At 63.0% G+C, this 461373-nt stretch carries 421 protein-coding genes, 9 tRNA genes and 1 pseudogene (2 of these 431 cut by a window edge); 235 read left to right on the plus strand and 196 right to left on the minus strand.

Translation table 11 applies throughout. The features are described from left to right. The 4 genes in view from ENHY17A_RS10720 to ENHY17A_RS10735 are tightly spaced (at most 5 nt apart) and all read left to right on the plus strand, a layout consistent with a single transcriptional unit that may run on beyond the window. A protein-coding gene (locus ENHY17A_RS10720; RefSeq protein WP_159712581.1) for a heavy-metal-associated domain-containing protein crosses the window boundary here: on the plus strand, positions 1–297 show its 3' end. The gene continues 954 nt to the left of window position 1, outside the view; only the last 297 of its 1251 coding nucleotides appear in the window; its start codon lies off the left edge, out of view; its stop codon occupies positions 295–297. Further along, positions 294–908 (plus strand): DnaA ATPase domain-containing protein, encoded by a 615-nt coding sequence (locus ENHY17A_RS10725; RefSeq protein ID WP_159712583.1) that lies wholly within the window; start codon positions 294–296, stop codon positions 906–908. Before ENHY17A_RS10720 ends, ENHY17A_RS10725 begins: the two co-directional genes overlap by 4 nt. Next, positions 905–3091 carry an RNA degradosome polyphosphate kinase gene (locus ENHY17A_RS10730; protein ID WP_159712585.1) on the plus strand — a complete coding sequence of 729 codons (2187 nt, stop codon included), beginning with the start codon at positions 905–907 and terminating at the stop codon, positions 3089–3091. The genes ENHY17A_RS10725 and ENHY17A_RS10730 overlap by 4 nt, the downstream gene beginning before the upstream one ends. Positions 3092–3096: 5 nt before the next feature. Beyond that, the gene (locus tag ENHY17A_RS10735; protein ID WP_159712587.1) at positions 3097–4593 is read left to right on the plus strand and encodes a Ppx/GppA family phosphatase; all 1497 of its coding nucleotides are present in this window, start codon (positions 3097–3099) and stop codon (positions 4591–4593) included. 88 nt (positions 4594–4681) lie between these two features. Here the strand turns inward: ENHY17A_RS10735 and ENHY17A_RS10740 are convergent, their stop codons facing one another. Further along, the gene (locus ENHY17A_RS10740) at positions 4682–4984 is read right to left on the minus strand and encodes an I78 family peptidase inhibitor (protein WP_159712589.1); all 303 of its coding nucleotides are present in this window, start codon (positions 4982–4984) and stop codon (positions 4682–4684) included. Further along, entirely contained in the window at positions 4981–6156 is a 1176-nt protein-coding gene (gene rnd / locus ENHY17A_RS10745; RefSeq protein WP_159712591.1) for a ribonuclease D, read from the minus strand. Before rnd ends, ENHY17A_RS10740 begins: the two co-directional genes overlap by 4 nt. Before the next feature lie 182 nt (positions 6157–6338). Between rnd and aspS the strand changes: the two genes are divergently transcribed. The 7 genes from aspS to ENHY17A_RS10780 all read left to right on the plus strand — a co-directional run bounded on the left by aspS (position 6339) and on the right by ENHY17A_RS10780 (position 18922). After that, complete coding sequence (gene aspS / locus ENHY17A_RS10750) at positions 6339–8165, plus strand: aspartate--tRNA ligase (RefSeq protein WP_159714495.1); 1827 nt, start codon at positions 6339–6341, stop codon at positions 8163–8165. 131 nt (positions 8166–8296) lie between these two features. Next, positions 8297–9070 carry a polyphosphate kinase 2 family protein gene (locus ENHY17A_RS10755; protein WP_159712593.1) on the plus strand — a complete coding sequence of 258 codons (774 nt, stop codon included), beginning with the start codon at positions 8297–8299 and terminating at the stop codon, positions 9068–9070. Positions 9071–9136: 66 nt separating this feature from the next. Further along, positions 9137–10663 (plus strand): tryptophan halogenase family protein, encoded by a 1527-nt coding sequence (locus ENHY17A_RS10760; protein WP_159712595.1) that lies wholly within the window; start codon positions 9137–9139, stop codon positions 10661–10663. Between the two features lie 204 nt (positions 10664–10867). Beyond that, positions 10868–13894: a TonB-dependent receptor gene (locus ENHY17A_RS10765; RefSeq protein WP_159712597.1), complete on the plus strand. Its 3027-nt coding sequence runs from the start codon at positions 10868–10870 to the stop codon at positions 13892–13894. 69 nt (positions 13895–13963) lie between these two features. Further along, the gene (locus ENHY17A_RS10770) at positions 13964–14641 is read left to right on the plus strand and encodes a DUF6445 family protein (RefSeq protein ID WP_159712599.1); all 678 of its coding nucleotides are present in this window, start codon (positions 13964–13966) and stop codon (positions 14639–14641) included. A 31-nt stretch (positions 14642–14672) separates the two neighbouring features. After that, positions 14673–16517, plus strand: coding sequence for a family 43 glycosylhydrolase (locus tag ENHY17A_RS10775; protein ID WP_236547889.1), 1845 nt, complete (start codon positions 14673–14675; stop codon positions 16515–16517). After that, positions 16514–18922, plus strand: a complete 2409-nt coding sequence (locus ENHY17A_RS10780) for a glycoside hydrolase family 31 protein (RefSeq protein ID WP_159712601.1) — start codon at positions 16514–16516, stop codon at positions 18920–18922. Before ENHY17A_RS10775 ends, ENHY17A_RS10780 begins: the two co-directional genes overlap by 4 nt. Positions 18923–19029: 107 nt before the next feature. On the opposite strand, the gene ENHY17A_RS10785 is transcribed toward ENHY17A_RS10780, so the two are convergent. The 3 genes from ENHY17A_RS10785 to ENHY17A_RS10795 all read right to left on the minus strand — a co-directional run bounded on the left by ENHY17A_RS10785 (position 19030) and on the right by ENHY17A_RS10795 (position 23252). Next, complete coding sequence (locus ENHY17A_RS10785) at positions 19030–21315, minus strand: glycoside hydrolase family 3 N-terminal domain-containing protein (RefSeq protein ID WP_159712603.1); 2286 nt, start codon at positions 21313–21315, stop codon at positions 19030–19032. Positions 21316–21490: 175 nt separating this feature from the next. Continuing rightward, positions 21491–21736: a hypothetical protein gene (locus ENHY17A_RS10790; protein WP_159712605.1), complete on the minus strand. Its 246-nt coding sequence runs from the start codon at positions 21734–21736 to the stop codon at positions 21491–21493. Between the two features lie 133 nt (positions 21737–21869). Beyond that, complete coding sequence (locus ENHY17A_RS10795) at positions 21870–23252, minus strand: M28 family peptidase (RefSeq protein WP_159712607.1); 1383 nt, start codon at positions 23250–23252, stop codon at positions 21870–21872. Positions 23253–23565: 313 nt separating this feature from the next. On the opposite strand from ENHY17A_RS10795, the gene ettA reads away from it, so the two are divergent. Next, the gene (gene ettA / locus ENHY17A_RS10800) at positions 23566–25245 is read left to right on the plus strand and encodes an energy-dependent translational throttle protein EttA (protein WP_159712609.1); all 1680 of its coding nucleotides are present in this window, start codon (positions 23566–23568) and stop codon (positions 25243–25245) included. Positions 25246–25248: 3 nt separating this feature from the next. Next, positions 25249–26445, plus strand: coding sequence for a sensor histidine kinase (locus ENHY17A_RS10805; RefSeq protein ID WP_159712611.1), 1197 nt, complete (start codon positions 25249–25251; stop codon positions 26443–26445). 20 nt (positions 26446–26465) lie between these two features. Here the strand turns inward: ENHY17A_RS10805 and putP are convergent, their stop codons facing one another. The 4 genes from putP to ENHY17A_RS10825 form a co-directional block, all read right to left on the minus strand. Then, positions 26466–27908: a sodium/proline symporter PutP gene (gene putP / locus ENHY17A_RS10810; protein WP_159712613.1), complete on the minus strand. Its 1443-nt coding sequence runs from the start codon at positions 27906–27908 to the stop codon at positions 26466–26468. 191 nt (positions 27909–28099) lie between these two features. Next, positions 28100–28846, minus strand: coding sequence for an NYN domain-containing protein (locus ENHY17A_RS10815; protein WP_159712615.1), 747 nt, complete (start codon positions 28844–28846; stop codon positions 28100–28102). Positions 28847–28981: 135 nt separating this feature from the next. Then, a complete protein-coding gene (gene greB / locus ENHY17A_RS10820; protein ID WP_159712617.1) occupies positions 28982–29464 on the minus strand; it encodes a transcription elongation factor GreB in 483 nt (160 codons plus the stop codon). Positions 29465–29633: 169 nt separating this feature from the next. Further along, positions 29634–31667 (minus strand): lytic transglycosylase domain-containing protein, encoded by a 2034-nt coding sequence (locus ENHY17A_RS10825; protein ID WP_328799138.1) that lies wholly within the window; start codon positions 31665–31667, stop codon positions 29634–29636. A gap of 62 nt (positions 31668–31729) precedes the next feature. Here ENHY17A_RS10825 and dapA point away from each other — a divergent pair, with 62 nt between their 5' ends. The 3 genes from dapA to ENHY17A_RS10840 all read left to right on the plus strand — a co-directional run bounded on the left by dapA (position 31730) and on the right by ENHY17A_RS10840 (position 33313). Then, positions 31730–32608 carry a 4-hydroxy-tetrahydrodipicolinate synthase gene (gene dapA / locus ENHY17A_RS10830; RefSeq protein WP_159712619.1) on the plus strand — a complete coding sequence of 293 codons (879 nt, stop codon included), beginning with the start codon at positions 31730–31732 and terminating at the stop codon, positions 32606–32608. An 89-nt stretch (positions 32609–32697) separates the two neighbouring features. Next, complete coding sequence (locus tag ENHY17A_RS10835) at positions 32698–32907, plus strand: type II toxin-antitoxin system RelE family toxin (RefSeq protein WP_159712621.1); 210 nt, start codon at positions 32698–32700, stop codon at positions 32905–32907. A gap of 7 nt (positions 32908–32914) precedes the next feature. Further along, positions 32915–33313, plus strand: coding sequence for a helix-turn-helix transcriptional regulator (locus ENHY17A_RS10840; protein ID WP_159712623.1), 399 nt, complete (start codon positions 32915–32917; stop codon positions 33311–33313). Positions 33314–33357: 44 nt separating this feature from the next. Here the strand turns inward: ENHY17A_RS10840 and ENHY17A_RS10845 are convergent, their stop codons facing one another. Then, on the minus strand, positions 33358–35724 hold the full coding sequence (locus ENHY17A_RS10845) for a TonB-dependent receptor (RefSeq protein WP_443018312.1): 2367 nt from the start codon (positions 35722–35724) through the stop codon (positions 33358–33360). Between the two features lie 140 nt (positions 35725–35864). Between ENHY17A_RS10845 and smpB the strand changes: the two genes are divergently transcribed. From smpB to ENHY17A_RS10860, 3 genes are read left to right on the plus strand one after another with little or no spacing between them, the layout of a single operon-like run. Beyond that, entirely contained in the window at positions 35865–36347 is a 483-nt protein-coding gene (gene smpB / locus ENHY17A_RS10850) for an SsrA-binding protein SmpB (RefSeq protein WP_159712627.1), read from the plus strand. A 1-nt stretch (position 36348) separates the two neighbouring features. Beyond that, positions 36349–36930 carry a DUF2062 domain-containing protein gene (locus ENHY17A_RS10855; protein WP_236547890.1) on the plus strand — a complete coding sequence of 194 codons (582 nt, stop codon included), beginning with the start codon at positions 36349–36351 and terminating at the stop codon, positions 36928–36930. Positions 36931–36974: 44 nt separating this feature from the next. Continuing rightward, positions 36975–39029, plus strand: coding sequence for a M13 family metallopeptidase (locus ENHY17A_RS10860; protein WP_159714503.1), 2055 nt, complete (start codon positions 36975–36977; stop codon positions 39027–39029). A gap of 45 nt (positions 39030–39074) precedes the next feature. Here ENHY17A_RS10860 and ENHY17A_RS10865 read toward each other — a convergent pair whose 3' ends face one another. Then, on the minus strand, positions 39075–39548 hold the full coding sequence (locus ENHY17A_RS10865) for a hypothetical protein (RefSeq protein ID WP_236547892.1): 474 nt from the start codon (positions 39546–39548) through the stop codon (positions 39075–39077). Positions 39549–39783: 235 nt separating this feature from the next. Between ENHY17A_RS10865 and ENHY17A_RS10870 the strand changes: the two genes are divergently transcribed. From ENHY17A_RS10870 to alaS, 7 genes are all read left to right on the plus strand, one after another. Next, positions 39784–42183 (plus strand): hybrid sensor histidine kinase/response regulator, encoded by a 2400-nt coding sequence (locus ENHY17A_RS10870; protein ID WP_159712629.1) that lies wholly within the window; start codon positions 39784–39786, stop codon positions 42181–42183. Positions 42184–42224: 41 nt separating this feature from the next. Continuing rightward, positions 42225–42575 carry a response regulator gene (locus ENHY17A_RS10875; protein WP_159712631.1) on the plus strand — a complete coding sequence of 117 codons (351 nt, stop codon included), beginning with the start codon at positions 42225–42227 and terminating at the stop codon, positions 42573–42575. A gap of 231 nt (positions 42576–42806) precedes the next feature. Next, a complete protein-coding gene (recA, locus tag ENHY17A_RS10880; protein ID WP_159712633.1) occupies positions 42807–43880 on the plus strand; it encodes a recombinase RecA in 1074 nt (357 codons plus the stop codon). A 565-nt stretch (positions 43881–44445) separates the two neighbouring features. Next, positions 44446–45072, plus strand: coding sequence for a glutathione S-transferase family protein (locus ENHY17A_RS10885; protein ID WP_159712635.1), 627 nt, complete (start codon positions 44446–44448; stop codon positions 45070–45072). Between the two features lie 57 nt (positions 45073–45129). Then, positions 45130–46464 carry a dicarboxylate/amino acid:cation symporter gene (locus ENHY17A_RS10890; protein WP_159714507.1) on the plus strand — a complete coding sequence of 445 codons (1335 nt, stop codon included), beginning with the start codon at positions 45130–45132 and terminating at the stop codon, positions 46462–46464. Then, positions 46461–47696 carry a M24 family metallopeptidase gene (locus ENHY17A_RS10895; protein ID WP_159712637.1) on the plus strand — a complete coding sequence of 412 codons (1236 nt, stop codon included), beginning with the start codon at positions 46461–46463 and terminating at the stop codon, positions 47694–47696. Before ENHY17A_RS10890 ends, ENHY17A_RS10895 begins: the two co-directional genes overlap by 4 nt. A 261-nt stretch (positions 47697–47957) precedes the next feature. Further along, positions 47958–50615, plus strand: coding sequence for an alanine--tRNA ligase (gene alaS / locus ENHY17A_RS10900; protein WP_159712639.1), 2658 nt, complete (start codon positions 47958–47960; stop codon positions 50613–50615). A gap of 123 nt (positions 50616–50738) precedes the next feature. Here the strand turns inward: alaS and ENHY17A_RS10905 are convergent, their stop codons facing one another. Next, positions 50739–52523 carry a cation:proton antiporter domain-containing protein gene (locus tag ENHY17A_RS10905; protein WP_159714509.1) on the minus strand — a complete coding sequence of 595 codons (1785 nt, stop codon included), beginning with the start codon at positions 52521–52523 and terminating at the stop codon, positions 50739–50741. A 157-nt stretch (positions 52524–52680) separates the two neighbouring features. Between ENHY17A_RS10905 and ENHY17A_RS10910 the strand changes: the two genes are divergently transcribed. The 3 genes from ENHY17A_RS10910 to ENHY17A_RS10920 all read left to right on the plus strand — a co-directional run bounded on the left by ENHY17A_RS10910 (position 52681) and on the right by ENHY17A_RS10920 (position 54156). Beyond that, entirely contained in the window at positions 52681–52983 is a 303-nt protein-coding gene (locus tag ENHY17A_RS10910) for a hypothetical protein (protein WP_159712641.1), read from the plus strand. Positions 52984–53107: 124 nt separating this feature from the next. After that, on the plus strand, positions 53108–53341 hold the full coding sequence (locus ENHY17A_RS10915) for a hypothetical protein (RefSeq protein WP_159712643.1): 234 nt from the start codon (positions 53108–53110) through the stop codon (positions 53339–53341). Positions 53342–53487: 146 nt separating this feature from the next. Continuing rightward, positions 53488–54156 (plus strand): hypothetical protein, encoded by a 669-nt coding sequence (locus ENHY17A_RS10920; protein ID WP_159712645.1) that lies wholly within the window; start codon positions 53488–53490, stop codon positions 54154–54156. A 4-nt stretch (positions 54157–54160) separates the two neighbouring features. Here the strand turns inward: ENHY17A_RS10920 and ENHY17A_RS10925 are convergent, their stop codons facing one another. Both ENHY17A_RS10925 and ENHY17A_RS10930 read right to left on the minus strand, forming a co-directional pair. Further along, the gene (locus ENHY17A_RS10925) at positions 54161–54994 is read right to left on the minus strand and encodes a hypothetical protein (RefSeq protein ID WP_201296385.1); all 834 of its coding nucleotides are present in this window, start codon (positions 54992–54994) and stop codon (positions 54161–54163) included. A 1290-nt stretch (positions 54995–56284) separates the two neighbouring features. Then, positions 56285–58561 carry an ATP-dependent helicase gene (locus ENHY17A_RS10930; RefSeq protein ID WP_159712647.1) on the minus strand — a complete coding sequence of 759 codons (2277 nt, stop codon included), beginning with the start codon at positions 58559–58561 and terminating at the stop codon, positions 56285–56287. A 222-nt stretch (positions 58562–58783) separates the two neighbouring features. Here ENHY17A_RS10930 and ENHY17A_RS10935 point away from each other — a divergent pair, with 222 nt between their 5' ends. The 3 genes from ENHY17A_RS10935 (at position 58784) to ENHY17A_RS10945 (ending at position 60824) form a co-directional block, all read left to right on the plus strand. Continuing rightward, entirely contained in the window at positions 58784–59176 is a 393-nt protein-coding gene (locus tag ENHY17A_RS10935; RefSeq protein WP_159712649.1) for a GFA family protein, read from the plus strand. Positions 59177–59379: 203 nt separating this feature from the next. After that, entirely contained in the window at positions 59380–59649 is a 270-nt protein-coding gene (locus ENHY17A_RS10940; protein WP_159714512.1) for a PadR family transcriptional regulator, read from the plus strand. Next, the gene (locus ENHY17A_RS10945; RefSeq protein WP_159712651.1) at positions 59646–60824 is read left to right on the plus strand and encodes a hypothetical protein; all 1179 of its coding nucleotides are present in this window, start codon (positions 59646–59648) and stop codon (positions 60822–60824) included. The genes ENHY17A_RS10940 and ENHY17A_RS10945 overlap by 4 nt, the downstream gene beginning before the upstream one ends. Before the next feature lie 28 nt (positions 60825–60852). Here the strand turns inward: ENHY17A_RS10945 and ENHY17A_RS10950 are convergent, their stop codons facing one another. Continuing rightward, positions 60853–61389 (minus strand): hypothetical protein, encoded by a 537-nt coding sequence (locus tag ENHY17A_RS10950; protein ID WP_201296386.1) that lies wholly within the window; start codon positions 61387–61389, stop codon positions 60853–60855. A gap of 120 nt (positions 61390–61509) precedes the next feature. Here ENHY17A_RS10950 and ENHY17A_RS10955 point away from each other — a divergent pair, with 120 nt between their 5' ends. From ENHY17A_RS10955 to ENHY17A_RS10970, 4 genes are all read left to right on the plus strand, one after another. Beyond that, entirely contained in the window at positions 61510–62589 is a 1080-nt protein-coding gene (locus tag ENHY17A_RS10955; protein ID WP_159712653.1) for a winged helix-turn-helix domain-containing protein, read from the plus strand. 92 nt (positions 62590–62681) lie between these two features. Next, a complete protein-coding gene (locus tag ENHY17A_RS10960; protein WP_159712655.1) occupies positions 62682–64679 on the plus strand; it encodes a putative bifunctional diguanylate cyclase/phosphodiesterase in 1998 nt (665 codons plus the stop codon). Continuing rightward, positions 64676–65083 carry a hypothetical protein gene (locus tag ENHY17A_RS10965; RefSeq protein ID WP_159712657.1) on the plus strand — a complete coding sequence of 136 codons (408 nt, stop codon included), beginning with the start codon at positions 64676–64678 and terminating at the stop codon, positions 65081–65083. The genes ENHY17A_RS10960 and ENHY17A_RS10965 overlap by 4 nt, the downstream gene beginning before the upstream one ends. Before the next feature lie 28 nt (positions 65084–65111). Further along, positions 65112–66002 (plus strand): alpha/beta fold hydrolase, encoded by an 891-nt coding sequence (locus ENHY17A_RS10970; protein WP_159712659.1) that lies wholly within the window; start codon positions 65112–65114, stop codon positions 66000–66002. A gap of 97 nt (positions 66003–66099) precedes the next feature. Here the strand turns inward: ENHY17A_RS10970 and mfd are convergent, their stop codons facing one another. After that, positions 66100–69567 carry a transcription-repair coupling factor gene (gene mfd, locus ENHY17A_RS10975; protein WP_159712661.1) on the minus strand — a complete coding sequence of 1156 codons (3468 nt, stop codon included), beginning with the start codon at positions 69565–69567 and terminating at the stop codon, positions 66100–66102. A 130-nt stretch (positions 69568–69697) separates the two neighbouring features. Next, positions 69698–69964: an FAD assembly factor SdhE gene (locus ENHY17A_RS10980; RefSeq protein ID WP_159712663.1), complete on the minus strand. Its 267-nt coding sequence runs from the start codon at positions 69962–69964 to the stop codon at positions 69698–69700. Between the two features lie 193 nt (positions 69965–70157). Here ENHY17A_RS10980 and recG point away from each other — a divergent pair, with 193 nt between their 5' ends. Continuing rightward, positions 70158–72218, plus strand: a complete 2061-nt coding sequence (recG, locus tag ENHY17A_RS10985; RefSeq protein WP_159712665.1) for an ATP-dependent DNA helicase RecG — start codon at positions 70158–70160, stop codon at positions 72216–72218. Between the two features lie 24 nt (positions 72219–72242). On the opposite strand, the gene ENHY17A_RS10990 is transcribed toward recG, so the two are convergent. Then, a complete protein-coding gene (locus tag ENHY17A_RS10990) occupies positions 72243–72560 on the minus strand; it encodes a PilZ domain-containing protein (RefSeq protein WP_159712667.1) in 318 nt (105 codons plus the stop codon). Positions 72561–72677: 117 nt separating this feature from the next. Further along, positions 72678–73904 (minus strand): tyrosine--tRNA ligase, encoded by a 1227-nt coding sequence (gene tyrS, locus ENHY17A_RS10995; protein WP_159712669.1) that lies wholly within the window; start codon positions 73902–73904, stop codon positions 72678–72680. A gap of 89 nt (positions 73905–73993) precedes the next feature. Here tyrS and ENHY17A_RS11000 point away from each other — a divergent pair, with 89 nt between their 5' ends. The 5 genes from ENHY17A_RS11000 to ENHY17A_RS11020 all read left to right on the plus strand — a co-directional run bounded on the left by ENHY17A_RS11000 (position 73994) and on the right by ENHY17A_RS11020 (position 79580). Next, positions 73994–74515: a DOMON-like domain-containing protein gene (locus ENHY17A_RS11000; RefSeq protein WP_159712671.1), complete on the plus strand. Its 522-nt coding sequence runs from the start codon at positions 73994–73996 to the stop codon at positions 74513–74515. Position 74516: 1 nt separating this feature from the next. Beyond that, the gene (locus ENHY17A_RS11005) at positions 74517–75713 is read left to right on the plus strand and encodes an exo-beta-N-acetylmuramidase NamZ family protein (RefSeq protein WP_159712673.1); all 1197 of its coding nucleotides are present in this window, start codon (positions 74517–74519) and stop codon (positions 75711–75713) included. 226 nt (positions 75714–75939) lie between these two features. Next, a complete protein-coding gene (locus tag ENHY17A_RS11010) occupies positions 75940–77115 on the plus strand; it encodes a hypothetical protein (RefSeq protein WP_159712675.1) in 1176 nt (391 codons plus the stop codon). Positions 77116–77151: 36 nt separating this feature from the next. Further along, positions 77152–78249, plus strand: a complete 1098-nt coding sequence (locus tag ENHY17A_RS11015; RefSeq protein ID WP_159712677.1) for a hypothetical protein — start codon at positions 77152–77154, stop codon at positions 78247–78249. Beyond that, a complete protein-coding gene (locus ENHY17A_RS11020; RefSeq protein WP_159712679.1) occupies positions 78246–79580 on the plus strand; it encodes a sensor histidine kinase in 1335 nt (444 codons plus the stop codon). The genes ENHY17A_RS11015 and ENHY17A_RS11020 overlap by 4 nt, the downstream gene beginning before the upstream one ends. A 21-nt stretch (positions 79581–79601) precedes the next feature. Here ENHY17A_RS11020 and ENHY17A_RS11025 read toward each other — a convergent pair whose 3' ends face one another. From ENHY17A_RS11025 to gltX, 3 genes are read right to left on the minus strand one after another with little or no spacing between them, the layout of a single operon-like run. Continuing rightward, positions 79602–79805, minus strand: a complete 204-nt coding sequence (locus ENHY17A_RS11025) for a hypothetical protein (RefSeq protein ID WP_159712681.1) — start codon at positions 79803–79805, stop codon at positions 79602–79604. Continuing rightward, the gene (locus ENHY17A_RS11030) at positions 79805–81088 is read right to left on the minus strand and encodes a citrate synthase (protein WP_159712683.1); all 1284 of its coding nucleotides are present in this window, start codon (positions 81086–81088) and stop codon (positions 79805–79807) included. Before ENHY17A_RS11030 ends, ENHY17A_RS11025 begins: the two co-directional genes overlap by 1 nt. A 37-nt stretch (positions 81089–81125) precedes the next feature. Next, the gene (gene gltX / locus ENHY17A_RS11035) at positions 81126–82544 is read right to left on the minus strand and encodes a glutamate--tRNA ligase (protein WP_159712685.1); all 1419 of its coding nucleotides are present in this window, start codon (positions 82542–82544) and stop codon (positions 81126–81128) included. Between the two features lie 28 nt (positions 82545–82572). On the opposite strand from gltX, the gene ENHY17A_RS11040 reads away from it, so the two are divergent. Further along, entirely contained in the window at positions 82573–84825 is a 2253-nt protein-coding gene (locus ENHY17A_RS11040; protein ID WP_159712687.1) for a ComEC/Rec2 family competence protein, read from the plus strand. A gap of 98 nt (positions 84826–84923) precedes the next feature. On the opposite strand, the gene ENHY17A_RS11045 is transcribed toward ENHY17A_RS11040, so the two are convergent. The 3 genes from ENHY17A_RS11045 to ENHY17A_RS11055 form a co-directional block, all read right to left on the minus strand. Then, positions 84924–85166 carry a GNAT family N-acetyltransferase gene (locus tag ENHY17A_RS11045; RefSeq protein WP_201296387.1) on the minus strand — a complete coding sequence of 81 codons (243 nt, stop codon included), beginning with the start codon at positions 85164–85166 and terminating at the stop codon, positions 84924–84926. Positions 85167–85343: 177 nt separating this feature from the next. After that, entirely contained in the window at positions 85344–86006 is a 663-nt protein-coding gene (gene lexA / locus ENHY17A_RS11050; RefSeq protein WP_159712689.1) for a transcriptional repressor LexA, read from the minus strand. A gap of 58 nt (positions 86007–86064) precedes the next feature. Further along, entirely contained in the window at positions 86065–87258 is a 1194-nt protein-coding gene (locus tag ENHY17A_RS11055) for a molybdopterin molybdotransferase MoeA (RefSeq protein WP_159712691.1), read from the minus strand. A 136-nt stretch (positions 87259–87394) separates the two neighbouring features. Here ENHY17A_RS11055 and ENHY17A_RS11060 point away from each other — a divergent pair, with 136 nt between their 5' ends. Next, positions 87395–88348, plus strand: a complete 954-nt coding sequence (locus tag ENHY17A_RS11060; RefSeq protein WP_159712693.1) for a hypothetical protein — start codon at positions 87395–87397, stop codon at positions 88346–88348. Between the two features lie 98 nt (positions 88349–88446). On the opposite strand, the gene moaC is transcribed toward ENHY17A_RS11060, so the two are convergent. Genes moaC through ENHY17A_RS11080 form a run of 4 tightly spaced genes read right to left on the minus strand, consistent with a single transcriptional unit; the run spans position 88447 to position 91272 of the window. Continuing rightward, on the minus strand, positions 88447–88926 hold the full coding sequence (gene moaC / locus ENHY17A_RS11065) for a cyclic pyranopterin monophosphate synthase MoaC (RefSeq protein ID WP_159712695.1): 480 nt from the start codon (positions 88924–88926) through the stop codon (positions 88447–88449). Then, positions 88923–89705 (minus strand): indole-3-glycerol phosphate synthase TrpC, encoded by a 783-nt coding sequence (trpC, locus tag ENHY17A_RS11070; RefSeq protein WP_159712697.1) that lies wholly within the window; start codon positions 89703–89705, stop codon positions 88923–88925. Before trpC ends, moaC begins: the two co-directional genes overlap by 4 nt. Continuing rightward, positions 89702–90688 carry an anthranilate phosphoribosyltransferase gene (gene trpD, locus ENHY17A_RS11075; protein WP_159712699.1) on the minus strand — a complete coding sequence of 329 codons (987 nt, stop codon included), beginning with the start codon at positions 90686–90688 and terminating at the stop codon, positions 89702–89704. The genes trpC and trpD overlap by 4 nt, the downstream gene beginning before the upstream one ends. Continuing rightward, on the minus strand, positions 90685–91272 hold the full coding sequence (locus tag ENHY17A_RS11080; protein WP_159712701.1) for an anthranilate synthase component II: 588 nt from the start codon (positions 91270–91272) through the stop codon (positions 90685–90687). The genes trpD and ENHY17A_RS11080 overlap by 4 nt, the downstream gene beginning before the upstream one ends. A gap of 120 nt (positions 91273–91392) precedes the next feature. Between ENHY17A_RS11080 and ENHY17A_RS11085 the strand changes: the two genes are divergently transcribed. Next, positions 91393–91794, plus strand: coding sequence for a hypothetical protein (locus ENHY17A_RS11085; RefSeq protein ID WP_159712703.1), 402 nt, complete (start codon positions 91393–91395; stop codon positions 91792–91794). A gap of 94 nt (positions 91795–91888) precedes the next feature. Here ENHY17A_RS11085 and trpE read toward each other — a convergent pair whose 3' ends face one another. Both trpE and ENHY17A_RS11095 read right to left on the minus strand, forming a co-directional pair. Continuing rightward, positions 91889–93397 (minus strand): anthranilate synthase component I, encoded by a 1509-nt coding sequence (gene trpE, locus ENHY17A_RS11090; protein WP_159712705.1) that lies wholly within the window; start codon positions 93395–93397, stop codon positions 91889–91891. A 7-nt stretch (positions 93398–93404) separates the two neighbouring features. Then, positions 93405–95345 carry a peptidylprolyl isomerase gene (locus ENHY17A_RS11095; RefSeq protein WP_159712707.1) on the minus strand — a complete coding sequence of 647 codons (1941 nt, stop codon included), beginning with the start codon at positions 95343–95345 and terminating at the stop codon, positions 93405–93407. Positions 95346–95473: 128 nt separating this feature from the next. Here ENHY17A_RS11095 and tpiA point away from each other — a divergent pair, with 128 nt between their 5' ends. Both tpiA and ENHY17A_RS14750 read left to right on the plus strand, forming a co-directional pair. After that, positions 95474–96229 carry a triose-phosphate isomerase gene (gene tpiA, locus ENHY17A_RS11100; RefSeq protein WP_159712709.1) on the plus strand — a complete coding sequence of 252 codons (756 nt, stop codon included), beginning with the start codon at positions 95474–95476 and terminating at the stop codon, positions 96227–96229. A gap of 597 nt (positions 96230–96826) precedes the next feature. Further along, the gene (locus ENHY17A_RS14750; RefSeq protein ID WP_236547893.1) at positions 96827–97054 is read left to right on the plus strand and encodes a hypothetical protein; all 228 of its coding nucleotides are present in this window, start codon (positions 96827–96829) and stop codon (positions 97052–97054) included. 287 nt (positions 97055–97341) lie between these two features. On the opposite strand, the gene ENHY17A_RS11105 is transcribed toward ENHY17A_RS14750, so the two are convergent. After that, the gene (locus ENHY17A_RS11105) at positions 97342–98826 is read right to left on the minus strand and encodes an FGGY family carbohydrate kinase (RefSeq protein WP_159712711.1); all 1485 of its coding nucleotides are present in this window, start codon (positions 98824–98826) and stop codon (positions 97342–97344) included. Between the two features lie 196 nt (positions 98827–99022). Between ENHY17A_RS11105 and ENHY17A_RS11110 the strand changes: the two genes are divergently transcribed. Both ENHY17A_RS11110 and ENHY17A_RS11115 read left to right on the plus strand, forming a co-directional pair. Next, positions 99023–100243, plus strand: coding sequence for an AI-2E family transporter (locus ENHY17A_RS11110; protein ID WP_159712713.1), 1221 nt, complete (start codon positions 99023–99025; stop codon positions 100241–100243). Between the two features lie 67 nt (positions 100244–100310). Then, positions 100311–100387: transfer RNA gene (locus tag ENHY17A_RS11115), tRNA-Asp, on the plus strand. 80 nt (positions 100388–100467) lie between these two features. Here ENHY17A_RS11115 and ENHY17A_RS11120 read toward each other — a convergent pair. The 4 genes from ENHY17A_RS11120 to ENHY17A_RS11135 all read right to left on the minus strand — a co-directional run bounded on the left by ENHY17A_RS11120 (position 100468) and on the right by ENHY17A_RS11135 (position 102161). After that, on the minus strand, positions 100468–100680 hold the full coding sequence (locus tag ENHY17A_RS11120) for a DUF2842 domain-containing protein (protein ID WP_159712715.1): 213 nt from the start codon (positions 100678–100680) through the stop codon (positions 100468–100470). Beyond that, on the minus strand, positions 100677–101234 hold the full coding sequence (locus ENHY17A_RS11125; RefSeq protein WP_159712717.1) for a 5-formyltetrahydrofolate cyclo-ligase: 558 nt from the start codon (positions 101232–101234) through the stop codon (positions 100677–100679). Before ENHY17A_RS11125 ends, ENHY17A_RS11120 begins: the two co-directional genes overlap by 4 nt. Positions 101235–101571: 337 nt before the next feature. Beyond that, a complete protein-coding gene (locus ENHY17A_RS11130; protein WP_159712719.1) occupies positions 101572–101955 on the minus strand; it encodes a cell division protein ZapA in 384 nt (127 codons plus the stop codon). Then, a complete protein-coding gene (locus tag ENHY17A_RS11135) occupies positions 101955–102161 on the minus strand; it encodes a hypothetical protein (protein ID WP_159712721.1) in 207 nt (68 codons plus the stop codon). The genes ENHY17A_RS11130 and ENHY17A_RS11135 overlap by 1 nt, the downstream gene beginning before the upstream one ends. A 150-nt stretch (positions 102162–102311) precedes the next feature. Here ENHY17A_RS11135 and tkt point away from each other — a divergent pair, with 150 nt between their 5' ends. The 35 genes from tkt (at position 102312) to ENHY17A_RS11305 (ending at position 135158) form a co-directional block, all read left to right on the plus strand. Next, positions 102312–104288 carry a transketolase gene (gene tkt / locus ENHY17A_RS11140; protein ID WP_159712723.1) on the plus strand — a complete coding sequence of 659 codons (1977 nt, stop codon included), beginning with the start codon at positions 102312–102314 and terminating at the stop codon, positions 104286–104288. 43 nt (positions 104289–104331) lie between these two features. Continuing rightward, positions 104332–105342 carry a type I glyceraldehyde-3-phosphate dehydrogenase gene (gene gap, locus ENHY17A_RS11145; protein ID WP_159712725.1) on the plus strand — a complete coding sequence of 337 codons (1011 nt, stop codon included), beginning with the start codon at positions 104332–104334 and terminating at the stop codon, positions 105340–105342. Positions 105343–105448: 106 nt separating this feature from the next. Beyond that, the gene (locus tag ENHY17A_RS11150) at positions 105449–105910 is read left to right on the plus strand and encodes an MOSC domain-containing protein (protein WP_159712727.1); all 462 of its coding nucleotides are present in this window, start codon (positions 105449–105451) and stop codon (positions 105908–105910) included. A 43-nt stretch (positions 105911–105953) separates the two neighbouring features. After that, on the plus strand, positions 105954–107144 hold the full coding sequence (locus ENHY17A_RS11155; protein WP_159712729.1) for a phosphoglycerate kinase: 1191 nt from the start codon (positions 105954–105956) through the stop codon (positions 107142–107144). 103 nt (positions 107145–107247) lie between these two features. Beyond that, positions 107248–107898, plus strand: coding sequence for a hypothetical protein (locus ENHY17A_RS11160; protein ID WP_159712731.1), 651 nt, complete (start codon positions 107248–107250; stop codon positions 107896–107898). Positions 107899–107952: 54 nt separating this feature from the next. Then, positions 107953–108189: a ribbon-helix-helix protein, CopG family gene (locus ENHY17A_RS11165; protein WP_159712733.1), complete on the plus strand. Its 237-nt coding sequence runs from the start codon at positions 107953–107955 to the stop codon at positions 108187–108189. Further along, entirely contained in the window at positions 108180–108512 is a 333-nt protein-coding gene (locus tag ENHY17A_RS11170; protein ID WP_236547895.1) for a type II toxin-antitoxin system PemK/MazF family toxin, read from the plus strand. Before ENHY17A_RS11165 ends, ENHY17A_RS11170 begins: the two co-directional genes overlap by 10 nt. 20 nt (positions 108513–108532) lie before the next feature. Then, entirely contained in the window at positions 108533–109435 is a 903-nt protein-coding gene (locus ENHY17A_RS11175; protein WP_159712735.1) for a fructose bisphosphate aldolase, read from the plus strand. A 166-nt stretch (positions 109436–109601) separates the two neighbouring features. Next, on the plus strand, positions 109602–111185 hold the full coding sequence (locus ENHY17A_RS11180; protein WP_159712737.1) for an MFS transporter: 1584 nt from the start codon (positions 109602–109604) through the stop codon (positions 111183–111185). Positions 111186–111232: 47 nt separating this feature from the next. Then, entirely contained in the window at positions 111233–111922 is a 690-nt protein-coding gene (gene thiE / locus ENHY17A_RS11185) for a thiamine phosphate synthase (protein ID WP_159712739.1), read from the plus strand. A 123-nt stretch (positions 111923–112045) separates the two neighbouring features. Beyond that, a complete protein-coding gene (locus ENHY17A_RS11190; protein ID WP_236547897.1) occupies positions 112046–113095 on the plus strand; it encodes a L,D-transpeptidase family protein in 1050 nt (349 codons plus the stop codon). Between the two features lie 4 nt (positions 113096–113099). Beyond that, a complete protein-coding gene (locus tag ENHY17A_RS11195; RefSeq protein ID WP_159712741.1) occupies positions 113100–113717 on the plus strand; it encodes a M23 family metallopeptidase in 618 nt (205 codons plus the stop codon). Positions 113718–113759: 42 nt separating this feature from the next. Then, entirely contained in the window at positions 113760–114323 is a 564-nt protein-coding gene (gene efp / locus ENHY17A_RS11200) for an elongation factor P (RefSeq protein ID WP_159712743.1), read from the plus strand. 141 nt (positions 114324–114464) lie between these two features. After that, entirely contained in the window at positions 114465–115280 is an 816-nt protein-coding gene (locus ENHY17A_RS11205; RefSeq protein ID WP_159712745.1) for an inositol monophosphatase family protein, read from the plus strand. A 234-nt stretch (positions 115281–115514) separates the two neighbouring features. Next, positions 115515–115889 carry an NADH-quinone oxidoreductase subunit A gene (ndhC, locus tag ENHY17A_RS11210; protein ID WP_159712747.1) on the plus strand — a complete coding sequence of 125 codons (375 nt, stop codon included), beginning with the start codon at positions 115515–115517 and terminating at the stop codon, positions 115887–115889. A 3-nt stretch (positions 115890–115892) separates the two neighbouring features. After that, on the plus strand, positions 115893–116435 hold the full coding sequence (locus tag ENHY17A_RS11215) for a NuoB/complex I 20 kDa subunit family protein (protein WP_159712749.1): 543 nt from the start codon (positions 115893–115895) through the stop codon (positions 116433–116435). A gap of 2 nt (positions 116436–116437) precedes the next feature. Beyond that, positions 116438–117409, plus strand: coding sequence for an NADH-quinone oxidoreductase subunit C (locus ENHY17A_RS11220; RefSeq protein WP_159714523.1), 972 nt, complete (start codon positions 116438–116440; stop codon positions 117407–117409). A 138-nt stretch (positions 117410–117547) separates the two neighbouring features. Continuing rightward, the gene (locus tag ENHY17A_RS11225) at positions 117548–118762 is read left to right on the plus strand and encodes an NADH-quinone oxidoreductase subunit D (protein ID WP_443018313.1); all 1215 of its coding nucleotides are present in this window, start codon (positions 117548–117550) and stop codon (positions 118760–118762) included. Then, a complete protein-coding gene (locus tag ENHY17A_RS14755; protein ID WP_236547899.1) occupies positions 118759–118968 on the plus strand; it encodes a hypothetical protein in 210 nt (69 codons plus the stop codon). Before ENHY17A_RS11225 ends, ENHY17A_RS14755 begins: the two co-directional genes overlap by 4 nt. Beyond that, entirely contained in the window at positions 118961–119638 is a 678-nt protein-coding gene (locus tag ENHY17A_RS11230) for a complex I 24 kDa subunit family protein (protein WP_159712753.1), read from the plus strand. Before ENHY17A_RS14755 ends, ENHY17A_RS11230 begins: the two co-directional genes overlap by 8 nt. Continuing rightward, positions 119635–119808, plus strand: coding sequence for a hypothetical protein (locus ENHY17A_RS11235; RefSeq protein WP_201296390.1), 174 nt, complete (start codon positions 119635–119637; stop codon positions 119806–119808). Before ENHY17A_RS11230 ends, ENHY17A_RS11235 begins: the two co-directional genes overlap by 4 nt. After that, complete coding sequence (gene nuoF / locus ENHY17A_RS11240) at positions 119805–121112, plus strand: NADH-quinone oxidoreductase subunit NuoF (RefSeq protein ID WP_159712755.1); 1308 nt, start codon at positions 119805–119807, stop codon at positions 121110–121112. Before ENHY17A_RS11235 ends, nuoF begins: the two co-directional genes overlap by 4 nt. After that, a complete protein-coding gene (locus tag ENHY17A_RS11245) occupies positions 121109–121717 on the plus strand; it encodes a hypothetical protein (protein WP_159712757.1) in 609 nt (202 codons plus the stop codon). Before nuoF ends, ENHY17A_RS11245 begins: the two co-directional genes overlap by 4 nt. A gap of 11 nt (positions 121718–121728) precedes the next feature. Beyond that, positions 121729–123729 (plus strand): NADH-quinone oxidoreductase subunit NuoG, encoded by a 2001-nt coding sequence (gene nuoG / locus ENHY17A_RS11250; protein WP_159712759.1) that lies wholly within the window; start codon positions 121729–121731, stop codon positions 123727–123729. Next, complete coding sequence (nuoH, locus tag ENHY17A_RS11255) at positions 123726–124802, plus strand: NADH-quinone oxidoreductase subunit NuoH (RefSeq protein ID WP_159712761.1); 1077 nt, start codon at positions 123726–123728, stop codon at positions 124800–124802. The genes nuoG and nuoH overlap by 4 nt, the downstream gene beginning before the upstream one ends. 3 nt (positions 124803–124805) lie before the next feature. Continuing rightward, positions 124806–125291: an NADH-quinone oxidoreductase subunit NuoI gene (gene nuoI / locus ENHY17A_RS11260; protein WP_159712763.1), complete on the plus strand. Its 486-nt coding sequence runs from the start codon at positions 124806–124808 to the stop codon at positions 125289–125291. Positions 125292–125426: 135 nt separating this feature from the next. After that, positions 125427–126038 (plus strand): NADH-quinone oxidoreductase subunit J, encoded by a 612-nt coding sequence (locus tag ENHY17A_RS11265; protein WP_159712765.1) that lies wholly within the window; start codon positions 125427–125429, stop codon positions 126036–126038. Beyond that, on the plus strand, positions 126035–126340 hold the full coding sequence (nuoK, locus tag ENHY17A_RS11270; RefSeq protein ID WP_159712767.1) for an NADH-quinone oxidoreductase subunit NuoK: 306 nt from the start codon (positions 126035–126037) through the stop codon (positions 126338–126340). The genes ENHY17A_RS11265 and nuoK overlap by 4 nt, the downstream gene beginning before the upstream one ends. Before the next feature lie 7 nt (positions 126341–126347). Then, positions 126348–128447, plus strand: coding sequence for an NADH-quinone oxidoreductase subunit L (nuoL, locus tag ENHY17A_RS11275; RefSeq protein ID WP_159712769.1), 2100 nt, complete (start codon positions 126348–126350; stop codon positions 128445–128447). A gap of 7 nt (positions 128448–128454) precedes the next feature. Further along, entirely contained in the window at positions 128455–130026 is a 1572-nt protein-coding gene (locus tag ENHY17A_RS11280) for an NADH-quinone oxidoreductase subunit M (protein ID WP_159712771.1), read from the plus strand. Beyond that, complete coding sequence (gene nuoN / locus ENHY17A_RS11285; RefSeq protein ID WP_159712773.1) at positions 130026–131486, plus strand: NADH-quinone oxidoreductase subunit NuoN; 1461 nt, start codon at positions 130026–130028, stop codon at positions 131484–131486. The genes ENHY17A_RS11280 and nuoN overlap by 1 nt, the downstream gene beginning before the upstream one ends. Before the next feature lie 59 nt (positions 131487–131545). Beyond that, a complete protein-coding gene (locus ENHY17A_RS11290; RefSeq protein WP_201296449.1) occupies positions 131546–132307 on the plus strand; it encodes a biotin--[acetyl-CoA-carboxylase] ligase in 762 nt (253 codons plus the stop codon). 19 nt (positions 132308–132326) lie between these two features. Beyond that, on the plus strand, positions 132327–133121 hold the full coding sequence (locus ENHY17A_RS11295) for a type III pantothenate kinase (protein ID WP_159712777.1): 795 nt from the start codon (positions 132327–132329) through the stop codon (positions 133119–133121). A 131-nt stretch (positions 133122–133252) separates the two neighbouring features. After that, positions 133253–134890: a ribonuclease J gene (locus ENHY17A_RS11300; protein WP_159712779.1), complete on the plus strand. Its 1638-nt coding sequence runs from the start codon at positions 133253–133255 to the stop codon at positions 134888–134890. 7 nt (positions 134891–134897) lie between these two features. After that, positions 134898–135158, plus strand: coding sequence for a DUF1467 family protein (locus tag ENHY17A_RS11305; protein WP_159712781.1), 261 nt, complete (start codon positions 134898–134900; stop codon positions 135156–135158). 97 nt (positions 135159–135255) lie between these two features. Here ENHY17A_RS11305 and ENHY17A_RS11310 read toward each other — a convergent pair whose 3' ends face one another. Beyond that, a complete protein-coding gene (locus ENHY17A_RS11310) occupies positions 135256–137523 on the minus strand; it encodes a hypothetical protein (protein WP_236547900.1) in 2268 nt (755 codons plus the stop codon). A 135-nt stretch (positions 137524–137658) separates the two neighbouring features. Between ENHY17A_RS11310 and ENHY17A_RS11315 the strand changes: the two genes are divergently transcribed. Next, positions 137659–137952 carry an Hpt domain-containing protein gene (locus ENHY17A_RS11315; protein WP_159714525.1) on the plus strand — a complete coding sequence of 98 codons (294 nt, stop codon included), beginning with the start codon at positions 137659–137661 and terminating at the stop codon, positions 137950–137952. Between the two features lie 99 nt (positions 137953–138051). Here ENHY17A_RS11315 and ENHY17A_RS11320 read toward each other — a convergent pair whose 3' ends face one another. The 5 genes from ENHY17A_RS11320 to ENHY17A_RS11340 all read right to left on the minus strand — a co-directional run bounded on the left by ENHY17A_RS11320 (position 138052) and on the right by ENHY17A_RS11340 (position 142491). Beyond that, complete coding sequence (locus ENHY17A_RS11320; RefSeq protein WP_159712785.1) at positions 138052–139230, minus strand: vWA domain-containing protein; 1179 nt, start codon at positions 139228–139230, stop codon at positions 138052–138054. Between the two features lie 38 nt (positions 139231–139268). Beyond that, positions 139269–139829, minus strand: a complete 561-nt coding sequence (locus ENHY17A_RS11325) for a CHAP domain-containing protein (protein ID WP_236547901.1) — start codon at positions 139827–139829, stop codon at positions 139269–139271. A gap of 75 nt (positions 139830–139904) precedes the next feature. Continuing rightward, positions 139905–140753, minus strand: coding sequence for an AAA family ATPase (locus tag ENHY17A_RS11330; protein WP_159712787.1), 849 nt, complete (start codon positions 140751–140753; stop codon positions 139905–139907). A gap of 76 nt (positions 140754–140829) precedes the next feature. Beyond that, complete coding sequence (locus ENHY17A_RS11335) at positions 140830–141495, minus strand: DUF6975 family protein (RefSeq protein ID WP_159712789.1); 666 nt, start codon at positions 141493–141495, stop codon at positions 140830–140832. Between the two features lie 114 nt (positions 141496–141609). After that, positions 141610–142491 carry a PAS domain-containing protein gene (locus tag ENHY17A_RS11340; RefSeq protein ID WP_159712791.1) on the minus strand — a complete coding sequence of 294 codons (882 nt, stop codon included), beginning with the start codon at positions 142489–142491 and terminating at the stop codon, positions 141610–141612. Between the two features lie 243 nt (positions 142492–142734). On the opposite strand from ENHY17A_RS11340, the gene ENHY17A_RS11345 reads away from it, so the two are divergent. Both ENHY17A_RS11345 and ENHY17A_RS11350 read left to right on the plus strand, forming a co-directional pair. Next, positions 142735–143865 (plus strand): YadA-like family protein, encoded by a 1131-nt coding sequence (locus ENHY17A_RS11345; RefSeq protein WP_159712792.1) that lies wholly within the window; start codon positions 142735–142737, stop codon positions 143863–143865. 446 nt (positions 143866–144311) lie between these two features. After that, a complete protein-coding gene (locus tag ENHY17A_RS11350; protein WP_159712794.1) occupies positions 144312–144698 on the plus strand; it encodes a hypothetical protein in 387 nt (128 codons plus the stop codon). A gap of 120 nt (positions 144699–144818) precedes the next feature. On the opposite strand, the gene rpoD is transcribed toward ENHY17A_RS11350, so the two are convergent. Genes rpoD through ENHY17A_RS11370 form a run of 4 tightly spaced genes read right to left on the minus strand, consistent with a single transcriptional unit; the run spans position 144819 to position 149669 of the window. Then, positions 144819–146858 (minus strand): RNA polymerase sigma factor RpoD, encoded by a 2040-nt coding sequence (gene rpoD, locus ENHY17A_RS11355; protein ID WP_159712796.1) that lies wholly within the window; start codon positions 146856–146858, stop codon positions 144819–144821. Between the two features lie 31 nt (positions 146859–146889). Next, a complete protein-coding gene (gene dnaG / locus ENHY17A_RS11360) occupies positions 146890–148782 on the minus strand; it encodes a DNA primase (RefSeq protein WP_159712798.1) in 1893 nt (630 codons plus the stop codon). After that, positions 148779–149177, minus strand: a complete 399-nt coding sequence (locus ENHY17A_RS11365) for an endonuclease domain-containing protein (protein ID WP_328799139.1) — start codon at positions 149175–149177, stop codon at positions 148779–148781. The genes dnaG and ENHY17A_RS11365 overlap by 4 nt, the downstream gene beginning before the upstream one ends. Before the next feature lie 39 nt (positions 149178–149216). After that, the gene (locus ENHY17A_RS11370; RefSeq protein WP_159712800.1) at positions 149217–149669 is read right to left on the minus strand and encodes a GatB/YqeY domain-containing protein; all 453 of its coding nucleotides are present in this window, start codon (positions 149667–149669) and stop codon (positions 149217–149219) included. Positions 149670–149870: 201 nt separating this feature from the next. On the opposite strand from ENHY17A_RS11370, the gene carA reads away from it, so the two are divergent. From carA to ENHY17A_RS11420, 10 genes are all read left to right on the plus strand, one after another. Further along, positions 149871–151142, plus strand: a complete 1272-nt coding sequence (gene carA, locus ENHY17A_RS11375) for a glutamine-hydrolyzing carbamoyl-phosphate synthase small subunit (RefSeq protein WP_159712802.1) — start codon at positions 149871–149873, stop codon at positions 151140–151142. After that, complete coding sequence (locus ENHY17A_RS11380; protein ID WP_159712804.1) at positions 151139–151579, plus strand: hypothetical protein; 441 nt, start codon at positions 151139–151141, stop codon at positions 151577–151579. The genes carA and ENHY17A_RS11380 overlap by 4 nt, the downstream gene beginning before the upstream one ends. Further along, positions 151579–154929 (plus strand): carbamoyl-phosphate synthase large subunit, encoded by a 3351-nt coding sequence (gene carB / locus ENHY17A_RS11385; protein WP_159712806.1) that lies wholly within the window; start codon positions 151579–151581, stop codon positions 154927–154929. Before ENHY17A_RS11380 ends, carB begins: the two co-directional genes overlap by 1 nt. Positions 154930–155014: 85 nt before the next feature. Continuing rightward, entirely contained in the window at positions 155015–155491 is a 477-nt protein-coding gene (gene greA, locus ENHY17A_RS11390; RefSeq protein ID WP_159712808.1) for a transcription elongation factor GreA, read from the plus strand. Positions 155492–155496: 5 nt separating this feature from the next. Further along, positions 155497–156135 (plus strand): rhomboid family intramembrane serine protease, encoded by a 639-nt coding sequence (locus ENHY17A_RS11395; RefSeq protein ID WP_159712810.1) that lies wholly within the window; start codon positions 155497–155499, stop codon positions 156133–156135. Positions 156136–156657: 522 nt separating this feature from the next. Next, positions 156658–157926 carry a lipoprotein-releasing ABC transporter permease subunit gene (locus tag ENHY17A_RS11400; RefSeq protein WP_159712812.1) on the plus strand — a complete coding sequence of 423 codons (1269 nt, stop codon included), beginning with the start codon at positions 156658–156660 and terminating at the stop codon, positions 157924–157926. Next, entirely contained in the window at positions 157919–158593 is a 675-nt protein-coding gene (locus ENHY17A_RS11405) for an ABC transporter ATP-binding protein (protein WP_159712814.1), read from the plus strand. Before ENHY17A_RS11400 ends, ENHY17A_RS11405 begins: the two co-directional genes overlap by 8 nt. Continuing rightward, positions 158590–159066 carry a glutathione peroxidase gene (locus ENHY17A_RS11410; protein ID WP_159712816.1) on the plus strand — a complete coding sequence of 159 codons (477 nt, stop codon included), beginning with the start codon at positions 158590–158592 and terminating at the stop codon, positions 159064–159066. Before ENHY17A_RS11405 ends, ENHY17A_RS11410 begins: the two co-directional genes overlap by 4 nt. Before the next feature lie 225 nt (positions 159067–159291). Next, positions 159292–162927 carry a DNA polymerase III subunit alpha gene (dnaE, locus tag ENHY17A_RS11415; RefSeq protein WP_159712818.1) on the plus strand — a complete coding sequence of 1212 codons (3636 nt, stop codon included), beginning with the start codon at positions 159292–159294 and terminating at the stop codon, positions 162925–162927. 11 nt (positions 162928–162938) lie between these two features. After that, on the plus strand, positions 162939–164540 hold the full coding sequence (locus tag ENHY17A_RS11420) for a long-chain fatty acid--CoA ligase (RefSeq protein ID WP_159712820.1): 1602 nt from the start codon (positions 162939–162941) through the stop codon (positions 164538–164540). 39 nt (positions 164541–164579) lie between these two features. Here ENHY17A_RS11420 and ENHY17A_RS11425 read toward each other — a convergent pair whose 3' ends face one another. Both ENHY17A_RS11425 and ENHY17A_RS11430 read right to left on the minus strand, forming a co-directional pair. After that, positions 164580–165431 (minus strand): endonuclease/exonuclease/phosphatase family protein, encoded by an 852-nt coding sequence (locus ENHY17A_RS11425; protein ID WP_159712822.1) that lies wholly within the window; start codon positions 165429–165431, stop codon positions 164580–164582. A 160-nt stretch (positions 165432–165591) separates the two neighbouring features. After that, positions 165592–166662, minus strand: a complete 1071-nt coding sequence (locus ENHY17A_RS11430; RefSeq protein ID WP_159712824.1) for a PA0069 family radical SAM protein — start codon at positions 166660–166662, stop codon at positions 165592–165594. 52 nt (positions 166663–166714) lie between these two features. Between ENHY17A_RS11430 and ENHY17A_RS11435 the strand changes: the two genes are divergently transcribed. Further along, the gene (locus tag ENHY17A_RS11435) at positions 166715–167098 is read left to right on the plus strand and encodes a VOC family protein (RefSeq protein ID WP_159712826.1); all 384 of its coding nucleotides are present in this window, start codon (positions 166715–166717) and stop codon (positions 167096–167098) included. A gap of 9 nt (positions 167099–167107) precedes the next feature. Here the strand turns inward: ENHY17A_RS11435 and moaB are convergent, their stop codons facing one another. The 3 genes from moaB to ENHY17A_RS11450 are packed head-to-tail and all read right to left on the minus strand — an operon-like array spanning position 167108 to position 170139. Further along, entirely contained in the window at positions 167108–167635 is a 528-nt protein-coding gene (moaB, locus tag ENHY17A_RS11440; protein WP_159712828.1) for a molybdenum cofactor biosynthesis protein B, read from the minus strand. After that, positions 167625–169403, minus strand: a complete 1779-nt coding sequence (locus ENHY17A_RS11445) for a lytic transglycosylase domain-containing protein (protein WP_236547902.1) — start codon at positions 169401–169403, stop codon at positions 167625–167627. The genes moaB and ENHY17A_RS11445 overlap by 11 nt, the downstream gene beginning before the upstream one ends. A gap of 4 nt (positions 169404–169407) precedes the next feature. Continuing rightward, positions 169408–170139, minus strand: a complete 732-nt coding sequence (locus ENHY17A_RS11450) for a uracil-DNA glycosylase family protein (protein ID WP_159712830.1) — start codon at positions 170137–170139, stop codon at positions 169408–169410. A 124-nt stretch (positions 170140–170263) separates the two neighbouring features. On the opposite strand from ENHY17A_RS11450, the gene ENHY17A_RS11455 reads away from it, so the two are divergent. The 9 genes from ENHY17A_RS11455 (at position 170264) to ENHY17A_RS11495 (ending at position 180631) form a co-directional block, all read left to right on the plus strand. Continuing rightward, positions 170264–171925, plus strand: coding sequence for an electron transfer flavoprotein-ubiquinone oxidoreductase (locus tag ENHY17A_RS11455; protein ID WP_159712832.1), 1662 nt, complete (start codon positions 170264–170266; stop codon positions 171923–171925). Between the two features lie 10 nt (positions 171926–171935). Beyond that, entirely contained in the window at positions 171936–173534 is a 1599-nt protein-coding gene (locus tag ENHY17A_RS11460; RefSeq protein ID WP_159712834.1) for a tetratricopeptide repeat protein, read from the plus strand. Between the two features lie 3 nt (positions 173535–173537). Next, positions 173538–174368 (plus strand): 4-(cytidine 5'-diphospho)-2-C-methyl-D-erythritol kinase, encoded by an 831-nt coding sequence (locus ENHY17A_RS11465; RefSeq protein ID WP_159712836.1) that lies wholly within the window; start codon positions 173538–173540, stop codon positions 174366–174368. 118 nt (positions 174369–174486) lie between these two features. After that, on the plus strand, positions 174487–175218 hold the full coding sequence (locus ENHY17A_RS11470; protein ID WP_159712838.1) for an enoyl-CoA hydratase/isomerase family protein: 732 nt from the start codon (positions 174487–174489) through the stop codon (positions 175216–175218). Next, positions 175215–175949: an N-formylglutamate amidohydrolase gene (locus tag ENHY17A_RS11475; RefSeq protein WP_159712840.1), complete on the plus strand. Its 735-nt coding sequence runs from the start codon at positions 175215–175217 to the stop codon at positions 175947–175949. The genes ENHY17A_RS11470 and ENHY17A_RS11475 overlap by 4 nt, the downstream gene beginning before the upstream one ends. Before the next feature lie 9 nt (positions 175950–175958). Next, positions 175959–177680, plus strand: coding sequence for a dihydroxy-acid dehydratase (ilvD, locus tag ENHY17A_RS11480; RefSeq protein ID WP_159712842.1), 1722 nt, complete (start codon positions 175959–175961; stop codon positions 177678–177680). Further along, positions 177667–178029, plus strand: a complete 363-nt coding sequence (locus ENHY17A_RS11485) for a hypothetical protein (protein WP_159712844.1) — start codon at positions 177667–177669, stop codon at positions 178027–178029. The genes ilvD and ENHY17A_RS11485 overlap by 14 nt, the downstream gene beginning before the upstream one ends. Next, entirely contained in the window at positions 178026–179438 is a 1413-nt protein-coding gene (locus ENHY17A_RS11490) for an NAD(P)H-hydrate dehydratase (protein ID WP_159712846.1), read from the plus strand. Before ENHY17A_RS11485 ends, ENHY17A_RS11490 begins: the two co-directional genes overlap by 4 nt. Then, entirely contained in the window at positions 179435–180631 is a 1197-nt protein-coding gene (locus tag ENHY17A_RS11495) for a class I SAM-dependent RNA methyltransferase (RefSeq protein ID WP_236547903.1), read from the plus strand. Before ENHY17A_RS11490 ends, ENHY17A_RS11495 begins: the two co-directional genes overlap by 4 nt. On the opposite strand, the gene truA is transcribed toward ENHY17A_RS11495, so the two are convergent. Together truA and fmt are read right to left on the minus strand one after the other, a co-directional pair. Then, positions 180622–181362 (minus strand): tRNA pseudouridine(38-40) synthase TruA, encoded by a 741-nt coding sequence (gene truA, locus ENHY17A_RS11500; RefSeq protein ID WP_159712848.1) that lies wholly within the window; start codon positions 181360–181362, stop codon positions 180622–180624. The two genes, ENHY17A_RS11495 and truA, sit on opposite strands and share 10 nt — an antisense overlap. Beyond that, a complete protein-coding gene (gene fmt / locus ENHY17A_RS11505; RefSeq protein WP_159712850.1) occupies positions 181359–182261 on the minus strand; it encodes a methionyl-tRNA formyltransferase in 903 nt (300 codons plus the stop codon). The genes truA and fmt overlap by 4 nt, the downstream gene beginning before the upstream one ends. Before the next feature lie 145 nt (positions 182262–182406). Here fmt and recR point away from each other — a divergent pair, with 145 nt between their 5' ends. The 3 genes from recR (at position 182407) to ENHY17A_RS11520 (ending at position 185119) form a co-directional block, all read left to right on the plus strand. Continuing rightward, the gene (recR, locus tag ENHY17A_RS11510) at positions 182407–183003 is read left to right on the plus strand and encodes a recombination mediator RecR (protein WP_159712852.1); all 597 of its coding nucleotides are present in this window, start codon (positions 182407–182409) and stop codon (positions 183001–183003) included. A 97-nt stretch (positions 183004–183100) separates the two neighbouring features. Beyond that, the gene (gene def, locus ENHY17A_RS11515) at positions 183101–183628 is read left to right on the plus strand and encodes a peptide deformylase (RefSeq protein ID WP_159712854.1); all 528 of its coding nucleotides are present in this window, start codon (positions 183101–183103) and stop codon (positions 183626–183628) included. Positions 183629–183709: 81 nt separating this feature from the next. Continuing rightward, positions 183710–185119: a DNA recombination protein RmuC gene (locus ENHY17A_RS11520; protein WP_159712856.1), complete on the plus strand. Its 1410-nt coding sequence runs from the start codon at positions 183710–183712 to the stop codon at positions 185117–185119. 123 nt (positions 185120–185242) lie between these two features. Here ENHY17A_RS11520 and ENHY17A_RS11525 read toward each other — a convergent pair whose 3' ends face one another. The 8 genes from ENHY17A_RS11525 to ENHY17A_RS11560 all read right to left on the minus strand — a co-directional run bounded on the left by ENHY17A_RS11525 (position 185243) and on the right by ENHY17A_RS11560 (position 191245). Beyond that, entirely contained in the window at positions 185243–185923 is a 681-nt protein-coding gene (locus ENHY17A_RS11525; RefSeq protein ID WP_159712858.1) for an META domain-containing protein, read from the minus strand. A gap of 51 nt (positions 185924–185974) precedes the next feature. Further along, a complete protein-coding gene (locus ENHY17A_RS11530; RefSeq protein WP_159712860.1) occupies positions 185975–186787 on the minus strand; it encodes a TrmH family RNA methyltransferase in 813 nt (270 codons plus the stop codon). A 142-nt stretch (positions 186788–186929) separates the two neighbouring features. After that, complete coding sequence (locus ENHY17A_RS11535; protein ID WP_159712862.1) at positions 186930–187202, minus strand: HPr family phosphocarrier protein; 273 nt, start codon at positions 187200–187202, stop codon at positions 186930–186932. Next, on the minus strand, positions 187199–187606 hold the full coding sequence (locus ENHY17A_RS11540; RefSeq protein ID WP_159712864.1) for a PTS sugar transporter subunit IIA: 408 nt from the start codon (positions 187604–187606) through the stop codon (positions 187199–187201). The genes ENHY17A_RS11535 and ENHY17A_RS11540 overlap by 4 nt, the downstream gene beginning before the upstream one ends. Continuing rightward, positions 187603–188541, minus strand: a complete 939-nt coding sequence (rapZ, locus tag ENHY17A_RS11545; protein ID WP_159712866.1) for an RNase adapter RapZ — start codon at positions 188539–188541, stop codon at positions 187603–187605. The genes ENHY17A_RS11540 and rapZ overlap by 4 nt, the downstream gene beginning before the upstream one ends. Positions 188542–188545: 4 nt before the next feature. After that, the gene (locus ENHY17A_RS11550; RefSeq protein WP_159712868.1) at positions 188546–188980 is read right to left on the minus strand and encodes an HPr kinase/phosphorylase; all 435 of its coding nucleotides are present in this window, start codon (positions 188978–188980) and stop codon (positions 188546–188548) included. Next, the gene (locus tag ENHY17A_RS11555; RefSeq protein WP_159712870.1) at positions 188977–190569 is read right to left on the minus strand and encodes a sensor histidine kinase; all 1593 of its coding nucleotides are present in this window, start codon (positions 190567–190569) and stop codon (positions 188977–188979) included. The genes ENHY17A_RS11550 and ENHY17A_RS11555 overlap by 4 nt, the downstream gene beginning before the upstream one ends. After that, positions 190538–191245, minus strand: a complete 708-nt coding sequence (locus ENHY17A_RS11560) for a response regulator transcription factor (RefSeq protein ID WP_159712872.1) — start codon at positions 191243–191245, stop codon at positions 190538–190540. The genes ENHY17A_RS11555 and ENHY17A_RS11560 overlap by 32 nt, the downstream gene beginning before the upstream one ends. A 134-nt stretch (positions 191246–191379) precedes the next feature. On the opposite strand from ENHY17A_RS11560, the gene ENHY17A_RS11565 reads away from it, so the two are divergent. Next, positions 191380–193023 carry a phosphoenolpyruvate carboxykinase gene (locus ENHY17A_RS11565; protein WP_201296391.1) on the plus strand — a complete coding sequence of 548 codons (1644 nt, stop codon included), beginning with the start codon at positions 191380–191382 and terminating at the stop codon, positions 193021–193023. 237 nt (positions 193024–193260) lie between these two features. Continuing rightward, complete coding sequence (locus tag ENHY17A_RS11570; protein ID WP_236547904.1) at positions 193261–194385, plus strand: mechanosensitive ion channel family protein; 1125 nt, start codon at positions 193261–193263, stop codon at positions 194383–194385. Here ENHY17A_RS11570 and ENHY17A_RS11575 read toward each other — a convergent pair. Together ENHY17A_RS11575 and ENHY17A_RS11580 are read right to left on the minus strand one after the other, a co-directional pair. Beyond that, the gene (locus tag ENHY17A_RS11575) at positions 194348–194821 is read right to left on the minus strand and encodes an NfeD family protein (RefSeq protein WP_159712876.1); all 474 of its coding nucleotides are present in this window, start codon (positions 194819–194821) and stop codon (positions 194348–194350) included. The genes ENHY17A_RS11570 and ENHY17A_RS11575 overlap by 38 nt on opposite strands. A gap of 6 nt (positions 194822–194827) precedes the next feature. Then, positions 194828–195835: an SPFH domain-containing protein gene (locus ENHY17A_RS11580; RefSeq protein ID WP_236548053.1), complete on the minus strand. Its 1008-nt coding sequence runs from the start codon at positions 195833–195835 to the stop codon at positions 194828–194830. Positions 195836–195891: 56 nt separating this feature from the next. Here ENHY17A_RS11580 and ENHY17A_RS11585 point away from each other — a divergent pair, with 56 nt between their 5' ends. Further along, entirely contained in the window at positions 195892–196728 is an 837-nt protein-coding gene (locus ENHY17A_RS11585) for an HpcH/HpaI aldolase/citrate lyase family protein (protein ID WP_159712878.1), read from the plus strand. Here the strand turns inward: ENHY17A_RS11585 and ENHY17A_RS11590 are convergent. After that, on the minus strand, positions 196725–197096 hold the full coding sequence (locus tag ENHY17A_RS11590) for a tRNA-binding protein (protein ID WP_159712880.1): 372 nt from the start codon (positions 197094–197096) through the stop codon (positions 196725–196727). The two genes, ENHY17A_RS11585 and ENHY17A_RS11590, sit on opposite strands and share 4 nt — an antisense overlap. Before the next feature lie 71 nt (positions 197097–197167). On the opposite strand from ENHY17A_RS11590, the gene ENHY17A_RS11595 reads away from it, so the two are divergent. The 3 genes from ENHY17A_RS11595 (at position 197168) to ENHY17A_RS11605 (ending at position 200111) form a co-directional block, all read left to right on the plus strand. Then, complete coding sequence (locus tag ENHY17A_RS11595; RefSeq protein ID WP_236547905.1) at positions 197168–197485, plus strand: FtsB family cell division protein; 318 nt, start codon at positions 197168–197170, stop codon at positions 197483–197485. A gap of 156 nt (positions 197486–197641) precedes the next feature. Further along, on the plus strand, positions 197642–198706 hold the full coding sequence (gene pdhA / locus ENHY17A_RS11600) for a pyruvate dehydrogenase (acetyl-transferring) E1 component subunit alpha (protein ID WP_159712882.1): 1065 nt from the start codon (positions 197642–197644) through the stop codon (positions 198704–198706). A 1-nt stretch (position 198707) separates the two neighbouring features. Further along, the gene (locus ENHY17A_RS11605) at positions 198708–200111 is read left to right on the plus strand and encodes a pyruvate dehydrogenase complex E1 component subunit beta (protein WP_159712884.1); all 1404 of its coding nucleotides are present in this window, start codon (positions 198708–198710) and stop codon (positions 200109–200111) included. A gap of 31 nt (positions 200112–200142) precedes the next feature. On the opposite strand, the gene ENHY17A_RS11610 is transcribed toward ENHY17A_RS11605, so the two are convergent. The 6 genes from ENHY17A_RS11610 to ENHY17A_RS11635 all read right to left on the minus strand — a co-directional run bounded on the left by ENHY17A_RS11610 (position 200143) and on the right by ENHY17A_RS11635 (position 206623). Next, on the minus strand, positions 200143–200796 hold the full coding sequence (locus ENHY17A_RS11610) for a TadE/TadG family type IV pilus assembly protein (RefSeq protein ID WP_159712886.1): 654 nt from the start codon (positions 200794–200796) through the stop codon (positions 200143–200145). Continuing rightward, positions 200793–201404: a TadE/TadG family type IV pilus assembly protein gene (locus ENHY17A_RS11615; protein ID WP_159712888.1), complete on the minus strand. Its 612-nt coding sequence runs from the start codon at positions 201402–201404 to the stop codon at positions 200793–200795. Before ENHY17A_RS11615 ends, ENHY17A_RS11610 begins: the two co-directional genes overlap by 4 nt. Next, positions 201401–203311 (minus strand): TadE/TadG family type IV pilus assembly protein, encoded by a 1911-nt coding sequence (locus tag ENHY17A_RS11620; RefSeq protein WP_159712890.1) that lies wholly within the window; start codon positions 203309–203311, stop codon positions 201401–201403. Before ENHY17A_RS11620 ends, ENHY17A_RS11615 begins: the two co-directional genes overlap by 4 nt. A gap of 131 nt (positions 203312–203442) precedes the next feature. Continuing rightward, on the minus strand, positions 203443–204072 hold the full coding sequence (locus ENHY17A_RS11625) for a TadE/TadG family type IV pilus assembly protein (protein WP_236548054.1): 630 nt from the start codon (positions 204070–204072) through the stop codon (positions 203443–203445). Next, positions 204072–204665, minus strand: a complete 594-nt coding sequence (locus ENHY17A_RS11630; RefSeq protein ID WP_159712894.1) for a TadE/TadG family type IV pilus assembly protein — start codon at positions 204663–204665, stop codon at positions 204072–204074. The genes ENHY17A_RS11625 and ENHY17A_RS11630 overlap by 1 nt, the downstream gene beginning before the upstream one ends. After that, entirely contained in the window at positions 204665–206623 is a 1959-nt protein-coding gene (locus ENHY17A_RS11635; RefSeq protein ID WP_159712896.1) for a pilus assembly protein, read from the minus strand. Before ENHY17A_RS11635 ends, ENHY17A_RS11630 begins: the two co-directional genes overlap by 1 nt. A 117-nt stretch (positions 206624–206740) precedes the next feature. Here ENHY17A_RS11635 and ENHY17A_RS11640 point away from each other — a divergent pair, with 117 nt between their 5' ends. Both ENHY17A_RS11640 and ENHY17A_RS11645 read left to right on the plus strand, forming a co-directional pair. Continuing rightward, positions 206741–207397 carry a squalene/phytoene synthase family protein gene (locus ENHY17A_RS11640; RefSeq protein ID WP_159712898.1) on the plus strand — a complete coding sequence of 219 codons (657 nt, stop codon included), beginning with the start codon at positions 206741–206743 and terminating at the stop codon, positions 207395–207397. A gap of 65 nt (positions 207398–207462) precedes the next feature. Next, positions 207463–207942, plus strand: coding sequence for an EF-hand domain-containing protein (locus tag ENHY17A_RS11645; protein ID WP_159712900.1), 480 nt, complete (start codon positions 207463–207465; stop codon positions 207940–207942). 3 nt (positions 207943–207945) lie between these two features. On the opposite strand, the gene ENHY17A_RS11650 is transcribed toward ENHY17A_RS11645, so the two are convergent. Further along, complete coding sequence (locus tag ENHY17A_RS11650) at positions 207946–208527, minus strand: TetR/AcrR family transcriptional regulator (RefSeq protein ID WP_159712902.1); 582 nt, start codon at positions 208525–208527, stop codon at positions 207946–207948. Between the two features lie 152 nt (positions 208528–208679). Here ENHY17A_RS11650 and ENHY17A_RS11655 point away from each other — a divergent pair, with 152 nt between their 5' ends. From ENHY17A_RS11655 to ENHY17A_RS11665, 3 genes are read left to right on the plus strand one after another with little or no spacing between them, the layout of a single operon-like run. After that, positions 208680–209894: an efflux RND transporter periplasmic adaptor subunit gene (locus tag ENHY17A_RS11655; protein WP_159712904.1), complete on the plus strand. Its 1215-nt coding sequence runs from the start codon at positions 208680–208682 to the stop codon at positions 209892–209894. 15 nt (positions 209895–209909) lie between these two features. Continuing rightward, positions 209910–213197 (plus strand): efflux RND transporter permease subunit, encoded by a 3288-nt coding sequence (locus tag ENHY17A_RS11660; RefSeq protein ID WP_159712906.1) that lies wholly within the window; start codon positions 209910–209912, stop codon positions 213195–213197. After that, a complete protein-coding gene (locus tag ENHY17A_RS11665) occupies positions 213194–214612 on the plus strand; it encodes an efflux transporter outer membrane subunit (protein WP_159712908.1) in 1419 nt (472 codons plus the stop codon). Before ENHY17A_RS11660 ends, ENHY17A_RS11665 begins: the two co-directional genes overlap by 4 nt. 101 nt (positions 214613–214713) lie before the next feature. Here ENHY17A_RS11665 and ENHY17A_RS11670 read toward each other — a convergent pair whose 3' ends face one another. After that, the gene (locus ENHY17A_RS11670) at positions 214714–214947 is read right to left on the minus strand and encodes a hypothetical protein (RefSeq protein WP_159712910.1); all 234 of its coding nucleotides are present in this window, start codon (positions 214945–214947) and stop codon (positions 214714–214716) included. 19 nt (positions 214948–214966) lie between these two features. Further along, positions 214967–215173 (minus strand): hypothetical protein, encoded by a 207-nt coding sequence (locus ENHY17A_RS11675; protein WP_159712912.1) that lies wholly within the window; start codon positions 215171–215173, stop codon positions 214967–214969. A 116-nt stretch (positions 215174–215289) separates the two neighbouring features. Here ENHY17A_RS11675 and ENHY17A_RS11680 point away from each other — a divergent pair. From ENHY17A_RS11680 to ENHY17A_RS11715, 8 genes are all read left to right on the plus strand, one after another. Beyond that, positions 215290–215374: transfer RNA gene (locus tag ENHY17A_RS11680), tRNA-Leu, on the plus strand. A 67-nt stretch (positions 215375–215441) separates the two neighbouring features. Beyond that, positions 215442–217079, plus strand: coding sequence for a trigger factor (gene tig, locus ENHY17A_RS11685; protein ID WP_159712914.1), 1638 nt, complete (start codon positions 215442–215444; stop codon positions 217077–217079). 67 nt (positions 217080–217146) lie between these two features. Beyond that, positions 217147–217659, plus strand: a complete 513-nt coding sequence (locus ENHY17A_RS11690) for an FKBP-type peptidyl-prolyl cis-trans isomerase (RefSeq protein WP_328799140.1) — start codon at positions 217147–217149, stop codon at positions 217657–217659. A gap of 52 nt (positions 217660–217711) precedes the next feature. Next, positions 217712–218644, plus strand: coding sequence for a glycosyltransferase family 2 protein (locus ENHY17A_RS11695; protein ID WP_159712916.1), 933 nt, complete (start codon positions 217712–217714; stop codon positions 218642–218644). Between the two features lie 74 nt (positions 218645–218718). Further along, positions 218719–219354: an ATP-dependent Clp protease proteolytic subunit gene (locus ENHY17A_RS11700; RefSeq protein ID WP_159712918.1), complete on the plus strand. Its 636-nt coding sequence runs from the start codon at positions 218719–218721 to the stop codon at positions 219352–219354. A gap of 117 nt (positions 219355–219471) precedes the next feature. Beyond that, positions 219472–220743 (plus strand): ATP-dependent Clp protease ATP-binding subunit ClpX, encoded by a 1272-nt coding sequence (clpX, locus tag ENHY17A_RS11705; protein WP_159712920.1) that lies wholly within the window; start codon positions 219472–219474, stop codon positions 220741–220743. Between the two features lie 25 nt (positions 220744–220768). Then, entirely contained in the window at positions 220769–221329 is a 561-nt protein-coding gene (locus ENHY17A_RS11710; protein WP_236547907.1) for a GNAT family N-acetyltransferase, read from the plus strand. A 93-nt stretch (positions 221330–221422) separates the two neighbouring features. Beyond that, complete coding sequence (locus ENHY17A_RS11715; RefSeq protein WP_159712924.1) at positions 221423–222556, plus strand: calcium:proton antiporter; 1134 nt, start codon at positions 221423–221425, stop codon at positions 222554–222556. Between the two features lie 110 nt (positions 222557–222666). On the opposite strand, the gene ENHY17A_RS11720 is transcribed toward ENHY17A_RS11715, so the two are convergent. Further along, positions 222667–224373 carry a M1 family metallopeptidase gene (locus ENHY17A_RS11720; RefSeq protein ID WP_159714543.1) on the minus strand — a complete coding sequence of 569 codons (1707 nt, stop codon included), beginning with the start codon at positions 224371–224373 and terminating at the stop codon, positions 222667–222669. Between the two features lie 73 nt (positions 224374–224446). Between ENHY17A_RS11720 and lon the strand changes: the two genes are divergently transcribed. From lon to ENHY17A_RS11745, 5 genes are all read left to right on the plus strand, one after another. Further along, a complete protein-coding gene (lon, locus tag ENHY17A_RS11725) occupies positions 224447–226843 on the plus strand; it encodes an endopeptidase La (protein ID WP_159712926.1) in 2397 nt (798 codons plus the stop codon). A 155-nt stretch (positions 226844–226998) separates the two neighbouring features. Continuing rightward, positions 226999–227271: an HU family DNA-binding protein gene (locus ENHY17A_RS11730; protein WP_159712928.1), complete on the plus strand. Its 273-nt coding sequence runs from the start codon at positions 226999–227001 to the stop codon at positions 227269–227271. A gap of 80 nt (positions 227272–227351) precedes the next feature. Further along, positions 227352–227426: transfer RNA gene (locus tag ENHY17A_RS11735), tRNA-Val, on the plus strand. 164 nt (positions 227427–227590) lie between these two features. Next, positions 227591–227830, plus strand: coding sequence for a hypothetical protein (locus ENHY17A_RS11740; protein ID WP_159712930.1), 240 nt, complete (start codon positions 227591–227593; stop codon positions 227828–227830). 21 nt (positions 227831–227851) lie between these two features. Next, the gene (locus ENHY17A_RS11745) at positions 227852–228088 is read left to right on the plus strand and encodes a hypothetical protein (protein WP_201296392.1); all 237 of its coding nucleotides are present in this window, start codon (positions 227852–227854) and stop codon (positions 228086–228088) included. Between the two features lie 70 nt (positions 228089–228158). Here the strand turns inward: ENHY17A_RS11745 and ENHY17A_RS11750 are convergent, their stop codons facing one another. After that, on the minus strand, positions 228159–228851 hold the full coding sequence (locus ENHY17A_RS11750) for a prolyl hydroxylase family protein (RefSeq protein WP_236547909.1): 693 nt from the start codon (positions 228849–228851) through the stop codon (positions 228159–228161). Between the two features lie 161 nt (positions 228852–229012). On the opposite strand from ENHY17A_RS11750, the gene ENHY17A_RS11755 reads away from it, so the two are divergent. Then, positions 229013–229089, plus strand: a tRNA-His gene (locus ENHY17A_RS11755). A gap of 103 nt (positions 229090–229192) precedes the next feature. Further along, the gene (locus ENHY17A_RS11760; protein WP_159712932.1) at positions 229193–230245 is read left to right on the plus strand and encodes a Leu/Phe/Val dehydrogenase; all 1053 of its coding nucleotides are present in this window, start codon (positions 229193–229195) and stop codon (positions 230243–230245) included. Positions 230246–230292: 47 nt separating this feature from the next. On the opposite strand, the gene ENHY17A_RS11765 is transcribed toward ENHY17A_RS11760, so the two are convergent. Beyond that, a complete protein-coding gene (locus tag ENHY17A_RS11765; protein ID WP_236547910.1) occupies positions 230293–231129 on the minus strand; it encodes a hypothetical protein in 837 nt (278 codons plus the stop codon). 444 nt (positions 231130–231573) lie between these two features. On the opposite strand from ENHY17A_RS11765, the gene ENHY17A_RS11770 reads away from it, so the two are divergent. The 7 genes from ENHY17A_RS11770 (at position 231574) to ENHY17A_RS14840 (ending at position 235031) form a co-directional block, all read left to right on the plus strand. Then, positions 231574–231915: a hypothetical protein gene (locus ENHY17A_RS11770; protein ID WP_159712936.1), complete on the plus strand. Its 342-nt coding sequence runs from the start codon at positions 231574–231576 to the stop codon at positions 231913–231915. Between the two features lie 117 nt (positions 231916–232032). Next, on the plus strand, positions 232033–232368 hold the full coding sequence (locus ENHY17A_RS11775; RefSeq protein WP_159712938.1) for a hypothetical protein: 336 nt from the start codon (positions 232033–232035) through the stop codon (positions 232366–232368). A gap of 338 nt (positions 232369–232706) precedes the next feature. Further along, positions 232707–233069, plus strand: coding sequence for an MbcA/ParS/Xre antitoxin family protein (locus ENHY17A_RS11780; RefSeq protein WP_159712940.1), 363 nt, complete (start codon positions 232707–232709; stop codon positions 233067–233069). 110 nt (positions 233070–233179) lie between these two features. Further along, a complete protein-coding gene (locus ENHY17A_RS14875; RefSeq protein ID WP_328799141.1) occupies positions 233180–233362 on the plus strand; it encodes a DUF6771 family protein in 183 nt (60 codons plus the stop codon). Between the two features lie 122 nt (positions 233363–233484). Then, on the plus strand, positions 233485–234393 hold the full coding sequence (locus tag ENHY17A_RS11785) for an SOS response-associated peptidase (RefSeq protein WP_328799142.1): 909 nt from the start codon (positions 233485–233487) through the stop codon (positions 234391–234393). Between the two features lie 79 nt (positions 234394–234472). Then, positions 234473–234667, plus strand: coding sequence for a DUF6961 family protein (locus ENHY17A_RS14905; protein WP_443018314.1), 195 nt, complete (start codon positions 234473–234475; stop codon positions 234665–234667). A 235-nt stretch (positions 234668–234902) separates the two neighbouring features. Next, positions 234903–235031 carry a hypothetical protein gene (locus ENHY17A_RS14840; protein ID WP_268893995.1) on the plus strand — a complete coding sequence of 43 codons (129 nt, stop codon included), beginning with the start codon at positions 234903–234905 and terminating at the stop codon, positions 235029–235031. Positions 235032–236118: 1087 nt separating this feature from the next. Here the strand turns inward: ENHY17A_RS14840 and ENHY17A_RS11790 are convergent. Together ENHY17A_RS11790 and ENHY17A_RS11795 are read right to left on the minus strand one after the other, a co-directional pair. Beyond that, entirely contained in the window at positions 236119–237342 is a 1224-nt protein-coding gene (locus tag ENHY17A_RS11790; protein ID WP_159712943.1) for a bifunctional alpha/beta hydrolase/OsmC family protein, read from the minus strand. Next, positions 237342–237818: a hypothetical protein gene (locus tag ENHY17A_RS11795; protein WP_159712945.1), complete on the minus strand. Its 477-nt coding sequence runs from the start codon at positions 237816–237818 to the stop codon at positions 237342–237344. The genes ENHY17A_RS11790 and ENHY17A_RS11795 overlap by 1 nt, the downstream gene beginning before the upstream one ends. A gap of 197 nt (positions 237819–238015) precedes the next feature. Here ENHY17A_RS11795 and ENHY17A_RS11800 point away from each other — a divergent pair, with 197 nt between their 5' ends. After that, positions 238016–238735: a flavodoxin family protein gene (locus tag ENHY17A_RS11800; RefSeq protein WP_159712947.1), complete on the plus strand. Its 720-nt coding sequence runs from the start codon at positions 238016–238018 to the stop codon at positions 238733–238735. 52 nt (positions 238736–238787) lie between these two features. Beyond that, positions 238788–239363, plus strand: coding sequence for a carboxymuconolactone decarboxylase family protein (locus ENHY17A_RS11805; RefSeq protein ID WP_159712949.1), 576 nt, complete (start codon positions 238788–238790; stop codon positions 239361–239363). A 54-nt stretch (positions 239364–239417) separates the two neighbouring features. Here the strand turns inward: ENHY17A_RS11805 and ENHY17A_RS11810 are convergent, their stop codons facing one another. The 14 genes from ENHY17A_RS11810 to ENHY17A_RS11875 form a co-directional block, all read right to left on the minus strand. Next, entirely contained in the window at positions 239418–240347 is a 930-nt protein-coding gene (locus ENHY17A_RS11810; protein ID WP_201296393.1) for an alpha/beta fold hydrolase, read from the minus strand. 123 nt (positions 240348–240470) lie between these two features. Further along, positions 240471–241133 (minus strand): haloacid dehalogenase type II, encoded by a 663-nt coding sequence (locus tag ENHY17A_RS11815; protein WP_159712951.1) that lies wholly within the window; start codon positions 241131–241133, stop codon positions 240471–240473. An 81-nt stretch (positions 241134–241214) separates the two neighbouring features. Then, positions 241215–241817 (minus strand): carboxymuconolactone decarboxylase family protein, encoded by a 603-nt coding sequence (locus ENHY17A_RS11820; protein WP_159712953.1) that lies wholly within the window; start codon positions 241815–241817, stop codon positions 241215–241217. 13 nt (positions 241818–241830) lie between these two features. After that, the gene (locus tag ENHY17A_RS11825) at positions 241831–242448 is read right to left on the minus strand and encodes a CDP-alcohol phosphatidyltransferase family protein (protein ID WP_159712955.1); all 618 of its coding nucleotides are present in this window, start codon (positions 242446–242448) and stop codon (positions 241831–241833) included. Positions 242449–242464: 16 nt separating this feature from the next. Then, on the minus strand, positions 242465–243745 hold the full coding sequence (locus ENHY17A_RS11830) for a NupC/NupG family nucleoside CNT transporter (protein WP_328799143.1): 1281 nt from the start codon (positions 243743–243745) through the stop codon (positions 242465–242467). 11 nt (positions 243746–243756) lie between these two features. Next, positions 243757–246837, minus strand: a complete 3081-nt coding sequence (locus ENHY17A_RS11835) for a TonB-dependent receptor (RefSeq protein ID WP_236547913.1) — start codon at positions 246835–246837, stop codon at positions 243757–243759. A gap of 7 nt (positions 246838–246844) precedes the next feature. Beyond that, a complete protein-coding gene (locus tag ENHY17A_RS11840; RefSeq protein ID WP_159712959.1) occupies positions 246845–247279 on the minus strand; it encodes a hypothetical protein in 435 nt (144 codons plus the stop codon). A gap of 43 nt (positions 247280–247322) precedes the next feature. After that, complete coding sequence (locus tag ENHY17A_RS11845; RefSeq protein ID WP_159712961.1) at positions 247323–249473, minus strand: FAD-dependent oxidoreductase; 2151 nt, start codon at positions 249471–249473, stop codon at positions 247323–247325. Beyond that, positions 249470–250981, minus strand: coding sequence for a nitrate/nitrite transporter NrtS (gene nrtS / locus ENHY17A_RS11850; protein WP_268893996.1), 1512 nt, complete (start codon positions 250979–250981; stop codon positions 249470–249472). The genes ENHY17A_RS11845 and nrtS overlap by 4 nt, the downstream gene beginning before the upstream one ends. Beyond that, complete coding sequence (locus tag ENHY17A_RS11855; RefSeq protein ID WP_159712965.1) at positions 250933–251580, minus strand: NrsF family protein; 648 nt, start codon at positions 251578–251580, stop codon at positions 250933–250935. The genes nrtS and ENHY17A_RS11855 overlap by 49 nt, the downstream gene beginning before the upstream one ends. A gap of 2 nt (positions 251581–251582) precedes the next feature. Then, positions 251583–252107, minus strand: coding sequence for a sigma-70 family RNA polymerase sigma factor (locus ENHY17A_RS11860; protein WP_159712967.1), 525 nt, complete (start codon positions 252105–252107; stop codon positions 251583–251585). Continuing rightward, positions 252104–252607, minus strand: a complete 504-nt coding sequence (locus ENHY17A_RS11865) for a DoxX family protein (protein WP_328799144.1) — start codon at positions 252605–252607, stop codon at positions 252104–252106. The genes ENHY17A_RS11860 and ENHY17A_RS11865 overlap by 4 nt, the downstream gene beginning before the upstream one ends. A gap of 529 nt (positions 252608–253136) precedes the next feature. Beyond that, positions 253137–253835 carry an anti-sigma factor family protein gene (locus ENHY17A_RS11870; RefSeq protein ID WP_159712970.1) on the minus strand — a complete coding sequence of 233 codons (699 nt, stop codon included), beginning with the start codon at positions 253833–253835 and terminating at the stop codon, positions 253137–253139. After that, a complete protein-coding gene (locus ENHY17A_RS11875; protein ID WP_159714555.1) occupies positions 253832–254314 on the minus strand; it encodes an RNA polymerase sigma factor in 483 nt (160 codons plus the stop codon). The genes ENHY17A_RS11870 and ENHY17A_RS11875 overlap by 4 nt, the downstream gene beginning before the upstream one ends. 94 nt (positions 254315–254408) lie before the next feature. Between ENHY17A_RS11875 and ENHY17A_RS11880 the strand changes: the two genes are divergently transcribed. From ENHY17A_RS11880 to ENHY17A_RS11895, 4 genes are all read left to right on the plus strand, one after another. After that, positions 254409–255674 (plus strand): S8 family serine peptidase, encoded by a 1266-nt coding sequence (locus ENHY17A_RS11880; RefSeq protein WP_159712971.1) that lies wholly within the window; start codon positions 254409–254411, stop codon positions 255672–255674. 109 nt (positions 255675–255783) lie between these two features. Next, entirely contained in the window at positions 255784–256671 is an 888-nt protein-coding gene (locus tag ENHY17A_RS11885) for a hypothetical protein (RefSeq protein WP_201296394.1), read from the plus strand. 297 nt (positions 256672–256968) lie between these two features. Continuing rightward, entirely contained in the window at positions 256969–258045 is a 1077-nt protein-coding gene (locus tag ENHY17A_RS11890; protein ID WP_159712972.1) for an HD-GYP domain-containing protein, read from the plus strand. Positions 258046–258448: 403 nt separating this feature from the next. Continuing rightward, entirely contained in the window at positions 258449–259963 is a 1515-nt protein-coding gene (locus ENHY17A_RS11895; RefSeq protein WP_159712973.1) for an HWE histidine kinase domain-containing protein, read from the plus strand. Between the two features lie 1514 nt (positions 259964–261477). Here ENHY17A_RS11895 and ENHY17A_RS11900 read toward each other — a convergent pair. The 3 genes from ENHY17A_RS11900 to ENHY17A_RS11910 all read right to left on the minus strand — a co-directional run bounded on the left by ENHY17A_RS11900 (position 261478) and on the right by ENHY17A_RS11910 (position 265072). Beyond that, positions 261478–262941, minus strand: a complete 1464-nt coding sequence (locus ENHY17A_RS11900; RefSeq protein WP_159712974.1) for a glucoamylase family protein — start codon at positions 262939–262941, stop codon at positions 261478–261480. 91 nt (positions 262942–263032) lie between these two features. After that, positions 263033–264469 (minus strand): sulfatase family protein, encoded by a 1437-nt coding sequence (locus ENHY17A_RS11905; RefSeq protein WP_201296395.1) that lies wholly within the window; start codon positions 264467–264469, stop codon positions 263033–263035. 117 nt (positions 264470–264586) lie between these two features. Further along, positions 264587–265072 (minus strand): metallophosphoesterase family protein, encoded by a 486-nt coding sequence (locus tag ENHY17A_RS11910; RefSeq protein ID WP_159712976.1) that lies wholly within the window; start codon positions 265070–265072, stop codon positions 264587–264589. A gap of 75 nt (positions 265073–265147) precedes the next feature. Between ENHY17A_RS11910 and ENHY17A_RS11915 the strand changes: the two genes are divergently transcribed. The 3 genes from ENHY17A_RS11915 to ENHY17A_RS11925 all read left to right on the plus strand — a co-directional run bounded on the left by ENHY17A_RS11915 (position 265148) and on the right by ENHY17A_RS11925 (position 266427). Beyond that, positions 265148–265918 (plus strand): WYL domain-containing protein, encoded by a 771-nt coding sequence (locus tag ENHY17A_RS11915; protein ID WP_159712977.1) that lies wholly within the window; start codon positions 265148–265150, stop codon positions 265916–265918. 6 nt (positions 265919–265924) lie between these two features. Further along, positions 265925–266185: a hypothetical protein gene (locus ENHY17A_RS11920; protein ID WP_159712979.1), complete on the plus strand. Its 261-nt coding sequence runs from the start codon at positions 265925–265927 to the stop codon at positions 266183–266185. Positions 266186–266340: 155 nt separating this feature from the next. Then, positions 266341–266427, plus strand: a tRNA-Ser gene (locus ENHY17A_RS11925). Positions 266428–266554: 127 nt separating this feature from the next. Here the strand turns inward: ENHY17A_RS11925 and ENHY17A_RS11930 are convergent. Genes ENHY17A_RS11930 through ENHY17A_RS14910 form a run of 3 tightly spaced genes read right to left on the minus strand, consistent with a single transcriptional unit; the run spans position 266555 to position 271775 of the window. Beyond that, positions 266555–267136, minus strand: coding sequence for a hypothetical protein (locus tag ENHY17A_RS11930; RefSeq protein ID WP_159712981.1), 582 nt, complete (start codon positions 267134–267136; stop codon positions 266555–266557). Next, complete coding sequence (locus ENHY17A_RS11935) at positions 267133–270399, minus strand: hypothetical protein (protein WP_159712983.1); 3267 nt, start codon at positions 270397–270399, stop codon at positions 267133–267135. The genes ENHY17A_RS11930 and ENHY17A_RS11935 overlap by 4 nt, the downstream gene beginning before the upstream one ends. After that, positions 270396–271775 carry a tyrosine-type recombinase/integrase gene (locus ENHY17A_RS14910; protein ID WP_159712985.1) on the minus strand — a complete coding sequence of 460 codons (1380 nt, stop codon included), beginning with the start codon at positions 271773–271775 and terminating at the stop codon, positions 270396–270398. Before ENHY17A_RS14910 ends, ENHY17A_RS11935 begins: the two co-directional genes overlap by 4 nt. Before the next feature lie 1179 nt (positions 271776–272954). Here ENHY17A_RS14910 and ENHY17A_RS11945 point away from each other — a divergent pair. The 11 genes from ENHY17A_RS11945 (at position 272955) to mazG (ending at position 283364) form a co-directional block, all read left to right on the plus strand. Beyond that, a complete protein-coding gene (locus tag ENHY17A_RS11945; RefSeq protein ID WP_159712987.1) occupies positions 272955–274004 on the plus strand; it encodes a lytic murein transglycosylase in 1050 nt (349 codons plus the stop codon). Then, positions 273988–274851 carry an SPOR domain-containing protein gene (locus tag ENHY17A_RS11950; RefSeq protein ID WP_159712989.1) on the plus strand — a complete coding sequence of 288 codons (864 nt, stop codon included), beginning with the start codon at positions 273988–273990 and terminating at the stop codon, positions 274849–274851. Before ENHY17A_RS11945 ends, ENHY17A_RS11950 begins: the two co-directional genes overlap by 17 nt. A gap of 46 nt (positions 274852–274897) precedes the next feature. Next, positions 274898–276061, plus strand: a complete 1164-nt coding sequence (locus tag ENHY17A_RS11955; protein WP_159712991.1) for a D-alanyl-D-alanine carboxypeptidase family protein — start codon at positions 274898–274900, stop codon at positions 276059–276061. Positions 276062–276072: 11 nt separating this feature from the next. Then, positions 276073–276696, plus strand: coding sequence for a dTMP kinase (tmk, locus tag ENHY17A_RS11960; protein WP_159712993.1), 624 nt, complete (start codon positions 276073–276075; stop codon positions 276694–276696). Further along, complete coding sequence (locus ENHY17A_RS11965; protein ID WP_159712995.1) at positions 276693–277679, plus strand: AAA family ATPase; 987 nt, start codon at positions 276693–276695, stop codon at positions 277677–277679. The genes tmk and ENHY17A_RS11965 overlap by 4 nt, the downstream gene beginning before the upstream one ends. A gap of 158 nt (positions 277680–277837) precedes the next feature. Next, on the plus strand, positions 277838–279400 hold the full coding sequence (gene metG / locus ENHY17A_RS11970; RefSeq protein WP_159712997.1) for a methionine--tRNA ligase: 1563 nt from the start codon (positions 277838–277840) through the stop codon (positions 279398–279400). Beyond that, entirely contained in the window at positions 279400–280179 is a 780-nt protein-coding gene (locus ENHY17A_RS11975; RefSeq protein ID WP_159712999.1) for a TatD family hydrolase, read from the plus strand. The genes metG and ENHY17A_RS11975 overlap by 1 nt, the downstream gene beginning before the upstream one ends. A 22-nt stretch (positions 280180–280201) precedes the next feature. After that, complete coding sequence (locus tag ENHY17A_RS11980; protein WP_159713001.1) at positions 280202–280969, plus strand: MBL fold metallo-hydrolase; 768 nt, start codon at positions 280202–280204, stop codon at positions 280967–280969. Then, on the plus strand, positions 280966–281616 hold the full coding sequence (locus ENHY17A_RS11985; RefSeq protein WP_159713003.1) for a retropepsin-like aspartic protease family protein: 651 nt from the start codon (positions 280966–280968) through the stop codon (positions 281614–281616). The genes ENHY17A_RS11980 and ENHY17A_RS11985 overlap by 4 nt, the downstream gene beginning before the upstream one ends. Before the next feature lie 29 nt (positions 281617–281645). Further along, on the plus strand, positions 281646–282464 hold the full coding sequence (locus ENHY17A_RS11990) for a MipA/OmpV family protein (protein WP_159713005.1): 819 nt from the start codon (positions 281646–281648) through the stop codon (positions 282462–282464). 153 nt (positions 282465–282617) lie between these two features. After that, positions 282618–283364 (plus strand): nucleoside triphosphate pyrophosphohydrolase, encoded by a 747-nt coding sequence (gene mazG, locus ENHY17A_RS11995; protein ID WP_159713007.1) that lies wholly within the window; start codon positions 282618–282620, stop codon positions 283362–283364. On the opposite strand, the gene hflX is transcribed toward mazG, so the two are convergent. From hflX to dusB, 7 genes are all read right to left on the minus strand, one after another. Next, on the minus strand, positions 283345–284637 hold the full coding sequence (gene hflX / locus ENHY17A_RS12000) for a GTPase HflX (RefSeq protein WP_159713009.1): 1293 nt from the start codon (positions 284635–284637) through the stop codon (positions 283345–283347). The two genes, mazG and hflX, sit on opposite strands and share 20 nt — an antisense overlap. Next, positions 284634–285125 (minus strand): RNA chaperone Hfq, encoded by a 492-nt coding sequence (gene hfq / locus ENHY17A_RS12005; protein WP_159713011.1) that lies wholly within the window; start codon positions 285123–285125, stop codon positions 284634–284636. The genes hflX and hfq overlap by 4 nt, the downstream gene beginning before the upstream one ends. A 134-nt stretch (positions 285126–285259) precedes the next feature. After that, entirely contained in the window at positions 285260–286639 is a 1380-nt protein-coding gene (gene ntrX / locus ENHY17A_RS12010) for a nitrogen assimilation response regulator NtrX (RefSeq protein ID WP_159713013.1), read from the minus strand. A gap of 6 nt (positions 286640–286645) precedes the next feature. Beyond that, positions 286646–288895 carry a sensor histidine kinase gene (locus ENHY17A_RS12015; protein WP_159713015.1) on the minus strand — a complete coding sequence of 750 codons (2250 nt, stop codon included), beginning with the start codon at positions 288893–288895 and terminating at the stop codon, positions 286646–286648. A 60-nt stretch (positions 288896–288955) separates the two neighbouring features. Then, positions 288956–290410 (minus strand): nitrogen regulation protein NR(I), encoded by a 1455-nt coding sequence (ntrC, locus tag ENHY17A_RS12020; protein WP_159713017.1) that lies wholly within the window; start codon positions 290408–290410, stop codon positions 288956–288958. Further along, positions 290407–291477 carry a two-component system sensor histidine kinase NtrB gene (locus ENHY17A_RS12025; protein ID WP_159713019.1) on the minus strand — a complete coding sequence of 357 codons (1071 nt, stop codon included), beginning with the start codon at positions 291475–291477 and terminating at the stop codon, positions 290407–290409. The genes ntrC and ENHY17A_RS12025 overlap by 4 nt, the downstream gene beginning before the upstream one ends. Further along, complete coding sequence (gene dusB / locus ENHY17A_RS12030) at positions 291474–292472, minus strand: tRNA dihydrouridine synthase DusB (RefSeq protein ID WP_159713021.1); 999 nt, start codon at positions 292470–292472, stop codon at positions 291474–291476. The genes ENHY17A_RS12025 and dusB overlap by 4 nt, the downstream gene beginning before the upstream one ends. A 91-nt stretch (positions 292473–292563) precedes the next feature. Here dusB and ENHY17A_RS12035 point away from each other — a divergent pair, with 91 nt between their 5' ends. From ENHY17A_RS12035 to ENHY17A_RS12045, 3 genes are read left to right on the plus strand one after another with little or no spacing between them, the layout of a single operon-like run. After that, positions 292564–293817, plus strand: a complete 1254-nt coding sequence (locus ENHY17A_RS12035) for a bifunctional 2-C-methyl-D-erythritol 4-phosphate cytidylyltransferase/2-C-methyl-D-erythritol 2,4-cyclodiphosphate synthase (protein ID WP_159713023.1) — start codon at positions 292564–292566, stop codon at positions 293815–293817. Further along, positions 293814–294359 (plus strand): hypothetical protein, encoded by a 546-nt coding sequence (locus tag ENHY17A_RS12040; protein WP_159713025.1) that lies wholly within the window; start codon positions 293814–293816, stop codon positions 294357–294359. Before ENHY17A_RS12035 ends, ENHY17A_RS12040 begins: the two co-directional genes overlap by 4 nt. Continuing rightward, positions 294359–294913: a CinA family protein gene (locus ENHY17A_RS12045; RefSeq protein WP_159713027.1), complete on the plus strand. Its 555-nt coding sequence runs from the start codon at positions 294359–294361 to the stop codon at positions 294911–294913. The genes ENHY17A_RS12040 and ENHY17A_RS12045 overlap by 1 nt, the downstream gene beginning before the upstream one ends. Here ENHY17A_RS12045 and ENHY17A_RS12050 read toward each other — a convergent pair. Further along, positions 294880–295335 carry a type II toxin-antitoxin system RatA family toxin gene (locus tag ENHY17A_RS12050; protein ID WP_159713029.1) on the minus strand — a complete coding sequence of 152 codons (456 nt, stop codon included), beginning with the start codon at positions 295333–295335 and terminating at the stop codon, positions 294880–294882. The genes ENHY17A_RS12045 and ENHY17A_RS12050 overlap by 34 nt on opposite strands. Further along, positions 295335–296273, minus strand: coding sequence for a lipoyl synthase (gene lipA, locus ENHY17A_RS12055; protein WP_159713031.1), 939 nt, complete (start codon positions 296271–296273; stop codon positions 295335–295337). The genes ENHY17A_RS12050 and lipA overlap by 1 nt, the downstream gene beginning before the upstream one ends. An 83-nt stretch (positions 296274–296356) precedes the next feature. On the opposite strand from lipA, the gene ENHY17A_RS12060 reads away from it, so the two are divergent. Then, positions 296357–296986 (plus strand): carbonic anhydrase, encoded by a 630-nt coding sequence (locus ENHY17A_RS12060; protein WP_159713033.1) that lies wholly within the window; start codon positions 296357–296359, stop codon positions 296984–296986. 57 nt (positions 296987–297043) lie between these two features. Here ENHY17A_RS12060 and ENHY17A_RS12065 read toward each other — a convergent pair whose 3' ends face one another. The 10 genes from ENHY17A_RS12065 to ENHY17A_RS12110 form a co-directional block, all read right to left on the minus strand. Further along, complete coding sequence (locus tag ENHY17A_RS12065; protein WP_236547919.1) at positions 297044–297457, minus strand: hypothetical protein; 414 nt, start codon at positions 297455–297457, stop codon at positions 297044–297046. 110 nt (positions 297458–297567) lie between these two features. After that, positions 297568–298485 carry a hypothetical protein gene (locus tag ENHY17A_RS14765; protein ID WP_236547920.1) on the minus strand — a complete coding sequence of 306 codons (918 nt, stop codon included), beginning with the start codon at positions 298483–298485 and terminating at the stop codon, positions 297568–297570. A gap of 10 nt (positions 298486–298495) precedes the next feature. Continuing rightward, positions 298496–301177: a hypothetical protein gene (locus ENHY17A_RS12075; RefSeq protein WP_236547922.1), complete on the minus strand. Its 2682-nt coding sequence runs from the start codon at positions 301175–301177 to the stop codon at positions 298496–298498. After that, positions 301174–301965, minus strand: a complete 792-nt coding sequence (locus ENHY17A_RS12080) for a fimbrial biogenesis chaperone (protein WP_236547923.1) — start codon at positions 301963–301965, stop codon at positions 301174–301176. The genes ENHY17A_RS12075 and ENHY17A_RS12080 overlap by 4 nt, the downstream gene beginning before the upstream one ends. 125 nt (positions 301966–302090) lie before the next feature. After that, the gene (locus ENHY17A_RS12085; protein ID WP_159713037.1) at positions 302091–302801 is read right to left on the minus strand and encodes a hypothetical protein; all 711 of its coding nucleotides are present in this window, start codon (positions 302799–302801) and stop codon (positions 302091–302093) included. Between the two features lie 184 nt (positions 302802–302985). After that, the gene (locus ENHY17A_RS12090) at positions 302986–303549 is read right to left on the minus strand and encodes a hypothetical protein (protein ID WP_159713039.1); all 564 of its coding nucleotides are present in this window, start codon (positions 303547–303549) and stop codon (positions 302986–302988) included. Positions 303550–304348: 799 nt separating this feature from the next. Beyond that, positions 304349–304425 (minus strand) — tRNA-Pro (locus ENHY17A_RS12095). Positions 304426–304504: 79 nt separating this feature from the next. Next, a tRNA-Ile gene (locus ENHY17A_RS12100) sits at positions 304505–304580 on the minus strand. Between the two features lie 49 nt (positions 304581–304629). Continuing rightward, positions 304630–305640 carry a polysaccharide deacetylase family protein gene (locus tag ENHY17A_RS12105; RefSeq protein WP_159713041.1) on the minus strand — a complete coding sequence of 337 codons (1011 nt, stop codon included), beginning with the start codon at positions 305638–305640 and terminating at the stop codon, positions 304630–304632. After that, on the minus strand, positions 305641–307320 hold the full coding sequence (locus tag ENHY17A_RS12110) for a sensor histidine kinase (RefSeq protein WP_236547924.1): 1680 nt from the start codon (positions 307318–307320) through the stop codon (positions 305641–305643). A 185-nt stretch (positions 307321–307505) separates the two neighbouring features. Between ENHY17A_RS12110 and ENHY17A_RS12115 the strand changes: the two genes are divergently transcribed. Then, positions 307506–307973 (plus strand): Lrp/AsnC family transcriptional regulator, encoded by a 468-nt coding sequence (locus ENHY17A_RS12115; RefSeq protein ID WP_159713043.1) that lies wholly within the window; start codon positions 307506–307508, stop codon positions 307971–307973. An 82-nt stretch (positions 307974–308055) separates the two neighbouring features. On the opposite strand, the gene ENHY17A_RS12120 is transcribed toward ENHY17A_RS12115, so the two are convergent. Beyond that, positions 308056–309333 carry a tetratricopeptide repeat protein gene (locus ENHY17A_RS12120; RefSeq protein ID WP_159713045.1) on the minus strand — a complete coding sequence of 426 codons (1278 nt, stop codon included), beginning with the start codon at positions 309331–309333 and terminating at the stop codon, positions 308056–308058. Between the two features lie 292 nt (positions 309334–309625). Between ENHY17A_RS12120 and gyrA the strand changes: the two genes are divergently transcribed. From gyrA to ENHY17A_RS12145, 5 genes are all read left to right on the plus strand, one after another. After that, the gene (gene gyrA, locus ENHY17A_RS12125) at positions 309626–312385 is read left to right on the plus strand and encodes a DNA gyrase subunit A (RefSeq protein ID WP_159713047.1); all 2760 of its coding nucleotides are present in this window, start codon (positions 309626–309628) and stop codon (positions 312383–312385) included. Continuing rightward, positions 312382–312729 (plus strand): DUF952 domain-containing protein, encoded by a 348-nt coding sequence (locus tag ENHY17A_RS12130; protein ID WP_159713049.1) that lies wholly within the window; start codon positions 312382–312384, stop codon positions 312727–312729. The genes gyrA and ENHY17A_RS12130 overlap by 4 nt, the downstream gene beginning before the upstream one ends. Before the next feature lie 177 nt (positions 312730–312906). Further along, the gene (locus ENHY17A_RS12135) at positions 312907–313458 is read left to right on the plus strand and encodes a GbsR/MarR family transcriptional regulator (RefSeq protein WP_159713050.1); all 552 of its coding nucleotides are present in this window, start codon (positions 312907–312909) and stop codon (positions 313456–313458) included. A gap of 89 nt (positions 313459–313547) precedes the next feature. Then, positions 313548–313925, plus strand: a complete 378-nt coding sequence (locus ENHY17A_RS12140) for a hypothetical protein (RefSeq protein WP_159713051.1) — start codon at positions 313548–313550, stop codon at positions 313923–313925. Between the two features lie 25 nt (positions 313926–313950). Continuing rightward, the gene (locus ENHY17A_RS12145; RefSeq protein WP_159713052.1) at positions 313951–314358 is read left to right on the plus strand and encodes a hypothetical protein; all 408 of its coding nucleotides are present in this window, start codon (positions 313951–313953) and stop codon (positions 314356–314358) included. 4 nt (positions 314359–314362) lie between these two features. Here the strand turns inward: ENHY17A_RS12145 and ENHY17A_RS12150 are convergent, their stop codons facing one another. After that, entirely contained in the window at positions 314363–315010 is a 648-nt protein-coding gene (locus ENHY17A_RS12150; protein WP_159713053.1) for a lysoplasmalogenase, read from the minus strand. A 110-nt stretch (positions 315011–315120) separates the two neighbouring features. Here ENHY17A_RS12150 and trmFO point away from each other — a divergent pair, with 110 nt between their 5' ends. Continuing rightward, positions 315121–316452 (plus strand): methylenetetrahydrofolate--tRNA-(uracil(54)-C(5))-methyltransferase (FADH(2)-oxidizing) TrmFO, encoded by a 1332-nt coding sequence (trmFO, locus tag ENHY17A_RS12155; protein ID WP_159713054.1) that lies wholly within the window; start codon positions 315121–315123, stop codon positions 316450–316452. A 131-nt stretch (positions 316453–316583) separates the two neighbouring features. On the opposite strand, the gene ENHY17A_RS12160 is transcribed toward trmFO, so the two are convergent. Together ENHY17A_RS12160 and ENHY17A_RS12165 are read right to left on the minus strand one after the other, a co-directional pair. Further along, a complete protein-coding gene (locus tag ENHY17A_RS12160) occupies positions 316584–317024 on the minus strand; it encodes a DNA polymerase III subunit chi (protein ID WP_159713055.1) in 441 nt (146 codons plus the stop codon). Positions 317025–317042: 18 nt separating this feature from the next. Continuing rightward, complete coding sequence (locus ENHY17A_RS12165; protein WP_159713056.1) at positions 317043–318518, minus strand: leucyl aminopeptidase; 1476 nt, start codon at positions 318516–318518, stop codon at positions 317043–317045. Between the two features lie 169 nt (positions 318519–318687). On the opposite strand from ENHY17A_RS12165, the gene ENHY17A_RS12170 reads away from it, so the two are divergent. The 4 genes from ENHY17A_RS12170 to rsmA all read left to right on the plus strand — a co-directional run bounded on the left by ENHY17A_RS12170 (position 318688) and on the right by rsmA (position 324202). Further along, positions 318688–320931, plus strand: a complete 2244-nt coding sequence (locus ENHY17A_RS12170; RefSeq protein ID WP_159713057.1) for an LPS-assembly protein LptD — start codon at positions 318688–318690, stop codon at positions 320929–320931. A 78-nt stretch (positions 320932–321009) separates the two neighbouring features. Further along, entirely contained in the window at positions 321010–322359 is a 1350-nt protein-coding gene (locus ENHY17A_RS12175; protein WP_159713058.1) for a peptidylprolyl isomerase, read from the plus strand. 23 nt (positions 322360–322382) lie between these two features. Then, the gene (gene pdxA, locus ENHY17A_RS12180; RefSeq protein ID WP_159713060.1) at positions 322383–323387 is read left to right on the plus strand and encodes a 4-hydroxythreonine-4-phosphate dehydrogenase PdxA; all 1005 of its coding nucleotides are present in this window, start codon (positions 322383–322385) and stop codon (positions 323385–323387) included. Beyond that, entirely contained in the window at positions 323384–324202 is an 819-nt protein-coding gene (gene rsmA, locus ENHY17A_RS12185) for a 16S rRNA (adenine(1518)-N(6)/adenine(1519)-N(6))-dimethyltransferase RsmA (protein WP_236547925.1), read from the plus strand. The genes pdxA and rsmA overlap by 4 nt, the downstream gene beginning before the upstream one ends. A gap of 58 nt (positions 324203–324260) precedes the next feature. Here rsmA and ENHY17A_RS12190 read toward each other — a convergent pair whose 3' ends face one another. The 4 genes from ENHY17A_RS12190 to eno all read right to left on the minus strand — a co-directional run bounded on the left by ENHY17A_RS12190 (position 324261) and on the right by eno (position 328982). After that, positions 324261–324794, minus strand: a complete 534-nt coding sequence (locus ENHY17A_RS12190) for a tetratricopeptide repeat protein (RefSeq protein ID WP_159713062.1) — start codon at positions 324792–324794, stop codon at positions 324261–324263. Positions 324795–324826: 32 nt separating this feature from the next. Next, positions 324827–326011 carry an RsmB/NOP family class I SAM-dependent RNA methyltransferase gene (locus ENHY17A_RS12195; RefSeq protein WP_159713064.1) on the minus strand — a complete coding sequence of 395 codons (1185 nt, stop codon included), beginning with the start codon at positions 326009–326011 and terminating at the stop codon, positions 324827–324829. Positions 326012–326093: 82 nt separating this feature from the next. After that, complete coding sequence (gene guaB, locus ENHY17A_RS12200; RefSeq protein WP_159713066.1) at positions 326094–327551, minus strand: IMP dehydrogenase; 1458 nt, start codon at positions 327549–327551, stop codon at positions 326094–326096. Between the two features lie 153 nt (positions 327552–327704). Next, entirely contained in the window at positions 327705–328982 is a 1278-nt protein-coding gene (gene eno / locus ENHY17A_RS12205) for a phosphopyruvate hydratase (protein ID WP_159713068.1), read from the minus strand. Between the two features lie 149 nt (positions 328983–329131). On the opposite strand from eno, the gene ENHY17A_RS12210 reads away from it, so the two are divergent. The 5 genes from ENHY17A_RS12210 (at position 329132) to ENHY17A_RS12230 (ending at position 331065) form a co-directional block, all read left to right on the plus strand. After that, positions 329132–329617, plus strand: a complete 486-nt coding sequence (locus ENHY17A_RS12210) for a hypothetical protein (protein ID WP_159713070.1) — start codon at positions 329132–329134, stop codon at positions 329615–329617. A gap of 20 nt (positions 329618–329637) precedes the next feature. Then, on the plus strand, positions 329638–330006 hold the full coding sequence (locus tag ENHY17A_RS12215; protein WP_159713072.1) for a phage holin family protein: 369 nt from the start codon (positions 329638–329640) through the stop codon (positions 330004–330006). After that, positions 330003–330323, plus strand: a complete 321-nt coding sequence (locus ENHY17A_RS12220) for a DUF3618 domain-containing protein (protein WP_159713074.1) — start codon at positions 330003–330005, stop codon at positions 330321–330323. The genes ENHY17A_RS12215 and ENHY17A_RS12220 overlap by 4 nt, the downstream gene beginning before the upstream one ends. A gap of 34 nt (positions 330324–330357) precedes the next feature. Next, positions 330358–330753, plus strand: coding sequence for a hypothetical protein (locus ENHY17A_RS12225; protein ID WP_159713076.1), 396 nt, complete (start codon positions 330358–330360; stop codon positions 330751–330753). A gap of 84 nt (positions 330754–330837) precedes the next feature. Continuing rightward, on the plus strand, positions 330838–331065 hold the full coding sequence (locus ENHY17A_RS12230) for a DUF4170 domain-containing protein (RefSeq protein WP_159713078.1): 228 nt from the start codon (positions 330838–330840) through the stop codon (positions 331063–331065). 19 nt (positions 331066–331084) lie between these two features. Here the strand turns inward: ENHY17A_RS12230 and ENHY17A_RS12235 are convergent, their stop codons facing one another. From ENHY17A_RS12235 to secG, 3 genes are all read right to left on the minus strand, one after another. Beyond that, positions 331085–332044, minus strand: a complete 960-nt coding sequence (locus ENHY17A_RS12235; RefSeq protein ID WP_159713080.1) for an NAD-dependent epimerase/dehydratase family protein — start codon at positions 332042–332044, stop codon at positions 331085–331087. A 5-nt stretch (positions 332045–332049) separates the two neighbouring features. Continuing rightward, positions 332050–333681: a CTP synthase gene (locus tag ENHY17A_RS12240; RefSeq protein ID WP_159713082.1), complete on the minus strand. Its 1632-nt coding sequence runs from the start codon at positions 333679–333681 to the stop codon at positions 332050–332052. A 94-nt stretch (positions 333682–333775) separates the two neighbouring features. Further along, on the minus strand, positions 333776–334156 hold the full coding sequence (gene secG / locus ENHY17A_RS12245) for a preprotein translocase subunit SecG (RefSeq protein WP_159713084.1): 381 nt from the start codon (positions 334154–334156) through the stop codon (positions 333776–333778). 218 nt (positions 334157–334374) lie between these two features. Between secG and ENHY17A_RS12250 the strand changes: the two genes are divergently transcribed. The 8 genes from ENHY17A_RS12250 (at position 334375) to eda (ending at position 341961) form a co-directional block, all read left to right on the plus strand. Further along, complete coding sequence (locus tag ENHY17A_RS12250) at positions 334375–334701, plus strand: MarR family transcriptional regulator (protein ID WP_159714571.1); 327 nt, start codon at positions 334375–334377, stop codon at positions 334699–334701. Then, complete coding sequence (locus ENHY17A_RS12255) at positions 334688–335044, plus strand: SH3 domain-containing protein (RefSeq protein ID WP_236547929.1); 357 nt, start codon at positions 334688–334690, stop codon at positions 335042–335044. Before ENHY17A_RS12250 ends, ENHY17A_RS12255 begins: the two co-directional genes overlap by 14 nt. Further along, positions 335041–335982 (plus strand): N-acetyl-gamma-glutamyl-phosphate reductase, encoded by a 942-nt coding sequence (gene argC / locus ENHY17A_RS12260; protein WP_159713086.1) that lies wholly within the window; start codon positions 335041–335043, stop codon positions 335980–335982. The genes ENHY17A_RS12255 and argC overlap by 4 nt, the downstream gene beginning before the upstream one ends. Before the next feature lie 249 nt (positions 335983–336231). Beyond that, the gene (zwf, locus tag ENHY17A_RS12265; RefSeq protein WP_159713088.1) at positions 336232–337689 is read left to right on the plus strand and encodes a glucose-6-phosphate dehydrogenase; all 1458 of its coding nucleotides are present in this window, start codon (positions 336232–336234) and stop codon (positions 337687–337689) included. Positions 337690–337732: 43 nt separating this feature from the next. Further along, a complete protein-coding gene (pgl, locus tag ENHY17A_RS12270) occupies positions 337733–338437 on the plus strand; it encodes a 6-phosphogluconolactonase (RefSeq protein ID WP_159713090.1) in 705 nt (234 codons plus the stop codon). Beyond that, positions 338437–340254: a phosphogluconate dehydratase gene (edd, locus tag ENHY17A_RS12275; protein ID WP_201296396.1), complete on the plus strand. Its 1818-nt coding sequence runs from the start codon at positions 338437–338439 to the stop codon at positions 340252–340254. The genes pgl and edd overlap by 1 nt, the downstream gene beginning before the upstream one ends. A 133-nt stretch (positions 340255–340387) precedes the next feature. Then, positions 340388–341359, plus strand: a complete 972-nt coding sequence (gene glk, locus ENHY17A_RS12280) for a glucokinase (protein WP_159713094.1) — start codon at positions 340388–340390, stop codon at positions 341357–341359. Continuing rightward, positions 341356–341961, plus strand: coding sequence for a bifunctional 4-hydroxy-2-oxoglutarate aldolase/2-dehydro-3-deoxy-phosphogluconate aldolase (gene eda, locus ENHY17A_RS12285; RefSeq protein WP_159713096.1), 606 nt, complete (start codon positions 341356–341358; stop codon positions 341959–341961). Before glk ends, eda begins: the two co-directional genes overlap by 4 nt. A gap of 140 nt (positions 341962–342101) precedes the next feature. Here eda and mltG read toward each other — a convergent pair whose 3' ends face one another. The 5 genes from mltG to fabD form a co-directional block, all read right to left on the minus strand. Further along, complete coding sequence (gene mltG, locus ENHY17A_RS12290; protein WP_159713098.1) at positions 342102–343070, minus strand: endolytic transglycosylase MltG; 969 nt, start codon at positions 343068–343070, stop codon at positions 342102–342104. Between the two features lie 150 nt (positions 343071–343220). Continuing rightward, positions 343221–344483 (minus strand): beta-ketoacyl-ACP synthase II, encoded by a 1263-nt coding sequence (gene fabF, locus ENHY17A_RS12295; RefSeq protein WP_159713100.1) that lies wholly within the window; start codon positions 344481–344483, stop codon positions 343221–343223. Positions 344484–344690: 207 nt separating this feature from the next. Next, entirely contained in the window at positions 344691–344927 is a 237-nt protein-coding gene (locus ENHY17A_RS12300) for an acyl carrier protein (RefSeq protein ID WP_140047144.1), read from the minus strand. Positions 344928–345030: 103 nt separating this feature from the next. Beyond that, positions 345031–345768 carry a 3-oxoacyl-[acyl-carrier-protein] reductase gene (gene fabG, locus ENHY17A_RS12305; protein WP_159713102.1) on the minus strand — a complete coding sequence of 246 codons (738 nt, stop codon included), beginning with the start codon at positions 345766–345768 and terminating at the stop codon, positions 345031–345033. 103 nt (positions 345769–345871) lie between these two features. Further along, positions 345872–346807, minus strand: a complete 936-nt coding sequence (gene fabD / locus ENHY17A_RS12310; protein ID WP_159713104.1) for an ACP S-malonyltransferase — start codon at positions 346805–346807, stop codon at positions 345872–345874. Between the two features lie 233 nt (positions 346808–347040). On the opposite strand from fabD, the gene ENHY17A_RS12315 reads away from it, so the two are divergent. The 4 genes from ENHY17A_RS12315 to rplI all read left to right on the plus strand — a co-directional run bounded on the left by ENHY17A_RS12315 (position 347041) and on the right by rplI (position 348987). Then, entirely contained in the window at positions 347041–347487 is a 447-nt protein-coding gene (locus ENHY17A_RS12315) for an RcnB family protein (protein WP_159713106.1), read from the plus strand. 205 nt (positions 347488–347692) lie between these two features. Beyond that, entirely contained in the window at positions 347693–348109 is a 417-nt protein-coding gene (rpsF, locus tag ENHY17A_RS12320) for a 30S ribosomal protein S6 (protein WP_159713108.1), read from the plus strand. A gap of 12 nt (positions 348110–348121) precedes the next feature. After that, positions 348122–348346 carry a 30S ribosomal protein S18 gene (gene rpsR, locus ENHY17A_RS12325; protein WP_010543816.1) on the plus strand — a complete coding sequence of 75 codons (225 nt, stop codon included), beginning with the start codon at positions 348122–348124 and terminating at the stop codon, positions 348344–348346. 11 nt (positions 348347–348357) lie between these two features. Further along, on the plus strand, positions 348358–348987 hold the full coding sequence (rplI, locus tag ENHY17A_RS12330; protein ID WP_159713110.1) for a 50S ribosomal protein L9: 630 nt from the start codon (positions 348358–348360) through the stop codon (positions 348985–348987). A 371-nt stretch (positions 348988–349358) separates the two neighbouring features. Here the strand turns inward: rplI and ENHY17A_RS12335 are convergent, their stop codons facing one another. Both ENHY17A_RS12335 and mutL read right to left on the minus strand, forming a co-directional pair. Next, complete coding sequence (locus ENHY17A_RS12335; protein ID WP_268893997.1) at positions 349359–349922, minus strand: class I SAM-dependent methyltransferase; 564 nt, start codon at positions 349920–349922, stop codon at positions 349359–349361. Positions 349923–349982: 60 nt separating this feature from the next. Next, on the minus strand, positions 349983–351797 hold the full coding sequence (gene mutL, locus ENHY17A_RS12340) for a DNA mismatch repair endonuclease MutL (protein ID WP_159713114.1): 1815 nt from the start codon (positions 351795–351797) through the stop codon (positions 349983–349985). A gap of 148 nt (positions 351798–351945) precedes the next feature. On the opposite strand from mutL, the gene ENHY17A_RS12345 reads away from it, so the two are divergent. The 6 genes from ENHY17A_RS12345 to ENHY17A_RS12370 all read left to right on the plus strand — a co-directional run bounded on the left by ENHY17A_RS12345 (position 351946) and on the right by ENHY17A_RS12370 (position 357731). Beyond that, positions 351946–352986 (plus strand): rod shape-determining protein, encoded by a 1041-nt coding sequence (locus ENHY17A_RS12345; RefSeq protein ID WP_159713116.1) that lies wholly within the window; start codon positions 351946–351948, stop codon positions 352984–352986. 72 nt (positions 352987–353058) lie between these two features. Continuing rightward, positions 353059–353952, plus strand: coding sequence for a rod shape-determining protein MreC (mreC, locus tag ENHY17A_RS12350; protein WP_159713118.1), 894 nt, complete (start codon positions 353059–353061; stop codon positions 353950–353952). Continuing rightward, on the plus strand, positions 353949–354458 hold the full coding sequence (mreD, locus tag ENHY17A_RS12355; protein WP_236547932.1) for a rod shape-determining protein MreD: 510 nt from the start codon (positions 353949–353951) through the stop codon (positions 354456–354458). The genes mreC and mreD overlap by 4 nt, the downstream gene beginning before the upstream one ends. Next, on the plus strand, positions 354455–356446 hold the full coding sequence (mrdA, locus tag ENHY17A_RS12360; protein WP_159713120.1) for a penicillin-binding protein 2: 1992 nt from the start codon (positions 354455–354457) through the stop codon (positions 356444–356446). Before mreD ends, mrdA begins: the two co-directional genes overlap by 4 nt. Then, entirely contained in the window at positions 356443–357555 is a 1113-nt protein-coding gene (gene rodA / locus ENHY17A_RS12365; protein WP_159713122.1) for a rod shape-determining protein RodA, read from the plus strand. Before mrdA ends, rodA begins: the two co-directional genes overlap by 4 nt. A gap of 100 nt (positions 357556–357655) precedes the next feature. Further along, a tRNA-Lys gene (locus ENHY17A_RS12370) sits at positions 357656–357731 on the plus strand. A 258-nt stretch (positions 357732–357989) separates the two neighbouring features. Here the strand turns inward: ENHY17A_RS12370 and ENHY17A_RS12375 are convergent. From ENHY17A_RS12375 to ENHY17A_RS12405, 7 genes and pseudogenes are all read right to left on the minus strand, one after another. Next, positions 357990–358503 (minus strand): annotated as a pseudogene (locus ENHY17A_RS12375) (IS5 family transposase). A gap of 72 nt (positions 358504–358575) precedes the next feature. After that, positions 358576–359631 carry a LacI family DNA-binding transcriptional regulator gene (locus ENHY17A_RS12380; protein WP_159713124.1) on the minus strand — a complete coding sequence of 352 codons (1056 nt, stop codon included), beginning with the start codon at positions 359629–359631 and terminating at the stop codon, positions 358576–358578. Between the two features lie 3 nt (positions 359632–359634). Then, positions 359635–361146, minus strand: a complete 1512-nt coding sequence (locus tag ENHY17A_RS12385) for a tryptophan halogenase family protein (protein WP_159713126.1) — start codon at positions 361144–361146, stop codon at positions 359635–359637. Further along, positions 361143–362180, minus strand: coding sequence for a cupin-like domain-containing protein (locus ENHY17A_RS12390; protein ID WP_159713128.1), 1038 nt, complete (start codon positions 362178–362180; stop codon positions 361143–361145). Before ENHY17A_RS12390 ends, ENHY17A_RS12385 begins: the two co-directional genes overlap by 4 nt. Continuing rightward, positions 362173–362889: a SapC family protein gene (locus ENHY17A_RS12395; RefSeq protein WP_159713130.1), complete on the minus strand. Its 717-nt coding sequence runs from the start codon at positions 362887–362889 to the stop codon at positions 362173–362175. The genes ENHY17A_RS12390 and ENHY17A_RS12395 overlap by 8 nt, the downstream gene beginning before the upstream one ends. Continuing rightward, entirely contained in the window at positions 362882–364444 is a 1563-nt protein-coding gene (locus ENHY17A_RS12400; RefSeq protein ID WP_159713132.1) for a tryptophan halogenase family protein, read from the minus strand. Before ENHY17A_RS12400 ends, ENHY17A_RS12395 begins: the two co-directional genes overlap by 8 nt. A 98-nt stretch (positions 364445–364542) precedes the next feature. Continuing rightward, on the minus strand, positions 364543–367509 hold the full coding sequence (locus ENHY17A_RS12405; RefSeq protein WP_236547934.1) for a TonB-dependent receptor: 2967 nt from the start codon (positions 367507–367509) through the stop codon (positions 364543–364545). Between the two features lie 286 nt (positions 367510–367795). On the opposite strand from ENHY17A_RS12405, the gene ENHY17A_RS12410 reads away from it, so the two are divergent. Together ENHY17A_RS12410 and ENHY17A_RS12415 are read left to right on the plus strand one after the other, a co-directional pair. Continuing rightward, the gene (locus ENHY17A_RS12410; protein WP_159713136.1) at positions 367796–370048 is read left to right on the plus strand and encodes a beta-glucosidase; all 2253 of its coding nucleotides are present in this window, start codon (positions 367796–367798) and stop codon (positions 370046–370048) included. Between the two features lie 54 nt (positions 370049–370102). After that, positions 370103–371347, plus strand: a complete 1245-nt coding sequence (locus ENHY17A_RS12415; protein ID WP_236547936.1) for an MFS transporter — start codon at positions 370103–370105, stop codon at positions 371345–371347. 4 nt (positions 371348–371351) lie between these two features. Here ENHY17A_RS12415 and ENHY17A_RS12420 read toward each other — a convergent pair whose 3' ends face one another. Further along, on the minus strand, positions 371352–372185 hold the full coding sequence (locus tag ENHY17A_RS12420) for a glycoside hydrolase family 16 protein (protein WP_159713138.1): 834 nt from the start codon (positions 372183–372185) through the stop codon (positions 371352–371354). A gap of 130 nt (positions 372186–372315) precedes the next feature. Here ENHY17A_RS12420 and ENHY17A_RS12425 point away from each other — a divergent pair, with 130 nt between their 5' ends. The 3 genes from ENHY17A_RS12425 (at position 372316) to ENHY17A_RS12435 (ending at position 376935) form a co-directional block, all read left to right on the plus strand. Continuing rightward, entirely contained in the window at positions 372316–374826 is a 2511-nt protein-coding gene (locus ENHY17A_RS12425) for a glycoside hydrolase family 3 protein (RefSeq protein ID WP_159713140.1), read from the plus strand. Continuing rightward, the gene (locus ENHY17A_RS12430; protein ID WP_159713142.1) at positions 374823–375425 is read left to right on the plus strand and encodes a transposase; all 603 of its coding nucleotides are present in this window, start codon (positions 374823–374825) and stop codon (positions 375423–375425) included. Before ENHY17A_RS12425 ends, ENHY17A_RS12430 begins: the two co-directional genes overlap by 4 nt. A gap of 118 nt (positions 375426–375543) precedes the next feature. Then, positions 375544–376935 carry a leucyl aminopeptidase family protein gene (locus ENHY17A_RS12435; protein WP_159713144.1) on the plus strand — a complete coding sequence of 464 codons (1392 nt, stop codon included), beginning with the start codon at positions 375544–375546 and terminating at the stop codon, positions 376933–376935. A gap of 37 nt (positions 376936–376972) precedes the next feature. Here ENHY17A_RS12435 and ENHY17A_RS12440 read toward each other — a convergent pair whose 3' ends face one another. After that, complete coding sequence (locus ENHY17A_RS12440) at positions 376973–378679, minus strand: class I adenylate-forming enzyme family protein (protein WP_159714581.1); 1707 nt, start codon at positions 378677–378679, stop codon at positions 376973–376975. A 207-nt stretch (positions 378680–378886) separates the two neighbouring features. Here ENHY17A_RS12440 and ENHY17A_RS12445 point away from each other — a divergent pair, with 207 nt between their 5' ends. The 9 genes from ENHY17A_RS12445 to ENHY17A_RS12485 all read left to right on the plus strand — a co-directional run bounded on the left by ENHY17A_RS12445 (position 378887) and on the right by ENHY17A_RS12485 (position 389765). Beyond that, positions 378887–380107, plus strand: coding sequence for a serine hydrolase domain-containing protein (locus ENHY17A_RS12445; protein ID WP_159713146.1), 1221 nt, complete (start codon positions 378887–378889; stop codon positions 380105–380107). A gap of 102 nt (positions 380108–380209) precedes the next feature. Continuing rightward, positions 380210–382237, plus strand: coding sequence for a 3-hydroxyacyl-CoA dehydrogenase NAD-binding domain-containing protein (locus ENHY17A_RS12450; RefSeq protein WP_159713148.1), 2028 nt, complete (start codon positions 380210–380212; stop codon positions 382235–382237). Positions 382238–382543: 306 nt separating this feature from the next. Then, a complete protein-coding gene (locus ENHY17A_RS12455; protein WP_159713150.1) occupies positions 382544–383860 on the plus strand; it encodes an amidase family protein in 1317 nt (438 codons plus the stop codon). Beyond that, entirely contained in the window at positions 383857–385038 is a 1182-nt protein-coding gene (locus tag ENHY17A_RS12460; protein ID WP_159713152.1) for an acyl-CoA dehydrogenase family protein, read from the plus strand. Before ENHY17A_RS12455 ends, ENHY17A_RS12460 begins: the two co-directional genes overlap by 4 nt. Before the next feature lie 94 nt (positions 385039–385132). Further along, entirely contained in the window at positions 385133–386260 is a 1128-nt protein-coding gene (locus tag ENHY17A_RS12465; protein ID WP_159713154.1) for an acyl-CoA dehydrogenase family protein, read from the plus strand. 34 nt (positions 386261–386294) lie between these two features. Next, positions 386295–387188 carry an acyl-CoA thioesterase gene (locus ENHY17A_RS12470; RefSeq protein ID WP_159713156.1) on the plus strand — a complete coding sequence of 298 codons (894 nt, stop codon included), beginning with the start codon at positions 386295–386297 and terminating at the stop codon, positions 387186–387188. A 108-nt stretch (positions 387189–387296) separates the two neighbouring features. After that, on the plus strand, positions 387297–387632 hold the full coding sequence (locus ENHY17A_RS12475; RefSeq protein WP_236547937.1) for a DUF4174 domain-containing protein: 336 nt from the start codon (positions 387297–387299) through the stop codon (positions 387630–387632). A gap of 80 nt (positions 387633–387712) precedes the next feature. Then, positions 387713–388882, plus strand: coding sequence for an acetyl-CoA C-acetyltransferase (locus tag ENHY17A_RS12480; protein ID WP_159713160.1), 1170 nt, complete (start codon positions 387713–387715; stop codon positions 388880–388882). Between the two features lie 100 nt (positions 388883–388982). After that, complete coding sequence (locus tag ENHY17A_RS12485) at positions 388983–389765, plus strand: SDR family NAD(P)-dependent oxidoreductase (RefSeq protein ID WP_159713162.1); 783 nt, start codon at positions 388983–388985, stop codon at positions 389763–389765. A gap of 216 nt (positions 389766–389981) precedes the next feature. Here the strand turns inward: ENHY17A_RS12485 and ENHY17A_RS12490 are convergent, their stop codons facing one another. The 7 genes from ENHY17A_RS12490 to ENHY17A_RS12520 all read right to left on the minus strand — a co-directional run bounded on the left by ENHY17A_RS12490 (position 389982) and on the right by ENHY17A_RS12520 (position 398802). Beyond that, positions 389982–392000 carry an acetyl-CoA carboxylase biotin carboxylase subunit gene (locus tag ENHY17A_RS12490; RefSeq protein WP_159713164.1) on the minus strand — a complete coding sequence of 673 codons (2019 nt, stop codon included), beginning with the start codon at positions 391998–392000 and terminating at the stop codon, positions 389982–389984. Further along, positions 392001–392381, minus strand: coding sequence for a lysozyme inhibitor LprI family protein (locus ENHY17A_RS12495; protein WP_236547938.1), 381 nt, complete (start codon positions 392379–392381; stop codon positions 392001–392003). Next, the gene (gene bioB / locus ENHY17A_RS12500; protein WP_236547940.1) at positions 392366–393463 is read right to left on the minus strand and encodes a biotin synthase BioB; all 1098 of its coding nucleotides are present in this window, start codon (positions 393461–393463) and stop codon (positions 392366–392368) included. The genes ENHY17A_RS12495 and bioB overlap by 16 nt, the downstream gene beginning before the upstream one ends. Beyond that, positions 393460–395601, minus strand: a complete 2142-nt coding sequence (gene scpA, locus ENHY17A_RS12505) for a methylmalonyl-CoA mutase (RefSeq protein ID WP_159713166.1) — start codon at positions 395599–395601, stop codon at positions 393460–393462. Before scpA ends, bioB begins: the two co-directional genes overlap by 4 nt. 104 nt (positions 395602–395705) lie before the next feature. Then, positions 395706–396491, minus strand: coding sequence for an enoyl-CoA hydratase-related protein (locus ENHY17A_RS12510; RefSeq protein ID WP_159713168.1), 786 nt, complete (start codon positions 396489–396491; stop codon positions 395706–395708). Positions 396492–396650: 159 nt separating this feature from the next. Beyond that, positions 396651–397070 (minus strand): methylmalonyl-CoA epimerase, encoded by a 420-nt coding sequence (mce, locus tag ENHY17A_RS12515; RefSeq protein WP_159713170.1) that lies wholly within the window; start codon positions 397068–397070, stop codon positions 396651–396653. A 205-nt stretch (positions 397071–397275) separates the two neighbouring features. After that, positions 397276–398802, minus strand: a complete 1527-nt coding sequence (locus ENHY17A_RS12520; protein WP_159713172.1) for an acyl-CoA carboxylase subunit beta — start codon at positions 398800–398802, stop codon at positions 397276–397278. A 140-nt stretch (positions 398803–398942) separates the two neighbouring features. On the opposite strand from ENHY17A_RS12520, the gene ENHY17A_RS12525 reads away from it, so the two are divergent. Both ENHY17A_RS12525 and ENHY17A_RS12530 read left to right on the plus strand, forming a co-directional pair. Beyond that, the gene (locus ENHY17A_RS12525; RefSeq protein ID WP_159713174.1) at positions 398943–399704 is read left to right on the plus strand and encodes a class II aldolase/adducin family protein; all 762 of its coding nucleotides are present in this window, start codon (positions 398943–398945) and stop codon (positions 399702–399704) included. 184 nt (positions 399705–399888) lie between these two features. Beyond that, positions 399889–400428 (plus strand): (2Fe-2S)-binding protein, encoded by a 540-nt coding sequence (locus ENHY17A_RS12530; protein WP_159713176.1) that lies wholly within the window; start codon positions 399889–399891, stop codon positions 400426–400428. A gap of 126 nt (positions 400429–400554) precedes the next feature. Here ENHY17A_RS12530 and ENHY17A_RS14770 read toward each other — a convergent pair whose 3' ends face one another. After that, positions 400555–401202: a hypothetical protein gene (locus ENHY17A_RS14770; RefSeq protein WP_236547941.1), complete on the minus strand. Its 648-nt coding sequence runs from the start codon at positions 401200–401202 to the stop codon at positions 400555–400557. 54 nt (positions 401203–401256) lie between these two features. On the opposite strand from ENHY17A_RS14770, the gene ENHY17A_RS14775 reads away from it, so the two are divergent. From ENHY17A_RS14775 to ENHY17A_RS12560, 7 genes are all read left to right on the plus strand, one after another. Then, on the plus strand, positions 401257–401499 hold the full coding sequence (locus ENHY17A_RS14775; protein WP_236547942.1) for an RcnB family protein: 243 nt from the start codon (positions 401257–401259) through the stop codon (positions 401497–401499). Between the two features lie 90 nt (positions 401500–401589). After that, the gene (locus tag ENHY17A_RS12540; protein ID WP_159713180.1) at positions 401590–402267 is read left to right on the plus strand and encodes a prolyl hydroxylase family protein; all 678 of its coding nucleotides are present in this window, start codon (positions 401590–401592) and stop codon (positions 402265–402267) included. Positions 402268–402340: 73 nt separating this feature from the next. After that, positions 402341–404107 (plus strand): single-stranded-DNA-specific exonuclease RecJ, encoded by a 1767-nt coding sequence (recJ, locus tag ENHY17A_RS12545; RefSeq protein ID WP_159713182.1) that lies wholly within the window; start codon positions 402341–402343, stop codon positions 404105–404107. Positions 404108–404176: 69 nt separating this feature from the next. Then, positions 404177–404251: transfer RNA gene (locus tag ENHY17A_RS12550), tRNA-Glu, on the plus strand. A 21-nt stretch (positions 404252–404272) separates the two neighbouring features. Beyond that, the gene (locus ENHY17A_RS12555; RefSeq protein WP_236547943.1) at positions 404273–406171 is read left to right on the plus strand and encodes a site-specific integrase; all 1899 of its coding nucleotides are present in this window, start codon (positions 404273–404275) and stop codon (positions 406169–406171) included. Then, on the plus strand, positions 406168–406296 hold the full coding sequence (locus tag ENHY17A_RS14845) for a hypothetical protein (RefSeq protein WP_268893998.1): 129 nt from the start codon (positions 406168–406170) through the stop codon (positions 406294–406296). The genes ENHY17A_RS12555 and ENHY17A_RS14845 overlap by 4 nt, the downstream gene beginning before the upstream one ends. A 47-nt stretch (positions 406297–406343) precedes the next feature. Beyond that, positions 406344–406535 carry a hypothetical protein gene (locus ENHY17A_RS12560; protein WP_159713184.1) on the plus strand — a complete coding sequence of 64 codons (192 nt, stop codon included), beginning with the start codon at positions 406344–406346 and terminating at the stop codon, positions 406533–406535. Positions 406536–406679: 144 nt separating this feature from the next. On the opposite strand, the gene ENHY17A_RS12565 is transcribed toward ENHY17A_RS12560, so the two are convergent. The 4 genes from ENHY17A_RS12565 to ENHY17A_RS12580 all read right to left on the minus strand — a co-directional run bounded on the left by ENHY17A_RS12565 (position 406680) and on the right by ENHY17A_RS12580 (position 409683). Beyond that, on the minus strand, positions 406680–407549 hold the full coding sequence (locus tag ENHY17A_RS12565) for an MbcA/ParS/Xre antitoxin family protein (RefSeq protein WP_159713186.1): 870 nt from the start codon (positions 407547–407549) through the stop codon (positions 406680–406682). Positions 407550–407600: 51 nt separating this feature from the next. Continuing rightward, complete coding sequence (locus ENHY17A_RS12570) at positions 407601–408146, minus strand: hypothetical protein (protein WP_159713188.1); 546 nt, start codon at positions 408144–408146, stop codon at positions 407601–407603. Beyond that, positions 408146–408643 (minus strand): hypothetical protein, encoded by a 498-nt coding sequence (locus ENHY17A_RS12575; RefSeq protein WP_159713190.1) that lies wholly within the window; start codon positions 408641–408643, stop codon positions 408146–408148. The genes ENHY17A_RS12570 and ENHY17A_RS12575 overlap by 1 nt, the downstream gene beginning before the upstream one ends. A gap of 701 nt (positions 408644–409344) precedes the next feature. Beyond that, positions 409345–409683 (minus strand): hypothetical protein, encoded by a 339-nt coding sequence (locus ENHY17A_RS12580; RefSeq protein ID WP_159713192.1) that lies wholly within the window; start codon positions 409681–409683, stop codon positions 409345–409347. Positions 409684–409968: 285 nt separating this feature from the next. On the opposite strand from ENHY17A_RS12580, the gene rsgA reads away from it, so the two are divergent. Beyond that, positions 409969–410862 carry a ribosome small subunit-dependent GTPase A gene (rsgA, locus tag ENHY17A_RS12585; protein WP_236547945.1) on the plus strand — a complete coding sequence of 298 codons (894 nt, stop codon included), beginning with the start codon at positions 409969–409971 and terminating at the stop codon, positions 410860–410862. 139 nt (positions 410863–411001) lie between these two features. Here rsgA and ENHY17A_RS12590 read toward each other — a convergent pair whose 3' ends face one another. The 6 genes from ENHY17A_RS12590 to ENHY17A_RS12615 all read right to left on the minus strand — a co-directional run bounded on the left by ENHY17A_RS12590 (position 411002) and on the right by ENHY17A_RS12615 (position 415310). Next, positions 411002–411175: a hypothetical protein gene (locus ENHY17A_RS12590; RefSeq protein WP_201296397.1), complete on the minus strand. Its 174-nt coding sequence runs from the start codon at positions 411173–411175 to the stop codon at positions 411002–411004. Between the two features lie 174 nt (positions 411176–411349). Beyond that, positions 411350–411598, minus strand: coding sequence for a DUF2171 domain-containing protein (locus ENHY17A_RS12595; RefSeq protein WP_159713194.1), 249 nt, complete (start codon positions 411596–411598; stop codon positions 411350–411352). Positions 411599–411816: 218 nt separating this feature from the next. Beyond that, the gene (locus tag ENHY17A_RS12600; RefSeq protein WP_201296398.1) at positions 411817–412530 is read right to left on the minus strand and encodes an extracellular catalytic domain type 1 short-chain-length polyhydroxyalkanoate depolymerase; all 714 of its coding nucleotides are present in this window, start codon (positions 412528–412530) and stop codon (positions 411817–411819) included. A 194-nt stretch (positions 412531–412724) separates the two neighbouring features. Next, a complete protein-coding gene (locus ENHY17A_RS12605) occupies positions 412725–413495 on the minus strand; it encodes an SDR family NAD(P)-dependent oxidoreductase (RefSeq protein ID WP_159713195.1) in 771 nt (256 codons plus the stop codon). 1 nt (position 413496) lies between these two features. Beyond that, entirely contained in the window at positions 413497–414681 is a 1185-nt protein-coding gene (locus ENHY17A_RS12610) for a zinc-dependent alcohol dehydrogenase (protein ID WP_159713196.1), read from the minus strand. Then, positions 414681–415310, minus strand: a complete 630-nt coding sequence (locus ENHY17A_RS12615; protein WP_236547946.1) for an SRPBCC family protein — start codon at positions 415308–415310, stop codon at positions 414681–414683. Before ENHY17A_RS12615 ends, ENHY17A_RS12610 begins: the two co-directional genes overlap by 1 nt. Before the next feature lie 179 nt (positions 415311–415489). Between ENHY17A_RS12615 and ENHY17A_RS12620 the strand changes: the two genes are divergently transcribed. After that, positions 415490–416317 carry an oxygenase MpaB family protein gene (locus tag ENHY17A_RS12620; RefSeq protein ID WP_159713198.1) on the plus strand — a complete coding sequence of 276 codons (828 nt, stop codon included), beginning with the start codon at positions 415490–415492 and terminating at the stop codon, positions 416315–416317. 7 nt (positions 416318–416324) lie between these two features. Here the strand turns inward: ENHY17A_RS12620 and ENHY17A_RS12625 are convergent, their stop codons facing one another. From ENHY17A_RS12625 to ENHY17A_RS12635, 3 genes are read right to left on the minus strand one after another with little or no spacing between them, the layout of a single operon-like run. Then, positions 416325–417026 carry a Crp/Fnr family transcriptional regulator gene (locus tag ENHY17A_RS12625; protein WP_236547947.1) on the minus strand — a complete coding sequence of 234 codons (702 nt, stop codon included), beginning with the start codon at positions 417024–417026 and terminating at the stop codon, positions 416325–416327. Between the two features lie 14 nt (positions 417027–417040). Then, positions 417041–417292, minus strand: coding sequence for a DUF6894 family protein (locus ENHY17A_RS12630; protein ID WP_159713200.1), 252 nt, complete (start codon positions 417290–417292; stop codon positions 417041–417043). Between the two features lie 8 nt (positions 417293–417300). Next, the gene (locus ENHY17A_RS12635) at positions 417301–417495 is read right to left on the minus strand and encodes a hypothetical protein (protein ID WP_159713202.1); all 195 of its coding nucleotides are present in this window, start codon (positions 417493–417495) and stop codon (positions 417301–417303) included. 251 nt (positions 417496–417746) lie between these two features. Here ENHY17A_RS12635 and ENHY17A_RS12640 point away from each other — a divergent pair, with 251 nt between their 5' ends. Further along, positions 417747–418202, plus strand: a complete 456-nt coding sequence (locus tag ENHY17A_RS12640) for a PA2169 family four-helix-bundle protein (RefSeq protein ID WP_159713204.1) — start codon at positions 417747–417749, stop codon at positions 418200–418202. A gap of 62 nt (positions 418203–418264) precedes the next feature. On the opposite strand, the gene ENHY17A_RS12645 is transcribed toward ENHY17A_RS12640, so the two are convergent. The 25 genes from ENHY17A_RS12645 to ENHY17A_RS12765 form a co-directional block, all read right to left on the minus strand. Further along, positions 418265–419071: a glycosyltransferase family 2 protein gene (locus ENHY17A_RS12645; protein WP_159713206.1), complete on the minus strand. Its 807-nt coding sequence runs from the start codon at positions 419069–419071 to the stop codon at positions 418265–418267. Further along, the gene (locus ENHY17A_RS12650) at positions 419068–419652 is read right to left on the minus strand and encodes an SAM-dependent methyltransferase (RefSeq protein WP_159713207.1); all 585 of its coding nucleotides are present in this window, start codon (positions 419650–419652) and stop codon (positions 419068–419070) included. Before ENHY17A_RS12650 ends, ENHY17A_RS12645 begins: the two co-directional genes overlap by 4 nt. Next, complete coding sequence (locus tag ENHY17A_RS12655) at positions 419642–420319, minus strand: PIG-L deacetylase family protein (protein WP_159713208.1); 678 nt, start codon at positions 420317–420319, stop codon at positions 419642–419644. Before ENHY17A_RS12655 ends, ENHY17A_RS12650 begins: the two co-directional genes overlap by 11 nt. Before the next feature lie 5 nt (positions 420320–420324). Next, positions 420325–421452, minus strand: coding sequence for an acyl-CoA dehydrogenase family protein (locus ENHY17A_RS12660; protein WP_159713209.1), 1128 nt, complete (start codon positions 421450–421452; stop codon positions 420325–420327). Then, positions 421449–422486, minus strand: a complete 1038-nt coding sequence (locus tag ENHY17A_RS12665; protein WP_159713210.1) for a glycosyltransferase — start codon at positions 422484–422486, stop codon at positions 421449–421451. The genes ENHY17A_RS12660 and ENHY17A_RS12665 overlap by 4 nt, the downstream gene beginning before the upstream one ends. Continuing rightward, complete coding sequence (locus tag ENHY17A_RS12670; RefSeq protein ID WP_159713211.1) at positions 422486–423421, minus strand: glycosyltransferase; 936 nt, start codon at positions 423419–423421, stop codon at positions 422486–422488. The genes ENHY17A_RS12665 and ENHY17A_RS12670 overlap by 1 nt, the downstream gene beginning before the upstream one ends. Then, complete coding sequence (locus ENHY17A_RS12675; protein WP_159713212.1) at positions 423414–424547, minus strand: glycosyltransferase family 4 protein; 1134 nt, start codon at positions 424545–424547, stop codon at positions 423414–423416. Before ENHY17A_RS12675 ends, ENHY17A_RS12670 begins: the two co-directional genes overlap by 8 nt. Positions 424548–424841: 294 nt before the next feature. Continuing rightward, positions 424842–426173: a cation:proton antiporter gene (locus ENHY17A_RS12680; RefSeq protein WP_328799145.1), complete on the minus strand. Its 1332-nt coding sequence runs from the start codon at positions 426171–426173 to the stop codon at positions 424842–424844. A gap of 111 nt (positions 426174–426284) precedes the next feature. Continuing rightward, positions 426285–426638, minus strand: coding sequence for a DUF4440 domain-containing protein (locus ENHY17A_RS12685; protein ID WP_159713213.1), 354 nt, complete (start codon positions 426636–426638; stop codon positions 426285–426287). Between the two features lie 306 nt (positions 426639–426944). Next, the gene (locus ENHY17A_RS12690) at positions 426945–427577 is read right to left on the minus strand and encodes a tyrosine-type recombinase/integrase (RefSeq protein ID WP_159713214.1); all 633 of its coding nucleotides are present in this window, start codon (positions 427575–427577) and stop codon (positions 426945–426947) included. 732 nt (positions 427578–428309) lie between these two features. Further along, a complete protein-coding gene (locus ENHY17A_RS12695; protein ID WP_159714599.1) occupies positions 428310–428789 on the minus strand; it encodes an Hsp20 family protein in 480 nt (159 codons plus the stop codon). Positions 428790–429418: 629 nt separating this feature from the next. Further along, positions 429419–432682: an error-prone DNA polymerase gene (locus ENHY17A_RS12700; protein ID WP_159713216.1), complete on the minus strand. Its 3264-nt coding sequence runs from the start codon at positions 432680–432682 to the stop codon at positions 429419–429421. After that, the gene (locus ENHY17A_RS12705; protein WP_236547949.1) at positions 432682–434418 is read right to left on the minus strand and encodes a Y-family DNA polymerase; all 1737 of its coding nucleotides are present in this window, start codon (positions 434416–434418) and stop codon (positions 432682–432684) included. The genes ENHY17A_RS12700 and ENHY17A_RS12705 overlap by 1 nt, the downstream gene beginning before the upstream one ends. Beyond that, entirely contained in the window at positions 434363–435055 is a 693-nt protein-coding gene (locus ENHY17A_RS12710) for an ImuA family protein (RefSeq protein ID WP_159713220.1), read from the minus strand. Before ENHY17A_RS12710 ends, ENHY17A_RS12705 begins: the two co-directional genes overlap by 56 nt. 185 nt (positions 435056–435240) lie before the next feature. Next, a complete protein-coding gene (locus tag ENHY17A_RS12715) occupies positions 435241–435678 on the minus strand; it encodes a DUF1810 domain-containing protein (RefSeq protein WP_159713222.1) in 438 nt (145 codons plus the stop codon). A 217-nt stretch (positions 435679–435895) separates the two neighbouring features. Next, positions 435896–436204, minus strand: coding sequence for a hypothetical protein (locus ENHY17A_RS12720; protein WP_159713224.1), 309 nt, complete (start codon positions 436202–436204; stop codon positions 435896–435898). Positions 436205–436756: 552 nt separating this feature from the next. Beyond that, entirely contained in the window at positions 436757–437875 is a 1119-nt protein-coding gene (locus ENHY17A_RS12725; RefSeq protein WP_159714602.1) for a cell wall hydrolase, read from the minus strand. Between the two features lie 62 nt (positions 437876–437937). Beyond that, a complete protein-coding gene (locus ENHY17A_RS12730; RefSeq protein ID WP_159713226.1) occupies positions 437938–438918 on the minus strand; it encodes a class I SAM-dependent methyltransferase in 981 nt (326 codons plus the stop codon). Between the two features lie 100 nt (positions 438919–439018). Continuing rightward, entirely contained in the window at positions 439019–440311 is a 1293-nt protein-coding gene (locus ENHY17A_RS12735) for a sugar transferase (protein ID WP_159713228.1), read from the minus strand. 109 nt (positions 440312–440420) lie between these two features. After that, entirely contained in the window at positions 440421–441692 is a 1272-nt protein-coding gene (locus ENHY17A_RS12740) for a type III PLP-dependent enzyme (RefSeq protein ID WP_159713230.1), read from the minus strand. After that, positions 441689–441928, minus strand: a complete 240-nt coding sequence (locus ENHY17A_RS12745) for an acyl carrier protein (RefSeq protein ID WP_159713232.1) — start codon at positions 441926–441928, stop codon at positions 441689–441691. Before ENHY17A_RS12745 ends, ENHY17A_RS12740 begins: the two co-directional genes overlap by 4 nt. Then, a complete protein-coding gene (locus ENHY17A_RS12750) occupies positions 441925–443475 on the minus strand; it encodes an AMP-binding protein (protein ID WP_159713234.1) in 1551 nt (516 codons plus the stop codon). The genes ENHY17A_RS12745 and ENHY17A_RS12750 overlap by 4 nt, the downstream gene beginning before the upstream one ends. Continuing rightward, complete coding sequence (locus ENHY17A_RS12755) at positions 443472–443972, minus strand: DapH/DapD/GlmU-related protein (RefSeq protein WP_236547950.1); 501 nt, start codon at positions 443970–443972, stop codon at positions 443472–443474. Before ENHY17A_RS12755 ends, ENHY17A_RS12750 begins: the two co-directional genes overlap by 4 nt. Positions 443973–444009: 37 nt before the next feature. Further along, positions 444010–445071, minus strand: a complete 1062-nt coding sequence (locus ENHY17A_RS12760; protein ID WP_159713238.1) for a glycosyltransferase 61 family protein — start codon at positions 445069–445071, stop codon at positions 444010–444012. A gap of 10 nt (positions 445072–445081) precedes the next feature. Then, positions 445082–445246, minus strand: coding sequence for a hypothetical protein (locus tag ENHY17A_RS12765; RefSeq protein ID WP_159713240.1), 165 nt, complete (start codon positions 445244–445246; stop codon positions 445082–445084). Positions 445247–445423: 177 nt separating this feature from the next. Between ENHY17A_RS12765 and ENHY17A_RS12770 the strand changes: the two genes are divergently transcribed. Continuing rightward, entirely contained in the window at positions 445424–446728 is a 1305-nt protein-coding gene (locus ENHY17A_RS12770) for a glycosyltransferase family 4 protein (RefSeq protein WP_159713242.1), read from the plus strand. Here the strand turns inward: ENHY17A_RS12770 and ENHY17A_RS12775 are convergent. The 5 genes from ENHY17A_RS12775 to ENHY17A_RS12795 form a co-directional block, all read right to left on the minus strand. After that, positions 446725–447714, minus strand: a complete 990-nt coding sequence (locus ENHY17A_RS12775) for a hypothetical protein (RefSeq protein WP_236547952.1) — start codon at positions 447712–447714, stop codon at positions 446725–446727. The genes ENHY17A_RS12770 and ENHY17A_RS12775 overlap by 4 nt on opposite strands. 71 nt (positions 447715–447785) lie before the next feature. Beyond that, complete coding sequence (locus ENHY17A_RS12780) at positions 447786–448604, minus strand: CpsD/CapB family tyrosine-protein kinase (RefSeq protein WP_159713244.1); 819 nt, start codon at positions 448602–448604, stop codon at positions 447786–447788. Then, positions 448594–449883 (minus strand): GumC family protein, encoded by a 1290-nt coding sequence (locus tag ENHY17A_RS12785; protein WP_159713246.1) that lies wholly within the window; start codon positions 449881–449883, stop codon positions 448594–448596. Before ENHY17A_RS12785 ends, ENHY17A_RS12780 begins: the two co-directional genes overlap by 11 nt. Positions 449884–450038: 155 nt before the next feature. Further along, positions 450039–451208 (minus strand): hypothetical protein, encoded by a 1170-nt coding sequence (locus tag ENHY17A_RS12790; RefSeq protein WP_236547953.1) that lies wholly within the window; start codon positions 451206–451208, stop codon positions 450039–450041. Further along, complete coding sequence (locus ENHY17A_RS12795; RefSeq protein ID WP_236547954.1) at positions 451186–451842, minus strand: polysaccharide biosynthesis/export family protein; 657 nt, start codon at positions 451840–451842, stop codon at positions 451186–451188. Before ENHY17A_RS12795 ends, ENHY17A_RS12790 begins: the two co-directional genes overlap by 23 nt. A 336-nt stretch (positions 451843–452178) precedes the next feature. Here ENHY17A_RS12795 and ENHY17A_RS12800 point away from each other — a divergent pair, with 336 nt between their 5' ends. The 3 genes from ENHY17A_RS12800 to ENHY17A_RS12810 all read left to right on the plus strand — a co-directional run bounded on the left by ENHY17A_RS12800 (position 452179) and on the right by ENHY17A_RS12810 (position 456190). Beyond that, complete coding sequence (locus tag ENHY17A_RS12800; RefSeq protein WP_159713252.1) at positions 452179–452973, plus strand: WecB/TagA/CpsF family glycosyltransferase; 795 nt, start codon at positions 452179–452181, stop codon at positions 452971–452973. Positions 452974–453566: 593 nt separating this feature from the next. Then, positions 453567–454667, plus strand: a complete 1101-nt coding sequence (locus ENHY17A_RS12805) for a hypothetical protein (RefSeq protein ID WP_159713254.1) — start codon at positions 453567–453569, stop codon at positions 454665–454667. Next, a complete protein-coding gene (locus ENHY17A_RS12810; RefSeq protein WP_159713256.1) occupies positions 454664–456190 on the plus strand; it encodes an O-antigen ligase family protein in 1527 nt (508 codons plus the stop codon). Before ENHY17A_RS12805 ends, ENHY17A_RS12810 begins: the two co-directional genes overlap by 4 nt. On the opposite strand, the gene ENHY17A_RS12815 is transcribed toward ENHY17A_RS12810, so the two are convergent. Further along, positions 456160–457530: an oligosaccharide flippase family protein gene (locus tag ENHY17A_RS12815; RefSeq protein ID WP_159713258.1), complete on the minus strand. Its 1371-nt coding sequence runs from the start codon at positions 457528–457530 to the stop codon at positions 456160–456162. The two genes, ENHY17A_RS12810 and ENHY17A_RS12815, sit on opposite strands and share 31 nt — an antisense overlap. Positions 457531–457757: 227 nt before the next feature. Here ENHY17A_RS12815 and ENHY17A_RS12820 point away from each other — a divergent pair, with 227 nt between their 5' ends. The 4 genes from ENHY17A_RS12820 to ENHY17A_RS12835 all read left to right on the plus strand — a co-directional run. Beyond that, on the plus strand, positions 457758–458579 hold the full coding sequence (locus ENHY17A_RS12820; protein WP_159713260.1) for a 2OG-Fe(II) oxygenase: 822 nt from the start codon (positions 457758–457760) through the stop codon (positions 458577–458579). A 16-nt stretch (positions 458580–458595) separates the two neighbouring features. Continuing rightward, positions 458596–459750, plus strand: a complete 1155-nt coding sequence (locus ENHY17A_RS12825; protein ID WP_236547955.1) for a glycosyltransferase family 2 protein — start codon at positions 458596–458598, stop codon at positions 459748–459750. Further along, complete coding sequence (locus ENHY17A_RS12830) at positions 459747–460670, plus strand: glycosyltransferase family 2 protein (protein WP_236547957.1); 924 nt, start codon at positions 459747–459749, stop codon at positions 460668–460670. The genes ENHY17A_RS12825 and ENHY17A_RS12830 overlap by 4 nt, the downstream gene beginning before the upstream one ends. 104 nt (positions 460671–460774) lie before the next feature. Beyond that, a protein-coding gene (locus ENHY17A_RS12835) for a MupA/Atu3671 family FMN-dependent luciferase-like monooxygenase (RefSeq protein WP_201296399.1) crosses the window boundary here: on the plus strand, positions 460775–461373 show its 5' portion. 4096 nt of this gene lie beyond the right edge of the window; only the first 599 of its 4695 coding nucleotides appear in the window; the start codon lies at positions 460775–460777; its stop codon lies off the right edge, out of view.

Consider the following 461373-nt stretch of genomic DNA (forward strand, 5'->3'; position numbering starts at 1 on the left):
ACCGATGCGGGTCAAAGCTATGCCATCCAGTATGACAGCCCCGGGGTCGGCGCGGTGTCGTCGTCGGAAGCGGCGCTTCGGGCGATCCCCGGCGTGTCGTCGGCCAATACCAGCAGCCTGGCATTGGGCGGTGTGTCGGTGATGAGCGTGACCTATTCGGGATCGCTGTCGGCGCTTCGCCAGCAACTCGAGTCGCGCGGCTGGCAGGTTCAGGAAGGGCCGGGGACGCTGCGCATCCGCCGTGCCGCGTCGACCCCCGCCGCGCAGCCGGAGGGCACGGAGCCCGACGGCGAATGACCCAATTCGACCTGCCACTCGGCTGGCCGGAAGAATTGGGCGACGACGATTTCCTGGTGTCGCCCGCCAATGCGCAGGCGGTCCAGCAGTTGGAGCGTTGGGCGACTTGGCCGGTCATGGCGGCGCTGATCGTCGGCCCCCGCAAATCGGGACGCACGCTGCTGGCGCGGGTATTCTCCGCAAAGACCGGCGCGGCGATCATCGACAATGCCGAAAGCGTCGCCGAGGCCGACATCTTCCACGCGTGGAACCAGGCGCAGGCGCTGCACAAGCCGTTGGTGATCGTAGCGGACGCAGCCCCACCCGAATGGCCGGTGCGGCTGCCCGATCTGCGGTCGCGGCTGGGGGCGACGCCGGTGCTCCGTATCGACCTTCCCGACGATGCGCTGGTCCATGATCTGCTCGCGCATTTGCTCGAGCGTCGCCGACTGGACGCGCGACCAGAGGTCATTCGCTGGCTCGCGCGGCGAATCGAGCGCAGCTATGTTGCAATCCTGATGGTGGTCGAGGCGCTGGAACAGGAAAGCTGGCGCAGGGGTTCGGGTCGATTGTCGATTCCCGTCGCAAAGGCCACATTAATGGCACACAAGCTGCTTATCGAGGTTCCATGACCACCCGACCCGCCGCCAATCTGAACGACGAAGACGACGATCCGTTCGTATCGAACAGCGGTTCGGTGCGGCTGTTCAATCGCGAATTGTCGTGGCTGGCCTTCAACCGCCGGGTGCTGGAAGAGGCGTGCAACGCCGCACACCCGCTGTTGGAGCGCGTGCGGTTCCTGTCGATTTCGGCAGCCAATCTCGATGAGTTTTTCATGGTGCGCGTGGCCGGATTGAAGGGCCAGCAGCTTCAGAATGTCGAGCAACGATCCTCCGACGGGCTGACGCCGGGACAGCAACTGGCAGCGATCGTGCGGGAAGCGGCGGCGCTGGTCGACGATCAGCAGGCGGTATGGATCGATTTGCGCCGCGAACTCGCCGCCGAACGCATCGAGGTGCTGGTCGAAAGCGACATCACCGGTGAGGTCGAGGACTGGCTGGCGCAATATTTCCGCGAGCAGCTTTACCCCGTGCTGACGCCGCAGGCGCTCGACCCTGCGCATCCCTTCCCGTTCATTCCCAATCGGGGGCTGAGCGTCATCTTCGATCTGGTGCGCGAATCGGACGACGAGCGCATTCGCGAACTGGTGCTGTTGCCGCCGTCGCTGCCACGGTTCGTCCGGATGCCGGGTGAGCCCGCTCGCTATGTCGCGGTCGAACGATTGATCGAGCGGTTTTCGGCGATCCTGTTCCCCGGTTACCGCGTGCGTGGTGCCTCCGCCTTCCGGGTGCTGCGCGACAGCGATATCGAGATCGAGGAAGAGGCCGAGGATCTGGTCCTCTACTTCCGCTCGGCGATCAAACGTCGACGACGCGGGCGGGTGATCCGCATGGAGGTCGAGGACGATATCTTCGCCGAACTTGAAGAAGTGCTGCAAGAGGAACTGGGCGGCGGCGACGCCGTGCTGTCCGAGCGCGGCGGGCTGATCGGGATCGCGGACCTGGCATTCATGGTCGAGGAGGACCGGCCCGACCTGAAATTCCCCTCCTATTCCCCTCGCTTCCCCGAACGCATCCGCGAATATGGCGGCGATTGCTTCGCGGCGATCCGCGCCAAGGACATCGTCGTCCATCACCCCTATGAGACGTTCGACGTGGTGCTCGCTTTCCTGAAGCAAGCTGCCGCCGACCCGGATGTCGTCGCGATCAAACAAACGCTGTACCGTGCGGGCAAACAGTCAGCAGTGGTCAACGCGCTGATCGCCGCCGCCGAAGCGGGCAAGTCGGTGACCGCGGTGGTCGAGTTGAAGGCGCGCTTCGACGAGGAGCAGAATTTGCTCTGGGCCTCCGCGCTGGAGCGTGCGGGTGTGCAGGTCGTCTATGGTTTCATCGACTGGAAGACGCACGCCAAGGTGTCGATGGTGGTCCGGCGCGAGGGTGGGCAGTTCCGCAGTTACTGCCATTTCGGCACCGGCAATTATCATCCCCAGACCGCGCGCATCTATACCGATCTCAGCTTCTTTACCGCCGATCCGCGGCTGGGACGCGATGCGGCGCAACTGTTCAACTACATCACCGGCTATGTTCAGCCCGAAGCGATGGAATTGCTGACGCTTTCCCCCCGCGATCTGCGCGACGACATCCTGCGGCTGGTCGATGCCGAAATTGCCCATGCCCGCGAAGGGCGCACGGGCGCGGTATGGGCCAAGATGAATTCGCTGGTCGACCCGGCGCTGATCGAGAAACTCTATGAAGCGAGCGAAGCCGGGGTCGAGGTCGAACTGATCGTGCGCGGCATTTGCTGTCTGCGCCCCGGCGTCCCCGGCATGTCGGAGCATATTCGCGTGAAATCGGTGGTCGGACGGTTCCTCGAACACAGCCGCATCTGGTGTTTCGGCAACGGCAAGGCGCTGCCCAATGACGGCGCGCGCGTCTATATTTCGTCCGCCGACTGGATGCCGCGCAATCTCGACCGCCGTGTCGAATATATGCTGCCGATCCTGAATCCGACGGTGCACGATCAGATCCTGGATCAGGTGATGGTCGCCAATTTGATCGACAGCGAACAAAGCTGGGAATTGCAGCCCGACGGCAGCTACACCCGGATCGAGCCGGGATCGAACCCGTTCAACCTGCACCGTTATTTCATGACCAATCCGTCGCTGTCGGGACGCGGTGCGGCGCTCGAATCGAGCGAATCGATGCCGCAGAAATTGTCGCTGCGCAGGCGACGCGCGATCCACCGCGAGCATTGACCAGGATGGCGACCAGCCTGTTCAAACGCCGCCCCGTCGCGACGCCATCGGGAGCGAGCCGGAGCGCGATCATCGACATCGGTTCGAATTCGATTCGCCTGGTGGTCTATGCCGGGCCGCGCCGGTTGCCCGCACCGCTGTTCAACGAAAAGGTGCTGGCCGGGCTGGGCAAGTCGCTGGCCGCGACCGGCGCCATCGAGCCCGGTGCGCTGGCGGTCGCGCGGACTGCGCTGGCGCGGTTCGCATTGTTGACGCGCGAGATGGAAGTCGGTGAGCTTCGTACTGTGGCGACTGCGGCGGTGCGCGATGCGTCGAACGGTCATGAACTGATCGAAACCGCACGGCTGCTGGGGTTGAACGTCGAACTGCTGTCGGGCGAGGATGAGGCGATCGGGGCGGGGCTGGGCGTGCTGTCTGCCATCCCCGATGCCGACGGCATCGTCGGCGACCTGGGCGGGGGCAGCCTGGAACTGGTGCGGGTAAAGGATGGCGAAGTGCTGGATCGCATGTCCTTTCCGTTGGGCGTGCTGCGCATCCCCACCTTGCGCGGCGCGGGCAAGGCGACGTTCGAGCGGCGCGTGGCCAAGATGATCCGCGACGCCGGCTGGAGCGGAAGCGGCGCAGGCCTGCCGCTCTATCTCGTCGGGGGATCGTGGCGTGCGCTGGCGCGGCTGGAAATGCATCTGGCTGGTTATCCGCTGCCCGTGATCCACGGTTATTGCATGGACGCCGCCGCGGTCAGCCGGATCGCGCGCAGCGTCGGCCGAATGTCGCGCGGGCGGTTGAAAGCGGTGCCCAATTTGTCGGGCGGACGCATTCCGACCCTAGTCGATGCGTCCGCGTTATTGTCGATCCTGCTGCGCCAATTGGGATGTTCGACGACCATCGCCTCCGCCTACGGATTGCGTGAGGGGTTGCTGTACGAGCGGCTGTCGCCCGAGGAACGTGCCCTGGATCCGCTGATCGAGGCGGCGCGTGACGAAGGCGCGCGGCTGGGGCGGTTTACCGAGCATGGCGATCTGGTCGCGCGTTGGATCGCGCCCTTGTTTGCCGACGACGCGGCCGAGGACGAACGGTTGCGCCATGCCGCGTGCCTGCTGGGCGATGTCGGCTGGCAAGCGAACCCCGAGTTTCGCGACGAACGCGGACGCGAGATTGCGCTCCACGGCAATTGGGTGGCGATCGACGCGCGCGGACGCGCGATGGTCGCACAGGCGCTGCACACCGCGTTAGGCGGCGGCATGGATGCGCCCGAACCGCTCACCAGCCTGGCCGATTGGGGCGATCTGGCGCGTGCGGCGCAATGGGGTCTGGCGATCCGGCTGGCTCAGCGGTTGAGCGGCGGGGTTGCCGGGCCGCTCAAGCGGTCGAGCGTTGCGGTCGATGGCGAGGGGCTGATCCTGAGTCTGGAGCCGCGCGACGCCGCGCTTTATGGCGAGGCGGTGGCCAAGCGGCACAAGACGCTGGCGACCGCAATGGGATTGAAATCGGGGCGGGTCTGACAGCAACATCATCCCAGCGAAAGCTGGGATACCGAGCGGGTTAATACGGCTTGATATCCCAGCTTTCGCTGGGATGACGTAGCAGGGATCAGCCGCAGCGCGCGGCGGTCACCACGTTACGCTCCGTGACATCGATGTTCAGCCGGTCGGTGCGATAATCCATCGTGACCGCCATGCCCGGCTTGATGACCCGAACCGTCCGCGACATCGATCGTGTTCGGGCGTCGGCTACCAGGGCCGACGTCGCGGTCTTGCCGATCAGGTCGCCGAGCTTCGACGCGTCGCACTGGCCCGCGCCCATTGCGGGGGTGTCATCGACTGGCGGCACCTGCGCACAGGCGGCAAGCGGAACCGCGACGATTGCGGCGAAGGCGCGGGTAAAGCGGATCATAGATTTTCCTCCGTACGGGTCATCTTCAACTTGCCGTTCTTGACTGCGAACGCCATGCGCCCTTCGACCAGCGCCAGCGCATCGCGTCCGAATTGTTCGAACCTCCAACCCTCGAGTATGGCCAATTGATCCCGCTGGCCCGCCGCCAGCGCTTCGAGATCATCGGTGCGCGCCAGCAGTTTCGACGCGACGTTGATCTCTTTCGACCGAATCTTGAGCAGCAATTTGAGCAGGTCGGCGACCAATGCCCCATCCTTGCCCACCGAAGGCCGACGTTCGTCGCGGCCGGGCATCTCGTCCGCAGGCATCGGACCGCTATTTTCCAGCGCCGCCATCATCCTGCCGCCGATATCGTTCCCGGCCCAGGCCGCCGACAAGCCGCGCACCTTTGACAGTTCGCTTTGCTTGCGCGGGGGATTGGCGGCGATGTCGGCGAGCGTCTCGTCCTTGACGATGCGGCCGCGCGGCAAGTCCTTGCCCTGCGCCTCGACCTCGCGCCAGCGCGCGAGCGCCTTCAGTCGTCCGAGCACCTCCGCCTTGCGGCTGTTGATCCGGATGCGCTGCCACACCTGGTCCAGATCGACGCGGTAGTTGTCGGGATTGCCGATCCGCTCCATTTCCTCGTTCAGCCACAGCCCGCGCCCGGTCTTACGCAGCTTTTCCAGCATCTTGGGGAAGATGGTGGACAAATGGGTGACGTCGGCGATGGCGTAATCGATCTGGCGTTCGTCGAGCGGACGCCTGGACCAGTCGGTAAAGCGCGCGCCCTTGTCGACGGTGATGCCCAGATAGCTGTCGACCAGATTGGAATATCCGACCTGTTCGCCCTGACCCAGCGCCATCGCCGCGATCTGGGTATCGAACAGCGGGAAGGGGGTCTTTCCAGTCAGGTTATAGACGATTTCCAGGTCCTGGCCGCCCGCGTGGAAGACCTTCAGCACGTCTTCATTCTCGGTCATCAGGTCGAGCAGGGGTTTCAGGTCGATGCCGGGTGCCATCGGATCGATCGCGGCGGCTTCCTTGTCGTCGGCGATCTGGATCAGGCACAGCTCGGGGTAATAGCTGTTTTCGCGCATGAATTCGGTGTCGACCGTGACATAGTCGGCGGTGGACAGGCGGGCACAGAGTTCGGCGAGGCTCTTTGAGTCCTCGATCGGGGGATGAATCTTCATCGCGACCCCATAACGCGCCCGCGCGCCTTGACAAAGCGCTCCGTGACGCGGATTCGCGCGGGCCTGTTATTTATCACCCGTCATTTCGGCGAAAGCCGGAATCTCGTGCCACTCAGCGCATCCCCATGAGGCCTGAGATCCCTGCTTTCGCAGGGATGACGGACGAAAAAATGGATCGACATATGCACGCCTATCGCACCCACAATTGCGCCGCACTTCGCGAAAGCGATGTCGGCAACACCGTCCGCGTATCGGGCTGGGTGCACAAAAAGCGCGATCATGGCGACCTGGTCTTCATCGATCTGCGCGACCATTACGGCATCACCCAGATCGTCACCGAAGTCGACGGCCCGGTGTTCAAGGTCATCGAATCGCTGCGCAACGAATCAGTCGTGACGATCACCGGCAAGGTGGTGGCGCGATCCGCAGAAGCGAAGAACGCCAATCTGCCGACCGGCGATATCGAAATCCGCGCGCTGGAGGCGACCGTGCAGAGCATGGCGGGCGACCTGCCGCTGCCGGTTGCGGCCGAGGCCGATTATCCCGAGGACGTGCGTTTGCGTTACCGCTTCGTCGACCTGCGGCGCGAACGCATCCACCAGAATATCATGTTGCGATCGAACGTCATCGCGAGCTTGCGTCGCCGGATGAACGATCAGGGGTTCACCGAATTCCAGACCCCGATCCTGACCGCGTCATCGCCCGAAGGCGCGCGCGACTATCTGGTCCCCAGCCGCGTCCATCCGGGCAAATTCTACGCACTGCCGCAGGCGCCGCAGATGTTTAAGCAGCTCTTGATGGTCGCGGGCTTCGACAAGTATTTTCAGATCGCGCCGTGTTTCCGTGACGAGGATGCACGCGCGGATCGTTCTCCGGGCGAATTCTACCAGCTCGATTTCGAGATGAGCTTCGTCACGCAGGAGGACGTGTTCCAGGCGATTGAGCCGGTTCTTCACGGCGTGTTCGAGGAATATGCCGACTGGCAGGGCAAGGGGCGTCAGGTGTCGCCGTTGCCGTTCGAGCGTATCCCGTACCGCGAATCGATGCTGAAATACGGCAGCGACAAGCCCGACCTGCGCAATCCGATCCTGATTTCGGACGTGACCGATCACTTCCGCGGCTCGGGCTTCGGCCTGTTCGACCGCATCGTCGAGGGCGGCGGCGTGGTCCGCGCGATCCCCGCGCCCAAGACCGCGGAGAAGAGCCGCAAATTCTTTGACGAGATGAACGACTGGGCACGCGGGGAAGGGCATGCGGGGCTGGGTTATATCACCCAGAAGGGCGGCGAACTGGGCGGTCCGATCGCCAAGAACCATGGCGAGGAAGCGACCCGCAAGCTGATCGCCGAACTCGGCCTCGGTCCCGACGACGGCATCTTCTTTGCCGCGGGCAAGGAACTGGCGGCGGCGAAACTCGCCGGCGCGGCGCGCACCCGCGTCGGCGAGCAGCTCGGCCTGATCGACGAAAACCGCTTCGAATTCTGCTGGATCGTCGATTTCCCGATGTTCGAATATGACGAGGACGCGAAGAAGGTCGATTTCAGCCACAACCCCTTCTCGATGCCGCAGGGCGAGATGGACGCGCTGGAGACGAAAGACCCGCTCGATATCCTCGCCTATCAATACGATATCGTCTGCAACGGTGTGGAGCTGTCGAGCGGAGCCATCCGGAACCACAAGCCCGAGATCATGTACAAGGCGTTTGAAATCGCGGGCTATTCTCAAGCCGATGTCGACGAGAATTTCGCCGGTATGATCAACGCGTTCAAATGTGGTGCGCCCCCGCATGGCGGTTCGGCACCCGGCATCGACCGGATGGTCATGCTGCTGGCGGGCGAACCCAATATCCGGGAAGTCGTGCTGTTCCCGATGAACCAGAAGGCCGAAGACCTGATGATGGGCGCGCCCTCGACCGTGTCGATGAAGCAGCTTCGCGAATTGTCGATCCGGATCATCGACGGGCCGGGGATGAAGAAGGACGCACCCGCAGCGGTGGTGGCGCCGGAGTAAGGCCGCTCTCATCCCCACGCGTCACCCCGGACTTGTTCCGGGGTCCACCGTGCCGCACACTCTGCACCTGCGGCGCCTGACGCCCGGTGGACCCCGGCACTCCGGCCGGGGTGACGAGTGAGAGTGATGCGGTGACGATTAACCTCAGCGACTATGAATCCGGCAAGCCCTTCGACGGCGACTACCGTAAGGCCATCGACAAGCTTCAGTCGCGGCTGGACTGTATCCAGGTCGCGCATATCGTTCACAAACGTCCCGCCATTCTTGTCTTCGAGGGCTGGGACGCGGCGGGGAAGGGCGGGATTATCAAGCGGCTGACCGCCGATTGGGATCCGCGTTGGTTCAACGTCCATCCGATCGCTGCCCCGAGTGCAGAGGAAAAGGCGCGGCATTATCTGTGGCGGTTCTGGACGCGCCTGCCCGCGGCGGGTGAGATCGCGATCTTCGACCGTAGCTGGTATGGGCGCGTGCTGGTCGAGCGGGTCGAGGGGTACGCGACCAAGCCTGAATGGCGGCGCGCCTATGATGAGATCAATGCCTTCGAAGCCGAGCAGACGGCAAACGGCGTGACGATGCTAAAGCTGTTCGTCCATGTGACGCAGGAAACGCAAGACCGCGAATTGCTGGAGCGCGTCGAGACGCCGCACAAGCGTTGGAAATTTGCCGCCGATGATCTGCGCAACCGCGCGCGGCGGGCCGAGTATCTGGACGCGATGCACGACATGTTTGCGCGAACGGACACGCGCCATGCGCCCTGGATCGCGATCGACGGCAACGACCGCAAGGCTGCACGGATCGCCGCGCTGACTGCGGTCGCCGACGCGCTCGAAGCACAGGTCGATATGACGATGCCCGAATTGGACCCTGCGCTGGAGGCGGAAGCGCGGGCGATCCTGCGCGGCTGATCGTCGTATCTGGCGCTGGGTCGCGCGGCGTGCCAGCGTCCGCCCAACATGAGTCGGGGAGAGAAGATGGTCGGTCGCGAACACGAACCCTTGCGCGATATCGTCATCGTCGGCGGCGGGACCGCGGGGTGGATGACGGCGGCGTTGCTGTCGCGGCTGTTCATCAACGGATATCGTATCCGGCTGATCGAATCGGATGCCATCGGCACCATCGGGGTGGGCGAGGCGACGATCCCTGCGATCCGCACCTTCAACCAGCTAGCGGGTATCGACGAGTTCAAGTTCCTGAAGGCGACCCAAGGCACTTACAAACTCGGCATCGAATTCGTCGATTGGCGCGCGAAGGGCAGCAGCTACATTCACGGGTTCGGCAAGATCGGCCAGGATCTGATGTGGCTGCACCCGCACCAATTCTGGCTGCATCAGGCAGCGCGCGGGCAGGCGAAGCATTTCGACCATTATGCGCTGAATTGCGTAATGGCGCGCACCGCTAAGTTCGCGCCGCCCGATCCGCGCAATCCGGAATCGCCGATGGCGGACATCGATTACGCCTATCATTTCGATGCCAATCTCTACGCGCGGTTCCTGCGCGGCCGGTCGGAAAAGCAAGGCGTCGAGCGGATCGAGGGGCGTATCGTCGGTGTCCGTCAGCATCCCGAAACCGGCTTCGTCGAGGGCGTGACGCTAGAGGACGGGCGCGAGGTCGCGGGCGACATCTTCGTCGATTGTTCGGGAATGCGCGCGCTGCTGATCGGCGAGACGTTGGGCGTGGGGTATGAGGACTGGCGGCACTGGCTGCCCTGCGACCGCGCGCTGGCGGTGCCGTGCGAGAACGCGCCGACGCTGCTTCCTTATACTCGCTCGACCGCGCGCGATGCGGGCTGGCAATGGCGCATCCCGCTTCAGCACCGCATCGGCAACGGCCATGTCTATTCGAGCGCGCACGCATACGACGACACGATTGCGGACATCCTGCTAGACAATCTCGACGGCGCGCCACTGGCCGATCCGCGCCCGGTGCGCTTCGTACCGGGGAAGCGTCACCGCGTTTGGGAGAAGAACGTCGTCGCGATCGGGCTGGCGAGTGGGTTTCTGGAGCCGCTGGAATCGACCAGCATCCACCTGATCCAGACCGCGATCTTGCGGCTGATCGCGCTGTTCCCGCATCGCGGTTTCGATGCCGCCGATGTTGCCGAATATAACCGTCAGAGCGATTTCGAATTCCGCGATGTCCGCGACTTCATCATCGCGCATTACAAGGTCACCGATCGCGAGGACACGCCGTTCTGGGCCTATGTCAAACACATGGATATTCCCGACAGCCTTGCGGAACGGCTCGACCTGTTCCGGTCGTCGGCGCGCTTTTTCGTCCACGGCAAGGCAGAGCTGTTCCGCGAGGAAAGCTGGGTTCAGGTGCTGATCGGCCAGGGTCTGGATATGCGCCACGACCCGATGGTCGATATGATCCCCGAGGGCGATATCGCGTCGTTCATGCACGACATTCAGGACGTGATCGCCGACTGTGCCAACGCGCTTCCCAGCCACGCCGATTACATTGCGCGCAACTGCCGTGCCGACGGTATTTTGGTTTGACCAATATCGCGACGCGTGGTGGCACGCGACTTTTTTGCCATAGTCGTCGATAATTTTGGCGAGCACGATTTTCCCTCTGGCATTTCTTCAGAAATCGGCGTCACATCGGCGTTAAGCGGGATCGTCGTCCTGGGGTGTATCGACGCGTTTTCGCCAAACAGGAACGGCCTGACCAATAAAGGCCGTCCGCAGGGGAGAAGGTGCATGATTTTCAAAGCGGCAATCCGTCCGTTGTTGATCCGTGGTGTATCGTCGTTTGCGATTGCCGCCGGTCTGGCGGTCGCCCCATCCGCCTATGCGCAGACGGTGGGCACGATTCAGGGGCAGGGCGCACAGCCGGGCGCGACCGTCACCGCGACCGATATTGTTACCGGTCGCAGCGTCACTGCAACGGCGAACGCCGAAGGCAATTTCACCATCGTCGGTTTGCGCCCGTCGCAATATCGACTCGAATCGGGGGGTACGACCGAAACCGTGACGGTGCCGGTCGGCCAGATCGTGTCGATCGACATCAGCCCCATCGAAGCGGTGCCCGGCGAAGGCGAAGTCGTGGTAACCGGACGTCGCGGCACGCAGGAGGTGCGCACCGCGACGATCGGCACCAGCGTCAGCCAGGAACAGATCAACAACCTGCCGCAAACGCAGCGAAATTTCCTGAACTTCGCGGCGCTCGCGCCCGGCGTGACGGTCAGCAGCGACACCAACAACCAGCGCATTCAGGCGGGCGGCGTTTCATCGAACAATGTCAACGTGTTCATCGACGGCACCAGCCAGAAGAACACGGTCGGGTTCGGCGGCGTGGCGGGCCAGAACTTTTCCGGCGGCAATCCTTTTCCGCAATCGGCGATCCAGGAATTCCGCGTCGAAACGCAGAACTACAAGGCCGAATATGAGCAGGCCGGTGCTGCGATCATCACCGCGATCACCAAGACTGGCGGCGACCGGCTGAGCGGGGGAGCGTTCGGCACCTTCATCCCGAAGTCCTTCTACGGACGGCCATTCTTCGACCGGGAGGGCGAGGCGAACAATCAGGGCTTCCCGTGCGCCGACAATCCGGCGGAGACCTGCTTCAACGAGAAGCCCGATTACAAGCGCTTCGAGTTCGGTGCCGATCTGGGTGGGCCGATCATTCCGGGCGTGCTGCATTTCTTTGCCGCGTACGAGGGCGCGCGTCGCACCAATCCGTCGATCGTCGTCAACCTCGATCCGCTGATCCCGGACGGGATTCGCCAGGCGCAAGCGGGCAGCTTTGCCGCGGATTTCAAGCAGAACCTCTATTTCGGCAAGCTGACGCTGTTCGCGTCAGACGCGGACACGTTCAACGCCAGCTATTTCCGGCGCGAGGAAACCGACCTTCGCGATTATGGCGGCAATCGCGCGTTCGAAAATGGTCGCGACGTCGGCACGCAGAGCGAGAATATCCAGTTCGAATGGACTCATCGCGCCGATAACTGGCTCAACGAATTGACGATGAGCTATTTCAAGAACTTCACCGGTACGCCGACCATCACTGTCGGACCCGAATATGTGCTGACCAACGGCGCGCCCGGCGTGGACGACGATGGTGACGGTGTCCCTGATCCGACCGATACCGATGATCCCAGCGGCGGTGACCTCTTCTTCTTTGGTGCCAACTCGTTCCAGCAGGCCAATGACCAGAAGGCGTTCACGTTCAAGAACAACTTTACCTATACCGGCTGGGCAGGCCATGTGCTGAAGGCCGGGGTGCGCGTATCGCAGACGAAGTTGTCTCGCATCGAAGACGCATTCGCCAATGGCCAATATCGGTACGCTTTCCAGCGCTATAGCGACGTTGCCAGCAGTACGCCGTTCCGCGCGACGATTTCGCTCCTGCCCCCTACGGCAGTAGAGGCGGACAATACCCAGATCGGCCTGTTCGTGCAGGACGACTGGACGATCGACGATCATTGGACGATCAATGCCGGTCTTCGCTGGGATTATGAATCGAATAATTTCAACAACAATTATGTGACGCCGGATAAGGTCGCGAACGCCCTTCGTAACTATCAACCGTGGCAGGCCGCGGGGATCAATCCGGAAGATTACATCACCGACGGGAGCAAGCGCGATCCATTCCTCGGCGCGTTCCAGCCGCGCATCGGCGTGTCGTACGACGTGTTCGGCGACCGCGATCTGGTGCTCTTTGCAGGGGCCGGCCGTTATTACGATCGCAACATCTTCTATCTCGCCTCGCTGGAGACGCTGTTCAACAATGTCCGTAGCGAAGCGACGGTCGATTTCTGCGGTGCGACCGGCCTGCCTGCATGTACCGGTGGCGCGAACCAGATCGCGTTCACGCCCGCGCTTCGCGATCCTGCTGCGCTGCGTGCGGCGGTCGCTCAGCAGGGACTGAGCGGCGATATCTGGGTCATTAACAACGATGCCAAGGTGCCCTATACCGATCAATTCAACCTGGGCGTGCGCAAGCAGTTGGGCAGTATCCAGCTATCGGCGGCGATCGCGCATAACCGGTCGCAGGATGCCTTCATCTTTGTGCGCGGCAACCGGATGCCCGATGGGCTGTACACCGAGGGTGGCGATGCGTGGGTGCGGGACAATTTCCCCGATGTGGGACGTCCGGCGGGCTACACGGGGCGGCTCAACATCGGATCGAGCAACGGGCAGCAGCGTTACACCGCGCTCTATTTGAATGCCGACAAGCCCTATAGCCCGACGTCGGGCTGGGGCGGAACCGCGTCGCTGACCATTTCGGACGCCAAATCGAACCAGGGTATCGGCTTCGATGAAGGCCAGATGTTCAACGCCGGACGGCAGGATGCCTATGGCTGGCAGCCGACGCGCGGGCTGGAGCGGTGGCGCTTCGTCAGCACCGCGATCGTCGATATTCCGTGGGATTTCCAGTTTTCCGGCACGCTGACGCTGGGGTCCGGTCCGCGCTTCGGCAACGTCGATTTCACGCGTACCCCGCCCCCCAACTGCGGTGGATGTTTCTACTTCAACGATGGCGGTGTGTTCTCACCCAAGCAGAAGATCGGGTACAAGAATCTCGACCTGCGCTTGTCCAAGACGTTCCGGATGCCCTGGGGTCACGACCTGACCGCCGATTTCCAGGTGTTCAACGTGTTCGATTTCGTCAACCGCAACTATTCGACCTGGGGTGCAGGCAGCGGACCTAATCCGACGCGCGAGGAAAACTCGACCACGGGTTATGCCCGCAGCTTCCAGGCGGGTTTGAAGTACCGCTTCTAAGCCAATGCGCTTGCCGGGCGGACCACGCGCCCGGCAAGCCGATACCGCCGCCAGAGGGGAGGCGCGATCTTGAAGCCGCAACTGCTTCGCCTGGGCGAAGGCGCGCATCCGGTGGTCGTCGTGGACGACATGACCGGGCGGGCGGAAGCGGTGGTCGATCTCGCCGCGGCGCTGGCACCGTTTCCTCATGCCGCGCGATCCTATTATCCCGGCTTGCGCCGCGTGATCGACGAGCGCGACACGGACGCCTTTGGCTATGTCCGGAAATTACTGGAGGACGCGGCCCCGTTCATCGCGGGCGCATTCGACATCGACCGGTTCGATCTGGTCGAGGCGAGCTTTTCGATGGTGACGGCCGCTGGCCATGCGCTGGCCCCCGCCCAGCGCGCGCCGCATTTCGACAGCACCGACCCAAACCATATCGCCGCGATCCATTATCTGCGCGGCACAGAGGCAAGCGGCACGGCATTTTTCCGGCACCGCGCGACCGGCATCGAGCGGGTCGAAGCTGGCAATGTCGATCGCTATGTCGCCACCGCGCGCGGGGAAGCGACGACGCGGCACGGCTATGCCCAGGGTAGCGACGATCATTATGAGGAAATTGGCCGTGTCGAGGGTGTTCGCGACCGGATCGTCCTCTATCGTGGCGGTTTGCTGCATTCGGGGGTGATTCCGCCCGACCTGCCGCTGAGCGGCGATCCGCGCACCGGTCGGCTGACCGCCAACTATTTCCTGCAAGGGGCATGAGCCCCGTCCGACGAATCCAAGGAGAGTCATCGTGCCCCATCCCCTGTTCCGCCCGACCGTCAGTCTCGCCGCGCTATCGCTCGCGACGCTGCCCGCCGCCGCGCAGGAACGGCCGGTCAAGACCTATGCCAACCCGATCGACATCGATTACCGCTATAATTTCGAGCAGGAAGACCGCGAGATTTCGTTTCGCACCGGCGCTGATCCGGTGATCGTCCGCTGGAAGGACGAATATTACCTGTTTCAGACGCTGGCCGATGGTTACTGGCGATCGACCGACCTGGTCGACTGGCAATTCATCAAACCCAGCAACTGGCCGTATGACAGCGTGATTGCGCCCGCCGCCTGGGTCGATGACGACAAGCTTTACCTGATGCCGTCGATGACCAGTCCCGAACAGATCTGGGTGACCGAAGATCCGGCGAGCGGCAAGCTGGAATGGTTCGACCGCACACTGCCGCAACTCCCCGGCGCGGTGCTGCCGTTCGAGGAGGAGGACATCAAGCCCGGCGATGGCCGCGTACCGCCCGGCCCGTGGGATCCGGCGCTGTTCAAGGACGATGACGGCAAATGGTATATGTACTGGAATTCGTCGAACGTGTTTCCGCTCTATGGCCTGGAAATCGGCATGGACGGGCGCTTCACCTATAAGGGCAAGCCGCAGACGATGTTCGGCCTCAATCCCGACAAATATGGCTGGGAACGGTTCGGCCAGGATCACAACGAGCTGAGCAAGACCGGCGCGAAGATCACGCCCTTCATGGAAGGCGCGTGGATGACCAAGGTGAACGGCAAATATTACCTGCAGTACGGCGCACCGGGGACCGAATTCAACGCGTACGCCAATGGCACCTATGTCAGCGACAAGCCGCTGGGGCCGTTCGTTTACGCCCCCTACAACCCGGTCGCGTACAAGCCCGGCGGCTTCGTCGAGGGGGCGGGGCATGGATCGACCGTGCAGGACAAGTTCGGCAACTGGTGGAATTCGGGGACGCCGTGGATCGGCCATAACTGGGATTTCGAACGCCGCATCAACCTGTTCCCGACCAAATTCTTCGACGACGGCCAGATGATGGCATCGTCGCGGTTCGGCGATTTTCCGCACGTCATGCCGACCGAGAAAATCGACGATCTCGACAGCCTGTTCACCGGGTGGATGCTGCTCTCCTATCGCAAGCCGATGACCGCATCCTCGACGCTGGGCGAGTTCGCGGCGAGCCGCGCGGCGGACGAAGACCCGCGGACCTTCTGGGTCGCGGAAAACAAGGAGGTCGGCCAGACGCTGACGATCGATTTGGGCGTGGCGAAGACGCTGCGCGCAGTGCAGGTCAATTTCGCCGATTACAAGGCGGGGCGTTATGCCGACGCGCCCGACATCTATACCGAGTTCCGGCTGGAGCATTCGGTGGACGGCAAGACCTGGGCTCCGCTCGCCGATACGGGGCCGGAGCGGCGCGACCGAGCCAACGCGTATCTGCAACTGCCCGCACCGGTCGACGCGCGCTATGTCCGCTACGTCCACGGCCATGTCGGCGCGGCGCATCTGGCGATCAGCGACCTGCGCGTGTTCGGCAACGCGGAGGGCCGCGCGCCCGCGGTCCCGCAAGGCGTGGGTGCGGTGCGAGGGGAGGATACGCGCAACGCCACGATCCGCTGGCGCAAGGTGCCGGGCGCGGTGGGATATAATATCCGCTGGGGCATCCGACCCGACCGGCTGGGGCTGACCTATCAGCTATGGGCCGACGAACTGGGTGATGATGCGGTGTTGCAGAAGGAACTGCGCGCGTTGACGGTGGGGCAGGGTTACCATGTCGCCGTAGAGGCGTTCAATGAAACCGGCGTTTCGCGGCTCAGCCGGACGGTGGCGATCAAATGATCGCGCTGCTTGCGTCCACCGCGCTCGCGCTCGCGCCCACACCGTCGGCTTCGAGCGAAGTCGAGAAACGTGGCGTGGATCAAGACGCTGCTGGACTTCGATCAAGGCAAAAGGTGGATGTGGAGGCTTCCTACGACATTCGCGCCAATGGCGCGCTGCTTCGTATCGACGCGCTGACCGACACGATCCTGCGTATCCGGATCGGTGCGAAGGGGCGGCTGGCGGAAGACGCAAGCTGGGCGGTGTCGGGCGAAATGCGCGGGCAGCGCGCCAACGTCACGCGCACCGCGACCGGCTTCACCACCGCGGCACTCTCCGTCACCGTCGATCCGCGCACGCTGGCGCTGACGGTCACCGACCGCGCGGGGCGGGTGATCGTCGCCGATGCCGCCCCGCCCGCGATCGACGGCACCGCCTTCGCGCTCAAGAAAGCGATGCCGGTGGCCGAGCGTTATTACGGGTTGGGCGACAAGACCGGCCCACTCGACCGACGCGGGCGCAGTTTCGTGCATTGGAACACCGACCAATACGGATTCGAGAGCACGACCGATCCGCTCTACAAATCCATTCCCTTCTATATCGGCGTCGGTGGGGCGGGGGGCAGTTACGGGCTGTTCCTGGACAATCCGCGCCGCAGCCATTTCGATTTCGGCCACCGCGCCGACGGCGTGATCGAACTTGGCGCATCCGACGGCCCGATCGATTATTATGTCGTCGCCGGGCCAAGCACCGCGGAGGTCGTGCGAGGCTATGGCGCGCTGACCGGCAAGCCGCCGATGCTGCCGCGCTGGGCGCTGGGGTATCAGCAGTCGCGCTACAGCTACATGACCGCCGACGAAGTGCGCGGCATCGCGCGCCGGCTGCGCCGGGATCGGGTCCCCGCCGACGTGATCTGGCTGGACATCGATTATCAGCAGAATAACCGGCCCTTTACCGTCAATACCACCGCCTTTCCCGATCTCGGCGCGCTCGATGCGGAGATGGAAGGCATCGGGTTCAAGCTGGTCAGCATTGTCGACCTGCACGTCGCGAACCTGCCCGATGCGGGTTACGTCCCCTATGACAGCGGCGTCGCGGGCGACCATTTCCTGAAGAATCCCGACGGATCGATCTATACCGCGCCGGTATGGCCTGGCGCATCGGTGTTCCCCGATTTCACGCGTGAGCGGACCCGCGCATGGTGGGGCGATCTGTTCAAAAACTTCGTCGATATGGGCATCGACGGCATCTGGAACGACATGAACGAACCGGCGATCTTCGAGACGCCGACAAAGACTATGCCGCTGGATACCAGACACCGCATCGATGCCAACGGGTTCGCACCGCGTACCGCCACGCATGCCGAGGTGCATAACGTCTACGGCTCCGAAAATGCGCGGGCCACGTATGAAGGCTTGCTGAAACTGCGCCCCGATGCGCGGCCCTTCGTCACCACGCGCGCTACCTATGCGGGCGGGCAGAAATATGCGGTGACGTGGACGGGCGACAATAACAGCAGTTGGGATCATCTGAAGCTGTCGGTGGCGCAGTCGCTCAATTTGGGGTTGTCGGGCTTTACCTGGACCGCGGTCGATATCGGCGGATTCACGGGCGGTGCGACGCCCGACCTGCTGACCCGGTGGTTTCAGATCGGGGCATTCATGCCGGTCTTTCGATCGCATGCGGGCAAAGGGTCGCCGCAAGTCGAACCCTGGGTCGATGGCGACCGGCATCTGGCGATCCGGCGGAAGTATATCGAGGAACGCTATCGGTTGATGCCGTATCTCGACGGATTGGCGGAAGGCGCATCGCGGCTAGGCGATCCGGTGATGCGGCCGGTTTTCTATGACTATCCGGCGGCGACTGGCTTTGGCTGCGACCAGTCGATGGCGTTCACGGTAGGCGCGAAACTGCTGGTCGCGGCCAATCCGCGTCCCGAAAGCGATCGCGCGTACGACGTATGCCTGCCCGAGGGCGGCTGGTACGATTACTGGACGGGCAAGCGCGTCGCGGTGAAGGACGTGGACGAGGACGCCACCTTCGATCGCATCACGGTGACGCCGCGGATCGAGAATATCGCGGTCTATGTCCGGGCGGGCGGGATCATTCCGCGCCAGCCGCTGGTGCAATCGACCGGTGCGACTCCCGACGGGCCGCTGGAACTCCACGTCTATCCGGGCGAGGATTGTGCGGGCGAGCTTTATGCCGATGACGGCGCGACGCTGGGCTATGCGCGCGGCGAATATCTGCGCCAGCGGGTGACGTGCAGGGTGGGCGTGGAGGGGGTCGAAGTGGCGTTCGGCGCGCGGGAGGGCAGCTACCAGCCGTGGTGGCGCGAAATGGTACTGGTCGTGCATGGTGGCGCGCGACCCTTGCGGCGGACGGTCCCGGCGCCAATGGGTGGCGAGAGCATCACTCTGCGTTAGTTGGGCTTAGCCCTATCCCCGTTTGCATTGAGCTTGTCGAAATGCTGCGCTTCTTGGCACGAAGAAAGGACAGTGCTTCGACAAGCTCAGCACGAACGGTGTAGGGTTTACGCTTGAACCAACCGGAACTCGCCTTTTACCCCTTCATCCTGTGCGGAGGGTGCGATCCACAGGTCGAAGTCGCCGGGCTCGACCGTCCATTTGTTTTCCACGCCGACGAAGAGCAGATCCTCGCGCGACAAGGTAAAGCGGACGGTGCGGCTCTGACCCGGCCTGAGCGCTACCTTTTCGAACTTCTTGAGCTGGCGCACGGGGCGGGTGACGCTTGCCACGCGGTCGCGGATATAGAGCTGGACCAGCTCGACGCAGGCGCGCTTGCCTCGGTTGGTGACCGTCGCTGTGACCTCGATGCCGTTACCCCAAGCCATCGTTTCGGGCAGCTTTAGGCTTGAATATTCGACCCTGCCATAGGTCAGACCATGGCCGAACGGCCACAGCGCCGCGTTCGGCCCCTCGCGCCAATAGGTGCGGTAGGACGGGCGTTGTTCGGCGGGCTCGGCAGGACGCCCGGTCGCCTTGCGGTCGTAGTGATAGGGTTGCTGTCCGCTTTCGAAGGGGAAGCTGATCGGCAGCCGTCCCTCTGGCGAATGATCTCCGAACAGGATGTCGGCCATCGCCGAGCCGGTTTCCGATCCCAGGAACCAGGTCACGAGGATCGCGCGCGCATCTCGCACGGCGCCGTGGAGCGCCATTGCGCGCCCGTTTTTCAGGATGACGACGATTGGCTTTCCCGTCGCGGCGACCGCCTCTGCCAGCGCTTGTTGGGGTTCGGGCAGGCGGATGTCGGTGCGCGACTGCGCTTCGCCTGCCATGCCGGTGCCTTCGCCGAGCGCAAGAACGACGACATCGGCGGCGTTGGCGGCGGCGACGGCAGCCTCGATCCCGCCGGGCAATGCCACCTCGACATTTGTCCCTTCGGTAACGGTTACGGTCGCGCGGCTGCCGACTGCGGCGCGCACGCCCGCCGCCAGCGAGATCGCGTCGTTATGGTCGGCATAGACGCATTGCGGGCCGTTACAGTCCTCCTTCGACCCTGCGAACGGGCCGATGAGCGCAATGCGACCAGATTTGGGCAAGGGGAGCAAGTCGCCCTTATTTTCCAGCATGACGATCGATTTGCGTGAAACCTCTCGCGCATAGGCCAGGTTCTTCGGCAATCGCGACCGCGTCGTCTCGCGCTTGATGTCGATGCGGCGGAACGGGTCGTCGAACAGGCCAAGCATCGATTTGACGGTCAGGATGCGGCGAACCGAGCGATCGACGATGTCCATCGGCACCAGCCCTTGTTGCACCAACGCGGGGAGGTGAAGGTAGTAAAGGTTGGATTGCATCGACAGATCGACCCCGGCCAGGATCGCAATCCGTGCGGCATCGCGACCATCGGCGGCATAGCCATGCGCGATCATCTCTTCGTCGCTGGTGTAGTCGCTGACGACGATGCCCGTGAAGCCGAACTCGTCGCGCAACACCTGGGTCAACAGCCAAGCGTTGCCGGTCGACGGAATGCCGGAGATTTCGTTGAACGACGACATGGTCGACATCGCCCCCGCGTCGTATGCGGCCTGGAAGGGCGGGAAATAGACTTCGCGCAGCGTGCGTTCGGACAAGTCCACGGTATTGTAGTCGAGCCCGGCCTGCGCCGCGCCGTATGCGACGAAATGCTTGGGACAGGCCATCATCGATTCGTTCGACGACAGATCCTTGCCCTGGAATCCGCGCGTGCGGGCTGCAGCGAACAGTGCGTTGAGCATCACGTCCTCGCCTGCGCCTTCTGCCGATCGGCCCCAGCGCTGGTCGCGCGCGACATCGACCATCGGCGCAAACGTCCAGTCGATCCCCGCGCCCGCGGCCTCGAACGCGGCAATGCGCGCCGTGCGTTCGGCGATGTCGGGTTCGAATGTCGCGGCTTCGCCCACGGGCATGGGGAAGACGGTACGGTGGCCGTGGATCACGTCGGCACCAAAGATCAGGGGAATCTTGAGCCGCGATCGCTCCATCACCGCACGCTGCATCCGGTCGGCCATGCGCACACCATTACCGTTGAACACACCGGTCAGGCGACCCGCGACGCCGTCCTCCAACTGCTTGTCGAAATTCGAACTGGACGGCGGGTTCATTGCCGCCGCGTTCCCGCCACCCCAGGCCGCAGCCATCAGCGAGAGTTGGCCCGCTTTTTCTTCGATCGTCATCCTGGCGAGCAGCGGTTCGACAAAGGCGGGGACGGCGGTGCGGGTCGCGGCCTGCATGAGTGCGCGGGCCGGGCTGGCTGCCCATGCCGCCGTCATGCCGATGCCAGCCAGTGCGGCGCGACGCGAAATCCGAGCGTCGATCATGTGCATTCTCCCCTATCGATCTTGTTTGGCCTGACCAATATCCAAGACGAGTGATGAGGTCGAGGGGGAAGCCGGTGGCCAAAAGCGGGCAAACGCAAAAAGGGCACCCCGATCGCTCGGGATGCCCTTCGTAACCGATAACCGGTCGATCGCCCGATAGGCGACCGAGGCCGAATTACATGCCGGTCGTGTTGTCTTCGATCGCCTCTTCGACGTTCTCGGACATCATTTCTGCGTTGTCAGCCATGTTTTCCATCATGTCTTCAGCGACTTCGTTCGAAGTCATGTCTGCCATCGCGTCATAGTTGTCTGCAGTGTCTTCCAGGTTCTGGACGACTGCATTTTCTTCGACTGCTGCATTGTCGCAAGCTGCGAGCGACATCAGGCCAGCGGCTGCCGCTGCGAAAACGATCTTCTTCATGTGGATGCTCCCAAGCATAATTCATGTTCGCGCCGGACAAATTGCCGTCGCGAAGTTGCCGCAATAACGTCCAGCGCGGCCACGTCAACCGCAAACTTCATAGCTTGGCAACGATATCGCCACATTTTGGCCATCAATTCGGACGCGGAGATGCCCGCATTTCCTCGGTTGCAGCGGTCGTTATCGCCAGCATCGCGGTCCACGCTGCCACATTTTGCCGCAATTGCACGAGGTCGATTTTATCGAGCGTGTCATTGGGCGTGTGGTGCAGATCGAAATAGCGCGTGCCGTCCTGCGACAAGTCGATGGCGACGACGCCGTCAGAGCGGATGATCGGCCCGATATCTGCTCCACCGCCCGCGCGCTCGGCGCTGCGTCCGATGCCCAACGGCGCGAGCGCAGCGGCGAGGCGGTCGACAACGGGCTTCGATACCGCATCGAAGCTGGTCGAGAATTGCCAGATGCGATCGGCCCCGAAATCCGATTCGGCCGCAACGGCGTGAGGTTCGCCCGTATGGCGCTTCGCATAATCATCGCCGCCGAAGATGCCGACTTCCTCCGCGCCCGCCCACAGGATGCGGATCGTGCGGCGCGGCTGCCCTGCGTCCATGATGTGTTTGGCCGCCGCTGCCACGATGCCGCAGCCCGCTGCATCGTCGAACGCGCCGGTGCCCTGGTCCCAGCTATCGAGGTGACAGGCGACCAGCACTATGCCCGCGTTCGGATCGCTGCCCGGTACTTCGGCAATGACGTTGCCCGATTCGTGGTTGCCGGTCTGGCGCGGGGTTAGGGTCAGTTTGATACGGACCGGCTTGCCGCGTTTGAACACGCGGTCGAGCTGTTCGGCATCGGGAATGGAGAGTGCGGCGGCGGGGATCGGCTTCACCCCCTCGGCAAAGCTCTGCACGCCTGTATGCGGGTTGCGGTTATAGTCGGTGCCGATCGAACGGATGATGATCGCGGCAGCGCCTTTGCGCGACGCAATGCTTGGTCCCTGACGCCGCGCCGCGCCGAATTGGCCGTACTGCGATCCGTCCTGCGTCGCGGTCATTTTGTGCGTGACATAGACGATTTTGCCGCGCACCGCGCTGTCGGGTGCAGCTTCCAAAGCCTCGACATTTTCGAAGCGAAGCACTTCGGCAGTCAGTCCGCGGGCGGGCGTCGCGCCCGAATTGCCGAGCGCGGTCAGCATCAGCGGCTGGGGAAAGGGGGCGGTGATTTCCGCCTTTTCCTCGCCGCGTTCCCACACCGGCATGGTGAAGGGTTCGACGCGGACATTGGCAAAGCCCATCGCCTTGAGCTTTGCCACGCTCCAGGCGCGGGCGCGCGCTTCGGCCTCGGTGCCTGCCATGCGGGGGCCGACTTCGGTGGTGAGACCTTCGGTGATGTCCCAGGCGATGGTGTCGGTGAGCGCGGCGTCGCGCAGCGCCGCGACGCGGGCGGCCTCTGTGTCCTGTGCCAGCGCAGTCAGTGGCAGAGCAGTGGCGCAAAGCAGCGCGGTGGCGAACAGACGCATGAATTTCCTCCCGTTTCTTGGAGCCGGGGATAGGAGCCGGTGGGGGCGGGGGCAAGCCGTTGGCGCGACGGGCCGCATCCCAAACCGTCACCCTAGCCGAAGTGCCGGGGGCCGCCGCGCGGCAAGTCCCGCGTTCGAGGCTCTCATGTTGCTCAAGCGGCTTGGTGGACCCCGGCACTTCGGCCGGGGTGGCGAATGGGAAGGGCGATCCGGTGCTCGACCGCACCCCGCCGACATTGCCTTCGCGCGTGTGCGTCGCTACATGCGCGCACGACTTTCCAGCCATTTTCATATCCCGAACGGAGACCCCCTCGTGGCCGCCTCATACGCCTATGTCATGAAGGACATGACCAAGACCTTCCCCGGCGCGCCCAAGCCGGTGCTGTCGAACATCAACCTGCAATTCTATCACGGCGCCAAGATCGGCATCGTCGGCCCCAACGGTGCGGGCAAATCGACGCTGATGAAGATCATGGCGGGCGTCGATAAGGATTTCACCGGTGAGGCGTGGCCGGGCGAGAACATCACCGTGGGTTATCTGGAGCAGGAACCCCAGCTCGACCCGACCAAAACGGTGCTGGAGAACGTCAAGGACGGCGCGCGCGAAACCGCGGACCTGGTCGATCGCTTCAATGCGATCTCGGCCGAAATGGGCGATCCGCAGGACGACACCGATTTCGATGCGCTGATGGAGGAAATGGGCGAGCTTCAGGCCAAGATCGATGCGGTCGATGGCTGGACGCTCGACAACCAGCTCGAAGTCGCGATGGAGGCGCTGCGTTGCCCGCCGTCCGATTCATCGGTGGAAAATCTGTCGGGCGGTGAAAAGCGCCGCGTCGCGCTGACGCGCTTGTTGCTCCAGAAACCGTCGATCCTGCTGCTCGACGAACCGACCAACCATCTCGATGCGGAAAGCGTCAACTGGCTGGAAAACCACCTGAAGGAATATCCCGGCGCGGTGCTGATGATCACCCATGACCGCTATTTCCTCGACAATGTGGTCGGCTGGATCCTCGAAATCGATCGTGGGAAGTACTTCCCCTACGAAGGCAATTATTCGACTTATCTGGAAAAGAAGTCGAAGCGTCTGGAGCAGGAAGAGCGCGAGGAATCGGGCCGCCAGACCGCGATTCGCAACGAGCTGGAGTGGATCAGGCAGGGTGCGAAGGCGCGCCAGACCAAGTCCAAGGCGCGTATCGCCAAGTTCGAGCAGCTGGTCGAACAGCAGAAGAACCGTACGCCCGGCAAGGCCCAGATCGTCATTCAGGTGCCCGAGCGGCTGGGCGGCAAGGTGATCGAGGTCGAAAACGTCACCAAGGCGTATGGCGACAAATTGCTGTTCGAAAACCTGTCCTTCTCGCTCCCCGCAGGCGGCATCGTCGGCGTCATCGGGCCGAACGGCGCGGGCAAGTCGACGCTGTTCAAGCTGCTGACCGGGCAGGAACAGCCGGATTCGGGCGAAGTCGATATCGGATCGACCGTCCGCATGGGCTATGTCGACCAGAGCCGCGATCATCTTGACCCATCGAAGAATGTCTGGGCGGAAATTTCCGACGGGCTCGATTTCGTCAAGGTCAATGGCCACGACATGTCGACCCGCGCCTATGTCGGCGCATTCAACTTCAAGGGCCAGGACCAGCAGAAGAATGTCGGCAAGCTGTCGGGCGGTGAGCGCAACCGGGTTCACATCGCCAAGATGCTGAAAAAGGGCGGCAACGTGCTGCTGCTGGACGAGCCGACCAACGATCTCGACGTCGAAACGCTGGGCGCGCTGGAAGAAGCGATCGAGAATTTCGCGGGCTGCGCGGTGATTATCAGCCATGACCGCTTCTTCCTCGACCGTCTGGCGACGCACATCCTGGCGTTCGAGGGCAACAGCCATGTCGAATGGTTCGAAGGCAATTTCGAATCCTATGAAGAGGACAAGCGCCGCCGTCTGGGCGACGCCGCAGATCGTCCGACCGCGCTCGCGTACAAGAAACTGACTCGATAACGCATGGCCGTCGTCGAGGAAGCACCTGCGGAACCCACGCCGCGTCCGCAGGGAGAAGTCGATTATCGGCTGGCCCAGCAACGCATCCTCGCGAAATTCGGGATGGAGGCGTTGCGGTCGCGCGACATCGACTCGCTGCTCGATCGCGCGGTCGAATTGTGTGCGGCGGGGATGAATGCGGGGTTCTGCAAATATCTCGACGCGCCGGATGACGAGGGGCGGATGCTGGTCCGCGCCGGGCTCGGCTGGGAACCGGGGCTGGTCGGCACCGCCGATCTGGGCGCCGATCTCGCCTCGCCTGCGGGCTACGCGTTCAAGATCGGCGAGCCCGTCATCTCGAACCATCTTGATGAGGAAGAACGGTTCCGAACCCCCGATCTGATGGCCGAGCACGGCATCAAGCGCGCCATCAATGTGCTCGTCGAGGCGGACGGCAAGCGGTACGGCGTGATCGAAGTCGACAGCGTCAAGGAAGGCAAATTCGACGAGGACGATCTGGCGTTCATGCAGGGCTTCGCCAATTTGATCGGTGTCGCAATCGAACGGCAGGAAACCGAAGCCAAGCTGTCCGCGGCAATCGAGTATCAGGAATTGCTGACGCGTGAAGCGTCGCACCGGGTGAAGAACAGCCTGGCGATGGTCTCATCCATGCTCGAACTCCAGATGCGCGAGGACGACGATCCGCGTATTCGGCGGATGCTGGGAGATGCGCAGGCGCGGATCACCGCCATCGCACAGACCCACGACCAATTGTGGCGCGGCGACAAGGTCGGGCTGGTCAACCTCAACGATCTAGCCTGCGGATTGACCGAGACGCTTGCCGAAAATGCATCGCGCCACACCATTCTCTGCCATGCCGATGCGATCGTGATCAGCGCGGACGCGGCGATGCCGATCGGTTTGGTGCTGACCGAGCTCCTGACCAACGCGATCAAATATGCTTACGGCGATCAGGGCGGCGAGATCGTCGTCGATATCGTCGCGAAGGATGGGCGGCTGGAGATGACGGTGACCGACCACGGAATCGGAATGCCCGATGCGTCGGCCCCGAAAGCGAGCGCGCGCACCAGCCTGGGCACGCGCATGATCACCAGCCTGACGCGGCAGTTGCGCGGTACGATTGCTTATGAGGACGCAGGGCCGGGCACGCGAGCGCGCCTGACGATGCCCGACCCGCGCGAGGGTTCAAGCGCGCAGTAATCCGCGAGCAGACGCGGCGATCACGCCTTCGCTTTGACCTGAACGCCGTTCTTGTCGCCTTCCATCAGGCTGACGATCACCAACGCCGCCATCGATACCGCAAAACCGGGGACGATTTCGTAGAGCGTGTCGCTCAACCCCGCGACGATCCACACGCCGACGGTCAGCGCACCCAGCACCATGCCCGCCAGTGCACCGTTGCGCGTGGTCTTTTCCCACATCAGGCTCATCAGGATGACAGGGCCGAACGCCGCGCCGAACCCGGCCCAGGCGTTGGAGACGAGGCCCAGCACCGAGCTTTCGGGATCGCCCGCCAGCGCGATGGCGATCAGCGAAACCGCCAACACCGACAAGCGTCCGACGAGCACCAGCTCCTTCTGGCTGGCTTCGCGGCGGAAGAAGCGGCGGTAATAATCCTCGGTGATCGAACTCGACGATACCAATAATTGCGAGCTGATGGTGGACATGATCGCGGCCAGGATCGCGGCGAGCAGAAAGCCCGACACCCAGTCGTTGAACAGCACTTTGGTCAGGACGATAAAGATTGTCTCCGGATCCGAAAGCGTCTGGCCCTGCGCGGTCATGTAGGCGAGGCCGGCGAAACCCGTTCCGAGCGCGCCGATCAGCGTCACCAGCATCCAGCCCATGCCGATATTGCGCGCGGTGGGTATGTCGGCGACCGATCGGATCGCCATAAAGCGGACGATGATGTGCGGCTGGCCGAAATAGCCAAGCCCCCAGGCGAGCGCGGAAATCAACCCAAGCAATCCGACGCCTTCGAACCAGTCGAGCCGCGTGGGATCGACCGAGCGGACCAGGTCCATCGACACGTCCCAGCCGCCCGCCATCTGAAGCGCGACGACGGGCACGATGATCATCGCCACGAACATGATGCAGCCCTGGACGAAATCGGTCAGGCTGACCGCCAGGAATCCGCCGAACAGCGTGTAGGCGACGACGACGCCCGCGGTGACCCACAGCCCGACGCTATAGGATTGGCCAAGCGCCGAATCGAACAGCTTGCCGCCCGCGACCAAGCCCGATGCGGTGTAAACAGTGAAGAACACGATGATGACGGCGGAGGATACGACGCGCAGCACGTCGCCGCGCGGGAATTTCTTGCCGAGGAAATCGGGAATGGTCAGCGCATCGCCGACATCAACCGTCTGTTGGCGCAGTCTCGGCGCGACCAGCATCCAGTTGGCAAGCGCGCCCAGTGCCAGCCCGATGCCGATCCAGGCGGCGGACAATCCGCTCGCGAACATCGCGCCGGGAAGACCGAGCATGAGCCAGCCCGACATATCGGACGCGCCCGCCGACAATGCGGTAACGCCCGGCCCGAGCGACCTGCCGCCCAGCACATATCCGTCGATGTCGCTGGTCGATTTGCGCCACGCATAGACGCCGATGCCCAGCATCACGATGAAATAGAGGGTGAGGGTTACGATTTCGCCTGTTCTCATGACGCGGGGGTGTAACAATCGCGGACTGCGCTGGCCACCCCGTGCGGTTTTCTGTCTCGCTGGCGGGCGCTTCGCGCGACCCTGCATCGTTTTTCGTCATCACCGCGAAGGCGGGGATCCATCTCCCGAACAAACCAAGCGGGAAGGGAGCGAGATGGACTCCCGCCTTCGCGGGAGTGACGTGGAGTAATTCAGCGCAGGCGTTTCACGAAAACGCGCCCGTCCGCGCGGCGCTCGGTCTGGAAATTGGGCACCTTGGCAATCAGTTCGGAAAGCCCGCGCGCGCCGTAATTGCGCGCGTCGAAGCTCGACCGGTTGCCCGCGCGTTGGCCGACCTCGGAGACGCTGGCATAGCCTTTCTCGTCGCGCTTCGATGCGTTGTAGGCGTCGATCAGGATCGCGAGCACATCGGCGTCGAGCGGCGATCCGCTGGCCTTGGTCTCTGCCGCTGCGGCTTTGGTTTCCACACGTTCGCTTTCATGCGCTTTCACCAGCGCGCCGACATCGATGAAGCGGGTGCAGGCTTCTCGAAACCCTTCGGGCGTGCGGTCGGTGCCGAAGCCATAGACGGGCACGCCTTCCTGACGGATGCGCATCGCCAGCGGCATGAAATCGCTGTCCGACGACATCAGCCCGAACCCGGTGACGCGGCCGCGGAACAGCAGGTCCATCGCATCGATGGTCATCCGCATGTCGGTGGCGTTCTTGCCCTTGGTGATGTCGAATTGCTGGAAAGGCTCCAGCGCATGTTTGAGCGACAGGTCGGCCCAGCCTTTGAGCGCAGGCTTTTTCCAATTGCCGTACACGCGGCGGATATTGACCGTGCCGAGTTCGGCAAGGACGGTCAGCGCCGGGTCGATCGCGGCAGGCGACGCGTTGTCGGCGTCGATCAGCAGCGCGATGTTGCCGGGGCGGGTGGAGCCGTGGTCGCCGTTCATGGGAGGCCTCTTAGATATCGCGTCGTTCGTCCTGCCACCCCCTTACCCGTTCGTTTCGAGCGAAGTCGAGAAACCTGGCCTGGGAGTTTCAAACACGTTTCTCGACTTCGCTCGAAACGAACGGGTGGGGAGTAGTTAGACAGGGGGATAGTCGATCGTCATCACTTCATATTCGATCGCGCCCGCGGGCAGTTCGACCCGACGCACGTCACCCACCGCTGCGCCGCGCAAAGCCCGCGCGATCGGTGAATTCCACCCGACGCGGCCCGCACCTGCATCGGCCTCGTCGTCACCGACCAGCGATAGCGTGCGATGATGGTCGTCCTCATCGGCGATGGTGACGGTGGCACCGAACCAGATCTTGGCACGGTCGGGTTGCGCTGCGGGATCGACGACCTTGGCCGCCTTCATCCGCTTCGACAGCCAGCCTAGACGGCGATCGATTTCTCGCAGTTTCTTGCGGCCATAGATGTAGTCGCCATTTTCCGACCGGTCGCCGTTTCCGGCTGCCCAGGAAATCACCTCGACCAAAGCCGGGCGTTCGGTGCCGAACAGTGCTTCATATTCGGTGCGTAACGCGGCGTAGCCGGTGGGGGTGATGTAGTTGGGGCGATCCATGAACGCTGCGTCCTAACCCAACCCCGCGTACTTCGTCACCCCGGACTTGTTCCGGGGTCCACCAGGCGGCACGTGAAAGTGCAAGAGGTTCATGCGATGCGCGGGGCGGCTTGGTGGACCCCGGAACAAGTCCGGGGTGACGGGTCTGGAGAGGAGGACGTTTCCCTCTTTACCGCGGCGGACGCCTGCCCAGATACCAGCTGACATGATGCGGCCCACGCGATTTGGCGCGGCTCGGGTTCATCAGGTCGTACACCACCGCATTTTCGACCACGCGCTGGACATAATTCTTGGTCTCGAAGAACGGAATATCCTCGATCCAGTTGAGCATATCGACGCCGCTGCGCGGGTCGCCATTTTCGCGCAGCCAGCGGTTCATGTTGCCCTGACCCGCATTATAGGCCGCGAGGGCAAGGACATGATTGCCGTTCTGGTCCAGCCGCCGCTGGAAATAGCTCGACCCCAACTGAATGTTGTAATTGGTGTCATTGGTGAGCGAGGCGGGCTGATAGCTCATGCCCAATGTCCGCGCGACATCGCGGGCGGTGCCGGGCATCAACTGCATCAGCCCGCGTGCGCCCGCATGGCTGACGGCACCGCGATCGAATTCGCTTTCCTGGCGCGCGATCGAATGGATCATCGTCCAGCTGCTGGCATATTGATTGGGTACGGACACGGTCGGGAACCCCGCGCCGACATATTGCTGCAATCGGTTGTTGAGCGCCGATTTTCCGACCCATACCGCCATTTCAGGCCGCCCGATCATTCGCGACAACTCGATCCCGAGCGCATGGTCGGATTCGCTGGTGGCGTCGGTGGCGATCTGGCGCAGGAACAGCGCCTGATCGCGCCGGTCGCCCTGTGCGCCGAGATATTGAGCAGCGCGGACCACGCCCTGCTGGAAATAGGCTTGGCGCAGATTGGGCGCGACGTTGAGTGCGGGCGTAGGGGGCGGCGGACGCAGCGCCTGGCCCATCTGCTCCATCGCCAGCATCCCGTAGAAGAGCTGCGGATATTCGCTGGCCTGGCGGTAGTAATTCGTCGCCACGTCGCGCTGATTGGCGATTTCAGCCGCGCGACCCGCCCAGTACAAGCCCTTCGACCGGGTTTGCGCGGTGCGCGATCCGTTTCCGTAACGCGAATACATGCCGACCGCGTCGCCGGGGCGACCCATGTGGCGATGCGCGACCTGGCCCGCGAGCCAGGTCAGGCTGGTGTAGTCGTCGCGGATGCCGAGCGATTTGGACGTGATGTCGGTGCCCGTCGGGAACGCGTCGTCGACCTGGCGCGCGATATTGTAGGCAACGGCATATTGCCGGTCGTTGGCCGCTCCCCGCGCATTGGCGAGCAGCACTTCATACCATTTTTCGGGATCGGCGGGGCGATAGGTGAGAGGACCGCGTGTTTGCGCCAGATAATTGCGCGCGGCGATGCTGTTGCCCGTCTCACGTAGCCAACTTGCACGGTCGGCGATGTAGCCCGCGTCGGCGCGGCCCATTGCCTCTGCCGATGCGGCAAGGGTGGCGGCATTTGCAGCGCGCGTCTGCATCGCCAGTCGTGCGGCGAAGACCGGACGCCGTGCGGGCGATACGTAGGAGATCTGGCGCGACGCCGCGGTCGTTCCGCCTTGCCACAGCAACAGGTCCATTCGTTCGTCATGATCGGCGGGGGTCAGGCTGGAGCCGAAAATGCTGAGCAACGTCGCTTCGTCCTGCGGCCGCAGCGCCCCCATGCTCCATGCGGCGCGTGCCTGGGTCATGGCGTCGGCGCGCCTGCCGGTGGCCATCAGCGCTTCTGCATAGCGCAGCTTGCCCGCGGAGGTCAGCGGCGGGAATTGGCCGAAGAAGCGCGCGACCAGCGCCGGGTTTTCCGCGCCGGAGCCGAGAGAGGTCTCCGCCGCCGATCGACGTCCCGTCTCACCTGGCCAGCCGGGGTTGGCGAGCAGGAAATTGGCGTAGGCGGAAAAGGGAAGATTGTCCGACTGGCGGATGCGCCGCCATTCGGTGACCGCATTGCCGATCGCATAGTCGCTCGACGCGCGGGGGATGGGCTGCACCACCTCCTGCGACGCGGGCGTCAATGCAGGCATTGCCGTTGCCAGGGTTGCGATTGTCTGTTGTCCAGAGGGCGTAAGTACCGCGAGTCCGGATACGCCGGCGAACAACAGGCCGATTTTGATGGTGGAGACTGCCATGCTGGACATGATACGGAATCCCCCCCTATCTGCTAGTCCCGATTGCGGCTTTTCTGGAGTTTTTTAAGGGCATGTTGTCTGGTTCGATCCCGGCGCTGATTACGCCGTTCAGGAATGGCGCGTTTGCGGAAAGCGATTTTCGTCGTTTCGTCGACTGGCAGATCGAACAGGGATCGTCGGCGTTGGTGGCGTGCGGGACGACGGGGGAGGCCGCAACGCTGTCGGCGGTCGAGCATTTCCATGTCGTGCGGGTCGCGGTTGAACAGGCGGCGGGGCGGGTGCCGGTGATCGCGGGTGCCGGGTCGAACGATACCCGCGTCGCCTGCGACAATATCCGCGCGGCAAAGGATGCGGGTGCGGCAGCGGCGCTGATGGTCCCGCCCTATTACAACCGCCCCAATCAGGAAGGCATCTTCCGCCATTTCGAAGCCATCGTGGGTGCGAGCGACCTGCCGATCGTCCTCTACAACGTGCCGGGCCGCACCGTGACCGACATGGCGGTGGAAACCGTCGCACGCATCGCCAAGGCGTTTCCGAGCGTCGTCGGCATCAAGGACGCGACGGGCCAGATCCACCGCGTCTCCGCCACCCGCGCCGAATGCGGAGCCGATTTCGTCCAGCTATCGGGCAATGACGAACTCGCGCTCGCGTTCAACGCGACCGGCGGCACCGGCTGCATCTCGGTCACCGCCAACGTCGCGCCGCGCTTGTGCGCCGATTTTCAGGCGGCATGCGCGAACGGCGATTGGGCAAAGGCGCTCGACCTCCACGATCGTCTCTTCGCGCTGCACATCGCGCTGTTCACCGATGCGTCGCCCGGCCCGGTCAAATATGCGGTGGGCAAGGTGCTGGGGGGCTTCCCCACCGACCTCCGTCTGCCGATGACGGCGGCGGGGGATGCCAGCCGTGCTGCCGTGGATGCAGCGATGGGGCGGGCGGGATTAAGCTGATTATGTCGTTCCGTTATTGATAAAATGACGAAACGTTATTAAGCTTGTCTCGTGAGGTGACCTTCACGCGTGTAGCGGCAAAGGCGCTGATGCGGATGCTTGTCAATCAGGCGAGCCGTATCCGGGCCAAGATCGACCAATATGCAGATGCGCCGGAAAGCCTTGCCAACAATGTGACGCAGCTCGTCGGTTCGGACCGGTTGCGCCTCAGGGTCGGCGATTGGCGCGTCATCATGACTGCCGATCTGGTCGTCGTTGCGGTGATCGATATCGGTCCGCGCGGTGGGATTTACGGGTGATGAAACCATGAACTATCGACCGCAATCCTTCGACGCCCCCGACGGCACGCCGCTGGTCGTCATCACCCGCGCCGAATACGACCGGCTGATCGCGGCGGCGCTGGACGAGGACGTGCGCGACAACCTGATCGCCGATCGTGCGCTGGCAGAAGGCGATACGCGATATCCGGCGGCGGTCGTCGATGCGATGTTGGAGGGCAACTCGCCGGTCGCCGCTTGGCGAAAATTCCGGGGCCTGACGCAATCCGATCTCGCGACGCTTGCCGGTGTAACCCAAGCCGCCATCTCGCGCATCGAATCGGGGGGCTCCGATGGCACGCGCAATGGCAGCATGGAGACGCGACGCTCGATTGCGCGCGCCCTAGGCGTCGGCCTCGAAGCGATCGAACCGCTCGACCGCGATTGAGGAAGGGGCGGGAGCGACGTCTTGCCTCCCCCGCCCGATGCCTCTTACCGGTTCCCGAACCGCATCGTCGCGGTCAGGCCGTAGAAGCGCGGCTCGCCGGGGATGAAGGTCGGGATGCCGAAGCCGCCGCCGGTATTGCCGGCATCGAGCAGATAATCTTCGTCGAAGGCGTTGCGGATGAAGCCTGCGACTTCGAACGCTTCATCGGCGAAGCTGACGCCTGCGCGGGCGTTGACCAGGGTCACGGGGCCTTGCGAGATCGCGTTGTTGTTGGGCACTTCGAAGAAGATGCGGCTGCGATGCGTGACGCTGGGCGTCGCGAAGAACCGTATTCCGTTCCCGAGCGGCGCGTCGATGGTGAAGCCTGCTGCCGCCTGCCATTCGGGTTGCAAGCGGAACCGCGCGCCGGAGAATTGCGGGGCGAAGCTGTTATCCTCGTCGATGCCGCCGTCGATATAGCCGACATTGCCGAACAGGCTCATCCAGTCGGTCGGGCGTAGCGTCACTTCGGCCTCGACCCCGAAATTGCTGGCGGTGCCCGCGCTCTGGGTGCGCGCGACGCCGTCGGAGCCGACCACCGTCACCTGAAACCCGTCATATTTCTGGTAATAGACGCCGAGCGACCCCGAAAGGATGCCGGTCGCGCCCTTCAGCCCGACTTCGTAGTTCCAGACGGTTTCCTCGTCGATCAGGCTGCGGTTGGGCACCGCCACCCCGCCGACGCGCGCGGCGTTGAGCGAGACGACCGGCGAGCGTCGACCCTTGGAGACGGTCGCAAAGACGTTGGTCGAGGGCGACAGGCGATAGAGGATGTTGAAGCGTGGCAACACCGCCTGATAACTGCGCTGCGTGGTGAAGGTGCGCCCGCCGGTGTCGATCTGGCCGGGGATCAGCGATACGGCGAGGCTGGGGAGGGCAGCCAGCAATTGCGCGCGCAGCGCGGCAGGGAGCAAGCCGGGCAGGATCGGGGCGGGTGCTTCGGCATAGAAGCCCGATTTGCGCTGCTCGATCAAGAAGCGGACGCCGCCGGTGATCTCAACCGCGGGGGTCGGAATCCAGGTCGCATCGGCGAACATCGAATAGCTGTCATTCTCGCCCTGATTTTCGAACACCGACTGGTACGGGATCTGGCTGAGCGCGCCACCCGTGATGGTGCTCGTCGCCAGCGCGGCGGTCACGACGCCGGCCGAATTGATGCAGCCGAGCGCCGGGATCGCGCGCGTCAGGCACTGGATGAAAATACCCTCTTCCGACGAAAACGGCACATTCTGCACGCCTTCTTCGACGAACACGTTCCAGCCAAACGACGCGCGCCAATTGGGATCCGAATAGGCGAAGCGGCCTTCATGGCTGGCCTGCCAGCCGGTCGCGATCTCCGCGAATTCGAGATACCAGGCAGCCGATCCGTCGGCGTCGAACGTCTCCAGGCTGTCGAACTCGCGATAGCCGTTGACGGTGGTGAAGGTCAGGCCCGGTGCGAATTCGTACGATGCGGTCAGGTTGATGTCATAGACGTCGCGGTCCAGCCCGAGCTTTTCCTTGCCCAGCACGCTGGCCGAGAGCGGCGACCCGCTCAAATGCGCACGCCCGAACGGATTGCCGGGGCCGTCCTCGGTCCCCAGCGCGCGCGAGATGAACGGCGTGCCGCTGTTCCGCTGCCGGTCATAGGTGCCGATCAGGTCGACGGTGATCGCGTCGACCGGCGTCCAGCGCAGCGATGCGCGCACGCCCAACTGGTCCTGCGCGTAGAGATCGTCCTGCACGTCCGACAGATTTTCGACATAGCCGTCTCGCGTTCGATATTCGAACGCGACGCGGCCTGCCAGCGTGTCGCTGCCCGCATTCAGGAAACCCGACACGAGCGTCTGGTCGAAATTGCCGTAGCTGCCGGTGAGCGCGCCCGAGAATCCCTCGCGCGGGCGGGCCGAGGTCAGGCTGATCGCGCCGACCGCCGATGCGGTGCCGAACAGGGTCGCCTGCGGGCCTTTGATGACCTCGACACGCTCGAGATCGTAGATCGCCTGATAGGAGCCGCGCGAACGCGAGATATCGACACCATTATAATAGAGCGAGACGCGCGCGCCCTGCTGCGCCGATCCCGAATCGGACGTGATGCCGCGGATGACGACGCCGGGATTGTTGGCGCTCTGTTCCTGGATGTTGAGGCCGGGGATATAGTTGGACAGTTCGTCCAGATCGGACACGCCGAGTTCGGCGATCCGCTCGCCGGTGACCGCCGAAATGGTGATCGGCACGTCGACCGCGCGCTGTTCGATCTTTTGCGCGGTGACGACAATTTCGGTGGCGTCGGCGACGCCGGTGCCTCGGTCGGTTTCCTGCGCCGCTGATTGGGCGAGGGCGGGGGCGGCAAAGGCGGTGCTGGCAAGCAAGGCGGCGGCGATCGGTGTCATTTTCATTGTCGTTGTCCCCGGTTCGAGTCGAACGGCCAATGCGCCGCGCAAAAGTCTGCTGCGCTGCAAAATTATTGCCAAGGCGTGACAAAGGGGGGTGCTTCCCTTTCGTGCCCGTACCCCCTATCTCGCGGCCAACGATGTCCCGACCCCGCCCCCTGACCTTCGACAAAGTGAAGACCGTCGCCGAGAACCGGCGCGCGAAGTACGATTATTTCATCGATCAGGTGTTCGAAGCGGGGATTGCCTTGCACGGAACCGAGGTGAAATCGCTGCGGTTCGGCGAAGGCTCGATCGCTGAGGCCTATGCCGAGGTGCGCGACGAGGCGGTGTGGCTGGTCAATGCCAACATCCCGGAATTCAGCCACGGCAACCGCCACAATCACGAGCCCAAGCGCCCGCGTAAACTGCTCCTTCACGTTCGCGAGATTAACAAGCTTCACGGGGCGGTCGCGCGCGAGGGGATGACGCTCGTGCCGCTGTCGATTTATTTCAACGGTCGCGGGCGGGCCAAGGTCGAACTCGCGCTGGCCAAGGGCAAGAAGGTCCATGACAAGCGCGACACGATCAAGGAACGCGACTGGAACCGCGACAAGCAGCGGCTCCTGCGCGATCGCGGCTGAAATGGCGCACGACAAGCAGTTCGGGGTCCGCGTCTTTCGCTGGATCCAGCGCCAGATGCCGACACGCGAGCAACTGGAGGGCAACCGCTTCCTGCGCCCCGTTGCGCACCGCGTGCTCGCGCCCGAACTGTGGCGCTTCACCCGGCGCAGCGTCCCGCGCGGCGTGGCGCTGGGGCTGTTCGTCGGCATCTTCCTGCTGATCCCCGGATTGCAGATCGTCGGCGCGGCGTTCGCGGCGCTGCCGTTCCGCGCCAATGTCCCGATCGCAGCGGCAATGACCTTCCTGTCGAACCCGCTGACGACGCCCTTCATCCTCTATGCCTCGGTCTATGTCGGCAATCTGCTGCTGGGGTGGAGCGCGTCGCCGCACGGGGTGATGACGCTGATCGAATCGGGTGCGAGCCTGAGCCAATGGACCACCTGGCTGTTGTCCGAAGCGGCCCCAGCCATGATCGTCGGACTGTTGGTGATTTCCGCGATCAGCGCGTTGCTGGGATATGTCGTCGCGGTGTGGTTCTGGCGTTTCCGCATGGCCGCCAAATGGCGGCTGCGCGGGCACGGACCGATTGACCCGGCGAGTTAGAGGCGTAAGACAGCCCGGTTCCTTTCTTTCCGGAGTCGGTAATGATGCGTCGTTCGCTTGTTCTTTCCGTTCTTTTTGCCGGGACCGCGCTCAGCGGTTGCGCGACCGTGCCGTCGGGCACCGAGACCGTGTCGGGTCCGGAAGCGCCTGCACCGCGCAGCGCGCCGGAAATCGGCACCTTCGGCTTCGACACCGCAGGCATGAACAAGTCGGTCGCGCCCGGCACAGACTTTTATGATTTCGCCAATGGCATGTGGGACCAGAACACGCCGATTCCTGCCGATAAGTCGAACTATGGCATGTTCACCGCGCTCGACGATCTATCGACCCAGCGTACGCGCGGCATTTTGAGCGAAGCGGCGAACGATCCCAATTCCAAGATCGGCAACGCCTACGCCGCTTATCTCGACACCGCGACGATCGAGGGCAAGGGGCTCGCCCCGATCCAGCCCTGGCTGACACGCATCAAGTCGGTGAACGACAAGGCCGGTTATGCAGCGCTGGTCGGCGAAGCGGCGAAGAATGGCGTCGGCGGGCCAGTCTCAGCCTTTGTCGGTCTCGATGACAAGGCACCCGACAGCTATGCGCTGCAGATGGGCCAATCGGGCCTGGGTATGCCCGACCGCGATTATTATTTGTCCACCGATGCCAAGATCGTGTCCACGCGCACGGCGTATCAGCAGCACCTGACCAACGTCATGACGCTGGCGGGCGAGGCAAACGCCTCCGCGCGTGCCAAGGCGATCGTCGATTTCGAGACCCAGATTGCGCGTGCGCACTGGACCCGTGTCGAAAGCCGCGACGCCAACAAGACCTATAACAAGATGACCGTGGCCCAGCTTCAGACGCTTGCCCCCGGCTTCGACTTTTCCCGCATGTTCCAGGCGGCGGGCGTCAACGTCGCCGACGTGATCGTCGCCCAGCCAACGGCCTTCACCGGCACGGCCAAGGCAATTGCGTCAGCTCCGATCGGCGTGCTGCGCGATCAGATGCTGGTGCGTTCGCTCGACGGGTTCGCCGATGTGCTGCCCAGCGCGTTCGACAAGGAGCAGTTCTCCTTTTACGGCACCACGCTGGGTGGGACTCCGCAGCAGGAGGAGCGTGCTAAGCGCGCCGCAAACTTCGCGTCGAACGCCGTCGCCGACGAAGTGTCCAAGGTCTATGCGGAGAAATATTTCCCGCCTGCAACCAAGGCACGTGCCGACGAACTGGTCCGCAACGTGACCGAGGCGATGGGGCGTCGGATCGACGGCCTCGACTGGATGGCACCCGAAACCAAGGCGAAAGCGCGCCAGAAGCTTGCCGCGTTTACTCCCAAGATCGGCTACCCCGACCAGTGGCGTGATTATTCCGATCTCCAGATGCGCCGCGACGATGCGTTCGGCAACAATCTGCGCGCCAACAACTGGGCGTTCCAGGACAATATCAGCAAGCTTGGCGGGCCGGTGCGCAAATGGGAGTGGTTCATGACCCCCATGACCGTCAACGCCTATGCCTATCCGCCCGCGAACGAGATCGTGTTCCCGGCGGCAATCCTGCAACCGCCTTTCTTCGATCCGAACGCGGACGATGCGGTAAATTACGGCGGCATCGGTGCAGTGATCGGCCACGAGATCAGCCATCATTTCGACGATCAGGGCGCGAAGTACGACCCCACGGGCAAGCTTGCCGACTGGTGGACCGCCGAGGACACCAAGCGCTTCAACGAACGCACCGCGCAGTTGGTGGCGCAGTATGACGCCTATGAGGGCCTGCCGGGCGTCAAGGTTCAGGGCGAATTGACGCTGGGCGAGAATATTGCCGATCTGGCCGGGCTGACCGTCGCGTGGGACGCATATCAGCATTCGCTGGATGGTCGGCAGGGGCCGGTGATCGACGGGTTCAATGCCGAGCAGCGTTTCTATCTGGGCTGGGCGCAGGTATGGCGGCGTAAATATCGCGAGGAAAATCTGCGTCAGCGCCTGCTGACCGATCCGCACTCGCCGTCGCGTCAGCGCGCCTGGGTCGTCCGCAATCTCGACCCCTGGTACACAGGCTTCGAGCCCAAGCCGGGCGAAACCCTGTATCTCGCGCCGAACCAGCGCGTGCGTATCTGGTAATCGGAAAACGAGGCGGGCGATCCGATCGGGTCGCCCGCCTTTTTCCTACCGCGCGCTCAGCGTCAGTTCGCGAAGCAGCATCGACCCTTTGAGCGTTCGCATCTTTCCGCGCGCACCGCTCTCACCCATCAACTGACGCTCCGTTCTTTTCATCATCGCCTCATATTCGCGCTGTTGCCGCAATTGTTCGGCGGTGTCGTACATGCGTTCGAACTCGGTCACGAGGTAGAGGTCGGGCTCGCCATCGCGCGGGTTCATGTTGGTCAGCACGTGATAATCGGTGATATAGCCTTTGGACTTGGCGAATTCCTGGCTCTTGCGCCACTGGCCCGCCAGAAAGTCGATATATTGCGGCTCCATCCCGTCCTCGACGTCGATCGACGCGACTTCCCAATAAGTGCCGGGGGTATAGGGCATGTCCTGTGCGCCAGCGGGCGAGGCGAGCGCGAGCAGGGCTGCCGGTGCGGCGAGCGCGAAAGTCTTCAGCACTGCAATCATCCCTTCATGGAATCGCCGCATACGGGTTGCACACGGCAAGCCGAACAGACGCCAACAGGGCTGGAGCGAACGGTCGGACGACCCTTCGAGTCGCGCGTTCCACCGGGGCGTAGTTTAGCCGCCTTTTTTCGCGGTTCGTCAATGTCATGACCCGATCGGGCGTCAGGCCCGCCGGTTCGGGCAAGCGGAGCGATCCGTGCGCCGGAGCGTCGCGGCCGTCTTGACGAGACCTGCGCCCGGTCCCACCACCGCGGCCATGGCCACCTCCCCCGACAGCGCGCTCACGCGCCTAACCCAGACCAGCCGCCATGCGCCGATGATGATCGCGGGCAGCGCGGGACTGGCGGTGGCGCTGGCGGTGCTGCTGCTGGTCGGCGACCGTGCGGTGGCGATCGGGTTCGTCGGGGCCGGACTGCTGATCGGGGTGGGCTTTTTCCTCTATGCCCGGATCGTCGCAACCGGCCGTGACGAGCCTGCGGAGATTGACTGGTCGGTTGCCCGCGCGCTGGCGCAGGCCAGTCCCCATGCGCTGGCGGTCACCGACCGGGCCGGGCGCTTCGTGTGCGCCAACGATGCCTATGCGCGGCTGTTTCCGGGCTATCCAGCGCCGACCGGCCTGCCCGTGGGCGATACCGTCGCGACCGCGCTGGCCAGCGCAGGACGATCGGCATGGCGCGACGGCGAAGGCGAGGGGGGCAGCTTTCCGTATCAGGGTCGCACGTTGATGGCATCGGTCGCGCGAGCGGGCGACGAGATGTTGGTATGGCGGTTCGAAACCCGCGAAACCGTGGACGTCGCGGCCGAAGTCGAGCGGCTGATCCGGACCGAGACGGGCGAGCGGCTGGGCGGGGCCGGGGTGATGGCGGTGACGCTGACCCCCGATGGCCGCATCCGTGCCGCCAACCGCGTGTTCCGCCTGCGCGCCATGGGCCACGGCGAGGCCGCGATCGAGGGGCGCGAGTTCGGCCAGTTCCTGCGCACCGATATGCGCGGCATGGTACGCTTCGACCGCGAAGGCGAAACCGGCAATCCGCTGCGACTGCTGCAATTGCCCTTTGTCGAAGGCGATACCGCACCGATGCTAGTCGCGCTGATCGACGATGAGGAGCCCGTCGCGGTCGCGCCCGCGCTGGGTGACAGCGCAGCGGCGCATGTTCGCGGGCTGATCTCGCTGCTTCCCGCGCCGCTCGCACTGGTCGATCGCGAGGGGCGCTTCCTGCACATGAACGAAGCGTTCTTTACCGCCGCGACGATCGATCCGCGTCGCCCGCCGCTCTATCCCGGCGACCTGGTGGTGCGCGAGGACAAGACGGCGCTCAGCGATGCGATCCGCCGCTTCGCCAATGGTGCCGCGCATACCGCCGACATGGCGATACGGCTGAAACATCATCCCGACGACACCGTCAACGTGACCATCGCGGGCGCACGCGGGCTGGGCGAGGCGGCGGTGCTGCTGTCGATCCATGACAAGGGCGAGGAAACCCGCCTGAAACGCCAGGTCGCACAGGCCACCAAGATGCAGGCGGTCGGCCAGCTCGCAGGCGGGGTCGCACATGACTTCAACAACATCCTGACCGCGATCATCGGGCATTGCGACCTGATGCTGATGCGTCATTCGCCCGGCGACAGCGATTATGACGACATCCAGCAAATCCGCGCCAATTCGAACCGCGCGGCCAGCCTGACTCGGCAATTGCTCGCCTTTTCGCGGCAGCAAACGCTGCGCCCGCAAGTGCTGCAATTGCCCGACGTGATTTCCGAGGTGTCGAACCTGCTCAAACGGCTGCTTGGCGAAACCGTGAAGCTGGAGGTGACGCACGGACGCGGGCTGGGCGCGGTGCGTGCCGATCCGGGGCAATTGGAGCAAGTTGTCGTCAACCTGGCGGTCAACGCGCGTGATGCGATGCTGGCGGCACACCCCAGCGGCGGCGGCACGCTGACCATCGAGACCTGTTCGCTGTCGGCGACCAGCGTCCGCGACATGGCCGACGATGTGCTGCCGGTGGGCGATTACACGACCCTGGTCGTGACCGACACCGGTACGGGGATCGCACCCGACGCGCTGCCCAAGATTTTCGAACCCTTCTACACCACCAAGGAAGTGGGCAAGGGCACCGGGCTGGGCCTGTCCACGGTTTACGGCATCGTCAAACAGTCGGGCGGGTACATCTTCGCCGAGAATATCGATGGCGGCGGGGCGCGTTTTACCATCTATTTCCCCGTTCACAGCGCGGTCGACACTCCGGTCAAGCCTGCCCTGATCGCGCGCGCGCCCAGCGGTGCTGTGTGGGGGACCGGCACGATCCTCCTTGTCGAGGACGAGGATATGGTCCGCGCGGTGGCCGAACGCGCGCTGGCGCGACAGGGTTATAGCGTCGTCACCGCCGAACATGGCGAAGCCGCGCTGGAATGGCTGGATAAAGGCACGCGCCCCGATCTGCTCGTCTCGGACGTGGTCATGCCGGTGATGGATGGCCCGACCATGGTGGCGGAGGTCCGCAAGCGCTATCCCGACCTGCCCGTGCTGTTCATGTCGGGCTATGCCGAGGAGCAATTGCGGCGCTCGATCGATCTCGACAATGTCGCGTTCCTGCCAAAACCCTTTTCGGTCCAGCAGCTTGCCGAGGCGGCACGAGATATTCTGGAAGCGAAATGAGGCTTGGCTAACCCGCTTTTGCGTGGCAGACAGCCGCTCGCATGAGTACGCAACAAAATATCCTCATCGTTGAGGACGAACCCCTGATCGCCATGATGCTTGAGGATTTCATCGATATCCTTGGCCATAAGGTCGCCGGCTCGGCCGACAGCGTCGACAGCGCGCTTGCCGTGATCGAAGCGGGCGACGTCGATGCCGCGATCCTCGACGTCAATCTGCGCGGCGGCGAGCAAAGCTGGCCGATCGCCGCGAAGCTTTCAGAGGCGGGCGTGCCGTTCGTATTCGCGACCGGCGGATCGGGCGATGCGATCAACGCCGATTACCGCGATCGCCCGACGCTCGCCAAGCCGTTCACGATGGACGCGGTCGAAAAGGCGCTGGCCGCGCTTTAGGACCGACGCGCGCAAAAAACCCGTTTGTTTGAGCGAAGTCTGAGAAACGCCCGAGCGCCCCAGTCCATGCTTTGCGATTATATCTGAACCGAGCAAGCGTGGGGGTAAGCCCACGTTTTGACCGGCGTACAGGCCGTAAGTTCCCCTCTTGTTCCGTAAGAACAAATCATATACACCGCCAATCACGTTGAACGCGTGATCGTCTTCCTCTACGCATCCGGAGACATAAAAATGGCGGCTTCTCTCAAGGTAATCGACGGACAAATGGCAGCGACCACCGACAGGCAAAAGGCGCTCGACGCCGCGCTCGCACAGATCGACCGCGCGTTCGGCAAGGGTTCGGCGATGAAGCTGGGTTCGAAGGAAACGATGCAGGTCGAGACGATCTCCACCGGTTCGCTCGGGCTCGACATCGCGCTTGGCGTCGGCGGATTGCCGCGCGGACGCGTCATCGAAATCTACGGCCCCGAATCCTCGGGCAAGACGACGCTCGCACTGCATGTCATCGCCGAGGCGCAAAAGACCGGCGGCACTGCGGCGTTCGTCGATGCCGAACATGCACTCGACCCGGTCTATGCCAAGAAGCTTGGCGTCAATATCGACGAACTGATCGTGTCGCAGCCCGATACCGGCGAACAGGCGCTGGAGATTGTCGATACGCTGGTGCGTTCCAATGCGATCGACGTGCTGGTGATCGATTCGGTCGCGGCTTTGGTGCCGCGTGCGGAAATTGAGGGCGAGATGGGCGACAGCCATGTCGGGCTTCAGGCTCGGTTGATGTCGCAAAGCCTGCGCAAGCTGACCGGGTCGATCAGCCGCTCGCGCTGCATGGTGATCTTCATCAACCAGCTTCGCATGAAGATCGGCGTGATGTACGGCAATCCGGAGACCACGACCGGCGGCAATGCGCTGAAATTCTACGCCAGTGTTCGCCTCGACATCCGCCGCACCGGTGCGATCAAGGATCGCGACGAAGTGGTCGGCAATTCGACGCGCGTGAAGGTGGTGAAGAACAAGGTCGCGCCGCCGTTCAAACAGGTCGAATTCGACATCATGTACGGCGAAGGCGTGTCGAAGATTGGCGAAATCCTCGATCTGGGCGTGAAGGCCGGGATCGTCGAGAAATCCGGTGCGTGGTTCAGTTACGACAGCATCCGCATTGGTCAAGGTCGCGAGAATTCGAAAACTTTCCTCAAGGAAAATACCGAACTGTGCGACAAGCTCGAAAAGGCCATCCGCGCCCGCACCGACAAGGTCGCCGAAGAAATGATGGCTGGTCCCGATAGCGAGGACGACGACGCGTAAGCGATAGGCCGGGCCAGGCGGTTCGATCGCAAGAGGGGCGGGGAGTGCATTGGCGCTCCCCGTCTTTTTTTGTGCTCATGGCCGCAGATGGGCGGAAAGAACGGGTTCACGCAAAGGCGCAAAGGCGCGAAGACAAGGTTAGAAGAATCGCGTTGTGCAGAGGTGCAGAGAGGCAGGGCGTGTGGCCGCAAAGCGACTTTTGGACCGTTCATCCGCCGAGGTGGGCTTTGAGAAGGTGCTTATCCTCTTGAGGTGCGGCGTGTAGGCTTGGAACCGTGCTCCTGCGGAAGCTGGAGCGCTGGGAAGTGTCGGAGCTTGTGGCCACGACTCCTGCTTTCGCAGGAGTACGGTTACGTGTTGCAAGGGGATAGCCACCTTTGAGAAGGCCGCTTCGCAGTAGGAATTCTTTCCTTCCTGCGCCTCTGCGCGAAATTCTCTCTTTCTCTTCGCGCGTTCGCCCCTTTGCGTGCACGCATTCTTCAAAACCCCGCCCATCTCCACTCGCCCGCGCTGCACGAATATGCCATCCCGGCACGCAGCAACCGACGTTCTTGGGGAGCATCATATGACGATCACCGTCCACCATCTCGAAAATTCGCGGTCGCAGCGGGTGCTGTGGATGCTGGAGGAATTGGGGCTGCCCTATTCAGTCAAGCGGTACGAGCGGAACAAGGCGACGATGCTCGCGCCGCGCGAGTTGCGGGCCGTTCATCCGCTCGGCAAGTCGCCGGTGATCGAGGATGACGGCGCAGTCATCGCCGAAACCGGTGCGATCGTCGAATATCTGGTCGAGCGCGGCAACGGCAAGCTTGGTCCGCCCGCGCACCGCGACGATGCCCGGCGCTGGCGCTTCTGGCTGCATTATGCCGAAGGGTCGCTGATGCCGCCGCTGCTCGTCAAACTGGTGCTCGCGCGCATTCCCATCCTGGGCAAGGCGGCGCAGAAAAAGCTTCAGCCGATGATCGACCTCCATCTCGACTACATCGAATCCGAATTGGCCCAGCGCCCCTGGTTCGCGGGCGAAGAGATGACTGCGGCCGATATCATGATGAGTTTCCCGCTGGAGGCCGCGCGCAGCCGCGCCGGGCTCGACGAGAGCCGTCCGGCGACGATGGCCTGGCTGGAAAAGGTCCATGCTCGCCCCGCCTATCAGGCGGCACTCGCCAAGGGCGGTCCCTATGCCTATGCATAACCGCTGAAAACGCCGGGCGATGATCCGGGAATGAGCAAGCGTATCAAAGGGGTGATGATGGACGGGACGGAAAAGGCGACGGAAAAGCGCGGTCTGTCGTTGCAGATGCAGATGCTCATCGGCTTTGCATTGGGGCTGATCGCGGGGCTGATCGTTCACGCCAGCGTCACGGACGCACCCTGGGTCGAATGGGTGACGACCAATGTTACCGGGCCAATCGGTCAATTGTTCCTGCGCCTGCTGTTCATGCTGGTGATCCCGCTGCTGTTCTCCGCGCTGGTCGTCGGCATTGCCGAAATGGGCGAAATTCGGTCACTGAAGCGGGTCGGTTTGCGCACGCTAGGCCTGACCATCTTTGCCTCGTCGATCGCGGTCGCGATCTCATTGCTCTTGGTCAATCTGCTGCGCCCTGGCGACGGCGTCGATCCGGCCATGGCGCAGGCGATGCTGAGCGATGCCCGCGAAGGGGCAAGCGCCATCTTGGCCCGCAGCGGTGAGACGCCGAGCGGCATGGACGCGGTCCTTGCCATCGTCCCGAACAATGTGATCGCGGCAATGTCGAACAACGACATCCTCGCCGTCATGTTCTTCGCGCTGTTCTTCGGGATCGGCATCGTCCTGACGGACCGTCCCGAGGTCGACCTGCTGAAGCGCGGCATCGAGGGCGTGTTCGAAGTGTCGATGAAACTGATCGGCATTGTCATCAAAATGGCGCCGATCGCGGTCTTCTGTTTCATGTTTAACCTGTCGGCGTTGTTCGGCTGGGATCTGCTGATCCGGTTGTCGGCATTCGTCGGCGTGGTGCTCGCGGCGCTCGGTGCGCAGATGTTCATCATCTTCCCGCTGATGCTGATTTTCCTGGCGAAGAAATCGCCGATCGCGTTTTTCCGCCAGACGCAGGAAGCGACCGTCATGGCGTTCTCCACCGCATCGTCCAATGCGACGCTGCCGACCGCGTTGCGCGTCGCAGACCGCGAGTTGCATCTGCCGCCAAAGGTCGCGCGCTTCGTGCTGACGATCGGCGCGACCGCGAACCAGAACGGCACCGCGATGTTCGAAGGTGTTACGGTGCTGTTCCTCGCACAATTCTTCGGCGTCGAGCTTAGCCTGTGGCAGCAGTTCACGGTGATGCTGGTCTGCATCCTGGGCGGCATCGGCACGGCAGGGGTTCCTGCTGGATCGCTGCCCGTCGTTGCGCTGATCCTGGGCATGGTCGGCGTGCCGCCAGAGGCGATCGGCCTGGTGCTGGGCGTCGACCGGTTCCTCGACATGTGCCGTACCACGCTGAACGTCAGTGGCGATCTGGTGCTGGCGACGGTTGTATCGGCGGGCGAGCCCGAATATCGGACGGCAGAGGCCGTTGCGGTTGAAGGGCCGATGCCGCGGGCATGATCGCACGGCGGACCGTATTGGGCGCGAGTGTGGCCGCGCCCATGCTGATGACGGCAGCGTCGGCGTTCGCGCAGGGCACGCCGCTTGCCGACATCACCGGCGACGCGGTGCCGATCACCCGCGCGGAACGTCTCGCGCGCATCGCCCGTGCACAGGCACCGATGCGCGCGAACGGCATTGCTGCCGTGCTGATCGAAGCGGGGACGAGCCTGATCTATTACGCCGGGATGCGTTGGGGGCGCAGCGAGCGGCTGACCGGTCTGGTCATCCCCGCGACCGGCGCGCCTGCGGTGATTACGCCATTCTTCGAGAAGCCCACCGCGCTCGAACGCCTGGGGATCGAGGCGGATGTGCGCGTCTGGCAGGAGCATGAAAATCCGTTCGCCGTCGTCGCCGCCTTTCTGAAGGAACGTGGCGTCACCGGCGGGCGCATCGGCATCGAGGAAACGGTCCGTTTCTTCGTAAGCGACGGATTGCGTCAAGCGATGCCAGGCGCACAGATCGTCTCCGCCGACCCCGTCGTTCGCGTACAACGCATGATCAAATCGGCGAGCGAGATCGCGCTGATGCAGAAGGCGACCGACGTCACCATCGCCGCGTATCGCCACACATTGTTGCGTATTCGCGTCGGCATGGGCGCGGACGAAATCGCGGGCATCATGAACGATGCCACGCGGACACTGGGCGGCGTCCCGCAATTCGCGCTGGTGCTCCTGAACGAAGCCGCTGCCTATCCGCACGGCAGCGACCAGCCGCAAAAGGTGATCGAGGGCGGCGTGGTGCTGATGGACTGCGGCTGCACGGTCGAGGGGTATCAGGCCGACGTCTCACGGACGTTCGTGCTCGGTCGTCCGAAGCCGGAGCTTGCGCGGGTCTGGCAACAGATGAAACAGGGGCAGACGGTTGCTTTCGCCGCAGCCAAGGTCGGCGCGCCCGCAGGCGCTGTCGACGATGCCGTGCGCCGTTATTACGAATCGATTGGCTACGGTCCCGACTACGACCTGCCCGGCCTGTCGCACCGTACCGGCCACGGGATCGGCCTCGACGGCCACGAACCGACCAATCTGGTGCGCGGGGAGACGACGGCGCTTGCCCCCGGCATGTGCTTTTCGAACGAGCCGGGGCTGTATTTGCCGGGCAAGTTCGGGGTGCGGATCGAGGATTGTTTCTACATGACGCAGGCGGGGCCGCGCTATTTCTCGCAGCCCCAGCCTGCGATGGATGCGGTATGAAGGAAAGAATGGTTCACGCAAAGACGCGAAGGCGCGAAGGAGTTTCGCTTGTTACCGCGTAGCGGCTCAAACAGTCAGAGTATTTTTATTGCGCTAGATGTGAAGGCCGCTGTCGCGGCGCGCTGAACTCCTCTTCCCTCCCTGCGTCCCTGCGCGAACAATCTTCTTTGCGTCTTCGTGCCTTTGCGTGAACCATTTCTTCTTCGCATGGCGAGCCCCATTCCGCTTGAGCCAACGCGCCTGCCGCACTAGATCGCTGGCATGACATCGACCAACGACATCCGCCGCAGCTTCCTCGATTATTTCGAAGGCCAGGGCCATGCGCGCGTGCCCTCCGCGCCGCTGGTGCCGCACAATGATCCGACGCTGATGTTCGTCAATGCGGGCATGGTGCCGTTCAAGAATGTCTTCACCGGGCTGGAGAACCGCCCGTACGTCACGGCGACCTCGAGCCAGAAGTGCGTGCGCGCGGGCGGCAAGCACAATGATCTCGACAATGTCGGCTATACAGCGCGGCATCATACCTTCTTCGAAATGCTCGGCAATTTCTCGTTCGGCGATTATTTCAAGGAACAGGCAATTACGCATGCCTGGACGTTGCTGACCAAGGAGTGGGGGCTCGATCCTAACAAGCTGACTGCCACCGTCTATCATACCGACGATCAGGCGTTCGATTTGTGGAAGAAGATCGCCGGGTTGCCCGAAGAACGCATCATCCGCATCGCGACCAAGGATAATTTCTGGGCGATGGGATCGGACGGGCCGTGCGGGCCGTGTTCGGAGATTTTCTACGATCATGGCGACCATATCTTCGGGGGCCCTCCGGGTTCGCCGGATGAGGATGGCGACCGGTTCGTCGAGATCTGGAACCTCGTCTTCATGCAGTTTGTGCAGGAATCCGACGAGATCGTCGGCGACCTTCCGCGGCCCAGCATCGACACCGGCATGGGGCTGGAACGCGTCGCGGCGGTGCTGCAGGGCGTTCACGACAATTACGACACCGACATCTTCAAGGCGCTGATCGCGGAGAGCGGCGCGCTGACGGGCTCTGCCACGACCGGCGACAACCAGGCGAGCCACCGGGTGATCGCCGACCATCTGCGTTCGGCCGGGTTCCTGATTGCCGATGGCGTTCTTCCTGCCGCCGAAGGACGGGGTTATGTGCTGCGCCGGATCATGCGGCGCGCGATGCGGCACGCGCATCTGCTTGGCGCGAAGAACCCGCTGATGCACCGTATGGTGCCGAGCCTTGTCGCGGAGATGGGCGGTGCCTATCCCGACCTCGTCCGCGCGCAGCCGCTGATCGAGGCGACGTTGCTGCAAGAGGAAACGCGGTTCCGCCAGACGCTGTCGAACGGCCTGCGGTTGCTCGACGAGGCGACAGCGGGGATGGGCGAGGGTGCGACCCTGCCCGGTGCGACCGCGTTCAAACTCTATGACACGTTCGGCTTCCCTTATGATCTGACCGAGGATGCGTTGCGGACACAGGGTCTGTCGGTCGATCGCGCGGGGTTCGACGCGGCGATGGCCGAGCAGAAGGCGGCGGCGCGCGCGGCATGGAAGGGGTCGGGGGCGAAGGCGTCCGACGATGTCTGGTTCGACATTGCCGATGCGGTCGGCGGCACCGAATTCACCGGATACACGGCTAGTGTTGGTGAGGGCCAGGTCGTGGCGCTGGTGAAGGACGGTGTTCGCGTCGATCGGGCCGAGGGCGGCGAAGTGATCGTGCTGACCAACCAGACGCCATTCTATGGTGAAAGCGGCGGCCAGATGGGCGACGCGGGCGTGATCAGCACAGACAAGGGGCTTAGCGCGATCGTCGAGGATACGTCGAAGCCGCTGGGGCGCCTGCACGCGCATCACGCACGGATCGAGAATGGTGCGATCGTAGTCGGCGACACCGTGCATCTGGCGATAGACGTCGAACGCCGCGATGCCGTGCGTGCCAACCATTCCGCCACGCATCTGCTACACGCAGCACTGCGCGAGCGGCTTGGCGCGCATGTCAGCCAAAAGGGCAGCCTGGTCGCGCCCGACCGGCTGCGATTCGATTTCTCGCACCCGTCGGCGCTGAGCGCGGACGACATTTCGGCGATCGAGGCCGATGTGAACCGCGAAATCCGCGGCAACGAAGATGTCACGACGCGGCTGATGACCCCCGACGATGCGGTCGCGGCAGGCGCGCTGGCATTGTTCGGCGAGAAATATGGCGACGAGGTCCGCGTGCTGTCGATGGGCGCGCTGACCGACAAGCATTATTCGGTCGAACTGTGCGGCGGCACGCACGTCAATGCGCTGGGCGACATTGCGCTGTTCAAGATCGTGTCGGAAAGCGCGGTCTCATCGGGCGTGCGCCGGATCGAGGCGCTGACCGGAGAGGCGGCGCGGCAATGGCTTAACCAGCGCGACGAGCGGTTGCGCGAGGCGGCCGCGGCGTTGAAGTCGTCGCCTGACGAAGTGCCCGCTCGGGTTGTTCAGCTTGTCGAGGAGCGGCGTCGGCTGGAACGCGAATTGGCCGAGGCGAAGAAGGCGCTCGCCATGGGCGGCGGCGGTTCCGCGCCTGCGGCCGGGCCGGAGGATGTCGGCGGGGTCGCGTTTCTGGGCCAAGTGGTTGAGGGGCTTGATCCCAAGGGTCTGCGCGGCGCGGTGGACGAGATGAAGCAGCGGGTCGGATCTGGCGTCGCGGCGCTGGTTGCGGTCAATGACGGCCGCGCTTCGGTGGCGGTCGGGGTGACCGACGATCTGGTCGGGCGGGTGAGTGCGGTCGATCTGGTGAAGGGTGCGGTAGCGGCGCTGGGTGGGCAGGGCGGCGGAGGTCGGCCCGACATGGCGCAGGGCGGCGGGCCGGATGGTGCGCAGGGTGCCGCGGCGATTGAGGCGGTGCGTGTCGTGCTGGCGGGGGTGACGGCTGAGGCCTGAGCCCTCCCAAAGTTCCGTCATCCCAGCGAAAGCTGGGATATCAGGCGATGGAATGATCCGGCCTGATATCCCAGCTTTCGCTGGGATGACGATTGGGGCCGGGGTGGGTAGAGTCCGAGCGCCTTAGCCCTCCACTTCCGCCTTCCTCAGCCGCCGCAACCTCGGCTCGCGTTCCATCTGCGCGTCGGCTTTGATCTGCTGACGCATTTCGTCGCGCTTTTCGTGGATCGAGGCGATGACTGGTCCCATGGCGACGCCCAGATCGACCAGCACGGCTTCCGACAATTGCAGCGAGCTTTCGAGTGTCTCCGGCACCGCATCGGTCGCGCCCGCGCGGTAGAGGTCGGCGGCGTGGCGGCTGTCGCGGGCGCGGGCGACGATGGGAAGGGCGGGCACCCAGTTGCGGACGCGGCGGGTGACGCGGATGCTAAGCACCGGATCGTCCATCGTCAGGATGAGGGCATCGGCATGGCCGAGGCGAAGATGGTCGATCACGTCGGGCCGCGCCACATCGCCGAAGCGGATCGGATAGCCCTGCGCGCGCGCCGCGGCGACCGTGTCGGGATCGGCATCGACCGCGACGAAGCGCTTGTCATGCGCGCGCAGCATGTCGGCGACCAGCCTTCCGACCCGACCGAACCCGATGATGACCGTACCCGGCCCGTCACCGTCGGGGGTGGTGTCGCTGGCCATGTCGTCGTCCATCGCCTTGCCCTCGATCTTGCGCGCGATGATCCGGCCCGCCTTGGCCAGCAGCGGGGTGATCGTCAGGCCGATCGCGGTGACCGTGGTCCAGAAGGCGGCAGTCGGCGGCAGGATGAGCTGCGCCGCCGCCGCCGTGCCGAGCACGACGATGGTCAGTTCCGATGGGCTGGACATCAGCACGCCGATTTCGGCCGCCATGCCGCGCCGGACACCCGTGGCGCGCAGCAGGAGAAACACCACCAGCGTCTTGACCGCGATCACGCCGACCACCGCGGCCAGCAGCGACGGCCAATACTCGACGATCATCCGGAGATCGAGCATCATCCCGACCGACAGCAGGAAGATGCCGAGTGCCAATCCCTTGAATGGCTCGATCGTCGCTTCGACTTCGCCGCCATATTCGGTCTCTGCAATGACGATCCCGGCGATCAGTGCGCCGACGATTGGCGACAGGCCCGCCGCGGCCGTCGCGAGGCTGGCGACGATCACCACCAGCAAGCTGGCGGCGAGGAACAGTTCGGGGCTTTTGGTGCGGGCGGCCTGCGCGAACAGGCGGGGCAGGACGAAACGCCCGGCGACCAGCAGGACTGCGATGACGATGCCGCCCCGGAGCAGGATTTCTCCGAGCCCCTCCCACCCTTCGTCGCTGGCCGACGGAGCGAGCGCGGCAAGCAGGATGATGATCGGCACCAGCGCCAGATCCTCTGCCAGCAGCATCGCAAAGGTCGGGCGCCCGATCGCACTGGTCGTGCCGGTCATCGGCAACACCAGCCCGGTGGAGGACAAGGTGAGCGCAAGGCCCAGCCCGATCGCCCCCGCCACCGGCTGGCCGATCGCCCATAGCCCCAGACCGAGCAGTACGGCACCGCTGACCAACTGCACCGCACCGACCCCGAACACCAGGTTCCGCATCGACCATAATCTTTTGAAAGACAGTTCCAGACCGACCGTGAACAGCAGCAGCACGATCCCGAATTCGGCGAAGGGCGCGATCGATTCGGGTTGGGTGATCGTGACGTAGTAAAGCCAGGGAAACTGGTCGATCATCGCGCCCAGTCCCGCCGGGCCGACCAGCGCGCCGACCAGGATGAAGCCGATCACCGGCGAAATCTTGAACCGGGCAAAGGCGGGGATGACGAGCCCCGCCGCGCCGAGGATAACCAGAGTGTCGCTTAAAGCCGTGTTGGTGATGTCGAGCGCCATAACGGCGAGCATAGCCGCACCGGCGCGCGATTGTCATGCGCTGCGGCAAGGAAAATGCCCGAAACGACCGATCGAGCGACCCGCCCGCTTGTTGCGATGCAGCATAACCGCTATATCGCCAGCACATCCGATCCACCGAAAGAGCAATGACCGACCGATGAGCGCAGCCCCAATTGTCCTTGAAGCGATTGTTCGCAAACGCTGTGTCAGCGCTACGTACAATGGCGGGACGGTGGTGCTGGCCCCGCATGCGCTGTTCCAGCGGCACGAATCCTATTATGTCGCGGCATCGACGATCACCCGCGACGGGGTGAAGCCGCGCGAGGAAAAGATCGGGGCGTTCAAGCTCGACGGGCTGGTCGACCTGTCGGCGACCGAGCAGGATTTCTTTACCAGCAGCGTGTGGAACCCCGGCGACGAACGCTTTGCGGGCCAGGTTTTGATGGCCGTCGAGGACTGATTTTCGGCACGCAGCGCTCTCAATTGGGCGGTCGCGCTTCCTGAACAAGTTGACAAAGTTGACACGAAACACGGTTTCCCGTCGTGGCGTGCGCAAGAATGGCGGAAATCCGTTGGATTGCGCCGTGAAGCGTCGCGCAGGTGGCGCGTCGCTGGTGCGCGGCGGACGCATGATCGTCGCGCGGATGGCGCGGATGGCGCGGATGGCGCGGATGACGCGGAAATGGCGCCTGGGAGTCGTGTTATTGGCGCGTCCCGCGTTGCGCGGGTGCCGAGTTGGCGATCAGGGAACGGGCCGTATCGTGAAAGAGTGGAGGCAACGCGCATCGACCAGCCTATGCGCCCCGCGCCGCAAGTAGGAAAATGGAATTTCCGCCGCGAACGCGTTGCCGAGCGGAGGTTGCGGCGAGTGGGCATTCGATAGGGCTGACAACGTCGTAACGCCGTTCGGACTCGACTTGGCCCCGCCGTGCGCTAGGCTCGTACCTTCCCAGCGGGGGGCGGCATGATATTTCTGCAATTCTTCCGGCAGTTGGACGACCTGCTCTACGAAGTGATGAGCTGGGGCGTGTTTTATCCGGTCACGCTGGGGCGGGTGGTTCGGCATCCTGTGCGGATGATGGATTATGCCGACAGCGAATTGTCGGATGCGCCCGAGCGGCAATATCCCGATGTGCTGAGCCCGCCATTATTCCTGTTGCTGTCGGTTCTGCTGGCGCACGCGATCGAGCTGGCGGTGTTCGGCAGCGCGCCACCGATCCCGGCGGATAACGGCCTGTCGCGGCTGTTGCAGACCGATACCAATCTGGTGCTGTTCCGGCTGGTGTGCTTCGCGGCGTTTCCGCTGGTGACGGCGACTGCGCTGCTGGTCGCGAAAGGAACCAAGATCAACCGCAGTTCGCTGAAGATGCCGTTCTACGCGCAATGCTATGCGGCGGCGGCGTTCGCGCTGTTGTTCAGCTTTTCGGGCACGCTGATCCGGCTGCATTGGACCGCGGCGACGGTGGCGGGAGTCGTGATCGTGCTGATCGCGATCCCCGCCTATCTGGTCGTGCAGACATTATGGTTCCGGCGTCACCTGGAATCGGGCCTGGGCAAGGCGTTCTCGGTGGCGCTGGTCGCCTATATCCTATCGCTGGGCGTGTTGGGACTGGTGACGCCGCTGGTCGCCTGAACCCTCAGAAGCGCCGCCCGCCGCCCCAATTGCCGCTGTCACAGGTGCCGCGGAAATCCTCTATCCCGTCAAGGAAGATGCGGCCCGAGCGGCGATCGATGTCGATCGTCGGCTTGTTCATGCCGTTGAGGCGATAGCGCCCGGTAATGCGGTCGCGGGTAACGCGCAGGTCGGTAATGTCCCACCATCCGTTGCTGCCGCCCGAATTAATCGGCGGGATCAATTGGCGGGCCAGGTGGATGCGCCCGTGATCGCCGTATAGTTCGACCTGAACATCGGCGTTGAACCGCTGATTGCCGGACACCAGCCCCGGTGCCCATTCGTACCGGTCGCGGTCGCGATTCCATTCGTAGCGTGGCTCGTTGCGCAGCGTCGGCTTATTGCCTTCTCCATAACAGACCAGCACCATCGTGTCGGACGGCGCATTGCCGGGGAGGGTCGAGGGTCGTTCGTCATAGCCGGGGCGCGGCGGCGGCGGGCGACCAAAGGCGGGGTCGCGGTCATAGCGGTCGTCGCGGATCGCCGGGCGGTTGTCGGCGGTGGCCGCGGGGCCGCAATTGCCGGGGGGCACGATGTTCAGCGTGGCATAGCGCCCCTCATTCGTCGCGACCGACAGGCATTGGCGGCGTTCGGGATGCCACCAGAAGGTAAAGCGCGAGTCGCGGACGGTGGAGGTGGACGCGGGCACGTTGCGATAGCCGCGCGCCTCCAACTGGGTCTCCCCACCCGCCGCGCGCGCACCGACCAGGTCGGCGACATCGGGGGCGGATTGGGCAAAGGCGGGAGTTGTAAATGCGAGGCTCGACGCGGCGAGCAGGACAGGCAGGCGGACGTTCATGATACACCCTCCATCGGCGCTGGATGCGCCTTTGGCGGAACGCGGGGAGGGGCGGAAGGTTGCGTTTGGATAATGTTATCGGGGCCAGCTAATCAATTTTCTTACTGTCGAATATAGGAGCTAAAAAGTTCACTCCTTCTGATACGTCAGCACCTGTATCGCTGGCTTTGATGTATCCAGCCAAAAACGGCCCATCTTTTTTCATGTAGTAGAACGTCCAAAACCACTCGTCTGAGTCGAGGGCTTGGCTCGCAGTTCCAATATTAACCCGCTCAACATCTTCTGGTAGATTTCCAGCAGGTGTTTCAAAAGTTGAAGCACTCTCGAAGTATGGACAACCGCGCGATACCGAGATGGACCTAAAAACGGTATTTCTGAACTTTTGGGTTTTGTTTTTTTACTCTTTCTGAAGAATTAAGGAAGTTATACTGTCCAAGCAATATTCAGCATCAAGCCTGATTTCCGGGTTATCCGAAATCTCAAGATCGTAATCGTGAAACCAAACTCCATCCCCGCGCAACCATACGGCAGGAGTGAGGCGTCTTACATTCCAGTATAAATGGACATCTATGCCATCTTTCATTAAGTCCGACTCAAGTCTAGAATGGTCTATAACCAAATAGTCTGTGGGCTTTATGACATTCTCTCGAATTTACTTGCTAGACCTGGAAAAATAGGGAGACTTATTCAAGGACTTTGGGTCTAAAATACCATAACCTTTTGCGTCTATGTGGTCTTTAAATGGATATACATCGTAATATCTTTCAAAAATAACATATAAAGCTTTTCGGGCGGAGAGTAAGCATTCGAAATATTATCCATGAGAAAAATACTCATGCGACTCTATCAAATATTTCTTAGATTCGTCATCACTGACGTTATTAAAAAGATATACAGAGCTTAGCTCGATCCCAAATACTAGAAGTATAACTGATCTAATAAACTCTGGTACATTTAAAGCAAATGATTCAAAATCACCACTACTGGGAAGTGTAAGGGCATGTTTAGCCGATACTCTTGCTCGATTAAATTGTAATATTCTAGTTCTGTATGGAGTGTTTACGCCATCTAGGGATTGGTCTATCTTATTCAGATAGTTCTCAATAGTACTCTTTTCCGAAACATCTAGATTTAGATGGTCCGAGCACGCAATTAATGTCGCCTCTAGCGCTTCATGTAGCAAGTTTATTGCTGTGAAATGGGCTGGGTCACTACCCACCCGTTGCTGAGCATCAGCGAGTGTTAGGTAGTACCTAACCAACATAAGTTGCCGCGTCGCTTTTTGGTCAATCATGCAATGCTCACAAAGCTATCCATCACTCGCTTGCGCCCGGCCTGTTCGAATTCGATCTCCAGCTTGTTGCCTTCGATTTCCTCGATGCGGCCATAGCCGAACTTCTGGTGGAAGACGCGTAGGCCTACGCTCAGATCGTCGCGGCCCTTGTTGCCCAGGCTGATGGCGCTGGTGCGCGCCTCCACTACGCGGGCGGGTTCGCGGGTGAAGCTGCCGCTGCCGGCGGCGCGTTGCCAGCCGGGGCCTCTGCCGGTGCCGCGGCTCACATCGGCGAAGGGATCGGCGCGGTCGGTCCAGTTGGCGCGCCACAGGCTTTCGCCGCCCGACATGGTGGTTTCCGCCTCGACATGGTCGTCCGGCAATTCGGCGACGAAGCGGCTGGGCAGGCTGCTGGTCCATTGGCCGTAGATGCGGCGATTGGCGGCGTGGAGGATGGTCGCGAGCCGCCGCGCGCGGGTGATCGCGACATAGGCGAGGCGGCGTTCCTCCTCGAGTGACGCCAAGCCACCTTCGTCGAGCGCGCGTTGCGAAGGGAATAGCCCTTCTTCCCAGCCGACCAGGAACACGGTGTCGTATTCCAGGCCTTTCGCCGCGTGGATGGTCATGATGGTGACCTTCGCATCGTCGGCGTTGGCGTCATTGTCCATCACCAGGCTGACATGTTCGAGGAACGCGCCGAGCGTTTCATACTCTTCCATCGCGCGGACGAGTTCGGACAGGTTTTCGAGGCGTCCGGCGGCCTCCGCCGACTTCTCGTTCTGCCACATCGCGGTGTAGCCGCTTTCGTCCAGCAATTGCCGGGCGAGTTCGGGATGGGGAAGCTGGCTGGCCATATCGCGCCAGCGGGCGAGGTCGCCGACGAAATTGCCGAGGGCGCGGCGGGCCTGCGGGGTCAGTTCGTCGGTGTCGAGGATGCGGGCGGCGGCGATCGACAGGGGGGTGCCGCTCGCGCGGGCGAGCATGTGGAGCTTTGCGACCGCCTTGTCCCCCAGGCCGCGTTTTGGGGTGTTGACGATGCGTTCGAACGCCAGGTCGTCGGCGGGCTGGTGGACGATGCGTAAGTAAGCGAGCGCGTCGCGGATTTCGGCGCGTTCGTAGAAGCGGAAACCGCCGACGATGCGGTAGGGGAGGCCGATCGAGATGAAGCGATCCTCGAACTCGCGGGTCTGGTGCTGGGCGCGGACGAGGATGGCGATTTCGTCATAGGATTTGCCGCGGGCGCGTGCGGTTTCGATCTCGTCGCTGACGCGGCGGGCTTCTTCCGGGCCGTCCCACACGCCGATGACGCGGACCTTTTCGCCGGCGTCGAGTTCGGTCCACAGCGTCTTGCCCAGGCGGCCGCCATTGTTGGCGATGACGCCGGATGCTGCGCCCAGGATGTGGGGGGTAGAGCGGTAATTCTGTTCGAGGCGGATGACCTTTGCGCCGGGGAAGTCGCGTTCGAATTTCAAGATGTTTTCGACCTGCGCGCCCCGCCACGAATAGATCGACTGATCGTCGTCGCCTACGCAGGCGATGTTTTTACGCTCCTGCGCCAGCAGGCGGAGCCAGAGATATTGGACGCTGTTGGTGTCCTGATACTCGTCGACCATGATGTATTTGAAGCGCTGTTGATAGTGTTCCAGCACGTCGCGGCGGGTCTTCAGAATGACCAGCATGTGGAGCAGCAGGTCGCCGAAATCGCAGGCGTTGAGCGCTTTGAGGCGCGTCTGATACGCGGCGTAGAGTTCCTGGCCGCGGCCATTGGCGTAGAGTTCGGACTCTCCCGCATCGAGGTCGGATGGGGTCAGCCCCTTGTTTTTCCAGCCGTCGATCAGCCCGGCGAGCGAACGGGCCGGCCAGCGCTTCTCGTCGAGATCGGCGGCAGAGATGAGCTGTTTCAGCAGGCGGAGCTGGTCGTCGGTGTCGAGGATGGTGAAGTTGGATTGCAGGCCGACGAGTTCGGCGTGGCGACGCAGCATCTTTGCGCCGATCGCGTGGAAGGTGCCGAGCCAGGGCATCCCCTCCACTATGTCGCCGACCAGTCGCCCGACGCGCTCGCGCATTTCGCGTGCGGCCTTGTTGGTGAAGGTGACGCTGAGGATTTCGCTGGGCCAGGCTTTCCGAGTGAACAGCAGGTGGGCGAGGCGCGCGGTGAGCGCGGCGGTCTTGCCGGTCCCCGCACCTGCCAGCACCAACACGGGGCCGTCGGTGGTGAGCACGGCTTCGCGCTGGGGCGTGTTCAGGCCGCGCAGATAGGGCGGATCGTCGGACGAGGGGGCGGGAAGAGTCACGCGTGAACAGTTAGGGAACGTGGGCGCGCGGGGCAAGCGAGTTGGCGCGCGGGCTGCGGTTTCGTTTCCCTGTTCCGGTCGGTTGGAGCGTAGTCGAGAAACGTGAACCTTACGCGCGGGACGCGTTTCTCGACTTCGCTCGAAACGAACGGCGAGGGGGGTGCTTGCATAGAGATGTTGTTCATGAGAACGTAAAATGAACATTCGAGTCGGGAGGATGCGATGGTTGCCGGTCGATGCCACTGCGGGGCGATTTCCTATGAGCTGGAATTGCCGGTGCTGCACCATGCGCTGTGCCATTGCAGCGATTGCAGGCGGCATTCGGGTGCGCCAATGGTCGGATGGGCGATGGTCCCCGCAGGGCAGTTGACGGTGTTGGGCGAGCCGAAAATCTATGGGTCGTCGGAGCATGGGCGGCGGCATTTCTGCGGCGAGTGCGGGACGGGCCTGTTCTATGTGAACGAGGACATGCTGCCGGGGATGATCGATGTGCAGACGGGGACGCTGGACGATCCCGATGCGGTGCCGCCAGGCGCGAACATTCAGGTGGCGGACCGGGTGCGCTGGATGGAGACCGCGCATGAGCTGCCGGCGTTCGAGCGGTATCCGGGGTAAGGGGCGACTGACGAACGCTTTGCACCCATCACTACCCGTTGGAGGCGAACGGGAAGCACAGCGCCGAACCAATCGGTTGAAGAATATAGGGCATCGGTAGGCGCGACAAAACCAGGCTTGACGAGTTATCTATATAGGTAGAGTTAAGAGGCGTGACACGAAAACGCGCCCTCTCCAGACATGCCCGCGCTCTGCTGAAGCTGATGCTGGACGCCCGGGGTGAATGGCGGCATGGTTACGATCTGGCGGCACTGACGGGCCTGAAGTCAGGCACGCTATATCCGCTGCTGATCCGCCTGGAGGCGCAAGGCTATCTGGAAGCGGAATGGCAGCCGCCAGCGGTGCGTGGTCGCCCGCCTCGCCACGCCTATCGATTGACCGCTGCGGGCTTGAGGCTGGCGCGCATGGAAGCCGGCTCGCCCGAAGCTTTGGCATCGACCAAAACATGGCGCAATGGCGAGGCGATGTCGTGAGCGGAATGATGCGCCTTGCCGCGCAATGGCTCATGCGGGCGGCAGAAAGCCTGATGCCTCGTCATCTTTCCACTTGGTCACGCGCCATGGCGTGCGAGCTTGCGGAAATACCGCGTGACCGCACCGCGCTGGCCTTTGCCGTCGGATGCCTTTGGGTCGCGATCACGCTGGCGCTCGGCACATGGCTCGCGACGCAACAGCGCCGCTTTACGACGACCGTCACCGCTTCAGCCAGGAGTGCCCAGATGATGAACCGCCTGATCGACCGCCCGAGAAATCTTGGCGTGATATGTGCGACCGTGGCTGTCGGCTTGGGGCTGGCATATATGGGCGCAGGAGGGGCACCGGCCAGCTATCTGTTGGTCAACGTAGCGGCGCTCGTTCTGGGCGCAACGGCGTGGCTGGCGCTTGGGCGGACCGCAAGCGTACGTCTTGCCGAGAGCGGAAGCGCGGTGCTCGCTTTGGCATTGTTGCTGCTCGCGACCGCTCTTTTCGGCGCTGCGGCCGACGGGGTATCGCGCTGGGTAATTGTCGGACCGCTGAGCATCCAGGTCAGCCTGATCGTCCTTCCGGCGATGATCGTGCTGTATGCCAGGCGTGCGGACACGATCGGAACCATCGGCATGTCAATCGCCGCGCTTGCACTGGCTGCGCAACCGGACCGCGCGATGGCCGGCGTGCTGGCGGCAGGACTCGCAGCGATCGTGGTGGCGAAACGCGATCGGCTTACCGCGCTGGCGCTCGCAGTCGTAACCGTTGCTTTTGTCGTGACGTTGATCCGTCCGGATACGTCGCCGGCGGTGCCCTTCGTCGACCGCATCCTCTACACAGCATTTAGCGTCCACGCGCTTGCGGGCATGGCCGTCGTGACGGGGTGTAGCGTCCTCATTCTGCCCGCGCTGGCCGGAGCGATGCGGAGTGCTAACCAGCGGTCGGTGATGATGGCGTTCGGCGCTACTTGGTCGGGCGTGGTGGCTGCCGCCGCCCTTGGCAATTATCCAACGCCGCTGGTCGGCTATAGCGGAAGTGCGGTACTTGGTTATCTGCTCAGCGTTGCGTTGTTGCCGCGCGTCGATCGACTGACTGCTGGCTTGAATGTGGACGGAACGGCACGTGCGATCGATTCGAGCGCCGAGGATGGCATCATCGCGTCGCATATTCCGAAGCTGGCTTGAATTGACGGCGGTTCTGTTGGCAGTCGGCTCACCCCGCCGCCTTCCGAAACAACGCCCCGCTCGCCCCCCACAGCGCAGCGAAGAATAGCGTCACGAAAGGGATGAGGATGCCCATGGCCAGCGCGATCAGGCCGACGGCGATCTGGGCGATGGCGGCGGCGGTCATGGTGCGGGCCATGCCGCGGGGGCGGAAGCGGCTTAGGAGGGCGCCCAGGAATGCGATGGTGAGCGGGCCGCCGAACATCAGGTTGGCGGGGTTGTCTTCGTTGCCGATGATGCCAACCGCGCCGTTGATCCATACCAGCAGGAAGGACGCTGCGAGCGCGAGGGCAATGCCGCCGCGATAGGCGTGGCTGGCGGTGGTCAGCACCGCGATGTCATAGACGAGCGCGCTGCCGCCGATCAGGATCGCGGCGAAGACGAAATCGCCCGGCGTCCAGTTGACCTCATTGGTGAACTGCATCGCGATCAGCGGGAGCAGCAGCAACCCGGCGACGATCGTCCAGCGCGCGATGCGCCAGGGGCTCCAGAATCTGGGAGAGACGGGTGCGGGTTGGGTTGCCATTGCCTTGCTTCCTTCGATGCGGGAGACAGGTTTGTCGCGCACGAGGGGCGTGAGCGGCATGAGCGGGACATGAGGGTTCGCTGAAAAATGGATGAGGGGCGGTATCGGTTCGGGGACTTCATGCTCGACGCGGGCGACCGGCGGCTGATGCGCGGGGACGAGGGCGTCGCGGTCAATGCCCGTTATCTGGATGCACTGGTGCTGCTGGTGAGCGGACAGGGCGCGCTGGTATCCAAGGATGCGTTCATGGATCAGGTGTGGCGCGGCGTGCCCGTCACCGACGAGGCGCTGACCCAGTGCATCCGCACGCTGCGCCGGTTGCTGGGCGACGATGCGACGCGGCCCCGGTTTATCGAGACGGTGCCCAAACATGGCTATCGCTTTATCGCGGCGGTGGAGGCGGCTGAGGTTTCTGCGCCCGTGCCCGATCGGCCGGGGGTGGCGGTTGCCGAACCGGTCGCTGCGCCAGTTGCCGTCAATCCGCGCGACGAAGTGTGGCGGCTGGCGATTGCGGGCACGCTGGGGGCTGGGGTCGCGGGAGCGGTGGGCGGCGTCGCTTATGGCTTTGTCGCGGCGGCCGATGCGGGCGCGGGCGTGTTGTCGATCCTGCTGGTAATGATCGTGGTGACCACCTTGGTCGCGGTGCTGGGCGGTGCGGGCGTGGCGACGGGGATCGCGAGTGTGAGCGCGGTGACGGGGCGCGGATCGGCGTGGACGATCGCGGCGGGTGCCGCAGGCGGGATGCTGGTCGGCGCGATCGTCAAGCTGTTCGGAATGGATGCGTTCGCGCTGCTGCTGGGCCAGTCGCCGGGGGACATCACCGGGGCCGCAGAGGGCATCGCGCTGGGCGCGGCGGTCGGGCTGGGGAGCTGGCTTGGCGCGCGATCGGCGTCGTTGCGGCGCGCGGTCGGGATCGCGGGGGTGTGCGGCGCGGTGGCGGGCGTCGCGATTTCGTTGCTTGGCGGGCGGTTGATGGGCGGGAGCCTGGACCTGCTCGCCCGTTCGATGCCGGGATCGCGGTTGCGGCTGGATGCGATCGGCGGGTTGTTCGGCGAAGCGGCGTTCGGCGCGATCAGCCGGATGGCGACCGGCGGCATCGAGGGCGGGTTGTTCGCGGCGTGCATCGTCGGCGCGATGCTGCTCGCACGACGGCGCACGGCCGCACCGTTAGGGTCGCACCGTCCGGTGGGGTCGTCGTGAGTCGTTTTGGCACAGATGCAGGGAGTTGGCGGGAGCATTTCGCCCGGCTATCGTGACGGTTAATGTGAGCGGGGAGGGTTCGCTTCAAGGTGATGACGGCACAGGCAGCGACACCGGGCGATCCCATGTTGTTCATTCTGTCGTTCCGGCAGCGGGACGAACTGGCGAGCGCGGCCACGGCCGCCGGGTGGCGGGTCGTCGCGGCGCGTCGGGCCGAGGGTGCCGAACGGCGAATGCTGGCAAGCGGCGCGGCGGTGGGCATTGTCGATGCGCGCGGCGCGATCGAGGAAGGCCTCTCGGCGGCCGCATCGCTGGGCGGTGCGGCGGCATCGAACGGCATGGCGCTGATGGTGCTGGTGTCGCGCGGCGACGTTTCGCGGCTGGGCGCGTTGCTCGACGCGGGCGCGACGCACTTCATGGTCAGCCCGGTGAGTGAAGCCGAATTGGCGATGGGGCTGCGCTATGCACAACGCCAGGCCGATCGGCACGAGAATCGCGCACCCGCGCGGCGTGAGGCGATCGAGCCATTGGGATGGCGATACGACCACCGTACGCGTTCGCTGCAATTGACGCCGGGCCTGGCCGATGCGCTGGGGCTGGACGAGGCGCCGCATCCGGTGCGCGCCCTGCGCGCGTTGGGTCGTGCGGACCGGGCACAGGCGCGCGGGGCGCTGGCCAGGCTTAGCGACGGCGCGCCATCGACTGCCTTTGCGCATGATGTTCCGGGGCTGGGGAGGATCGTCCAGCATATCCAGCGCGACGCGCACACCGGGCGGCTTCACGCGCTGATCGAGCCATTGGGCGATGTGCCCGATGCGGGGGTTGCGGTGCGCGACGCGCTGACCGGTGCGCGCGATGCGGCGTCGGTGCGCCGCTGGATCGAAGACCGGATCGTCCGTGAAGACGCGGCGGTGGGCGTAATCCTGATCGGGGTGCGCCGGTTCGAGATGATCAACACCGCTTATGGTCGCAGCGCGGGCGATGCGTTGCTGCGCGCGGTGAGCCGCCGGATCGAGGAAGTCGCACGTGGCGCATTCGGGCGCGGCGCGGTGATCGCGCGACTGGGCGGCGCGGAGTTCCTGGTCAGTGGCGATGGCGATGCGGCGCGGATCGAACTTGCGGCTGCGGCGCTGCGCGAGGCGATGGCGCGGCCCTTTGCGATCGAGGGGCGGATCGTGCCGGTCGGCGCGCCGCTTGCCATCGCGTGGAGCCGTGCGGGGGAGGATGCCGCCGCACTGATGCGGCGCGGCACTGCGGCGCTGGCCGATGCGGCGGCGGGTGGGGCACCAGGGGGGACAGCGCACGCCGCCGATGTCGCCGACCAGTCGCTCGACCAGCTTGCGGTCGATCTGCGCGCGGCGATGGATGCCGGTGAAGTTGCGATCCGTTTCCAGCCACAGGTCGAGATTGCGAGCGGACGCATCGTCGGCGTCGAGGCACTGGCGCGCTGGCGGCATCCGGCGCTGGGCGAACTGGGCGCGCAGACCTTGCTGGCGGCGGCTGAACGCGCCGAATTGTCGATCGCGCTGTCGGATCATATCCAGCGGATCGCGCTGGCGGAGGCGGCGCGCTGGCCGTCGTCGTGCGCGCATTTGCGGCTGTCGGTGAACATTACCGCCGAAGACATTGCGCGGCCTTCCTTTGCCGATTTGTTGCTCGATATGGTCGATGCCAGTGGGTTCCCACGGTCGCGGTTGACGTTCGAGGTGACCGAAAGCGGACTGATGGAGGAACTGGGCGTAGCCGCGCGGTTGCTGTCCGAACTGCGCCAGGCGGGATGTAGGGTGGCGATCGACGATTTCGGGACGGGCTATTCCAGCCTGGCCTATCTCAAGGCGCTCCCCCTCGACTATCTCAAGATCGACCGGCAATTGTCGCAGGATATCGCGGGTAGCCCACGCGACCGGGTCGTGGTGCGCGGCGTCATCGAAATGGCCCGTTCGCTGGGCCTTGCGGTGATCGCCGAGGGGGTTGAGAGCGAGCAGCAGCTCGATTTGCTGGCAGCGGAAGGGTGCCAGTATTTCCAGGGCTATCTGTGCGCCGAGCCGATGGACAGTGCCGGGCTGATCGCGTTCGTCGAGGGGGCATGACCGACAAGCGCGATGTCAGCGGGGTGTGGTACGGGCGCTTTGCCGGAACCTTCGGGGTCTATCCCAATCGCTTCATCGCCCATCTGGAAGAGGTTGGTGGCAGCATTTCGGGCACCACCAGCGAGCCCGACGATTTCGGCGATGCCGGGGTGCTGAACGCTTATGTCAGCGGCGCGCGCGACGGCGATGCGGTTCGGTTCGTGAAGCAGTATGACGGGGCGGCGCATTGTGCGCACTCGGTGGACTACAGCGGAACGATTGCCGATGACGGGACCGAAATTACGGGCGAATGGCGCTTTGGCAGATTTTCGGGGCAATTCGTCATGGCGCGCGAAAATTTCGAACAGGAATTGCTTGCCGAGGAACGGGGCGTTGCGCTGGATGCGGATGTGGAGGCGCGATAGCGTCGGCGCGGAGCAAGGGGAGGGACGAATGATTCGACGCAACATGCTGGCAGTGATGGCGGCGGTTTCGGTGGCGGCGCTGATGCCCGGCGTGGCGAGCGCGCAGGCGTTTAAGTCGGACCGCATCAGCGTGACGACCACGGGGCAAGGCAAGGACGTGATCCTGATCCCCGGCCTGTCGTCGAGCCCGCGCGTCTGGAAGGAGATTATCTCCGCCGTTCCCGGCTACCGTTATCACCTGGTGCAGGTCGCCGGCTTTGCGGGTGCGCCTGCGGGCGGCAATGCCACGGGCGATACCGTCGCTGCACCGGTGGCCGAGGAACTGGCGCGCTATATCGCGGTCAACAAGCTGGCGGCGCCCGCGGTCATCGGCCATTCGATGGGCGGGACGATGGGCATGATGCTGGCCGCGCGGCATCCGGCGTCGGTGTCGAAGCTGATGGTGGTGGACATGTTTCCCTTCATCGGCGCGATGTTCGGCGGGCCGAACGCGACGGCGGAAAGCGTGAAGCCGATCGCCGATGGGATTTTCGCCCAGATGACCAAGTCGGACGAGGTCACTCGCAAAACCCAGCGCGATGCGGTCATTGCGGGGATGATCAATACCGAATCGATGCGCGCAGGCGCGCTGGAGGATTCGGCTAAGTCGGATACCGATGTGTCGGCGCGGGCATATCGCGAGCTGGTGGTGACCGACCTTCGCCCCGAGCTTCCGCGGATCACCGCGCCGACGACGGTGCTCTATGTGACTCCGAAGGGCGTGCCGCTGTCCGACGCGCAGATGGATGGCTATTATCAGGCATCCTATGCGACGCTCAAAGGTGCGACGTTGAAGCGGATACCCGATGCCGCGCACTTCATCATGTGGGACCAGCCGGTGCGCTTCCAGCAAGAGGTGAAGGCGTTTTTGGCGAAATAACAAGGTGCGTCATCCCAGCGAAAGCTGGGATATCAGGCGAGGGATCGCTCGGATTCGGCATGATATCCCAGCTTTCGCTGGGATGACGGTTTTTGGATCAGCTCGCCGCCTTTGCCAGCCCTCTCGAAATCTGGAGGGCGGCGTTGAGCCGCGCTTGCGGGTCGCCCCAGGCGCGCGTCACCACCAGCTTCATATCCGGCCGCAACCGTGCCGTACCGTCCAGCCGCGCGACATAGGCGAGCAGCCCCTCGACGTTCGGGAACTGATCGTCGTGGAAGGTGACCAGCGCGCCCTTCGGCCCGACGTCCAGCTTCGCGACGCATGCCTTTTTCGCGTTCAGCTTCGCCTCGATCAGCGTCAGCAGATTCTGCGTTGCTTCGGGCAGTTTGCCGAACCGGTCGATCAGTTCGGCCGCGAACCCTTCGATCGCGCGACGGTCCTCGACTTCGTTCAGGCGGCGATAGAGTCCCATGCGCAGGTCGAGGTCGGGGACGTAATCCTCCGGAATCATGATCGGGGCATCGACCGTGATCTGGGGCGAGAAATCCTTGGGCCGCTTGTCGAGCCCGCCCGACTTGGCGTCCATGATCGCCTCTTCCAGCATCGACTGGTACAGCTCGAACCCGACTTCGCGGATATGCCCCGACTGCTCGTCGCCGAGCAGATTGCCGGCCCCGCGAATGTCCAGATCGTGGCTCGCGAGTTGGAACCCCGCACCCAGCGAATCGAGGTCGGACAGCACGCGCAGCCGCTTCTCCGCGGCATCGGTCATCATCCGCTCGGGCGGGGTGACCATATAGGCATAGGCGCGCGTCTTGGCGCGGCCGACGCGCCCGCGAAGTTGGTAGAGCTGGGCGAGGCCGAAGCGATCGGCGCGATTGACGATCATCGTGTTGGCGCTCGGAATGTCGATGCCGCTTTCGATGATCGAGGTGGAGACGAGCACTTCGAACTTCTTGTCGTAGAACGCGCTCATCCGCTCCTCGACCTGTTGCGGCGCCATCTGGCCGTGCGCGATGACGTAGCGGATTTCGGGGACCTCGTGCCGCAAGAACTCCTCGATATCGGGCAGGTCAGCAATGCGCGGCGTGACGACGAAGCTCTGCCCGCCGCGATAATGTTCGCGCAGCAACGCCTCTCGCAACACCACAGGATCCCACGGCATGATGTAGGTGCGCACCGCCAGACGATCGACCGGCGGGGTTTGAATCACCGACAATTCGCGCAGGCCCGACATCGCCATTTGCAGCGTGCGTGGGATCGGCGTCGCGGTCAGCGTCAGGACATGGACATCGGCCTTCAGCGCCTTCAACCGTTCCTTGTGGGTGACGCCGAAGCGCTGCTCCTCGTCGACCACGACCAGCCCCAGCCGTTTGAAATCGATCCCCTTCGACAGCAGCGCATGGGTGCCGACGACGATGTCGAGCGTGCCGTCGGAAATGCCTTCCTTGACGGCCTTGGCTTCGTTCGCGGGAACCAGCCGCGACAGGCGCCCGACCTTGAGCGGGAAGCCTTCGAACCGCGTCGTGAAGTTCATAAAGTGTTGGCGCGCGAGTAGGGTCGTCGGACACACGATCGCGACCTGCATTCCGGCCATCGCCGCGACGAAGGCGGCGCGCAGCGCAACCTCGGTCTTGCCGAAACCGACATCGCCGACGATCAGGCGGTCCATCGGCTTGCCCGCCGCCAGATCGTCCAGCGCTTCGGAGATCGCGCGATCCTGATCGTCGGTTTCGTTGAAGGGGAAGCGATCGACGAACGCCGGGTAACCGCTCGAATCGGGTTCGGCGACATCGGCCTGGCGCAGCGCGCGCGCGGCAGCGGTGGCCATGAGTTCGCCCGCGATCTCGCGGATGCGATCCTTCATCCGGCTCTTGCGGCGCTGCCATCCCTCACCGCCAAGCTTGTCGAGCTGGGCAGTGTCCTCCGCCGATCCGTAGCGGGAGAGGACTTCGAGATTTTCGACCGGTACGTAGAGTTTGTCGCCGCCGAGATAGGTCAGCGCGACGCAATCATGCGGGCTTTGGCCGACCGGAATTTGGGTCAGCCCTTCATAGCGGCCGATGCCATGGTCGGAATGGACCACCAGATCGCCGGGCGACAAGGTGGCGAGTTCGGACAGGAAGGCGTCGGCGGATTTGCGGCGCTTGGTCCGTCGGATCAGCCGGTCGCCCAGCATGTCCTGTTCGGTCAGCACCGCGACGCCCGGCGCGGTAAAGCCGTGCTCCAGCGGCAGCACGATCATCGCCGTGCCAGCGGACTTACCCGTGTCGGCAATGCCGAGCGCTTCCTGCCAGTCGTCGGCGATCTTGCCGCCGGGCAGGCCGTGATCGGCGAGCAGTCCGAGCAAGCGTTCGCGCGCGCCGACCGAATAGCTGGCGAGCACCGGCTTCTTGCCCGCCTCGCGCAGCCCGGCGATGTGATCGACGACGGCTTCGTACAGGTTGACGCCCGACGCACGTTCCGGCGCGAAGTCGCGCGGACCATCGACGCCGAATTCCAGCGTGTCGGCGGTATCGGGCTGGTGGAAACTGGTGGTCAAATGCGCGGCGGCATCGCTCAGCCGCGTGGCCCACTCGTCGGCGAGCAGGTAGAGCTGGTCCTGGCCAAGCGGGCGATAACTGCCCGGATCGCTCGATTGTGCGCGGACGCGGTTGGCCTGATAATCGGCGATCGATTCGAACCGGCTTTCGGACGCCGCGGGAACGCCCGCGTCGCGGATCACCACCGCGTCGTCGGGCAGGTGGTCGAACAAAGTCTCCAGCTTGTCCTCGAACAAGGGCAGCCAGTGTTCCATCCCCGCCAGGCGACGCCCCTCGGAAATCGCCTGATAGAGCGGGTCACCGGTCGCGGTCGCGCCGAATTTCTCGCGGTATCGCGACCGGAACCGCTTGATCGATTCCTCGTCGAGCAGCGTTTCGGACGCGGGAAGCAGCGTGAAGCCGGGGACGCGTCCCGTGGTGCGCTGGTCGGCGGGGTCGAAGGTGCGGACGCTTTCGATCTCGTCGCCGAAAAAGTCGAGCCGCAGCCCGCTTTCCGATCCGCTGGGAAACAGATCGACCAGACCGCCGCGGATGGCGAATTCGCCCGCGTCGTTGACGGTGTTCACGCGGACATAGCCGTTGGACGACAGCAAAGTCGCCAGCTTGTCGAGCCCGATCCGCGCCCCCGGCTCCAGCCGCGCGACCAACTGGCGGATGCGGAAGCGGGTCAGCGTCCGCTGGGTTGCGGCATTGACGGTCGTCAGGATCAGCCGCGGCTTTTTCGACGGAGCCTGCAGCTGGTGAAGCGCCGCCAGCCGCTCCGACATTACTCGCAGCGTTGGCGAGGCGCGGTCATAGGGCAGGCAGTCCCAGGCGGGAATCTGGACAATCTCAAGCTCGGGCGCGAAGAAGGGCGCGGTGGACGCCACCGACCGCATCGCCGCCTCGTCGGGCGCGATATAGACCGCGCCCGACGCCGACGCGCGTGCCAGGTCGGCGAGCAGCGACGGCAGGAAACCGGTCGGGACACCGGACAGCGTCAGCGGTTTCGTAGCGCGGAGGATGGCTTGCAGGTCGGGCATTTCGCTCTCTTCGTCACCCCGGCCGAAGTGCCGGGGTCCACCGTGCGGCGGGGTTGGTCGATGATTTTCAGGCGTTTCGCGTGCGGCTCGGTGGACCCCGGAACAAGTTCGGGTGATGGGGTGTGTGCGGCTAACGCGCGATCGGGATGTAGTTCAACGCCTCCAGCGCCTTCATCAAGGTACCGCGATAGTGCGGAGGCACGGGCTGGGTGCCCATCGCCCAGGCCATGATATCGACATCCTGTTCCTCCAGCAGTCGCTCGAACAGGTCGATCTGCGCGTCGTCCCAGCGTTCGGAGTGCGTGTCGAAAAAGCCGCCGATCAGCAGGTCGGCTTCCTTGGTGCCGCGATGCCAGGCGCGAAAGCGCAGGCGTTTCAGGCGGATGTCGCGGTCCATATCGGCTCCCATAGGCGATAGCCGCCGGGCGCGAATTGGCGACCGTCGGTGAAAGGGTTCGGGGCGAGATAGGGGGCGACGCCTCAAAACACCAGTGCTCCTGCGAATGCAGGAGCGTTGGCCGATAGCGATGTGCCCTGTTGTCAACGCTCCAGCTTTCGCAGGAGCACGGGATGTCCTAATCCCGTTCGTAATGCGTCCCGAAATCCTCAACCCGCTATTCGCCGAAATCACCGCGTTGAAGGGTGTCGGCCCGGCGCTGGCCAAGCCGCTCGAAAAACTGCGCCTGTCGCGCGCGGTGGATGTCGCGTTTCACCTGCCCAGCGGCTGGATTGACCGCCTGCCGCGCGACGAACTCGATATGGCGGACGCCGGGCGAACGATCGCCATCCTGCTGACGCCCACCGAATATCGCTCCGGCCATTCGCGCAGCGCGCCGACCCGCGTCCATGCCGCCGACAAACACGGCAACATCGTCAGCCTGGTGTTCTTCGGCGGCAATTCGGGATGGGCGAGGAAGCAGCTTCCGATCGGCGAAACGCGCTGGGTATCGGGGCGGCTCGACCTATACGGCCAGGAACTCCAGATCGTGCATCCAGAGGTTCTGCCGCCCGACGAAGCCGGCGGGCAGGCCGAGCGCGAAGCGATCTATCCGCTGTCCGAAGGCATCACGTCGAAGCGGATTGCGCAACTCGCGGCGCAAGCGATCGAGCGCGCACCGGTCTTGCCCGAATGGATCGAGCCGGGATTGAAGGCGCGCCACGATTGGCCGGACTGGCGCGACGCGCTCGCCCGCATCCATACCGACCCGGCGGACGCAAAGGCGCGAGAGCGATTGTCCTATGACGAGGTGTTCGCCAACCAGCTCGCGCTGCTGCTGGTTCGTGGTGAAGCGCGCGCCAAACGCGGACGGCCGCTGACCGGCGACGGGCGGCTGTGCGACTTGCTCAAGCTGCCCTATTCACCGACCGGTGCGCAGAGCCGGACGATCGCCGAGATCGAGGGCGACATGGCACAGACCCGCCCCATGCTCCGGCTGCTCCAGGGCGATGTCGGGTCGGGCAAGACGTTGGTGGCGCTGATGGCGCTGCTCGTCGCGGTCGAGGGCGGGGCGCAAGGCGCGCTGCTTGCCCCGACCGAAATCCTCGCGCGCCAGCATTACGATACGTTGTCGCGGCAACTCGCGGGCACCGGGGTCGAGGTTGCGATCCTGACCGGGCGCGACAAGGGTCGCGTGCGCGAGGCGACGTTGATGGGGGTCGCGTCGGGCGCGATCCACATCCTGATTGGCACCCATGCGATCTTTCAGGCAGGCGTCGACTACCGCGATCTTGGATTGGTCGTGGTCGACGAGCAGCACCGCTTCGGAGTCGCGCAGCGGATGATGTTGCAAGCCAAGGCAAAAGTGCCGCCGCACCTACTGGTGATGACTGCCACGCCCATCCCGCGCACGCTGACGCTGGCGCAATATGGCGAAATGGACGTCAGCCGGTTGGATGAAATGCCGCCGGGACGCGAGCCGATTGAAACGCGGGTGGTGTCGGAGGAACGGCTGGACGAGGTGGTCGACGGCTTGGCGCGCCACCTGTCCGACAAGGGGCAGGCCTATTGGGTGTGTCCGCTGGTCGAGGAAAGCGAGAAAAGCGATCTGGCCGCTGCTGAATATCGGGCTGAGACGCTGCGGGTGCGGTTCGGCGACCGGGTGGGCGTCATCCACGGGCGGATGAAAGGGCCGGAGAAGGACGCGGTGATGGCGCGTTTTGCCAGCGGCGAAATCGGCGTGCTGGTGGCGACGACGGTGATCGAGGTCGGGGTCGATGTGCCGAACGCGCGACTGATCGTGATCGAACATGCCGACCGCTTCGGCCTTGCCCAGTTGCATCAGTTGCGCGGGCGTGTGGGGCGGGGCGGGGGCAAGTCGATCTGTCTGTTGTTGCGCGGCAATCATTTGAGCGAGACGTCGCGCGCGCGTTTGGCGTTGATGCGCGAGAGCAATGACGGGTTTCGAATCGCGGAGGAGGATTTGCGACTACGCGGCGCGGGTGAATTGCTGGGCACGCGGCAATCGGGGGAAGCGCAATTCAGGCTGGCCGATGCCGAGGCGCTGACGGCGCTGCTGCAATCGGCGAACGACGATGCCCGCTTGCTGATCGACCGCGACGGCGGGCTGCAGGGGGAGCGGGGACAGGCGGCGCGGCTGGCGCTCTATCTGTTCGAACGCGATGCCGCGGTGGGGCTGCTCAGGGCGGGGTGACCGCCCAAACGGATGTTCTGGTTCTTAGCGCCGCAGCATCGCGGCCAGCGTCTCGTAATAGGTCGCGCGGTCGATCGCGGTGGCGAAATGGCAGCCGATACGACCGCCCAGCGCCCAGCGAATTTCGGCGGTCAGGATACCCGCGCCGGGCAGCCCAAGCCGCAGTCGCTGACCCTCGCTCAACTCCGCCTCGCACCGCGCCATCAACCCGTGCGGCGACATGTTGACGATCAGCAGTTCGAGCGGCTGGGCATCGGGGCCGTAGGCACGCGCGCGGAAATGGACCTCGTCGCGGTCCGCTTCGCGTCGTTCCTGTGCCGCAAGGGCAAGATTATGCGCCATGCCTACCCCGAGAAGGTTTCCAGTCCCGGTAACGGTAACCGGTATTCCGTGAAGCGATCGCCAAGGAATGCGGCTAACGCCTTATGAGACAAAGCGGTTTACGCGGGCGAAACCATGTCAGCGGGTCAGCAGACCGTGGTTCTTCTTGCCTGCCGAAATCTTTACCGGCTGGTCGCCAAGGGTAACCATCGCGGCTTCGCTATCGACTTTCTCTCCGTCGATCCGCGCGCCGCCGCCCGTAATCAGGCGGCGGGCCTCCCCCTTCGATGCGGCCAGGCCCAGCGCGATCAGCGCATCGACGATGCCGATCGAGTCGCTGCCGACGCTGTGGCTCGGCAGGGCGTCGCCGCCGCTGCCTTCCTCGAAGGTCTTGCGCGCGGTCTCGGCCGCGTCGCGGGCGGCGTCCTCCCCCCGGCACATCGCCGTTGCGGCATCGGCGAGGATTTTCTTCGCCTCGTTGATCTCTGCCCCCGACAGCGATTCGAAGCGCGCGATCTCGTCGAGCGGCAAGTCGGTGAACAGTCGCATGAACCGGCCCACGTCGCGGTCGTCGGTGTTCCGCCAGAACTGCCAATAATCATAGGCCGACAGTTGCTCGGCGTTGAGCCACACCGCGCCCGCCATCGTCTTGCCCATCTTGCCACCATCGGCGGTGGTGATCAGCGGCGTGGTCAGCCCGTAAACCTCGGTCCCATCGACGCGGCGCGCCAGTTCGACGCCGTTGACGATATTCCCCCACTGGTCCGACCCGCCCATCTGAAGGCGACAGGCATTCCGCCGCGACAGTTCCAGAAAGTCGTAAGCCTGAAGAATCATGTAATTGAATTCGAGGAAGCTGAGCGACTGTTCGCGGTCCAGCCGGAGCTTGACCGAATCGAAGCTGAGCATCCGGTTGACCGAAAAATGCTGGCCGATGTCGCGCAGGAACGGAATATATTCGAGCTTGTCGAGCCAGTCGGCATTGTCGAGCATCACCGCGTCGGTCGGCCCGTCCCCGATGGTCAGGAAGCGCTCGAACACCGTCTTGATCGACGCGATATTCGACGCGATCGTGTCGCCGGTCATCAACCGGCGTGCCTCGTCCTTGAAACTGGGATCGCCGACCTTGCCGGTGCCGCCGCCCATCAGCACGATCGGCTTGTGCCCGGCCTGCTGCATCCGGCGCAGCATCATGATCTGAACCAGGCTGCCGACATGCAGCGACGGCGCGGTCGGATCAAAACCGATATAGCCGGGCACGATCTGCTTTGCCGCAAGTGCATCGAGCGCCGTCGCATCGGTCATCTGGTGGATGTAACCGCGGCTGGACAGCAGGCGGAGCAGGTCGGAGGTGTGTTCGGTCATGATGACGGTGCCATATCGCCGAACAGGGCAGCCGTCATCCCCGCGCGGCATAGCTGGCAGCGCGGTAAGAACCACGATAGGCTGCCGCGATGTCCTCGCTTCGCCCCCATTCCGAAACGCTACCGGTCGCGGCCATGTCGCTGTCGGTTTCCGCCATCCGCACCTTGAACCTAATGACGCTCGGCTATCGAATAGATGGCGATGCGGGTGCGATTGTTTTCCCCAAGCTCGCGACCGGCGAGCGCCGCGACGGCCTTTGGCAGACAACCTGTTTCGAAGTGTTCATACAGCCAGCGGGCGTGATCGGATATCATGAGTTCAACTTCTCTCCGTCGACCGACTGGGCATCCTATAGTTTCGATGCGCACCGCGCGGGAATGCGGGATGCGCCGGGTGTGCCGATGATTGAGCGCACAGCAGACGGGATGAACGTGACGGTCGATTTGTCGGCCTATCCTGACCTAGCCGATGTCGACTGGCATGTCGGACTGACGACCGTAATCGAGGAAAAGGACGGGACCAAATCCTATTGGGCGCTGAAACACCCTGAAGGCGCGCCGGATTTCCACGATGCGACTTGCTTCGCGTTGGAACTCCCGGCAGTCGGCTGACATGCAATTCGGTATCGATCGGCTGCTCGCGAGCCCGGGGCTATTGGCGGAACTCAAGGGCAAGCGCGTGGCGCTGGTCGCGCATCCGGCGTCGGTGACGGCGGACCTGACCCACAGCCTGGACGCGCTGATCGCGGCGGGCGTTAACGTCACTGCCGCGTTCGGGCCGCAGCATGGCTTACGCGGCGACAAGCAGGACAACATGATGGAGTCGCCGGATTTCGACGATCCGGTCCATGGCGTGCCCGTATTCAGCCTTTATGGCGAAGTCCGCCGCCCGACGGGTCAGTCGATGGGGACATTCGACGTCGTACTGGTCGATCTCCAGGATCTGGGCTGTCGCATCTACACGTTCATCACGACCCTGCTCTATATGCTCGAAGCCGGGGCGGCACACGGCAAGTCGGTGTGGGTGCTCGATCGCCCCAATCCCGCCGGGCGCCCGGTCGAGGGGATGACCTTGCTGGCCGGTTGGGAAAGCTTCGTCGGCGCGGGGCCAATGCCGATGCGGCACGGGCTGACATTGGGTGAACTCGGACACTGGTTCGTCGATCATTTCAAACTAAACGTCGATTACCGCGTCATCGAAATGACGGGCTATGAACCCGATGCAGCGCCGGGATTCGGCTGGCCGGTCGAGCGCGTGTGGATCAATCCCAGCCCGAATGCCGCGAATATCAATATGGCGCGGGCCTATGCGGGCACGGTGATGCTGGAGGGAACGACGTTGTCCGAAGGACGCGGCACCACGCGGCCGCTGGAGTTGTTCGGGGCACCCGACATCGTCGCCCGGGATGTGATCGCCGAGATGCGGCGGATCGCGCCGGAGTGGCTCACCGGTTGTGCGCTGCGCGAGATCAGTTTCGAGCCGACCTTTCACAAGCATGTCCACGCTTTGTGTTCGGGCGTGCATATCCATGCCGAGGGCGGCTTCTACGATCACCCGGCGTTCCGCCCGTGGCGGTTGCAGGCGCTGGCGTTCAAGGCGATTCGGTCGCTCTATCCGGATTATTCGCTATGGCGCGATTTCGAATATGAATATGAATTCGGCAAGCTTGCGATCGACGTCATCAATGGCGGTCCGGGCTTGCGCGAATGGGTGGATGATGCGGGGGCGGTTGCCGCCGATTTGGATGCGCTGACGGTGCCCGACGAGAAGGCGTGGGTTGAGGCTCGGCGCAGATATCTGCGATATTGAGAGTGGATATTTCCTTCGATCAAAAGCATGTGCTCCTGCGAACGCAGGAGCGTTGGCGAGATCGGCAATCGCTCGTGGCCACCGCTCCTGCGTTCGCAGGAGCACAGCGAATTCGAACGGCGATAAACGCCACCGATCGAACCGATTTGCTCAGCACGAACGGTATTTTTAATCGTGGCGGTGCCCGCGATTGCCTGCCCGCATTCCACGCACTATCGCCAAGCCCATGCTAGCAGGCCTGATTTTTGCGACCGAGGATGCCGACGACCGCCCCGATACGCTGGCGGCGACGCTGCCGTTCGGCGGCATGTCATTGGTCGAATATCAGGCGCGGTTGCTGATTGCTGCGGGGGCGCAGCATATATTGGTTGCGGTGTCGCGCGTCACGCCCGCCTTGCTGGGCGCGGTCAGCCGGATCAAGCGGCGCGGCGTCACCGTCGATATGGTGCGATCGGCGCAGGAAGCCGCGGCCAAGGCGCATCCGCTGGCCGAAGTCGTGGTGTTCGCCGATTCGCTGGTCACCACCGACGAGGTTACGGCTCGGATGGCAGGCGCATCGTCGGACACGCTGCTGATCACCGAGGATGACGGCTCCGCCCCCGCCGTCGAGCGCATCGACGCCGCGCATTGCTGGGCCGGGATTGCCAAGATCGGCGCGGGTCGGCTGGGTGAGATCGCCGCGATGCCGCGCGAATATGATTTTCAATCGACGCTGCTTCGGATCGCGGTGCAATCGGGTGCGCGCCAGATGCGCCTGCCCGCCGATGCCGCGAAGTCCGGCCACGGCATCGAGCGCGCGGGTGCGGCGCTGGCCACCCGGTCGAATGCAGTGATTGCGGCGCTTGCAGGTCAGCGGCGTGGTTGGGCCGATCGGTTCTTCTTCACCCCCATCAGCCGCTTGCTGCTGCCGCGCCTCGTCGCTCGCGGGGTGCCTGATTGGAGCCTGATCGCAGGCGGTGTTGTGGTTGCCGCCGGGGTGCTGGCGGGAATCGCCCTGGGCCATGTGCGCTATGCCTTTCCGGTGGCGCTGGTCGCTGCGGCGCTGTTCTCGACGGGCGCGCTGCTCGCGTCGTTGCGTGGAGAGGATCGCCGTGCGCGCCTCCATGACGCGGCGGTTCCGGCGCTGGCGGGGGTGGTCGTACTCGCGGCGGGCGCGGCGATTTCGTCGAGCGTCGCACTCCCCACGGCGATGATCCTGGCGCTGGCCCTCGTCGCGTTCGCGGCAATGGCCGAGCGCGTGCCCGCGCCCTCGCGCGTTTGGCACGGCACCCCCGCGGCCTATCTGTTGCTGCTCGCCGTACCGGTCGTCGCCGGATATCCGATTGCCGGATTGGCAGCGGTAGCGGCTTATGCCGCCGCGACGCTGGCTGCGAAAATCGAGTCGCTGCGGCAAAAGGCTTAGAGCGTTCTTAACGCTATCCGCGCTAGGGATCGGGCCATGTCCGGTCCTTCGATCGATGTGGGTAGCGGTGACGACACCCACGCCAACGCCTTGTTCGCACGCGCTGCGACTGCGTCGGCGCGCGCGCGCAGGCGGCGCGCGGCGGAGGTCCGCGATCTGTTGTCCGACGGGGACGTTCGGCTGGACGATCGTACGCGAACCGCGGCGGCGGCTTGTCTGGATGGCATCGTCGGTGCGCTGGACGCGATGATCCGTGCGCGAGCGGTCGGCGATTTGACCGAGCGCGGCGCGAACGAGGCGGCGGCGCAAGTGTCGGCGGCGAAAATCGACATGACCAGCGCGCTGGCCGATGGCGGAATCCTGTCCGAAACCGCATTGATCGAGGAAGTGCTGGGCCGTGTCGGAGAAGCGTTGCTGACCGAGCGATTGCCGATCGACGCATCGGGGGACGCCGATGCGCCGGGGTTGGTGCTGCGGTTGGCCGGGTCGCGCGATGCCAAGATCGCCGATGCCGCACGCGCGCTGATGACGGCGGATGCCGCGCGGCGAGCGGAGATCGAGGGCGAGCCATCGACCGGAGACCTTCCCTCAGCGCTGCGCGCGCATCTCGCGTGGCCGATGGCGGCGATCCTGCGCGGCCATTTGCCCTACGACCCGGTGCTCGACGCGGCGCTAGCCCATGCAGCGGCGCAGGTGGTGGGTTCGATCGGCGAAGTCCATCCGCTGGAGGCGACCGCGATGCGGCTGGCCAAGGCGATGCATCTCGATGCAAACGAATTGCCGGTTTTGGTAGTGGAGGCGCTGGACGACCGGCGGCTGAGCCTGGCGACGGCGTTGATTGCGCGGGCGATGGCGACCGATTACTCCGTCGTGCGAGAATTGCTGCTCGATCCCGAAGGGGAGCGGCTGTGGCTGACGCTGCGGGCGCTCGGGTTCGATCGGCGCGCAATCGCGCGGGTGGGTTTTTTGTTGTGCGAAGCCGATGCGCGTCGATCGACCGACGCCTTTGCCGATACGCTCGATCTGGTGATGGCAGTACCGGTCGAAGCGGCGGCGGCGGCGGTTGCCGAGATACGATTGCCGCATGCGTTTCGCGATACGCTTCACCTGTTGCGCCAGCGGGGCATCGCATGAGCGCGCTGGGTTCTGCCACACCACAATCGTTCGCACGGTTCGATGCCGAGGGCCGGTTGATCGAGGCCGACGACCGGTTGCGCAGTTTGAACGAAGAGGCGGGGGGGGCTGAGGGCGCACCCTTTGCGGTGCCGCCGATCGCGGCGATCGTCCGGCTAGCGTATCGTCTGGACATTCCGATCGCGCGTCAGGTGGCGGTGGCGGATGGCGACGACGATGTCGAATTGCTGGTGCGCGCCGAGCCCGACGCTGACGGCGTTCGGCTGACCGTGGCCGGATGGCGGTTGCATACCACCGGGGATGCCGTGGTCATGACTGCGCGGCGCGAAGCGGATTTCCTGGCAGCGGACGCCGACTGGACCTGGGAAACCGATGCGCAGTTGCGATTGCGGTTCGTATCGCGCGGGGCCGATATGGCCGATGCGATCGGAGCGCCGATCACGCGATTGTTCACGTTAGGCGAAACCGAGGCGGGCGGTGTGCCGATGCTGGAGGCGCTGGCCGGGCATGCGCCATTCGACGGGCAGCCCGCCGTGGTGCGCACCAACGGCGCGGCGGTGACCCTGTCGGGTAGCCCGATGATCGACAGCGTCGGACGGTTGGTCGGCTTTCGCGGCGCGGCGCGACGGGTTGAGGCAAATGAGTCCCCGCGCGAAGGTTTCGGCGACATTTTCGGCACCCGGCTCGACAAGGCGCTGCGCCTGCCGCTGGGGCGGATCGTCGCCAATGCCGACAGCATTGCCGAGCGGCTCGATGGCCCGCTGGCCGAGGAATATGCCGATTATGCGAGCGATATCGCGGCGGCGGGGCGGCATTTGCTGGGACTGGTCGACGATCTGGTCGATTTGCAGGCGATCGAACGGCCGAATTTCGAGGCGCGGCGGGAGGAGATCGACCTAGCCGATGTCGCGGCACGCGCGGCGGGATTGCTGTCGGTGCGCTCTGCCGAGGCCAGGGTACGCATCGACCGCAGCGGGCTGGGTTCGGCTTTGCCCGCGAGCGGTGAGTTTCGCCGCGCGTTGCAGGTTATGGTCAATTTGATCGGTAATGCGGTGCGCTATTCCCCGGAAGGCAGCACGGTGGTGCTGAGCGGAGCGCGCGATGGCGATGTCGTGCGCGTGTCGGTGATCGACAGCGGCAAGGGCATCGCGCCCGAGGATCAGGCGCGGATTTTCGAAAAGTTCGCGCGGGTGGACCCGAGCGAGCCGGGGGGCAGTGGACTCGGCCTTTATATCTCGCGGCGTCTGGCGCGGGCGATGGGGGGCGATATCTCAGTAGAGTCGATGCCGGGTGAGGGCGCTAAGTTCAGCTTCACCCTGTCCGTAGCCTGACCCCAGCACGGCGGTGGGGCGTTACCCCCTAATTCGCCGCGCGATCAGGATCAGCACCAACCCGCCGACGCCCAGCAGTGCACCGTTCATCACCCAGACCTGATCGCCGACCATGAAGCTGTCGGCGGGCCAGGAAATGATTCCCAGCCCCTGGAGCATGAAGAACGCGCCGGCGACGAACAGGGCCATGCCGACCCAGACCAGGATTGGCCTGAGCGTGCGCATCAGCGCTGACCCACGGGCACGTAATCGCGCTGCGTCGGCCCGGTATAGAGCTGGCGCGGGCGACCGATTTTCTGCGCGGGATCGCTGATCATCTCGTTCCACTGTGCCACCCAGCCGACGGTGCGGGCAAGCGCGAACAAGGCGGTGAACATGCTGGTCGGGAAACCGATCGCCGACAGGATGACGCCCGAATAGAAATCGACATTGGGGTACAGTTTCTTCTCGACGAAATAATCGTCCTCTAGCGCGATGCGTTCGAGTTCGCGCGCGGTGTCGAGCACCGGATCGCTCATGCCCAGCTTGTCGAGCACTTCGGTCGCCGCCTTGGACAGCACTTTCGCGCGCGGATCGAAATTCTTGTACACGCGGTGGCCGAAACCCATCAGGCGGAATGGATCTTCCTTGTTCTTGGCGCGGGCGATATACTCCGGGATCTTGTCGGGGGTGCCGATTTCGCGCAGCATGTTGAGCGCGGCTTCGTTGGCACCGCCATGCGCCGGACCCCACAGACACGCGATTCCGGCCGCGATGCACGCGAACGGGTTGGCACCCGAAGACCCCGCCAGACGCACGGTCGAGGTCGAGGCATTCTGTTCGTGATCGGCGTGGAGGATGAAAATCTTGTCCATCGCCGATTCGATCACCGGATCGACTTCGTAATCCTCGGCCGGAACGCCGAAGGTCATACGCAGGAAATTGCCGGTATAGGACAGCGAATTGTCGGGATAGAGGAAGGGCTGGCCGACGCTGTACTTGTACGCCATCGCCGCGATCGTCGGCATCTTGGCGATCAGCCGGTGGCTGGCGACCATGCGCTGGTGCGGGTCCGAAATGTCGGTGGAGTCGTGATAAAAGGCCGACAGTGCGCCTACGACACCGCACATGATCGCCATCGGATGCGCGTCGCGACGGAAGCCGCGATAGAATTGCGCGAGCTGCTCGTGCAGCATCGTGTGGCGCGTGATGGTGTTGTTGAAATGGTTCAGCTCGTCGCCCGATGGCAGCTCGTGGTTGAGCAGCAGATAGGCGACTTCCATGAAGCTCGATTTTTCGGCGAGCTGGTCGATCGGATAACCGCGGTGGAGCAGGATGCCCTGATCGCCGTCGATATAGGTGAGCCCGGATTCGCACGACGCGGTCGAGGTGAAGCCGGGATCATAGGTGAACATGCCGGTATCGGCATACAGCTTGCGGATATCGACCACTTCGGGGCCGACGCTGCCCTGCAGGACTTTATAATCGAAATCCTTGCCCTGGGCGGTCAGCTTGGCGCTATCGGTCATCGATCGGTGGTCCTTTCCCTGTTTTCGGTTGGCGGCTTCAAGCCGCCATCTGATCGGCGATGCGCCCCAGGCTTTCGTCGCGCCCCAGGAGGACGAGCACGTCGAAGATGCCGGGTGAGGTCTTGCGACCGGTCAATGCAGCGCGAAGCGGCTGAGCCACTGCCCCCAGTTTGACCGCTTCGCGGGTCGCGACCTCACGTACCGCCGTTTCGAGCGCCTCCGTATCCCACCTGTCCAGCGCGTCAAGTTCGGCGTGGAGGCTGGCGAGTAGAGCGGGGACGCTGCCTTCCATTAGTTTTGCTGCATCCGCGTCCATTTCAAGCGGTCGTGCGCGAAAAAGAAAACGCGATCCATCTGCCAGGTCGCTCAGATTGGCGGCGCGGGGTTTGAGTTCGGGCATGGCGCGGCGCAACAGATCGCGCTGCGATTCGCTGAGTTCGAAATCCAGCTTTGCCGCGACGAGATCGGCCAAGCGCGTATCATCGGCATCACGGATGTAATGACCGTTGAGGTTTTCCAGCTTTTTCAGATCGAACCGGCTTGGTGATTTACCGACGCCCCACAGATCGAACAGTTCGACCGCGCGTTCACGGGGGATGAATTCTTCGTCGCCATGTCCCCAGCCCAGTCGGAGCAGGTAATTGCTGAGGGCTTCGGGCAGCACACCCATTTCGTCGCGATACGCCTCTACCCCCAGCGCGCCGTGGCGTTTTGACAGTTTCGCCCCATCGGCACCGTGAATCAGCGGAACATGGGCATAGACCGGCTCAGCCCAGCCCATCGCGCGGATGATGCCCAGTTGGCGAAACGCGTTGTTCAGATGATCGTCGCCGCGAATGACGTGGGTCACGCCCATGTCGTGATCGTCGACGACGACCGCAAGCATATAGGTCGGCGTGCCGTCCGAGCGCAGCAGCACGAAGTCGTCGATCTCCGCATTCTGGACGGTGACGTCGCCCTGAACCCGGTCGGAAATCGTCGTCGCGCCTTCGCGGTTCGCCTTCAGCCGGACGACCGCGGGCAGATCCGGCGCGGTCGCGGGATCGGCGTCGCGCCACGGGCTCTCGACCCGGAACGGGCGTTTTTCGGCCTGCGCCTTTGCGCGCATCTCCACCAGTTCTTCGGACGTCAGGTAGCAGCGATAGGCATGGCCGTTCGCCAGCATCGCCTGCGCGACCTCGGCATGGCGATCGGCGCGCGCAAACTGGAACACCGCATCATCGTCCCAGTCGAGGCCGAGCCAGCGCATCCCGTCGAGGATGGCATCGATCGCAGGCTGCGTCGAACGCGCGCGATCGGTATCCTCGATCCGCAGCAGGAACTTGCCACCATGGTGGCGCGCGAAAAGCCAGTTGAACAGCGCGGTGCGCGCGCCGCCGATGTGCAGGAATCCGGTCGGCGAAGGCGCAAAACGGGTGACGACAGGTGCGTCGGCGACGTGATCGGTTGCGCCCAAGCGGCTTTGCTCCCAGGATTTGAATTCGATGGCACAGACTGCCGGTCAGGCCCCTAGCACGGGGCATCGGGGGCTTCAAATCGGCTGGCGGGGGCGGGCCGAGGCGCTGAACGCACGTGCCGAGACCGGGCTGGAGGTCGAGCGCGATCAGTTGATGCTGTGGGTGCCGGTGATGCTGGGCATCGGCATCGCCGCCTGGTTCACGCTGGCCGGTCCGGAGGCGTGGAGCGCGCTGATCCTGGGAGCCAGCGGCATCGGGGCCGCGGCGATCCTGTTGCCCCATGGTGGGCGACTGGCAGGCGTCGTGGGCATCGGGGCGCTTTTGATCGCGGCAGGATGCGCGCTGATCTGGCTCCGGTCCGAACGTGCCGCCGCGCCGGTGCTGGCGCGTCCGGTGGTGGCGAGTTTTGATGCGGTGATCGAGCGGGTCGAGCGTCAACCCGCACGCGAACGGGTTCGGGTGCGGGTGGCGCCCATCGGGCGTGATGACCTGCCCCCTTCGATCCGCATCAACATCGACGAAAACCGGGCGCCAGACGGCCTGGCGAACGGCGCGGTCGTGCGGCTGCGTGCGCGGCTGATGCCGCCTGCACCGCCCGCCGTCCCGGGTGCCTATGATTTCCAGCGCAATGCCTGGTTTCAGGGGCTGGGCGCTACCGGACGCGCGCTGGGCGAGGTCGAGGTGATCGGCACGGCGACCGCGCCCGAAGGGACGATCCGAGCGCGGTTGACCGCGCATGTGCAAGCACAGGTCGGGCCGAGTGCGGGCGGGGTGGCGACGGCGCTCGTTACCGGCGATCGGGGCGGGATCAGTCCTGAGGACGACAAGGCGATGCAATTGTCGGGGCTCGCGCATCTATTGTCGATCAGCGGGCTGCACGTGACCGCCGTGGTCGGCGCGACGATGCTGGTGCTCATGCGCGTGTTGGCGCTGTTTCCGGCGCTGGCGACGCGGGTTCGGTTACCGGTGGTTGCGGCGGCGGGGGCGGGGCTGGTCGCGATTGCATATACCTTGTTGTCGGGCGCGGAAGTGCCGACGGTGCGCTCGTGCATCGCGGCACTGTTGGTACTCGCGGCGCTCGCCTGGGGACGAGAGGCGATCACCCTCAGGCTGGTCGCGGCAGGCGCGACGCTCGTGTTGCTTCTGTGGCCCGAAGTGCTGGTCGGGCCGAGTTTCCAGCTGAGTTTCGCCGCCGTGACCGCGATCGTCGCGTTGCACGAACATCCGCGGATCAAGGCGGTGCTCGCCAAGCGCGACGAGGCCTGGGTGCGCGGGTTCGGGCGCGGCTTGCTGGGATTGTTGCTGACCGGGCTGGCGGTCGAGGCTGCATTGACCCCGATCGCGGTCTATCATTTCCACAAATCGGGAATTTACGGCGCGCTCGCCAATCTGGTGGCGATTCCGCTGACGACGTTCGTGGTGATGCCGCTGGAGGCGCTGGCGTTGTTCCTGGACCTGTTCGGGCTGGGGGCGCCCGCATGGTGGGTGGCGGCGCAGACGCTCGAGCTGCTGCTGTGGATCGCGCACACCACCGCCGATGCGCCGGGATCGGTGGCGTTGATCCCGGGAATGCCGGGCGGGGCGTTCGCGCTGGTGCTCGCCGGGCTGTTGTGGCTGTGCCTGTGGAAGTCGCCGATGCGGCGATGGGGGGCGGTGCCGTTCCTGCTCGGGATCATCTGGACGCTGGCGACCCCGGTGCCAGATCTGTTGGTAACCGGTGACGGGAGGCATCTGGCGCTGCGGACGCCCGAAGGCGGGATGGCACTGCTGCGAGAGCGGGCGGGCGACTATGTCCGCGACACACTGAGCGAGAATGCGGGGTTTTCGGGCGAGTTGGAGCCGCTGTCGGCGCTGCCCAATGCGGCATGTTCGCCCGATATCTGTATCGCCGATCATGTCCAGAACGGGCGGATGTGGCGGATCGTCGCGACGCGCAGCGGCTATCACCTCGACATCGCCGACATGATGCGGCTGTGCCGTGAAGCGGATATCTTCGTCAGTGAACGTCGCCTGCCGCGCACCTGCAATCCGCGCTGGTTGCGGCTAGACCGGTGGACGCTGCGCGATACGGGCGGGGTGGGGATCGCATTCGATGGCCCGCGTGTCGTGACGGTCCGAACCGGCACGCGCCATCCGTGGATCGATCCGCCGACGGTGGCGCCGCCGTGGCAACCGCGATTACGACCGGATCGCGTGTCGGCTAATTCGAAGGCAAGCGGAGAAGCATCGCGCAACGGCGATCGACAGGCAGCCCAGCCGCCGCCTCTTTCAGCAAGATAAGCCGAAGCCGATCGGGCAAATCGCGCTCCGCCACGATTGCAAAGCCAAGCTTGGCATAAAATGGTGCGTTCCAGGCGATGTCTCGAAATGTCGTCAGGCTAAAGTGCCGCCATTTGCCGCGCGACTGCCCAGTCTCTCGCCGCCGCGATCAACGCGGTGCCGATGCAGCGGCCCTGAAGGTCGTGACGAACGGCCAATTGCCATATATGAAAATCGTCGCCTTTCTCCTCACCGCAGAGAAAGCCGACGGGCAGGTCATGGCAATCGACCGAAACCCAAATCGCGCCATGCTCGACCAGACGCCGATGGTCCGATTCCGACAAAACGTCATCGTCGGCCAACCAGGCGAAATCCGGAATTGTGAGAAATGCCTGACCCGCCGAGCGCTCTATCTCCGGAAGCCGACCGGTATCGGCGATCGTTGCCTCGCGAACCGCGTAGCCAGACGCTCGATCAGCAAGAGGCGCCGGCGGGCTCGACCGTGATCGACCGTTCGGCAAAACCCGCCTCCCGTCCGATCAATAGCGTCGCAACAGCCCCGCGAGCTTCCCCTGCACCCGCACCTGATCCGGGCGGTAACGCTGCGGATCGTAACCGCGGTTGGCCGGATCAAGCCGCACCATCGCGCCTTCGCGGCGGAAATATTTGAGCGTCGCTTCATTCTCGTCGATCAGCGCGACGATGATGTCGCCGTCGCGTGCGGTCTCCGCCTTGCGAATAAGGGCATAGTCGCCATCGAGAATACCTGCCTCGACCATCGAATCGCCGGCGACCTCAAGCGCATAATGATCACCCGCACCCAGCAAGGCGGCGGGTACCGGGAGCATTTGCGAGCCCTCCATCGCCTCGATCGGGACACCGGCGGCGATGCGGCCGTGCAACGGGACTTCGATCACATCATTGGCGGGCGTCGGCACGGTGCGCGCGACGGCGGTGCGTTCCTTGGGGCTCTTCTTCGCCTCGGCACGCTCGGGCATCCGCAAGACTTCCAGCGCGCGCGCACGATTGGGCAGGCGGCGGAGGAATTTACGTTCCTCTAGCGCGGAAATCAGGCGATGGACGCCAGATTTGGATTTGAGGTCGAGCGCCTCCTTCATCTCCTCGAACGAAGGCGACACGCCGGTTTCGTTCAATCTGTCGGAAATGAAACAGATGAGTTCGTGTTGCTTGCGGGTGAGCATCGCCCAAGTCCTCTTATCGGAACAGACATGGAACTTTTAGGCAACGCGTGCGCCGAAGTCAAGCGATGCGAATCACTTCGACCGTCTCGCCCTCTGCGGCGGCGGGCGTGTTCGCCTGACGCACGATCAGGGCATTGGCGTCGGACAGCGCGCGCAGCATCGACGAGTCCTGCAATCCCAGCGGCGTGACCACCCCATCCTTCAGATGCGCGCGGATATGGTCGGCGCGCGGGCCGGTTGCCGTGATCGCGCTGGCGAGCGTCGCCTTGATCGTGCGGGGCCACGGATCGCTGGCACCCGACATCTGGCGGATCAAAGGCGCGAGGAACAGGGTCGCGGTGACGAAGGCCGATACGGGATTGCCGGGCAGCCCCAGCACCACGGTTTCGCGCACGCGCGCGGCCATCATCGGTTTGCCGGGGCGCATCGCGACTTTCCAGAAATCGGGCTTGGCGCCGATATCCTCGAGCGCGGGGCGAACCAGATCGTGATCGCCCACCGACGCGCCGCCAGTGGTCACCAGAATGTCGGCATCGACCTGCGCGAAGGTGGAGGCGAGGATCGCGCGGTCGTCGGGCAGGATTCCCAGCTGGATCGGTTCGGCAGGCAGATTGGCGAGCATCGCGACCAGCAGCGCAGTATTGCTTTCGGGAAGTTGACCCTCGCCCAAGGGGACGCCCGGCGGGACGAGTTCGTCGCCGGTCGCGGCGATCGCGACGCGGATCGGACGGTGAACGGCCACGGTGCCATGCCCCGCCATCGCCGCCAGCGCGATGCGTGACGGGGTGAGATGATCGCCCGCATGGATCAGCCGTTCGTCCTGCCGGAAATCGAGGCCGCGGGGACGAACATTCGCGCCCTGTGCGGACGGGCCGTCGCCGATGAGCGTCAGCGTGTCGCCGTCGCGCGCCGCGTCTTCCTGAATCAAAACGGCGTCGGCGCCGGGGGGAAGAATGGCGCCGGTGAAGATACGGACGGCTTGGCCGGGCTCGATCGTACCCGCGAAGGGGCGACCGGCCGCGCTTTCACCGATGACGGTCAGCGGGCGGGCAAGGTCGTCGAAGCGGATCGCATAGCCGTCCATCGCCGACAGGTCGGCGGCGGGTTGCGTGCGCAGCGCCATCACGTCGATCGCCGCCCAGCGGTTCGCCGCGGCGTTGAGCGTGACATGCTCGGTGGCGATTTTGGGTGCGAGGGCCAGCAGGCGAGCTTGCGCTTCACGAACGGGGAGGAGGGGGGGGGCTGTGGTCATGGGTCGGCGCGGTAGCATTATCGAACGGGGGAACGACACCCCCTGTGACGGATCGCGGCATTTCGGTGGAAAGAATGCGTGGAGAAGGGTTAGGGTCGGGACTGATAGCACATCGAGCGCCGATAAGGGGAGCACAATGCAATTCGGCCTTTACGCGATCGTCGGCCTTCTGGCGGTCGCAGCTTCGAACGATTGCGCAATCGCTCAATCGGCTGACGAGGCCACGCATCGCCACATTGCCGCGGCCGGGTTCATACCCTTGCAGGAGATGACGTTTGGCGGTCGTGACGTTCGTCGTGTGCTGCCGATCGATCCCTATGGTTTCCTTCCCATTCCCGGTATCGAACTTGAACGTCACGGCGGTGGGCGGGTGACCGTGCGAGCGCAGTATCGGCACTGGACCGGCCCGGCCTATCGCGTGTCGGCTGACGAGTGGAACCAAATCGCTGCGCTGGAGTCCGCGGCGTTCGCGCCGCCTGGTGAGAACCGCACCAAAACCAGGCCGGGCGTCGTGGTCCATTGCTGGCGCGGATTGCTCGAAGCAAGCCCATCAAGGGCGGCAAGCTGGTGGGGGTGCAACAGCGGTACTAAGGCGAGCCAGGCCTACACCAAAGCATTGCTTGTGTTGGCCATGGAGAAAAAGGGATGTCCCGCCAGCGACAATGATGCGCTCCGGCGTTTCTCCGAATGCTTTAGAGATGACGGCACGCTCGACGATCCCGCGCTTCAGACGCAGTTCGCGGCGTTACGCGATCGTTGGACAACGCAGAGAGTGCCGGGAGCAGACATCCTTGCCCAAGCGCGTCAATCACTGTGGACCGCAAAAGAAGATCGAGTGCCGACCCGCCTGATGGCGGCACGTCGGGCGGTGTTCGCATTCGGTCAACATCAGAATGCGCTTCGCGATATGCTGCGCAGCAGCTTTACCTTGTTCCGAAACTCCGTTTCGATGGATACAAGGAGCGCGGCTATTCTTTCGCAGACCCGCAGCCGTTGGGATGAGGATATCAAGGCGCAAAATCAGAACTACGTCACGTTGCTGGAGGAACTTGCACAATTGCTGGCCGAAGACACCCGACCGCCGGGCTAGACTGCTCTGTACAAGCGCCGCCAAGTCCCTTGCAAATCCACCGCGAAGGTCGAGCCCGCGCGGATCGGTCCGTTCAAAGTCCCCTAAGGGCAGAGCGATTAAAGAAGGGGCTGGGCTTTCCACTCCCCCGACTTGCCGCCGCTTTTCGCCAGCAAGCGCACGCCATCGATCACCATCGCGCGATCGATCGCCTTGGCCATGTCGTAGATGGTGAGCAGCGCGACGTTGACGGCGTTCAGCGCCTCCATCTCGACGCCGGTTCGGTCGGTGGTGCGCGCGGTCGCTGTGGCTGTGACGCCGGTCTCATCGGGGGTCAAGTCGATGGTCACGCTGGTCAGCGGGATGGGGTGGCAGAGCGGGATGAGGTCGCTCGTCTTCTTCGCGGCCATGATCCCGGCGATGCGCGCGACGGCCAGGACGTCGCCCTTCTTGACCAGCCCTTGCGCAATCGCAGTCGCGGCATCGGTCGACATGGTGATGCGGCCGGTGGCGGTGGCTTCGCGCGTCGTAGCGGGTTTGGCGCCGACATCGACCATCTGGGCGGTGCCTTCGGCGGTCAGGTGGGTGAGCTCACTCATGCCACCAGCGCCCGGGTCGCGGCTTCCACGTCATCCTCGCGCATCAACGCCTCGCCGATCAGGAAGCATCGGATATCGTGTTCGGCCAGCGCATCCAAATCCGCGCGGGTCCGGATGCCGCTTTCCGCGACAAAGGTGCAGTCCTTCGGCGCGCTCGCGACCAGGTCGAAGGTTTTCTGAAAATCGACCTCGAACGTCTTGAGATTACGGTTGTTGACGCCGATCAGTTTCGATCGGAGCGTGCCTGCGCGTTCCATTTCACCGGCACCATGCACCTCCACCAACACATCCATGCCCAGCTCGATCGCGGCGTCCTCGATCTCCGCCATCTGCGCGTCTTCCAGCGCGGCAACGATGATCAGGATCGCATCGGCACCCATCGCGCGCGCCTCCAGCACTTGCCAGGGATCGATCATGAAATCCTTGCGCAGCACCGGTAGCGAACAGGCGGCGCGGGCGGCGATCAGATAATCGGGCGACCCTTCGAAATAATCGCGATCGGTCAGCACCGACAGGCAAGTCGCACCCCCGGCGGCATAGGCGCGGGCGTGCGCGGGCGGATCGAAATCGGCGCGGATCAGGCCTTTGGACGGGCTGGCCTTCTTGATTTCGGCGATCAGCGCATAGCCGTGGCGCGCTTTCGCATCGAGCGCGGCCTTGAATCCGCGCGGCGGGGTCTGGTTGCCCGCGCGCGTCTGAATATCGGACAGGCTGTACGCGGCCTTGCCCGCTGCGACTTCATCTCGCTTGGTCGCGAGTATTCTGTCGAGCATGGTCATTGGTACGCGATCCAGCACTCGAGCAGGGCCTTGGCGAGTCCGTTGTCGAGCACTTCGCGCGCTTCCTCCGCGCCATCGACCAAATTGTCCACACGCCCCGCGACCATCAAGGCGGCGGCGGCGTTGAGCAGCACCGCGTCGCGATACGCGCCGACTTCGCCCAGCAGCAAGCGGCGCAGCGCTTCGGCATTTTCGGGGGCTTCACCGCCGCGGATGGCGGAGAGCGGGTGGCGCGGCAGGCCAGCATCCTCGGGCGCGATGCGCGGTGCCATGGTCAGGCTGCCGACGCTGACCGCGACGCTCGGCCCGGCGGTCGACAATTCGTCCAGATTATCTTCACCCGATACCACAAGCGCGGCTTCCGTGCCCAGCAGCCCCAACGCTTCGGCATACACCGGCGCGTAATCGGGTCGCGCGATGCCGATCAACTGGCGACCCACCCGCGCGGGGTTCGCCAGCGGTCCCATCAGGTTGAAAATCGTGCGCTTGCCGATCCGCTTTCGAATGGGGGTAATGCGGCGCATCGCCGGATGGTGATTGGCGGCGAACAGAAAGGCGATGCCGATTTCGTTGAGCGTCGCCTCTGCCGTGATCGCTGCACGGTCGAGGTCGAGGCCAAGTGCTTCGAGCGTGTCCGCTGCGCCCGCTTTCGACGATGCCGCGCGGTTGCCATGCTTGGCGACCGGCACGCCGCACCCTGCGACGACGATCGCAACCGCAGTGGAGACGTTGAGCGTATGGTGCCCATCGCCGCCGGTGCCGCACACGTCGATCGCGCCTTCGGGTGCGCGGACCGTAATCATCCGCTCGCGAAGGGCGCGGGCCGCTTCGGCGATTTCGATGCTGGTCTCACCGCGTTCGGTAAGCGCGACAAGGAAGGCGGCGATGGCGTCGTCGCTGACGGTGCCGTCGAGGATAGCGGCAAAGGCTTCGCGCGCACTTTCGTGGCTGAGCGGGGTTGAGGGGTTGGGGAGGAAGCTCATATCGACAACTCCTTCACCGACATCCCGGCCACCCGCATGAAATTCGCCAGCATGGCGTGACCATGTTCGGTGGCGATGCTCTCTGGGTGGAACTGCACCCCATGGATCGGCAAGTCGTGGTGGCGGAAACCCATCACCTTCGCGTCATCGCTCGTGGCGTTCACCACCAGGCACTCGGGCACATCCTCGACCACCAACGAGTGATAACGCGTGGCGATGAAGGGAGAAGGCAATCCCTCGAACAGCCCGGTTCCGTCATGCGTTACCGGACACGTCTTGCCATGCATCAGACCCCCGCGGACCACCCGCCCGCCGAAATGCTGGCCGATTGCCTGATGCCCCAGGCACACGCCCAAGAGCGGCGTCCGTGCTGCCGCGCAGGCCTGTACCAATTCCAGCGAAATGCCCGCTTCATTGGGGGTGCAGGGGCCTGGCGAAATGAGGATCGCGTCCGCACCGCTTGCCAGCGCTTCGGCTGCGGTCATCGCATCGTTGCGCTCGACGCGCACCTCTGCGCCCAATTCCATTAGATAATGGACCAGGTTCCAGGTGAAGCTGTCGTAATTGTCGATGACCAGGATCATGATGCGCCCGCCATAGCGCGCTTGGCGGCACACGCAACGATAGGAGATGTTTAGGCGTTCATGTAGCAGTAAGCCGCCCCGCGTCAGCGTGCGGCGTCATAACTCGGAAGGTTCGTAAACATGGTTCGCCTGATTGTCGCTGCGGTTGCCCTGACGCTACCCGGTGCGGCATTCGCGCAGGACGCAGCGCAAGAAGGCCCACCCGAGCGGGTGCGTAGTGTGGTGCTGTATGGCGATCAGAAATGTCCCGAACCTACCGAGGAGGGCGAAGTCGTGGTGTGCGCGAAGGGCGACGATTCGCCTTATCGCATCCCCAGCGAATTGCGGGAGTCGGTCGAACGCCCCGATGCGACCAGCTGGGGCGTACGCGTCAACGACGTGATGAATTTCGCCAACCAGACCTTGCCCAATAGCTGTTCGCCGATCGGATCGGGCGGGCAGAGCGGCTGTACGAGCCAGATGCTGCGCAACTGGGCCGCCGAGCGAGCGGCGCAAAAACGGCGCGACGCGATCATCCCGTAGCAACAACACCCGTTCGTTTCGAGCGAAGTCGAGAAACGTGATCTTGGCGCTTGCGAGCGTTTCTCGACTTCGCTCGAAACAAGCGGAGTTGGTTTTATTGACCGTGAAGGGGCTCGCTGGCCCGCGCGATCGCCTCGCGCGCTGCCGCAAATAGCGCGCCAGCCTTCGCCTCGCATTCGCGCTGTTCGTACGCTGGATCGCTGTCCGCTACGATGCCAGCACCCGCCTGCACATGCATCATGCCATCCTTCACCACCGCGGTCCGCAACACGATGCACGAATCCATCGATCCGTCAGGCGAGAAATATCCGACGCCGCCGGCATAAGCCCCGCGCGTCTCCGCCTCCAGCTCGGCAATGATCTGGCACGCGCGCACCTTGGGCGCACCCGATACCGTGCCCGCCGGAAAGCCCGCGAACAACGCGTCGAGCGCGTCCTTGTCCGACGAGAGTTCGCCGACCACGTTCGAGACGATATGCATGACGTGGCTGTAAAATTCGACCGTATAGCTGTCGGTGACGCGCACGCTGCCCTGGGTCGCGACACGCCCGACATCGTTGCGACCGAGGTCGAGCAGCATCAGATGCTCGGCACGCTCCTTTGGGTCGGCGAGCAAGTCGGCGCGGTTGCTCTCATCGTGCGCCGCGGTGCGTCCGCGCGGCCGCGTCCCCGCGATCGGTCGGATCGTCACTTCGCCGTCGCGCGCGCGGACCAGGATTTCGGGGCTCGATCCCGTCAGCGCAAAGCCAGGCAGGTCGAGGTGATAGAGAAACGGCGAAGGATTGATCCGCCGCAGCGCCCGGTAAAGTTCGAACGGCGGCAGCGCAAACGGCGCGGTAAATCGCTGGGCGAGCACCACCTGAAAGATATCCCCCGCCGCGATATAATCCTTCGCGGCCCCAACCATCTCGGCATAGCGTCCGGCGGGTAGCTGGGGCTCTGGCACGACATCCTGCGGCTCGGCGCGCGCAGGCGTGGGCAGGGCGGCATTCGCCAACAGCGCGATCGTCGCGTCGATCCGCTCGGCCGCCGCGTCGATCGACCCGTCGGGCCAAACCGGCGCGATCACGAACAGCGCGTCGGCCAGCCGGTCGAACACCAGCAATATCGTCGGCCGGACGAAGATCATGTCGGGCAGGCCCAGCGGATTGGCGGGCGGACGCGGCAGGCTCTCAACCAGCCCGACCGTCTCATAACCGAAGTAGCCGACCAGACAGGCGAGCGCTCGGGGCAATTCGGCAGGCACGTCCATCCGGCACCGCGCGACTAGATCGCGCAGCGCCGCCAGCGTCGGTTGCTCGCATTCCGCAAAGGCGTCGCGGTTCGTCAGCCAGTGCGGATTGATCGCGGCGCTCTGTCCCTCGGCGCGAAACACCAGGTCTGGGGCGAGCCCGATCAGGCTGTGCCGCCCGCGCACCGCGCCGCCCTCCACCGATTCGAGCAGGAAATCGCCGCGACCCGGCTCGATCAGTTTAAGCGCGGCCGCGACCGGCGTTTCGGTGTCGGCGATCAGCCGCCGCCAGACCAGCGCGGGGTGGCCCCCGGCATGGGCGGCGCGTGCGGCCTCCAGACCCTCTACCGCGCCGCCGCCCGCTTCTTTCATGCCGCGATCAGTTCGCGATGTTGCCGGTCAGCGTATTGCGCAAAGTCTGCACGGCGGCTTCATTACGGGTCGTCCCGATGCGACGGCGTACGGCCTGCGCGAACTGCTGGGCATATTCCTGGCCGACGATCTGGCCGAGCGCACCGCGCGTGCCATTCAACAACTGCGCATTGCCGCGCGCATTGCCCGGTTCGACCTCGCTTAGCTGGACCACGAAGAACCCGGCATTGCCCGGTGCCTCGACCACACGGGCCGCGCCCTGACGCAGGTTGAACAGCGTCTGCAGCGGCACATTGCCCTGTGCCTGCCCCAGTTCGCCGCGCTGCGCATTCAACGACTGGACCTGTGCCGCGACACCGCCGCTGCTGGCAGCCTGCGCCAGTGGCGTGCCGGTGTTCACCGCGCGCAGGATCGCGTCGGCGCGCGCGCTCGCCTGACGCTTGGCATTGTCGATGCGATAATCCCCTGCGACGCCCGCGCGGATTTCATTCAGCGGGCGCGGGGCAGAGGGTTGGATGCGTTCGAGCGCGACGAGCGCGAACGCGCCCGCTTCGCCGACCGGCACCATCTGCGGCTGATCGCCTTCCTCGAACCCGAACACTGCTTCGGCAACCGAGCGGACGATCGGCGACACTTCGGCATCGGGTGCCTGACCCAGCGCACGGCCATTGACGAACAACGCATCGGTGCGCTGCGCCTGAAGCCCCAATTGCGTCACGGTTTCGTCAAAGGTCGACCCGTCGCTGATCGCCTCGTCGATGTTATCCTGAAGCTCGGCCAGCGCCTGGGCAGTCTTTTGCGCGGTCAGCGTTTCGGTCAGTTCATCGCGCACCTGATCCAGGCTGCGCCCGGCGATCTGTTCGACGCCGGCGACTTGCAGGACATAGAAACTGCCCGAGCCCTGAACCGGGCCGACGACGGCGCCCTGTTCGGCCCCGAAGGCGGCTTCGGCGGCGGCGGCGTTGGTCTGGCCGGCATAGGCGGTGCGGTTGACGTCGCTCACCGTGGTCGCCGACAGCCCGGCGGCGCTAGCGGCGGCGTCGATCGACGTGCCGCCGCGAACCTTCTGCGCAATCTGGGTGGCAATGTTGCGGTCGAGCGCCACGACCTGGCGGATCGTCCGCTGTTCGGTGGCTGCGAACCGCGCGCGTTCCTTTTGATAAAGCTGCTGGATTTCGGCATCGGTCGGTGTAGCGCTGGCGGCGACGCTCTCGGTCGAAATCGTCGCATAGCGCGCCACGCGGCGTTCCGCGACGGTGTAGCGTGCGCGGTTCTGCGCGTAATATTGCTGCAACTGCTGGTCGGTAGGCGCGGGGCCGGGGTCCATCGATTTGGTCTGGACGAACGCGACCGAACCGGCGCGACGCTCAAGCAACAGCGACGCATAGGGCAGGGCCACCTGCGCGGGCACCTGACGCGCGCCCAACGTCGGGGCGGTCAGCCACTGGGCGATGGTTTCGCGCCGGATGTCTTCGCGCAGCATGTCGGGGGTGATCCCCTGTTGCGCCAGGGCTTGCTCGAACTGCTGCTGATTGAACTGGCCGTCAAACCCCTGGAACGCCGGGATGCTCGCGATCTGGCCATCGACATAACGCTGGCTGACGAGCAGACCGGTCTCCGCACCGAATTGTTCCAGCGCGATGCCGTTGATCATCTGTTCCAGCACCTGGTTCAGCCCGCCCTGTTCGACGAACTGCGCCATCGTCAGCGTGGGATTCTCGCGGCGCAGCGCTTCGACCGCGTTGCGCATCCGGTCCTGCAGGGACTGTTCGGTGATCGCGACGTTGCCGACCTGCGCAACCTGACCCGAAGGTTGCGCCGTCGTGCCGCCCGGCGACATCATGTTGATGTCGCTGAGCGCAAAGGCCAGCGCGATCACGCCAAGCGCGACGAACGTGATGATAAGGCCGACCTTGGAATTGATGGCCTTGCGAATTCCGGAGAGCATCTGGGTCCGATCAAATGATGGTGTTGCAAGCCGCTTTAGGGGCGCGGGACGAACGCTTCAAGCTTGCGGCGTGTCGCGTATCGGCTAAGCGGGCGGCATAAGACATAAGGTCGGTATCGGGGGAAGAAATGAGCTACAAGCGTCGCAAGCTGGTCGCGGGCAATTGGAAGATGTTCGGGACGCGCGCGTCGCTGGGCGAAGTAACCGCCATCGCCGATGCCGCCGCCGCCTACTCATCGGTCGACGTCGCGTTGTGCGTCCCCTTCACGCTGATCGCCCCAGCCGCGGAAGCCGCGCCCTCGCTGGCGGTAGGCGCGCAGGACGTGCATGAAAATGCCGAGGGTGCGCATACCGGCTGCATCTCGGCGGCGATGCTTGCCGATTCGGGCGCGCGCCTGACCATCGTCGGCCATAGCGAACGCCGCGCCGACCAGCACGAAACCAGCCACGATGTCTGGGCCAAGGCCGCAGCCGCCCATCGCGGCGGCCTGAACGTCATCCTCTGCGTCGGAGAGACCGAGGCCGAGCGCGACGCCGGGCGCGCCGAACGCATCGTCCAGTCGCAGATCGAAAAATCGGTCCCCGACGACGCAAGCGGAGACTGGTTCACACTCGCCTACGAACCCCGCTGGGCCATCGGCACCGGCCGCACCCCGACCCCGGACGAAATCGCCGCCATCCACGCCATCGCCCGCGCCAAGCTCCGCCAGATGGTCGGCGACGCCGCCGACGGCATCCGCATTTTGTACGGCGGATCAGTCAACGGATCGAACGCCGCGACGATCTTGGCGATCGAACATGTCGACGGCGCGCTGGTCGGCGGCGCGAGTTTAACGGGCGAGAAGTTCGTACCGATCATCGAGGCGGCGGCGCGGGTGGCGTAAAGGGAGCCGTCTTCCTCCCCACCACCCGTCACCCCGGCCGAAGTGCCGGGGTCCGCCGAACCGCACGCGTTTCGCCCCGCGACTCCAACCTCGAAGCAAGCCACGCCCCGACGACCGATCAACCCGAGGTCAGTCCCACGGTTGGCATCCACAGTCGGCAGCCGAAACTATAGCGACGGTTTGCGGCAAATGTCCGCAAACGACCCCATAGTTGACATTGAAGTGTCGCTTAGGACGCTTGAAGAACTTTCGGTCCCTTATCGACCCAAGTAGTAATTCGGATTGATCCCATGGGTAGGTGCGTGATCATTCCCTAGCATTTCAATCTGTGGCTTCGACCAACCTCTTGTATGCTTCCAGACGCCCACATAACAGGTCAGTCCGATCTCGGTGACGCGACCTTTTAGATCATTGTCAATATGAATGAACTCTGCGGCGTCACCTGATCCCGAGCCCAGAATCTTGCGACGTCCGTCGTTAGTTCGACTATCTCTCCCGCAGACCTCAATTCTCATGCCTAGAAAATCGCGCGGCCTGTCCAATACATCGCCAAATCCCACTATTGAGTGGCCAGAAGAGACTTGATTGTTGGAACCCGTGGCATTCATGGCAAAACTAGGGCCGCAGAATCCGATCACCAGAATTGGGATTGCCCATAATATACTGATCCATATTGCCATTTCGATCACGACCCTGTTTCATAATTTAGCGCGCTCGTTCGCAGCTTTGACCACGGCTCATTGGAGAAACGATGATGCCACCTTGCTCACTGCAATCTTTCGCGCCTCTCATTTGCCAAAGCACGCCGCTAACGAACAGCAATAACGCGACAGCGACTAATATCAGCGGGAAAACGCGTCTCATGCGGTTCATTGTTTACCCACCGGATTATCGGGTAAATGGTAGGTTTCCACCCAGAAGCAGTCACTACTGGAAATGTAGGATTTCACCTGCTCTACCCTGAGCGATGGCGCTCCAGACAACCCTCATCGCAACCGCAAACCCGACCCGTGTCGCCTCCCTGCCGCGTCCCCGTCGCGTCGCGCCCAAAAAACGCGCGACAGTGTAAACCTTGTCAACTTGTTCAGGTTGGCGCGCGCCTATCCCGACCCTCAGCCAGCACCCTCCACCACCGATCGAACCGCCGCGCGCCAGCCATTCAGGCGCACCTCCCGAACCTCATCCGAAATCTCCGGACCAAACGCCTCAACATTCCCCCGCATCGCGCTGGCCGCTTCCAGATCGGCGAACCAGCCGCAGCCAACCCCCGCCAGCATCGCTGCGCCCAGCGCGGTCGTCTCTGTAAAGGCGGGGCGCTCTACGGGGATCGCCAGCATGTCGGCCAGGTCTTGCGCGATCCAGTCGTTGCGAACCATGCCGCCGTCGATCCGCAAGCTTGCCCAGTCTGCACCGTCGGCAGCGAAGGCGGTTTTCAGGTCGTGGGCCTGATGCGCCATCGCCTCCAGCGCGGCGCGGACGATATGGGCGCGTGTGCTGGAGAAGCTCAGGCCGCTGATCGCGGCGCGGGCCTCTGGCTTCCACCATGGCGCGCCGATGCCGGACAGGGCAGGGACCAGATAGACGTCGCCATTGTCCGCGACCGACCGCGCAAGCGTTTCGCTTTCGGCGGCGTCGCCCAGCATTCCTATCGAATCGCGCAACCACTGGATCAGGCTGCCCGCGACGAACACCGATCCTTCGATGGCATAGGTGCGCTTGGCCGAAATCTGCCAGCCGACCGTCGCCAGCAAGCGGTTCTTCGACCGGGGCGGGGTGGTCCCGGCATTGGCGAGGATGAACGCGCCGGTGCCGAACGTCGCCTTGGCATCGCCGCGCTTCAGACAGGCCTGGCCGATAGTCGCCGCTTGCTGATCGCCTGCCATCCCGCAAATCGGGATCGAACCACCGAACAGGCTGGTCCGCCCGAACTCGCCCGCACAGTCGATGATCTCCGGCAACGCGGCGCGGGGTGCGTCGAACAGGTCGATCAGCCCATCGTCCCACTGGCCGCTGCCCAACCCCATCAACAGAGTGCGCGACGCGTTGGTGGCGTCAGTGACGTGCAGGCCGCCATGACCTTCGCCAGCCGTCAGTTTCCACACCAGCCAGCTTTCGACCGTGCCGATCGCCAGATTGTGGCCCGCTTCCCGCAATTGCGGCCAGTTTTCCAGCGCCCAGCCGATCTTGGTGCCGGAGAAATAGGGGTCGAGCAGCAAGCCGGTGCGCGCCTGAACCGCCGCTTCCTCGCCGCGTTCGCGAAGCATAGCGCAGGTATCGGCAGTGCGGCGGTCCTGCCAGACGATGGCGGGCGCGAGCGGTTCGCCAGTTCGCTTGTCCCAGAACACCACCGTTTCGCGCTGATTGGTGATGCCGATCCCGGCAATGCGGTCGGGGCCACCAGCGCGATCCACCATTGCCGCGGCGCAGGCGTAAGTCTTTGCCCAGAGTTCGGCAGCATCATGCTCGACCCAGCCGGGGCGCGGATAGGATTGCGTCAGGTCGCGGGCTTCGCTGGCGGTGCAGGTGCCGTCGCGGGTGAACAGCATCGCGCGGGTGGACGTGGTGCCTTCGTCGATGACCAGTATGTATTCGCTCATGGACGAGAGGCTAACGAATGATCCCGTCCCTGCCAGCCGTTTGTTTCGAGCGACGTCGAGAAACGCATCGCGAGCGCTTGGTTCGCGTTTCTCGACGTCGCTCCAAACGAACGGAAACAATGGGTGACGAACCGGGATTGCGCAGGGTCGGAATGCGCGTAGGGATAAATGACACAGGGTGTTGTGACAGGCGGTAATGGTGGACGAACAGGGGCAATCTAAGGAATTGACGACCGACGGCGAAGCGCTGGTCGATGCGGGCGAGGCTGTGGCCGCGTCGCACGATCCCGGCGAACACGAAGAATTGCGCCGAGACCGGTTGCTCGCGGGCGTCGCACTGATCGGCGGGATCGGGCTGTTCCTGGCGCTGCCCTTTGCGTTGAAGGGCGGCTCGTCCTTCTTCCTGCCCACCACCGCCGCGCTGGTCATCGCCATCGCGCTGGTGCCGATCCTCGAATGGCTGGAGCGGCGCCGCGTGCCGTCGGCGTTGGCGGCCTTGTTCTGCGTGTTGTTGTTCCTGACCGTCGTCAACGTGGCACTGGCGTCGATCGTGGTGCCCGCCTGGTCCTGGGTCAGCATATTGCCCGATCGGATCGAGCGAATTCAGTCGAATATCGCGCCGTTGCTCGACATCTATTCCAACCTCGAACGCTTCGTGAACCGGTTGCTGGGGCAACTCGCATCGCAGCCTGCGCAGCCCGCGGGCGATGCGCCGACCGCGCCGCCCGCCTCGGTCGCCGATCTCTTCTCGACCTCGGCCCCGGCGGCGTTGCTGGAGATGTTCTTCGCGATCCTGCTCATCTATTTCCTGCTATCGGGTTGGACCCGGCTGCGGCGCGGCGCGATCAGCAACCGGTCGAGTTTCGGCGGGGCGATGGCGACTGCGCGCGTGATTCAGGACGTGGTCGACGATACGTCGGCCTATCTGGGGACGATTACACTGATCAATGCGATGCTCGGATTGATTGTCGCCGGGCTGTTGTGGATGATCGACATGCCCACGCCGCTGATGTGGGGCGGGATCGTCGCGCTGCTCAATTTCATCCCCTATCTGGGACCGATCTTTGCCGCGGCGCTGCTGACGCTGGGTGGATTGATGACCTATGACGATATCTGGATCGCGCTGGTCCCGGCGGCGATCATGACCGGCGCGCATTTGATCGAAGCGAATGTGATCACGCCATTGGTCGTGGGGCACCGCCTGACGATCAGCCCCGTGTTGATCCTGATCTCTTTGAGCTTCTGGGGATGGGTGTGGGGCGCGCCGGGTGCCTTGCTTGCGGTGCCGTTGCTCATCATCATCCAGACCGTGCTCAAGGCCGCGGGAAAACCCGATATTGCCGGTTTCCTGTTCGAACACGGCACCTTGGTCCACGACCGTCCGCGCGATGAAATCGGGGTTTCGAAACAAAGTTGAAATTATCGGTCGCGGGCCTGTTGACACCCCAAGGGGGGTCGCTTAGAGCCCGCCTCCTCGCAAGAACGCGGGTGTAGCTCAGTTGGTTAGAGCGCCGGCCTGTCACGCCGGAGGTCGCGGGTTCGAGCCCCGTCACTCGCGCCACTTTCCTTAAGGGAAGTGGCGGTCGTTCCGGGAATTTCCTTCAAATCGACAGGCTCAGGCCGAGCGCGCGATTGCTGGCGTTACGCTTTCCACTGACCCAGTTCCATCCAGCGCAACAGCGGCTTGAGCGGCGCGATCCAGATCACGCCCGCCACCAGATAGATGATGGCCTGCAACGCCCAATGCAGTGAGCCTATTTCGGCCGAAAAGCTGGCGATCAGTACGACCCAGCCGGTAATCAGCGTCAGGATGGCGATCATGCCGACGGGCTTGCGCCAGGTGGGTTCGCTCATCGGTCGCCTCGTTCCAGAAATTCATGTTCGTTGAGCAGCGCATGGAGCGGCATGTCCCACGGATCGGTTGGTACCGCCGCCACTTCCTGTGCGGACCAGGCAATCCCCACCCGCCACGCATCCGGAAAGCGCGCAAAGGCCCGGTCGTAGAAACCCGCGCCCTGACCGAGCCGGTGGAGCGTGCGGTCATAGGCGACGAGTGGGGTGAGGAAGATTTCGGGCGCGACCTCGGCACTGTCGGGCGCTGGCTGGACCAGGCCGAACGGGCCAGCCACCAACGCGGTGTCCTCACGCCATTCGAGGAAGCGCATCGGCGCACTGCGGCCCTCGACATAGGGCAGGGCTACGCCAGCCCCCGCTGCGCGGGCTGCGGCGACGAACGCCGCGGGATCGGCTTCGCTGCCGATGGGAAGATAGGCGGCAACCGTCATACCGGGCGCGAAGCGATCGGTAATCGCACGCGGCGGCGACAGCGCGATAGGATTGCTGGCGACAAAGGCATCGCGCGCGGCGCGGGCTTCGCGGCGGATCGTTTGTTTGTCGGGAAAGGTCATGGGCGGCGCGGTTTCCCTTCGCTCGGGATCAACCGAACCTGAGACATGTGGCGGGACCGCCATGGCCGTTTGCTCGAATATCCACCGACGCCCAGAACGTCAGGTGGGGACCATGTACGACGGACCAGGGTCCGCGCAGGGACAGCCCCCTTGGATGTTGGATAGCCTCAGGGATAATCGTGAGCTCGTACCGGGCAGTGCCCGCCAACCTCTATCTAGGGCGCTGGGGGAGGTTGGGCAATGGGGACCACGTGCTCCTGCGAAAGCAGGAGCGTCGGCAATTCGTGGGATCGTTTATGGCCAGCGCTCCTGCTTTCGCAGGAGTACGACTACGTTTTTAATTGGCGGTATCGCTTTCTAGATTGTCCGCTAGCGCCTCCAACCGCTCGGCGATCCCGTCCAGCACCGCCGGATCGATCCCCTTCGGTTTGGCCGGTTCTAGATCCAGCTCGTCCTTCTTGGCGATCGGCTGGGCGACCGGATAGGCGGGCGGGGGTGGCGGCAATGCGGCGATCGTCTTGCGCGCCTCGTTCAACTGATCCGCCAGGAACAGCCCGACGAACAGCATCGTGCGCTCGCCCGACTGGCCCGCCGAAGCGCGATCGGCATTGGCGTGGTGCGCGTCGAGCATCGCCGCGAGACTGCGGACATGGTCCTCCTCGCCATCGCGACAGGCGATGACGTGCGCGCGGCCGCCGATATGGATGGTGACCTGCGCCATTATTTCGCCCCCGCTTCATCGCTGCGGTCGATCACCGCATCGAGCGCCGCGATCGCATCGGCGATTTCGCCTCGCAATTGATCGTGGCGATGCGCCAGCGTGTCGCGATCGGCGCGCGTCGCGGTGGCGGCGCGTTCGATCCGCGCGATCGCGGCGTCGATGCGGGCAAGGGCGGGTTTCGCCCGGTCTTTCAAAGTGTCATCCATAGCGGACGACGGATAGGACGCATGGGTTGGGACGGCAAGCACGGCTCACCGGTTGACGAAGGCCGGTCGTCGCCCCAAAGGCTGCGCACCAGCGATTCGTGGGGCAGCAATGGCTGCTGTCGCCGCTCCGAGCAATTTCCGGGGAGACACATGGCCGTTACCCAATCCGATCTCGCCAACGCCATTCGTGCGTTGTCGATGGACGCGGTGGAGGCCGCCAATTCCGGTCACCCCGGCATGCCGATGGGCATGGCCGATGTCGCGACCGTGCTGTGGACCCAGTTCTTGAAATACGACGCCGCCGACCCGCATTGGGCCGACCGCGACCGGTTCGTGCTGTCGGCGGGGCATGGATCGATGCTGATCTACAGCCTGCTCCATCTGAGCGGCTATGCGCGCCCAACGATCGACGACATTCGCAATTTCCGCAAACTGGGCAGCCCGTGCGCGGGTCATCCGGAGAATTTCGAGCTGCCGGGCGTCGAATGCACCACCGGCCCACTGGGGCAGGGGCTGGCGATGGCAGTCGGCATGGCGATGGCCGAGCGTCACCTGAATGCCGTGTTCGGAGACGACCTGGTCGATCACAAGACTTGGGTGATCGCGGGTGACGGCTGCCTGATGGAAGGAATCAATCACGAAGCGATCGGGCTGGCCGGGCAGCTTCGCCTCGGGCGCCTGAACGTGCTGTGGGACGACAACCGCATCACCATCGACGGGTCGACCGAGCTTTCGACCTGCGAGGACATCCCCGCGCGCTATGCCGCCAGCGGTTGGCATGTCACCGAATGTGATGGCCATGATTTCGAGTCGATCGCCAAGGCGTTGGAAAATGCGGCAGGCGATCCGCGTCCCTCACTGGTCCGCTGCAAGACCGTGATCGGCAAGGGCGCGCCCAACAAGCAGGGCACGTCGGCGACGCACGGTGCCGCACTGGGTGCCGAGGAAGTCGCTGCGGCACGCGAAGCGCTGGGCTGGAGCCATGCTGCCTTTGAGGTGCCCGCGGATATTGCCGATGCATGGCGCGAAGCGGGAAAGCGCGGCGGTGAAGCGCATACGGGCTGGAAAAATCGCGTCGCAAATCATTCCAAGGCCGAGGATTTCCAAAGCCGCATGGCAGGCGATTTCGCCGATGACGGGCTGTCGGCGCACATCGCTTCGTTGATCGCCAGCCCTCAGAAAATCGCGACGCGTAAGGCGTCCGAGATTGCCCTCGGCGCAATCAACGCCGCGCTGCCGGAGACGATCGGCGGCTCGGCCGATCTAACGGGATCGAACAACACCAAAACGAAGGACCAGTCGCCCTTCACCCGTGACGATTACGCTGGGCGCTATGTCTATTACGGCATTCGCGAATTCGGCATGGGCGCGGCGATGAACGGTATGGCGCTGCACGGCGGGGTCATCCCCTATGGCGGCACCTTCCTGGTGTTCAGCGATTATTGCCGTCCGGCGATCCGATTGTCGGCGCTTCAGCAGACGCGGGTGATCTATGTCATGACTCATGATTCGATCGGGCTGGGCGAGGATGGTCCCACGCATCAGCCGATCGAGCATGTCATGTCGCTACGCTTGATCCCGAACCTTCAAGTGTTCCGCCCCGCCGATGCGGTGGAGACGGCGGAATGCTGGGCGCTGGCGCTGGCGAAGAAGGACGGGCCGTCGGTGCTCGCCCTTACGCGTCAGAACCTGCCGCAAGTCCGCCTGCAAGCATCGGAAAATCTGTCGGCCAAGGGCGCCTATCGCCTCCGCGCTGCGCAGGGTGATCGCCGCGTGATCCTGATCGCCACCGGCTCCGAAGTCGAGGTTGCGCTGGGCGTCGCCGACAAGCTCGAAGCCGAAGGCTTCGGCGCCGATGTGGTATCGATGCCGAGCTGGGAATTGTTCGCCGCGCAGGACGAGGATTATCGCGAAAGCGTCCTCCCGACCGTCGATCCGTCGCAGATCCTGCGCGTATCGATCGAGGCCGGCAGCATGTTGGGCTGGGAACGGCATACGATGGTGCAGGGGTTACGCTTCGGCATGGACGGCTACGGCGCGTCCGCGCCCGCGCCCGACCTGTTCAAGCATTTCGGGCTGACCGCGGAAGCCATCGCGCCGAAGGTGCTGGCAGAAATCCGCAAATAACCTCTTCAAGCCGCTGACAAAGCGCATCAATCAACAGGAGTCGATGATGACCAAGATTGCAATCAACGGGTTCGGACGCATCGGTCGTCTGGTGGCGCGCGCGATCCTCGAGCGGCCTGATTGCGGGCTCGAACTCGTCACCATCAACGACCTGTCGGACGCCAAGTCGAACGCCTGGCTGTTCAGCCGCGACAGCGTGCATGGTCGTTATCCGGGCAAGGTGTCGGCCGAGGGCAATGACCTCATCATCGATGGCAAGCGGATCAAGGTCACTGCCGAGCGCGACCCTGCCAAGCTGCCGCACGCCGAAAACGGGGTCGAACTGGTGCTGGAATGCACCGGCTTCTTCGCCGACCGCGAAGGCGCGCAGAAGCATATCGATGCGGGTGCCAAGAAGGTGCTGATCTCAGCCCCCGCAAAGGGCGTCGACCTGACCGTCGTGTTCGGCGTCAACAACGACAAGCTGGAGGCCGGGCACACCATCGTCTCCAACGCGTCGTGCACCACCAATTGCCTGGCACCGGTCGCCAAGGTGCTGAACGATTCGATCGGCATCGAACGCGGGCTGATGACCACGGTTCACGCCTATACCAACGACCAGAAGATCCTCGACCAGATCCACCCCGATCTGCGCCGTGCGCGTGCCGCCGCGATGAGCATGATTCCGACCACCACCGGCGCTGCGCGTGCGGTCGGCGAAGTGTTGCCCGAATTGAAGGGCAAGCTCGACGGTTCGGCGATCCGCGTGCCGGTGCCGGATGGCTCGTTGGTCGATCTGACCTTCACGCCCAAGCGCGACACCAGCGTCGAGGAAGTCAATTCGATCCTGAAGGCCGCCGCCGATAGCGGCCCGCTCAAGGGCATCCTCGTCTATTCGGACGAACCTCTGGTTTCGATCGACATCGTCCACACGCCCGCTTCGTCCACCGTGGACAGCCTGGAAACCGCGGTGCTCGACGGCAAGCTGGTCCGCGTCGTGACTTGGTATGACAATGAATGGGGATTCTCGAACCGCATGGTCGATACTGCGGGTGCAATGGTAAAGCTGGGCTGAGAATTCTCGTCATGCCAGCGAAAGCTGGCATATCATGCCGCAAGGAGCAGGCTGTGGCGGTGACAATGCGGCATGAGATTCCAGCTTTCGCTGGAATGACGACCAGATGACCGGCATCCTCTCCGGCATTGCCCGCCACGCCCGCCCGCGTGGGCCGATCGAGACGCTGGACGTGGTCGAGGTCACGATCGAGGCCGGCCTCGCGGGAGATTTTCGCGGCGCGGTGAAACCCGGCGGCAGGGCGCGGCGTCAGGTGTCCATGATCGAGGCGGGGGACTGGGAATCCGCAATGGCCGAACTGGGCCACGATCTGCCCTGGTGGGTACGCCGCGCCAATTTGCTGGTCGAGGGGCTAGACCTCCCCCAGATACCTGGCGCGCGGGTTCGGATCGGCGCAGACGTCGTGATCGAAATTACGACCGAATGCGATCCATGCAGTCGGATGGAGGAAATCGCACCGGGGCTGAAGGCGGCGCTCACCCCCGACTGGCGCGGCGGTGCGCTCGGTCGTGTGCTGAGCGGCGGACGCATACAGGTCGGCGATTTGGTAGCGATCGAAGGCGAATAACCTGACCCTTTAGGGCTGGCTGAACATTGATGGGAAAGCAGTGATGGCACGCAATTTCAAGACGCTCGACGACATGGGCGATATTCACGGCAAGCGCGTGCTGGTCCGCGAAGATCTGAACGTGCCGATGGCCGACGGAAAGGTCAGCGACGACACGCGGTTGCGCTCAGCCGTTTCCACCATCAACGAACTTTCCGATAAAGGCGCGATCGTCCTCGTCCTCGCCCATTTCGGACGGCCCAAGGGCGTGCCGTCTGCGGAGTTCTCGACCGCCCAGGTCACGCGGCCCTTCGCCTCGGTCCTTGGTCGCGAGGTGCGCTATATCGACTGGGAAGACGTTGCCGACGCCGTCGCCACCCTTCAGCCAGGCGATATCGCGCTTTTTGAAAACACCCGCTTCTTCGGCGGCGAAGAAAAGAACGACCCTGCGGTGGTCGACCGCTTCGCGGCGCTTGGCGATCTCTACGTCAACGATGCTTTCTCCGCAGCGCACCGCGCCCATGCTTCGACAGAGGGACTGGCGCGCAAGCTGCCGTCGTTCGCAGGCCGCGCGATGGAGGCCGAACTCGACGCGCTCGACAAGGCACTGGGCAACCCCGAACACCCGGTCGCCGCGGTCGTCGGCGGGGCGAAGGTATCGACCAAGCTCGACGTGCTGAAGGCGATGGTCGCCAAGGTCGATCACCTGATCATCGGCGGCGGTATGGCCAACACCTTCCTCGCGGCGCGCGGGGTCGATGTCGGCAAGTCGCTGTGCGAGCATGACCTGACCGGCACCGCGGAGGAAATCCTCGACGCCGCCGACCGCGCCAACTGCACCGTGCATTTGCCGTATGACGTGGTGGTCGCGACCGAATTCAAACCAAACCCTGCGACGCGCACCGTCAACGTCCATGAAGTCGCTGCCGACGAGATGATCCTGGACGTCGGCCCCGCCGCGACCGAGGCGCTGGCGGACGTCCTGAAGAATTGTCGTACTCTGGTCTGGAACGGTCCGATGGGGGCATTCGAGACGCCGCCCTTCGACGCCGCAACCGTGGCGTTGGCACGGACGGCCGCGGCACTGACCAAGGAAGGGTCGCTGGTGTCGGTCGCGGGCGGGGGCGATACCGTCGCGGCGTTGAACCAGGCAGGCGTGGCGGATGATTTCACTTTCGTTTCAACGGCTGGTGGTGCATTCCTCGAATGGATGGAAGGTCGCGAGTTGCCAGGCGTAAAGGCGCTCGCCCGCTAGGCGTCATTCCCGCCCGTTGCGGGCGGCCGATCTCAATTGGCTTTGCCGCGCGCATCGCGTTACCTCTGCTCTCGATAGAGGAACCCGAAAAAGGGGTGCGCATGTGGCTGATCGGGGTGACCATCATCAACTGCCGGTCGCGCGAACCGGATGGCGTCCCGAGTGGGTGACGATCGCGATCGTCGGCTTTTCCGTCGCCGCAATCGCAAGCGCGCTGTCGCTGATCGATGCATCACCCCGAATGCTGTTCGCCGACCCCGCGGCGACCGTCGACCAGCCAGTCTATCTCGGGTTGTTCAGCGCATTGTCGGTAATGGCGTGGACTGCAGCGGCGAGCATCGCGGCATTCGGGGTGGCGATCGTTCGCGGTCGCGCTAGGCTGCTCTGCGCGGTGCTGGCGGCGTTCACCTTCTGGCTGGCGCTCGACGATCAGTTCATGCTCCACGAAAGCGTCGGGCCGTCGACCGGCATCCCGCAAAAGGCGTTTTTCGTCTGCTATGCCCTGTTCGCGCTGGGCCTCGCGGCGGCATTTCGACACGTGCTGTCGCGGGGACCATGGCCGATCGCGGCAACCGCGCTTGTCATGCTCGGCCTGTCGGTCGGAATCGATGTGGCGAGCGACCGGTCGATCTATTTCGCCGCCGACTGGATGATCGTGATTGAAGACGGCGCAAAGCTGATCGGAGCGTTGCTGTGGGGCGCCTATATGGCGGGACTTGTCCGTGCGATCGGCGCGACGCGCATTGTCGTTTGACCGAATCGCCGCACCGCACTATCGCCGCGTTTAACACGTTAAACGGATGCGCGAATGCTGGGCGTCAGGCTCGATACCGAACTCGAAGAACGGCTCGCCAATGTCGCGCGATCGCAGGGGCGATCGAAAAGCGACATCGCGCGCGATGCGGTGCGTCGCTACGTCGATCTGCATGACGAGGCGTTTCGCGCCGAGGCGCGGCGCCAGTCGGAACGCGCCGCCGCACGCGATGACGGCGCGGACTGGGCGTTTTTCGATCGGGTGGAATCGGCGGACGGCCGGTGGAGATAAATCGCGGCATGGTCGTGTTGGTCGAAGGACCTGAGGGGTTGGCGGACAAGCGCCGCCCATTTCTGGTCGTCCAGTCCGATCTGTTCAACGAAGCCCATGCCAGCGTGACGTTGTGCCCGATGACCAGCCTGACGGGCGGGGAAACCCTGTTCCGCGTGCCGTTTGCGCCGTCGGCGGAAACGGGCATCGCGGTCGAGAGCGAAGCGCAGGTGGACAAGATCAAAACGCTGCGAAGGGGACGCGTCGTCCGGGTGCTAGGCCAGGCGAGCGCGGCGTCGATGGAACAGGTGGATCAGGCGCTTCGCCGTTGGCTGGCGCTGTGACGGGTGAAAAGAGGGAAATGATGCAAACCAACGAAATGGCCGCGAAAATCGCGGACGGAAACGGCTTCATCGCGGCGCTCGATCAGTCGGGCGGTTCGACGCCCAAGGCGCTCAATGGCTACGGCGTCGAGGACGGCGCTTGGGCGGACGACGAGGAGATGTTCGGGCTGATCCACGCGATGCGCAGCCGCATCATCTCGTCGCCCTGTTTCAGCGGCGACAAGGTGATCGGCGCAATCCTGTTCGAGCGCACGATGGATGGCACCGTCGACGGCAAGCCGACGACCCAGGCGCTGATCGAGCGCGGCGTCGTGCCCTTCATCAAGATCGACAAGGGGCTGGAAGACGAAGCGAACGGCGTTCAGTTGATGAAGCCGATGCCCGATTTCGACGCCTTGCTTACGCGTGCGAACTCGCATGGTGTCTTCGGGACCAAGGAACGCTCTGTCATCAACCTTGCCAACCCGGAAGGCATCGCCGCCATCGTGGTGCAACAGTTCGAGGTCGCACGACAGGTGCTCGCACACGGGCTGGTGCCGATCATCGAACCCGAAGTGAATATCAGAAGCGCCGAACGCGCCGCGGCAGACGCCATCCTGCGCGACGAGATCATCAAGGCGCTGGATGCGATGCCCGGCGATGACCGGGTGATGCTGAAACTGTCGATCCCCGCAACGGCAGGGTTGTTCGACGCACTGGTCGATCATCCGCGCGTGTTGCGTGTTGTCGCGCTGTCGGGCGGCTTCGCCCGTGCCGAGGCTTGTGCTCAACTCGCCAGGAACCGCGGCATGATCGCCAGTTTCAGCCGCGCATTGTTGTCCGACCTGCGCACGCAGATGGACGATGATGCATTCGATGCGTCGCTGGGCGGCGCGATCGACGAAATCCACGCAGCGTCAACCACCAAGACGGTCGCTTCGTAAAGAGTCGGAGAGGGACCGGGCGGCGCGTGACGTCGCCCGGCATTTCCGGGATCCATCATCGGCGGAAGTGGGGCGTTCCCGAAATCCATTCGCCGCAATAATCCCGCTTGCGCGCCGCCGCTGACCATGGTTCCAACGACGTCGTAAACGGGGTTGGGGCAGGATAATGATAGATAGTGCGACGCTCGGCGACCGGAGGTTATGGGCGTTCGTGCTCGGCACGGTCGCGGTTACCGTCGGTGTCGTGCTGCATCTGCCGATGTTTTGGATGGGCCGATCGATGGGATTCCGCATGGCCGGGATGCCGATGGACAGCGGCATGATCGCCGGCATGTGGATGATTATCGCAGGTGTAGGCGTTGCCGCTTACGGCCTGTTGCCGCGAAACCTGTCGAAACAGATCGCGGCATCGAGCGAACTGGTCGTCGCCGCGCCGGAGGACGCGCCGCTGTCCTGGGCGCATTGGCGGTTGATGGCGGTGCTGGTCGTGGCGCTGGTCATCGATATCATGAAGCCCGCAAGCCTGGGCTTCACCATCCCTGGCATGGTGAACGAATACGGCCTCTCGCGATCGGCGGTTTCGCTGGTGCCGTTCTTCGCCTTGTGCGGAACCGTGGTGGGATCGTTTCTGTGGGGCTGGATCGCCGACATTTACGGGCGAAAGGCATCGATCCTGCTGTCAGCGGTGATGTTCGTCGGCACATCGATCTGCGGGGCGATGCCGTCGCTCAATTGGAATATCGGCATGTGCTTCATGATGGGCATGGCCGCGGGCGGAATGTTGCCCGTCACCTATGCGCTGCTCGCGGAAATGATGCCGAGCCGCCACCGGGGCTGGAGCCTGGTGCTGGTCGGCGGGCTGGGCGCGGTGGGGGGTTATGCCGCCGCCAGCCTGATCGCGGCGTGGCTGGAGCCAATCTACAGCTGGCGCATCCTGTGGCTCGCCAATCTGCCGAGCGGATTGATGCTGGTGGTGCTCGGCACCTTCATCCCAGAATCGGCGAAGTTCCTGCTCGCGCGCGGTCGCGCCGTGGAAGCGCAGCAGGTGATGGCACAATTCGGCTCGACGGTGCGCAAGGTGGCAAGCGACGCCGTTCCCGCCGCCGCGCGCGGACGTGCAGCGCCATTGTCGGGTAGTGCGTTCGTCGGCAAGCTCGCCGCGCTGAGCCTGATCGCGATCTGCTGGGGGCTGGTCAATTTCGGGTTGCTGCTGTGGCTGCCCGCCGAACTGGTCGCGCGCGGATATAGCATGGCGGTGTCGAGCGGTCTGCTCGCCTGGTCCGCGCTGATCGCCCTGCCCACTGTATTTCTTGTCGCGTGGATTTATCACGCGTGGAGCACCAAGGGATCGTTGATCTCCGGTATCGCGATGACGCTTGGCGGACTCGCCGGGATATTATGGCTCGACCGATCCGGCGGCGGCAGCCCAGTGGTCCCGGTTGCGCTGCTGATCGTCGGCAGCAATGCCATCATCGCCATGCTGCTTCCTTACGCAGCAGAGAGTTTTCCGCTGCGCATTCGCGGTCGCTCGACCGGGTGGATCGCGGCGTGTAGCAAGCTGGGCGGGGTGTTTGCCCAAATCCTGAGCATCTTTGCGATCATTCCCAGCCTGGGCACGTCGGCGTGGATGATCGCGGTGCCGACCGCGCTGTCGCTGCTGCTGATCGCGCGATATGGAAAGGAGACGCGCGGGCGCGACCTGCGCGACCTCGATCCCGACGGGCATGTCTTCGACAAGGCGGGATACTGATCCCGCCGCGACTGGTCGCGGTGGCGGGGTTGCGCTAGGGGGCCGGAATGACACTCGATGAAGACCCGCTCGGCCCGCTCGACCCCGATTTCGCGACCCAGTTCGTGCGCGACGACCGGCGGCCGCGGTGCCAGCTTTACTTGATCTCCCCGCTCGACGTGACCGATGGGTTCACAGACCGTCTGGCGGCGGCGCTGGATGCAGGTCCGGTAGCGGCGTTTCAGTTCCGGGTGAAGGGCGTCGATCAGCACGAAGCCGCGCGGTTGGCCGAACCGCTCCAGCGCGTATGCGCCGACCGCGACGTCGCGTTTATCGTCAACGACAGCATCTCGCTGGCGAAGCGTCTGGGCGCCGACGGCGTTCATCTAGGGCAGGGCGACGGCGACCCGCGCGAGGCGCGATCGGTGTTGGGGCCATCGGCTCAGGTCGGCGTGACCTGTCACGATAGTCGCCATCTGGCGATGGAAGCAGGTGAGGGCGGATGCGATTATGTCGCCTTCGGTGCCTTCTATCCCACCGCGACCAAAGAAACGGCGCATCGACCCGACCCCGTGGTCCTTTCGTGGTGGAGCGCGTTGTTCGAAATCCCGTGCGTGGCGATCGGCGGTATCACGCCCGACAACGCGGCCCCACTGGTTGCCGCGGGAGCAGATTTCCTGGCGGTGTCGAATGCGGTGTGGGGCGGGGATGAGGTCGCGGCGGTCAAGGCGTTCGATGCGCTGTTGAACGCAGGATAGCGCTCGGAACCTCACGCAAGCCCATCGGGGCATAGATCAATACGCCGTCGTTCGTTTTGATAGGGAAACAACCGGACCCTGCTTCGTTGGACGCAAAAGGTTCTGACGGAAGGGGTTTTGTCGATGCGTAAGTGGTTTATGGCGGCTGCCGGAGCGGCGGCGCTGGCAGTGCCTGTGGCGGTGATCGCGCAGAACAACGCCGCCGAGATGCCCGCGAACGAAGCGATGGCAAACGCGACCGCGCCCGAGGAAATCCCGGTCAGCCGCGACATCCTTCATGTTCAGGTGATCCTCGACAAACTCGGCTTTGGCCCCGGCATTCTGGACGGACGCGAGGGGATGAGCCTGACCAATGCGCTCAAAGGCTTTCAGGAAGCGCGCGGGCTCGAGATTACCGGCGAGATCGATCAGGACACGCTGGTCCAGCTCTATCAATATCGTGGCTGGCGCCCGACCAAGACGCTTCAACTCAGCCCGGCGATATTCGAGGGGCCGTTCCTCAACCCGATCCCCAAAGATCCCAACGAACAGGCAAAGCTGGATGGGCTGCCGTACCGCACCCCGCTCGAAAAGCTGGCCGAGATGTTCCACACGACGCCGCAAATCCTGATCGCGATGAATGGGCGCGATGCGGCGTTCGGGCCGAACGCGGTCCTGACGCTGCCCAACGCGCTGCCTGCCGAGCGCAATTATCCCGATAACTGGAATGCCGATTGGCAGCGCACCGCCGCGGCGCTCAACGTCGGCAGCAACAGCCCCAAGGCCGCGAAGATCACGATTTCCAAGGCTGATGGCACGTTGAAGCTGTGGGACGATCAGGACCAGTTGATCGGCCAGTTCACCGCGACATTGGGTAGCTCCACATACCCGCTGCCGATCGGCACCTGGGAAGTGAAGGGCACCGCATTCAACCCCGATTGGGGTTTTGATCCGGACCTGATCGCCGGGACGGCTGCCGGAGCAGAGGCGGCTGTCGTGCCGCCCGGACCCAACAATCCGGTCGGCGTGGTGTGGATCGATTTGTCCAAGGAGCATTACGGCATCCACGGCACGCCCGAGCCGCAATCAATCGGTCGTACCGAAAGCAACGGCTGTATCCGCCTGACCAACTGGGACGCCGCGCGCGTCGCGATGATGGTCGGGCCGGGCACGCCTGCGATCTTTACCGAGTAAGCGGATGCGCGTCGTCTGGGGCGGGCTGGGGCTGATTGCGGCGTTGCTGGTGATTTTCCTGTTGACGGTGCGTTGGGAAGCGCCTGGCAATGTCCAGCATCTGGAAGTGCTGCCCGAAACGCTGGCGGCGGCCGAAGCGGATACCCGCACCGTCGTTGCCGAGCCGGGTGCGCTTCGCGGGATGATCGTCCCTGTTGCGGGCGTGCGGCGCGACCAGCTTTATGACAGCTGGGGCGATGCGCGCGGCGGCGGGACGCGAGCCCATGTCGGGCTGGACGTCATGGCCGCCAATGGGACGCCGGTTCTCGCGGTGGCCGACGGACGCATCGAGAAGCTCTACTTCAGCGAAGGTGGCGGCGGGATCACCATCTATCAGCGGTCGAGCGACCCGCGCTGGATGTTCTATTACGCGCATCTTGCCGGTTATGCGCCGAACCTGCGCGAAGGCCAGCGCGTGTCGGCGGGCGATCACATCGGCTATGTCGGCGATACCGGCAATGCCGGGCCGGGCAACGACCACCTCCATTTCGGGATCACGCATCTGGGCCGCGGCGAGCGCTGGTGGCAGGGGACGCCGATCAATCCCCATCCGGTGCTTGCCGGTTCGGCGGTCGAACGCTAAAGGCCACGCCTTCTCGCTCTTTCGCATGAACAGGTTCCAACCATGAAGATCAGCGGCGTGGACATTCGTCCCGGCAACATCATCGAATATGAAAAAGGCATCTGGCGCGCGGTCAAGATCCAGCACACCCAACCCGGCAAGGGCGGTGCGTATATGCAGGTGGAACTCAAGAACCTGATCGACGGGCGCAAGAACAATGTCCGCTTCCGCTCGGCGGAATCGGTCGAGCGCGTGCGGCTCGACACCAAGGATTTCCAGTTCCTGTTCGCCGACGGCGAAACGCTGACCTTCATGGACAAGGACAGTTACGAACAGATCACGCTCGACCGCGGCGTGCTCGGCGATGCGGCGGCGTTCCTGCAGGACGGCATGGACGTGGTGATGGAGCTCTATGACGAGCGTCCGATCTCGGTCCAGTTGCCCGATACGATCGAAGCGATGATCGTCGAGGCGGATGCGGTGATCAAGGGGCAGACGGCGTCGTCCTCGTACAAGCCTGCGGTGCTCGACAATGGCGTGCGCATCATGGTGCCGCCGCATATCGGTGCGGGCACGCGGATCGTTGTCGATGTGTATGCGCAGGAATATGTGAAGAGAGCGGAATAGTCTTCTTTAGCCCCTCCTCTTTAGGGGAGGGGTTGGGGTGGGGCGGTGCCTCCATCCCGACATTCTCCGCAACCAAATCCGGCGTGCGCGGAGACGCCCCACCCCAACCCCTCCCCTGAAGGGGAGGGGCAGGAGCACGACATGGTATCCCATTCCGGCCTCATCAGCGTCATGGAGCGCGCCGTCCGCAAGGCAGCGCCGCGCCTGCGCCGCGATTTCAACGAAGTCCAGCAGTTGCAGGTCAGCCGCAAGGGGCCTGCGGATTTCGTATCGATGGCCGACCGCCGCGCGGAAGACACGCTGATCGAGGAATTGCGCCGCGCACGTCCCGATTGGGGTTTCCTGGTCGAGGAACGTGGCGAGATTGAGGGCGATCCCGACAAGCCGCGCTGGATCATCGATCCGCTCGACGGCACCAGCAACTTCCTCCACGGCATCCCGCACATCGCCATTTCGGTCGCGGTCGAAGACCCGCGGGGCGCGCAGGGCAAGCCCGAAATTACCCACGGCATGATCTATCAGCCGCTGACCGACGAGGGGTTCTGGGCCGAAAAGGGGCGTGGCGCGTGGTTGCAGGACCAGCGGCTGCGCGTGTCGTCGCGCCGCGACCTGACCGAATCGCTGATCGCCACTGGCATACCCTATATGGGCCACGGCAATTTCGCGCAGTGGAGCCGGATTTTCGGCGCGGTCGCGCCTGAGGTTGCGGGTATCCGCCGCTTCGGATCGGCGGCACTCGACCTCGCCTGGGTTGCGGCGGGCCGGTATGACGGTTTCTGGGAAGCCGATCTGAAACCCTGGGACGTTGCGGCCGGAATGCTGCTGGTGCGCGAAGCGGGCGGGTTCGTCACCGATTTCCGCGGGAGCGACCGGGCGATGGAGCGTAGCGAGTTTCTGGCCGCCAACGACCAGTTGCATTCGCGGCTGCACAAGCTTGTGGCGAACGCTTTGCGGTAATTTCGTCACCCCGGCCGAAGTGCAGGGGTCCACCGCGCGGCGCGGGAAGCGCGTCGATATCTTGCGATGGACGAGCGGCACGGTGGACCCCGGCACTTCGGCCGGGGTGACGGTAGGAACTAGCCGCCACACACCACCTAATTGCGAGCGATTCTCAAGGGTTTCCGGCCTTGCCCCACCGGGGCGAGCGGCCTAGAAGCCCGGCATATTCACGAACCTTTGCGAGAAGCTGAGTTGGTCGATCTTTCGCAATATCTGCCGATCCTGATATTCCTCGGCATCGCGCTTGCGCTGTCGGTGGCGTTCGTCGTGCTGCCGATGATCGTGTCGCGCTTCACCGGCGCGCATCAGCCGTTTCCGGAAAAGCTCAGCGAATATGAATGCGGCTTCCCCGCGTTCGAATCGTCGCGCAGCCAGTTCGACGTGCGTTTCTATCTGGTCGCCATCCTGTTCATCATCTTCGATCTCGAAGCCGCTTTCCTGTTCCCCTGGGCCGTCACCGTGTTCGACCTGGGCTGGTCCGCATGGATCGCGATGATGGTGTTCCTGGGCATCCTGACCGTCGGTTTCATCTATGAATGGAAATCCGGCGCGCTGGATTGGGAATAAGACATGAACCAGCTTTCTCCAGCCGCTCCCGGCAGTGCGATCATCCAGCCCGACGCGTCGTTCTTCAACGACCTGAATGGTGAGCTGGACAATAAGGGCTTCCTGGTCACCTCGACCGAAGACCTGTTCCAGTGGGCGCGCACCGGCTCGCTGTGGTGGATGACGTTCGGCCTGGCGTGCTGCGCGGTCGAAATGATCCACGTCAACATGCCGCGCTACGATATGGAACGCTTCGGCGCCGCGCCGCGCGCATCTCCGCGCCAGTCGGACGTGATGATCGTCGCGGGTACGTTGTGCAACAAGATGGCCCCGGCACTGCGCCGCGTATACGACCAGATGTCGGAGCCGAAATACGTCATCTCTATGGGATCGTGCGCCAATGGCGGCGGCTATTACCATTATAGCTACAGCGTCGTGCGCGGATGCGACCGGATCGTGCCGATCGACATCTATGTGCCCGGCTGTCCGCCGACCGCCGAGGCTCTCCTGTACGGGGTGATGCAGTTGCAGCGGAAAATCCGCCGCATGGGAACGGTCGAGCGATGAGCGTGCGGACCGCAGCCCCCCGATATGCGGCCAATGACGGCGTGATCGACGCGGCGCGCGCTGCGCTGGGGTCGATGCTGGTCGACGCGCGCGACAAGGTTGGCGAAGTTGCGCTGTTCGTCGGTCGCGACGATGTGGTGCCCGCACTGACCGCGCTGCGCGATACGCCTGGCCTTGAATATCAGCAGCTCATGGAAATGGCGGGAGTCGATTACCCGGAACGCGCAGAGCGGTTCGAGGTCGTTTACTGCCTGCTCTCGCTGACGCGTAACCACCGCATCCGCGTGCATGTCTCTACCGACGAAGTGCAGGCCGTACCGTCGGTGACGGGCATCTGGCCGGTTGCGGGCTGGCTGGAGCGTGAGATCTACGACATGTACGGGGTGCTGTTCGACGGCAACCCCGACCTGCGCCGCATCCTGACTGACTATGGTTTTCGCGGCCATCCGCAGCGCAAGGACTTCCCGCTCACCGGCTATGTCGAGCTGCGCTATTCGGAAGAGGCCAAGCGCGTGGTGTACGAGCCCGTGCAACTCGCGCAGGATTTCCGCACCTTCGATTTCATGAGCCCCTGGGAAGGCGCGGAATATATCCTTCCCGGCGACGAAAAGGCCGCGCCTACAGCCACTCCGGCACCTGCCGCGCCCGAAGCCAAGGGCGCGCCGACGCCGCTAAAGGCCGACGAGATCGCCAAGGCGGATGCCGCGACCGACGCCAAGGCGGACGTCGACAAGCCGAAGACCACCGAAAGCACCGCGCAATCGGGTGCGGGCGAGAGCGATCCCGGCAATCAGCCCGAGGACAAGCCCAAAGCGCCGGCCAGGAAGAAGCCGGCGGCCAAAACCAGCAAAGGTGCGAGTGCCAAGGCTGCAAAGCCGGTATCCGACACTGCCGACGAACCCGCGCCGCCGGTGGATGCGAAGAAGGCGCCCGCAAAGCGCAAGGCCGCGCCGAAGAAGGGTGCTTCGGAATGACCTTTTCCCCGTTCGCACTGAGCTTGTCGAAGTGCTGTAATTTTTTTCCGCCGTTCAAAGAAGGACAGGGCTTCGACAAGCTCAGCCCGAACGGTGGTGGTGTGAATGAGGCCCATCATGGCTGACGTGATCGAAGAAATGCAGGGTCGTACCGACGCCGCCGATCCTAGCGTTGGCGATGTCGAGATCCAGAACTACACGATCAATTTCGGACCGCAGCATCCGGCCGCGCATGGCGTGCTTCGTCTGGTGATGGAGCTGGACGGCGAGATCATCGACCGGATCGATCCGCATGTCGGCCTGCTCCACCGCGGCACCGAAAAGCTGATCGAATACAAGACCTATCAGCAGGCCTTACCCTATTTCGATCGGCTCGATTATTGCTCGCCACTCTGCATGGAGCATAGCTTCGTGCTGGCGGTCGAAAAACTGCTCGACCTCGAAGTGCCGATCCGCGCGCAGTACCTGCGGGTGTTTTTCGCCGAGCTTACGCGCATTTCGAACCATATGCTCAATCTGGGCGCGCACATGATGGACGTCGGCGCGATGACGCCGAACCTGTGGGTGTTCGAAATCCGCGAGGATTGTCTCAATTTCTTCGAGCGCGTGTCGGGCGCGCGGATGCATTCCAACTATTTCCGCGTCGGCGGCGTGCATCAGGATGCGCCGCTGAAGCTGCTTGCCGATATCGGCGACTGGCTCGATACGCGCCTACCCAAATTGTTCGGCGACGCGATGAGCCTGGTCATCGAGAACCGCATCTTCAAACAGCGCAACGTCGATATCGCCGTGGTCAGCCGCGACGACGCCATTGCCTGGGGATTTTCGGGTCCGATGATCCGCGCAGCGGGCATTCCGTGGGATCTGCGCAAGTCGCAGCCCTATGACGTGTACGACCGCATGGATTTCGAAATTCCGGTCGGGACCAAGGGCGATTGCTACGACCGGTTCATGGTCCGGGTCGAGGAAGTCTATCAGTCGATCCGCATCATGAAGCAGTGCCTGGCCGAAATGCCCGAAGGTCCGATCGCCTCGCTCGACCGCAAGGTGGTGCCGCCGAGCCGCGGCGAGATGAAGCAGTCGATGGAAGCGCTGATCCATCACTTCAAACTCTATACCGAAGGCTATCACGTCCCCGCAGGCGACGTGTACGTCGCGACCGAAAGCCCCAAGGGCGAATTCGGCGTGTATCTGGTCGCCGACGGATCGAACAAACCCTATCGCTGCAAGATCCGCCCGACCGCGTTCAGCCATTTGCAGGCGATGGACTTCATGTCACGCGGCCACATGCTGGCGGACACGACCGCGATCCTTGGCGCGATGGATATCGTGTTTGGGGAGTGTGACCGGTGACGCCCTTTACGCTTGTTGATAATCCCAAATGGTCACAATGGGTCGTTGTCCTAGTTGGCATTCCAGCGCTTGTGGTCAGCGTTTTGGGGCTGACTGAAACCATCAATCCCGTTGTTCTGTGGGTAGCCTTGCCGGTTTTTGTCGGCGTCGTGGGACTTCAGGCTCTCGCTGCGGTTGGGCATTACGAAGGTTACCGGAATGGCTGACGCACCCATTATCCCCGACGAAGCCGAAGTCCGCGCGCGCTGGGGGGCGTTCGCATGGGACGACGCCAGCGCCGAAAAGGCGAAGGAAATCATCGCGCGCTATCCGCCGGGTCGCCAGCAATCGGCGACGCTGCCTTTGCTCGACCTCGCACAGCGTCAGGTGGGGGCGGAGACGAATACGCAGGGCTGGCTGCCGGTCCCGGTGATCGAATATGTCGCGCGTGAAATCGGCGTGCCCTACATGCGCGTGTATGAAGTCGCGACCTTCTACACGATGTACAATCTTGCCCCCGTCGGCCGCTATCATGTGCAGGTGTGCGGCACGACGCCGTGCATGTTGCGCGGGTCGGACGACGTGCTGTCGGCGTGCAAGAACCACGGCCTGCAAAAGGGCAAGACCACGCCCGACGGCCTGTTCATGCTGACCGAGGTCGAGTGCATGGGCAATTGCGCCAACGCGCCGATGGTCCAGATCAACGACGATAATTTCGAGGATCTGGATTACGACAAGACCTCCGCGATCCTGACCGCGCTTGCCGCTGGCGAAGCGCCCAAGCCGGGTCCGCAGAACGACCGCCACACGTCGGAGCCGGAGGGCGGGCCGACGACCTTGCGTGAAATGGTGGATGCCAATCACGATTATCGCGGTGCATGGGGGCAGAGGGCATGAAAGCGCTCGGCTCACTCCTCCTCGCCATCGCCATTGGCGTGATCGCGCTGTGGCTGCTGCTCGAATTGTTCATCGGCGCATTGAAGCTGGTCGGCATCTTGATCGCGGTGGCGATCGCCGTTGGCGTCTATTTCATCGCTGAAAAAATGATCGGGAAGGGGCGGCAATGACGCTCGCTGACAAGGACCGCATCTTCACCAATCTCTACGGGTTCCAGCCGTGGAATCTGGACGCGGCGCAAGCGCGCGGCGATTGGGACGATACCAAATCTTTGCTCGATATCGGGCAGGACGCGATCATCGACCGCATCAAGGCGTCCGGCCTGCGCGGTCGCGGCGGCGCGGGCTTTCCGACAGGCATGAAGTGGAGCTTCATGCCCAAGGAGCCGCGGCCCGATCGCCCCAATTTCCTGGTCATCAACGCCGACGAATCCGAACCCGGCAGTTGCAAGGACCGTGAGATCATCCGCCACGATCCTCACAAGCTGATCGAGGGCGCGCTGGTCGCGGGCTTCGCGATGCGCGCGCGCGCGGCCTATATCTACATTCGCGGCGAATATATCCGCGAAGCCGAGGTGCTGTTCGCGGCCATCGCCGAAGCGTACGCCAAGGGCCTGATCGGCAAGAATGCCTGTGGTTCGGGCTATGATTTCGACGTGTTCTGCCACCGCGGCGCGGGCGCGTACATCTGCGGCGAAGAAACCGCGATGCTCGAAAGCCTGGAAGGCAAGAAGGGCCAGCCGCGCCTGAAACCGCCTTTCCCGGCGGGTGCGGGCCTTTATGGCTGCCCGACGACGGTCAACAATGTCGAATCGATCGCGGTGGTGCCGACCATATTGCGCCGCTCGCCCGAATGGTTCGCCGGTATCGGTCGACCGAACAATGTCGGGACCAAGCTGTTCCAGATCAGCGGCCATGTCGAGCGCCCTTGCGTGGTCGAGGAAGCGATGAGCATCCCGTTCCGCGAGCTGATCGAGAAGCATTGCGGCGGCATCCGCGGCGGGTGGGACAACCTGCTCGCGGTGATCCCCGGCGGCTCGTCGGTGCCGCTCGTCCCCGCGGCGCAGATCATGGACGCGCCGATGGATTTCGACGGGCTGAAGGAGCTCGGATCGGGTCTGGGCACCGCAGCGATCATCGTCATGGACAAATCGACCGACATCGTCCGTGCGATCAGCCGTATTTCATACTTCTACAAGCATGAAAGCTGTGGCCAATGCACCCCGTGCCGCGAAGGCACCGGCTGGATGTGGCGGGTGATGGAACGGCTGCGCACCGGCGATGCCGATGTCAGTGAGATCGACACGCTCTACGAAGTCACCAAGCAGGTCGAAGGCCACACCATTTGCGCGCTGGGCGACGCAGCAGCCTGGCCGATCCAGGGCCTGATCCGCCATTTCCGCCCCGAAATCGAACGGCGGATCACCGAGCGTAATGGCAGCGGCAATGCGCCGATGATGGAGGCAGCGGAATGAACAAGTTTGTGATGATTGCAAGCGTGGCCGCAAGTGTGCTGGCCTTGTCGTCGAGCCCGGCGGTCGCGCAAAAGCGGAGCGATGCAGACCGCGTCATGCAGACCTATGCCCAGTGCGTGGTCAACGGTCGTCCGGCAGAAGCGCGGCGGATCCTGACGCTGAGCCCTGAAACGAAGGAGGCGGATGACGCCGTGCTGGCGATTTCGGATGGCCGTCAAGGGTGTCTGCGGACGAATGCGGGGAGCAAGCTCAGGATGCAGACTCCAGCGCTTCGCGCTGCCATCGCGCGCCAACTTTATCTGCGCGATGTCACCGTTCCGCCTGCTGAAACGACGGTGAACACCTCCGCCCCCTTTACCGGAAGCGGCAAGGCGCAGCTCGTGTCGCAGGATGTGGCGCGGTGTGCCGCGACGCGCGATGCGGTTGCCGCCGACATGCTGATCCGCGCGGATGTGCGATCGGATGCGGAAAAGAGCGCGCTCCAGCGCCTGATGCCGGTCATTTCCAGCTGCACCCCCACCGGCGCGCGACTTGGCTTCAACCGTGACACATTGCGCGGGCATCTGGCCGAAGCGCTGCTCGCTGCTCGCGCGACTGGCGCATAGGATCGTCTGGAATGCCCAAAGTCAAAGTCGACGGGATCGAACTGGAAGTCCCCCAAGGCGCCACGGTGCTGCAGGCGTGCGAGCTTGCGGGCAAGGAAATCCCACGTTTCTGTTATCACGAACGCCTGAGCATTGCGGGCAATTGTCGCATGTGCCTGGTCGAGGTGAAGCCGGGTCCGCCCAAGCCGCAGGCGTCGTGCGCGCTTCCGGCTGCCGACGGACAGGAGATCCGCACCGACAGCGCGATGGTGAAGGCCGCGCGCGAAGGCGTGATGGAGTTCCTGCTCATCAACCACCCGCTCGATTGCCCGATCTGCGATCAAGGCGGCGAATGCGACTTGCAGGATCAGTCGGTTGCGTACGGTCGCGGCCACTCGCGCTACACCGAAAACAAGCGCGCGGTGACCGAGAAATATATGGGTCCGATCGTGAAAACGGTGATGACCCGCTGTATCCAGTGCACCCGCTGCGTGCGGTTTGCCGAGGAAGTCGCGGGCGTCGAGGAAATCGGCGCGATCGGTCGCGGCGAGAATATGCAGATCACGTCCTACCTCGAAAAGGCCGTGACCTCGGAGCTTTCGGGCAATGTCGTCGATCTGTGCCCGGTCGGCGCGCTGACCTCGAAACCCTATGCGTTCGAGGCACGTCCGTGGGAGCTGAAGAAGACGCTCGCCATCGACGTGATGGATGCCGTCGGCACCAACATCCGCCTCGACAGCCGGGGCCGCGCGGTATTGCGCGCGCTGCCGCGGATCAACGAGGACGTGAACGAGGAATGGGCGCACGACAAGACGCGCCACGCGGTGGACGGCCTTAGCCACCGCCGCCTCGACAAGCCCTATGTGCGCCGCGACGGCAAGCTGATCCCGGCGACCTGGGACGAGGCGTTCGAGGCGATCGCCGCGGTCCAGGCCGGGTCGAGCGTTGCCGCGATCCATGGCGATCTGGTCGATTGCGAGACGCTGTTCGCCGCCAAGGCGCTGGTGACGGCGATGGGCTCGTCGCTGCTCGAAGGGCGGCAAACCGGCATGGATTATAATGCGACCTCGATGGCCGCGGTCAATTTCAACACCACGATTGCGGGGACGGAGGATGCCGACGTCATCCTGATCGTCGGATCGAACCTCCGTCACGAAGCGCCTCTCGTCAACACGCGCATCCGCAAGGCGGTGAAGCGCGGGGCGAAGGTGTTTGCGGTGGGTCCGGAAACCGACCTGACCTTTCCGGTCGAATGGCTGGGCGACGACTTGTCGCTGCTGGGCAATCTGCCTGAGGCGGCGTCGATGGCGTTCGACAAGGCTGAACGGCCGATGGTGATCGTCGGCGGTGCGGCGCTGAAGAATGGGCATGGCGGGGCGCTTGCGCTGGCGAAATCGCTCAATCTGGTCCGTGACGGTTGGAACGGCTTCAACGTCCTGCACATGGCGGCAAGCCGCATGGGCGGGCTGATGCTCGGTTACGCCCTAAAGGGTGGCATCGCCGATGTCGCCGCCGCAGCACCCAAGCTCGCGTTTTTCCTGGGGGCGGACGAAGTCGATTTCGCGAAGTTCGAGAACAGCTTCAAGGTGTTCATCGGCCATCACGGCGACAAGGGCGCGCACGCGGCCGACGTGATCCTGCCGGGCGCAAGCTATGCCGAGAAGCCCGGCACCTACGTCAACCTCGAAGGCCGCGTGCAGCGTGGCGACCGCGCGGTGTTCCCGCCCGGCGACGCGCGTGAGGATTGGACGATCCTGCGGGCATTGTCGGAAAAGCTGGGCCACAAACTGCCGTTCGACACCTTCGAACAGTTGCGTAGCGCGATGTTCGCCGAAGTGCCCGCGCTGGCGAGCGAAGGGTTGGTGCGCTTCGACTGGAATCCGCCCGCGCTCGCGAGCGACGCGTCGGGGTCGGTCGCCTATCCGATCGCTGATTTCTATCTCACCAACGCCATCTGCCGCGCATCGCCGACGATGCAGCGCTGCTCGGCAGAACTGGTCCACGGCCAGGATTATGCGGAGGCCGCGGAATGACCGAAGCGTTCCAACGTCCACTGTGGACTCCGTTTGGCCCTTGGGATTTGGGGCTATCCTACGACGCAGCGTGGCTTCTTGCGACGGTCGCGGGCATTCTGCTGATCGCATTGCCGCTGATGCTGGCGGTGGCGATGATCATCTATGTCGATCGTAAGATCTGGGCATCGATGGCGCTGCGGCGCGGCCCCAATGTGGTCGGGCCGTTCGGCCTGCTCCAGTCGTTTGCGGACGGTTTGAAGGTTTTCCTTCAGGAAACGATCATCCCGACCAGCTCGAACAAGGGGCTGTTCCTGCTCGCGCCGATCATCACCTTCACGATCGCGCTGATCGCGTGGGCGGTGATCCCGTTCGATGCGGGTGTGGTGCTGGCGGACATCAATGTCGGTCTGCTCTACATCCTCGCGGCGTCGTCGCTGGGCGTGTATGGCGTCATCATGGCGGGTTGGGCGTCCAACTCGAAATACCCCTTTTACTCGGCGCTTCGTGCGGCGGCGCAGATGGTGTCCTACGAAGTCGCGATCGGCTTCGTCCTCATCTCGGTCGTGCTGTGGGCGGGGACGTTCAACCTGTCGGCGATCGTCGCGGCGCAGCAGGGGCATGTGCTGGGCTTCCTCAACGGCTTCGGCTTCAACCCGCTGATCTTCCCGATGGCGGTGGTGTTCCTGATCTGCGCGCTGGCGGAAACCGCGCGCGCGCCGTTCGATCTGACCGAAGCGGAAAGCGAATTGGTCGCAGGCTATCAGACCGAATATTCGTCGATGGCGTTCGCTTTGTTCTGGCTTGGCGAATATGCCAACGTGCTGCTGATGGCGACGCTGAACGCGCTGCTGTTCTGGGGCGGGTATCTGCCGCCGGTCGATTGGGCACCGCTTTATGCGATCCCCGGCATCCTGTGGCTGTTCCTCAAAATCTTCATCTTCTTCTTCATCTTCTCCTGGGTGAAGGCGACGGTGCCGCGCTTCCGTTATGACCAGTTGATGCGGCTGGGCTGGAAGATTTTCCTGCCGCTATCGCTGATCTTCGTCGTCCTGATCTCAGGCTGGCTGATGTTCCAGAGAGTGGGTCTTTAAGTCATGAATGTCGCCCAACTCGTCCGTTCGTTCACCCTGTGGGAATTTGTTAAGGCGCACGCGCTGACGCTGCGTTATTTCTTCAAGCCCAAGGCGACGATCAACTATCCGTTCGAGCGCAATCCGGTCAGCCCGCGCTTCCGTGGCGAACACGCGCTGCGCCGTTATCCCAATGGCGAGGAACGCTGCATCGCGTGCAAGCTGTGCGAAGCGGTGTGCCCGGCGCTGGCGATCACGATCGAGGCTGAGCCACGCGAGGACGGCAGCCGCCGCACTACGCGCTACGACATCGACATGACCAAGTGCATCTATTGCGGGTTGTGCCAGGAAGCGTGCCCGGTGGACGCCATCGTCGAGGGGCCGAATTACGAGTTCGCCACCGAAACCCGTGAAGAGCTGATCTATCACAAGGACAAATTGCTTGCGAACGGCGACCGCTGGGAGCGCGCGATCGCCGCGAACCTTGCCGCCGATGCACCGTACCGGTAAGCGCGCGGCAACAGTGGGACATCCGATGATTCATCTCTCCTCCGTCATCCCGGCGCAAGCCGGGATATCCTCGTTTCAGGACGCGCGCTTGCGGCTTGATACCCCTGCTTTCGCAGAGGTGACGGAGATGGGTTCGTGATCCAGGCCTTCGCCTTCTACCTGTTCGCCGCCGTGGTGATCCTGTCGGGTGCGATGACGGTGACGTCGCGCAATCCGGTGCATTCGGTGCTGTGGCTGATTCTCGCCTTTTTTAACGCGGCGGGCCTGATGCTGCTGATCGGGGCCGAGTTTATCGCGATGCTGTTGATCATCGTCTATGTCGGGGCGGTCGCGGTGCTGTTTCTGTTCGTCGTCATGATGCTCGACATCGATTTTGCTGAGCTGCGCGCCGGTTTCGTGCGCTATTTCTGGATCGGCCTGGCGCTTGCCGTGGCGCTGGTTGCGGAGCTGTTCATCGCGGTCGGTGCCTGGAATGCGGGCGCGATCGACATGGCAAACCGGATCGCGCCGATCGATCCCGCCGTGCCGAACATCGAGGCGCTCGGGCGGCTGATGTTCTCGCGCTATATCTACGCGTTCGAGGTTGCGGGCCTGATCTTGCTCGTCGCGATGGTCGGGGCGATCGTGTTGACGCATCGCCAGCGTGGCGGGGTTCGCAAGCAGAACATCTCCGACCAGATTGCGCGCCGGTCGAAGGACGCGACGCGCAACGTCAAACCGCCGGTCGGGCAGGGGGTCGAACTGTGATCGGGTTGAACCACTATCTGGTCGTCTCGGCGATCCTGTTCACGTTGGGCGTGCTGGGCATCTTCGCCAACCGCAAGAATTTGATCGTCATCCTGATGGCGATCGAGTTGATTCTGCTGGCGGTGAACCTGAACCTCGTCGCCTTCTCCGCCTATCTGGGCGACATGGTGGGTCAGGTGTTTGCAATGCTCGTACTGACCGTCGCGGCGGGCGAGGCGGCGATCGGGCTTGCCATTCTCGTCATCTATTTCCGTGGTCGCGGGTCGATCGCGGTCGATGCCGTCAACCGGATGAAGGGGTGATCATTCGGTGATTCAGCTAATCGTATTCCTGCCGCTGATCGCGGCGATCATCGCGGGCTTTTCGAACAAGTCGTTCGGAAGCACGCTGCCCAAGCTGCTGACGACGGGTGCACTGTTCGCGTCCGCCGCGCTGTCCTGGCCGATCTTCATCGGGTTCATGGGCGGCAGCATCGATCCCTATACCGCGCCGGTTCTGCTGTGGATGCAGTCGGGCACGCTGACGATCGATTGGGCGTTGCGCGTCGATGCGTTGACCGCCGTGATGCTCGTGGTCATCACCACCGTCTCGGCGCTCGTCCATCTGTATAGCTGGGGCTATATGGAGGAAGACCCGGATCAGCCGCGCTTCTTCGCCTACCTCTCGCTGTTTACCTTTGCGATGCTGATGCTGGTGACGTCGGACAATCTGGTCCAGATGTTCTTCGGTTGGGAAGGCGTGGGCCTCGCCAGCTATTTGCTGATCGGTTTCTGGTTCAAGAAGCCGAGCGCAAACGCCGCCGCGATCAAAGCGTTCGTGGTCAACCGCGTCGGCGATCTGGGCTTCATGCTCGGCATTTTTGGCATCTATCTGGTGTTCGGCACGGTTTCGATCTCCGAAATCCTGGAGGCTGCGCCTGCGATGGCGGGGTCGACGATCGGCTTCCTGGGGATGCGGCTCGACACGATGACCGTGCTCTGCCTGCTGCTGTTCGTCGGTGCGATGGGCAAGTCAGCGCAATTGGGCCTCCACACCTGGCTCCCCGACGCGATGGAAGGGCCGACCCCCGTTTCGGCGCTGATTCATGCGGCGACGATGGTTACTGCGGGCGTGTTCCTAGTATGCCGCATGTCGCCGATGTTCGAAGTCGCGCCCTATGCGCTCGCGGTCGTGACCGCAGTCGGTGCCGCGACCTGCATCTTCGCCGCGACGATCGGTACGACCCAGACCGACATCAAGCGGGTCATCGCTTATTCGACCTGTTCGCAGCTCGGCTACATGTTCTTCGCAGCGGGCATCGGCGCTTACGGCGCGGCGATGTTCCACCTGTTCACCCACGCATTCTTCAAAGCGCTGCTGTTCCTGGGCGCAGGCTCGGTGATCCATGCGATGCACCATGAGCAGGACATGCGCTTCTATGGTGGTCTGCGGAAGCACATCCCGATCACCTTCTGGGGCATGATGGCGGGTACGCTGGCGATCACGGGCGTCGGCATCTACTGGCTGGGCTTCGGCTTTGCGGGCTTCCATTCGAAGGACGCGATTCTGGAAAGCGCATGGGCGGCAGGCACCGAAGGTTACGGTGCCTTCTGGGTCGGCGTGCTCGCGGCGCTGCTCACCAGCTTCTATTCGTGGCGGCTGATGTTCTTGACCTTTTGGGGCAAGCCGCGCTGGGCGCAGTCCGAGCACATCCAGCACGCAATTCACGACGCGCATGGCCACGGCCATCTCGACGAAACCCACGGCCATGCCGCCGCCCATGCGGACAATCCGCCCGCGCAGGAGGACAAAGGCCATACCCCGCACGAAGATCACGCGGCGGCGCATGAGATCGGCGACGGCACCGGCGGCTACAAGCCACACGAAAGCCCGCTCCCCATCCTGATCCCGCTCGTCTTGCTGTCGGTCGGTGCGGTGTTCGCGGGCTTTGCCTTCCACGACTGGTTCATCGAGCCGCTGGCGGGCGAGGAATTCTGGCGCGGCAGCCTGTATTTCGACGCGCCGCTTGCGGTCGCGATGCACGAAGTCCCGCTGTGGGTGAAGCTATCGGCATCGGTGGTGATGCTGCTCGGCTTGTTCGGGGCCTGGTATGCCTATATCCGCAAGCCCGAGACGCCCGCGAAGTTCACCGATACGTTCCGCGTTCTATACGGCTTCGTGCTCAACAAATGGTATTTCGACGAGCTGTATCACAAGCTGTTCGTGCGCCCCGCCTTCGCCTTTGGTCGCCTGTTCTGGAAGGCTGGCGACGAAGGGACGATCGACCGGTTCGGGCCGAACGGATCGGCGAAGCTGGTCGGGTGGACGAGCCGTCTGTCGGGCCGTCTACAATCTGGATATGTCTATAGCTATGCCTTTGTCATGTTGATCGGGCTGACCGCCGCGGTCACCTGGGCCATTGCGGGTTGATGCGGCGATGAACGGTTTTCCCATCCTGTCCGTGATGCTCGCCGTGCCTGCGCTGGCGGCGGCTGCATGCTTGTATTCGACCGCAGAGCGCGCCCGCTGGGTCGCGCTGATCGCGACGCTCATCAATCTCGGCCTCGGCGCGCTGCTGTGGGTCAACTTCGATCTCGCGGGCGATGCGCCGCAGTGGCAGTTCACCGAATACGCGCCGATCTTCGGCCAATTCGCCTGGGCGCTGGGGATCGACGGCTTCGCGCTGATGCTGATCATGCTCAGCGTGTTCCTGATGCCGATCTGCATCGGGGCGAGCTGGCGCGGGATTACCAACCGGGTGCCCGAATATATGGCGCTGTTCCTGACCGTCGAAGTGCTGATGATCGGCACCTTCGCGGCGCAGGATCTGCTACTGTTCTACGTCTTCTTCGAAGCTGGTCTGATCCCGATGTACCTGATCATCGGCATCTGGGGCGGGGCGAACCGGATTTACGCGAGCTATAAATTCTTCCTCTACACGCTGCTCGGCTCGGTGCTGATGCTGATCGCCATGATCTACATGGCGGTAACCGCGGGCACGACGAGTATTCCCGCGCTGATGGAAGTTGATTTCCCCGCTGGCGTGCAGACCTGGTTGTGGCTGGCGTTCTTTGCGTCCTTCGCGGTGAAGATGCCGATGTGGCCGGTCCATACCTGGTTGCCCGACGCGCACGTTCAGGCACCGACCGCGGGGTCGGTCATTCTGGCGGGCGTGTTGCTGAAGCTTGGCGGCTACGGTTTCCTGCGCTTCTCGCTGCCGATGTTCCCCGAAGCGTCGGCGCAGTTCACCTGGCTGATCTTCCTGCTGTCGGCGGTGGCGGTGGTCTATACCTCGCTGGTCGCGCTGGTTCAGTCGGACATGAAAAAGCTGATCGCCTATTCGTCGGTCGCGCACATGGCGATCGTGACGGTCGGGCTGTTCGCGTGGAACCAGCAGGGGATCGAAGGCGCGATGATCGTCATGCTGTCGCATGGCCTCGTCTCGGGCGCGCTCTTCCTGTGCGTCGGCGTGATTTACGACCGGCTCCACACGCGCGAGATCGCGCGTTACGGCGGCCTCGCGCAGAACATGCCGAAATATGCGGTGCTGTTCCTGTTCTTCACCATGGCGTCGATCGGCCTGCCTGGCACGTCGGGTTTTGTCGGCGAGTTGCTGAGCCTGATGGGGGCGTATCAGGTATCAACCTGGGTCGCGCTGATCTGCACCACCGGGATCATCCTGGGCGCAGGGTACATGCTGTATCTCTATCGCCGCGTGGCGTTGGGCGAATTGAAGCATGACGATGTCCGCGCGATGCCCGATATCGGCAAGCGCGAAACGTGGCTGCTCGCCCCGATCGCCGCGGTCGTGTTGTGGATGGGCGTCTATCCCGAAAGCTTCATGGCACCGATGCGTGCCGATGTCGTGACGCTGCTGGAGCGGATCGACCGTGCCAAGCCGGTCGGCGATTCACGCCCGACCGAGCCGAATGGTGACGCCGTCGCAGCGCAACAGCAGCGGATCGAGGCTGCCGAAAATACCGAAGCTGCGCACGGGGAGGCGCATTGATGACCTGGTCAGCAAATCTGGCGATGACTCTCCCCGAGATCATCCTGTCGGTCGGCGCGATGATCCTGTTGATCGTCGGCGCATGGGGCAAGGAAGCTTCTACCCGCGCGGTCAGCATTACGTCGGTATTCGTGCTTGCAGGCGCGAGCCTGGCGCTGATCGGTCCGGCATCGACCGGGGGCGTCGCGTTCGACGGACTGTACAACGCGGATGCGTTCGCTGCGTTCGCCAAGCTGCTGATCTTCATCGCGGCGGCAGTGGCGATCATCATTGCGCCGCGTTTCTTTCAATTGGGTCCGGGCGACAATCTGCGCCCCGAATATCCGGTGCTGATCCTGCTATCCGCGGCGGGGATGGGGATCATGGTGTCCGCGGGCGACCTGATCACCCTTTACATGGGCCTCGAGCTGCAGAGCCTTGCAGCCTATGTGCTCGCCAGCTTCATGCGCCGCGACAATCGCTCGGCCGAAGCGGGCCTCAAATATTTCGTGCTGGGTGCGCTGGCGAGCGGCATCCTGCTCTATGGCATCAGCCTGGTCTACGGCTTCAGTGCCAGCACCGATTTCCGTACCATTGCCGACGTTTACGGCGAAGCGGCAGCTTCGGGCGAGCGCAATCTGGGCTTGCTGTTCGGACTGGTATTCGTGTTCGCCGGGCTGGCGTTCAAGATTTCGGCGGTCCCGTTCCACATGTGGACCCCCGACGTCTACGAAGGCGCACCAACGCCGGTTACCGCGTTCTTTGCGTCGGCACCGAAGGTCGCGGCGGTAGCACTCGCGGTGCGGGTTGCGGTGGATGCGATGGGTCCGGCGCTGATCGAATGGCGTCAGATCGTGATCTTCGCGGCGCTTGCCTCGATCATCCTCGGCGCGGTTGCGGCGATCGGACAGACCAGCATCAAACGGCTGCTTGCCTATTCGTCGATCAACAATATCGGTTTCGTGCTGATCGGCTTAGCGGCGGGTACGGCAGAAGGCGTCGCAAGCGTCCTGTTCTACCTCGTCGTCTATGTCGTGATGACGCTCGGTAGCTTCATCGTCGTCCTCCAGATGCGCGACGCTGACGGGCAACCGGTCGAGACGATCGCGAGCATGGCGGGCATGTCGCGCACGCGGCCCGGCCTCGCGCTGGCGATGGCGATATTCATGTTCTCGCTCGCGGGCATTCCGCCGCTGCTGGGCTTCAATGCCAAGCTGGCGGTGTTTACGGCAGCCGTGAATGCGGGTCTGTATCCGCTGGCGGTAGCAGGGATCGCGGCGTCGGTGATCGGTGCGTTCTATTACATCAAGATCGTCAAGGTGATGTATTTCGACGATCCAGCGCCGGCCTATGCGGGCAAGACGCCGGTGGTTGAGGGTGGCTTGATCGCTGCATCGGCGATCATCGTGTCGCCGATCGGATGGGTATTGCTCGCGCCGCTGGGCGTTTGGACGGCAGTTGCGGCGCAGGCCCTATTCTGAGCTATGCTCTGATCGACGTCCGTCATGTTGCTGAGACGGGATCGACCAACGCCGATGTGATGGCGCTGGCGCAGGCGGGCGCGGCGGAAGGACTGTGGCTGCGGGCGGATGGCCAGACGGCGGGACGGGGGCGGCAGGGGCGGGCGTGGGAATCGCCGGTTGGCAACCTCTATGTATCGACGCTGGTACGCGTGCGGGCGGGCGATCCGCAGGCTGCGACTTTGGCGCTGGTCGCAGCGGTCGCGCTGGACGAGGCGGTGCGGATGTTCGCGCCCAACCTCGACTCTGGACTCCCGCGCAGGCGGGAGTCCAGAGTAACGAAGGGCAGCGCGCCCCTCCCTGGGTTCCCGCCTGCGCGGGAACACGGCGTGGGTGGGGAGGGGGATTGCCTTTCCATCAAATGGCCGAACGACCTGCTGATCGACGGGGCGAAGCTGACCGGCATATTACTTGAGCGATCCGGCGATGCCGTGGTCATCGGGATGGGCGTCAACCTTGCGCATCACCCCGAAACCCTCGACCGTCCGACCACTAGCCTTGCCGCGCACGGCATTGCGGTCCAACCCGCGCCATTTCTCGACACGCTGGCCGAAATCTTCGCCCGTTGGCTGTCCCGCTGGCGCAGCGAAGGCCTCGTCCCCATCCGCGCCCGGTGGATCGAGCGCGCCCACCCCAGGGGCACCGCGCTTTCCGCTCGCACCGGCGATGGCGGGGTTGTCGACGGGCTGTTCGACGGCCTTGACGAACAGGGCGCACTCATCCTGCGCTTGGCCGATGGCACCCGCCATGTCATGCACGCGGGAGACGTATTTCTGATCTGAACGCAGGAAAGGCGAGGCAATGCTGCTCGCGATCGATGCCGGCAATACCAATATCGTCTTCGCGCTGATCGAGGATGCGGGCGGTGCCAACACCATCCGTGCGCGCTGGCGGATCGCGACCGATCCCCGGCGTACGGCGGACGAATATGCGGTATGGCTCAGCCAGCTTCTCACCCTCGAAGGGCTCGAACGATCGGTTGTGGAGGCCGTCATCATCGGCACCGTCGTCCCGCGCGCGCTACATAATCTCCAGGTCCTCTCGAATAAGTATTTCGGCACCGACGCGGTGATCGCGGGCAAGGGCGATGCGGGGTGGGGTTTCGCGCTCGATGTGGAGGAGCCCGACAGCCTGGGCGCGGACCGTGCGCTCAACGTCATGGCGGGTCATGCCAATCATGGCGGCGACCTGATCATCGTCGATTTCGGTACCGCGACGACGTTCGACGTGGTGGATTTCGCTGGTGCGTATAAGGGCGGGATCATCGCGCCGGGCATCAACCTGTCGCTCGATGCGCTGGTCACCGCCGCCGCCAAGCTGCCACGCATTGCGATCGAGGCACCCGCGACGCGTTCCGTCATCGGGCGCAACACCGTGGACCAGATGCATGTCGGCATCTTCTGGGGCTACGTCGCGATGATGGAAGGGCTTGTCGCGCGGCTGAAGGCGGAGGTCGGGCGACCGGTCAAGGTCATCGCCACCGGTGGCCTGGCGGTGTTGTTCGAAGCGCACACCGATTTGTTCGATGAGGTGGACGCCGATTTGACCATTCAGGGGCTGGCGATGCTATGGGCGAGGGGCCATATTCCCAACTGACCAACTTACTCCGTCATTCCCGCGCAGGCGGGAATCCATAGCCGAAAGGTTGCGGGTTAATCGAAACGATTGAAAATATGGATCCCCGCCTTCGCGGGGATGACGCATTCATTAACGACAGGCGGACCTTAGTGACCCCAGGCAACGAACTGCTTTTCCTCGCGCTCGGCGGATCGGGCGAGATCGGGATGAACGTCAATCTATATGGCACCCAGGGCAAATGGGTGATGGTCGATTGCGGAATCACCTTTGCCGATCCCTTCTATCCCGGCATCGACGTGATCCTGCCCGACCTGAGCTTTATCGAGGAGCGGATCGACGATCTGGTCGGCATCGTGCTGACCCACGGGCATGAGGATCATATCGGCGCGCTCCCCTATTTCGCCGCGGATCTGGGCGTTCCGCTTTACGCGACGCCGTTCACGGCGGGGCTGATCGCGGGCAAGCTCGACGAAGAAGGCATTCTCGACCGCGTAAAACTCAACGTCATCGAGAATGAAGGCAGTTTCAAGGTCGGCCCGTTCGGGTTCCGCTATGTTCCGCTGGCGCATTCGATTCCGGAAGGGAATGCGCTGCTGATCGATACGCCGCACGGGCGCGTCTTTCACACCGGTGACTGGAAGTTGGACGCTGCGCCGCAGCTCGGCACGCCCTCGACGGCGGAGGAACTGAACGCGGTCGGCGATCTCGGCATCCTGGCGATGACATGCGACTCGACCAATGTGTTCAATCCGGAAAGCTCGGGTTCCGAAGGCGATGTCCGCCGCGGGCTGGACGAGGTGATCGCCGCGCAGAAAGGCCGCGTGCTGGTCACGACCTTTGCCTCCAACGCGGCGCGGTTGCAGACGCTGGGCGAGGTCGCGCGCGATTGCGGTCGCGAGATTTGCGTCGCCGGACGTTCGCTCGACCGCATTTTGAAGGTCGCGCGCGCCAACGGCTATCTGCGGGACTTTCCGCCGACGATCGATTTCGACACGGCAATGCGGATGCCCAAGCACAAGGTGTTGATCGTCGCCACGGGCGGACAGGGCGAACCGCGCGCGGCGCTGGCGCGCATTGCCGATGGGTCGCACCAGATCAAGCTCGATCAGGGCGATACCGTCGTATTTTCATCGAAGCAGATTCCCGGCAACGAAATCGCGATCGGCCGCATCCAGAATTCGCTGTCGGAAAAGGGGGTGCGCATGATCACCGACCGTCAGGCGTTCATCCATGTCTCCGGCCATCCCGGTCGCCCCGAACTGGCGGCGATGTACAAATGGATTCGTCCTGAAATCCTGATTCCGGTGCACGGCGAATTCCGCCACATGGCCGAACATGCGCGGTTCGGCATCGAATGCGGGGTGCCTGGCGCGGTGCTGCAATCCAACGGCGACATTATCAAACTGGCACCCGGCACGCCCAAAAAGCTGGGCAATGCGCAGGTCGGTCGACTGGTGTTGGACGGCGACGTGATCCTGCCTGCCGATGGCGGGACGATCAACGATCGGCGCAAGCTGGCAGCGAACGGGCAGATTTCGATCGCGGTCGCACTTGGCCCCAATGGCGGGTTGCGCGGCGATCCCGATATGCGAATTCAGGGCGTGCCGGTCGAGGAAGACCGTGCCGCGTTCATCGCCGATGCGGTCGAGGCCGCCACCGAAGCGGTCGTAGCAGGCGGCAAGGATCACGAGCGACTGCGCGAAGCGATCCGCCTGGCGGTGCGCCGCACCGCGACGCGCTGGACCGGAAAGAAGCCGATCGTCGACGTGTTGATCGTCGAGGCCTGACGCGACCATGCAGATTCAATCGATCGTCGCGATCTATTTCCTGTTCTGGGTGCTGAGCGTGTTCGTCGTCCTGCCCTTCGGGATGAAGACAGCGGACGAGGCGGGGGTCGCGAAAGTGCCGGGACAAGCGGAAAGCGCACCTGTTCGGTTCAGCCTGGGCGAAGCCGCGATCCGGGCGACGGTCGTGTCGGCAGTGGTGTTCGGGCTGTTCTATGCCAACTGGCATTATGGGTGGCTGACCGCAGATATGTTCGCGTTTCAGGGGTAGGACCGAAAGCGTCATGCCAGCGCAGGCTGGCAGATCATGCGATGAGAGTGCTCCGCTTGCGGCGTGATATCCCAGCTTTCGCTGGGATGACGGAGGTTTAGGCCCGCAGCCGCTCGATTGCCTGCGCCAGGATCACGTACAGCTTGCCCATGTCCGACGACAGCAATGTCACGCCCAGCGGCGATCCGTCGCGCAGCGTCAGGATCTGGCGGAGCATCGCTTCGAAGTCGTGGATGTAGCGGTTGACGTGATCGCGAAACGCGTCGTCGTTATCGTACATCGACACGATCTCGCGCGCTTCGCCGTGATCGAGCAGGCGAACCGCGCGGCGCGTGAATACGCCGCGATCGCCCTTCAGATACGCCGCCCAGGCGCTGTCGGTGACGTCGGTAGCGAACACCTTGCTGAGGTCGATCGCCGATGAATTGAGCGCTTCGATGAGGAGCGAGACGCGGCGCGAGAAATTGTCCGAATCGGCTTCCTCGATCTCGACCCGCGCTTCCGCAACTTCGCGACGCACGCTTTCGGTGGCCTCCGAAATCTGCAGCATCTGACGGCTGAGCTTGTCCGACGCGTTGGCCGCAGCGGCGACCGCGGCGTCCGAGGCCTGGGTCAAATCGGCAAGCTGCACCGCGATCGTGCGCTCGGCAGCGCGTCCCAGAGCCTTCGCGGCATCGCGTTCCAGCGCGGCGCTGGCTTCCGGAATGATCGCGGTCAGCGTTTCCTTGGCCTTGATCGCCGCCGCATTGGCGGTGTTGTGGATGTTGACGAGCGCATCGACCAGTTGCGGCGCGGTTTCATCGGCGAAGCGGCGGGTGCCCTCGACGGTTTCGTCGACGATGTCCCTTACGCCGCTGATCTGGTCGCGGCCCATGTCGAGTTTTTCGAGCAATTGCTGCGACACGATGGCGAGCGTATCGCGCTGCTGGCGGACGACGCCGGCAATCGCCTCGATCGCGTCGTGCGTGCTTTCGGCGGCTGTGACGAGCGCCAGCAATTCGGGCTTGGCACCCGCGACGATCCCGCGGCTTTCCCCGATCCGCGCGTCGAGCCGGGCGAGCGCTTCGGGCATCGTATCGTCCATCTCGCGCGCGGCGGCGTCGAGGGCGGTCAGCAACTCCTCTGCGGTGCCGATGACCTGGCGGGCGCTATATTGCCCGTTCTCCATCGATTCCTTGAGAGAATCCGACGTTTCGGTCAGCGCGCTGATCGACGCGGCGAGTTCCTGCGACCGCGCCATGCCGTTGGAGTGGAGGCGTTCGAAGCGTTGGTCGGCGTCGTCGGTGCCCGCGGTCAGGCTGACGATCAGCGAATCGCCGCGTTCCTGTTGTTCAGACAAACGCTCGGCGAGCGTCGCGATGGCCGCGCTGATCGTGTCGATGCGCGTCTGGAGCGCAGCTGCACCCTCGTCGCCTGCGCTGTTGAGCGCGGCCTGATTGGTGGCGAGCATGGCCAACATGGCGTCGCCTTGTGCGGTAATGCCCTGGCGTGCTTGCTCGACGGCCTGGGCCGCGCGTTCAAGGACGCCGTCCACCGTCGCCGACATTTCGCCGGTGACGACTTCGAGCCGCGCGCCTGCTGCTTCGCTGGTCGATTCCATGCGCGCGATGTGCGCGGCAAGGCGCTGGGCGGCACCGCCCGCGATATTGTCCGCGTCGCGTCCGCGATCGGCGAGTGCGGAGAGCTGCGCATCAAGCGCGGCCGCCTGTTCGCTGGCGGCAAGGCCAGTGGTTTCGATCCGCGTTGCCATTTCGGCGGCCTCGGCCTGAGCCCTTGGCAGAGAAGACAGCACGACGCTCAATTTGCGTTCTGCCCCGTCGGCGGCGTCGCCAAGCAGGCGGGCATTCTGATCGATAACGCGCGATTGTTCGGACATGCCGTTGCCGATCAACTGAAGTCGTTCAGCCGCCGAATCGCCGATGGCCATCAATGCGCTGGTCTGGGTCGCGATCATCTCGCGATTTGCGTCCAGCTTGTGTGAAAGCGCCTGGATGACACGGTCCAGGCTTGCGGCCTCCGCACGCATCGCGGCGGCAGTCGCGCCGAACCGGCGCGCCTCGGCGCGACTGGTGCGCATCGCCAGCAGCCAGAGGATGCCGATCAGGGCCGGGGGTACGCACAAGGCGGCGACGAACAGGGTTAGCTGGATCGGATCGATCGGCGTCATCAGGCTGGGCCAGGCCAGCCAGAGCATCCCGCCGAGCCAGGCAAGAACGGCCACGATCGCGACCGTGCCCCATAACCGATTGGAGGGGGGCGAAGACAGTTCTTCATCCTCCACCACCGCGCCGATCCAGTCGGCCTCGGCAGGCTCGACCACGAAGGCGTCGGCGGTTTCCCCTTGGGATTGGTCGTTCAAGGCCATATCCCCATCGTTCGCGGAGCGCAGCTCGCGGATCCTGTGTCCCCCGGTCATGACGATATGTCTAACACGAGAATTAGGGCCATGACAGGGGATGGAAACGATCGTTTAATCAGTTCGGCGTTAATCATGCCGGTGATGGCTTATGATCCCGGACAGATCGATGCGACGCTGGCAGCAGCAGTGGGTGACGAACCCGCGCTGATCGCCGAATTGCGCGGCGCTTTTCTCGACTCGGCGCAGGCGGGGCTCGAATCGCTCCAGCGCGCGCAATCGCAAAGCGAATGGGAAATGGCGGCGCTGCGGCTGAAAGGTCTGGCGGCGAGTTTCGGCGCGGTTCGGCTGATGGCGGCGGCGGATGCGGTCTCGCATCGCCATTTCGGTGACGGTGAGGCGCTGCGGCGGGCAAGGCGCGCGGTAGAGCAGCTCTGAATTCCTGTGCTCCTGCGTAAGCAGAGTGTTGGAGGCAATTTTCGGCCCGTGACCCAGGTCTCCTGCTTTCGCAGGAGCACTAAGAGTTGAGTGGAACGGCTACTTCTTCCGGCTCAATTCCCGCGCCGCGTCGTCCAATCCGGCGATGGTCAGCGGGTACATGCGATCGGTCATCAACTCGCGGATGATCCTGGTCGACTGCGAATAGCCCCATTGCGCCTCCGGCACCGGGTTCAGCCACGCCGCCGACGGATAGGTATGCATCATGCGCTGCATCCACACCGCCCCCGATTCCTCGTTGAAATGCTCGACCGAGCCGCCGGGATGGCTGATTTCATAGGGGCTCATCGCGGCGTCGCCGACGAACAGCAATTTGTAGTCGTGGCCGAATTTGTGGAGCACGTCGAAAGTGGGAGTTCGCTCCTGAAAGCGCCGGCGGTTATCCTTCCACACGCCCTCGTAAACGCAATTGTGGAAGTAGAAGAATTCTAGGTTTTTGAACTCGGACGTCGCGGCGGAAAACAGTTCCTCACACAGTTTGACGAACGGGTCCATCGACCCGCCAACGTCGAGGAACAGCAGCAATTTGACCGCATTGTGCCGCTCGGGGCGCATCCGCACGTCGAGCCAACCTTGTTTGGCCGTTCCATCGATCGTCGCGTCGATATCGAGTTCTTCCGCCGCGCCCTCGCGAGCGAACCGGCGGAGGCGGCGCAGGGCGATCTTGATGTTGCGGGTGCCCAGTTCGCGGGTGTTGTCGAGGTTTTTGAACTCGCGATTTTCCCAGACCTTCAACGCGCGCTTGTGCTTCGATTCGCCGCCGATCCGCACGCCTTCGGGATTGTAGCCCGAGTTGCCGTAAGGGGAGGTGCCACCGGTCCCGACCCATTTGTTGCCGCCCTGATGCCGGCCCTCTTGTTCCTCCAGCCGCTGCTTGAGCGTCTCCATGATCTCTTCCCACGAGCCGAGCGACTCGATCGCGGCCATTTCCTCAGGGCTGAGATATTTTTCGGCGACGGCGCGCAGCCAGTCCTCGGGAATTTCAGCGTTGGGATTGGCGTGGCTGGTGGCGATGCCGCGAAATACCTTGGCGAATACCTGGTCGAAGCGGTCGATCAGCCCTTCGTCCTTTACGAAGGTGGCGCGCGCCAGGAAATAGAATTGCTCGGGCGTGCGATCGATCACATCGCGTTCCAGCGCTTCGAGCAGGGTCAGATGCTCTTTCAGGCTGGCCGATATGCCTGCCGAGCGCAGTTCGTCGATGAAGCTGTGGAACATGGGCCGCCTTTCGAGCGACGGCTTAGCGCAAGCGCGGCTCAGCGCGAATAGGCGTCGATCAGCGATCCGACGAAATCCGGCGACGTGCTGGTGAGTTCGGGCGAGGGGCGGGCAGGGGCGACCGCCGCGCCTGTGGCAGGGGCACCGTAGATGAAGCCGTAAACCGGGTAGCTGCTGCCACCCAGCCCGCGATTGTCGTGATACCAGGTCTTGACCGCGCTCCAATCGCCCTTGGCCGACACGTCGTAGAGCGTCACGTCGCGCTCGACCTGGCCGCGTTCGCCACCGATCCGCGACCAGTTGGCGTGCGTCACCATGATGACGCGGTCGTCGATGATTCGACTGACCACCGACACATGGCCGTATTGGAGCTGGCTGGTCTTGGCGAACACCAGCACCGCGCCGACCTGAGGCTCATTACCGCGCCGGTACCTATTTGCCGCCTGTTCCCACCAGGTCCAGGCATTGCCCCAGATCTGAATGCCCGACACCGCCCGCGCAAACGGCACGCATTCGCCGCGATAATCGAGGATGGAGTTGGCGCGGGCAGGGGCGATCACCATCGCCGCCATCATCAGGAATGCTAGAGCCCCGCGCATGATGCAGGGATGGCATGCGCTGTACTGACACCTGGTTTCAGAAGATGGTTAACGCCCGTTAACGACGGCAAGCGCTTACCGCCCCGGCTGTCGCCGTGACATGAAGGCCAGTCGTTCGAACAGCATCACGTCCTGTTCGTTCTTGAGCAGCGCGCCGTGTAGCGGCGGGATCGCTTTGGACGGATCGCGCGATTGGAGGACGTCGAGCGGCATGTCTTCATGCAGCAGCAGTTTCAGCCAGTCGAGCAGCTCGCTGGTGCTCGGTTTCTTTTTCAACCCCGGCACGTCGCGGATTTCGTAGAAGACGTCCATCGCCTTGCTCACCAGAATCTTCTGGATTCCAGGGAAATGGACGTCGACGATGGCCTGCATCGTGTCGCGGTCGGGGAATTTGATATAGTGGAAGAAGCACCGGCGCAGGAACGCGTCGGGCAGTTCCTTTTCGTTGTTCGAGGTGATGACGACGATCGGGCGTTCCTGCGCGCGCACCGTCTGCTTCGTCTCGTACACATGGAATTCCATGCGATCGAGTTCCTGAAGCAGGTCGTTCGGAAATTCGATATCCGCCTTGTCGATCTCGTCGATCAGCAGGACGGGGAGTTCGGGGGCGGTGAACGCTTCCCACAATTTACCGCGGCGGATGTAATTGCCGATGTCGTGGACACGCTCGTCGCCCAACTGGCCGTCGCGCAGCCGGGCGACTGCGTCATATTCGTACAGGCCCTGCTGCGCCTTGGTCGTCGATTTGACGTTCCATTCGATCAGCGGCGCGCCCACCGCCTTGGCGATTTCATGTGCTAGGACGGTTTTGCCCGTGCCCGGTTCGCCCTTCACCAGCAGCGGGCGGCGCAGTGTGACCGCGGCGTTGACCGCGACTTTCAGGTCGTCGGTGGCGACGTAATCCTGGGTGCCTTCGAACCGCATAGCCGTGCCTCAAATCTTTCGAGTGTCGGGTATGCGAATAGGGGGAGGGCGTGTCGTGGTGCAAGCGCATTGTAATTTAAACCCGGTCGCGGGCCTCGGCACGCGCTTGAAGCAGGTCGAACAGGCCGCGATGTTGGGCCAGCAGTTGCTGCGCACCGAACATGACGGCGCGTTCGATGCCGGGGCTGCCAGCGAGCGTCGAAACCAGGGTTTCGACATCTGTCTCGCTGGGGAATTCGGGCATCGGCATGTCCTGGCCGAACCGTTTTCCCGCTGCCGATAGCACAGCGTTTAGTGCGGGCCAGTCGAGCACGAGCGCGAGCGACGCTCCGAGCGAGCAACCGTTGCGCGCCGACGAGGAAAGCATGTCGAGCGCATGACGCTGGGCGGTCACGGTCGCCTCCGACTCGGCCTGGCCGGGGGTGGAGGGAAGCGGTCCTGCCGCAACCGCCAGCGCGACGATCCGCGCGCGTTCCTCGGCGAACGCTGCGGCGGCAGCTCCGAGCCAGCCGGTCGCCGCTTCGACGCCGCGATGCTGGGCTGCGTGATCGATCACGCCGGGATGCCGTCCGTGGAGGCTACACACCAGATGCGCGGCATCGGCCAGATCGCGCGCTTGCGGCGATGCAGCGACAAGGGCGTTCGCATGAAGATGCGTGCGCGTGCCGTCGCTACCGACAAGCGCCGCCAGCGATTGCCAAAGCCCGTCGGCCGAATGGATTTGCGCAACGTCCAACGCCATGTTTCTCCGAATCCCTTAACGCGAATGGCCCGATTTGGGCGTTCGCCGGGACAATGAGGGCAAGGCATATACCGAAGGGCGTAAAGACGTGGTTGAGGCGCGCTTAACCTTGCATCAACCCGGCTGAGCGGTGACGACCGCAATCGCGCCTTCGACCCCCAGCCGCGTGACGATCGCCGACAGAGTGAGCGAGACCGTCCGTGATTTGGAACCGTCGACGATCAGGTCGCCGTCGATCCGCTCTGCCTCTCCGCCGCGCAGCACGCGTTCGGTCGCATCGCCGACCGCGACGCGAGATTGGACCGCGAACAGGGTGGAAAAGCGAGTCGTGCCCAACTGGTCGGCGGCGATCCCGGTCATTCGTGCCAGCGATAGCGACGGCTGGGCGACATGGCCGCGCTGGTTGAGCCGTGCGGTCGCAAGCCGTTCCTGATGATCGATCGCCGCCGCGGTCGCTTCGACCAGCGCGGTACTGCGCGCATGGGCTTCGCGAATCGACAAGTCGCGGACGACCAGCAGCACGCGGTCGCCGATGGGGGTGCCGGTTACCTCGACCCGCCGCTCGCTGTCATGCGCCAGCGCGGCGTCGATGCGCTCGGCGATGCGGTGAGTCGCGACGCGGCGGGTGAGTTGTATCGCGGCACGCTCTAACGGGCGATCGGTGGACTGTCCGAAACCACTGGAGCCGTTCGAAAGTCCGAAATAGCTGGTAGCGGCGTGATTGTGCCGGGTGATGCGCATTTCGTCGTCGAAGATCAAAACCGGTTCGTCGAACGCCTCGATCAATGCATCGCCTTCGTCGCCCTTGCCGACGCTGCGGGTGAGGCGGCTGAGAAACTCGATCGATGCCAGCGCCAGCTTCGGGCGGCCGCGGTGAAGGATATAGACCGGCTCGCCCAGCGCGCGGTCCTGCCACTCGCCGAAATTACGGACCAGGTTGGATGCGGTGACGCAAGGAAGGTCGCCGGTCGCGCGGGTGGTCGATTGGGTGGCCATGCTGCTTGCCCCTGATGGTGGAGCGTGGAGTTTCGGCCGATGGGCCTTGCCGGACCATCGCCGTTGGGTCCGATCTGCTTGGGGGTTTGCGTAGTTGGCGCGCAGATCGCACCGGAATGGAGCAATTCCGGTCGATTGCGGCCCGTGGTGATGCGCGATTGGCGTGTCTGGCGGCAGCGAAGCCGCAACCTACCGCGAAACGCCGGCTGGTTAGGGTGAAGGCAACCAGAACGGAGCGTTGCCATGCGTCGCAAGTCATTGACCTATCACTTCATCACCAGCGCGATTGCGATCGGCGCGAGTTTCGTCGCGATGCCCGCTTCGGCGCAGTTGATTTCGATCGATGCGACATTGCTGAGCATCGATGCGCGGGTAACCGTCAATGCCGGTCGTCTGACGCTGATCGAAGGGCAGTTGGTCGATATCGACGCCAATCTGTCCGGGCTGATCGCCGCCCAGGTTGACGTGGATGCCCGCGTCAGCCTGCTCAACGACGCGCTTGCCAATACCAATGTGCGGATCGACGCCAATGTTCAGGCGATTACCGATCTGGACGTGCGCGTCGGCGGAGTCGAAGTCGATGTCGCCACCGCGATCGAGCGAAATCGCGAACAGGATCTGGTGCTGGCTGATCACGATGTGCGGATCGACGCCAATGGGCGCGCCATAACCGGGCTGGACGGACGAGTCGGGCAATTGGAGGTGGAGGTTGCGGCGGGCGTCGCCAAGGATATCGAACAGGATGGGCGGTTGGCCGATCATTCGACCCGGATCAATACTGCGCAGGCCACCGCATCTCTTGCGCTCGACCACAGCACAGCATTGCGCGACGATGTCGAGGCGGGTCGCGTCGGGCTGGTGCGGCAGGATGCGGCGACGGGCGCGATTAGCGTGGGCGCGCAGACGGGCGGCAGCGCCGTCAGCCTGGCGGGGACCGACGGCAATCGTCGCCTGACCGGCATCGCCGATGGTGTGGCGGGGAACGATGCGGCCAGCGTCGGCCAGGTCGAACGGCTGGCGACGGCGACGCTGGACGCCGCGCGCGCCTATACCGATCAGTCGGTGGCGGCGATGTTCGATAATGGCATGACCGCGACACGAACCCTGATCGGCGAGAATAACCGGGTGCTGCGGGCCGACATGAATGCGCTGGCCGCCAATGGTTCGGCACTCTCGGGACTGCCGCAAAGCTTCTTGCCGGGCAGGGGGATGGCGGGGGCTGCGATCGGCGGACATGGCGGCGAAGTCGCATTTGCGCTGGGTCTGTCAAAGGCGACCGAAAGCGACCGCCCGACTGTGTTCCGCGCCGGTGCTGCGATGGATACGAGACGCGGCGAAGTCAGCTACAACGCCAGCGTCGGATTTCACTTCTAGCAATTTGCGAACTTCTTCCGAGGGGCTCCGGTCCAATCCTTCGGAATAAGAACGGGTGCCTGAACGTCCCGAAATCCACAGGCACCTTCCTAAGCGGGCGACGCCCCATTGTCGTCCGGCGCGCCCCGGCAGTGACCCACCACTGCCGGGGCGTTGCGCGTGGGGACGAGGACGTTGACGCGGAAGGCAGCGTGCGGACAAAAGCCCCGTCAACCCGGCCGCAGTGCCGGGGTCCACGGTGCCGCACGGCCTTCGCCTGAGCCCCACCATCAGCGCAAGATGCTTGGTGGACCCCGGCACGTCGGCCGGGGTGACGGCAGGGGTCGGGCGGGCACCAGCCAACCTCGTGCGGGGGCGATTTCGGCAAATCCTCACACTGTGCTCATGCCGCTCACCGATTTTTCGCGTCAGGGTGACGCCGTCAATTCACTCTGGGAAGCACGGCAATGACCAGCAAATCGGGAACGACTCTTTACCGGATCGGCGGCGCGGTCGCGCTGTTGGCTGGGTTTCTGCCGACATGGATGAACGTCGCCGTCGGCATCGTCGGCGAGGACGATCCGTCCAATCTCGGTTTCTTCGGGGTGGTCGTGACGGCTGCGGCGTGCGCGTTCGTGGCACGGTTTCGGGCGAGCGAGATGACGCGGGCGATGCTGGCGGTGGCGGTGGTGCAGGCATGGCTGGCGGTGGTGATTATCACCGCGCCTTCCACGACCGACGAGGGTACGCGGCGGGTGCTGATGGTGAGTTCAGGGTTGGTGGCATTGTGGCTGATTTCCGCGACGTTGTTCCATCGGAGCGCGCGGCAAGCTGCGGTTGCCCCGAATTCTTGAACGACCCTCGCTCCGTTCGTGCTGAGCTTGTCGAAGCACGAACGGGAGAGGCACGAACGGGAGAGGGGTTAGCTGATCCTCAAGCAAAAAGGCCCCGCCGCAGCGAGGCCTTTTCGTGGATTACTGGTCGAGGAAGGACCGCATTTTGCGCGATCGGCTCGGATGTTTGAGCTTCCGCAGCGCCTTCGCCTCGATCTGGCGAATGCGTTCCCGCGTCACGCTGAACTGCTGCCCGACTTCCTCGAGCGTGTGATCGGTGTTCATGCCGATGCCGAAGCGCATGCGCAGCACGCGTTCCTCACGCGGCGTCAGCGAAGCAAGGACGCGGGTGACCGTTTCCTTCAAATTGGCCTGGATCGCCGCATCCACCGGGATGATCGCGTTCTTGTCCTCGATGAAATCGCCGAGATGCGAATCCTCTTCGTCGCCGATCGGCGTTTCCAGTGAGATCGGCTCCTTGGCGATCTTCATCACCTTGCGAACCTTTTCGAGCGGCATGGAAAGGCGCTCGGCCATTTCCTCCGGGGTCGGTTCGCGGCCCTGCTCGTGCAGGAACTGGCGGCTGGTGCGGACCAGCTTGTTGATCGTCTCGATCATGTGCACCGGGATGCGGATGGTGCGCGCCTGATCGGCGATCGAACGCGTGATCGCCTGACGAATCCACCAGGTCGCATAGGTGCTGAACTTGTAGCCGCGACGATATTCGAACTTATCGACCGCCTTCATCAGGCCGATATTGCCCTCCTGAATGAGATCCAGGAATTGCAGACCGCGATTGGTGTATTTCTTGGCGATCGAGATGACGAGGCGCAAGTTGGCCTCGACCATTTCCTTCTTGGCGATGCGCGCTTCGCGTTCGGCCTTTTGCACCGTGTTGACGATGCGGCGAAACTCGCCCAGCGCCATGCCAGTGGCCTGCGAAATCTCGGCGATTTCGACGCGGATGCGATCGACGGCGGCGGCTTCGTTTTCGGCGAACGCCTTCCACTTCTTGTCGATGCCTTCGACGCTGGCCAAGAAGTTTTCGTCGAGTTCGTTGCCGACATAGGCGTCCAAGAACGCCTTGCGTGGCACCTTGTGACGCTCGGCAAGCCGCAACATTTGACCGCCCAGCGTCGTCAGACGCCGGTTGAACGAATAGAGCTGATCGACCAGATATTCGATCTTGGCATTGTGGAACTGAACGCTCTCGACCTCGGCGGTCAGTTCTTCGCGCAGCTTTTGATATTTGCGTTCTTCGGCCGCAGACATTTCACCGCCCGCCGACATGGAATCGAGGCGGCTCTGCTGAACCTTGGAGAATTTCTTGTAGAGCGAAGTGATGTTGGCAAACTTCTCAAGCGCCATCGGCTTGAGCGTCTCCTCCATCTGAGCAAGGGAGAGGGTGTTGTCCTCTTCCTCATCGTCCGACGGGCGCTTGGCGCGGCGCTCGGTCATCGAATCCTCTTCGTCGTCCGACGGAGCCTCTTCCTCGACCTCTTCTTCTTCCTTGTAGGAAGGACCGGCATTCTTTTCCGAAATCTCGCCGTCGTCCTCGCCCTCGCCGTCCTCGGTCAGCGATTCGGGTGCGGGATCTTTCGACAGCATCGCATCGAGATCGAGGATCTCGCGCAACTGCATCGTGCCTTCGTTGAGCGCGGTCGACCAGCCGATGATCGCGTTGAACGTGATCGGCGATTCGCACAGCCCCAGGATCATCGTGTCGCGACCGGCCTCGATCCGCTTGGCAATGGCGATTTCGCCTTCGCGGCTGAGCAGTTCGACTGCGCCCATTTCGCGCAGGTACATGCGAACCGGATCGTCGGTGCGATCGACGGTTTCTTTCTTCTTCGGCGCCTCGAACGCGGGCGCAGAGCCATCCGAATTGTCGGCACCATCGATTTCGTCGGGGGTATCCTCTTCCGGCGTGTCGTCTTCGCCGGCCTCTTCATTCTCGACGACGTTGACGCCCATATCGTTGAGCGACGCCATGACGTCTTCGATCTGTTCCGAGGACATCTGGTCCTGCGGCAGCATTTCGTTGAGCTGATCGACGGTGATGTAACCGCGCTTTTTGGCGCGCGCGACCAGCTTCTTGATCGACCCCTCGTTCAGGTCGATCAGCGGTGCGTCGCCGCCTTCATTCGTGTCGGCCGCGTCCGCCGTATTCGCCTTCGCCATCAAAACCCTCGATCAATCAGATGGCGGCATTTTACACCGCCTTGTCGCCAATATCGCCTTCGTCCGCAAGGACCAGATTTGCAAGCCGCTCGCGTAGCGCCATTTGTTCCTTCAACAACGCCTGTTGGCGCTCAAAGTCTCCGGCCTCGCCGCTCGTCTCCAGCCGGGCCGTCGCCTCGGCAAGCGCGCCTGCCACAACCGGTCCTGCCGCCAAAATCGCAATCGCCTCGTTCAGGTCCGAACAGGCTTCGACCGGATCGGTGCCAGACTGGGTAAACGAAAAGGGCAAGGTGTCGGCACGGAGCAGGTCAGAAGCCACGGAATCGAACCCGGATTTGGCCAATATGGTGAGGATGCCGGGGGTATCAAGCGCTTGATCTTCCAGCGCGACGTCGATGACCGCTTCGAACAGGCGGGCAAGGGCACCGCCACCGATGCGCAGCGATCCCAGCACCTCTACATGGCGCGCGATTTCGACCGGATGGCGGATCAGTCCGGCAAGCACCGCCCGCGCCAAGAGCGGATCGATGCCGGTGGTCTGCACGCCGCGCGCCTCGTTGGAGACGGGGCGGTCGGGTGGAGTCCATTTGCCGTTTTTGAACGTGCCACGGGGGAAGGGGCGTCCGCCACCCCCGCGCTGCCCTTCAAAGCGCGCGGTTTGTCGCCCGCGTCCGAATTGCTCGTCGAACCGCTGGCGGTATTCGGCGATATATTCGTCGCGGACGATGGGATGCTGGATGGTTTGCGCGCGCTCGGTGAGCCGCTTGCGAAGCCCGGCGCGCGCCTCGGGCGTTTCCAGCGGTTCGGCGACCAGTTCAGCGTTCCACACGCGTGTCGCCAGCCCTTCCGGCTTGGTCAGGAATGCCTCGAACGCCGACGCCCCTTTGGCGCGGACCAGATCGTCGGGGTCCATCCCCTCCGGCAGGGTCACGAAGGACAGGCTGCGCCCCGGCTCGAGCATCGGAAATCCGCGGCCCGCCGCACGGAGGGCCGCCTTCTGGCCCGCGGAATCGCCGTCGAAGCACAGGATCGGCACATCGACCATCCGCCACATGCGCTCCAGCTGATGCTCGGTCATCGCAGTGCCAAGCGGCGCGACCGCCTCGTCGAACCCGGCCTGGGCGAGTGCGATAACATCCATATAGCCCTCGACCGCGATCACGCGGCCTGCCTTGCGTGCGGCGGACTGAGCGCGGTCGAGATTGTAGAGCGTACGGCCCTTGTCGAAGAGCGGGGTGTCAGGCGAGTTCAGATATTTGGGCTCGCCGTCGCCGATGATGCGCCCACCGAACGCAATCACGCGGCCGCGCGCATCCTTGATGGGGATCATCAGGCGACCGCGGAACCGGTCATAAGGCTCCTTGCCCTCGACCTGGATCAGCAACCCCGCCTCGATCAGCAGCGCGTCGCCATAATCCTTGAGCGCCGTCCGCAACGCACCGCGTGTATCGGGGGAATAACCCATCCCGAACGCGCGCGCCGTTTCCGGCTTGATCCCGCGCTTGGCGAGTAAGGCTCGCGCCTCTGCGCCCGCCAGCCCGTCGAACTGCTGGGCGAACCATTTGGCGGCATCCGCCATCACCTCATGCAGGCCCTTGGCGCGTTCGGCGCGTTCGGCGGAGCGTTTGTCGGGGGCGGGGACGTCCATTCCTGCGGCGGCCGCAAGTTCCTTCACCGCATCCATGAACGGCAGTCCGCGTTGATCGGTCATCCAGCGGATCGCGTCGCCATGCGCCCCGCAGCCGAAGCAATGGTAGAAACCCTTGTCGTCGTTGATCGTAAAGGACGGCGTCTTTTCGTTATGGAATGGGCAGCACGCCTTGAACTCCCGCCCCGCGCGTTGGACTTTGACGGTGCGTCCGATGAGCGTCGACAGCGTTGTGCGTGCGCGCAGTTCGTCCAGGAATTGCGGGGTTAGGGTCATGACTTACTTCCCCCCTCCCGCCTGCGGGAGGGGTCGGGGGAGGGCATCTCCGCCAACACCCGCTCGATTTCCATCACCACACCTTCGGTCCGCTCCAACACGTCATTGTTCCAAAATCGGATGACCCGATAACCCTGCGCTTCGATGTAACGTGTCCGAGCGGCATCCGCCTTCGCCTGCCAATCATGCTGCCCGCCATCAACCTCAATCACCAACTTCGCCCCGCGCGACACGAAGTCGCAAATGAAGCCGCCTATCGGGAATTGCGTGTTGAACCGGACTCCCGCTAACTTTCGCGCGCTCAAATGACCCCACAGTTTGCGCTCGGCTGGCGTCATGTCCGCCCGCAGTTCGCGAGAGCGCTTTGTGGGACGGTAGTAGCCCTTGTCCAACATGCCCTCCCCCGACCCCTCCCGCAGGCGGGAGGGGAGACTTTATGACAGCGCCGCCTTCACCGCGGCACTCGCCTTGCTCATGTCCAGTTCGGACCCGTGTCTCGCCTTTAGCTCCGCCATCACCCGGCCCATGTCCTTCATGCCGCCAGCGCCCAATTCGACCTTGATCGCCTCGATCGCCGCCGCGGTCTGCGCCTCGTCCATCTGCGCAGGCAGAAACCGTTCGATCACCGCGACCTCTGCCTTTTCCTGGTCGGCGAGTTCCTGTCGGTTGCCTTTTTCGAACATCTCGATCGATTCGCGGCGCTGTTTGACCATTTTCTGGAGGACTTCGACCACCAGATCATCGTCATTGTCGGGTGATTTGCCGGTGCGTGCTTCGATGTCGCGGTTCTTGATGCTCGACTGGATCAGGCGGATCGCATTGGTGGTCGATTTGTCGCCACCCTTCATCGCGGTGACCAGCGCGGACTTGATATCGTCGCGAATCATGGGGCTTCTCTCAAGGCTGTCATTGCAAACCACCGCGTTAGCGCGGGGACACGCGGATTAACAGATTGACGGTGGGGCATCCGGGGTCTAGCCGCCACGTCTTAGCGACATCGACAGACGAACACAGGAAGCCCGCCCCATGGCCGACGCCAAACCCATGCCCGCGAGAGTCTTGGTTGGTCCGGATCGGACCGTCCGCGTATGAGCGCGGCCTACGATCCGGACGGCGCCACGGGCGTATTGGTTCTGGCGAGCGGAGACGTGGTGTGGGGCCGGGGCTTCGGCGCGGAAGGTAGCGCGGTGGGCGAAGTCTGCTTCCACACCGCCATGACCGGCTATCAGGAAATCATGACCGACCCGAGCTTTGCCGGGCAGATCATCAATTTCACCTTCCCGCATATCGGCAATGTCGGCACCAATGCCGACGATATCGAGGCGGACGATCCCCATGCACTGGGCATGATCGTGCGCGAGGACGTGACCGAGCCGAGCAATTTCCGCAGCGCCCAGCGGCTGGACGACTGGATGAAGGCGCACAACCGCATCGGCCTGTCGGGCATCGATACGCGTGCGCTGACCCGCCGCATCCGTGTGGGTGGGGCGCCCAATGGGGTGATCGCGCATTCGCCTTCCGGAGAGTTCGACATCGACGCGCTGCTGGCTCAGGCGCGGGCGTGGCCGGGGCTGGAGGGCATGGATCTGGCCAAGGAAGTCACGACTCAGACCCATTATGGCTGGGGCGAAGGCGGGCAGGGCGGCGTCTGGCGGCTGGGCTTTGGCTACGAGGATAACGCCTCACCCCTCCCCTTCAGGGGAGGGACCGGGGGTGGGGCTGTGCCTCAGGCGACAACGCTCGTGGAGACGCCCCACCCCAACCCCTCCCCTGAAGGAGAGGGGCTTGTCAGACCCCACATCGTCGCGATCGATTATGGCAGCAAACGCAATATCTTCCGCAACCTTGTTGACGCGGGGGCTAAGGTTTCGGTGCTTCCCGCCACCGCCACCTACGAAGACGTGATGGCGCTCAACCCCGCGGGCGTGTTCCTGTCAAACGGCCCCGGCGATCCCGCCGCGACCGGCGACTATGCCGTGCCCGTCATCCGCCAGTTGCTCGACGCGAGGCTCCCAATCTTCGGCATCTGTCTCGGCCACCAGTTGCTCGGCCTCGCGGTGGGCGCGAAGACCACCAAGATGTTCCAGGGTCATCGTGGCGCCAACCACCCGGTCAAGCGGCTGTCGGACGGCGCGGTGGAGATCACCAGCATGAACCACGGCTTTGCGGTGGAACGCGACAGCCTGCCCGCCAATGTCCGCGAAACGCATGTGTCGCTGTTCGACGGATCGAATGCGGGGCTGGAACTGACCGACCGCCCGGCGTTCAGCGTGCAATATCATCCCGAAGCCTCGCCGGGACCGCAGGACAGTCTTTATCTGTTCGAGCGGTTTGTGGGGATGCTGGAGAAGCTCCAATGATCCTCAAGTCCGTGCCAATTCTCGGATTGCTGTCATTGGCTGGATGTCAGGCCGACATAGCGACATCTGGTAGCTGTGCTGAACGCTTTGCCAAATCGGCTCGGCTTCAGGTTCAGTCGGACAATCTGAGCGCAACCTACGGATTTGACTTATCCAATCTCGATGAGAACAAGCGCCAAAGCTTTATTCAGGAGAGAAAGCCGATCGTCACCATGGTCAGCCAATCCGGCCGGATGGTTGAAGAGTGGAAAGCAAAGAAGATCGATCGCGATGCAGTCCTAGTCAACGGCGACCAAATGTTGGCTAAGCTTACGAGCGGTGCCGTCGCCAATGCTGCGGAGGCTGTGTCACGAGGCTGTGCTTTAGAAACTCGTTTCGGACGGCTCCAATCCCTGACCATCGATTTCCCCAATCCGCGCATGGACGGCACGAAATAATGCCCAAACGTACCGACATTTCCTCCATCCTCGTGATCGGCGCGGGGCCGATCGTTATCGGTCAGGCGTGCGAGTTCGATTATTCGGGCACGCAGGCGATCAAGGCGTTGAAGGAGGAGGGTTACCGGATCGTCCTCGTCAATTCGAACCCGGCGACGATCATGACCGATCCCGAGCTGGTAGGTTATTTTGAAAGTGATGGGGCGACCTATGTCGAGCCGATCACGCCTGCGGTGGTCGCCAAGATCATCGAGAAGGAGCGGCCCGACGCGGTGCTGCCGACGATGGGCGGGCAGACCGCGCTCAACACCGCGCTGGCGCTGGCGCAGGACGGTACGCTGGAGAAATTCGGCTGCATCATGATCGGCGCCGATGCCGAAGCAATCGACAAGGCCGAGGACCGGATCAAGTTCCGCGATGCGATGAGCAAGATCGGGCTGGAATCCGCACGCTCGGCGATTGCGCATTCCCTGGATGAGGCGCTGGCCGCGCTTGAGCATACCGGCCTGCCCGCGATCATCCGCCCCAGCTTTACCATGGGCGGGACCGGTGGCGGGATTGCGTACAACAAGGACGAGTTCGTCCGGATCGTCACCGGCGGACTGGATGCATCGCCCACCACCGAAGTCCTGATCGAGGAATCGCTCCTCGGTTGGAAAGAATATGAGATGGAGGTTGTTCGCGACCGCAAGGACAACGCGATCATCGTCTGTTCGATCGAGAATATCGACCCGATGGGCGTCCATACCGGCGATTCGATCACCGTCGCGCCCGCGCTGACGCTGACCGACAAGGAATATCAGATCATGCGCAATGCGAGCATTGCTTGCCTGCGCGAAATCGGTGTCGAAACAGGCGGTTCCAACGTTCAGTTCGCGGTCAATCCGAAGGACGGTCGCCTGATCGTCATCGAGATGAACCCGCGTGTGTCGCGCTCGTCCGCGCTGGCGTCCAAGGCGACCGGCTTCCCGATCGCCAAGGTCGCGGCGAAACTGGCGGTCGGATACACGCTGGATGAAATCGACAACGACATCACCGGTGCGACGCCTGCGTCGTTCGAGCCGACCATCGATTATGTCGTGACCAAAATCCCGCGCTTCGCGTTCGAGAAGTTCAAGGGCGCCGAGCCTTTGCTGTCGACCGCGATGAAGTCGGTCGGCGAAGTCATGGCGATCGGGCGCAACATCCATGAATCGATGCAGAAGGCGCTGCGCGGGCTGGAAACCGGGCTGACCGGCTTCGACGAAGTGCATCACTTGGTCGGTGCACCGCGCGACGAGATCGAGGCGGCGCTTTCGCAGGCGACGCCCGACCGGCTGCTGGTCGCGGCCCAAGCCTTGCGCGAAGGCTTCACCATCGGCGAAGTCCACGCCATCGCGAAGTTCGATCCCTGGTTCCTGGAGCGGATTGCCGAAATCATCCGGGCGGAGGAAGAAGTCTGCAACAACGGCCTGCCGCGCGATGCGGCGGGATTGCGTCGCCTGAAATCGACGGGCTTTTCGGACAAGCGCCTAGCGCATCTCGCCCTGCAATCGGCCAATCTGCGTGGCAATGCCGCGGGCGTCGCGCGCGGATCGGGCCTGATCCACGAAGCGGTCAAGGCGATGACCGGCGGCGTTACCGAAGCCGAGGTGCGCGCGCTGCGCCACAAGCTGGGCGTGCGCCCGGTGTTCAAGCGTATCGACACCTGCGCTGCCGAGTTCGACGCCAAGACGCCCTATATGTATTCGACCTACGAAGCCCCCAGCTTCGGCGAGCCTGAGAATGAAGCGATGCCTTCGGATCGGCGCAAGATCGTCATTCTGGGCGGCGGGCCGAACCGGATCGGGCAGGGGATCGAATTCGACTACTGCTGCTGCCACGCCTGCTTCGCGCTGGCGGATGCGGGCTATGAAACGATCATGGTCAACTGCAATCCGGAAACCGTGTCGACCGATTACGACACGTCGGACCGGCTCTATTTCGAGCCGCTGACGGCGGAGGATGTGCTCGAAATCCTCGAAGTCGAGAAGTCGAACGGCGAGCTGGTTGGCGTGATCGTCCAGTTCGGCGGGCAGACGCCGCTCAATCTTGCGCGCGCGCTGGAGGAAGCGGGCATCCCGATCCTGGGCACCTCGCCCGACGCAATCGACCTGGCCGAGGACCGCGAGCGGTTCGCCGCGCTCATCTCGAAGCTCGGCCTCAAGCAGCCCGCCAATGGCATGGCGCGCAGCCGCGAAGAGGCGCTCGCGATTGCCGAGCGCATCGGATATCCGGTGCTGACGCGCCCAAGCTATGTGCTGGGTGGCCGCGCGATGGAGATCGTCGACGGCCCCGAACAGCTCGACGACTATATCAAAACATCGGTTCAAGTATCTGCGGATACGCCGGTTTTGATCGATCAGTATCTGCGCGACGCGATCGAGGTCGATGTCGATGCGATTGCCGACGGGACCGATGTCGTGGTCGCGGGCGTGCTCCAGCATATCGAGGAAGCCGGGGTCCATTCGGGCGACAGCGCCTGTTCGATCCCGCCCTATTCGCTGCCCGCCGACATCATCGCGGAAATCGAACGCCAGACCGAAGCGCTGGCGCGCGCGTTGAGCGTCAAGGGGCTGATGAATATCCAGTTCGCGGTGAAGGACGGCCTTGTCTATCTGATCGAGGTCAATCCACGCGCCAGCCGCACGGTGCCCTTCGTCGCCAAGGCAATCGGCGCGCCCATCGCCAAGATCGCGGCGCGGGTGATGGCGGGTGAACTTCTCGCTGGTCTGCCGGTGATCGACCGGCACATCGATCACATTGCGGTGAAGGAAGCGGTGTTCCCCTTCAACCGTTTCCCCGGTGTCGATCCGGTGTTGTCGCCGGAGATGAAATCCACCGGCGAAGTCATGGGAATCGATAGCGATTTCCCGATGGCGTTCGCCAAGGCGCAGCTTGGCGCGGGCACAATGCTGCCGGACAAGGGCAATGTCTTCGTCAGCGTCAAGGACAGCGACAAGGCCGTGGTGCTGCCCGGTGTGCAGAAGCTGGCCGAGCTTGGTTTCCACATCGTCGCGACCGGCGGCACGGCCGATTTCCTCGCCGGTCAGGGCATAGAGGTCGAGCGCGTCAACAAGGTTGCGCAAGGCCGCCCGCATATCGTCGATCGTATCCAGGACGGCGACATCCACCTGATCTTCAACACCACCGAAGGCTGGCAGTCGCTGAAGGATTCATCATCGATCCGCGGCTGTGCGCTGGCGCAGCGGATACCCTATTTCACGACCGCGCCCGCCAGCGTCGCTGCGGCGCGTGCGATCGAGGCGTTGAGCAGCCGGTCCCTTGAAGTCAGGCCCTTGCAGTCCTATTATTCGCAGTCGCACAACTAATCCCCCGACATCGGCGTTATGTGCGGGCGGCTTTCGACCAGAGGGCCGCCGGGGGTGGGGCGTTTTGAACTGAGGGACTTTGGTAATGGCGACGGTCGAAAAAATGCCGATGCTGCAGGAAGGCTATGAAAAGCTCAGCACCGAGCTGAAGCGTTTGAAAGCCGAGCGTCCGACGATCGTCGATGCGATCGAGGAAGCACGCGCGCATGGCGACCTGTCCGAGAACGCCGAGTATCACGCCGCCAAGGAACGCCAGGGCCAAGTCGAGGCGTCGATCGCCGATATCGAGGACAAGCTGTCGCGCGCCCAGATTATCGACCCCAAGGATTTGTCGGGCGATAAGATCGTGTTCGGCGCGACGGTGACGTTGCTCGACGAAGCCGACAAACCGGTGAAGTACCAGATCGTCGGCCAGGCAGAGGCGGACGCGAATGTCGGGCGGATCAGCTACAACTCGCCGCTCGGCCGCGGACTGATCGGTCGGAAGGTCGATGAGGAAGTCGAAGTGACCGTGCCGTCGGGCGACAAATACTATCTCGTTTCGAAAATCGAGTTCATCTGATCCAAATGAAAACCAGTCAGACGCCGGTCACCGTTGCGATCGCGGTCGCAACGGTCGTCGTCAGCGCGCTAATAACGCTTACTGGGAACGAGAACTGGGCAGCGGTCGTCGCGGGATTCATGCCCGTGCGCTGGTCCGCAGAGGTCGCAATCCCGCCTGACCTCTGGGTGATGCCCGCGCTGCTGACGCCGCTCAGCGCCGCATTGATCCACGCGGGTTTCATCCATCTCGGCTTCAACATGCTGATGCTATGGGTTTGCGGCAGTGGCAGCGAGCGTGCGTTGGGCGGGCGCGGGGTTGCGATCCTGTACCTTGTCGGAGCCTATGCCGCCGCCGCGGCGCAGTGGGCGATCGAGCCGATGTCCGAAATCCCGATGGTGGGTGCAAGCGGAGCGGTGTCGGCGTTGGTTGGCGCATATTCGCTTCTGTACGGGCGTCCCCGCGCGCGTGCGATCGGGCCGTTTTCGGCGCGCACGGTGCATGTGCTGTGGCTGGCCGCCGCGTGGACGATCCTCAACCTGCTCATCGGTGTGTTGAGCGCGCAGGCCGGGATGCCGATCGCGGCGGCGGCGCATATCGGAGGGTTCGTGCTGGGGCTTGCGTTGGCGCGGCCGTTGCTGGCGTTGCGCTGGAAAGACGCCTGAGCCACCGCTAATCGAAACAAAGCGCCCGGATCGAAATCCGGGCGCCCCGGCCGCGCCGCTGAAAGGGAGCTAAAGCGTCGCGGACTAACGGTGGACGATCGGGCAGGGTGGGATGCTCCAACCCTAAAATCGTGGGCAGGTAACGTGTTTTCAAGAGCGCGGCGGCGCGCCGGGTGTTGGCCAAATGCGAAAACGCCCGGACCGTTTCCGATCCGGGCGCCTGCGTGACGAATGCTCGTCAGCCCCCTTAAAGATGGCCTTCTGCCCGCACGCCCACCTCCCAGTTAGGCGGGGCGGAAAGCCCTCCCCGAACCACGGCCGTTGCCTGCGCTTCGTGTGATCTTGCTAGGCGATGAATGGGCGTTTGTCATCGGTTGGAAGCCCGCTTGCGGTATTTTGCGCGCAGTCTGTGGCAGTTGCGCAACAAACCGCTTTCGCGCGCCCGCCATTGCGGCGACGCGTCGCGCACCCTACACCATAGGGCCTGACACCCATTTTCATTGCGGGATTGATCCAAGCCACATGCTGTTATCGCGTTACGAGCGAATGATCGCGCGCCGTTACCTGCTGCCCGGTCGCGGGGAGGCGTTCATCGCGCTCGTCGCCGGGATCAGCCTGATCGCGGTGATGCTTGGCGTCGCAGCCCTCGTCGTCGTCATGAGCGTCATGAACGGCTTTCGCGCCGAATTGTTCGACAAGATCACCGGTTTGAACGGCCATGCGGTGGTCCAGGGCTATGGCGGCCAACTTCAAAACTGGCGCACGGTGCTGGACGAGGCGAAGGCGACACCGGGCATCACCAGCGCGACGCCGATGATCGAACAGCCGCTGATGATCGGCAGCCAATCTACGGGCGGCAACCAATCCCGCATTGAGGCGGCAATCATCCGCGGAATGGCGGTCGAGGATATTCGTACCAACGCAACGATCGCAGATAATGTTCAGATCGGCGATCTCGCCAGCCTTGTGCCAGGCAGCAACACGATCGCTGTTGGCTCAAGGCTCGCACAATCACTGGGAGCGACGGTTGGCCAGGAAGTGTCGCTATTCAATCCGCAGGGCAATGCGACGCCGTTCGGCACCATGCCGCGCATCGTCAGCTATCGGATCGGCGCGATTTTCGAAGTCGGCGTCTATGATTACGACAAGGCATTCGTGGTCATGCCGATGGAGGACGCTCAAACCTTGCTGTTGATGGGCGACTCGGTTGGGATGATCGAACTCAACACCGTTGATGCCGACCGCGTCGTCGACATCCTCGCGCCACTCGCGCCCAAGGTGTCGGGCGAGGCGCAGTTGGTCACCTGGCAACAGATGAACGCGCAGTTGTTCGAAGCGCTGGCGATCGACCGCGTGGTGACGTTCACCGTGCTTTCGATCATCATTCTGGTCGCGGTGTTCAACATCCTGTCGTCGCTGATCATGCTGGTCCGTGCCAAGACGCGCGACATCGCAATCCTGCGGACGATGGGCGCGACGCGTTCGAGCATGATGCGGATTTTCGTGACCGTCGGCACGATGATCGGCGCGCTGGGGATCGGCGCGGGGCTGATTCTGGGCTTCATCTTCATCGAGTTTCGTCAAGGCGTTGTCGGGCTCATCGGCTTTTTCACCGGCCAGCAGGTGTGGGATCCGCAGATGCGTTTCCTGACCGAACTTCCCGCGCGCACCGACCCGGTTGAGGTGGTGGTGATCGCGGTCATGGCGTTTGTTTTCTCGGTCCTCGCGACGCTGTATCCGGCGTACAAGGCGGCGAGCACCGACCCGGTTCAGGTACTTCGTTATGAATAGTCCGGTACTCCAGACATCGGGGCTGAAGCGCAATTTCACGCAAGGCGGGGAGACGATCCACGTCCTGCGCGGTGTCGATCTGTCGGTCGCGCCCGGAGAAATCGTCGCGCTGGTCGGGCCGTCGGGGTCGGGCAAGTCCACCTTGCTCCAGGCGGTCGGGCTGCTCGAAGGCGGGTTCGAAGGATCGATCATGATCGCCGGGGCCGAGGCCGCGAAGCTGGACGCGGGGGGGCGTACCGAAGTCCGGCGCGATCAGCTCGGCTTCATCTATCAGTTCCACCATCTCCTGCCCGATTTCAACGCGTTGGAGAATGTGGTGCTGCCCCAGTTGATCCACGGATCGACGCGCGAGGAAGCGGACGCGCGGGCCAGCGACCTGCTCTCCGCGCTTGGCCTCGCCAAACGGCTGACGCACCGCCCGAGCCAGTTGTCGGGCGGCGAGCAGCAGCGCGTCGCCGTGGCGCGCGCGCTGGCCACTCGTCCTGCGCTTGTGCTGGCCGACGAGCCCACCGGCAATCTGGACGAGGCGACGGCCGACGTGGTTCTGGAGGAATTCCTGCGCCTGGTCCGCCACGAAGGCTCCGCCGCGCTGATCGCCACGCATAACGAACGCCTCGCGGCCAAGATGGACCGCGTCGTACGCCTGCATGAAGGGGTTTTGGAATGAAGGTAACCGACCTGACCGTCCGCGCCGCCGATGGCAGCGACGCTCCGCTGTCCGACTATGCAGGGCAAGTGCTGCTCATCGTCAACACCGCGTCCAAATGCGGGTTCACGCCGCAATATAACGGGCTGGAGGAACTCCACCGCCGGTTCGGCAATCGCGGCTTTGAAGTGCTGGCGTTTCCCTGCAATCAATTCGGTGCACAAGAGCCCGGCGACGCGGCGGAAATCGCCAATTTTTGTTCGCTTACCTATGACGTGAGTTTTCCGGTGTTCGCCAAGGTGGACGTGAACGGCGACAATGCCGCGCCCATTTTCCAGCATTTGAAGAAAGCGCAAAAGGGCGTGCTGGGGACCGAGGCGATCAAGTGGAACTTCACCAAATTCCTGGTGAATCGCGATGGCGAGGTTGTTGAACGCTATGCGCCGACGACCAAGCCCGAGGATTTGGTCGAGGATATCGAGGCTTTGCTTTGAACTCGCCAGATTAGCGCCACTCACCCGTTTTTCGAGCGACGTCGAGAAACGTATCTGACCGTCTGCCGCACGTTTCTCGACTTCGCTCGAAACAAACGGTGGAGGGTCCGCTGTTCCGGCTCGAACTTTCTGGTATTCCCGGCGCCGGGGGTAACGAAAGTGAAAGCTGTGGAAAACCCACGCCTGCGCCTTTCATTCGCCGCACCCAGCCCTTAGCGTCATTCCATGCCCCATTCCGGTTTCGTGCCTCTCCGCGTCTTTTCCGCCTACACCATGCTGGAAGGCGCGATCGAGCCGAAAGCCATCGCCAAACGCGCCCGCGAACTGGGCTTCCCTGCAGTCGCGCTGACGGATCGCAACGGGCTCTATGCGGCGATGGCGTTTTCGGACGCTTGTCAGGACGCGGGCGTGCAGCCGATCGTCGGCACGATGCTCGCTGTCGCGCGTCCCGGCACCCCCGACAATCAGCCACCGATCATCGACTGGCTGACGCTCTACGCGCAGGACGATGCCGGTTACGACAATCTGTGCGCGTTGGTGTCGGCGGCGCATCTGGACCGGCCGATCGAGTATGATGCGCATGTCGATCTGGAGATGCTGGAGCGGCATTCGGGCGGCCTGATCGCGTTGACCTCAGGCGGCGAAGGGGCGTTGGCGCGGCTATATGCAGAGGGGATCGCGCCGGACGCCGAACGTTATTGCGACCGGTTGCAGGCGATGTTCGGGGATCGTTTGTATATTGAGCTGGCGCGCCGTCTGGATGCGATCGAGGGCGCGGCGGAGGCCATGCTGATCGACCTGGCTTATGCTCGCGACCTGCCGCTGGTTGCGACCAACCCCTGTTGTTTCGCCGAAGAGAGTTTCCACGAAGCGCATGACGCGATGCTGTGCATTGCCAGTTCGTCCTATGTCGCGTCGGACGATCGTAACCGGTCCTCGCCCGATGCGTGGATGAAGCCTGCCACAGCAATGCGCTCGCTGTTCGAGGATTTGCCCGAGGCGATTGCCAACACGCTGGTGGTCGCGCAGCGCTGCGCGGTGATGGCACCCAAGCGCAAGCCGATCCTGCCGAGTCTCGCGGGGGATCGTGAGGGCGAAGCGCGGAAGCTGCGCGAGGATTCGGTTACCGGGCTGGTCGATAGGTTGCGGCGGATCGTGAAGTTGGAAGCGGCGCGTGCTGCGGGTGCCGATTTGGCCGAGACGGTCGTCGAGGACCCGCCGTACCCCGGTGAAGGCCGGGGTCCAGTATCGGAGGTTTCGCAACTGGACCCCGGCCTTCGCCGGGGTACGACGGGAGGGCAGGAATTTTCCGAAGCCGACCTCCGCGCGCGCTTCCCCGACTATTTCGACCGGCTCGATTTCGAACTCGACGTCATCATCCAGATGGGATTTCCCGGCTATTTCCTGATCGTCGCCGACTTCATCAAATGGGCCAAGGACAATGGCATTCCGGTGGGTCCAGGCCGCGGATCGGGCGCGGGGTCGGTGGTCGCGTGGTCGCTGACCATCACCGATCTCGATCCGCTTTCGCTGGGGCTGCTGTTCGAACGCTTCCTCAATCCCGAACGCGTTTCGATGCCCGATTTCGACATCGATTTCTGCGAAACGCGGCGCGGCGAAGTCATCCGCTACGTCCAGGACAAATATGGCCGCGACACCGTCGCGCAGATCATCACCTTCGGGAAATTAAAGGCGCGCGCGGTGCTCAAGGATACCGGTCGCGTGTTGCAGATGAGCTATGGCCAGATCGACCGGCTGGCCAAGCTGGTGCCCAACCATCCGACCGACCCTTGGACGCTGGACCGCGCGCTGAACGGCGTCAGTGACCTGCTGCGCGAATATCAGAACGACAACGATGTCCGGCACCTGATGGATCTGGCGATGAAGCTGGAAGGATTGCCGCGCCATTCGTCCACCCACGCCGCGGGTGTCGTGATCGGCGACCGGCCGCTGGCGCAACTGGTGCCGCTCTACCGCGATCCGCGATCGGACATGCCGGTCACGCAATTCGACATGAAATATGTCGAGGGCGCGGGGCTGGTGAAGTTCGATTTTCTGGGGCTGAAAACCCTGTCGGTTCTGCAACGCGCAATCGACATTCTGGCTAAGCGCGGGGTCGAAATCGACCTCGACGCTCTGAGCTGGGACGATCCGGGCGTGTATGAATTGCTCCAGCGCGGCGACACGGTCGGCGTGTTCCAGCTCGAATCCGAAGGGATGCGGCGCACACTCAGCGCGGTGCGCCCGTCCAATTTCGGCGACATCATCGCGCTCGTCTCGCTCTATCGACCCGGTCCGATGGACAACATCCCGATGTTCGGCGCGCGCAAGAACGGGCGCGAACCGGTCGAATATCCGCATCCCTTGCTCGAGCCGATCCTGAACGAGACTTACGGCATCTTCGTCTATCAGGAACAGGTGATGCAGGCCGCGCAGATACTGGCCGGATATTCGCTTGGCGGCGCAGATCTGTTGCGTCGCGCGATGGGCAAGAAGGTTAAGGCGGAGATGGACGCCCAGCGTCAGATCTTCGTCACCGGCTGCGCAGAACATCATGCGATCCCGGAAGGCAAGGCCAACGAGCTGTTCGATTTGATCGACAAGTTCGCCGGATACGGCTTCAATAAATCCCACGCTGCCGCCTATGCGCTGCTCGCGTACCAGACGGCGTGGCTGAAGGCGCATCACCCGCAGGCATTCTTCGCTGCATCGATGGCCTATGACATTCACCAGACCGACAAGCTGGCGATCTTTCACGACGATATGCGGCGGCTGGGCATCACCTGCCTGCCGCCGTGCATCAACGCCAGTCAAGCCGATTTCAGCGTGGAGGATGGCGAGGAGGCACCCGCTGTCCGCTACGCATTGGGCGCGCTGAAGGGCGTGGGCGAGCGCGCGATGGAACTGGTGTGCGAGGCGCGTGCCACCGAAGGCCCGTTCCACTCGTTGGACGATCTCGCGCGCCGCATCGACCCCCGGCTGGTCAACAAGCGCCAGTTGGAGACGCTGGCGGCGGCTGGCGCGTTCGACGTCATCCATCCCGATCGCGCGGGCGTCCACACCGCCGCCGAGACGATCCTCGCGGTCGCCAGCCGCACGCACGATCAGCGCGCAACCGGGCAGGGCGGCCTGTTCGGCGAAGCGGAGGTCAACGACGTTGCGGTTCAGCTTCCGCAAAGTGCCGCCTGGACGATCATCGAGCGCACCAATGCCGAGCGTGAGGCGTTCGGTTTTTATTTTTCCGCCCACCCTCTCGATCGCTACGCGCATCTCGCCAAAGTGCACGGCGCACGCTCGATCGTGAGCCTGGCCGATATCGCGATCCCCGAAGGTGCGCGCACCGGGGCGACGCTGGCGGCGTTGGTCGAGGATGCGAAGTGGCGGACGTCCGCGCGCGGCAAACGCTATATGATGGCGACGCTGTCGGACGCGAGCGGGCAGGTGATCGCGACTTGTTTCGACGAAGGCCCGTGCGAACATCTGGAGGAGGCCGCGAAGGAAGGCGGTTGCGCGCTGTTGACCGTCGAACTCGACCGCCGCGCAGGCGAGGAAACCGCGCGAGCGACGGTCAAGCGAGTCCAGTCGCTGGAGGAAATGGCGACCAGCGTCCGGCTGGCGCTCGATCTCACCATCGAAAATCCGCTGGTGCTGGGACGGCTGGCCGCGATCCTCGACGGGCGAACCGGCGGGCGGGGCGAGGTGCGCGTCCATACCCCGCTTTCGAACGGTGATACCGCCATCATCCTGTTGGGCAGGCAATTCCGGCTCGATGCCGAGCTTGCGGCTCAGGTCGAGAACATGCAGGATGTGCGAAAGGTCGAATTAACGACCGTGGAAAGGCGGCTGGCGGCCGTCGGATAGCGGAGAGATAGATGCTCGGTGGGATGCAGGATTTCGAACTCAGGATTCCACGACTGATCGAGCATGCGGAACGCGAACATGCGACGCGCGAGATCGTGACGCGCTGGTTCGACGGTAACGAGACCCGCACCAACTGGGGTGAGATCGCCCTCGATTCGCGTAAACTCGCGCAGAAGCTTGAGAAGATCGGCATCAAGCCCGGCGACCGCGTTGCGACGCTGGCGATGAACCACAGCCGCCATCTGGTCGCCTGGTACGGGACGATCGGGATGGGCGGCGTCGTCCACACCATCAACCCGCGGCTGTTCCCCGACCAACTCGCCTTCATCGCCAATCACGCCGAAGACCGGGTGATGCTTTATGACAAGATGTTCGAGCCCCTGATCGAGAAGTTGAAGCCCGAATGGACGACGATCGAGCATTATGTGTGCTTCGATGATCTCGGACCCGACGGGTTCGAGGCGTGGATCGGTGAGGAAAGCGGCGATTACGCCTGGGTCGAGGGCTCAGAACTCGATCCGTGTATGCTCTGCTATACCAGCGGCACGACGGGTAGTCCGAAGGGCGTGATCTACACCCACCGATCGTCGATGATCCATGCGCTGGCCGAATTGCAGCCGTCTGTGTTCGATCTGTCGGCGCGCGCGGTGGCGATGCCGATCGTGCCGATGTTCCACGCGGTCGGCTGGGGAATGCCGTTCGCCGCGCCCGCGACGGGCATGAAGATGGTGTTTTCCTGCGTCAACGAGCCCAAGATTCTGTGCGAATTGATGAACCGCGAAAAGGTGACGCATTCGGCCGGCGTCCCCACCGTGTGGTTCGCGATGTTCCAACATATGGATGCGACCGGAGACGCGCCCGAGCATTTGCAGCTCGTCACCATCGGCGGGTCGGCCGCGCCGCGATCGATGATCGAGCGGCTGATGAAGATGGGCATCCGCGTCAATCACGCGTGGGGGATGACGGAGACGTCGCCGATCGGGACGATCGGGGCGAAGAGTTACGATTGGGACGATCTGACCTTCGAGCAGCAGGTCGATCAAGTTTGCAAACAGGGCCGCGCGCCGTTCGGCATCGAAATGCGGGTGGTCGATGACGAGGGCAAGGTGCAGCCCCGCGACGGCGAAAGTTCGGGTCGCCTGATGGTGCGTGGCCCTTGGGTGATCCGTCAGTATTTCAAGGAGGAGGCACCCTGCATCGACGCCGATGGCTGGTTCGACACCGGCGACGTCGCGGTCATCCATCCGGACAATACGATGCAGATCACCGACCGTGCCAAGGACGTCATCAAATCGGGCGGCGAATGGATCAGTTCGGTCGAGCTGGAGAATGCCGCGGTCGGCTGTCCAGGTGTAGCGGAGGCGGCGGCGATCGGCGTCTATCACCCGCGCTGGGAAGAACGCCCGCTGCTGTTGGTTGTGAAGGGCAAGTCGGGTGATGTGACCGTGGACGCGATCCAGGCGCATCTTACGCAGCATGTCGCCAAATGGTGGCTGCCGGATGAAATCCACTTCGTTGACGAATTGCCGCATACCGCGACGGGCAAGCTGTTGAAAACCGCGCTCAGGGCGAAATACAAGGACTTCGCGTTTCAGGACGCGCAGGCCAGTTAAGCCTCCGTCCGGTGCCGCCCGCGGGGAATGACGGCGGGTCTATTTGGGCGGGAACCGCAAATCCGCGACCACTGGGAAATGGTCAGATGGATACCGTCCCCGCCGTGACTCCGCGATCGTCCACGCCCGCCGCGTTTCGAGCCCGCGCGACAATATCCAGTCGATCCGGCGATCGGCCTTGCCCTTGAAGGCGTGAAACGTGTTCTCCGGTCCTGAACGATCGGCAGTCGCGGTCCATGCATCGGCGAGCTTGGCGGTCAGCACCGCATAGGCCGGTTCCTGCGGGGTCGCGTTGAAATCGCCGGTCACGACGACCGGCACGTCGGAGGGAAGCGTTGCGACGAACGCGGCGACGGCCTCCGCCATTCGCCTACGCGCGTCCACATCCTCTACCCGGTAAGCGAAATGCGTGTTGACCAGATAGAAGCGCTTGGCGTCCGCGATCCGCTCCATCAATCCCCAGGTCACCATGCGTGGATAGGGGTGTCCCCAACTGATGCTGCCCGGAACGTTCGGGGTGTCCGACAGCCAGAAATTGCCGAGATCGACGACGCGTAGCCGGTCGCGGCGAAAGAATACGCCCATATGCTCGTCGCCGCGCCCGCCGCGCCTGTCGATCCCGAACCAGGAATAGAGCGGCAGCTTCTGGATTATGTAATCGCCCTGAACCTTGTGCAGTTCCTGCGTGCCGACGATGTCGGCATCGGCGTCGCGCAGCGTGTGGATGAAATGATCGCGGCGGTTGGGCCAGTAATCGGGGCCGTCGCTTTCCGCCGGCAGTCGGACGTTGAACGCCATGACGCGCAGGTCGCCTTCGGTGCGCGGCTGGGCGGTGGCGGGCAGGGCGATCGCTGCCAGCAGCGTCGCGAGCAGAATGCGGGTGAGCGTCATGCCGCCTTCTAGCGCACCCCACGCTCGCACGTCACCCCAGCAAACGCTGGGGTATCAGGCCGCATGGGCGACGTCGGCGTGCAGCCGAACGATATGCCAGCCTGCGCTGGCATGACGATTTTTATGTGGGACTGGCGGACCAAGAGAAGGCACATGCCTATCAAAACAGCTCCCCCTGATCGCCCGCGGGCGGTCGGAACAAATCGGTCCTTAGGATAATCCGCTTCCCCTCCAGCCCGTATTTCCGCGTCGCGATCCGGAAGCGGGTGCGCAGCAATTCGGCCCAAGCCCCCTGACCCTGCATCCGCGTATGGAAATCGGGGTCATTGTCACGTCCCCCGCGCAAGCTCTGGATAGTCGCCATCACCTTGCCAGCACGTTCCGGGAAATGGGTGTCTAGCCACGCGCGGAACAGCGGTGCGACTTCGTGGGGCAGGCGAACGGGGATGAAGAACGCCGCGCTTGCGCCAGCCTCCGCTGCGCGCTCGATGATCGCCTCCATCTCGTAATCGGTGATCGATGGGACGATCGGAGAGATCGAGACGAAGGTCGGGATGCCCGCATCGCTCAGCGCCTTGACCGCCGCCAGCCGTTTGTCGGGATGCGGCGCGCGCGGCTCCAGCGTCATCGCGATTTTCGGGTCAAGGCTGGTGACCGAAATCATAACCGCCGCCAGCCCCTTCGCCGCCATTGGTGCCAGCAGGTCCAGGTCGCGCAGCACCCGGTTCGATTTGGTCGTGATGGTCAGTGGGTGGTCGGTTTCTGCCAGCACCTCGATACAGCCGCGCGTGATCCGCCAGTCGGTCTCGATCGGCTGATAGGGATCGGTGTTCGTCCCGAACGCGATCGGCGCGCATACATAACCGCGCTTCGACAATTCCGCGCGAAGCAGCGTGGGCGCATCGGGCTTGGCGAACAGCCTGGTCTCGAAATCGACGCCCGGCGACAGGTCGTGATAGGCGTGCGTCGGGCGGGCAAAGCAATAGATGCAGCCATGTTCGCACCCGCGATAGGGATTGATCGACCGGTCGAACGGGATGTCGGGCGACCGGTTGCGGGTCAGGATGGTCCGGGACTTTTCAATGGTGACGGTGGTTCGCACCGCATCAGGCGCGCCGTCCACCTCTTCCTCCGCGTCCAGCCAGTCGCCGTCCGGCTCGCGCGCATCGAGGTTGAAACGGCTGCTGAGGTCGTTGCGGGTGGCACCGCGATGGGGGCGGGAACTTGCCATTGACAATCCCTACGCCCGGTCGCAGAACATAGCAAGAACGATGGAGGCGGCGATGGATCATTATGTCACATTGGGTGCAGTCGATGGCGAGGCATCGAACCGTTTCTACGATGCGGTGCTCGCAACGATCGGTTGGTCGTCCCACATGAGTTTTCCGGGATGGCGTGCTTATTCGAAGGCGGGTGCGGGGGCTGGTTTGACCATTTGGGTCGCCAAACCGTTTGACGGTAACGCGGCGACCGCGGGGAATGGTGCAATGCTCGGCCTAGCTGCAGAGAGCAGGGCACAAGTCGATGCGTTTCATGCGGCCGCGATGGCGAATGGCGGTAGTGACGAAGGCGCACCGGGACCGCGACCGAACTATGGCCCGAACTGGTATGCGGGCTATGTTCGCGATCCGAGTGGCAACAAGTTGGCGATCGTCTTCAACGGTTGATTTTCGGGATCAACGTTCCTGCAATCGCGGCATCAGATCGACGAAGTTGCAGGGCATGTGGCGGCTGTCGAGCTGATCGCGCAGGATGCCGTCCCAGCCGTCCTTCACCGCGCCGGTCGAGCCGGGGAGTGCAAACAGATAAGTACCGCGCGCGACGCATGCGCAGGCGCGCGATTGGATGGTGGAGGTGCCGATCTTGGCATAGCTGAGCCAGCGGAAAAGCTCGCCGAAGCCAGGGATCATCTTGTCGGCGACACGCTCGATCGCCTCGGGCGTCACGTCGCGGCCCGTAACGCCGGTGCCGCCGGTGGTAATCACGACATCGACGGACTCGTCGTCGATCCAGTTGTGAAGCCGTGCGACGATCGCATCGACATCGTCGCGCAGGATCGCGCGATCGGCCAGGATATGCCCGGCGCTTTCGATTCGTTCGGCCAGCGTGTCGCCCGATCGATCTTCATCCAGCCCGCGCGTGTCGGACACGGTCAGGACGGCGATGCGGACGGGCGTGAACGTCCGGCTTTGGTCAATCGGCACCGATCACCACGTTGCTGGCGGTGGCAGAGCGCAACCGAACGCCGTTCGCACCGGGAAGGCCGGGGAAGCGCGGCCACATGCCCTGCGCCAGCGCCGACCGGCTGGCGGAGTCCCGACCATCCTTGCGCTCGTACATCCAGTAATTGCGCATGACCGTCATCACGTAGCCGCGCGTTTCCCAATAGGGGATCGATTCGATGTAGAGCAATGGATCGTCGTTCGCGCGGACGCTGGCGTTCCACTGCGTCACCGGCGCGGGGCCGGCATTATAGGCGGCGATCACCTTGGGCAGGAGCCCGCCGGTAAAGGACTGATCGCGCAACCGTTCCAGATAGCTTTGCCCGATTTCGATGTTGGTCGACGGACGCGACAGCGATGCGCGATCGACCGGCGTGCCGCGCGCACGCGCGATGTCGGTGGCGGCGGCGGGCATGATCTGCATGATGCCGTATGCGCCTGCGGGGCTGGCAATGGTCGGCTCGAACCGCGATTCCTGTAGCGCATGGGCATAGACAAGCGCCTTGTCGACGCGCCAACCGCCATCGGGGGTCCAGTCGGGCATCGGATAGCGCGCCTCGATCGTCGGACGCGCACCCGACGGGCCGTTATGCGACAGCCAGATTTGGGTGGAGGGCAGGCTGAGCGTACCTGCCAATCGGGTCAGTGAAGGGTGCTCGGCAGCGGTGCCGATCCGCGCCTGATGTCGCAGGATGTCCGAGGCGAGCTTTTCCTCGCCGATCTCGATCAACGCGGCGGCGGTACGGATATTGGGGCGGCGTTCCAACATCCGCCAGTCGGCGGTGACGGCTTCGTCCGCCGCTTTTGGCTCGGCAAGTCCCAGCGCCTGTCGCGAAAGCATCCCGTAGAAGGTTTCGCCATATTGCGATGCGGTCTGGAGGCGGGCCTGGACCAGATCGGGGCGGCGGCAGGCGATGTCGGCGCGCGACGCCCAATAAAGCCCGGCGGCACGCAGATCGGTATCGGTGGCGCGCTGGGCGACCGACTGGAACGCCGCCTGGGCGGCGCGGCAATCATCCTGACGCCATGACGCCAGACCCTGAATCCAGTCGGCCTGGACGCGCCATTCGCCTTGGCCCGCTTGCGCAAGCGAAGCGACGCGGCGGGCATCGGCGAAATCGCCGCCGACATAATAAATCCATGCCACGCGTTGACGCCATTCGGTCAGCGCGTCGGGGGTGAGCAGGCTCGCGCGCTCCTCGACCAGCGCCTCGGCACCGCGCCCGTCATCGGCCTTCAGATAGGGATCGACCAGGCGAGTCAGTTCGGAGGAGACGGCGTCGGAACGCACGCTGCGGGTGCGTGCACGGTTGGGTGCGCCGTCATACCACATCAGTCGCTGGGGCTGGGTGGCATCGGGAAGCGACGTGCCACCCCGGATTTCAGCGAGGCGACGGACGTTGCTGGCGTGCGGCAATTCGGGTGCTTCGGCGAGCAACGCGCGCAGCGGCTCAAGCGCAACGGCGGGAGAATTCTTGGCCGTGTATAGCTCGGCGCGCGCCACGGCGTGCAGCGGACCGGGGCGCATCGCGTCGAGCATCAGCTGCGCGTCCTGCCACCGCTCGCTGCGGATGTGCTGGAAGACCTGAGCGTAAGCGGTGCGTTCGCTGGACGACAATTGGGCGGGAATGCCGAGTTGCTCGCGCTTTTCGATCCGATCTCGGGTGTCGCGATCGTTGCCGCCGTCACCGGCATGGGCAATCGCGGGGCTCGCGATCATCGAAAGGGCGATCAGGGGGGCGATACGCATACGCTTATTCGTGTCCCGGTTTCAGCTTCGTTCGAACCAATTGCAGATGCTTCCAGCTTTCCGCCTTCGCCACAGGGCGTTCCAGCAGGAAGCGCGGATGGAAGCTCGCGATGATAGGCCAGTCTGCGCCTTCGTGGTTAACGATACGCAAACCACCGCGCCCGCCCACATCATCCGTCCCGACAATGGCACGGCTCGCCGCAGTCCCGAGCGTAAGTACCGCGTCGGGCGCAAGCAAGCGCACGAAGTGGCGCGCGATTTTGCCGAGCGGCGCTTCCATCTCGGACGCGATCCGACCGCTTACCGGACGAACTACGCAGAGCGGGATCAGGTGGACGCGGGATCGGTCCAGATCGATCGCGGCAAGCATCCGGTCAAGCAACCGGCCTGCCGCGCCGCTGACCAGTTGGCCGCTTTCGGCGTCCTCGTCCTCGGGCATGTCCACAAGCAGCATCAGGCGCGCCTGATCGGAAATTATCGGCGCGATCATCCGACCCGTTACATGGTCAGGCGCGGCATCGCTCAGTCGCCACGCGACGAACGCTTCGATTGTGTCCGGCCATGCTGCAATTGGGGCCGCTTCGGCGACCGGCGACGTTACGGCAGACTTGGCGGCGGGGGTGGCCAACCAGTTGCGCGGAGCCTCGTCCACCAGCACGTCGACCCCCGCGTCGCGCCACCATTCCAGTGCGCTCGCGGCTTGCCTGTGCCAGTCGAAATGTTGGTCGGCCCCCATATTTCCCTTAGACTCCTGCCTTGACGCCGCGGTCAATCTCCCTGCATCGACGCGGGGGACAAGACGTGTTGGATGCGCGACGACGGGCATGGCCCGGACGAGATAGGCGTGCAAGGAGATTGGGATGAGCGAACGCGAGTCGATGCCGTATGACGTGGTGATCGTCGGTGGCGGCCCCGCAGGGCTGGCGGCGGCGATCCGCCTGAAACAGGTTGCAGCCGAGAAAGACGCCGATCTGTCGGTCTGTATCCTGGAAAAAGGGTCGGAGATCGGCGCGCATATCCTGTCGGGGGCGGTGATCGATCCCAAGGCGCTCGACGAACTGCTCCCCGACTGGAAAACGAGCGGCTGTCCGCTTGCCGAAGTGCCCGTTACCGACAATCAGCACTGGCTGCTGACCAAGGACGGCAGCATGGGCGTGCCGCATCTCTTCACGCCGCCGTTCATGCACAACAAGGGCACTTATACCGGCAGTCTTGGCAATCTGTGCCGCTGGCTGGCCGAACAGGCTGAGGGGCTGGGGGTCGAAATCTTCCCTGGATTTGCCGCGGCCGAAATCCTGTTCAACGACGACGGTTCGGTGAAGGGTGTCGCGACCGGCGATATGGGTGTCGCGAGAGACGGCACGCATAAGGCGGATTACCAGCCGGGCCTGGAACTCCATGCCAAATATACCTTCTTTGCAGAGGGCGTACGCGGGCATTTGTCCAAGCAACTGATCCGCCAGTTCGAGCTGGCCAAGGACAGTCAGCCACAGGTCTATGGCCTGGGCATCAAGGAATTGTGGGACATCGATCCCGAGTTGCACGTGCCTGGGCGGGTGATCCATACCCAGGGCTGGCCGCTGAGCGAGACCGCCGGGTCGAATGGCGGCGGCTTCCTCTATCATCAGGCCAACGGTCAGGTGGCATTGGGCTTCGTGACCTGGCTCAACTATACCAATCCGCATCTGTCGCCGTTCCATGAGATGCAGCGGTGGAAAACGCATCCCGAGATCGCGAAAATCCTCAAAGGAGCCAAGCGCATCAGCTACGGTGCTCGCGCGATCAACGATGGCGGGTATCAATCGGTGCCCAAGCTGACCTTTCCCGGCGGGGCGCTGATCGGTTGTTCGGCAGGCTTCCTGAACGTCCCCCGGATCAAGGGCACGCATACCGCGATGAAATCCGGAATGATGGCCGCAGAGGCTGCTGCCGATGCGATCCTGTCGCAGCGTCAAGGTGACGAGCTGACGGCCTACACCATCGCTTACGAGAATAGTTGGGTGGCCAAGGAATTGAGCCAGGTCCGCAACGTCGTGCCGCTGGTCAAGAAATTCGGCGACATGCTGGGGTCGGCGATCGCGGGCGTCACCATGTGGGCGGAATATGTCGGGTTGAAAATGCCCTTCACGATGAAGCACAAGCCCGATCACGAAAGCCTGTGGCGCAAGGATCTGGTGCCCGCGATCGATTATCCCAAGCCCGACGGCGTGCTGACGTTCGACCGGCTATCCTCGGTGTTCCTGTCGAACACCAATCACGAGGAGGATCAGCCGGTCCATTTGACGCTCAAAGATCCCGACATCCCGATCGCCTACGACCTGCCGATGTATGACGAGCCCGCGCAGCGTTATTGCCCGGCGGGGGTGTATGAGGTGGTGGGTGAGGAAACCGGCGATCCGAAATTCGTGATCAACGCCCAGAACTGCGTCCACTGTAAGACCTGCGACATCAAGGATCCGACCCAGAACATCAACTGGGTGGTGCCCGAAGGCGGCGGAGGACCGAATTATCCCAATATGTAAGCTGCGTTTGTTGATATCGGCTGTCGCGGTCACGCTGGCCGTGCAGCCCGCGCTTGCCCGCGATCCCGCCGACCCGCTGACCGCTTATGTCAAGGCGCGCGCCGCCGATGCGGACGGTGCAGGAGCGCTCGCGGCGCAGGGTTATGCGCTGGCGCTCGCCGCGACGCCGGGGGCGGAGACGGTGGCGTTCCGCGCGTATCGCCAGGGGATCGAAGCGGGTGACCTAGAGCTGATCCGTCAGTCGGTGCGCGCCATGGACACCGCGGGCACTGCGCCTGCCGACGTGTCGGTATTCCAGTTCGCCGATGCGGCGCGCGCGCGCAACTTGCCTGCTGCGGAAGCCGCCATCGTGCGGATGCGCAAAGGCCCGCTCGATTTCCTTGTTCCCTCGCTGTCGGCCTGGCTCGCGTTCGAGCGCGGCGGCGATCCGTTTCCGCTGCTGGAGGCACCCGCCGACAACCCCATCGCGCGACGCTATTCGATGGAAACGCGCGCATTGCTGTTGATCGCAGCGGGCCGTCATACGGAAGCCGAAGCCGCCATCGCCGTGATCGAAGGCGGACAGGCCAATATCGGCCTGCGCGTCGCCGCGGCACGGCTGTTCGCGGGGGCTGGCAAGCGTGCGATGATCGGCGCGTTGCTGCCCGGACGGGATCGATCGGTCGCGCGATTGCGCAGCGAGATCGGACGCGGACAGCGGGCAAACATCGCATTCGGCACCGCGCGGCTCTATTCGCGACTGGCGACCGACCTGACGGCCGAGAGCACCTTGCCGCTCGCGCTGTTGCTCGCCCGGTCGGCGTCGATGCTGGTGCCGGAGGATGATGCGATCACGGTGCAACTGGCTGGCTTGCTCGGACGCATCGGATCGACCGATCGCGCGCTGGGACTGGTGCGATCGGTGGAGGAAAAGGCTCCCTTTGCCGCCATGGCGCGCCAAGCGGAATTGCGCATCCTGACCGAAGCGGAGCGCGAAGCCGATGCGATTTCGATCGCCGAACAGGCCAGCGCGGCAAAAGGCGCGGGGCCGATGGAGGCTCAGCAGCTTGGCGACCTGCTCAGCCAGGCCGGGCGGAACGAAGCAGCCGCTGCCGCCTATGCCAGCGCGATTCAGAGGTCGGCGGGCGACGCGGGATGGGCGCTGTATCTGCAACGCGGCGGCGCTTTGGAACGTTCTGGGCAGTGGGAACTGGCCTTGCCATTGCTTGAACGCGCAGTCGAACTGGCCCCCGATCAGCCGCACGCGCTCAACTATCTCGGCTATGCACAGGCCGAGCGGGGCGAGAATCTGGCGGAGGCGCAGGGTCTGCTCGAACGCGCATCCAAACTCGCGCCCGAAGACGCGGCGATCACCGACTCGCTGGGCTGGGCCTATTACATGAACGGTGCGTTCGACCGCGCGGTGCCGCTGCTCCAGCGGGCGGCGGAAGCCGAGCCGGGCGATGTCGAAATCAACGAGCATCTGGGCGATGCGCTGTGGCAGGTCGGGCGCCGGTTCGAGGCGCGGTACGCCTGGGCCGCGGCGCGCGTCTATGCCGAGGCGGACGATGCCGCGCGGTTGGGCGACAAGATCGCGACCGGGCTCGCGGCAGCGACCACCGCGCAATAACGCATGATCGTCGAACCGGCACCGGCCAAGCTCAATCTGGCGCTCCACGTTCGCGCTCGGCGCGACGACGGCTATCACGAACTCGAAACGCTGTTCGTCTTCGTCGCACATGGTGACGTGCTGAGCATCGAGGACGCGGACACGCCGAGTTTTGCGGTGACGGGCCCGTTTGCGAAGGCCTTGGCGGGCGAGGGCGACAATCTGGTGCTGCGCGCCGAACGTGCGTTTCGGGAATCGGTCGCCACGCTCCCGCCGCTGGCGGTGACGCTCGACAAGCGGCTTCCGGTCGCATCGGGCATGGGCGGTGGGTCGGCGGACGCCGCTGCGATGCTCCGCGCAATGGCACGGCGCGCTGGCGTGGCGAACGACGAGCCCCGCCTGGTTGCGGTGGCAGAAGCGTTGGGAAGCGACGTTCCCGCCTGCCTGTTGGGCCGGACGGCGATCGGACGCGGGCGGGGGGAAGCACTCACCTCGATTACAGGCGCACCCGGTGTGCCGGTCCTGCTGGTCAATCCCGGCGTTGCAGTATCAACTGCATCGGTGTTCGCGGGCTGGGACGGGATCGACCGCGGCGGATTGCCCGCGGGCAAACTGATCGCCGCGGCGATTGCCGGGCGCAACGATCTGGAGCCGCCCGCACGTACGATTGCGCCTGAAATCGGCGATGTCCTCGACCGCCTGTCCGCCGCACCCGGTGCACGATTGGCGCGGATGTCGGGGTCTGGCGCGACCTGTTTTGCGCTGTTCGATCGGGCGGCGGATCGCGCGGCGGCGGCGCGGACGATTCGTTCGGTCGAACCCGATTGGTGGATGCTGGAAAGCGAATTGTCGTGACGGCAACGGGTTGTTCGCATTTCGCCGACTATGCTCGCCCGGCGGATCACGCGCCGGGAGCGAATCGTCCGTGGATGGTCCCCGCTTCGGCGGGCGCCATCCTCCCCGGCGGGACGCCATGATCCGCCTCGACCATCGGGACGGCATCGCGCGACTGACCATCAATCGGGGCGGCGCGCGCAACGCGTTCGACCTGGCGGGGTGGCGCAGCGTGAGTGACGCGGTGGCGCGAATCGATTTGGATACCCGTGCGGTCATCCTGTGTTCCGCCGACCCGACCAGTTTTTCGGCAGGCGCCGACATTTCCGAAATCGCCGCGAACCGATTGGCATCGGGTTGGCCCGAGCGGTTCCTGAGCGAGATGCGCGCCGCGATCGACTCGTTGGCCGCGCTGCCGATGCCGGTGATCGCGGCGATCGACGGCAGCTGTTTCGGGGCAGGCGTCGCGCTGGCGCTGGCAGCGGACGTGCGGATTGCAGGCGAAAGCGCGCGCTTCGCGGTGACACCTGCGAAACTCGGGCTGCTTTACCCCGCTATCGACGTGCAGCGCCTGATCGCGGCCATCGGAACGGGACAGGCATCGCGAATGCTGATGACCGGCGACGTGGTGAACGCGGTCGAAGCGGCGCGGATCGGGCTGATCGAACAGGTCGTGCCGAACGCGACCGACACGGCAGCCGGGATGGCGGCGCGGATCGCGGCCAACGCACCCGGCGCGATTGCCGGGTTGAAAGCGACCTTGCGCAATCCCGACCCCGCCACGCAGGACGTCGCGTTTCTGGCTGCCCTCATCGGTAAGGAACTGGGGTCGGGGCTGGCGGATTTCGCTTCTCGAAAGGGGCGGGCATGAGCATTTGCGAAGTCATCGGCGGCGGCGATCCGCGCGTCCTGCTGCTGTGCGATCATGCGTCGAACCATGTGCCCGACGACATCGATCTGGTTATCGACGCGGCGCTTCTGGAAAAGCACATCGCGGTCGACATCGGGGCTGCGCCGCTGACCCGCGCGCTTGCCGCCGTGCTCCATGCGCCTGCAATTCTGGCCACCGTCTCGCGCCTGGTGATCGACCTCAATCGTGCTGTCGGTCAGGGCGGGTTGATCCCCGAGCGCAGCGACGGCCACACCATATTCGGCAATGTCGACCTCGACCCGGCACACCGCATCGCACGCTTCCATCGTGCCTATCACGCGACGATCGAGGCAGAGATCGACCGCTTTCGCCCCGAACTGATCGTCGCCGTTCACAGTTTCACACCGGTGCTGGAGACCGGCGCGGGCGCAGCGCGGCCTTGGGAGGTCGGCATCCTGTCGAACCGGGACCGGCGCGCTGCGGATCTGATTCTGGCAGCGCTGCGCGATACCGGACTGAGCGTGGGCGACAATCAGCCCTATTCGGGCGAAGTCCTGAACGCGACGCTCGACCGCCATGCAGAGGGAAACGGCATCGCGTCGTTCAGCCTGGAGATCCGCAACGACCAGATCGCGGATGACGCAGGCGTCGCGCGATGGGCGGAAATCCTGGCACCCATAATCGAAATGATGCGTAATAGACTTGCGTCGGAAGCCCCGTCCGCGACATAGGCGTGCGCCATGAGCACCAAATTCGACAAATCCCGCCTGCCCAGCCGCCATGTCTCGGTCGGTCCAGAACGCGCGCCGCACCGTAGCTATTATTACGCGATGGGCATTTCCGAAGAGGATATCGCCAAGCCGTTCGTGGGCATCGCCAGCGCCGGCAATGATTCGGCACCGTGCAACACGACGCTCGATTTTCAGGCGAACGCCGCGCGCGCCGGGGTGATCGCGGGCGGCGGAATGCCGCGTCGGTTCAACACCATCACCGTCACCGATGGCATCGCGATGGGACATCAGGGGATGAAATCCTCGCTGGTCAGCCGAGAGGTGATCGCCGATTCGGTCGAACTCAGCGTGCGCGGCCATTGCTACGACGCGCTCGTCACCTTTGCCGGATGCGACAAGTCGCTGCCCGGCATGATGATGGCGATGCTGCGGCTGAACGTGCCGTCGATCTTCGTCTATGGCGGGTCGATCCTGCCGGGCCGCTTCGACCAGCGCGACGTGACCGTTGTCGATGTGTTCGAGGCCGTGGGTCAATATGCCGCGGGAAATTGTCCGCTCAGCCAGCTTACCGCGCTCGAAAAAGTCGCTTGCCCAGGACATGGCGCGTGCGGGGGGCAGTTCACTGCGAACACGATGGCGTGCGTCGGCGAAGCCATCGGATTGTCGTTGCCGAACAGCAATATGGTGCCCGCTCCTTACAAAAGTCGTGAAGAAATCGCGGTCGCGGCAGGCGAGCAGGTGATGCACTTGCTCGCCGCCAATATCCGCCCGCGCGACATTTGCACCCGCGAAGCCTTCATCAACGCGGCACGGGTCGTGGCCGCGACCGGCGGCTCCACCAACGCGGCGCTGCACTTGCCGGCGATGGCGCATGAATGCGGGATCGAATTCGATCTTCACGATGTTGCAGAGGCCTTCAAATCAACGCCTTACATCGCCGACCTGAAGCCTGGCGGGAAATACGTCGCAAAGGATATGCATGAGGCGGGCGGCGTCTATATGCTGATGAAGACGATGCTGTCGGGCGGCTTTCTCGACGGCAATTGCCTGACGGTGACCGGAAAGACGCTGGGCGAGAACATCGACCAAGTGACGTGGAACCCGGATCAGAAAGTGATCTACGATGTCGCCGCGCCCATCACCCTCACCGGCGGCGTCGTCGGACTGAAAGGTTCGCTTGCCCCAGAGGGCGCGATCGTGAAGGTCGCAGGGATGGCGCGGTTGCAGTTCGCCGGACCGGCGCGAGTGTTCGATTGCGAGGAAGACGCCTTTGCGGCAGTCGAAGCGCGCGACATTGCCGAGGGCTGCGTGGTCGTCATCCGATATGAAGGACCAAAGGGTGGCCCCGGTATGCGCGAAATGCTGTCGACCACCGCTGCGCTCTACGGATTGGGGCTGGGCGAAAAGGTCGCGCTGATCACCGACGGTCGCTTTTCGGGCGCGACGCGGGGGTTCTGCATCGGTCATGTCGGACCTGAGGCGGCGGAAGGCGGGCCGATCGGGCTGGTCGAGGATGGCGACATGATCCGTATCGATGCCGAGGCGGGCACGATCGACCTCGAAGTGGCTGATGACATCCTTGCCAACCGCCGCGCCGCATGGGCCGCACGTACCAATGATTATCAGTCGGGCGCATTGTGGCGCTATGCCCGGAACGTCGGTCCCGCCTATAAGGGCGCGGTCACCCATCCCGGAGCGAGCGCCGAAACCCATGTCTATGCGGATATCTGACACAGCGTTTGTGCTGGCGGCAGCGTTGCTGGTGGCCGGGTGCGGCGAGCAAAGCGGCGACCTTGCGGTAGAGGCGGAAGCGATAACCTGTGCCGTGGGTCAAGGTGCCGCGATGGCCGACGGATGCAGTGTCGAGCGCACCGCGACTGCTGATGGCACCCTGCTGACGATCCGCCAGCCCGATGGCGGGTTCCACCGATTGCGACTGGCGGCGGACGGCCGGACCGTCACCACGGCGGACGGTGCGGACATGGCGCAAGTGACGCCGGCCGGTGATGGCCTGATCGACGTGACGGTGGGGGAAGCGCGCTACCGCCTCTCCACGGTGGCACCGCAGCCGACGCCATGAGGCGCGTGCCACCAGGCGCGCCGATCCTGACTGCCGATGCGATGCGTGCAGCCGAAGCGGCGGCGCTCGGGAGCGGCATTTCGCAGGCCGAACTGATGGCGCGTGCTGGAATGGGAGTCGCGCGCGAAGTCCATCGCCATGTCCAGGGCCGCGCGGTGCTGGTGCTGGCCGGTCCCGGCAACAATGGCGGCGATGCCTATGTGGCGGCGCGGCTTTTGAGCCAATGGGGCCATGACGTCATGGTGGCGGCGCTCGGGGAGGCGCGCGAAGGCGCGGCAGCAGAAGCGCGGCACGCGTGGCGCGGGCCGGTAGTCGCGCTTGCCGATGCACCGCCCAGAGCGGTGCTGGTCGATGGTGTGTTCGGCACCGGTCTGACGCGCGCGATCGAGCCGTCGGTTGCCTCGATTCTCGAACGGCTGCGCGCCGCCGCGCGATTTTGCGTCGCGATCGACCTGCCCTCGGGCATCGATAGCGACCATGGTGTGCCGACCGGCCATGTTTTGCGTGCGGACGTGACCGCCGCGCTCGGAGCGCTCAAACCATCGCATCTGCTGGGCGTCGGCGCGTCCTGTTCGGGTCATGTCAGCCTGGTCGATCTGCGGATCGCAGTGTCCGACCGGTGGACGACCCTTGCGCGTCCCCAATCGCTTCGACCCGAGCGAACGGCGCATAAATTCACGCGTGGGCTGGCGCTGGTCGTCGGCGGCGCAATGGCCGGTGCCGCGCGGCTGTCGGCAGCGGCGGCTTTGCGCGGCGGTGCGGGCTATGTGGTGCTGGCGGGCACCGACGTCGCGATAGCGCCATTGGATGCGATCGTTTCGAGACAGATCGCTCAAGCCAGTGATCTGGAAGCCTTTCTTTCGGAGCGCCCCGTCGATGCACTGTGTATCGGACCGGGGTTGGGGAGAGATGAGCGTGCGCAGGATTTGCTCGTCGCCGCGATCGATAGCGAAGTCCGCCTGCTGATCGATGGCGATGCGCTAAGCCTGCTTGGCGAGAACGCTAGCGCGAGACTTTCCAACCGCAGCGCACCTACTGTCCTGACGCCACATGGCGGTGAGTTCGATCGGATGTTCGGTACGGGTGCGGGCTCCAAGATCGATCGCACGCTTGCCGCCGCCCGGCGCTGCGGTGCGATCGTGGTGCACAAAGGCCCCGACACGGTGATCGCGCACCCCGACGGGCGCGTCGTGGTGTCCGCTGCTGCCCCAATGAGCTTGGCAACCGCGGGCGCGGGGGACGTGCTTGCCGGGCTCGTTGCCGGGCGACTGGCTACTGGTGGCAATGTGTGGGCCGCCGTGGCGGAGGGTGCGTGGTTGCATGGGCGCGCCGCCGAATTGGCGGGGGCGGGGCTGGTCGCGGACGACCTGATCGCGCATAGCGCCGAGGCGATGCAGGAGGTTTGGTGAGCGACGGCGAGACGATCATTCGCGTGGCGGCGCGCGGCGACGGGGTGACCGATAGCGGTCGCCATGCGGCGTTGGCGGCACCGGGAGACCAATTGCGTGCCGACGGGATCGTCGTGCCGGGACCGCATCACGCGACGCCCCCTTGCCGTCATTTTCCGACCTGTGGCGGGTGTCAGCTTCAGCATCTCGACGACGAAAGCTATGGTCGGTTCGTCTCCGAACGGATCTTGGGTGCGCTTGCGGCGCAGGGGTTAGAGGCTCCGATGCGCGCGCCGCATCTGTCGCCGCCCAAGAGTCGCCGCCGTGCGACCTTACACGCCGAGCGACGCGGCAATGTTATCGTGCTGGGTTTTTCCGAAGGTTCGGGGACGACGCTGATCGACCTTGTCGAGTGCCATGTGGTCCGACCGGAAATTTTTCGCGTATTAAGCCCGTTGCGGACATTGCTTCAGGAATTGGTGAAGCCGAAACGGCGGGCCGACATCCACGTGACGATCGCCGATCAAGGACTCGATATCCTGATCAAGGGCGTGTCTGCCGACGGCCTGTCCTTTGCCGAACAGCTTCCCGATTTCGCGATCGAGCACGGCATCGCGCGTTTTGCGATCGATGATGGCTATGGCCCGGAAACGCGCTGGGAGCCCGAACCGGTGACGATTACGCTGGGCGGCGTACCGGTGGCGTTGCCGCACGCGGCGTTCCTTCAGGCGACCGAGGACGGCGAGGCGGCGCTTATCGCGGCGGTGCGTGAGGCAGTGGGCGATGCCAATACCGTGGCCGACTTGTTCGCCGGACTGGGCACGTTCGCGCTCAACCTGCCGGGCAAAATCTATGCAGGCGAGGCGGGGCGCGAGCCGGTGCTGGCGTTGAAGGCCGCGGCAATGCTGGCCGCGCGGACGATCTTTGCCGATCACCGCGATTTGTATCGGCGTCCGCTGACTCCTGCCGAACTCGACCGTTTCGACGCACTGGTGCTTGATCCGCCGCGTGCCGGCGCACGCGAGCAGATCACCAATATCGCCGAATCGAATTCTCGGCGTGTGGCCTATGTCTCCTGCAATCCCAGCAGCTTCGCACGTGATGCAAAGATATTGTGCGAGGCAGGATTCATCATCGATTGGGTCCAGCCGGTGGGCCAGTTCCGCTGGTCCACGCATGTCGAGCTCGCGGCGCAACTCACGCGTCAGGGATAATCCGCGCGCAGGAAGTATAGCCCATCGGGCGGCGCGTTGTACCCCAGTTGCGCGCGGTCCCTCGCCTCCAGCACCCGTGCAATATCGTCGGGCGACCATTTGCCCTGACCGACCAGCGACAGGCATCCGACCATCGAGCGCACCTGATGGTGGAGGAACGACCGCGCCGATGCGAACACGCTGATCCGGTCGCCGTCGCCCACGACATCGAGCCGATCGAGCGTCTTGAGCGCGCTGTCGGATTGGCAATGTGCGGATCGATAGGTGGTGAAGTCGTGACGTCCCACCAGATGTGCCGCCCCCGCCTGCATCGCCGCCACGTCCAGCGGTTGCGGGATACGCCACGCCAGCCCGCGCTCCCAGGTCAGCGGCGCGCGGCGCATGACCATGCGATACTCGTAATGCCGCGCCACGCACGAAAAGCGCGCATGCCAATCGTCGGGCACGACCGCGCAATCCAGGATCGCGACCGGATGCGGGCGGAGCTTGGCATTGAGCGCCTCCATCAACCGGAACGGTGCGAAATCGCGGGTGATCTCGATATGCGCGCGCATCCCCAGCGCGTGGACCCCCGCATCGGTGCGCCCGGCGGCGTGAACCAGCGCGTTTTCGCCGGTGATGGCGTGCGCCGCCTCCTCGATCGCTTGCTGAACGCTCGGCCCGTGCGCCTGATGCTGCCAGCCCATGAACGGGCGACCGTCATATTCGATCGTCAGCGCGAACCGGGTCAAAGCCGCGTTCCCTTGGGGATCGAAAAGCCACGCAGCAACTCGCCCGCAGTCATGACGCCACGTCCTGCGCGCTGTACGAAAATCGGGCGGATCGCGCCCTGTGAACAGGCGATTGTGAGCAGGGCGTCGATCACCTCGCCAGGCGCGCCCGCGTCGTCCCTGACCTCGGCGGCCAGTATCCGCACACGCTCGCCTGCATGTTCGAAGAACGCGCCCGGTGAGGGCGCAAAAGCCCGCACCTGACGTTCCACCGCGCGCGCCGAGCCCGTGAAGTCGATCCGAGCTTCGGCTTTGTCGATCTTTGGGGCGTGGGTGACGCCATTGACCGACTGCGGCGCCGGCGGATACGCATCGGGGTCGCCCAGCACCTCGACCATCAATCTTGCACCCATCGCCGCGAGTTCTTCGGTTAACTCCCCGGTCGTCTTGGCGTCGATCGCGGTCCGCACTTCCAGCCGCACCGGTCCGGTGTCGAGCCCGGCCTCCATCTGCATGATCCCGACGCCGGTTTCCGCGTCCCCGGCAAGGATCGCGCGCTGGACCGGGGCAGCGCCACGCCAGCGCGGCAACAGTGATCCGTGGACGTTCAGGCATCCCAGCCTCGGCGCAACCAGCACTGCACGCGGCAGCAGGAGGCCGTACGCCGCGACCACGGCGACATCGGCATTCAGCGCCGCGAATTCGGCCTGGACATCGACATCCTTTAGCGAAACGGGCGTCCGCACCTCGATCCCCAGTTCCTCGGCCCGCCGTTGCACGGGGGAGGGGGTCAGCGCCTTCCCACGCCCGGCGCGGCGCGGAGGCTGGCTGTATGCCGCCACGACGTCATGTCCGGCGGAAACCAGCGCATCGAGCGTCGGGACGGCGAATTCGGGGGTGCCCATGAAAATGATACGCATCGGATCGATCTGTCGCGGAGGGTTGGATATGGAACACTCCCTTAGCCGTTCGTTTCGAGCGAAGTCGAGAAACGCCTCCCAAGATCGACAAGCGGCCGAAACCTTTGCTTGGCAGAGGTCGGCATACCCTCTTATGTCGCAACCCATGGCATCGCCCGAGATCGACATGCTGACGCAAGCGCTGTCCCGCCTTCCCGGGCTTGGCCCGCGATCGGCGCGCCGCGCGGTGTTGCATCTGCTCAAGAAGCGCGAAACCGCGCTTAAACCCTTGCTAGCGGCGCTGGGCGCGGTGGACGATCGACTGGCGACCTGCTCGCTGTGCGGCAATATCGACACCAGCGACCCGTGCGGAATCTGCACCGATCCGCGCCGCGATGCGCGTTCGTTGTGCGTGGTGGAGGAAGTGGCCGATCTGTGGGCATTGGACCGATCGCGGTTGTTCCCCGGCAAGTTTCACGTGCTGGGTGGTCGGCTTTCCGCGCTCGAAGGCGTGCGACCCGAAGACCTCACCATCGATGCGCTCGTCCGCCGTCTCTCGGAAGGCGGCATCGACGAGGTGGTGCTGGCGATGAACGCGACGCTGGAGGGGCAGACCACCGCGCACTATGTCGCCGAACGGATCGAGGGCTATCCGGTGCGCGTCACTCAGCTTGCCCATGGCCTGCCCGTGGGTGGCGAACTCGACTATCTGGATGAGGGAACGCTGGCGCAGGCGCTGCGCGCACGCCGCCCGCTCGCTTGACGGAAAGCGGCGTCGAACCTATCTGAACCCCAGATATTTCGCGCGATCGCGCCGCTTACGGGCTGGCCCTCGCGCTCCAGAAGAAGCGAAGAAAATCATGGCCGTTCTGCCCATCGTCGAAGTTCCCGATCCGCGGTTGAAGCTGATCTCCACCCCCGTCGAGGGCGTGGACGATGATACCCGCGCGCTGATCGCCGACATGTTCGATACGATGTACGACGCCAACGGCATCGGCCTGGCCGCGATCCAGATCGGCGTGCCCAAACGCGTATTGGTGATGGATTTGCAGGAGGAAGAGGATGAGGAGGGCAAGCCGATCCGCGCGCCCCGCGTCTTCATCAACCCCGAAATCCTCGATCCCGCGGACGAACGCTCGCTCTACAACGAAGGCTGCTTGTCGGTCCCCGACCAATATGCCGAGGTCGAACGGCCCAAGAGGTGCCGCGTCAAATGGCTGGACGAGGACGGCAAGGCGCATGAAGAGGCGTTCGAAGGGCTGCTTGCGGTGTGTATCCAGCACGAAATGGATCATCTGAACGGCATCGTCTTTCTCGACCATTTGTCGCGTTTGAAGCGTCAGATGATCATGAAGAAGCTCGACAAACAGCGCCGCGCGGCGGCCTGATCCCGCTCCGCCGCATCGCGCTTGCCTGTCGGAGCGCAGCGCTTTAGGTTCGCGCTTCGTTCCTAATTGAATGGGTAGGGCATGGATCCGATCGCGGTGTTGTTGGTGGTATTGGCGCTGGTGATCGGCGGCGCGGTTGGCTGGTATCTCGGCAGCCGCGGCGCGATCGAGGCACGTGAAGAACGCGACCGACGCGAGATCGATTTCAAGGCAGCGATTGCCGATTTGGCGCGGGCCGAAGAACGCGCGGGCGAGGTTCCGCAGTTGCGCGTGGCATTGGCCGATATGCGGACCGATCGCGACACCAAAGCCGTCGAACTCGCAACGCTGAAGGCCGAGGCCAGTGCGTTCGAGAGTCGTTTGAAGGATTTGCGCGAAAACCAGGACGTGCTGACTGGCCAGTTCCGCGAAGTCGCGGGCAAACTGTTGACCGAAGCGCAATCGAGCTTCCTCAACCGGGCGAACGAGCGGTTCTCGGAGGAAGGCAAGACCAACGAGGCCAAGCTCAAGGCATTGCTCCAGCCGGTTGAAACCACGCTAAAACGCTATGAAGACGGCCTGAAATCGGTCGAGCGCGAACGTACCGACACTTATGCGGCGCTGCGCGAACAGGTCGCTCAGGTCCATGCCGGACTGGGCGAAACCCGCACCGAAACCGCCAAGCTGGTCAATGCGCTTCGCGCCGCGCCGAAGGCCCGTGGACGCTGGGGTGAACAACAATTCCGCAACCTGATCGAACTCGCAGGGCTCGACGCGCATGTCGATTTCGCAGCAGAAGTCTCGGTCACGACCGAGGACGGCCAGCTTCGCCCCGACTTCATCATCCGCCTGCCGGGCGACCAGCAACTGATCGTCGACGTCAAATGCGTGCTTGATTCGTACATGACCGCAGCGGAGGCGACGTCGAACGAGGAACGCCAGGCGGCGATGGTCGCCCATGCTCGCGCGGTGCGGCTCCATGCCGACGCGCTGTCAAAGAAAGCCTATTGGGCGCAGTTCGAAAAGGCGCCCGATTTCGTCATCATGTATATTCCGGGCGATAATTTCCTGTCGGGTGCGCTCGAAATCGACATGGAATTGTGGGAGCGCGCCGCGCGCAACCGGGTGATCATCGCGGGGCCGTCGGCCTTCCTACCGCTTGCGCGCACCGTCGCGTCGATGTGGCGCCAGCAGAAGGTGACCGAGGACGCTCAGGAAATCGCGCGGTTGGGCAAGGAGATGTACGAACGTCTCGCCACCGCGGCGACGCATCTGCGGCGGGTCGGCAACGGCCTGAACAGTGCGGTCGATAACTACAACAAGTTCGTCTCCAGCTTCGACGGACGCGTGCTGGTGACGGCGCGGCGGTTTCAGGCGCTCAATGTCGACACGGGCAATGCGAGCCTCGACCCCGTTGAACCGGTCGATGCGCTGGCGCGCGCGCCGATGCTGGACTCGCTGCCATCACCGGACGAAGAAACGGACCAGGCGGAAGCTAAGGCGGCCGAATAATACCGGTCGTCACCCCGGCCGATGTGACGGGGTCCGCGGGGCGGCGAATTTGGGCGGGTAGTCGTTCCCGCGGGGCAAGCGGCCTGGTGGACCCCGGCACTTCGGCCGGGGTGACGGAGGCGATTACTCCGAGACCACCCGTACCAAAGTCGCGCTTCGGCCTTCGGTCCCGACCAACCGGATCGAGCCGTCGCGCATCGGGTACGCGACCATCGGATCGTTGAGCAAATCGGTCACCGCTGCTTCGATCGCGCTCGCTTCGCCCGTGCAGGCCATCCGTGTCATCGCCAGTCGCGGCGTGCTCAATCGTCCCGCCTGGATCGCATAGTCGCCCATGAAGCGATTGCATCCGGTCGATCCGCTGACCCGATCCTCGGTGAAAGCGATTGTCGCGGGGCGGGGCAGGATGACGGCGGTGCCCGCAACCGATGCGATCCGCCACTCGCTGCCGTCCAGGCTGCGCGCGTCGGGATAGGCGCGACCGCATCCATTCAGTGTCCGTCGTCCGATCTTGACCCGCACCGTGTCGGCGAAGCGCCGGTCGCTCATCCCGTCGGTGCATTCCTGATTGCGGATGATGACCGTCATTCCGCGCGCGCGGTAGAACACGTTGCCGTTGGTGTTCAGCGGTCGCGGTTTGCGGACGGCGGTGCGTCGGCGCTCGACATCGTCATAGACGATCTGATCGCGGGTGATCGACAACGACCAGAACGGCTCGGTTCCAACCGCGCGATAGGCGTTGGGATCGACCTTCGCCTCCTGCGCGAGCGGGGCGAGCATCATCGACAGGGCAGCAACAATCATCCTGACAGGCAACTCCGGCAAGTGTTCGTCGCCCGCCTAATCCGGTTCGGCTTAACCCCGGCTTTCCGACGCACGACGCTGGTTGAGCACTTCATACGCCATCACCGCGGTCGCGACAGCCGCATTCAGGCTGTCGGCCTTGCCCAGCATCGGAATGCGGACGCGAATATCGCAAGCGGCGGCCATATGCGGTGGCATTCCTTGCGCTTCATTGCCGGTGAGCAGGAAGGTTGGGGCTTCGTAGCGCGGTGCCTGATAATCGACCGAGCCGTCGAGCGAAAGGCCGACCAATTGCCCGGGTCCTGTGCGCAGCCAGGGTTCGAATTCGTCCCACGTGGCCTGCGCGACGGGGATGGTGAACAATGCCCCCATGCTGGCGCGCACCGCCTCCACCGAAAACGGATCGACGCACTCGTCGAGCAGGATGACGCCGCCCGCACCGACCGCATCGGCGGTACGCAGGATCGTGCCGAGATTGCCGGGATCGCGCAGTCGTTCGGCGACGAACCAAAGGTGCGACGTCGTCCGGTCGATCCGTTCCAGCCCAGTGTCGAATTCGCGATACACGCCGACGACCGCGCCGGGATTGTCCTTGCCCGAAATCTTGGACAGGATGTCGGCATTGGTCAGGATCGCGTCGCCATGATCGGCCTCGACCGCGGCGATCAGCTTTTGAACGAGCGGATGCCGCGCGCTGTCGGGCGCGTACCAGAGTTGGTCGGGGAGCGCGCCCGCTTCGCGCGCTTCTGTCAGGATACGCAGACCTTCGGCCAGGAACTTGCCCTGTTCGCGGCGATGGCGCTTTTCGCGCAAGTTGCGCGCGGATTTGACCAGCGGGTTGGAGAAAGCGGTGATTTCGCGCATTGAAATGATCTCTAAATACAAATCCGTTCGTTTCGAGCGAAGTCGAGAAACTTGCACCGAGCACCGTACCAGCGTTTCTCGACTTCGCTCGAAACGAACGGGGAAGGGAAGGTTCAAAGGCTCAATGGGGCGGATCGAACCGTTATTCCTCGCCGAACTTTTCCGCAACCAGCGCGGTCAGCGCTTCGACTGCATCGTGTGCGCCGTCGCCGTTCGCGCTGATCGTGATCGTGTCGCCCTTGGCCGCGCCCAGCATCATCAGCCCCATGATCGAGGTCGCGGTGACCGAAGATCCGTCCTTTTCGACGGTGACTTCCACCGGGTGGGTGGAAGCGAGCGTGACGAATTTGGCGCTGGCCCGCGCATGCAGCCCCCGCTTGTTGGTGATCTCGATCGACCGGCTGGCCGAACTCATGCGGCGGCCTCGCCCAGAACTTCGGAAGCGACGGTGATGTATTTGCGGCCGGCCTCGCGTGCGGCGGCGACGGCATCGACCACCTTCATCGCCTTGCGCGCGCCGCCCAGCCGGATCAGCATCGGCAGGTTGATCCCGGCGATCACTTCGACCCGGCCTGGCTCCAGCAGTGAGATGGCGAGGTTGGACGGGGTGCCGCCGAACAGATCGGTCAGCACGATCACGCCTTGCCCGGCATCGACTTCGCCGATCGCGCTGGCGATGTCGGCGCGGCGTTCCTCCATGTCGTCGTCCGGTCCGATCGAAATCGGGACGATCCTTTCCTGGTTGCCGACCACATGGGCCATCGCGACCACGAACTCCTGGGCCAGTCGCCCATGAGTCACCAAAACCAAACCGATCATTGACCCGTATTCCCGCGTGTTTCCGTCCTGAAGACCGGAGCCGGCTCTAGCGCGTCTTGCGGCGCTGTTCCCAGATCACGATGGTACAGCGTGGGCGAAAATCCTTCGTCACGCAACCTATTCGCGACACGTTCGGCGACATGGACCGACCGGTGTCTCCCCCCGGTACACCCGATCGCGACGGTCAGATAGGATTTCCCCTCCGCCCGGTAACGGGGGAGCAGATCGACGATCAATTGCTCGATTCCATCGACCAGCGAATAGGCAGGGTCGGCGCGAACATAGTCGGCGACGGCAGCGTCTTGGCCGGTGCCGGGGCGCAGTTCGGGCACCCAGTGCGGGTTCTGTAGAAACCGCATGTCGAACACCAGATCGGCGTTGCTCGGCAATCCGCGCGCGAACCCGAACGACATCACCGTCAGTGTCGGTCCTTCGCGGCCCTCTCCGAACGTGGTGCGGATCAGGCTGGCGAGTTCGTTCGAGCGCAAATTGGTGGTGTCGATCAACCGGTTGGCCCATCGCCTGAGCGGCATCAACTGCTCGCGTTCGCGCGCGATTCCGTCGACCGCCGGACGGTCGAGTGCCATCGGATGCCGCCTGCGCGTCTCCGAATAGCGGCGTTCCAGCTCCACCCCGGCGCATTCCAGGAACAGCGTCCCGATTTCGTGCCCGTGATCCTCGCGCAGTTTCTTGATCCGCTTGACGATCCGTTCGGCATCGAACCCGCGTGTTGTCGTTCCGAACCCGACCGCAAGCGGCGCATCGTCGCGCCCGTCATCGGGGAGGGCGGTGCTGAGCAGTCGGTCGAGCAGCAGGACGGGCAGGTTATCGACCGTCTCCCAGCCCAGATCCTCCAACGTGCGCAGGACGGTCGATTTGCCCGCGCCCGACAGGCCGGTGACGAGCAGGATGCGTTTGGGTGGGGAGTTACTCATGGGTTCAGTTACGTGGCCCTGGCCGCATCAGCGCACGCTCAACCTTGATCGGCGCGGACGGCTCCAGCAGCGAGAGGCGCAATTCGGGCAGAGGCACTCCGGCAATCGTCCGAGACGCCTCGGCGGCGGGCATTCGGACGGGGTCGTTGTCGGCGACCACCACCAGCGCGACGGGTACATCGCGGGTGTGATCGACCTCGATCAACCCCAGACCGCGCACTTCCATCTTGCCCGCGATGTTAACGGGCGGCGACGCGGTCAGCGCGCCGTCGCGCCGGGTGAGGACCGTGTAATCGTCGCTCACGAGTGTCCCGCCGCGATCGATCAGCCGCAGCGCCAGATCGGATTTGCCAGTGCCCGACCGTCCCTCGATCAGAACAGCGCGCCCATTGATCGCCACGCAACTGGCATGGAGTGTTTCCGAAGATAACCGGTTCATCGCCCCTCGCTACGCCGTTCGATCGCCTTGGGAAGCCGCACGACGAAGCGCGCGCCCACCGCACCATTTGCGTGCGACTCGACCGTGATCTTGCCCTGATGGGCCTCGACGATCGTCCGCGCGATGGCAAGACCTAGGCCGGAATGCTTGCCGAAAGCTTCGTCATCGGGACGGTCGGAATGAAAACGGCGGAAAATTGCTTCTCTCGCGTCCTCGGCGACGCCTGGTCCTTCGTCGTCGACGACGACTTCGATCCAGTCGTAGAGATCGATAACCGCGACCGTCACTTGTCCGCCCGGCGGCGAAAAGGAAACCGCGTTGGCGATCAGGTTTTCGAACACGCGTTCCAGCCGCGCGCCTTCGCCCAGGACAATCGCGGGTTCGTGCGGCACCGTGCCCAGTTCGAGCGCAACGTCGCCGCCGACATGGCGCTGGCGATAGCCGTCGACCAGCGCGCCGATCATCTCGGCCATATCGACCGTCTCGAACTGCGCACGGCTCAACTGTGCATCGAGTCGGGAAGCATCGGAGATGTCGGTGATGAGCCGGTCGAGCCGCAACACATCGTCGTGAATTACCGCGATCAGTTGCGCGCGAAGTGCGGGATCGTCGATCCGCTCCAGCCCCTCGACCGCCGACCGCAGCGAGGCGAGGGGGTTTTTGAGTTCGTGGGTCACGTCGGCGGCGAACGCTTCGGTCGCGTCGATCCGTGCGCGCAGCGCCTGGCTCATGTCCGATAGCGCGCGTGCCAGCATTCCGATTTCGTCGCGGCGATCGGGCAGACGGGGCACCACCACTTCACGCGCACGCCCCAGCCGCACCCGGATCGCCGCCCGCGCCAGATGCCGCAACGGGCGGACGATCGTGCGCGCCAGGAACAGCGACAACAGCATCGACAGCAGCGCCGCGATCAGCAGGACGATCGCGAGCCGGAACCGTTCGACCCGCACGGTTTCGGTGATATCGACCGCATTGTCGGTGGTCAGGATGGTGTTGCCGCGGTTCCCCAGCGGGGCGGCGGCGGTCAGCACGGGCGTGCGATCGGGCGCGCGCCACACGCTGGCGGTGGCGGCCCGCGCGCTGCTGGCGGTGACAACATCGGGCCAGCGCAGTCCATCGTCGGGACCGCGCTCGCGGAACAGGGGGTCGCGCGGGTTGGCGACGATGGTGTCGATCGCGGCGTCCAGCCCCCGCGCGAAATCCTGTTGCCACGGCTCCTTGTCAGGATCGCGAAGCTGGAAATTGCGAACCCCCAGCGCCAGGCTGTCGCTGATCGTCGTGCCGTCGGCGTTATAGAGACGGATGCGCTTGTCGGTGATGCGCGCGAGCCGCATCACCAGCCCTTCGCGTTCCGGTGGCGGCGCGGCCATGATCGCCTGGGAGATTAGCTGCGCCTCCGCGCTCGCCAATGCCAGGCGGTTGTCGACGATTCGCGCGCGATACGTGTCGAGGTAAAAGAAACCGCCCGCGACCAGCCCCAGTGCCAGCGCGTTGACCGCCAGAATCCGGGCAGTAAGCGACACGCGCCCCGACCAGCGGAGCGACAGGTCGCGATCGTCATTCGTCGTTGAATCGATATCCGGCGCCATAGAGCGTCTCGATCGCGTCGAAGCTAGGATCGACCTGGCGGAATTTGCGGCGGACGCGTTTAATGTGGCTGTCGATCGTCCGGTCGTCGACATAGATGTCGTCCTGATAGGCGGCATCCATCAACTGGTTGCGCGATTTGACGACCCCCGGACGCTGGGCCAGCGTTTCCAGGATCATGAATTCGGTCACGGTAAATGTTACCGCATCGCCGCCCCAGGTGACGCGGTGGCGCGCGGGGTCCATCATCAGCTTGCCGCGTTCGATGACCGCCGCGGGTTCTGCATCGCCGTTTTCGCCGGTGCGGATGTTGGCGTCGGTGCGGCGCAGGATCGCCCGGATGCGCGCGATCAACAGGCGCTGCGAAAATGGCTTGGCGATATAATCATCGGCACCCATCGCAAGGCCCAGCGCCTCGTCCAGCTCGTCGTCCTTGCTGGTCAGGAAGATCACAGGAATTTGGCTTTTTTCCCGCAGGCGGCGCAGCATTTCCAGGCCGTCCATGCGCGGCATCTTGATGTCGAGCACCGCCAGATCGGGCGGATTCTCGCCAAACGCCTTGAGCGCGGTTTCGCCATCCGAATAGACGCGCGTCAGGAACCCCTCGGCCTGAAGCGCGATCGATACCGACGTCAGAATGTTGCGGTCGTCATCGACCAGCGCGATCGTCGCCGTCATGTGCGGCAAATGCTGAGTTTCGATCCCATTTGAGGTGCCTAGCCTAAATAGTCGGACGGCTCAATTCGCGGTAACCGGTTACCTGATTGACCCGCAACGAGTCGCTGCATATTCGCCACCGAAAAGACATACGTATGCGGTCCGCAAACGCGGACGCTGGGGAGAGTGAAGTGACTGACCGTAAACCGAGTTTCGACCTCGCCGCGCAGGGCATTGCCACCGACGCCGCGATCCACTGGAACCTTGGCACCGCACCTTTGGTCGAACAGGCCGTGGCGCGCGGTGAAGGCAAGCTCGCCAAGGATGGGCCTCTGGTGGTCGCAACCGGCAAGCACACCGGTCGGTCGGCGCAGGACAAGTTCATCGTCCGCGATGCCGAAACCGAAGACAGCATCTGGTGGGGCAAATCGAACAAGGGGATGAGCCCCGAGCATTTCGCCGCGCTGAAGGCCGATTTCCTGGCGGCATTGGGTGAAAAGGAAACCTTGTTCGTCCAGGATTTGTTCGGCGGATCGCAGCCCGAACACCGCGTCACCGTCCGCGTCATCAACGAACTGGCATGGCACAACCTGTTCATCCGTACGCTGCTGGTCCGCCCGGAAGCCGACGATCTGGACGGGTTCGAGCCCGAATACACGATCATCGACCTGCCCGGCTTCCGCGCCGACCCTGCGCGCCATGGCTGCCGCAGCGAGACGGTGATTGCGGTCAGCTTCACCGAAAAGCTGATCCTGATCGGCGGCACCGCCTATGCCGGCGAGATGAAGAAGAGCGTGTTCGGCCTGCTCAATTACCTGTTGCCCATCGACGGCATCATGCCGATGCATTGTTCGGCCAATATCGGCCCCAATGGCGACACCGCGGTGTTTTTCGGGCTGTCCGGCACTGGCAAGACGACGCTCAGCGCCGATGCCAGCCGCACGCTGATCGGCGACGACGAACATGGCTGGTCGGATACCGCGGTCTTCAACTTCGAAGGCGGCTGTTATGCCAAGATGATCCGCCTGTCGGCCGATGCCGAGCCCGAAATCTTCGCGACCACCAAGCGGTTCGGCACGGTGCTCGAAAATGTAGTGATGGACCCGGAGACCCGCGAACTCGATCTCGACGACAACAGCCTGGCCGAAAACAGTCGTGGTTCCTATCCGATCGACTTCATTCCCAATGCGTCCAAGGACAATATGGGGCCGGTGCCGCAGAACATCGTGATGCTGACCGCCGATGCGTATGGCGTGCTGCCGCCGATCGCCAAGCTGACTCCCGACCAGGCGATGTATCACTTCCTATCGGGTTATACGGCGCGCGTCGCGGGTACGGAAATCGGCGTGACCGAGCCGGAGGCGACTTTTTCCACCTGTTTCGGTGCACCGTTCATGCCGCGCCACCCGAGCGTTTACGGCAATCTGCTCAAGGAGCGGATCGCCAAGGGATCGGTTGATTGCTGGCTGGTCAACACTGGTTGGACGGGCGGCAAATACGGCGTCGGCAACCGGATGCCGATCAAGGCGACGCGCGCGCTGCTCAATGCCGCTCTCGATGGGAGCCTGAATACAGCCGAATTCCGCACCGATCCGAATTTCGGATTCAAGGTGCCGGTCAGCGTGGCGGGTGTGGACGACGCCATCCTCGATCCGCGTGCTACGTGGGCGAACAAGGCGGAATATGACGCGACCGCCGCGAAGCTGGTCGATCAATTCAACGAGAATTTCGCGCAATTCGCGGACGGTGTCGATGAAGGCGTGCGACAATCGGCGCCTCGGGTGACGCAACCGGCTTAGGGTTGGCGTCCAGCGGAACGGGCTAGCGATCAGCTCGATCGTCATTCCCGCCTGCGCGGGGATGACGGTTTTAGTGGTTGCACCCGTCCGCCTCAGAACATCGCCTCGTCTTTGCGAGCGTAGCGAAGCAATCCAGCCGCGGCTCGAAAACCTGGATTGCTTCGCTGTGCTCGCAATGACGCCGTGGGAGGCGCGCCACCCATTGGAACGCATGCCTGCCGAACCGGTTGACCCGGCATGCAACGAATCGAAATTGCCGGAATGTCGCTCGCCTCCACGCGCCTGTGGGGGACCGAAGTGCCGATCCTGTTGGTCGATCTGGCCGTGGTGGCGCTTGCGATCGCACTGGCGCTGGTTCTTCACCGTATCGGCGCCGCGATTGCCCGCCGGATTGCCGCGCGTTCGCCGGGGTCCGCGGACGATGTGATCGTGACAAAGGCCTATCGCCCGACCCGCTGGATCGCGGTCGCCTTGGCATTGGCGGCGGTCCGCAGCTTTCTGCATTTGCCCGACAGCGCCGACCGATTGTGGACGCTGGCGGCGGGCATGGCGGTGCCGCTCCTCATCGGATGGCTGGCGATTGCCATGATTCGTGCGATGGCGGACGTGGTCACCCTGACTGCCGACATCACCGTCGCCGACAATCTGGCCGCGCGGCGCAGGCGCACGCGCAGTGCGATCCTGACCCGGATCGCTGTGTTCGTCGTCGGATTCGTCACCATCTGCCTGATGCTGCTGTCGATCCCCAGCATCCGTGCGGTCGGCGTCACGTTGATGGCGTCGGCGGGCATCGTCGGTCTGGCAGTCGGCGCGGCGGCGCAGCCTGCGCTCAAGAACCTGATTGCCGGCATTCAGATGGCCTTTACCGAGCCGATCCGCATCGACGATGTCGTCATCATCGACGGCGAATGGGGCCGGATCGAGGAAATCCGCCTGACCTATGTCGTGGTCGCGATCTGGGACGAAAGACGGCTGGTGGTGCCGGTCAGCCGGTTCCTGGAACAGCCGTTCGAAAACTGGACGCGGTCTTCGTCAAAGATATTGGGGAGCGTGTTCTTCTGGCTCGATCCAACCGCCGATGTGCCCCGACTGCGCGAGAGGTTCGAGCGGATCGTGCGCGACAATCCGCGCTGGGACGGTCGCGCACTAGGCTTCCAGCTGACCGATACCACCAGCGAGGCGATCCAGCTGCGCGGGATCATGACGGCGGCCGATGCGGGGCTCGCGTTCGATCTGCGCTGCGACGTTCGCGAGGCAATGCTGGCCTATATTCGTGACGAGATGCCCGAAGCCTTGCCGCGCACGCGCGCGGTGATCGATCCGCTCACTCCGGAGAAAGCGGTTCCGGTGCCGATGCCGTGATGGGCTCGACCACCACCACCCCACCATCGACCCGGACGACCCGCATCCGCGTATCGATCGCGGCGTCCGGGCCGTAGGCGGGCCATTCGCTGTCGCCGATCCGCACCCGGCCTTCGCCGTCGCTAATCGCCGCGCTGACGATGACGCGCGATCCCACCAGTCGACTGCTGCGATCGTTAAGCAGAGGGTCGCTGCTCTCCACTTCGTCGCCGCCGTACCAGCGCTTGCCGACGAACACCGCGACCGACGTCCAGGCCGCCAGACTGATCAACTGCCCGCCGACCCCCAATTCGGGGAAGAGATAGGACAGCACGCCGGTAATCGCCGCGCCGATCGCGACGAAGCCCAGGAAGACGCCCGGCAGCATCAGTTCGAAGATCGCCGCCACCGCCGCGACCGCGAACCACGTCATCCACGCCTCGCCGAACAGGTCCATCGCTGATTATTCCTCGCGTTCGCCGAACGGGGCAGGCGGCGGCGTGCGACGCGTGATGGTGGGCGGCGCTGGTTGTTTGGGCGCAGGTGCCGCGGCGGCATTGCCGCTCTTGTCGCCAAACGCTTCCTTGGCCAGTTCGCCGATCCCGCCCAGCGTGCCGATCAGATTGGTGGCCTCGACCGGGAACAGGATCGTCTTGGCATTGGGACTGGTCGCGAACTTGCCGACGGCCTCTACGTATTTCTGGGCGATGAAGTAATTGAGCGACTGCGACGATCCCTGTTCGATCGCGACGCTGACCAGTTCGGTCGCTTTCGCCTCGGCCTCTGCCGCCCGTTCGCGAGCCTCGGCGTCGCGGAAGGCGGATTCCTTGCGGCCTTCTGCTTCCAGAATACGCGCCTGTTTCTGCCCCTCCGCACGCAGGATGTCGGAAGCGCGCGATCCTTCGGCGTCGAGGATGTTGGCGCGCTTCTCGCGCTCGGCCTTCATCTGGCGGCCCATCGCGTTGACGATGTCGGCGGGCGGGCGGATATCCTTGATCTCGACGCGGGTGATCTTCACGCCCCAGGGCGTCGTCGCGTGATCGACCACCGACAGCAGCCGCGCATTGATCTCGTCGCGCTTGGACAGCGTCTCGTCCAGGTCCATCGACCCCATCACGGTGCGCAGGTTGGTCGTCGTCAGTTGGAGCAATGCGACATAGAGGTCGGAGACTTCGTACGCGGCCTTGGCACTGTCGAGCACCTGGAAGAACACGACGCCATCCGTCTGGATCATCGCATTGTCCTTGGTGATGATTTCCTGGCCGGGAATATCGATCACCTGCTCCATCATGTTCACCTTGCGGCCGACACGGTAGAGGAATGCGGGGTAGAAATTCAGGCCCGGTTTGGCGACCGTCGTAAAGCGTCCGAAATGTTCGATCGTGTATTGATAGCCCTGGCGGACGATCTTCATCGACGCGAACAGGTACAGCAGCACCAGCACCGCCACGATTCCCAGTACCAATATCATGTCGAACGCGCTCCCCAAGCCTAGCATCGATGCGCCGAGCCTAGCATAAAGGGGGGATGAGCCAAGCCATACTCGCACCGCGCACTGCGCTGTTCCTGCCCGCATCCAACCCCCGCGCGATCGAAAAGGCGAGGGGGCTGGCGGTGGACATGGTCATCCTCGACCTGGAGGATGCGGTGAAGGAGGCGGACAAGGATGGAGCGCGCGAAGCCGCCTGCGCGGCGGCGGCGACCTATCCCGGCAAGCTGGTCGGCATCCGTGCCAATGCCAAGGACAGCGATCACTGGAAGGACGACCTGAAAGCGATCAGGGAGTCGGACGCCGATTATGTCGTCATTCCCAAGGTCGAGGCACCCGATGCCATCACCTGGGCAGCCTATTACTCGAAAAAGCCGGTGCTGGCGATGATCGAGACGCCCGCGGGGGTGATGAACGTGGCGCAACTGGCCAGCACCGAGAGCTGGGGGGTGGAACTGGCGGGGCTCATCATGGGCACCAACGATCTGGCGGTGGGATTGAAATTGCCCCCTGCTGCCGGGCGCACACCGATGCATCTGTGCTTCCAGCTTGCGATCCTTTCGGCGCGGGCGCGCGATGTCTGGGTACTGGACGGCGTGTTCAACGCGCTGGACGATGCAGCCGGGTTCGAGGCGGAATGCATCGAGGGCCGCAATCTGGGGTTCGACGGCAAGACGCTGATCCACCCGAACCAGGTGGACATCGCGACGCGAGTCTATTCGCCCAACGAACAGGATATTGCCGAGGCCGAGGCATTGATCGCAGCGTCCACCGGCGGCGCTGAACGTTACCGCGACCGCATGATCGAAGAAATGCATGTCGAGGCCGCAAGGGCGTTGTTGGTGCGGGCGGCACGGGCAATCCCGCCCTCCTAAAACAGCTTCACGCCGTTCGGCACCGACGTGCCCGGCCCGATCAGCACGACGGCGCCGTCCGCATCCGGAAATCCAAGTGTCAATACTTCGGACATGAACCGTCCGATCTGCCGCGGCGGGAAGTTGACCACCGCCGCTACCTGTCGCCCCATCAGCGTATCCGCCGCATAATGCTCAGTAATCTGCGCGCTAGACTTCTTTACTCCGATCGCTGCGCCAAAATCGATGTGCAGTTTGAACGCGGGCCTGCGCGCTTCGGGGAACGCCTCGACCGCGACGATCGTCCCCACCCGGATATCGACCTTCAGGAAATCGTCGAACCCAATGGTATCGCTGATCGGTGCATCGGCGGCGTGTTTGGCGTGCATCTGTTTCCTTTCTCGGGTGAAATCGCCTCAGCGCGCTTGATCGCGCAGCCGCTAGCGCACTAAGCAAACGCATGGCCCCGAACAACCAGTCCCGCATGACCGCGATGCTCCGCCGCGCCGGGCCGCCCGCGTTCGGGATCATCTTCATGGGCTTTTTCCTCTATTTCGCGCTGGCCGGGCCGAACGGGGTGCTGGCGTACCGCGAATATGATCGCCAGCTTGAAGCGCGGCAGCAGGAATATGCCGAGCTGGATCGCAAGCGTTCCGAATTGCGCAACCGGGTGGAGCAACTCGATCCGCGACGCGCGAACCCGGATATGGTGGATGAACTGGTGCGCAAGGAACTGAACGTGGTTCACCCGGACGAGGTAATCATTCCCATCGATTGATTCGCGCTCGGCAATGTGTCTCGACTTCGCTCGACTGAAACGGTTAGGGTTGAGACAGTCTTCCCCTACGGAACTCCGCCATCCCGGTTGCAGTTTCCGCATCAACCGGCCTATAGGCACCTTCCTTTCCACTCCCCGGACGAGGGCATTCAACACGTGGCGAAAACACCGGCGCGCAGCCGTAACAGCGAAGCTCCCGCAACAAGCGGTGCCATTCCCAACCGCGAACGCCCGGCAGAGCCGAAGCGTTACGAGGCATCGAAAGAGGAGCTGCTGGAATTCTATCGCCAGATGCTGCTCATCCGCCGGTTCGAGGAAAAGGCGGGTCAGCTTTACGGCCTCGGCCTGATCGGCGGTTTTTGTCATCTCTATATCGGTCAGGAAGCCGTCGCGGTCGGGCTCCAGTCCGCGCTTGAGGTCGGCAAGGACTCGGTGATCACCGGGTATCGCGACCACGGGCACATGCTCGCCTATGGCATCGATCCCAAGGTGATCATGGCCGAGCTGACAGGGCGCGCCGCCGGGATTTCCAAGGGCAAGGGCGGGTCGATGCACATGTTTTCGACCGAGCATAAATTCTATGGCGGGCACGGCATCGTCGGCGCGCAGGTTTCGCTGGGCGCAGGGCTGGGTTTCAAGCATAAATATACGGGCGATGGTGGCGTCTGCCTGGCCTATTTCGGCGATGGTGCGGCCAATCAGGGCCAGGTGTACGAAGCGTTCAACATGGCGGAGCTGTGGAAGCTCCCCGTCATTTTCGTCATCGAGAACAACCAGTATGCGATGGGCACGTCGGTCAATCGCGCTTCGTCCGAGGATCAGCTTTACAAGCGCGGCGAGTCCTTCCGCATTCCCGGCCTCCAGATCGACGGCATGGATGTGCTGGCGTGTCGCGGTGCGATCGAGACCGCGCTCGAATGGGTGCGCGGCGGCAAGGGGCCGATCATCCTCGAGATGAAGACCTATCGTTATCGCGGGCATTCGATGTCCGATCCTGCGAAGTACCGCAGCCGCGATGAGGTTCAGGCGGTGCGCGACAAGTCCGACCCGATCGAGGCAGCCAAGCGCGAGCTTGAGGCCGCAGGTGTCAAGGAAGACGAGCTGAAGGCGATGGACAAGGAAATCCGCAAGATCGTCAACGACAGCGCAGACTTTGCCGAAAGCGCGCCCGAGCCCGAACCGAACGAACTTTACACCGACGTGCTGGTGGAGACTTACTGAGATGGCGATCGAACTGAAGATGCCGGCGCTGTCGCCCACGATGGAAGAGGGCACGCTCGCCAAGTGGCTCGTCAAGGAAGGCGACACGGTCAAGTCCGGCGACATCATGGCCGAGATCGAAACCGACAAGGCGACGATGGAATTCGAAGCCGTCGATGAAGGCACGATCGCCAAGATCGTGATTGCCGAGGGCACCGACAATGTGAAGGTCGGCACCGTGATTGCGATCATCGCCGAGGAAGGCGAGGACGCTGGCGATGCCGCTTCGACCAAGGCGGAAGCGCCGAAGCAGGAAGAGGCGCCCAAGACCGAAGCCACGTCGGACGACAAGCCCGAGGCCCAGGAAACCGGCACGACGCAACTGACCCAGCACGCGGAAAAGACCGGCAAGCGCGATGCTGAAATTCCCGAAGGCACCGAAATGGTCAAGACCACGGTCCGCGAAGCATTGCGCGACGCGATGGCCGAGGAAATGCGCGCCGACGACCGCGTGTTCGTGATGGGCGAGGAAGTCGCCGAATATCAGGGCGCGTACAAGGTCACGCAGGGGCTGCTCGAGGAATTCGGCGCGCGCCGGGTGATCGACACGCCGATCACCGAATATGGCTTTGCCGGTGTCGGCACGGGTGCTGCGATGGGCGGGCTTCGTCCGATCGTCGAGTTCATGACGTTCAACTTCGCGATGCAGGCGATCGATCACATCATCAATTCGGCGGCCAAGACCAACTATATGTCCGGCGGCCAGATGCGCTGCCCGATCGTGTTCCGTGGCCCCAATGGTGCGGCGAGCCGCGTCGGCGCGCAGCACTCGCAAAACTATGGTCCCTGGTACGCCAGCGTCCCCGGCCTGATCGTGATCGCGCCTTATGACGCGGCGGACGCCAAGGGTTTGCTAAAAGCGGCGATCCGCAGCGAAGACCCGGTCGTCTTCCTCGAAAACGAGCTGATGTACGGGCGCAGCTTTGATGTGCCCAAGCTCGACGATTTCGTGCTGCCGATCGGCAAGGCGCGGATCATGCGCGAAGGCAAAGACGTTACCCTCGTCAGCTATTCGATCGGCGTCGGCGTTTCATTGGAAGCCGCCGACAAGCTCGCCGAAGAGGGCATCGAAGCCGAAGTCATTGACCTGCGCACGCTGCGCCCGCTCGACACCGACACCGTGCTGGAGAGTCTGAAAAAGACCAACCGTCTGGTGGTGGTCGAGGAAGGCTGGCCGACCTGTTCGATCGCCAGCGAAATCGCCGCCGTGGTAATGGAAAAGGGCTTCGACGACCTCGATGCGCCGGTGCTGCGTGTCACCAATGAGGACGTGCCGTTGCCCTATGCCGCGAACCTCGAAAAACTGGCGCTGGTCGATGCGGCGCGGGTCGTCGCTGCGGTGAAGAAGGTGACGTACACGGGATAGCGATTAATGGCGGCGCGTAATCACCGCCGCCTCAATCGTCGTCGCAGGACGACTCTTCGGCGTTTTCGTTGTTATAGATTTGGCGCAGGTCGCGCGTATCGCGCACTAGCATCGATGCGACTTCGCGTATCTCGAGGTTCGGCGCGAGGTCGGCGTCGATCAGCGGCTGATAACGATAGGCGACCTCTACGAACATCGCAGCGCCATTGTCCGGGGCGATGACCTGCTGGCCCACCGGTCCGACGCCGACCAGGTTGGTGTCGCCTTGCTCGCCATATTGCGGGGCATAGCCATGCGCGCCGCGACAGCGTTGCCAGGCGATCTTGAACCGGTTGGTGGTGTTGGGCTTCGCTACCGGTTCGACGCTGGAAATGACGACGCGGCCGTGCGTGTAGAGGTCCAGTTCGCCCGCGTGTAGCCCGGCACCGGTCAGCAAATCGTTGATGTCGGTCTCGGTGATCGTCTTGGCGGCAAGCTGGCTACCCGTTCCGATCCGCGCCGAATTGTCGGCCAGGTGCAGCGCGACTTGGCTGACGCGCATTCGCGTGGTGATGTAATGGGTGAGTTCCGCACCGGTCAGGCCCAGCACCATCAGGATCGGCATCGCGAATGCGAATTCGATCAGTGCGACCCCCGATGTGTCACAACCCAGCCGCTTCAGGCCGCGTGAAAGGTTCGCGATCATGCGCAATTCCTGACCACTGGCGTGGCATAGCTGCCCTGGTCGGCATAGGGCTGATTGCGGAGCACCGTCGTCGCCCGGACGCGCACGGTGTCCGACATGCCGATCATGCCCGCCATCGGAAATAGCCGCGGATATTCGACGGTGGCGGTATAAAGCGCGGTATCCTTTGCGCCGCCCTGACCGGTGTTGCTGCCGTCGCGATCCCAGCTCATGTTGCTGTTCTGATCGGTATAGGGCTCGCCGTCGTTGCACGTTCCGTCGTTATTTGTGTCGGTCCATTCCTCTGCCCGCGCGGTCGATGCCTCGCTGAAGGTGCGATAGAAGCGGCGGTCGAAGGTTACGACGGCGCTTGCCGCCAGCTTTTCCACCTGATCGCTGACGATGCCGTCGATGACGGTCTGACGTGGCACCGCTGCCCCCGCCTCAAGGCTGGCGTCGCGGGCTGCCTTTTGCATGATCCCCTGAAGCGTCGCCCGCATGTAGAGCGTGTGCGCCAGGTCCATCGACCCCATCAGCAGCAGCAGCATGACCGGCGCGACCACCGCGAATTCGACGATCGTGATGCCGCGCTCGTCACCCTTTAAACGAGAGGCGAGGGGGCGGATCAATTGGTCAGCCTCAACGCCGAAATCTGGTCGGCGATCTGGCGGAAGGTCGCCTGAAGCGCGGACGAACTGCGCGCAGTGAAATAGCGGCCCGGCGTCGCGCAATCCTCAAGCCGACCCTCGGTCGTCGCGTTCGAACCATTGCCGAACGAAATAACCCACAGCGTCACGTTCTGGTTTTTCACCGCCGAGCAGATCGCGTCGAAACGCGCGTTCACCTCGTTGTTGAAGCTGCCGTTATTTGCGGTGCCCGGGCTGGCGACGTTCCGCCGATCGTACCAAGGCACGCCATAGGCAGAATATCCGAAATTATGCGTCACGGTGTCGCCGTCGGTCATGAAGATCAGATGACGTTCGATCTCGCCGCCTTGCGGCGTGACCGCGTTCTCGCTGGCGAACAGACCGGTCGGCGACAGCAGCCGCGCACCCCAAAGCAGGCCGATGTCGTGATAGGTGTTGCCATTGGGCGTCAGGCTGTTGACGTAGGACGAGAATCCGCCCGCATCGGTCCATGGTGCCATTTTGCGCGACTCGGTCGGGCAGGAATAGCTAGAGTTGTTGTCGAGGTCCGACGCGGTTTCGACGCGGTTACGCGTATAGTTTCCCCCGGAGTAACGCGTGTAGATCGCGCTGCGTAGTAGCGGTCCCCAGCGGCTTGCGGCGTTATCGGGCACGCGGTCGATGTCGAGGTCGATGGCATCGTCAGGGATCGGCGTGAAATTGGTGCCGGTGACGGTCTGTCGTTCCTCGATGCAGCCGTCCCATGCGACCGTGCGGTTAGTGCCGTTGCTGCCCAGCGGCAACTCGATCGATCCGTTCCAGGCGGTCGGGCCATTCTTCAGCCCGGCGACCGGGTGTTCGATCAGGTCGTAACGCCACTGAGAGAATTCAGTGACGGTCACGTACTGATATCGCGAGGTGGTCGTCTCGCTGTAACCCTGACAGGTTCCGGCGTGAGAAGTGCTGCTTGTCCACCCGGTACGAGTATACCGCGTTTCCGTTACCGTGCGCTCATTGCCGTTTGTCTGCGTGTTACTGGTGTTGAGCGCAGTGGCATTGGCCTGAGTACAGTCGGATGAACGTACATTGGGGTATGAAACGTTTTGACGCGGATTTGTCGAACTGCTCTGCAACTGCCATTCCTGACGCGACGCGTAGCGCGGCTCGCGCGACTGATAGCTCCACCGATCCGCGAGATAGGCCGTGGGGAGCAGTCGCCCGACATTGACGTTGGTGTTGTAGGGCACGAATCCGAAGCGGATCTGCACCTGGTCGCCCGTGCCGCCCGATGGCGCACCACCGTCGCATGTGGCGTCCGTATCGAGCCGCGCGACGATTTCGTAGAAGCATTTTACCGCCCGGCGAAGCGCGACCATCTTGGTCTCGCTGTCGGATGACGTTGCCTTCGATCCCATTGATCCGGTGACGTCGAGGACGAACATCACGTCGGTGTTGGGCAGCCGCATCTCGGCATCGCAACTGACCGTGATGGTGCGCTCTTCGAATCCGAAGATGCGCATCAGCGTCATCGGCACGTCGGCGCTGGCGGTGCCGGTCACGCGGCCTGCGCTTTCGTTGAATTCGTGCTCGAGGCCGTTCGCGCCATAGGGGTTCTGGCCGATATTGGCGGCGAAGAAGCGCTCGGCGGTGGCGTTCGGCATGCCGTTGGCCTGGGTCCACACGCCCGCGCCCATTGCCTTTCGTCCGGCCAGCGCGCCTGCGTCGCACGCGTGCTGAAGCTTGGTCTTGACGATGTACATGCGCGACAGATCGACGGCGCCGCCGACCATCCCGGCCAGCGGAAACATGCCCGCCGCCATCAACGCCAGGACATTGCCCCGAGCATCCCGCGCAAGGGCCGACAAGCCGTTGCGCGCGGACCTGTGGCCCTGCTCCTGCCCATTTGTCATGCACATTGTCCCATCGACGGTCCCAAGCCGATGGTCATGCCCGATGTGCGGTCAATTGCGCGTGAAGGGGCAGGGTTAACAGTGCTTTAGCCATGATGCGCGACCGTGCGGTCGGTGCAACTGCCGCGCGTTCAGCAGGTCGAGGGGGTGGCACCCGGATAGGATTGCACGCCCGACAAGTCGCGCCGGTCGCGGACGTTCATCGCCGCGCTGCTGCGAAATTCGGTGACGCCACCGACCGCGAAGTGAATCGGGACGATGGGCGCATAATCATATGCCAGCTCGACGAACATGATCGCATCGCCTTCGGATGCCAGCAGCGCGGTCGATCCGGTGCCCAGTCCCTCGAAATCAGTGCCGGTGCGGCCCTCGTCTTCTGCATACGCAGGCTGGAAATCGGGCTTCAATCCGAAGCACCGCTGCCAATGGACCCACTGGCCGCCATCCTCGTTGCGTTCGATGCTCGACAGGATGATCCGGCCATTCCGGGCGATGTCCAGGCCGCCCGCTTCGATCTCGGCACCCAGCAACAGGTCGTTGATCTCGCGTTCGTTGACAGGCTTGGCCCCGAGCACGGCATCGTCGCCCATGCGCGACGCATTGTCGGCGACCATCATCGCGATCTGGCTGAGCTGTTTTTGAACCAGAATCTGGTTGGTCAATTCGACCCCGCCAAGCAGCAGGATCAGCAGGATCGGCAGCGACATCGCAAATTCGACCAGCGCCAGCGCGCGGTTGTCGCGGAACAGCGAGGCGCGCATCACGAGCAAGTCCGCACGGGCACCGGTCCCTGCATGTCATAAGGCTGGATACGCAAATTGGTGGAGGCCGAAATCTCGACCGTGTTGCTCATCCCGATCAGCGCGCCGACCGGGAACAGTCGGTCATATTCGACATTGACGGTATAGACGATCACATCCTTTGCACCCGTTCCGTTGGCGACGCCGCTATTGTCGTCCCATTGGCCATTGCGATTCGAATCCTCATAGGTTTCGCCTGGTTCGCAGATGCCGTTATTGTTGCCATCGGGTTCGGCGGGCGATCGGACGCGCGCATAGGAGGAAAAGGCGACACGTTGCGGCGGCGCGACCCGCGCGCTGGGCGCGACGCGCAGGATCGCTTGTCTGATACTTTCGTCGATAATGAAGCGTTCGTCGTCCGAGCCTGCACGCTCCAGCGCGCTGTTGCGGCCCGCCGTCATCAATTCGCCCTGGACGACCGCCTTCACATATCCCTGATAGGCAAGCTCGAACCCGCCCATCACCACGGCCAGCAGCACGGGGACGACCAGCGCGAATTCGACGATGGTGACGCCGCTGCGGTCGCGGCCGATCCGGGGGAGCAAGCGGAACATCAGTCGGTCAACCGCAGCTGAGCGATCTTCGATGCGATATCCTCGAACGCGGCGTTGAGCTGGGCGGCATTCTGCGCAGAAAAGGCGCGGTCGTTGCCGCTGGCGCAGCTTTGCAACTGACTGGTCAGGCTGGTGCCGAATGCCACGGTCCAGATGGTGATCCCCTTCGATTTGATCGCGCTGCACAGCGCGTCGAACCGGTCGGACACGATCTGGTTCTGGTCGGCATCGGTCGGCAGCGAGCCCGCAGCGGTGCGCCGCCGGTCGAGCGCGGACAGGCCGTATGCATCATAATTGCGGATGAACGTCTGAATCTGGCCATCGGTCATGAAGATCAGGTGGCGGGAAATGCTGCCGCCGTTCGCCGCCGTCGAATTTTCGTTGCGGAACAGACCTGTCGGAGAGATCAATCGACCGGCCCACAGCATGCCGATGTCGAGATAGGTCCAGCCTGCGGTTTGAAGACCATTCATGTACGTCGTGATCTCCGACGCCGACATGGTTTTCAGCTTCTGGGCGCGACTGGGGCAGACCGAGGCGAGCGACGCCTGAATATTATCGCCGCGAGTGTAGTTGTTGGTGATTTGCGGATCGTTGGCGACGCGCCAGTTGGTGGTGGAGCGGCGGACGTATACGAGTTGTGGAAGCAGCGGCCGCCATTGGGTTGCCGGGGTTCCAGCGGTCGGCGTCAAATCGACGTCAAGGTCGTACGCAGCCGCAGGGATCGGATTATAACTGGCATTACGGACAGTATCGCGTTCTTCGATGCATCCGCCCCAGGTCGTCGTCAGCGATCCGTGATTGTTGGCGATCTGGGCGGTGATCGAGCCTCCGGCCATCAAACCGTCCGCGCGAGTTCCTTTAAGCGGTCGGACGTCGTATTCGACGGGTCGGTAATTCCAGAAATAGTCGGTGACGGTGCGATCATCGGATGTGGCGGTATAGCTCGTTCGACTGCGCTCCTGAACCTGATTATTGTACCGCGTCTCCCGAATACGACACAGGCCGCCGACCAGCGATGCGCCGTATTGTGATCCAGTCTGTGTGATTCGATCGATGATCGTGTAGTTTCCGTCTGCATGGGTGGTCCGACTGATTTCTCTCCACCCTCCGGGAGTGCTGTACGTATTTGGCGGCGCAACGCAGTTTTCGGGTGATCCGCTGGTATCGTGGGTCGAGGTTCCGCCCGAGATGACGCGCTGATAATCGGTTCGCAACGCTGGTCCGGTGCTGCCCTCCACAACCCGATCCCTGGTTCCGTCAGTGACGCGGGATTGATAGGTCCAGCGATCAACCATCCAGTCGCGATGCATGAAGTGCCCGACATTGACGGTGGAGGAAAACGGCACGAAGCCGTAGCGGACTTGCGCACCTGACGTGGCAGCGCGCGACAGAGCGGAGTGAAAGTTCGATACCGCACTGCGAAGACCGGTAATCCGGCTCTGGTCTTCGCCAGGGTTGCTTTCGTTCATTGACAGCGTCGTATCGAGCGCGAAGACGACATCGGTGTTGGGCAATTGCAGTTCGGCGGTGCAGGCGGCAGTCAGCGTCTTGTCGTCGAATCCGAACAAGCTCATCAGCACGGTCGGAGCAAGTACGGTGGCGGCCGCGTTGACTTGGCCATCGGCCGTCGTGTCGAAATCGATGACCGGACTGCCCGCGCCCATCATCCCGGCGGGAAAGTTGAAATTGAAGAAATTGCGCGCGACACCTTCGTCCTTGGTCGCCCATTCAAGTCCAGTCATCGACTTGCGACCCGCCAACACCGCGGAATCGCATGCATTCTGAAGCCGGGACTGCATGATGTAATAGCGGCTGATGTCGACCGCGCTGCCGACGACGGCGATGCACGGCACGATCGCGGCGGCGGTCAGCGCCAGCGCATTGCCGCGCCGGTCGCCGATCAGGGCGGCAACAGTAGCGCGGAAACTGCGTCGTTGTGGTCGCTTCGTCGTCATGCTTAAGGCATCCGGGTCGCATCGGGTTCAGTCGACCCTGTCAAATTTGGGTAAAGATGCGATGAAGAGGCCCGGCACGCGGTTGCGGCTGCGCGACGGTGGCGCGACGGAGTTTCGATGACCTCAACGGATGATCCGGAACGGACGCTTGCGTTCAGCTATGCGCGCCAGGGCGATCGCCCGGCGCTGGCGGCGCTGTTCGCGCTCGACGATGCGCTGGCCGCGCTGCTTCGGACCACGAGCGAGCCCGCCATCGCGCAGATCCGGCTGGCGTGGTGGCGAGAGGAGATCGCTCGACTGGGGCAGGGGCCGGTCCCCGCGATGCCGGTGCTGGCCGGTCTCGCCGGACATGTCCTGGTGCGCGGGGTCGATCCTGCACGGCTGGTCGAGATCGTCGAGGGGTGGGAAGTGCTGATCGAGGCGGAAACGCTCGACCGCGAGGCTCTGGCGACGTTTGCGGCGAAACGCGGGGGCACCTTGTTCACAGTCGGCGGCGATTTGCTCGGCGTCGAAGTCGGCCGGCTGGCGGGGGAGGGATGGGCGCTAGGCGACCTCTCACGCCATCTCGCGAGCGTTGATGAGGTGATCATTGCGCGGGACATGGCGCGCGAACGATTATCCGACACGTCGCGCTGGCCGCGCGCCAGCCGCGCGCTGGGCGCGGTCGCGGCGATTGCCGCGATGGATTTGGCGTTGCCGCCCCACGTCGTCCCGCCGATCGGATCGCCCAAACGCGTCGCGCGGCTGGCCTGGATGCGGCTCACGGGGCGTTAGGGGTTGCCACCCGTCGACCAGTCGTTAGCCTGTCTTTTCTCGACAGCGTACGAATGGGGGCGACGATGTTGCGGTTCTTCGCAGGGGTTGTGTCGGCGTTGCTGCTGGTGACCGCGGGGCTGGTCGTTTATCGCGGCTGGGCAGCAGACGATCCGATCATCGCCGCGGCACCCCCGCCAAGGCTCGCGCCCGAACAGCCCGTGCAATATGGCGTGCTCGAGGAAATCGCGGTGCCCAAGGCGCCAGCCAAGACCCGCGAGGAACGCCGCTTCGATCGATATGACAAGGATCGCAACGACGCGATCACCCGCGAGGAATATCTGGCGTCGCGGCGCAAGGCATTCGCCAAGCTCGACACCAACGGCAACGGGCGGCTCGATTTCGAAGAATGGGCAACTCGTACGACGACCAAATTCGCGAGCGCGGATGCGGACAGATCGGGGGCGATGTCGCGCGCCGAGTTTGCGACCACCGCGGTCAAACGGCGCGCACCTGTAAAGACGCGCTGCATCTGTCCAACCCCCGGCGAGGATGCCGAGGAGTGACGTTCAACAGTTGAGCGCAGCTTCGAACAGGCAGCGGAAGCGTTCGGTGCGGAACTGGCAGGGTTCGGCCTCGCACATCCCGTCGACCTGCATGATCGTGCGTAGCACGCCGATGCCCATCAGCACTGCGAGCAACATGTTGGCGCGCATTTCCGCATCGGGACCGGCGATCAGCTTGGCCATCGGATCGACGACGTCGCGGTGGACGAGTTCGCGGATGACCGCCCCCGCCTGGGGCGAGGAGGCCGAACGCAGCATGATGACGAACATCTCCATGCGTTTGGTACGGTCCTCGTCCTCGTCCGCTTCGATCAGATTGGCGAGGAAGCGGGGCAGGTCGTCGATGTGCTGAGGTTCGCGGAACGTGTCGGGCCGCTTCTCGTGGGTCAGAACCTGACGGAACAGCCCTTCCTTGCCGCCAAAATAGCGGCTGATCAGCGCGACATCGACGCCGGCGTCGCCCGCGATATCGCGCAAACCGACGCTTTCGTAGCTGTCTTTCAAAAAACGGTCATGTGCGGCCGTTAGGATCGTCGCACGCGTTGCCGATGCGTCACGTTTCCGCGCAGGTAATAGCGTTGCCATGTCGTGCCCCAATAAAGCTATCCGGCCATAAATCAACAGCCGTTGACTTGATGCTGCGGTGCAACTAACAGCGCCAAGCTGACGATCGCATGTCCATGTCCGTAAGGCTATGTTCATCGGTCCCCACGGGTTTCGAAAGCGCGGAAAAACTGATGGCATTTGCGAAGGTAGGCGTCCGTAACGGACTGACGCTGGCGGCTCTGTTGATGATTGCGGCCTGTTCGGGGGCTGAGGACGAATCGGCAGCGGGCGGCCCCGGCGGGATGCCTCAGCTCCCCGTGACCGTCGCCAACCCGCTGGTCCGCGAAGTCACCGAATGGGACGATTATGTCGGTCGTTTCGAAGCGATCGAACGGGTCGAAGTGCGCCCACGCGCATCCGGTTTCCTTCAGCGCGCGCATTTCACCGATGGTCAGTTCGTGCGTCAGGGACAATTGCTGTTCACCATCGATGCGCGTCCCAGCCAGGCCGCACTCGACCAGGCACGCGCGCAACTGGCGCGGGCGCAGGCGACGCTGACCAACGCCCGCACCGAACTCGCCCGCTCGCGCACGCTGGCAGCAGCGCAGGCCGCGAGCCAGGAAGAAGTCGAATCGCGTACCGCCGCCGTCCGCGCTGGCGAAGCCGATATCGCAGCTGCCAATGCGTCGATCCGCGCCGCCCAGCTCAATGTCGGCTTTACCCGCGTAACCGCGCCGATTTCGGGCCGCGTCTCGCAGCGCATGGTCGATCCGGGCAACTCGGTGACCGCCGATCAGACGATTTTGACGACCATCGTGTCGGTCAGCCCGCTGCACTTCACCTTCGAAGGGTCGGAAGCGAGCCTGCTCGGTTACGAGCGCCGCGGCGACACGCTGCTCGGCTCGCCCGTGCGGATCAAGCTCCAGGGGAGCGAAGACTATGCCTATACCGGCCGTATCGATTTCGTCGATAATGCCCTGAGCACCGGATCGGGCACGATCAGCGTGCGCGCGGTCGTCGCCAATTCGGACAATCTGTTGCGACCCGGCCTGTTCGGTCAGTTGCAGCTTGCCGCGTCGGAGCCCGCACCCGCGATCCTGGTGCCCGACACTGCGATCGTCACCGATGGCGCGCGCCGCGTCGTCTATGTCGTCGATGCCAAGAATGTGGTTCAGGCGCGTCCGGTGGAACTCGGCGCGGTCGTCGACGGCCTGCGCGTCGTGCGCTCTGGGCTTCGCCAGCAGGACCGGATCGTCGTCAACGGCGTCCAGCGGGCTCAGCCCGGCTCGCCGGTTCAGGCACAGCCCGGGCGGATCGGCCCGAATGGTCAGGTCGTGACGCCGCAGGGGCAGGGCCAACCGCAGGGCGCAGCGCCTGCCGGTGCCGCCCCCGAAGCCAAGAAGTAAGGCGGAGTCCGTCCAGTGAACATCAGCCGCTTCTTCATCGACCGTCCGATTTTCTCGGCGGTCATCGCGATCTTCATCACGCTGATCGGCGCGTTCGCCTATCCGCAATTGCCGCTCGCCCAATATCCAGAAATCGCGCCGCCGACGATCACGATCAACGCCGCCTATCCCGGCGCGTCGTCGGAGACGATTGCAGAGACGGTCGCCGCCCCGCTGGAGCAGGAAATCAACGGGGTGGAGGGGATGCTGTATCTGCAATCCTCCTCGACCCAGGGGGCGGCGGGGATCACCGTTACCTTCCAGCCGGGCACCGATCTCGACGCCGCGCAGGTGCTAGTCCAGAACCGCGTCGCGCTCGCCGAACCACGCTTGCCCGAACAGGTCCGTCAGGTCGGGATTCAGGTCAACAAGCAGGAATCGGGCTTCCTGATGATCCTGGCGCTGACCTCCACCGATCCCGCGGTCGACCTCGATTATGTCGGCAATTATGCCAATTCGACGCTGCGCGACCGGATGCTTCGGCTCGAGGGCGTGGGCGGCGTTCAGATCTTTGGCGGCGGCAATTATTCGATGCGCGTGTGGATCGACCCCGATCGCGCAGCCGCCCGCAATCTGACTGCGACCGAGATCGTCACCGCGCTCCAGACCCAGAACGTCCAGGTCGCCGGCGGGTCGGTTGGCGCCCCCCCTTACGGCACCGGCAATCCGGCGTTCGAATTGCCCATCGAAGTGCGCGGTCGGCTGACCACGCCCGAAGAATTCGCCGACGTCGTCATCAAGACCGACACCAAAACCGGCGCGGTAACCCGCGTCAAGGACGTGGCACGCGTCGAGCTGGGCAGTCAGGACTACGGGGTACGCGGCGTATTCGACGGCCGCGAGGGTGTCGGCTTGGCCGTCATCCAGCAGCCCGGCGCGAACGCGCTGAATGCCGCCAATCTGGTGCTCGAGGAAATCGAGGCGGCATCGGCGGACTTCCCGCCGGGCATGGAATATTCGATTCCGTTTAACCCGACCGAATATGTTCAGGCATCGGTGTCGGCGGTGCAGACCACGCTGGTCGAGGCGATCGTGCTGGTCGTGCTGGTCATCATGGTGTTCCTGCAAACCTGGCGCGCGGCGATCATCCCGATCATCGCGATCCCCGTATCGCTGGTCGGCACCTTCGCGGTGCAGCTCATGCTGGGCTATTCGATCAACTCGCTGTCGCTGTTCGCGCTGGTGCTCGCGGTGGGCATCGTGGTCGACGACGCGATCGTGGTGGTCGAGGCGGTCGAGAAGCATATCCGAGAGGGGCTGACCCCGCTCGAGGCTGCGCATCGCACGATGAAGGAAGTGTCGGGCGCGCTGATCGCGATCGGGCTGGTGCTGGTCGCGGTGTTCGTACCGACCGCGTTCGTGCCAGGTATTCCGGGCATTTTCTATCAGCAGTTCGCGGTGACGATCGCGGCGGCGACGGTGTTCTCCCTGCTCACATCGTTGACGCTGTCGCCAGCATTGGCTGCACTGCTGCTCAAGCCGCACAAGGAGCATCACGAGGAAGCCAAGAACCCGATCTCGCGCTTCGGGCGCAAGGCGGCGGACAAGTTCAATACCGGGTTCGAGAAACTCTCCGACAAATATGGCCGCACCACCGCGACGCTGGTGCGCAAGACCGGCATGATGCTGATCATCTATGCCGTGCTGCTGGCGTTCACCGGATGGCGGCTGACCGATACGCCCACCGGCTTCATCCCCGATCAGGATCAGGGCGTGCTGATCGGCGTGGTCCAGTTGCCGCCGGGCGCATCGCTCGACCGTACCAGCGAAGTGCTGGCGCGCGCGCAGCAGGTCGTGAGCGGGCTGGACGGCGTCGCTAGCGTCACCACCTTTGCGGGCCTCGACGGGTCGAGCTTCTCGACCGCGTCCAACGCAGGCACGATGTTCATTCGCCTGACCGATTGGGGCGAGCGGGGTAGCGAACTGAGCGCGACCGCATTGTCCGGACAATTGTCGGGCGCGATGGCGATGGCATTGCCAGAGGCGAACGCATTCGTGATCGCACCGCCGGCGGTGCCGGGTCTCGGCACCGGCAACGGCTTCACGATGATGATCCAGGCGACCGAAGGCGGCAGTTACCGCGAGCTGGAACAGGTCACCGGCGCGATGATGGGCGCAGCGCAGAACGTGCCGGAGGCGACCCAGGTCTTCTCGCTGTTCAACACCGGTTCCCCGCGCATCTTCGCCGATGTCGATCGCGACAAGGCGCAGTTGCTGGGGGTCCAGCCCAACCAGGTCTATGCGACGCTAGGAACCTATCTGGCGTCGACCTACGTCAACGACTTCAACTTTTTGGGCCGCACGTTCCGCGTGACGGCGCAGGCGGAGCCGACCGCGCGCAATTCGCTGGAGGATGTCGGGCGGCTTCAGGTGCGTTCGACCTCGGGCGAAATGGTGCCGTTGTCGTCGGTCGCGACGTTCCGCAACGACAGCGGTCCGACGCGTGTCGTGCGATACAACTTGTTCCCCGCAGTCGAATTGCAGGGCGCGGCGGCACCGGGCGTCTCGTCAGGCGCAGCATTGACCGCGATGGAGAATATGGCGACCGAAACGCTGCCACCGGGGTTCAGCTATGAGTGGACCGGTCTGGCGTATCAGGAAAAGGCGGCGGGAAGCAGCGCTGTGCTGATCTTCCTGTTGGCAGTCGTGTTCGTTTTCCTGGTGCTGGCCGCGCAATATGAATCGATCCCGCTGCCGATGGCGGTCATCATGATCGTGCCGATGTGTATCCTGGCGGCCCTGCTCGGGGTGAATCTGAGGGGGATGGACAATAACATCCTCACTCAGGTGGGGCTGGTCGTCCTGATCGCGCTGGCGGCGAAGAACGCGATCCTGATCGTCGAATTCGCCAAACAGGCCGAGGAAGAGATGGGGATGAACCCGATCGACGCCGCGGTTCATGCGGCACGGTCGCGGCTGCGCCCGATCCTGATGACCAGTTTCGCCTTCATCTTTGGCGTGCTGCCGCTGGCGATCGCGAGCGGGCCGGGCGCGGAAATGCGTCAGGCGCTGGGTACGGCGGTTGTGTTCGGGATGCTGGGGGTCACTTTCTTCGGTCTGATCTTCACGCCCGTTTTCTACGTGGTCAGCCGCAAGCTCGGAGAGATGGTGCCGTGGCGGCGTCAGAAGGAAGCGGCCTATCCCACCAGCTATGGCGGGACGGCGCATGCGTCGATCAACGAGCCCGACGATGACGGTAACGGCAATGGTAATGGAAATGGCGGAGCACCCCTGACGGGTCCGACGCCGGAGACTTCGCGATGATCCGCCCCCTGATGCTCGCCACCAGCGCATTAGCTCTGTCCGCCTGTGCGGTCGGCCCGACCTACATGTCGCCGGAGACGGCGGCGCCTGCGCAGAATGCGTTTCTCGAACAGGGCAAGTCGCCCGCGTTCACCGGCGATCAGCCGCCAGGCGAGTGGTGGAGCCTGTTCGGTGACCCGACGCTCGACGCGCTGGTCGAACAGGCGTTGGCAGCGAATACCGACCTGCGCGTGGCCGCCGCCAATCTGCGCCAGGCACGCGCGGTGTTGCAGGAAGCGCGGGCAGGGCGGTTGCCGACTACCAATATCGGTGCGAGTGCAGGCTATGCACGGCAGCCGGGCGCGACGACCGGCGGCTTCGGTCCGGTTGAGGGCGAGAATTACGATGTCGGACTGGACGTCGGCTATCAGATCGATCTGTTCGGGCGCGTCGGCAGCGCGATCCGCGCGGCGGACGCCGATGCCGATGCGGTGCAGGCCGCATTCGACCTGACGCGCATCACCATCGCGGCGGAAACCACCCGCGCCTATGCCGATGTCTGCTCATTCAATCGCCAACTGGTGGTCGCGCAGAACACGCTGCGGATTCAGGAGCGCACCTTCGATCTGACCCGACGCTTGTTTGAAGGCGGCCGTGCGACCCGGCTGGAGACGGGGCAAGCGGGTGCCTTGCTCGAACAGACCCGCGCCGCCCTGCCCAGCCTGGAGGCCGAGCGGTCGGCGGCGCTTTACCGTTTGGCTGTCCTCACCGGGCGTCCGCCGTCGGAGGCACCGCAAGCCGCGCTGGCGTGTCAATCGCCGCCCGAACTGGATCAGGCTATCCCGGTGGGTGAAGGGGCATCTTTGCTGGCCCGCCGGCCGGATATTCGCCGGGCCGAACGCCAACTGGCGGCATCGAGCGCTCGGGTGAATGTTGCTACGGCGGACCTTTATCCCAGCATCAGCATCGGCGGATCGGTCGGATCTACCGCGACTTCGATCGGGGGGATCGGGTCGAGCGATTCGTTCCGCTTTTCGCTCGGGCCGCTCATTTCGTGGAGCTTCCCCAACATGGCGGTCGCACGCAGCCGCGTGCGTCAGGCCGAAGCGGGCGCAGATGCCGCGCTGGCAACCTTCGACGGAACGTGGCTGACGGCGCTCCAGGAAACCGAGAGTGCGCTGGCGCGATATGCAGGCGAACTCGACCGTCTTGCGGCGCTGCGGCGTGCGGCGGTCGAAGCCGGTGAGGCGGCGCGCATCGCGCGGTTGCGATACGAGGCGGGGCGCGAGAATTTTCAGGTCGTGCTTGAGGCGGAGCGCACTCAGGCCCAGATCGAGGCGACGATCGCGCAATCGGAGCAACAACGGTCGAACAACCTCGTCACAGTTTTCCTGGCGCTGGGCGGTGGGTGGCAGGAGCCTTTGCCACCGGTCTAACCCCCTCATCGTCGCCCCAGCGGAGGCTGGGCAATCGTGCCGCATGGATACGGCCTGATATGCCAGCCTGCGCTGGCATGACGATGCGAGGTGAGGTTGCTTTACTGCGCGGTATCGTCCTGATTCTTCGTGACGCCGCCCGTCCCGGCAACGCCGTCCGGCACGCCCGTCGGCTCCAGAGGCGTTTCGTCGCCGGCGGTCGCACCGCCGGTGCCGCCACCGACATTTTCCATGTCGTTATTGGTCCCCGTAGTGCCTTGGGTCACGTCCACGCGAACGTCGTGATTGTCGGACGGCATGCTGTCGGGATGGGGATCGCGGTTGCGGTCGGTCATGATAGTGCTCCTTTGACAGTCATGCGATGGGTTGGCCGGGCGCGATGCTCGGGCCACCGGGGGAGGGGACGTCAATATCCGGACCCGGAGGCGGCAATTCGGTCGGCATTGGCGTCGGATCGGGGCTCGGGCCGGGCATCGGCGGGGTCTCGTCGGGTGGCGCGGTGGGCTGGCCCGGCTGGGGGACGGGGGGCTCTTTCTGAGGGATCGGGGGCTCGACGGGCATCGCATAATCTCCTTGGTTTCCCCCACAACGAACGGTTCGCAAAGGCGTTGCGTCATGGACCGCTTGCCAGTGCCCACCCGCCTGCTATAGACGCCGCCGACCTGCGGTGACCCGATGCGGGCGTGGCGGAATTGGTAGACGCGCTGGTTTTAGGTACCAGTATCGAAAGATGTGGGGGTTCGAGTCCCTTCGCCCGCACCAGTCCCGGTAACGGCTGTGTGCGGGGTCACCCGTGAAATTCCAGATGATTTAGGTGAAAGTTTCGAGGATGCAGACTGTCGAGACGTTGAACGAGGGCCTCAAGCGCGCCTACACGTTGACCATCACGGCCAAGGATATCGATTCCAAGGTCGATGCCGAGGTTAAGCGCGTGGCGCCGCAGGTGCGGATGCCCGGCTTCCGCCCCGGCAAGGTGCCCGCCAATCTGGTACGCAAGATGCACGGCGAAGCGCTGGCGCAGGACGCGCTCAATTCGTCGATTCAGGACGGCGTGCAAAAGCTGATTGCGGAAAAGAAATTGCGCCCCGCGATCCAGCCTTCGGTCGAACTCGACGAAGGCTATGCGCCCGGCAAGGATGCCGAAGTAAAGGTTGCGCTTGAAGTGCTGCCCGACGTGCCAGCGCCGACGATCGACGGCCTGAAGCTGGAGCGCCTGACGGTGCCAGCCGATGACGCAGTGGTGACCGCGCAGCTCGAACAGCTTGCCAGCCAGCAGAAATCGTTCACCGACGCGCCGAAGACGCGCAAGGCGCAGACCGGCGACCAGGTGACGATGGACTTCGTCGGCAAGGTCGATGGCGTCGCCTTCGATGGCGGCACCGGTGAGGACATGGCCGTCGAAATCGGCACGGGTCGCCTGATCCCCGGATTCGAGGACCAGCTGGTCGGCGTGAAGGCTGGTCAGGAAAAGCAGATCAAGGTGACGTTCCCGGCCGATTACGGCGTCGATACGCTGTCGGGCAAGGAAGCGACCTTCGATCTGGTCATCAAATCGGTCAAGATCGCAGGCGAATCCAAGATCGACGACGAGTTCGCGAAGAATCTTGGCCTCGAGAGCCTCGAGCAGCTCACCGGGCTTATCAAGGGTCAGGTCGAGCAGGAACTCAACGGTCTGACGCGCACGCACATGAAGCGCAAGCTGCTCGATCAGCTCGCCGCCGACCATGATTTCGACGTACCGCCGTCGATGGTCGAAGCCGAATTCCAGCAGATCTGGGCGCAGCTCGAACAGGAAGCGACCCGCGAGGAGGACTCCGAAGCGGCGAAAAAGGAACTGGAATCGGAGCGCGACGAGTATCACGCGATCGCCGTGCGCCGCGTCCGCCTGGGGCTTTTGCTGTCCGAAATCGGTCAGGCGAACGGCGTCGAGGTTTCGCAGCAGGAAATGAGCCGCCTGATCATGCAGGCCGCCCAGCAATACCCGCAGGAACAGCGCGAGCGGTTCATGCAGTACGTCCAGCAGGAGCCGATGGCGGCAGCCCAGCTCCGTGCGCCGCTCTATGAGGACAAGGTCGTCGACTTCCTGTTCGACAAGGCCGAGATCACCGACCGCGAAGTGACGCGTGAGGAACTCGAAGCCGCGATCGAAAGCGAAGACGGTCACGTTCATGGTCCCGACTGCGGTCACGATCACGGCGAAAAGCCTGCGAAGAAAGCGCCAGCCAAGAAGGCTGCTGCCAAGAAAGCAGACGACAAGGCAGAAGCGGTGACCGAGGCCGAGGAAGCGCCGAAGAAGCCGGCTACCAAGAAGCCTGCGGCGAAGAAGGAAGCGGCTCCGGCCGACGCCGAAAAGCCTGCGGCGAAGAAGGCTCCGGCCAAGAAGGTGGCTGCTGCGAAGTCGGACGACGCTGAAAAGGCTCCGGCCAAAAAAGCGCCTGCCAAGAAGGCTGCGGCCAAGAAGGCCTGACGTCGATTGAGTTGAGATCAAGGCCTCGCTCCGCACATGCGGACGGGGCCTTTTTCGTTTGGGGGTGATGATGCGCAAACCTAAAAAACCGACCGGCAGCCTTGGCTGGATGTTTGCGATGGTCGCGATGTGCGGCACCGGCGTCGCGCTGGCGACCGTACAGCAGTCCGAACCCAGCCAGGATGCCGCCTGGCATAATGGCCAGATGCTGGCGCTCGCCCAGCTTCAGGGCAAGGATGGCTGGCGATCGACGCCCGAAGGGCTGCGCTGGCGGCGAGTGAAGGGCGACGGGACCGGCGCGCATCCGACGGTTGCCGACACGGTCACGCTTCATTACGCGGGCACGCTCACCGACGGCACCGAGTTCGATAGCAGTTGGGCACGGGGCGAACCCGCTACCTTCCCGCTCGGCGCGCTGATCAAGGCGTGGCAGATCGCGGTGCCCAACATGGGCGTCGGCGACACGATCGAGATCGCTGCGCCCTCCACCATCGCTTACGGTCCGCGTGGCAAGGGACCGATTCCCGGCGGCGCGACCTTGCTGTTCAAGATCGAGTTGCTGGGCATCGAGGGGCGCTGAACGGTCAGCAAGAGGCTCGAATCGTCAATCATTCCCGCTTAAGGCTGGCACCATGAGCCCCAAAATCGCCGTCCTGCTGCCTTGCTACAACGAAGAGGCTGCCATCGCGCAGACCGTGGCGGGGTTCCGTGCCGCGCTCCCCGACGCCGTCATTTACGTGTTCGACAACAACAGCGCCGACCGCACCGTAGAGGTGGCGCGCGGGGCGGGGGCGATCGTCCGTGCCGAACGTATGCAGGGCAAGGGCAATGTTGTGCGCCGGATGTTCGCCGATATCGATGCCGACATCTACGTCATGGCCGATGGCGATGCGACCTACGACCCGGAAAGCGCACCTGCGATGGTCGCGCGGTTGGTCGATGACGGGCTCGACATGGTGGTGGGGACGCGGGTCCACGAAGCGGCTGAGGCCTATCGCCGCGGGCATGTGCTGGGCAACCGGATGATGACCGGCATCCTCGCCAAGCTGTTCGGGCGGAGTTTCACCGACATCTTCTCGGGCTATCGCGTCTTTTCGCGCCGCTTCGTGAAGAGTTTCCCGGTGCTGTCCGAAGGGTTCGAGATCGAAACCGAGATGAGTGTCCACGCACTCGAACTCAAAATGCCGGTCGGTGAACTCGAAACCCGCTATTTCGCGCGGGGTGAAGGGTCGGAGTCCAAGCTGTCGACCTATGGCGACGGGTTCCGCATCGGGCGGACGATCGTCACCCTCTACCGGATCGAAAAACCGATGCTGTTCTTCGGCATCATCGCCGCGGCCTTCGCGCTGCTTTCGGTGATCCTCGCCATCCCGCTGGGCGTGACCTATGCCGAAACCGGGCTGGTGCCCCGTTTCCCGACTGCGATCCTGGCGACGGGACTGATGATCCTCGCCTTCCTGAACCTGTTCGCCGGGCTCATCCTCGACACGGTGGTGCGCGGGCGGCGCGAGGTGCGACGGCTCGCCTATCTGTCCTTTCCCGCGGTAGGGGCGCATTCACCCTGATCCCCCCTTGCGCGCTTACAGCCGAGCGCCGATGTAGGGCTCCAACACACATCGACCCATAGAGCGGGAATCCCATGCACGACCCAATGAGCGCACTCGTCCCCATCGTCATCGAACAGTCGAGCCGGGGGGAGCGGAGCTTCGACATCTTTTCTCGCCTGCTGCGCGAACGCATCGTGTTCGTGACTGGCGGAGTCGAGGATGGCATGGCTTCGCTGATCACCGCGCAGTTGCTGTTCCTTGAATCGGAAAATCCGAAAAAGGACATCTGGATGTACATCAACTCGCCGGGCGGCGTCGTCACCGCGGGCATGGCGATCCATGACACCATGCAATATATCCGCCCGCGCGTTGGAACGGTCTGCATGGGCCAGGCCGCATCGATGGGCAGTTTCCTGCTGGCAGCCGGTGAGCCGGGGATGCGCGTGGCGCTGACCAATGCTCGTATCATGGTGCATCAGCCTTCGGGCGGCGCGCAGGGCATGGCGTCGGACATCGAAATCCAGGCCAAGGAAATCCTGCGTATCCGCAAGCGGATGAACGAGTTGTACGCCAAATATACCGGCAAGCCGATCGAGGTCATCGAAAAGGCGATGGATCGCGACACGTTCCTCGAGGCTGAAGAAGCCAAGGACTTCGGCATCGTCGATGAGGTGTATGAAAAACGTCCGTCGAACCCCGGTGTCGAGGAAAGCGCGCCGACGGCCTGAGCCATTTCGGCAGTCCAACGGGTGTCATGCATCCGAAATATGGATTGCCCGTTTTTGACCCGCGTGTAGGATGGCGGGTGGATTAGCGCGCCCATCTGGGCGCCAAGGAAGGTTTTAATGACGAAATTGAGCGGCGGCGACTCGAAGAGCACGCTCTATTGCTCGTTCTGCGGCAAGTCGCAGCACGAAGTCCGCAAGCTGATTGCCGGACCCACCGTCTTCATCTGCGACGAATGCGTCGAGTTGTGCAACGACATCATCCGTGAGGAAACCAAGTCAGCCCTGGTTTCCAAAAAGGATGGTGGCGTGCCCACGCCGCAGGAAATCTGCGACGTGCTCGACGATTATGTAATCGGCCAGTTCCGCGCCAAGCGGGTGCTGTCTGTCGCGGTCCACAACCATTACAAACGCCTCAACCACGGTGCCAAGGGCGCCGATGTCGAGTTGTCGAAATCGAACATTCTGCTGGTTGGCCCGACCGGTTGCGGCAAGACGTTGCTGGCGCAGACGCTGGCGCGCATCCTCGACGTGCCGTTCACGATGGCCGATGCGACGACGCTGACCGAGGCGGGCTATGTCGGCGAGGATGTCGAGAACATCATCCTCAAACTGCTTCAGGCGTCGGATTACAACGTCGAGCGGGCGCAGCGCGGGATCGTCTATATCGACGAGATCGACAAGATTTCGCGCAAGGCCGAGAATCCATCGATCACCCGCGACGTGTCGGGCGAGGGTGTTCAGCAGGCGCTGCTGAAGCTGATGGAAGGCACGACGGCCAGCGTGCCACCGCAGGGCGGACGCAAGCATCCGCAGCAGGAATTCCTGCAGGTCGATACGACCAACATTCTGTTTATCTGTGGCGGTGCGTTTTCGGGTCTTGAGAAGATCATCGGCGATCGGTTGCAGGGCAAGTCGATCGGCTTTGGGGCCTATGTCGCTGCACCCGAAGAGCGCCGCACTGGCGAAGTGCTGCGCCAGACCGAGCCTGAGGATTTGCTCAAGTTCGGTCTGATCCCCGAATTCGTCGGTCGTCTGCCGGTGATCGCGACGCTCGAGGATCTCGACATCGACGCGCTGGTCAAGATTTTGACCGAGCCCAAGAACGCGCTCGTGAAACAGTATCAGAAGCTGTTCGACATGGAGAATGTGAAGCTGGGCTTCACCGACGATGCGATGGTCGCGGTCGCGCGCAAGGCGATCGACCGAAAGACCGGCGCGCGCGGGCTGCGGTCGATCCTGGAGGGCATTTTGCTCGACACGATGTTCGACCTGCCCGGCATGGACGGCGTCGACGAAGTGATGATCGACAAGGACGTGATCGAGGGCCGCAAGGAACCGGTCCGCGTCTATGCCAAGAAGGAAAAGGCCAGCGGCGGCGACGCGGCCTGATCCAAGGCCCGACGGGGGCATCCGCGTGGCTGGTCCCGCGGATCGCCGCCGGGCGATCGCGTCTCTGGCAGATGCATTCCGTGACGATCCGGCAATGCGCTTCATGTTCCCCGACGATCGCGACCGCGCGCGGCGGCTACCCCGGCTGTTCGCGATGCTGTACGACAGCGATGCCGCCAACCTTCGGCTGGTAACGCCCGATGTCGCTGCGGTGACCTTGTGGCGGCCGCCGGGCACAGCGACAAACGACCGCCATTTTGGCTGGTGGGACAAAGTGCGCGCGCTCTGGATTTTCGGACCTGGTTTGCCCCGTGCCAGACTGCTGGTTGAGGCGATCAAGGCGCATTTTCCGACCTCGCCCTTCTGGTATCTGCACATCGCCGGATGTGCCGTGGCCGCGCAGGGCAGGAGGCTGGGCAGTGCTGCGGTGCAGGCAGGCCTGATGCGAGCGACCGACGCACCCACCTATCTTGAGACGGCGAACGAGGCCAATCTCGGCTTCTACCGGTCGCTGGGGTTTGAAGTGATCGAGCGCTGGCGCGTGCCGGACGGTCCGGTCTTCTGGTCGATGCTGCGCGCGAAATGATTTTCGCTGCGGGGTTCCAATCAGGCGTCACGCCCTAGATAGAGGCGGAAGCGATCGTCCGGTGGGGTGATCCGCCACACGACAGGGGATTGAATGACCACCGACATCAAAACGACGGTGCCGCCGGGTACGAAACGCGCGATCCTCGAAAAGTCGACGCTTCCCTATTGGTCGCTGGTGTTTCCTTTGCTCGGCATTGCTGCAGTCGCGCTGGGGCTGGCCAAGCTGGGCACCGTCGGGATCGGCGCGGCGATCGTCATCCTGATCGGCAGCGTCATCGCCGCGGTCCACCATGCCGAAGTGGTGGCGCACAAGGTCGGCGAACCGTTCGGGACATTGGTGCTGGCAGTCGCGGTGACCGTGATCGAGGTGTCGCTGATCGTCTCGCTGATGCTGTCCGAATCGGGTGATGCGTCGACGCTGGCGCGCGATACGGTGTTCGCGGCGATCATGATCATTCTGAACGGAATCGTCGGCATTTGTCTGTTGGTCGGCGGGGTGCGGCATCACGAGCAGCGCTTCATGCTGCGCGGCGTGAGTGCGGCATTGTGCGTGCTGTCGGCGATGGCAGTGCTCAGCCTGGTGCTGCCCAACTATACGTCCAGCGTCGCCGGGCCGTTCTATGCGACGTCGCAACTGATCTTCGTCGCGGTCACCTCGCTGATTCTCTACGGCACGTTCGTCGTGATCCAGACGGTTCGGCACCGTGATTATTTCCTTCCCGAAGGACAGGGCGCACTGCCCGCAGACGTCCATGCCGAACCGCCGACCGATCAACAAAGCTGGATCGCGTTCGGACTGTTGGTGGTGGCACTGGTCAGCGTCGTGTTGCTGGCCAAGGACCTGGCCCCGACGCTGGAACGGGCGGTCATTGCCGCCGGTCTGCCGTTGACGATCGTCGGCGTGTTCATCGCCGGACTGGTGCTCGCGCCCGAAAGCCTGGCTGCGGTCAAGGCCGCGCGGCGCAATCGGCTTCAGACCAGCCTGAACCTGGCAATGGGGTCGGCGCTGGCCACGATCGGCCTGACCATTCCCACCGTGGCGATGGTGTCGATCTTCCTCGACCTGCCCTTGTCGTTAGGCATAGGGCCGAAGGAACTGACGCTCCTGATCCTGTCGTTCATCGTGTCGATCCTGTCGTTGGGGACAGGGCGGACGACGGTGTTGCAGGGGGTGGTGCATCTGGTGATTTTCGCGGCTTATCTGTTCATCACGATCGTTCCCTGACCCCGATAATCCCGTTCGCATTGAGCTTGTCGAAATGCTGTCCCTCTTGGCACAAAGAAAGGACAGTGCTTCGACAAGCTCAGCACGAACGGGTGGGGTGGGAAATTTGCTCAACCCCCCACACGCTGCGCCTGCATCGCTTCGATCGCGGCGGAGCGTTTGAGGAGGCGGGCCATGGGATCGACCACAATGTGCGCGCCGGCGGGAATGTCCAGCGTGGCGGTGCCGCCGGTCATCGGGAGTAGGCGAACCTTGCCGCCTACCTGCACTTCGACCGGTAACGGGAAGGGGATTCCGTCCGGTGCCTTCCAGGTCAGCGTTAGCCGATTGCCCTCGCGCGTCTCGACCAGTTCGGGGAGCGCCGCCTGGCGGAGATAAACGTCGAAGAACCAGCTATAGTCGCGTCCCGTCACCTCGCGAACCAGCGTAACGAACTCGTCGGTGGTGGCAAAGCGCGGTTCGAAATTGCCGGGCTTGGGATCGGGACGGCCATAGACGATCCGTCGGGTGACCTGGAAAAAAGCGTCGTCGCCGATGGTGTTTCGCAGCGTGTGGAGCACCCACGCGCCTTTGTAATAAATGTCCTGCCCCGGCCCGCCGAGATCGAGTTCATAGACGTCGTTGGACGTGCGGGCGCGGCCCGACACGATGGGCGCGCGGTTGAGGATGTTCTGCCGCTGGGCATCCATCATCGTCGCATAGCGCGCCTCGCCCTCGCGCCAGAGGCCGTACAGCGGCTGCATATACTGGCCGTAGCCTTCGTGCAGCCAGAAATCGTCCCAGTCGGCCGCCGTCATCTGGTTGCCGAACCATTCGTGCGCCAGTTCGTGGTGGAACAGCCAATCGAACCCGGTTTCGTCCTTGCGGTAATTGTTGCCGTAAGCGTTGATCGTCTGGTGCTCCATGCCCAGATACGGCGTCTCGACCACGCCCAGTTTCTCGTTGGGGAACGGGTAGGGGCCGATCAGGGCTTCGAAGAAGTCGATGGTCGGCGCGAATTCGGCGAACAGCCCTGCGGCCTGCTGGTCGCGCCCCGTGACGTGCCAGTAATGCATCGGGAAAGTGTTGCCGAAGCGGCTTTTGTACGCCGACTTGATCTCTGTGTACGGGCCGACGCTGAGCGCGACGAGATAGGGGTTGATGCTACCCGATTCCCAGTTCCAGCGGGTGCGTCCGTCGGAAAGGCGATCGACCCCGAGCAGCTTGCCGTTGGCAGGCGCGGACAGGCCCTTGGGCACTGTGATCCGCATCGTCATCTTGCCGATCTCGCCTTGCGGAAAGTCCAGGCATGGCCAGAACAGGTCGCAGCCATAGCCCTGCCCCGTGGTCGCGAGCCAGGGCTGGCCGTTCACTTCGCTCCATACGAAGCCGTCGTCCCAGGGCGCGCGGACGGCGACATGGGGTTCGCCTTCATAGGTGATCCGCGCGACGATCGTGCCGCCTTCTGCGGCACGTGCTGGGAGCGTGATGGCAAGCGCGCCCTCCGGATTCGTCCATGCGCCTTTCGCCAGCGGTTTGCCGTCAATCGAGATTGCGCTGACGGTGAAATTCCGGTCGAGGTCGATCAGCAGCCGGTCGAGTGCGGTGCTGTTGGCGAGCGTCAGCGTTGCCACGCCCTTTATCCGCCGGGTTTCGGGAAAGATTTCGAGATCGAGTTCGGCAACCTTCATCCTCAGCGCGGCGCGTTCGGGCGACAATGCTCCGCCCGACGCCTTGGTCCGTTCGGTAATCGCAGGCATTCCCGGCGTGCCTTGCAAAGTCCGTGCAACGACAGGCGAAACAAGCGCCAAGCCGAGCAGAAACGCACTCGCCAGCATCACCGATTGATGCTTTGTTCGCACTCCCCATATAGAGCCTGACAAAGCCTCATTGGGCGTATTCGGAGCATTCATGCGTTCTACCTATCCCGTACTTCCGCTGCGCGACATCGTCGTGTTTCCGCACATGATCGTGCCGCTGTTCGTCGGCCGCGACAAGTCGGTCGCCGCGCTCGAGGCCGCAATGGCCGACGACAAGGAGATTTTCCTGGTCGCGCAGCTCGACCCCGCCAATGACGATCCTTCGCGCGACGACCTGTACGATATCGGCGTTACGGCAGAGGTTCTGCAATTGCTGAAATTGCCCGATGGCACCGTGCGCGTGCTGGTGTCCGGCAAAGAACGCGCAAAGCTCGAAGGGTTGACCGAGGCCGACGGTTACCTGACCGCGACCGTGTCTGCAGTCGAGGAGAAGGCGATCGAAGGCCCCGAAGCACAGGCGCTGATGCGCTCGGTGGTCGATCAGTTCGAGAACTACGCGAAGCTCAACCGCAAACTGCCTGCGGAAACCGCAGTGCAATTGTCGGAGCTGGACGAGGCTTCGCGGCTTGCAGATGCGGTTGCGTCGAACATCGCGGTCAAGGTCGCCGACAAACAGTCGCTGCTGGTCGAAACCGATCCCCAAAAGCGTCTGGAAATGGTGTTTGCCTTCATGGAGGGCGAACTCGGCGTATTGCAGGTCGAAAAGAAAATCCGCGGCCGCGTGAAGCGCCAGATGGAAAAGACCCAGCGCGAATATTATCTCAACGAGCAGTTGAAGGCGATCCAGCGCGAACTCGGCAATGAGGGCGAGGAGGGCGAAGGCGACGAGGTTGCCGAGCTGACGCAGAAGATCGCAACGCTGAAATTGTCAAAGGAAGCGCGGACCAAAGCGACGGCGGAGCTGAAAAAGCTCAAGACGATGGCACCGATGTCGGCCGAGGCGACGGTCGTGCGCAATTACCTCGACGTGCTGTTGGGACTGCCCTGGGGCAAGAAGTCGAAGCTGAAAAAAGACCTCGAAGTCGCGCAGGGAATTCTCGACGAGGACCATTATGCGCTGGAAAAGGTCAAGGACCGGATCGTCGAATATCTCGCGGTTCAGGCGCGCACCAACAAGCTGAAAGGTCCGATCCTGTGCCTGGTCGGCCCGCCCGGCGTGGGCAAGACGTCGCTGGGCAAGTCGATCGCCAAGGCGTGCGGGCGCGAGTTTATCCGCCAGTCGTTGGGCGGGGTGCGCGACGAGGCCGAGATTCGCGGGCATCGACGGACCTATATCGGTTCGCTGCCGGGCAAGATCGTCACCAACCTGAAAAAGGCGGGAGCGAGCAATCCGCTGTTCCTGCTCGACGAGATCGACAAGCTCGGCCAGGATTTCCGCGGCGATCCGGCATCGGCGCTGCTCGAAGTGCTCGACCCCGAACAGAACAACAAATTCAACGACCATTATCTGGAGATCGACATCGATCTTTCGGACGTGATGTTCGTGTGCACCGCGAATACGCTGAATCTGCCACAGCCTTTGCTCGACCGGATGGAGATCATCCGCCTCGAAGGCTATACCGAAGACGAAAAGGTCGAGATCGCCGAACGCCATCTGATCGACAAGCAAGTCGAGGCGCACGGGTTGAAGGACGGCGAGTTCACGCTGGAACATGGCGCGCTGCGCGACCTGATCCGCTATTATACGCGTGAAGCCGGGGTTCGTACGCTCGAGCGCGAGATCGCGAAGCTGGCGCGCAAGGCGCTGCGCCGGATTCTGGAAAAGAAGACGGAGAGCGTCACCGTCACGCCTGAAAATCTCCACGAGTTCGCAGGCGTGCGCAAATATCGCTTCGGCATTGGAGAGGAGGAGCATCAGATCGGTGGCGTCACCGGGCTGGCCTGGACCGAAGTCGGCGGCGAATTGCTGACCATCGAAAGCGTGACGGTTCCCGGCAAGGGCGCGATCAAGACGACCGGCAAGCTGGGCGACGTGATGAAGGAATCGGTCGAGGCCGCGTTCAGCTTCGTCCGCGCGCGCTCCCCCAGCTATGGGATCAAGCCGTCGATCTTCAATCGTAAGGACATCCACGTCCATCTGCCCGAAGGCGCGGTGCCAAAGGACGGCCCGTCGGCGGGCATCGGCCTGGTCACCTCGATCGTATCGACGCTGACCGGGGTGCCGGTGCGCAAGGACATCGCGATGACCGGCGAGGTGACGCTGCGCGGTCGCGTGTTGCCGATCGGCGGATTGAAGGAGAAGCTGCTGGCGGCTCTGCGCGGCGGGATCAAGACCGTGTTGATCCCGAACGAGAATGAAAAGGACTTGGCGGAAATTCCGAACAACATTCGCGAAGGGCTTGAAATCATTCCGGTCGCACATGTGGACGAAGTGCTACGCTTGGCGCTAACCGGCCCGCTTGAGGCGATCGAATGGAGCGAGGCCGACGATCTGGCCGCCCAGCCACCGCACATCGTTCCAGGCATTGGGGGCGCGGTTCGCCACTGATTTAGCGACGCTTTTTCGCAGTATCTCAAAAGGTGATTCGCCCGAACAATTTGACTCTGGGCGAATCACCGGCCTTACTGCCCCACCGACGCTAATGCGTCGCGAGTCTCGTAAAGACGAAATTCTGCTTATTCAGAACAGGGGTTCTAAGGGATATGAACAAGCAAGAGCTTATCGGCCAGGTTGCGGATCACGCCGGGCTGAGCAAGGGGGATGCGCAAAAAGCGGTCGAGGCGGTATTTGATTCGGTGACCGGCGCCCTGAAAAAGGGCGACGAAGTGCGCTTGGTCGGGTTCGGCACTTTTTCGGTATCGAAACGCAAGGCATCGACGGGCCGCAATCCGCGTACCGGCGAACCGATGACGATCAAGGCATCGACCCAGCCCAAGTTCAAGGCCGGCAAGGGCCTGAAAGACGCCGTCAACTGATTTGAAAAGCGCGGGGCTGGACAAGCCCCGATGCTTTGCCTAGAGGCTCGCGTCCCGGCCGGCGGCAACGCGGGTTTCGTGGGCGCGTAGCTCAGCGGTAGAGCACACCCTTCACACGGGTGGGGTCACAGGTTCAATCCCTGTCGCGCCCACCATGAAAAGGCCTGTCGTCCATGGTCGGGCGGCAGGCCTTTTTTTGCGGCTGACGCGGTGTGCCCGAACTCGATTCAACCCAGGCGGCCGGCATTCGACCGAATGTCTCGGGAACCTTGATATCGCGCTGGCGTTCGCTCTGGCGAAGTCGTTGAAGGAGTATTCCATGCTTAAAACATTTATGGCGTCGGTCGCGCTGGTGGCGACTGCTACCACGCCTGCGCTTGCCGCCAACAGCGCGTCTTCACTGTCGCTTCAAAATGTCCGCGCGTCGTCCGCCACGACGGAGGGTTCCGAACTCGCCGGGGGCGGTGTCGCTGCCGCGATCGGGGCGCTGGCGGTCGTCGCCGGTGCGATCATTCTCGTGGTCGGCACCGACGACGATGATGAACCGGTAAGCCCGTAAGCGGGTAGTAGAGGAGACGTTATGCTTACCAAGATTTCCATGAGCATTGCCGCCGCCGCACTCGCGGTTGCGCCAGCAATGGCCAACCCCGCTAGCGGCCTTTCCATCGCGCAACCGCGTGCAGCGACGGCAACCGAGGAATCGAACGCTTTGGGTGGCGGCGCTGCGGGCATCCTCGCGATCGCCGTCGGTGCCGCAGCGATCATCGCCGCGATCGTCGCGGTGGATGATGACGAAGACAGTCCGGTCAGCCCGTAACCACGAACATATCGACTTCAATCAAATGGGAAGGGGAGCGCATTGCCGCTCCCTTTTTCGTGGGTGGCCGTCACGCGCCGTTGCGCCGATCCCACCGGCGTTCGCGAAACCATTTGGTGATGACGTATTTCTTCCCGCTGCGGACTTTCATCCCATGGTGCAGCGTCGACGGATTGGGCGTGCCGTTCGCGCGTAAATTGCTCCAGGCGAGCAGTTTGCCTGCCTCTGGTTGCACGGTCTTATCGATCGCCTTGAACCGGGTCGCGCCCCCCGCATCCGGGGTGTTCAGATAGACCATGACCGTCCAGGTGCGGTTGCCAGATTCCGAGCAGAAGCGATGGAAATCGACGCCAGACGGCTCGAAATAATCGGTATGCGCCTTGAACTCCTGCCCGACGGCGTAGCGCTGGCCCTGGACGGGCTCGCCATGTGAGGGGTCCAGGCCGATGAACGCGTGCAGCATTGCGTCCAATCGCACAATCAGCGGATCGACGCTGTCGAGGTCGCAGGTTTCGCTCGTGCGAAACGCGGCATCGCCATTGTAATCCGACACGGTCGACGGTCGCCGCCGCGCATCGATCATCGCGATCAGATCGGCGCACATTGCGTCATCCAGAAAATCGCGGCGGATGAACAGATCGAGCTTGGGCGAGGGCACGCGCTGAACCCCGCGCTGCGCGACCAGCCGTTCGACCACCGGTTCGATCGGCCAACCCGAGCCCAGATTCGGTGCGGCATTCATTTCGAGCGTTTTCGACATCATTCTTTCATGCCCGCTGTCAGCATTTCGTTCCATCCGCGCCCTTGCTGACGCACGTTACATATCCATGACACGGCGCGCGCGAACGCATCTTGCGTTTGCCGCGAAACCCACCGATATGCTTGACCCGAGCCGCCCCCGGACGCTAATCGCGCGGCTCTACGGCGACCGTAGTTCAATTGGTTAGAGCGTCGGCTTGTGATGCCGGAAGTTGCGGGTTCAAGTCCCGTCGGTCGCCCCATTTTCCGCCGATCCCGGCACCGGCTAGCTGCGTCCACCCGGCCATCCCGTCAGGCGTTTGCACATGCGACCCGATCCGCATCGGCACCGTGAAGGATGTGCGCGTGCTGACCAATTGGGGCTTTGCCGACTTCGACGATCACGAAGGCATTCACCTGTTCACCGATCCCGATTCGGGGTTGCAGGCGGTGATCGCGGTGCATTCGACCAATTTGGGACCGGCTGCGGGTGGCGTGCGCTTTTGGCATTACGCCAATACCGATCAGGCGATCACCGACGCGCTGCGCCTGTCGCGCGGCATGAGTTTCAAGAACGCGATGGCCGACCTGCCGCTGGGCGGCGGCAAAGGCGTGGTGCTCGCCGCCAATCCGGGCGACGTCATCACTACTGCACAGCTCGAGGCTTTCGGTCGCGCGGTCGAATCGCTCGGCGGGCGCTATGTGACGGCAGAAGATGTCGGCATGTCCGAAGCGCGGATGCAGGTGGTCGCGACGCAGACCCGCCATGTCAGCGGCCTGCCGGTGGGTGAGGGTAGCGCGGGCGGCGATCCGGGACCGTTCACCGCAATGGGCATCTATCTGGGGGTCAAGGCCGCGGCCAAGCGCGCGTTGGGTGCCGACGACATGAAGGGCGTGCATGTCGCGATCCAGGGCATCGGCAGCGTCGGCGGCGGGCTCGCCAAGTTGCTGGCCAAGGACGGGGCGCGCCTGACCATCGCCGATGTCGACCAGAACCGCGTCGCGCAATTCGCGGCGGAACTGGGCGCGGAAACCGCCGACCCGACCGCTATCCTGGGTATCGAGGCCGATATCGTCAGCCCCAATGCACTGGGCGCGGTGCTGACCGAAGGCACGATCGCGGCGTTGAAGTGCCAGGCTGTAGCGGGCGGCGCGAACAACCAGCTCGCGACGCGCGCTGATGGACAACGCCTGCATGAGCGCGGCATTCTCTATGCCCCCGATTACGTCATCAACGCAGGCGGCATCATCAATGTCGGTCTGGAATATCTCGGCAAGGGCGACCGCGCCGAAGTCGAAAGCCGTATCGCCCGCATCCCCGATCGCCTGGTCGAAGTGTGGGACGAAAGCGACCGTTCCGGCGCGCCGGAGAGCGAGGTTGCCGACCAGATCGCGCAGCGGTTGATCGGGCGGGGGTAAGCGGTCGATAGATGCCGTTTAAATCCATCCCCAAACGTGGTCAGGCCCTAAGTTGCTCGATCGCCGGGTTCTCTCGCCGGTCGGATCTGTGGTCGTTTTGGCAGGAACGGCTGCAACTTTGACCTGTCTTTGCCCGCTATTCTTTGAATGAAGGCACCAGTCCCAGACTTTTGATATTCTGGGAACTGTTCAATTGGGTATTTCGGAAAAGGCTTAAGCCAGCTCCTTTTTATTTCAGGATTCAGAAAATCAAGGTCGGTGCAGTAAACCCAAGGCAGTATTGCATGAATTTGGTTTGAAACCGGCGCATCAGTGATTTCCACCGTCATCCGAACGATGCGATATCCCGGCAGGACGGTCTGTAATTCGGTCGCGGGCATGAACCGAACCGAATAAGGGTTGTTCCTGTCGGCAAAGATGGCGAGGGCCGGATAGTCGTCCTGTTCGACTTCGCGAACACCGCTTACGTCAGCAAGCGCTCCGAATTGCTCCATCAAGGATTCGCCGCCGGCGCTGGGATCGGGATTTCGGGGCGGAATCTGATCTTTGAAGGGGGCCGTCAACATGGTGAAGGTTCGGGTGGGTGGGTCCACCCACCCGAAGATGGCGAACAGATAATCGCCGCTACCCAAATCGACAGGCGTGGCCTCGCCCCGTGAGTTCATACGAAAACCGCCTGCCTCCGGACCAGGAAAGGCGCGGCTGAGCGCGCCCTTCACTTCGACGACGCTGGAACCTGTGCGCAAACCCTCAGGCGTTTCGACAACCACCGTTAATCGATAGCGCAACGTAGTGCTGGGCGACGAGCATGCGCTAAACGCCGCAAAGCACGATATGGCCACGACGATCAGCACGCGTTTGGCAAACATTGACTGTTTCGCCATTGGTCTTCCACCTCACCTTGGCGGACAGGGTGGGATTCGAACCCTTACCTTAATTCTATTGCTCGTTACGGTCGTAACCTACTGAAGAATTGAAAAAAATGTACGTCTCAATCCGTACCAACGTATGGGTTAATTTCGAGCGCTCGACGCAGTGTCAAAGCGCTACTGCACTTTGACACTGCGTCGAGCGCAACCGCCGCAGGCGGACGTGCGAACAAATATGATGTTGCGGCCTATAAGCTAATTTGCGATGCTCGAATTATTGCTGGTAACTCCCAGCAGTGGGGCGTCGTAACCTCAGAGCTCTCGGCCGGTCGCATACATGCGGCCGGGTGGCCGTCGCGTATGTCCAGGGCTTCGCCTAAAGGCGGGGGCGCCTTGGCGAGAGCTCAGGTTACGAACACCCGGCTTCGGCCGGTCGCTCCGACATGAGGAGGACCGGACATGCGTTTTTACATCCCTGGCAAGATCTCGACGGACGAATTGCCCGGATTATTCAACAAGATTGTGGACGTCCTGAAAATCACAGGGGGAACGGACCTATTCGTCCTTCCCATCGACATCCGTGTATTGAAAGATCATCACGAGCTGGATTTTTCTCACAACGGCAGACTTCAGGGGTCTGATTTACGGTACCGTGAAGGTCAAGGTTGGGACGTATTCACAGACGGCACGGTGGAAGCAATGCCGGTCGAATTTACCCTCCACTCGCTCCCCCATTTACACAGCCCGCCCGGACCAAAAATGTTTCCTGGGAAGGAGCCTTGGAGCGGCGAGGATGCGTGAGAACCTAGACCAAGCAACTTCCAGGCGTTCTGCGACGGGGAACGTGATGCCGGAATATTCGGTTGGCCAGCTGCGGATCGATCACTTGGGTACCCCCACACCTTCCGGCGTCGAGAAATGAAAATCTGCATTCCAGAAGGTTTCGCCCCGGACGACCTGCCTCAAATCCTGGCAAAGGTCGGTCAGATTGTCCGGTTCATGGGGGCAGATCATATTGGGCCAACCGTGATCGATATTCCGCTGAAGGCAGAGGCGCTCGAACTGGACTTGTTCGCCGCCGGCAACCACCACGCTGTGCATTTACGCAGGGTAGGGGGAACGTGGCAGGCGTTCACTGACGGTACGCCGGGAACTCTTCCCAAAGGCTTTCGGGTAAGTTCGGCAGCGAAATATTTTGGCCCAACCCAGCCAAAGATGCGCGATGACACCTCTCCGTGGAACACAGATCCGTAAGCGCATTTGAGACAGCTGTCGAAAGCCGCATTCGTTGACCGATACGACGCCACCAGACTTGCGCGCCCTGCGCGACAAAGCCCGTCGCGCGAGGACTGGACACCAGGCGACCTTTGATCCAGCGGAGCACCGTGCCGAGAAAGCGCGAGCAAGAAAACAAGACGACGATGATCTCGCTGCGGGTCTCGTCACCCCGCAGGAGCTGAATCGCCGCAACGGGCTTTTCAGCAACGTCGATTTGAGCAGGGCTACCGTTCGTCGGAGAAATCCAAAGGGGAAGTTATGAGCGGTAGTCCCACAATTGATTGCCGGCACACACGCGGCAAGCGAGCCACCGAATGACCGATGCTACCTCTCACATGCTGAACGCCGGACTTCGTACGTTTCGCAATATCGCTCGCGTGTGGCAACTCAGCGATGTCGAACAGTACCAGGTTCTCGGGCGGACGCTGATCGATGCTGAGTTTGAAGCACGGACTGCTTCGGCGACAGTCTTGGAGCAGGCCACGCTGCGACTCTCGGCATTGCTGGGTATCTATGCCGCGCTTGAAAGCCTGCTTCCAGGGCGGGCCGCTAGATGGCTAAGGTCGCCAAACAGCGCACCGCTGTTCGACGGCCACCCCCCACTCGACCTGATGCGATCAAGCAGCACAGCTGACGTGATTGAAGTTCGCCGATATCTCGATTGGCAACTGACCTAGGCGCCGGCGGTCGCTGAGGTTGGCCAGGCCGTGCAGGATAGAATGATCGGATGACCGGCAGCATCAATGATAGCTTGATCTGCGTTCTGTTTCTGTTCTAGTTTCTGCGTATGGAACAGGATCGAATCGTAGCAGCGCTATCCGGTGCCCCGGCTTGGGCGAAGGTCGGGCTAACCATGCCCTCGGAAAAGATGCGGGAGCGCGCCGCGCTGGAGATTGCGAACTGCATCGTCGACGTTTTGGAACGACCGCTCGTTGTTGCCGATCGGAACCAGCTCACCCTGTCGCTGTGATTTATGGGCGCAAGTATCCGTCTACGAGTTTGGGCGGACTGGGCTCGACACAAGGTGATGGTGGCGCCCAAATGCGGCAACTGCGGGCGGCACGGTTCGGTCGATCCGGTTGAGTTGATGCAATGGGCGACGCTGCATCGTTGGCCGAGCTCGGCGGCGGTGAATGCCAAAAAGTTCAAGTGCCGCAAATGCGGCGGCCGGGCTTCGGAATTAAAGTCCTCGTTGATGCCCGCGAGCGTTCCAAACTGGGGACCTTCGGAACGCGAATGGAAGCGGATGCAAAATCGGCTACGAAGTTGAGATGGCAATCGTCTCCGCTATCATTCTGCTCGGCACACTCGCGATTATCGCCACTGATCTCTATGTTTCGTGGAAGGAGCGCCAATAAGATGTGCAATTTGTACAAACTCAGGCGCTCCGCGGCAGAGGTCGCGAGCATCTTCAGTGCAAAGGTCGAGACGCCATTTAACGCCGCCGAAGAAGTCCTGCCGGGCTACCCAGGAATGGTCATCCGCACCGGTGACAATAGTCGCGTGCTCCAATCGATGGTTTGGGGATTCCCGCTTCGCCTGAAGACGATGAAACCAGGATCGAAGCCCAAGCCGGTCAACAACGTGCGCGACCTGGGCAAAGGCATGTGGGTGGGCTTGGCGCGCAAGCCGCAATGGCGTTGCCTAATACCTCTCACCGAGTTTGCCGAGGCGGAGGGGCCGAAAGGAAGCAAAACCCGCACCTGGTTTTCAGTGAAGGACCAGCCTGTTGCGGCATGGGCGGGACTTTGGCGCGAGAGCGCCGAATGGGGTGCGGTCTATTCCGGAGTGATGACCGACGCCAATGAAGCGATCCTTCCGGTCCACGATCGGATGCCGGTGCTGCTGATGCCGCAGGATCAGGACCGTTGGCTTCATGGCGACTTCGACGATCTTATTACTCTTCAGGCCCGGCAGTTCCCGCCTGATCTCGTTCAGATGCATCGCACGGACGAGCTTTGGGTGCGGCGTAGAAGCGATGCAGGCAATGTGCCGTCCTAGCTTTACAGCGGTGCGTCTCGCGGCTGTCTCGATCCTAATGATTTTGACTGTCGTCGCAGTGATGGCAGGCTGGGCGTAGATAGACCGCGGACAAGAACTATGGGCGGCGGCCAACATGTTGATCAGTCGGCACGGGGCGGACGCATGGTTTCACGCCGCACAACGGGCGGATGAGTTGTCCGCCCAAGGGGACGTTGACGGACATCTTACTTTTGTCGCGATACTCCGCCGCATCGAGAAACTCACAGACCCCGCGGAGGGGGCGTTGAACTGACGCCCCACAATCGTGAAACCCTTGTGAAAAGCGCTTTCATGACGATTCTGTACAATTAAATTGTCATTCTAACCGGTAAGGTAGCTCTTGCGACCCGAAGCGATTGAATGATCGCTTACAAGACTGGGCTGGCGAGCGATCGCCAGCCCATTTTGCCACCAGTTCGGTCGTGCCGCGTTGAGCAAGGGGCAACGTAACCCTGTCCTACAAGGCCCCGATCTGCATATTGGCCCCAATGAGCAGGCACGAATCTGACGAACCGCGCTGGAAGCAGCGAGCCATTGCTATCGAGTATTGGGTGATGACCGCGTTTGTCGTCGGCGCTTTCGTCGTCGGGATCATCGGCGCGATCAACTCTTTGTGATCCTAGCCCTGATCCTTGCTCAAGCCATTCCAGCTGGCACTACATTCAAGTGTACCCCGACCCGGGTATGGGACGGCGACGGGCCAATCTGGTGCGCCGAAGGTCCTCGTGTGCGATTGGCCGGAATCGCCGCCCGTGAAATGGATGGGACATGCAGTACCGGTCATCCCTGCCCCGCCGCGAGTGCCGAGGCGGCTCGCGACGGCCTGGCTCGACTTGTAGGCAAGTCAACTGGCCGATCGCGCGAGGGGCATGTGTTGGTCCGGGGCCTGCCCTTGATATGCCGTTCCACCGGCAGTGCGGCGCGGGGCCGCATAGGGGCTTGGTGCCGTACTTCCCGCGGCACTGATCTTTCCTGCGCAATGGTTCGGTCTGGCCTCGCCGCTAAATGGAAGCGGTACTGGGGGCAGAGAAAGTGCGGGGATCTGTAATCGGGCTCGTCGGCCGTCTGCTTTGCGCCCCAAAATCGGTCGTTCGCCAAGCCATGAGCTAACCCCGGGAAGCTGCCATCCGTTCGGGTGACGCAAATGGCGTAGGTTCGTGGAAAGTGGACCGGCCCCTTTCGAGCAGCAATCTAAGAGAATCGGACGCTCGTGGTCCGCTTCGCCCCGGCAGTCAGCGGCCCCGATACGCTCGCTTATCCCATACTGCCGCAAATCACACGTGAACTCAGCAGAAATCCCCCCTGCGACGGGTGCATACGCGACATTCTCCACATTCGTCATCACAGCCTGTTTACCCCTCGGGACTTCGACGTCTCGCCATACTTCTGGATCGTGAAGCCGAGCCTCGAGGCTTCTTTCGACCACCGGCTGCTGAGCTGGGCCAAGTCTCCAAGCCGGTTCTAGACCGAACGGCGAGCATCCAGTGCCGCGAGGAGCAACGGGCGCTCGGTGACCGCTCTGCCAATCGAGTTCGATCTCACGCTCGGTTCCATGCTGGCGCGCAAGAAGCCTGATCGGGCCGGATGCCCCGCGCGACTTTGCGACCTTGCACATCAGAAGATCGTGCGAATATTCCTCGCCGCAAACCTCGAGCAGGACAGTTCCGACCGCGAGCTCGGCATCGAAGGCCGGGCTGTTCCAGATCATCTGCCGGGTTCCACCTCACCAGCGATATCGTGGATGTGCAGTTCGCCGGTCAACGTCCGGTGGACGGGACAGCGATCGGCAATGCCATGGAGCCTATCGCGTTCGGCCGCGGACATGTCTCCCGCTATCGATACCGTCCGGTTGATCCCCTCGATCCGCGTCGAACTGTCGTCGCAGTGATCACAATCGGTCTGGTGATTGCGGTCGTGATCGAGCGTCACGGTGACGGTGTCGAGCGGAATCTTCTCGCGTTCGGCAACCATCCGGATGGTCATTGCCGTGCAGGCTCCCAGACTTCCCAACAGGAGGTCATAGGGTGTCGGACCGGTGTCGGCCCCTCCGATCGAGGCCGGCTCGTCGGCGCGCAAATTATGCGGACCGGCCGTGATCTCGACCGCGAAGCCCTTCTGGACGCTCGCCACCTCGACAGTGCCCTTGCCGGCCGGAGAAGGTCCGTCCTCGTCGCTTTTGAAATGACGCGAACTCCAGGCGGCAATGACATCGCCGATCCAGTCGGCATCGCGAGAATTGGTCAGCAGGTGATCCGCGTGCTCGAGGCTGAGAAACGATTTGGGGTGCATCGCGGCCTCAAAGAGGCGACTGGCATTTTCGATCCCTACGATCGCATCGAGCGGCGCGTGGCAGATCAGTTTGGGAACGGCGAGCCTTTTCATGGCGGTCAGCACTTCGGCTTCGCGCGCTTCCTCGACGAACACTGAACCGATGCGAAACGGTCTGCCGCCGATCGACACCTCGACGGAGCCGTCCCGGCCGAGTGCTTCGAGATCCCCATCGATATTGCCCAGAACATGCGCGACGTCGGAAGGCGCGGCAAGCGTGACCAGGGCCTCGAGGTTCGCAATGCGGGAGGCGGCGACAATGGCGGCGGCGCCGCCGAGGCTGTGCCCGATCAGCACTGCGACCGGCGCGTGCCGGGATTCCAGATACGATGCGGCAGCGAGCAGATCCTCGACATTTGCGCCAAATCCGCTTTCGGCAAAATCGCCTTCGCTCTTGCCCAGACCAGTGAAATCGAACCGCAGTGCCGACAGCCCCCGCTCCGCCAGCCTGCGGCTGAGGCGCGTCGCCGCGAGACTGGCCTGGGTACAGGTAAAGCAGTGTGCTATAAGCGCCGAAGCCCGCGCCGGACCCGGGGGTTCGACCAGCGTTCCTGACAAGGTCCCGGAGGGCCCGGGAAATACGACCTTGTGCTCGCGCATCAGGCGAGCGCCTCATCGGTTTCGCAAACATAGGCCCCGTAAGCCCAGCCAAGGGCAACTCCGAAGATCGCATGGCCCACTGCGCTTACCGTGCCGCGCGCCATCTCGAACCAGGGGAACAGGGCGGTAAATCCGTAGAAGTTGACGGCATAAACAAGCAAGCCGAACACCGCCGCAATGCCGACGGCAACCCATCTCGAAAGTCCGAGGGTCGAATGGATCAGGCCCCAGATGATCCCCAGGACGACGGACAGGGCAAGATGCACCATCATAGCCACCATCATGATGCCCAGGTCGAATGTTGCAGGTGGCGGTAGGACATCGCGGCCCATTACGATCGCAGCCATCATGCGGGGCGGACCGAACGGGCTCTCGCCCTCGATAAGGGCAACCATGGCCATCTCGGCCATGAGAAAGACCACGGCCGCGATGACACAGGCCTTAAGCGCTCCGCCGAGATGAAATTTCGATCGCATTATCGTTCTCCCCTTTTGTCAAAATGGCCCTTCACAACCGCAGTATCTGAGCGGTCGGTGAGGCGGGCTCATACAGGGGTATTCGCGCGAAAGAGGCGCGTGGTTACAATGGTCTGGCGCAAAAAATGTCACCGGGATGTAACTTGCCGGATCGAGCGAACGAACCCGCCCGGGAAGCATCATAAGCAAGGAGTACCATGACGGACGAAACCCAATTCAGCGGACAAGGGCTTTCAGCCCTCTTTCTCAATTGCAGCCTCAAGCGATCCGACCAGCAATCGCACACCCAGCTCTTGATGGATAATGCCATCGCGATCATGGAAGCGAACGGTGTCGCCGCGCAATCCTTGCGCCTCGCCGACTACGACATCGCGCCGGGAGTTCAGCCCGATATGCGTGACCATGGGTGGGACAACGACGACTGGCCCGCCATCCAGGAGAAGGTCCTGGCCGCCGACATACTCGTTCTCGGAACGCCGATCTGGCTGGGGGACAAGTCATCCATCTGCACCCGGGCGATCGAACGGCTCTACGGATACAGCGGCGAAACCAATGCGAGGGGACAATACGTCTATTACGGACGGACCGCGGGCTCCATCATCACGGGCAATGAGGATGGCATCAAGCACTGCGCGATGAACATGCTCTATTCGCTCCAGCATCTGGGATACGTGGTTCCCCCTCAGGCCGATGCCGGATGGATCGGCGAAGCGGGACCCGGCCCTTCGTACGGCGACGATGGGAAAGTCGGGCTCGACAACGACTTCACCCGCCGGAACACGACGTTCATGGCATGGAACCTGATGCACATGGCCTCAATGCTCAAGAAGGCGGGCGGATATCCTGTCCCTGGCAACCAGAAGGATGCCTGGGAAGCCGGCACCCATTTCGATCATCCCAATCCGGAATACCGCTAGCGGCCAGGCGCCAAATCCTTTTCGAATTTCCATCACTATCAGGGAGCTGACAATGTCAGACACTTACCAGATCGAACTTGCGCTACGCACTCCGGACGACACGGATGAAGCCGTTAGCGCTCCGCTCAAGCAGGCGCAGAAGACCATGGGCATGGTCCCCAACATGTATGCCGGCATGGCCAATCTTCCGGCTCTGCTGGCGACCTACAGCTTCGGATACGACAAGTTTCGCAAGGAGGCTGGTTTTTCTTCCGTCGAGCAAGAAGTCATCCTCCTCACGGTCAGCCGCGCAAACGAGTGCCATTATTGCGTCGCCGCCCACAGCACGCTCGCCGACACCATGTCCGGCGTTCCGACAGAAGTGACCGACGCGATCCGCAGCGACGAGGAAATCCCCGAACCCAAGCTGCGCGCGCTCGCCGAGTTCACCCGCGTGATGTCGGAAACGCGTGGTAATCCTTCACCTGCTCAGGCCAAGGCGTTTCTGGAGGCGGGATACTCGGAGGCCCACATTCTCGGGATAATCCTCGCTATCAGCGTGAAGGTGATTTCCAACTACAGCAATCACCTGTTCCATACGGAAGTCGACGAGGCCTTTGCGGCACGCGAATGGAGCGCGCCCCTATAAACTGAAGCGTGGGAATGTTCGCTGTGGGAGCTCGTAAAGCACGAGGGTCAGGAACTAGGCCTCCGGATGAGCGGTCCTGACGAGTGCCATGATCTCCTCGGCGATGACATCGGGATGATCCTCGGGGGTAAAGTGCTTGCCCCCGGGGATTCTCCTGAGTGGCGCGCCGAGGTCACGTGCGAAACGCTCACCATATTCGATCTTCTGAAAGCCGTCTGCCTCCCCCCAGGCCAGCCTGGCCGGGATGTTGAGTGACGCCAGCTGCTCGGAGACAGCTAGGGTATCGTTCACATCAAGTGCGTTGATCTGCCGAACCATCGCCGCTGCCCCGCCGTGATCAACATATTTTCTGGCATGATGCCGCCAGGCTTCGAGGGCCGCATCTAGCCGGTCGTGGCCGCGCAAGAGAAGCGTAAGTAACAGCATGGTGAACACGGAATCCGGGAGATGTCTGACGACCCCGCCGGTTTCGCGCATCGCTTTCACACTCGGAATTGGCCAGGAATCATATCCGATCGCGTTCGTGAGGAAGAGCCCACTACACATTTGCGGGTTTCGGACCGCGAAAATCTGGGCGACGCCGCCGCCGAGGTCATGGCCGACGATTACGGCCGTCTCTAAGCCGATCTCGTTCATCCAGGCTGTAAGGTGATCGGCCTGCGCAGCGACTGAAATGTCCCGGCCCTTGCCCTGCTCCATGGAATCGCCATAGCCGACCATCTCCCAGGCAAGGGCGCGTACTCCCGACAAGCGCGGAACCACGTGTCTCCAGAGCGCCGGCGATGTGGGGATTCCGTGAAGCAGGATTACGGGTACGCCTTCCCCCCGTTCCGCCCACGACATGTGGATACCGCCGACATCGACGAAGTGTCGCTCACCAGAAATGAAACCTTCCCGGGTTTCTTGATGGGAGGACTTCACCCACTTTTTGGCGGCAAGCGACGTGGCGATCGCTAGGGCTCCCAGTGCCAGTGTCTTCCTCACGCGGCCATCTCCATTTTGGTGTCAGTATATCCAGACGACGTGGCTAGTCCGGCGTTGTTCCGCATAGTGCCGACTTCTTTCTGGCGCACCCGTCACCGTCCATGTGTAAAATCGACAAAAACTCTACCAGTCGAGCGCCGCAAGCTGGTCTATGCGGTCTATTTCCCGGACTCCGGCTGAAGCGAAGCCGGGCTGGCTGTTTCCGTCTCTCCTGATGAAGACGGGCTGCATCCCCGCAGCAGCGGCCCCGAGCAGGTCCCATGAATGGCAGGCGATCATGGCCAATCGGGACATATCGACCTGCATCGACGTGGCGACATGGCGATAGGTTGCCGCGGCAGGCTTGAATTGTTCCACGGAATCGACGCTGAACTGGGCTTCGAAAAAGCGGGCAATTCCGGCATTGGAAAGCTGCTCCGCCTGCGTATCGGAATCGCTGTTGGTCAGCGTCACCAGGCGGAAACCCTGCTCTTGCAGGAACGCGAGGCCGTCTTCGACGTCGCCGTGCGCGGGAAGCTGCGTCGTGGCGGCCTTGAGATCGCTCGCCGCGCCTTGGGGCAAGGCGCGATCCTCGATTGCTGCCAGCATGCCGAGCACATCGCTGGCGATGCTTCCGAAAGGCATATAGCGCCCAGCAAGGGTCAGCGATTGAGAATAGAGCACCATTTGCGCAAACCACCGGCGCATTGCTCCTGCATCCTCGAACCATCGCGCGAACAACGGCTCGAGCGGCCGGATATCGAGCAGGGTTTCATTGACGTCGAATACCAGTACCGGCCGGGCCATCACGTTCCTTCTCCAATGCACCCATCAACGGATTGAACGCGACGCTCTGAACCAACGTTCCCCCTCCCGGTGGGGCGAGCGCTAGCTGGCGTCGTGCGAAATATCCCAAAGGCCGAGCAGACGCGTGTAGCTTCGCTCGCCCCGATGGGGATCGTCGGTGCTGCCGCCCATTCGCGCGAGGCGAGCATCCATCTCCGCCTTGTCCGCCTCCAGCGGATTAGATTTTATTCCCGAGCCCTCGACGATCCGGTTCATCAGGTTGAACAAGCCGCAAATGCTGACTGCGTCGAACAGCGCGCGTTCATCCCATCCCGCCGCATAGACCCGGTGGGCATCCGCCTCGACCATCATCGCAGGCGTGCGGGTCAGCTTGCCGACATAGGCGAGGAGCGGCTTCATCTTTTCCTCGATCGCGCTGTTTTCCAGGTCGGTCAGCAACGTCTCGAACAAGGCCTCGTCGATCCCGAAAGCGCGTGCCGCGACAACGTGCGCACCATGACAGTACGTGCACGAATTCAATCCCGAGACATAGGTAGCGATAAGCTCGCGCTCGGCCACGGTCAGGGGCGACGGGTCGCGCAGCAGCCGGTCGTGATATTCCAGCAAGGGAGCGACGCTGTGAGGAAAGCGCTTGAAGACCTTGTCGAGCCCGGGTTCGCCTTCGATCGATGGAAAAACTCCCATTATGAAACCCTTTCTATTCAATTGTGTCCGATCGGAACTTCGCGTGGGCAAGAGCGCTGCGCTGGATCACTGTCAGCAGGCATAGGCTCGCATATATCCAGGCAAACAGCGCAAACTTCTCGGGCCATAGGCACATAAGCACAAACACGAAGATCGTCTCGGTGCCCTCCGCGAGGCCGGTATTGTAAAAGAAGCTCTTGTGCCCGTGCGCCTCGGTTGCGACTCCGCGTTTCGCGGCAAGCGTCGCAAAAGCGAGGAAACTGATGCCGGTCAGCGTGAAGGCGGCCACAAGCACCATCGCGGGAAGCGTGTTGGCTGGAGCCGCGAAGCCGAAGCCCAGTGGCACCGCGACGTAGAAAGCAAAGTCGGCGACGATATCGAGATAGCCGCCAAAATCGGTCTGCCGGGTCGCCCGTGCTACCGCGCCATCGAGACCATCGAGAAGCCGGTTGAGCAGAACCAAGACGAGCCCGAGGGCGAACGCGCCCTGCGCGATCGCCACTGCGGCAGCCAGGCCCGGTACAAGACCGATGAGGGTGACCGCGTTGGGTCCGATCCCTCGCCTTGCGATCCATCTCCCGGCTACATCGAGCGGAGGATCTATAAGCGGTCGCAGTTTTGCATCCAACATTGCGCGGGCCTCAATTCTAAGTGACGATACCGATGACCGCGCCTGTCATGAGCGAGACCATATTGCCGGCAAGCCAGCTTTTCATTCCAAGAGCCGCGACATCGCCGCGGCGCTCGGGGCACAGTGTCCCAACCGTCGAGACGATTAGTCCGACACTGGCGAGGTTGGCGACACCGCAGAGCGAATAGGTCACGATCAGCAAGGTGCGCGGATCGAGCGTCCCGGGTGGAAGTGCGGCGAGTTCCAGATAGGCGACATATTCGTTGAGGATCGCCTTGGTGCCCATCAAGCCGCCCGCGGCGGGCGCTTGATCCCATGGCACTCCGATCGCCCACATGGCGGGCGCGAACAGCCAGCCAAAGATGCGCTGCAGGGTGAGCGGCGCGCCGTCGATCCCGGGAAACTGGAACAGGATCTGGTCAGCAACATTCACCAGCGCGAAAATGACGATGATGATCCCGAGCACCGCGAGCACCAGCGTCACGCCATCCGCAGTGCCTCTGATCAGCGCATCCATGCTGCTTTCGTATTTGAGACCCGCTTCTGGTTCACCGTCGGAGTCGCTATCCGGCACCGGACCCACTGGGGGCGGGACCATAAGCCGGGCAACGAGCACCGCGGCGGGCAGCGATATCAACGAGGCGACGATCATGTGACCGACCGCATTGGGCACGGTCTGCGACAAGGTCGTCGCATAGAGGATCAGGATGGCGCCCGAGATCGTGGCCATGATCAACACCATGATGGAAAACAGGTCTGAGCGGCTCATCCTCGCAAACCAGGCTTTCAGAACAAGCGGGGACTCAACGACGCCCAGAAACATTGTCGCACCGGCCCCCAGTCCGACCACCCCGCTGACACCCAGGGTCTTGCGCAGCATCCATGACAATCCGCGAACCGCAGCGCGCAGGATACCCCAGTGCCAGAGCAGCGCCGCGATTGCGGAGAATACTATGATGAGCGGCAGGATCTGGAAGGCGACGATGACCGGTTCCTCGGCGCCCGGTCTGAGCACGAAAGGAATGGGCGCTCCGCCGGTATAGCCGAACATATAGCTCGACCCGACCAGCGTCGCGCGTTCGATCGCCGAGACCGCACTGTTGGCATAGCCCACAAGTGTCCACACGAAGGGAACCCGCGTTACGACAAGAGCAATGGCGAACTGCAACGCCAGCGCACCTCCAATCCAGCGCCATCCCGGTCGCGCCTCGCGGTTTTCCGAAATGGTCCAAGCGATCACGAGCACTGCCGCAATTCCGATCAGACCCTGAAAATTCTGTATCCACTCCGGCATCATGCATTCGACTTTCAAAACTTGTAGGCTAGGCCGAACTGGAATTGGCGGGGCGGACCGGCATTGCGCTGCAAGAAGGAGGCACCGCCGCCGAACTGCACCTGGTTCGAGGTGGTAGCGGCATTTGCAAAGCCGGACTCGTTGTTCGCATTGAACAGGTTGAAGACATCGGCGCTGGCCTCGAGCAGCCCGCCAGCGACCGGCAACGCATAGCGTGCACCAAGATCGACGGTGGCCGACCATGGCAAACGGCCGGCATTCCTGCGCGCGCCCGGGTAGCGATCTGAATTGCCGACGAAATTCTCGCCGAAGCTTGCCCCGTCGCCGTTGAGATCCTGCGTACCGAAAATGCGTGCGTCCGGCACGAAGTTCACGGGCTGGCCCGACTGGAAGAGGCCTGCAAAGGTGAGCGTCAGGCCGTCTGTCGGATAGAGGAAGCCCACTGCCGAAATGACGTGGCGTCGGTCGTTTGCCGATGGGCCCCATTCGGAAGCGAAGTCGTTGCCATCGGCAGCGCGAAAATTGATGTCGTCGGTGTCGTTCTCGAGGCTGGACAGCGTGTAGGCGAGCCGGAAGCCGTAGAAATCATCCCCCCTTGCCTTGTTCGCCTGCAAAAGAAGCGCCGTGTATTCGGCCTCTCCGGCGGTCTCGGACACGGTGATCTGCCGCGCGCCACCGGGCTGCCGCGAGACTGGCCGCGACGCATCGGCATCGGCCTGCGAACGCACCAGCCCCAGTTGCTGCGCAAGAGCCAGGCGTGACGCATTGTCCCGCGCGGCTTGCAACAGCGCAATATTGTCCTGCGTCAGATTGGCGAGATCGGGTCTGAACAGTGTCGGCGCATTGAGATCGCGCAGACGCACCAGATTGTGCGAACGGCTGTAGATCAGATCGGCGGCCAGGGTGATCGTGTCGGTCGCCTGGAACTGGTAGCCAGCGCTCAGCTGGACCGAATAGGGATTGTCGTAGCCTGCCGGACTTAGGATGCGGGCTTCGTTTATGACGGCGGTATTCCGCAATTCCTGGACCTCATCGGGCGTGGGACATTGTGAAACCGTCGCGCACTGCGGTGACACGGTGAGGTTGCCATCGAAGGTCAGATCGGAAAGGTCGGCTTCCGCAGGAAGCAGGCCCAGGGACTGCAATTGCGCGAGTTGGTTGAGGAACCCCGGCGACCGCGTGTTGCGCTGGAGTGCGTCCGAAACGACGGCGTAGGACAGTTTGCCGTAGAAGAGACCCGCACCGAACCGCAGCGTGGACCGCGCATCGGGACGATAATTCAGGGCAAAGCGCGGCGCGATGTTATCGTGGTCGCCGCTTCTGCCGCCTTCTTCGGAGAGACTGTCGTAATCATAACGCACGCCCAGCGTGGCTGTCAGCCGGGACGTAAGCTGCCACTCGTCCTCGACATAGAAGGCGAGCTGAGTCTGGTCAGTGCCGAAGCTCTGCGGGCGCAGCTCTACCGCGTAGTTGATGACCGCCGGATCGAGCGCGAGAACCTCGCTTGCACCGAGGCCAAGACCTGCACCGCCCTGCGCCAACGCACCGAGCTGCGCATCGGTGAGCCGCACGGTGTAATTTCCGTCGGGATTTCCGCCGCCGAGCAGCCCGATATCCGAATGGATCGCATCGACGCCCACGGTCAGCTTATGCTCGCCAATGGAGCGCTGTGCCCGGTGTGTCGTCTGCCAGGTTTCCTCGCGACTGTCGAAAACGAAACCGGGATGCCCGACCACGCCGGCGGTCAGTCCGCTGGGGCCCTGGATCGTGACCTGCGGTCCAGCGCCGGCAACCGGCTTTCCGTAATCCCATCGAAAGCGACTATACTGAAGCGCCCCGTCGTAGCTCCACACATCGCCCGAATAGCTGGCAGTCGCCGCAATCAGGGTCGAGAGGCGGTCCTGCCGCGACCCCGCCGAGGGGAAAGTGACATTCCCGCCCCCCAGCGCGCCGCCGGGACGATCGACCGAAACCCGCCCGATGTTGGCGCGCAGCGAAAGCGTCCAGTCATCGGTGAGCCGGTGGTCAATCCTGAGCGAGCCGAGATGGAATTCATTGTTTCCGGTGACGTTCTCGACGACGCCGAGCAGCGGAGCGTCAACGATCTGCACGTTGCGATCGCGCGTAAATTCGTAATTGGCATAGAAAAAGGTGCGGTCGCGTGCGATCGGACCACCGAGGCTGGCGCCGGCCTGATAGCGTTCGAAGCTTTCTCCGACCGGATTGCCGGTGAGATCGCGCCGCGGGAAGGCGGATCGGGCATCCAACGGCCGCCCCGGGCGGATCAACCCATAAAGTTCGCCATGGAACTCGTTCGATCCCGATGGCGTGGTGTAATTGATGATGCCGTTCGCCGTGCGCCCGTATTCCACCGAATAAGAATTTGCGAGCACCGTGACTTCCCGCGTGAAACCAAGCGGCACCGGAAATTTGATTCCGCCGAGAAAGTTCTCGTTATTGTCGAGGCCATCGATCAGATAGTTGGTGTCCAGCCCATTCGAGCCATTGATCGAAATCGAAGGCGCCTCGGGAAAGAAGCCGGTCGAGGGAACCACGTTCGGGAGACGCACCAGCGCTCCGATGACATCGCGGCCCTCGATCGGAAGAGCCGCAAGCTCTCTCTCGCCGAGCGAAGCCGACACTTCCGCATTGACCGCATTCAAGCCGGTGACCGCGCGAATTCCCGTCACGACGATCGTATTGCCAGCGCGATCGATGCGAAGCGTCACGCTACTGGTGAAATTTGCCCGCAGCGAGACCTCGCGCGACGCCGCTCCAAAGCGTCCCTCGGCATCGCCCGTCGCAAACACCCGGTAGCTACCCGCCGTGGTGAGGCCTTCGATCCGGGCCTGGCCGTTGGCATCGGTCCGGACTGTCCGCTCATATCCGATACTGTCGTTGACGATGCGAATTTCGGCATCGGGTACGGCTTCGCCGCTCCCCGCGTCGACGACCGCAATGGCGATCCCCGCCTGCTGGGCATAAGCGGGCGACGCGGTGCAGAGGGCGATCGCGCAGGCGGCGCCGCCCAGATGGAAGGGAGTCATTCGCATTGAGATGTTCCAGTTTGACCGCAGGTCGTAATAGAGGGGCAAGGGCGTATTATTGCCCGGCCCGACGCGCCTGGAGCCAGCTATCGAGCGACCAGCGATCCTCCTCCCGCAAGGCGACGAGCAGCAGGCTGGCGAAAGCAAGGGCGAGCGAGGGAAAGAAGAGGACATTGCTGGTCTCGGGAGTCAGCAGGTAGAGGCCCAGCGGATCGAGCAGATATTTCCAGATGGTTAGTGCGCCGAACACCAGCACCACGGCCTGAGCGACGAGCGCAAACCGCCGGAACAATCCGATGATCACGAGTATGCCGATGACCAGCAGTGCCGCGCCCCAGGCGACCTGGATCGCTTCGGCCGATCCCAGTCCGGAATAGTATTTCGCGCTCACTCCGGCGCCTTTCTCGGGTGCGGTCACGCGAATGAGTCCCCAGACCACGAGAAGCAGAGCGGTTGCGACACGCAGGCCGGCCAGTGCGAATTGTTTCATCGGTATTCCTTTCAGATCATTTGGCTGCTGCCGAGTGGGCTCACTAGCCGCGCCGCCAGCGATGATATCGCTCGACGATGGCAAGCAGCCTTTCGGGCACATGCTTCTTCTTCCATTCACCGGCGGCGAACTTGTTCGCCTCGGCAAGCGTTGGATAGGTGTGGATCGTGCTCAGGATCTTGTTGAGACCAAGGCCATGTTTCATTGCGAGCACATACTCGGCAAGCAGCTCGCCGGCGTGAGCCGCGACGATCGTCACTCCCAGGATCCTATCCTTCCCAGGCGGCGTGATGACCTTGACGAAGCCACCGGTCTCGCTTTCGGCAATCGCGCGGTCGAGCTCTTGCAGGGGATAGATGGTGACCTCGTGCTCGACGCCCTGCTCGGCCGCTTCCTGTTCGTTCAGGCCAACACGGGCAATTTCAGGGTCGAGAAAGGTCGTCCAGGGGATCACGCGGTAATCCGCCTTGAAGCGCCAGAACTGCCCGAACAGCGCATTGACGCTCGCAAACCAGGCCTGATGCGCCGCCGTGTGCGTGAACTGGTAGGGGCCGGCAACGTCTCCGGCCGCGTAGATGTTGGGATAGAGCGTGGCCAAGTAATCATCGGTGACGACCGTCTTGTCGGTATCGATGCCCAGCTCTTCCAGCCCGTAGCCTGAAAGGCGCGCCTTGCGGCCGATAGCGACGATCAGGGCATCGAAACCGATGCGGCGTTCGCCATCCTCGCTGCGCAGAATAGCGATCTTCTTACCGTGTTCGGTCTCGAACCCGATCGCTTCGTGACCGGTCAGAACGGTTGCACCCGACGCCTCGAGACTGCCTTTGGCGAGTTCGGACACATCTCCATCCTCACGTGCCAGAATCCGATCACCGCGCTCAACCTGCGTCACGGTCGCTCCGAGCCGGGCGAAGGCCTGCGACAGCTCGCAGCCGATCGGTCCGCCGCCGAGTACGACGATACGCCGGGGTATCTCTTCGAGCCGAGCGAATTCATCCCACAGCGTATCGCTGGTCAGGTAGCCCGTTTCGGAAAGGCCGGGCAGGTCGGGCACGAATGGCTCGGCTCCTGCCGCGATGACGACCGCGCGCGTGGTGAGCCGCCGCGTGCTGCCGTCGCTGGCGGCTATTTCGACGGTCCAGGGATCGACCAGCCGGGCACGACCCTGCAACACATCCACACCGAGACCGGTATAGCGCTCGACGCTGTCATGAGGCTCGATTTCGGCAATGATGCGGTGAATACGTCCCATCACCGCGGAAAAACTGAACTGTGGTTCCACCGCTGAGAGGCCATACCTTTGCGCCTCACGCATATGTTGCGCGACCTTGGCGCTCTTGATCAGTGCCTTGGATGGCACGCAGCCGTAATTGAGACAGTCGCCGCCCATCTTGGAAGCTTCGACCAGCGTTACCTTCGCCTTTACTGTGGCGGCGATGTAGGACGAGACGAGACCTGCGGAGCCTGCCCCGATCACCACGAGATTCCGGTCGAACGAGCGCGGTTGCTGCCACTTGCGATAGACTTGGCCGCGCCTGATCCAGCGCATGACGAACTTTCCAATCCACGGCAGCAAGCCAAGCGCGGCGAAGGAAAGCAGCAACTCGGGTGTCGCGATATCGCGCACGTCCTCGATACCGGCAAGCTGCGTACCGGCATTGACGTAAACGATCGTGCCGAGAAGCATGCCGACCTGGCTGACCCAGAAATAGGTCCAGATGCGGATGGGGGTCAGACCCATCACGAGGTTGACGGCAAAGAAAGGGAACACCGGCACGAGCCGCAGCGAAAACAGGTAGAAGGCGCCATCGCGTTCGACCCCGGCATTGATGGCCTTGAGACGCTGCGCGAAACGGGACTGGACCATGTCGCGAAATAGATATCGCGCTGCCAGAAACGCCAGCGTTGCACCGATTGTCGAGGCGAATGACACGACAATAGTGCCCACGACCAGGCCGAAGAGTGCACCTGCCAGAAGCGTCAGCAACGCCGCTCCGGGAAATGATAGGGCGGTGAGCAAGACGTAGCCAAGGAAGAACGCTCCGAGGACGAGCACCGGGTGGTTCTCGTAAAATCGTGCAATCGTGCTCTGATACTGTCTTATCGCCTCGAGGTTCGCAAACTGGCCAAGGTCGAGAACAAACCAGGCAGCCAGCGCGAGGGCGAGGACGGTCAGGAGGACAAGGCGTTTCACGTACTGGTTTCCTGATCGAATGGGTCGGAGCGGTTTGTTTCTGTCGCCTTCGACCTGCGGAAAGGCATGGCGCTCTCCATCGTCTGGCGCGCGCGCGCACCGCTGAAGCTGGCAACGAGAAACGGGACGAGGTAATTGAGCGCGATGCGACCCCAGGAAACAGCCTCCCCGGAAAGCAGCTCGTCACCCTGGTTGATCGCGTTGAGGCAGGTGCCGACGACGAGCGACACCTGCAATGCCGTGCGAACAACAGACGGCGAGAGCATCGCACGTGCTAGCGTTGTTCGCCTCAAATCGGCACGCCCGGACACCGCGAGACGTTGGAAATGCATCACGAACCTGCGATCGATCCAGTCCTTGAGATGCCACACCCATGAGCCCTGCACCGACAGACTGCCCCACGACAGGATCGCATTCCGGTCGCCGGTCGAGAGCAGGTATAGCGTCCGCTTTCGCGGACTATATGGACGCAACTTATCCCCACGAACGAACGAACGCAGGTTTGCGGCAAGGATCGGGCCCGCCTTGACGGCGTGGACTCCCGAGCGCGCCAGCCTGCGGTCGGCTCTTTCGGATACATCGCCTGCGGCGAATACCTCGCGGTGCGACCGGCTCTGAAGATCGGCTCCGATGGACACGCCTCCGCCGGGACCGAGCATCAGGCTGCTGTCGGCGAGCCAGCGAGGAGGGTTGCTCCCGGTCGCAGCAATCACCAGGTCGAACCTGGCGGAGCCGCCATTGTGCAATAGCTGTCCGCCTTCTCCCACCTCGAGGTCGGTCTGCTGAATTTCCACGCCGCGTCCTTCAAGGGCCACGCGAGCACGTTCCCGAACGCCGCACGCGTGCCCGGCAAGCAGCCCATCCTGTCCGGTAATCAGAACAATCCGGGGGGGAACAGGATTGTCCTGAAAACGAGACGCGACGGCGAATGCCAGTTCCGTTCCTGCCGCACCTCCACCGACTACGGCGATCTGTGAAGGACCGGATTGTGCGACCGATCTCTCGAATTTCTCCCATTGCTCCATGAACCGGCCGATCGGGCGAACCGGGCGCAGTGCCTTGATGCCAGAGAAAGCCGAGAGCTCGAGATGTCCTCCGACCCCAAGCGAAAGCACGTCGTAATCGAGGATTTTGCCCGAAGAGAGCGTGAGCAGTTTCGCATCGGCATCCAGCGCAGCAACCTCGTCCTCGATGACCTGAATGTCAGTCGCCGCTGCCAGGGACCGGATGTCGATCTCGAGTTCGCTTCGGCGGTACAGGCCTTCGATCCACCCGGGCAGCATTCCGGAATATATCATGCGGGAAGAGGGCGTCACCAGAATGCGCTCGGTTCCCTTCAGGGGATTGCGCTGCCAGTCTTCCAGAACGGCCAAATGCGAATGACCCCCGCCAGCGAGGATCACGCGCAAAGGCCGTGAAGGGCCGGCTCCAAACCCGCGGCTACTGTTGGGTTCGGCCCTCACCAGCGAAGAAGAGGCGGGACGACCACTCGGCCGAGAAGTGCGCACGCCAGCACCGCGCCGGTATGCCAGATGCCGATATGGATTATATCCGCATGAGCGCAGCTGAGCGAAAAGCCGGCAATCCCGAAGCACCCCGAAGCAACGCCGGTCAAAAGGCCCGCCCTCGCGGGATTCGTTGGCGCGCCCTTCCGCTGCCATACGGTCAGCGCAACAAAAGTCAGCAGGCCGAAAAGTGTTCCTGCCATCACACACCCCAGACCGTCGAGAGAGGAAACCGAGGCGAAATCAGTGTGCCAGCTGTCGAGAGAGCTCACCAGGGCAGCCAGTGGAAGAATGCCCAGCATCAACGCCGCCCATTTCCACCCGGAATGATCGGCTCCGACCTGGGGCTTGCTTTGCAGAACGACCGAGAGCGACGCTATGAATCCGAGGAGCAGAAACGAGCCTGTCGCGATGATATAGACGGGACTTGCCGCAAGCATCGTAAGGTTCCAGCGTAGGCCGGTTATTATGATTGCCGCTGCCAAGGTGACTGCCAGAGATGCCCCAGCGACAATTAGACCGCGCGTGACGCTGATAGGGCGGACCGGCCGGAGGTCTCCCACAAGCTCATCGATCAATGTATCGGACTTATACTGCGACATTGTCACTCACTTTCAATCGAAGCCGCGAGACGCTTTAGTCCGCGATGGATGTTTACCTTGACGAGGGATTCGGTCTGACCCGATGCGCTCGCCGCCTCGGAAATGGAGAGGCCCTCGATCTTGACCAGCTCGATGGCTTCCGCCTGCCCGGCAGGAAGGCGCGCAAGTAAGCGCTCAAGACTTATCCGGGCCGCGATGGCCGGCTCGTCGCTCCAGGCCGCGTGGTTTTCATCGAGCAGGGTTTCGGGTTTGCGATAGAGACGGCGTAGCTGATCGACCCATCGATACCGGGCGATGGCTGCTAACCAGGGTAGAAAAGCTCGCTTCGAATCGTAAGTCGCGAGTTTCCGATGGAGCGAAAGCAACGTGTCCTGAATGAGGTCGTCCCGTAGTTGCTGCGGCACCTTGCCCGCGAAGTAGGCACCCAGCCACGTCCGACATTCGATCAAGAGGGTTCTGTAGGCTTCGCGGTCTCCAGCCTGTGCCCGAGCCGTGAGGTGAGCCATTGATCGTTCATCTGGCTTCATTCGCTGCGGCCCTTCGCAAGCAGGTGATCGATCGAAAACATACCCGCGCCGCGTACGATAAGCACGAGCAACATGGCGGCCCATAGCCTATGCGTGGTCCACCAGGCTTCGGGATAGACGAAAAGCTGGATCACCATGGTCATTCCCAGCAGCGCCAATGCCGAGACCCGCGTGGCGAGACCCACGATCAGTAGAATGGGAAAAACGTGTTCTGCGGCTGTCGCAGCTATTGCCGCGAACTCGCTTGGCAGGGGTACCCCGGCATACTCATTCTCGAACAGGAAGTAGGCTGTATCGCTGATCTGTAGTGCGCTGCCTTCCTCGATTTTGGTCCGCCCGGAGCGCCAGAATATACCGGCTACAGCTACGCGCAGGAACAAGAGAACTAGAGCCTCTATGACCTTACTCGACGCAGTTTTTACGACGGAATCATATATCGCCGTTACCGCCATAGTATCCCTATCTCCGACTTGAAGCACGCCTCTTTTCAGGTAGTTCACCTGCCAAGGATCAACTCGTGTTCGTTCGGAAAGCGGATTCGGTTACAATGAGAAACTCGGTGCAAGACTTTTTGCTATGCCTTTGCTCTCGACCTTCCAGAAGCACTCAAATGTCGCACGCTAAGCCTGCAATCCATGTTGCGCAGCGTCGTCCCTGTCGGTCGCTGCGTGCAAAAGGTAATTCACTGAAACCTTGTCCCCTCCGAGGGTAGCCCCGAAAACTAATCCGGATGTCCGCTTTGTGACAAATTCTCTCAGAAGCAGAATGTCTGGAACCGGCCCAAGAGTTAATGGGCAGGTTTGCCAAAAGCGGTCGGTCGGTAACGCGCCCCAAAATTGGTCATTCACGCGAACCGTGTACAATCCCGAAAGCAGACCGTCCAAGCTTTTGGCGTAACAGTGTTTGGGGGTGATCACTCTGTAACGGATCGGTGCAATTTAGAAAGCGGGTCCTTAAACATGCACTGGTCACGGCCTCAAATTACTGTAGGTTTTTGCGCAGGCAACGACTTTGGCTGCTGATCCTCGCCTATTCTCTATGCCTAGTCAGCGCAGCCTGTTCGCTCGTCGCGTCCAGCGGTTCGCCGATCATCATCGCTTGGGCATCGGCCATCATCGCCGTGCTTGAGGACGCGGCTTGGCGAAAGTCGGTCGCTTGGGCCTCGACCCCACCGTAAAGCCGCGCCAGACGCCAGTCATCCCCGCTTTCGCACGCGATTCCAGCGAGGGCGCCATGTTCGAAACTGCGGCAAAGCGCACCGCTCTCATCGCGGAATGTGACCCCTATCTGTACCGACGCACCATCAGCTTGAGTAGACGCCAATTGTGTGTCCAACGCCCGTGCCACCTCGCCTCGTGCCACGATTTGCCCTGCTTCCATCGCGATACCGCTCTCTGTAGCAAGGCGCGGAAGCGCTTGGCCGACGAACAGCCCAATCGCCAAGCTGGCGGCAATGGCGCCCAGCCATTTGGGTGTTACAGAGGGGGGCGCAGCGTGCAGCGGCGTCACTTTTGTAGCGTCGCGCAAAACTTCCGCGACCCTGGGCGGAGCGCCCGCAGCGGCGATCGGCGCGAAGGCTCTACAAAGCGTCAATCGAAGTGCCTGGTGACGCGCCACCTCGGCAGCGAGCGCCCGATCATCGGCGATGGCGCGTTCGACGCGCCGGGCCTCGATTGGCCCCAATTCGCCATCGGCATAGGCCATCAGCAGCTCGGGTTCGATGCTCACGCCGCTTCTCCCAATCGCGCCAACAGCGCCTCGCGTCCTCGTGCCAGCCGGGAGGTTAGCGTGCCGATAGGCACCTCGAGGATTTCGGCGGCTTCCCTATATGCAAACCCTTCAATCACGACGAGCGCGACAGCCTCTCGCTGTTCGGGGGGCAGTGCCTGCATCGCCCGCCCAACGTTCCCCAGTTCCACTGCCGCTTCTTGATCTCCCGACGTGCCGAGATGTTCGCCTTCTTCCGGCGCGACGAAGGTTTCAAGGCGACGCTTTTCGCTCCTGGCCGTGTCGATCCACAGATTTCGCATAAGCCGATACATCCAACTGTCGAGCCTCGTCCCGGGCTGCCACTGGTCGCGGCGCAGCAACGCGCGCTCGACCGACGCCTGGAGCAGATCGTCCGCATCCGCCGAATTGCGGGCAAACGCGTGCGCGAACCGGCGCAGGCGCGGCACATGGCCCAGCAATTCGTCCTCGAAACGCAAAACGTCGTTCGCTCCCTTATGATGGATGAAACGGATGCCGCCGCCCGTTTCATCCAGCATGACAGAAAATAATCGCCTGTATAGAAACCGGCAGATGACCGCCGCTCATTCGCGCCATCTGCTAGCCCGCCTGACCATCGGGCTGCTCGGACTGCTGGCCGCACTGGTCGCGCCAGTCGCAGTGCGTGCGCAACTGGTGCCATCGCTGCCCGGCACGATCGACCGAACGCTGGGCGGAGTGCGCGATACGCTCGAACCAATTGATCGCACGGTCGATGGAGTTCGAACACTCGCCCGCGATCAGCTGCAACAGACGCGCGATCTGGCGCGCCAATATCCCAACCGGATCGCGATCGATCCCGATGGCAATGCCGTACGCGCGGGTGAAGTCACCGTGCTGGACGCCGATGCCGCGGTCATCCGCGCGGCGGAAGTACGCGGTTTCGGGCTGATCGAGACAGTCGATCTGGATGGACTGGGCATCGGCTACGCGCGCTTTTCGGCACCGCGCGGGATGTCGATCGGACGCGCGCTATCGCGCATGCGCGGCGTGTCGGCTGGGCGCGACGTCAGTGCCGATCCGCTGCATTTCACCAGCGGTGGGCTGGGCGAGGAAGCGGTAGCAACCGGCGCGCCCGCCACCCCGCAGGTCCGCCGCCGCATTGGCATCATCGACGGCGGCGTGCCGCGCGGGACGGCAGGGCTCGTGGAGCAACAGGGTTTCGCTACCGGCGGCCCGCGTCCGCACGACCACGCCGCGGCCATCGCATCTCTGCTGACCGGAGGCGGCGGGATCAGGCCCAGCGCAGCCGGCGCATCGCTATATGTCGCCGATGTCTATGGTAGTGATCCGGCAGGCGGCAACGCCACCGCGATCGCCAAGGCATTGGCCTGGATGACGCGCGAGCGCGTGCCGGTCGTCGTCGTCAGCTTGGTCGGCCCGTCCAATCCGCTGCTCGCACGTGTGGTTGCAGCGGCACGGCAGCGCGGGACGATGGTGGTCGCCGCAGTCGGAAACGACGGACCCGCCGCCCCACCGGCGTATCCCGCTTCCTACCCGCAAGCCATCGCGGTCACCGGTGTCGATGCGCGCGGGCGACCGCTGATCGAGGCGGGTCGCGCGCGAAAACTCGATTATGCGGCACCCGGGGCAGACATGCTGGCGCTGGCGGCAAATGGACGAGCGCTTGCGGTGCGGGGGACGTCTTTCGCTGTGCCGTTCGTGGCGGCGCGGATATCTGCGCATCTTGCGGAGGGCCATGACCGGGCCATCGCAGCAGTGGACGGAGAAGCGAAACGCGGGGAACGGGGGACGGGACGCGGGATCGTCTGTTCGGCGTGCCGGACGACAGTGCGCTGAAGGCGTCTTCGCCCTCAACCAAAAAATGATGGATTAAAACTGCCCACGCACCCGTTCCCTTTTCTAAGCGCGCCGCAACCCGGCGCGTGACACGAAAAGGAGAACTCCGATGAAGGCTCTATTCTTGGCAAGCGCTACCCTGGCTATGATCGCAGCAACCCCAGTTTCGGCGCAATTGCTCGGCGGCAGCGGTGGCGGTGGCCTGACCGGTGGCTTGGGCGGCAGCATCGGTGGATCGTCGCTCGGCAGTCCACTTGGCTCCAGCTTCGATCGCCTGAAGGATACGACCCGCAGCACAACGCGCACCAGCCGCGAAATGCGCGGCGACGTTCGCACCGAGCGCCGCGTCGATCGTCGTCGCGGTCGGGTGAATGCGGACGGCAGTGCCAATGGCAGCGGGGCGGGCGGCATCGCTAACGAAACCAACGCGATGGGCCTGCCGCTGTCGGGATCGGGCAACGTGCAAGGCTCGGCTAACGCTTCTGGCACGCTCGACGCGCAGCTGGTTGGCACTGACGCCGTGCGCGATACCGCGGGCAGCGTTCGCGACCGTGCAACCGGCGCGATCAACAATACGCGAGACCGCGCTGGTAGCGCCGTCAGGCGAGTGCGTGAATCGGCCGACAATGCGGCCGGCACCGCGCGCGGCGTCGCCGGATCGGCTAATGCTGGCGGAGACGGTAGTGGTTCTGCTACCGGCTCGATTGGCGGCGGCAACGCGTCGGGATCGGCTAATGGGTCGAGTTCAGGAATGCTGTCGGTAGACGGCGCGGCGCTTCCGGCACTGAACCCCGGCGCTAGAGTTCAGGATGCCCGTGGTCGCCTGATCGGTCGCGTGCAGAATGTCCGTCGTAATACACAGGGCCGGATCGAGATGATTGATGTCGCCGTGGGTCGTCGGATCGCAACGCTACCGGCTGGCAACTTTAGCGCCGACGGCGACGTACTTGTATCGGCAATGGGTCGCGGAGCGGTAAAGGACGCTGCAGACGATTAGGCCGTCGATGGAACTGACCGATGGACGCTCGGCTGTTTGGTCGGGCGTCCACGCCTTGTTTCGCAACAACCCCTGGGCCGAAGAGCGTGCAAAAGCTGTGAGTCGACGCGAAACAGTGAATGCACACGCGCCACTCAAAGCGGTTGCCTCTTCAAATTAGTCTTCCGCCACCAACTTGCTCGCGCTGCAATTAACTTGTCGTTAGACGTGACAGACTAAAGTTTGAGTTGCCGGTCTGCGGCAGGGGACGAAGAGCGAAAGATGGACCTCCACTCCGCTAAGACCAGTGACTGCATAATGGCCGACGATTGGTATCCTGCCAAAAAGGATGCTGGTGATCTCAACATGCCGGCACGCCGTGGGGTGTCGCAAGCCGCCAAATGGCTGCTTCGCGCGAAGCCGGGCAATCACGCCCAGGAATGCGTGCGGGCTCGCGCGATCATGACCGAAGCGCGCGGGCTGGTGAAGGGCATCCATGAAAGCGTCGCCAACGGCGAACGCATCGATCCGCGCACACTCGATCCGGTCGTGGAGGCGATCGCCGCCTCGATCCAACGCGATCCGACCGCAATTCCCAGCGTTACCCGGCTGAAGCTGCGCCACGAATACACCTTCTACCACTCGGTCGCGGTGTGCGGGCTGATGGTCGGGCTGGCGCGCGCGCTGCGCCTCGACGAAGCGGAGATGCACCAGATCGGCCTGGCCGGCCTGCTCCACGACATCGGCAAGGCGCGCATCCCGAACGCCCTGCTCAACAAGCCTGGCCCGCTTGACGACAAGGAATTCGCGCTGGTCCGCGAACATACCGTCCGCGGCCACGAAATCCTGTGCGACGCAGGCGGCGTGTCCGACCTCGTGCTCGACGTCGTGCTCAACCATCACGAGCGGATCGACGGGCGCGGTTACCCGGCCAGAAAGGCGGGGCCGGCCATCTCGGTCCATGCCCGCATGGGCGCAGTGTGCGACGTGTACGACGCCGTCACCTCCGCGCGCAGCTACAAACCGGCCTGGTCGCCTGGCGAGGCGCTGGAATGGATGCGCGGGACAGAGGGGCATTTCGATCGCGCGGTGATGAACGCCTTTGCCAAGACCGTCGGCGCCTTTCCCTATGGCTCGCTGGTCCGGCTGGCGGGCGAGCGGCTGGGCGTCGTCCTCGATCCCGGCCAGGGCGATCCGCTCGATCCCCCGGTGATGATCTTCATGGACGCCGCCAGCAAGCGCCCGCTGCCTCCCTTACGCATCGACCGCGCCGGAAAATCGATCGTCGCGGTCGAATATGCCGAGCGGCTCGGCATTCCCGACTGGGCAGATGTTCGTAGAGAAATTATCCGCCATTCCACACTCGGAAGTAGTCAAGATACCCACGGTAAGTAGACTTCGATGGACAATCCGGCGCTCGCGCCGACGGCCAGTCGCGGGCGAGAGGTAAGGCCGGGGTCGGCATCGATTCACGGAATGGTGGCTGCACCCGACGATGGTCGTTCCCTAATAGGAGAAAAGGTAACGGCGACCGAGCAAGCACCGCTGGGTAAGGGCCTGGGTGTCTGCGCTTCCTGCAACCTTGTTGCGTACCTCCATATGTGCCTGGTTCGCCCCCGACCATATCTCCTGACACAGCCTAGTATCGAGTCATACAAATCGAAGTCGAGGGATTAAAGCGAGTCTTCGAAGAGTTATTGCGAGGTCGCCCGGCGCCTGAAATGTTAGACAACTTGATACAGGATCGATCACATCGGTTGTCATGGACCGGCTATGGATTTGAGACTAGGCTCCTGTCATGTCGACGCTTTCGTTTCCGCTAGCCGCCGACGGCGTGTTCGGCCCCGTCCTCGAAACCGTACTCGACGCGGTCATCGTCATCGATATGGGCGGCATGATCGTCGGCTGGAACGCGGTCGCGCACGCGACCTTCGGCTGGACTGGCGAAGAGGCCGTCGGCCAGTCGCTGGAGCAGCTGATCGTCCCGCCGATCCATCGCCAGGCGCATCGCACGGGGCTGTTGCGGGTGGCGGGCGGCGGTGAAGCGCATGTGCTGGGCAAGCGGATCGAGATCAGCGCGATTTGCAAGGACGGGCGTGAAATCCCGGTCGAACTGGCGATCAGCCGAACGCGGATCGACGACGAAACCTATTATTTCGGATTTCTTCGCGACATCTCCGCGCGGCGAGAGGCCGAGGCGCGACTAGAACGCCAAGCGCTGGAAACGCGAATGTTGTTCGAAGTCTCTACCATGGCGTCCGAGGCTGAATCCTACGAGCGCGCGCTGGAGACGACGCTTCGCGCGATTTGCCGGGTCAGCGGCTGGCCGATCGGCCATGCCTTCATCGTTCCCGAACTCGAACACCGGCTGGTATCTGCGGGTATCTGGATCGAGGATGCACCAGGCCGCGCGGATATGATCCGTGCCGCGACCGAGAACACCGCATTTTTCCGCGGGATCGGGCTACCGGGGCAAATTTGGCAAAACGGCGAACCAGTCTGGGTTGCGGATACCGATGCCGAAGCCAATTGTCCGCGTAAGGGGACCGGTTTTCGGGGCGCTTTCGGCTTTCCGCTACGGACCAACGGCCGCACGGTCGCGATCCTCGAATTCTTTTCCGACATTCCCACGCCACCCGACCCCGAATTGCTTCTGACGATCCGAACGTTGGGCGACCAGTTGGGCCGGGTGATCGAGCGTAAACGCACCGAAGAACGGCAGCGGCTGTTGCTGGACGAACTCAATCACCGGGTGAAAAACACACTGTCGGTCGTCCAAGGGATCGCGCACCAGACGTTCAGATCGGCAGCGTCGATGGATCAGGCCCGTACCATCTTGACCGGACGATTGAACGCGGTCGCCAAAGCACACGAATTGCTCGCCGCCGACCGGTGGAGCAAGGCACCCATGCTGGAGATCATCGAATCCGCGATCGCGGGATGCGGCGCGCCACGCGAACGATTTGACATCACGGGCCGCGATTTCAATGTCTCGCCGGTGACAGCGGTCAGCGTCGCGTTAGCAATCCACGAGCTATGCACCAACGCGTTCAAATATGGCGCGCTGTCGAACGATGCAGGACGGGTAGCGATAAGCTGGACCGCGACCGGGGGGCGCGCGCCCAGTTTCTCTTTTGAATGGCGCGAATGCGGCGGGCCGCCCGTGGTTCTGCCAACTCGCAAGGGATTCGGGTCCAACCTGCTACAACGCGGGCTGGGTGGTGATTTGGGCGGTAAGGTTGAAATGGATTTTGCGCGGGACGGTTTTGTCTGTCAATTTGCCGCAACTTTACCGGCACGCGTGGATGGTTAAAACTAGAGTCGGTTCGTGATTTTCTCCGCCAATCCGGCGTAACCAATGAGATAGCTGCTCGGATTAAAATGCGCCAAGTTTACCGCGTAGCCGCCGTCGTCAGCATCGTTCATTTATAGCACCCCTTGTACAGTTATGCTGATTATGCAGAATAGCTTCAACAAGCTTGGTGGCACTCCCTTTCACCACCTACGAGTTGGGCGGCCCCTTTCCGTACAGGGGTCGTCCATCTTTGTATGAGCCAGTGTCTAGGCGGAGAGGGCGGCTAGGTCGCGTTCTGCTCCTCTCCTGATCGGTGATATGGCAATGCTCTCCAGCGACTGTTATGCACATGCTAATAATTCAGGGGTCGTCAATATAGTTTGGTCCGCCTCCAATAATCTCGCTTAAAGTCTAGGCAAAGACCGTTTGCGCCTGGTCATATTTGATTACTTAGCGGATGAGTTGATTGCTGACAGCATCTAAACGTTGGGGGCGTTTGGAAGTCGGCTTTGGCAAATTTCCTCGCTTATTACGGAGTGAGCGAATAAGCGATTAGTCCGTCGATCCATCGACATAGCTGTCGATGTAATGCCAGTTGCGGCACGCCGCTTCATCGGGCCAGCGTCGGTTTGTCTTGAAGCACAACACTCTGCTCGAGCGACACTAGATCGTAGCCTACCGCACTGTGCTGTGCGTGAAGAATAGGTCAGTTCGGTCGCGAGAAGGTCCGCTTTTCGCAAATAATATTCCGAAGTTGTCAGTCCGCTAGCGGCCCATGAGCTGTTGAACCGGTGTCAGCGCGAGCCGCCGGTGGGCGGCCCCTTTCCGTACGGGGGTCGCCCATCTTCGCGTTATGAACGGAAAAGCGGAGAGGGCGGACGGGTCGCACTCCGCTCCTCTCCTAACCGCTGCAGGCTTCGGGGGCCCCGCGGCTCTGAAAAGTTTAGTTAAATCGTTTCGGTCGCGTCAAGTTTGCGCGATTAGACCGATGCGACCGCGTGAAGCCACGCGCGAAGGTCGTACTTACGCTAGCCGCCACCGACGGAGCTCAAAGATTGTCAGGTGCCGAATTTGTCCATCACTACGCGATGCAAAGTGCGGCTGTCCGGAACTTCACCACTATCGATTATGCCTTGGTATCTGCGAGCCATTTCTAGATGCGCAAGTCTAATCGCGGGATCGTTGGCGCGTTCAGCAAGGGTGCGGGCCTGTTCGAGGCGTCGCTCATAATAACCGATCGAGCTTCCCATTTCTCCCTCCAAATCGATGCCCCCCAGCTCCGATTCGGCAGATAATGTAGGTCGAAGGCGAAACGACTTGCATTAAACAGGATTAAATTGTGCTCCCAGTGGTAGCGGATCTCATGTGATCACGCCTAATTGCCTTTCAAATGGTGCGATTAACAAAGCTCCCTTCGAGATAGGGGACCTAGGCGTAGGTTACTCAAGTAAAGCTCAAGGGTCATTTACGCGCCGACGTAGAGGGCACAGTTGGAGATGTTTCGCTTCACTGATTTGCCGTGAAGCCGCTGCTTACTTATCCAACCAACCTCCGCTAAAACCGAGCTTCTGCAGTCCATTTCGGATGTGCGGGCTATTACGCATGGTACGCCAGATTAGTTCGCTGCGGTGGTTTTCGAGCATCGCGAGGATCGGTCCTTGGTCGATCCCAATATGATCACGTGCCACCCAGCCATTGATTGCATCGACCTGCCCGGTTCGGCTGCCGGCGTCAGTGAAGGTGAAGCTAGGATTGAACGCATCTTTAAAACCGTATCGTGAGTATAGCCGCGCACCGTAGCGATCCTTCATCGCCTTAAGTGCGGGAATGGTGATTTCGGGCGCGAAGGGGATCGAGCCGCCAGCGGCAGTCGGGACGATGGTGCCGTCATCTACAACACGTTCGCTGCTCACGCCTCGGGCGGCATAAGCCATGAAGCGACGCTCGGTGCCGCCCACTTCGCGCCCTTTTGCGGCACTTGGACCGTCCGACGCGGTCCAGCCCCAAATGTCGCCGGAATAATCGACCCAGCCATTGGGGTTGTCGATGCCATAGGCGCGCTGCGCTAGCGTAGCGCGGCGGCTGTTCTCGAAATAGTCGATGCCTTTGCGCTTCATAAAAGCGTCCTGGATGCCCCGGAAATCTACCCAGACATGCGAATATTGATGTCCGAACAACGGTTCGAATTGGAGATGTTCCTGGCCATAATAAGTGCCCCAGTCCTTCTCCATTCGGCCCGACCAGCCCTGATCCCATGCAGCCTTGCCGACGGGGTAGGTCGGCGATGCAGCCGCCAGGATGTAAACAAGCATCCCTTCGTTGTACCCCGTCCAGCGGCCCGGCCCCCATCCGCGCTCCGGCCTCCAGCCCATGATGATGGACCCAGGGTTCCGCGCATCTTTTTCTGGAATGCCGGTCGCGCCTTCCTGCGCCCATCGCCAGTTAACGCGGCGATAGATCGCCTCTGCCAACGATCGGATGCGGCGTTCCTCAATGGAATCGCCATCGTAATAAGCCTGTGCAAACAAAATCCCGCCAAGTAGCAAGGTCGTGTCCACAGTGGAGAGTTCCGACGTTCCGTGCCGCGTACCGTCGCTATTTTTGAGGAAATGGTAGTAGAAGCCTTGATAGCCCGTCATCCCGCTGGCGGCAGGGCCTTGCGGCGCGTCGTGATAGAACTCCATGCAGCGCAAGGTGCGCTCAACGGCCTGATCGCGGGAAACGTAGCGTCGCTCGACGCCGACTGCATAGGCGGTGATGGCAAACCCGGTCGCCGCTACACTGGAAAATGGATTGGAGGGCCACCGGTCGGGCGCCAGGCAAGTGTCGGTGGTCGTGGTGTCCCAAAAATAATCGAACGTGTCGCGGCTTAGCGCCTCAACAAATTTGGCGTCCCGAGCGCTAGCCGTAGGCGTGCTGATCCCGTCCTCGACGACAACGCAGCTCGACAATGCCGCAGCACTCATCACGAGGAGCAAGGCAGAAAGGCGTTTCATTGACAGGGACCTTCGGTTGATGGCTCTCGGGTGGGGCTGCATGCCCCTCGATCAAGCTTAGTTTTGCATCAGATGCGACGATCGAGGCGGTCTACCCCTTCACGATGAACGATTCCGGGAATGGCGCCCCTGCCGGGCCGTCGGCGTCGCGGAAGAAGTTGCGGCCCAGCGTGTCGGGGCGAAGCGGGATCTGCATCCCGCCCGTACGTTCCAGTTCAGCGAACATCTTCGCACCCATCGCCTGCGCCAGTTTCTCATGCCCCGGCTCGGCGAGCAGGTTACGCGATTCGAGCGGGTCGGCGGTCAGATCGTATAGCTCGTCCAAATCCCACAGGCCGTGAAAGCGGATGAACTTGTAGCGATCCTCGCGCAGCGCATGGACGGTCGGGGTCTGCGGAAAATTGCGCTCCCAATAATATTCGTAAAGCAGATGCTCGCGCCACGGGATCGTCTCTCCGCGCGCCAGCGGCAGGAAGTTCTTGCCCTCGATTGATGCGGGCGCTTCCAGTCCGGCGGCGGCGAGCAGCGTCGGCGCGACGTCGATATTGGCCACCACTTGTTCGACCTTGGTTCCGCCCTTGAACATCGCCGGGCAGCGCATCAACATCGGAATGCGCATCGATTCCTCATAGGCCGTGCGCTTGTCGATCAGACCATGCTCGCCGAACGCGAAGCCATTGTCGCCGAGATAGAGGATCAGCGTGTCGTCTAACTCTCCGCGCGCCTCCAGAGCGTCCATGACCCGGGCAATGCCTTCGTCGACGGCGAGCAAGGTCTCCATATAGGCCTTGTAATAGTCGCCGATGTCGAGATCCGAGTGATACGGGAAATCGACGCCGTGCCAGCTGTTACGCTGGTCATGGACCCAACGCGGCCGGCCTTGCGCGTTCGGACCTTCGGCCGCCATGGTCTCAGGGTAACGGAACGTCTCGTTCGCATAGCGGCCCTTGTGGCGCTCAGCGGGGATAAATTCTGAATGCACCGCCTTATGGCTGACATACATCAGCCAGGGCTTGTCCTTCGAGCGACCGTCCAACCAGTCGAGCGCGTAATCGGTCAGCTCGTCGGTGATATAGCCTTTTTGAGGCACCTTTTGCCCGTCGACGTTAAGCCCGTCTGCTTGGGGCAGATAGTGGCCCTGGCCAACAAAGCTGACCCAGCGATCGAAGCCGGGTTGCGGCGCGTCGCCGACATTGCCCATGTGCCATTTTCCGAAATAGCCGGTGTCATAGCCCGCGGCCTGGAGATATTCGGGGAAGAAGGTCAGCCCGTCGAGCGAGGCATGGTTATTATCGATCACCCGGTGCTGATGAGCGTAGAGTCCGGTCAGGATCGAGGCGCGTGACGGTGAGCAGAGCGCTGTGGTGACGAAAGCGTTTCGGAAATGCACCCCCTCAGCCGCCAACCGGTCGAGCGTCGGGGTTGCGCCGAAATCTTGGGGTTTAAGAAAGCCCATCGCGTCGTAGCGGTGGTCGTCTGTGAGAATGACGACGATGTTACGCGGTCGTGCGCCGCGAATGGATTTCAAGCGCTTTGATTGAGGCGCTTGCGCGACCCCCTGGGTTGCCCAGGAGAAAAGGCCGAACCCCGCGCCGGTGCTGCCCGCAAGCAAGACGCCGCGGCGTGATAAATCTAGAGGCATCGCTTACTCCCAAACCACCTGTTGGCTTCCAGCACCAACGAGTTCGCCCATATCCTCTGCGTCAAAGCAAGCTCGCGCGGCGAACTCATAGGAAAAGGGAAGGGCAGAGATAGCAACCGACCCGTGCTCGTCTTCGAGTATCATCGGCAGATCGTTGGCATCGAGCGGTCCACGGATCAGCGCTTTTTCGATCGGCGCGAGGACGCCGAGCATGCCGATCTGGGCGGCCGCATCGTGATTGCCGGCAATGATGACGATGGCGAGTGTTGGGTTGGCCGCCGCCCGAACCAGAAAGTCGCGAAGGCGCGTGAGCGCGGTTTGCGGCGGCCCGGCGCGGTCAAAGATATCGCCGGCAATGATGAGCACGTCAGGGGAATGCTCGAGGATGGCCGAATCGATCTGGGCGAGGATCGCATCGTGATCCTCGTCGAGCGGTAACCGGAAGAACTGGCGGCCGAGATGCCAGTCGCTCGTGTGCAAAATCCGCATTCCCTCGTTCCATCTAGTTTTTATACGTGCAGGAACTAGATGGATTCTGCCCGAAGAGTCAACTAAGGTCCCATCATGACCGACAGCGAGCTCAAGCCCGCACAGCGTGCGAGGCTACACTATCTGGATCAATGCCTCACCTGGCTGGGGCAGGCGAACAGGCGCGACCTGATCGAGAGGTTCGGTATCTCCAACGCTCAGGCGGCGGTAGACTTCCGGATCTACATGGAGCGCGCGCGCGCGCCCGCACCGTCCTATGACCCCGTTCGCAAAACCTATGTCGCGGACCGGGCGCATCGCGGACTCGAAAATACGGCCGAACCGCCCTTGCTTGAGGCGATATACGCACAGGCCCACCAGGACTTTGCGCGGCTTCCCGGACCGACCCGACAATGTCCGGCGCCGGTGATGCGTGAGCTCAATCAGGCGATCGAAAGGCGCTGTTTTGTCGAGATCGATTATGTGTCGATGTCGTCCGGCCGCCGCGATCGCCAATGGATCGCGCCCGCCCATATCGCTAGCGATGGCGAGCGATTGCATGTCCGGGCCTGGAGTCCAGATCGCAACGAGTGGCGCGACTTCCTTCCCGTGCGGGTGTCGGACGGCAGTAGTTTCAAGATGCGCCCGATCGAGGACACCCTACCGCCGGACGAGGACTGGGACATGATTGTCGAGGTCCGTTTGCGGCCCAGGGCGGATCTTACTGCGGAGCAGAAGAGGGCGGTCCGGTTCGAATATGGCTTCGTGGGCGATGATATCCGCTTCGAGACGCGGCGAGCCCTCGAATTCTACATCGTGCGGCGCTGGGGGCTGGATCGTCCTGGCGCCCGGCTTGAGCGGTATTGACCGCCGATGGTTGGCAAAGTCACCGTCGATCCCCGCGAGCGCGCCACCCCGGTTGCTGATCCCGCGATCATCGAAGCGCGGAGTCGACGGAACGGCCGCCTGATCGACGCCAAACGTGTGATCGGGTCATTCGATTATGCCGCCGCCATCCGCCTGAGGGGTGTCCTGAATGACGCCGGCAGTCGTGGCCGGCCGCGTCTGGTCTGCTCGAACTGCGGCGTCACGCTTTTCCCGGCGAGCAGCGCGCGCGCCGGAGTGTCGCGATGAGTTCATGCTTATCGATCCTGTTCGGCATGCTGTGTTCGAAGCACAGAGGTGCCAGTGTCGCCCGATCGAGCTTCATTCGCTCGTAGTATATATGGTCAGATCTCGGCGCCTTTTCCATTGATCGACAAGGTTAGCCCATCTATGGCCAGCGGCCTGGACGGGTGGCCGAGTGGTTTAAGGCAGCGGTCTTGAAAACCGCCGTGGGTTTGCGCTCACCGTGGGTTCGAATCCCACCCCGTCCGGATGACGACCTAGTTAGTCGATCTGATCAGCAAGAAGACCAGCTCTTCAATTCAAGATACGCCTGGTTCAAAGTCATCAGATTTCTCTTAACAAAATATTGTGCGAGAACTGACGGGAGCTCACGACCTAAGACGAAGAACGTCGACTTTCGAGCCATTTGGCGTAATCTAATGTCTTTGCCGCAGGAATTAGAACAGACTTGTTGGGGTGAGCGGATAAATCCCGTATTTCATTGGTTTGGCTATCAAGCACGATACCAACGTCATGGACCCGATCGAGAATTGTCGCTAACATTTCAAAAGCTACATCAAGCTTTCCGTCACCGAGATGCGATTCAGATTGTTTGGCGGGGGTCATCATTAGAGCAGACAGTCTCCTGTCCATCTGGTCTAAAGCATTTTTCAAAAAATCGTTTCGTGCCTTCAGATTTCTCATTTCTTTCGAGAATACTGAATCAGGTCGTTTGTTTTTCCTAGAAGTTTCATCCTCCAGGAAGTGTATCATCGACGCCTCCAGAAACGCTCTATATTTTTCATTACATCTTAATCTATGTGGGCTCCTATTTACTATCGGCCCCATAGCGTTGCTAAGTTGAGAAATATTGCGGCACTTAAACCCAGTTTTTATTAAATGGTTTTGCGCAAATAAAAGGCTATCAAGACATTGAGCTGTTATTTCTCCATGCAGTTTTGCTGCATTGTATGTCACGATGTTGTAGCTCGTTGATCTGCCAAGCCTAAAAGTTTGATCGGCTGTGAAGAAAGGTATTCAGTCAATGGCGTTTCGATTAATTTGGCGAGGTCGGATAACTCCCAGCCCCTTGCTGCCATAATCGTTCGAAGTAGCGATGCAGTGCGTAGCAGATTGTAATCGCAGTCTATTGCAACGAGCTCTTCCTCCGGCCACGCGGTTTTCGATAAAATTTGGCGGCGTATAATCTCTGACTGGATTGCCAATTCTGGGGTTTCTAGGACAGGAAATGCGTCGGAGTCTAATATTCTGGCAAGAAGAAACTCTTGATCCGTAGATGGCCCCGAAACCCTCTGAAGGTGCAATCTTACAATATCCGGCATGCCTACATATAACGAAGAGAAATCTTCGTTTTCAAGCATTTCCGTCAGTAACTTCTCTGAAACAGCCCATCCCAATAGTTCATGTGTATCAATATCAATACGGCTATATATCTCGCCTAGCGCAGATTTGTCGGGACCGCTCTTTACTTTAGCATACGAGCGCTTGCCGTGGTCAATCCGACTAGTGAGCTCTCTGATCTTAGCTCCAATTGCCGGCAAGTGATCTACGCTCTTGCATGCTATCGGGCATGCTCCACAACGCCTTCCCTCCCGGATAACGGGCAGGATGTCGGTCGGACACATCTCGCCTACCGGACAAATATGGGTATCTCTGAATACGATGTTGGACATTGGAGAGCTGCGAAGCAAGTCGATGCCTCCCGCCGACTCGACATCGGCCTCGTGATTGGAGAGTGAAAAGAATGCAAAGTCTGAGATTGCGTTGTCACGATCCTTTCGAAAGGCCATTTGCATGGTCGAATTCACCTCCGAAGCTTTCACATAAGCCGGACCGGAAACAATCGGGGCCGGCGGCATTTCACTGCGGCCCACCTGGCTGTCAGCATACCTAAGCTTGGCTCCCAGCACGTCGTCGGTTGGGTGAACATAGATCGCGGTCACCGCAGCAGACTTATGTCCGACGGCAGCAGCCAAGTCCTCCAAGCTTAAAAACGCCGATCGCAGTGAGATGTAGGTCGACCTACAGCTGTGAGGAGTATGAATAGGGGAAATCTTAAGCGCACAAAACGGAAAACCCTCAGGCGTTCTGGTGATGCGGGCATTCTTAGGTTGGGATTGCTTGACCAACGGCGTATACTCAACAATCCCTGAGTAATACCGCTCGAAAGCTAAAAGGATACTAAGCCATGTAGTCTGATAGGCGGCGTCGGTCAGCGGTTGGTTTGTTTCCGGATTTCTAAAGAGCGGTAAAATTTCTGGGAACCGCGTGGCCTCCCGCCCTTCATAAAGCACCGTAAAATCTTCGACGCCAAGTGATTGCTGATGATCCAACTCTCGCATCAGGCAGTCGTATACGCGCTTGAGAATTGGTCGCCTAAACCCATTGTGCACCTTGTCAGTGTTCACCCATAGGTATTTCACCACATCGTCTGAGTTGTTATCCTGTTCGGTATTATATTTGTTGAACGTCAGCTGGCAAAGCCATTGCACACTCTGCAATCTCAAACCGGTCTCAAGGGCTACGATTATCATTCGAATCGCAGAAATGCTGTTCTGCCCATTGCGAGAATCGAAGCGAACCAAATCAATTGGAACGTGGGAGACAACAAACTCTTCACCAAGATGGGTGTACCTCAGGTCAACCCCGAATTCTTTGGCATCAAGAGAGATATTTGCGGGAAATTTCCGTAGAGACGGCAGCATAGATTGCAGCCGCATCCCAAACAACTCAACCAAATAGAGCCAGTTTATCAAATGAGGCACTAAGTGCCGTGAAAACGGTACTTTATTTGTGGTCCGATTTTTTATGCCAACGACCCGAGGCAAATCACTCTTATGCAATGGGTTCCGGAACTCCGGCCCTGCGATAGCTTGATCGTCGGACGAAGTGTAATTGGCCTCGATGAAATCAAAGAAATGCAGTACAGCATTAATTTTAGCGTACTTGGTATCTGTACCATTACCTAGAATATCAAGAAATTTGATAAATGTTGGAAAGGGTCTTTCCTGCTTCGCACTGTCATATATGTAAGGTGTTCGCAGAAATAACCGGGGAGAATCCGGAATTAGAACCGTCGACAGGGGATTGTCGAACGCCGCAGCGGGAAGGGCTATAGCGAGATAATCGGCCAATGTTCGAAGCGCTGAACGCGGAGTTTTATTCTGCTCAAAGCCGCGAACGTTCTCTCGATACGTAAGATATTCATCGAAGAGATTTGACCAATTGGATCTTGCCTCCTCTGTCATCACAGAATCAAGAAAAGGGAGTTGCTCGCTGTCCGGAAACCACGTGCTCCGCTTTGTCCGGTTTTTGACTAAATTTACGAGGTCCCCGGGGTCTTCCGGCTGATTGGCAGGGGCCATTCCTCGTTTAGGCCTACTAGATAAATGGACGCGCCTTTCATGTTTAGTGATTTCGCGGAGCCTACCGCGCTCCCTGATGCGGTCATCTAACTCAACGTATGGAAAGTTGAAGTAGAACCTATCGCTAAAGTACAATTCCAATTGGGCCAAGTCCGAGCCGCCAAACTGCACTCGGTGTGGAAAAGATACCAAAATCTCTCGAAGAAAGAATGATAATGTCTGTTGGATCTTACCAACTGGATACCCAGTAGTTCCTTCATTGCAGGCACGATGAAAGTGAAATAAACCCGGAACCTCGGAAATATCGATAGACTCCGGCACCGTCCAGCTGGTTGAGTAAAGCCAGCGGGGTACGTGGCTATTCATTCTAAAGCTGGAGGAGGCACTTTTAGGATCATCATAGTCGACGCAGAATCTATAAAGCTCCGGGCCGTTCCTCCTAGTGATTTCTTTGGACAGTGTGGTTCCGAATGTATGCCAGATTGGAACCATTAGTGTTCCATCTGCCCATAGACGGAAGAGAAGGAATTTTGCTAAATGCCTAAACGATTGCCAACCGAAGGCATCGATAAAACTCTCCGTCCCCAATGTAGCGTATAGCTTTGGCGCGCACTTTGAAAAGAACTCGGATTGCGACGCGGTTCCTAAGCTCGGGAGTAATTGTATAAACGCCGAAGAAGGGTGAGTACCGGTTGTCGTATGAGAGATGATGTCGACAAACTCAATGCCTCTTTGGGAGGCTTGCTTTCCGGCCTCACCCACGGTCACCATCTCGGCGTATAATTCCAACGCGAAATGTAGCGCATTTCTGTCAAATGACTCTAGAAGCAATACTTTCGGAGATGTATTTATCATTTCACCGACCCGTCGATGAGGTTGGCTTGTAGCCGGAGGCGATCTGCAATTGTTCGGGGAAGGTCATCAAGCGCCCCGCCTCCCATCACAATCCGGTCCGCCAATTCGAGTTTCGCTTCAAGGACAATTTCGTCTTGGCGAGCATAGGTTCTGGTTGCCCTATCAGAGGCATGCCCCATCAACCGCTGGACTTCTTCCAACCTAAGACCGAAGCCGCCCGGCACTGGGAGATAGTTTGTGAGAAAGACGCCATACATGTGACGAAGGGAGTGGGGAGCCCACGACTTCACTCCCGTCTGCGGGATACTTGCCCTCTCACATGCCCGGTGAAAAGCAGTAGTTCGAGCCGCGTCTGACAGATCATAGAATGGCCGCCCTCGACTTTTCCCAGGGCGTATGTCCTGAAACACGTAGTCGCTTGGCAACGAACCTTGGCACTCGTGGGCCAAGTAGAAGTACATGCTTCGAAATACCTCCGACTTCAGCTCGGGCAAAAGGAAGATAGCCTGCGTCGTTCGCCCTTTGAACCTTAATTGCCTCGCTGGTCCGCCGTCTTTGGATCCCGGCCGATTATTTGGGTTAAGCACTATTATGGTCTGCGTCGGAATATCGACATCTCCCCATTGAAGAGCGCATGCTTCCGAAACCCTCAATCCGCTTGCGCCTAACAGCGCCCAAAGGAAGCGGTCGCGCCAAGAGTTAGCGTGTTGTAGCAGGTCTGGAAAGCGTCCAATCGGGAAGTCCTTGTAGCGTTCGTCAGATATCCCAACGCGGTCCCGATGCTGTGATCGAGTGGCGTCGATCGCGGTCGGAGGCCTGCGCAAAACACCACTGAGCATCGAGTTGCCCGGCATCGGCCTCGATACGACTGAGGCAAATTGAATCTGTTCGGATACAGGGGGCTTTGTTGAACTCAGCTCATCGTAAGCGCTCCCTTCGTTTAAAGCTCGCTCGAACTGGTCGGAAAGAGCGAGGTAGTGTCTGACCGCTGAAACGATGCCATTTGTGGAGCCTACCTGTCGGATTCCAAGGGAAGCTACTAAAGGAGCGCCCCATGCGATAAATGGATCACTCAGATGTCGCTTATCTATTCTACGCAAGCGATTGGCGTTTAGCTTTAACGGGACGTAGCGATCCAGCGCTTTAGAGATGTACCGCTTGGATGGGGAGACGGGATACAGCGAAATCTCTGACAGATAGTCTAAAAAGCAAGCGACAATATTCAGATATCTTCGTATAGTTTCAGGTGCATAGCTTCGGCAAAGTAGGTGCTCAATGAATGCACTAAATGATTGGTCAATCTCCCCATTTATATGGATAAGCTGAAAGTACTTGCTACCATTCAGAAATATGGGCGATCTGACGAAGTTCTTCATTCGATATAGCCCCGAGTATCCGTTGACATCTTAGCGCATTGCAGCTCTTCCGTCCAACTGGGAAACGAGACCGATTGTGACGGACGGAGCGTCGGACGGGAGAGCTAACCGCCAGTTGTGGGGCTCATAACGGTAACCGCAGTGTGGCGGCGAGATGAACGCGGAGGAGGAAAACAGCGAACGTTCAGTGGTAGCGGGCATTATGGCCGTGGTGCTCTTTAGACGGTGAAATGCCCGTTCGATGGCGTCAGTGGCCCTCGTGGGACGTGCCGCATACGCCGTGGCCCCGCCAGCGTAAGTTGAATTTTGCGGGGCGTGTGGCGCCGCCTGCCGCCGTTTGATCAGGTCGTGAATGCGGCAGCGTCCTAGGCGTCGTCGGCATAGACGATGTTCCGGACTGGCAGACGAACCAGCGACGCTTCCACCGGACGGCAAACTGGGCTTGGTCTTGCATCACTTTGAGGCGAGCGGCCGCCCTCTTCCATAGGTGGTGGCAGATTGCTGCGGCATAGTGCCTGATGAACCCGGAAGTTTTCAGCTCGACGTTCAATCAGTGTTCAATGAGAACGCGCCCAAACCGTAGTAGTAACCTGAATATGACCCCGAATGTGTCGCCAGATCGTTCGACCCGGTTGGCGACCCGCGCGTTGAACACTGAGGCGGAGCCGTGAACCATAGCCAGTTGCGTTCGCCGTAGCCCGTGCAGTCGCGCTCAGATTAAGTAAGATCGTTTGAAGCGATTAGTGGGAGTGGCCACTTCGTTTGCAACGTCATAGCGCTGTCAGGGGACAGAACGGTCGATACTCAGAATCATCGCTAGGCCTCGAACGAATTGCGATCTCACATGAAATCGAGTGCTTCGCCCTCATGATTTACGAGTCTTGGGCAGCGTTCGGGAATGTATGAGCTTGAGCACACCACTGAGGGATGCAAACTACCGCCGATACACCTTCTGTAGGATCCATCTGAACGCCAAACCCGCATGGGGGATGGCCTACCGCTAGTTAAGGTAAGAACCCACGGTGAGCTTGCACCCACGGCGGTTTTCAAGACCGCTGCCTTAAACCACTCGGCCACCTGTCCGCTTGAGCGCGCGAATAGGGCGATCGGAGGGTTTCTTGCAAGCAAATGTGTCGGTGGGGGTTTCGCGCGGCCCCCGCGCTGTGCATAACAACCGACATGCGGGTAGTGTTCGGAAATGCGCGACGTGCGGGCCTTGGCCTTTTTGCGTTTGCGCTTGCAGCCATTTGTCCCTCCTCTGCTGCGTTCGCGCAGGATGGGGCGAGTTTCGATTCCTACATGCGGACGCTGTCCGCCGAGGCACGGCGTGAAGGGGTCAGCCAGCGGACGATCGATGCGGTCGTGCCTACGCTGACCTACAACCCGCGCGTCGTCGAACTCGATCGCGGGCAGCCGGGCGGCGCGCCGGGATCGAGCGCGATACCGCCTTTCGCCCCCTACAAGGCACGGCATGTCGATGCGTCGCGGATCAGTCGCGGGCGCAATGCCTATCAACGGGTGCGCCCGACGCTCTACCGGATTTCGGAGCAGACCGGCGTGCCGACGCAGGTGATGGTCGCCATCTGGGGGCATGAGACCAATTACGGCGCAGTGCGCGGCGATTTCGACCTCGCACGCTCACTTGCTAGCCTGGCCTATGAAGGCCGCCGCCGCGCCTTGTTCTCCGGTGAGTTCATCGCGGTGCTGAAGGCGATGGATCGTGGCATCCCGCGGTCGCGGCTGGTCGGTAGCTGGGCCGGAGCCACGGGGCATCCGCAATTCCTGCCTTCGGTTTACTTGCGCCTTGCCGTCGATGGCGATGGCGATGGTGTCGCCGATATCTGGAGCAGCGAAGCCGATGCGCTGGCGTCGATCGCCAATTATTTCGTGTTTTCGGGCTGGCGCTCGGGCGAGCCGTGGGGCGTGCCGGTGCGCGTGCCCGGCGGCTTCAACCGCAGCGAGCTGACGACACGGATGGTGTCGCCGCGCTGCCCACGGGTGTTCGAACGGCATAGCCAGTGGCGGACGATGGCCGAATGGCGCGCGCTGGGCATTACGCCACAAGGTCGCACGCTGGGCGACAACGTCATGGCATCGCTGATCGAGCCCGACGGGCCGGGGCAGACCGCTTATCTGTTGACCGGGAATTACCGGGTCATCCTCGATTATAACTGTTCCAATTTCTATGCTTTGTCGGTGGGGTTGCTGGCGGATGAAATCGCGCGCTGAGTTGTTCCTGCTGCCATTGGCGGCATTCGCGCTGGGGGGCGCAGCTTCGCAGGACATGCCGGTGGTCCCCGACGGCGTGCCGAGCGGATCGTCGCAAGTGCAGCCGGGCGAGGAGCGCGTCGATCAGGTCGGCTATGCCCGCGCGCATGAGGGCGCTGCACCGCCGCGGATCGCCGCTTATGCCGCGCATGCGACACTGAACGCGGGCGATTTCGTTGAGGTCACCGCACTGGATAGCGGCAAGACGATCCTGGTGGCGGTTACCGAACAGGCGGCGCTGCCCGCGGGTACGGTTGTTAGGCTATCTCCGGTGGCCGCAAGCCAGCTTGGTCTGGAGTTGTCGAAGCCCGCGCCGGTGCGGGTGCGCGCACTTGCGCCAACCGCGCAGGACGAGGCGGCGTTGGTATCGGGCGGTGCGGCCCCGACCCGTCTCGATGCGCCTGCCGCCTTGCTGACCGGCCTTCGTGCGATGTTGCCTGCGGGCGGCGCGCCGGTCGCGGTCGCCACTACGGCCCCCGCCGCGATCCCGACCTCCTCACCCGCTGCCAGCCCGACGCCCGCGCCAAAGCCCAGCCCGAGTCCGGTTGCCACGACGACCCCAACGCCGCGTCCGACGCCTGCGGTGCAGCCCGCTCGGACAGGCAGGTTCGTGGTTCAGGTCGGCACTTTCTCCAGTGCCGCGAACGCCAAATCGCTCGCCACTCGACTGGGTGGCTTTACCGATGCCAGCGGTGCGCTTACCCGCGTCCGGATGGGGCCGTTCGTCACGCGTGCCGATGCGGACGCGGCGCGAACCAAGGCGATTGTCGCCGGGTATCGCGACGCGACGGTCGTTCGTTCCAACTGATCTTGAACATTTTTCTGTAACCCATTGAAGACCGGATATTCATTCGATGCGTAAGCTTGCACCCGCTCTCGTTCTCGCTGCCCTGCTCGCGACCCCGATCGCGGCGCAGGCGCCGTCGTTTCAGGGCGGCGCACCGGTTGCCTATATGATCGACCTGTCGTCGGGTGCGGAATTGTTCGTGAAGGACGCCGACCGCCGGATGCCGCCTGCGTCGATGGCCAAGATGATGACCGCGTACGTCGCGTTCGATCTGATCAAGAAGGGCGAGTTGAAGCTCGATCAGCGGCTGCGTGTTCGCCCCGAAACCTGGAAGCGGTGGAACGGACCGAGTGCGGGCTCGACCATGTTCCTGTCGCCCGATCAGGAAGTGACCGTCGCCGATTTGCTTGACGGCGTGGTTGTCGTCTCCGGGAACGACGCGTCGGTCGTGTTGGCAGAGGGAATTGCGGGCACCGAAGAGGCGTTCGCGGGGTTGATGAACGCCAAGGCCAAGGAACTGGGGCTGGCGAACAGTAATTTCTGCAACTCGAACGGGTGGCCGGACGAGGGCTGCACTTATGTTACCGCGCGCGATCTGGGCAAGCTGGCGGCCGCGACCGTCACCAATTTCCCCGACCTCTACAAGCGCTTCTACCCGAAACGCGAATTTACCTTTGGCGAGACGATGGGCGGATCGCCGATCACCCAGCCCAATCGCGATCCGCTGCTGGGCCGCGTCAATGGGGCCGATGGGTTGAAGACCGGACACACCGAAGAGGCGGGCTATGGCTTTACCGGTTCGGCTGAGCGCGACGGCCGCCGCCTTGTGATGGTGGTCGCTGGGCTCGACAGCTATGGCGGGCGCGCCGAGGAATCGGTGCGCTTCATGGAATGGGGCTTCGGCGCTTGGCGCGCGCGCGCCGTCGTGTCGCAAGGCAAGCGCGTGACGACTGCTGATGTGCAATTGGGCTCCGAAACCGAAGTCGGACTGGTCGCGCCCAAAAATCTGACTGTCACTATCCCGGCGGGCGCCTCGCCCGACATGGAGGCCAAGGTCGTCTATACCGGCCCGATCAAGGCGCCGATCGCCGCGGGTCAGCATGTCGCCGACCTGGTCGTCACCATGCCCGGAATGGCCCCCCAGACCATGCCGCTCGTCGCCGAAGCCGCGGTTGAAGAAGCCGGATTCTTCGGTCGGGCCTGGGCCGGGTTGATGGCGCTGTTCGCCTGATCGGGCGGGCGGTGCGCGGCAAGTTCATTTCGCTTGAGGGCGGTGAGGGCGCGGGCAAATCGACGCAGGTGCGTCGGTTGGCGGCCGCGCTTGAAGAACGTGGCGTCCATGTCGTCGTCACGCGCGAACCCGGCGGCAGCGAAGGGGCAGAGGCGATCCGTGCGTTGCTGATGCAGGGTGACGTCACCCGCTGGAGCCCGCATGCAGAGGCGCTGCTGTTCGCCGCCGCGCGCGCCGATCATGTCGAGCGGTCGATCCGACCGGCGGTTGAGGCTGGCAGTTGGGTGATCTGCGACCGCTATATCGACTCCACTCGCGCTTATCAGGGCGCGCAGGGGATCGACGATGCCGCGATCCTGGCGCTCCACGGGTTCGGATCGCGGGGGCTTTTGCCCGACCGCACCTATTTCCTGGAACTGTCGCCAGAGGCAGGCGCAGAGAGGGCGGGCGCACGCGATGGCGACGCGACCGACCGGTTCGGGATGCGCGCGAGCGATTTCCACACCGCTGTCGCCGCGATCTTCGCGCGGATCGCGGATGCCGAGGGAGACCGCGTGCGGCGTATCGACGCAAGTGCCGATCCCGCGAGCGTCACGCAGGCGCTGATCGCGGACATCGCCGATTTGCTGCCATGACGTCACTGGTTGGAAATGCCAGCGCACACGAGGCGTTCTATCAGGCGGCGCGGAGCGGATCGCTGCACCATTGCTGGTTGCTTTCAGGTCCGGAAGGGGTGGGGAAGGCCAGCTTCGCCATCGAAGCGGCGGGCCGATTGCTCGCTGCGCAGGAAGAGGGGGAGGGGGTATTGTCCGCTGCCGCCCATCCGCGCGGAACGGCGGCGCAGTTGTTCGACAAGGGCAATCACCCCGATTTCCGCATCCTCACGCGCCCGCTGGTCGATCCCGACAAGCCTGAAAAGGGCATCAAGCGATCGATCCCCATCGACGATGTCCGCGCGCTGATCGCACGGTTCGCGACGCGGCCCAGTATGGGGAGCAGGCGGGTGATCGTAATCGACGCGATCGACGATCTGGAGCGTGGTGCCGCCAACGCGCTGCTCAAGAATTTGGAGGAGCCGCCTGCCGGCACGATCTTCCTGCTCGTCAGCCATTCGCCGGGGCGGTTGCTGCCGACTATCCGATCGCGCTGTCGCGTGCTGCGGTTCGAAACGGTCGCGGACGGGGATGTCGCGCGGTTGCTGCGCGAGCAATTGCCAGATGCCTCTGCCGACGAGATCGAGGCACTGGTGCGGGCAGGGGGCGGCTCGCCGGGGCGGGCGCTGTCGTTCGCGGGGTTGGAGCTGGCGACGATCGAGCGCGATCTGGCGACGATTGCGGACACGGGCGATGCCAATAATGCGGTGCGCAACCGTCTCGCCAAATCCCTGTCGACCAAGGACGCCCAGCCACGATACGAGGCGTTTCTGGAGCGGGTGCCCAGTTTCGTGGCGGAGCGGGCGCGTTTGTCGACGGGCGATGCGCTGGCCTCTGCGCTGCAGGTCTATGAGACGAGCCGCCAGGTCGCGGCGAGTTCGATCCGATTGTCGCTGGATGCTCAGGCGAGCGTGTTCGAGCTGGGCGGGGTCGTGGCGCGGTTGGCACCAACGAATTTGCGATAACATCACCAACCCCACCCGTTCGTTTCGAGCGAAGTCGAGAAACGTGAACTCGGCGCTCCGCTGGCGTTTCTCGACTTCGCTCGAAACGAACGGTGAGGCTTGTCAGTGGTAGGCCATATCCATTGGCTTCCGCACCGTCGCGCGATAAGGCGCACCGCATGGCCGATCCTTTCTACATCACCACCGCGATCCATTATCCCAACGGCAAGCCGCATATCGGCCACGCTTATGAAATGATCGCTGCCGACGCGATCGCGCGGTTCCAGCGCCAAGCGGGGCGCGACGTGTTCTTTCAGACAGGCACCGACGAACATGGGCTGAAGATGGTCCAAACCGCACGCGGTCGAGGGGTCGAGGTGCGCGAACTCGCCGACGAAATGTCGGGATATTTCGATGTCATGGCACGCGATCTGGATATTTCGTGCGATCGATTTATCCGCACCGTCGAATCCGAGCATTACCGCGCGAGCCAGGCCATCTGGCAAGCGATGGCCGATGCGGGCGACCTTTATCTCGATCGGTACGAGGGCTGGTACTCGGTTCGCGACGAAGCGTTCTACGAGGAAAAGGAACTGACCGGCGGGGAGGGGGGCGTCAAACTGTCGCCCCAAGGCACCCCCGTCGAATGGACCAAGGAGGAGACCTGGTTCTTCCGCCTGTCGAAATATCAACAGCCCTTGCTCGATTTCTACGCCGCGAATCCCGACTTCATCCGCCCCGAAAGCCGCCGCAACGAAGTGGTTCGCTTCGTTGAAGGCGGGCTGATCGACTTGTCCGTCTCGCGCACCAGTTTCGATTGGGGCGTGCCGGTGCCAGGCTCTGACGGGCATGTCATGTATGTCTGGGTCGATGCGCTAACCAACTATCTTACCGGGGCGGGTTATCCCGATGATGCCGACCGGATGGCGAAATACTGGCCTGCCGACATCCACTTGATCGGCAAGGATATCGTGCGTTTTCATGCGGTTTACTGGCCAGCATTCCTGATGTCTGCGAAGATTGCGCTGCCCAAACAGGTTTACGGCCATGGCTTCCTGCTCAACCGCGGGGAGAAGATGTCGAAATCTAGCGGCAATGTCGTCGATCCGATGAAACTAGCCGAGCATTATGGCGTGGATTCGTTGCGCTATTTCCTGATGCGCGACGTGTCGTTCGGCCAGGATGGTAGCTTTTCGGCGGAAGCGATCGTGACGCGCGCCAATGCCGATCTAGCCAACAGCTTCGGCAACCTGGCGCAGCGGACGCTGGCGTTCATTGCGAAGAATCTCGAGGGCGCATTGCCCGTTGCTGGCCGTGCTGAAGCGGCCGACGTCGAACTGCTCGATCTTGTCGATGCAGCCTGCGCGGAGTTTCGTGACCAATTCGCCGATCTCGCTCTGACGCAAGGGGTGGAGGCGTGGATACGCGGCGTTTTCGCGTGCAATGCCTATATCGACACCCAGGCACCTTGGGCGCTGCGCAAGACCGATCCCGATCGGATGCACGCGGTGTTGGGCACGTTGCTGCGCGCAATCCGCAGTCTGGGCGTGACGATCCTGCCGGTGGTGCCGACCTCGGCCAACAGCTTGCTCGACCAGCTCGGCGTCACCGATCGCAGTCACGCTGCACTGGCCGATCGCGATGGCTGGTATGCGGAATTGGAGGCTCAGGGCTTCCGCATTGCACCGCCAACCCCCATCTTCCCCCGACGCGAAGTGATTGCCGACGATAAGGAAGTTTGATGCGGCTCGCCGACAGCCACTGCCATTTGAATTACAAAGGCCTCGCCGAGCGACAGGGCGAGGTACTCGCGGCGGCGCGTGCGTCGGGTGTGACCGCGATGCTCAACATCGCGACGCGCGAGAGCGAGTGGGACGATGTGCTGGGCGTTGCCGAACGTGAGGCCGATGTGTGGGCGACCGTCGGCATCCACCCGCACGAAGCGGATAAGCATCCTGATGTCGATACCGCCAAGCTGGTCGACCGTGCCGCGCATCCGCGCGTGGTGGGCATCGGCGAAAGCGGGCTCGATTATTACTACGACCATAGCGACCGCGACCGGCAGCGAGCGAGTTTTCGCAGCCACCTTGCCGCCTCGCGTGAAACCGGACTGCCGATCATCGTGCACACCCGCGATGCCGAGCAGGACACCGCAGACATCCTGGCCGATGAGATGGGGAAGGGAGCCTATCCTGGTGTCATCCATTGCTTCACCGCGAGCGGAGAGTTTGCGCGCAAGGCATTGGACCTGGGTTTTTATATCTCGATTTCGGGAATCGTGACGTTCAAGAACGCACGGGATTTGCAAGACACCGCCAAATGGCTACCGATCGACCGGCTGTTGGTTGAAACCGATGCGCCTTTCCTCGCTCCCGTTCCCCATCGTGGCAAGCCCGGCGAACCGGCTTTCGTCGCCGATACCTGTCGGTTCTTGGCAAATCTGCGCGGCGACGACGCCGACGAACTGGCGGAGCGGACGCGCGTCAATTTCCACACCCTGTTCGCCAAAACGGAAACATGACGAACGAGCGTCCAGCGCCAAGATGCTGAAAATCCGTATCATGGGTTCGGGCACATCGTCGGGGGTGCCGCGCATCGGCAACGACTGGGGCGACTGCGACCCCAACGAACCGCGCAATCGCCGAAGCCGCGCATCGGTTCTGGTCGAAAGCGAAACCACGCGCATTCTGGTCGATACCAGCCCGGATATGCGCGAACAGTTGAACGCTGCCGGGCTCGATCGGATCGATGCGGTGATCTGGACTCACGATCACGCCGACCACACCCACGGCATCGACGATCTGCGCCAATTATTCCACATCATGCGCGCACCCGTCGCCGGGTTCGCACATCCCCAGACCATCAAAAGGCTCCACGCGCGCTTCGGCTATGTGTTTGCAGGCAGCGGCGGTTATCGTCCGACGGCAACGGTCGATGAACTCGGCACGACGCGGCGCATTGGCGACATCGACATCACCGCGGTCGATCAGCCGCATGGGGACATCTTCGCGACCGGGCTGCGCTTCGAAAAAGACGGCAAAGCAATCGGTTATGCCACCGACTTCCATGAATTCACCGGTGCGATGCAGGTGCTTTACGCCGGGCTCGATGTCTGGGTGGTCGATGCGCTTCGGCGGGCACCGCATCCGACGCATCCGCATCTCGATGCCGTGTTGGGCTGGATCGACGACTGCAGGCCAACGCGCGCGGCGCTTGTGCATATGGACAATTCGATGGACTATGCGACGCTGATGGGCTCGCTGCCACCGAGCGTCGAACCTGGGTATGACGGCATGGAGCTGATCGCGTGAGCGGGTTCGATACGGTGCATCTGTTATGGGGTATCGGCGCGCTGGTGCTGGTGATCTCGGCGCTGGCGGTTCGCCGGGTGTCGATAGGGTTCGTCGTCAAATCGCTGCTCGCCTGGGCATTGATCGCGCTGGTGCTGTTCCTCATCTTCGATCGACGCGAGGAGATTGGCGCGATCGCGCGGGGTGGCCTGGAATCGCTGGGAATTGCCGAGCAGACGGTCGATGGCGACACGGTTCGCATCCGCCGGTCGGCCGATGGTCATTATTGGGCCAGCGCCAGCATCGACGGCGTTGACAAGCGCTTGTTGATCGACAGCGGCGCGACGCTCACCGTGCTATCGGAGCGAACTGCGGAGGAAGCCGGAATTGAGCCGGTTGTCAGTGGCTTTCCGGTCGTTCTGCAGACGGCGGGTGGAGCCATGACCGCGCGTCGCGGCACCATCGACACGCTGACGATCGGCAACATGACCATGCGCGATGTCGCTGTCGTCATCCTGCCGGGCGAGGCCGATTTGAACGTCATCGGCATGAACGTGCTATCGCGGTTGCATGGCTGGCGCGTGGAGCAGGGGGTCTTGATCCTGGAACCAACTGCGCCGACAAGCGCTACCGACGCCGTGGGGTCGGGTTCGGGTGTCGAAACGTGATTCCCGAACAGGATAAGGGCAACAGATATATGGCATTTCGCTCGATCGTGAAGCGGCCTTCGCGCCGCGTTTCCGCTGCTGTCGTGGCACTGCTGGGGATGATGCCGGTTGTCGCCGCCGCGCAGGATGCAGACGATGGCGAACGCGTGGTGACGATCGGCCTGGGCGCGCAGGTGGGGCCGAAACATCTTGGCTCCGACGGCTATTCGGTGTTTCCGCTGCCGTTCGGCAAGATCCGGCGTCCGGGCGAACCGATGCCGTACAGCGCATCGGACGATAGCCCGGGCATTCGGTTGATCCGCGGTGAGAATTTCAGCATCGGCCCGGTGGTCAATTTCCGCGCGAAACGCGACGAAGACGATGTCGGGGCCGCTGTCGGCGACGTCAAGATCGGGATCGAGCCGGGCGTGTTCGTCGAAGCCTATCCAACCCAGGCAATCCGCGTGCGCGGTGAAGCGCGGATCGGCGTCAACGGCCATGACGGCATCGTCGGCGACATCGCGGTGGATTACATCCTGCGCAGTCCCGATCAACGCCTCGTGATGGGCGTCGGTCCGCGCGTGCGGTTCGGCGACGGCGAGTTCGAAGGTCGCTATTTCGGTGTCGAACCCGATGCCGCAATCCGCACCGGCCTGAGTGCCTATGCGCCTGACGGCGGTGTGCATGCCGTTGGCTTGCAGGCATCCGGTCATTATCAGTTGACCGAAAGCTGGGGCGTTTACGGCTTGGCCGGTTACGACCGCTTGGTCGGCGCGGGTGAAGAATCGCCGATCGTCCGCTCATTCGGCTCGGAAAGCCAGTTTTATGCTGGCGTCGCGGCGACTTACAGCTTCAACCTGAGACTTTGACGATATGGTCAGGGAGCGGCGCGGTGAAAGCCGATGCTTCGTTGTCCCTGCCGCTCGCACGGCTATGTTTTACATAATGCATATTATCGATGTGACTGATGCGTGGTTTGAGGGGGAGCGTCAGGCTGCCCTCTTGCCCAGGCCCTGGATCGCATGATCGACCGTCTCGTCGCGATCATGGCGCGTCTGCGCGATCCGAAGACGGGTTGCGAATGGGACAGCGTTCAAACCTTCGAAACGATCGCGCCCTATACGATCGAGGAAGCCTATGAAGTCGCCGACGCGTGCGAGCGGGGCGATATGTCCGAGCTGAAGGATGAGCTTGGCGACCTGTTGCTCCAAGTGGTGTTCCATGCACGCATGGCCGAGGAAATGGGCGCGTTCGACCTGGGCGATGTGATCGCAGCGATCAGCGAGAAGATGGAGCGTCGGCACCCGCACATCTTCGGCGACCGCGCCAATGGTGGCCATCATCTATGGGAACAGATCAAGGCCGAAGAACGCATCGCCAAGGGCGCCACCAGCGCGGTTGATGGAGTCGCGATCGGGCTGCCTGCCCTGCTCCGCGCTGAGAAGCTGCAAAAGCGCGCCGCGCGGACCGGGTTCGACTGGCCCGACGAACAAGGCCCGAAGGCCAAGATCGCCGAGGAAATCGCCGAGATCGAGGCGGCGGACGATGCGACCCGCGCTGAGGAAGTCGGCGACCTCCTGTTCGCGGTCGTGAATTGGGCGCGACACCTGAAGGTCGATCCAGAGGCTGCGCTGCGAACCGCCAATGCCAAGTTCGAACGACGGTTCCGCGCGATCGAAAGCGAAGGCGGCGATGGATTCGCCGCTCTATCGCTCGACGAGAAAGAAGCGCTTTGGCAGCGCGCGAAACTTAGTCCGAGCGGCGATTGAAGCGGTCGAAATCGCCCGGTGCCATCCGCACTTCGTAACTGATTTGATCGCCATCGACCCATTGGTCGAGAACTTCGCCATGCGCGTGAAGCCACGCCGCCGCCGCACCGTCACCCGCATCCAGCGCCACGTGATAGCGGCGATGCCCGACGGTCAGACGTTCGGCGACGGTATCGACCAGCGCATCGACCCCCTCGCCCGTCAAAGCCGAAATCGCGATTACGTCGTCGCGACGTGCCGCATCGGCCATCATCGCTTCGCGGCGTTCGTCGTCGAGCAGGTCGAGCTTGTTCCACGCTTCGAAACGCGGGGTTTCCTCGTCGACGCCCAGTTCGGCCAACACCTTCTCGACATCGGCGGCCTGAGCGTCGGTATCGGGATGCGCGACGTCACGGACATGCAGGAGCAGGTCGGCGGATATCACTTCCTCCAGCGTCGCCTTGAACGCAGCGACGAGTTGCGTCGGCAGATCGCTGACGAAACCCACCGTGTCGGACATGATCGCCTTATCGATGCCGGGCAGGCGAACCTGACGCAATGTCGGGTCGAGCGTCGCGAACAACAGATTCTCTGCCATGACGTCTGAACCCGTCAGACGATTGAAAAGCGTGGACTTTCCGGCGTTGGTATAGCCGACCAGCGCGATCACCGGCCACGGCGCGCGCTGACGCCGTTCGCGATGGAGCAAGCGCGTGCGACCGACCTGATCGAGTTCGCGTTTCAATCGCGCCATGCGGTCGCGGATCAAACGCCGATCGGCCTCGATCTGGGTTTCGCCCGGACCGCCGAGAAAGCCGAAACCGCCGCGCTGGCGTTCGAGATGGGTCCAACTGCGTACAAGCCGCCCCGATTGATAATCGAGATGCGCGAGTTCGACTTGCAACCGCCCCTCGGCTGTCGCAGCGCGTTCGCCAAAGATTTCGAGGATCAGCCCGGTGCGATCGATCACTTTGCACCCCAGCAGCGTTTCCAGATTTCGCTGCTGCACGGGGGTCAGGCTCGCGTCGAATACCGCGAGGTCCGCCGACAAATCACGCACGGTGATGGCCAGTTCGTCCGCCTGGCCACTGCCGATCAGCGTGGCGGGTTTTGGCTGGCGGACGCGCAACACGGTCTTGGCAACGACTTCCAGCCCGATCGCCAACGCCAGCCCCGCGCTTTCCTCGACTCGTGCCTCTGCGTCGCGCGCTGCCCCGCCGCTGTCGGGCAGCACAACGATCGCGCGGGCACCGCGCGTGAACTCACGCGCATCGCGCTCGAAGCCGGTACTCAATCCTGGTCCAGCGAGGCTTGCTCTTCGGCAAGATTAAGGGGGTTGGCAGGCTGGATCGTCGATACCGCATGCTTATAGACGAGCTGCGACATGCCTTCGCGCTGGAGCAACATGCAGAACAGGTCGAACGCCGCGATCTGGCCCTGAAGCATCACGCCATTCACCAGAAACATCGTCACGTTGTCGCCGCTCTTGCGCACCGCGTTCAGGAAGATTTCCTGGAGCAACGGGTTCTTGTGCTGCTGTTCGGCGACCTGCTTCACGATTGCATCCAGGTCCGCCTGGCCCGATGGCATGATCGTGGAGATCGCGTGCTTATAGATCAGTTGCGACTGGCCATCGCGGCGCAGAAGCACGGAGAAATTATCGAACCAGGTGACGATGCCCTGTAACTTCACGCCCTTGACCAGGAACATGGTCACCGGGGTTTTCGAACGACGCAGGGCGTTCAGGAACAGGTCCTGCAATGAGCTTTGCTTCTCGGCCATCGACTCTTGCCTTTATTTTCTTGGCGGGGTCATGGCCCCGCATTGCGCCGGCATCCGGCGTCGAGCACCCGCCCCCATGGCGGGATACGGTCGTAATCTAGGGTCGCAGGTGCGGTTCGTCCAGCACCACCCCCTCATTCCTCGCGCGTTTCGGTGATGCCCAATATCTTGAGTTTGCGATGCAGCGCAGAGCGCTCCATGCCGATAAAGCTCGCCGTGCGCGAAATATTGCCCGAGAAGCGTCGGATCTGGACGCGCAGATATTCGCGCTCGAACGTCTCGCGCGCTTCGCGAAGCGGTGCCCCCATAACCACATTGCCGCCAAAGCCCCCTTCCCCGCCCTCTGGCGCGCCCAACACTTCGGCGGGCAGGAGGTCGAGGTCGATGCGGCCGATGCGGTTGCCCGGTGCCATGATGATCGTGCGTTCGACGACGTTGCGGAGCTGGCGGACATTGCCCGGCCATTCATAGGATTGCAGCGCGACCATGGCGTCGGACGCGACCTCTGGCGTGGGTACGCGGCGTTCGCTGGCATAATGGGCGACGAAGTGATCGACCAGTGACGGGATGTCCTCACGTCGGTCGCACAGCGGCGGGATGACGACGGGAACGACGTTCAAGCGGTAATACAGATCCTCGCGAAAGCGCCCCTCTGCAATCTCCACGGTCAGGTCGCGGGCGGTGGCGGAGACGACCCTGACGTCGACCTTGACCATGCGTTGGCCGCCGACGCGGGTGAAGCTCTGGTCGGTCAGCACGCGCAGAATGCGCGCCTGGGTCGCGACCGGCATGTCGGCGATCTCGTCCAGGAACAGCGTACCGCCATGCGCCTGTTCGAGCAGGCCGGGATGAACGAGGTCGTTCTCGCGCTCGACCCCGAACAGTTCTTCCTCGACGCGCTCGGGGGTCATGCGTGCGGCGTTGACGATGATGAACGGGCCGTTGGTCCGCTGGCTCCAGCCATGCAGCAGCCGCGCCGCGACTTCCTTGCCGACGCCTGCGCCCCCGGTGATGAGGACGCGGCTGCCGGTCCCCGCCACGCGTTTCAGCGTTGCGCGTACCGCGTTGATCGCGGTCGAACTGCCGGTCAGGTCGTCCTCGCGCCCTGCCGATGCGCGCAAGGCGGCGACTTCGCGCCGCAATCGTTCGGTTTCGGTCGCGCGCTCGACCATCAGCAACAGGCGTTCGGCTTCGAACGGCTTCTCGATAAAGTCGGACGCGCCCCGCCGGATTGCGGCAACCGCGGTATCAAGATTGCCGTGACCGGAGATCACGAGCACCGGGATCGATGGATCGCGCCGCTTGATCTCGTCGAGCAGGTCGAGCCCGTCGAGCCGAGAACCCTGAAGCCAGACGTCGAGCAGGACCAGGCTGGGGCGCCGCGTCGCGATCGCCTCCAGCGCGGCATCGCTGTCGGCGGCACCGCGGGTCTCGTACCCCTCATCCTCCAGCACCCCCGCCACGAGTTCGCGGATGTCGGTCTCGTCGTCGACGACCAAGATATCGAGTGTCATATCAAATCAACCATTGGAGTTGCGCGTCAACATCGCGGGCCGCGCTTCGCCCGCTCCCCCCTCGTCCTCGCCCGCACCTGACATATTGGCCAGCAGGTGCGCGTCGAAGCACAGGGTCACCAGTGTCCCCCCGCCGGGACGGTCGGCAAAATTGATCGTGCCGAAATGTTCGTCGACGATCTTCTTGACGATCGCGAGCCCCAGCCCCGTGCCCCGCGCGCGCGTTGTCATATAAGGTTCGACGATGCGGTCGCGCTCGATCGGAAGCCCGACGCCATTGTCGGCGATCTCGATGATAAGCTGATCGTCCGCCGCCTCGCGCAGCGTCATCGAAATTTCACCTTCGCTCTCATCAAACTCTTTCGCTTCAACGGCTTCGACGGCGTTCTTGACGATGTTCGTCAATGCTTGACCGATTTGGCGACGGTCGCAGACCAGGCTGGGTGAGACATTGCCGTGATCGATCGAGAAGCGGATTGCGGGATGGGCGACTTCGTGGAGAAACAGCGACTGACGCGCTAGGTCGATGACCGATTCCTCGCGAAAAACGGGCTTTGGCATTCTTGCAAAGGATGAGAATTCGTCGACCATCCTGCGCAGGTCGCCGACCTGGCGCACGATCGTCTCGGTCAGGCGCGCAAACGTGCCGTCGTCGCTGGCGATCTGCTTTCCGTAACGTCGCTGGAGCCGTTCGGCGGCAAGCTGGATCGGAGTCAGCGGGTTCTTGATCTCATGCGCGATCCGCCGCGCGACGTCGGACCATGCCGCACGCCGCTGATCGAGCAATTGCTGGGTGATGTCGTCGAAGGTCAGGATGCGCCCGTCGCCGTCCGCCGCGATCTTCACCGCCAGCGTTCTCGCGTCGCCCCCCGCGGTAAGTTGAACGACCGCTTCGCGGCTATCGCTGTCGAGCAGATGGTCGAGTTCGGGCGCGATCTCGGCCAGCGGACGATCGAGCGCCTGCCCCTCACCCGCTTTCAACATCGCCAGCGCCGAGCTGTTGATCAGCCGGATCGAGCGATCACCCGCGATCGACACGACGCCGGCGGTGACTCCTTCGACCACCGCTTCGATCAACGCACGGCGCGATTCGATCTGCGAATTGGCCGATACCAATGCATTGGTCTGGTGCTGAAGCTGGTCGGTCATCGTGTTGAACGCGTTGGCAAGCGTCCCGATCTCGTCCTGCGATTTCGGGGTCGTCACGCGCGCAGTCAGGTCACCATCGGCAACCCGTCGCGCTGCGCCCACCAATTCGCTGACGGGCCTTACCAGACGGTCGGCCACGGCGAGGGCGACGAACACGGCCAGCCCGACGATCATGATCGAAAGGATCAACAGTGCGGCATTGAACTGGATCTGGAGCCGCTGAGACCGTTCGCGGAGTGCGCGGTAATCCGCGATAATCTCTTCGCCTCGTCGAATCTGGATACCCAGATCGTCTTCGAATACCCGCGCGGCATAAAGAAACGTGTTGTCGCTATCGTCGAACCGAACCAGCACCCCGATCCGATCCGGTTCTGAAATGGGCACGGCACTGGCGCTCTGACGGGCTGCCGCAAAACGCTGAGGGGTGAGGATTCCGTCCAGTTCGCGGTCATAGGGATTGACGATGGCGAGCGTCTGGAACTCGCCTTGATCGGTCATCCGTAAAATAGCTGCTTCGGACAATTCGCGTTGATAAAGCTGGAAGACCAGCCCGTTGACGAATTGCTTGTCCTCGATATTTGCCGACTGGAGATAGAATAACAGGTCTTCGCGCATTGGCGGCGCCTGGCGGACGATCCGGTCGAGTTCGCGCGCATAATTGTCCCGAACCTGCGCCACCGCATTTTCGAGCATGCCGCGCGCACGATCGGAATACCAAAATTCGACACCGTACTGGAACAGGAGCGAAGCAAACACTGCGAGCAGCAATGTCGGCACGCTGGCCAGCACAGAGAAGATTGCGACCAGGCGAACGTGAAGCTTGCCCCCCCCACCAATCGGGGAGTCCGCCGCTCGTCGATGCGCAATTCGACGGCCCAACAAAACCATAAGCGCGACCGCAGGGATCAGGTTCGACACCAGTAGCAGCGCAACCAGCGGCGGCGTCAGCAGGCGTTCGCCCGCCTCCGCATCGGCAAGGATGAAATATGTCGCGATCAGTACGGAGGCGAAAGCCGCGAAAACCGCGAACTCGACCGTGCGCGTTACCGTGAAGCGCCGTCTAGTCGGCACTTCTGCTTCGCGTGGCGGCGCTTCGGCAACAGTCATCGTTGCGGTGATACAACGGGATTGTTGCCAAGAGAACACACAATCGGCGGCAACCCGACGCTAGTCCCCACCGCTTCGGCGCGGCGGCCGGGTGTCGATCTCCAGATCGTCGAGGCGTTTGCGCAGCGTATTGCGGTTGATCCCCATTGCCCGTGCCGCGCGGAGCTGGTTGCCGCCATGGCGCGCGAGCATGGCTTCGATCAGCGGTCGTTCGACCTCGCCGATGATGCGGTCGTAGAGCGTGCCGTCCTCCAGCATATGCGGCGCGGCGCGTTCAATCCCGGCGATACGCGCGCGGACGGCCGCTTCGATATCGTCGGTGGGCGGAGGCGCGGAAGAGGCACCTGCCGTCATGACACCATCGGCCAGCAGGCGGCGCAATTCCCCTGCCCCGGCAACTTCGTCACGCCCCAGCGCGGCCAGCCTGCGCATGACGTTTTCCAGCTCGCGGACATTGCCGGGCCAGTCATGCGCCTCCAGCAACAAGACCGCCTGTGCGTCGAGGCGCTTGCGCGGCAAGCCGTCCGCTGCCGCTCGGTCGAGGAAATGCGTGGACAGCAGCGCGACGTCCTGACGCCGATCGCGCAAGGGCGGCAACATCATCGGCACGACATTCAACCGATAGAATAGATCTTCGCGAAACTGGTTCGACGCGACCAGCGCGGTCAGTTCCTTGTTGGTCGCAGCGACGATGCGGACATCGGCGCGGATCGTGCGCGCACCGCCAACCGTGGTGAACTCGCCGGACTGGAGCACCCGGAGCAACCGCGTCTGCGCTTCGATCGGCATGTCCCCGATCTCATCGAGAAACAGCGTGCCACCGGTCGCCTGTTCGAATTTGCCCGCAACCCGCGCCTGCGCACCGGTGAATGCGCCGCGTTCGTGGCCGAACAACTCCGCCTCGATCAATTCGCGCGGGATGGCGGCCATGTTGATCGCCACGAAAGGGCCGGCTTTGCGCGCGCCCAGATCATGGACTGCACGCGCGACCAGTTCCTTGCCGGTCCCCGATTCTCCGGAAATCAGGACGGTCAGGTCGTTCGATACGACGCGCGCGATCACGCGGTACACGTCCTGCATGGCGGGTGACCGCCCGATCAGCGGCCCTGCGCTTTCGTCCTCGTCAATCGCGGCTTCGGGACCGGCACCCCGCTCCAGCGCGCCTGCCACCGCTGCCGAAAGCGCCGCCAGATCGAACGGTTTGGGCAGATAATCGAACGCCCCGACTTCACTGGCGCGTACTGCGGTCGCCAGTGTGTTGCGCGCGGAAAAGACGATCACCGGCAGCGCGGGATGCTCGGCCGCAAGCGCGGCGGCATTTTCCAGCCCGTCGCCGTCGGGCAGGACGACGTCGGTGATGAGCACATCGGGTATGTCGTGGGCCAGTTCGGCGTGGAGCGCCTTCAGGCTGTCGACCGCAACGACCCGGTGCCCGTCACGGCGCAATGCGTGGCTGACGACCGTCCGGATCGCGGCATCGTCATCAACGACCAGAATGATGGCTTGGCGCGTCATTGTGGTGCCCTTGGCAGCAGGATGCGGAACATGGTGTGGGGCGGATCGCCCTCGCGTTCGTACTGGACGATGCCGCCCATCTCGCCGACCAGCTTTTCGACGAGCGGCAGGCCCAGCCCTCGCCCCTCGCGCTTGCCGGTGACAAAGGGTTCGAACAGGTGCTCGACAATATCCTCTGGCGCGCCGGGGCCATTGTCGATCACCGCAACCTCGATCGGGAGGGGGCGGCGCGGCTGACCCGGCGCAGGGCTGGCAGCCATACCGTGGCGATAGGCAGTTGCGATCACGATCGAACGATCGGCTTGTAGATCAGTGGCTTCCGATGCATTTTTCAAAAGATTTATCATCACCTGTTGAAAGGCATCGGCATCGGTCATCACCGGGGGGAGCGACGGATCGTACCGTTCCTCAATCCGCACATCGCGCGCAAACCCCGCCAGCGCCACGCGTCGGACATGCGACAGCAGCGGATAGATATTGTTGGACTCCAACCGCAACGGGCGATGGCTGGTGAAATCCTCCATCCGGTCGATCAACGCGGTGATCCGGTCGACCTCGTCGGTGATCAGCGTCGTCAGCGATTCCGGTTCGTCGATGCCGTCGGCCAGCAACTGTGCGGCACCGCGAATCCCCGACAAGGGGTTCTTGATCTCATGCGCCAGCATCGCCGCGGCGCCGATCGCCGCGCGCGCGCCCGCGCTGCGTTCCGGACCATGCCCCAGGCGGCGCGATTGCGGAGCTTCGTGGAGGGTGACTATCCGCCAGCCATCGTGATCCACCACCAAGGTTTCGACGAAATCGCCGCGCAGTCGCCCACCACGCAACCGTTCCATATCGACATCATAGGCGGCAAACCCGTGCCCCTCACGCCGCGCGGCATAGCCCGACGGCGGCTCGATCGCGGATTCCAGTTTCTTGCCGACCAGCGCGCGTTCGGAAAAGCCGAGCACATGTTCCGCCGCGCCATTGGCATGCGCGATCAGCCCCTGCGGATCGAGGACGAGCGTTGAGACCGGCAGCGCGGCAAATAGTTCGGCGAAGCTGGGCGTCTTCGCCGCTTCGTTCATGCCGCCGCGCGCGTGCGATAGGGGGCGTAGAAGTCGGCGAGCATTGTCTTCACGACGCGCGAATCCGGGACCTGATTGACCTTATTGCGAAACTCCGCCGATCCGGTCAGCCCCTTGGTGTACCAACCGATATGCTTGCGCGCCATGTTGACGCCAGTGATCTCACCATAATGATCGAGCATCGCGTCGTAATGTTCTGCGATCATGCAATATTGTTCTTCGAGACTTGGATCGGCCAAGCGCTTGCCTTCGGTCAGCCAAGCCATCATCTGACCCAGCAGCCAAGGGCGGCCATAGGCGCCCCGGCCGATCATGATGCCGTCCGCACCCGATTGTTCGAGCGCGGCATCGGCGTCTTCCAGCGTGCAAATGTCGCCATTGGCGATCACGGGGATCGACACCGCGTCCTTGACCCGGCGGATGAACGCCCAGTCAGCAGATCCCTTGTACATTTGGTTCCGCGTACGCCCGTGGACGGTCACCATCTTGACGCCAAGCTGTTCTGCCATGATCGCCAGATCGGGCGCGTTCAGGCTGTCATGGCACCACCCCATCCGCATCTTCAGCGTCACGGGCACGCTGACCGCATCAACGGTCTCGCGGATCAATTGGGCGGCATGGTCTAGGTCGCGCATCAGCGCCGAACCGGCGTCGCCATTGGTGACCTTGCGCACTGGGCAGCCCATGTTGATGTCGATGATCGCAGCGCCGCGATCTTCGTTCAGCTTGGCCGCCTCGCCCATTTCCTTCGGAGTGCAGCCGACGAGCTGCATCGACACGGGTTCCTCGATCGGATCCCATGCGGCCTTCTGGATCGACTGGCGCGTTTCGCGGATCGCGGCCTGGCTGGCGATCATCTCGGTCACGTTCAGGCCCGAACCATAGCGGCGCACGAGCTTTCGGAACGGCAAGTCGGTCACGCCGGTCATCGGCGCGAGCAGGACGGGGGCGTCGATCCGGACGGGTCCGATCTGGATGGGGCTGAGCTTGGTCATCGATGTGCCTGAAAAACAGGCAGCCCATACGCGAACTCCCCTAGCCACGCAAGGCTGGCGGCGCCGCGTGCGCTGGGCTAGGCGCGGGAACATGTCCAGCGGAACCACCGTCGCACTGATCGTCGCCGCCGGGCATGGCGCGCGTTCGGGCCAGGCACTCGCCAAGCAGTTCGCGCGCGTCGGCGGTCGGCCGATGATCGCGCATAGCCACGCGGCGCTGGTGGCGCATCCCGCGATCGACCGGGTGGTGGTAGTGATCGGGGCGGGCCAGCAGCGGCTGCTCGAGGATGCGCTGGGCGATGTCGAATGGGTCGAAGGCGGCGCAACACGGCGGGATTCAGTGTTGCAAGGGCTTGAATATCTGGCGGGCGGTGACGCGGTGCGGGTGCTGATCCATGACGCCGCTCGTCCGTTTGTGCCGGGGACGGTGGTGGACCGGTTGGCTGCGGCACTGGATTCAGCGGAGGGCGCGGTCCCTGTCCTGCCGGTGGCGGATACGCTGGCGCGCGGCTTGGAGCCCTCCCCCTCCCCGTTCGTTTCGAGCGAAGTCGAGAAACGGTCGCACGCGTCCAGTTCACGTTTCTCGACTTCGCTCGAAACGAACGGAATGAGTTTGGGCGAGACCGTGTATCGCAACGCACTCTACCGTATCCAAACCCCGCAGGCGTTCCGCTTCCCTACAATTCTCGAGGCGCACCGCGCATGGCCCGCCGAGGTGCAAGCCACCGACGACGCCCAGATCGCGCGTGCCAGCGGTCATGACGTCATCCTCGTCGAAGGCGACAAGATGCTTGAGAAACTGACCTATCCGTCCGACTTTGCTGAGGTCGAATCGCGCTTCGCCGCGACTCCCGAATATCGCACCGCCAGCGGTTACGACGTTCACCGCCTGGCCGCAGGCGAAGAACTATGGCTGGGTGGCGTTCGCATCCCCCACGACAAGGGGCTGGCCGGGCATAGCGATGCGGACGTCGCGCTCCATGCCATCACCGACGCGCTGCTCGGTACGATTGCGGCGGGCGATATCGGCACGCACTTCCCGCCGAGCGACCCGCAATGGCGCGGTGCCGACTCCGCCCAGTTCCTCCAGCACGCGGCTTCGCTGGTAGAAAACGAAGGCGGACGCGTCACCTTTATCGACCTGACGCTCATCTGCGAAGCGCCCAAGATCGGTCCGCACCGCGAGGCGATGCGCGCGCGGATCGGCGATCTGTTGCGGCTGCCGACGCTGCGGGTTAGCATCAAGGCGACGACGACCGAGCGGCTCGGTTTCACCGGGCGCGGTGAAGGCATTGCTGCGCAGGCCGTTGCCACCGTCCGTTTTTCAGGGGTTTCCAGTATATGAAGCGTATCCCGTTCATCGGCCTTGCCGCCGCCCTATCCGCGATTGTCGCCGCACCCATCGCGCAGGCTGAACAGGCCAGCCGCAATTGCGTGACGACCGTGGAGGCCGAAGCATTGTTCCTGTTCGTTGCGCCCGAAATGCTCCAGCGCGCCGGGCAGTTATGCGCGAACAACCTGCCCGCCAACGCGATGTTGCGTCGTCTGTCGAGCCCGTTCCTTGCTAAGTACCAGGCGGAATCGCGCGGTGCGTGGCCGACCGCCAAACGCGCCATCGCGAAGATTCAGCCCGAAGCAAGCACGATGCTCGATTCGGACTTCGCCGCACCTTTGGTCGGCACGATGATGACCGAATTGCTGGTGAAGGAAATTCGCGCGCAGGATTGCCTGACGATCAACCGTGCGGTTACGCTGATGGAGCCGCTTCCAGCGCGCAACCTGGCTGGCCTAGCCGTGCTGTTCGCGCAGGTCGCAACCAACGACCAACGCTCCGAAGTCCGCAACCGGGTGCCGTCGCGGCTGCGCATCTGTCCGGTCGCGGCCTGATGGACTATGTGCTGCCCGACAAGCTGGTTGCCGCCGCCAAGCGTGTGCTCGACGCCAATCGCGAGGCCGGTCGCCGCATCGCGGTGGCCGAAAGCTGCACCGGCGGGCTGGTATCGGCGGCACTGACCGAGCTGCCGGGCTCGTCCGATGTGTTCGACATCGGCTTCGTCACCTATTCCAACGAAGCCAAACAGGGCGCGGTCGATGTGCCGTCCGACCTGATCGAGACGTTCGGTGCCGTATCGGTGGCGGTGGCGTGGAGTATGGCGCAGGGTGCCCTCGCCCGTTCTCAGGCGGACGTGGCAGTGGCGATCACCGGGATTGCCGGGCCGGGTGGCGGATCGGCCAAAAAACCGGTCGGCACCGTGGTCTTCGCGCGCGCCGAACGCGGCAGCAATCCGCGCGACGTAGTGGCCGACGAGCGCCATTTCGACGATGAAGGCCGGGGCGGCATCCGGTTGCAAGCGGCATTATGTGCGCTCGACCTGTTGATGCCCGGCGCGAACCCGCTGGGTGACGATCAGGCAGCCGACGAAACCCCGTCGCTGCCGTAAAGCACTTTCGCCCGATCCTCGAACGCGCCGATCATCTTGCGCAGCGCGCGGTCGAACACTTGCCCTGCGAGCATTTCGAACATCCGGTTCTTGAACGCAAAATCGACGCAGAAATCAACATAACATCCGCCGTCACCATCCGCGCGGAAGGTCCAGTCATTGTTGAGATATTTCAGCGGCCCATCGAGATAATCGACGCGGATATGATCGGGGCGTTCCTTTTGCACCTTTGACGTGAACGTCTCGCGCAACCCTTTGAACCCGACGATCATGTCGGCGACCATTTCGGTTTCACTGTCCGACCGCACGCGGATCGCGCTGACCCAGGGCAGGAACTCGCCGTAGCGCCCGACATCGGCGACCATGTCGAACATCTGGTCCGGCGAATAGGGAAGGTGCCGGGTTTCTTCGTGTTTGGGCATCAGGCGGTAACGCCCTGCCCGCTCCGCGCCAGCTTCGCCTCGCGATTGGCGCGCATTTTATCGAAATCGTCGCCCGCATGATAGCTCGAACGCGTCAACGGAGAGGAGGCGACGAGAAGGAACCCCTTGGCGCGCGCGATCGCGGCATAGGCATCGAACGCCTGCGGGGTCACGAAATCCTCGACCGTGGCATGGCGCGGGGTGGGTTGCAGATATTGCCCCATCGTCAGGAAATCGACATCGGCGCAGCGCATGTCGTCCATCACCTGATGCACCTCCAGCCGCTGTTCGCCGAGGCCAAGCATAACGCCCGATTTGGTGAAGATCGACGGATCGTGCTTCTTCACGCTCTCCAGCAACCGCAGCGACGCATAATATCGCGCGCCGGGCCGGATCGTCGGATAAAGACGGGGGACGGTTTCCAGATTGTGATTATAGACATCGGGCCGCGCCGCCACGATCGCCTCGACCGCGGCCTCCGCCTTGTTACGGAAATCGGGTGTCAGGATTTCGATCGTGGTGGCGGGTGCCGCCGCGCGGATGGCGTGGATGACCTTCACGAACTGCGACGCGCCACCGTCGGGCAAATCGTCGCGATCGACCGAGGTGATGACAATGTGCGCCAGCCCCATCTGCACTGCCACTTCGGCGACATGGGCGGGCTCCATCGCATCAACCGCGCGCGGCATCCCCGTCTTGACGTTGCAGAACGCACAGGCCCGAGTGCAGGTATCGCCCAGAATCATCACCGTCGCGTGCTTCTTGGTCCAGCATTCCCCGATATTGGGGCACGCGGCCTCTTCGCAGACGGTCGTCAGGTTCTTCGCCCGCATCATCGCCTTGGTCTCGGCGAAACCGGCGGATGTCGGCGCTTTCACCCGGATCCAGTCGGGCTTGCGCTGGCGGGGCGGACGGACAACAGGCGTGGGGTCGTTCATGCCCCGCGAGATAGCCATCACGGACGCGAGGCACAAGCTTAGGAGGCGTTCCCGTCGCGGCGCATCCCGGCTAAGGAACGCGGATGACCGGATTCGCAGAACTCATCCATGGCTATCATCGCTTTCGCGATCAGGAATGGGCGATCGAGCGCGCCCGTTGGGCGACGCTGAGCGAAGGCCAGAGCCCCAAGGTAATGGTGATCGCCTGTTCCGACAGCCGGGTCGATCCAGCGCAGGTCTTCGATACCTCGCCCGGCGAGATCTTCGTCGTACGCAATGTCGCCAATCTGGTGCCGCCGTTCGAGGCGGGCGGCGGTCGGCACGGGGTTTCCGCCGCGCTCGAATTCGCGGTGACTCAGCTCGAGGTGGAGGAGATCGTGGTGATGGGGCATGGCGCGTGCGGTGGCGTCCATGCGGCGCTGTCGCAATGTTTCAGCGATGCCGAACCCGGCAGCGGCGGGTTCATCGCCCATTGGATCGATTTGCTCGACGACGCGCGCGATCGCGTGATCGCCGAATATGGCGATGGGCCCGAAGCGATCCACGCGCTCGAACTGGAAACCGTCCGCGTGTCGATCGCCAATCTGCGCACGTTCCCGTTCGTTCCCAACCGCGAACGCGTCGGAAAACTGAAAATCCACGGCGCCTATTTCGCGATTCGGGACGGCATTCTGCATGTGATGGACGAACAGGGCAGGTTTACACCAGCGTAACGACGCCTAGGGCCCTACTCGTCGGCGAAACTCAGTCGTCTTTCAGGTCATCGTCGTTCAGCGCGGCAGGATTTGAAACTCCAAACGATCCGTGTTGAACCCGACTTCGCTCGGGATCGCGACGAGCGGCCGTTGCTGAATGTTCGGCATGTCCGCGCCGCTCATCATCGCTTGGCCTGAGCCGTCGAGAATAAGGTTGCGGTTGCCGAGCACCAGAACCATGCCCTCCAACGCGCCGGGTGCATAGCTGACGCGCAGATCGTAACCTGCGGGCGCGTTGCAATATTCGTTCAGTCGGCCAAGGTTATACGCCGTGCCGTTGAACCCCGCGCCCGACGCATCGTGGCGCACCTGACAGACAACCGGCACCGAGAGCGACAGGCGATAACCCGTGCTCGACTGCGCGCCAACGGCGCTGGGCGCGGCGATGGTGGCCAGGGCGATCGTGGCAATGAGCGAGTATTTCAACATCCGACGTCTTTCGACTGATTTGCACCTAGGGGAGCAAGTCTAGACGATCAGATGTGTTGAAACCGTTAAGGGCCCGCTTTCAGAAATAGCCGCAAATGGTTAATTCGGCGTTATTGCGCCGCGACCGTTATCGTCACGACATCCGAATATTGCCCTGCGCGCTGGCTCGACACCTCTCCGATCACGAAATGGATCGGAACGGCGTCACGTGCATAACCGCGTCCGTCGCCGCCAGAAATTTCTGAGATGCCGCGATTCAGCGCTATGGTCCGGTCGCCGGCTCGGAGCTGGTAATCGACCGCCCATTCTGTGCCGGGGATCATCAGCCGTCCGCGATTGCGGGATTCGAATCCCAGACGATATCGACGGGTGCTGGCAACGCGAAGTTGCAGCGGAACGGGTGCCGTGCCTTCGCGTAACTCTCCCAAGTCGATTGTTGGCCGTCCGTCGTTCATCCGGTATGCCCCAGCCAGACCGATCCTGGCGGACGGCAGAATGTCGATCCCGACCATGATCCGCCGCTGACCAACCACCAAGCCGCGCTCGTCCTCCAGTTCAACCGACAGTTGCTGGCTGAATATTCCGTCGCCGGGCATAGCGTCGGTTTCCACCGCGAACTGATAGCGGACCATCTGCTGCTGACGCGCGGCGACCCGCACGCGGGGGGTCGTCGCGCGACGCTGGCTGCGGCCTGCTCGCGGCGTTGCGTCGATGCCGTTGGTTTGATCGTACAGGCTGTAGAATAGTGGCTGCCCCCCTTGTTGGGGCCGCAACCCGAAACCATCCCGGTCAAGCTGGAATAAAGGCGAGACCGTACAATCGGCGTCGCCATCATTGACCAGCACCAGATCGAATGTTGCAACGGGCAACTGCGTTTCGAACGGATCAAATCCGCGAATGACCCAATCGACCGGATTGGTCTCGACACGGATCTGGCAGGCGTTGCGCTGCGCCGCCGCTCGTTCCGGGGACAGGGCGATCGCCGCGCAGCCGCAGGCGAATAGATATGTCAGCGAATTGGCGCGCATTGCGGACCCCTCATTGGACGATGGCCACAGACACCATCTTCAGATCGACCAGCCCGGTGGTGTCGGCGGGAACGTCGAATTCGAAGCTGGTTTGCTGAGCGAACAGCTCGACCCGGTAGCGCGTGGCTGCGCGTAGGTTGGAGATAGCGAAGCGCCCGGCCGAGTTGGTGAAGAACGGGACCGGCTCTTCGTCAGGCGCATCGAGTCGAATGATACGGCCGCCTGCCAGGGACACCGGCTTGCCCGCCGTGTCGCGCAGCGTACCGGTCGCGCTGGCGAACGCGTCTGTCCCCACGCGTACCGAATAGCCGCCCCGGTAGGGCGGACGAACGCGGACCACGCCGGGACCGATATCGTAACCGACCGGTGCATCCTCAACATCATACTGGATCGATTGGGTGACGTATGAGGTCAGGAAGTTGTTGACTGCGCCGCCCAGCGCACCGCTTTTGCTCAGGAAATCATTATTGGAGATCGACTGTCCCGCAGCGACCGACCGGCCGTCCAGATTGGGATGCGGGTGAAGGATCGCAAAAGCATCCGGGATGCGCCGACCGATTCCAAAAGCACCGTCGGCAAAGGCAAGCGCGGTTCCGACCCGCAACGACGAGACATTTTCCTGTCCAAATGCGCCAAAGCTCTGCCCAAACGATGCATGGCTGACCGAAGCATCGAAGCGATTGCCGGTGTAGTCGGCAAATCCTTCGGCACTCAACGCGTCGGGACGATGGGTTACGACAGCCCCCAACCCGACGCTGCCGAGCCGATTGCCACCATAGCGGGTATAGCTGAGCTGGGTGGTTTCCGTCACGCTCTCGTGACGCAATTCGGCACGGTCGCGAATGCTTGGGGTGAAGACCAGCCCAACGTTGAATCCGATTCCGTTTCGACCGAAAGCGGCTGGAAGGCGCGAATATTCTACCCCGCCGCGCACGCTCCAACGCCGGTCGAGCCGGTAGTTCGATGACAGACCGATCCGATAGCTGTCGCCCCGACCATCGCGATTGTTGAGATAGCTGGCGCTACCGAACAGCGTCAGCCTCGTGCTCCACGCATAGCTATACTGGGCATTGACCGATAATTTGACAGGATTGCGTCCTTCTTCGTTCCCCAAAGAGGCGAAGCGCGGTGAAGTATAGTCCGCGCGAATGGTGAACGAATCAATCAACCCGCCGCGGTCGAACAACTGATCGTAGGAGACACCGATCGCTCCCCCTTGCCCTGCACGGGTAGAGTTTGAACCCGCACCATCCAAAAGGATGCGCCCGCCGTTCGACAGGATAAATTGGGTTTGTCCGGTTACCGTCTGAACATGCTTGCTCGCTTGAAGGCCGACGCCGATCGACGGTCGATCGAGGAACGCCTTGCGAAAAAAACCGGTGAAGGCGACCGGCCCGTCATAGACCGGCGACCGGCCGAAGGTGCGGCTGGTGGGCCCGAGATACGCGGCGTATTCGTAGTCACCCGGCTCCAGATCGATAGGGTCGAGATAGGATTGATACGCCAGATTTTGCACCGCGCCGCTGGAATCGCGCACTTCGATCTGAACGTCGTTGCTGCCGCTGACCAATGGGAGCTGGCTGAAATCATATGCGCCGGCATCCAGCCGCAACTCGCGGTATAGCACCCCGTTGCGAATGATGCGAACGCTGGAATCACGCTCCAGAATCAATTGGCGGTTGGCCTGCAGGACCGACGAACGGATGTCGTTGAACCGACGCCGCTGGCGCGTGACCCCGGCCCCGCCCATGCGGACGAAGCTTTGCTGCCCACGGAATTCGGGCTGCAGGTCGCCGGCAAACCAGCGGCGGAAAGCCTCGGGTTCGTCGTATACGGCACGGATGAAATTCCGGTCGAACCCATATTCGCTGCTACCGCCGCCGAACTGGTTGCGTTCCGAAAAATCGCCGCTGGCCTCGATCACCGTGCCGCCGCCGAACCGCGTAGCGAAGTCGAGCGCGATCGACGGAGGCGGTGCGCCGTCACCCCAGACATAGCTTTGCGCGACATTGACGTTCAGATAAGCGGCGAAATCCGCGGCCGGGATATCCGGCGCTTCGTCCTCGCGCGTGTCGATGCCGAACAGGCTCTCGACCGCGCGCTGGCTGGGGTCGATTCGGACGACGACCACGGACAACGTGCTGGGGTCGTAATCCAACCCGACCCCGGTGGGGCCCAGATCTTCGCTGGAGAACCGCGTTTTTCCTTGCAGGCGATCGGCAAGATCCTCCTGCGCTTCCTTACGAAGCATCGGGCGGATCAGGCGCTGAAAATCGGCGGCTTCCAGAAAGAAGCGATCGTCATGGGTAAGTTGTACCGCGACATCCCCAAGCGATCGTTCGCGGTACATGAGCGGAACCGTCATATCGACGTCCCGGTCATAGGGATTGATGTCGGGCCGACCATGTTTCCCGATCGGGATGACCGCACGCCCGTCGGCGTCCACGGCCACCGGCGTTTCACGAGTCCGCGCAGGGGTGCTGGTATCGACGGGTAGCGGGACGCTCGTTTGACCCGGGACGGGTGCAGGAGCCGATTGAGCAGGTGCTGGCGCCGGAACGGGTGTCGGCGCAGGCCGGGGAACCGGAATCGACGGCGTCGTGCGAGGCAGAGGCACCGCCACCTGTGCATTGGCGGTCCCGGCCGCAATCGCGCCCCAGGCCGCCGCCGCCAGCAGGACGTGTCGGGTCATGGCTGTTGAAAACGGACCGTCAGCGGCTCGTTGCCGAAGATGACGTTGGTTGCGATACGGAAGGTCCGCTCGCCACCTCCGGCGGCGATGTACCCAGTGCCGATACCCTTTGCCAGGTCCTCCGGCGTCAGGATCAGGCGACCTGCCGTGCCTTTGTTGTCCTTGCCGTCAATAAGCCAGGTCAACCCGGACATCATCGCATGCCGCTTGCCGGTGTTACGCAAGGTGACAGCAATGCCCGGCACCTTCTCGGGCACCGGTCCGCCTTGAGGTGGTGCTGGTGGCTGAAACGGTTCGGCTCGGGCGGAAACGACAGAAACGTCCGGTTGCGCTCCCGGTGGTGCCACGATCACCAAAGCTTTCATATTATACAGCACTTGGACCTGCGCACCTGCGCCGCCCTCGGTATTTTCCTCCAATTGCACCGGAAGTTGGTTGACCGAAAGATAATAGGCGCGCGATTCTTCCAGTGCGCCGCCGACCCATTGGAGGCGCATGACTTGGCGGCCGTTGGGTGGCAACAAGCCCTGAGGCGGAAAAACCAGAAAATCCTCGTCCTTGGCCGTTTCCGCGATCGTGCCATCATTCTTGAACTCGGCCAAGGTGACCCGGGTTTCGAACGGCAGGTTGGACTTGTTGATGTTCTGGACCTCGACGCGCGCCGTCGCATTGCCGCCGGTCGTCTCCATCTCGACTACCATTGGCGAAACTCGCATCGCCGACAGGCCGGTGGCGAGCGCACCGACCATAATGAAGACGGCTGCGATTCGTGCAGGCCATCTGGTCATTCCGTGCATGATGGTTTCCCCCCCCGGGAACGCGATACTGTGATTATCGACTAATGGAAGGTGCGACAAAAAGGTGAAGGAAGGGAAAAGGCCGAGGCCTTTCCCTTCCCCCAAGGCATCAACGATTAAAGTGCTTTCAGTTCGACCGTCACGGTGTCGGTGTAAGTGCCCGCGACCAGACCAAGCGATGCAACCGGCACGCCGAAAGTCAGTACGAAGCCCGAACGCCATGCACCACCGGTCCATTGATCGGTCGCTTCGTTCAGCCCGACCGTCAGGCTTTGGCCCGTGCCGGCACCGATCGTGCCCGCACCCTGAACGCCCGTCCAATTCGCATTGACGGTATAGGGCAGGTTCGCCTGGAACTGATTGGTGTCGTAACCGCTCGCAACCTGATTCTCCAGGCCGTCGGTGCCATTCGCCTTCGTGATCGTTACCGTGTTGTTGAAGTTACAACCTGCGGTGCCGCTCGTGATGACCGCACCTGCGGGGCCGACCATGTCGAACGCATTGGTGACGGTTTCGCCCGCATTCGTACGAATGCCGATCGTGCCTAGGCTGATGTTACGGTTCGCAAGGTCGCCATTGCCAATATAGTAGGAGCAATCCTTGTTAACATTGCCCGTCAGAGCGAACGTCTTGGTGACCGTCGGGCTCGCTGTTTGGGTGTCACCGAAGAGCGAAACCGTTGTTTGGTTCACGAACGTGCCCAGCCCGAACTGCAGAAACGTCCCAAAATCGGTGACGCTGGTGGTGGTCCCATTCTGAGCCTGAGCCGTGCCGACCGATGCCATCAGGGCTGCTGCTGCGAGCGATGCGCGAAGAAGGGTTTTCATGTTTTCCATTCCTTTTCAAGTGTAGGCCTAGTCGGAATTGACTTCGCCTAACGCTATAGTTGTTGATGCATTGTAGCTGCACCACATTGTACAGACCAAAAATACCGGCCTTAAGGTTATGAATTACTCTATTTGTAGTTGGCGACTCATATAAATGGTTTATTTTTGTTCTATTTAGGCACGACTAACGCGGAGCGATCGTAATTGTGATGGTTTCGGAATATTCACCAGCAAGTAGTCCGGCCTCGCTTTGCGGCTGGCCCATATCGACGCTGATTGTCATGCCTTGGGTGGCGATACCGTCCAGGCTGCTGACCACGCCGCCGCTCCCGCGCAGTTGGCGGCTCTCGAACCGTTGGCTCACCATGCTCGCTTGCGGACGGCGCACCGGAAATTCCACGCCCAGGCTATAGGGTAGCATGCCCGCATACGGCCCCTGCCCGCCCGGCATCGTGCGGTGGGTCAGGCCGCCATTGGTGGCCTTGATTTCCATGTCGAACGGGATGTTGCAGTCGAGCGCGACGCGCGCCGACATGCCCAGGCCGGGACGCTCCAGATTGCCGAAATTGGTATTTGGAATGTCCCCGATCGCGCAGCGTTGCGCGATGCGTCCCTGTACGACGACATCGATCGACCGTGCGTTTTCGGTCCGCACAGTCCCTGCACCAGAGGGCGGACTATCGGCACGAGTTGGGCCGTTCGCGATCGGCAGACCGATCGCGGCAAGCACCACCGCTGATACCAGCATGGCGTTCTTCCCCAGTTGCGTGTCACGCGATCGAAAGAACCGTCTCCATAGGTTCCGAGTCGAACGCGCGTCCGTCAGGGGATTAGCGAAGTATGTGAGTCGCCATTCCCCCGAAGGCAGGGCGAGTCCTAATCCAAGCGATCCGCGAATCCCATCCTAAAAAAGCGTTAATTTGTGTCTCAACGAGACTTTTCTACGCCTTCCCCCGCGAGCATTCCCAATTTGGGAAACAAATCAGCGCATTGTTGCGCAACCGTTCCGCCCCGTGAATCGCGCGGGTTTGCTGGACTGAATTGCCCCTTTTTGTATCGTTTTTGAGACAAATTGCGTCAAAACCAGGTTGCCATGGTTGAAATGCCAAGCGACTGGCGATAAAACTGATTCTGCGGATCGGGTTCTTCCCCAGTTCGCGCCGGGAGGGTCAATACCGAGCGCGAAGCCGTCTCCAAATAGTTTCGCGCTTGGTCCTCCCGGTTTTAATCCTCACAGCTTCAGCCGCACTGTTGCGCCGCTGGCTACATTGCTACTTTGCTCGTTGATACGTGGTGGTTCGCGAGATGTGCGTTAAATCGCCGCGTTCGATTAATTCAGCGATTGACCGGCGCGCAGTGTCGCCGCGCACGGGTTGGCCCAACATGGAAATCTTCGCCCGCGGTGATCCACGCTACGGGTGCGGGCGATAAAGCGCCTTCCAAAAGACGATCGCCCCATCCATGCCCCAGCCCTAAATGTGGCAAATTGCTCGGTAAACGGCTCGGGCGTCGTCATGAAAGCATCGAAGCTTGGCGCATAAACGAAATGGTCGGGGAGACAGGATTCGAACCTGCGACCCCCTGGTCCCAAACCAGGTGCGCTACCAGCCTGCGCCACTCCCCGACTGGGCCGCGCTTTGCCCGCAAGCGCGGGAAAGCGCAACCGAAATGCGGTCGGCCCTGTCGTCTGGACCGAAAGCCGCTGGTGGGCCCGGCAGGAATCGAACCCGCAACCTAGCCGTTATGAGCGGCCAGCTCTAACCGTTGAGCTACAGGCCCCCAGCGCCGCCCGCGATAGCGGAGGTCGGTGGCCGCTCGCAAGCGCCGATCATCGGGCGCGGTCGAGTGCTTCGATCAACCCGTCATGGTCGATCGGGCGGATGGACTGACGGTCGAGCAAATCGAGCACTGCGTCCCACCACCGATGAAACGCCGCCAGATCGCCCGCATCGCGCACGAATTTCGTGTTGCCGGGCGCGACGGTCGGGGAATGGAAGGAGAAATTGAGCAGTCGCACCCCCTCCCCGGCTGCGACGCGGACCGCCTCCAGCGCGTCGATCAACGGCATGTCTTCGGGCGTCAACGCGACACGGGCAAGCAGGCCACTGCGTGCCGCCAGCGACGTGGTCATCGGCAGCGATTCGAGCCGGGGATAGAGTCTTGCACCGTGGCGGCGCAGTGATCCGGTGAATATCGTGGTGAGCGGTAGCTCGACAATGCCGTCGGCGTGGCGGAACGCGTCGTTGCCCAGTGCCGAGAAATCGGGGCCGCCTTGCGCCGAATAATCGTAATGCGCGCGCACCGAACTATCGATCCGGTAGCCCAGGTCACCCAGATGCGCCGTGGTTGCCGGGCCGATGCCGTACCGACCGGCGCGATAGATCAGCGGCGGTGCGCCGAACGCGGCGGTAATCGCGCTTGTCAGCGCCGCGATCTTGGCAAGCTCCAGATCGGCGGGCAAATTGCCTGCAAAGCTATTTTCAGGGGAGATTGCCTCGTCGAACGGCGGGGTAACCCAGGGGTGGAGTTGCGCGCCGATCGCCGAGTGCCCGTCGCGGAGTAACTCGGCCAGCGTATCGACGGCGGCGGGTGACGTGACGATCGGATGATCGACCAGATAGGTGACGCCGATCCCGCGATCGGCAAAGCGGCGATGCGCGGTCGGCAGAGCCGCGATCGCACGGGTCGACCGGTTGTCGCGGCTGAATGGTCCGTCCCAGTCGAATTCCTCTTCGGTATCGACCATCAGCGTAAAGCGCGTGCCGAAATCGTCGGGCCACTCGATTCGCTGCGCGGACGATGGAGGCGTCGGTCGATAGCCGCGCAGTGGCGCTGTCATTCAGGGGTGATGCCCTGATCCTTCCGAGGCCGCAACCCGTGTCACCGCCGGGAGCGCCAGCCGCAGCCGATCCGGCAGAAGGTCGAACCGCCCCCCCAGTTCGCGTGCGAGGTTGCGCGCGAGGCGTAGCGCGAAATCGGCCCCCAGCAGTACGGCATCGTGCGCCGGGCCTTCCGCCGCGTCGAGCGCTTCGATATCGAGCCCGGCGGGACGCGCGATCTCGATCTCGACCGCGCCGGGATGAGCAGCGATCCGCACCATGAGCCGTTCGTCCCGTTGTGCAGAAGCGGCGAGCGTCGCGAACAGGCGTCCGATCAGCCGTTCGATCGCACGCCGGTCGCCATCCACTTCGACTTCGTCGTCGCGGATTTCGAAGGCGGCGCCGCGCAGCGCCAGGAGATCCTCTAGGTCGCGGGCCACGTCGCGCATCAGTGCAGCGATCGCGACGGGTTGCGGACGAAGCTCCAGGCTGTCGCCTTCGATCCGTGCAGCCAGGTCCAGGTCGTCGATCGCGCCGACGAGCAGTTTAGACTGATCGCGAATCACCTTTGCACGCTCGCGATACACCGCGGGCACAGGGCCGAGAATTTCGCTCTCGATCATTTCTGCGAAGCCCGAAATGGCGTTGGCGGGGGTCCGCAGTTCATGGACCAACTGGCGCATCGATTCGGCGGGTGGGCCATCGCCAGCGCTCGCCCGGTCGCCAGCGCGCGGGCGACGCGCGGTGCCGCGATACCCAAGAAAACGCCCGCTGGCCGGATCGAATAGCGGAATGCCCGACAACAACCAGTCGCCGCCCGCTTCCGAGCTGCCGTCGATCCGCAACCGGGCATCGCGAAATCCGGCGCGGCGACGCAATGCGCCCGAGATAACGGCATCGGTCGCGCTGGTGCCAGGGGTGTCGGGCCGCGCCAGCGCTAATCCGATGGTCGCCCCGCGATTGATTCCGTCCACCCAGGTGATCACGCCATCGCGATTGGTTTCGAAGCGAAAGGTGGCCGCCGCTATGGGCACCGCAGCCGCGAAGGGCACGGGCGGCTCTTCTGCGCGCTGGCGCTGAAACGCGTCTATACGCGCGACCACCTCGGCGATTTCAAACGGGCCGTCATTGGCTCGACCATCTTCGGCGCGGCGCACCGCTTCGGCGACCACGGGCATGTCGAATGCGACCGATCCCAGCGATACGAACGAACGCGACTGGCGCGGTATCGACGGTTTGGCTACCGGTTGAGCCGAGCCTCTGGCCGGCGCTCCGTCTCCAAGCACCAGATCAACCGATCCAAAGGCGTCGAGCGCCCGAAGGACGGCAGGAGAAAGGTCGCGGCGATTGCGCATTACGGCGCGCGCCGGTGGCGTCAGCGCGGGGAGCAGAGCGATCCAGGTGGCATCGGAAAGTTGTGCGCCACGCAATAGTGGAAGGGCGACCGCGACGTCGTCGACCGCCAGATACTCGACCAGCGTCGCTGGAGGATTGGCCCATTCGAGCGTCTGGACGCTTGCGACGCGAATGGCGCGGGGCACGCGGGGGCGCAGCGCCTCCAGCTTGTCGCGGGCACGGTCGTCGAACGGTGCACGGCCGCGCGCGACCAGATCGACGATCTGGCGCCAGGTCGATTGCGCGGCGACGCCCGAATCGACGTCGCTTGCCAAGACCGTTTCGAAGCTGTCGTCGAACCGCACCAAAATCGCCCGCTTCGCCGCGAAAATCCGCGCCGTGCTGGCGTCTTATCCAGCGCTGTCCGGCTTTGATACGTGCATTTTCTGGGACGTTGCATTGTGGGACAATTGCGTTTCCTTGCAATTATCTTATGTTCCGGCGCGGGGCGGCATTCGAATCCGATCCCTGTAGAAATCGGGAGTGAAGAATGGCGTTCGACCGCATCGACCGGCAAATCCTATCTTTGTTGCAGGAAGATGGTCGGATGACCAATGTCGAGCTTGCCGAGCGTGTGGGGTTGACGGCTCCGCCCTGTCTGCGCCGCGTGCGTGCGTTGGAGGAGGCGGGGGCGATCCGCGGCTATCATGCCGATCTCGATCCGGTGACGCTTGGCTATGGCATCACGATTTTCGCATTGGTGGCGCTGCGCAGCCAGGCCGAAAGCGATCTGGCCGCATTCGAAGCGCATGTGGCGACGATTCCCGAAGTACGCGAGTGCCACATGCTGAATGGCGAAATCGACTTCATCTTGAAGATCGTCGCGACGGATTTGAAGAGCTTTCAGGAAATCCTGACGACCAAGCTGACGACAGCACCCAACGTCACCAGCGTCAAGACATCGCTGACGATCCGTACTTCGAAGCAGATGCCCGGCATTCCCGTTTCCGAACTCTGACCATCCGCAACGCTGACGATAAGCAAAGGGGCGCGAACCCATCGGTCCGCGCCCCCTCTTTTCGCTATTGGCGTAAAGCCGATCAGCCCTGCGTGGCAGTCGCCGTCGGTGCCGGACCGGTCGAACCGGTATCCAGCCAAAGCTGCCAGAATCCCGCGATCTCGCTGCGCGGCGCGCCGGTAACCTTTGCGAAGGCCGCCTTTGCCTGATCCTTCTGGTTCGCCATCGCATGAGCGATACCGATACGGGTATTCACCTCATCGGCGTTGACGCTGCCTTTTTCGAGCGCGAGGTTGAGCAATTCGATCGCCTTCGGGTAGTTGCCGCTCGCCAGATAGGCGTTGCCGGTTGATGCCGCCGACGTCCCGTTTGCGGCCGCGCGCGCGCGCTTCTCCGCCGCATCGAGCGAGCCTTCCGAACGAATGCCGTTGTTGGCTTGGGTAAGAATCTCATTGGCGATGGCGTTGCCGCTCGGCACCTTGCCGTTGGCGCGGCCGTGATCAATCACGGCTTTGGCCTCCCAGGGCAGCCCGGTTCCAGTCGCGGCATCACCATATTCGATGTAATCGCTCAGATTAGCCATCGAGTTCGACGCACGCTGGAGGCGATAGAGGTCGATCATCTGACCTTTATCGAGCGCGGCGGCACCCTGGCCGTTGCGATAGACGGCAATCGCCTTGTGCCAATTCACGGCGGTCGGATACGCCCTGATCTGACGTTGCAGCCATTGTGCCGTACCTGCACGATCCTTGGCAGCGTAAAGCCGCGAAACGGCAAGATTATACCAGGACTCGGGTGCCTTTTGACCGGCGGATTCTCTCGCCTTGATGGCTTGGTCCAGCGCGGCTAGTCCGGCGGGCAGGTTGTTGGTCTGCAGATTGGCCGAAGCGATCATAACAGGCAGGTTTTCGTTCTGGAAACCGGCCTGCTGCGCCTTCTGAAGCAGCGGCAGTGCAGCGGCGTAATTTTTCGTCTCGAACTCGATATTGCCGCGCAGGAACGTATAGCGTGGGAGGTCAGCGGCGGGCGTCCGCGGGCTCGCGATCAGCACGTCGAGATAGGTGGCGAGCGTCTTGTTGTCTTTCAGATTGGCGGCGACCGGCACGCCCAGTGCGGCAACGAAATAACGCTCGTCATCGGTTTTCGCTATGCCGCTGGCGGTGGTCAGCGCGGTACGCGCCGCGTTCCAATCCTGGGCCTTGACGGCGGTCTCGGCAGCGGTTGCCGATGCGCGAAATTCTTCGCTCACCGTGATCGCGGCCTGTTTTTCCTGCTGGGCGACGGCGGGTGCCGAACCCAGCGCGACGGTCACGGTGCCTGCGGCGACGGCCGCGGCGAGAGTGGCCTTTACGAAACGCATTTTGTGTCTCTCCTCACGGGATAATCTCGGATCGTCTTTGACAAGGGGGAGGCAAAGACGTCGCGACGCTCCCTAAATGGCGGATAAGCAAGGGTCAAACCCGCATCCGGGCCGTGTCGGATAATCGGTTCGGCCTGAACGGCCATTGAACGCCCCGCCCCGCGATCGGCTCCCGCGACCGTTTGAAATCCCCTGCGCGCACGCCCGCGTGTACGCGCGCGAGGCTTGGCTTTGGGTGGTCCGGTCGCTAGAGCGGTCTCATTACTGAAACACAGCCCGAAAGCACCAGAATTTGACCGACGAGACGCTCCTCGCCGACGCATCCGACATTTCCCCCATCTCGATCGTCGAAGAGATGAAGTCGAGCTATCTCGACTATGCCATGTCGGTTATCGTCGCCCGCGCGCTGCCCGATGTGCGCGACGGATTGAAGCCGGTGCACCGCCGGATCCTGTTCTCCGCCAGCGAGAGCGGCTTCACCTACAACAAGCCCTACCGCAAATCGGCGCGCATCGTCGGCGACGTGATCGGTAAATATCACCCGCACGGCGACAGCTCGATCTACGAAGCGCTCGCCCGCATGACCCAGGACTGGGCGATGCGCGTTCCCCTGATCGACGGTCAGGGGAACTTCGGATCGATGGACCCCGATCCGCCCGCCGCGATGCGCTATACCGAAGCGCGGCTGGCAAAGGTCGCGAACGAACTGCTATCCGATCTCGACAAGGATACCGTCGATTTTCAGGACAATTACGACGGGTCGGAACGCGAGCCGTCCGTCCTCCCCGCCCGCTTTCCGAACCTGCTCGTAAACGGCGCGGGCGGCATCGCGGTCGGCATGGCCACCAACATCCCGCCGCACAATCTGGGCGAAGTCGTCACCGCGTGCATCGCGACGATCGACCGTTCGACCGAAGGCGGCGATCCGCTGACCAACGAGGAACTGGCCGAAATCGTCCCCGGCCCCGATTTCCCGACCGGCGCGATGATCCTGGGGCGTACCGGGTGCCGACTGGCACACGAAACCGGTCGCGGATCGGTGATCCTGCGGTCACGCCACACCACCGAACAGCGCGGCGACCGGCGCTCGATCATCCTTACCGAAATCCCCTATCAGGTCGGCAAGAACGGCTTGGTCGAAAAGATTGCCGAGGCCGCCAAGGACAAGCGGATCGAGGGCGTCAGCGACATTCGCGACGAATCGAACCGCGAAGGCGTGCGGATCGTCATCGACCTGAAACGCGACGCGACCCCCGACGTCGTGCTCAACCAATTGTGGCGGCACACCCCGGCACAATCGAGCTTTGCCTCCAACATGCTCGCGATCCGCGGCGGTCGCCCCGAATTGATGAGTCTGCGCGACATTCTGAGCGCATTCATCACCTTCCGCGAAGAAGTCATTACCCGCCGCTCGAAGTACGAACTGGCCAAGGCGCGCGACCGGGCGCACATCTTGCTCGGCCTGGTGATCGCGGTCACCAATCTCGACGAAGTCGTCCGCATCATTCGCGGATCCTCGTCGCCCGCCGAAGCGCGCGCCAAGCTGCTCGATCGCGAATGGCCGGTTGCCGAGATCGCGCCGTTCATCAAACTGGTCGAAGCGGTCGAAACCGAGATTGACGGCGACACCTACAAGCTGTCCGAAATCCAGGTTCGCGCGATCCTCGACCTGCGGCTCCACCGCCTGACCGCGTTGGGTCGCGACGAGATCGGCGACGAACTGAGCGGATTGGCCGACACGATCGCCGAACTGCTCGAAATCCTGGGTAACCGCGCGCGGCTCTATGCCGTCATGCGTGAGGAACTGGTCGCCGTCCGAGACGAATTCGCCACCCCGCGCCGCACCGAAATCGGCGCGGCGATGGATGGGATCGAGGACGAAGACCTGATCGAGCGCGAGGACATGGTCGTGACCGTGACCGTCCAGGGCTATATCAAGCGCACTCCGCTCGACACGTTCCGCGCGCAGAAGCGCGGCGGCAAGGGCCGCGCGGGCATGACCACCAAGGACGAAGATGCGATCACCTCGCTGTTCGTCACCTCCACCCACACGCCGGTGCTGTTCTTCTCGACGCACGGCAAGGTGTACCGGATGAAGGTGTGGCGGCTTCCCGAAGGTGGCCCCGCCACGCGCGGGCGGCCGATGATCAACCTTCTGCCGCTGGCGAACGGAGAGACAATCTCGACCGTGCTGCCGCTGCCCGAGGACGAGGCGAGCTGGGCCGACCTGCACGTCATGTTCGCGACCGCCAAGGGATCGGTGCGCCGCAATTCGATGGATGCGTTCACCAACATTCGCAGTTCCGGCAAGATCGCGATGAAGTTCGAGGAAGGCTCGGACGATCGCCTGATCGGCGTGTCATTGCTGACCGAGGCTGACGACGTGCTGCTCGCAACGCGCAACGGGCGCGCGATCCGGTTCTCTGCAACCGATGTGCGCGAATTCCAGAGCCGCGATTCGACCGGCGTGCGCGGCGCCCGATTGCAGGACGGTGACGAACTGATCTCGCTATCGGTGTTGGGCGGCTTCGACGCGACCCCGCAAGAACGCGAGGACTATCTGCGTGCCGCTCCGTGGAAGGAAGGCGACCGGGAGGTCACGCTGACGCCCGAACGCATGGCCGAGTTCGAGGCGGCGGAGGAATTCATCCTCACCGTCACATCCAACGGATATGGCAAGCGCACATCGGCTTACGAATATCGCAAGACCAATCGTGGCGGTCAGGGCATCACCAACATCGTGACGTCGGATCGCAACGGTCCCGTCGTCGCCAGCTTCCCCGCGCATAATGGCGAGCAACTGATGCTCGTCACCGATCAGGCGAAACTGATCCGCACCACGGTCGGCGACATTCGCATCGCCGGGCGCAACACGCAGGGCGTCACCATCTTCCGTGTCGCCGACAACGAACATGTGGTCTCCGCTGCCAAGATCGAGGAAACCGAGGACGAGGCCGAGGTGAACCTGGGCGACGGCGTCGAAGGCGGCGACACCGCCCCCGACGGCGATACCGCAACCGACCTGGCGTCAGGCCCGGAGGACGGCGAATGAGCCGCGCAACGACAGCATTCAAGGTGCTGACCGCCGACCAGATGGCGGCGCTGGAGGACGACGAGTTCGAAGGCGCGCCGGTCGATATCGCCGATGGCTATATCCACCTGTCGACCGCCGAACAGTTGACCGAAACCGTCGACAAGCATTTCGCCGAGCAAAGCGATTTGTGGGTCGCGGCGGTCGATCTCGAAGCGCTCGGCGAGCGCGTGAAGTGGGAAGAAGCCCGCGGTGGCCAGTTGTTCGCGCACATCTACGGCGTGCTGCCGCTATGCGTGGTGACCGCATACGGCGCATTGAAACGCGACGAGGACGGAAGCGTGCGGTTGCCTGTCGCGGGTTAGGCCGTTCTTCCCGTCCCGCGTTCCCGTTCGTTTCGAGTGAGGTCGGTAAACGTCGGCTTGGCGTGGGCGAGCGTTTCTCGACTTCGCTCTAAACGAACGGGATAAGCGGGGCAATCAGCCCCCTGCCGATCGATTGCCATTTGACATCGTCTATTTCTGTCTTTACAGAAACAACCAATGGCACAGATCGCCGATCATCCTGACGCTAAGGCGTTCATCCTCCACTGGGGGGAAATGGGCACCCAATGGGGCGTCAACCGGTCGGTATCGCAGGTTCATGCCCTGCTCTATCTGTCCGATCGTCCCATCAACGCCGAGGATATCGCCGAAACGCTGACGCTCGCGCGCTCGAACGTTTCGACCGCGCTCAAGGATCTCCAGGGTTACGGTATCGTGCGGCGGGTGCATGTCGAGGGCGATCGACGCGACCATTTCGTCGCTGAGATCGACCTGTGGGAAATGTTCCTGAAGATTTCCGCCGAACGCAAACGCCGCGAGATCGATCCAACGATCGCTTTGCTGGGCGAACTGGCCGGCCGGCTAAACGCCGATGACAAAGCCCCCGCCGTCGTTCGCGAACGGATCATCCGGATGCACGAATTCATCGGCACGCTCGCAGGATGGCATGACCAGGTGCGGGTTCTGCCCAAATCGACGCTGGTTTCGCTGATGAAGATGGGCGGCACGGTCGCCCGCTTTGTCGGGGGACGCTCCAAGCCAAAGGACTGATTTGCAGGATGCTCCCGTCACCCTGCCCGACTTCATACGTCACGTGATTTCGGTAATTACAGAACCAACGGGACTGAGGGAGAAGTAAAATGATCGAGATTTCCTACCTCCTCTATCTGGCAATCACCATCGGCATCACGATCTGGGTCGCGCGCACGCTGTCGAGCAATGGCGAAGTCTTTCTGACCCAGTGTTTCGGGCATAATCGCGAGCTCGCCCGCTCGACCAATCATCTGCTCGTCGTCGGCTTCTACCTCGTCAATATCGGCTTCATCACCCTGACGCTCAGCCTTGGCACCGAACCCAAAACGCTGGCGGATGCGATGCGCTTTCTCAGCGCAAAGGTCGGATTGGCGGTGTTGGTGATCGGCGTGATGCACTTCTTCAACATGGGCGCGATCTCGCATTTCGGCCGCACCGTGGAGCGCTGGTTCAACGATCGCCCCGAAGTCGCACCCAACGTCTGAACAGCGCGAGACGAAGGAGAAGGCCATGTCCGGCAAACCACGGATACGATCGGCGACGGTGGCAGCAACGCTCGCTGCCGGTCCGGCCTTCCTTTTAAGCTTCGGGCTGTACGAATGGGCGCAATCGGCCGGAGCGGTTCGGCATATCCGACCCGAAACACTGGTCGTGAGTGCGGCTGCGAGCGTTTTGGCGGCAGTGTTCGGTGCAATTTTGGCGGTGATCCCCTGCCTGGTCGGCGTCGGCGTGCTTTCGACGATGGCAACGTCGCTCCATGCGCTGCGGCTACCCGTTGCTTGGGGACTTGTCGGCGCGTTGTCAGGTTACGCCATCGGCCTCCCCTTTTCCGAATCGGGCAATGGGTTGGCGGGCGTGATGGCGCTTACCGGCGCGGTGTGCGCGTTGGCGGGACGATCCTGCCTTCGCTGGGAGTGATTTTCTAACCTTGCATCGGACGAATACTGCCGAACCGCCGCACCGCCAGCGTTTGGACGACCCCGTGCGCGATCAGGGCCTGACCGCCGAAATATAGCGGCCAGATCAGCAAACCCGGCAGCGGGCTCGCCTCCAGCGGACCCATGCGAGCGAAGATCAGCAGGTCGGACGTTACGAACATCACCGCGCCCAATCCGGTGCGATAGCGTGGGAAGCGGCTCGTCCACGCGGCTGCCGCCATCGCACCGATCGCCAGCGCATAAACGGCCACACCACAATCGCGCGTGACCATCCACGAGATCGCCGGCGTCGCAACGAGCAGCGCGCCGCCAAGCAAGCTCTGGCTGGCGGTCGGCTTACGACGGCGATTGCCGAGATAAAGGATGATCGCGACGACATGCCCGGCCAGGAATGCGATTCCGCCGACTGTCAGCCCCGCGACTTCCAACAGCACATCCCCCAGCGCGCCCAGCGCCAGCACCAGCGCAATCACCCAGCCATCGGTATTTTCTGCCTTCGTCGCCGCCCAGATCGCGAGCAATCCGACCCCGGCGCCCTTCCACGCGACCATCGCCGGACCCTGAAGCCCCACCTTGCCCGCGATGAAATAGCTGATCCCGGCTATCAACGCCGCCCACCAGATCGCCCGCATCGCTTCCCCCGGTCTGTAATTCCCTGCCCCGCCCTGCTAGGCGCGACTCGGGCTCCCCTAGCCCAGCCTAACCCATTTCGATCGTTTCACACGCGCAAGGTTTTCGAGCATTGAACGACACGCCCAACACATATGACATCCACATCATCGGTGGCGGCCTCGCCGGGTCGGAAGCCGCGTGGCAGCTTGCCCAGGCCGGGGTGAAAGTCCGCATTTCGGAAATGCGCGGCAGCGGAGACTGCACCCCCGCGCACCATACCGACGGGCTTGCCGAACTCGTCTGCTCGAACAGCTTTCGCTCAGACGATGCCGAATCGAACGCGGTCGGGTTGCTCCATGCCGAGATGCGCGCGCTCGATTCGATCATCATGGCGCAGGGTGATGTGCATAAGGTGCCAGCAGGATCGGCACTGGCGGTGGACCGCGATGGCTTCTCGGAAGGCGTGACGGCGCAGCTCGCCGCGCATCCCAATATCGAGATCGTGCGCGAGCGGATCGACGCGCTGCCGACCGAGGGGCTGACGATCGTCGCCACCGGCCCGCTGACCGCGGCGTCGCTGGCGGGCAGCATCGCGGGTGCGACGGGCAGCGATCATCTGGCGTTCTTCGACGCCATCGCCCCGATCGTCCACCGCGACAGCATCGATTTCGACACCGCCTGGTTCCAGTCGCGCTGGGACAAGGGCGAGGGCAAGGATTACATCAACTGCCCGATGGACCGCGAGCAATATGCGGCGTTCCACCAGGCATTGATGGACGGCGAAAAGACTGAATTCCGCGACTGGGAAAAGGACACGCCCTATTTCGAGGGCTGCATGCCGGTCGAGGTAATGGCCGAGCGGGGGTTCGACACGCTGCGCTTCGGGCCGATGAAGCCCGTCGGCCTCGACGATCCGCGCACCGGGCGCTGGCCGCACGCGGTGGTTCAGCTGCGCCAGGACAATAAGGACGGGACGCTGTGGAACATCGTCGGTTTCCAGACCAAGCTGAAACATGCCGAACAGGTCCGTATTTTCCGCACGATCCCGGGGCTCGAAAATGCCGAGTTCGCGCGGTTGGGGGGCTTGCATCGGAACACCTTCATTCAGTCGCCGATCCTGCTGGACCATCAGTTACGACTGAAATCCGCGCCACACATCCGGTTTGCGGGCCAGATTACCGGCTGCGAGGGCTATGTCGAAAGCGCCTCGATTGGATTGCTCGCGGGGCGATTTGCGGCCGCAGAGTTACAAGGCCGGACGTTGGAGGCTCCCCCGCGCGAAACCGCGCTGGGGGCGCTGTTGTCGCACATCACGGGTGAAGCGGAGGCTGACACCTATCAGCCGATGAACGTCAATTTCGGGCTGTTCCCACCGATCCCCGGCAAGACCAAGAAGGCGGATCGCAAGAAGATGTACACCGGGCGGGCAAAGGAAGCACTGGCGGGTTGGATGGCGGGTTAGCCTCCGATAACCACCGTCACCCCGGCCGCAGTGCCGGGGTCCACCGGGCGGCAATCGTAACCTCCACAGCCGCTAGTGGCGCGCAAGCGGATTAGTGGACCCCGGCACTGCGGCCGGGGTGACGGGGGAGGTTATGCCGCCTGTTCCCAGCCGCCGGTTTCAAGCTGTTTCCAATAGCGCCGCTCGACGCCTTCGCGCTCGGCAAGCGCTTTCCACGCCGCACGCGCCTCACCGATTGCGCCTTGGTCGAAAAAGTGGAAGGCGCGGTCGAAGCCTAGCGCTTCGTCGCGCCACTCGCCGTCTACCAGCGCCACATGGCGCGCGCCGTTGCTCGGGTCCACGCCAATCGCGATCAGCACGGGTTGCGCGACATCCTCGCCCGCCCCGGCCACCGCATGGGGCAGAAAACTGTCGGGCGCATAACTCCACAGCAATTTATCGATCGCCACAGCCTGCGCCTCGTCCCGCACGACCACCAGCAACCGCCCGCCATCGCCCACGATCCGCTCGGCAATGCGCGGCAGGACGCGGTCGAGCGGGGAGCGTGTCAAGTGATAGAAATCGACCTGCACGGCCCCGCCCCTTTCCGCTCAGCCTTCGTGATTGTCAGCGACGAACCGGTCGAGCACGCGCACCCCGAACCCGGTCGCGCCCTTGTCGAAGGTCGCACCTGGCTTGTCGGCCCATACCATGCCGGCGATGTCGAGATGCGCCCAGCGCACGCCTTCGTCGATGAACCGCAGCAGGAACTGGGCCGCGGTAATCGACCCTGCGCCACGCGGGCCGATATTCTTCATGTCGGCGATCGGCGAGTCGATCAGCTTGTTGTAATTGTCCGACAGCGGGAAGCGCCACAGCGCGTCGCCGCTCGCCTTGCCCGCTGCCAGCAACTGATCGGCCAGACTGTCGTCGTTCGAGAACAGTCCGCCATGTTCGTTGCCCAGCGCGATGATCATCGCCCCCGTCAGCGTCGCCAGATCGACGATTGTCTTGGGCGAGTAATTCCGCTGGACCCAGGTCAGCGCGTCGCACAGCACCAGTCGCCCTTCGGCATCGGTATTCAGAATTTCGATCGTCTGGCCCGACATCGACGTCACGACGTCACCCGGACGCTGCGCCTTGCCGTCGGGCATATTCTCGACAAGCCCGCACACACCGACCACATTCGCTTTGGCCTTACGCAGCGCGAGTGCCTTCATCGCGCCTGCGACCGCGCCAGCACCGCCCATGTCCCATTTCATATCTTCCATGCCGGGACCGGGCTTCAGCGAGATGCCGCCGGTGTCGAACGTGACGCCCTTGCCTACGAACGCCAGGTCGTAATCGCCCGCGCCCTTCCCCTGCCAGCGCATGATGAGCAACCGAGCCTCGCGCTCGGAGCCCAGCGACACGCCGACCAGCGAATGCATGCCGAGCTCGGCCATTTCGGCTTCGGTCAGCACGTCGATCTCGACCCCGGTCCCCTCGAGTTCGGCGCGTGCGCGCTCGACGAAGCTTTCGGGATAGATGATGTTGGCGGGCTCCGCGACCAGCATCCGCGTAAATTCCAGCCCCTGCGCCAACGCGTCAGCCTTGGCCCAGGCCGCGTCGATCCCGTCAGGCGCGCCGACGATTGTGATCGTCTCCAGCGTCGGCTTCAGCTTTTCGGCCAGCTTGGTGCGATAGATGTCGTAGCGCCAGCTACGTTGCTTGGCCGCCCCGGCGAAACGCGCGACTTCGGTCGCAGACGGTGTCGCTTCCAATCCCGAGAAATCGACCACAATCTCGCGCACGCCCGAAATCAGGAAGCGCGCGGTCAGTGCACCGCCTGCACGCTCGTAATCGACTTCGCTTCCCGCACCGACTCCGATCAGCAGGATGCGCCCTACCCCAGTGCCGCGCTTGGCGAAAATCTCGACGATCGCGCCGGTTTCGCCGTCGAAGCGGCCGGCTTCGGCTGCACCCTTCACCAGTTCAGCATCGCCCCCGAATCTGGCTGCATCCAGCGATCCCATCCCGTCCTTGGCGACCGGGATCGCCAGCACCGGTGCATGGTCGGGAACGCTCGTTGCAAACTGGATTTTCATCGGGGATTGAGTCCTTCGTGGTAATGGAACAAGCCATATGGGCATTGTCCCCGCTTAGACGAGTGGAAGGGCCAGCGCAAAAGGGGTTTGGGCGATTGCGAAACCGGTTTTTGGGTGCGATAGCGCGCTGCTGCCCCGCGCAGCCTGTTCGGTCGGAGACACTCGCCCTGTGAAGCGTAATTTTCTGCTTTCGAGTGTCCTACCGGTCAGCGCGTTGCTCTGGTGTGCGCCCGGCTACGCCCAGGATCTGCAGGATCGCCCGGTCGATCCACCCGTGCCAACCGCGACGACGCAAACGCTGGGCGAGGATGAGATCGAATTCTCGGCAGGCGTGCTGGAATATGACAGCAACAGCGAAGTCGTCACCGCGACCAGCGACGTGCGACTGTTCCGTCGCGGTGAACGGCTGCGCGCGGATCGGGTCGTTTGGAACCGCGAAACCGGCCAGGTGGTGGCGGAAGGCAACATCGCCGTCACCAACCCCCAGGGGGACGTGGCCTATGGCGACCGGATCGAACTGACCGATTCGTTGCGCGACGGCGTGGTCGAAAACATGCTGGTCGTGCTTGAGCAGGGCGGACGCCTGGCCGCGCGGCGCGGCGAGCGGGTCGAGGGCGGCGTTATCAACGTCCAGGATGCGGCCTATACCCCGTGCGCGGTAACCACGCCCGAAGGCTGCCCCAAAGAGCCGACCTTCAAGATCGAAGCGGTTCGCGTCGTCTATGATCCCAACCGCGAGCGAGTCAGCTATTCGGGTGCCCGCTTCACGCTGTTCGGGCTGTCGATCCCGCTACCCAGCTTTTCGCACACCATCGGCGACGGCAGCCAGAGCGGGTTGCTCGCGCCGTCGTTGCGGTTGGACCGTGTCAACGGCCTCGAAGCCTCGGTCCCTTATTTCTGGTCGTTCGGCCCCAATCGCGATCTGACGCTGACGCCTCACGTCTTCACCAATGCGCTTCCGATGCTGAAAGCCGAATACCGCGAACTGAACGAACTCGGTGCGTTCCGCGTGACGGGGTACGGCACCTATAGCCGCCGTGCCGATGATTTCCTGGTGACGCCGACCGACGCCGATACCGAAAACGCCTTTCGCGGCTTCATTGATGCGTCGGGCCGCTATCAGTTCGATCCCAATTGGAGCGCGAGCGGATCGATCCGGCTTGCCAGCGACCAGACCTTTCTGCGCCGCTACGACATCTCTCGCGAGGACCGCCTGCGCAACAATGTGAAGCTGGAACGGATCGACCGCGACAGCTATTTCGCGATCCAGGGCTGGGCCGTTCAGACGATGCGGATCGGCGAGAATTCGAATCTGCAACCGATCGCGCTGCCGGAGATCGATTATCGCAGGCGGATCGACGGCGGCATCGACGGCGCGCGCGTGATGCTGCAACTCAACACCCTGGCGCTGACCCGGATCGAGGGGCAGGACACCCAGCGCGCCTTTGCCTCGGCCCAATGGGACTGGCGGCGCATCACGACGATGGGTCAGGAAGTGACGCTGACCGGCTATGCGCGCGGTGACGTGTACAACACCAACGACACGCTCTCGACCGTCGTCCCCTCCTATCGTGGCGACGAAGGGTTCAGTGCGCGCGCGATCGGGGCTGTGGCACTGGACGTCAAATGGCCGTTCATCGGGCAGTTTCTGGGCGGCACCCAGCGGCTGACCCCGCGGGTCCAGATCGTCGCCTCGCCCAAACTCGCCAATCTGAAAGTCCCGAACGAGGATGCGCGCGCGGTCGATCTGGAAGATTCGAACCTGTTCGCGCTCAACCGTTTCCCCGGTTACGACCGGTTCGAGGATTCGCCGCGTATCACTTACGGGGCCGACTGGGCTGTCGACCTGCCCGGATTTTCGCTCAACGCAACGATCGGCCAGAGCTACCGTCTCTCCACGCGCGAGACGCTGTTGCCCAGTGGCACCGGGCTCGACGATCGCTGGTCCGATTTCGTCGGGCGTACCGAAGTCCGCTGGCGCGAATTCGTCAGCTTCACCCACCGTTATCGCCTCGACAAGGACGGCTTTGCGATCCGCCGCAACGAAGTCGATGCAACCGTCGGCACGCGTCGCACCTATGCCAGTGTCGGCTATCTGCGCCTCAACCGCGACATCGACGCGCTATTCGAAGACTTGCAGGACCGCGAGGAGGTTCGCGTCGGCGGCCGGGTTCAGGTCGCGCGCTACTGGTCGGTGTTCGCTTCGGCGATCGTCGATCTGACCGATCGCGAAGAAGATCCGCTGTCGCTGTCCGACGGCTTCGATCCGATCCGCCACCGGTTGGGCGTCGCTTATGACGATGATTGCCTGACGCTTGGCCTGACGTGGAAGCGCGACTATGAGGATACCGGCGACGCGCGTCGGGGGAACTCGTTCCTCCTGACGCTGGCGTTCAAGAATTTGGGGCGCTAAGCCTGCGTTCAGGCAATTAGCGCGATAGGGCAAGCGTCGGTCCTCCCCCGACGTGTGAAGAGGTTTGTCGATCCAAGCATGAGCAAGAATCGTTTTTCGGCGCGGCTCCGCGTCCTGTTGGCCACGGTCTCGATCTTCACTGCGGGCACGCTTGCGGCACAAACCGTGCCCGATCAGGGCGTGCCGCAGACCGGATTGAACCTGCCCGACAACCTCCAGATTTTCGGCAAGGCGGACCCCAACATCCGCAAGCCTACCGCGATAGTGAACGAAGCGGTCATTACCGGCACCGATGTCGATCAGCGTCTGGCGTTGATCTCGGCGTTGCGCGGGCTTCGCGTGCCGCCCGAACAAATGGATCAGTTCCGGCTTCAGGTGCTGCGTCAGCTGATCGACGAAACGCTGCAGGTGCAGGAAGCGGGCAATAACGAAATCACGATCACGCCGCAGGAATTGACGCAGAGCTATACCCGCGTCGCCCAGAATATGCGGATGACGCCCGACCAGCTGACTGCGATGCTCGAACAAGCCGGGTCTTCTGCAGAATCGATGCGCCGCCAGATTCAGGGCGAACTTGCATGGAGCCGCCTGCTCCAGCGTCGCGTCGAACCGATGATCAACGTGTCGGATGCCGAAGTTCAGTCGGTCATCCAGCGCCTCGAGGCCGCCAAGGGCACGGAAGAATATGAGCTGAGCGAAATCTACGTCTCGGCCAATGCCTCGACCGCGCCGCAGGTTCAGCAGCGCATGGCAGCGATGATTCAAGCGATGCGCGAAGGTCAGAGCTTTCAAGGCTTGGCCGTGACCAACTCCGAGGCGACCACGGCGGCAAACGGTGGTTCGCTGGGCTGGGTTCGCGCCGCCATGCTTCCCGAGCCGCTGTCGCGCGCCGCACAAGGCATGGAAGTCGGCCAGGTTGCGGGACCGATCGAAGTACCAGGTGGCTATTCGGTGCTCTACCTGACCGACAAGCGCCAGGTGTTGATGGCCGATCCGCGCGATGCGGTGCTGGCGCTTCGTCAGTTGACGCTCAACTTCCCCGCGGGCACGACACAGGCTCAGGCGAGCCAGACTGTGTCGCGGTTCGCCACGGCGGTTCAGGCGATCAACGGATGCGGCGGGGTTCAGGCCGTCGCGCAACAGATCGGCGCGGATGTCGTCGATAACGATGCCGTGCGGATCCGCGATCTGCCGCCCCAGCTTCAGGAAATCATGATCGGGCTTCAGGTCGGTCAGGCAACCCCGCCCTTCGGTTCGGTGGATAGCGGCGTCCGCACGCTTGTCCTTTGCGGTCGCGACGATCCGGCGTCGTCGGCAGCGCCGTCTGCGGAGCGCATCCAGCAGGGGCTGGAACAGGATCGCGTCAATCTGCGCGCGCAGCGGATGCTGCGCGATTTGCGTCGCGACGCCGTGGTCGAATATCGCTGATCCAGGCTGAAGGGAAACATCGCATGACGGCTCCCATCGCCATATCGATGGGTGATCCGGCGGGAATCGGTCCGGAAATCATCGCAAAGGCATGGAAGGCCCGGCGCAAGGCGGGCCTATCGCCATTTTTTGCGATCGGCGATCCGCGCGCGATCGAAACGCTGGGCATTTGTCCGGTCTGGGCGATATCCGATCCATCGGAGGCAGGCGGTCAGTTCGGCAAGGCGCTGCCGGTACTGACGTTGTCCGACACCGCGTTGTCGGAACCGGGAACCCCCTGCGTCCACGGTGCCCGCAGCGCGTTGATGGCGTTGGAAATGGGGGTCGGCCTGACTCGCTCGGGGGCGGCATGCGCACTCGTCACCGGCCCGGTATCCAAGGCGCGGCTCTACTCAATCGGTTTTTCCCATGCCGGCCAGACCGAATTCGTCGCTGAGCGATGCGGCGTATCCCCCGACAATGCCGTGATGATGCTCGCGGGTCCGTCGCTGCGCGTCGTCCCCATCACCACCCATGTTCCGCTCGCCAGCGTCAGCGAATTGCTGTCGGTCGAATTGCTGGTGGCGCGCGGCCTATCCACGGCACGTGGGCTGCGCAAGAATTTCGGGATCGAAGACCCCCGGCTCGCCTTTGCGGGGTTCAATCCCCATGCCGGCGAGGAAGGCGCGATCGGGCGCGAAGAGGTCGATATCATCCGCCCCGCGATCGAACGGCTGAAAAGCGAGGGGATCGACGCAAGCGGGCCATTCGCCGCCGACACGATGTTCCATCCCCGCGCGCGCGCAACCTATGATGCGGCTTTGTGCTGCTATCATGATCAGGCGCTGATCCCCTTGAAGACGCTGCATTTCGACGAAGGCGTCAACATCACGCTGGGCCTGCCGATCGTCCGCACCTCGCCCGATCACGGCACCGCGTTCGATATCGCGGGCAAGGGTATTGCCGAGCCCGGCGCGATGATCGCTGCCATCAAGATGGCGGGCGAAGCGGCGGCGCGGCGCGCAAAAACCACCGGGACGGCAAAGTGAGCGGCACCCTGCCGCCGCTGCGCGAGGTGATCCGCGCGCACGGCCTGATCGCCAGCAAAGCGCTTGGCCAAAATTTCCTGTTCGACCAGCAATTGCTGGCGCGGATCGCGGCGATTCCCGGCGACCTGCAAAATGCCGAAGTGCTCGAAATCGGCCCTGGTCCGGGCGGTCTGACGCGAGCGTTGCTCGCGGGTGGCGCGAACGTCACCGCGATCGAGCGCGACCGGCGCTGTATCCCTGCCCTTGCCGAACTTGCCGAGGCCTATCCGGGCAAGCTTCGCGTGATCGAGGGCGATGCGCTAGAAATCGACGCGCCGTCGCTGTTCGATGGCAAACCGCATGTCGTTGCCAACCTGCCCTATAATGTCGGCACCGCCCTGTTCGTTGGCTGGTTGTCGGCGACGTGGATGCCCTGGTGGCAAAGCCTGACCCTGATGTTCCAGCGCGAAGTCGCCGACCGCATCGTCGCCAATGCCGGGGACGATGCCTATGGTCGGCTGGCGGTGCTGGCACAGTGGCGATCGACGGCGCGGATCGCGATGCCGGTGCATCGTTCGGCCTTCACCCCACCACCCAAGGTGATGTCGGCGGTGGTCCATGTCCTGCCGGTCGAAGCACCGGCGGGGGTAAACTTCGCCAAGCTTGAAGCCGTAACCGCCGCATCATTCGGTCAGCGGCGCAAGATGCTGCGACAGAGCTTGAAATCGGTGCCTGGTGCGCTGGCGGCGCTCGACGCGCTGGGGATCGAATCGACGCGTCGGGCGGAGACGGTCAGTGTGGCGGATTTCGTCGCAATCGCACGTAAACTGTCCTGAGCATCGCCGGGAAACCCTACCCCGTTTGCATTGAGCGGATGGGGGTAATTCGCCGCGCTTAGTTCTTGTCCTCAGGCGCGGGCGCATCCGGGATGCGGGTGACCGGTGCCGTCGCAGAGGCGGTGGCGGTCGGCGCAGATGCCGGCCCCTTTGCGATCGCTGCCGATAGCTGCGTCGCCTCCACGCATCCTGTGGTGCAGAGTTTCTGAAGCTGGGCCAGATTGGTCTTGGCACGAGCGACAGCGCCGCGCGCAACCAGCGCTTCACCCTGGCCCTTCAACGCCTGCAAGTCGTTGGGTTCCAACTTCAGCGCCTCACGGTACATGCGGATCGCCTTGCCGGGCAGTTCGCGGGTCTGCGCGATATTGCCGAGTTCGACATACGCTTCTCGGTTGCGCGGATCGGCGGCCAGCGCCGATTCGAGCGAATCGACCGCGACTTCCAGATTGCCCGACGCCTTTGCCGCGCGTCCCGCTTCAAGCAACGCCGTCGAGCGCGCGTCGATCTGGTCGTCGGCACGCTGGCCGTGGAGCGCAGTCGAAAAACTGACCAGCACCAGGGCAGCGGCGGCGGAAACGATCGTGATACGCATAACGGTCTCCAGAGGGGATGGCGTGCGGGCTATCATGGCGCTCGCATCATCGCGACAAAAAAGCCGTCCGTCGAGTGGGTAGCGGGGGTGAGCCGACGTCCCAGACCATGCGGCGCCCCGATCGCGCCGTCGATTTCGACAACGGTCCAGCCCGGATTGCGCGTCACAAACGCCGCAACCTGGTCGCATCCTTCGGCATCCAGCAGCGAACAGACAATATGGACGAGTGCCCCGCCCGACTTGACGCAGCGGCTGCCGAGATCGAGCAGGCTGGACTGGGTCGCGGTCAGTCGTGCCAACCGATCGGGATTGAGCCGCCAGCGCGCCTCCGGGTTGCGTCGCCAAGTGCCTGTGCCCGAACACGGCGCGTCGATCAGCACCAGATCGGCACTGGCGGTAAAACGTTCGAGGGCATGCGCCTCGCGTCCGCCATCGAGGAGCAGCGGTTCCGCGATGGTAACACCTGCCCGTTCGGCGCGTGCGGGCAGGCGCGACAACCGCCCGCGGTCGATATCGCTAGCCACGATCCGCCCACGATTCTCCATCATCGCGGCCAATGCCAGCGTTTTTCCGCCCCCACCTGCACACAGGTCGATGACGGTCATGCCGGGGGCGGCAGCGCTGGCCAGGCTGACGAACTGGCTTCCCGCATCCTGAACCTCGATCGCCCCCGATTCGAACAATTCATGGCGTTCGATCGAAGAATCGGGTGGCAGACGCAGGCCATTGGGCAATCCGGCGATCGGCTCGGCTTCGGGAAAGGCTTCGCGAACGGTCGCGACGTCGCCGCGCAGCGTGTTGACCCGGATGTCGAGTGGCGCGCGGTCGAGCAACGCCGCCTGTTGGACCCGGTCGATCCCGCCTGCAGTCAGCATCCGGCCCAGCCATTTGGGGACCAGTCCGGTACGCGCCCGCGGTTCGTCGGGCTCGATCGCGGACGGCGCATGGCCCTCTCCACCGAAATGCACGGTCAGCTCGGGCTTGGTTTCGGCCAGTGCCAACATCGCCGCGCGACCGTTCTCAGGCCGCTCGCCCAGCAAACGGATCGCGTCATAGACCAGCCCCCGCACCGCGCGGCGGTCCTTCGACCCGGCATAGCGACGATCCGCGAAATAGCGTGCGATCAGGGTGTCCGCAGCGGCCCCGCCATCGCGGGCGGAGGTGATGATCGCATCGAGCAACTCGATGGCGGCCTGGGTACGTGCAGCGGGGATCATCTGGGGTTCCGATATTGTGTATTCCGGTGCCCTAGCAGCTTTTCGGCGCACCCACCTGTGTTGCTTTCTTCCGCCCCTTCCCTCACCGCGTCGGGTAATTCGGCGCCTCACGCGTGATCGTCACATCATGGACGTGGCTCTCTTTCAGCCCGGCATTGGTGATCTGTACGAATTTCGCGCGCTCGCGCATGTCGCGCAGCGTGGCCGAGCCGGTATAGCCCATCGCCGCCTTGATCCCACCGACAAGCTGGTGAACGACTTCGCGCGCCGGCCCTTTATACGGCACCTGGCCTTCAATGCCTTCAGGCACCAACTTCAACTGATCCTTGATATCGCCCTGGAAATAGCGATCCGCGGAACCTCGCCCCATCGCGCCGACGCTGCCCATGCCGCGATAGCTCTTATAGGCGCGGCCCTGATACAGGAAGGATTCGCCCGGCGCTTCGTCGGTGCCCGCGAGCAGCGATCCGATCATCACCGTGCCCGCGCCCGCCGCCAGCGCCTTGGCCGCGTCGCCCGACGTGCGAATACCGCCGTCGGCAATCACCGGCACGCCCGACTTGGCGGCTTCCTCGGCAGCGTTCATCACCGCGGTCAGTTGCGGAACCCCGACGCCCGCGACGATCCGCGTCGTGCAAATCGACCCCGGACCGATGCCAACCTTGATCCCGTCGGCTCCTGCATCGACCAGCGCTCGCGCGGCCTCTGCGGTCGCGACATTGCCTGCAATCACCTGAACATTGTTCGAAAGTTTCTTCACCCGTTCGACCGCGCGGGCGACGTCGCGGTTGTGGCCGTGCGCGGTATCGATGACGATCACATCGACTTCGGCATCGACCAACGCCTCTGTCCGGTCGAACCCCTTGTCACCGACTGTCGTGGCCGCAGCGACGCACAGCCGCCCTGCCCCATCCTTGGTCGCACTGGGATAGGTCACCGCTTTCTCGATATCCTTGACCGTGATCAGGCCGACACAGTGATAGGCATCGTCGACCACCAGCAATTTCTCGATCCGGCGTTGGTGCAGCAAACGCCGAGCATCCTCCTGCGTAACGCTGGTCGAAACGGTCGCCAGATTGTCGTGAGTCATCAGCTCGGCGACCGGCTGATTGGGATTCTCGGCGAAGCGGACGTCGCGGTTGGTGAGGATGCCGACAAGCTTGCCCGAGCTTTCCACGACGGGAATCCCGCTGATCCGGTGTCGGCTCATCAAAGCCTGCGCGTCCGCCAGAGTCGCGTTCGGGGTGATGGTGATCGGATTAACCACCATGCCGCTTTCGAAGCGTTTCACCTGGCGGACGGCTGCGACCTGTTCCTCAACGGTCAGGTTGCGGTGGAGCACCCCAATCCCACCCAACTGGGCCATGACGATCGCCATATCGGCCTCCGTCACCGTATCCATTGCCGATGAGATCACCGGAATGTTGAGCGCGAGTTCGCGGGTCACTTGCGTCCGCGTGTCGGCCTGGCTCGGCAGCACGTCGGATTCCTGCGGGAGCAGGAGCACGTCGTCGAAGGTCAGGCCGAGGGTGATGTCCATGGAAATGCCGAATCCCGTCAGAGTCGCGAATTGGCGGCCCATGTAACCAAGGGGGGTGCGGAACGCTAGGGGGGCAGAAGGTCCGTCGGATCGCACGACGCCCCGCGCCGGTCTACCGCGCGCTGTCTTCCCCCCGTTCGCGCGATGCTTGTCTTAGCGCCGCAGCACGCTCCGCCCGGCATAGCGCGCGGTCGAACCAAGCTCCTCCTCAATGCGAATCAGCTGGTTGTACTTGGCCAACCGGTCCGACCGCGCGAGGCTGCCGGTCTTGATCTGTCCGCAATTGGTTGCAACCGCGAGGTCGGCGATAGTTGCATCCTCGGTCTCGCCCGAACGGTGCGACATGACGGCGGTATAGCCCGAGCGCTGCGCCAGCGTGACCGCCTCCAGCGTTTCGGTCAGCGTGCCGATCTGATTGACCTTGACCAGCAGCGAATTCGCCAGACCCTTTTCGATGCCCATCGCCAGGCGCTTGGGATTGGTCACGAACAAATCGTCGCCGACCAGCTGGACCTTGTCGCCGATCGCGTCGGTCAGCGCCTTCCACCCTTCGAAATCATCCTCGCCCATACCGTCTTCGATCGAGAAGATCGGGTAGCGGCGCGTCAGGTCGGAGAGGAACTCGGCGTTTTCGATCGGGCTCAGCGACTTGCCCTCGCCCACCATCTCATATTTGCCGTTCTTGAAATACTCGGTTGCGGCGCAGTCGAGTGCCAGCATCACGTCGTCGCCAGGCGTGTAGCCAGCCTTCTCGATCGCCGACATGATGAAATCGAGCGCATCGGTGGTGCTGGCCAGCGCAGGCGCGAAACCGCCCTCATCGCCGACCGACGTCGAAAGCCCCTTCTCGCTCAACCCCTTCTTCAGCGTGTGGAAGATTTCCGACCCGCAGCGCACCGCCTCGACGATATTCTCCGCGCCGACCGGCACGATCATGAATTCTTGGAAATCGATCGGGTTGTCGGCATGTTCGCCGCCATTGATGATATTCATCATCGGCACCGGCAGCACATGCGCCTGAACCCCGCCGATATAGCGATAAAGCGGCAGCCCGCGCGCTTCCGCCGCCGCCTTCGCCACCGCCAACGACACGCCCAGTATCGCATTCGCGCCAATCCGGCCCTTATTGTCGGTGCCGTCGAGATCGATCATCGCGGCATCGACTTCGGCCTGATCCTCGGCTTCCAGCCCCAGCACGACTTCGGCGATGTCCGAATTGACCGCTTCGACGGCGTCATCGACGCCCTTGCCCAGCCAGCGGCTCTTGTCGCCATCGCGGCGCTCGACCGCTTCATAGGCACCCGTGGACGCGCCCGAGGGAACCGCAGCGCGACCGAAACTACCGTCGTCGAGCAGCACATCAACCTCAACCGTGGGATTGCCCCGGCTGTCGAGAATACGCCGGGCGTGGATGTCGATGATTGCGGTCACGTAATGGTCTCCCTAGATCATGGCGGAAGGCGAATGTCGCGGCAGCCTCTAACCCCGACGGTCGCGAACCGCAAACGAAGTGGCGTCGCGGATGGAACCGCGTGTCGGTCGCTTGGTTTGTTCGGATGAATGCAGAAAGGGCCATTGCCATGAACGATACCACCACGCCGGTTCGACCCACGCCGATGACGGACGCCGAAACCAATCCCGGCGGTTTCAAGGGCGCGACACAAAGCTTCAAGGACGAAGCGGGCAAGCTGGGCAAGACCGCCGCCGACAAGGCGCGGCTTTACGCCGATGATGGTAAGTCAAAGGCATCGGGCGCATTGGGCGAGGTCGCCAAGCTGTTCGACGATGCCGCCAACACCGTCGATGAGAAACTGGGCGAGCAATACGGCCAGTACGCCCATTCGGCAGCCAAGTTCGTCGATGATTTCGCCTCCACGCTCAACACCAAGAATGTCGACGAGTTGCTGGAGGATACCCGGCAGTTCGTCCGCAAGAGCCCGGCAGTCGCCGTCGGCATTGCCGCCGCACTGGGCTTCGTGATTGCACGCGTGGTGAAGGCGGGGATCGACGGTGCCGCCGATGCGGGCGAGCGTCATTCGACCCGCAAGCCAACCAACGACGCCTGATGCCGTCCCTGGGGGAAGATTTGATCGATAAGCCGGACGAAAAAGCCGGGATCGGGACGCTGATCGGTCGGCTGGTCAAGGACGGCAAGGGATATGCTCGTGCCGAAATCTGTTATGCCAAAGCGCTCGCAGGCGAGCGGATGCGTGCAGCAAAAAGCGGAATCGTGTTTCTGGTTGCCGGATTGGTTCTGCTCCACGGTGCGCTGATCGCGTTGTTCGTGGGGCTGGTGCTGTCGCTGGCGACATGGGTCGGGCCATTCTGGTCGATGCTGATCGTCGTCGCAGTTGCAAGCATCATCGGGGGTGTGCTGGCGAAAATCGGCCTAGCGCATTTCCAGCGGGCCAAGACCGGGCCTGATCTGCCGAGCGTCGAGGTCGTCGAACCATGAACGCGTCCCCCACCCTGATCGCCGCGCAGGCGAAAAGAGAGGTAGCTAGGCTGAGGTTTCAATCGACGCTCGATACGCTTCAACACCGGCTGAGCCCCGCAAACTTGCGCGACGAGGCGGTCGAGACGGTGAAGGAAACCGCGGTTTCCGCCGCGCGTTCCAGCGCCGAGACGGTTCGCAATCATCCGGGCAAGATCGCCGCCGGCATCGGTCTCGTCGGGCTATTGCTCGCGCGCAAACCGATTGCGCGGGCGATCCGGCGCGAAGATGATGACGGCGATGCAACCCCCGACGACACCGATGAGTTTGGAGCATGACGGCGCGAGTCAGCGCCATAGGCAAGGAAGTGAGATGAGCGACATCAATACCACGATCGACAAGGCGCAGGCCAAGGCCAGCGACGCCTATGCATCGAGCAAGCAAAGCGTGAAAAAGGCCGCGACCAAGGTCGAAAAGAGCGCGAAGGACAATCCACTGGCGGTCGTCGCAGGCGGCATCGCGATCGGCGCGGTGATCGGCGCGCTTCTGCCCAAGACCCAGCGCGAGGAAGAATTACTCGGCACCGTCGGCAAGCGGCTGGCAGAGGGTGCCACGGCCGCTGCGATCGCGGCGCGCGACACCGGTAAGTCCGAGTTCGCATCGCTGAAGCCCGACACGTCGAGCGCCAAGGACAAGGCCGGTTCGATCGCCGCGCATATCTTCGATGCGGCAAAGGCAGCCGCGGTCGAGGCCGGTCAACGCAAGTAACGCGCCGCATTGGCTCCCACCCCCTTGAGCGTCGGCGATTCGACGCTTAGGGGCGGTGCAGCATTCCTCTCCCCCGGAGCCATCATGAGCAAGCTGCACCTCGTCTTCGGCGGTCGCGTCAGTGACCCCCGCACCCTCGACTATACCGATCTCAAAAACATCGACGTGGTCGGCATCTTCCCGGATTATGAAAGCGCCGAAAAGGCATGGCGCGCCGCCGCGCAGCGCACGGTCGACGACGCCGAGATGCGCTATGTGCTGGTGCATTTGCACCGGTTGCTCGAACCCGAGATCGACACGACTGCCGAATAACTGCGGTTAGCGGCTGGTTTCAGGAAAACATTCCTGCGGCAGGCGAAACATAGTCGGCGTCATGTGCGAACGGCAGTGGCTTACCGCGTTCCATCGCCCTGATTACCCCCGCGAAATCGGTCGCGAAACGGAAATCGAGATCGCGGCACAATGCCGAAGAATCGTAAACCCGTCCGATCGATGGCGGTAGCATCCAGCCCCTTGCGGCATAAAGCGCAGGTGCGTGCGGGAAATAGCGCGCAATGACCGATGCGGCGTCGCGACCGAGCTCGACGACATCCTCAAGTGAAAACGGTGTCGGCGCGGCGGCGAGATACAAATGATATCCCACCGGCCCGTCGTGCTCCAACGCCGCGATATGCGCGGCCGCCGCATCTTCGACCGTCAGGCGGCGATGGAGCAGTTCGTTCGCCTTCATATTCTCACCCGACAATGCGCGATGCGTATCGTCATCCTCGGAAAAGAATCGTCCGGTACGCAGCGCGATCACCGACAGGCCATGTTCCTCGGCCACCAACCGGCAGGCCTGTTCGGCTGCGAATTTGGTCACGCCGTAGATGTTGCGCGGTTCGATCGGCCCCGATTGTTCGTCCAGCCACACCGCTCGGTCCGATCGTTCGTCGCGGATCGACTGGCTGATCATCAGCGATGTGGTCGAGGTGAAGACGAACCGCCGATGCCGTGCCGCCACCACCGCCTCGAGCAGGTTGAGCGTGCCCGTGACATTCACATCGACGAACGCCTGACGTGAGTATCGAGCAATGTCGGGCTTGTGCAGCGCCGCGGCGTGGATCACCGCCTCGATTCCGTGATCGGCAAAGGCGCGGTCGACCACCGAACGCTCCGCAATGCTGCCGACAATCTGCGTGTGGTCGCCCGGTGCCACGTCCAGCCCGGTCACCCGGTGCCCCCGCGCCGCCAGCATCGGCGCGAGAGTGCGTCCCAGCCAGCCCGACGATCCGGTCAGCAGGACGCGCATTCCGATCAGACGAAGCGGCTTTGCTTGACCGCGGCTTCGATGAAGCTGGCGAACAGCGGGTGCGGATCGAACGGCTTGGACTTCAACTCCGGATGGAACTGCACGCCGACGAACCACGGATGGTCGGGCCGTTCGACGATTTCGGGCAGCGTCTCGTCGGGCGACATACCCGAGAAGACGAGACCGCCAGCTTCGAGCGTATCGCGATAGGCGGTGTTGACCTCATAGCGATGGCGATGCCGCTCGCTGATATCGTGCGTGCCATAGATCGACGAAACGACGCTGTTGCCCGCAAGCTTCGCCGGATAGGCGCCCAGCCGCATCGTGCCGCCCAGATCGCCACCCGCTTCGCGCTTTTGCAGGCCCTGTTCGGTCATCCATTCGGTGATCATGCCGACCACAGGCTGTTCGGTCGGCCCGAATTCGGTCGTGGTGGCATCCGCCACGCCCCCTGCCCGCGCCCCTTCGATACAGGCCATCTGCATGCCCAGGCAGATGCCGAAGAACGGCACCTTGTGCTCGCGCGCGAACCGCACGCTGCTGATCTTGCCTTCGGAACCGCGTTCGCCGAAGCCACCCGGAACCAGAATGCCGTGCATCGGCTCCAGTTGCGCGGTGATCGCGTCCTCGTCACCCTCGAACAATTCGGCGTCCAGCCAGCGGACATTGACCTTTACACGGTTGGCGATGCCGCCATGGACCAGCGCTTCGTGCAGAGACTTGTACGCATCGGGCAGCCCGACATATTTGCCGACCACGCCGATGGTGACTTCGCCTTCGGGGTTCTGCACCCGCTCGATGATGTCGCTCCAGCGGTCGAGCGGGGGCGCATCGCCGGGTTCGATATCGAATGCGCGCAGGACTTCGCTGTCCAGACCCTCTGCGTGGTATTGCAGCGGAACGCCGTAGATCGACTTGGCGTCGAGCGCGGGGATGACCGCTTCCTGACGGACATTGCAGAACAACGCGATCTTGGCGCGTTCGGACACCGGCAATGGATGCTCACAGCGGCAGACCAGCACGTCGGGCTGAACGCCCAATGCCGCCAGTTCGCGGACCGAATGCTGGGTCGGCTTGGTCTTCAACTCGCCAGCGGCGGCGATATAGGGGACCAGCGTCAGGTGGATGCTGACCGACTGACCGCGGCCAAGTTCGTTGCGCAACTGGCGGATCGCCTCGATAAACGGCAGCGATTCGATGTCGCCGACCGTCCCGCCGATTTCGCACAGCACGAAATCGAGGCCATCGGTATCGGCCTTGGCGAATTCCTTGATCGCGTCGGTGACGTGCGGGATCACCTGAACCGTCGCGCCTAGGTAATCGCCCCGCCGCTCGCGCTGGATGATCTGCTGATAGATGCGGCCCGAGGTGACGTTGTCCGACTGGCGCGAGGGAACGCCTGTGAAGCGCTCGTAATGGCCGAGGTCGAGGTCGGTTTCCGCCCCGTCGTCGGTCACATAGACTTCGCCGTGCTGATAAGGGCTCATCGTGCCCGGATCGACGTTCAGATACGGATCGAACTTGCGAATGCGGCAGGTATAGCCGCGTGCCTGGAGGAGGGCTGCGAGGCTGGCGGCCATCAGGCCTTTTCCAAGCGAGGACACCACGCCGCCGGTGATGAAAATATACCGCGTCATGGGAGGAGAGCCCTAGCGTCGAATGGGTGGAAACAGCAAGCGTCCTTATCCGGCATGACTGCCGGACGAAGACGCCTTCGATAAATGGAGTGGCTTATTGGACGAGCGGAACGCCGTCGGCCTCATTGGCTGCGGCCTGATTTTCCGCAGCCGCCACGATTTTCGCGATATCTGCCTCCGTCGGAGCGCCTGCCGCGGGCGCAGTCTGCGCCGCGGGGCTTTTCGCCAGGCTGGTGTCGATCGATCCCGAACCGCGACTCGCCGCCAGGAACGCGAGCAGGATGCACATCGCGACGAATACGGTGGCCAGCACCGCCGTCGCTCGCGTCAGGAAATCGGCCGCGCCCCGCGCCGACATTAATCCGCCGCCGCTGCCACCGGTGGTCAGGCCGCCGCCTTCCGAACGCTGCATCAGGATCACCGTCACCAGAAGCGCGGCAATGATCGCCTGTACGACGAGGAGGAAGGTGAACATGGTGCGCCTGGAACCGATATGATTGGTGAAGGCGGCGACATAGGCGAGCGCGGGTCCGCGATCAACCTTCGCCCCGGCCCGTCACAACAAATCTGTCACGGCTGGGAAACATCCGGCACCACGCGACGTTAATCCCCGCGAAAGCCCGATACTTGCGGGCGTGTAACGGAATTGAGTTCATGGCTACCGCGACCGCTACCCCGATGCTCGGCAAATGGATGCAGACCCTGGTCGATTATGTCCGGTCGGGCGAACCCGATTTGACCAATCGCCAAATGGCGCTGCTGCTGTTGGTATATCTTAAACCCGGACCGCATACGGTACGCGGGTTGGCGCGTGCACTGAACGTGTCGAAGCCGGTTATCACGCGCGCCTTGAATAGACTGGGCTCGCTCGGCTATCTGCGCCGCCAGCGCGACGATGCGGACAAGCGCAACATTTTCGTGGCGCGCACCGATGAAGGGGCGGAGTTTCTTGAAGAGTTCGGACAATTCGTCATCACCGACGGCGAACAACAGCCCGAAAAGCAGCGTGCAACCGCGTAGGCGATTCGCGCTGACCGGTCGCTCGACGATCGTTGATCCGCGTACCCAACCCGTCCGCCGCGATCTGGCCGCCATCGAACTCGCCGACCGGGTCTTTGCACCCCATTATGCCGAACATGTGATGCGCAGCGCCATTGCGGACAGCGCCATCCGCCAGTCGAGTCGTCTCGATTCAGAAAAACTCGGCGCACTCGCCCCCGGCGATGCCTTCGAACTATATGAATTGTCGAGCGAGCAGGGCTGGGGTCGATCGGTTGCCAGCGGTGCGGTTGGTTTCGTCGATGCCGCTGCGCTTGGGCCGCACGTCGGCGAAAACGACACGGGCCACGCGGACGCGGCATGACGACGCGCGTTTTCATCGACGGCGCGGTGGGCACCACCGGCCTGGAAATCCGCGAACGGCTGGCCGGACGCGGCGAAATCGATCTGATCACGCTGCCCGACGATAAGCGCAAGGACGCCGCCGCGCGCGCCAAGGCGCTGAACGCCGCAGATTTCGTTATCCTGTGCCTGCCCGACGATGCCGCGGTCGAAGCCGTGTCGCTGATCGAAAACCCGAACACACGCGTCATCGATGCATCGAGCGCGCACCGCGTCGCCGATGGCTGGACGTACGGGTTTGCCGAACTCGAACCCGGCCAGCAGGCGGCGATTGCGGAGGCCGCGCGTGTCAGCAACCCCGGCTGCTACCCCACCGGCTTCCTCGCCCTGGTCCGCCCGCTGGTGCGCGCAGGCGTCATCCCGCACGACTGGCCGCTGAGCGTTAATGCTGTCTCCGGCTATTCGGGCGGCGGCAAGGCGATGATCTCGGCGTTTGAGGATTCAAGTGCCCCCGGATCGGACGCCACTGCCTGGCGCGGTTATGCGCTGGGTCTTGCCCATAAACACGTGCCAGAAATGCAGCGCCACGCACGCATCGGCCATCCGCCGATCTTCGCGCCCTCGGTCGCGCGCACCTATCGCGGCATGGTGGTGCAAGTGCCCCTACCGCTCCACGCGCTGGCCCGAAACTGGTCGCTCGCTCAGATAGAGACGATCCTGGCCGACGCCTATCGCGATAGTCCAGTCGTCCGCGTCGCATCCAGCGAAGATGCGCTGGTGCGGGTCGAGGATGATGCGAACACCGACCGCCTCACCGTTCGTGTCACCGGCGATGACGCCAATGGCCTCGCAATGCTCGTCGCAACGCTCGACAATCTGGGTAAGGGCGCGGCGGGCGCGGCGGTTCAGAACCTCAACATCATGGCCGGGCTCGATCCGGTGGCAGGGCTGAACCTTTAATCTCTGATTCCCCGTACGCCTGCGAAAGCAGGAGTTCCGGCCTTCAGCGCATCACCCTGCCGCCAACGCTCCTGCATTTGCAGGAGCACAGGCCGGCGGCACGAGACCTGCTTTATCCCGACCGAACCGCAAAAATGCCGCGCACGGGGTTGGCCTGACCAGTTTCGCACGGCATAGGTATGCCGCCTCGTTCGCAGGCGCGCTCGCACCTGCTAATCAGCCCGTCAAACCATCATAGGACCGTTACGAATGAGCGAAGCCGCCGGAAAACTGCTGCTGTTCGGCGCGACCGGCGATCTGGCGCAACGCATGTTGATCCCGTCGCTTTATGGCCTGCACGCGGACGGCCTGCTTCCCGACGGCCTTACCATCACCTGCACCGCGCGGTCCGATCACGACGACGCGGGCTACCGCGATTTCGCCGCGAAAGCGCTGGACGAATTCCTGCCTGACGACCGCAAGGACGAAGCCGCGATTTCAAGCTTTCTGAAGCGCGTCCATTATCAGCCGCTAGACGCCTCGACGCTCGAAGGATTTGACGATCTTGCCGGCAAGATCGGCGATATCTCGGGTGGCCTCGCCATTTTCCTGTCGACTGCGCCGTGGCTGTTCGGCCCGACCATCAAGGGCCTGCAATCGGCGGGACTGGCGGGCGACAATGTCCGTATCGGGCTGGAAAAGCCGCTGGGCAACGACCTCGATACCAGTCGCGAAATCAACGACATCGTCGCCGCTGCTTTCCCCGAGGAGCGCACCTTCCGCATCGACCATTATCTGGGCAAGGAAACCGTCCAGAACATCCTGGCGCTGCGCTTTGCCAATCTGATGTTCGAGCCGGTGTGGAATTCCAACCATATCGAGCATGTCCAGATCACGATTTCGGAGACCGTGGGGCTGGAAGGGCGTGCAGGCTATTACGACGATGTCGGGGCGATGCGCGACATGGTCCAGAACCACATGCTTCAGTTGCTCGCGCTGATCGCGATGGAGCCGCCCGCTCATTTCGATGGCACCGCGATCCGCGATGAAAAGGTGAAGGTGTTGCGCTCGCTGCGCCCGATCAAGCCCGCCGATGTCGATGCGCTGACGGTGCGCGGCCAATATCATTCGGGCGCGCTGGATGGCAAAGTCGTGCGCAGCTACGACGACGAGCTGGGCAAGGATTCGCACACCGAAACCTTCGTCGCGGTAAAGGCGCATGTCGACAATTGGCGCTGGAACGGCGTCCCCTTCTATCTGCGCACCGGCAAGCGGATGCCCGAGCGGCGCAGCGAAATCATCGTCCAGTTCAAATGCGTGCCGCATTCGATCTTTGCCGATCGCGGCGCGAAATTGCAGGCGAACACGCTCATCATCCGCCTTCAGCCCGAAGAATATATCCGCCTGCTGGTGATGTCGAAGGAGCCGGGCCTCGACCGCGAAGGCGTGCGATTGCGCGAAGTGCCGCTCGATCTGTCGCTCACCACCGCCTTTGCCGGGGCGCGCCGCCGGATCGCCTACGAACGGCTGCTGCTGGATTTGATCGAGGGCGACCCCACCTTGTTCGTCCGCCGCGACGAGGTGGAGGCGCAATGGACCTGGATCGACCGCATCCGCGAAGGTTGGGCAGCCAGTGCAACCAAGCCTGCTCGTTATGCGTCGGGAAGCTGGGGTCCGGAGGCGAGCTTCATGCTAACCCGCCTCGATGGCGCGACCTGGCAGGATTGATGGGGCGCGAGCCGCTTCACACAAACGAATACAAGGATTGAACATGACCGAGATCGAATGGTGGGACTATGACGACGCCGACGAGATGGCGAATGCCGTCGCGGGCGACATCCAGTTCATCATTGAAAGTGCGATCGATGCGCGCGGTGCCGCCGTGATCGCGCTGGCAGGCGGACGCACGCCCCAGCCCGCCTTCGACAAGCTGGCTGAAGCCAAAATCGACTGGAAGCGCGTGACGATCATCCCCACCGACGACCGCCTGGTGCCGATGGGCGATCCGCTGTCCAACGCGACGATGATCGCCAAGACGTTTCTGCCCAAGGGCGCGCGCGTGATCCCGATCACCAGCGAAGCTGCCGAGGATTACAAGGCATCCGGTCGCGCCGCGGACGCGCGGTTACAGGATCTTCACTGGCCGCTCGACCTCTGCCTGCTCGGCGTCGGCGCCGATGGCCACACCGCATCGATCTTCCCCGGCCCCGATCTCGAGGAAGCGTTGACCGGTCCAAAGGAACGCCGCGCGCTGGGCGTGATGCCCGATCCGCTGCCCCCCGAAGCGCCCGTCGCGCGCGTCACCCTGTCGCTCGCCGCGATCACATCGGCGCGCGCGCTGATGATAGCGGTCACGGGCCAAGCCAAGCGCGATGTGATCGAGGCGGCGATCGAGGAAGGCGTCGGATCGCCCTACCCGATCGGTCGCGTCCTCGCGCAATCGGAACTGCCGGTCGACATCCACTGGAGCGAATGATGGCCCTCCACCCCGAAATCGCTGCCGTCACCGATCGCATAATCGAAGCTTCCCGCGACAAGCGTGCCGCGTATCTGACGATGATCGCCCGCGAACGCGATTCGGGGGCGGACCGCCCCAAGCTGGGCTGCGCTAACCTCGCCCATGCCTATGCCGGGACTGACGAGCAACGCGACGAACTGCGGCCAGCAAACCGAATGAACATCGGCATTGTCACCAGCTACAACGACATGCTGTCGGCGCATGCGGTCTATTACCGTTATCCCGAACAGATGAAGGTCTGGGCGCTCGAAGCCGGTGCCACCGCGCAGGTCGCAGGCGGCGTCCCCGCCATGTGCGACGGCGTGACGCAGGGCTATCAGGGCATGGAATTGTCGCTGTTCAGCCGCGACACCATCGCGCTTTCGACGGCCGTTGCGTTGTCGCACCGCACGTTCGAGGGTGCGGCGCTGCTCGGCATTTGCGACAAGATCGTCCCCGGTCTGCTAATCGGCGCGCTGCGCTTCGGTCATCTGCCAATGGTGATGATCCCCGGCGGACCGATGCGATCCGGCCTGGCCAACAAGGAAAAGGCCAAGGTCCGCGAGCAATATGCGGAAGGGAAGGTCGGGCGCGAAGAACTGCTCGATGCGGAAATCGCCGCCTATCATTCCAAGGGCACCTGTACCTTTTACGGCACGGCCAATTCGAACCAGATGATGATGGAGGCGATGGGCCTGCACATTCCCGGTGCCGCTTTTGCCAATCCGGGCACCAAATTGCGTCAGGAACTGACGCGTGCGGCAGTCCAGCGCCTTCCCGAAATCGGCTGGAATACCAGTGATTATCGCCCGCTTGCTGAATGCGTGGACGAACGCGCCATCGTCAACGCGGCGATTGCGTTGCTCGCCACCGGTGGTTCGACCAATCACCTGATCCATCTGCCCGCCATCGCGCGTTCGGCCGGGATCGTCATCGACTGGGAAGATTTCGACCGGCTGTCGAAGGTCGTGCCGCTGCTGACCCGCGTCTATCCCAACGGCTCCGCGGATGTGAACGGGTTCGAGGATGCGGGCGGCCCGAGTTTCGTCATCCGTGAATTGCTGAATGGCGGGCTGATGCACGGCGACATCCTGACCATCGCCAAGGGCGGCATGGCGGAATATGGACGCAAGCCAGCGGTGGAGGGCGATGCCCTAAGCTGGCACGATCACGCGGCAAAGAGCGGCGACGATACTGTCGTCCGCACCCTGGATGCACCCTTCGCGCCCGAAGGCGGCTTTCGCATTCTGTCGGGCAATCTCGGTCGCGCGTGCATCAAAGTGTCCGCCGTCGATCGCGACCGCTGGACCACCGAGGCCCCTGCCCGCGTCTTCTCCACCCAACAGGCGGTGCAGGACGCGTTCAAGGCCGGCGAATTGGACCGCGATGTCGTGGTCGTCGTCCGTTTCCAGGGTCCGCGCGCCAACGGCATGCCCGAACTCCACAAGCTGACGCCGCCGCTCGGCGTGCTCCAGAACCGCGGTTTCCGGGTCGCGCTCGTCACCGATGGCCGCATGTCGGGCGCCAGTGGCAAGGTGCCTGCTGCCATCCACTTGTCGCCCGAGGCGCTGGGCGGCGGCCCGATCGGCAAAGTGCGCGACGGCGATGTCATCCGTGTCTGTGCCGAAACGGGGAAGTTGGAAGCATTGGTGGATGCGACCGAATGGGCTGCGCGCGACCAAGCCGAAGCGCCCGCCGCCGCCGATGGCACCGGCCGCGAACTGTTCGCGATGATGCGCCAGGCGGACGAAGCCGAGAAGGGTGCATCGGCGATGCTGGCCGCGGCGGGATTGTGACAACTAACAATCCGTTCGTCCTGAGTAGGGCTGAGCGAAGCCGAAACCCCGTATCGAAGGATCCTTCGATACGCCATTTCGACTTCGCTCAATGGCTACTCAGGACAAACGGACAGGTTGAAGGAAATCGAATATGGAAGTCGTCGCGGTCGATATCGGGGGCACCCATGCCCGCTTCGCCATCGCCGAAGTAGAGAATGGTCGGGTCGTTCGGCTAGACCAGGAAGTCACGCAAAAGACCAGCGACCATGCCAGCCTGCAACTCGCGTGGCAGGCATTCGGCAAGACGCTTGATCGCCCGCTTCCCCGCGCCGCCGCGATCGCGGTCGCATCGCCGGTCGGCGGCGAACTCATCAAGCTGACCAACAATCCGTGGATCATCCGCCCCGCGCTGGTCAAGGAACGGCTCGACGTCGACAGCTATGTCCTGATCAACGATTTCGGCGCGATCGGCCATGCGGTCGCGCAGCTTGGCCTCGACCATTTCGAACATCTCTGCGGCCCCGACGAAGAATGGAAAAAGCCGGGATCGATCACGATCTGCGGCCCCGGCACCGGCCTTGGCGTCGCGCAGGTCTATTGTTGCAAGAATGGCGATTATCATGTGATCGAAACCGAGGGCGGGCACATGGACTTCTCTCCGCTCGACGGGCTGGAGGATGCGATCCTCAAACGCCTGCGCCGCACCTTCACCCGCGTTTCGGTCGAACGCATCGTTGCCGGGCCGGGCATCCTCGCCATCTACGAAACGCTGGCCCAGATCGAGGGCCGCGCGATCACCAGCCTGACCGACCGCCAGGTCTGGGACATGGCGTTCGAGGGTAAGGACGATCTCGCCATCGCCGCACTCGACCGCTTCTGCCTCTCGCTCGGCGCGATTGCGGGTGATCTTGCGCTGACGCATGGGCCAAAGGGCGTCGTCATCGCCGGCGGGCTCGGCCAGCGGCTCAAGGGCCATCTCGTCAAATCGGGCTTCGAGCAACGCTTCGTCGCCAAGGGGCGATTCCAGTCGCTGATGAAATCCATCCCCGTCCGCCTCATCACCCATCCCCAGCCCGGCCTGTTCGGCGCGGCAGCGGCCTATGCACAGGAGCACAAGGCATGAGCGATATCGAAACCATTATGCGCACCAGCGCCGTCATCCCCGTGCTGGTGATCGACGACGCCGCAACCGCAAAGCCACTGGCCGAAGCACTGGTTGCAGGCGGCCTCAAAGTGCTCGAAGTCACGCTGCGCACGCCCGCCGCGCTCGACGCGATCCGCGAAATGAAACAGGTGCCCGGCGCGATCGTCGGCGCAGGCACGGTGGTCAACTCCGATCAGTTCGCCCAGGTGATGGACGCGGGCGCGGAATTCATCGTCTCCCCCGGCCTGACCGAGCGACTGGCGCACCCGATCATCGAAAGCGGCGTGCCCTTCCTCCCCGGCATCGCGACCGCGGGCGACATCATGCGCGGCTATGATCTGGGCCTGCGCCACTTCAAATTCTTTCCCGCGGAAACCAGCGGCGGGTTGAAAGCATTGAAGGCACTCGCCGCGCCCTTCCATGAAGCGCAATTCTGCCCCACCGGCGGGATCACCGAAGCCACCGCGCCCGAATGGCTGGCGTTTTCGAAAGTGCTGTGCGTCGGCGGAAGCTGGGTCACCGGCGGCACACTGGCGGACGTGAGGACAAGGGCGCACGCGGCGTCGGCGTTGCGCCCGTAAAGTTCCTCCCCCATCGGGGGAAGGGGACCATGCAAAGCATGGTGGAGGGGCCTCGCCATAAGCGGCGCGCTGCGTGACACTCCCCCTCCGTCAGTCGCTGGCGCGACTGCCACCTCCCCCGTTGGGGGAGGAATATGCCACTACATCTCGCCGCGCTCCCTGCGGATCGCATACCATTTCCGCACATTGGCGTTATGCTGCTCAAGGGTATCGGCAAAGATATGCCCGCCCGTCCCGTCCGCGACGAAATACAGCGCGCTCGTCGTCGCCGGGTTCAGCACCGCGTCGATCGACGCTCGCCCCGGATTGGCGATCGGTCCGACCGGCAGCCCCGCCATCGCATAGGTATTATACCCGTTCACCGCGTCCAGTTCAGACCGCAGGATACGCCGCCCCAGCGGGCGTCCCTGCGTAATCGGATAGATCACCGTCGGATCGGCCTGCAATCGCATGCCCTCGCGAATCCGGTTCGAATAGACGCCCGCGACCATGCGTCGTTCCTCTGGCTTGGCGGTTTCCTTCTCGACAACCGCGGCGAGGATAACCGTTTCCTGAGGCGTCTTCGCAACCGTGTTCGGCGTACGTTTTTCCCAGGCAGCGGCGAGATAGTCCGCCATCGCCTTCTGCATCCTCCCGACCACCACCGCACGGCTTTCGCCGCGGGTGTAGCTGTAGCTGTCAGGCAGGATCGACCCTTCCTCGGGCACCGGAATCTCGCCGGTCAATTCGCCCGCCGCCATCAGTGCATCGTGGACCATCACAGACGGCCACCCCTCGGGCACCGTCACGAAGCGCTGCAGCGTTTCACCCTTCTGCATCATCTCGAGCACGCGCGATGCGCTGGCACCCGCGGGCACCGCATATTCGCCTGCCGCAATCGGGTCGTCCGAACCGAGAAAGCGGGCGAGCAACAGGAACCTGTCGGCCGACCCGATCGCCCCCGCCTCCTCCATTGCCCGCGCGGCGGACGACAGGGTCGAACCTTGCGGCACAATTACGGTCACGTCGCTTTCGGAAGGACCGTCGCCGCTCCAATGCTGAACCGCGAAAAACAGCGCAACCACTACGGACAGCGCCGCAATGATCCCAAGGCAACCCAGCTTCTTCATCACGCCAACCCATCCGTTCGTTTCGAGCAAAGTCGAGAAACGCTTAAGCACACAGCGACGCTTCTCGACTTCGAGCAATGGGCTCGAAGTTTATCCTGAGCGCCTGCCTCGGCAGGCAGTCGAAGGGCTAGAAGCAGACGGCGATCGGTTTTAGTCCATCGCCTTCATGACCAGCGAGGCATTGGTGCCGCCGAACCCGAACGAATTGTTCAGAACCGCCTTCACCTTGCGCTCCTTGGCGACATGCGGGACCAGGTCGACGCCGACGCAATTCTCGGACGGGTTGTCCAGATTCAAAGTCGGCGGCACGATCCCGTCGCGCATCGCCAGAATGCAGAAGATCGATTCGACCGCGCCCGCGCCGCCGAGCAGATGTCCGATCGCCGATTTGGTCGACGACATCGACAGCGTGTCGATTGCCCCGCCAAACAACCGCCGCACCGCGCCCAACTCCAGCTCGTCTCCCAGCGGCGTCGAGGTGCCGTGCGCGTTGATGTAATCGATATCGGTCAGGCTGAGCCCGGACTTCTTCATCGCCATTTCCATCGAACGGAATGCGCCCGATCCTTCCGGGTGCGGCGCAGTGACGTGGTAAGCGTCGCCCGACAGGCCGTAACCAATCACCTCAGCATAGATATTCGCGCCGCGCGCCTTGGCGTGCTCATATTCCTCGAGCACGACCACGCCCGCGCCTTCGCCCATGACGAAACCGTCGCGGTCGATGTCATAGGGGCGGCTGGCGCGCTCCGGCTCGTCGTTGAAATTGGTGCTGAGCGCGCGCGCCTGGGCGAACCCGGCGATGCCGATCGGGCATATCGCGCTTTCCGCGCCACCCGCCAGCATCACGTCGGCATCGTCCATTGCGATCATCCGCGCGGCGTCGCCGATCGAATGCGCGCCGGTGGAACATGCCGTCACGACCGCGTGGTTCGGACCCATCAGGCCGTATTTGATGCTGACCTGACCCGAGATCAGGTTGATCAGGCGTCCATGGACGAAATGCGGGCTGACCCGGCTTGGCCCCTTGTTGGCCAGCACCAGCGATTCACTTTCGATTCCCGGCAGGCCACCGATGCCCGAACCGATCGAGCAGCCCGCGCGCAATTTCTGCGCGTCGGTCATGTCGGTCAGGCCCGCATCCTCGATCGCCTGCCCTGCGGCGTCGATGCCATAGATGATGAACGGATCGACCTGACGCTGGACCTTGTGGTCGACGCGCTTGCTGGGGTCGAAGCCATATTCGTGGCCCGCCGGTTTCAACTCGCACGCGATCTTGCACTTATAGTCGGTGGGGTCGAACCGTTCGATCCGCGCCGCGCCCGACTTGCCGGCGATGATGTTCTTCCAGGCCGTCTCGACATCGGCCCCCAGCGGAGTGACGAGGCCCAGACCGGTCACGACTACGCGGCGCATAAGCATTCCCTCAACTAACCGTCGTTCCGGCGCGCGGCCGAAATCTCATGCGGTGGTTATCCGCTCCGCCATGCCAGCTTTTGCCGCTGCGACGAAGCCCAATTCAAACGAAACGGCCCCCCGTCCCCATAGCGCAAGCCGCGGGACGGGAGGCCGTCTGAAAACACATCCGGCCCCCAATGCGGGGTGGCCAGCAAGCGATAACGCTTAGGCCTGATGCTCGTCGATATAGGTGATCGCGTCCTTGACGGTCGTGATCTTTTCGGCGGCATCGTCAGGGATTTCGACGCCGAATTCTTCTTCGAACGCCATCACCAGCTCGACGATGTCGAGGCTGTCTGCACCCAGGTCGTCGATGAAGCTCGCGTCTTCCGTGACCTTCTCGGCTTCGACGCCGAGATGCTCGACGACGATCTTCTTCACGCGATCGGCGGTCTCGCTCATTATCCCTGTTCCTTCTCGATTGGGTCTTTGGATTTCAATTTCCTGAACGCACGTAGAACGCCGCCCGCGCGGTGGCAAGAGGGGCAGGTGTCCCACGCTCCCATCAAATCATTGCCATCCCGCCATTCACATGCAGCGTCTGGCCAGTGACGTAACCCGCTTCCTTCGACGCCAGATACACCACCGCCGCGCCGATATCTGCGCCGTCACCTAAATCACCCGCGGGAATCTTGGTCAGGAGCGCGCTCTTCTGCGCTTCGGGCAATACGTCGGTCATCGCTGATCGGATAAAGCCCGGCGCGACACAATTGACGGTAATCCCGCGGCTGGCGAGTTCCTGGCCCAGCGCCTTGGACATGCCGACCAACCCGGCCTTGGACGCCGCATAATTGGCCTGTCCCGGATTACCGGTCGTGCCCACGACCGACGTGATCGACACGATCCGCCCGAACCGCGCCTTCATCATCGGCCGCGCCGCCGCACGACACAGCCGGAACGCCGCTTCCAGATTGACGCGGATCACCTGATCCCACTCGTCATCTTTCATGCGCATAGCAAGGTTATCGCGCGTAACACCCGCATTGTTGACGAGAATATCGAGCTTGCCGAGTGCCTCGACCGCGCGTGGCACGAGCGCGTCCACCTCTGCCCCGTCGGACAGATTGCAGGCCAAAGCGACATGCTCACCACCCAATTCCCCCCGAAACGCCTCCAGCTTCTCCGCATTCGACCCCGAAACCGCTAGCCGAGCCCCCTGCCCCGCCAACGCCTTGGCGATCGCCGAACCGATCCCCCCCGAAGCGCCGGTCACCAGTGCGGTCATGCCTGTAAGGTCGAACATCCTATACTCTCTCTTTCGTCATCCCGGACGAAGTGCCGGGGTCCACCGCGCAGCCAAGCGCAAGTGGATGAGTGGACCCCGGCACTGCGGCCGGGGTGACGGATTACAGTGTCTTCAGCACCGCCTCGATATCGTCCATCGAAATCACGCTCGCGGTCGTAGCGTCCGGCGCGGAGCGCTTGACCATGGGGCCGAGCACCTTGCCGCCCACCTCGACGAATTCGGTCACGCCCGCCTCGAACATCGCGATCACCGATTCGCGCCAGCGGACCATGCCGGTGACCTGTTCGACCAACAGCGCCTTGATCGTCTGGGGGTCCGCGACCGGTGCGGCCGTGACGTTGGCATAAAGCGGCACCAGCGGCGCCTGTACCGCGACCGCACCCAGAGCCTCGGCCATCACGTCGGCGGCGGGCTGCATCAACGGGCAATGAAAGGGTGCGGAAACCGGCAACAGGATCGCACGCTTCGCGCCCATTTCCTTCGCCAATGGCAAGGCACGCTCGACCGCGGCCTTCGAACCCGAAATCACCACCTGCGACGGGTCGTTATCATTCGCGACGGTGCAGACTTCGCCGTCAGCCGCGGCATCGGCAATCGCCTGTGCCTTGTCGCGGTCCGCGCCCAGGATCGCGGCCATCGCGCCTTCGCCGACGGGCACCGCCGCCTGCATCGCCCGCCCGCGTGTCTTGAGCAGCCGCGCCGTCGTCGACAGGTCGATCGCACCCGCCGCACACAGCGCGGTATATTCGCCCAGTGAATGCCCGGCGACGAAATCCGCCTTGTTGGCCAGGGTGATCCCGCCTTCGCGCTCCATCACCCGCAATACGGCGATGGCATGCGCCATGATCGCGGGCTGCGCGTTCTCGGTAAGGGTCAGGTCGCTTTCCGGCCCTTCGGTCATCAGTTTGAACAGCGACTGGCCCAGCGCGTGATCGACTTCCTGAAACACTTCGCGCGCGGTCGGCGACGCGGCGGCCAGCGCCTGCCCCATGCCGACCGACTGGCTGCCCTGCCCTGGAAAGATGAATGCGCGCACGGTTTCAACCCTTTCGATGCGTGAAGCGCCCGCGCCTATGCCCTCCAAATCCGCCTTGCAAGCCGCCCGCGACGCCCGGTTCTGAACACAGGTTCATCAAACCCGCGCTTTTGCGACCTTTTGCGACCAAATCACGGCGTTTGCGACAATCGCCTGCGACACGCAGCCCCCAGATTGTTCTCATCGCCGCACAGTCAGCGGCAAGCCAGTTCAACACCCAAGGAGTAAGCCACATGAAGAAGCTAGCCATCGCAGCCATCGCCGCTTCGATCTTCGCGCTTCCGGCAGCCGCCGATGCGCAGGGTCGCACCGTGATCCGGGAGCGTCCGAACGCCACCGTCGTCATCAATCGCGGCAACGGCTATCAGCAGCGTCAGGTCATTCAGCACAACAACCGCGCCAATAATCGGGCAGCCCGTCAGTACAATCGTGCGGTCCGTCAGGATCAGCGCGCGTATCGCCAGGACCAGCGGGCCTATCGCCAGTGGCAGCGCGGCCAGCGTTTCGACCAGCGTTACGCACCGAACTACCGTGCGATCAACTATCGCAGCTATGCCAATCGCGGTGTCTATGCCCCGCCGCGCGGGTATCAGTGGGTTCAGTCGGGTAACGACGCCGTTCTGATCTCGCTGGCAAGCGGCCTGATCGGTGCCGTCATCGGCGGCGCGATCTTCAACTAAGGGTAACGAGACCCCAGCGAAGGGCGGCGTGTCGGAGACGGCACGCCGCCTTTTTGCTTGCCTTCGCACCCCAAATCCTTATGGGACGGCGCATCAGGGGCGTCGAACTTCGGTTCCGCGCCCTCGATTCATTGACCAAGACGACAGCCGGAGGGGTCTCGCGAAGGGCGCGGGATCAGCGATCGGCCAACAGTGAGAAGAAGCTATGGCTCTGTACGAGCACATCTTCCTTGCGCGCCAGGATCTGGCACAGGCGCAGGTGGATGCACTGGCGGAAAACGCCGCAAAGATCATCACCGACCATAAGGGCAAGGTCGTAAAGACCGAAAGCTGGGGCCTTCGTAGCCTCGCTTACCGCATCGCCAAGAACCGCAAGGCGCATTACGTCATGCTCGAAATCGACGCGCCCGGCGACGTCGTGGCCGAGCTTGAGCGCCAGACCAACATCAACGAAGACGTGATCCGCTACATGACCATCCGTACGGATGCGCTTGAAGAAGGTCCCTCGGTGATGATGCGCAAGAGCGACCGTAGCGAGCGCGGCGACCGCCGTGATCGTGGCGACCGCGGTGATCGTGGCGATCGTGGCCCCCGTCGCGACCGCGACGGCGGCGACCAGTAAGGAGTAGCGAACATGGCACGACCCTTTTTCCGCCGCCGCAAGAGCTGCCCCTTCTCCGCGAAGGACGCGCCCCGGATCGATTACAAGGACGTACGTCTGCTTCAGGGCTTCGTCTCCGAGCGTGGCAAGATCGTCCCGTCGCGCATCACTTCGGTGAGCGCAAAGAAGCAGCGCGAACTGGCCCAGGCCATCAAGCGCGCCCGTCATCTGGGCCTGCTGCCCTACATCGTTAAGTAAGGAGCGCACCCATGGATCTCATCCTGCTGGAACGCGTCGACAAGCTCGGCGCCATTGGCGACGTGGTATCGGTCAAGGACGGTTACGCACGTAACTTCCTGCTGCCGAACAAGAAGGCGCTGCGCGCCAACGCCGCCAACAAGAAAGTCTTCGAAGCCAATCGCGAACGCATCGAGGCGGACAACGCCGCGAAGCGTGGCGTGGCCGAACAGGACGCAAAGAAGGTCGACGGCGCGTCGGTGACCCTGATCCGTCAGGCATCGAACACCGGCCAGCTCTACGGTTCGGTCGCGGTCCGCGACCTGATCGAAGCACTGGAAGCCCAGGGCCACAAGATCGCACGCAACCAAGTCGTCCTGGACAAGCCGATCAAGTCGATCGGCGTCTATGACGTGAAGGTCGCGTTGCACCCCGAAGTGTCGGTGACCGTCAAGGTCAACGTCGCCCGTTCGCCTGAAGAAGCAGAAATGCAGGAACAGGGCGTCGACGTGATGGCTGCGATGTTCGAACAGGACACGGCAGGCTTCACCGAAGACCGCGACCCCAACCTGGAGCCCGGCGAATTCGCTGCTGCCGAAGGCGATGCGGGTTCGGACGACGCGCCGCAAGCTTCGGAAGGTTCGGAGGAAGAGCAGGCCTAAGCCGCTCGACCGCCGACGCCAGACAAACGAAAGGGCCGCCCCGGAGATACCGGAGCGGCCCTTTTTTGTTTCCGAACGTTCTACCTAAAACGTCACCCCGGCCGAAGTGCCGGGTTCCACTCATCCACGAGCGTCATCGAAAATTGGGGAACGACAAGCCAAGCCCCAAAGTGGACCCCGGCACTACGGCCGGGGTGACGAATGGGTTTACGGACAAGCCGCAACCGCCCCACACACCGCCACCAGCGGGATAAGTGCCAGAATAACCGGGAAAATCTGCTTAACCATCGTCTCACCTGTCTGTTCGGTGAATAGAATGCACAGGGCGATGAATGGTTGCGAGGCAAAGAATGACACGCTTAAAACGAAACTCAGAACGGCTTCATGACCTCAATCATGAGCCAAGGACCCAGTCCGCCGTCGAACCCACCACCGATGTAGCTTTCAGTATCGGTGATAAGCCAAGGCGCGGCGGCGAGATAGAACGAAATTAGCTCGGACTCCGAAGGATAATTATAATATCTGCCGACTGCATCCCGCCCCTCGCGTCCGCCGGATTTGAATGTCGCACAGTGGAGTCCTCCGGGTTTCAATGCGCGAAAAATTCGAGAAAGCACATCTGGCAAGGCGGGTCGCGGAACATGGATCAGGCTGGCACTCGCCCACGCCGCGTCATAGGCCTCGACGTCCTCAAGCTGGTCAAACCGTTCGACCCTAACATTTATCCCGAGCCTTTGGCCCGTTTCGACTGCAATCCGGTCCGAAGCATCAATCGCCTCCACCGAGTGTCCTTGTTCAAGAAACGCAGCGGTATCGATCCCACCCCCGCACCCTAAAATCGATGATCCGTGAACGAGCGGGCAATTTGGACAGGAAATGTTCGAGAAACCGGTTTTGACCACCCGGTCCGCCTGCCCGATAGGTCGGGGCAACATCCGAGTAATGGCGCAATGTGGCAGGGTCAAAAGGCGTCGTAATTTCCATATCGTAGCCGCTTACTTCCGCCCGAACAGCTTCTCGATATCGCCATGCGCCAGCTTCACCCATGTCGGGCGACCGTGATTGCATTGGCCCGAATGCGGGGTGACTTCCATTTCGCGGAGCAGCGCGTTCATTTCCGCGACCGACAGCACCCGCCCGGCGCGGACCGATCCGTGGCACGCCATCGTCGAGGCGACGTGATCGAGGCGTTCCTTCAGCGACAATGCCTCGTCGAACGCGGCGAGTTCGTCGGCAAGGTCGGTGACCAGACCCGTCGGGTCGCCGCTGCGCAGCAGCGCCGGGGTGGCGCGCACCAGCACCGCGCGCGGGCCGAAGCGTTCGAGGTCGAGGCCGAATTCGGCGAGTTCGGCTGCGCGCGCTTCGAGCCGGTCACACGCTACTTCGTCAAGCTCGATGACTTGCGGGATCAGCAGCGCCTGGGCCGCGATCCGTCCACCTGCAAGACCCGCGCGCATCCGTTCCAGCACCAGCCGTTCGTGCGCGGCGTGCTGATCGACCAGCACCAGCCCGTCCTCGGCCTCGGCGACGATATAGGTTTTCGCCACCTGCCCGCGCGCGACGCCCAACGGGTGCTGGAGGGTCGAGGGGACGGGTTCGGCGGCGGTTTCAGCGCGCGCCATCGGCGGTTGCGAGAAGAAGGTCGGTCGGGAGTCGCGGAAACGATAAAGCCCCTCCTCTTCAGGGGAAGGGTTGGGGTGGGGCGTTGCCGCAAACGCAGCATCTGAGTGGAGAGGCCCCACCCCCAACCCCTCCCCTGAAGGGGAGAGGCTTAAGTCGCTTCGCCACATCCCCAGCGCCGCGTCGCTCGGTCGCCGCACGCTGCGATGGCCCGCCTCGTCCAGCGCGCGCCGCAAGCCGCCGACTATCAACCCGCGCACCATCGCGGGGTCACGGAATCGCACTTCGGTCTTGGCCGGATGCACGTTCACATCGACTTCGCTCGCCGGCACGTCCAAAAACAGCGCGACCACCGCATGGCGGTCGCGCGCCAGCATCTCGGCATAGGCACCGCGCACCGCGCCGATCAGCAGCCGGTCCTTCACCGGGCGCCCGTTCACGAACAGATATTGGTGGTCCGCTACCCCGCGATTGAAGGTCGGCAGGCTTGCGATTCCGCCCAGCCTAACGCCATTGCGCTCAGCATCGATCGCAACGCTGTTCTCGACCAGCGCCCGGTCGGTCAGCCCCGCCACCCGGTCGGGCGCGCTTTCCTCCGGCTGAACGTGCAACGTCCGCCGCCCGTCATGTTCCAGCGTGAAACCCACATCGCTGCGCGCCATCGCCAAGCGCTTCACCACATCGACGCACGCAGCATATTCGCTGCGCGCGGTCCGCAGGAACTTGCGCCGCGCCGGCACTCGCGCGAACAACCCCTCGACCTTCACCCGCGTCCCCGGCGGCAGCGCGGCAGGCCCTTCCTCGACCACATCACCATTGTCGACCACCCGCCGCCAGCCGTCGCCGCCCCGCACGCGGCTTTCGATCGTCAACCGCGCGACGCTGGCGATCGACGGCAATGCCTCGCCGCGAAATCCCATCGTCGTCACATTCTCAATGGCGTCATCCGGCAGTTTCGACGTCGCATGCCGCTCCAGCGCCAACGCCATGTCGGCCGCAGACATGCCGCAGCCATCGTCGATCACCTCGATCCCGTCCACGCCGCCGCTCGTCAAACGCACGACGATCCGCCCCGCGCCTGCGTCGATCGCATTCTCGACCAGTTCCTTCAACGCGCTGGCGGGTCTTTCGACCACTTCACCGGCAGCGATACGATTGACCAGATGCGACGGGAGACGACGTATTGACATGAGGTGCGCTCTAGCCCAATCGGCGGGCTTCCGCGACCCGCAACGTCTGCCTTACCGTGCCGGAATCTTCGGCGGCGACCGCCGGGTCAAAGGAGTATTGCGACCTCGCCGTGGTGCCGTTCAGGCCCGGCAACCGACGGAACAGATAATGTGGTTTTCCCGTTTCTTTAAGTTCATGTCCCACGATATGGCCATCGACCTGGGGACCGCCAACACGGTGGTTTATCTACGCGGTCGTGGCATCGTTCTTAACGAACCATCGGTGGTCGCGGTCGAAACGCTGAACGGCGTGCGCAAGGTAAAGGCGGTCGGTGACGACGCCAAGCTGATGATGGGCAAGACGCCAGGGTCGATCGAGGCGATCCGCCCGCTGCGTGACGGCGTGATCGCCGACATCGACGTCGCCGAACAGATGATCAAGCATTTCATTCAAAAGGTTCACGGCCAGCGCCGCTTCATCCGCTGGCCCCAGATCGTGATCTGCGTGCCATCGGGCTCGACGTCGGTTGAGCGCCGCGCGATTCGCGATGCCGCGTCGAATGCAGGTGCCAGCCAGGTGTTCCTGATCGAAGAACCGATGGCCGCCGCAATCGGTGCCGACATGCCCGTGACCGAACCGATCGGCAGCATGGTCGTCGATATCGGTGGCGGCACCACCGAAGTCGCGGTGCTTTCCCTGCGCGGTCTCGCCTATTCGACCAGCGTTCGCGTCGGCGGTGACAAGATGGACGAAGCGATCGTCAGCTATGTCCGCCGCAACCACAATCTGCTGATCGGCGAAGCCACGGCCGAGCGCATCAAGCAGGAAGTCGGCATCGCCAAGCCGCCTGCGGACGGTATCGGCCAGACCATCTACATCAAGGGTCGCGATCTGGTGAACGGCGTGCCCAAGGAAATTCAGATCAACCAGGGCCAGATCGCCGAGGCGCTCGCAGAACCTGTGAACACCATCGTCGAAGGTGTTCGGATTGCTCTCGAAAATACCGCACCCGAACTCGCCGCCGATATCGTCGATCAGGGCATCGTCCTGACCGGCGGCGGGGCGCTGCTCCAGGGGCTCGACGAAGTGCTACGCGACGAAACCGGGCTTCCGGTGACGGTCGCCGAAAACCCGCTGACCTGTGTCGCGCTCGGCACCGGTCGCGCGCTCGAAGACCCGATCTATCGCGGCGTGCTGCTCGCCGTTTGATTTCGAAAGGCGCGTTCGGGGGGTAGGTCAGCAGCGGCCCTTCCCTCCGGACGCGGTTAGGCTGGGGTAAAGATGGCGCCGCAGCGCAACCGGCGTCCGGGCTTTTCGCGGCGGGCGCAATATAGCCTGTTTCTGGGCTATGTGATCGCCGGCGCAGGCGCGCTTCTGGGCGCCATCCTGCTTGCGCTGTCGGCGGTCAACCCGCCCGCCTATCAGCATCTGCGCGGCGGAATTCGCGAAGTCACCACGCCCATCTCGTCCGCACTCGATTGGGTCCGCCGATCTGTGGGCAACGTGCCGGAAGCAATCGGCCATTATTTCTTTGTCATGGGCGAAAACGCACAGCTCCGCGCGGAGGTGAAGGCGACTCGCCCGGTGCTGGTCCAGGCGCAATCGATCAACCGCGAAAACGCCCGGCTGCGCGCGCTATTGCGGGTTCAGGACGTGCCGGTCGAGGGTGTGGTCACCGCGCGGCTCGTCAATTCGTCCGCCTCCAGCACGCGGCGTTTCGCCACCCTGAACGCCGGGTCGCGCCACGGAGTCCGCGTCGGCCAGCCGGTGCGCGGTCCCGAAGGCCTGATCGGCCGCATCGTCGAGGTCAGTCCCAACACCGCGCGGGTTCTGCTGATCCTCGATACCGAAAGCATCGTGCCAGTACGCCGGGCGCAGGACGGGCTGCCCGCCCTCGCGATCGGGCGCGGCGACGGGCTGATCGACATCCGCTCGGCAAACGTCGCCAACATACCGCTCAATTCGGGTGATCTGTTCGTCACCTCGGGCACCGGCGGCCTTTATCCGCCCAACGTTCCCGTGGCGCGCGTGATGCGCAATGCCGACGATTCCAGCCTGGCGCGACCGATGGCCAGTCCCGACGCCTATGATTTCGCGCTGGTCCAGACCGCGTTTCAGCCGCCCCCAGAGCCCGCGGCGCTGGCCGAGCCTCCGCCGGGACAGGATATTCCGTGACCCCGGTCAACGCTTCCCGAATCGGCGCACCCGAACCGCCTGGACGCGAAGTTTGGCTTGCTCCCGTCACGGTGATGCTGGGCTCGCTGATCACGCTGATTCCGATCGTCGCCACCGTCCCCTTCCTCCCCCCTTTCGGCCTGATGCTGCTGATCGCGTGGCGGATGCGGCGGCCCGACGTCTTTCGCACCTGGGCAGCGGTCCCGCTGGGCCTGTTCGACGATCTCGTCTCGGGCCAGCCGCTGGGCAGTGCCATGTTATTGTGGACGATCGCCTATCTGGCCATCGACATCATCGACGCGCGGCTGGTATGGCGGAGTTTCTGGCATGACTTCGCGATTGCGGCAGGGGGCGTCGCATTCGTGCTGGTGGCGGGACGGCTGGTCGCGACCGGCTTTACCGCACATGTCGACACCGTGCTTTTGGTACAGATTTTGATTGCGATGGCCTTTTACCCCCTGATTGCCTTGCTGGTCGCGCGCTGGGATCCGCGGGTCGCGGAATGAGCGGGCCCGCACGCATCGTCAGCGAAGCGGCCCAGAGTTTCAGCTTTTCGCGCCGCGCCATGCTGGTCGGCGGCGGACAGGCCGCGCTCGGGCTGGTGCTGGCCGGACGCATGGGCTGGCTGTCGATCGCCGAGAATGAACGCTATGCGCTGCTCGCCGACAGCAATCGGGTCAACATCACGCTCATCCCGCCCCGCCGCGGCTGGATCGTCGATCGCAATGGCGCGCCGATCGCCAGCAACCGCACCGATTTCCGCGTCGATCTGATCCCCGACCGGATCGAGGATAAGGAACGGGTCGTCGGCCAGTTGCGCGATCTGCTCGCGCTTACGCCTGACGATATCGAACGGATCATGAAGGATCTGGAAGGGGCATCGGGATTCCGCCCCGTCCCCGTCGCCGAAAACCTGAACTGGGAACGTTTCGCCGCGGTCAGCGTCCGCTTGCCCGAACTGCCCGGCGTGTCGCCGACGCGTGGATTCGCGCGCTATTATCCCGCCGGTGCCGCGGTCGGCCATCTGGTGGGCTATGTCGGGTCCGCCACCCGCGAGCAATATCTGGAAACCAAAAACCCACTGATGAACACGCCGGGATTCAAACTCGGCAAGGACGGCATCGAAAAGGTGCTTGAGGACAAGTTGCAGGGCGTCCCCGGTGCCAAACGGGTGGAGGTCACCGCGCGCGGGCGGCTGGTCCGCGAACTCGATACCCGCCCCGACCAGCAGGGCGGCACCGTCAAACTGACGATCGACGCGGGGTTGCAGGAATATGCCGCGCGTCGGCTTGGCAATGAATCGGGATCGGTGGTCGTCATCGACTGCCTGACCGGCGGCATCGTCGCGCTCGCCTCGATGCCGTCCTACGATCCCAATTCCTTTTCGATGGGTATCAGCAGCAACGAATATGCGATGTTGCAGGAAAACGATCACCTGCCGCTGACCAACAAAGCGTTGCAGGGGCTCTATCCCCCCGGATCGACGCTGAAACCGACCAATGCGATGGCCATTCAGGCCGCGGGCATCGATCCCACCCGCGTCATCAACTGCCCCGGCGGCTATACGCTCGGCAATCGCCGCTTCGGTTGTCTGGGGCGGCATGGGCCGATGACGATGCACACCGCGATCGCGCGCTCGTGCAATACCTATTTCTACGCGCTGGGTCGCGAAATCGGGATCGAACGACTGGCCGACGCCGCACGCAAACTGGGCTTTGGTGCCGATTACGACATCCCGATGCCGTCGCAGCGTTACGGCACCGTGCCCGATACGGCATGGAAGATGCGCCGCTTCGATCAGGCCTGGACCCAAGCGGACACGCTCAACACCGCGATCGGCCAGGGCTATTTCCTCGCCAGCCCGTTTCAGCTCGCGCTGTCCACCGCGCGTATCGCGTCAGGCAAAGCGCTGATCCCGCATATGATCGCAGGCCAGGTCGGGGCCGCTGCCGCGCTCGCCTTTCCGCCAGAACATCTTGCGGTGGTGCGCGCCGGTATGGACGAAGTCGTCAACGGGGCGGGGACTGCGGTCCGCTCCAAACTCCCCTTCCCCGATATCCGCATGGGCGGAAAGACGGGGACCGCGCAGGTCCGCCGCCTGTCGGGCATGGCGCGCGGCGGACGCAACGTGCCATGGAAATACCGCGACCACGGCCTGTTCGTCGGCTTCGCGCCCGTCGATGCCCCACGTTATGCGATCGCCGTCGTCATCGAACACGGCATGTCCGGATCGGGCGCCGCGGCACCCGTTGCGCGCGATTGCATGACGTTCCTGTACGACCGGAACAAGGCGATGGACGTGCTCGCACCGATGGAAAAGGAATGGGGAGGCACGATTGCGGAACGCATGGCGATGGAGGAAGCGGTGTTCCTCGCCCGGAAACAGGCCGAGGCCGCCGGGATCGCGTTGCCCGCCGGACCGACGCCTGACGTGTCTCCGGGTGCGGCTCCCTCCCCCAACCCTGCCGCACCACCCGTCGCAATTCCGGAATGACCGCGCTTTCGATCGTCCCCGCCCCCGTCATGCGCCTGCCATGGGGGGCACTGACCCTCGTCCTTGCGCTGGGCGGGTTCGGCGCGTTGATGCTCTATTCGGCTGCAGGCGGCAGCATGACGCCCTGGGCATTCAGCCACAGCATCCGGTTCGGCTTCTTCTTCTGCGTGGCGATGGTCATGTCGCGCATTCCGATCGATTGGTATCGTCAGGCCACCTTCCCGGCCTATGCGGTGACGCTCGTCCTCATCGTCCTGACCGAAATCATCGGCCACACCGCAGGCGGCGCGCAAAGCTGGCTCGATCTGGGTTTCATGCGGCTCCAGCCATCGGAGTTGATGAAGCTCGCCATGGTGCTCTCCATCGCCCGATTCTACGAAATGCTGCCTGCGGGCGAGACGCGTAAATTCAGCGCGATCTGGCCTGCGGGCGTGCTGATCATGGTGCCCGCCGGCCTGGTGCTCATCCAGCCCGATCTCGGCACCGCGGTCATGATAATTGCCGGCGGCGCGACATTGATGTTCCTGGCAGGCGTGCCCTTGCGCCTGTTCGTCGCGGGCGGGCTGGCCGCCGCCGTCGCGATCCCGTTGATGATCAATTACGGTATGCAGGAATATCAGCAGAAACGCGTGCTGATCTTCCTCGACCCCGAAGCAGACCCCCTGGGCGCAGGCTATCACATCACCCAGTCGAAGATCGCGATCGGATCGGGCGGATTGTTCGGAAAAGGGTTCCTCAACGGCACCCAGGTTCATCTGAATTATCTGCCCGAAGGTCACACCGATTTCGTATTCGCGCTGGTCGCCGAGGAATTTGGCCTGGTCGGCGGCGTCGCGCTGATCGTTGCATTCGTAGCGCTATGCGTATGGGGCATCGGCGTCGCGATGCGCGCCAAGACCAAATTCGAACGCCTGACCGCCGCCGCGATCTCGGCCACGATCTTCTTCTACGTCGCGATCAACCTGCTCATGGTCATGGGCTTGGCCCCGGTCACCGGCATCCCCCTCCCCCTCATCAGCCACGGCGGCTCGTCGATGATGACGGTCATGTTTGCACTCGGCATCCTATTCGCCATCGATCGCGAAAGCCGCAAAGTGCAGCGCTGGTAGGTTTTTAGGGCAAAAGGCGGTTGCCAACCTCAAACCCCGGTGCTAACCGCGCGCTTCCAAACGAAACGACGGCCATCGGAGCCGCCGATTTCACCCGGATGGACGCATAGCTCAGTTGGTAGAGCAGCTGACTCTTAATCAGCGGGTCCTTGGTTCGAGCCCAAGTGCGTCCACCATTTTCTAGTATCCATCGCTTAGGATACGAATGTGACCTTCGGCGGTGGTAAGCCAATCCGCCTGCTGAATAACAGGTCAGTCACTACGTATCCCTTAAGCCTTGATACAGAGCCTGTAGGCGAAGGGGCTGTTTCGAACCGACAGAAGCGTTACCCGCGGCGACACTTAAAAAGAACGGGATGGGTAAACGAACGGCTGGCAGGCCGAAAAAGATGACGAATGAGCCAGCACGCAATTCAGTTCAGGAGAATCACGGGTTAGGCCGTAGACTCATAAGCGCGCAGCCAGATTCGCACTGATGCGAGCTTGACCATGGCGAGGAAGTTGTCGGCGAGCTTGTCGCAGCGGGTGGCGATGCGTCGGAAGTGTTTCAGTTTGCTGAAGAAGCGTTCGACCTGGTTCCGCTCGCGGTAGAGTGTTTTCTAGAAGCAGGGCCGCCCTTTGCGGTTGGACTTGGCCGGGATGTTGGGCACCACGCCCTGGCTCTCGATGAGGTCGCGGATGGGGTTGCCATCGTAAGCCTCGTCGCCAAGCACGATGGTGCGCGGTTCGAGCCGGTCGAGCAGCGTCAGGGCAGCGGGTGCGTCGTGCGCCTGACCCGCCGTCAGGCTGAGCCGGAACGGGAGGGCCTTGGGCGTCGACGACCGCGTGGATCTTGGTCGTGAGCCCGCCATTGAGTACGCGCCGGTCATCGACACGCGGCACGCCCCTCGGCTTGTTCGGCAGCAATGGCGCAATCACGCGCCACCCGGTCAAATCATAGCGGCTCATGCCGCCATCCTGAATCTGATCGACGCCGCCTTGGGAATCCCATTTATGGGTTCACGGGTAGTGGATCACCGGCTAGTTGCCGCCAGGCGGGGCCGTCGATGATCGCACGGCCAGCGTTGCGGGGACGACGATCGCGTTGCGCGGCGGGTCACGCTGTGCCTGTTCGTCGATGATCAGCGATACTGCCTGGGCGGTGACTTCGGCAATGGGCTGTACGACCGCCGTCAACGGCGGGTGGGTAAAGCGCGTGATCGGCGTATCGTCGAAACTGATGACGGAAAGGTCGCTGGGCACCTCGACGTTGCGGCCCCGTGCGGCTTCCAGAACCGCCAGCGTCATGCGATCGTTGCTGGCTATGATGGCGGTTGGCGGCACGTCACCTGCCAGCAATGCCTCGGCAGCGATCAAACCGGATTCGTAGCTGAAATCGCCTGTCGCCAGCAGGTCGGTCATGTCGAACCCCGCCGCCGCCATCGCGGTGCGCCAGCCAGCGACGCGCCAGCCGCTCAATTCATATGCCGAGGGTCCGGCGATAAAGCCGATCCGTTCGTGGCCGAGTTCGATCAGATGCTCGGTCGCCATGCGCGCGGCGCGTTCGTCATCCATCGTCAGCGCAAAGCCGTAGCCTTCGCGAAGCGACCCGATCCGCGCCACGCTGATCTGTCGCGTCTGCAGCAGTTCGAGGATTTCGGCATTTTCGGAATGCGGCGGCGTCAGGATCACGCCATCCGGGCGCAACGCGCCGAGCGCTGCGGCAAGCTCGCGTTCGATATGGTCGCTATGCGTGTCGACGAGTTCGACCAGCAGGCGATAGCCATGTTCCGCGCATTTGATCATGCCCCCCAGCATCATCTGATCGACCCAGTCGGTTCCCTGCCGGTCGCGCCAGTCTGCGATCGTCCGTTCGCGGTCGTTGATCGCCAGGATCAGATAGGATCGCGATCCGGCCATGCGCTGCGCCGCGATCGAGGGAACATAGCCCAGCTTGTCGATCGATGCCTGAACACGCTTGATCATTTCGGGCCGGACATTGGGCTCCTTGTTGATCACGCGACTGACCGTCTGCAGCGACACTCCCGCATCCGCCGCAACATGCTTGATGGTGATCGCCTGGCGGCGCCGGTTCATAGCCTAGTCCGTCCCGGTCGCAGCGTTAGTGGCGGCACCGCAATAGCGCGCGACATACGTCCCGTGTGCGGGCAATGTGGCAACGGTGCGGACGACCCCATCGCGCACGGTGGTCAGCAATCGCCCGAGATCGTCGTCGTACAGTTTCGCCGCTATCGGGTGCCAGGATCGGGGCATGATGCCCTGTCCCATCATCACCTGAACCCAGCTATTTTCCGCAAACAGTTCCTCGTTGCGGCGGAAGACTCGGCCCGTTTCGCGGAACAGCTCCATTTTCTGCGCCAGCGTATCGGGCACCGACATCGACGCGCATTGTCGCCAGAACGGGGAATCGCGGCGCTCGGTCGCCTTGTAATGGAGGATCAGGAAGTCGCGGATCTGCAGCATGTCCTGCATCTGCTGTTCGTTGAACTCGGCCACATCGCTCGGATTGACCGGCCCCAGCGGCATCATGCGGATCAGCCGCAATACCGCGCGCTGGATCAGGTGGATGCTGGTCGATTCAAGCGGCTCCATGAACCCGCCCGACAAGCCGATCGCGATGCAATTGCGATACCATTGCCGCCGCCGCACGCCGCTGGTGAAGCGCAGATGGTTGGGCTCGGTCAGCACCTTGCCCTCGACATTGCCGAGCAGCCGGTCGAGCGCTGCGTCCCTATCGAGGTAACGGCTGCACCAGACGAGGCCGTTGCCGATGCGATGCTGAAGCGGAATACGCCATTGCCATCCGGCATCATGCGCCATCGCGCGGGTGTAAGGCACCGGCGGCCCGACATTTTCGGTTTGCAGCGCTATCGCGGAATCGCACGGCAACCAATGCGTCCAGTCGTCGAACCCGGCATGCAGCGCCTGGTCGATCAACAGCGCGCGAAAGCCGGTGCAGTCGAGGAACAGGTCACCCTCGATCCGATCGCCGCGGTCGAGCACGAGTGCCGCGACGTCGCCGCTTTCGCCGTCCAGTTCGACCTGTGCGATCTTCCCCTCGATCCGCACTGCGCCATCGCCCTCAGCCATGGTGCGCAGAAATTTAGCGTAGAGCGTGGAATCGAGCTGATAGGCATAGTTCATGCCGTTGTCGGGCAGGTGCGCGAACTTGCCGTCCATCGCCGCCACCAGCTCCAGACAGTAATCGTCGTACGACGCTTCATGCCCGCGCTCTCGGCCATAGAGCCAGTAATGCTGGAACCCGGCAGCCCAATGATCCCTGCCGGTCAGCCCGAACGAATGGAAATAACGGTCGCTGCCGTTTTTCCAACCGTCGAACAGGATGCCCAGTTTGAACGTCGCGTTGGTCGCGCGCATGAACTCGGCCTCGTTGATGCCGAGCAGCCGGTTATAGGTGACCAGCGGCGGGATGGTGGATTCGCCCACGCCCACCGTTCCGATGGATTCGGATTCGACCAGCGTCACCTGCGCCGCGCGGCCCATGGTGCGTGCGATGGCCGCGGCCGCCATCCAACCGCCGGTGCCGCCGCCTGCGACGACGATGCGCTTGATCGGATGCTCGCTTCTCATCGGCTCAACTGCCGCAGGAGGTAGGCGCGCAGACGTCCGGCGGTGTCCGGCGTCAACGGCGCGAGCACGCTGCGACTTTCAAACGGAATATGCGCGACGGTCGCCTCGTCATTGGCGAAGACATAATGGTCGAACAGGTCGCGCCAATGCGCCTTTTCATCCTCGGGTAATTCGCGGATCGCAAGCAGCGCGTGGTTGAGCGCATCCTGCGGGTGCGCCAGCCAGCGCGGGGTTTCGCGCCACCAATAATTGACCAGGATGTTGAATGGGTCGAGCGCTTCGACATGATGCCACCACATCGCCGGGATATAGAGCGCATCGCCGGGTTCCAGATCGGCGACCTGCGCCGCCGCCATCGCGTCTGCAAAACGAGGGAAGCGGTCGAGATCGGGTGCGAAGAAATCGACCATGCTGATCGGACGCCCGGCAGGCGTATTGTCGAGCGGACCGAGATAAAGATTGGCGTACTGATCGCGCGGGAACAACGTGAACCGCCGTCGCCCGGCCGCGACACATGCCAGATTGTGCGGCACGTCGTTATGCGCCGCGATCCGGGTCCGCGTCCCGATCCAGATGCTCGCGGTCACATCGCGGTCGCCCAGATCGACATGGTTGGCGGCATGCAGTCCGTCGAAATAGTCATGCACGTCGACCGAGGCGAGATACAGGGTAGGTGCGTCGCCATCGCCCGCCGCTTCGCCGCCCGCCATCCGAGCGAAGATGTCGGGGAGTGCTGCCGACATCATGCGAAAGTTCATGCCCATCGCATCGTCGTAGAATAGCCGTCCGTCGCTGGCCGGTGCGCCGACCGAGACCGAAAAGGCACGGTCGCGACTGTGCGCGAGCAGATAGTCGCGTGCCGCGCCCGGCGATTTGCGCCCCTCGACCACCAGCGGCCAATCGGCAACCAGACCGCGGACGATGAAAGGCTGATCGGCGTCGCGCAACAGCGCGTCGAGCGCGGCGGTGTCCGCGACCCGCGCCTCGTTTACCGCTGTCGGTGTGGCCAGCCTGTGTGCGTCGGCTTCAGCCACTTGCCACCTGCCGGTTCTTTCGCGCGATCAGTGCCGGCAGGTTGGCAAGCGATGCGACCGCCATGAACAGGGGCAGCAAATGCCCTTCGCGGTTGAGGTCACCCAGCGTCGCCGCGTCCAGGCCGCGCAACTTGTCCTCGTCGATAATGTGGAATCCGACCATGCGATGCGCGGCGCCATCGTCGAGCGTCACGTCGAGCGTGAAGGGTTCCAGCAGGTCGTAGCGCACAAGCGCAGCGAAGAAGCCGCGCGATTCCTGATACCCCGCATCCAGCACGCCGAGCCGCTCGACGATGGTGTCGAGATAGGGCGTTGGCCGACCGTCCTGATCGAACAGCCTGACGCCTTCGCCTTCCGCGATCCGCGGGCTTGCCAGGTCGATCACCACCTGCTTGTCGCCCTCGCTTTCGGGTGCGCCGCCGATCAGGAAGGGTTGGATGTCCATCGACAGCGGCAGATAGCGGGCGTCCCATCGGTCGTCCTGCAAGAACAAATTCTCGCCGCTTTCGAACCCGAACATGGCAAGTGCGACGACATCGCCGCGTTCATGATTGCGGCGGAACAGGATCGGATAATCGGCCTGGACGCGTCGAAACTCGTTGGGGACCGTCATCGCGGTCATTACCCCGTCGCCCAGTTCGGCAGAGCGTTCTCGGCGGATGCGCAGGTCGCGGTGTGCCTCGGCGTTTAGCAGCACATGATCAGACATGAATGGCCTTTTGGACAAGCGGTTCGGAACGGCGCAGCGCGTCGAGATAGACGCGGTTGGTGGGCAGGCTCGCGGCGAGCGCGCGGGCGCGCTGCGCCATTTTCTGCGCAGCATCGCCAACGGTTTCGCCACCGGCGGGCGAGCGCACCGCGGACGCCAGCGGTGGCGGCGCGCCCATGCCGTACAACACATATTGATAGCTGGCGGCCGGGAAAATCTCGTCCGCATGGGGGAAGTCGGCGGCGCTGGGGGGCTGCGTCCGCCACATTTCCAGCAACTCGCGCAGCCGATCGGGGATCGTATCTGGGTCGCGGTGTGCCCGCCAATAGGGTTCGCTCCGCACGCTCGGCACATAATGCAGCTTCAGGAAATCGACGATCCGGTCCCAGCGATAGCGGAACAGGTTGTTGAACCTGTCTGCGTGCAACGCCATCGCTGCGCGGTCGACCGGAAACCCGTCAAGCAGCGCATCGATCGACAATTCGGCCAGCACGATCGCCGATGCCTCAAGCGGTTCCAAAAACCCTGCCGCAAGTCCGAGCGCCAGGCAATTGCCCCGCCAGAACTGTTCGCGATGCGCGGATTGAAACGTCAGGCGACGGAACGACAGCGCGTCGTGGTCCACGCCCGGCGCCGTTCGCGTCAAATAGTCGCGAAGCGTCTTCTCAGCGTCGTCGTCGCTGGCAAAGCTGCTCGAATAAACGCAGCCGATGCCGCGACGCGTGGGCAGGCCGATGTCCCAGATCCATCCGGCGGCGTGGGCAGTCGCATTGGTCTGCGCGGCGATCGGGCTATCGGATGCGACGGGCACCTGCACTGCAAGCGCGCGGTCGTTGAACAACACGCCGCTGCGGTCGATCAGCGGCACGCCATAATGCCCGCCGATCAGCAGCGCGGCATGGCCGGTGCAGTCGAGGAACAGGTCGCCTTCGACCTTGCCGGATTCGCGCGTCCGTACTGCGGAGATATCACCGTTATCGGTAGCATCGACGCCCACCACATGGTCGCGAAGGTGCACCACGCCCAGTCGCTCGGTCGCGACGCGCCGCAGCAGGTCGGCCAGCTTCACCGCATCGAGGTGATAGGCGTAATTTACGGCACCGGCATAACCCGGCATGGCACGCTGGCGCGGCGCGAGATGCTGGGCGCACAAGCGAGGCTGGGCGCAGACCGCGTCGGCGAACGCACCGCCGACCGATTGCCAGTGCGCGATCAGATCACGCGGCGCGGCATCGACCGGGGCGGTGAAGGGGTGGTGGTAGCTGTCATCAGCCGTCCCGTCGCGCCAGCCGTCGAACCGCGACCCCTGTTTGAATGAGGCGTCGGTCGCGTCCAGAAATTCGGCTTCGTCGATCCCGATCTTGGCGAGCGTCCCGCGGATCGTCGGCCAGGTGCCTTCCCCCACGCCGATGATCGGCAGGTCGGGCGATTCGATCAGCGTCACCGATAACGGTTCGGGTGCGGCAGGATCGGCGGCGGCCGCGATCCGGCAGGCCGCCAGCCATCCGGCGGTGCCCCCGCCGACGACCACGATCCTGTTCACCCGCTTATGCATCGCCCGTCCCGTTCACCCCTGCGAACCTGCCCGCCGCGTATCGGAAAAGCCACCCTTTCGAGCAAGCATTCCCGACGCGCGGCGGACAGGCCGGTCGATCAGAAGCTGAAACGCACGCCGCCGGTATAGCGGGCAAAGCCTGGTTGGGCGAAGGTCACGAACTCGTCCGAACGACGATGGCCGCGGCGGCTTTCCCCAGTCAGGTTGATGCCCTCGGCAAAGATGGTCAGACCCTGCCGGACTTCGTAGCTGACGCTGGCGTCGATCTGCGAATAGGCTTCGACATAAAGCGGGTTCGGATTGCCGCCGGCGTAGAATTCATCGCGCCAGTTATAAGCCACACGCGCCTGCAGACCGTTCTTGTCGTAATACACGACCGCGTTTGCACTGTCGCTCAGACCTGCAAGCGCAAACTGACCGATATTGGGGTCGAGCGCATTGTCGAACCGCGCATCGCCGTTGACGATCGTATAGTTCAGGATCGTACCAAAGCCGGTGTCCCAGAAGCTGTGCTGGATCGCGAATTCGAACCCGTCGATGGTCGCGGTCTGGTCCGAGTTGGACGGCGTACCGACACGGAAGGTGACCAAATCATCTTCGGGCAATCCCAGAATACGACCGGTATAATAGCCGTTCTGATCGAGGATCGGATTGCCTGCCGCATCCCGCGCGACTTCCACACCGTTGGTAAAATTGCGCAGGATATAATTGCGCAGCGCCGGTACGTCATTGGCCAATGCCGATCCTGCCAATGCCGCCTGGGCCGCACGGAAACGAGGACCATCGGCGGGATTGCGCAGGTCGAATGCCGAGGATTCAATTTCTTGCGAATTGATGAAGTTGCTGACCTTCTTGCGGAAATAGCCGGCCGAGATGTAGCTGCTGAGGTCGTAGTACCATTCGGCCGAGACATCGATGTTCTTGGACAGGAAAGGGATCAGGTTGGGATTGCCCTGCGATCCGCCGCCGCCGGTGATACCGAACTGGCGGTTGAATGTGCGCCCGCCCTGCAACGAGCCATAATCCGCACGCGTGATCGTGTGGCTATAGGAGGCGCGCAGCTTCACGTCCTGGACCGGTTCCATGTCGAAATCGATCGCGGGCAGCCAGTTTTGGTAGCTGCCCTTGGCAGTCACGAAATCCGAATCCGCGGCGTAGATGATGTTGAACTCGCCCGCCGCGACCCACGCGGTGCCGACCGGAATCGGAGTCAATGCCGACGAGCTGACGTTGGTCTGATCGTACCGCACGCCCGCGATGATGTGGGCCGGGCCGGCAAGCAGTTCGAATTCGTTATTGAACTGGATGAACGGCGAGACCGTTTTTTCGGTAATCCGCCGATCCGTGTCGTAGGTCGCCAGGCAATTTCCGTCGCCTCCGCAAATCCCGAACCGATCGTCGAGCAGATCGACCATGCGTTCGAAATCGAACCGGTAATAGGCGGGAATAATGCCCTGGTCCGAACCGGAGATATCGGGGAATTTGTCAGGCAACGTGACCAGCTCGAACAGATCGTCGGGCAGATCGGCAGGGGTGCCGACGCCACCCCAGGTATCGTTCTGAAGGAAGCCATAGGCCGAACGCACGTGGTTCTCGATATAAGAGAAGCCGAAATCGATCGAATCCAGGAACGCGCCATCATGGTCGTAACGCCCGTTCAGCCGGATCTGATTGATCTCGTCGCGGAAATAGGCGTTGCGGAACGAGTTGCCCGTCGCATTGATGCGCGACGGATCGAGCGCATCGATCCCCGGTTGCATGACATAGGACAGAACCGGCAGGTCGTTGCGGAAATCGACGGTCTGCGACGCGACGCCGAAGATCGCGCTACCCACCGACGTGCTCGTGCCGAAGCGGTTGGTCGGACGCGATTCCGCCGTCGAATGATGCGCGTCCAGCGTCATCGTGACACCACCGGGCGCGTCCCATTTCAGGTTTCCGCCCCACGATTTGTTCTCGGTCACGTTGGCGGTCAACGATCCACTGTAGGATAAATCCTTTCCGGGGCCGAACCGCTCAGTGTAGAAAACAGGCCCTGCAACCGGGCCATCGGTCCATTCGGTCGACGTATCGCCGAAGTTGAACCACATGCCGACGCTGCTGTTGCGCGCCTCGACGCGGTTGCGCGAATAGGTGAAGTCCACCGTCGCGGTCAGCGTTTCGACCGGACGGAATTGCAGCACGACCTGGCCATTGATGCGTTCGCGCTCGATGTCGGTCAGCGAGTAGGACGCTTCTTGCGGAATTTCGTAGACATCCGTCGGGCCGGGACGATTGACGACGTTCGGACCCTCTGGCCCAAGCGTACCCCAGTCGTTCTCGGTGCCCAGAAATGCGTTGCCGAAACCGACCTGCCCGGAATTCACGCTCGCCTTGCGCTTTTGATAGACGCCGGAGACCAGAATGCCGAACTGGTCGCTGCTGCCGAAGGTGGTGCTGAACACGCCCGACACTTCGGGGGTGATGTCCTGCCCGTCATTCTGCGACGAATCGAGCACGCCGCGCGCGGCGATCGAACCCCGCATGCCGGGGCGATCCAGCGGGCGTGGCGTCAAGATGTTGATCGACGAACCGATGCCGCCCGAGGGCACGGCCGCACGCCCGGTCTTATAGACTTCGACAGCCGAGATGCCTTCGGAAGCAAGGTTCGCGAAATCGAACGAACGCGAGGCGGGCGGGCTGGCACCATCACCCAGCGACGAAGTCGGCATCTGGCGACCGTTGAGCGTGACAAGATTATATTCGGGGCCGAAGCCGCGTACCGTGACCAGCGATCCCTCGCCATTCTGCCGATCGATCGACACGCCGGTGATGCGCTGAAGCGACTCGGCGAGGTTGGTGTCGGGAAACTTGCCGATATCCTCGGCTGAAATCGCATCGACCACGCCCTGCGCGTTGCGCTTGATCTCCACGGCTTCGCGCAGCGAGGCGCGGATACCGGTAACAACAATATCGCCGTCGGTGCCACTATCGTCGGACTGGGGCCGTTCCTGGATTTCCGACGGGCCGGGATTTCCGAGCGTCGCTGCTGTGTCCTGCGCGAATGCCGCACTCGATATGGCCATGGTCGATAGGACCGAAGCCCCCGCCAGAAAACGCGAAATCGAACGAGCTTTGTAGCGTCGCATCCAATCCTCCCCTTCATCGACGCAGGCCGTTCCCCGCATCGAGTCACTTTCAAATGAGAACGTTCACTCTGCCTGTCTTTGTCCGATGTCAAGAGGCCGCACTCTGCTTCGTCGACAAATGTGTTTCCCCGGCAACACTGGGTTGTGAGCGTTCCCATAACTGTGCTTTAGGTGTGCCAGGGCTTACCAGATATGGGAGTCGCGTTCAGGGGAGGAATTCAGGATGAGCCGTCGCCTAATCATCGCGCTAGCCGCCGGTTCGATGCTGGCAGGGAATGCGATCGCGCGTGAATCAGTCTCCGTCGTGCAAGACCGTCCGCCCGTCGCCGATACGCGCAAGCGCGCAGACGCGCTGGTCGCCAGGATGACTCTCGACGAGAAAATCGCGCTCCTTCACGGTCTTTTCCCCCCGATGGCGGCGGGCAAGACCGACGATGAGCTGATTCCGTCGGCCGGACATATCGACGGCGTCCCCCGCCTTGGCATTCCGGTCGTGCGTGAAAGCGACGCGTCGCTTGGCGTGGCAAACCAAGTCGAACAGCGAAAGGGCGACGTTGCAACCGCCCTGCCCTCGGCGCTGGCGACTGCGGCCAGCTTCGATCCGGAAATCGCCCGCGCAGGCGGCGTGATGATCGGCGCGGAGGCGCGCGCCAAGCGCTTCAACGTGCTGCTGGCGGGGGGCGTCAACCTGACTCGCGATCCGTGGGGCGGACGCAATTTCGAATATATGGGCGAAGATCCGTTGCTGTCGGGCCTGATGGCCGGTGCCCAGATTGCAGGGGTCCAGTCCAACCGGATCGTCTCGACCGTCAAGCATTTCGCGCTCAATTCTCAGGAAACCGGGCGCATGGTGCTCGATGCCCGCATCGGCGAAGCGGCGCTGCGAATGAGCGACCTGCTCGCCTTTCAGATCGCGATTGAGAAGGGACAGCCCGCCTCGGTCATGTGCGCCTATAACAAGGTCAATGGCGACTGGGCGTGCGAGAACGACTTCCTGTTGAACCAGGTGCTCAAGCGCGATTGGCAATATCCCGGTTGGGTGCTGAGCGATTGGGGCGGCGTGCATTCGTCGGCAAAGGCGGCCAATGCCGGGCTCGACCAGCAATCGGGCCAGGAACTCGACCGCGAAGTTTATTTCGACAAGCCGCTGCGCGCCGACATTGCGGCGGGCCGGGTGACGATGGCGCGGATCGACGACATGGTCGCACGCTATCTGACCGGCCTGATCGCGACCGGCGCGTTCGACACCGCCGCCCCCGCAACCGCCCAGCGTATCGATTATGCCAGCAATGCTGAGGTCGCCCAGCGCGCGGCGGAGGCCGGCATTGTCCTGCTGAAGAACGATCGCGACCTGCTGCCGATCGCGCGAACCGCCAGACGGATTGCAGTCATCGGCGGCGCGGCCGATCTGGGCGTTCTATCGGGCGGCGGATCGAGCCAGGTTCGCTCGGTGGGCGGTGCGCCGATCGAGATTCCGCTGAGCGGCGGCCCTGCCGCGTCTTTCGTGCGGATCACCTATCACGCCTCTTCGCCGCTTGCCGCGTTGCGAAAAGCATTGCCCGACGCGCAGATCGACTTCGTCGATGGTCGCAACCTGAACGCGGTGACCGAAGCGGCCCGGTCCGCCGACCTCGCCATCGTCTTTGCGACCCAGTGGACGACCGAAGCGGAGGATGTTCCGAACCTCTATCTGCCGCATCAACAGGATGCGCTGATCGCCGCGGTTGCCGCTGCCCAGCCCAATACGGTTGCCGTGCTCGAAACCGGCGGGCCGGTGTTGATGCCGTGGATCAAATCGGTGCCCGCAATCGTGCAAGCCTGGTATCCGGGGCAGCGCGGGGGAGAGGCGATCGCCAACATCCTGACCGGGCAGGTCAATCCGTCGGGCAGGCTGCCGATCACCTTCCCAGCCCATGCCGGGCAGCCGCCGCGCGCGCGTCCGGTCGGTCTCGACAAATTCTCCGACCTGGAAGCGCTGGCCGCGGCGAACCCGGCCAATGCCGGGGCCTATCAGTTGCAAAGCTATCCGGTCGATTATGTCGAGGGCGCCGATGTCGGGTACCGCTGGTATGAGCGGCAGGGCCAGACCCCGTTGTTCGCCTTTGGCCACGGCCTCAGCTACACCGACTTTGCCTATCGCAATCCGGTGGTTTCCGGCGGCAAGACGGTCAGCATGACGTTCGACGTCACCAACACGGGCAAGCGCGAAGGCGCGGATGTTCCCCAACTCTATGTGGCGCAAGAGGGCGCATCGAAGCCAATGCGACTTGCCGCGTTTCAGCGGGTAAACTTGCGTCCCGGCGAAACCCGGCGCGTAACCCTGACCGCCGAACCGCGGATCGTGGCCGATTACGATACGCGACTGCCCGGCTGGCGGATCGCGGGCGGGCGCTACCGGGTCGCGCTGGCGAAGAATGCCGGCGACCGGTCGATGGTATCGACGGTAACGCTGGACGCAGCGACGATGAAGCCCTGACCATGGCCTGACGGGCATTGCCGCGCCGCTGCCATGCGCCGATAAGGCGCGGCAATGCCCGTCGCCCCACCTCCGCCTGCGCGTCGTTCGACGGCATTTCTGATGCTGTATGCGCTGGCGAGCGCGGGCGGGGTGATCGCGTATCTGCCGCTCCTGTCCCTGCTGCTGCCGATGCGGATCGAACACGTGTCGGGCGACGCGCGGCTGGGGGTGTTCACCGCGACCGTGATCATCGGCGCGATCGTCGCCAGCGGGTCCAACATCCTGTTCGGATGGCTAAGCGATCGATCGGTAGCGCGCGGCCGTACCCGGCGCGGCTGGGTGATCTTCGGTATCGCCTTGTTGTTCCCGGCCTATATCGCAGCGGCCGTGGCGACCACTGCTGCTGCCATCCTGGCGTCCCTGATCCTGGTTCAACTCGCGATCAACGCGTTGCTGGCCCCGCTGGCGGCGATCATGGCCGACGAAATCCCCGATGCGCAAAAGGGTGTGGCAAGCGGAATGCTCGCATTGGGCTCGCCGCTTGCCTCCGCATTTGGCGCAGCGCTGGTCGGCTTTGCGGTACTGGACGAAACGGCGCGGTTCCTCGCGGTGCCCGTCGCCATTGCCGTGTGCGTGACGCCGCTCCTGTTCACGCGCAGCATCTTCCTGCCGGATGCGCCCGCATCGCAGCCCCAACGTCGCCTCGCGCGCCGCGATCTGACGATCGCCTGGATGGCGCGGCTGCTGGTTCAGGTGGCCGGAACGGTCCTGCTCCTGTACCTCTATTATTATTTCGAGAGCCTGGCGTCGGGGAGGATGCCGATCGATACGGCATCGGGGGTCAGTCGGCTGATGACCCTCGTCTATATCCTGTCATTGCCGCTTGCGGTGGGGCTGGGTCGGATGTCGGACCGCACGCGGCGGCGAAAGCCCATCCTGTTCGGTGCGGCAATGCTCGCGTCATGCGGCCTGGTTGCGATGGCGGCAGCGACCGAATGGCGGATGGGCGCGATCGGATACGGCCTTTATGCACTCGGGTCGAACGTGTTTCTGGTGCTCCATGCCGGCTTTGCGATGCTGCTGCTGCCAAGCGCGCAGCATCGGGGTCGCGATCTTGGCCTGCTCAATTTGGCCAACACCGCGCCGTCGCTGATCGGACCGGCGATCGCCTGGATGCTGGCAACTCCCAACGACTTCACCCCCGCCATGCTGGCGCTCGCGATCCTGACCCTGCTCGGCGGCTTTGCGATTTTGGGCGTGCGGAGCGAAGAGCGCGCGTTACCGCAGCACGCACCTTCGCCGACGACGACGCCCTGACGCCTTAGCGCTCGGCCTTGGCCTCGACCGGCCAGTGGCGCACATAATCGACCGTCATGCGCATGGGGAACGCCTTGTCGTCGACGCCCTTCTGGCCGCCCCAATCGCCACCGACGGCGAGGTTCAGGATCAGGTGGAATGGCCGGTCGAATGGCCACGCGCCCTTGTCGCCTGGCATGTCGTTGGTCACCCGCATGTGCGCGCGGCCGTCGATGCCGATCGTGATCGCGTCGGGCTGCCAGTCGAGTTGATAGGTGTGGAATTCGCTGCATGCGGTCTCGACGCGCTTCTGTGCGCCGCGCTGGGTTCCCTTGGCATGGTTATAGGTGCCGGAATGCAGCGTCGCATGGATGACCTTGGGGTCCCAGCCGACCATCTCCATGATGTCGATCTCGCCCATCTCGGGCCAGCTGCCGCCTTCGGGCAGCATCCAGATCGCGGGCCAGGCGCCCCGACCGCAGGGCAATTTGGCGCGAACTTCGTAAAAACCATAGCCCAGCGGCTTGTGCGATACGAGCTTGGCGGAGCTGTACGCCTGACCGCCCCAGTCGGCGAACATCGCTTTCGACATCGTCTCACGATGCGCCTCGATGGTCAGGGCACCGTTCTCGATCCTGGCATTTTTGGGGCGCGCGACCGCATAATATTGCAGCTCGTTATTATGCCAGCCTTGCGCGTTGCGCGACGCATCGTACCGCCAGACGGTGCGATCTACGTCTTCTTCCTCGAACTCCTCGGCGAAAGCGGGGGCTGACACGGGCGCGGTCATCGGCGCGTCGACGCCGTAATTCGTCGCGCCAAGGCCCGCCACCTGCAAGGCGAATAAAATGAAGCTCATGTCTCGCTCTCCCGTTGGTCAGCCCGTTATCGCTCTACCCGATCGGGAGGCATGGACTCGACAAATCATTTGATAACGTTCTCAACCCGAGTCAGAAAGGGGGCAATAATCGGAATTAGGGGAGCGTGAGATGGGTCGACCTTGGCTAAAGATCGCGGTGATGACGCTGATGGCGGGTGTGTCGCAACCTCTTCTGGCCCAGCAGGCGACCCAGGTCGCGCCAGACGGGCAGGCTGCGGGTGTCGCCAACCCGGCGGCGTGGCCGGCGGTCCAGCGTCCGGCGACCAGCGATGCCGCGGTCGAGCGCCGGGTCGAGGATCTGCTGCGGCGCATGTCGCTGGAGCAGAAGGTGGGTCAGGTCGTGCAGGCCGATCTGGCAAGCGTCACCCCCGACGATGTCCATCGCTATCATCTTGGCTCGATTCTGAACGGCGGTAATTCCAGTCCCGGCGGTGCGTATAACGCGCCCGCGCCCGAGTGGCTGAAGGCGGCCGATGCCTTTTACGACGCGTCGATGCGCGCGAGCGGATCGCTGCCACGCATCCCGGTGATCTGGGGCAGCGATGCGGTCCACGGTCACAACAACATCGTCGGCGCGACGCTGTTTCCGCACAATATCGGCCTGGGTGCAGCGCGTAACCCAGAGCTGATGCGCCGCATCGGCGAGGTGACCGCAATCGAGATGCGCGTCACCGGGCTCGACTGGACCTTTGCCCCAACGCTGGCGGTGGTGCGCGATGACCGCTGGGGCCGCACTTATGAGGGGTTCGGCGAGGATCCGGAGATCGCGACCGCCTATGCGCGCCCCTTGATCGAGGGGTTGCAGGGCAAGGTCGGCGACGCGGACTGGCTGCGCGGACCTCATATCGTTGCGACCGCCAAGCATTTCCTGGCCGATGGCGGCACCGATGGCGGCAAGGATCAGGGCGATGCCCGCATTGCCGAAGGCGATCTGCAACGCCTGTTCGCCGCACCCTATGTGCCCGCGATCGAAGCAGGCGTGCAGTCGATCATGGTCAGCTTTTCGAGCTGGAACGACGTCAAGATGCACGGCAACCGGTCGCTGCTGACCGGGGTGATCAAGGATCGCTGGGGCTTTGACGGCTTTCTGGTCGGCGACTGGAACGCACACGGCCAGATACCGGGCTGTACCAACGAGGATTGTCGACAGACCTTCGTCGCCGGGCTCGACATGGCGATGGCGCCCGACAGCTGGAAGGGGCTGTGGGAGTCCACCTTGGCACATGCGCGTTCCGGCGCGCTGCCGATGCCGGCGCTCGACGAGGCGGTGCGACGCATCCTGCGCGTCAAGGTGCGCGCCGGTCTGTTCGAAGCGGGCAAGCCGTCCACGCGGATGCTGAGTGGTGAGTTCGACCGGCTGGGCAGTGCCGATCACCGCGCGGTGGCGCGTCAGGCGGTGCGCGAGTCGCTGGTGCTGCTCAAGAACCAGGGCAGCGTCCTTCCGCTCAAACCGGGCGCGCGCATCCTGCTGGCGGGTGACGGCGCCGACAGCATGACCAAGCAGACCGGCGGCTGGACGCTGACCTGGCAGGGCACGGGCACCACTCGCGCCGACTTCCCCAATGCCGACACCATTGCAGAAGCGATGGCGGAGGCGGCCAAAGCAGCGGGCGGCAGCACCGAACTGGCGGTCGATGGTGTGTTCAAGACGCGCCCCGATGTCGCGGTCGTGGTGTTCGGCGAACACCCTTACGCCGAGTTTCAGGGGGATCGGCCCGATGTCGCCTTCGACGATCCGACCGACAACCTCGCCTTGCTGAGACGGCTGAAGGCGGCAGGCATCCCGACCGTGTCGGTGTTCCTGTCGGGCCGTCCGCTCTGGGTGAACCCGCATCTCAACGCGTCCGACGCGTTCGTCGCCGCCTGGCTGCCGGGCTCCGAAGGCGGCGGTGTGGCCGATGTCCTGTTCGGCAAGGCCGACTTCAAAGGCACATTGCCCTATAGCTGGCCGCGAGAGACCGATCAGACCGCGGTCAATGTCGGCGATGCCGATTACAACCCGCTATTCGCTTACGGCTATGGCCTGACCTACGCCAGGGGCGGCGACGTCGGGATACTGCCCGAGGCCCGCGCCGGGGGCATCGCCGAGGATCGCAACACGGTGTTCGGCAGCGGCAAGCCAGGTGCTGGTGCGCGCCTGCTGCTGGGCGCGCCCGGACAACTCACCGCAAATCCGGGTCCCGACCTGATCAGCGCGCGCGGTGCCGATCGCAACGCCCAGGAAGACAGCGTCCGCATCGCCTGGACCGGCAAGGGGCTGGCGACCGCCACCATCGCGCGCCGCGAACCGATCGACCTCACGCGCGAATCGAACGGCGACCTCGTGCTGTCGGTCCAGTACCGGGTCGAACGCGCACCCACCGCGCCGGTCACGATCGCGCTCGATTGCGGCGCGGACTGCACCGGCGAACAGCCGTTCGATGCCGCACTGAAGGCAGCACCCGTCGGTCGCTGGACCACCGCCTCCATCCCGCTGCGCTGCTTCGCCCAAGCGGGCGCGGACATGCGCCGCATCACCAACCCGCTCCGCATCACCACCACAGGCGCAATGGACATCACCATCTCGTCCATTCGGCTTTCGCAAACCACTGGACAACCCGTGCCGTGCGCATCCCATTGACCCTCGGCGCCGCGCCGCAGCGACGTGACGGCGTGTTCGACCCAGGCCATATTTGCACCACCAGTGGGCACCATCGATCGACGCGTTGTTGCGATGATCCGCCATCGGCGCTGGAGACGATTGCCGCGTTCGACCGTCGGTTTCCGACCGACGAACACTGCCTCGAACGATTGTTTCAGGTCCGGTTCGGCGGCGGGTTCGATTGTCCGCGATGTCGCCGCTCGACGAACTGGCACCGCATACGGGCCGAGCGTGCCTATTCCTGCCAATGGTGCGGCAATCACCTCCACCCTACGGTCGGAACACCGCTCGAAAACAGCCGCATTCCGCTGCGCTTATGGTTCTACGCCATTCGCCAGCCGGAATCCGCCTGTTCAAAAATGCTCGTCCGTCAGATGACATCGGCGTTCGGTGTCGCACCCGCGACCGCCCAACGAATCGTTCGTCGCATCAGGGACGCGTCGATCGACTGGGCCGACATCCTGCTGTCGTCACACGGGCCGGAGCCAAGCGCCCCAACCCGTCGCTCCTCGGATGCGAAACCGCATCCCCTGCAACCCGATCGCATGGGCAGCGGATTGCCATTGGCTTGGAGGTGATTCGAGCCCAAGCGCGTCCACCACTCCCCCCTCATGGCTTGATCACGCCGTTCGCTTGGGTCCGGCGACCGCAAACGCAATCTTGCGCCGGCGCCGCTTCGGCCACATTGTGGCGTCAATGTCCAATGATACGCCCCTAATCCAGCTTGATCGCGGTCAACCTGCTCGCACCATTCATTTGACCGATCCGGCGCATTACGACGCGTGGCTGACGGTTCAACCGCCGCGGCACCGGGCCGCCCTTGTCGCGCAGAAATTCCGGCCTGTGCCGTTCGCCCATGCCATCCTTCCCGGCGACGCCGCTGAAGACTGGTCGGTCCTGGGCGTTGCAGTCGACACTGAAAATCTGACGCCCTGGTGCCTGGCAAAGCTTGGCGACGTGCTACCCGAGGGGCAGTACCGCCTGGCCGAGCGCGATACGGGGGCGTCGACGTTCGGGTGGGCGATGGGTCAGTACCGGTTCAACCGATATCGCAAGGACGAGGCGCCGCAAGGTCCGCGCATTCTGCTGACCGCCGAGCCTTCACGGATCGCGCCGACGCTCAACCTTGTTCGCGCGACGACCATGGTCCGCGATCTGGTCAACACCCCCGCCGCCGACATGGGACCAGCGGAACTGGAAGCGGAGACCGAACGGCTGGCCAAGGCCTATAGTGCGACGCCGACCGTCACGCGTGGTGAGGCGCTGGCGACCGGCTATCCGATGATTCATGCCGTCGGTCAGGCGGCCACCAAGGGACGCGAGCCGCGGCTGATCGAGCTGGAATGGGGCGATGCCGCGCATCCCAGGGTCGCGATCATCGGCAAGGGAGTGTGCTTCGATACCGGCGGGCTGGATATCAAGGCATCGGCGGGGATGCGGTTGATGAAGAAGGACATGGGTGGAGCCGCCCACGCGCTGGCGCTTGCCGAACTGGTGATGTCCGAACGGCTGCCCGTACGGCTCCACTTGCTGATCCCGGCAGTCGAAAATGCCGTGTCGGGTGCGTCGTTCCGGCCCGGCGACGTGCTCAGGACTCGAAAAGGTCTGACGGTCGAGAACACCAATACCGATGCGGAAGGGCGGTTGGTGTTGGGCGATGCGTTGATCCGCGCCGGGGAAGCCAAGCCCGACCTGATCCTGGATTTCGCAACGCTGACGGGGGCCGCACGCGTGGCGCTCGGCCCCGATCTGCCGCCGCTGTTTTCGAACGACGAAGTGCTAGCCGAAGCGTTGATCGAGGCCGGCCGGGCAGAGGGCGACCCGGTATGGCGGATGCCACTATGGGATGCGTATGACGAGATGCTGAAATCGGACGTCGCCGACATGATCAATGCGCCCGATGGCGGCTTTGCCGGATCGATTACCGCGGCGTTATTCCTACGCCGCTTCGTTCCAGAGGGCACACCATGGGCGCATCTCGACGTGTTCGCCTGGCGGCCCGTGTTGAAACCCGGTCGACCACGAGGGGGCGAAGCGTTCGGCATCCGCGCGGCGTGGGCGATGCTGCGGGCGCGCTATAACGCCTAGCAAAGCCCTGCGCCGTTTGGATGAAGTCACATTGCCGTCAGGCTGCGGCGCTTTCGTCGACCAGCAGCTTGCGCAACTCGCTTTTCAGAATCTTGCCATTGGCGTTCCGCGGCAGCACGCCGTCTACAAAATGGACGCGCACCGGCACCTTGAACCCCGCCAGATGCTTGCGCACCCAGTCCTGCAAGTCCTGCTCGCTCGCGTCTTCTCCGGGGGCGAGGTGGACGACGGCGGCGGGTTCCTCGCCCAGGATGCGGTGGGGCACGCCGACTAGCGCGCAGTCGGTGACCGCGGGGTGGGCGTAGAGGACGCTTTCGACCTCGATCGAATAGATATTTTCGCCGCCACGAATGATGATGTCCTTGGCGCGATCGACGATGTAGCAAAAGCCTTCGTCGTCGAGGCGCGCGAGATCACCGGTGCGGACCCATCCGTCGATAAAGGTTTCCGCCGTCGCCTCGGGCTTGTTCCAATAGCCTTTGACGACCATCGGGCCTTTTGCCCAGAGTTCGCCGACTTCGCCGACGGGCAGTTCGCGGTCGCCGTCGGGCGACTTGATCTTGAGTTCGGCGACCGGCACGGGAGGGCCGCAGCTGTCGGGGCGGTTGAGATAATCCTCGCCCTGATGGCTGGTCACCGTCGCCATTGTTTCGGTCATGCCCCAGCCATTGCCGGGGAGCGCGCCGAATTCCTCATAGATGCGCTTGACCAGTTCGGGTGCGGAAGGTGCGCCGCCATAGGCGATGCTCTCTAACGTCGACAGGTCGTATTTGTCGCGATCGGGATGTTCGAGGAGCTGCCAGGCGATCGTCGGCACGCCACCGGTGGCGTGGATTTTCTCGCGCTGGATCAACTCCATCGCCTCCACCACGTCCCATTTGCGCATGAAGATGATGGTCCCGCCCGCGACCATGTTACCCATCAGGAACGCGCTCGACGCGGTGACGTGGAACAGCGGGATGACGATCAGGTTGGTCTTGGGCTCGGGCATCGCAGGCGGCACTTCGCCCCGCCGCAGGATCGCACGCGCCGCGCCGTAACCGGTGGACATGATGTTCGACAGGATGTTGCGGTGGGTGCCCAGCGCGCCCTTAGGCGCGCCGGTGGTGCCGCTGGTGTAGAAAATAGTGGCGTCATCGTCTGGCTCGATCGCGACTTGCGGCAGGCCGACATCGTCCAGGCTCGCCCAGCCATCGGGTTCGCCGATCACGTCCTGGATCGACACATGGTCGCCCGCGAGTTCGCCTTTGGGCCAGTTGACGACGACCCGTTTCAGGTCGGGCAAGTTCGAGTAGTGCGGCTCGATCACCAGATGGCGTCGGCCATCGACGAACAGCATCTTCGCGCCCGAATCCGCCAAGCCATATTCCAGTTCGCGCCCCGTCCACCAGGCATTGAGCGGCACGATGATCGCGCCGATCGCGGTCGCGGCGAAGAACACCACCGGCCATTCGTTGAAATTGCGCATGCAAAGCGCGACGCGGTCGCCCTTTTCGATCCCCTGCGCCTGCATCCAGTGCGCCAGTGCGGCCGTCGCGCGGAAGTTCGCCTCATAAGTGACCCGGTGGCCGTTCAGGATGGTGAATTCGCGCTGCCCGTGGGTGCGGGTGAACATCAGCAGATAGGGAAGCGCCGGCGGCAGGTTCTTCCACACCTTGGTCGTCACGCCGCGAATCTCGACCTCGTCGATTTCGCACTTCTGCCCCGGCGCGGTCAGAATGCCTTCGATCTGCTGGAGCGACATTTTGGGCCAGCTGGGGTCGAGGGCGACGAGCGGTTCGGTGGACACGGGGCTGGCTCTCCTGAAAGTTCGCTTCGATGTTCGGGTTTGGCATTTTTGCCGTTGCCGGGGAGGTTAGTGTTGATTCACCTCTCGCTCAAGGCAATAGAGTTTTGGCGCGCGCGATCAACCGCGTTTGCCAAGATTCGAAACTGGGGTATGGTCGAGAGGATGTTGCAGCACACACCTGCCGAAGCCGGATTCGATGCCGATCGCCTGGCCGCGATCGATGGATTCGTTCAGTCGCGCTATCTCGATTCGGGCAAATTGCCGCACGCGCAATTGTTGATCGCGCGCGATGGCCGGATCGCGCATTTCTCGCATCTGGGCGCGGCGCGAGAGAATGGCGAGGCAGTCGACGACCAGTCGCTATTCCGCATCGCGTCGATGACCAAGCCCATCACCAGCCTGGCCTTCATGATGCTGGTCGAGGAGGCGAAGGTCGCGCTCGATACGCCGGTGCATCATGTGTTGCCCGAACTGAAGGGCGTCGGCGTCTATAATGGCGGCGGCGCTGGGGTGCCCTTCGCGACCAAGCCGACTGCGGAGCCGATGCGCATGGTCGATCTGCTGCGGCATACCGCGGGCTTCACTTACAGCTTTCAGAACCGATCGAACGTCGATGCTGCCTATCGCGAGGGCCGGATCGAGAATTGGCACGGCAATCTCGACCTCAACGGGTTTGTCGGTGCGCTGGGGCAAATTCCGCTGGAGTTCTCGCCAGGCGAGCAGTGGAATTATTCAGTCGCGACCGATGTGCTGGGCGCGGTGATCGAGCGGGTGGCGGGCATGACGCTGGATGCGTTCTTCGCGACCCGCATTTTCGAGCCACTCGGGATGCACGACACCTTCTTTCAGGTGCCCGAGGACAAGCTGGACCGCCTGACGGATTGCTACACGCTGGCGCAAGGCAAGGGTCGGGTAATGTACGACAGGGGTGCCGAGAGCGCGTGGGCGCGGCGGCCGAAATTGCTGTCGGGCGGCGGCGGGCTGGTGTCGAGCGCGCTCGATTATCACCGGTTTTGCACGATGTGCCTGAATGGCGGCGAACTGGACGGCGTGCGGATTATCGGGCGCAAAACGCTCGACCTGATGACGCAGAACCATTTGCCCGGCGGCAGCGACCTGGCGAGCATGTCGCAATCGCTGTTTAGCGAGGCGACCAATGCGGGCGTCGGCTTCGGGCTGGGCTTTGCAGTGACGCAGGACGTGGCCGCGACGTTGGTGCCGGGCAGCGTCGGCGAATATTATTGGGGCGGGATGTTTTCGACCGCCTTCTTCATCGATCCGGTCGAGCGGCTGCACATGATCTTCATGACGCAGCTCAGCCCGTCGAACACCTATCCGATCCGCCGCGAGTTGAAGACGATGATCTATGCGGCGCTGACATAACACCCGTCATCCCTGCGAAAGCAGGGATATCAGGCGGCAGGAGCGACTGCCCGATACCCCAACTTTGGCTGGGGTGACGAAATAGAGAAACAGGAGAAACCCATGACCTCACCCATCACCACCACCCGCGACGGCGACGTTTTGATCGTCGTATCGAACAACCCGCCGGTCAATGCGCTGGGTGCCGCCGTCCGCACCGGCCTAGACGCCGCGATTGACGAGGCGGCCGCCGACGGCAGCATCAAGGCGGTGGTGATTGCGTGCGACGGTCAGACCTTCTTCGCAGGGGCGGACATCACCGAATTCGGCAAGCCGCCGGTCGAGCCCCTGCTCCCCGCCCTCGTCGACAAGATCGAGGCGTCAGAAAAGCCGGTCATCGCCGCCATCCACGGCACGGCGCTGGGTGGCGGGTGCGAGGTCGCGCTTGCCTGTCATTACCGGATCGCGGTGCCGTCAGCCAAGCTGGGCGTGCCCGAGGTCAAGCTCGGTCTGCTCCCCGGTGCGGGCGGCACGCAGCGCCTGCCGCGTGTCGCGGGTGTCGAACTCGCGCTCGAGATGACCGCGAAGGGTGATCCGATCCCGGCGAAGAAGGCCCTCAATGCGGGCCTGGTCGATCAACTGGCGGGCGAAGACAGCCTGCGCGCCGACGCGGTCGCCTATGCCCGCGAAGTGGCGGGCGCGCGTCCCCTGCCCCGCGCCAGCGAAAAGACCGCGACCGCCGACGCGTCGGTATTCGAGACCTTCCGCAAGACCAATTCCCGCCGCTTCCGCGGCTTCGACGCGCCAGCCGCCAACATCGCTTGCGTCGAAAAGGCCACACAGGTGCCGTTCGCGGAAGGCATCCAGTTCGAGCGCGAACAGTTCATGAAGCTGATGTTCGGCGTTCAGTCCGCCGCCCAGCGCCACATCTTTTTCGCCGAGCGCAAGGCATCGAAGATCGACGACATCCCCGCCGATACCAAGCTGCGCGAGATCAAGCGCGTCGGCGTGATTGGCGCAGGCACGATGGGCGGCGGGATCAGCATGAACTTCCTGTCGGCGGGCATCCCCGTGACGATTGTCGAGATGCAGCAGGATGCGCTCGACCGCGGCACCGGCGTGATGCGCAAGAATTACGAAGCGAGCGCCGCCAAGGGCCGGATGAAGCCCGAACAGGTCGAGGCAGCGATGGGCGCGCTGAAACCCACGCTATCGCTCGACGACCTCGCCGATTGCGACCTCATCATTGAGGCGGTCTATGAGAATATGGACGTCAAGAAGGAACTGTTCGGCAAGCTAGACAAGATCGCCAAGCCCGGTGCGATCCTGGCGTCGAACACGTCCTACCTTAACGTCGACGAGATCGCGGCCAGCACATCGCGACCGCAGGATGTGGTGGGGATGCATTTCTTCTCGCCCGCCAACGTCATGAAGCTGCTGGAGGTCGTTCGCGGCGCGAAGACCGCGTCCGAGGTGCTGGCGACGGTAATGAAACTGGGCAAGACCATTCGCAAGGTCGCGGTGGTTGCGGGCGTCTGCCACGGCTTTATCGGCAACCGTATGTTGATGCCGCGCCAGGTCGAGGCGATGAAGCTGTTGATGGAGGGCGCGACTCCCGAACAGATCGACCGCGTGCATGTCGAATTTGGCATGCCGATGGGGCCGTTCCAGATGAGCGATCTGGCGGGCGTCGACATCGGTTGGCACCGCGACCCCACCCGCATCGAAAGCATCCGCGACGCGCTGGCCGCCGAGAAACGCTGGGGTCAGAAGACCCAGGCCGGCTTCTACGATTATGACGAGAAGCGGAATCCTTCGCCTTCCCCACGCGTCGCCGAGATCATCGAGGATTTCCGCAAGAAGACCAACACGCCGCAGCACGACATCACCGACGAGGAAATCGTCGAGCGCACTTTGTACCCGATGGTCAACGAAGGCGCGCTGATCCTGGAGGAAGGCATGGCGCAGCGTGCGTCGGATATCGATGTCGTGTGGATTTATGGCTATGGCTGGCCGGTCTATCGCGGCGGACCGATGTTCTGGGCCGACACCGAAGGGCTGAAGAAGATCGTCACCGGGCTTGAGAAGCACGGGTTCGCGGTGTCGAAGCTGCTCAAGGACAAGGCCGAGAAAGGCGAGCGGTTCAATTGATCGCGGCGCGCGCCACCGCCCAATTCGTCATCTCAGCGAAAGCTGGGATATCCGGGTGGCGCGCGCAGACTTTGCGGCTTGAGATCGCGGTTTTCGCTGGGATGACGGCAAGGGGGCGAGGCGGATGATCTTCGCGCCTTCCCTCCCTCCGTTCGTGCCGAGTAGAGGCCGAGTAGCGCTCGCAGAGCGCGTATCGAGGGCTCGTATCGAGATATCGGGTTGTTCGCGTGCTCCCTCGATACGCTACCTCGATACGCCGCTTCGCGGCTACTCCGCGGCTACTCGGGACAGACGGAATGGTGAGCCTTGACGCGACCGCTCACCGCCCTCGAAACCGCAGCCGCGATCCGCGCGGGCACGACCACCGCTCGCGCCGAAACCGACGCGGCGATCGCGCGTGTCGAACGGCTCGACGGCGCGATCAATGCGGTCGTCGTCCGCGATTTCGATCGCGCGCGTACCGCCGCAGATGCCGCCGACAAGCGCTCCGCGGCCGGCGACCTTGCGCCGCTGCTCGGCGTGCCGATGACGGTCAAGGAGGCATTCGACGTCGAAGGCCTTCCCACCCATTGGGGCTTCCGCGAACACGCAAACAACACCGCCACCAGTGACGCGCTCGCCGTGCAAAAACTGAAAGCCGCGGGGGCGATCATTCTGGGCAAAACCAACGTCCCCAAAGCGCTGGGCGACTGGCAATCGGTCAATTCGTTGCACGGCGTGACCAACCATCCGACCGACCCGACGCGCACCTGTGGCGGCAGTTCGGGCGGAGCGACGGCCGCGTTGGCGACGGGCATGGTGCCGTTGGAAATCGGCAGCGATATCGGCGGTTCGATCCGCATCCCCGCGCATTTCTGCGGCGTGTGGGGTCTGAAACCCACATGGGGCGCCATCTCGGCGCACGGCCACCGTTATCCAGGCAGCGACGGCGCGGACGAGGCGCTTGGTGTGATCGGCCCGATGGCGCGGTCGGGTGCGGATATTGCGCTGGTGCTGGACCTGCTCGCGACCCTCCCCATGCCGCGCAGCAATGCTGCACCAAAACGCGTGCTGGTGCTGACCGAGCATCCCGAAACCCGAACTGCTGCCGTGTGCGTCGATGCGGTCGAACGCGCTGCCGATGCGCTGGCGCGAATGGGCGTCGAAACCGTCCGCACCACGCCGCTCCTTCCCGATCTATCGCTGCAGCACACCGATTACGGACGGATGCTGAGCGTGAGTTTTGCGCGTATGAACCCGGATATGCACTGGTCGCTGCCCACCCTGCTCGACTGGTTCGCACTGCAGGACGCGCAGGCCCGAAACACGCGCCAATGGTCCGCATTGTTCGCCGAGTTCGACGCAGTGATCGCGCCGCCCGCCGCGACGCAGGCCTTTCCGCACGACCACGCGCCGCAAGCCAATCGGCGGATTTCGATCGATGGCGTGGACAGCCCATACGACTCCCATCTCGCCTGGGCGGGTCTGGCGACGTTTCCGGGGCTGCCCTCTACCTGCGTTCCGGTCGGCACGTTCGACGGACTTCCGGCAGGCATTCAAGTCATCTGCGACACCCACCGCGATCATCATTCGATTGCCATCGCCACCCTCATCCACAACGCCGTTCACGGAGCGACCTCATGATCGATCTCGACCAATTCCGCAGCGATACGCGCGCATGGCTTGAGGCGAACTGCCCGCCCGAAATGCGCGAACCCGTGCGCAGCGAAAAGGACGCCTGCTGGGGCGGGCGCAATCCCGATTTCCAGCCGGGGCAAAAGGAATGGATGGACTCGATGGCGTCGCGCGGCTGGACGGTGCCAGACTGGCCGACGGCCTACGGCGGCGGCGGGCTGTCGCCTGCGGAGACCAAGATTTTGCGCGAGGAAATGGCCGCGATCCGCGCGCGCAATCCCCTGAACAGCTTCGGCATTTCGATGCTTGGTCCGGCGCTGCTCAAATACGGGACCGAGGAACAGAAGCTCGAACACCTCCCCAAGATCGCGCGCGGAGAAATTCGCTGGTGCCAGGGCTATAGCGAACCCAATGCCGGGTCCGATCTTGCCAGCCTGGCGGCGTCGGCCGAGGATGCGGGCGATCACTATATCGTGAACGGGCAAAAGGTGTGGACCAGCTATGCTGACAAGGCCGACTGGATTTTCTGCCTGGTCCGTACGTCGAAAGAATCCAAGCAGGGAGGCATCAGCTTCGTCCTGTTCGACATGGCGAGCGACGGCGTCTCGACCAAGCCGATCCTGCTGATCTCGGGTTATTCGCCCTTCTGCGAAACCTTCATGGACAATGTGAAGGTGCCCAAGGCCAACCGCGTCCATGACGAGAATAAGGGCTGGGACGTCGCCAAATATCTACTTGGTCACGAACGGGAGATGATTTCCGGAATGGGGCTTGGCTCGACCGGCGGCAACCCGCTGATCGAGGGCGCGATCGCGACGATCGGGCTGAACGATCGCGGCGAGCTGGCCGATCCGTTGCTGCGCGCGAGCCTTGCGTTGTTCGAGGTGCGAAGCAAGGCCTTCACGGCCATGTCCGAGCGGTTCATCGATGAACTGAAAGCCGGACAAGCGCACCCCGCTCAGCCCAGCATGATGAAATATTATGGGACCGAACTGAATAAGACGCGCCACGAATTGGTGATGTCGGCGGGCGGGTCGGACGCGCTTGAATGGGAAAGCGAAGCCTCGGCGGGCGGTGCGAAACCGCGCGCGTGGTTGCGGACCAAGGCCAATTCGATCGAGGGCGGGACCAGCGAAGTCCAGCTCAACATCGTCGCCAAACGGATATTGGAATTGCCCGGCGCTTAGCAATGCCCGTGCTCCGGCGCAGGCCGGAGCGTTGGCGATACGCCGCGCCCCCTACCCAGCATTCCGGCCTTCGCCGGAATACGGAGTGTTTGAAATGCCTCTTTATCTGAACGACGAACAAGTCATGCTGCGCGATACGACGAAGGATTTCGTCGCCGAACACGCACCCGTCAGCCACCTGCGCAGCCTGCGCGATTCGAACGACGCCACCGGCTTTTCGCGCGACCTGTGGAAGCAATTTGCCGAGATGGGATTCACCGGCATCCTGATCGGTGAAGATCAGGGTGGGCTCGGGCTCGGCCATGTCGAGGCGGGCGTCGTGCTCGAGGAAATCGGCCGCAACCTGTCCCCCTCTCCGTTTCTCACCACCGCCGTCGCTGCGGTCGAGGCGCTGAAGGGCACCGCGCACGCCGACCGCTGGTTCCCCGGCATCGTCGCGGGCGACACCGTCGCAGCGCTCGCCATCGACGAGCGCGCCAAGCATGGCGACGCGATCGGAATGAAGGCCGAGCGATCGGGCAACGGGTTCCGCCTGTCGGGCGAGAAGCGCTTCGTGACACACGGGCATGTCGCGGACCTGCTGATCGTCGCCGCACGCACAGCGGGCGCGGACGACGAGGATACGGGCGTGACCCTGTTCGCGGTACCCAAGGATGCCAGCGGCCTCACCCATGAAGCCGAACGGCTCGCCGATTCCAGCCTTGCCGCGCGCAGCAAATTCGATGGCGTCGAAGTCGATGCCGATGCGGTGATCGGCGAGGTCGACAATGGCCGCGAAGTGCTCAACCGGCTGCTGTCGGCAGGACGCACCGGCGCATCCGCCGAGATGCTGGGTGTCGGCGGCGGCGCGATGGACATGACCACCGCCTATCTGAAAGAGCGCAAACAGTTCGGCATGCTGATCGGCAGTTTTCAGGCGCTCCAGCACCGTGCCGCACACCTCTATTCCGAAATGGAAGTCGCGCGTGCTGCAGTGATGAAGGCGCAGCAATTACTCGATGGTGGAAACACGCGGGCGGACGAAGCGGTGTCGGTGGCCAAGGCGATGACCGGGCTGGCAACGACGTTGGCGGTGCAGGAGGGCATCCAGATGCATGGCGGCATCGGAATGACCGACGAATATGACATCGGCTTCTACATGAAGCGCGCGCGCGTGCTGGCCGAGATGTTCGGCGACAGCAATTACCATGCCGACCGACTGGCGCGGGCGGCGGGCTATTGATCGGCGCGGTACGCACGGGCAAGCGGTTCCGATCATGACAGACATCATCAACCCTCGCGCCTCGACCCCGGAAGGCCAGGTCACCCAACTCATCGACCTGCTCGATGTGGAAATGATCGATACCGACCTGTTCCGGGGGGCCCGCCAGCCCGGCGGCGTCGGGCGCGTGTTCGGCGGACAGGTGATCGCGCAGGGACTGCAAGCCGCGCAGCGATCGGTCGATGACGACAAGGTCGCGCATTCGCTCCACGCCTATTTCATGCGGCCGGGGGATGAGAAGCACCCGATCATCTACCGCGTCGTGCGCGATTTCGACGGGCGCAGCTTCGCCAATCGCCGGGTTATCGCGATGCAGCAGGGCAAGCCGATCCTGAACATGACCGCGTCGTTTCAGGTGCCGGAAGAAGGGCTGCACCATCAGGACGCGATGCCCGACGTGCCGCCGCCCGAAGACCTGCAATCCGAATTCGAACTGCGCCAACAGATCGAGGATCAGGTGCCGGAGAGATTTCGCGACTTCTTCCTGCGCGCACGCCCCATCGAAATCCGTCCCGTCGCCCCGCGTAACTGGTTCCGCCCGGTAAAAGGCGAACCGCGTCAGGCAAGCTGGTTCAAGGTTGCGGCCCCCCTGCCCGACGATCCCGCGCTGCACCGCGCGGCGCTCGCCTATGCGTCGGACATGAGCCTGCTCGGCACGTCGATGATCGCGCACGGGGTCAGCTGGATGTCGCACAAGATGCAGTCCGCCAGCCTTGACCATGCGATCTGGCTGCACGAGCCGTTCCGCTTCGACGACTGGCTGCTCTATGCCTGCGACAGTCCCTGGGCGGGCCATGCGCGCGGGTTCAATCGCGGGCGCATTTACAGCCGCGACGGAAGGCTGGTGGCGAGTGCGGCGCAGGAAGGGCTGGTGCGACTAAAGGACTAAAGTCGCGGAGCTTTTTCGCGAGCGTGGCGTTTATGCTGCATGGTCGCTTCGCTCCTCCCCGCCGCGCTGGTTCTCGCCGCACCTCAGGCTTCCGCGCCTGTAGATGCAATGCGTTGGGAGGAACGCGTGCTGCTGGTTTTCGCGCCAAAAGAACGCAACGCCGCGCTGTCGAAACAGCGTAAGATTGTCGGTTCGGATGGCGACGGATTCCGCGACCGCCAGTTGCGCATCGTCGAAGTCGTCGGCGAAAGCGTATCGGGTGCCCGCGATTACGCGCCCCGGCTCCGTCAGCGCTATCGCATTGCCAATGACGAGTTTGCTGCGGTGCTCGTCGGCAAGGATGGTACGGTAAAGCTGCGTGCCAATCGCCCGATCGACACGACGCAGCTCTTCACCACCATCGACGCCATGCCGATGCGCCAGCGCGAGATGGCGGCGAACTAACCGCCATAAACTAACCGATTGAACCACGCGCGACTGACTGATAGCGTTTCAAAAAGAAACCGACATTCAGGAGAGCGCCGATGTCCACCGCCTATATCGTTCAGGCCGTCCGTACCGCAGGCGGCAAGCGCGGCGGCAGGCTGGCCGGGTGGCATCCTGCCGACATGGCGGGCGCGACATTGGACGCGATCGTCGATCGATCGGGGATCGATCCGGCGGCGATCGAAGACGTGATTATGGGATGTGTGAGCCAGGGCGGCGAGCAGGGGTTTCAGGTCGGGCGCGGCGCGGTTCTCGCTTCCAAACTTCCCGAAAGCGTGCCGGCCGTCACGATCGACCGTCAGTGTGGTTCTTCGCAACAGGCAATCCAGTTCGCCGCGCAGGCGGTGATGTCGGGCACTCAGGATGTCGTGATCGCAGCGGGCGTCGAAAGCATGACGCGCGTGCCGATGGGATCGACCGGCATGTTGTTCGCACAGGCGGGTCTGGGCAAGGCGAAGTCGCCGCGTCAGGAGGCACGCTATCCCGGCATTCAGTTCAGCCAGTTCATGGGCGCGGAGATGATCGCCAAGAAATTCGGCTTTTCCCGCGACCAGCTCGACGAGTATGCACTGGAAAGTCACAAGCGCGCGTCCGCCGCGACCGAACGCGGCGATTTCGATGACGAGATCGTGGCGCTGGAAATCGAAACGCCCGAGGGCTCCGAACTACACCGCCGCGACGAAGGCATTCGCCACGACGCTACCTTCGACGGCATTCATTCGGTTAAACTGCTGGCAGAGGGGGGCGTGATTTCCGCTGCCAACGCCAGCCAGATTTGCGACGGGGCCAGCGCAGTGCTGGTCGTCTGCGAAGCGGCGCTCAAGACGCACGGCCTGACGCCGATCGCCCGCATCCACAATCTGACCGTGACCGGCGGCGACCCGGTAGTGATGCTGGAGGAACCACTCTACGCTACCGATCGCGCATTGAAGCGCGCGGGGATGACGATTGATGAAATCGATCTGTACGAAGTCAACGAAGCCTTCGCCCCGGTGCCGCTGGCCTGGTTGCAGCATATCGGTGCCGATCCGGCTAGGCTGAACGTCAATGGCGGCGCGATCGCGCTCGGCCATCCGTTGGGTGCGAGCGGTACAAAGCTGATGGCGACGCTTGTCCACGCACTGGGCAAACGCGGCAAGAAATACGGATTGCAGACGATGTGCGAAGGCGGTGGGATTGCCAACGTAACCATCGTCGAGCGGCTTTGACACTGTCGTCATCCCAGCGAAAGCTGGGATATCAGGCCGCACGTTCCACCGCATGATATGCCAGCCTGCGCTGGCATGACGATAATTTCAGGAGAGCAGAATGAAACTCCAATCCACCATCGCCGCGGTCGTCACCGGCGGCGCTTCCGGCCTGGGTGCAGCCACCGCCCGCACGCTTGCTGCCAAGGGTGCAAAGGTTGCGATCTTCGACCTTCAACGCGAAAAGGGCGAAGCGGTAGCGTCAGAGATCGGCGGCGTGTTCTGCGAAGTGAACGTCACCTCGGACGAAAGCGTCGATGCTGGTTTCGCGAAAGCACGCGGAGCGCATGGACAGGAACGCGTACTGGTCAATTGCGCGGGCGTCGGCAACGCGATGAAGACGGCGTCGCGTTCGAAAGAGGACGGGTCGATCAAGCATTTCAATCTGGAGGCTTTCAACTGGGTCGTGCAGATCAATCTGGTCGGCACCTTCCGCTGCATCGCCAAATCGGCCGCCGGAATGCTGACGCTGGACGCGCTGGAAGACGGCGAGCGCGGCGCGATCGTTAACACCGCGAGCGTCGCGGCCCAGGACGGTCAGATCGGTCAGGCAGCCTATTCGGCGTCGAAGGGCGGGGTGCTGGGCATGACCCTGCCCATCGCCCGCGACCTGATGAGCGAAGGCATCCGCGTGAACACCATTCTGCCCGGCCTGTTCGAAACCCCGCTACTGATGGGCCTGCCTGAGCATGTTCGTGAGGCGCTGGGTGCGTCGGTGCCCTTCCCCAAACGACTGGGCAAGCCGAGTGAATATGCGCAACTGGCGACGACGATGATCGAATGCGGCTATTTCAACGGCGAAAGCGTGCGACTGGACGGCGCGATCCGCATGGCACCGCGATAGGCGCCGCGCTTCGCGGCGGTACGCATGCCCCGGCATCGGCGCCACCGTGGAGACTGACGGCATTTCTCAAGCTACATCGTCATTGCGAGCGTAGCGAAGCAATCCGTTCCGACGCCAATGGATTGCTTCGCTGCGCTCGCAACGACGTTGGGATAGGGTTCAGCGGACTCGCGTTTTTTCGAGTAACGGCGTTCGGCTGAAGCTAGGCGCAGTTGCTTACTCGAACTCCAGGATCGCCGCATCTACCGCCAAGCTGTCGCCCGGAGCATGATTGACCGCGCTGACCGTGCCCGCCTTTTCTGCGCGCAGGATGTTCTCCATCTTCATCGCCTCGACGACCGCCAGCGGCTGTCCCGCCTCGACCGTATCGCCGACACCGACATGGAGTTGCGTCAGCAGTCCCGGCATCGGGCACAGCAGCAGCTTCGACGTATCGGGCGGCACCTTCTCGATCATGTGGCGGGCAAGCGGCGCGATGTGGGCGGGCAGCACGCGTGCGGCATGGCTCGCACCCCGCGTCGTCAGCCTGAACCCGCCGCGCACGGGCGCGACGGTGATCGAAAGCACCGCGTCATCGACGGTCGCGGTCAACATGCCGGCTCCTGGCACGTAGTCGTGCCGCACCGTGACCGGCATGCCGTCGATCAGGATGGTGTCGAGCTGATCGCTCAAATCGGCGTCGAACACCGCGTCGCCCAGCGCGACTTGCCAGCGCAGCGGCGGCTCCACCCCGTTGCCCAACTGACCTTCGATCTCACCCGCACGCATCGCGGTTCGGCAAGCAAGCGTGGCGGCAACAGCCGCAAGGTTGCGCAGCAATTCCGGATCCGCAGGTGCGCCCTGAAAGCCTTCAGGATATTCCTCGGCGATGAAGCCTGTCGTGATCTCCCCCGACCGGAAGCGCGGGTGCTGCATCAGCGCGGACAGGAAGTCGACATTGTGGCCCAGCCCCTCGATCCGAAACCGGTCGAGCGCCTCGACCTGTGCGTCGATCGCCTCTTCACGCGTCGGTGCCCAGGTGATCAGCTTGGCGATCATCGGATCGTAGAACATGCTGACTTCGCCGCCCTCGCGCACGCCGTCGTCGACGCGGGTATAGGCGTCGGTCGCGGCGTCGCCATAGGGCGTGCCCTGCGCAGCGGGCGGCGCATAGCGTACCAGCCGTCCGGTGCTGGGCAGGAACCCGCGATACGGGTCTTCGGCATAGACGCGGTTCTCGACTGCCCAGCCGTTCAGCCTCACATCGTCCTGACCGAATGCCAGCGTCTCGCCCGCAGCCACCCGGATCATCTGTTCGACCAGATCGAGGCCGGTGATCGCCTCGGTCACCGGATGTTCGACCTGAAGCCGGGTGTTCATTTCGAGGAAATAGAACCCCTCCCCGCTCGTATCCGCGCCCGACACGATCAGCTCGACCGTACCTGCCGAATAATAGCCAACCGCGCGCGACAGCGCGACCGCCTGCTGGCCCATTCGTTTCCGCATTTCCGGCGTGACGAAGGGGGAAGGCGCTTCCTCCACAACCTTCTGATGCCGCCGCTGGATCGAGCATTCGCGCTCGCCCAGATAGACGATGTTGCCGTGCTGATCGCCCAGGATCTGGATTTCGATGTGTCGCGGGCTTTCGATGAACTTTTCGATGAACACGCGGTCATCGCCGAAGCTGGCGAGCCCCTCGCGCTTGGTCGCCTCAAACCCTTCGCGGACATCGGCTTCGCCCCAGGCAAGCCGCATCCCCTTGCCGCCGCCACCCGCCGACGCCTTCATCATCACCGGATAGCCGATGCCGTTCGCGATCTCGACCGCATGCTCGGTATCGCGAATCTCGCCGACGAAGCCGGGGACGACGTTGACGCCCGCTTGCTTGGCTAGCTTCTTGGATTCGATCTTGTCGCCCATCGCCGCAATGGCGTTCGGCGGCGGGCCGACGAACGCGATCCCCGCCTCCGCACACGCTTTGGCGAAACTCTCACGTTCGGACAGGAACCCGTATCCGGGATGGATGCAATCCGCCCCCGTCGCCTTCGCCGCCTCCAGGATCAACTCGGCCTTGAGATAGCTTTCCGCCGCCGGTGCCGGACCAAGCCGAACCGCCTCGTCTGCCATCAGCACATGCAGGCTGCGCGCATCGGCGTCCGAATAGACCGCGACCGTCGCGATCCCCATCCGCTTGGCCGTGCGGAACACGCGGCACGCAATCTCGCCGCGATTGGCGACCAGGATTTTCTTGAACACTCAGCGGCTCCGGATCAGGTTTTTGAGTTGGTCGGTACGCGCGTTGGTCAGCCGGGTTCGACACTGCGTCTGCACCATCGGCTGCATCGACCCACCCGCATATTGCCCGCCCTCGACCACGCATTGCGTATCGCGAAACTTGAGCCAGGCGCGCTGGCTTTCGAGCAGCGATCCTGCATAGCCGAAACCTCCGCCCCGCGAGGTATCCTGCGCGTCGCGCCGCTTCATCGCGGCATTGGTCACGCGCCACTGCGCGTTCATCACGGCATCCGCGCGCTGAAACTCCCGCCCTGCGCACCGCGTCATTTCAATTTGCGTGTTCGCGTTGGCGCAGTTCTGCGTCGGCACGGCGATCAGCATCAAGATTAGACTGGGCAGCATGAGCGTTCCTTTGTTGCCGGTTCCGCCGCCAGCGCCACGATCCCCAGCTTGGCAAACAGCGCCGCGTCCTTGTCGTCGCCCGCATTGCCAGTGGTCAGCAGCTTGTCGCCGGTGAAGATCGAGTTCGCGCCCGCCACGAAGCACAAGGCCTGCGTCGCATCGGACATGCTCTCCCGCCCCGCGCTCAGCCGGACCATGCTGCGCGGCATGGTGATGCGCGCTACCGCGACGGTGCGGACGAATTCGATGTCGTCGATCTTCGCCAGCGGCGTATCGGCAAGCATGTCGCCTAGCGGCGTGCCCTTCACCGGCACCAGAGCGTTGATCGGCACGCTTTCCGGCGGCGTCGGCAGGTTGGCGAGCGCATGGATGAAGCCGACGCGGTCGCCGCGCGTCTCGCCCATCCCGACGATCCCGCCCGAACACACGTTGATCCCCGCGCCCCGCACATTGTCCAACGTATCCAACCGGTCCTCGAACGTCCGCGTCGAGATAACATTGGCGTAATTCTCGGGCGAAGTGTCGATATTGTGGTTGTAGTAATCGAGCCCCGCATCGGCGAGCTGTCGCGCCTGATCGGGGGTCAGCATCCCCAGCGTCATGCAGGTTTCCATCCCCATCTGGCGCACGCCCTCCACCATCTGGACGATCGCGCCCATGTCGCGATCCTTGGGATTGCGCCACGCCGCACCCATGCAGAAGCGGGTCGAGCCGTTGTCCTTCGCCTGTGCCGCGGCCTGCAGCACCGCGCGGACATCCATCAACTTCGACGCCGTCAGGTCGGTGCCGTGCTTCGCCGACTGGTTGCAATAGCCGCAATCCTCGGGACAGCCGCCGGTCTTGATCGACAGGAGGGTCGAGCGCTGAACTTCGTTGGGGGCATGATGCGCGCGGTGGACCTCCGCCGCGCGGAACACGAGTTCGGTGAAGGGCAGGTCGAAGAGCGCGGCGATGTTTTCGCGCGACCATTGCTCTCCCTCATCGTACCCCCGCGCAGGCGAGGGTCCAGGGTCGCAAACGAGTCGCTCTTCGCCCTGGGCTCCCGCCTTCGCGGGAGCACGTTCCGAGAGTTGCATTGTCATTCCACCACTTCCTCCGCCGGTGCCATATTATGGCCGAGCAGCCGCAGCACGTCCGCCGCGCACTCCACCACATTCGATCCCGGTCCATAAATACCCTGAACGCCCGCGTCGCGCAGATAGTCATAGTCGCGCTGCGGGATCACGCCGCCCGCAATTACCTTGATATCGCCGCGCCCGGCCTCGCGCAGCTTTTCGATCAGGTCGGGGATCAGCGTCTTGTGACCCGCCGCCAGGCTCGACGCGCCGACCACATCGACCTCACTTTCGAGCGCCAGCACCACCGTCTCGTCGGGCGTCTGGAACAAAGGCCCCGACACCACATCGAAGCCCATGTCTCCGAATGCGGAAGCAATGACGTTCGCACCGCGGTCATGCCCGTCCTGTCCCATCTTGGCGACCAGCAGCTTGGGCTTGCGCCCCATGCGGCGTTCGACCGCCTGTACGCCTTCGACCACCTGACGCCAGCGCGCATCCCCGGCATAGGGTGCAGCATAGACGCCCTTTACCGGCGTCGGCTGGGTGCCGTAGCGGCCGAACACATCCTCCATCGCAGCGGAGATTTCGCCCAGCGTCGCGCGGGCGCGGGCAGCTTCGACGGCGAGCGCGAGCAAATTGCCCTCGCCCTTCGCCCCTTCACGCAACGCATCGAGCGCTGCCTGGCACGCCGCCTCGTCGCGCGACGCACGCACGCGCTCGATCCGCTCGATCTGGCCGCGCCGTACCTTGGCGTTGTCGACCTCCAGCGTGTCGATCGGGTCTTCGTTGGGCAGACGGTATTTATTCACCCCGACGATCACATCCTCCGCGCGGTCCACCCGCGCCTGACGTGCAGCGGCGGCTTCCTCGATCATCGCCTTGGGCCAGCCCGCCGCGACCGCTTTCGCCATGCCGCCTTCAGCCTCGACCCTCTCTATGATTTCCCAGGCCTGATCGACCAGTTGCTGGGTCAGGCTCTCGATATAGAAACTGCCGCCGAGCGGATCGACGACGTTGGTCATCCCCGTCTCTTCCTGCAACACGATCTGCGTGTTGCGCGCGATCCGCGCGGAGAAATCGGTGGGGAGCGCAATCGCCTCGTCCAGCGCATTGGTGTGCAGGCTTTGCGTGCCGCCCAGCATTGCCGCCATCGCCTCCACCGTGGTGCGGATCACGTTGTTGTAAGGGTCCTGCTCGGTCAGCGACACGCCCGATGTCTGGCAATGGGTGCGCAGCATTTTAGAGCGTTCGTCCTGCGCGCCCAATTGCGTCATCACCCGGTGCCACAGCACACGCGCGGCGCGCAGCTTGGCGATTTCCATGAAGAAGTTCATGCCGATGGCGAAGAAGAAGCTCAGGCGTCCTGCAAACTTGTCGATATCGAGACCCGAGGCGACGCCGTATTTCACATACTCCATGCCGTCGGCGATGGTGAAGGCAAGCTCCTGCACCTGCGTCGCCCCCGCCTCCTGCATGTGATAGCCGGAGATCGAGATGCTGTTGAACTTGGGCATCTCGCGCGACGTGTAGCCGAAGATGTCGGAGATGATCCGCATCGATGGTTCGGGCGGATAGATGTACGTGTTGCGGACCATGAACTCCTTCAGAATGTCGTTCTGAATGGTCCCGTCGAGCAGCTTGCGGTCGACCCCCTGCTCTTCCCCCGCAACGATGAAGAACGCCAGGATCGGGATCACCGCGCCGTTCATCGTCATCGACACGCTCATCTTGTCGAGCGGGATGCCGTCGAACAGGATCTTCATGTCCTCGACGCTGTCGATCGCCACACCCGCCTTGCCGACATCGCCGGTGACGCGCGGATGGTCACTGTCATAACCGCGGTGGGTGGCGAGATCGAAGGCGACCGAAAGCCCCTTCTGTCCGGCGGCCAGGTTGCGACGGTAGAAGGCATTCGATTCCTCGGCAGTAGAGAAACCGGCATATTGGCGGATGGTCCACGGCCGCCCCGCATACATCGATGCCTTCACCCCGCGCGTATACGGCGCGAAACCCGGCAGGCCGGGGTCGAGCTCGGCGACATCCTCGGCGGTGTAGAGCGGCTTGACGGTGATCCCTTCCGGCGTCTGCCAGTCAAGATCACGGCCCTTCACTTCCTTGTCCGCGAGCGCCTTCCAGTCGGCGGGGGTGGGTTTGTCGGTCATCTCTTTTCCTTCTCCCCTCCCACTTGCGGGAGGGGTCGGGGGAGGACTTGTCCATTCAAGCCACATCCCCTCCCCTAACCCCTCCCGCAAGCGGGAGGGGAATTTCAGTTGCCCTTAAACTCAGGCTTGCGCTTCTGGAGGAACGCCATGCCCCCCTCCATCGCGTCCGCAGTGCCGCGCATGTCGCGCTGGTTCTCCGCCTCGCGCGTCATCGCATCGGCATAGCTCAGCTCAAGCGCATCGTGCAGCCCGCGTCGCATCGCCCCCAGCGCCCGCGTCGGCCCCGCTGCCAGCCGCTCGGCCAGCGCAAAGCTTTCCGCGTCCAGTGCATCGTCGGCAACGACCTTGTGGATCATGCCCCAGTCCAGCGCCTTGGCCGCGGGCACCCGCTCGCCCAGCAGCATCATCTCGGCCGCGCGAGCACGGCCGATCAGCCGCGGCAACATCCAGCTTGCCCCGCCATCAGGGATCAGCCCGATATTGACGAAGGCCTGAAGGAAATAAGCGGTCTCGCTCGCGACACAGAAATCGGCGGCCAGCGCCAGGCTACACCCGATCCCCGCCGCAGGTCCGCGCACTGCGCTCACCACTGGCACGTCCAGCGCGGCAATCGCCAGCATCGTGCGGTTGTAATGCTCGATCAGCGCAGCGAACGTCGTCTCGCCCGGATTGTCCATTCCCAGCGCCCCGCCCGCAACGTCCGCACCCGAACAGAAAGCCCTGCCCGCACCCGCGAACAACACTGCGCGCGCGCCATCCAGAGTGGCGATCGCGTCGCGGATTTCGTCGAACAGCGCAGGCGGCGCAGCGTTCAGCCGGTCGGGCCGGTTGAGCGTGACCACCAGCACATCGCCGCGCCGTTCGGTCAGGATATGTTCGTAACTGGCCATTTGTTTGTTTCCCAATCTTCACACCCCAAACCGTTTGTCCTGAGTAGCCGCTGAGCGAAGCCGAAGCGGCATATCGAAGGATCGTCGTCTGCCGCTATGCTTCGATACGAGCCTTCGACTGCGCTCAGCCTCTACTCAGCACAAACGGTGTTTCGGTGCTCAATGCCCGTCCTTGGGCGTCTCCATAATCTCGGTCAGCACCCCGCCCATGTCCTTGGGATGAACGAAGAAGATCGGCGTCCCGTGCGCGCCGATCCGCGGCTCGCCCAGCACCCGCGCGCCCTTCGCCTCGAACCACGCCTTGGCTTCATGGATGTCGGGCACTTCGTAGCAAAGATGATGCTGCCCCCCATTCGGGTTCTTCGCGAGGAAGCCGTGGATCGGCGATTCCGCGCCCAGCGGCTCGATCAACTCGATTTGCGTGTTGGGGGTATCGACGAAGCACACCCTCACCTCCTGCGCGGACAGGTCGAAGGGTTCATGGATGACGCTCGCGCCCATCACGTCGCGGTAGAAGGCGACCGACGTTTCGATCGAAGGCGTGGCGACGCCGATATGGTTGAGGCGGCCGAGTTTCATACCATGTCCAACATCAGGAGTAGTCCTCCAACAAGCAACAACGGTGCGCCAAACAGGCTGATTCCGAACGTCACCCGGAAACGCTTTGGAGCGACAGATCGATCAATCTTGCCCCACCGCCCGAACACGTACCCGCAGCGTAGAGCGAGCCAGACATTCCACGAGAGCACAATGGCAAGGACAATCCATAACGCCCCGACCAACATCACAACGGAATATTGTCATGCTTCTTCCACGGGTTCTCAAGCTGCTTGCCCCGCAGCTTCCTTAACCCCAGCGCCACGCGCCGCCGCGTGGAATGCGGCATGATCACCTCGTCGATGAATCCCTTCGCCGCCGCCACAAAAGGGTTGGCAAAGCGCGCTTCATATTCCGCGGTCCGCTCGGCGATCTCCTCCGGCGTACGGCCGCGGAAGATGATTTCCACCGCGCCCTTCGCGCCCATCACTGCGATCTCGGCGGTCGGCCAGGCATAGTTCAGATCGCCGCGCAGATGCTTCGACGCCATCACGTCATACGCGCCGCCATAGGCCTTGCGGGTGATGACCGTGATCTTGGGCACCGTCGCTTCGGCATAGGCGAACAGCAGCTTGGCACCATGCTTGATGATCCCCGAATGCTCCTGGCCGACGCCGGGCAGGAAACCGGGCACATCGACGAAGGTCACGATCGGAATGTCGAACGCGTCGCAGAAGCGGACGAAGCGCGCAGCCTTTTTCGAAGAATTGATGTCCAGGCATCCGGCCAGCACCATCGGCTGGTTGGCGACGATGCCGACGCTACGCCCTTCGATCCGGCCAAACCCGATGATGATGTTGCCCGCATGCGCCGGTTGCAGCTCAAAAAAATCGCCCTCGTCCACGACTTTGCGGATCAGCTCGTGCATGTCGTAGGGCTGATTGGCGCTGGGCGGAATCAGCGTGTCGAGGCTGTCCTCAATGCGATCCCAAGGATCGTCGGTCGGACGCTCGGGCACCGCGTCGCGGTTGGACGCGGGCAGGAAATCGAAGAAATCGCGCGCGGCGAGTAGCGCTTCGATGTCGTTCTCGAACGCGACGTCGGCGACCGACGATTTGGTGGTGTGCGTCACCGCGCCGCCCAGTTCCTCCTGGGTCACGACCTCGTTGGTCACCGTCTTCACCACATCGGGGCCGGTGACGAACATGTAACTCGAATCCTTCACCATGAAGATGAAGTCGGTCATCGCCGGGGAATAGACCGCTCCCCCCGCGCACGGCCCCATGATGACGCTGATCTGCGGCACCACGCCCGATGCCAGCACGTTGCGCTGGAACACCTCGGCATAGCCGCCCAGCGACGCGACGCCCTCCTGAATCCGTGCGCCGCCGCTATCGTTCATGCCGATCACGGGCGCGCCGACCTTCATCGCCATGTCCATGATCTTGCAGATCTTCTGAGCATGCCGCTCGGACAGCGATCCGCCGAATACGGTAAAGTCCTGGCTGAACACGAACACCAGACGCCCGTTGATCGTGCCCGAACCGGTGACCACCCCGTCGCCGGGGATCACCTGATCCTGCATCCCGAAATCGACGCAGTTATGCTCGACATACATGTCGAGCTCTTCGAACGATCCCTCATCCAGCAGCACCTCGACCCGCTCGCGTGCGGTCAGCTTGCCCTTGGCGTGCTGCGCGTCGATGCGCTTTTGCCCGCCACCCAGCTTGGCACCGGCGCGCTTGCGTTCGAGTTCCTGAATCGTTGACGACATCGCCCTCGCCTTACTTTCGTTCATGTTTTGGGATTCTCCCTGAAGGGCCGTGCGCGCCGGATCAACCTCAAAGTTAGACGGGGGTGACGTCTGGGTGGCGGCGTGGCATACTCGTTTCACGAAAATATCGGAGAGACGCCGTGGCCACCGCCTTCAAACCCGACACCCGGATTTCGGACGCCGAACACGAAGCGCGCCAGCAGCTCGCCGCCTGCTACCGCGTGTTCGATCATCTCGGCTGGTCGGAAATGATCTACAACCACATTACGCTGAAGATCCCCGGCGAGGACGGCGCGTTCCTGATCAACCCGTTTGGCTTGCACTTCAGCGAGGTGAAGGCGTCGAACCTGGTCAAGATCGACATCGACGGCAACAAGCTCGACGACAGCCCCTACCCCGTCAATCGCGCCGGGTTCGTCCAGCACGCGCTGTTCCACCGGCATCTGCCCGACGCGCATTGCATCATGCACACGCACACCACGGCAGGGATGGCGGTGAGTTCGGTCGAAGGCGGATTGCGACCCACCAATTTCTACGCCTGCAATTTCGCAGGGCAAATCGCCTATCACGATTTCGAAGGCGTGACGGTGCGCGACGAGGAAGGCGAGCGGCTGCTGGCCAATTTGGGCAATAAACGCGTCATGCTGCTTCGCAACCACGGCATATTGGTGATGGGTAAGACGCTGCCCGAGGCGTTCATCAAGCACTGGTCGCTGCAACGCGCCTGCGAGATCCAGGTCGCGACATTGGGCATGGGCGAACCGTTGATGGTCGCGGACGAGGTCGTCGCGGTCCACCAGCGTGACCTCCACATGGCGCAGGTGCCGGGCGGGCCGGGTGCGGCCGACTTCGCAGCGATGGTGCGGCTGGTCGATCGCAAGGACAAAAGCTGGCGGGAGTAACGCCTGCCTTCGCTTCCCTTTACGTCATCCCAGCGAAAGCTGGGATGTTAGGCAATGAAGCGATCCGGCGTCGTTCTCTTACTGCTTGATGCCCCAGCTTTCGCTGGGGCGACGGACATTGGGAGGGGATGGGCAGCGATACGTTACCATTTCCCAAATCCCCCCAGCCCGCTAAGCCACGCAAATGCCGCGCCTGACCGTCAACAACCAGCCCGTCGAATATCTCATGCCCGCGGAGACTCCGCTGCTCTGGGCGCTGCGCGACGCGTCCAACCTGACCGGCACCAAATATGCGTGCGGCAACGGCGATTGCGGCGCGTGTATCGTCGATGTCGATGGGCAGGCCGTCAAAAGCTGCCGCTTCACGCTTGAGGCTGCCGAGGGCACCTTCGTCACCACGATCGAGGGGCTTTCGCGCGACCGCACCCATCCGATGCAACAGGCATTGCTCGCCTCCAACGTCGTCCAGTGCGGTTTCTGCATTCCCGGCATCGTCATGAACATGGCGGTGCTGATGAAGCGGAACCCCCGTCCCGCGCAGGAGGAAATCGAGCGCGTCGTTACCAATATCTGTCGCTGCGGCATCTATCCTCGGCTGGCAGAAGCAATTCAGCAGGCAATCCGCATTTCGGCGGGCGACGAGACGGTTGCCCCCGCCCCCCGCCCCGGCATCGAGCCAGAGGAAGCCGCGCGCGACGTCCCCGCGCTCGTTGTTCCCCGGTAACGATTCCTTTCAATTGGCTGACAGGCGAGTTCAGCCAGCGATCACTCGACTCAGCGTAGAAAGGCTTCATCCTAAGGGCCGGCTCGATGCGCCGGTGAGCGGAGAGAAGGCAAAATGAGAAAGTCCCTATTGATCGCGCTGATCGGCGCGACCGCACTGGTCCCCGCCGCCGCACTGGCGCAGGATCGTGGCGAACGCGGCAATCGCGGCCCGCGTGCCGAACAGGTGCAGCAACGCCAGCAGGCGCGTCAGGCCCGACAAGCACAGCGCCAGGCCGCCCCTGCACGTCAGGCCAATCCAGCCCGCCAGGCTCGCCAAGCCGAGCGTCAGGCCAATCCTGTGCGCCAGGCACGCCAGGCCGAACGTCGGGCGAACCCGGCGGTCGTTCAGCAACGCCAGCAGGTCCGTCAACAGCGGCAGGCGCAACGCGTCGAACGTCGCGAAACGCGTCCGGCTGCAGTCGCTAATCAGAACCGCCAGAACTGGCGCGGGAACGCGCAACCGCCGCGTCAGGAATTCCGTCAGGAACGCCGCGAAGATCGCCGCGATTTCCGCCAAGAACTGCGCGGCGACCGGAGCGAACTGCGCAACGACCGCCGCGACAATCGTCAGGATTTCCGTCAGGGCGAAATCAACCGTCGCGAATTTCGGCAGGAACGCCGTGAAGATACGCGCGATTTCCGGCAGGATCGTCGCGGCGATCGTCAGGACTTCCGCCAGGATCGCCGCGGCGACCGGCAGGATTTCGGGCAAGACCGGCGCTGGGATCGCCAATGGCGTCAGAGCAACCGGTATAACTGGCGCAACCATCGCCAGATAAACCGCAACGTGTATCGCCTGCCGCGTTATTACGCCCCGCGTAACTATCGCTATGGCTATCAGCGCTTCTCGATCGGGATCACGCTGGGGTCGATGCTGTTCGCGAACCAATATTGGATCAACGATCCCTACACCTATCGCCTGCCCGAGGCGTACTACCCGTATCAGTGGGTGCGCTATTACAACGACGCGCTGCTGATCGATACGCGATCGGGCATGGTGGTCGACGTCGAACACGATATCTTCTGGTAGGCCAGGGAAACGATCGTCACGGGGAGGGGCTCGGCAGCGAAAGCTGTCGGGCCTCTTGCTTTTCATGGCGAGCGCGACATTTTGCACGCCATGACCAAGTGGAAGGATCAAAGCGGCCCCCCGTCGCCGCTGCGCGCGAAATTCGGCAAGACCGGCGTCGAACGGCTGGAGGGGCATCCCGCCGCCAAACGTGCGAAAGTCGACGGCGCGGATATTTTCTATATCCCCGAATTCCTGACCAAGCCAGAATGCCGGATGCTGATCGCCAGCATCGACGCTAGCTGCCGCCGCTCGACGCTGCTCACCGATTCTCCCGATCCCGATTTCCGCACCAGCGATTCGAGCGATCTCGATCGTTGGGATCCCAAAATTCGCGCGATCGATGAAAAGGTCGCGCATCTGCTCGGCATCCCGCTTGAACATGGCGAGACGTTGCAAGGCCAGCGCTACAGACCGGGGCAGCAGTTCCGCGCGCATCATGATTATTTCCACGAGGATCAGGGCTATTGGGCGCGGATGCTCGCGGAGGGCGGCCAGCGCACCTGGACGGCGATGATCTTTCTGAACGAAGTGGAACAGGGCGGCGCGACCTGGTTTCCGCAAGCGGGCATTCGGATGAAGCCCAAGCCCGGCCTGCTGCTCGCCTGGAACAACATGCGGCCGGATGGATCGGCAAACCCCAACACGCTGCATGAGGGGATGGCCGTGGTCGCGGGCACCAAATATATCGTGACGAAGTGGTTCCGCGAAGGGCCGTGGCTGCGGTGATTCCGTAAAACTCCTCCCCCAGCGGGGGAGGAATTATGGAGACACCCCCAGCGCACCCGCTACAAGCTGCCCCATGTCCCGCCTCGTCCTCAACATCGAACGCTCCATTCTCGGCCAGCCCTGGCACTGGCGTGGCCTCGCGGCGGACGCGCGCGATCCGGGTTTCGCCCCCGACGACCTCATCACTCAATTGCTGCTGACCCGTGGTTGTTCGCGCGAAGACCTTGACGCGCACCGCACGCCAACCATCCGCGGCTTCATGCCCGACCCCTCGATCTTCCGCGACATGGACCGCGCCGCCGAGCGTCTCGCCGATGCAGTGGCGGCTGGTGAGAAGATCGTCGTGTTCGGTGATTACGATGTCGACGGCGCGACCTCCGCCGCATTGCTCATCCTGTTGATACGCCAGCTCGGCCACGACGCCAGCCCCTATATCCCCGACCGGCTGATGGAGGGCTATGGCCCCTCGGGCGAGGCAATGGTCAGGCTCAAACGCGACGGGGCCGACCTGATCGTCACCGTCGATTGCGGCGCGCAGGCGTTTCAGGCGCTCGACATGGCGGCAGCCGCCAATGCCGACGTGATCGTCGTCGATCACCACAAATGCGCCGCCGAACTTCCCAAGGCACTGGCGCTGGTCAACCCGAACCGCCTGGACGAAGGCGAAGGCGCGGCACACGGTCATCTGGCCGCGGTCGGGGTCGCGTTCCTTCTCGGCGCGGCGCTGGTCCGCCTGCTGCGCACGCGTGGCTGGTTCGCGACGCGGGCCGAACCAAAGCTGATCGACCTGCTAGACATCGTCGCATTGGGCACCGTCGCCGACGTCGCCCAACTCCGCGGCCTGAACCGTGCGTTCGTGGCGCAGGGGCTGAAGGTGATGGCGCAGCGCCGTAACATCGGCATGAACGCGCTGATCCAGGCATCGCGGCTGACCCGCGCGCCGACCTGCACCGACCTTGGCTTTGCGCTTGGCCCGCGGATCAACGCGGGTGGACGCGTCGGCAAGTCCGATCTCGGCGTGCGGCTGCTCACCACCACCGACCCGCAGGAAGCACGCGACATCGCCGAGGAACTCGACCGGTTGAACGAAGAACGCCGTGCGATCGAGGCTGAGGTTCAGGCCAGCGCCGAATTGATCGCGGCGCAAACCGGCAACCGCGCAGTGGCCGTAATCGCAGGCGAAGGCTGGCACCCCGGCGTCATCGGCATCGTCGCCGGGCGGCTGAAGGAAAAACTCGGTCGTCCCGCCATCGTCATCGCGATCGACGAGGCCGGCATAGGCAAGGGATCTGGCAGATCGATCAGCGGTGTCGATCTTGGGCAAGCCGTATTGTCGGCCAAGGAACACGGCCTGCTGGTCGCAGGCGGCGGGCACGCGATGGCGGCCGGTCTGACCATCCATACCGACCAGATCGAAGCCTTCACTGCCTTTCTCGACGAACGGCTTGCCGAAGGGGTCGCCAAATCGATGGAAGGACGCGCGCTTCTGCTCGACGCGGTACTGGCACCCGGCGGGGTCAACCCGCTGCTGGTCGAATCGCTGGAAGCCGGAGGCCCCTACGGCATGGGCTGGCCCGCGCCGCGCGTCGCCGCAGGCCCCGTTCGCATCCTCAAGGCTGATGTCGTCGGCAATGGCCATGTCCGCGCGATCGTGGTCGGAGAGGACGGCCGCAGCCTGAAAGCCGTCGCGTTCCGCCAGGCCGAAACCGATCTCGGCATGGCGCTGCTCGGTGCGCCCAAACACCGTCGCCTGTGGCTCGCAGGCCGTGCGAAAATCGATGATTGGGGCAGCCGTCCAGCCGCCGAATTGCACATCGACGACGCGGCGTGGGCAGATTGACCGCAATTGACGCAAAAACCCGGTTGACCGCCGCGCGCGCTTTGCCTAGTTGCACCGCCACGCCTTCATGGCCCCTTCGTCTAGCGGTTAGGACGCGGCCCTTTCACGGCTGAAACACGGGTTCGATTCCCGTAGGGGTCACCATCCGCCCTCGATGGCGCGGAATTGCGTGATTTGGCCGTTCTTTACTTCTTCGCTGGTACAGCAAGCTGGTACAGCGAGGAAGATATGGCCGAAATGGCAAAGCCATGGAAACATCCCCAAACGGGCGTCTATTATTTGCGGCGGCAGATTCCAACCGCCATCCGGGAAGCCTTCGATCACCGATCGCTCCATAAGGCGTCGCTTGGTACGAAAGATCTTCGTCAGGCGACGGTTCTGTTTCTGCAGGCCAACGCAGACCTCGAGAACAAGTTTGAAGAGGCGCGGGACCGTCTTCGTCGAACGGGGAGCGCAGGTCGCTCCTCGCGCGATCGCGCGGACGAGATAGTCAGCAGCTATTTCCTTGGACCACCTCTCTCAGAGGGCGGTGTGGCCGGACCGGACAGACTGATGCTAGCTCGAACCGAGATCGACCGAGGCCTGTGGAATCAAACCGAGCATGGCTGCGCGACCCCCGGCCCCGCCTCCGCTGACGACTGGTGGTTGTTATCGAACAATGCGGCGACATACCGCGCATATCCAGGCGTTTCGCGTTTGGTTGCAGGACACCCTATCGGCGCCATCTGGCAGTTTGATGATACGAAGTTTCGCGATGAGAACGCGCGCATCACTCAAGTCGAACGAGTGGTCGAACAGATTGCTCGCTACCAGGGTTGTGAAGTCTCTGATCTACCTGATCAGATCGTCTCCGCGACAAAAGAGTTTTTGAACAAATTACCAGTGGGCACGGTCCAGAATCGAAAGCAGCGCGAAACGCCGCGTCGAGATCGACCCGACCTTCGGCTCTTGGAACTCTTTGAAGAATGGCAAACGAAACGCAAACCGAGCCTGCAAACTGCAAGCGAGTATCGTCAATCTGTAAACGCCTTCATTGATTTCATCGGCGACATCCCCGTCAATGAGATCAACAATGACGACGTATTGAACTTTCGGGATGCGGTCGCGTCGTTACCATCCCGAATGTCAAAGGCGGAGCGCAAACTTCCGTTCACGGAAAGACTGGCTGCTGCCAAGGATTCAAAGTTTGTCGAAGTCCCGCGGGTGAAACCCACAACCGTCAAGAAGCAAGTCGGAGCAATCCAAGCCTTGCTAAATCTCGCCTTTCAGCAACGCTGGGTGAAACAGAATGTAGGTCAGGGCATAGCCATTTGCGACTACGCAAAATTTTCTCAAGGTGATCGGCTGACATTCAACGACGAGCAATTGAAAAGTCTATTTGCGCTAGAGTTGTTCCTCAGGCCCGTCACATGGAAGTGGCATCTTAAGACCACGCACTGCACGCTGTACTGGATTTTTCTGATCAGCCTGACCACTGGGGCTAGGCTAGAGGAGATCGGTCAGGCGCTATTGCGGGATGTAAAAGACACACATCGTTTTCCATACATCGACATCGACGACTATGTCAGTGATGAGGATGGTGATGCCACCAAATCGATCAAGACAGCAGGCTCGCGCCGCGTTATTCCTATCCACGATAAGCTTATCGCGTTGGGCTTCGCCGACTATTGTGAGGCACTAAGATCAAGCGGGCAAACGAAGGTGTTTCCTGACTTAAGTACGAATTCGCTGAGCAAGCACACGCACGATGTGTCCCGCAGAGCAAACCAGTTAATCGATCACGCCGTCTCGCGAGACAGCCGAGTGGTATTTCACAGCTTCAGGCACACGTTTAAAGATTACGCGCGCGAAGCAGAGCTCGAGGATTGGGTTATCGACCAGATTTGCGGGCACGCACCGACGACCGTCGGCGGCAAATACGGCCGCGGTGTTCGCGTCCCCAAGCTACACGAACTTTTGCATCGGATCGATTGGTCTTTTCTAGCTTGGGAGACGCTCAATATCGCTGCGGAATCGATCGATTGGAAGATGGTTTCCAGTCAACATAACAAGAGGGAAAAATGACAAAAGAATATGATCCACAAAATTTCGAGCGCTTCAGCAAAGAACGTGATGAGGAGATCCGGGGAATTCATACCGAGCTTGAGAAAATCATGTCGAGCACAGATTACAACAAAAAAAGCGTTTGAAAAACGTCCGTCTCAAGACAACAATGCCAGCAATTCGAGAGCGCGCCTTGAAGATCAATCTCATGAGGAACATGGATGAACTGCAAGAGCTATCCGAGAAATTTGCGAAGGTCTTGTTCAAGGTCCACAAGGACGAGGTCGAGCTCGGCATCGTGATGGACCAAAGGCGGCAAGCCGCATCGGACTACTGGAAGCGGCTTGCCGATGGTCGCGTGTATGCAGGCGCAAGGCAATTTTAAGACCTGCTGGACCGCGATGGCATCGATGCAGAGTCGCTCGCGTCGCTGAATGCGCACGAAACCCACCAAATCAACAGCTACATCCAGAGCGTCTTGCTCAACAAGAATCCATCCAGAAAGCGCCGCTAAGGAATTCTCATCCCTCTAAGCGAACTGCGCGTCGAGATACCTGCGTACCCTGAGAAGGTCGTCCAGGCTATCGCTCATCATCATTTCCAGCGGGGCGCGCCCATTGAAAAGCTCCGCTCGGTTGGGATGTCGAATCCAGCGCCGCGAGCGTCCGGGTAGCAGGCTCTCAAGCGCCGCGTAGATCCCAAAGACCGCGCTGATCCGGAGCAGCGTGTTTTTCGACACTCCGACAGGTTCTGATGATCGCTCAGTCTCGGCGATATCCGTTGCTTGGGGACCGAGGAGTTTCATCTCTTCATCAGTTGTGAGTTCCCAGAAACGAGCGATGTTTCGGAACGTGCGCAGCCCGGGTCCTGCCAGATCGCGTTCGGTGTCCACGGGACTAGACGGCTGGTTATCCTCATGCGCAAACAGTACGTCGAGCGCCCGCTGCTCGGCGTCTGCCCACCCATTCTCGCAGAAAATTTCGGGCCCTGCGCCGGGGACAGGGGCGGACCGCCCGATCATCACGGACGAACCGTTTCTGTTCGCGGGCATGAATTGTGCCCGATCTTTGTCGTCGATTAGCAGCCGCATAGATGGGAAATACTCAGTCCGACCATTCTCGTGCACCACGACGTTGAACCGGCTGCTGGCGGGCCGATCGGCTTTCCACAGCAGAATAACTGCGGACCAGTCTCTTGTGCTCGCAGCCGCCGACAGGTCACCCCCCTCCCCGCCCACGCATACGATCAGATCGTCCCTGGCAAAGCAGGCGCCACCAGAGATCCGAGCGGTCGAGGACCCGCTGAGATTAGCCAAATGATCGGCGAGCGCTTTTACAACCGCTTCGGTGCGAGAAAGCGCTTGCTCGTTAGAGATAGGTTTGAAGCTCGTGAGTGACATCGCGCCCTCCTTTTTGTTCTGAATTTTCGATAATTTTGCAGCTTGGCTCGGTTAGGCAGCCGACAGGATTTCGGCCCACTCACCAGCGAGAAGGGTGCGGGAGCCGAAGTTGCGGATCTCTGTGAAAGCTCCCCAGTTGCTGCCCTGCAGCGCCCGGGCAAAGGCAATGAGATGGACATGTGGCTTGTGATCGTAGCCCAACTCGGAAGGGACATGCTGGACTAGGATTGTCGCCAGACCCCGCTGCTCAGCAAACGACTGGAGCGCGAAGCGACGGGCCAATTCGAACTGACGATGCCGAGCCATCGATGGGTCGAACCGCACTCCGGTGATCGTCAACAGATCACGCTGATCCTTGATCATCCGTCGCTCATAGTCGTCGATGATCTCCTCGACGCCGTATAATAGATCAGCCGCATCGTACGGCAGCACCAGCGCATGGCGCGTGTTGATCTCAGCCGCCCCGCCAAGCTTCAGGCGTCGATCGATCGCACCGCGAACGTTGTTGGGCTGGCCTTCGTGTTCCGAAAGGATCGCGCCATGGACAATGTCGATGTGGCCGACCTTGGAATTATCAGGCTTGTAATCGAGGGCCATTACATCCCTCCGACGAGCTGACGGATCAGCCGCTTACCGGCGTCCACGCCATGCATGCGGCCTTCGCCGGAAATGAACGGCGGGAGGTCGTCGGCAACTAACGCGCCGTTGACGACCGCCCAATGCATACCAGTTGCACAAGGATCTTCCGGGATGAGCCAGCAGCAGCCGTCTTCGCCGTTGAGCCAGAGCTCCAGATTACGATGCCAGAGCCAGAAGCCATCCGCGTTGTATGCAATGTCCGCCGACAGTCCGCAGCTGTCGCGCTCTCGTAACGCAACGAGGCTCGCCCCGGATTTGCGGGCCTGCTTTAACAGCTGACGTTCGTCGAAGCTGCCTCGCTCGCAATTGGCGATCAGAGATTTCAGTGGTGACTTGGTCTGATGCGGCGGCTGCCACCCCCCCTTCAGCATCAAGATAAATTGGAGCGCGGCGACTAGCCCCGCCGGGCCGGCGCTGGATTTTGCAGGACACACGATCGCGTTTTGGAAGGTCATTTCGAAGCCTTTTGAAGGGTGCGTAGGCACCCCGCCTCCGAGACTTTTTCATTCTCTTCAGCGGAGCACTTCCACTCCTCTGGCCTTCATTCTTTTGGATTCCTGTTCCCTACATGTTCTGCATGACGCTACATGGCCGTCTTGGCCCAGCCCGATTGCCCCTATGAGCGCATTGACTGAGCTCCATAGCGGCAACTACCCCGCCGTTTTCATCGCTTTTACAGCTTGGGCATTTGTTCGCGGTGCCCCACGTGCGGGACGCGAGCTTGTTCCCGCTGCGGCAGTTGCCTTTCTGTTGGTGCCGCTCGCAACGCTGGTATCCTGGACCGCGCATCCGCCAGTCGAACCGTTGATCGACCTTGTGGCGGTCGCACTAGCCGCGATGTTAATGCTCGCATGGCGATCAGCGATGAAGCGCGCCAAGTCAGGCACGCGGGACAGCGTTTGGGCACATCAAACACCGGCGGTGTAAAGGTCGCAAAATGGCTCTGCGGCGCTGCTTCACCAACATCAATTCCGTCTGAGTCGTTGGCAGCTACGCGCCCTATGATCTGCCGTTCGAGACTCTTGGCATGGATCCCCACGCATCGGGCCCGCTAGGAAAAAAGGGGCTCGACGGTGGTTGGGGACAAGGGTGAGATCGCCCCAGCCCCCGAGATCAAGTGACGTTTGCCAACAGCGGCAACCTCGAAGCACACCGATCAACGCTTCTTTTTGACGATAGTCGCCGTAAAATCCGGATCCTTGCCCCCTACCCAGTCGACGAATTTGCGCACCTTCGGATCGGCCAGCAATCCCGCCACATCCGTCCCATGTCGCTGCAGTTCGGAATTGGTGAAATTGGCGATCAGCGTTTGCTGGCAAATGGGGTGCATGGGCACGACGTCGCGCCCGCCGCGGCTTTTGGGTATGGGATGATGCCAGACAATGGTCTTGCCAGTGGGCCGGCTACAGAGCCAGCATATCACTGCCTCTACCGGAGTATCTTCCTGGGCGGGCAGGTCTCCGTAGGGGTCACGTTTCGATTGCTTGCGGGCCATGCGTGTATCTGAATGCCTAAATTGCGCTGCCCCGCCTATAGCCACGCGGTTGGCATTAACCCATCAGCATCTCCCATTGGACGTTTGAAAGCGGCACCATCCGCCAATGTAGCGAAAGCGGACAGGGTTCGTCGTACGGAAAAGCGCTGGTCGGCTCGGAGAGAAGGGCGCAACTGAGGCCGTATGAACCCTTATGATGCGACACTGGAAGAACTTGGCTGGAATTCACATTTCGGCGATCAGATCTCGGTTGAGGAAGCTCGGCAATGCCGCCCGGTCCGGGTAATGGCAGTTCATCGCGGTGAGATTGCGGTCGCGTGCGCAGGATCGCACCATTCGATCACGCCTTATATTCCGGGCGCACTTCCGTCTGACGATCACCCCACAGTCGGCGACTGGGTGTTGATCGACGAGGGTACGCTGTTACCGACGCGGGTCCTCCGCCGTCGCAACCTGTTCAAAAGGCGTGCGCCAGGCGATCCACGCAAAGAACAAATGATCACCGCAAATATCGACACGGTGTTTATCGTCGCCTCCTGCAACCAGGATTTCAGCGTTGCGCGTCTGGAGCGCTATCTTGTGCTGGCGCGTGAGGTGGGGGTGAATGCGGTCGTGGTCCTTACCAAGACCGACCTTACGGACACACCGGATGTTTTCGCTGCCGCGGTGCGCGCGATCGAGCCCGGATTGCACGTCGAAACCGTCGACGGGCGCGATCCCGAAAGCGTAGCCCACCTCGCCAAATGGTGCGGCAAAGGAAAAACCGTGGCGCTGATGGGTTCCTCTGGCGTCGGCAAATCGACGCTCGTCAATACGATGCGCAGCTCGGACAGCATCGCAACCCAAGAAGTCCGCACAAGCGACGATACGGGGCGCCACACGACCACCGTGCGCCAGATGCACAGGCTCGACCGGGGCGGATGGCTGCTCGACATGCCGGGTATGCGCGAATTGCAATTGCCAGACGCGACCACGGGGATATCCGAGGTATTCGACGACTTTATCCTGGCGGCGCAGCGTTGCCGCTTTTCGGACTGCGCACATGGGGTAGAGCCCGGCTGCGCGGTTCAGGCAGCGCTTGCGGACGGCACGCTGACGTCGGAGCGTTTCGATCGTTGGCGGCGGCTGGAGGCAGAGGGCATCGTCGCTCCGGCATATCTGGGAAAGCGCCGACGGTAACGAGGTGGGCGGGTGATTGGGTAGCTGGCGATCGGACCGCGTGCCATGTGCCTTCAACCCGCAAGAGACTTTGTTTCCGCGGATCGTCGCCCCGCGCCGCAGCCGATGGGCATTTACGGGCCGCATCCCTGCGATGAAATTACACGCGCGGTTTGGGCATTTGGCCCGATGCATGCGGATAGGTGCTTTCGCGCAACTTGGCGGCATAGCCCCGTGCCAGTCCCGCATGCGCAATACGCGCCTCTATGCTCCGGGCAGACTTGGCACGCAGAAGCGAGACTTGCTCCCGCTTGAGCAGATAATTGATGTCCACGACCAACCCTTTCGCATAGCGAGGGTACAGTGCCCCTCAGTCACAAGATGCTCGAGCGGGCCTGGTGATGACCCGCTCATAACACAGATGACGTGGGATTGCGCGGCGTCTCGCGCCCTAGCGTTTCGGGCTCGCGCAAGTCGCTTAGTTCCACTTGCACCGGGACGACGCGCCTTAGTCGTGCTTTTCTTCCTCGAATGTCACCGCAACGTCTCCGTTCGCAGTTAAGCGGACCCGGTCGCCTTCGATCGTGGCGACAAGCCCCGTCGAGATATAATGGTGATGACCGGCATGATGGCCCTCGCCGCTGTCCTTCTTGGTCAGTTTGATCCGATCGCCCTTGACCTTGTCGACCGTGCCGACATGCACGCCGTCGGCGCCGATGACTTCCATATGCTCGCGGATTTTCGTGAGGTCGGTCATGATAAGCTCCTAGTATTGAACTGCTTGGGACCAAACGCGTCAAGGAGGCGATAGGGCTCAATTCCCCTTAATGCGGCGATAGCTGGCTCATGCATTGGCCCGGCTATGCCGATCCGTGCGCCTTGCGAAAGGTGTTCATCAAGATCGTGGGTCGGTCTCACGCCAAACGTGTGCAGGCACCGCTTCAATGCGTACATCAATTGCGCGCGGGTGCTGCATCATGCCAACCGATGTTGGAGAAAGAAGTGCAGCATCGCGCGCGACGCATCGGGACCGCTCGGGTCGGTATAGGAGCCCCCGGCATCGCCACCCGCCCAGGCATGGCCAGCGCCGTGCACCGTCCATTGTTCCACCAGAACTCGTCCAGATGGGTCGGCAGTCGTTTCGCGCGTGTAGGTTCGCCCACTCTTCGCACGGCCATTTTCGGTCTGGGTTTCGAGCGACCCGTTCAATCCCGCGGCAGCACCGCTTGCGATCTCGGCGCTATTGACGGGGTGAACCGTGGCGTCGCGGTCGCCGTGGAAGGTGATGACGGAGACGAACTTCACTCCGCTTTTTCCTTCTCGCAAACCGCTACCGCGCCGCATCGCCGACAAGGCGCTGGGCAAGTCGCGAGCCGATCCGCAGGCCAGACCGGAATGGATGCCCACCGCCGCAAACACGTCAGGATAGCACGCCGCCATGCTCGCGGCAGCAGCCGCGCCTGCGGACAGCCCCGCAGCATAGACGCGCGCCGGATCGACTTTCTCTCGATTTAACGCGTTCTCTACAATGCCTGCGATTTGCGCAGGCTCGCCGCGCCCGCGTTTCTGATCGCCGGGCCTAAACCAGTTCCAGCATTTCTGGGGATTGGCCGACTGAGGCTGGCGAGGATAAGCGACTATGAAGCCCAGTTCGTCCGCCAGCGCGTTAGTGGTTATGCAGCGTTGCAAGGGTCGGGTGGCAACGTTTAAGATCGCAACGGTTACCTAGCCGTTTCAGACTGCCAGTCTCCGGCAGACAAAGCAGGTGGCTTGTGGAGATCATCTTATTTAGACTGGCATCCGCGGGGGGATCACATTCCACCGTGATCGCCCGTTATCTAGCGTATGCGCTGGCCAGCGGGCGGCCACAGTTCATTGAGGGTTTACTCGGGCTTGGCCATCTTCGTGTGCTGTTTGGCGAGCATCGTGTCCGGCGTCAGGTGCGAGAGCGCCGCCTGAATCTTGTTCTTCACGCCGGAGACGACATGGGCGGATCCGTCGACCATGGCGTCCCAGCCGTTGCGCGCGGTCTTGGCCGGATCTTCCTTGCCATCGTCCTTGCCCACCGGCGTATCGAGCATGTTGGCGCGACGGAAGAATTCGGTGTCGGTCGGGCCGGGCATCAGCACCGTCACGCTGACGCCGCTATCCTTCAGCTCCTCGCGCAACGCGTAGGAGAAGCTGTCGAGATACGCCTTCGTGCCGTTATACACCGCCTGATAGCTGCCGGGGATCAGCCCGGCGATCGATCCGACGATCAGGATGCTGCCCTCGCCCTGCGTCGTCATCCGCTGCGCGACCTTTTGCAAGAGATAGGTCGTGCCCGTGACATTGGTGTCGATCACGCGCCGCCAATCGTCGGGCGACTGAGTGACGAAGGCGTGACCCAAACCGCGCCCGGCATTGGCGATGAGGATGTCGATGCGGCGCTCGCCGATGGCCGCGAGCAATTGGTCATTGCCCTCGAAGCTGGCGAGATCTGCCTCAACCGCCTCGACTGAGACGCCGCTCGCGCGGATCTCGCCTGCCGCCGCGTCGATCGCGGGTTCGTCGGCGACGAGGATCAGGTCGTAGCCCTCGGCCGCCGCGATCTTCGCCAGTTCGCGTCCGATGCCGGTCGAGGCACCGGTAATCACTGCCAATTTGTCGCCCATGTTACGCCTCCATGCCGGGTTTAAGGACGACCTTGGTGTAATCGTCCTGATGGTTCTTGAAATTCGCATAGCCGTCGGCCGCCTGTTCAAGCGGCAGGCGATGCGAGATGAGGAAGGTGGTGTCGATCTTGCCGTCGGCGATCATACCCAGCAGCTTGTCCATATATTTCTGGGTATGGGTCTGGCCGGATTTGATGCTCAGCCCCTTTTCCATCAGCGCGCCGAGCGGGAATTTATCGGTCATCCCGCCATAGACGCCGGGGATCGACACGCGCCCGCCCTTGCGAACCGCGAGGATCGCCTGTTTCAATGCGGACGCACGGTCTGCACCAATGCCGATCTTCTGCTTTGCCACGTCCAGCATGTTGTCGATGGAAAAGCCGTGTGCTTCCATCCCGACCGCGTCGATCACTGCATCGGGGCCGCGCCCGCCCGACATCTCCAGCAATGCCTCGCGCACGTTCGTCTCGCGGAAATTGATGATCTCCGCGCCCAATCCCTTCGCCAGCGCCAGCCGGTTGGGATAGTGATCGATCACGATCACGCGGGCCGCGCCCATGATGATTGCGCTCTGCGCCGCGAACAGCCCGACCGGCCCTGCGCCCCAGACGGCGACCGTATCGCCGCTTTCGATTTCGGCATTTTCCGCCGCCATCCATCCGGTGGGCAGGATGTCGGACAGGAACAGAACCTTGTCGTCGTCCAGCCCGTCATCCTCGATCACCAGCGGGCCGACATCGCTGAACGGCACGCGGACATATTCCGCCTGCCCGCCGGAATAACCACCGGTCAGGTGCGAATAGCCGAACAGCCCGCTCATCGGCGTGCCGTACAGCGTCTCCGACATTTCCTGCTTATCGACCGGATTGGAATTGTCGCAGGCGCTGAACTGCTGATTGCCGCAGAAGAAGCAGCTGCCGCAGGCAATCGTGAAGGGGACGACGACGCGCTGTCCCTTTCGCAGGGTAGAGCCCGGGCCGACCTCGACCACTTCGCCCATGAACTCGTGGCCGAGAATGTCGCCGGACTGCACTGCGGGAATGACACCGTCGTACAAGTGCAGGTCGGACCCGCAAATGGCCGTCGAGGTCACCTTGATGATCGCATCGCGCGGGTTGACGATATCGGGATCGGGCACGGTATCGACGCGGACATCCTGCGTGCCGTGGAAACAAAGTGCGCGCATCAGGCGTCCTCCTCGATATTCAGTCGTCGATCGGAATTGGCGATCTCGCCAGTTTCCATCAGCATCTTGAAGCGGCGTAAGTCGCGGCGCGCCTGGATGGCGGGTTCGCGCTGGAGCAGTTTGGCGATCGCCTGGCCTGCGCGTCCCAACGGCGGCTTATAGGCGATGACGAGCTCGACCTCGGTGCCGCGGTCGCCGGGCGCATCGCGAAACTGGACGCGGCCTTCGGTATCGATGTCAGAACCTTCGACCGATCGCCACGCGATCAACTCGCCGGATTTTTCCTGCGCGATCTCGGTTTCGATGACGACGCTGGTGCCGCCGGGAGCCTTGATCGTCCAGCGTGACCGCTGGTCGCCAAGCGTCTCGACATTCTCCAGATTGTCCATGAACGACGGCAGATTGGTGAAGTCGCGCCAGAAGGCGAACAATTGGTCGCGCGGCGGTTTGGCGATCGTCACCGTCTTGCCGACCACCGCATAGTCACCGAAGCGACCGGTTCGCGCAGTGCGTCCGGGTGCACCGTCCTTGCCGCCGCGCGACGTGCTCGATCGCGCCAGCAACAATCCGCCGCCCACGGCCAACAGGCCCGCAACAGCACCCGCTGCAGAGAGAGTTTTTCGTTCCATCATGTTCCTCCGATGGTTCGACAGCGCCTGACTAACCCAGCCGTTCCGTTGCACACGCGCTTTTCGGATAACCTGTGCGAATTTCCGTCAAATCACCGCAAATTATTGATCCACGTCAGTTTTTCGGAAAGATTTCCAGGTTGCTGGCTTTGCAACGGCGACACGTTCATGGTCGCTCAATGGTTTCTCCGATCCGCCAGTTGCTCGTTCGACAGGTCCGCGCGATCTTCAACGACCGGGCGCGGGGCGAAACGCCGGTGGTGCGATCGGACGACAGCCTGTTCGAACCCGGCTCGCCGATCTGGCGCGTCCACGGCGATGTCACCAGCATGATGGTCGGCGGGGTCTCCGCCTTGTTGATGCAGATGCTCCACCCGTCCGCGCTCGCGGGTATCTGGGAACATTCGCGGTTTCGGGGCGACATGCTGGGTCGATTGCGGCGAACCGCGCGCTTCATCGCGGTGACGACCTATGCCAGCCGCGCGGAGGCAGAAGCGGCGATCGTGCAGGTTAATGCGATCCATGACCGGATCGTGGGCGAGCGCCCCGATGGCCGCGCCTATCGCGCGCGCGACCCCCGGCTGCTTGCCTGGGTGCATGTGACCGAGGCAAGCTGCTTTCTGGCGGCGTGGCAGCGCTATGGAAGCACGCCGCTAAGCCATATCGAGCAGGACCGATATTATGCCGAGTTCGCGCTGATCGCAAAGGCGCTCGGCGCGGATCCGGTCCCGCATAGCCGCGCTGAGGCTGACGCGCTGGTTGCGGCAATGCGGTCCGAGTTGCTCGCAGACGACCGCAGCCGGACGGTCGCGCGGCTGATCCTGGACCCGCCGCAATCGCCGCTGCACCTGATCCCGGCGCAAAAGATGATCGGCGCTGCCGCCATCGACCTGTTGCCCGATTGGGCCGCGCGAATGCATGGGCTGTCGGTCCCGCTGATCGCGAGACCCGCCGTGCGGAGCGGCGCCCGCGGCCTTGCCAGCACCATGCGCTGGGCGTTTCGCTGACGAAACGTCAGACCTCGACGGGTTCGAGATACAGGAATGCCGGGTCGAATTCGGCGACGCCGCGCAATCCGGCCATGTCATGCAGTTCGACCTTGGACGATCGAAACGTCACTAGCCCCGCTTCGCGTAATTGACGCAGCGATCGATTGATATGGACGGGGGTCAGGCCGAGACATTCGGCGAGGTCGGACTGGGTCAGCTTCAGCCGATACCCGGCATCGTCCGCCATCCCGACCAGGGCCAGGCGGGAATGGAGTTCGCACAACAGATGCGCGAGCCGCGAGACCGCATCGCGCCTGCCCAGCGACAATTCCCATTCGCGGTGGATCGCCGCGTCGAGGTTGGTCGAGAACCAGTAGATCCGCGTCAGATGCGGGTGATTTTCGGTCAGCGCCTGCAATCGGTCGTGCGGGACCAGCGCCACCCGGCACGGCGTCAACGCCATGATATTATGATCGAGGCGCTTGAGCGAGAAACTGTGGAGATCGACGAAATCGCCCGGTACGTGCAGCTCGGCGATCTGGCGCTGGCCGTCTTTCAAATCCTTGTACCGGCACATCAATCCGTCGAGCAGCATGGTGCTGTGATGGATGCGCTCACCGGCGTGGATCAGCGTGGTGCGCGCCGGAACCTCGCGCACTTCGCGCACAAGGGCGTGGATTGCCGACTCTTCTTCGGGAGTGATGCTGTGACGCGCGCGCGTACGCATCAAATGCTTTTCGATCATAGGCCCTCGGGTGGCAGGAGCAGGTCGAACGCATCGATAAACGCGACGGTGAACCCTGTGTCGTCCTCTTCGCAGCGCACGTCAATCTTGCCCCGCAGATCGACCATCCCATTGCCCGCTTCCTCTGCCACGATCGCGCGGATGCTGATGATTGCGATTTGGCGTGCCGCGTGTCCGTCGGACGCGCGCTGACCTTCTTCATCCGGGGTGAATCCGGTCCCGTTATGAACGTCGAAGCGATATCGCATGCCGGTGCTCAATCCACGCGCATCGGCGACAGATTGTATCGGGTTCGCGGTTCAGGGACTTCGCCGCTTTCGATGATCCGGCGGTATGTATCGGCCATCTGTCGATGCGCCTTGCGGACCGCGGGGTCCAACGCCGAATCGGCTCGGTCGGCCTCATCGCGGGCGCGACGTGCGTAATATTCCAGGTCGGACACCTGGGTCATCGTATTCCTCCATGATCCGACCGAAGGTAATGGGTCGGGCAAGGGGTCATGATCGGATCGCGAGACCAGGTCATTAACGCGGGTTAGTTTCCGCAAAGGTCGGACTGCGAATGCATGATGGGCTCCCGCCCCCGAAAGCTGCCGTGCACAATTTTTATCGGTCGACCCGGCTCCTTTCGGCGACCGCGCTCGTTGAGGCTGCATCGGTTGCGACCCCCTCGTACCGACCCATCTTCACGAAGGAATTATCCATGTCGAACAACAGCCATGACATCTCGACGCTCAACGGCCTGATCGCGACCACGATCGACAGCGTCGAAGGTTATACCGAAGCTGCAAAGGACAGCGACAACAGCCGGTTCGGTGCGATGTTCACCAGCCGCGCAGGCGAACGCCGCCAGGTTGCGACCAAGCTTCAGCAGGAAGTCAGCCGTCTGGGCGGCAATCCGGAAGACGACGGCACCGTGCTTGCCGGCGCGCACCGCGTGTTCCTGAATTTGAAGGCGGCCGTAACCGGCAAGGACGACAAGGCGATCGTCAACGAAGTCGAAGCCGGCGAGGATCATATCAAGGCGAAGTTTGAAGACGCACTTGAGGACGCCGAGTTGTCGCCCCAGGTCAAGGCAGTGGTCCAGGAATGCTACGGATCGGTCAAGGAAGGCCATGACGAGATGCGCGACCTGAAGCACTCGATGGAACGCTCGTAACGTTCAAGCGGGGCGGAGGAACAACCTCCGCCCCGCTATTCTGTTTCAGACTTCGATAACGATCAATTGGGCCGGTGAATAACCGTCAGCTTGTCGGCTGAAATATCGATCAGCCCGCGCTCCGCGAACGCTTGCAACCACCCCTCCATCGGCCAGAAATTCCATCGCGATCGGAACAACTGTGCGTTGCGCAAGATGTCATCAAAGTGGCCAAGCGGCGGATCTTCGCTCGCATGATGCTGATGAAATGCTCCCGCGCCGCCCATGAACATTAGCGGGATGCCTGCCGCCTGAGTCCGGAAGCCGAAATCGGTGTCTTCGGCGCCATAGCCGGTAAAGGCTTCATCAAAGCCGCCGAGCGCTGTGAACTGGGACTTCCGGATGCCGAATGCCAGCGACCAGAACAATCCGGCATTGTCTTCGCGGCGAACGCCAAAGGAGGGAAACGGGCGCACTGGATGCGGTCTGGCGCGACGTTTGAGTTCGCCCTCGTCCCAGCAACCACGCGCATCGTCAGGCCCTAGGTAAAGCACCTCGGCGCAAATCAATGCCGCATGTTCAGCCAATGCATCCGACATCTTCTTGATTAGCCCGGCCATCGGGATGCAATCGACGTCGAGAAATAGCAGCTGTTCCGATACGGCATGACGCGCAGCCAGATTGCGAGAAGCAGCCAGGGGAAGGCATTCGGCAACAAGCCGGTCAATCTTGATGGGGAACGCCGTTTCGGGAACTGCCACGGGCGGCGTGCTTCCCATATCGATGACGATCAGTTCGGCCGGAGAGACTGTGCTTCGCTCCAATCCCTCAATCAGCTTGGCCAGATGTCCCGCACGATTGCGGACGATCGTCAGCACGCTCATCGTCATGGCCGACGCCACAAATCGAGCCGATATTTTTCCCGGCGTTCGGCGCAAAGAACATCCATCGGCAGTCGGATGGCGTCGCCAAGCTTTGTGATCGCGTCGTCCCCGCTCTGCGGATAGTCGGTCTCGCCAATCCAATGTACGAGCAGCACATCGCCTCCGGTCGAAACTTGATCCGTCAGCCAATGTGCGGCACGGGTCAGATCAGCATCATCCCAATAATAGGCGACTTCGGAAAGCACCACGAGATCGAACTGAGTATGGCTTGGCGCCTCGCGCGGAAAGGCCATCCGTGAAAAAGAGACCGACTGAAATTCGGCGCACCGCTCGCGGGCGGCTGCCAGCGCAGTTTCGCTCACATCGATGGCGAGCAGTCGGCTGCAATGCTGGGCGAGCTGGAGGGTCAGCACCCCCTTTGCGCAGCCGATCTCGAACCCGTGCCGATAAGAGCGACCGGCCAACGCCTTGATTGTATCGGCGTATTTTGCCTGTTCGTAAGGGCTGGTTGCGAGATCCCAGGGGTCGTCAGTGCCCTGAAACATGTTTTCGAAATAGTCTGCCGGCAGGCTTGGCTTATCCCCCATGGCCGGGCCTCGAATGATAGAGGATGTCGCGGGGTGGCATCCGCGCTGCCGAGCGCGGCAATCGGAAGCCGGGGCCATAGGCCCCACTTAATTGGCTACGATGCGCGAAGAGCGCATATCGCCTTGTTCCTTGGGCCATTGGCGCGGTTGCCAATCGCGGCATCGATGCCGTCATCGGCGCATCCCCCCAAACGAGATATTCTACCAACTGCACCCGGCGCCGGGCGGCGGAGCGGACGGCGTGGGCAAGTTGCGCCGCCGCTGCGTGATCGCAGTGCGGCTCGTGCGATGCGGTCACGGCCAGCACATCTACGCGCCGCGCATGGCATAATGCCACCAGCGCGCGGCAACTCGCTTCGAAGCCCCTATCCCCCGGCGAATGCGGTGACGCGTCACGCCAATTGAGGTGGATCGGTACGGTTGCGTTTCCCGTCAGTCGGCGAATTGCGAGGCCTGCCTCGCGGCGGCGAGTCCGGGTGAGTGTCCCTGCGGCCAGAGGATGCGATCCCGAGCCATCGGTAAGGTATACGATTCCTGCCAGCCTGCCTTCGCGCGCGGTTTGGGCGATCAGCGCCCCGGCACCCAGCGTTTCGTCATCGGGATGGGGTGCGATTACCAACCATCGCAGCCGCCGCCAGCGCGCGTCCGAAATGGTGGTGAGCGGCATGTGCGTCACCATAATTCGTCGCCCGCGCCCCATACATCACGGTCCAGCCAGGCAAGCGCCGCCTGATCGCGTGCGTAATCCGGGCCGCCCTGGCGCAGATACAAGCTGAGGTCGCGCGTGATCTTGTCGATCCGTGTCCCATCCATCGCGCTGTGCGTGCCGGTAATCCGCGCCGCCAACTCCATGACGTCTAGCGCTGCGCGTTCCACGACGCCGCGCGTCATCCGTGCAAAGGCCGGGCCATCGGGATCGTCCCGCGCCGCACGAAGCGCACATTCGCGCACCCAAAAATAGGCGGTTCGCGCCGCCGCCACCGCGTCGGCGAAGCGTGCGCGCTGGACCGCATCCGATCGCGTCGCCGGTCGCATCGCCAGCCGGGTTTCGCCAAGAAGCGACTCGATGCCGCCAAGTTGAACCGCGGTAAACCGCCACGCACCCGTGGTGAAGCGCGGTTCTCGGTCGTAATCGCCCGCGTCACCAAGCAAATCGTCGGGCTCGACCGTCATCTGCTCCAACGAATAACGACCACTACCGGTCGCTCGCATGCCACGAACGCGCCACCCGGACAGGTCGGCACGGATTGCAACATCAGCACGAACCACGACCAGTTGCCGCTCGCCGGAAGCAGGCTGGGCAGTGATTACCGCATGGGCGACGCCACCCGCCCCGGTTGCGAAAATCTTCTCACCATGCAGCGTCACTGGCCCGTCCGATTGGGCCAGCGTAACGCCCGGTGGGGGTTCGGTTGCCCAGACACCATAGATCGCCCCGGCGGCCAAGCGGCAACCAAGTACTTCCTTTTGCGCATCCGATCCGTACCACCCGAACAGTTCGAGTGCGTTGACATGCCCTTCGAACAACCGGCCGATGCTTAGGTCCGCGCGTCCGATATGCCGAAGCACATCCATCATCGCCAAATGACGCTCGACAGGGCCGGGGAAATGCTCGCCGCCGCTTGCCGTCGGTGCGAACGTACGGTGGAGCCCCGCGCCCGTGAGCAACGCCATGCTATCGGCGGGATAAACGGGTGCAGCATCATAGCGCACGCCCAGCGCCGACAGACCGTCACCAAGCGAGGCCGCGCGAGCGACCCAATCATCGGCGGCGTTCGACGTCGGTTCGGGTTCGATCATGCGGCAACCATGTCCGGATGGTCGAGCCCGACAAGCCCCTCGATCCAACGCGCCAGCTTTTGAGGACCCTGCGGATCGGAAAGCGCGCGGCGACGCTCGGGATCGATCCGCAATGCCGCATCGATCAGCCCGGGCCATTCCGTTGGCAACGGCCAAGTCGGCCGCACGATTGCAGCCTGCGCGCAATCTAGTCCGGTTGCGGTTGCGATCTGTTCATCGAACGGACGCGGTTGCGGGATACAGATGAACGGCTTCTCCGCCGCGAGCACGGCAGTTACCAAACCGTCGCCCGCCGCCCCGACCACGACCGACGCTTGCGCTATTTCCCGGTTTGCTCGGTCGGTCCATCCCGCCAGCGTCAGGTTCGAAGGGCAATTGCGGGGCGGCGTCACGGGGCCAATCGCACGCCACGCGACCTGAGGACAAGTCCGTGCGGCGTCGGCAATTTGCTCTCCATCAAAGGCAGATCCGCCTTGTCCTGCCACGACTAATACCGGGCCGTCATCTTCGTCCTTCCGCTCCTGCTGGACGGTCAGCCCCGGACAATAGCGCGTCTTCTGCCGGACCCAGTCAGGCGTGCCCTCAGCCTCGAATTGTTGCGGATAGGGCGCGATCAGCGCGCGTGCGCCACGAAACGCCTCCAGATGTGCCGCGTCCGTTCGTTCGCCTGCAAGCCGAACATACAATACGGGCACCGAAGCAAGCCTGGCCAACATCGCCATTTCAACCGAGACATCGACGATCATCAGCGCTGGCCGCGCATCTGCAATCCACTGGGTGACGGTCGCAACGCGGCGCCGAATGCCGGGATGATCCAGGGGTGCGTAGTGCAAGGCGTTCGGCCGTATCGCGATGTCATCAGGAGTCTCGATCCGCGCGACCGGGAGATCGTCGTCCAACGCCAGCCCCTCATCGCCGACTGACGTTCCCAACAGTACGACGGGACAGGACAGCGCATCTCTGATGACGCGCGCACGGGTCAAATGTCCCGCACCATGATGATGAACATAATATCCGATGGGGCGCATATGCATCAGGAAGAGCTCAGAAGCATGTCATGAGGCATGGCGGCAAGTTTGGACTCCTCACGCGCGATTGCGGCCGCACCGCCCGACGCTCGCATCTCGCGCCGCCAATGTGCCCTGGCGTGCCAGTGCGAATAGTCGGGCGCCATTGGCGTTTCACCGGCCGATGCCGCCGATAGGAGTGTCCGCATCGCGTCGGCCATGCCTCCTGCGGCCCGGCCATCCCGACGCGGCGACACGACCAGATGAACATTGTTCGGATGAACCAGTCGCGCACCCTCTGCGACCGCAGCGGTGACAAGTGCCTGATCTTCTCCGGTTTCCATCAACGGTACGCCGCCGGCTTTTCGATAGGCAGCCACAGTGATCGCCAGGCTGCCCCCGACATGGTCGCCGTGCCGCGGCGGCAGGTCCCAAGGCACGGGATCGATCGCATCCTCAATCGCGCGTACTTCCGTCCAATACCGGTCCCACATCCTGCGCAGCCTCGCGGCCTCCGGCGGCAGGGGCTCTTCGGGGTCGAGGTCGATCCGACCGCCAACCACGTCGGCGCCGCCCTTGATCGCCTCAACGATCGAACGAAGCCAGTGGCGGGGCGGGCGAGCATCTGCGTCTGTGCTCACGAGGATCGCGTCGTCGCGGAAATCCATGCGCGCCATGCCGCTATCCATCGCGAGCTTGCGGGCCGACCCCGCATGCGCGAGCCGGGATTCGAATACCGCTTCCACGACGTGCAGGTCCAAGCCGGATGACCAGCGGACCGCACATTGTTCAACGACGCCGATCGATTGATCGGTGCTGTTATTGATCGCGACAACCACCCTCACCTGCGAATGCCAATCCTGCTCCGACAGCGCATGGAGCAGTTTCGGCAATCGCGTGGCTTCGTTTCGAGCGGGCACGCAGACACACAGCGGCACCTCATCTGGCGCGAGTTCAACCATGGACACTGGGCCGCGACGGGAAGCGGTGTGCGCGGGCACGGCCGGCGCCTCCCCATTCCGAATGGCAGTCGGACTGATTACCGGTCAATTGTCCGTAAAGTGCTTCGTAACCGTCGATCATATGGGCGACATCGCAAACCACCTCAGCGCGCTGGCGACAGGCCCGACGGTCCAAACTCAGCGCCGCATTTGCCGCTTCGGCAAGCGATGCCGGATCATCTGGCAGCGCCAGCTGACCGCTGGAGGCATCAAGAATCTCCGGTATCGCGCCGCGTGCAAATGCCGCGACGGGCACGCCACAAGCCAGCGCCTCTGCGACGACCAGACCATAGGGCTCATCCCACATCGGCGTGCACAGAAATGCCCGCGCGCCACCAATAAGTGCAGCCAAGCTAATATGGTCGAGATGGCCGACGTGGACTGCCTGGCTACCCAGTGCGGGCATGATCTGGTCCCGATAATAGTCCTGGTCGTGCACCGGTCCTGCAATCTTCAAAGGCAGCCCGACCAGCCGGGCGGCCTCCATCGCCAAATGCAGTCCCTTCTCCGGCACGATCCGGCCGTACCAAACGAGATAAGGCTCGGGATCGGGTTTGGCGCAAAAAGCAAAACGCGTGAGATCGATGCCATTCATGATGACGGCATCGACCGCACGGACATCGTGCCATTGGCTGCTGACTGATTGTGAGACGCCCACCAACGCGTGGTTCGGCGCGTCTAACATCCGCACACCGCTTTCCAGCCAGCAAAACGGTGGCGTGTGCAGCGTCGTCACCATCGGCATGGGCAACGTGTCCGCCATGGTTACCGGTAGATAATGGAGGGAATTGTTGTGGACGATGTCGAAGTCCAAGCGACGCAATCGGGTCATCAAACTTAGATAAGCATGGTGTTCTTGAAAGAACGCGACATCGTTCGCTTCGGCTGTTCCTACTGCAGCAATGGCAGTGGCCGCACAAATCGCCTCCAACCCAGCCAATGGCTGTGACCGCGCTGACGCGAAAAGCGTCACTTGGTGTCCGCGTTCGCGAAGCTTTCGGACGAGCAGGTGGGTGTGCATCTCCAACCCACCGGCAAACGGCTCTGCGATCGGGTATTTCAGATGTGCGATGATCCCGATCCGCAACAAACATTCTTTCTCATCAGGCTCGTTTGCGGACCGACAGTTGGAAGCACACGGCAAAAGGGTGGGACATAACGCTCGAACAGGCAGCGGACCCGAACCCTCGATCGGGATGCGTCGGACACCAAACACTCTTTGTGCATATGCGTTGCGAGAAACGTGACATCGCTAACATGAGTTATAACGATTTGCGTACGAAGGGCTTTTCCGAAGCGATCTGCCAATGCGATCGATGTTGGAACGCAGAAGTGGAGCACCGACAGGCGTCGCTGTGAATATTGGTTAAAACCTCAAGCGCTACGTGCTTTTCTCGTTTCGACCCGCAGGTCCAAGCTGTCCGCCTGGGGGAATGGCCTCTCGGTGCACATCGTCGGGGTCCCTTCCGTGCGACCGGTCGAGCAAGCGAATAAGTGGCGTGACGGTCAACCCATGGATCAGGATCGAAAGCAGCGCGACGAGCGCGACGATGCCCCACAGGCGACCAGCTTCAGCGAAATCACCCTCGTTCAACGCAAACGCCAAATAATAGAAGCTGCCTACCCCTCTGATACCGAAGAATGAGATCGCCGCGCGTTCGCCGTAAGTCGTCGAACTTCCCACCAAGCCCACCCAACCTGCAACCGGGCGGACGACAAATATGATGGCCAAAGCCACCACGACGTCCTGCCACCGCAGTGCAGCCAGCAAGCCGCTGGCTAATCCAGCGCCGAATACAAGAAGGAGTGCCATCATGGCTAGCCGTTCGACCTGTTCGGTCAGATCGTGCATCTCACGATGAAATTCGTGCCGACGATGCGCAGACCGCAGGGTTACTGCGGTCACGAAAACCGCAAGAAATCCGTAGCAGTGGATCATCTCGGTCAGCCCATAGGAGATGAGCGTTGCTGAAACGGCAATCAGACCGTCGCCCGTTCGCGACAGGCTCGAATCACCCGGGACATTGAAGGTCAGCCAGCCGAATGCCTTTCCCACGATCCAACCTGCGGCGACCCCTGCACCAATCTCCCAGGCAACATTGTAGCTAAGCCATTCCCAAAACCACGGCTCCCCGGTCGCAGAAGAAACGGCAAGCGCAATCGCAAGATTTACAAAAGGGAACGCCAACCCGTCGTTGAAGCCTGCTTCAGAAGTGAGACCAAACCGAACTTCGTCTTCGCCGCCGCCCTGTGGTGGACCAACCTGAATGTCAGACGCCAGGACAGGGTCAGTGGGGGCGAGCGATGCGCCAAGCAGCAGCGACCCGACCACCGACAACCCTAGTCCGTAATGGCCCAGCATAAGGATCGAGGCGATGCTCAGTGGCATTGTCAGAGCCAGAAGCCGCCAAGTGGTAGACCATGTCCTCCACGAAAATGGTCGATCGATTTTGAGTCCCGCACCCATCAGCGCGATGATCACTACGAACTCAGTAAAACGTTCGGCGACGATCGGATAAACGAGGGGCGATGGGGTAAAGGCGAGCAGCGGCGTGAAAGCCGCGGCCGCGCCCAGCCCAATGCAAATAATCGGCAGCGACAAAGGAAGCCGCTTCAACACAAGCGGCAGCCACGCGACAAGGGCGATAAGTGCCCCCGCCGCGGTTAGTAGTACGATGTAGAGTTCTGGTGCGGCGAAGAGCTTTTGAATCATGTCTTCATGTTGCCAAATTAGGCTGCAACATTAATTCCATGGCAGCCCCCCAAAAAGTCCGTAGCAATCACAAAACCCTCGAGCCCAAGATTTCCGGATACTGCATCGCTGTTACGCGCTTATCGGTACCGTCTGCTGGTGCTGCAGCACCCGCCACTCGTCATGCTCGAGCCGGCGAATAGTTGTGGTGCAGTAAGCAGTGTAGGCCTCGTCATCACGTCGAGCCTCCGCCTTATAGGCCAACACAATCAGCCCCTCTTGTGGGCGAGCGACCCGTTGATCGCTAAAGGTCACTTCCGACCATCGCGGAGTTTTCTGAACCGCCTCGATCGCCATACGACCGGTGAACACATAATCCTGTTCCGGCAGGACCATCAGGCATTCCGGATCGATAAGCCTTTCATACTGGTCCGCATCGCCCATCCAGAGACTTTGTTCAAATTCCCAAACGCGTCCGTCTTCCATTTCTCAACTCCTACGATTTCAAATGGCGAACAGATGCCAAGTGTGATCGTTCCGAAATTATGGGGCATAGGTGGTTAGAACGCGCTCTTAAGAAAATGTCGGAATATTGACCGTGAAGGGTGACACCCACCGCGCGATTTCGAGGCTTGCCGAAAATCTGGCTTCAACATCCCCACGACTAGCGCAGGGTGACCGATCTCGGTCGTAAGGTGCATGTTCGTTTCCCACCCAGTTGCCGTCGGATCCTAGGTACTTTTGGCCTACCACTAGCGGCCATCGGGCGATGCCCGACAGCCGCATCGATAGTCAGATTTCGGTACGCTCTGCGAGCATGAGCGCATCCTCCACGTCGACACCCAGATAGCGAACGGTGTTCTCGATCTTGGTGTGTCCGAGCAGGATCTGCACCGCCCTGAGGTTGCCGGTGGCTCTGTAGATCATGGCGGCCTTCGTTCGCCTCATCGAGTGCGTGCCATAGTCTTCGCGCCGCAGTCCGATGGCTGTGACCCATTCGTCCACAAGCCGGGCATATTGCCGCGTGCTCATCGGACGACTGCGATCCAGTCGACTGGGGAACACGTAGTCATCTGCTGTGCCGCCGCGGCACTGCAGCCAAGCGGCAAGGCTTCCACGTGCATCAGCCGTGATTTCGAACTGCACCGGCCGACCGGTCTTCTGCTGGATCACCATAGCGCGCGTCCGAATATCCTGCCCGGCTATGAGACCCCCGATCCTCAGCTTCACGAGGTCGCAGCCCCGCAACTTGCTATCGATGGCAAGGTCAAACAACGCGCGATCCCGTAACCGCTCCTCTCGATCCAGAAAGAAGCGGATCGCCCAGATTTGCTTCTGCGTGAGAGGTCGTTTCGTACCAACCGTCCTACCGGCGTTCCATGCCACGCGGTTCTGCATGACGGGATCTAGATGTGAATAGGTCATCATCGTTCTCCTTGGCCGTGATTGGCCAAAGGCAAAAACGAACAAAGGTCGGTCAGCGTCGTCCAAAGCAGACATCACACCACCGGGTTAAATGACCGGTTTCGGGCGCCATCAAGGGTTGACCCCATGACCGGGATTAGGGCGCTTAGGCGTCATCGCATCAGTAATGGGGGGTGCTCGCCCCGGTCAGCGCTGCATATGCTGCCTTCCAGCACAGCAGTCGGTCGTCGCCTAGATTTCTACGTAGCCGTCCTTTGCTATCGCATACGTCTGACCAAATGTGGTCAGCCACCCTACTTAGCTCCAGATCGGTCGGGTTTCTGTCATGCTCGATGCACTTCACAATTTCGCGCGGTACGAGCGTGTTTCCACGCTTCACTAAATTGCCTGCGCTGATCTGTTGAACGTCCCACTTGTGCCCGATCGGTCGGCTAGGCCCGTGCACCGTGTCCAGCATGATCCAAGCTCTTCAACGCGTCCAGAATATCGGAAACCGCTATAGGATGGGAAAGCTCAGACGGCCTCCGAAGTGTTGGGTCGGGCCGGACAGCAAACGCATCTGACGCCCATGAGGCTAAAATCGCGCGTTTAACCTCCGGTTCCATTTATGGGCGTTCGACCAACTCGCGTGGACTACTGAGCGCACCAAGAAAATGAACCGACATGCTCACTCTCCAGATTTGCAGTTGGTAATATGTGCCCGCCCCGCGCTCCGTCGGGGCGGGCAAAGGTTCATGCCGCCTCGCGCTCCGCCTTCGGAGCATCCAGACTGTCGTTGGCCGCAGGTGTGGAAGCGCCATTGATCTCAATCCGCCGCGGCTTCATCGCTTCAGGGATCTCCCGCTTCAACGAGATCCGCAGCAGTCCATTATCGAAGCTTGCATCCTGCACGACAACGAAGTCAGCGAGTTGGAAGCGCCGCTCGAACGCGCGTGTGGCAATGCCCCGGTGCAGATATTGGCGATCGTCTGCTGCATTTGCCTTGCGACCGGTGACAACCAACTGGTTGTTCTGTGCGACGACGTCGATATCCTCGGGTCGGAAGCCAGCGACCGCGAGCGTGATACGATACCGGTCTTCGCCATCCTGCTCGATGTCGAACGGGGGATAGGTCTCAGTTTCCGCTCGCACGGTGTTCTCCAGCAGGTCGAACAGACGGTCAAAGCCAACGGTCGAACGCCGATAGGGCGCAAAGTCAAAATTGGTCCTCATATCCAAATCCTCCAATGAGCAATCTGAGCACAAGGAGCATCGGAAACGAGCCGATGCTCTCGTCCCGCCGGACCGCGTTGCGCATCCGGCGGGCGGCAAGATGGTTTTGCGCGGGCGGGGTTCAAGACCTCCCGTGAAATTTTCTACATCAAATGACGGCCACTTCTGGAGACAGGCTTCAGCACCATTAGCGTCCGTTTCTAGGGCGCATTGCCGAAAAGCCGGTTAGGCAAAGACACAACCTCCATCTTGCTGCGAAGATGGTTTCTTGGCTGCAATCGACTGCAGCATTGACCGAGCAGGCCTACTCAAAGCTGTGATCGGGTACTGAGTCCGAGTCCGGTGCTCTGTTCCACTCGTGCAGGATGTGAGATCTACGCAACTGTCGAACGATGCCATTAAACGCAGCGGTGCAGCCTTGAGCGCGTCCGATCTCGTTCTCTTGCCCAGCCGCATCCCAATAGAGCTCTAATGGCCACCGCTCGGGGCAGTGCGGGAGTAAACATCGAAGCGCCAAACGGATCTCAATCGTATCAACCCGCTTGGTGCCGGAGCTCACCATCCCGTTGCGGAGAATGCGCAAAGAGAGGTCGACAACCACCTGCTGACGTCGCGATAATCTTGTCATCTCAGCGGAAGTCGCGCGTTTTGACCCGGACCACATCTTCGGGATCCATTCCACCATCGTGCGGCGGCCAATAGGAATTGCGAACTGCAGGTTGCCAGCCGGGATCGCCGCGATCGGGACTACCGGCATAGCGCGCTCCATCACCGCGGCCCGTAACCGGCCGAAACGACATCTCGCCGACCCTGCTGAGCATGGCGGTGTGATCGGTGATCCGATCACAGATCACGTGGATGATCTCGCCTTCTTTCTGGACCCGCCCTTTGAGACTGACCATCGCAGAGGTCATGACCGCGCGGCGTTGCGACTCAAATCGGTCAGGCCAAAGGATGCCATTGGCAATGCCCGTTTCGTCTTCGATCGTGATGAATAACACGCCTTTGGCGCTCCCCGGCTTCTGACGAACCAGGATGATACCCGCCACCTCCACGTGACGCCCATCGCGGATGGTGGCCAAGTCAGCGCATGTGACGATGCCTCGTCTGCGAAGGTCCTCCCGCAAGAAAGTCAGCGGATGAGCGCGAAGGGACAATTGAAGCGATCGATAATCCTCCACCACCTCACGACCATCGGTCATTGGCGATAGGGCAACAGCGGGTTCGATCCCTTCGGGGCTGAACGCATCCTCACGCGCATCGGCTGCCGCGAATAATGGCAGCGGTGCTTCGCCGAGCCCCTTAACCTTCCAAATCCCCTGGCGCCGATCCTGTCCGAAAGCATGAAACGCGTCGGCTTCCGCCAACCGCTCAATGGCAGCCCGCGGAACGCCCGCACGTCGCCAAACCTCTTCAACCGATTGAAATGGCGCATCGCCCCGCGACGCCACAATCGCGGCTCCGTGTAGGTTGGCCAGCCCTCGCGTTAAGCGCAGTCCCAGGCGCACCGCCAACCGTTTCCCCTTTGTCGGCTCAAGCGTACAATCCCAACGGCTCGCATTCACGCAGACCGGTTGAACTTCCACACCGTGCTCACGCGCATCGCGCACGATCTGAGCCGGCGCGTAAAACCCCATTGGCTGAGCATTCAGCAGCGCTGCGCAAAAGACGTCCGGATGATGATGCTTCATCCAGCAACTGACCCAGCAAATTTTGGCAAAGCTGGCCGCGTGGCTTTCGGGAAAACCGTAGCTGCCAAACCCTTCGATCTGCTTGAACGTGCGCTCGGCAAAATCTCGCGGATAGCCACGCGACACCATGCCTTCGACCAGCTTATCGTAGAAATGGCTGACGCCGCCGGTGAACTTGAAGGTCGCCATGGCGCGTCGGAGCTGATCCGCCTCTGCCGGAGTGAACCCTGCCCCGACGATCGCCACCTTCATCGCCTGTTCCTGGAATAACGGCACGCCCAGCGTCTTCTCGAGCACCGCGCGCAGTTCAGGCCGTGGATATTCTGGTCGCTCCTTCCCTTCCCGGCGACGGAGATAGGGGTGGACCATATCGCCCTGGATGGGGCCCGGTCGGACGATCGCAATTTCAATGACCAGATCGTAGAAGCGCTGCGGCTTCATGCGCGGCAACATCGCCATCTGCGCACGACTTTCGATCTGAAACACGCCCAGCGTGTCAGCCTTCTGGATCATCGCGAACACGTCCGGATCATCATCCTGCAGATCGACCATGCCGACGCGGATACCCTTCGCAGTCTCAAGCAGATTGAAGGCTCGGTTCATGCAACCGAGCATTCCCAGGCCAAGCACATCGACCTTCATGAACTTGAGCGCGTCGATGTCGTCCTTGTCCCATTCGATCACCTGCCGATCGGCCATCGCTGCGGGTTCGATCGGCACCAGGTCATCCAGCCGATCATGGGTCAGCACAAAGCCGCCCGGATGCTGTGATAGGTGTCGTGGGGTACCGATCAGCTTGCTTGCCAAGTCGAGCGCCAGACGAAGGCGTCGATCCTCAAGGTTCAGGTTCAATTCGGTCGCCTGTTTCTCGCCAACGCCGTCCGCGGACCACCCCCAAACCAGGCCAGACAATGCCTTGGTCATGTCTTCGGGTAGGCCGAGCACCTTGCCAACCTCGCGGATAGCGCCCCGAGCGCGGTATCGGGTTACGACGGCAGTGAGCGCGGCATGCTTGCGACCATAGGTCTCATAGATCCACTGGATGATCTCTTCACGGCGCTCATGCTCGAAATCGACATCGATATCTGGCGGCTCCTTGCGCTCGCCAGAGATGAACCGCTCGAACAGCAATTCATGCTTGATGGGATCGATGCTGGTGATGCCCAGTACGAAACACACGCAGCTGTTCGCGGCCGATCCCCGACCCTGGCACAGGATCCCGCGACGCCGAGCCTCGGTAACGATGGCGTTGACCGTCAGGAAATAGGGTGCGTAGCCCTGTGCCTCGATCAGCTTAAGCTCGTGTTTGATCTGCCGAGCATGGGCATCCGGCACGCCGTCTGGAAACATGCGATCCGTCGCCGCGGAAGTCAGTTGGCTCAACGCCTCATGCGCGGTTAGCCCCTCGATGACAGTTTCGTGCGGATACTGATAGCTAAGCTCTTTCAGGTCGAACGTACAGCGCCGGGCAATATCCACGGTGGCTACCAACGCGTCAGGAAAGGCGGCGAAGCGCCGGCACACCTCGTCAGGACTTTTAAGCGCGCGGTCGCCATGCCGTTCTCGCCGGAACCCCAGCGTGTCGATCGTGCATTTCTCTCGGATTGCGGTCACCACATCCTGCAGCAACCGGGCCTCGCGGGCATGATAGAGGATGTCGCCAGTTGCAACCGGTCGCACGCCTGTCTTACGCGCCAGATCCGCTAATGAATGTAAGCGTACAAGCTCGTCCGGACGCCGCCTAAAGGTCAGCGCTAGAAAAGCGCGGTCGCCGAACGCCTGCGCCAATGCCGTGAGGTCCGTGCCCAGCCGTTCGTCTGCCTGATCGGGAATCAAGATGGCAATCAGGCCGTCGCTATGCGCCACCACGTCTGACCAGTTAAGCGTGCACCCGCCCTTGCCGGCGCGAGACTTTCCAACCGTGAGCAGCCGGGTTAGTCGCGACCATGCGGGTCGGTCGGTCGGGTAAAGGAGGAAACTGGGACCGTCGGCGAGATCAATTCGAGTACCGGCGATCAGTCGAACGCCGGTTGCCTTTTGGGCGTCCCAAGCCCGGACGATGCCCGCGACGCTGCCGAGATCAGCGACCCCTAGCGCCTGATGTCCTTGCAATGCGGCAGCCGAGAACAGCTCCTCTGGCGATGATGCGCCACGTAGGAAACTGTAATGGCTGGTGACCTGAAGCTCGACATAGCCGGTCATCACCCGAACAGTCCGTGAAGGTACCAGCTTAGATCCCCCGTTTCGGAATCGACCCCGTCACCCCGCCGAAACACCCAAAATCTGGCGCCGGTCTCGTCCTCTAGGCGGAAGTAATCTCGCACAGCCCAGACCTCACCGTCCCGACGCCACCATTCTCCATGAATACGCTCAGGGCCGTCCCCCGCGACCACCCGATGGATTGCCCCACGCCACTCAAAACGACGAGGCGGGGCGTCAGGCAACAATGCGATGACCCTGTGCAACGGCTCTGGGCGCCTTAGCAGTCGCGCTGGCCGACTATAGATTGGCCATCCAAGAGGGGGCTCGAGCGGCCCGATTTGCCTTACCGCACGCTCGGGCACGTCGCTTTCGACGGCACTGACCCGAAATAGCGCAGCGGACCCCACCCGACCAACCAGTTGATCAATCGCGCTCGCGATATCGGGCGTGGCGGGCTCGCCCGCCAAAATCGCAGGCATCTCCGCGGCAGAGAGAGTTTCGGTACGAAGCGCTTCCATACGCATCGCTTCAATCCCGAACCCCGGCTCGATCCGGTCGATCCGCAGTGAGATAAGGCGCAAAAGATGGCGTGGGTCGCGCGTCGCCTTAGCCGTTCCGAAGGCTACATGCTGCGCACCGCCATCGACACGTAGACACGAAAGTCGGATCGCGCGCGCACCCAGTCCCCGGGTCCTGAGCATGGCGCTGAGATCGTCGCACAGGTCGCCTGCCACCTGTAAAATCGCTTCGGCCGTGGCAATTGGTTCAAGCAATCGACGTTCTACGACTACTGGATCTCGTGGCAGCACCGGATCGATCGGCTCTGCGATGCGACCAAGTGCTTGGTCCAGCCGCTCGATGGCAGGCCGTCCCAGCCGTCGAGCCAAAGGTGCACGGGGCAGTCCCAACAGGTCACCGACCCGGTCCAAGCCAAAGCGCTTCGCTGCATCAATGGCACGGTCTTCCAGCCGGAGTGCCGCAACCGGCAGTACTGCAATTGCCTGTGCCCCCTGCCCCATTGGCACGATCGCCATTGCTCTACCGGAATATCGCGCGATCGCATGCGCGGCTCCCACGGTGTCGGCCACCGCGATACGGCCCGTGAAACCAAGCCGCTTGAGAAATCGGATAACCCGGCGGCAAAACCGCTCTTCGCCCCCGTGCAAATGCGCGGTGCCGGTGAGATCGAGCAAAAGGCCGTCTGACGAAGCCGCGGCAATCGGTGTCCAATGCGTTGTCGCATGTAACGCCAGCCGTCGAAGCGATAACTCGTCAGCAGCTCGATCATGGGCGCGAATGTCGAGATCGGAAACCAACGCGCGCGCATGCGCAATTGCCATTCCAGTGGACAGACCCAACGCCTCGGCAGCCGGACACACTGCGACCGCCAGTAATGTTCTTCCCACCGGCTCGGACAGAACTAGCGGTTGGCAGTGCGGGGTGATGGCCTCGGCGAAGGTTTGATCGGCGCGCCTGACCTGCGATTTGAACGGGTGAGCCGCGGCCTCGGAATGACGACCGAGCTCTCGCGCAGCCGGACGACGATGCTTTGGCAATGCCGCAATCTGGGCATCGACTTGCGCACGCGCCCATTTGGCACCCGGACGCCAGCCACCACCGCGCGGTACCGAACACGCACCCGGATCGTCATCGATCGGCAGTGCGGCTGGCAATCGCGGCTTAAGCGGCTCTTTGGATGATCGCTCCACTCGCCGAACGCGCTCGATCGCGAACATCGGCAAGTGAAGCGAGGCGACCCGTCGCATCGCAGCCCTCAGCATTAGTAGAAAAAGGATGGCCGCCGCGTTGACGGACAAGTTCTATGGACCAGCGCGTCCTGCCGATGCCCGGCACACCAAGTGGCGCGGAAGGGACCGCCCCGATACGCCAGCGCGTCGTCGCGACTGAAGGTTCAGATAGGGGACACCTGGCTGCTCGCTTCCACCGGCGCAACAGAAGCACTGGGACCCCCGCGTCCTCGGCGACCAGCTGAAGCCGACGCAACGCGGTCATGCTCGCCTGCCGGACCTCGCCCACAACGGCCGCAAACGCGCCATGTCGAGCGGCATCTTCCACCAAGGCAAGCACATCGGCATCTTCACGCGCTTCGGCGTGGATCAGTTTTGCAGGGCCTAGGCCCACCTGCTCGAGTCCAGGAGCGTAAAGATCGTAGCGGGACAGCGCCCAAAGGACGTTTGCGTTTGGCGCCGAAGCAAATCGAGCGGCAATGCCTGCTGTAAACAGCGCGGCGCACGCGTCGTCGGTTAAGGTCGACGTCGTAGGTGCGATTTCATGAAGCGCCTGCGTGATCAGCCCGCCGCACGCGAGTTGATCATCTATTTCGTCAATACCAAACGGAAGCACAGCCTTCATCGCAGTCTGATCCGGTGCGACGGCGGCCCTAAGGGCAGCGATCTGATCGCGAAGAGCATTTGTAGGGGGCATTGCAGGAACGACTCACTGTGTTCCTATAATGTTCCACTTTCTGAACTGTCGCGTCAACGTCCGTTCGGCGCTTTCAGCACCTGCACAACGCGTTCGAAACGCGTGACCGGGATTCAGTCAGATCTCTTACGGTCGATCAGCGCGACGGTTGCGGGGTCAGGTGAGCCAAACCACCGAATGATCGCGGCTTCGAACAAAGGCCCGCCACCGGCCATGCTAAATAACGTCAGCGATGATCGTAGCTTGAGCGCATCGATTTCACCAAACACGTCGATTGCGCTCACGTCTTGGAGATCCTGCAGCGCGGCAACGGCTTCGCGCAGTCTGGGACCGAGGATCGGATCGGTCAGATAAGCCTTGGCCTCATCGATCGAACCGATTGCGTAGTGCTTGGCAATTTCGCTTCTGCCCAAGCCTGCAAGCTGGGGGAAGATAAACCACATCCAGTGCGTCCGCTTCCGACCCCGCCGGATTTCCGCAAGCGCCTCCGTATAGGTTCCGTCCTGCGCGCTGATGAAACGCTGGAGCTCGTGAGGATGGGTGGTGCTCACTGTGAAATGACGCCTCCAACACCAATTTAGGATTTAATTCGGCCGTCTATTTGGGAGCCATGGATATCAATGGCAGCATCACTGGCTGCGGGTTGGCAGCAAGCGCAGGCGTTATCCGGCCGCTTTGTCCCGGCCGCGAGCCGTCGTCGCTCGGCGCGGTTGGGCCTGGTCGGAAAAGCTGCGCCGATGTTTCCGCCAACGTTGTTAGCAGCATCGCTCATTTATCGACCTTTGTAGCGCCATCGAATTCGTCGAACGCGCTGACGATTTCCTCGACGGCGGCAGGGTTATTCACATCGACCGAAACCTGTACGCCACCAGCATGCGCGCCATCGTTGCGAGCTTCTTCGCCAGGTGGAATGGTAGAGCTATCGGATCCGTCCACCTCGACACCCGCGCTGTTTTGAGCCCCCTCGGCCGCGATAAAGATATCGCTTCTCTCAACATCAAATTCTTGAACAAGCCGCTCAACCGCCATTTCGGCATCTCGGCGGGTCTCAAACAAACCTGTGATACTGGTGCACATAGCCATCTCCTTCTCGGACGTGGATCTGGCAACGTTTGCAGGGTCCTGGAAGGTCCGAATCAATATCAACTCCCGCATGCGGCACAGTTGTTCGTCTCGTGAGATCGATGCCCTCCTGAGCTGCGATCGCCGGCAAGGTCGATCATTTACTCGGGCGAAGCGTCGGCCCCCTAACGGATTGAATGTGATGGGTACGACGATGCAATCCTAGCGTCCCCTTCCGTCCAACTGGATCGAGCGACCAGAACGCAAGCGATCCATTGCCGAACGGCAACCGTCGCCGAGACCAGACCCGCCGTTTGTGGGCCGGCTGCGGACCGTCAGGTTTCAAACAACAGGCCTGGAGTAACCGCCATTCGTATTCCGGCCACGGCGTGGCCCTTCGAACGTCGGGTGATAGGAAGATCAGCCGCCTGACGGTTTTCCGTTTTGCGCCTTATGTTAGCGGGCAACACACCGCAGACCGATCGAATATCGCGAAACTGGCACTTTGCGGGCCGGCGGCCAGCGACCATCGAACCGCACAAAATTTACATCAACTACCCTCGCGGATCAGCCCCGCCGCAGGCACTCGACGGGTTTGGTCCGTCGGAACTCCGCGCAGCTCCAGCGTACCTCCTCGGCCGCGCCCACGCCTGTGCGGTTATAGCTGAACGAGATCGCGTCGATCGCGCTACCCGGCATCGGAAAACGGCTCGGTCGGTGCCTTGCGTCCGTCCAGCCGATCAGCTTGCACTGCGCGAACCCTTGGCAACGCTGGATTGCGAGTTGGAGAAAGCTATCGGGGTCGGCCCCCGCGTCGAGCGCGACAAGGAACACGCCGTCAGCGGGCGCATCGGAGCGATCGGGCAAACGTTCGGGGGGGGGGGACGCAACCATTGCAACCTCCAGGGCGGTTGCGGCGAGCGCCACCGCATCTGGCGCATCGGCAGGCATGGCCGCGATAGCTCCCGAACTTGCGGTATCGCGGTGGATACCCGACAACCAGCCCAATCGCGCGATGCTCGGCTCCACACCTGCGTAGCTGCCCGTGAAGTTGCCGGGCCGCAACGCGCTAGCCTGAAAGAATAGGTGGGAATCGACCGCCGCGATCTTGTCGAGCGTACGGCTCCAATAAGGATGCACCCAATCGGTGTGGTAATGAGTGGCGTGGCCAACCGTCGCATCGGTGACGCCGTTCAACGCCTCGATCGCTGTGCGCCGCGCCGCTTCCCACGCGCTCGCCGAGGGGCGGTGCCGGGTCATCGCACCGTCGCAGGTAAAGGTGAACTGGCACCCCGTGCTGCGCTCGCTGCCCTGAAAAACCACACCGCAAACCGATCGCGGATAGGCCGGGTTGCGCATCCGGTTGAGCACAACCTGCATCACCGCGCGCTGCCCGCGCGTGTCATTCCCGGCTTCGTAATATCCCGCCGCTGCCAGGCAGTCGGCCGCGCGGGTGCGATCAGCGACCTCGCCCGAAATGAAGAAAGGCGGCGCGCTCCGTGTCGGCACGCGGGCAAAGGGGATGGCGGCGTTGCGTGTCTGCGCCGCAACCAATGCCGGGGGCCGCCGGTCGCTGGCGATATGGTCGAGGAAACCGATCAGCGGCGGTGCGGCTGTCGCGGGCATCGCCGGCCTGACGGGCCGCGCGGCGGCAACGCCCGGCTGATCGGCAGGCGCGGTGAGCATGACGAAGATCGCAAACAACCCTCCGATTTGCAGCCCTGTCTGGAAGCGCGCGCCGACCACCTCTAAGCTGCGACGCGGAGCGTCGCCCCCGACCGGTCGGGCACCCGCGTCAGGATGCCGATCGAATCATATTTTCGGTTTGCGGGCGCAAACGCAGCCCGCGCGAGCAGCATGACGCTGCGCCACCGCGAATGACGCTTGGCCCCGCCCGCTATGCCACGGCGTGCAAGCCGGTCGTGAATTTCGCATTCCCACGCGCGCCAGCTCGGCGTGAACAGCCGGGTGAAGCCGTTGTGCCGCCACGCCGCGATGTCCAGCCCGGCGGCGTCCGCCATCTTCGCCAGCCCATCGGGGGTGAAGAACCACAAATGCCGCGGAGCATCGAACATCTCGGAGCATTGTCGAAACGTCTCGAAATGGTGGCAGGCGGCGTTCGGCACCTCGATATAGCCGATTCCGCCCGGCGCGGTGAGTTGCCGCATGGTCGCCAGTGCACGCATCGGATCGATACAATGCTCCAGCGCATGCGACATGATGACCAAGTCGAAGCGCCGATCCGCGAGTTCGGAGGGCGGCGCCTCTGCGGTGCCTGGTAGCGCCGTTAGCCCCTGCGATGCGACATAGGCGCGCGATCCGGGATCGGGGTCGATGCCCAGCACGTCGAATCCGCGCTCACGAAACGCAGCCAGCTTCTCGCCGTCGCCGCAGCCAATGTCGAGCACGCGCCCACCGGACGGAAGCATCGCCGCGACGGCATCAACATCGAACGGCGTCGCACGGTCGGCGGCCCAAGCGAGTCGGATCAGGATGCGGTCGATCAGGCCGGGCGAAACGGCGTGCATGTGACTCTCGCCATGGGTGTAGTAGGATTTGAGGTCGTAGAAGCCGCCGACCTCGGCCGGATCGGGCATCCGCGACGACCGCGCTAGGCCGCAGCCGTCGCATCGCAAAATTCGGCCGAACGGCGTCGGTTCGTCCTTCTTTGCGTCGATCGGCATCGCGATCCAGCGACGCATCAACCCGGAACAGGCGGGACAGTCCATGATGGCCTCCTTCACTGGCCAGCCTGCGTCAGCGACTGTTGCGACACCATCGGTGGAATCAGGAAGGCGATCGACGGTGGGCGATGCTGGTTGGGCGACATCAAAAGGCATTGGGATGGACCAGCACGCCGACCGTCGCCGCCAATATCCGCATGTCGCGCCACAGCGACCAGCCTGCGACATATTCCAGATCGGCCTGAATCCGGTGGACGATCGCGCCGCGCGTATCGGTCGCCCCGCGAAAGCCCCGAATCTGCGCGAGCCCCGTCAATCCGGGCTTGGCGGCATGGCGCAGCCAGTAACGGCGATCGACCGCCCAGAACAATTGGTCTTCCGCGGTCGATCCGGTCGCGTGTGGGCGCGGCCCGACAATGCTCATACTGCCGAGCAGGACATTGAGCAATTGCGGCAGTTCGTCGATGCTGGTCCGCCTGAGAAAGCCGCCGACGCGGGTCAGCCGCGCGTCGCCACGCGCGGTCGACCGGTGTCCTCTATCATCGAGCTGCTCGACGCGCATGGTGCGAAACTTGAACAGGTCGAAAAAGCGATTTCCTTGACCGATCCGTCGTTGCGCGAAGAAGATCGGCCCGCCATCGTCGAGCTTGATCGCGATCGACACGACCAGCAGCGCCAGCAACATCAACGGCAATAGCCAGATCACCACGATCAGGTCGAAACCGCGCTTCACCATCCGGTCGCGCAAAGCGAGCTGACCTTTCGACACGCATGCCGCAATCCGTCCGCGGTGGCGATCGACACTCAATATCCCGAGTGCCTCGAATTCGGGGAGCAGCAGTTCGACGTCGATGCCGGAGCCCTTAAGCGCCAGCACCCACGCTTCGCGGTCAGCGGGGCGGCACGCCAGCAATACGCGATCGGCGCGCCAGATCGTCCGGCCCAGCCGGTCGAGTGATTCGGGGCTGTCGAGATCGCAGGCCGGGCGCAACTGACGCGCGTCGATCGTGCTGTAACCGAGTTCGGCGGCGGCCACCGGATCGTCGGCGATGACGATTACCTCGATCGGACCATCGGGAAAGCTGCGCTGCGCCAACCAGTGCATGAACCGTCGCGCAGCGACCACCGCCACCGCCGAGGCGGCGATGCCCGAAACGAAAAATCCGCGCGAAACATCGACGTCCAACTCCCACGCGAACCCGATGCCGACAACTAGAAGCGCCGACAGGAATAGTCCGCTAAGCGCCATGCGCAGTCCAGCGGTCCAACTCCTCAGCATCCGAAGCCCGTAACCGCCAAGCTGGAAGGTCAACGCGACGTGTAGCGTGGCGAGCACCAGCAACAGCGGTTCACCCGGCAGGATCGCGCCGAATTCGGGTCGAGCGATACTCGCCATCTCGAAACTGGCGGCGATCGCGATCCATTCGATCACAGCCATCAGAATATAGAGTTGAAGCCGTCGGTGCGCCTTACTCCGTTTTCGCCTGCCGATACCCGGATGGATCGAAGCAACGCCGAACTCTTCGAACGCGAGGGCGGATACTCCTTCAGGCGGCGTCATGGTCGACCAGCCTGGCGGGTAGAGGCTGGCAATGCGCTGCCCAATCGCGAGGGATTGCGCGTATCGCGACTGCATCCACCATCACCTCGACCGGTGGCTGATGGCTGATGAAATGCATCGGGCTCGCGGTCAGGCCGTAAGCGCCGCTGTTGTGCACTGCGATCAAATCGCCGGGCTCAAGATTCGGAAGGTCGATCCCGCCTGCCAGCCGGTCGATCGACGTGCAAAGCGGCCCCGTCACATCGACCTTTTCGGTCGGTCCTTCACCGCCGACCTTGTGCATTTTGTAAGCACGTCGAATCACCATGCCGAACAATCCGCTTGCCGGCAGGTGATTGTTCATACCACCGTCGCACAGCGCGATCCGGCTGCCGCGCGATTCTTTGATAGAGACGACGCGCGTGACGAAATACCCCGCCTCCCCCACCAGGTAACGGCCGAGTTCGAGGGCAAGGCGTGTCCGCGCGAACCGCGGATTGGCGCGCAACGCATCGAGCGCGGGCGTAATGCCCGCTACGACCGCATCCAGGTCGATTGGCGTATCGCCTTCATGATAAGGAATGCCGAGCCCCGACCCAAACACCAGCTTGTCGGGCGCAAGACCGTGCGCTTCGGCCAGATGCCGAAATAGCGCGATGAAGGTGCGATAATTCTCGACCACGGCATCGGCACGCAGGCATTGCGTGCCCGAATAGATGTGGAAGCCCCGTACTCGTAGATGGGGAAGCGCCAGAATCAGCGGCAATGCCTCTGCGGTCTGTTCGACGTCGATCCCGAACGGCGACGGGCTACCGGCCATCTGGTCGCCGAACCCGCGCGGCACGGCATCGGGGTTAATGCGGATCAGCACGGCCTGACGCCGTCCCATCGACCGCGCAATGGCATTGGCGGCGACCGCCTCTCGCGGGCTTTCGACGACCAGCTCGCCGATCCCGGCCGCGATCGCCTCGGCCAATTCGGCGTCGCGCTTGGCCGGTCCGGTGAAGCTCAGCCGTGCCGCGTCCCATCCGCTGCGCAGTGCCAACCGCATCTCCCCGATCGAGGAGATGTCGAGCAGCGGGATGCGCGGTGCCAACCATGCGAGCATCGCCGGATTGGGATTGGCCTTCACCGCGAAGCTTAGATCGAACCGGCCACCAAACGCATGGTCGAGCGCGGCGATGCGCGCCTCGATCGGCGCGGTGAAATAGACGAAGCACGGCGTGCCGTACCGGTCCGCCGATTGGCGCAGCCAGGGGTCGAGCGCAGCATCGATCATGGGGTGCGACTTTCGGCAAATCGGACGATGCGCTCGACGCTGTCGAAATTGTCGAGTGTCACATCCTGTGCATGAATCTCGATGCCGGCCGACTCCTCGACCAGCGCGATCAGCGACAGCATCGCCACCGAATCGAGCGCGCCCGACGAAAAGAGCGGCGTGTCGATCGTGGCTGTCCCGTTCAGGCCGGACAATTCGCGGACATTGTCGAGCAGTCTTACATGGTCGATCATCATGGCGTCGGTTCCTGGAGGCTGACAGGTTCTGATTGCGCGGCGGTCGTGCGGAGCACGACATCGGGTCGCGCGAGCTTTCCGCTCGGCGTGCGCGGCATGGCGTCGGGCCAGACATGGATGGCGCGCGGCACCATGTAGGGCGGCATCGCGCGGCGGCAGTGCGCCATCAGCGCGTCGCGCGTCGCGCCGGGCAGCAGCGTCACCGCGACCTGCACGTTCTGGCCCAACAGGTCGTCGGCGACGCCAAACGCGACGACGTCGGCAACCTGGCCACCGGCGTGGACAATGTCCTCCACCTCGTCGGGGCTGACGCGGAAACCACTGGTCTTGATCAGCGCGTCGGTGCGCCCGACGAACCACAGATCGCCGTCGGCGTCGATCCGGACGGTATCGCCGCTATAGACCACGGGCTCGTTACCAATCCGGGCGGCGAGTTCAGGGCAAGGGCGAATTTTTTCCGCGGTCGCGTCCGGACGGTTCCAATAGCCCATGCTGACTAAAGGCCCGCGGTGAACCAGCTCGCCCTGCTCTCCCGGACCAGCGACGCCCCCGCCATGTTTGATGACGTGGATTTCGGCGCTTGGGATGGATCGCCCGATCGATCCGCGCTTTTCCATAAACCGATCGGGCGAAAGGAAGGTCGAGCGGAAGGCCTCGGTCAGGCCATACATCAGCACGATGTCCACGCCGGGAAACACGTCGGGCATCCTGGACAGCGTCGCATCGGGAATCGCGCCGCCCGAATTCGTGACTCGACGTAATGACGGGAGAGGGATCGTCTGCGCAGCGAGTAATCGCACGAGCTGGATCATCAGTGGCGGCACAGCAGCCAGGCCGGTGATGTCATGCCGCACCATCGCGTGTACCACCTCGCTCGCCATCGCGACGCGGTGATGGACTATGGTGCCGCCCATCAGCAGCATCGTCGTCAACTGGTTCAGGCCATAGTCAAAACTGTAGGGCAGCACGCTCAGCAGCCGGTCGTCTTCGGCAAGGTTAAGGTAGCGCGCGACCGATCGCGAGCCGGTGACGATATTGCGATGGCTCAGCATGACCCCCTTGGGCGTGCCTGTCGATCCGGAGGTATAGATGATCGCGGCAAGGTCGCAGTCGAGCACCGGCGCGATTCCAACTCGCGGGGCGGGCTCGACGAATGCGCCGGTGTCCTCGGCGGGTAGCAAGATCCGTGCGCCATCAACGGCGGGGGCAGCGGCGGGTTCAAGAATGAAGGCCGCCGCCCCCGAATCCTGAGCGATGAAACGCAATTGATCGGCCGTCAGCGCCGCGTTGACGTTGACGAACACCGCCCCGATCTTCGCGACCGCGAGCATCGCTGCAACTTCGTGCGCGGACTTGCGCAATTGAACGATCACGCGGTCACCGCGCAGTACCCGAGCGGTGACCAACCACGCGGCGATCCAGTCGCACAGCGCGCCGACCTCTGCGTAGGTGTAGCTGCGTTCAGGATCGACGATCAGCGGCTTGTCGGCACGCCTGGCGAGATTGTCGGCGAACAGCTCGTAAAAGGTTGTGGAAAGGGCATTCATCTGAACGGCCCCAGCCGCGGGTAAATTCTCGCGGGCGATCCTACAACGATCGAGTCCGACGGAACGTCGGTCGTCACTGCGGTATTGGAGGCGATCCGCACCCGGTCGCCGATGCGGATCTTACCCAGCACGGTCGAATTGACACCGATGAATACATCGTCGCCGATCACCGGCGCGCCCTCGCGCATGTTGGTACCGATCGTGATGTTGTGCATGACCCCCAGCCTGTCGCCAATCACGGCGCCGGGATGGACCGACAGCGAGCCTTCGTTATTGACGATGTGCAGATCGACCCCGATCGTCGCTTGGGGCGGAAGCCAGATCTTGGTCAGGTTGGCGACGAACAGGTAGCAGAAGCCATAGAGTTTCGACGCCAGCTTGCGCGACAAGCCGTGCCGCCGCGCCAGCGCCCAGCGGCCATAGCGATAGAGGACCAGCGACAAGAACGCGCCGTTCAGCAGTCGCGACCCATGCCGACGATAATCGGCCCGCAACACCCCCCACGCCGAGCGGGTTGCCGAAAACTGATCGACGTCAGAAGAGGTCGAGCGTGCGTTCGATCTCGTCGATATCTGCAATAAACGCTTCATTGGTCCCCTTCCCCACCACAAATCCGAAATCCTGACCCTGACGATCGGTCGCCAGTTTCAGCACCGTTACCGCCCGATCGGGCGGCTGGATCACGCATAGCCCCGCCCCGCGCGGCATCGTCATCAGGCCGTGACACAAATGGCTCCCCTCGATCCCTGCGATGATTTTTGCCCCAGCACAGGCCTGGACGATCTCGTCGAGTGACGATGCGATCGGATCAAGAATGCGAAAGCCGCGCCGCGCCAATCGGTCGACGACGACATGCTCGTTCGACATTGTTCGGCGCGCGCCACTGGCACCGCGCAATAAATAGACGCCGGGGTGGCGGGGCGGCTCCTCGCCCACCAGTCGGTGGCGCAGATCGTCGGCGCGCTGGCGACGGCCTTCATTATGGGTGCGGTCCTCGAACAGCACCAGATCGTCGAACCACGCCGCCTGGACCCGTTCCGGACTCATCTCGAGCGCTCGTTCGTAAGACCGCATGTGGCCAACCGGCATCTGTGTGGTTATCGGCCGACCGACGCTCTCGGCCAGGCGATAGGTTAGGCAATCGTCGATCAGCCAGTTGCCGAACCAGCGATTGCCGGGCCAGCTTTCGTACAGCGTGCCCAGGTCGCGCTCCTCGATCGCGCGGGCGACCGGAAAATGCCTGCCGCGCGGGCGCAGATGACGCCACGCGCCATCTGCGTGCAGCACCCCGTCGAACAGCAACACATGGCGCAGCCGGTATGCGACCGTCGGCGACTGGCGCGATTCGAACCCCCCGCGAAGGTCGCGCACTACGTCGTCATGGCTGCCGAATGCGGCAACGCCGATCCGATCGATCTGGCCGGGCAGGCATCGCGCGGGCCGCACCTCTACCGGGGTTCCCTCTTCCACGATCCAGCGATCGACGGCGACCGTTGTCAGATCGGGCAGGCCGCGCCCGATCTTGCCGCGCAGCGCATGAATTGCTGGACGCAGCGACCCCCGTCGCCGCGGTGCCGCCGCCGCGGTGCGATCCATCAGGGCGACATCAGACGCCAATGTCGGCCGCCCCCACCAGCTCGACGGGCGGCGGCAGGGTGGAAGGCGCGGCATCGGCACCGGCCAGGCTTGCGAGGATGGCAAACATCGCTGCGACGACGAATACGAAGGTCGGCAGCAGCCAGACCAACACCAAAATGGCAACGTAGATCATGAATTCCCTCCCACGTAACGAAGGAGAGTGTCCCACAGAGCGCGCCCGGACTGCATTCGGCGGACCGGGGACGGAGGTTCGATTAGGCAGAATTGATTGGGAGAAATGCGGATGGGCGCGGACGCGCGCCTGCGTCATTCTAGCAAACGCGAAAACGAACGGTCGGGGGACTTCCGCATGGCTATCGCACAGCGTGTCGCGCCCGCGGTCGGGGGATCGGCCCGACGTGGAGAACGCGCGGTCGATCTGGCAAACGCGAATGTCGAACGGTACGCTCCGAGGGCAACGGTCCGGATCGCCTATCTCACTAACCTCTACCCTGCGATCAGCCACAGCTTCATCCGCACCGAGATCGAGGCGCTGGAACGCGCAGGATGCGAAGTTTCGCGGTTCTCCGTCCGCCGATCAACCTCGCTATCCGACGATTCCGACCATGCGGAGGCAGCCCGAACCGACATCCTGCTGGACATTCCGAAACTGGTGTCTGTCCTTATACGACAGATCATCGCGCATCCGGTTCGCACGACTACGACATTTCGGGCGGCAATCCGGCAAACATGTCGCAGCGGGTTCAGTCGTGCCAACCTGCTCCGCGCCGGTGGTTACCTGGCCGAGGCCGTGACGCTAGCCGATGCGATGCGACGCGCCGGGCTGCGTCACGTCCACGCCCATTTCGGCACCAACTCCGCCAGCGTAACGCGGCTGGCAGCACGTTTGTCGGGGGTCAGCTACAGCTTCACGGTCCACGGTCCCGACGAGTTCGACGCACCCTCCGACCTCGACCTTGGCGGCAAGATCGCCGATGCCGCCTTCACGGTCGCCGTGTCGAGTTTCGGTCGCAGCCAGCTGATGCGCTGGTCCGATCCTGCGCATTGGAACCGGATCGCAGTCGTCCCATGCTCGGTCGCGCCGCGCTTTCTCGCCGCCGAACCACGTGCCGCCGATACGCGCCGTCTGGTCTGCGTCGCCAGGCTGAGTGCACAAAAGGGTTTGCCTTTGCTGATCGAGGCGGTGGGCAAGCTGCACGACCTTCCCCCGTTTCGCATCGAGATCATTGGTGACGGCGACCAACGCCCGGCAATCGAAGCGCGGATCGCCGATCTGGGCATCGGCGATCGTGTTCGATTGCTGGGCTGGTGCTCGCCCGAACGGGTGCTTGAAGAAGTCGCGACCGCGTGCGCCTTCGTCCTCCCCAGCTTCGCCGAAGGATTGCCGGTTGGCATCATGGAGGCGCTGGCGCTGGGTCGCCCCGTCATCGCGACTGCCATCGCCGGCATTCCCGAACTGGTCGATGCGCAAACCGGGTGGCTGATCCCCGCCGGGTGTGTCAACGCGCTGTCAGACGCAATCCGCGCCGCGCTCGACGCACCGCTGGAGGTGCTGGCAAGCATGGGTGCAGTCGGCCAAATACGGGTCCGCGACCGTCACGACCCGGACGCGAGCGCGGCGATCCTTGCCGATCTGTTTGCGCGCCACGCTTAAAGCCGCGCGGACGGAATCAGCCGCAACGCCAGCGGCAGCCGGTCGCGCCATAGCGCCGCGCGTTGTTGGCGCGCGGGCATCTTCGCGGCGAACCGCGCGATTTCTCGCCGCGCCATACCGGTTCGTTCGCACAGGAACGGATGCCGCGGTCGTTCGGCGAAGTAACTGTAGAAGATTGCCGCCCGGTCGCGGGCCGTTGCGGGCTTGCCCCGGTGGAAGAAGCGCGCGGTATCGGTGAAGATCGCGGTTCCCCCTTCGCCCTCGCAACTAATGATATCCTGACGATAATCTTGGCCCAGCCGGTCCGAAAGATCGGCATCGCTGGCAAGACCATAACGATATCCATGGGCATCGCTTTGCGCCGAGTCGTGGCGTTTGATCATCTGGAACGGCCCACCGTCTTCATCGACACTGTGCAGATAGACCGCGACCTTCAGCACCCGCCGGTCTTCCCAGTCGCGGTGCCATTTCCGGGTCGCGACCTCGCGTCCGTCGGCAACCGTGTAGTTGATGCAGACGCCATCATAGGCGGGTGGCAGTCCGATATAGGCTTCGGCAATGTCGAGCAGTCGGTCCTGCACCCCCCAGACGAAGAATTCGGGATGCTCAGCCAGCCAGTCGGGCGGAATGTAAAGGAATGGCTCGCCGCGCGCCGCGCGCATCCTTGCTTCGGCAGCATAGCGATCAGCCAAGAGCATACCCTGTTCGATTAGAACTTCGTGCGCGGTAAGGCCGAGGGCAGACAGGCTAGCGACGAAAATGCCGTCGCGATTCAATGCCTCTACGATGCGGGCGTCAATTCCTGCAAGAACAGGCGGGCTATGGCGTTCGATCGCACGCGCGTGACGCAGGCCGAGCGTCTGGCGAATGCGGGGGTGGTTGCACAACCGAAGCGCCGATCGGGCGGGCAGGTCGCGCAACCACGCCCGATGGCTCGCGAACCGGTCGCGCAGCCGCTGGGCAAGGCCTGGGGAATTACTTGTCACAGCTTCCGCCGTGAGGGATCCGCTAATCGCTTCCACATCGCCCTCCCGGCGTTTTTCCAGAGCTGTGAGTATCAGGGTCGGATACGGTTCCAGACGGCGCGCGCCCGCTGCCGCCAACCGCGTGGCGGCGCATCGGCATAGTGATAATAGCCATAGTCGATCCGGGTTGCGGCGCTCGAGATCGACTTGTTGAGCACCGTGCCCAGCACCGGGGTAGGCTTCAGTGCGTCGATCGTGTCGCGCAATGCGCGCCGCGTCGTGCGCCCCTCCTCGACGACCATCAGCACCCCGTCCAGGCCCGGCGCGACCAACATGAAATCGTCGTCGATGAACACCGGTGGCGTGTCGATGATGCAGATCGGCGCATCGGGCAGTTCGCGGATCGCCTCGAACAAATGTCGCGTGCGCAGCGATCCCAGCAGCGCCCCCGCATCGGCACGCGGCTGGCGTACGCGGTGCACCGTCAGGTCGAAACCGTGAATATGCTCGACGCTATCCTGCCAACGCGCGTTGCCGTCCAGGAAATCGTCGATACCGATAGAGGTTTGTCCGACCCCCAACCTGGTGCCAATCGTCGGTCGTCGAAGGTCCAGCTCGATCAGCTTCGTGGGCGCGATTCGGCTGAGCACCGCAGCCAGGTTGACCCCGACATGCGTTTTACCGTTGCCGGGCTGAACCGACGTCACCGCGAACACGCGCTGGCCGGTCTCCCGCACATGTTTCATCAGCTTCGATCGCAGCGCGATGAAGGAATGCGCGCGCTCGGCAAGGTTGTCGAACCCGACGACATGATTTTCGGCCAAAAATTCGTGCGTCAGGTCCAGCGGTTCGGCGTGCCCGTCGCCCGCGATGGCTGCCAGTCGCTTGATGGTTCCGGTCTTAGCTTGCATGGCCCTCCCTCCCTCCGCCCGGCCAAATCGATCGAAGCCATCCCGGGCCCCATCCCCCCGCTGGACGACGATCGAGCGGCACGATTCCGATCGGTGCGCTGCCGATGATCCGCGCCAGCGTCGCTTCGCCGTGGATCGTGCCGCGCAACAGTTCGAACCCAATGGTCAGCACGCTGCCGAGCCCAAGTCCGCCGATCAGTCCAACCGCGAGCAGCATGATCCGTCCAGGCCCGATCGGCTGGTACGGATAGCTCGGCTCATCGACGACGGAGAAACGCTCGCCCTTGTCCTCGGCCTGTAAATTGGCTGCCACTTGAGCGTCGAGCTGCTTTTCGCGCAAATCCTCATATTGGCGGCGCAGATTGTCGTACTCACGCTCGACCATGGTCAGTTCATAAGACGCCTGCGGTGCAAGCGCGGTGCGTCGATCCATCTCCCCCATCGATGCGACCAATTGGGCGCGACGCCCGGCCAGCATTTGAATGCGTTCGCGTCCGGCGGCGATCTCGCGTTGCACGACCTCGCCCCCGGAACGAGGGACGGAGTTTAATGTCGCGCGTTGGCGCTCGACGGATGCGCGGGCAGCGACGACCTCGGGATAATCGTCAGAATAGGTCGCGCTCAACTGATTTAGACGTTCCTCGGCGCGGCGAAGTGCCTCGGCTTCAGGTCGTGGTGCCTGCGCGATTTCGCGCTCGCGTGCGGCGAGCAAGCTTGCTTGCTGCGCCAATCCCTGACTCTCGGCGTCGATGCGCGCTATTTCTGCTCGAAGCGTCGATTCCGATTGAGCACTGAGCGCGACCTGACTTGGTAAGGCACCTGCATAACGGGCCTCGATCGAACGTCGACTTTCCTCCAGCGCGCCCAGGCGGCGTTGAAGTTCGTCGGCGCGTCGACCCATAAAGGCGGCGGCTCCGCTCGCTTGTTCGGTTCGAATGCGTTTGTCCGCGTCGAGATACATGTCGGTCAGGGTGCGCGTCACCGCTTGCGCAGTCGCTGGGTCGCGATAGGCGAAGGACAAAGTGAAGGCGATCGTCCGGTCGCCGCCATTTTCGGTCGTGCCGACCAAATCGACGCCAATGGCACCACGCATTTTGTTGAGCACATCGTCAAGCGGCAGCGGCGCGCGTTCGTCGGCATAAAGCCCGTGTTCGACGATGATCGCGGTCAGGCTGTCGCGGCTCACCACTTGTTGCCGGATCTTGGCAATTCGCTCGTTCGCCACGCTGGTGATCGGCGACGCGACCAATGTTGTCGGGATCAGCTGGGAATCAATCAACAAGGTCGCCGAAGAGCGGTAGATCGACTTTTGAAGCGACAAGGCGCCAATCAAGCAGGCGACTAACACTACGATCAGCCACAACCGGCGGCGGTAAAGGATTGTCAGAAGCTCGCGCACGTCGAACGTTGGGCCTGATGGTGCCAGTTCTTCGGTCATCTCCGGTCCCCCGTGAGCGTCACGCCGATCCGAACCGCGAACCCGTCGGCACGATTTCCGGATAGGTATGCGCGACGCAGATAATCGACATTTCCTGTCAGCGTCAGCCGCTGGCTGATGCGTCGTTCGTAACCGGCACCCAACCGCGTCGCATTGGTCCGCGCCGCCGCGATGACAGGGCCTGTCAGGTCGGCGGCGCGGTATTCGCCCAGCGCAGTGACGCTGCTGGATTCGTTGATACGGTAGCGGAACGTTCCGCCGACAAATGTTTCGCGCTGCAATCCCCCGATGCCGCTGACTTCGTTCTGGAGCGATGCAGTAACGCAGGCCTCAATCCGCTGGGGCCGGTAACAGACATTGCCGCTCCCGCTCAGTCGCGCGCGCCTCTGGCCGTCGGTAATCTGGTAACGGGTCCATTCGACACCCAGCTGGCCACGCGCCTCCAGCGTGCTGGAAAAGCGGTATTCAGCGACGGCGCGAACGCCGATGCCCGACAGATTGCCGACACCTGAGATATTGGTGTTGGTCGCTGTCGCCATCAGCCCGGCGCGAAGCCGTTCGGTCAGCCGCCGGGTCCATTCGGCATCGACATGCCAGGAACGCGTCGATGATAACGGGCTTGGTCGTGCATACCGGATGCGGTCGAAGCCGGCACCCAGCGTCATCCGGTCGCGTGCGCTAACGGTCAGCGTTGCCGTCGTGCGACCAGATATACGCTGCCGAACGCTATTCGGATCGACCGCGAAATCGATGCTGTCGGTCAGTGCATCGATCGGCAATTCGCGCGCATAGGACAGCCGCGCATCTGCAGATAGAAAATCGCTCGCCCGGTGCCGAACAACCGCATCGGCATGACCGGTAACGAAATCGCCGTAGCGGCGCAGATAGCGACGATAGGCCGCCTCTCCATCTATCTCGACAAATGTGGTGGGGCCGGGCTGCAAACGCAATTCGGGCCGTACCGCAAATTCCAATGCAAGCGCCTCGGTGTCGCCACCATCCAGCAGGAACGGGTTGTCGGATGCGATCACGCCGAGATCGGCTTCGATGCTGGTCACGGTCTGCGCACCTGCCGGGGCCGCGGCGACCAGCGCTGCCAGCATCGCGAAACCGGGCGCAAACGCGAACGGGCGGGCGATCCGCTCACGGGATGACAAGAACGTCACCGCTGCCAAGCGTCGGCAAAGCCCGCTGCAGCGCCCCGGCCGACAGCGCGCGGCGGCCTTTTAGGATCATGGTCAGTTCCACCGGTTCGACCACCTGCGACCCGTCGGGCCGCTGGCGCAGAATCACGGCGTTGCGCAGATCGGCAAACTCCGCCGCGCCCCCCGCCATGCTCAGCGCCTGGAGCACGTTGACCTTCGTCCCGCTGGTATAGCTGCCCGCCTCGCGCACCTTGCCGACGACATAAAAGCGCATTTCGGTTGCCGCACGCACCGATACGGTCACGTCCGGCGGCGCGGACCGGTAATTGGTCGAAATGCGTTCGCGGATCTCGTTCGAGATGTCGGATACGTTGCGCCCTTCCGCCTTCACTGTCCCCGCCAGCGGAAATGCGAAGGTGCCGTCGGGTTGGACGCGTACCGCACGCTGCATCCGTTCCTCTCCCCACACGAACACGTCGAGTTCGTCGCCGATGTTGATGCGATACTGCGGGGTAACGGTCGGAGAGGTCGCTGCAGCCGTAGCAGGCGGCACGCTGGTCTGCGCATCGACTGGGCCGATGGGCGCGATCAGCAGCAGCGATCCGAGCGTCAGCCGCACGACCGATGGCACGATGGTTATGGATATCGATGTCACTTTGCCCTCCCACATCGCGCCGAATCCTATGCCTCAACGTTCGCAGCCGACAGTCGGCGATTGCTGCTGGCACTAGAGGGTGGGGAGAAAAGAGTGGGGCGTCTAAAGGGCTTTCTCGCTTGCACGCACGGCCCTTTGTGAAACCACCCTTCTCAGAAACACGAGGGGGGTTCGCCAAGCAGAAATCGGCACAAAATCCCTCATAATCGCGGTCCCCCCGCGTCGGATTCGCATCCCGGGCACCCCCCGCTCGACCGACGGATCGATGCGTCGTCACCCCCTGGCGGCCCGGTCGATGCGCTGGTGGCGCGGGACGAACTGGAGAGGCCCTGACCAATGTCCGACTTAGATTGCTCGCCCGCGCTGCAACCAGTCGCTGCGCGGGTAGAATTTATCGACATGGCCTTTACCGCCGACGACGACGCGCATGTGTTCGACGTGATCCGTAACCGCGATCCCGACGCGCCCTTCGCCTATATCGTCACACCCAATGTCGATCACATTGTTCGACTTCAGCGCAATCGGTCTGACTTATGGCCCGCCTATCGCGCGGCCTGGATGACCCTGTGCGACAGTCGCATCCTCGCACGGCTGGCACGTCGCAGCGGGTTGCCCTTGCCGGTGCTGCCGGGCAGCGACCTGACGATACGGATGATCGAAAAGGTGATCGGGCGCGACGATCGCATCGCCATCCTTGGCGGTGGCGCCGACGGTGTCGCGGCGCTGGCTGATCGTTACGGCCTGCGCGCGGTGGCGCATTACGAACCGCCGATGCGGTTCATCGACGATCCCGCCGCGGTCGAGTGCGCCGCGCGGTTTGCGATCGATGCCCGCGCGCGTTATCATTTCTTCGCCTTGGGGTCGCCGCAGCAGGAAATGCTCGCTTACCGGATCGCGCGGATGGGCGGTGCGACCGGCATTGGTTTCTGCGTCGGCGCCAGTCTCGATTTCCTCACCGGGGCTCAGAACCGTGCGCCTGAGTCGATGCAGCATTTGTCGATGGAATGGCTCTATCGGCTCGGCAGTGATCCGCGACGTTTATGGCGTCGTTACTTGGTCGATGGCCCCGAAATCTTCGGAATCGCACGCGACTGGCGGCGAGCACATCCGGCGGTCGCTCACCGCCCCTAGCGGTTGCTCACGCGATTCGCCTTCCCGGTTTCCCCAATATCAGGCGCCAGCGCTTGCACTAAACTATCGATGGGTAGAACGGGGGTTCACGCACCATGAAGCGACCGGATGCCAAGAGGATACGTAGGCGAAGGACGCATACGCCGCTACAACGCTTGAAACGAAGAGCATTGCTGGCACTTGCGGCGATTGGGGTCCTCGCTCTAGCCGCCCATGCAGCGCCGCGCCTTATTGATCGATCGTCCTCTCAGCAACCGACCGTCACACCAGCGGCACCGCCCCCGCCTGCAACCCGCATTGGCCTCAACCTTTTCGGGCTCAACGATTATTACAGGCAGCAGGTCTTCACCAACCTGATTTCCCAAAGCGAGTGGTTTTCCTCTCGCGGACAAGGCTGGTCATCGATGCCTCCCGATCAGCTTGATGCCGATGGATGGGTGCGCTTTTTACGGCCAGGCCAGACGGCGCCTCGCACGCTCACCATTCCTCCTGCGCCGCTCCGTCCCACTCAAATCCGCTGTACCTGGCAGGGCCGGGGTCAGCTAGACACAGGCGGGATCGCACGCACGATCCAAGTCACGCCAAGCGAGTTGTTGCTGCAGCTAAACCCGGTGGGCGGCGAGGAGGAACGTGGCTGGATCGAACTCAGCCAAACCGATCCGGCCGATCCGCTTCGAGAGATCGATTGCCGGGAAACCGAGCGTCCATCGAAGGAACGCTTCCATCCCGAGTTCATCGATTTTCTCAAAGGGTTCAAGGTGCTGCGGTTTCTCGACTGGCAACGCACCAACGACAACTTTGCCGCGCGCTGGGATGCTCGCAGCACCCCTGCTAGTTCATCGCAAGTGACGAGTGCGGGGGCGTCGGTCGAGGATATGGTCGATCTATCCAACCTGATCGGCGCCGATCCGTGGTTCCTGATGCCGTACCGCGCCGATGCCGCATATATCCGAGCCTTCGCTCGGCTGGTCCACGAACGAGTTGACCCGTCCGCTACGGTCTATGTCGAGCTTGGAAACGAGGTTTGGAACGATCAATTCGAGGCCGCACGACAGGCGCGTGACGAAGGGCTGGCGGCGGGCCTGGGCGGTGGCGACCCCACGCGCGCTCAGGCCATCCGCTACGCCCAAAAACTGTGCCCCGCGATGGCGATCTGGCGCGAAGTTTTTGCCAATCGACCTGGGAAGCTGATTCGCGTCGCTGCCAGCCACAACGCCAATCCCGAAAGCGCGCGGGTGATCCTAGGCCATGCAAAGACGGCCGATTGCGTCGATGCGCTGGCGACTGCGCCCTACATTTGGATCGACCTGGAAGGACAGCGCGTCACAGATCCGAAATGGGTCTTCGACCGGATGCCTGCGACAATCGACGATGTCTTTTCGTTCGCCCACCGCAACCGCGCGATCGCAGCCGAATTCGGCAAGCGCTTTATTGCCTATGAAGGCGGGCAGCATCTGGTGACGCGCGACGTCGAATTCGCGCGCCGCGTCCAGCGTGATTCACTGATGGGTGCGACCTATCGCGCCTATCTGGAGCGGTGGCGGCGCGAGATGGGCGACGATCTCGTCCTTTATGCCTCGACTGCGCCAATCGGTGAATATGGCGCATGGGGACTGCGCGAATATGCCGGACAACCCACAAGTAATGCGCCAAAATTGGAAGCGGTTCGCGCTTTCATAAAGGCGCATCCGTGACCGCCGCGCTGCATCTGGCGGTGGTGTCGGGCGCGGCGATGCTGCTCTATTTGTTCTGCCTCGCCCCTGCTCACGCCCGCGTGCTTGGCAATCGGGTCATCGGAGCAGCGGTAGCGATGCCGATCATCGCCTGGGCGCTTCCCGACGCGCGACTGCTTTACGCGGTGATGCTATTTTGGGTGCCGCTTGTGTCGGGGCGCAGCGACCGCATCGCCCCGGTCTATCTGTTCAGCCTGTTGCTACTGCCAGGGCTCGACGCACCGGCTGCAGCGGGCGCGATTAAGCTGTTCGATTTTGGCGTACACGACGCGCTGGGGTTGGGTGCGGCCGCAGCGTTGCTCGCCGATCGCCGCCGCGCGCACCCACGCGCAATGTTCGACGTCGCAGCAATCGGCATCATTCTCCTGCTCGTCGCTGCGCTGGCGCGGGGCGCCACACCGACCCATTTCCTGAGGGTCGCGATCAACATCATGTTCGATCTCGGCTTACCTTATTTCATCGTCAGCCGCGGGATCACAACGCTGGGCGCCATGCGCGACATGCGTCTGTGGCTGGGCGCAGGCGCGGTCGCGCTGGCAGCGATCCTTCTCTACGAAGTCTCGCGCGCCTGGCCGATCTATAACCAGCTGTACGTCAACTACATGGTGCCGATCGATTATTTCGTGAAGTCGCGCGGCGGACTGCTCCGCGCGGCGGGTCCTTTTCTCGAATCGACCTCGGCTGCGTTCGTCATGGCGATTTGCACCTACGCGCTGTGGCTCGCGCGCGATGCGTTTCGTTCGCGTTTTCATCATCTGCTGGTGTTGGCCATCGCGATCATCGGATTGATGGCACCGCAATCGCGCGGCGCATGGATGGGCTTGTTGCTCGCGGTGGTCGTCGCAATGGCCTATCGCGGGCAATATCTGCGCATCGTTCGCTTGGCGCTGCTGGCAGGGGGGGCTTGGCTGGCGCTGACGATTGCGGCGCAGACATCGGCGACCCTGTCCGAATCGCTTGGCCTTTCGGGAGCCTCCAGTGAAACGTCGGACTATCGCAGGATGCTACTCACGCGCGGGTTGGAGGAGTTTCGCGATAGTCCGGTCTTCGGCTTCGCGCTTCGCGACATTACCGAGCGATTATCCGACCTGCGCCAGGGCGAAGGCATCGTCGATTTCGTCAACGCCTATCTCTGGGTGCTTCTGATCTCGGGTATTGCAGGCTTCACCCTATTCGTAAGCTGCTACGGCCTTTTCATTGGTCAAGCGTTGGGACAAAGGCGGTGGAGCGCGCGGTCCAATGAGCGCATGGATGCTGCCTGCTTCGCCTTGGGTGGCCTTGCAATGGCTGCGTCGATGCTGGTGTTCACCGCGTTCAACGCGCGGCCCGCGGTGTTCGTATTCGCGCTGTTTGGAACCGTGGCCGCGCTAGTGGCTATCCGCGACAGAAATCCGGTTATCACGATGGTTGAGAGCAAATCCGGTACAGAGCCCTCGACGGTCGATCTTCCAGCTCAAACCAAGTGGGCATGGCGCACCAGATAGTCGAACGCCATTCCTGCCAGCACGCCCGCGCCACCGGCCAAGAGAAACACTACCTCATGCCGCATATCGAGCAGCCGAGCACGTTGCAGTTGGATCCATTTGAACAGCAATATTGCCGGCTCCATTAGCCCGACAGCGGCAACCAGTCCGATTTCCTTGCCCATCATGTATCCCGCAGGAGCGGCGATTCCGAGCCAGATCAGGCGCGCAATGCTCGTAAATAGGGTTGCCTGGATCCGTCCGGTCGCGACCAACGCTTCGTTCGCGCTATTCGTGGACAGAGCAAACATTGGCCCTATCGCCAGAAGCTGCAGGTAGACTGCAGCCTTTGCATAAGTGGGCTGATACAGGATCGCGACGACCAGTGGCGCGGAACCCACGAGTCCGCCCGCGGCAAAGCAGTAAAGTAGGGATGGTAGTTGGCGTTTGGCGTAGAAAAGCGCTCTCAGATCCTCGATCCCCTCACGGAATATCTGCGCACAATATGGATAGAGCACGCGGCTGGGATATGCGGCAGTAAAAGCGAGCGGCGCAGTCGCTAGATTGACCGCGAGAATATAAAATCCAAACTCGTTCAGCGGCATCAGGGCTGCCAGCACCCACTTGTCAAATTGCATGATAACAATTGTGATCAAGCTCGACCCGGTTACGAACCGTGCAAACTTCCAGAGCTCAAGCGCATATCCCTTATCGAAACCGAGCCGACGCTTCGAGTTCGGGAACGCGAGATAGCTGAGTGCTGTCTTCGCACCGCTGGCCAGCAGCATGGCGATCAACAATGCCCAATAGTCGCGCCAGATGAAGGCGAGACCTGTGGCGACGACCAACTGGAATAGCGCGACAACCAGCTCGATCGCTGACAATCGCAGCACCATCCGATGACGCAGCGCCGTCATAAGGGTGAGCGACGCAAGGCCGTCAATCAGGAAGCCGGTCGATGCGACGGCGATCAAAAATGCCAGTTCAGGCTTTCCGATCAGATTGGCGATTGGTTGAGACAACCCGGCCATGACCAGCATGATTGCAAGTGATCGGACGATCGCAATCGTCCAAACGGTATCGAGGAAACGCGGTTCTTCGCCGTCGCGGTGGCGCACCACGAAGGGCTGAAAGCCCAGATCGGCCATCATACCCAGCGTAAACGACACTGACGCGATAATTCCCGCGATCCCGAACGCCTCGGGAACCAGCAGCCGGGTGAGCACGACGCTGCTCACCGCGCGCAGTAGATTGGTGAGGATGACTGACGCGAAGACGATGTTCGTGTCGATGAGCGCGAAGTTGGTCAACCGGCGCACAGAGGCACGCGGACTGAAGCGACGATCCGCCCAGCTTGTCATTTCCGGCCCCGGTCCTGGTCCGTGACGATAGTCAAAACTCGAATCCCCCCGGCCGATCGGTCCGCCTCAATTCTATAAACTCGGCACAGGCGGGTCGATCATGGGAAAAGGGATGGTGTTTTCCCGGCTTGTGAGGAGCCACCCTCGCGCGGTTTAATATGGTTGTCGCTCGCACTTGGGGGAGCGCCCGGCCGACCCTTCGGTCATAAGCGGGAAATGAGGATGCGATGCCGGTTCTGAGCTTCGCCGACCTTGGGGGTTATCACAGCCTGGATCTCGGCCAGTGTCGGGAGGCGGGTCGTGTCCGTGCCGCCCAATACCGCTCCGCCGATCCCTACCCCCACATCGTGCTTGATGAATTCATCGACCCCCAATTGCTAAGGCGGGTAATCAGCGAGTTTCCCGACAATAGCGAACGGACCTGCTTTGCGCGGGATCAGGAAAGGCTGAAATTCCAAGTTCGCCCCGACGAGTGCGACGGGGCAGCGACGCGCGCACTTTTTGCCGAACTGAACTCGATGCCGTTCGTCACCTTTCTTTCTGAGCTAACCGGGATCGAGGGCTTAATCGCTGACCCTTATTTCGCAGGCGCTGGCTTGCACGAAATTAGAAGCGGCGGACATCTGAGTATTCATGCCGATTTCCCTCGCCACGAGATTATGGGGCTCGACCGGCGGCTTAACCTGCTGATCTATTTGAACGATGACTGGCAGCAGGAATATGGCGGAGCTCTAGAGCTGTGGGATCGAGAAATGCGCGGTTGTCGAAAGGCGGTGCTGCCGGTCATGGCGCGGGCGGTGATTTTCAACACCGAGGAAGACACGTTCCATGGTCATCCCGATCCGCTAACCTGTCCGCCTGAGCGCACCCGCCGTTCGATCGCAACCTATTACTACACGGCGCCCAAGCGCGATATGATGCGGTTCGAGCGTACCACCGACTTTCGTGCTCGGCCTGGCAGCCACGACAAGCGCGACTGGCAAATCATGTTCCACCATCTGAAGGCCGACTGGCTACCGCCAATCCTTCAGCGACGCCGCGGGGTGTAGGATCATCGAACCTTCCTTGCCGAACCTGATCGCCTGGATCGTGGCGTCGATCGCCGCTGTGCCGGTACTGATGCTGGCCCTCGAATGCTTCGTTGGCTCCCACGCGGCTGCGGTGAGTCCACCTGCCAAAGATGGCCCTCCATTCACGGTGCTTATGCCGGCGCATAATGAAGAGCGCGGGATTGAAGATTCGATCCGGGCAGTTCGCGCTCAAATGCGAAGCCGGGATCAATTGATCGTCATTGCCGACAATTGCAGCGATGGCACCGCCTCGATCGCCCGATCGCTAGGCGCGACCGTCACCGAGCGCGTCGATCCCGACCGGCGAGGCAAGGGCTATGCACTGGAGGCTGCCCGTCCATATGTCGCGCAGGGCCGGAGACGCGCGATCATCGTCGTCGATGCCGATTGTATCCCAGACCGTCACGCGCTTCGTCAACTTGCAGCAACCGCAGTCAACGAGGATGCGGCCGTACAGGCGATCGACCTGCTGAGCGTTCCGGCGAAGGCAACGCCTTTAGTGCGCATCTCCTGCTTTGCATTCCTCGTTAAAAACCTTGTTCGTCAGCGGGCACTGAAACGTTTGGCGGACGTCGCATTGCTTCAGGGCACCGGGATGGCGTTCCCGCAGGCGCTTTATGCGCGGATCGATTGGGGCGGTGGATCACTCGTCGAGGATTTGGACCTAGGCATTCGACTACTGATCGGTGGCGAACGCGTCTTGTTTGAGGATCGAGCTGCCTTCTTCAGTCCTGCGAGTTCGCAGGCAGCAACGGTGGGCCAACGTCGGCGTTGGGAACATGGCATGTTGGATGGGATGGCCCGCAACGTCCCGCGCCTGATCGTCGCAGGCCTCAGGCAGCGACCTGCGCTGCTGATCGTTGCAGCTGACCAGATTATTCCCCCGACCGTGATGCTGATCGCGGCAGTGACTTCGCTATGGCTAACAATGTGGGTCATCGGATTGTTCGGGCCAGCGCTACTATTGACGGGCGCTCTGGCGCTACTCGTGCTGGGCCTTGGTGTGGCGTGGTCGAAGTGCGGACGCGAGATCGTTCCGTTCGATATGCTCGGTCAATCGATCCGATACTTCGCTTGGAAGCTTCCGATTGCGCTTCAGTTCATAACCCGGCGTGAAGGTCGCTGGGTCCGCACCGAGCGAAAGCCATGAGCCGGGACGATCCAGCCCCGCATAGCCAGCCAATCCGTAGAACCGGCTTTGTTGTCATTGGCCGTAACGAAGGCGAACGGCTGCGCACATGCTTGGAAAGCGTCTGCGCGGTTGGAGCGCGTACCGTCTATGTGGATTCGGGGTCGCGCGATGGCAGTGTGGCTTGTGCATATGGGTTCGGCCTTCCGGTCGTCGAGCTCGACCCAGCCAGCCCCTTCACCGCTGCGCGCGCACGAAATGCAGGGGTCGACTGGTTGACGTCACACGCACCGGGGATCGACTTCATCCACTTCATCGACGGTGACTGCGAGTTGTTGCCAGACTGGTTCGCTGTTGCGCACGAAACTCTGGCTGCCGATCCCATGCTAGGTGCGGTGTGCGGACGACGGCGCGAGAGGCATCCCGATGCCAGTCCCTATAACTGGTTGTGTGACGACGAATGGGACACGCCCGTTGGATTGGCGGAGACGACCGGCGGCGATGCTCTATTCCGTCTGGCTGCATTCAAAGACGGACAGGGGTTTTCGCCCGAGCTTATCGCAGGCGAGGAGCCGGACCTGTGCCACCGAGTACGTGCCGCGGGCTGGCGCATACGGCGCATAGGTCATGACATGACTATTCACGACGCGGCGATGAAACGCTTTGCGCAATGGTGGCAGCGCAATCGCCGAAGCGGATACGCAACCGCAGAAGCGCTGGCACGGCGCGGACGCCGTAACCCGCGAATGTGGCGTGAGGTGGTGAGCAATGTCTTTTGGGCGCTGCCTCTCGCTTGGCCTTTTTGGCCGATACTGTGGCTGCGAGTTCGGCACCAAGGTGGCGCAATGAAAGCGAGCTTCATCACGCTGGGCAAGCTCCCGCACTTCCAAGGGCAAATCGATTTCTGGCGCAGCCGCCGCAAGTTGATCGAATATAAATAGGCAAATTTAGGGCCAAAGCCCCCTTCCGGTTTCTTCCTACAGGGTTGTTGAAATAGGCGAGGCTAACGCCGCGACTTACCATGCAACGCCGGAGGGACAGCTGCATGGATGGAATCGATGACCCGCGCCGAATGGTCGAAAACGCAGGCGCGATACCCGCTGCGGATCCTGAAGCAACGGGGCGTTCGCTTCGTGCCATTTTTGTGGGCAACGACAGCCTTCTAGCGGAATGCGCGAACCTATGGATCGCGCGCGGATATTCGATCGTCGCCGTGGTGGCAGCCAATGGTCCTGCGGCGGCCTGGTGCGATGCGACCGGTACGACCAGGATCACACGCCTGGCTGACGTCGATACCCACTCGCTTGGGTCCGTTGATTACCTGTTCAGCATTACCAATCTTCGCGTGTTGCCCACCGCTTTGATCGCCATGCCGCGAATGGCAGCAATCAACTTCCACGACGGGCCGCTGCCAGATTATGCCGGCCTCAATACGCCGGTTTGGGCACTGCTGGCGGGCGAGGCGATGCACGGTGTTACCTGGCATTGTATGACCAATGAGATCGACGCTGGGGACATCGTCGAGCAAGAGCCCATCGCAATCGAGGCTGGTGAAACTGCGCTTTCGCTCAACATGAAATGCTTTGAGGCAGGGCTTCGAAGCTTTGCACGTCTCGCGGACCGTCTGACTGGTGGTACTTTGCG

Source organism: Sphingomonas sp. AX6, assembly GCF_902506605.1.
Taxonomy (GTDB): Bacteria; Pseudomonadota; Alphaproteobacteria; order Sphingomonadales; family Sphingomonadaceae; genus Sphingomonas.

What these genes read in the sequence shown, in the direction of transcription:
- ENHY17A_RS10725 (WP_159712583.1), top strand. Translation starts at nt 294, where the DNA reads ATGACCCAATTCGACCTGCCACTCGGCTGGCCGGAAGAATTGGGCGAC.
- ENHY17A_RS10730 (WP_159712585.1), top strand. Translation starts at nt 905, where the DNA reads ATGACCACCCGACCCGCCGCCAATCTGAACGACGAAGACGACGATCCG.
- ENHY17A_RS10735 (WP_159712587.1), top strand. Translation starts at nt 3,097, where the DNA reads ATGGCGACCAGCCTGTTCAAACGCCGCCCCGTCGCGACGCCATCGGGA.
- ENHY17A_RS10740 (WP_159712589.1), bottom strand. Translation starts at nt 4,984, where the DNA reads ATGATCCGCTTTACCCGCGCCTTCGCCGCAATCGTCGCGGTTCCGCTT.
- rnd (WP_159712591.1), bottom strand. Translation starts at nt 6,156, where the DNA reads ATGAAGATTCATCCCCCGATCGAGGACTCAAAGAGCCTCGCCGAACTC.
- aspS (WP_159714495.1), top strand. Translation starts at nt 6,339, where the DNA reads ATGCACGCCTATCGCACCCACAATTGCGCCGCACTTCGCGAAAGCGAT.
- ENHY17A_RS10760 (WP_159712595.1), top strand. Translation starts at nt 9,137, where the DNA reads ATGGTCGGTCGCGAACACGAACCCTTGCGCGATATCGTCATCGTCGGC.
- ENHY17A_RS10765 (WP_159712597.1), top strand. Translation starts at nt 10,868, where the DNA reads ATGATTTTCAAAGCGGCAATCCGTCCGTTGTTGATCCGTGGTGTATCG.
- ENHY17A_RS10780 (WP_159712601.1), top strand. Translation starts at nt 16,514, where the DNA reads ATGATCGCGCTGCTTGCGTCCACCGCGCTCGCGCTCGCGCCCACACCG.
- ENHY17A_RS10785 (WP_159712603.1), bottom strand. Translation starts at nt 21,315, where the DNA reads ATGATCGACGCTCGGATTTCGCGTCGCGCCGCACTGGCTGGCATCGGC.
- ENHY17A_RS10790 (WP_159712605.1), bottom strand. Translation starts at nt 21,736, where the DNA reads ATGAAGAAGATCGTTTTCGCAGCGGCAGCCGCTGGCCTGATGTCGCTC.
- ENHY17A_RS10795 (WP_159712607.1), bottom strand. Translation starts at nt 23,252, where the DNA reads ATGCGTCTGTTCGCCACCGCGCTGCTTTGCGCCACTGCTCTGCCACTG.
- ENHY17A_RS10805 (WP_159712611.1), top strand. Translation starts at nt 25,249, where the DNA reads ATGGCCGTCGTCGAGGAAGCACCTGCGGAACCCACGCCGCGTCCGCAG.
- putP (WP_159712613.1), bottom strand. Translation starts at nt 27,908, where the DNA reads ATGAGAACAGGCGAAATCGTAACCCTCACCCTCTATTTCATCGTGATG.
- ENHY17A_RS10815 (WP_159712615.1), bottom strand. Translation starts at nt 28,846, where the DNA reads ATGAACGGCGACCACGGCTCCACCCGCCCCGGCAACATCGCGCTGCTG.
- greB (WP_159712617.1), bottom strand. Translation starts at nt 29,464, where the DNA reads ATGGATCGCCCCAACTACATCACCCCCACCGGCTACGCCGCGTTACGC.
- ENHY17A_RS10825 (WP_328799138.1), bottom strand. Translation starts at nt 31,667, where the DNA reads ATGTCCAGCATGGCAGTCTCCACCATCAAAATCGGCCTGTTGTTCGCC.
- dapA (WP_159712619.1), top strand. Translation starts at nt 31,730, where the DNA reads ATGTTGTCTGGTTCGATCCCGGCGCTGATTACGCCGTTCAGGAATGGC.
- ENHY17A_RS10835 (WP_159712621.1), top strand. Translation starts at nt 32,698, where the DNA reads ATGCGGATGCTTGTCAATCAGGCGAGCCGTATCCGGGCCAAGATCGAC.
- ENHY17A_RS10840 (WP_159712623.1), top strand. Translation starts at nt 32,915, where the DNA reads ATGAACTATCGACCGCAATCCTTCGACGCCCCCGACGGCACGCCGCTG.
- ENHY17A_RS10845 (WP_443018312.1), bottom strand. Translation starts at nt 35,724, where the DNA reads ATGACACCGATCGCCGCCGCCTTGCTTGCCAGCACCGCCTTTGCCGCC.
- smpB (WP_159712627.1), top strand. Translation starts at nt 35,865, where the DNA reads ATGTCCCGACCCCGCCCCCTGACCTTCGACAAAGTGAAGACCGTCGCC.
- ENHY17A_RS10855 (WP_236547890.1), top strand. Translation starts at nt 36,349, where the DNA reads ATGGCGCACGACAAGCAGTTCGGGGTCCGCGTCTTTCGCTGGATCCAG.
- ENHY17A_RS10860 (WP_159714503.1), top strand. Translation starts at nt 36,975, where the DNA reads ATGCGTCGTTCGCTTGTTCTTTCCGTTCTTTTTGCCGGGACCGCGCTC.
- ENHY17A_RS10865 (WP_236547892.1), bottom strand. Translation starts at nt 39,548, where the DNA reads ATGCGGCGATTCCATGAAGGGATGATTGCAGTGCTGAAGACTTTCGCG.
- ENHY17A_RS10870 (WP_159712629.1), top strand. Translation starts at nt 39,784, where the DNA reads ATGGCCACCTCCCCCGACAGCGCGCTCACGCGCCTAACCCAGACCAGC.
- ENHY17A_RS10875 (WP_159712631.1), top strand. Translation starts at nt 42,225, where the DNA reads ATGAGTACGCAACAAAATATCCTCATCGTTGAGGACGAACCCCTGATC.
- recA (WP_159712633.1), top strand. Translation starts at nt 42,807, where the DNA reads ATGGCGGCTTCTCTCAAGGTAATCGACGGACAAATGGCAGCGACCACC.
- ENHY17A_RS10885 (WP_159712635.1), top strand. Translation starts at nt 44,446, where the DNA reads ATGACGATCACCGTCCACCATCTCGAAAATTCGCGGTCGCAGCGGGTG.
- ENHY17A_RS10890 (WP_159714507.1), top strand. Translation starts at nt 45,130, where the DNA reads ATGGACGGGACGGAAAAGGCGACGGAAAAGCGCGGTCTGTCGTTGCAG.
- ENHY17A_RS10895 (WP_159712637.1), top strand. Translation starts at nt 46,461, where the DNA reads ATGATCGCACGGCGGACCGTATTGGGCGCGAGTGTGGCCGCGCCCATG.
- alaS (WP_159712639.1), top strand. Translation starts at nt 47,958, where the DNA reads ATGACATCGACCAACGACATCCGCCGCAGCTTCCTCGATTATTTCGAA.
- ENHY17A_RS10905 (WP_159714509.1), bottom strand. Translation starts at nt 52,523, where the DNA reads ATGGCGCTCGACATCACCAACACGGCTTTAAGCGACACTCTGGTTATC.
- ENHY17A_RS10910 (WP_159712641.1), top strand. Translation starts at nt 52,681, where the DNA reads ATGAGCGCAGCCCCAATTGTCCTTGAAGCGATTGTTCGCAAACGCTGT.
- ENHY17A_RS10920 (WP_159712645.1), top strand. Translation starts at nt 53,488, where the DNA reads ATGATATTTCTGCAATTCTTCCGGCAGTTGGACGACCTGCTCTACGAA.
- ENHY17A_RS10925 (WP_201296385.1), bottom strand. Translation starts at nt 54,994, where the DNA reads ATGAACGTCCGCCTGCCTGTCCTGCTCGCCGCGTCGAGCCTCGCATTT.
- ENHY17A_RS10935 (WP_159712649.1), top strand. Translation starts at nt 58,784, where the DNA reads ATGGTTGCCGGTCGATGCCACTGCGGGGCGATTTCCTATGAGCTGGAA.
- ENHY17A_RS10940 (WP_159714512.1), top strand. Translation starts at nt 59,380, where the DNA reads ATGCTGGACGCCCGGGGTGAATGGCGGCATGGTTACGATCTGGCGGCA.
- ENHY17A_RS10950 (WP_201296386.1), bottom strand. Translation starts at nt 61,389, where the DNA reads ATGGCAACCCAACCCGCACCCGTCTCTCCCAGATTCTGGAGCCCCTGG.
- ENHY17A_RS10955 (WP_159712653.1), top strand. Translation starts at nt 61,510, where the DNA reads ATGCTCGACGCGGGCGACCGGCGGCTGATGCGCGGGGACGAGGGCGTC.
- ENHY17A_RS10960 (WP_159712655.1), top strand. Translation starts at nt 62,682, where the DNA reads ATGACGGCACAGGCAGCGACACCGGGCGATCCCATGTTGTTCATTCTG.
- ENHY17A_RS10965 (WP_159712657.1), top strand. Translation starts at nt 64,676, where the DNA reads ATGACCGACAAGCGCGATGTCAGCGGGGTGTGGTACGGGCGCTTTGCC.
- ENHY17A_RS10970 (WP_159712659.1), top strand. Translation starts at nt 65,112, where the DNA reads ATGATTCGACGCAACATGCTGGCAGTGATGGCGGCGGTTTCGGTGGCG.
- mfd (WP_159712661.1), bottom strand. Translation starts at nt 69,567, where the DNA reads ATGCCCGACCTGCAAGCCATCCTCCGCGCTACGAAACCGCTGACGCTG.
- ENHY17A_RS10980 (WP_159712663.1), bottom strand. Translation starts at nt 69,964, where the DNA reads ATGGACCGCGACATCCGCCTGAAACGCCTGCGCTTTCGCGCCTGGCAT.
- recG (WP_159712665.1), top strand. Translation starts at nt 70,158, where the DNA reads ATGCGTCCCGAAATCCTCAACCCGCTATTCGCCGAAATCACCGCGTTG.
- ENHY17A_RS10990 (WP_159712667.1), bottom strand. Translation starts at nt 72,560, where the DNA reads ATGGCGCATAATCTTGCCCTTGCGGCACAGGAACGACGCGAAGCGGAC.
- tyrS (WP_159712669.1), bottom strand. Translation starts at nt 73,904, where the DNA reads ATGACCGAACACACCTCCGACCTGCTCCGCCTGCTGTCCAGCCGCGGT.
- ENHY17A_RS11000 (WP_159712671.1), top strand. Translation starts at nt 73,994, where the DNA reads ATGTCCTCGCTTCGCCCCCATTCCGAAACGCTACCGGTCGCGGCCATG.
- ENHY17A_RS11005 (WP_159712673.1), top strand. Translation starts at nt 74,517, where the DNA reads ATGCAATTCGGTATCGATCGGCTGCTCGCGAGCCCGGGGCTATTGGCG.
- ENHY17A_RS11010 (WP_159712675.1), top strand. Translation starts at nt 75,940, where the DNA reads ATGCTAGCAGGCCTGATTTTTGCGACCGAGGATGCCGACGACCGCCCC.
- ENHY17A_RS11015 (WP_159712677.1), top strand. Translation starts at nt 77,152, where the DNA reads ATGTCCGGTCCTTCGATCGATGTGGGTAGCGGTGACGACACCCACGCC.
- ENHY17A_RS11020 (WP_159712679.1), top strand. Translation starts at nt 78,246, where the DNA reads ATGAGCGCGCTGGGTTCTGCCACACCACAATCGTTCGCACGGTTCGAT.
- ENHY17A_RS11025 (WP_159712681.1), bottom strand. Translation starts at nt 79,805, where the DNA reads ATGCGCACGCTCAGGCCAATCCTGGTCTGGGTCGGCATGGCCCTGTTC.
- ENHY17A_RS11030 (WP_159712683.1), bottom strand. Translation starts at nt 81,088, where the DNA reads ATGACCGATAGCGCCAAGCTGACCGCCCAGGGCAAGGATTTCGATTAT.
- ENHY17A_RS11040 (WP_159712687.1), top strand. Translation starts at nt 82,573, where the DNA reads ATGGCACAGACTGCCGGTCAGGCCCCTAGCACGGGGCATCGGGGGCTT.
- lexA (WP_159712689.1), bottom strand. Translation starts at nt 86,006, where the DNA reads ATGCTCACCCGCAAGCAACACGAACTCATCTGTTTCATTTCCGACAGA.
- ENHY17A_RS11055 (WP_159712691.1), bottom strand. Translation starts at nt 87,258, where the DNA reads ATGACCACAGCCCCCCCCCTCCTCCCCGTTCGTGAAGCGCAAGCTCGC.
- ENHY17A_RS11060 (WP_159712693.1), top strand. Translation starts at nt 87,395, where the DNA reads ATGCAATTCGGCCTTTACGCGATCGTCGGCCTTCTGGCGGTCGCAGCT.
- moaC (WP_159712695.1), bottom strand. Translation starts at nt 88,926, where the DNA reads ATGAGTGAGCTCACCCACCTGACCGCCGAAGGCACCGCCCAGATGGTC.
- trpC (WP_159712697.1), bottom strand. Translation starts at nt 89,705, where the DNA reads ATGACCATGCTCGACAGAATACTCGCGACCAAGCGAGATGAAGTCGCA.
- trpD (WP_159712699.1), bottom strand. Translation starts at nt 90,688, where the DNA reads ATGAGCTTCCTCCCCAACCCCTCAACCCCGCTCAGCCACGAAAGTGCG.
- ENHY17A_RS11080 (WP_159712701.1), bottom strand. Translation starts at nt 91,272, where the DNA reads ATGATCCTGGTCATCGACAATTACGACAGCTTCACCTGGAACCTGGTC.
- ENHY17A_RS11085 (WP_159712703.1), top strand. Translation starts at nt 91,393, where the DNA reads ATGGTTCGCCTGATTGTCGCTGCGGTTGCCCTGACGCTACCCGGTGCG.
- trpE (WP_159712705.1), bottom strand. Translation starts at nt 93,397, where the DNA reads ATGAAAGAAGCGGGCGGCGGCGCGGTAGAGGGTCTGGAGGCCGCACGC.
- ENHY17A_RS11095 (WP_159712707.1), bottom strand. Translation starts at nt 95,345, where the DNA reads ATGCTCTCCGGAATTCGCAAGGCCATCAATTCCAAGGTCGGCCTTATC.
- tpiA (WP_159712709.1), top strand. Translation starts at nt 95,474, where the DNA reads ATGAGCTACAAGCGTCGCAAGCTGGTCGCGGGCAATTGGAAGATGTTC.
- ENHY17A_RS11105 (WP_159712711.1), bottom strand. Translation starts at nt 98,826, where the DNA reads ATGAGCGAATACATACTGGTCATCGACGAAGGCACCACGTCCACCCGC.
- ENHY17A_RS11110 (WP_159712713.1), top strand. Translation starts at nt 99,023, where the DNA reads ATGGTGGACGAACAGGGGCAATCTAAGGAATTGACGACCGACGGCGAA.
- ENHY17A_RS11120 (WP_159712715.1), bottom strand. Translation starts at nt 100,680, where the DNA reads ATGAGCGAACCCACCTGGCGCAAGCCCGTCGGCATGATCGCCATCCTG.
- ENHY17A_RS11125 (WP_159712717.1), bottom strand. Translation starts at nt 101,234, where the DNA reads ATGACCTTTCCCGACAAACAAACGATCCGCCGCGAAGCCCGCGCCGCG.
- ENHY17A_RS11130 (WP_159712719.1), bottom strand. Translation starts at nt 101,955, where the DNA reads ATGGCGCAGGTCACCATCCATATCGGCGGCCGCGCGCACGTCATCGCC.
- ENHY17A_RS11135 (WP_159712721.1), bottom strand. Translation starts at nt 102,161, where the DNA reads ATGGATGACACTTTGAAAGACCGGGCGAAACCCGCCCTTGCCCGCATC.
- tkt (WP_159712723.1), top strand. Translation starts at nt 102,312, where the DNA reads ATGGCCGTTACCCAATCCGATCTCGCCAACGCCATTCGTGCGTTGTCG.
- gap (WP_159712725.1), top strand. Translation starts at nt 104,332, where the DNA reads ATGATGACCAAGATTGCAATCAACGGGTTCGGACGCATCGGTCGTCTG.
- ENHY17A_RS11150 (WP_159712727.1), top strand. Translation starts at nt 105,449, where the DNA reads ATGACCGGCATCCTCTCCGGCATTGCCCGCCACGCCCGCCCGCGTGGG.
- ENHY17A_RS11155 (WP_159712729.1), top strand. Translation starts at nt 105,954, where the DNA reads ATGGCACGCAATTTCAAGACGCTCGACGACATGGGCGATATTCACGGC.
- ENHY17A_RS11165 (WP_159712733.1), top strand. Translation starts at nt 107,953, where the DNA reads ATGCTGGGCGTCAGGCTCGATACCGAACTCGAAGAACGGCTCGCCAAT.
- ENHY17A_RS11175 (WP_159712735.1), top strand. Translation starts at nt 108,533, where the DNA reads ATGCAAACCAACGAAATGGCCGCGAAAATCGCGGACGGAAACGGCTTC.
- ENHY17A_RS11180 (WP_159712737.1), top strand. Translation starts at nt 109,602, where the DNA reads ATGATAGATAGTGCGACGCTCGGCGACCGGAGGTTATGGGCGTTCGTG.
- thiE (WP_159712739.1), top strand. Translation starts at nt 111,233, where the DNA reads ATGACACTCGATGAAGACCCGCTCGGCCCGCTCGACCCCGATTTCGCG.
- ENHY17A_RS11190 (WP_236547897.1), top strand. Translation starts at nt 112,046, where the DNA reads ATGCGTAAGTGGTTTATGGCGGCTGCCGGAGCGGCGGCGCTGGCAGTG.
- ENHY17A_RS11195 (WP_159712741.1), top strand. Translation starts at nt 113,100, where the DNA reads ATGCGCGTCGTCTGGGGCGGGCTGGGGCTGATTGCGGCGTTGCTGGTG.
- efp (WP_159712743.1), top strand. Translation starts at nt 113,760, where the DNA reads ATGAAGATCAGCGGCGTGGACATTCGTCCCGGCAACATCATCGAATAT.
- ENHY17A_RS11205 (WP_159712745.1), top strand. Translation starts at nt 114,465, where the DNA reads ATGGTATCCCATTCCGGCCTCATCAGCGTCATGGAGCGCGCCGTCCGC.
- ENHY17A_RS11215 (WP_159712749.1), top strand. Translation starts at nt 115,893, where the DNA reads ATGAACCAGCTTTCTCCAGCCGCTCCCGGCAGTGCGATCATCCAGCCC.
- ENHY17A_RS11225 (WP_443018313.1), top strand. Translation starts at nt 117,548, where the DNA reads ATGCAGGGTCGTACCGACGCCGCCGATCCTAGCGTTGGCGATGTCGAG.
- ENHY17A_RS11230 (WP_159712753.1), top strand. Translation starts at nt 118,961, where the DNA reads ATGGCTGACGCACCCATTATCCCCGACGAAGCCGAAGTCCGCGCGCGC.
- ENHY17A_RS11235 (WP_201296390.1), top strand. Translation starts at nt 119,635, where the DNA reads ATGAAAGCGCTCGGCTCACTCCTCCTCGCCATCGCCATTGGCGTGATC.
- nuoF (WP_159712755.1), top strand. Translation starts at nt 119,805, where the DNA reads ATGACGCTCGCTGACAAGGACCGCATCTTCACCAATCTCTACGGGTTC.
- ENHY17A_RS11245 (WP_159712757.1), top strand. Translation starts at nt 121,109, where the DNA reads ATGAACAAGTTTGTGATGATTGCAAGCGTGGCCGCAAGTGTGCTGGCC.
- nuoG (WP_159712759.1), top strand. Translation starts at nt 121,729, where the DNA reads ATGCCCAAAGTCAAAGTCGACGGGATCGAACTGGAAGTCCCCCAAGGC.
- nuoH (WP_159712761.1), top strand. Translation starts at nt 123,726, where the DNA reads ATGACCGAAGCGTTCCAACGTCCACTGTGGACTCCGTTTGGCCCTTGG.
- nuoI (WP_159712763.1), top strand. Translation starts at nt 124,806, where the DNA reads ATGAATGTCGCCCAACTCGTCCGTTCGTTCACCCTGTGGGAATTTGTT.
- ENHY17A_RS11280 (WP_159712771.1), top strand. Translation starts at nt 128,455, where the DNA reads ATGAACGGTTTTCCCATCCTGTCCGTGATGCTCGCCGTGCCTGCGCTG.
- nuoN (WP_159712773.1), top strand. Translation starts at nt 130,026, where the DNA reads ATGACCTGGTCAGCAAATCTGGCGATGACTCTCCCCGAGATCATCCTG.
- ENHY17A_RS11290 (WP_201296449.1), top strand. Translation starts at nt 131,546, where the DNA reads ATGGCGCTGGCGCAGGCGGGCGCGGCGGAAGGACTGTGGCTGCGGGCG.
- ENHY17A_RS11295 (WP_159712777.1), top strand. Translation starts at nt 132,327, where the DNA reads ATGCTGCTCGCGATCGATGCCGGCAATACCAATATCGTCTTCGCGCTG.
- ENHY17A_RS11305 (WP_159712781.1), top strand. Translation starts at nt 134,898, where the DNA reads ATGCAGATTCAATCGATCGTCGCGATCTATTTCCTGTTCTGGGTGCTG.
- ENHY17A_RS11310 (WP_236547900.1), bottom strand. Translation starts at nt 137,523, where the DNA reads ATGGCCTTGAACGACCAATCCCAAGGGGAAACCGCCGACGCCTTCGTG.
- ENHY17A_RS11315 (WP_159714525.1), top strand. Translation starts at nt 137,659, where the DNA reads ATGGCTTATGATCCCGGACAGATCGATGCGACGCTGGCAGCAGCAGTG.
- ENHY17A_RS11320 (WP_159712785.1), bottom strand. Translation starts at nt 139,230, where the DNA reads ATGTTCCACAGCTTCATCGACGAACTGCGCTCGGCAGGCATATCGGCC.
- ENHY17A_RS11325 (WP_236547901.1), bottom strand. Translation starts at nt 139,829, where the DNA reads ATGCGCGGGGCTCTAGCATTCCTGATGATGGCGGCGATGGTGATCGCC.
- ENHY17A_RS11330 (WP_159712787.1), bottom strand. Translation starts at nt 140,753, where the DNA reads ATGCGGTTCGAAGGCACCCAGGATTACGTCGCCACCGACGACCTGAAA.
- ENHY17A_RS11335 (WP_159712789.1), bottom strand. Translation starts at nt 141,495, where the DNA reads ATGGCGTTGGACGTTGCGCAAATCCATTCGGCCGACGGGCTTTGGCAA.
- ENHY17A_RS11340 (WP_159712791.1), bottom strand. Translation starts at nt 142,491, where the DNA reads ATGGCCACCCAATCGACCACCCGCGCGACCGGCGACCTTCCTTGCGTC.
- ENHY17A_RS11345 (WP_159712792.1), top strand. Translation starts at nt 142,735, where the DNA reads ATGCGTCGCAAGTCATTGACCTATCACTTCATCACCAGCGCGATTGCG.
- ENHY17A_RS11350 (WP_159712794.1), top strand. Translation starts at nt 144,312, where the DNA reads ATGACCAGCAAATCGGGAACGACTCTTTACCGGATCGGCGGCGCGGTC.
- rpoD (WP_159712796.1), bottom strand. Translation starts at nt 146,858, where the DNA reads ATGGCGAAGGCGAATACGGCGGACGCGGCCGACACGAATGAAGGCGGC.
- dnaG (WP_159712798.1), bottom strand. Translation starts at nt 148,782, where the DNA reads ATGACCCTAACCCCGCAATTCCTGGACGAACTGCGCGCACGCACAACG.
- ENHY17A_RS11365 (WP_328799139.1), bottom strand. Translation starts at nt 149,177, where the DNA reads ATGTTGGACAAGGGCTACTACCGTCCCACAAAGCGCTCTCGCGAACTG.
- ENHY17A_RS11370 (WP_159712800.1), bottom strand. Translation starts at nt 149,669, where the DNA reads ATGATTCGCGACGATATCAAGTCCGCGCTGGTCACCGCGATGAAGGGT.
- carA (WP_159712802.1), top strand. Translation starts at nt 149,871, where the DNA reads ATGAGCGCGGCCTACGATCCGGACGGCGCCACGGGCGTATTGGTTCTG.
- ENHY17A_RS11380 (WP_159712804.1), top strand. Translation starts at nt 151,139, where the DNA reads ATGATCCTCAAGTCCGTGCCAATTCTCGGATTGCTGTCATTGGCTGGA.
- carB (WP_159712806.1), top strand. Translation starts at nt 151,579, where the DNA reads ATGCCCAAACGTACCGACATTTCCTCCATCCTCGTGATCGGCGCGGGG.
- greA (WP_159712808.1), top strand. Translation starts at nt 155,015, where the DNA reads ATGGCGACGGTCGAAAAAATGCCGATGCTGCAGGAAGGCTATGAAAAG.
- ENHY17A_RS11395 (WP_159712810.1), top strand. Translation starts at nt 155,497, where the DNA reads ATGAAAACCAGTCAGACGCCGGTCACCGTTGCGATCGCGGTCGCAACG.
- ENHY17A_RS11400 (WP_159712812.1), top strand. Translation starts at nt 156,658, where the DNA reads ATGCTGTTATCGCGTTACGAGCGAATGATCGCGCGCCGTTACCTGCTG.
- ENHY17A_RS11405 (WP_159712814.1), top strand. Translation starts at nt 157,919, where the DNA reads ATGAATAGTCCGGTACTCCAGACATCGGGGCTGAAGCGCAATTTCACG.
- ENHY17A_RS11410 (WP_159712816.1), top strand. Translation starts at nt 158,590, where the DNA reads ATGAAGGTAACCGACCTGACCGTCCGCGCCGCCGATGGCAGCGACGCT.
- dnaE (WP_159712818.1), top strand. Translation starts at nt 159,292, where the DNA reads ATGCCCCATTCCGGTTTCGTGCCTCTCCGCGTCTTTTCCGCCTACACC.
- ENHY17A_RS11420 (WP_159712820.1), top strand. Translation starts at nt 162,939, where the DNA reads ATGCTCGGTGGGATGCAGGATTTCGAACTCAGGATTCCACGACTGATC.
- ENHY17A_RS11425 (WP_159712822.1), bottom strand. Translation starts at nt 165,431, where the DNA reads ATGACGCTCACCCGCATTCTGCTCGCGACGCTGCTGGCAGCGATCGCC.
- ENHY17A_RS11430 (WP_159712824.1), bottom strand. Translation starts at nt 166,662, where the DNA reads ATGGCAAGTTCCCGCCCCCATCGCGGTGCCACCCGCAACGACCTCAGC.
- ENHY17A_RS11435 (WP_159712826.1), top strand. Translation starts at nt 166,715, where the DNA reads ATGGATCATTATGTCACATTGGGTGCAGTCGATGGCGAGGCATCGAAC.
- ENHY17A_RS11445 (WP_236547902.1), bottom strand. Translation starts at nt 169,403, where the DNA reads ATGCGTATCGCCCCCCTGATCGCCCTTTCGATGATCGCGAGCCCCGCG.
- ENHY17A_RS11450 (WP_159712830.1), bottom strand. Translation starts at nt 170,139, where the DNA reads ATGGGGGCCGACCAACATTTCGACTGGCACAGGCAAGCCGCGAGCGCA.
- ENHY17A_RS11455 (WP_159712832.1), top strand. Translation starts at nt 170,264, where the DNA reads ATGAGCGAACGCGAGTCGATGCCGTATGACGTGGTGATCGTCGGTGGC.
- ENHY17A_RS11465 (WP_159712836.1), top strand. Translation starts at nt 173,538, where the DNA reads ATGATCGTCGAACCGGCACCGGCCAAGCTCAATCTGGCGCTCCACGTT.
- ENHY17A_RS11470 (WP_159712838.1), top strand. Translation starts at nt 174,487, where the DNA reads ATGATCCGCCTCGACCATCGGGACGGCATCGCGCGACTGACCATCAAT.
- ENHY17A_RS11475 (WP_159712840.1), top strand. Translation starts at nt 175,215, where the DNA reads ATGAGCATTTGCGAAGTCATCGGCGGCGGCGATCCGCGCGTCCTGCTG.
- ilvD (WP_159712842.1), top strand. Translation starts at nt 175,959, where the DNA reads ATGAGCACCAAATTCGACAAATCCCGCCTGCCCAGCCGCCATGTCTCG.
- ENHY17A_RS11485 (WP_159712844.1), top strand. Translation starts at nt 177,667, where the DNA reads ATGCGGATATCTGACACAGCGTTTGTGCTGGCGGCAGCGTTGCTGGTG.
- ENHY17A_RS11490 (WP_159712846.1), top strand. Translation starts at nt 178,026, where the DNA reads ATGAGGCGCGTGCCACCAGGCGCGCCGATCCTGACTGCCGATGCGATG.
- fmt (WP_159712850.1), bottom strand. Translation starts at nt 182,261, where the DNA reads ATGCGTATCATTTTCATGGGCACCCCCGAATTCGCCGTCCCGACGCTC.
- recR (WP_159712852.1), top strand. Translation starts at nt 182,407, where the DNA reads ATGGCATCGCCCGAGATCGACATGCTGACGCAAGCGCTGTCCCGCCTT.
- def (WP_159712854.1), top strand. Translation starts at nt 183,101, where the DNA reads ATGGCCGTTCTGCCCATCGTCGAAGTTCCCGATCCGCGGTTGAAGCTG.
- ENHY17A_RS11520 (WP_159712856.1), top strand. Translation starts at nt 183,710, where the DNA reads ATGGATCCGATCGCGGTGTTGTTGGTGGTATTGGCGCTGGTGATCGGC.
- ENHY17A_RS11525 (WP_159712858.1), bottom strand. Translation starts at nt 185,923, where the DNA reads ATGATTGTTGCTGCCCTGTCGATGATGCTCGCCCCGCTCGCGCAGGAG.
- ENHY17A_RS11530 (WP_159712860.1), bottom strand. Translation starts at nt 186,787, where the DNA reads ATGCGCGAAATCACCGCTTTCTCCAACCCGCTGGTCAAATCCGCGCGC.
- ENHY17A_RS11535 (WP_159712862.1), bottom strand. Translation starts at nt 187,202, where the DNA reads ATGAGTTCGGCCAGCCGGTCGATCGAGATCACCAACAAGCGGGGGCTG.
- ENHY17A_RS11540 (WP_159712864.1), bottom strand. Translation starts at nt 187,606, where the DNA reads ATGATCGGTTTGGTTTTGGTGACTCATGGGCGACTGGCCCAGGAGTTC.
- rapZ (WP_159712866.1), bottom strand. Translation starts at nt 188,541, where the DNA reads ATGAGTAACTCCCCACCCAAACGCATCCTGCTCGTCACCGGCCTGTCG.
- ENHY17A_RS11550 (WP_159712868.1), bottom strand. Translation starts at nt 188,980, where the DNA reads ATGAACCGGTTATCTTCGGAAACACTCCATGCCAGTTGCGTGGCGATC.
- ENHY17A_RS11555 (WP_159712870.1), bottom strand. Translation starts at nt 190,569, where the DNA reads ATGGCGCCGGATATCGATTCAACGACGAATGACGATCGCGACCTGTCG.
- ENHY17A_RS11560 (WP_159712872.1), bottom strand. Translation starts at nt 191,245, where the DNA reads ATGACGGCGACGATCGCGCTGGTCGATGACGACCGCAACATTCTGACG.
- ENHY17A_RS11565 (WP_201296391.1), top strand. Translation starts at nt 191,380, where the DNA reads ATGCGGTCCGCAAACGCGGACGCTGGGGAGAGTGAAGTGACTGACCGT.
- ENHY17A_RS11570 (WP_236547904.1), top strand. Translation starts at nt 193,261, where the DNA reads ATGCAACGAATCGAAATTGCCGGAATGTCGCTCGCCTCCACGCGCCTG.
- ENHY17A_RS11575 (WP_159712876.1), bottom strand. Translation starts at nt 194,821, where the DNA reads ATGGACCTGTTCGGCGAGGCGTGGATGACGTGGTTCGCGGTCGCGGCG.
- ENHY17A_RS11580 (WP_236548053.1), bottom strand. Translation starts at nt 195,835, where the DNA reads ATGATATTGGTACTGGGAATCGTGGCGGTGCTGGTGCTGCTGTACCTG.
- ENHY17A_RS11585 (WP_159712878.1), top strand. Translation starts at nt 195,892, where the DNA reads ATGAGCCAAGCCATACTCGCACCGCGCACTGCGCTGTTCCTGCCCGCA.
- ENHY17A_RS11590 (WP_159712880.1), bottom strand. Translation starts at nt 197,096, where the DNA reads ATGCACGCCAAACACGCCGCCGATGCACCGATCAGCGATACCATTGGG.
- ENHY17A_RS11595 (WP_236547905.1), top strand. Translation starts at nt 197,168, where the DNA reads ATGGCCCCGAACAACCAGTCCCGCATGACCGCGATGCTCCGCCGCGCC.
- ENHY17A_RS11605 (WP_159712884.1), top strand. Translation starts at nt 198,708, where the DNA reads ATGGCGATCGAACTGAAGATGCCGGCGCTGTCGCCCACGATGGAAGAG.
- ENHY17A_RS11610 (WP_159712886.1), bottom strand. Translation starts at nt 200,796, where the DNA reads ATGATCGCGAACCTTTCACGCGGCCTGAAGCGGCTGGGTTGTGACACA.
- ENHY17A_RS11620 (WP_159712890.1), bottom strand. Translation starts at nt 203,311, where the DNA reads ATGACAAATGGGCAGGAGCAGGGCCACAGGTCCGCGCGCAACGGCTTG.
- ENHY17A_RS11625 (WP_236548054.1), bottom strand. Translation starts at nt 204,072, where the DNA reads ATGCGCGCCTCGCTGTTCCGCGACAACCGCGCGCTGGCGCTGGTCGAA.
- ENHY17A_RS11630 (WP_159712894.1), bottom strand. Translation starts at nt 204,665, where the DNA reads ATGTTCCGCTTGCTCCCCCGGATCGGCCGCGACCGCAGCGGCGTCACC.
- ENHY17A_RS11635 (WP_159712896.1), bottom strand. Translation starts at nt 206,623, where the DNA reads ATGACGACGAAGCGACCACAACGACGCAGTTTCCGCGCTACTGTTGCC.
- ENHY17A_RS11640 (WP_159712898.1), top strand. Translation starts at nt 206,741, where the DNA reads ATGACCTCAACGGATGATCCGGAACGGACGCTTGCGTTCAGCTATGCG.
- ENHY17A_RS11645 (WP_159712900.1), top strand. Translation starts at nt 207,463, where the DNA reads ATGTTGCGGTTCTTCGCAGGGGTTGTGTCGGCGTTGCTGCTGGTGACC.
- ENHY17A_RS11650 (WP_159712902.1), bottom strand. Translation starts at nt 208,527, where the DNA reads ATGGCAACGCTATTACCTGCGCGGAAACGTGACGCATCGGCAACGCGT.
- ENHY17A_RS11655 (WP_159712904.1), top strand. Translation starts at nt 208,680, where the DNA reads ATGGCATTTGCGAAGGTAGGCGTCCGTAACGGACTGACGCTGGCGGCT.
- ENHY17A_RS11665 (WP_159712908.1), top strand. Translation starts at nt 213,194, where the DNA reads ATGATCCGCCCCCTGATGCTCGCCACCAGCGCATTAGCTCTGTCCGCC.
- ENHY17A_RS11670 (WP_159712910.1), bottom strand. Translation starts at nt 214,947, where the DNA reads ATGACCGACCGCAACCGCGATCCCCATCCCGACAGCATGCCGTCCGAC.
- ENHY17A_RS11675 (WP_159712912.1), bottom strand. Translation starts at nt 215,173, where the DNA reads ATGCCCGTCGAGCCCCCGATCCCTCAGAAAGAGCCCCCCGTCCCCCAG.
- tig (WP_159712914.1), top strand. Translation starts at nt 215,442, where the DNA reads ATGCAGACTGTCGAGACGTTGAACGAGGGCCTCAAGCGCGCCTACACG.
- ENHY17A_RS11690 (WP_328799140.1), top strand. Translation starts at nt 217,147, where the DNA reads ATGATGCGCAAACCTAAAAAACCGACCGGCAGCCTTGGCTGGATGTTT.
- ENHY17A_RS11695 (WP_159712916.1), top strand. Translation starts at nt 217,712, where the DNA reads ATGAGCCCCAAAATCGCCGTCCTGCTGCCTTGCTACAACGAAGAGGCT.
- ENHY17A_RS11700 (WP_159712918.1), top strand. Translation starts at nt 218,719, where the DNA reads ATGCACGACCCAATGAGCGCACTCGTCCCCATCGTCATCGAACAGTCG.
- clpX (WP_159712920.1), top strand. Translation starts at nt 219,472, where the DNA reads ATGACGAAATTGAGCGGCGGCGACTCGAAGAGCACGCTCTATTGCTCG.
- ENHY17A_RS11715 (WP_159712924.1), top strand. Translation starts at nt 221,423, where the DNA reads ATGACCACCGACATCAAAACGACGGTGCCGCCGGGTACGAAACGCGCG.
- ENHY17A_RS11720 (WP_159714543.1), bottom strand. Translation starts at nt 224,373, where the DNA reads ATGCTGGCGAGTGCGTTTCTGCTCGGCTTGGCGCTTGTTTCGCCTGTC.
- lon (WP_159712926.1), top strand. Translation starts at nt 224,447, where the DNA reads ATGCGTTCTACCTATCCCGTACTTCCGCTGCGCGACATCGTCGTGTTT.
- ENHY17A_RS11730 (WP_159712928.1), top strand. Translation starts at nt 226,999, where the DNA reads ATGAACAAGCAAGAGCTTATCGGCCAGGTTGCGGATCACGCCGGGCTG.
- ENHY17A_RS11740 (WP_159712930.1), top strand. Translation starts at nt 227,591, where the DNA reads ATGCTTAAAACATTTATGGCGTCGGTCGCGCTGGTGGCGACTGCTACC.
- ENHY17A_RS11745 (WP_201296392.1), top strand. Translation starts at nt 227,852, where the DNA reads ATGCTTACCAAGATTTCCATGAGCATTGCCGCCGCCGCACTCGCGGTT.
- ENHY17A_RS11750 (WP_236547909.1), bottom strand. Translation starts at nt 228,851, where the DNA reads ATGATGTCGAAAACGCTCGAAATGAATGCCGCACCGAATCTGGGCTCG.
- ENHY17A_RS11765 (WP_236547910.1), bottom strand. Translation starts at nt 231,129, where the DNA reads ATGGCGAAACAGTCAATGTTTGCCAAACGCGTGCTGATCGTCGTGGCC.
- ENHY17A_RS11770 (WP_159712936.1), top strand. Translation starts at nt 231,574, where the DNA reads ATGCGTTTTTACATCCCTGGCAAGATCTCGACGGACGAATTGCCCGGA.
- ENHY17A_RS11775 (WP_159712938.1), top strand. Translation starts at nt 232,033, where the DNA reads ATGAAAATCTGCATTCCAGAAGGTTTCGCCCCGGACGACCTGCCTCAA.
- ENHY17A_RS11780 (WP_159712940.1), top strand. Translation starts at nt 232,707, where the DNA reads ATGACCGATGCTACCTCTCACATGCTGAACGCCGGACTTCGTACGTTT.
- ENHY17A_RS14875 (WP_328799141.1), top strand. Translation starts at nt 233,180, where the DNA reads ATGGAACAGGATCGAATCGTAGCAGCGCTATCCGGTGCCCCGGCTTGG.
- ENHY17A_RS11785 (WP_328799142.1), top strand. Translation starts at nt 233,485, where the DNA reads ATGGGCGACGCTGCATCGTTGGCCGAGCTCGGCGGCGGTGAATGCCAA.
- ENHY17A_RS14840 (WP_268893995.1), top strand. Translation starts at nt 234,903, where the DNA reads ATGAGCAGGCACGAATCTGACGAACCGCGCTGGAAGCAGCGAGCCATT.
- ENHY17A_RS11790 (WP_159712943.1), bottom strand. Translation starts at nt 237,342, where the DNA reads ATGCGCGAGCACAAGGTCGTATTTCCCGGGCCCTCCGGGACCTTGTCA.
- ENHY17A_RS11795 (WP_159712945.1), bottom strand. Translation starts at nt 237,818, where the DNA reads ATGCGATCGAAATTTCATCTCGGCGGAGCGCTTAAGGCCTGTGTCATC.
- ENHY17A_RS11800 (WP_159712947.1), top strand. Translation starts at nt 238,016, where the DNA reads ATGACGGACGAAACCCAATTCAGCGGACAAGGGCTTTCAGCCCTCTTT.
- ENHY17A_RS11805 (WP_159712949.1), top strand. Translation starts at nt 238,788, where the DNA reads ATGTCAGACACTTACCAGATCGAACTTGCGCTACGCACTCCGGACGAC.
- ENHY17A_RS11815 (WP_159712951.1), bottom strand. Translation starts at nt 241,133, where the DNA reads ATGGCCCGGCCGGTACTGGTATTCGACGTCAATGAAACCCTGCTCGAT.
- ENHY17A_RS11820 (WP_159712953.1), bottom strand. Translation starts at nt 241,817, where the DNA reads ATGGGAGTTTTTCCATCGATCGAAGGCGAACCCGGGCTCGACAAGGTC.
- ENHY17A_RS11825 (WP_159712955.1), bottom strand. Translation starts at nt 242,448, where the DNA reads ATGTTGGATGCAAAACTGCGACCGCTTATAGATCCTCCGCTCGATGTA.
- ENHY17A_RS11830 (WP_328799143.1), bottom strand. Translation starts at nt 243,745, where the DNA reads ATGATGCCGGAGTGGATACAGAATTTTCAGGGTCTGATCGGAATTGCG.
- ENHY17A_RS11840 (WP_159712959.1), bottom strand. Translation starts at nt 247,279, where the DNA reads ATGAAACAATTCGCACTGGCCGGCCTGCGTGTCGCAACCGCTCTGCTT.
- ENHY17A_RS11855 (WP_159712965.1), bottom strand. Translation starts at nt 251,580, where the DNA reads ATGTCGCAGTATAAGTCCGATACATTGATCGATGAGCTTGTGGGAGAC.
- ENHY17A_RS11860 (WP_159712967.1), bottom strand. Translation starts at nt 252,107, where the DNA reads ATGAAGCCAGATGAACGATCAATGGCTCACCTCACGGCTCGGGCACAG.
- ENHY17A_RS11880 (WP_159712971.1), top strand. Translation starts at nt 254,409, where the DNA reads ATGACCGCCGCTCATTCGCGCCATCTGCTAGCCCGCCTGACCATCGGG.
- ENHY17A_RS11885 (WP_201296394.1), top strand. Translation starts at nt 255,784, where the DNA reads ATGAAGGCTCTATTCTTGGCAAGCGCTACCCTGGCTATGATCGCAGCA.
- ENHY17A_RS11890 (WP_159712972.1), top strand. Translation starts at nt 256,969, where the DNA reads ATGGCCGACGATTGGTATCCTGCCAAAAAGGATGCTGGTGATCTCAAC.
- ENHY17A_RS11895 (WP_159712973.1), top strand. Translation starts at nt 258,449, where the DNA reads ATGTCGACGCTTTCGTTTCCGCTAGCCGCCGACGGCGTGTTCGGCCCC.
- ENHY17A_RS11900 (WP_159712974.1), bottom strand. Translation starts at nt 262,941, where the DNA reads ATGAAACGCCTTTCTGCCTTGCTCCTCGTGATGAGTGCTGCGGCATTG.
- ENHY17A_RS11910 (WP_159712976.1), bottom strand. Translation starts at nt 265,072, where the DNA reads ATGCGGATTTTGCACACGAGCGACTGGCATCTCGGCCGCCAGTTCTTC.
- ENHY17A_RS11915 (WP_159712977.1), top strand. Translation starts at nt 265,148, where the DNA reads ATGACCGACAGCGAGCTCAAGCCCGCACAGCGTGCGAGGCTACACTAT.
- ENHY17A_RS11920 (WP_159712979.1), top strand. Translation starts at nt 265,925, where the DNA reads ATGGTTGGCAAAGTCACCGTCGATCCCCGCGAGCGCGCCACCCCGGTT.
- ENHY17A_RS11935 (WP_159712983.1), bottom strand. Translation starts at nt 270,399, where the DNA reads ATGATAAATACATCTCCGAAAGTATTGCTTCTAGAGTCATTTGACAGA.
- ENHY17A_RS14910 (WP_159712985.1), bottom strand. Translation starts at nt 271,775, where the DNA reads ATGAAGAACTTCGTCAGATCGCCCATATTTCTGAATGGTAGCAAGTAC.
- ENHY17A_RS11945 (WP_159712987.1), top strand. Translation starts at nt 272,955, where the DNA reads ATGCGGGTAGTGTTCGGAAATGCGCGACGTGCGGGCCTTGGCCTTTTT.
- ENHY17A_RS11950 (WP_159712989.1), top strand. Translation starts at nt 273,988, where the DNA reads ATGAAATCGCGCGCTGAGTTGTTCCTGCTGCCATTGGCGGCATTCGCG.
- ENHY17A_RS11955 (WP_159712991.1), top strand. Translation starts at nt 274,898, where the DNA reads ATGCGTAAGCTTGCACCCGCTCTCGTTCTCGCTGCCCTGCTCGCGACC.
- ENHY17A_RS11965 (WP_159712995.1), top strand. Translation starts at nt 276,693, where the DNA reads ATGACGTCACTGGTTGGAAATGCCAGCGCACACGAGGCGTTCTATCAG.
- metG (WP_159712997.1), top strand. Translation starts at nt 277,838, where the DNA reads ATGGCCGATCCTTTCTACATCACCACCGCGATCCATTATCCCAACGGC.
- ENHY17A_RS11975 (WP_159712999.1), top strand. Translation starts at nt 279,400, where the DNA reads ATGCGGCTCGCCGACAGCCACTGCCATTTGAATTACAAAGGCCTCGCC.
- ENHY17A_RS11980 (WP_159713001.1), top strand. Translation starts at nt 280,202, where the DNA reads ATGCTGAAAATCCGTATCATGGGTTCGGGCACATCGTCGGGGGTGCCG.
- ENHY17A_RS11990 (WP_159713005.1), top strand. Translation starts at nt 281,646, where the DNA reads ATGGCATTTCGCTCGATCGTGAAGCGGCCTTCGCGCCGCGTTTCCGCT.
- mazG (WP_159713007.1), top strand. Translation starts at nt 282,618, where the DNA reads ATGATCGACCGTCTCGTCGCGATCATGGCGCGTCTGCGCGATCCGAAG.
- hfq (WP_159713011.1), bottom strand. Translation starts at nt 285,125, where the DNA reads ATGGCCGAGAAGCAAAGCTCATTGCAGGACCTGTTCCTGAACGCCCTG.
- ntrX (WP_159713013.1), bottom strand. Translation starts at nt 286,639, where the DNA reads ATGACACTCGATATCTTGGTCGTCGACGACGAGACCGACATCCGCGAA.
- ENHY17A_RS12015 (WP_159713015.1), bottom strand. Translation starts at nt 288,895, where the DNA reads ATGACTGTTGCCGAAGCGCCGCCACGCGAAGCAGAAGTGCCGACTAGA.
- ntrC (WP_159713017.1), bottom strand. Translation starts at nt 290,410, where the DNA reads ATGACGCGCCAAGCCATCATTCTGGTCGTTGATGACGATGCCGCGATC.
- ENHY17A_RS12025 (WP_159713019.1), bottom strand. Translation starts at nt 291,477, where the DNA reads ATGAACGAAGCGGCGAAGACGCCCAGCTTCGCCGAACTATTTGCCGCG.
- dusB (WP_159713021.1), bottom strand. Translation starts at nt 292,472, where the DNA reads ATGACCAAGCTCAGCCCCATCCAGATCGGACCCGTCCGGATCGACGCC.
- ENHY17A_RS12035 (WP_159713023.1), top strand. Translation starts at nt 292,564, where the DNA reads ATGTCCAGCGGAACCACCGTCGCACTGATCGTCGCCGCCGGGCATGGC.
- ENHY17A_RS12040 (WP_159713025.1), top strand. Translation starts at nt 293,814, where the DNA reads ATGAAGCGTATCCCGTTCATCGGCCTTGCCGCCGCCCTATCCGCGATT.
- ENHY17A_RS12045 (WP_159713027.1), top strand. Translation starts at nt 294,359, where the DNA reads ATGGACTATGTGCTGCCCGACAAGCTGGTTGCCGCCGCCAAGCGTGTG.
- ENHY17A_RS12050 (WP_159713029.1), bottom strand. Translation starts at nt 295,335, where the DNA reads ATGCCCAAACACGAAGAAACCCGGCACCTTCCCTATTCGCCGGACCAG.
- lipA (WP_159713031.1), bottom strand. Translation starts at nt 296,273, where the DNA reads ATGAACGACCCCACGCCTGTTGTCCGTCCGCCCCGCCAGCGCAAGCCC.
- ENHY17A_RS12060 (WP_159713033.1), top strand. Translation starts at nt 296,357, where the DNA reads ATGACCGGATTCGCAGAACTCATCCATGGCTATCATCGCTTTCGCGAT.
- ENHY17A_RS12065 (WP_236547919.1), bottom strand. Translation starts at nt 297,457, where the DNA reads ATGTTGAAATACTCGCTCATTGCCACGATCGCCCTGGCCACCATCGCC.
- ENHY17A_RS14765 (WP_236547920.1), bottom strand. Translation starts at nt 298,485, where the DNA reads ATGCGCGCCAATTCGCTGACATATCTATTCGCCTGCGGCTGCGCGGCG.
- ENHY17A_RS12075 (WP_236547922.1), bottom strand. Translation starts at nt 301,177, where the DNA reads ATGACCCGACACGTCCTGCTGGCGGCGGCGGCCTGGGGCGCGATTGCG.
- ENHY17A_RS12080 (WP_236547923.1), bottom strand. Translation starts at nt 301,965, where the DNA reads ATGACCAGATGGCCTGCACGAATCGCAGCCGTCTTCATTATGGTCGGT.
- ENHY17A_RS12085 (WP_159713037.1), bottom strand. Translation starts at nt 302,801, where the DNA reads ATGAAAACCCTTCTTCGCGCATCGCTCGCAGCAGCAGCCCTGATGGCA.
- ENHY17A_RS12090 (WP_159713039.1), bottom strand. Translation starts at nt 303,549, where the DNA reads ATGCTGGTATCAGCGGTGGTGCTTGCCGCGATCGGTCTGCCGATCGCG.
- ENHY17A_RS12105 (WP_159713041.1), bottom strand. Translation starts at nt 305,640, where the DNA reads ATGACAGCGCCACTGCGCGGCTATCGACCGACGCCTCCATCGTCCGCG.
- ENHY17A_RS12115 (WP_159713043.1), top strand. Translation starts at nt 307,506, where the DNA reads ATGGCGTTCGACCGCATCGACCGGCAAATCCTATCTTTGTTGCAGGAA.
- ENHY17A_RS12120 (WP_159713045.1), bottom strand. Translation starts at nt 309,333, where the DNA reads ATGCGTTTCGTAAAGGCCACTCTCGCCGCGGCCGTCGCCGCAGGCACC.
- ENHY17A_RS12130 (WP_159713049.1), top strand. Translation starts at nt 312,382, where the DNA reads ATGAGCCGCGCAACGACAGCATTCAAGGTGCTGACCGCCGACCAGATG.
- ENHY17A_RS12135 (WP_159713050.1), top strand. Translation starts at nt 312,907, where the DNA reads ATGGCACAGATCGCCGATCATCCTGACGCTAAGGCGTTCATCCTCCAC.
- ENHY17A_RS12140 (WP_159713051.1), top strand. Translation starts at nt 313,548, where the DNA reads ATGATCGAGATTTCCTACCTCCTCTATCTGGCAATCACCATCGGCATC.
- ENHY17A_RS12145 (WP_159713052.1), top strand. Translation starts at nt 313,951, where the DNA reads ATGTCCGGCAAACCACGGATACGATCGGCGACGGTGGCAGCAACGCTC.
- ENHY17A_RS12150 (WP_159713053.1), bottom strand. Translation starts at nt 315,010, where the DNA reads ATGCGGGCGATCTGGTGGGCGGCGTTGATAGCCGGGATCAGCTATTTC.
- ENHY17A_RS12165 (WP_159713056.1), bottom strand. Translation starts at nt 318,518, where the DNA reads ATGAAAATCCAGTTTGCAACGAGCGTTCCCGACCATGCACCGGTGCTG.
- ENHY17A_RS12175 (WP_159713058.1), top strand. Translation starts at nt 321,010, where the DNA reads ATGAGCAAGAATCGTTTTTCGGCGCGGCTCCGCGTCCTGTTGGCCACG.
- pdxA (WP_159713060.1), top strand. Translation starts at nt 322,383, where the DNA reads ATGACGGCTCCCATCGCCATATCGATGGGTGATCCGGCGGGAATCGGT.
- ENHY17A_RS12190 (WP_159713062.1), bottom strand. Translation starts at nt 324,794, where the DNA reads ATGCGTATCACGATCGTTTCCGCCGCCGCTGCCCTGGTGCTGGTCAGT.
- ENHY17A_RS12195 (WP_159713064.1), bottom strand. Translation starts at nt 326,011, where the DNA reads ATGATCCCCGCTGCACGTACCCAGGCCGCCATCGAGTTGCTCGATGCG.
- guaB (WP_159713066.1), bottom strand. Translation starts at nt 327,551, where the DNA reads ATGGACATCACCCTCGGCCTGACCTTCGACGACGTGCTCCTGCTCCCG.
- ENHY17A_RS12210 (WP_159713070.1), top strand. Translation starts at nt 329,132, where the DNA reads ATGAACGATACCACCACGCCGGTTCGACCCACGCCGATGACGGACGCC.
- ENHY17A_RS12220 (WP_159713074.1), top strand. Translation starts at nt 330,003, where the DNA reads ATGAACGCGTCCCCCACCCTGATCGCCGCGCAGGCGAAAAGAGAGGTA.
- ENHY17A_RS12225 (WP_159713076.1), top strand. Translation starts at nt 330,358, where the DNA reads ATGAGCGACATCAATACCACGATCGACAAGGCGCAGGCCAAGGCCAGC.
- ENHY17A_RS12230 (WP_159713078.1), top strand. Translation starts at nt 330,838, where the DNA reads ATGAGCAAGCTGCACCTCGTCTTCGGCGGTCGCGTCAGTGACCCCCGC.
- ENHY17A_RS12235 (WP_159713080.1), bottom strand. Translation starts at nt 332,044, where the DNA reads ATGCGCGTCCTGCTGACCGGATCGTCGGGCTGGCTGGGACGCACTCTC.
- ENHY17A_RS12240 (WP_159713082.1), bottom strand. Translation starts at nt 333,681, where the DNA reads ATGACGCGGTATATTTTCATCACCGGCGGCGTGGTGTCCTCGCTTGGA.
- secG (WP_159713084.1), bottom strand. Translation starts at nt 334,156, where the DNA reads ATGTTCACCTTCCTCCTCGTCGTACAGGCGATCATTGCCGCGCTTCTG.
- ENHY17A_RS12250 (WP_159714571.1), top strand. Translation starts at nt 334,375, where the DNA reads ATGCAGACCCTGGTCGATTATGTCCGGTCGGGCGAACCCGATTTGACC.
- argC (WP_159713086.1), top strand. Translation starts at nt 335,041, where the DNA reads ATGACGACGCGCGTTTTCATCGACGGCGCGGTGGGCACCACCGGCCTG.
- zwf (WP_159713088.1), top strand. Translation starts at nt 336,232, where the DNA reads ATGAGCGAAGCCGCCGGAAAACTGCTGCTGTTCGGCGCGACCGGCGAT.
- pgl (WP_159713090.1), top strand. Translation starts at nt 337,733, where the DNA reads ATGACCGAGATCGAATGGTGGGACTATGACGACGCCGACGAGATGGCG.
- edd (WP_201296396.1), top strand. Translation starts at nt 338,437, where the DNA reads ATGGCCCTCCACCCCGAAATCGCTGCCGTCACCGATCGCATAATCGAA.
- glk (WP_159713094.1), top strand. Translation starts at nt 340,388, where the DNA reads ATGGAAGTCGTCGCGGTCGATATCGGGGGCACCCATGCCCGCTTCGCC.
- eda (WP_159713096.1), top strand. Translation starts at nt 341,356, where the DNA reads ATGAGCGATATCGAAACCATTATGCGCACCAGCGCCGTCATCCCCGTG.
- mltG (WP_159713098.1), bottom strand. Translation starts at nt 343,070, where the DNA reads ATGAAGAAGCTGGGTTGCCTTGGGATCATTGCGGCGCTGTCCGTAGTG.
- fabF (WP_159713100.1), bottom strand. Translation starts at nt 344,483, where the DNA reads ATGCGCCGCGTAGTCGTGACCGGTCTGGGCCTCGTCACTCCGCTGGGG.
- ENHY17A_RS12300 (WP_140047144.1), bottom strand. Translation starts at nt 344,927, where the DNA reads ATGAGCGAGACCGCCGATCGCGTGAAGAAGATCGTCGTCGAGCATCTC.
- fabG (WP_159713102.1), bottom strand. Translation starts at nt 345,768, where the DNA reads ATGTTCGACCTTACAGGCATGACCGCACTGGTGACCGGCGCTTCGGGG.
- ENHY17A_RS12315 (WP_159713106.1), top strand. Translation starts at nt 347,041, where the DNA reads ATGAAGAAGCTAGCCATCGCAGCCATCGCCGCTTCGATCTTCGCGCTT.
- rpsF (WP_159713108.1), top strand. Translation starts at nt 347,693, where the DNA reads ATGGCTCTGTACGAGCACATCTTCCTTGCGCGCCAGGATCTGGCACAG.
- rpsR (WP_010543816.1), top strand. Translation starts at nt 348,122, where the DNA reads ATGGCACGACCCTTTTTCCGCCGCCGCAAGAGCTGCCCCTTCTCCGCG.
- rplI (WP_159713110.1), top strand. Translation starts at nt 348,358, where the DNA reads ATGGATCTCATCCTGCTGGAACGCGTCGACAAGCTCGGCGCCATTGGC.
- ENHY17A_RS12335 (WP_268893997.1), bottom strand. Translation starts at nt 349,922, where the DNA reads ATGTTGCCCCGACCTATCGGGCAGGCGGACCGGGTGGTCAAAACCGGT.
- mutL (WP_159713114.1), bottom strand. Translation starts at nt 351,797, where the DNA reads ATGTCAATACGTCGTCTCCCGTCGCATCTGGTCAATCGTATCGCTGCC.
- ENHY17A_RS12345 (WP_159713116.1), top strand. Translation starts at nt 351,946, where the DNA reads ATGTGGTTTTCCCGTTTCTTTAAGTTCATGTCCCACGATATGGCCATC.
- mreC (WP_159713118.1), top strand. Translation starts at nt 353,059, where the DNA reads ATGGCGCCGCAGCGCAACCGGCGTCCGGGCTTTTCGCGGCGGGCGCAA.
- mrdA (WP_159713120.1), top strand. Translation starts at nt 354,455, where the DNA reads ATGAGCGGGCCCGCACGCATCGTCAGCGAAGCGGCCCAGAGTTTCAGC.
- rodA (WP_159713122.1), top strand. Translation starts at nt 356,443, where the DNA reads ATGACCGCGCTTTCGATCGTCCCCGCCCCCGTCATGCGCCTGCCATGG.
- ENHY17A_RS12380 (WP_159713124.1), bottom strand. Translation starts at nt 359,631, where the DNA reads ATGAACCGGCGCCGCCAGGCGATCACCATCAAGCATGTTGCGGCGGAT.
- ENHY17A_RS12385 (WP_159713126.1), bottom strand. Translation starts at nt 361,146, where the DNA reads ATGAGAAGCGAGCATCCGATCAAGCGCATCGTCGTCGCAGGCGGCGGC.
- ENHY17A_RS12395 (WP_159713130.1), bottom strand. Translation starts at nt 362,889, where the DNA reads ATGTCTGATCATGTGCTGCTAAACGCCGAGGCACACCGCGACCTGCGC.
- ENHY17A_RS12400 (WP_159713132.1), bottom strand. Translation starts at nt 364,444, where the DNA reads ATGCATAAGCGGGTGAACAGGATCGTGGTCGTCGGCGGGGGCACCGCC.
- ENHY17A_RS12405 (WP_236547934.1), bottom strand. Translation starts at nt 367,509, where the DNA reads ATGGCCATATCGAGTGCGGCATTCGCGCAGGACACAGCAGCGACGCTC.
- ENHY17A_RS12410 (WP_159713136.1), top strand. Translation starts at nt 367,796, where the DNA reads ATGAGCCGTCGCCTAATCATCGCGCTAGCCGCCGGTTCGATGCTGGCA.
- ENHY17A_RS12415 (WP_236547936.1), top strand. Translation starts at nt 370,103, where the DNA reads ATGCCCGTCGCCCCACCTCCGCCTGCGCGTCGTTCGACGGCATTTCTG.
- ENHY17A_RS12420 (WP_159713138.1), bottom strand. Translation starts at nt 372,185, where the DNA reads ATGAGCTTCATTTTATTCGCCTTGCAGGTGGCGGGCCTTGGCGCGACG.
- ENHY17A_RS12425 (WP_159713140.1), top strand. Translation starts at nt 372,316, where the DNA reads ATGGGTCGACCTTGGCTAAAGATCGCGGTGATGACGCTGATGGCGGGT.
- ENHY17A_RS12435 (WP_159713144.1), top strand. Translation starts at nt 375,544, where the DNA reads ATGTCCAATGATACGCCCCTAATCCAGCTTGATCGCGGTCAACCTGCT.
- ENHY17A_RS12440 (WP_159714581.1), bottom strand. Translation starts at nt 378,679, where the DNA reads ATGTCGCTCCAGCAGATCGAAGGCATTCTGACCGCGCCGGGGCAGAAG.
- ENHY17A_RS12445 (WP_159713146.1), top strand. Translation starts at nt 378,887, where the DNA reads ATGTTGCAGCACACACCTGCCGAAGCCGGATTCGATGCCGATCGCCTG.
- ENHY17A_RS12450 (WP_159713148.1), top strand. Translation starts at nt 380,210, where the DNA reads ATGACCTCACCCATCACCACCACCCGCGACGGCGACGTTTTGATCGTC.
- ENHY17A_RS12460 (WP_159713152.1), top strand. Translation starts at nt 383,857, where the DNA reads ATGATCGATCTCGACCAATTCCGCAGCGATACGCGCGCATGGCTTGAG.
- ENHY17A_RS12465 (WP_159713154.1), top strand. Translation starts at nt 385,133, where the DNA reads ATGCCTCTTTATCTGAACGACGAACAAGTCATGCTGCGCGATACGACG.
- ENHY17A_RS12470 (WP_159713156.1), top strand. Translation starts at nt 386,295, where the DNA reads ATGACAGACATCATCAACCCTCGCGCCTCGACCCCGGAAGGCCAGGTC.
- ENHY17A_RS12475 (WP_236547937.1), top strand. Translation starts at nt 387,297, where the DNA reads ATGCGTTGGGAGGAACGCGTGCTGCTGGTTTTCGCGCCAAAAGAACGC.
- ENHY17A_RS12480 (WP_159713160.1), top strand. Translation starts at nt 387,713, where the DNA reads ATGTCCACCGCCTATATCGTTCAGGCCGTCCGTACCGCAGGCGGCAAG.
- ENHY17A_RS12485 (WP_159713162.1), top strand. Translation starts at nt 388,983, where the DNA reads ATGAAACTCCAATCCACCATCGCCGCGGTCGTCACCGGCGGCGCTTCC.
- ENHY17A_RS12495 (WP_236547938.1), bottom strand. Translation starts at nt 392,381, where the DNA reads ATGCTGCCCAGTCTAATCTTGATGCTGATCGCCGTGCCGACGCAGAAC.
- bioB (WP_236547940.1), bottom strand. Translation starts at nt 393,463, where the DNA reads ATGACAATGCAACTCTCGGAACGTGCTCCCGCGAAGGCGGGAGCCCAG.
- scpA (WP_159713166.1), bottom strand. Translation starts at nt 395,601, where the DNA reads ATGACCGACAAACCCACCCCCGCCGACTGGAAGGCGCTCGCGGACAAG.
- ENHY17A_RS12510 (WP_159713168.1), bottom strand. Translation starts at nt 396,491, where the DNA reads ATGGCCAGTTACGAACATATCCTGACCGAACGGCGCGGCGATGTGCTG.
- mce (WP_159713170.1), bottom strand. Translation starts at nt 397,070, where the DNA reads ATGAAACTCGGCCGCCTCAACCATATCGGCGTCGCCACGCCTTCGATC.
- ENHY17A_RS12520 (WP_159713172.1), bottom strand. Translation starts at nt 398,802, where the DNA reads ATGTCGTCAACGATTCAGGAACTCGAACGCAAGCGCGCCGGTGCCAAG.
- ENHY17A_RS12530 (WP_159713176.1), top strand. Translation starts at nt 399,889, where the DNA reads ATGCCGCGCCTGACCGTCAACAACCAGCCCGTCGAATATCTCATGCCC.
- ENHY17A_RS12540 (WP_159713180.1), top strand. Translation starts at nt 401,590, where the DNA reads ATGACCAAGTGGAAGGATCAAAGCGGCCCCCCGTCGCCGCTGCGCGCG.
- recJ (WP_159713182.1), top strand. Translation starts at nt 402,341, where the DNA reads ATGTCCCGCCTCGTCCTCAACATCGAACGCTCCATTCTCGGCCAGCCC.
- ENHY17A_RS14845 (WP_268893998.1), top strand. Translation starts at nt 406,168, where the DNA reads ATGACAAAAGAATATGATCCACAAAATTTCGAGCGCTTCAGCAAAGAA.
- ENHY17A_RS12565 (WP_159713186.1), bottom strand. Translation starts at nt 407,549, where the DNA reads ATGTCACTCACGAGCTTCAAACCTATCTCTAACGAGCAAGCGCTTTCT.
- ENHY17A_RS12570 (WP_159713188.1), bottom strand. Translation starts at nt 408,146, where the DNA reads ATGGCCCTCGATTACAAGCCTGATAATTCCAAGGTCGGCCACATCGAC.
- ENHY17A_RS12575 (WP_159713190.1), bottom strand. Translation starts at nt 408,643, where the DNA reads ATGACCTTCCAAAACGCGATCGTGTGTCCTGCAAAATCCAGCGCCGGC.
- ENHY17A_RS12580 (WP_159713192.1), bottom strand. Translation starts at nt 409,683, where the DNA reads ATGGCCCGCAAGCAATCGAAACGTGACCCCTACGGAGACCTGCCCGCC.
- rsgA (WP_236547945.1), top strand. Translation starts at nt 409,969, where the DNA reads ATGGCAGTTCATCGCGGTGAGATTGCGGTCGCGTGCGCAGGATCGCAC.
- ENHY17A_RS12595 (WP_159713194.1), bottom strand. Translation starts at nt 411,598, where the DNA reads ATGACCGACCTCACGAAAATCCGCGAGCATATGGAAGTCATCGGCGCC.
- ENHY17A_RS12605 (WP_159713195.1), bottom strand. Translation starts at nt 413,495, where the DNA reads ATGGGCGACAAATTGGCAGTGATTACCGGTGCCTCGACCGGCATCGGA.
- ENHY17A_RS12610 (WP_159713196.1), bottom strand. Translation starts at nt 414,681, where the DNA reads ATGCGCGCACTTTGTTTCCACGGCACGCAGGATGTCCGCGTCGATACC.
- ENHY17A_RS12615 (WP_236547946.1), bottom strand. Translation starts at nt 415,310, where the DNA reads ATGGAACGAAAAACTCTCTCTGCAGCGGGTGCTGTTGCGGGCCTGTTG.
- ENHY17A_RS12620 (WP_159713198.1), top strand. Translation starts at nt 415,490, where the DNA reads ATGGTTTCTCCGATCCGCCAGTTGCTCGTTCGACAGGTCCGCGCGATC.
- ENHY17A_RS12625 (WP_236547947.1), bottom strand. Translation starts at nt 417,026, where the DNA reads ATGCGTACGCGCGCGCGTCACAGCATCACTCCCGAAGAAGAGTCGGCA.
- ENHY17A_RS12630 (WP_159713200.1), bottom strand. Translation starts at nt 417,292, where the DNA reads ATGCGATATCGCTTCGACGTTCATAACGGGACCGGATTCACCCCGGAT.
- ENHY17A_RS12635 (WP_159713202.1), bottom strand. Translation starts at nt 417,495, where the DNA reads ATGACCCAGGTGTCCGACCTGGAATATTACGCACGTCGCGCCCGCGAT.
- ENHY17A_RS12640 (WP_159713204.1), top strand. Translation starts at nt 417,747, where the DNA reads ATGTCGAACAACAGCCATGACATCTCGACGCTCAACGGCCTGATCGCG.
- ENHY17A_RS12645 (WP_159713206.1), bottom strand. Translation starts at nt 419,071, where the DNA reads ATGACGATGAGCGTGCTGACGATCGTCCGCAATCGTGCGGGACATCTG.
- ENHY17A_RS12650 (WP_159713207.1), bottom strand. Translation starts at nt 419,652, where the DNA reads ATGGGGGATAAGCCAAGCCTGCCGGCAGACTATTTCGAAAACATGTTT.
- ENHY17A_RS12655 (WP_159713208.1), bottom strand. Translation starts at nt 420,319, where the DNA reads ATGCCGCTCACCACCATTTCGGACGCGCGCTGGCGGCGGCTGCGATGG.
- ENHY17A_RS12660 (WP_159713209.1), bottom strand. Translation starts at nt 421,452, where the DNA reads ATGATCGAACCCGAACCGACGTCGAACGCCGCCGATGATTGGGTCGCT.
- ENHY17A_RS12665 (WP_159713210.1), bottom strand. Translation starts at nt 422,486, where the DNA reads ATGCATATGCGCCCCATCGGATATTATGTTCATCATCATGGTGCGGGA.
- ENHY17A_RS12670 (WP_159713211.1), bottom strand. Translation starts at nt 423,421, where the DNA reads ATGGTTGAACTCGCGCCAGATGAGGTGCCGCTGTGTGTCTGCGTGCCC.
- ENHY17A_RS12680 (WP_328799145.1), bottom strand. Translation starts at nt 426,173, where the DNA reads ATGATTCAAAAGCTCTTCGCCGCACCAGAACTCTACATCGTACTACTA.
- ENHY17A_RS12685 (WP_159713213.1), bottom strand. Translation starts at nt 426,638, where the DNA reads ATGGAAGACGGACGCGTTTGGGAATTTGAACAAAGTCTCTGGATGGGC.
- ENHY17A_RS12690 (WP_159713214.1), bottom strand. Translation starts at nt 427,577, where the DNA reads ATGACCTATTCACATCTAGATCCCGTCATGCAGAACCGCGTGGCATGG.
- ENHY17A_RS12695 (WP_159714599.1), bottom strand. Translation starts at nt 428,789, where the DNA reads ATGAGGACCAATTTTGACTTTGCGCCCTATCGGCGTTCGACCGTTGGC.
- ENHY17A_RS12700 (WP_159713216.1), bottom strand. Translation starts at nt 432,682, where the DNA reads ATGACCGGCTATGTCGAGCTTCAGGTCACCAGCCATTACAGTTTCCTA.
- ENHY17A_RS12705 (WP_236547949.1), bottom strand. Translation starts at nt 434,418, where the DNA reads ATGTTCGCGATCGAGCGCGTTCGGCGAGTGGAGCGATCATCCAAAGAG.
- ENHY17A_RS12710 (WP_159713220.1), bottom strand. Translation starts at nt 435,055, where the DNA reads ATGAAGGCTGTGCTTCCGTTTGGTATTGACGAAATAGATGATCAACTC.
- ENHY17A_RS12720 (WP_159713224.1), bottom strand. Translation starts at nt 436,204, where the DNA reads ATGTGCACCAGTATCACAGGTTTGTTTGAGACCCGCCGAGATGCCGAA.
- ENHY17A_RS12725 (WP_159714602.1), bottom strand. Translation starts at nt 437,875, where the DNA reads ATGCTCACCGCGCCTGCCGATCAGCCGGGCGTTGCCGCCGCGCGGCCC.
- ENHY17A_RS12730 (WP_159713226.1), bottom strand. Translation starts at nt 438,918, where the DNA reads ATGGACTGTCCCGCCTGTTCCGGGTTGATGCGTCGCTGGATCGCGATG.
- ENHY17A_RS12735 (WP_159713228.1), bottom strand. Translation starts at nt 440,311, where the DNA reads ATGGCTGTGATCGAATGGATCGCGATCGCCGCCAGTTTCGAGATGGCG.
- ENHY17A_RS12740 (WP_159713230.1), bottom strand. Translation starts at nt 441,692, where the DNA reads ATGATCGATGCTGCGCTCGACCCCTGGCTGCGCCAATCGGCGGACCGG.
- ENHY17A_RS12745 (WP_159713232.1), bottom strand. Translation starts at nt 441,928, where the DNA reads ATGATGATCGACCATGTAAGACTGCTCGACAATGTCCGCGAATTGTCC.
- ENHY17A_RS12750 (WP_159713234.1), bottom strand. Translation starts at nt 443,475, where the DNA reads ATGAATGCCCTTTCCACAACCTTTTACGAGCTGTTCGCCGACAATCTC.
- ENHY17A_RS12760 (WP_159713238.1), bottom strand. Translation starts at nt 445,071, where the DNA reads ATGGATCGCACCGCGGCGGCGGCACCGCGGCGACGGGGGTCGCTGCGT.
- ENHY17A_RS12765 (WP_159713240.1), bottom strand. Translation starts at nt 445,246, where the DNA reads ATGATCTACGTTGCCATTTTGGTGTTGGTCTGGCTGCTGCCGACCTTC.
- ENHY17A_RS12770 (WP_159713242.1), top strand. Translation starts at nt 445,424, where the DNA reads ATGGCTATCGCACAGCGTGTCGCGCCCGCGGTCGGGGGATCGGCCCGA.
- ENHY17A_RS12780 (WP_159713244.1), bottom strand. Translation starts at nt 448,604, where the DNA reads ATGCAAGCTAAGACCGGAACCATCAAGCGACTGGCAGCCATCGCGGGC.
- ENHY17A_RS12800 (WP_159713252.1), top strand. Translation starts at nt 452,179, where the DNA reads ATGTCCGACTTAGATTGCTCGCCCGCGCTGCAACCAGTCGCTGCGCGG.
- ENHY17A_RS12815 (WP_159713258.1), bottom strand. Translation starts at nt 457,530, where the DNA reads ATGACAAGCTGGGCGGATCGTCGCTTCAGTCCGCGTGCCTCTGTGCGC.
- ENHY17A_RS12820 (WP_159713260.1), top strand. Translation starts at nt 457,758, where the DNA reads ATGCCGGTTCTGAGCTTCGCCGACCTTGGGGGTTATCACAGCCTGGAT.
- ENHY17A_RS12830 (WP_236547957.1), top strand. Translation starts at nt 459,747, where the DNA reads ATGAGCCGGGACGATCCAGCCCCGCATAGCCAGCCAATCCGTAGAACC.